Source organism: Dactylosporangium vinaceum (assembly GCF_019904175.1).
GTDB classification, from domain to species: domain Bacteria; phylum Actinomycetota; class Actinomycetes; order Mycobacteriales; family Micromonosporaceae; genus Dactylosporangium; species Dactylosporangium vinaceum.
Map to the genome: position 1 here is coordinate 4,922,900 of NZ_CP061913.1, position 452,906 is coordinate 5,375,805.

Below are 452,906 nucleotides of genomic sequence, written 5' to 3' on the forward strand. Positions count from 1 at the left end.
CTGCCCGCCGTCGTCGGCGTGTCCCGGCGCTTCCACGAGGCCCTCGTCGCGCTGTGCGGCAACCCGCCGCTGATCGTGCTGGCCGGGGCGCTGGAGGCGCTGTGGTCGAGCCACGAGCAGAGCTGGGCCGGGCGCACGGCGCCGCACGCGGTGCCGCTGCGGCAGCGCCGCGCGGCCGGCGCGGAGCACGGCCGCATCCTGGAGCTGATCGAGGCCGGCGACGCCGAGGGGGTCCACCGGCTGGTCGCGGCCCACCTCGGCGAGGCCCAGCGCAACCCGCAGCCGGCCGGCTCACCCGCCATCGACCTCACCCTCCTGCGTGAGCTGATGCTGCCGCCGGGCGAGCCACCGGACGCGGCCTGACGGCGCCTGCTAGGTTCGCCGCATGCCCGAGCCGGCCACCGACGCCCCGCCGGTCCCCGCCTCCGAGCCGCAGGCGCCGGCCGGGATCCGCTCGCTCGCCCGCAACTCGGCGATCGCGGCCGGGGCCGTGGTCGCCAACGGGCTGCTCAGCGCGGCCCTGCTCGCCCTGTGCGCGAAGCTGGGCCAGACCGGTGAGATCGCCGCGTACACGGTGATGACCTCGGCCCTGGCCTTCGTGCTGATCCTGCTGAGCGGCGGCTCGGTGCTGCTCTACCTCAACGGCACCGAGGAGCAGCGCGCCCTCGTGCGCAGCCAGTGGATGCTCGTCGTGGTCCCCGGGCTCCTGCTGGGCATCGTCGCGGTCGGCGCGTTCTACGGCTCGCGCGGCTACACGGTGAACGCGCTCGTCGCGGCGGGCGTCGTCGCGCTCGGCAACGCGCTGTCGACGCTGCAGCAGTCCGACTTCAGCCGCCGGATGCGCTTCCTGGCCAACGCCGTGCTGGTCTGCACGAGCAAGGCGGCGTCGCTGGTCATGGTGCTGCTCGGCGTCCCGCTGACCGTCTCCCTGGCCACCGCCGGCCTGGCCCAGCTGCTCGTCGGCGAGCTGGTCCTGGGCAAGCACGGCTCACTGCGCTCCGACCTGGTCCGCGGCCTGTCGTTCAGGCGGGCGTTCGCCGGCTACCGCTCCAGCCGCCACCTGTTCGGCTACTCCCTCGGCGAGCTCTACGTCGCCCGGGCCGGCACCCTGCTGCTGTCCCTGCTGGCCACCCCGGCCGTGATGGGCAGCTTCGGCGCGATCGTCACCGCCTACCAGGCCATCGGCGGCGTGGTCCAGTCGGCGCTGCAGGTCCCGATGGTCGCCCGGGCCCGCAGCCGCCTCGGCATCGAGGACTCGGCCCACCCGGCCGGCTTCTCCATCGCCGTCGCCCTGGCCTGCGCGGTGCCGATGGCGCTGGGCGTGGCCGTGCTGTCGCCGTTCCTGACCGGCACCGTGCTCTCCCTGCCGCACCGCGCGGCCGCCACCTGGCTGGCCGTGTTCATGCTGGCCCTGCCGTTCATGGCGGTGAACCGGGCGGTGCTGTTCAACTGGATGGGCGACGGCGAGTACAGCCGCGCGACCCGGGCGATGGCCGTGCTGGCCGGGCTGTGCACGGTCGCGGTCGCCGGGCTGGTCCCGCTGTTCGGCCCCCTCGGCACCGCCGCCGCCACCGCGGCCGCCGAGGCGGCCGCGCTCACCGTGATCCTGCTGGTGCTCAACCGCCGGCCCCGGTAGGCGCCCCGCCGCCGGGCCGGTGCAGGAACCCGTGCCGCCGGCGCAGCTCACGCGCGCGGTGCTCGAGCGCCGCAGCGGCCTCCGCGGCGTCGCGGGGCTCGTCCGCACGCACGCACCCGGTATGGGCGGCGCAGCCGTCCGCAAATTCGTTGCAACCCCCCGCCCGGTCCGCTCCGTGAGTATTGGCGTCAGGGACGAGGGAGGCTGCATGGGATCGGGCACGAGCCGCGATCAGGAGTTCGGCGACTACTACGCCGCCCGGGGTGCATCGTTACGGGCCACGGCCTACCTGCTGTGCGGGGACTGGCACCTGGCCGACGACCTCACCCAGACCGCGTTCACCAAGCTGTATCTGGCCTGGCCGCGGATCCAGCGCAAGGAGCCGGTCGACCGGTACGTGCGGCGCACGCTGCTGCGGGTGTTCCTCGACGAGCGCCGCCGGCCGTGGCGGCGGGAGCGGCCGACGGCCGAGTTCGCCGACCTCGACCCGGCGTCGCCGGCCGCAACCGGCCGGGTCGACGACCGCCTGCTGCTGCGCCGCGCGCTGGCGGCGGTGCCGGCCCGCCAGCGGGCGGTGCTGGTGCTGCGGTTCTGGGAGGACCTGTCGGTCGAGGAGACCGCGGAGGTCCTCGGGATCTCGCCCGGCACGGTGAAGAGCCAGGCCGCCCGCGGGCTGGAGACCTTGCGGCGCCGTCTCGGCGTGCCCGACAACGCTTCCGTAGGCAAGGAGTGACGATGCGCGACAACGACGTACGGGATCTGCTGCTGCGGGTGGCCGGCGAGGCCGGGCCGCCGCCGCCGACCCGGGAGGCGATGCTCGCGGCCGGGCATCGGGCCCGCGGCCGCCGGCGGATGTGGTGGGCCGGCGGGAGCGGGCTGGCCGCGCTCGCCGCGGTGGCGGTCCTGACCCCGGTCCTCTCGGCACCCGGCGGCCCGGCACCCGTCGCCGGTCCGGGCACCCAGAGCACCCAGGGCACCCCGAGCGCCGCCACCGCGAGCAGCCCGGCCGCCGCCGGCGGTGACAGTCCGCGGCCGGTCAAGTCACCCACCGGTCGCCCGGTGTCCGGGGTCCCGGCGGCCCAGCAGCAGCGCGCCGACGCCATGCTGGCCGCGCTCACCGGGGCGGTGCCGGCCGGCTACACCATGCCGGACGATCCGCGCACCCGGTTCGCGATGGTGGAGGGCTGGCAGCAGACCGGCTGGCTCTACTGGATCGGCCTCGACGTCCACCGCGACGGCCAGGTCGTCACGCTGCGGGTCTCCTCGTTCACCGACTACGGCGGGCCCGGCCCCGGCGATCTGTGCACGGCCGCCTACGCGGCGGCCGGCTCCTACGACGGCTGCACGGTCCTCACCACGAGCACCGGCACCCCGATCGCGGTGACGTGGCGCGGTGGCAAGGGCAACGTCCCCCGCGAGGTCCGGGCGGTCTGGGTCGCCGACGACCGGGCGGTGTCCGTGCAGCAGAGTCCCCGCGGCCCGCACGACCAGCCGGTCTTCACCGACCAGCAGCTGGCCGAGATGGCCGTCTCGCCCGACTTCCGCGGCTGATCACGGGGCGGCCACCGGCGCACCACGCGCCCGGCCGGGCCGCCACCGCGCCGGGCTGCGCCGCGCCGCCCGGAGGTCGTCCGCCTCCCCTCGTCTGAGCCCTCGCAGTACATCCAGCAATGCAAATAGATCATGACGCGGGCCTAGCCTGACGGGATGTATCGACGTGCGGTTCAATGGCTGGCCGGAGTGGCCGGTGGGGTGATGGTGGTCGCCGGTGCGGGGACGGCGGCGCAGGCGGCGCCGGCGGTGCCGGACGGGCTGCGCACGGTGCAGGTGCGGCAGTCGCTGCTGGGTACGCACACCTGGTACCAGCAGCTCTACCGCGGGCTGCCCGTGCTCGGCGGGTTCTACGCCACGCACACCGACGCGGCCACCGGCGAGGTGACAGTGCAGGACGGGCGCCTCGACGTGCACGGGCTCGCGACGCAGACGCCGGCCGTGGCGGCCGAGCACGCGCGGGCCTCCGTGGCCGGGCGCAACGGCGGGCAGGCGGCGGCGCGGTCCGAGCTGGCCGTGCTGCCCGGGAACCCGGCCCGGCTCACGTGGGTCGTCGTCACGCGGACCGGGCACGGCACGGTCCGCACCGTGCTCGACGCCGGCAGCGGGGCCACGCTCAAGGAGCAGAACCTCGTCAAGGAGGCGACCGGGACCGGCACGGTGTTCGACCCGAACCCGGTCGTGGCCACCCAGAACGAGTCGCTCACCGACCAGGACGACGCCGACGTCCCGGGGCTGCGCCGGGCGTACCGCAAGGTCGCGCTCACCCACCTGGACGGGCGCGGCACGACGCTGCAGGGCGACTACGCGAACAACATCAGCGCGGACCCGGTCCGCTCGGCGAAGCGCGAGTTCGACTACAACCGGTCGCAGCGCGGGTTCGAGCAGGTGATGGGGTATCACGGCATCACCTCGGCGCAGGAGTACATCCACGCGCTGGGCTTCCGTGACGTGAACAACGAGCCGCAGGACTACGCCACGACCGGCTTCGACGAGGACAACTCGTTCTACGACCCGGACACCGACGGCATCACGTTCGGCACCGGTGGCGTCGACGACGCCGAGGACATCGAGGTCATCTGGCACGAGTACGGCCACGCGATCCAGGACGACCAGGTCCCCGGCTTCGGCGAGAGCGAGGTGGACCTCGAGGCCGGCTCCATCGGCGAGGGCTTCGGCGACTACTGGGCGTTCACGATGTCGCAGGCGAACAGCCCCGACACCGCCCGTACGCCGCTGGCCTGCATCGCCGACTGGGACTCGACCTCCTACACCGACGACGTCCCGCACTGCCTGCGCCGCACCGACGGGACCAAGATGTACCCGGCCGACCTGGAGGGCGAGGTCCACGCCGACGGCGAGATCTGGTCGCGGGCGCTGTTCGACATCAACCACGCGCTCGGCCGCACGAGGGCCAACCGGGTGATCCTCGAGGCGCAGTTCTGCTTCGATCCCAACACCACGATGCCGGCCGCGGCCCGCACGACGGTGAAGACGGCCCGGGCCCTGTACGGCCAGGGCGCCGCCGACCAGGTCCGCGCCGCCTTCCACGCGCGGGGCATCCTGTAAGCGCTTTGTTCAAGACGCCCGGGTGCCGGGCGGCCGAGACTGCGGGCATGAGCGACGACACCTTCACGCCCGCACTCGGCCGCCTGGCCCCGACCCGCTACTACGACGCCGTGGTCGCGCTGACCCGGGAGCGGCGCTGGCGTTCGCTGACGGCCCGGCACGCCGCGCCGGGGCCGGACGACGTGATCGTGGACGTCGGCTGCGGCACCGGCTCATTGGCCCGGCTGCTCGCCGAGGTTGAGCCGCGGGCCCACATCGTCGGCGTGGACCCCGACCCGCAGATGCTCGCCGTGGCCCGGCGCAAGGCGCCGACGGTGCGGTTCGTCCAGGGCCGCGGCGACAACCTGCGCGACCTCGTCGGTGCGGCCTCGACGGTCGTGTCGAGCCTGGTGCTGCACCAGTGCCCGGTCCCGGTGAAGCGCGCGATCCTCGCGTCGATGGCGTCGGTGCTGCGCCCCGGCGGCCGGCTCGTCATCGCCGACTACGGCCTGCAGCGCACCCGCCTCATGCGCCTGGCGTTTCGCACCGTGCAGTTCGCCGACGGCAAGGCGGACACCCAGCCCAACGCGGACGGCGCGCTGCCGGGGCTGATCGCCGGGGCCGGGTTCACCGACGTCCGCGAGGCGGCGGTGATCCCGACCGTCACCGGCTCGATCTCGATCTACGTAGCACGGGGACGACCGCCGCTGGCGTGAGCCCCATCATGTCGCGCATGGCCCGGGTCAGGTGCGCCTGGTCGGCGAACCCGGCCGCGGCCGCCGCACCGGCCGGTGACCGCCCGGCCTGCAGCGCCGCGGCCGCCCGGCGCAGCCGCACCCAGAGCCGCCAGCGCGGCAGCGGCATCCCGGCCTGTTCGCGCGCCAGGGCCCGCAGCCGCTGCGTGGACAGCCCCACCTCCGCCGCGAGCGCGGGCATCGCCACGTTGCGCTCCAGCAGCGTCCGCAGCGCCCGCGCGAGCCGCGGATCGAGCTGCCCGGAGGGCCGCACGCTGGCCGGCCCGACGTCACCCTCCGGCACCGCCACCAGGTCAGGAGCAACGACGATGCCGCGGGTGTACGTCCGGCGAAGCCGATCCGCGAACGCGGACTGCGGCTCCACGAAGTAGGTGAGCACGTCATCGGCGGCCAGCAGCCGGTGTGCCACCATCGGCGCCACCACGAGCGCCGCACCCCGGTGCACCGTCCCGGCGCCGTCCCGCACGGCCACGTCACCGCCCACGCCGACGGCGATCTGGAACGCGGCGTGCCGGTGCGGGGCGCTGTCGCCGACGGGCCCGCGGTACATCGCGTAGCCGTCCCCGATCGTGAACCCCGTCGCCATGCGTCGATCCTGACATCCCGGGGTAGCGTGGGGCGGGTGCGGGTCTGGACCATCGGGCACGGGGCCCGGACGATCGACGCGTTCCTGGCGATCCTGGCCGAGGCGCAGGTCGCCACGCTCGTCGACGTCCGCCGCTTCCCGGGGTCGCGCCGGCACCCGCAGTTCGGCCGCGACGAGCTCGCCTCGGCGGTGCGGGGGGCCGGCGTGGAGTACACCTGGGCCGGCGAGGTCCTGGGCGGCCGGCGCAGTGCCCGGCCCGGCTCCCGGCACACGGCGCTGCGCAACGCCGCCTTCGTCGGCTACGCCGACCACATGGACACCGCGGCGTTCCGCACGGCGATCGACGAGCTGCTGCGCGGCCCGGGCCGGCCCGCCGTCATGTGCGCCGAGACTCTCTGGTGGCACTGCCATCGCATGCTGATCGCCGATGCCCTGGTCCTGCGCGGCGGGACCGTCTCGCACCTCCTCGGGCCGGGCCAGCAGCAGCCCCACCGCCTCACCGCGGGCGTGCGCACCGACGCCGACGGCCGCCCCGTCTACGACGCCACCGAACAGCCGGCGCTGCCCGGTCTGTGAACGTTCCCACCGGCCGGCGCCTGCTCGGCCGGCCGGTGGGAACGCCCGGTGGGAATGCCCGGTCAGCCGCCCAGCGAGGCGGCGGCCGCGGCGATGGCCGAGGCGAACGTGCTCACCTCGGAGTAGACGCCCGGGTAGTTGGGGCGGGCGCAGCCGTTGCCCCGGCTGACGATGCCCACCTGGATCCAGGCGTTCTGGGCGTCGCGGCGGAACATCGGGCCGCCCGAGTCGCCCTGGCAGGTGTCGACGCCGCCCGCGGTGTAACCGGCGCAGATCTCGTCGCTCGCGACCAGGTCCGGGTAGGAGTTGTCGCAGGTGGCGTCGGGGACGAACGGGACGGTGGCCTTGAGCAGGTAGCGCTGCTGGGCGCCGCCCTCCGTCGCCGCGCCCCAGCCGGCGACCGTGAAGCTGCCGGTGTTGTACGCCGTGCCGGTGGCGATCGGGAGCGTGGCCAGGCCGGTGACCGGCGTGGCCAGGCGGATCAGGGCCCAGTCCTTGCCGTTGCCGTTGTAGCCGGGCGCGCGGTACACGTAGTTCGACTTCACCGTGATCCGGCTCGACGACTGCAGGTCGACGGCGCCGAGGGTGGCGGTGATGCTCGTGTTGGTCCCGGTCCGGCTCACGCAGTGCGCGGCCGTCAGGACCAGGCGGCTGGAGTACAGCGAGCCGCCGCAGCCCATCGACAGGCGCACCATGAACGGGAACTCGCCCTGAGCGGCGCGGGTGCCGCCGACGACCGACTCCCGCGGCACGCTCGCCCCGGCGTTGCCGGGCAGGACGGCGATGAGCGCGGCGGCCGCCGTCAAGGCGGCCAAAAGCTTTCGCAACATGGGGGAATGGTACGAACGACATGGACAAAGCTCGATATAAGAAATGGGTCATACCGCTGGGGCGTCCGCATGGGCGATGCGGGTCAGCTCGCGCCAGAGCAGCACCACGAACACGGCCGAGCCGCCGAACGCGAACCAGAAGGGCGCCGTGGTGCCGACGCGGGCGGCGAGGGTACCCCCGATGAGCGAACCGACGACCAGACCGCCGAACACGCTTATCGTGTTGACGCTGCCGACGCGCCCCTGCAGATGGGGCGGCACCGCCCGCTGGCGCACGGTGGTCGAGGTCGTGCCCCAGACGAACGCGTGCGCACCGAAGACGACGAACACCGCCGACGCGACCCACGCCGACGTCGTGAGCGCCAGCGCCAGGTGCGTGAGGGTCTCGATGATCAGGCCGGCCCGCATGATGTTGCCGAGGCTGACCCGACGGGTGAGCCACCCGTACATGCCGGTGCCGAGCAGCCCGCCGGCCGCGCTGAGCGTCGTGAGCAGCCCGAAGCCGGACGGGCCGAGGCCGAGGCGCTCCTGCGCGTAGAGCACGAGCACCGACCAGGCCGCGCCGAACGTGAAGTTGAAGACGAGGATGGTGAGCGCGAGCGTGCGCACGGCCGGGTGGTGCACTGTCCACCGCACGCCCTCGGCCACGGCGCGCCAGCCGCCGGCCGGTCGCTCGCCGGCGGTGTCGCCGGACGAGGGCATGACGACCCGGGCCATGAGGTGTACTCCGGCCGCCACCAACGCGCACTCGGCGGCGAACGGCCACAGGCTGCCGGCCGCGAAGAGCACGGCCCCGATGGCGGGCCCGGCGAGCTGGTTGAGGGCGATGAACCCGAACCCGATCCGCGCGTTGGCGAGCACCAGGTCGTCGCGGTGCACGAGCGTCGGCACCAGCGTCGCCGCGGCGTTGTCGGCGAACACCTCACCGATGGACAGCAGCCCGATCGCGACGAGCGCGAGCACCACCGGCAGCCGGTCGGCGACCATCAGCGCGACGACCCCGGCCAGCACGAGCGCCCGCAGCCCGTCCGCGGCCATCACAATGCGCCGCCGGTCGAGCCGGTCCGACAGCACCCCGGCGTAGAGCCCGAACACCAGCGGCGGCGCCCACCGCAGCAGCGCCGCCAGCGACACCAGGAACGCGTTGTCGGTGAGCGAGGCGACAAGCAGCGGCGCGGCGGCGACCGCGATCCCGTCGCCGAGGTTGCTCGTCCACGAGGAGGCGAGCAGCCACCGGAACGGCGACCCCAGTCGTGGCGGTGCCGCTGTCTCGATCACTCTGCCCACGAGTACAGCACCCTACGGCCGGCCGGCCCTTACCGCACGCCCTTATCATCGGCGCTGCGCACCGGCGCGCGACGCTCGTCCTCCTGTGCGGCCTGCCCGCCTCCGGCAAGACCACGCTGGCCCGCCGCCTGGCCGCCGAGCTCCCGGCGGTGCGGCTGTGCGCCGACGAGTGGCTGACCGACCTGGGTGCCGACCTGTTCGACGCCGGCCTGCGGGCCCGCCTGGAGCGCCGGTTCTGGCGCCTGGCCCAGGACCTGCTGGGCCAGGGCCGCAGCGTGATCCTGGAGTCGGGCTTCTGGCTGCGCGCCGACCGCGACGAGAAGCGGGCCGGGGCCCGGGCCCTCGGCGCGGCGGTCGAGCTGCGCTTCCTGGACGTGCCGCTCGACGAGCTGGCCCGCCGCCTGGAGGCCCGCAACGCCGAGGCGCCGTGGGCGACCGCGGTCATCCCGCCGGTGCTGCTCGAGTCGCACGCGCCGCTGTTCGAACCGCCGTCCCCGGCCGAGCTCGCCCTGTTCGACCCGCCCGCTTGCTAAGTGGGGAGCTCCCCGTTTACGGTGGGAGCGTGGCTCTCAGCATCGACGACCGCATCGCCATCACCGATCTGATCAACCTGCACGGGCACCTGGTCGACCGCGGCGACTTCGACGGCCTGGCCGCGCTGTTCACCGCGGACGTCGTCTACGACGTGTCGGCGCTTGGCGGCGGCGTCCTGACCGGACTGCGCGCGGGCCGGGAGGCCGCGCTGGCCCTGGGCGAGCGCAACCCGGTCGCCCACCACGTCACGAACATCGTCCTGCACGACGCGGGCGACGGCGTGGTGCGCGCACTGTCCAAGGGCTTCGGCGTGCTCACGAACGGCACGACGGGCAGCGTCACCTACGACGACACCGTCGAACGCACAGCGCACGGCTGGCGCATCACCCACCGCATCGTGCGCCCCCGCCGCACACCGCTGCACGAATGAACACGAACGCGTGTCGATCGTGCGTTGGGCGGGCGTCGATCGTGCGTTGGTCGTGCGTCTCCCGGTGGGCGCCGCTGCACGAATGAACACGAACGCGCATCGACCGATGCGGCGGCCGGGCGTCCCGTGGCGGGCGCTGCTGCACGGATGAACACGCGAACGAGCGTCAGGTGAGCGGGAGCGGGCCGCCGTGGCCGGGGATGCCGCGGTCGGGCGGGATCGGGGTGTCGCCGGGCGTCGCGGCCGTGATGCCGTGGGCGCGGGTCTGGGCGGCCAGGCGCTGGTAGTACGCGGCGACGGCGGCCAGCGCCGACCGGGCCGCGTCGAGCAGGGTGGCGCCCGCCTGCGCGATCACGTCCGCCTCGTGCTGTTCGAACGCTCGCACACCGGACAGCACGGCGTGCTTCACGTCGCGCAGCAGTTGCACGTCGGCGTGCGCATACGCGCGGCACAGCGCCGCGGCGTGCGCGAAATCGTCGCCGGTCTGGACGGACTCCTGCACGGCGCCGACCGAGAAGCGCACGAGCGCGGTGTCCGCACGGGCGTCGAGCGCGGCCAGGTCCGTGTCGTAGGTGCGCACGTCGAGCGCCGGATCGCAGAAGCCGACGGTGTGCTGCCACAGCGTGCGCAGGTCGTCGTGCAGCAGGCCGTCCAGGTAGCTGACCAGGAAGCGGCGGTGCGACTCGACGACGTACTGGGCCTTGAACCGGCTCAGCTCGGCCGGGTCCTCACCGGCCGTCGCCGTCGCCGCGGTGAAGCCGTAGTCGGCGCACAGCGCGTTCTCCATCCCGGCCAGCAGGTAGACGACCCGGACCCAGGTGCGGAACAGCTCCTCCAGCGGCATCGAACGCAGCCCGGCCTCGGTGAGCACGACACCCCAGCGGGAGCCGAAGCGCAGCCGGCGCAGGTGCCCGATCTGGTACATCGACAACTGCGCGTCGATCTCGGCGTGGACGTGGTGCAGGACCTTGCGGTAGGCGGCCGTCGCGTCCAGGCCGACGTGGTTGCGGATGATGTGCGGCCCGCCGATGTGCAGGTGGATGAACTCGGTGACGTCGAAGACGGCACCCCCGATCGCCATCCAGTAGCCGTCCTGCGGTGTCGTGTGCCGGGCCAGCTCGGAGATGTCGAAGCGGGCACCCTGCTGCGCGTGGCCCAGGTACGTGGTGAAGACGTCCTCGCTCAGCCGCCCCTCGGCGACCAGGCGGCGCAGGAACTCCCGGCCGTCACCGGGAACGATCCCGGCCAGGGCCTTCACGACCGCGACCGCGAACGGCGCGCTGCCGCAGATGTAGACGTGGGCGCCGCGGTCGCCGATGAGGTCCCACAGCGCGTCGGCCCCGGCCCGGATCAGGTCGTCGACCCGGCGCCGGGTGCCGTCGCCGACCGTGTGCCGGCGCCCGTCGAAGGCGACCGCGTGGTCCGTGCGGGAGAACGCGACGGCGAGGGTGAGCCGGCCCGCCGCCGCGGCCGCGTCGAGGTCGGCGTGCTCGACGAACTCCTCCGGTGAGCGCACACCCCAGTACAGGTGGGCGGGGCCCGGGTGGGCGGCGACGAACCCGTGGAACGGCGCGATCCCGGACCCGGCGGCGAACATGACGATCGGCCGGTCCGGCTCGGCGGGCAGCCGGAACCGGGGCGTGGCCACGATCTGCAGCGACAGCCGCGCGCTGCCCTCGGTGCTCGCCCGGCGCAGGAAGTGCGAGGCGGCACCCCGGCGCGGGCGCGGATACGACCACGGCGTGCGGGCCGAGGTGTAGTCCAGGCCGGCGACGATCAGCCGCAGTGTGGCCGCCGGCCGGCCGGGCGGCGGGGCGGAGGCGATCGAGTACAGCCGGAACGGCTCGGGAGCGATCACGGCACACAGGGAGTCGGCCTCGTCCGGTGCGGCCTTCCACAGCCGGGTCACGTCCCAGCCGCCCGCGTGCAGCAGGTTGAGCACGTCCCAGAGCTCCCACTGGTCCTCCATGCGCGCGTCGACGATGCGCCGCCAGGAGCCGACCGCGCTCAGCCGCACCAGCCGCTTCGCCACGGCCCGCCCGATCGGGCGCAGCTGTGCGAAGCGCAGCAGGGTGCGCAGCGGCAGCACGTCGACGTCGCCGTAGCCGGAGCGCTGCTGGACCGCGGCCCGCCAGGCGGGGGAGAGGCCGACGAGCTCCTCGCCGGTCGCCTGCAGCGCGGCGACGGTGCGGCGGACCAACTCGTCGTCGTGCTCGGCGAGGACGCCGACGCGGTCGCCGGGCTGGTGGTGCACGCCCTGGCCGGTGACGTCGAGGTCCAGGTAGCACGTCCAGGCACCGGACGCGCCGGTGACGACGCGGCCGCGGCGGGCGGTGCCGAAGACGACCGGCGGGCCGACGGGCGGGCGGCGCTCGTCGCGCACGACGGCGAGCTCACCGTCCACCCTGTCCCACGTGCGGTCCTTGAACAGGCCGGTGAACCGGGCCCCGGTGGTGACCTGCCGGCCGACCTTGAAGGCGACCTCCAGGAAGCCGTACGCCTTGATCCGGTGCAGCCCCATCCAGCCGCGGTCGCCCGCGTACGCGTCCAGGACGGCGTTGTAGACACCGCGCAGCGCGCTGTTGCGGGTCTCCTCGACGTACTGGCGCACCGACACCTCGCGCAGCGCCGCGACCAGGTCGCGCCAGTGGCGCGGGAAGAAGCCGGCGAGGTACACGCTCTGCTGCCCGACGAGCGAGCCGTAGGCCCGGCGCTCGAGGAACGCGTCGATGGCGTGGATGTGCGGCTGCGCCGTGCCGCTGGGGCTCGGCGCCCCGTCGAAGATCGGGACCCCGGCCGTGCCGACGGTCTTCGCCCACAGCACCTGGTCCAGCGGGTGGCGCGAGCGCGGGTTGGGGTCGATCTGCGGATAGATGCGCTGGGTGACGTACTGCAGCCGCTCCAGCATCACCAGCAGCGCCACCTCGAGCGCGGCCGGGTCGTCGGCGACGACCGCCTCCTGCGCCGCGACCATCGCGCCGAGCACCGGCGTCAGGCCCATCGCAAACTCGGTCGTGACCAGGTAGAACACCCGCTCGGCCGGGTTGTCCCAGGTGGGCACGAGCAGGTCCATGTTGTCCAGCGCGCGGGCGCCGGCCGGGTCGCGCAGCCGCCAGTTGTAGAAGAACAGGTCGATGTAGGACACGGCCGGCTGCTGCTTGCCGAGCCGCCGCGAGACAGTCGTCCACGGCCGCAGCAGCGAGTCCGGGAGCGTTCCCGGCGGGTCGACGGCCATGTACTGGTACGCGTGCGCGAACACGCCCAGCAGCGTCGACGCGCGCAGCAGGTACCGGTCCGGCAGCGCCTCGGGCCGGGCGTCGAGCACGGGCAGCGCGTCGAAGGCCCGGCGCAGCGCCAGCCGCCGGAACAGCGCCGGGAGCTGCCCCGTCATCTCGTCCCAGGCCCGGTGCGAATCCGGGAACGCCGCCAGCGGCGGCTCGGCGGGCAGGAACCCGTGCGCGAACGACAGGAACCCGTCGAGCTCGTGGCCCGCCCGCCGGTTGTGCGCCTCGGCCTCCTCGACCACCCGCCGGGCCGCGACCCGCCCCGGGGCCAGGGGGCGCAGCGCGGTCAGCTGGCCGGGGTCGATGAGCTCGGTCGCGTCGGGGTCGATGAACGACCAGGCCAGCTCGAAGCGCCCGATGCGCAGCCGGTCACCGGGCACCAGGACCCGCCGGGTGATCCGCTCGTCGTTGACGAACGTCCCGTTGGTGCTGCCGAGGTCGGACAGGACCAGCTCGTCGCCGGTGAGGTCGAGCCGGGCGTGGCGGCGCGACACGTCCCGGTCGTCGAGCACGACGGTGGCCGAGCCGCCGTGGCGGCCCAGCGTGGCCGGGAGCGTGCACACCCGTTCGCTCGCCGCCCGGGTGTGCCGGTCGACGAGGACCAGCCGCAGCTCAGGAATGGTAGATCACCGCACGGCACAGGTCGGCCCGCGACACCGTGCCGACGAGCTTGCCGTCGTCGACGACCGGCAGCCGCCGGATGCCGCGGTCGAGCATCACCACGGCGGCCCGGGCCAGCTCGTCGCCGGGGCTCACGGTGGCCGCGTCGCGCACGACGAGCGGATCGACGACCCGCTCGGCCAGCGCCCGGCCCTTGTCGAGGAACAGCTGGAACGCGTCGGCGAGCGTGCCGCCGGCCTCGGTCACGTCGTCGAACCCGGGGAGCATGGCCCGGACCAGGTCCTCCTCCGACAGCGAGCCGATGAACCGTCCGTCGTGGTCGAGTACCATCAGCTGCCCGACCTCGGACACGCTTATCACCTCGGCCGCCCGCCGGATGCTCGAGCCCAGCCGGATGTACGCCGGGAACGCCGTCATGACGTCGCTGACCAGCACGCCACCTCCCAGTGGTCCGCCGCCCGAGCGTAGCCGCACGAGGCTCCTCCCATGATCGGGCGAACGTCCGGTTGATGCCGCCCGACACGGTTTTTTGCCCCAGGTACCCAGCGGCGACTGAGTACGGCGGCGGATGTGCCGGCCCGGCCGGGGTGGCGCAATGGAGCCATGCCCGATGCGTATCTGACCGCGTGCGCCGCCTACCTGCCCGGTGAGCCCCTCGACAACGACGAGATCGTGGCCCGGCTCGGCGCCGGGGACACCGGCGCGAGCGCGGCCATGCGGGCCCGCGTCCTCGCCATGAACGGCATCCGGACCCGCCACTTCGCGCTCGACCGGGCCGGCACCCCGACGATGCTCAACGAGGAGCTCGCCGCCGAGGCCGTCACCGCCGCCGTCAAGGACCGCGGCCTCGCGCTCGGCGACGTCGACCTGCTCGCCACCGGCACCACCCAGGGCGACCTGCTCGTGCCCGGGTTCGCCGCCATGGTGCACGGCCGCCTCGCCGCCGGCCCCATGGAGGTGCTGTCGGCCGGGGGCGTGTGCGCGTCCGGGATGGCCGCCCTCATCGGCGCGGTCCGCGCGGTCCGCCTGGGCGAGCGGCGGGTCGCGGTCGCGACCGGCAGCGAGTGCATCGGTCGGGCCCTGCGCCAGGACCGCTACGCCGGGCGCCCCCGCTTCGACGCCGAGTTCCTGCGCTGGACGCTGTCCGACGGGGCCGGCGCCGTCGTCGTCGAGCCCGCGCCGCGCCCCGACCGCCCGTCGCTGCGGGTCGACTGGACCCACCTGGTGTCGCACGCGCACGAGCATCCGGTGTGCATGCGGGCCGGCGTGGCCGAGACCGGCGAACCCGTCTCCGGGCAGACCTGGCTGGACCGCCCGCACGCCGCGGACGCCGAGGCCGACGGCATGTTCCGGCTGCGCCAGGACGTGCGGCTGCTGCCCCGGCTGTTCCCGGCCGGGCTGGCCGAGTTCGCCGGGCTCGTCGACCGCGGCCTGCTCGACCCGGCATCCATCGACCACGTCCTGTGCCACTACAGCGCCGAGCACTTCCGCGGCGAGATCTTCGGGCTGCTCACCGGGGCCGGGCTGATGATCGACGAGGCGCGCTGGTTCAGCAACCTGCCCACCGCCGGCAACACCGGGGCGGCGAGCATCTACGTGGCCCTGGCCGAGTGCTGGCGGACCGGCCGGTTCCACCCCGGCGACCGCATCCTGCTGATCGTCCCCGAGTCCGGCCGGTTCAGCTTCGCCTTCGCCCAGCTCACCTGCGTCGCCCCGGACGCCGCGGCGGCAGAACCCGCAGCGGCTTCGGCGGGTACCGCCGGTGCCCCCACCGCCCGCGACGACGGCACACCGGCGCTGCTGTCGGGACTGGCCGAGGTCTGGACCGAGTTCGAACGTGACCTGCACACCGTGCCGATCGTCGCCCGCATCGAGTCCGGCACGGCGACGATCGCCGACTACCGCCGGCTGCTGCTGCACCTGCGCCAGCAGGTCGTCGAGGGCGGCCGCTGGATCTCCCGGGCCGCGTCGAGCTTCACCGCCGACTGGTTCGAGCTGCGCAGCGCCGCCATCCGCCACGCGGCCGACGAGCACCGCGACTTCCGGCTGCTCGAACGCGACTTCGTCAACGCCGGCGGCACCCTCGCCGACATCCAGGGGGCGCCGAAGAACGTGGGGTCGGAGGCGCTGTCGGCCTACCTGTTCCAGCAGGCGAGCCTGCCCGACCCGATCGACCTGCTCGGCGCCATGTTCATCATCGAGGGCCTCGGCTCCCGCAAGGCCGCCGGCTGGGCCGCCCGGCTGCGCACCGACCTGGGCCTGACCGCCGAGCAGACCGCGTTCCTGAGCTACCACGGCGAGGCCGACGAGGAGCACGTCGCCATGCTCGACGACGCCCTCCGGCTGGTCGCCGCCGACCCGGCTGCCCGGGCCCGGATCCTGCGCACGGCCCGGGTCGTGGCCCGGCTCTACGCGCTGCAACTGCAGGAGGTGGACCGATGAACGACGCCGCGGAGACGATGGTGTGGGACGCGGTGCGGGCCGACCCGACGCTGCCCCTGGACCGCGCCACCCTCGACCTGATCGTCGCCGACCAGCGGCTGTGGTCGCGCCGCTGGGTGTACCCCTGGATCCGCGTGATGTCCCGGCTGCTGGTCGGGGTCATCCAGGTCGTCAAGCGTCTGCTGCCCGTCCCGCTGTCCGCGCACGGGCTCATGGACCGGCTGTGCCTGTGGTTCCTGCGCCGATTCGTCGACGCGGGTGCGGTACACCTGCTGATCCGGCATTTCGTCGTCGAGACGAACCTGCTCAACTTCGTGCTGCGCAACACCCGGCCGCCGGGCCTGCAGGTGGTCACGCTGCGCCCGACGACCCTCGCCGGCCTCGGCGACCGCGCCGTCATCCAGCACGACGTCAACGTCTTCGAGGTCCTGACCGCCCTCGGCGGCCGCCCGCTCACCGCCGTGCGCGACCTCGACTTCGCCACCCTCGACATCCCGCCCCTCGACCCCGAGCCGGCCCGGCGCCGCCTCCTGCGCCTCGACATCCAGACCGCGCTGTGCCTGATGAACATCCCGTTCGCGCTGTGCCTGACCGGCCCTGAGTACCGCCGCGCCGTGCACTCGATGCGCCTCGACGAGTCGCTGCTGGGCGTGCTGGCCGCCCTGACCGGCGACCCGGTCTTCCACCGCTGGCAACCGACCGGCTCCGTGGTCCGCCTGGACAGCACCGTAGACGTCCCGCGGGCCGTCTACGAACACGCCCTGGCCTGCGAATACGCCCACGCGACACTGGTGCGCCGCTCCACCGCGGCCCGCACCCACGCCGCCGTCTAGGCTGGTGCGGGCCCGGAACCCCGCCGTCACGCTCGCGGCGCCGCGCGACGACCTGGCGGCGCCGGGTGCGGGGCCGTTGTAGGCTTCCGGAACCATGGAGCCGTTGCCGTTGCCGCCCTGTGAGCCCGGTGGTCAGGACCTGCAGGCCGTGGCCGAGTCGGTGGTGGCGTGGGCCCGGTCGGAGGCGATGGCCGGGCTGGTCGGCGAGTTCGGGGGCGTGGCGGGCGGCGACCTCGACGAGCTCGCCGAGTTCTCGAAGGTCTGGGACTACCGGGCCGGGGTGAAGGAGCGCTTCGACACCGAGCGGGTCGACTTCGAGCCGGAGCGCGACGCGCGCGTGCGGGCGCTCATGCACGGGATCGGCATGGGTGGTGCGGCCCGTCCCGCGCACCGGCGCTACGACCACATCCTCGTGCTCGGCGGCGGGATCCGGGTCGCGCTGGGGCGCACCGACTACACGGCGCGGCTGCTCGCCGGCGGGCTCGGGCGCGGGTCGCTGACCGGGCTGGGCAGCCTGCGGCACCGCGACGACCGGGAGTTTCGCGAAGGGGCGCGGCTGGGGCTCGGACCCGTCGAGACCGAGGCCGACATGATGGCCGAGGCGTTCAAGCGGTCGCTCGGGCTCGGCGAGCCGACCGGCACCGGGCAGTACATCCGGTCCTGGGAGCACGACATCCGGGTGCTGGCGGCGCCGAGCACGCGGCCGGGCCGGCGGGCCAACACGGCCGACACGCTCACCGGGTGGGCGGAGCTGGTGCACACACCGTCCACAGAGGACCGGCTGCTGCTGGTGACGAACTCGCCGTACGTGCGCCACCAGCACTGTGACGCGATCCGGCTCCTCGGCCACCGCTACGGGTGCGGCGTGGAGACGATCGGCTACGACGAGGCCGCGGACGCGGCCTGGGGGCGGGCGCTGAGCACGACCGAGCTGCTGCAGGAGGTGCGCTCCTCGATCCTGGCCATGCGCAACCTCTACGCCTTCACTCAGGACAGCGCCTCGACGACCGTGCGGTAGGCCTCCGTGCCGACCGAGAACGCGCCGTAGTACGGGAAGTTCATCTCCACCACCAGGTACAGGTTCGTGGCGATGACGGCCGACGCGAGCACGAGCAGGATCCGGCGCACGGCCGTGTCCTCCAGGCCGAACAGCGGGCACAGCGCGAGCAGCGCCACGGTCGCGGCGAGCACACCGATCCACATCACCGGGCTCATCTGCCGGTCGACGGCCTCCGACTTGGCCGACTGCCGCAGCGCCTCGGCCTGGCCGATGGTGCGCATCGCCTCCGTCACGTACGCCTTCTGCGCCTCGCTCGACGCCGGCAGCGAGCCCACATAGGCGGTCAGCTCGTCCAGGTCGGCGATCCGGCGCGGGTCCGGGTCGGAGTTCAGGTGCGCCGGCCAGCCGGCGATGATGTCGCGCTCGTACTGCACGATGCGCGAGCGCACCGCCCGCTGCACGTCCCCGCCGAACACCGCGCTGCCCGGCACCAGCGGTGTCAGCGCCACCGCCTCCGAGCGCACGGTGTCCTGCGCGTCCTTGTACCCCTCCCACAGCGACACCACGCACAGCCCGATGACGATCGCGTACGCGACGCCGACGGTCGCCACGATCACGCCCGTGACCTCGTTGTGCCGCTTGAGCCGGCGGTGCGACAGGCGCCGGTGCACGAGCACGTCGAACGCCAGGGTCAACGCGGGCAGCCCGGCGATCAGCGCCAGCCCCACAAGCCACGCCGGGACGTCCCGGACCAGCCACAACTCCACGCGCTCACACGGTAATTGGCGCCGGGTGCGGCGAGAGCAGAACGCGGGAACCGGTTACCGTGGGCCACGGGCTTGCTACGGTCGCGCCATGACCTCGCACGCCCTTGACCAGGCGATGTACACCCTCGAGGCGGGGCGGGCCCACCCGTTCGGGGCGCGCTGCGACGCCGGGGGCGTGAACTTCGCGCTCTTTTCCGAGCACGCCACCGCCGTCGAGCTGCTGCTGTTCGACTCGTTCGACGCCGAAGCGCCGTCGCACGTGTTCGAACTCGACCCGCGGGACAACCGCAGCTTCGCCACCTGGCACTGCTATGTGCGCGGGCTGCGGGCCCCGGCCCACTACGGCTACCGCGTGCACGGCTCCGACCGCCCCGGCCACCGCTTCGACCCGCAGAAGGTGCTCCTCGACCCGTACGCCAAGGGCGTCACCCGGGCCCGCTGGGACCGGGGCGCGGCGTGCCGGCCCGGCGACAACACGGCCACGTCGATGCGCGCGGTCGCCATCGACGCGGACGCGTACGACTGGAAGGGCGACCGGCCCCTGAACCGGCCGCTGGCCGACCAGGTCATCTACGAGCTGCACGTCGGCGGCTTCACCCGCTCGCCCAGTGCCACGGTCAGCCGGCCGGGAACGTTCACGGCCGTCGCCGAGAAGATCCCGCACCTGACCCGGCTCGGCGTCACCGCTGTCGAGCTGATGCCGGTCGCCGACTTCGACGACTCGCAGGCCGGGAACTTCTGGGGGTACAGCACCGCCGCCTTCTTCGCACCGCACGCCGGCTACTGCACCAGCCCGGGCAGCGGCGCCCACCTCGACGAGTTCCGGGACATGGTGCGGGCCCTGCACGGCGCCGGCATCGAGGTGTACCTCGACGTGGTCTTCAACCACACCGACGAGGGCAACCAGCTCGGCCCGCTGTTCAGCTTCGCCGGCCTGGACAACGCGAACTACTACTACCTCGACCCGGCCGACCCGCGGTACTACGACGACTACTCCGGCTGCGGCAACACCCTGATGGCCAACCACCCCATCGTCACCAAGCTCGTCACGGACTGCCTCGAGTTCTGGGTCCGCGACATGCACGTCGACGGGTTCCGCTTCGACGAGGCCGCCGTGCTGACCCGCGGCGCCGGCGGTGCCGTGCTCGACGAGCCGCCGGTCGTGTGGCAGATCGAGCTGTCCGAGACCCTGGCCGACACGAAGATCATCGCGGAGGCGTGGGACGCGGCCGGGGCCTACGAGGTCGGGCGCTACCCCGGGTATCGCTGGGCCGAGTGGAACGGCCGGTTCCGCGACACGATGCGCCGCTTCGTGCGCGGCGACGCCGGCCTGGTCGGTGACGTCGCCGACCGGCTCGGCGGGAGCGCCTCGCTGTACCAGGCGCGCGGCCATGCCCCCGGCAACAGCATCAACTTCATCACCTGCCACGACGGCTTCACCCTGGCCGACCTGGTCTCGTACGACACCAAGCACAACGAGGCCAACGGCGAGCACAACCGCGACGGCAACGACGACAACATGTCCTGGAACTGCGGCGTCGAGGGGCCGACCGACGACCCGGCCGTGCTCGCGCTGCGCGAACAGCAGATGAAGAACCTGGCCACCCTGCTCATGCTGTCCCGCGGCGTGCCGATGGTCCTCGGGGGCGACGAGTTCGCCCGCACCCAGCAGGGCAACAACAACGCCTACTGCCAGGACAACCCGATCGGCTGGGTCGACTGGCACCTCGCGGGGCGCAACGCCGGGCTGCTGCGCTACTGGCGCGAGCTGCTCGCGTTCCGGGAGCGCCACGCGACGCTGCGCGCCAACGAGTTCTACGCGCCGGACGAGATCACCTGGCACGGCACCGAGCTCGGCGCACCCAACTGGTCCGATCCGCAGGCCCGGGCCCTCGCGTGCACGGTCCGCGGCCGTGCGGGCGGGCCCGACCTGCACGTCATGATGAACATGTACTGGGAGCCGCTGGACTTCCAGATCCCCGCCGACGGCCGCCGCTGGGTCCGCGCCGTCGACACCGCCCGGCCCGCCGGCGACGACCTGCGCGGCGAGGGCGCCGAACCCGCCGTGCCCGGCCCGACCTGCGCCGTGGCGGCCCGCAGCATCACCGTGCTCCTCTCCCACGCCTAGGAGTTCACCAGTGCCCAACGCCATCGACTTCACGTTCTCCGACCTCATCGCCGGCTACGTCATCAGCTACGACGAAGCCGGTCGCACCATCGAGCTCAACACCTCCGACGGCCGCCCGTTCCGGATCCTGATCACGGACACGACGACCGCGGAGCTGGTGCGCAACCTGGGCGACGGGTACCTCGACGCGACCGCCCAGCTGGCCAAGATGCTGGCGCACGGCCGGCTCGTGCACGTGTACGGGATCTTCTATCCGGAAGACGGCGGCACGGCGTTCGAGGCCAAGCACCTGCTGATGTTCGGCAAGGAGCCCGACGAGTTCCGGTTCGAGTCGCCCGGCTGGTGGGTCGACCAGATCGGGAAGATCGCCGACTTCTACCTCGACGAGGAGTTCGGGCCGGGGGCGACGGCCTTCGACTACCGTGGGTACCGCACGGACCTGTCGATGGAGGGCGCGAAGGCGGCGACCGCGCGGCAGGAGACGGACACCATCTCCCGGCTGGTGTACGGGCTGGCGACCGCGTACATCATGACCGGCCGTGAGCGATACCTGCAGGCGGCGAACGCGGGCGCGCAGTACATGGTCGACCATCTGTGCAGCATCGACCGCAGCCAGCAGATCGCGTACTGGTACCACGCGCTCGTCATCAACCCGGACGGCACCGAGCGCAAGATCTTCGCCTCCGAGTTCGGCGACGACTTCGACGCCATCCCGTGCTACGAGCAGATCTACGCGCTGGCCGGCATCACGCAGGTGTACCGCATCACCGGCGACCCGAAGCTGCGCGAGATCATCGACCTGACGGTCAACCTGTTCCAGCACTACTTCCGCGACGACGAGCGGCGCGGCTACTACTCGCACATCGACCCGGTCACGTTCGACCCGCACAGCCCGTCGCTCGACGACGGCACGCGCACGAACCGCGACCGCAAGAACTGGAACTCGATAGGCGACCACATCCCGGCGTACCTGATCAACCTGTACCTGTGCACGAACGAGCAGCGCTACGCCGACGAACTCGCCGACCTGTGCAACCTCATCACCGAGCACTTCCAGGACTTCGACAGCAGCCCGTTCGTGCAGGAGAAGTTCCACGGCGACTGGAGCCCGGACCGCGCGTACGGCCAGCAGCTCGACCGGGCCATCGTCGGGCACAACCTGAAGATCGCGTGGAACCTGGCCCGGGTCAACAACCTGCGCCCCAACGCCGACTGGGTCGCGTTCGCCCGCCGCATCGCCGACGTCATGCCGGGCGTCGGCATGGACCGCCAGCGCGGCGGCTGGTACGACATGGTCGAGCGGCACACCGGGCCCGGCGAGCGGTTCCACCGCCTGGTCTGGCACGACCGCAAGGCGTGGTGGCAGCAGGAGCAGGGCATCCTGGCCTACCAGATCCTCAACGCGGTCTTCGACAACCCGTTCTACGCCAAGTACGCCCGGGAGAGCTCGGCCTTCTACAACGGCTGGATGCTCGACACGACGGCCGGCGGCGTCTACTTCAACGTCCTGGCCAACGGCAACCCGTTCATGCTCGGCGGCGAGCGCAGCAAGGGCTCGCACTCGATGGCCATGTACCACAGCGCCGAGCTGTGCTACCTCTCCGCGGTGTACCAGAACCTGGAGACCGAGGAGCAGCCCCTGGAGCTGTACTTCCGGCCGAAGCCGGGCGCGTTCGGCGGCACCCTGCGCGTCGCCCCGGACCTGCTGCCGCCCAAGGCCGTGCGCATCCAGCAGGTGTGGGTCGACGGCCACGAGCACGCCGACTTCGACGCCGAGACGATGACGGTGAACCTGCCGCACAGCACCGAGCCGCAGTCGGTCCGCGTGCGCCTGGCCGCATCGACAGTCGCGTTCAGCGCCGACACCGTGCGGATCGGCGACGGCAGCGCCACCATCCGCGTCGCCGGCTCGCTCACCCCGCCGCGCCTGGGCATCTTCAAGGAGGCGGTGGAGGGCGCGCTCGACCACGGCTGCCGGCGCGTCGAGCTCGACGCGGCCGCGCTCGTCTACCTCGACGCGGAGGCGACCCGCTACCTGGCCTGGCTCAAGCAGGAGCGCGACTTCGAGCTGCGGGTCACCGGCGCCGCCGGGCAGCCCGAGCGAGAGCTGCGCGACAGCGAACTCGACCAGGAGCTGGTCCGGTGAGGCTGGCCGGGCACCGCATCGCGGTCCTCATCGAGAGCGACTTCTACGAGCACGAGATCTGGTACTACTCCTACCGCTTCCCGGAGGAGGGCGCGGAGGTGCACTTCCTGACCCGGCTGTGGGGCCAGCCGCAGCTGACGTTCACCGGGCACGAGTACAAGGCGCCGTTCGTCTGCGAGCGCTCGTTCGAGGACCTGGACGATGCCGCGTTGCGCTCCTACTCGGCGGTGATCGTGCCGAGCGCGTTCGTGTCCGACCGGCTGCGCTACAGCGAGAACCTGAGCGAGCTGCCGCCGGCGACCCGGTTCCTGCAGCGGGCGTTCGCCGAGCCGACGATCGTCAAGGGCATCATCTGCCACGGCCTGTGGCTGCTCTCGCGCACGCCGGAGCTGGTCCGCGGCCGCGAGGTGACGTGCCACCCGAACCTGTACGGCGACGCGCTCAACATGGGCGCCCGCTACGTCGACCGCGACGTCGTCGTCGACGGCGACCTGGTCACCGGGCGCACCGGCGCACAGGCCGGCCTGTTCGCCCGGGCCGTCATCGACCGGGTCGCGGCCGCGGTCCCGGCGCACGTCTGAGAGGGGGGCGACAGTGCAGCACGCCGAGGCCGAGCGGCTGATCGAGCCGTTCTACGACCTGTTCCGCAGCAAGCGCCGGGACTGGGATGCCGGGTTCGCCGTCCTCGCCGACGACTGGCGCTCGTACTACACCAACGGGCGCTACCGGACGAAGGCGGACACGCGACCGTACATCGAAGGGCTCTTCGATCTGGTCCCGGACATCAACGTGGAGATCCTCCACCTGAGCGTCGGCGGTGTGTACATCGCCGTGCGCAGCGAACTGTCCGGCACCCCGGCCCGCGACTTCATGGTCCCGCACACGGGGCGCTCGTTCAGCATCATGACCATCGACGTCCACGAGGTCGGCGACGACGGGCGGCTGTCGGTCCTGCACCACCTGGAGGACTGGGGCACGGCCATCCGGCAGCTGCAGGGCACGGAACTTCAGGAGGTCCAATGAGGATCCTGGTCATCGCGTCCAACTACGGGGTGTGGGCGGAGGAGCTGCAGGGGCCGTGGGACGCCCTGCGCGAGGCCGGGCACGAGCTCACCCTCGCCACCTACCTCGGCAAGACCCCGCTGCCCGGCGTCATCAGCATGGACCCGGAGTTCGTCGACCCCATGCAGAAGGTGAAGATGAACCCGCCCGAGCTGCTGGCCCGGGTGAACCAGATCCTCGACACCGGCGAGTGGGACCATCCGATCCGCACCCGCGACGCCGACATGGCCGAGTACGACGCGCTCGTCATCGTCGGCGGCGCCGGGTCGGCCCTCGACGTGGCCGGCAGCGGGCTCGTGCACCGGCTCGTGCTGGACGCGTACAAGAGCGGCAAGACGATCGGCGCGCTCTGCTACGCGGTCGGCGCGCTCGCGCTCACCCGCGACCCGGACAACGGCATGCGCAGCGTCATCCACGGCCGCCACGTCACCGCCCACCCGCACGCGTGGGACTTCGTCGAGGACCTGCAGTACGACGTCGTGCGCTCCACGCCGGACAACCCGCGGCTGCAGCTCACGACGAGCGGGTTCGTGTTCCCGCTGCAGTACATGGTCGAGGACGCCGTCGGCCCCGACGGGACTGTCGCCGCGGACCCGACGACGTCCCGGGAACGCCCCAGCGTCGTCTACGACGCGCCGTTCGTCACCGGTCTGTCGGTCGAGTCGGCCCAGGCGTTCGGCGCCAAGCTCGTCGAGGTCCTCGACCGCAAGCCGGTGAGCGCGCATGCCTGACCTGCCCGAGCCCACGATCAGTGCCATCGAACGCGGCGACCTGACCATCCACACGTTCATGGCGCCCGACGAGTTCCTGGCGGACTCGACCCACGTGCTGGAGACCGCGAACGCGCTCGTCGTCATCGACGGGCAGTTCGTCGCGCCGTATGCGACGGCCTTCCGGCGCTTCGTCGACGCGTTCGACAAGCCGATCCGCAAGGTGTACCTCAGCCACGCCCACGTCGACCACTGGTTCGGCCTGAGCACGGCGTTCGCGGACGTGCCCGTCTGGGCCGCCGCCGACACGATCGCGCAGCTGCGCGACTCGGGCGAGTCGGAGCGGGCCGAGCGGCAGGCGCAGTACGGCCCGTTCGTCCCCGACGCCGTCGTCATGCCCGAGCACGTCGCCGAGCCGGGCCACGACACCGTCGACGGCGTCGACTACCACATCGACGTCGTGCGCAACGCCGAGTGCGCCGCGCAGCTCGTGCTCACCCTGCCCGGCCACGGCGTGACGATCGCCCAGGACCTGGTCTACAGCGGCACCCACGTGTACGTCACCCGCAACGCCGCGAACACGATCGCGCTGCTGCGGATCATGGCGACGTCCGGCTCCGACGCGTTCCTGGCCGGCCACGGCCCGGTCGCCGACGCCGCCGAGGTGCTGCACAACGCCGACTACCTGGCGTTCGCCGAGCAGCGGTTGGCCCACGACGACCCGGCGACGTTCCGCGAGGCGCTGCTCGCCGCATACCCGCAGCGCCGCTGCCCGCAGCTGCTGGACATCTTCATCCCGCGCCTGTTCGAGACGACAGCACTGGAGGTCACGTGATTGGTACGGAGCGAAGCGGAGTGGTCAATCACCATGGGCGCAGGTTTCTATGCCTGGCCCGGAGCGAAGCGGAGGGTCAGGCATGAGCAAGCATGTGCTTTGTGTCGTGTCGGAGTACGGCTTCTGGGCCCAGGAGCTGCTGCTGCCGGTCGACCGGCTCGAGTCGGCCGGGATCGCGGTGCACTTCGCGAGCCCGACGGGCGCACAGCCGACCCCGGACGGCGGCAGCCTCGACAGCTCCTATGTGGACCCGCCGCTGGGCCGGCCGGTGACGTCGAAGGAGATGGAGGAGCGGGCGCGTTCGACGGACTGGGAGACGTACTTCAAGGACCGGCAGAGCCTCGCCGACCTGCTGCCCGTGCGGCCGTACCTGAGCTCCGGCAGTTACATCGCGGCGATGGAGGAGTACTACGACAAGCGGCAGGCGGCCTGGGACGCGATAGTGCCCCGCTACGACGCACTGCTGCTCGTCGGCGGCAGCGGCCCGATCGTCGACATGGTGAACAACCCGCGGGTGCACGACCTGGTCCTCGGGTTCCACGCGGCCGGGAAGCTCATCGCGGCCGAGTGCTACGCCGTGACGTGCCTGGCGATGGCCCGCGAGCTCGACGACCGGCGCCCGATCATCGAGGGCCGGCACGTCACCGGGCACACGATGGAGTACGACTACACCTCGGGCTGGGCGGTCATGGCCAACGGCGCGCCGCTGGTCTTCAACGCGCCGCCGTTCTCGCTCGAGTACATCCTGCGCGACGCGGTCGGCCCGCACGGCCGCTTCCACGGCAACGTCGGCCGGCGGCTGTCCGTCATCCTCGACCACCCGTTCCTGACCAGCCGCTCGGTCGGTGAGAGCGACCTCTGCGGCCAGGTCATGGTCGAGGCGCTGACGCAGGACCGGCGCGAGTACGGCTTCGCTCGTGATCACGGATGACGAGCGCGGCCGCCTGCTGCTGAACCTGGCGGACGAGCACTCGCTGAGCGCGCTCAAGGTCCTGTCGATGCTGGGGAGCCGGACCCCGCACCCGGACGCGGTGCGGGCCGAGGTCCTCGCCGGCTGGCCCGCGCAGGGCCCGGTGCTGGCGCTGGCCGGTGCCCTGCTGCGGCTCAGGGCGATCGACGACCGCGAGTCCCTGGCCGCCCGGCTCGGGCCCACGCTGGCCGACATGGCGGCGCGGGCGGCGACGCGCGAGGAGCACTTCATGACGATCGCGGTCGCCGACGAGTGCGGCGCGCCCGACCGGTCGGTGCTCGCCGCCTCGATCGCGTTCTTCCGCGCCATGGAGCACGAGGACGGCACGTTCGGCCCGGACCCGCTCGACAACGCCATCGCCGCCAGTGCGCTGCTGCGCATCGGTGAGCCGCTGCGGGACCCGTCCACCGTGGGCAAGCTGCTCGTCGCACTGCCGGGGCCCGACCTGTGGCTCACGTACTGTGCGATGCGCGCGCTGGCGCTGCTCGGACTGGCGCCGGAGCCGGCCCGGCTGGACATCCCGCCCCGGTCCACCGTGGACGAGATCTACCAGCGGCTGAGCGTGATGGCGTGGACGGTGGAGCCGGTGTTCGCCGCCGCCCGCGCCGGTGACCTCGACACCCTGGCCCGCTACCTGCGCAGCGGCGGCGACCCCGACCTCCGCGACCTGCAGGGCTGGACGCTGCTGTGCGCCGCCGCGGTCCGCGGCCGGGCCGACGCCGTGCGGATGCTCCTGGACGCCGGTGCCGACCCGGACCTGCGCGTCGCCGACGCCGACGCCCTCCCGGTCTTCTGGGCGGCCCAGCACGGCGACCTCGACACCGTGAAGGTCCTGCTGGACCGCCGCCCCGAGCACATCACGGCGATCAGCCGCGTCAACGGCCACACCGTGCTGTTACAAGCCGTCTTCTTCGGTACCGCCAGACACCGCGACCTCGTCGCCTGGCTCCTGTCCACCTTCGACCCGGCCCCGCAGCTCGTCGCCTGCAACGTCCGCGGCTACACGGCCCGGGCGATGGCCGGACTGTGGCACAACGAGGCGATCCTGGCCCTGCTGCCACCGGGGGACGCCGCCGCCGAGGCCGCCTACCATGACAGGCTCCTGACCTCGATCGCCGGCCCGGCCGACCCGCCGGTGGACGAGCTCGTCGCCGCCCTGGCCGACCCCCGCGACCAGGAGCGCATCACGGCCGCCGTGAACGCTCCCGGCCTCGACCTCAACCGCCGGGGCGGCCCGCTCGGCCAGACCCCGATCATCGCGGCCGTCACCGGCACGGACCCGGACCAGGCCACCGCCGAGGCCCGCCTCCGCGTCGTCGCCGAGCTGCTGCACCGCGGCGCCGACCCCGACATCCCGGAGCGCCACCCGATGGCCGTCGACGCGGTCATCCGCGCCGCGGTCCTCAACCACTTCGCGTGTCTGCGCGAGATCGCGGTACACATGCCGCCACTCGCCTTTGCCGCGGCGCTGAACGAGCGCCCGGCGATCAACGGGCAGACGGCCCTCGACGACACCGTCCACCGGGCCCTCACCGCCACCGCGTCCACACTGGACAGTCACCTGGACCAGATCCGCTGGGCCATCGCCCACGGCGCCCGGCCCGACATCCCCGACCACACCGGCGTCACCCCGCTCGGCCGCGCCACCGCCGCCCGCACCGACCCGGTCCTGCAGGCCCACGCCGCCGCCGTCCTCGACGCGCTCGGGTCAGCGCAGCCGGGCCGGCCTCACTAGGATCGGCGGGGACCGAGACACGGGGGTGTACTCGATGCCCTACCGCTGGGAGCTGCGCACCGACGGCCCGGCCCGCCCGTGGCCCGACGCCGCCGACCGCCTCGTCGCCACCATCACCGCCCTGGCCCGGACGTTCCCCGGCGAGGCCGGCCCGCTCCGCCTGACCCCGGCCGGCTCACTCAGCCTCGGCCGGGGCCGCCTCTGGCTGGCGTGGCACGACCCGGGCGGGGGCCGCACCCAGCTGCGCGTCGGCACCAAGCCGCAGCTGAACCCGGTCCTGGAGGAGCGGCTGCCCGACGTGGCCGCCCTGGTCGCCGAGCTCGGCCGGCTCTGGCGGGCCGACTACGCCTGGATCGACATGCCCCACGTCCGCCGCGAGTGGAACCGCACCGGCCCCGGCCACCCGGTGTTCTCCCTGGCCACCTGGCTCGCGGCGGCCGCCGCCCACACCGACACCACCGGCCTCGACGTCGACACCACCGACACCCCGGACGGCCGCCTGATCGTCCTGCGCCGCCCGGCCGCCGCCATCGGCAACGACGAGGAGGGCACCCTGAGCGGCGGCCGCGCCCTGGTCGAGGCCCTCACCGCCCGCACCACGCGACCGGCGGCCTGATCGCGGCTCCCCTGACGCGCAGCCCGCGCCGCGCCCGGCCCGCATGGCAGGATCGGCGGCATGGGGATCATGGAGCGGGACGAGTTCTGGGCCGTCGTCGACGGAGCCCGGGCCGGCATCGAGGACACCCGCGACGGTGACTACGCCGAGGAGGTCGCCGAGCGGGTCGGGACGCGCCTGGCCGAGCTCGGACCGGCGGCGGCCGTGGCGTTCACCCTGCGGTACGACGCGCTCATGGCCGAGTCCTCCAGCTGGAACCTGTGGGGCGCCGCCTACCAGATGAAGGGCGGCTGCTCCGACGACGCCTTCGACTACTTCCGCGGCTGGCTCGTCGTCCAGGGCCGCGACACCTGGGAGCGGGCCCTCGCCGACCCCGACACCCTGGCCGGCCTCGGCGTGGACCCGGACGACGACTACCTCGAGTGCGAGTCGATGCTCAGCGCCGGGGACGCGGCCTTCGACGACCCCGACGACTTCTTCGCGGCCCTGCAGGCGGCCCGGGACGAGCTGCCCGCGGGCACGTTCACCCGGCAGATGCGCGACGACGACTGGGACTTCGACGACCCGGACGAGGTACGGGCCCGCCTCCCGCGGCTGGCCGCGATCTACCGCTGAGCACGTTGCCGGAAGTCCTGTCCGCTGGGCCGACTCAGACGGCCGGGCCGTCGGGCGACAGTCGCCGGGGTTACGGACAGGACTGCTGAGCAGGCGCCTAGTGTCGTGAGTCGTCCCATCGTCGGCAGTCAGCGGTCGTGGACAACACCCTGGTCCGGGGCGGGGCCGACGACCCGGCGCACGACCCAGTGGTGCTTGCCGATGCGCCGATCGCGGGCGAAGCCGTGCCGCTCGAACAGCGCCACCGTGCCGTTGTGCAGGAACGCGTTCGCCACCGTGCGGCCGGCGACGTCCTCCGGGTAGCTCTCCACGACCCCGCCGCCGGCCGCCGCGATCAGCTCCAGCGCACCGCCCAGCGCCGCGTCGGCCACACCCCGCCGGCGGTGGCTGCGAGCCACGAAGAAGCACGTGACCCGCCAGTCCGGCGCGGTCGCCCCGCCCTCCTCGTACGCCTTGCGCCGCTTGATGCGCGGCAACTCCCCGGCGGGCCCGTACTGGCACCAGCCGACGCAGGCCCCGCCCTCGTGGACAAGCGCGGCGTGCGCCCGCCCGTCCCGGACCCGGGCCTCCTTGGCCGCGCGGTTGTCCGCGGGCGTGTGACCACGGCCGACGCCCTCGGCGTGGAAGGCCATGCACCAGCAGCCCCCGAACACGCCGTTGTGGGCGGCGACGAGCGCGGCGAACCCGTCCCACGTGGCGGCGTCGAGGGCCCTGACGTCGAAGTCGGTCACCGTCCAACTTTATGCTCACCCGTAAGTGGCCGAAATGTTTTTCCCCACGGGGTCGGGGAACTCCCCGACCGTGTTGCCGGCGAGCCCTGAGGAGCGGACATGACGACGACACGGCCTGCCGAAGCCGCGGCACTACCCCCGGCGAACGGCGCGGCCAGCCGATTCGTGGGCGTCACCCTGGACGCGGTCGACGTCGAGGCCGTCGGCAGCTTCTGGGCCGCGGCCCTGCGCGGCCGGCTCGTCGAGACCACCCCGGACCGGTGGCGCGTGCAGACCTCGCGCCGCCCCGACGTCACCGAGATGATCTGGATCAACGCCGTCGACCGCCCGCGCGCCGGCAAGACCCGGGTCCACATCGACGTCCGCCTGGGCGACGACTCACCCGGCGCCCTGCTGCGGGCCGGCGCCCAGGTCCTGCGCAGCCCCGGCATCGACCCCTGGTACGTGCTGGCCGACCCGGAGGGCAACGCCTTCTGCGCGTACCCGTCCACCCCCGACCGCCCGGCCGGCATGTTCGAGCTCGTGGTCGACAGCCGTGACGCCCACGCCCAGGCGTACTGGTGGGCGTCGCTGCTCGACGGCCACGTCGAGGAGGAGGGCGCCGCCGCCGCGGTCACCGGCACCGCGGCGATCCCATGGGACTACCTGGTCTTCGAGCCGGTCCCGGAGCCCAAGCGCGACCGCAACCGGATGCGCTGGCACATCGAACTGACGCACATCGACACGGACCGCCTGGTCGCGGCCGGCGCCGTGCTGCTGGGCGAGTCCGGGACGGCCGACGACCGCGTCTGGGAGCTGGCCGACCCGGAGGGCAACGAGTTCTACGCCCATCCTGCGGGCCGCTTCACGACACCGGCCGCCGACCCTCTCACCTGACGCCCGTCTTCGACCTCTGACGCCCGTCCTCGACCTCCTGACGCCCGTCGTCGACCTCTTGACGCACGGCTTCGACCTCTGACGCGCGGCTTCGGCCTCTTGACGTGCATCTTTGGCCTCCTCCTGATGCACGGCTTCGGCCTCCTGGCGCCCAGCTTTGACCGGCGGCCCGGCGGCGTCCGCTTGCCGATCCCGGCCGCGGGTGCCGGTCCTCGATTCGGGCGCTCAGCCGGTCGAACGTGTCAGCGGTGTTGGCTCCGGTCGGTGGCGCCGGTGATCGGGCCGGGTGCTCAGCCGGCCGGACGTGTCAGCGGTGTTGGCTCCGGTCGGTGGCGCCGGTGATCGGGCCGGGCGCTCAGCCGGCCGGATGTGTCCGCCGCAGGTCGGGGCGCCCGGTCACGACGGTGGCCGGCGGGCGACGATGAACAGGCCGCTCTCCTCGCGCACGTGCTCGACATCGAGCCCGGCGGCGGCGAACCACGGGGCGAGCTCCGGCCAGGTGTACCGGTTCTCGATCGGCGCACTCAACCGGTCGAACGTGTCAAGCCACAGGCTGCGCACAGGCTTGCCCCGGTAGAAGGCGAGCGGAAGGCCACGCAGCCCCGGCACGCGCGCGGGCAGCACGAACCCGGCGTACAGCAGCGCGGCGAGCGGCGCGCACACGGCCCGGAGCACACCGAACGGCAGCCGGACCGTGACCCGGCGAGCCACGGCCGCAGCGGCCAGCGCGGCCCGGCGCAGCCCCCGGCCGGTCGGGCGGCTGTACAGGTACACCAGCAGCAGGCCACCCGGGGCGAGGAGCCGCGCGACCCGCTCGAACCCGCCCCGGGGATCGGGCAGGTGGTGCAGCACGCCGAGGCAGGACACGAACCCGAAGCTCGCCTCGGCCAGCGGCATCGCGTCGATCTGAGCCCGCACGACCACGGCACCGGGCGCGTCACGGAGATGGTGGACGGCGGCGGTGACCGCATCCGAGCCGTCGAGCGCAACCAGCGCCCGCAGGTGCCGAGCCGTGTACCGGGTGTACCGGGCCTTGCCACACCCGATGTCCGCACCGACCCGGCCATCGAGTTCGGCCAGGTCCAGATCAGCAACATACCGCCGCCAGAACGACTCGTCCTCGGGCCGCTCCGCGTCGAACGTCGTCCACTCGTACCCGAAACTGTCAAGCGTGCGCGCCTGCGCCGGGTCCGTGACCGCACTGGAAGCGTCCAGATACCCGTCCCGCCACGGCAGCACATGCGCATTCGCGCACCGCACAACAAACTCCCGCACACCTCGCCCGCCCAGCCCGCCCAGCCCGCGCGGCTCGCTCGGTTCGCTCGATCCGTGCGGTTCGCTCAGTTCGCTCAGTTCGCTCGGTCCGCGCGGCTCGCTTAGCTCGCGCGATTCGCTCAACTTGTGCGGTTCGCTCAACTTGTGCGGTTCGCTCAGCTCGTGCGGTTCGCTCAGCTTGTGCGGTTCGCTCGGCTCGTGCGGTTCGCTCGGCTCGTGCGGTTCGCTCAGCTCGTGCGGTTCGCTCTGTTCGCGCGGCTTGCGCGGTTCACTCATACCGCTCGTGCGCGAGGTGCCCGCGTCGCTCAGTTCGCGCATACCGCTCAGGTCCGGGTTGCGCAGCTCGCGCAGTTCGCTCACGTGGCTCATGTCCGGGCTGCGCACGTCGCTCACGTCGCTCATGGCCAGGTTGCGCGCGTCGCCGAGTTCGCTCATGTCCTGTTCGCTCGGTTCGCTCATGGCGATCGGGTCGCAGGTCAGGTCGTGCACGCTCGGTTCGCCCATCGCGCTCGGTTCGCGCCCAGCGGTCGGTTTGCGCGCAGCGGTCGGTTCGCTCAGGTCGCTCAGGTCCAGGTGCGCGCCGCAAACGTGGCAACGCAGCAGTTCGGCGACACTGGCGACGGCGTTCACGAGTGTTGTCCCTTCGAGCGGTAATAGGCTGCAATATACCGAAATATCGGACGCCAGGAGGTCTGTCGTGCAGCGGTTGCGGGTCATGCGCGTGCTGACGCGGATGAACGTCGGCGGGCCGTCCATGCAGGTCACCACCCTGCAGCGACATCTCGACGCGGCGCGGTACGACCAGCGCCTCTACACCGGACACGTCGGCGACGACGAGGCCGACTACCAGGCGCTGTTCGCCCCGGACCTGCCCGTGCACCGGATCGCCGGCCTCGGCCGCCGCATCGGCCCCGGCGGTGACGCGCGAGCATTCGTGCAGCTGTATGCACACATGCGCAGGTTCCGCCCGCACATCGTGCACACGCACACGGCGAAGGCCGGCGTGCTCGGGCGCCTGGCGGCGGTGGCGGCCGGCGTGCCTGTGCGCGTGCACACCTTCCATGGGCACCTGCTGCACGGCTACTTCTCGCCGCGGGCGACACGCGTCATGGTCGGTGTCGAGGCCGCGCTGGCCCGGCGGACGCAGCGCCTCGTGAGCGTCGGTGCCCGCGTGCGCGATGACCTCCTCGCGGCGGGGATCGGGGACGCCGTCCGCTACCGGGTGATCGGGCCCGGGACCGTGCTGCCGCCGCTGCCGGACCGTGCTGCGGCCCGGCGGGAACTGGGACTGGACGGCTCCGGTCCGGTCGTCGCGTACGTCGGCCGGGTCACCGGCATCAAACGCCCGGACCGGTTCCTCGCTGCGGCCCGGCTCGTGCGGGCCGCCGTGCCGGACGCGCAGTTCGTGGTGTGCGGAGCCGGTGACCGCCTGGCCGCAACCCGGGCGGCCGCCGTGGACCTGGGGCCGGCCGTGCGCTTCACGGGCTGGCGCGCCGACGTGCACACCGTCTACGCCGCGGCCGACGTGGTGCTCCTGACCTCCGACAACGAGGGCACACCGGTCTGCCTGATCGAGGCCGCGCTGGCCGGTCGCCCGTGCGTGGCCACCCGCGTCGGCAGCGTCCACGAGGTCGTCCTCGACGCGCGGACCGGCCTGCTCACCGACCCCGCCGCCGAACCGCTCGCCGCCGCCACCGTCCGCCTGCTGCAGGACGAGGACCTCCGGGCCCGCCTCGGCCGCCAGGCCGCCGACCACGCCGCAACGCAGTTCGGTCCGAGCCGGCTGATCACCGGGATCGATCGGCTGTACGCCGAGATCGCCGTCGAGCACGGCTGGTGGCCCGAGCACGAAACCGTGTCCGCGCCCGTCTGACTACCGCCTGCCCGACCCGACGCTGCCCGACCCGACCCGGCCCATTGCCGCCGACGATTCCAGCACGCCGCCCGTGCAGCTCGCCGCGATTCCAGCGCACCGCCCGCACAGCTCGCCGTGACTCCGGCACGCCGCCCGCACAGCTCGCCGTGACTCCGGCGCACCGCCCGTGCAGCTCGTCCGGATTGCGGCACGGCGCACGGGCAGTTCGTTGCGGTTCCAGCACGCCGCCTGGGCAGCCTGTGGGATTGCGGCACGGCGCCGGTGAAACTGTGTGGAATTGCTGCACACCGCCTGTGCCGGTTATTGGGATTGCGGCACATCGGGTGTGCAGTCGTTGGCGTGACAGCGGGCCTGGCTCGGCGGCCGGTGGGGGAGTTGGGGTCAGCGGAGGCGGGACATGGCGCCGAAGCGGGTGGCGGCCCAGCGGAACAGGGAGGGTGGGAGGGCGGCCCTGGCGATGGAGCGTTGCCAGGCGTAGAGCGGGCGGTGCAGTCCCAGGCGGTAGCGCACGGCGGACAGGCCGGGCCGGGAGCGTGCACAGCAGCGCTCCAGCCAGGCGGCGACGCCCGGGACGTCGTCGGGTGTGGTGTAGTTGACGCCGGCCGTGCGCAGGCGGTGCTCGAGGTCGGCCTGGCGGTGGGCCTGGGAGGGGACCTTGCGCACGTCGAAGTCGACGTAGACCGCACGGACCCAGGAGGTCAACTCGGCGTCCAGGAGGTCCTCGAGGACGTCGCACTCGCTGCCCTCGCAGTTGAGTTTCAGGTATACCTCGTCGTCGGGGCTGAGGTGGGTCAGGAACCAGGCGGCGGTCGAGTGCAGCGTGATGTCCTCGATGTCGGCGCCGATCGGGTCGAGCTGGCGCTTGTCGGCGAAGACGCTGGCGCCGAGCAGGCCGGCGCCGAAGAGGGCCGTGCGGCCGGAACGGTTGGACAGGGCGAGCGCGTGGACGCGCAGACGGCTGTCGCGGTACCGCCGCAGAATCTGACGGCACGACGAAGCCGGCTCGAACGCGTGGACCTCGTCGAAGGCCCACCGCGGGTCCAGCGCGATCTCCACCGTCTCCCCGTGGTGCGCGCCGACGTCGAGGAAGATCTTCATGCGCGGGCTCCGGTGCGGTAGTAGGGGGCGCGGCGGTGGTGCCGGGCGAAGTGCGGGCTCCGATCGGCCGCAGCGCGGACCGGCGGGCGGAACGGCCGGTCGGTGGCCTGGTGGGCGGCGGCGCGAGGCCGGGTCGTGGGCATGGTGAGCATGAGCACGGCGATGAGGGAGCCGGCGTACAGGGGCATCTCGGTCAGGGACATCCCGAGGGCGGCGGTCAGGCTCAGGTAGGCGACCGGGTCCGTCAGCGATTCCCGGCCCAGCAGCCCGCAGTACACCAGAAACAGCAGGAGCCCGACGAGGCCGACGGCTCCGCCGAGGTAGATCCAGAGGTCGTAGACCGGCAGTTGGGAGATCCCGCCGATGCCGCGGGCCTGGGCGGCGGCGGCCGCGGCCCAGCCCTGGCCGGTGAGCGGATGGCGGCGGAACTCCTCCAGGCCGGCGGCGAAGCCGGCGAGGCGGATGCCGGCCGAGCCGGTGTTCAGGTGGAACGTCTGCGTCACCAGCGAGACGAGCGGCAGGAACAGGCCGGCCAGCGCGGGCGGCAGCGCGAGCGGGACCCACCAGCGGCGGGGCAGGACGGCGGCCGCCGTGACGCACGTGGTGGCGAACCAGACCGAGCGTGTGAACGTGCACAGGATCCCGAACACCAGCACGGCGGCCAGCACCCGGCGCAGGCGGCGCGGCCGGTCCGAGGTGGCCACGATGATGAGGCCGCAGACGAGGAGGAAGCCCATGTGTGCGGGGTCGTTGACGTACCGGCCGAAGAACCGGGACGGGAACTGCGGCACGTAGAGCACCAGCTCGACGGCGGCCAGGCCGAGGACGCCGGCGTACAGCCAGCGCTTCGCGGTGGGAGAGTACGTGAGCATGATGCCGAGGCAGGCGTAGACGGCGAGCCAGCCGATTGTCGACTGCTGCCCGAGGCCGGTGAGCGTGACCAGGACCGTCCACATGAAGAACAGGGCGAGGACGACCCGGGACGCGGTGACGCCGACGCCGAGGATGCGGCGGCTGCAGGCGAGGCGGACGAGGTACGCGATCGCCGCCAGGTCGCTCAGGGTCAGCGGGCCGAGCACGGTGTCGTGGCGGCGGATGAGCGTGATGACGACGACCGGCAGCAGGTCGAGCGGGGCCAGCACGAGCGCGGCGAGCAGGAGCAGCAGGTCGGCCGGGACGCCGTACGGGCGGCCGATGACCGTCGAGACAATGCCCAGCGCGATGCCGCCGCCGGTGCGCAGGACGGTGGTCGGCTCGATACGGATGCGCTCGGCGAGTGTCATGCGGCCTCCAGGAGACGGGGGAGGGAGCTGAGCCAGAGCACGGTGCCGAGCCCGGCCACCGCCAGGGCGCCCCACGCGAACCCGGCCGCCGTCCCGGTCAGGTACAGCGCGCCGAGCAGCAGCAGCCCGTCGGCCGTGACCGCTCCCAGCCGCAGCCCGGGCCGGCCCAGCACGAGCGGCAGCGCCTTGGACCAGACGGCGACGGCGCGGACGGCGGCCGCGGCGAGCAGGACGAGCACGACCGGGGCGAGACCGGCGAACGGCGGGCCGTAGACGAGGCCGAGGACCGTGCCCGTGCACGGCACGGCGACCGCGAGCACCACGGCGCCGCCCGCGGCCAGCAGCACGCTGGCCCGCCACAGGTCGCGGCGCAGCGCCCCGAAGTCGCGGGCCATGACGGCGGCGGCCATCCGCGGGAACAGCTGCGGCCCGATCGGGCCGGCCACGTTGAGCAGCAGCCGGCCGGGCGCGAGCGCGATCTTCAGCGTGGTGACCAGCACCGGGCCGCCGAGGACGCCGGCGAGCGCGAGCACGCCCTGGTCGGTGCCGGTGGAGGCGGTCGCGGCGGCCGAGCTCTGCAGCGCGAACCGGAGCATGCCCTTCGGGGCCGGGCCGGGGCGGGGAGCGGGCGGGCCGTACGCGGCGGCCAGCCGGCGGCGGGTCACGGTGAGCAGGACGGCGCCGGCCAGTGCGGCGGCCGCGGCGGTGGCGGCCAGGTAGGCGGCCGGGCCGGCGAGCAGCAGCGCGGCGACCGAGACGACGGCGGTCAGTGCGGCGGCGGCGAGGCGCAGCCGGGCCAGGCGGGGCATCTCGCCGACGAGGGACAGGCCGACGCCGGCGAGCCCGGCCGGTGAGCGCACAACGGCGGCCAGAATCGCGAGGAGGATCAGCACGGCCTGGTGCGGGTCGACCCAGCCGGCTCGGCGGGCGACGAGGGTGAGCAGCGCACCGGCCAGCAGACCGGCCGCGGTCACGGCGAGGTCCAGGCGCAGCAGCCGGTCGAGCAGGGCGGTGCCGTAGCCGCGGGACTCGGCCTGGTAGACCGGGACGTAGCGCAGCGCGATGTCGTCGGTGCGCGGATCGCACAGCAGCGCCCAGACGCCGGCGACGGCCTGGGCGAAGAACACCCGCCCGGCCTCCTGCGCGCCGCCGGTGCGCACGAGCACGACCGCACCGGCGACGGACAGCACCGCCTCGGCCTGGGTGGTGAACGCCATCGACGCGAAGACGCCCAGCTCCCGGCGCAGCAGCAGCTCAGGCATGGCGCGCGTACAGCTCCTCGAACCACTCGGCCGTGCGCGCGATGTCGACGTCCCCGGCGCTGCGGGCGGCACCTTCGCGCAGCCGGCGGTGGGTCCGCGGCTCGGCGGCGGCCAGGATCGCGGTGGCCAGCGCGGCGGGGGAGCCGGGCGGGACGAGCAGCCCGTTGTGGCCGTCGCGGACCAGGTCCGGGATGCCGCCGACGGCCGTGGACACGACCGGGACACCGGCGGCGAGGGCCTCCATGACCACGACCGGCAGGCCCTCGTAGTGGGAGGCGAGCACGAGCAGGTCGGCCGCGGCGATGAGCCGGCCTGCGCGCGGGACCGGGCCGAGGATCCGGACCCGGTCGCCGAGGCGGTGCAGCGCCAGGTCGGCGGCGACGACCGGCTGCAGCGGGCCGGACCCGGCGAGGAGGAACCGGACGGCCGGGTTCGCCGCGGTGACCCGGGCGGCCGCGCGGATCAGGTGGCGGTGGTTCTTCTGGGCCCGGAAGTTGGCCACGTGCACGGCGAGGAAGTCGCTCGCGGTGATGCCGTGCTCGGCCCGGACCGCGGCGGCGCCGGCGGCGAACGCGCGCTGGGCGGCCAGGTCGACGCCGTGCACGCGGGTGGACACGGCCCGTGCGCCGTGCACAGTCGCCGAGCGGGCCACCTGCGGGCTCACCGCGACCGTGTGGTCGTCGAGGCGGCGGGTGAGCCGGTCGAGCAGCATTGTCGGGCGGCGGTACCGGGTGCTGTGCACTGTGGACAGCAGCACGGGCCGGGGCCGGCGCAGCCCGATGGTGAGCCGCAGCGCGACGGCCGGGATCGGCGAGTGCAGGTTCACGACGTCCGGGCGCAGCGCCCGGACCGTCCGGGCGAGCCGGGCGTACAGCAGCGCCCGAGGCCCGCCGCTGAGGTCCACGACGGCCAGGCCGGCCGCCCGGAGCCGGTCCGCGAGCGGTCCGACGGCCGGACGCAGGCAGATGACGGTGTACCGGATGTGCCGTCCCGGCGCGCACAGGAGCCGCTCGGCGAGGAGCGTCTCCACCCCGCCGACGTTGAGCGTCTTGGTGACCTCACACGCGTGCAGGGAGCCGATGGCCGAACACCCCCCGGCGCACGCACCGGCGAAACGCCGTGCCGTACCAGTCCTCGATCTCGCCGGCCACCCGCGGCCAGGCGCGGCCCTGCACGGCCACCGGCCCGTGCTCGTCCCGGCCGGCCGGGAGGGTTCCCAGCACGGCGGCGAGCGCCTCGGCGTCGCCGGCCGGGAACGTGCGGTAGGCCGACGGCGCGATGACCGGGTCGAGCGTCGCCTCGGTGGAGAGCACGACGGGGGTACCGCACGCCAGCGCCTCCAGTGCCGCGGTGGGGATGCCCTCGCCCTTGCCGGGCAGGCGCCGGGACGCGAGGACGAACGCTTCGGCCCGGCCCAGCAGTGCGTAGACCTCGTGGCGCGGCAGCGTGCCCGCAAGCGTGACGAAGCTGTGCCGGGCCAGCTCGTCGCGCAACGGGCCCTCGCCGGCGATGACCAGGTGCGCGTCGGGCCGGGTGGCCCGCAGGCGGTCGACGGCGGCGATGACGGTGTCGTGGCCCTTCACGGGGTCGAGCGCGCCGACGCTGACGATGAGGCCGGGCTCGACCGCGGCCGCCGGCGGGCCGATCGCCGTGAGGTCCACGCCGCTGGACGTGGTCAGGATCGCCTCGGGCTCCACGCCGAGCGCGAGCAGGTCGGCGGTGGGGCGGGCGCCGAGAGCGACGAACGCGTCGACGTGGCGCAGCGCCCACCGGGCCAGTCCGCGATGGCGCAGGTTGAGCGCGCCGTGCACGGTGAGCACGAGCGGCACCCCGAGGCGGCGGCAGGCCGGGCCGATCTGGGCCGCGTCGAGGTAGTCGCCGTGCAGGTGCACCAGGTCGGCCGGCTCGGGGCGGCGCAGGGTGTGCGCGACCTCGGCGCCGAACGCGAGCACGTCGGAGCGCCCGGCGAGAGCCCGGGACCGGGGCGTGACGGCGAGCGTCAGCATGTCGGCGCCGGGGATCGGCTCGCCGTGGCGGAACCCGAGCGTGACCCGGTGCCCGCGGGCGAGCTGCTCGCGGGTGAGCATGTCGACGTGGCGTTCGAGCCCACCCGGCAGCGGCGGCACCCGGTAGCTGACCCGGACGATCCTCATGCGGGCTCCTGTTCGGCGGTGACGATCGCGGCGAGCATGTGCGCGATTCGCTCGGGTGAGCATCGGGGGTGTGCGCGTTCGCGCGCCGGTGTGCCGGGGGCCGCGCGCTGCTGCGTCATGCGGGCCCCTGTTCGGCCTTGACGATCGCGGCGAGCATGTGCGCGATTCGCTCGGGTGAGAATCGGGAGCGTGCGCGTTCGCGCATTCGCGCACCGAGCGCTGCGCGCTGCTGTGCAGACATGGACATCACGTCGTGCACGGCGGCGACAAAAGCCGGCAGATCGCCGACCGCGACGATGTGCGGATAGTCCGCGCCGACGACGTCGACGCTGCCGCCGGCGTCGGTGGTGACGACCGGGACCGCGCACGCCATCGCCTCGAGCAGGACGCGCGCGAAGCCCTCCTCGTAGCTGGGCATGACGACGCAGTCGGCGGCGGCGTACACGGCCGGCAGGTCGCGGTTGGGCACGGCCCCGAGCACCTGCATCCGTTCGCGCACGGCCGCCTGTCCGTCGATGAGCGAACGATCAGGCCCGTCGCCGGCGACCGCCAGCCGCACGGGGCGCGGTGCGGTCGCGGTCACGGCGTCGTAGAGCGGGGCGAGGAGGCGGGCGCCCTTGCGGTACGACAGGCGGTGGACGAACAGGAGCACGAACTCGTCGTCGGACCAGTCCAGCCGTTGCCGTGCCGCCGTGCGCTCCGCGGGGGTGAGTGGTGTGAAGCGGGTCGTGTCGATGTCGTTGTACAGCAGGCGCATCTTGTGCCCGGGCACGTTCCAGCGGGCCGCCATCAGCGGCAGCATCGTCTCCGGGCCGGTCACGAAACCGTGCACGAACGGCACGGTGAGCGCGTTCACGGCCATGCCCACCCGGTCGCGCAGGCGCAGCCGGGCGCCGGGCGGACGCACGTCGGGCAGGCCGCTGCGCCACAGCAGGGTCCGGTGCCGGTACAGCGGGCGGGTCAGGATGAGCACGATGAGAAACAGCGGCGAGTAGCGCAGGAAGTAGGTGTCGTATCCGGCGCGTGCACAGCGGCGGATCGTCAGCGCCGTGCCCAGCATCCGTGCGAGCCGCCCCCGACCGGCGACCCGGTGCACGACCCGGACACCGGGCAGGTGGGCCGGCGGCGTGCCGCGCTCCACGGCCAGGGCCACGTCCAGATGCGTGCCGAGCTCGGCCAGGAGCGCCGGCACATGGGCGAAGTGCTCGGCCGGCGACAGCTGCGGCACGACATACACCAGCCGCGGCACAGGCACAGGCCGCTCGGGCGTAGGCGCCTCAGGCCGGGACGGCACAGACACGAGCCGCTCGGGCATGCCTCGCTCAGGAACGCCCCGCTCGGGCACGTCCGGCTCGGCGATGGCCCGCTCGGAAACGGCCCGCTCCGCTGCGGGCGGCTCAGACACGTGCTGCTCCGACGATTTTGCGGTTGTCGAACAGGAACGCCGGGCGGCGGGAGCGGGCCGCGCAGAAGTCCAGAAAGGCGCGGCTGTCGTCGACGTCGTCGCTGGCCAGCACGCCGCCCTCGGCCAGGTGCGGCCACGCCTCGTCGTATTCGAAGAGCTGGCTGAGGTACATGTGATCGCTGTCGTGGAAGAACAGCTCGATCGGCCCCAGCGCCGCGAGTTCACGGCGCAGCGCCCGGTCCGGGGCGCGCCGGTCGAGGATTGTCAGCCGCCACTGCGGGTGGCCGCCGACGAGCCGGCCCGCGGTGTCGTTGACGTCGAAGCTGTGCAGGGTCCCGGCGCCGTTGCGGGCCAGCGCGGCCAGGATGACGAACGAGGAGCGGCCGTCGGCGACGCCGGTCTCCGCGACGCGGGCCGGGGCGAGCAGCCGGGTCAGGCCGTAGAGCGCGGCGCTCGTCTCGGCCTCGACGCCGTGGGTGCGCGGGTAGTACAGCTCGACGGCGGCGTAGCGGGCGGCCAGGCGGGCGGCGACGGCCGGGTACTCGGCCAGGACCGGCTCCACCGCCGCCGCGGCGAACCCGAGTGCCCGCAGCAGGTCGCCCGCCGCGGTGACGATGGGGCCGCCGCTGGCGGTGAAGTCGCCGATGGCCGGGGCGACGTGCCGCCGGATGCCGGTGCCGAGCGCGCGCACCGCGAGGTAGCCGCCGAGCACGGACGCGGTCCGGGCCGGGCCGGCGTGGCGCAGCCAGCGCCGCACGGTCTCGACTCGCCGCATCCCCCGGCTCCCTCCGCTCGGTGTCTCCTTCATAGTGCAAATTCGCCGTAAAAGTACGGATATGCCACATAAGCTCGGCGGCCATGGGAGTCGCAACCATCGCCCGCAACGCTCTGCGGCCGGGCTACTTCTCCGAGATGGCGCGGAAGGTGTACCTCGCCGGCCGCTACGGCGAGCGCGAGCGCGACGCGGGCCGGCGCTGGGCCGAGCGGCACGCCGAGGACCTCGACGCGTGGTGCCGGGCCCGTGACCCGGACCTGTGGGACGCGTCCCTGGTGTTCGCGGCGCGCATGCGCGAGGACGCCCAGCCGCGCGCCGACGCCCTGCGCGCGGCCGGCATCCACCTCGGCGGGGGCGCCTGCTACCCGCTGCTGCACTTCCTGGTGCGCCGCCACCGCCCCGGGGCCGTCCTCGAGACGGGCGTCGGCGCGGGCTGGTCGAGCCGGGCGATCCTGGCCGCGCTCGACGAGAACGGCGGCGGGCACCTGCACTCCAGCGACTTCCCCGTGTTCCGCCACCCCGAGCCGGAGCGGCACATCGGCTGCCTGGTGCCGCCGTACCTCTATCCACGGTGGACACTGCACGTGCGCGGGGACCGCCGCAACCTCGGGCCGATCCTGGGCGACCTCGCCCGCGCGGGGGCCCGCCCGCAGCTGCTGCACTACGACTCCGACAAGCGCCGCGGCGCCCGCGCCGAGTTCATGCGCCGCGTCGGCCCGGCCCTGGCCCCGAACGCGGTGGTGGTCATGGACGACATCAACGACGACCTGTTCTTCGCCGGGCTCGCGGCCGGGCGGGCCGACGTCGCGGTGTTCTGGTTCGAGGGCAAGTACCTCGGCGTCATCGGCGCGTGAGCTACGCTGCGTATCCAGTAGGACACAATGCGTGAAAGGTGTCAGGCGTGCGCGTGCTCGTCACCGGCGGAGCCGGATTCATCGGATCGAACCTGTGCCGGGAGCTCACCGCCCACCCGGGCGTCAGCCGCGTCGTCGTGCTCGACAACCTCAGCACGTCCACCCTGGACAACCTCGACGGCGTCGACGTGGAGTTCGCCGAGGGCTCGCTGCTGGACCGGCCGCTGCTGGAGGACCTGGTGGCCGGCGTCGACAGCGTGGTCCACCTCGGCGCCCGCTCGTCGGTGCCGCGCTCGATGGCCGAGCCCGTGGCCGCCCACGACGCCAACGTCACCGGCACCGTGTACCTCCTCGAGGCGTGCCGGCGCCGGGGCACCCACGTGGTCGCCGCGTCCTCGTCGTCGGTGTACGGCGGCAACCCCGCCCTGCCCAAGCGCGAGGACCTGGCCACCCGCCCGCTGAGCCCCTACGCGGCCAGCAAGCTCGCCGCCGAGGGCTACGTCACCGCGTACGGCGCCGCGTACCAGCTGCCCGCGCTCGCCTTCCGGTTCTTCAACGTCTACGGGCCGCTGCAGGCGCTCGGCCACGCCTACGCCGCGGTCGTCCCGTCGTTCATGGACGCCGCCCTGCGCGGGGAGCCGCTGCGCATCCACGGCGACGGCCGGCAGACCCGCGACTTCACGTTCGTCGGCAGCGTCGTGCGGGTCCTCACCGAAGCGGTCCTGCGGCGGGTCACGTCGCCGACGCCGGTCAACCTCGCCTTCGGCACGCGGGTCTCGGTCCTGGACCTGGCCGCCCGGGTCGGCGCGGCGCTCGACGTGCCGATCGAGCTGGAGCACCAGCCCGCGCGCCCCGGCGACGCCCGTGACACCCAGGCCGACACCGCGCGGCTGCGCGAGCTGTTCCCCGACGTGGAGGCGGTGCCTATGGAGACCGGGCTCGCGGCGACCGCCGAGTGGGTCCGGGCCCGCCCCGCGTATCGCCCGCTCGCCGTCGCCTGACGTGCCCGCGCCGGTTTCCGTCGTCGTGGTCGGCTCCAGCCCGCTCGGTGACGACGACCCCGTCCTCGACACGGCCCGCGGCCTGGCCGCCCGGCTCGGTGGCCGCTACGACATCGTCGTCCCGGCGGCCGGGGACCGCACCGGCGGCCTCGACCGCGACCCCGTGCACCTGCACCGGTTCGCCGCGCCCGACCGGCTGCGCTACCTGGCCGCGGCCCGGCGTGCCGTCGACCGGGTGAGCCCGGCCGCGGGGGCGGTGCTCATGTCCAGCGACCCGCTGGCCGCCGTCGCCGTGGAGCTGTCCGGGGCCCGGCGCCGCCTGCCGCACCTGTTCCAGGTCCAGGGAGAGGTGGTGCGGCCGGGCCCGGAGTACGGGTCGCGGCTGAAGCGGTACACCCTCGGCGCCGCCACCCGCGCGGCCCTGCGCCGGGCCACCGGTGTGCGGGTCGTCAGCGACGGGCTGCGCACGGCCGTCGCCCCGTTCGCGCGCGGCCCCGTCGCGGCCATCGGCAGCCGCGTCGACACGGCCCGCTTCCACCCCGGTGCCGGATCGTCAGGTCGTACCGTCGTGATGGCCGGCAGCCGCATCCCCGTCAAGAACCACGCCGTCGTGTGCCGCGCCTGGCCCGAGGTGACGGCGGCGTTCCCGGACGCGCGGCTGCTCATCGCCGGCGACGGCCCGCTGCGGCCGGGCGCGCACGACGCATCGGTCGTGCTGGCCGGGCGCGTGGCACCGGACGCGATGCCGGCGCTGCTGGCCGGCGCGCGGTGCCTCGCCCACCCGTCGTGGTCCGAGGGGCGCCCGCGCGCGGTGCTCGAGGCCATGGCGTGCGCGACACCGGTGCTGTGCTCCGACATCCCGGCCCACCGCGAGATCGTCGCGCCCGCCGCCGGCCGGCTGGTCCCGCCGGACGACCCGGGCGCCTGGGCCGCCGCGATCATCGCCCTGCTGCGCGACCCCGGCGGGGCGGCCGCCATGGGCCGGGCCGCCCGGGCCTGCGTCGAGGAGCGCTTCGAGCAGGAGGCCAACCTCGACCGCTACGCCGAGTTCATCCGGCGGGTGGCCGCGGCATGACGCACACGCCGCGGCACGCCGCGCCCGAGCGGTTCCGGATCCTGCTCGTGTGCACCGGCAACCTCTGCCGCTCGCCGATGGCCGAGCTGCTGCTGCGCCGGGCGCTGCGGCCCTTCGGCGACCGGATCGAGCTGGCCAGCGCCGGCACCCACGCCACGCCCGGCGCGGCCATGCACCCCCTCGCCGCCCGGGCCCTGACCGAGCGCGGCGCCGACCCGGCGGGCTTCCGCAGCCGCCGCCTCACCGACGCCGACGTGGCCCACGCGGACCTGGTCCTCACCGCCGGCCGCGAGCACCGCGCGCGGTGCGTCGAGCTGTCACCGGTACACCTGCTGCGGTGTTTCACCGTGCGCCAGTGGCACCGGCTGGCCGGGCACGTCGACACGGCCGCCCTGCCGGCGGGCGCCGATGCGGCCCGGCGGGCCGAGTCCCTGCTCGCCGAGGCGGTCGCCGTGCGCGGCACGGTGCCCCCGCTGGCCCCGGCCGCGGAGAGCCTGCCCGACCCGCTGCGCGCCTCCGCGGAGGCGTTCCACTCCTGCGCCGAGGAGCTCGCGGCGGTGGCCGACCGCCTGAGGGCGCTGCTGCGGCCCACCGTATCCTGAGACCATGGTCGATACGTTGGTGTACCGCCTTGCCTGACGACCCCTACCTGGACAGCATCGTCGCCATCGTCCGCAAGGTGTCCCCGCCGGAGGCCGTGCGCTCGGTGTTCGAGGCCGAGGTCGACGAGCACTACACCGGCATGCGCATGCAGTTCGAGGGCGAGGACGGGCCGCTGGACAGCAGCCGCTGGGCCGAGTTCGCCGACCCGTGGTCGGAGGAGCTCACCAACACCCTGCTGGACCTGCGCGACGCGATGGTGTCCGAGGGCAGCCTGCCGCGCTTCGGTCTGACGTTCACGGTGGATCGCGATGCGGGCTTCGACGTCACCCTGACCTACGACATGCCGGCCGACCTGCCGTGGGTGCACTGAGCGCGGCGGACGCGCCCGCCCGGGCGACCGGGCGGGCGTGACCCGGGCGCCTTCAGCGCGGGCCCGGAGCCGGAACGGGTCAGCCGTTCGGCCATCGGCGGCGGGTGCGGGCTCCGACAGAATGTGCACATGCACGCTCCGATCGTCGCCGTGCACGGCATCGCCAGCCGGCAGCCGGGCCTCGACCCGCCTACCGCGGCGCTGGCCCTGGCCGAGCAGTGGACCGCCCGGCTCGCCGACGGCTACCGCGCGGCGGGCCGGCCCGGCCCGCCGCCACGGCTGGCCGCCGCGTACTACGCGCACCTGCTCGACGTCCGGGCCCAGGACGACCCCGGTGACCTGGACGCGCTGAGCCCACGGGAGCGCGACTGGGCCCGGTCGTGGCTGACCGTCCTGGGTGTACCGCCCGAGGCCGCGCCGGGCTCGCCGGCCCGCCCGCTGCGCCAGGCGCTGGACCGGCTGGCCCGCCGCCGGGGCCGCCCGGCCGAGGCCCTGGGCCGGGTGATGGCCGCCCTGCTGCGCGAGGTCTACGTGTACATGACCCGCCCGGCCCTGCGTGAGCGCTGCCGCGTCGCGGTGGTGGAGGCCGTGGAGCGCAGCGGCGCCCACATCGTCGTCGCGCACTCCCTCGGCACCGTCGTCGCGTACGAGGCCCTGTGCGCCCGCCCCGACCTCACGATCGAGCTGCTCGTCACGCTCGGCTCACCGCTCGGCCTTCCCGGGGCCGTGTTCGACGGTCTGGTGCCGCCGCCCGTCGCCGGCCGCGCCGAGCGCCCCGCGGGCGTGGGCCGCTGGCTCGACCTCGCCGACCCCGGCGACCTGGTCGCGACCCCGGCCCGCCTGGGCGACCGCTTCCCCGCCGACCGGCACGAGGAGGTCGACGTCGGCCCGCTCGACCCGCACACCTTCGGCGGCTACCTGTCCAGCGGCCCGGTCGCCGCCGCCATCGACCCGTACGTCTAGGCCGTGTAGGCGCCGGCCCGGATGTCGTCGAGCAGGCCGGGGCCGGTGGGGTGCCAGCCCAGCAGCGCGCGGGTGGCGGCGCTCGACGCGGCCAGGTGCAGGCCGAAGAAGCCGCCGACGAACCCGAAGTGTCCCGGGTCGGCCACGGATGCCACCGGCAGGTCGAGCGCCTGACCCAGCGCCTCGGCGATGGCCCGGGTGGGGATCGACTCCTCGGCGACCGCGTGCAGCCGGGCCCCCGCGGGCGCGGACTCCAGGCCGAGCCGCAGGAGCCGGGCGGCGTCGCCGCGGTGGACGGCCGACCACGGCGTCGACCCGTCACCGAGGTACGCCGACACGCCCGTGCGCCGGGCCGCGTCGGCGAGGAACTGCACGAAGCCCCAGTCGCCGTGGCCGTGGACGGACGGCGCGAACCGTACGGCGATCGTGCGCACGCCGGGCACGCCGTGGTGCTCGTTGCCGTCCGGGTCGACGTCGCTCTCCAGGACGGGGCGGTCGCCGGCCAGGGCGGAGAGCCCGTCGACGACGACGAGCGGCCGGTCGCTGCCGGCCAGCGCGGCCGCCATGGCCCCGATCGCCGCCCGGTCCGCGCGGTCGCTCTCCTGCGGATCGGCCCAGTCGTGCTTGTTGGCCAGGTGGACCACGGCGTCGGCCGCCCCGGCCCCGCGGCGCAGCGCGTCCAGGTCGTCCAGGTCGCCGCGGGCGGCGGTGGCGCCCTTGGCCTCGAGCGCGTCCGCGGCGGCCGGGGACCGGGCCAGCCCGGTGACCTTGTGCCCCGCGGTGAGGAGTTCGTCGACGGTCGCCGAGCCGATCCAGCCGGTCGCGCCGGTGATGAAGACGTGCATGGGGTACCCCTCCAATTTCGAGCCATTGTGTCTCGAAACCGTAGCACGAAACGAGACACGGTGTCACGCTATGATCGGGGGCGTGATCAAGCCGAGCGGCCGGGTGGGCCGGCCCCGCAGCGAGGAGGCCCGGGAGGCCGTGCTGCACGCGGTCGACGACCTGCTGCTGGAGGTCGGCTACGCGGCGATGACGATGAAGGCGATCGCCGAGCGGGCCGGCGTCGGCCGCCAGACCGTCTACCGGTGGTGGTCGACGAAGGCCGAGATCCTGTTCGAGGCGAGCGCGGCCGACGCCGAGGACGAGCTCGCCGTACCCCCGGCGGACGATGCGCGGGCCGAGATCATCGCGTATCTCGACGCGCTCGTGCGGTTCCTGACGGTCTCGGCGGCGGGTGCCGCATATCGGACGCTGCTCGCCGCCGCCCAGCACGACCCCGCGGTCAAGGCGCTCATCGCGTCGAAGGATGTGCTCGGCGACAGCGCGCGCACCGTCCTCGACCGCGTCGGCGCCGGCCCGGGCCGCACGGTGGCCCGCCTCGTCGGCCCGCCGTTCTTCTGGATCATGACCGGCCGCGACCCGGCCGAGCTCGACACCGCCGCCCTGGCCGCCGAGTTCCTGGGCTAGTGCACCTTCGCGCGGCTGCGGCGGCGGGGGCGGGCGGCCGGGCGGGGTGACGACGCGGCGGACTGGCGGCCGGTCAGGTGCTTGGCTTCCTCGAGCTGGTCGACCAGGCGGGGGCGGTGGCTGGTGTCGTCGCCGTAGCCGTAGTCGTACTGGTAGGTGTAGGCGTCGCCGCCCTTGCCGGGGACCATGTTCAGACCGCAGCCGATGATGGTGGCGTCCACCGCGGCCAGCATGTCCAGGGCCTTGTTCACCTGCGTGCGGGTGGTGTGGCCGTAGCGGACGATGAGCAGCGACCCGTCGGCGTGGGAGGCGGCCACGGCGCCGTCGGTGACCGGCAGGAGGGCGGGGGAGTCGAGGATGATCAGGTCGTAGCGCGACTTGAGCTCCTCGAGCAGCTCGTGCATCCGCGGCGAGGCGAGCAGCTCGCTCGGGTTCGGCGGGATCGAGCCGCTCGGCAGCACCCACAGGTCGTTGCGGCCCAGTGGCTGCAGGACGTCGTCGATGCCGACCTGGCCGATGAGGACGTTCGTGAGCCCGACGGAGCCCTCGACGCCGAGGTAGTCGGCGACCTTCGGGCGGCGCAGGTCGGCCTCGATGAGCAGGATGCGGGCGCCGTCCTGGGCGGCCATGGTGGTGGCGAGGTTCGCCGCGAACGTCGACTTGCCCTCGCTGGGTACCGCACTCACGAGCGCCAGCACCTTGAGCGGCCGGCCCACGTCGACGAACTTCAGGTTGGTCCGCAGCTGCCGGAACGCCTCGGCCCGCGGCGAGAACCCGGCGTCGCCGACGGCCAGCGGCGAGTCCTTGGCGGTGGCGTCGAACGCGACTGTCACGAGGTCCGGCGCGCCGGAGATGTCGCGCAGCGCCTCGGCGGAGCGGATCGACGTGTCGAGGGTCTCGCGCAGCACGGCCAGGCCCACGCCGAGCAGCAGCCCCAGCGCGACCGCGATGCCCATGTTGCGCAGCGGGCGGGGCGCGACCGGCGCGGCCTCCAGGCGCGGCCCGCCGACGACCTCGACCTTGACCGGCGCGGCGGCCGCGTCGGGCGGGGTCTCGAGCTGGCCGACGAGCCGGGTGAACTGCCGGCCGAGCGCCTGGGCGATGCGCAGCGACTGGTCCTTGGACGTGTCGGTGACGGTGACGCGCAGCAGGACCGTGTCCGGCACCACGATGGCGTCCACCTTGGACACGAGCGTGACCGCGCTCATCGGCAGCGCCAGGTCGTCGACGACGGCCTGGCCCAGGCGCTCGCTGGTGAGCAGGTCGGCGTAGGACTTGACGCGCTGCTGGGAGTACAGGCCGCCCTGGTAGGCGTCGCCCGCGCTGCCCTGGTTGGAGGTGGTCACGAAGAACGTGAGCGTGGACGCGTACCGCGGCGTGGTGTTGAGGGTGACGAGCACGCCGAGCACCATCGCGACGGCGAACGTGATGACGACGAACGGCCAGCGTTTACGCAGCACCCGGAGGTAGTCGTGCAGGTTCACGAGCGGAAGCGTATCGCCGGGTTCATCGGATAAATGCGGATTCGTACGAATTGCCGGTTCTGGCGGCCGTACGATGCGCTTCGTGCCCGGCCGACCCCGCACCACCCACCGCCGGCCCGGCAGCCTGCGCCGGCGCCTGATCCCCGCGCTGGTGCTGGCCCTGGTCCCCGTCGCCGCGACGGGCTGGCTCGGGCTGCGTGTGCGGGACGTCCGCGACGAGCTCACCGCCGTGGCCGCGCTCGCTCACCGGCTGCCGCCGCAGCTGCAGTCCGGGGACATCGTCGCGGCCCGGCACACCGCCGACGCCCTGCGCGCCCGCACCCGCGCGGCCGCCGACGCCGTGCGGGACCCGGCCTGGCATGCCGCCGCCGTCACCAGCCGCAGCCTGGCCGCGGTCCGGGAGACGGCGCTCGGGCTGGAGACGCTCGCGCGGGATGCGGTACCACCGCTGCTGGAAACGCTCGGCGCCGGTCTTGATCCGGATGCCCTCGCCCGGGCCGCGCCGAGGCTGGCCGCCGCCGACCGGGCGGTGCAGGGTGTGGTGCACCGCCTCGAGCGGGTCACCCCCGACGGGCTCGCCCCGCCTGTCGCCCGGCCGCTCGCCGAGCTCAAGGCGAAGCTGCGCCTGCTCGCCACGGCCACCCGGGCCGCCGCCGGACTGCCCGCCCTGCTCGGCGCCGACCGGCCCCGCACCTACCTCGTGCTGTTCCAGAACCCGGCCGAGATGCGGGCCACCGGCGGGATGCCCGGCGCCTACGCGGTCCTCGGCGCCGACCGCGGCCGCATCCGCCTGCTGGGCCAGGGCACCGCCACCGGCGGGCTCGGGGCCTTCCCCGCGCCGGTGCTGCCCGTCGACGACGGCGTCCGGCAGCTCTACGGCGAGGACACCGCCAGCCACGCCGCGAACATCAACCTGGCTCCCGACTTTCCCGGCGCGGCCGCGGTAGCCCGCGAGATGTACCGGCGCCGCACCGGCACGACCGTCGACGGCGTCCTGGCCACCGACCCCGTCGCCCTGGCGTACCTGCTGGCCGCGACCGGTCCGGTGCCGGTGCCGGGCGGGGCCACCCTGACCGCCGGCAACGCCGTGCAGCTGCTGCTGTCGGACGTGTACCAGCGGATGCCCGACCAGAGCCGCCAGGACGCGTTCTTCGCGGGCGCCGCCCGGGCGGTGTTCGAGGCGGTGCTCGCCCACCCCGGCCCGCCGGGGCAGCTGCTGCGCGCGCTGGCGCTCGCGGTGCACGAGAAGCGAATGCTGGCCTGGAGCGCGGACCCGGCCGAGCAGCGCCGCATCGCCGGCACGCCCCTCGAGGGCGCGCTGCCGGCCGACGACGCCGGTGCGCCCACCGCCGGCGTCTTCCTCGACGAGGGCGGCGCGTCGAAGCTCGGCTACTACCTGAGCCCTTCGGCGGGCATCGTCAAAGACGACTGCACAAGCGGATCCGGTGGGTACTCCGTGCGCCTCACACTCGCCTCGAGCGCCCCCGCCTCCGGGCTGCCCAGCGGCGTGCTGAGCTGGCCGGCGGTGGTGCCGGACCCCTACACGCTGCGCACCCTGGTCTCCGTCGCCGCCCCGACCGGCTGGACCGTGGGAGAGGCCACAGTGGACGGCGCCCGGGTGTCGATCGTGGACGGTGCCGTACGGGGCCGGATGATCGCGCTGCTCACCGCCGACATCCCGCCCGGCGGGCAGCGGACCGTCACCGTCCGGCTGGCCGCCCCGCGCGCCGGCGCCCCCGCCCCGGCGCTCGTGACGACCCCGCTGGCCAGGCCGTGGACGATAAACCCGGTTTCCACCGGGAAGTGTCCGCCGCCACGATAGGGTGAATCCACAATCACTCTGCGTGAGGCCGGGAGGCTGGCGTGAAGAAAGCGTTGACGTGCGTGGCGGCTGGCGTGCTGGGCACCCTGACCGCGCTCGCCCCGGTGGCCGCGGCCCAGGCGGAGTACCCGCCGTCGACGAACGACGTCGTCGTCGACACGGGCACCGTCGAGTCCGGCGGCGCCGTCACCATGTCCGGCCGCGCCGACCCCGGCTCGACGGTCACGGTCACCGTCTCCTACGGCGGCGCCGCGTCCTCGAACAGCCGCGCCCGCGGCTTCGCCGCCCACGCCGCCGCCGCGCACACCTACACCACGACGGCCGACAGCGCGGGCAACTGGTCGATCAGCATCCCCCTGACCCAGACCGGCACCGCCGTGCTCACCGCCAGCGGCACCTTCGGCACCATCACCCGCACCGTGAGCGTCGCCGCGAGCTCCAACACCTCGACGTCCGACAACAACCTGGCCGTCACCGGCATCGCCGACGGCAACCTCCCGCTCATGGCCCTGACCGGCTCCGGCGCCGTCATGCTGGGCGGCATCCTGGTCTACGGCGCCACCCGCTGGCGCCGCCGCACCCGCAACGCCGAGTCCTGAGGCACCCGAACCGGCCCGAACGGCCGCCGCCGCCCCGGCGGCGGCCTCGGGTGTTCTACAGCGCCCAGTACCCGGCGTCGCCCTCGGCCAGGATCGACTTCAGCGCGACCTTCCCGCCGGTCTGGGCGTCCTTGGCCACGTCGAACCAGACGGTGCCGCTCGCCTTCTGCCCGGACGCGAGGTCGTTCGCCGACAGGTCCTTGCCGTCCAGGGCGATTGTCGAGTCGAACGCCGTGCCGTCCTTCGCGACGAGCTTGAACGAACCCGAACTGATCGAGTACTTGCCCTGCCGCACGAGCACCTGCACGTCGGCCGTGACGAACTGGCCCTTGCCCGGCTTGCTGAACCCGTCGGCGCTCTTGACATTGTACTTGACGTTCGTCACCGTCACGTCGACCACCGTGGTCGTGCCGAGCAGCGACTCCTTGAGCTGCAGCGTCTCGCCGGCCTTGACCGTCGCCGGCCCGGCCATTCCGGTTGAGGCCGCACAAAGCCTTGTGGTGCAACGGGTCCGGCGGGCGCCGCGGTCCGATGGCGACCCGGCCGGACGCCATACTCCACTTCGGACGGTCGCTCGGCCGGCCCGGGCCGGGTCGTGAGGCCCGGGTCGGTGTGGGCCGGTCGTGTCCCTAGACGGCCCGCTCGAGTTCGGCGGCGAGGGCCGGGGTGCCCTGGCGGACGGCGCTGCCGGAGGCGGTCTCGAAGAGCAGGCGGTGGCAGCCGTCGAGCTCGAAGTACACGGCGCCCAGGTTGTCGTCCGCGCGGCGGATCAGGGCGAAGCGGCCCGCGTTCGCGGTGCACGGGGCCGGTGGGCCCGCGGCCAGCAGCTTCGTGCGCAGCGGGGCCCAGGCGGCCGCGGAGATCTGGCCGCCGCGCTCGAAGCGGCCGGCCGGTTTGTCGCCGGCCTGCTCGGCCGGCGCGACGGTGTACAGGCACACGCGCATCTCGCCGGTCGGGGCGTCGGGCTCGGCGCCGGGGAGGCGGCCGCCCGCGGTCTCGGCGGCGACCATGTTGCCGTAGCCCATCGGGCAGCCGCTCGCGGCCGAGGACGCCGAGCGGCTCTCGCCCAGGACCGTGGTGGCCACGACGGTCAGCTGGGCGTGCTCGACGGCGGTGCGGGCCTCGAAGCGGATCTTGCCGCAGGCGTCGGCCGCGACACCCGGGCGCAGCCAGTGCCCGGCGGCGTCGAGCACGGCGAACCAGGCGATGCCGGGCAGGTCGGCGGTGCAGGGGTTGTCGGTGAGCGGGGCGCTGGGCAGGCGCAGGGCGGCCGTCACGGCGGCCACGTCGCGGCCGCGGCGCTCCCGCAGCACGAAGTCCTCGCCGCCGTCGGGCCGCTCCTGGAGGCCGGACGAGCACACGACGAGCTCGGCCGGTTCGAAGCCGGCCGGGAGGCGGGGCAGGCTCAGCACGATCGTCGGCTCGAAGGCGTTCGGGTCGACCTCCTGCCGGCAGGAGGTCCAGGCGTCGTGGATCTCGGGGGCGCCGCTGGGCGGCGGGGCCGGGTCGCCCGGCCGGTCCGCCCGCGCCCCGCAGGCGGCCAGGGCGGCGAGCACGGCGACGAGGAGCGTGACGGTTCGCATGCCCCTACGACGCGGCGCGGGCCCGCAGCGGTTCCCCGCGGCCGCCCGGGAATCTCAGACGGGCAGTGCGGCGGCGCGGGGGGCCTGGTCGACGAACGCGCGGTGCCAGAGCTCGAGCTGCATCAGTGCCCAGATACGGGGGGCCTCGTCGTGGCCGGCGGCGTGGCGCTCGAGCAGGCCCCGCACGGCGGCGGGGTCGAAGAGCCCGCGGCCGCCGGCGGTCGGGCCGGTGAGCAGGTCGTGGGCCGGGTCGCGCAGCGGACCGCGCAGCCACGCGGCGACCGGGATGGCGAAGCCGCGCTTCGGGCGGGCGAGGACCGGTGCGGGCAGCCAGCCGGCGAGGGCGCGGCGCAGCAGGACCTTCGTGCCGCGCCCGGACGCCTTGAGGTGCTGCGGCAGCGCGCCCGCGAACGCCATCAGGTGCTGGTCCAGCAGCGGCGAGCGGGCCTCGATGGAGTGGGCCATCGTCGTCACGTCGACCTTGGCCAGCAGGTCGCCCGGCAGGTACGTGTACAGGTCCACATCCATCGCCCGCCCCGCGCCCGCGGCGGCCCGTGAGCGCTCCCACTCGTCCCGGGCGATCGCGAGGCTGTCCACGCCGGCCGGCCCGGGCGGCCGGTCCGGGTGGTACAGCCGCGCCTTCTGCGCCGGCGTGAACAGCGACATCACCGTCGTGTAGCGGTCGGCCGGGGCCAGGCCCAGGGTGCGCACGGCGCGGCCCAGCCGGGGGTGCACGCCGGTGAGCCGCGACCCGAGCCGGTCGAAGGCGGCCGGGAAGCCGAGCGCCGGGACGTGGCGGAGGGCCTGGGCCAGGGTGTACCGCGAGTATCCGCCGAACACCTCGTCGCCGCCGTCACCGTTGAGGACCACCGTCGCCCGCCCGGCCGCGAGCGCGGCGACCTGGAAGCTCGGCACCGCCGAGGAGTCGGCGAACGGCTCGTCGAAGTGCCAGGCGATGCGGGCCAGCAGGTCGGCCGAGGGCGCCTCGAGGACGAGCTCGTGGTGCTCGGTGCCGTAGCGCTCGGCGACCAGGCGCGCGTACGGCCGCTCGTCGAACGCCGCGTCCGCGAAGCCGATCGAGAACGTGCGCACCGGCTCCGGGCTCAGCCGGGCCATCGCGGCCACCACCGCCGAGGAGTCCACGCCGCCGGAGAGGAACGCGCCGACCGGGCGCTCGCCGGCCAGCCGGACCCGCACGGCGTCCAGGAGCAGCTCGCGCAGGCGGGCCTCCGGCTCGTCGGGCACCTCCCGCGGCTCGCTGCCGAGCCGCCAGTACCGTCCGATGCGGACCTTCCCGGCCTGCCACGTCAGCACGTGGCCGGGCGGCAGTTTGGCGACGCCGGCGAAGATGCTCCCGGGCGCCGGCACGTACCCGTACGTCAGGTAGTGGTGCAGCGCCACCGGGTCGAGGCGCCTGTCCAGGGCCGGGTCCGCGAGCAGCGCCTTGGCCTCCGACGCGAACGCCAGCCCGGCCCCGTCGGCCCGCCAGTAGAGCGGCTTCTTGCCGACCCGGTCGCGGGCCAGCAGCAGCCGGCCCCGGCGGGCGTCCCAGAGCGCGAACGCGAACATGCCCCGCAGGTGCCGCACGAGGTCGTCGCCGTGCTCCTCGTACAGGTGGACCAGGCACTCGGCGTCGCCGTCGGAGGTGAGGCGGTGGCCGCGGGCCCGCAGCCCGTCGCGCAGCTCGCGGTAGTTGTACAGCTCACCGTTGCAGACCGCGACGACGGTGCCGTCCTCGCTGCGCACCGGCTGCCGGCCGCCGGCGACGTCGACGATCGCCAGGCGGCGCATGCCGAGCGCGGCCCGGTCGTCGGCGTAGAGGCCGTGCCCGTCCGGGCCGCGGTGCACGAGCGTGGCGCACATCCGCTCGGTCAGGGCCCGGTCCGGCGGTCCGGCCCCGGGAGCGCTCACGACGCCCGCGATACCGCACATACCGGCACCCGCAGCAGTGCTGTCACGGCGGCCGTGGTCGCGCACAGCCACACGACGAGGCCGGCCACCGCGGTCACCGTGCCCGCGCCGACCAGGACGGCCAGGGTCGCGGCCGCACCCGCACCGCTCGCGAGGACGCCGGCGACCTGGCCCGCGGACAGCCCGACGGTGCGCAGGCGGTGGGCGGTGTGGTCGCGGCCGCCGAGGTACCACTTGCGCCCGGCCCGCCGCCGCGAGATCACCACGAGCGCGGTGTCCAGCAGCGGCAGCAGGCCGACCAGCAGGACAGTCGCGGCCGCGGGCAGCGGGGCGGGCGGCGCGACCAGGACGGCGCCGGTGGCGAGGGAGAAGCCCAGGAACAGCGAGCCCGCGTCGCCCATGAAGATCCGGGCGGGCGGCCGGTTGTGCCACAGGAACCCGGCGCAGGCACCGGCGAGGCACAGCAGCGGCACCGTCAGGGTCGCGGTGCCGAGGCCCAGGACGAGCGCGACGACGCCGACCGCCGCGGCCGCCGCCCCGTCCATGTTGTCCAGCAGGTTCACGGCGTTCGTGAGCAGCACGATCCAGGCGACGGTCGCGGCCGCGTCGAGCCACCAGACGCCGCTGAGCGCGAGCCGCACCCCGGCGAGCACGACGAGCAGCGCCGCCCCGGTCTCGACGACCAGCCGCAGCACCGGCCCGAGCGGCTCGACGTCGTCGGCCAGCCCGGTCGCGGCGACGACGAGCGCGGCGACGGCCACGACCGTCAGCTTCGGCGGCGCCCCGAAGAGGACGGCCGCGCCCGCGGCCGGGCCGAGCGTGCCGGCGACGATGGCCAGCCCGCCGAGGTACGGGATCGGCTCGCGGTGCTGCTTGTAGCCGCCGGGGCGGTCGGTGACGCCGAGGCGCAGGGCCAGCCGCCGGCAGCCCTCGGTCGCCGCGGCCGAGAGCAGCACCGCGATGACGAACACCGCCGCGATGACGGGTGCAGTCACGAAAGCACCAGCTGCGCCGCCGCGTCGTGCTCGTGCCGGGCCTCGGCGATCATCTCGCCGAGGACGTCGAGCAGGCCGTAGCGCGGCGCCCAGCCGGTCAGCGCGCGCAGCCGGCCGGTGTCCGGGACGCGGCGGTGCATGTCCTCGAAGCCCGAGCCGTAGGCCTGGTCGTAGGGGATGAGCTCGATGGGCGACGAACTGCCGGCCAGCTCGATGACCAGCTCGGCGACGCGCAGGATCGACGTTTCCTCGTCCGCGCCGACGTTGAACGTGCCGCCGGTCGCCGCCGGGTCGCCCAGCAGCGCGAGCATCGCCCGCACCGCGTCGGAGACGTGCGCGAAGCAGCGGGTCTGCCGGCCGGTGCCGAAGACGGTGAGCGGCTCGCCGGCGACGGCCTGGCGGACCAGGCGCGGGATCACCATGCCGTAGGACGGGCTCTGCCGCGGGCCCACGGTGTTGAACAGCCGCACGACGATCGTCGGCAGGCCGCGCTCGTGGTGGTAGGCGTTGGCGAGGATCTCCTCGACCGCCTTCGCCGTGCTGTACGACCAGCGGGTCACGGCGGGGCTGCCGAGGACCCGGTCGGCCTGCTCGTCGAGGGGGCCGCTGGAGTTCTTGCCGTAGATCTCCGAGGTGCTGGCGACCATGACGGTGCGCCGGTACCGGTACGCGGCCGCGATCACGATCTCGGAGCCGCGGATGTTCGTGGTGAGCGACTTCAGCGGCTGCTCGACGATGAGCTTGACGCCGACCGCCGCGGCCAGGTGCACGACGATGTCCGCCTGGTGCACGAGCTCGTCGACGACGACCTCGTCGAGGACGGAGCCCTGCACGAACCGGAAGTGCGGGTGGCCGCTGGCCGCGTCGAGGTTGGCCAGGCGGCCGGTGGAGAGGTTGTCGAGCACGACGACCCGGTCCCCGCGGGCGAGCAGGGCATCGGCGAGGTGCGAGCCGATGAACCCGGCCCCGCCGGTGATGAGGTAGGTCTGGGCACGGCTCGACATGGGGTGGTCCTCCGAGAGGTGAGAATCGCTCCTCTCGGTTCTACTGGATGAAGCCGCTTGAAACGGACGAATCAGGTAAGTGCGTCGAGGAACTCCCGGGCCCAGCGGGCGACGTCGTGCTCCAGGACCCGCTCGCGCATCCGGCGCATCCGGGCCGTGAGATCGTCCGGCGCGGCGGCGATCGCCGCTGTGATGCCGCGCTTGACGTCGTCGACGTCGTAGGGGTTGACCAGGAACGCGTCGGTCAGCTCGGCGGCGGCCCCGGTGAACTCCGAGAGCACCAGCGCGCCGCCGTGGTCGCGGCGGGCGGCCACGTACTCCTTCGCGACCAGGTTCATCCCGTCGCGCAGCGGGGTGACGAGCATGATGTCGGCCGCCAGGTACAGCGCGACGAGCTCGGCCCGGGTCCGCGACTGGAACAGGTAGTGCAGCGGCACCCGCCCGACGTCGCCGTACTCGCCGTTGATCCGCCCGACCTCGCGCTCGACCCGCTCGCGCAGCTGCTGGTACTGCGCCACGCGCATCCGGCTCGGCGTGGCCACCTGGACCAGCACGGCCTCGTCGTTGCTGATCGTGCCGTCGGCGAGCAGCTCGCCGTAGGCCTCGATGCGCTGGTCGATGCCCTTGGTGTAGTCGAGCCGGTCGACGCCGAGCAGCAGCAGCCGGCGGTCGCCGCCGAGGTCCTTGCGCAGGCGCTCGGCCTCGGCGAGTACCTCCGGGTCCGCGGCCAGCGCGTCGATCTCGGCGGCGTCGATCGAGATCGGGAAGGCCCGGGCGGTGACCGTGCGCCCCTCGTACTCCACGTGCTCGCCATCGGGGTGCAGGCCGAGCAGCTGCGCGGTCAGGCGCAGGAAGTTCTGCGCGGCCAGGGGCTGCTGGAAGCCCACCAGGTCGGCGCCGAGCAGCCCGCGCACGAACTCCGTGCGCCGGGGCAGCTGCATGAACAGCTCGACCGGCGGGAACGGGATGTGCAGGAAGAACCCGATCCGCAGGTCCGGGCGGGCCGCCCGCAGCAGCCCGGGCACGAGCAGCAGCTGGTAGTCGTGGACCCACACGGTGGCGCCCTCGGCGGCGACGTCCGCGGCCGCCTCGGCGAAGCGCCGGTTGACCGCCTCGTAGGCGACCCGCCACTCGCGATGGTGCACGGCCGGCTCGACGCCGTCGTGGAAGAGCGGCCAGATCGTCGAGTTCGACTGGCCCTCGTAGTAGCGGTCGACGTCCTGCGCCGAGAGCTCGACGGGGCGGATGTGCACGCCGTCGTGGTCGAAGGGCTCAGCCGCCTCGTCGGGGGTACCGCCCCAGCCCACCCACGCTCCACCGGCATTGCGGGCGACGGGCTCCAGTGCGGTCACGAGGCCGCCCGGGCTCGCGTCCACGGGCAGGCGATTGGCCACGACCACGAAGGATTTCACGGCTCTAGCTGTACCTCAGCCGCCGGAAACCAAACGCGAAAGGGGCCCCCGGGTGAACCGGGGGCCCCTTCGTGGAGCGGTTTCACACCAGCGAGCTGGTTACAGCGCGGGGTACGCGTTCTGCATGAGCTGCTGGAACTGCGCCGAGAACCACGCACCGGAGACCGGGGCGTTGGGCAGGGCACCGCTCAGGCTGTTGCCGTTGCGGCCGTTACCCGTGTAGGTCGGGTCACACATGCGGTCGAAGCCCTTGCCGCCGGGGTTGTTCGGGCCGGTCGGGACCAGCGAGCTGGAGCCGTCCGACTCGCCCGGGGGCTTGATCCACACGTAGGCGTCGATACCGGTGGCCGGGGTCGCGCGGGGGCGCTCGCCAAGGCCGGCACCGCTCTGGTTGCACCAGTTGCCGGCGTGGATGCGCCGGTCGATGCGGGAGGCGTCGACGTAGGTGTTGATGTCGGTCGACGTGCTCGCCGCGGTCGGCCGGGCCGTGCCGCCCCAGCCGTTGCGGCTGGTGTCGATGAGCATGCCGATGTTGGAGTTGAAGCCCTGGCCGACAAGCGCGGTGCGGAAGGCCTGAGCGAAGGTCAGCTCGTCGGTGTACTGGTTCCAGTCCACCCACTTCGACTGCCGGATGTTCTGACCGCCGACGGTGGTCGTGGGCTGCACCCACGGCTCGGACAGGGCCGAGTAGTTGGCGGTGTTGGTGATGAAGCCGTCAACCGTGTTGACGCCGCCGACGGCGCCCTTCGCGGTGCTGGCGAACAGCTGCGCCGACGGGGTGAAGTTGCTGTCCCAGCCGATCCAGCCGTGGTGGGCGGCGTCGATGTAGTTGTAGGTGTTGGTGCCGACCGCGTGCAGCTTGCTCAGGGCGTACTGGATGCCCGTCACGTAGTTGCCGTTGGCCTTCATCGTCGCGCAGGCCGCCGTGGCGCCCGCCTCGCTGCCCGCGTTGGTCACCAGGTTCGGCAGCGAGTCGATCTCGATGATGTTGACGATGCGGATGCCCGCGTACTTCGAGTTCGCCTCGATCGCGGCGATCTGGTCGATGTACTCGGTCTTGTAGCGGTCGATCTCTGTCGGGCCGAGCTCACCGTTGGAGGCCAGCGCCGCGCAGTCCCGGCCGGGCAGGTCGTAGATCACGAACTGCGCCAGCGTCGCGCCCTGGGCCAGGGCGTTGTCGAGGTGCTTGGACAGGCTGGTGGTGTAGCCCGAGCCGGCCGGGGCGGTGATGGCGGCGATCGAGTCGAGCCAGACACCGGTCGGCTGGTTGGAGATCCGGCTGCCGCCGGTCTCCGCGGCGGCCTTGGCCGACCAGTCGGGGTTCACGTACCACTTGGCGCCCACGAAGGGGTTGTCGACGTGGGTGCCGTTGTTGCCGCCGCCGGTGGTGACGGAGACCGCCACGGCGGTGGTGGTGGCCGTGTTGCCGTTGGCCGCGGTGGCCTTGGCGGTCACCGAGTAGTTGCCGGCCGCGACGTTGGTCCAGCTGTAGGTGTACGGCGAGCTGGTGTCGGTGCCGAGCAGTGTCGAGCCGTTGTAGAAGTCGACCTTGCTGATGGTGCTGCCGGCGACGCTGGCGGTGGCGGCCAGGCCGATCGTCGCCGGGGCGGTGAAGGTCGAGCCCTGGGTCGGGCTGGTCAGCGCCACGACGGGGGTGCCGTTGCCCGGGTTCGACGGCGAGGTCCCCGGCGAGGGGGAGTTCGACGTCGGGGTGGTGGTGGTGCCGCCCGTGCAGGCGGTGCCGTTGAGCGTGAAGTTGGTGCCCGCCGGGTTGCTGCCGCTCCACGCGCCGGTGAAGCCGAACGACGCCACGCCGTTGCTGGCGAGGTTGCCGTTGTAGCTCAGGTTCGTGGCGTTGACGTGCACGCCGGACTGGGTCTTGTTCGCGTTCCAGATCTGGCTGATGGTCTGCGAGCTGTTGCCGAAGTCCCAGCCGACGTTCCAGCTGGTGGTCGCGTCACCGAGGTTGGTGACGTCGACCTGGGCCTGGAACCCGCCCGGCCATGAGCTCACGATCGTGTACTTGGCCGAACACCCGGCCGCCGCGGACGCCGCGTTGGCGACCACGACGGCACCGGCGGTCGCCGCGAGTGCGGCCGCCGATATGAGGGCAATCTTGCGCCTCATCGACTCTCCTTACATTGACGGGCTCGAAATCGAGGTGCAGTTACCGTCCGTACTGCCCCTGCACCTCGTCAAGGCGATCGTCGGCCGCGTGCCCGTTTACCTCGTAAGTGGCTGGTCACCGCCCTGAAACTTACGGTGATAACCCGAGCGGAGACGGGGCGAGGCGGGGCCGGGGCACCCCGTGAACCCCGAGCGTCCCACGAACCGTTCGGTCCCGAAATGTCGATCACGGCCGATGTTCGGGGCAGCGCTCAGGGCTTTCGAAACGCTTCGAACATTCTTGAAAGTTACACACCGTGGTTTTTTGCCGGTCCGGCCCGCACATATTGACCGGCGTCGTCACGTGGCGAAGACTGACAACGTTGACGCCCCCGGCCACAGCATGTGGAAACGGCTGCGGTCGGACGTCTTTGACAACGTTGTCAGCAGTTCCCCGACCGCCACCGGGAGGACGAAGATGAGACGCCTGCTGATCTGCGCCGCGGCCGTGCTGCTCGCCGTGGCTACCCTGGCCGCCCTGCCGCCGGCGCCGGCCGCCGCGGGCACCGCCGCCGACTATCCCGAGTACCCCTACCCGGCCACCCCGGCCGGCACCGCCGCCTACGACGAGCCGTTGCGCGGCCAGTTCCACTTCAGCCCGCTGTCGGGCTGGATGAACGACCCGAACGGCATGGTCTACTACCGCGGCACCTACCACCTGTTCTTCCAGCACAACCCGCACGGCCTGGCCTGGGACACCATGCACTGGGGCCACGCCACGAGCCCCGACATGGTCCACTGGACGCAGCGCCCGATCGCCCTCGAGCCGGGCGTCCACGCGGGCGACCTGTGGTCCGGCAACGCCGTCGTGGACACCGCGAACGTCACAGGCCTCAAGCGCGGCGACGACGACCCGATCGTGATGTTCTCCGGCACGAACGGCGTCACCGTGCACTACAGCACCGACGGGGCGCGCACGTTCCAGACCTTCGACCACGGCCGCAAGGTCGCCGTGCCCGGCGGCATCAGCCGGGACCCGCACGTGTTCTGGCACGCCGCCTCCGGCCGCTTCGTCATGGTCGTCTGGAACGATGCCGGCAGCGACGGCGGCGGGAACGGCGCCTCCTTCTACACGTCCACGAACCTGCTCGACTGGACGTACCGCAGCCGCTTCGCCGCCGGCTGGTTCTTCGAGTGCCCCGACATGTTCCCGCTCGCCGTGGACGGTGGCGCGACGAAGTGGGTGCTCACCGACGCCTCGGGGGAGTACACCATCGGCAGCTTCGACGGCACCGCGTTCCACTCCGACTGGGCGTCGCCGCAGCGGATGGACCTGGGCGCCAACGACCCCGGCGGCACGTTCTACGCCGGCCAGACCTTCACCGGGGTCCCGGACGGGCGGCGCATCCAGATGAGCTGGCAGCCCGGCAATCACGGCAGCACGTGGACGGGCGACCAGACGTTCCCCGCGGAGCTGGCGCTGCGGACCTTTCCCGAGGGTGTACGCCTCACCCGCACGCCGATCCGCGAGCTCTCCTCGCTGCGATCGGGCGGGGTGACGTACACCAACCGGGCAGTCGATGCGAACAGCCCGCTCGGTGTCGCGTCCGCCGACACCTATGAGGTGAGCGCGGAGTTCGACGTCGCGGGCGCCACGGCGAGCACGTTCGGCCTGAAGCTGCACACCCGTGCGGACGGCACCTACGATCGCGCGGTCACCTACGACCGGGCCGCCGCCACGCTCTACGGACGGCCGCTGAGCGCCGTGAACGGCCGCGTGCGGATGCGCGTGCTTGTCGACCGCGGCCAGCTCGAGGTGTTCGGCAACGACGGCCGGCTGTCCGTGAGCGACAACGTGAACTTCGACTCCGCCGCGACGAGCCAGGGCCTGCAGGTGTACTCGACCGGCGGATCGGTCACGCTCGTGTCCCTGCAGTTCTACCGCCTGGGCCGGTCCTGGGGCACCGGCGAGGCGACCCTCGAGGGCAACCTGGCCGGCCCGTGGACCGCGACCGGCGGCGCGTGGACGGACGTGGCCGGCGGCAAGCGGGGCACCGCCACCGGCGACGCGTTCTACCTGAGCGCCACCACGTTCACCGACGGCACCTACGAGGGCGACGTGCAGGTCGTCAGCGGTACTGCCGCGGCCCTGACGTTCCGCGACGGCTACTCGGCGAACGTGGACACGTCAGGCGTGGTGAAGCTGTGGCGGCCGGGCCGCGAGATCGCCACGTACGCCACGCCCATCGCCACCGGCCGCTTCTACCACCTGAAGGTCGTGGCCGCGGGCCCGAGGATCCAGGTGTACCTCGACCACCGCACCACCCCGGTCATCGACGCCACCGACACCGCCTACACCGCGGGCCGCCTGGGCCTGAACGTCTTCCACGGCACCGGGGTCGTGGCCAACCCGACGGTGAACGGCCCCGGCCTGCGCACCAACCTGGCCGGCCCGTGGCACCCGGTGGGCGGCGGCTGGACGGTCCCGGGCGCCGGGCTGCACGCGAGCGCCCCGGGCGACGCCTTCTACCTGAGCGGCTCGACGTTCACGAACGGCACCTACGAGGCCGACGTGCGGGTCGTCAACGGCGTCGCCGCCGCCCTCACGTTGCGCTCCAGCGCGGACGCCACCCAGCACTACACGGCCAATGTGGACACGAGCGGCGTCGTGAAGCTCTGGCGCCCGGGCCGCGACATCGCGACCTACCCGACGGCCGTCCAGGAGGGCCGCACCTACCACCTGAAGGTCGTCGCGCAGGGGTCCGCCTTCACCGTGTACCTCGACGGCGCCAGGGTCATCGACGCCACCGACACCGCGTACACCGGCGGCTACCTGGGCGTCAACGCCTACGCGGGCACCGCGGCCTTCCAGAACATCACCGTCTCCTAACCCCGGTCGAGGAGCCGGCGCAGCGTGTCGCCGATCGCCTCGACCCGGGCCATCGCCGCGGCGGGGGCCGAGCCGTGCAGCTCGACCTCCGTCGCGTAGATGACCCCGCCCGCGCTGACGACGTGGTCGGGCGCCCAGACGATCCCGCGGGCGCGCAGCAGCTCGGCCGTCTCCGGGCCGTCGAGCTGGTTGTTGGCCGGCCCGGCGACCGCCCGGCAGCGCAGCCGCGGCACCGACGCCGGGGTCAGGATGCCGCCGAGCGCGGCCGGCACCAGCACGTCGACGTCGGCCTCCAGGACCCGCTCGGGCGCCAACCACTCGGCCGCCGGGAACAGCGCCCGCTTCGACTCGTCGACGTCGGACACGACCACGCGGTGCCCGGCGTCGAGGAGCCGGCCGGCCACCAGCGCGCCGACGTGGCCCAGGCCCATCACCGCGAAGCTCGTCCCGCCGATGACCCGCAGCGCCGCCAGGACGCCGGCCGCGGTGGCGGGGGAGGAGTCGCCGGACGCGGACGGGCGGCAGAAGACGTGCGTCGTGCGGGTGGCGATCTCCTCCATGTCGTCCGGGCCGGTGCCGACGTCGGGCCCGGTCGCGTAGGCGCCGCCGAGCTCCTCGACCAGGTCGCCGACGTCGTGGAGCACCCCGGCGCCGCGCTCGCCGACGACGACGGTCTTGCCGCCGCCGTGCGCGAGCCCGGCCGCCGCGCACTTCGCGGTCATGGCCGCCGACAGGCGCAGGGCGTCCTCGAGCCCGTCGCGCCAGTCCGGGTACCGCTTGATCCGGCACCCGCCCAGGGCCGGCCCCCGGGCCGTCGAGTGGATGGCGATGATGATGACGGCGCCGCTGCGGACCCCGCGGCGAATGACGACTCGTTCGTGCTCCATGCGCTCAAGGTAGGACGGACGATTCCCGGATTCGGCCGTCGCCGAACATCGTTCGGCACCGGGCCTACAATCCCGCCCGTGGACGAACTTGATGCGGCGATCGTCGCCGCGCTGCAGCGCGATGCCCGCCAGACGAACCGGGATCTGGCCGCCGCGGTCGGCATCGCCCCGTCGACGTGCCTGGAGCGCGTCCGGGCCCTGCGCGAGCGGGGTGTCATCACCGGCTTCCACGCCGAGATCAGCCTCCCGGCCCTCAACCGGCACGTGCAGGCGCTGCTGCACGTCCAGGTCCGCCCGCTCAGCCGCCAGGTGATCGAGGCGTTCAAGGCCTACCTCGGCACCCTCCCGGAGGTCCTGTCCTTCTTCGTCCTCACCGGCGGCGACGACTTCCTGGTCCACGTGGCCGTCCCGGGCGTCGAGAGCCTGCACGCCTTCCTCATGGACAAGTTCAGCCAGCGCAAGGAGATCGTCGGGTTCCGCAGCTCCGTCATCTACCAGCACGCCCGGGCCAACGTCATCGAGCCGCTGGATCTGTGACCTAGCTTCCTAGGCCGCAGGGCGCGGTGTGGTTTGCCTCAAGACCATCCGTGCTGCGCCGAACAGGCTGGTGCAACGCACCGTCGCGGCACCCGAGGAGCAACCTGTGCCCGAGTCCACCGGTCTCGTCATCGACTATCCGACGCCGGCCCTGGCCGAGGCGTCCCTGGCGCTGCTCGTCCAGGAGCGGCTGGTCATCGTCCTCAACGCCAAGAACGGCTCGGTGATCTCGGTCAACGACCGGGTGCTGGAGACGACCGACCTGCCGATCGAGGAGATCGTCGGCAAGCGGCTCGAGGATCTCTGGAAGCTGCAGTCGCAGACGGTCGATCAGCTGCTGGACGCCGCGCGGGCGCACAAGTTCGTCGAGCAGGTGAACTCGATCGTCGACAGCGGCGGGCGGCAGCGGTGGCTGCGGTTCAACTGCGGGCCGGTCGGGGGCAAGGGGCGCGAGACCGAGGCGATCCTGATCACCGCGTACGACATCACGAACGACAGGCGGCTCGTGGCCGAGCTGCGCGGGAAGTACGCCGCGGTGGACCGGGCGCAGTCGGTCATCGAGTTCGACCTCAACGGCGAGATCCTCACCGCGAACGAGAACTTCCTGGAGCTGACCGGGTACTCGCTCGGCGACATCGTGGGCCAGCACCACCGCATGTTCGTGGAGGAGGCGACGGCCAACAGCAAGGAGTACGCGGAGATGTGGGCCCGTCTCGCCGCGGGTGAGGTGGAGAGCGGGGAGTACAAGCGCATCGGCCGGGGCGGGCGCGAGGTGTGGCTGCGCGCGACGTACAACCCGATATTCGACCTGGAGGGCCGCCCGTACAAGGTCGTGAAGTATGCGCTCGACGTGACGGAGTCGAAGCTGACCGCGGCCGAGTTCGTGGGGAAGGTCGCGGCGGTCGACCGCGCGCAGGCGGTGATCGAGTTCGACCTCGACGGCACCATCAGGGCGGTCAACCGCAACTTCTGCAACGTGACCGGGTACGAGCCGGACGAGCTCATCGGCCAGCAGCACAAGATGCTGGTGGGTGAGGAGGAGGGGCGCTCGAACGGGTACCGCGGGTTCTGGCAGCGCCTGGCGAAGGGGCAGTTCGAGCAGGGGGAGTACAAGCGCTTCGGCAAGAACGGCCGGGAGGTGTGGCTGCAGGCCAGCTACAACCCGATCTTCGATCTGGACGGCCGGCCGTACAAGGTGGTGAAGTACGCGACCGACATCACCGACTCCAAGCACAAGAACGCGGAGTTCGAGGGCAAGGTCGCGGCCATCGACCGTGCGCAGGCGGTGATCGAGTTCGACCTGGACGGGATGATCCTGTCGGCGAACCGCAACTTCCTGGAGACGATGAACTACGGCAGCGCCGACGAGCTCAAGGGCAAGCACCACCGGATCTTCGTGGACCCGACGACGGCGGCGTCGGAGGACTACCGGCAGTTCTGGGCGCGGCTGAGCCGCGGGGAGTTCGAGTCGGGGGAGTACAAGCGGGTCGGCAAGGGCGGCCGGGAGGTGTGGCTGCAGGCGACGTACAACCCGATCTTCGACCTGGAGGGCCGCCCGTACAAGGTGGTCAAGTTCGCCACCGACGTGACGGAGGCGAAGCAGCGCAACGGGGAGTTCGAGGGGAAGGTCGCGGCGATCGCGCGGGCCCAGGCGGTGATCGAGTTCGACACGAACGGGATCATCCTGGACGCGAACCGCAACTTCCTGGACCTGCTCGGCTACAGCCTGGACGAGATCCGGGGCCGCCACCACAAGCTGTTCGTGGATGCGCAGGACGCCGCGTCGGACCAGTACCAGGACTTCTGGGACCGGTTGAAGCGGGGCGAGTTCGACTCGGGGGAGTACAAGCGGGTCGGCAAGGACGGCCGCGAGGTGTGGATCCAGGCGACGTACAACCCGATCCTGGATCTGGACGGCCGGCCCTACAAGATCGTGAAGTTCGCGTCGGACGTGACGCAGGCGAAGCTGCGCACGGCGGAGTTCGAGGGCAAGGTCGCGGCGATCAACCGGGCCCAGGCGGTGATCGAGTTCGACCTGGACGGCAATGTGCTGACGGCGAACGACAACTTCCTGCGCACGATGGGCTACTCGATGCGGGAGATCGTGGCGCAGCACCACAGCATGTTCTGCACGCAGGACTATGTGACGTCGCAGGAGTACCGCGACTTCTGGCTGCGGCTGGGGCGCGGCGAGATCCTCAGCGGCCGCTTCCACCGGGTCGGCAAGTACGGGCGCGACGTGTACCTGTCGGCGACGTACAACCCGATCTTCGACCTCAAGGGCGATCCGGTGAAGGTCATCAAGTTCGCGACCGACGTGACCCAGCAGGTGGAGCTCGAGCAGCAGCTGAGCGTGAAGACGCGGGACATGAGCAAGGCGATCGACGAGCTGTCGACGTCGATCGCGACGATCGTCGGCAATGCGGGGCAGGCCAGTGAGCTGGCCGGGGAGACGCAGACGAACGCGCAGCGGGGCTTCGAGGAGCTGCGCAAGTCGATCGAGGCGATCGACCTGATGGAGCGCTCGTCGGATCAGATCGCCGGGATCGTCCAGGTGATCGGGGAGATCGCGTCGCAGACGAACCTGCTGGCGTTCAACGCCTCCATCGAGGCGGCCCGGGCCGGTGAGCACGGGGTGGGCTTCTCGGTGGTGGCCGGGGAGGTGCGCAAGCTGGCGGAGCGCTCGTCGGACTCGGCGCGGGAGATCAGCCGGCTGATCCAGGAGTCGGCGACGCGGATCAACCAGGGCTCCCAGGTGGCGCAGCGGGCGCAGGACGCGTTCGAGGAGATCCTGCGCAGCGTCGGCAAGACGGCCGAGTCGATCCATCACATCGTGACGCAGACGCAGATGCAGCAGGACGCGTCGCGGACGGTGAACTCGCTCATCGGTGACCTGGTGGGGGCGGCGCCGTCGGCCGAGGTCGGTCTGGACCAGTGACGAGGTGAGCGCGATCCTCTACGGGGTGTTCACGGTCGCGGAGGTCCACGTCGCCCTGCCGCTGTCGGAGCTGCGCGAGGTCATCCCGTGCCCGGCGTCGTTCAACCCGCTGATGGCCTCGGCGCCGGGGCTCGTCGGTGCGGTGATGCTGCGCCATCAGGTGATCCCGGTGCTGGACCTGCGGCGGATGGTGGGTGTCGACTCGCCGGCGCAGCCGGAGATCGTGGTGGTGGCCGCCTACGCCGGTTCGGTGTTCGGGCTGCTGGCCAGCGGGGTCCGCGGCGTGGTGCACGTGGAGGAGCGCGAGCGGCTGGGCATGTCGGTGAACGTCGAGCTGCCGCAGGTGTTCGCGAGCACGTTCGAGCGGGCCGACGACGGGGCGGTGGTGTGTGTGCTGGACTGCGCGGCCATCACCCGGCTGCCGGGGATGGTGCTGGCCAGCGACACGGGCGGCCCGTCCGGTGCGGTGGCGCAGGCCCAGGAGCAAGGGCGCGTCGGGGGTACCGCCACGAGCCGGATGATGATGCTGCTGCGGGCCGGGGAGATCGGCCTGTGCATCGACGTCTCGCACATCCACTCGGTCGTGCCCGAGCTGGTGCTGAAGTCCTCGCCGATCGACGGCGGGATCGTCCACGGCGTCATCGAGCTCGGCGACCATTACGTCCCGACCGTCGACGCTCTGGCCGTGCTGGGCCTGGGCGCGCTCGCGCCGATCGACGTGAAGCGGGGCGTGGCCCTGGCCTACGAGCGGGGGATTCTGACGTTCGCGGTGACGGAGGTCGTGTCGATCGTGTCGGTGGCCGACGGTGACGTGCTGGCGGTGCCGGACTTCGGGCTGCCGTCGTCGGACTTCGCCGTCGGGATCCTGCCGGGCCAGGACGGCGGCTCGTATCTGGTCATCGACGGGTCGCGGCTGCGGGCCGACGGGGAGCTGGGCACGCTCGCCGCGCTGGGCACGCCGGTGGCGGGGCGGGCGGCGGCGCCGAAGCGTGACACCCGGGCCGACGAGCCGCCCCCGCAGGACGGCCGGGTCATCGAATACCGGGCCCGCAAGTACCTGACGTATCTGGCCGGCCCGGAGGTGGCGACGCCGCTGACGCAGATCGCGGAGATCGTGCCGTATCCGGGCGACGTGATCCCGTTCGTGGGCGGCGGCCCGCTGCGCGGGGTGTTCACGCACCACCGCACGTCGGTGCCGCTGGTGGACCTGCCGGCGCTGCTCGGCGAGGCGGCGCAGATCGACCCGGCGGCGGCCCGGGTGCTGCTGGTCACCGGGGTCGGGTTCATCGTGCCGGGGCTGCGGGCGATCGAGGAGTCGACGTGGGAGGAGCGCGTCGCCGACGGCACGCCCGCGCCGCAGTCGCTGGCCGGCAGCCCTCTGGTGAAGATCGGCACGCGGATGCTCGCCCGGCTGGATCTGGAGGAGTTCGCCCGCACTATGGTTGGCGACCGTGGAACTGATCAGGGTGGAGCTTGACGGCCGCGAACCCACCCTCGATGAGCTGTACGGGCCGCTGCTGGCCAACTTCGGGCACTTCACCGCGCTGCAGGTGCGCGCCGGTCGGGCCCGCGGCCTGGACCTGCACCTGACGCGGCTGTCGGCGCAGACCCGGGAGCTGCTCGGCGCGGACCTGGACACCGGGCAGGTCCGGGGGTGGCTGCGCCACGCGCTGCGCGACGTGCCCGACGCGTCCGTGCGGGTGAACGTGTACCCGGGCCCGACCGTCATGATCTTCGTCCGGCCCCCGGCGTCGCCGCCCGCGTCGCCGCTGCGGCTGCGGTCCGTGCCCTACGAGCGGCCCGCGGCGCACCTCAAGCACGTCGGCGGCTTCGGCCAGATCTACTTCGGCCTGCGGGCGGAGGCCGAGGGCTTCGACGACGCGCTGCTGACCGACCGCACGGGCGCGGTGTGTGAGTCGGCGATCGCGAACATCGCGTTCTTCGACGGCACCACTGTCACCTGGCCGACCGGGCCGCACCTGCCGGGGATCGAGATGCAGCTGCTGGAGCCGCGGCTGCCGTCCCGGCGGGCCCGGGTCGACCTCGGCGGCCTCGGGGCGTTCCGCTCGGCGTTCACCACCAACTCGATAGGCGTGACGGCGGTGGCCCGCATCGACGACGTCGAGTTCACCGTCGACGCCGGCCTGATGCACCGCGTCGAGCGGGAGTTCACCGCCGTGCCCTGGGACTCAATCTAGTTTCCGCAGGTGGGTGCGGCGGCCGCCGTGGTCGAAGATGCCGAGGATCTCGGCCGGCCCGCCCTTCGACCCGAACGCGTGCGGGACCATCGTGTCGAACTCGGCCGCCTCGCCCGCCTCGACGAGGATGAGCCGCTCGTTGAGGCGCAGCGCGATCGTGCCGCTCAGGACCGTGAACCACTCGAAGCCGGGGTGGGCCTTGAGCTGGTCCGGTCCGGCGACGGGCCGGTCGATCCGCATCTTCGCGACGGTGGTGCCGCCGGGGCCCGCCTCGTGCCGCAGCGTCCACGTGGTCATCCCCCGCTCGGCGTCGTGGCGGGGCCGGATCACCACGTCCGCGTCGCCGGACTCGACGAGCGCGTCGAGCGACGTGCCGAGGGCCCGGGCGATGGCGGTGAGCTGGTCGAGGCTGATCCGCCGGTGCCCGGTCTCGATCCGGCTCAGCGTCGACGGGCTCAGGTAGCAGGCGGCCGCGAGGTCGTCGAGGGACATGCCCAGCGCGCTGCGCAGCCCCCGGATCCGGCTGCGCACGAGCGCGTCGAGATCCCCATCCCCGTCTTGCTTCATACGCAAGATGCTATGCGATTGCGGCAAGGTCTGGCTACAGTCGCCGTATGACGCACGGTCACCACCACGGACCCGAGCACCAGCACCCGCACGAGCAGCCCGGCGATGCCCATGAGCAGCCCGGCCACGCGCAGGACGGACAGCACGGGCACGGCCACCAGGAGCAGCACGGGCAGCACGGGCACGGCCACCAGCACGGGCACAGCGAGGGCCTGGCCGAGCTGCTGGAGCTCGACGCCGAGGTCCTGCACGACTACCACGCCGGCATCGTCGCCTGGGTCCGCTCGCAGGGGCCGGCCGCCCGGATCGCCGACCTCGGCGCGGGCACCGGCGCCGGCACCCTGGAGCTGCTGGCCCAGTTCGACACCGCCACCGTCATCGCAGTCGACAGCGACGCCGCCATGCTGCACCGCCTGACCGCGAACGCCACCGCCCGCGGCCTGCAGGCCCGGGTCCGCACCCTCCAGGCCGACCTGGACAGCGGCTGGCCCGCCGAGCTCGACGGCCTCGACCTGATCTGGGCCGCCAACTCCATGCACCACATGGCCGACCCGCCCCGGGTCCTGCGCGACATCCGCGCCGCCCTGGCCCCCGGCGGCCTGCTGGCCATGTCGGAGCTCGACTCGTTCCCGCGCTTCCTGCCACCCGGCGACGGCCTCGAGGAGCGCACCCACCGCGCGATGACCCGCCGCCGCGAGCAGGACATGCCACACCTGGGCGCCGACTGGGACGTCCTGCTCGCCGCGGCCGGCCTGAAGATCCGCGTCGAACGCCGCTTCGAGGTCACCCTCACCCAGCCCCTGCCGGAGGCCGCCGCCCGCTACGCCCAGTCGTCGCTGCGCCGCACCCGCGACGGCCTGGCCGACGACCTCGACCCGGCCGACGTCGAGGCCCTGACCGCCCTGGTCGCCGACGACGGCCCCAAGTCCGTCCGCCACCGCAGCGACCTCACCGTCCGCGCCGCCCGCACCGTCTGGCTGGCCGAACCGGCCTGACCCACCCGAGCGGCATCCGCCACCGTCCAAGCGACCCTGACGCCGATCTCGGCGCCGAGTTTGCGCATCGAGAGCCCGGCCGGCCCGTCACGGTCGAGCATCGCCAGCGCGGTGCGGACGATGGACTCGCGGGTGAGCGCCGCCCCGCACCTCGTAGTACAGCTCGTCACCGCCGGCCCGGACCCGTCCGGCCCGCACGGGCACCCGCTGCGCGAGGGCCCGCACCCGGTCCGGGTGCGCCGGCGAGGAGCGTCCCGGGTCGGCGGCGAGCAGCCCCGCGGTCCCGTGGGCGAGGGCCTTGAGCAGCGCGGCACCGGTACCCATGACGCCTCCGAACGGCACACCGTATGTCCGGCCAGGGTCAGCGGGCGCCCCAGCGGTCCTCGTGGCGGACTTGGTCCAGGGGTGCGCGGCGGCGCCAGCCGTGCCGCTCCAGGTCCGGCACCTCGGCGAGCCGGCTCACCGGGCCCAGGCAGAGCCAGGCCACGGGCCGGACGGCGGCCGGGATGCCGAGCAGCTCGCGCAGGTACTCCTCCCGGTAGAACGACACCCAGCCGACGCCGAGCCCTTCGGCCGTGGCGGCGAGCCACAGGTTCTGGATGGCCAGGCACACCGAGTACAGGCCGGCGTCGGCGATCGCGTGGCGGCCCAGGACCGCGGGCCCGCCGCGCCCGGCGTCGTAGGTGACGACGACCGACAGCGTCGACTCGAGCACCCCGTCGATCTTGATCCGGGCGAACCGCGCGGCCGCGTCGCCGTCAAGCGTCGCGGCGAACACCTCCCGCTCCCGGGCCACGTGCCCGTGGAACGCCGTGCGCAGCCCGCGGTCGCGCACGACGACGAAGTCCCACGGCTGCGACAGGCCCACGCTCGGCGCGGCGTGCGCGGCGGTCAGGACCCGGTCGAGGACCTCGGCCGGCACCGGCGCGCCGGTGAACTCGCCGCGCACGTCCCGGCGGCGGTTGATGATGTCGTACAGGTCGTGCGTCATGGGCAGGCTCCCGCTGCGCTCAAGCCCCGGACACGCCGGGGCACTCAAGCGCGAGGCCGGTCTTCGGACTCCCGGATCGTCACCACACCGCCCGCCTTCCCAGCCCGCGAGGGCCAGTGGCTACGCATACGCGTGTGGGCGGCGGCTCCCCGGTCACCGCGGCGGGCCCGTCCCGGATTCGCACCGGGTTCCCAGATTCTCCCCACCGTCGCCGGCGGGGCACCTCGCATCAGTTCATGCCGCCCCGGACCTTACCCCGTCGCCGCCGTCGGCCCGCCACCGCCGCCGCCGGGCCGCTCGCCGCGCTGAGCCGGCGCCCCGCCCGGCCGGCCGTGGCCTGCGCTCAACCCGCCGCGGCCAGGGCCTCGGCGATCGCGGCGCGGGTGGCCTCGCGCAGGCCGGCGAGGTCGGGGAACGCGGCCGGGTCGAGCGCGGGCAGCACCTCGATCCGGGCGTCGATCTGGTCGCGCAGGATCATGCCGTGCTTGGGCAGCGCCCGGCCCGTGCCGTGCACGGCGATCGGGAACACCGGCACACCGTGGCGGCGGGCCAGCTCGAACGCGCCGTCCTTGAAGCGCTGCAGCGTCCCGTCCGGGGTGCGGCTGCCCTCCGGGAACAGCATGATCGGCGAGCCCGCGGCGAGCAGCCGGTCGCAGGTGGCCATCATGTGCCGCACCGAGTCGCGGTCACCGCGGCGCAGGGCGACGTAGCCGTTGAGCCGCATGTTCCAGCCGATGAACGGGACACTGAAGATCTCCCGTTTCGAGACCCATTTGAACGGGTGGAACACCGCGAATAGTGCAATGATGTCGATCAATGACGCGTGGTTGGCGACGAGGACCGCGGGCCCGCGCCACGGCAGGGCGGCGCGGCCGCTCACCCGCAGCCGCCACAGCGGGTTCAGCCAGATGTAGGACACCGCCCAGACGCTCGTGTAGAGGTGCAGCAGCACCCGGCGGCGATCGAAGGGCCAGGCGAGCATCGCGACAATTACCGCGCCCACGTAGAAAATCGGACACGTGATCGCGATGAACACCCAATAGGCGACCGAGAACGCCCGCAGCATGGTGTCGATTGTTGCGCGGATCCGCCATGCTGAGCACACCGACGCGAAGGCGGTGCGGGTGAAGCTTCGTCGATGGCTTGATCGTCGCCGGCTCAACCGCCGGGTCCGGGTGCCGCGCGGGCGGGCCCGGCGCCTCTACGAGCGGGTGTGTGTCGTGCTGTGGCGCTGGGGCTGGGTCGTGTGGGTCACGATCGGCGTCCAGGTCGCCGGCAACCTGGCCTCCTCGGCGCTGGTGGCCCCGCCCGACTGGCTGCGGTCGCTGCAGCGAACGCCGCTGGGCTGGCTGCTCACCCACCCGACGACAGCGGTCCTGGCCGTCGCGCTGCTGAGCATCGTGACCACGGCGGTGTTCATCGGCAGCCACCCGGGGGTCTGGCGGCGCGCGCCCGACGTGCGCCGGGCGTACCTCACCCGGGTGATCAAGGAACACGAGCAGATCGCACTGACCGGCATCCCGGAGAGCCTCGTCTCCGACAGCGTGAACCTCGACGAGATCTTCGTGGAGCCGGTCTTCCTGCGCCGGGCCGTCGCCGAGTATCCGCTCAGCGCCGAGGAGCGGGCGATGCTGCGCCGGGCGCTCGACTCGCCGTCGGCGGAGGAGGTCGAGCGCATCCTGGCCGGGATCGACCGGCGGCGCGGCGGGATCGGCGGCGACGAGCGGTACTCCCTCGGCGACGTGCTGGATCAGTTCGAGCCGGAGAAGCCGATCCTGGTCATCCAGGGCAAGCCCGGCGCCGGCAAGAGCACGCTGCTGGCCCGCATCGCCCTGAACCTGGCCCGGCGCAGCCGCGGCGACGCCGACCCGCTGCCGACCGCGCCGCAGCCGGTGGCCGTGCCGATCTTCGTGCAGCTGCGCGAATACGCCGACGCCTGCGCGAACCGGGCACCGCAGCCGATCAGCCTGCGCGAGTTCATCGGCACCACCGTCGCGGCCTGGAGCATCGACGGCGTCGGCGACTACCTCGACGCCGCCCTGCGCAGCGGCGCGTGCACGGTGCTCATGGACGGCCTCGACGAGATCAGCGACATCGCCGAGCGCAAGACGGTCCAGCGGGCGATCCGGGAGTTCACCCGCAACTACGCCCCGGCCGGCACCCGGTCCGGGCGGCCGTTCAACCGGATCCTCATCACGTCCCGGCTGGCCGGCTACGACCAGCACGCGTTCCCCGACGCCGCCGCCCACGTCACCATCGCCGACTTCAGCATCGAGCAGATCGACACCTTCCTGACCCAGTGGAACCACGCCGTCGGCCGCTGGGACCCGGACCTGCGCCTGACCCGCCGCACCGACCGGCCCGAGCTGGCCCGGCAGCGCGTCACCACCGAGATCGCCCAGCTGCGCGACCTGATCAGCGGGCGGCCCGCGCTGCTGGAACTGGCCGGCAACCCGCTGCTGCTGGCCCTGCTCACCGTCATGCACCACAACCAGGTCGCACTGTCTCTGCGCCGCAGCGAGATCTTCGGCACCATCGTGCGGACCATGCTGGAGAGCCGTAACACCACCACACAGCTGCCGGTGGTGCCCGAGGAGGCGGCGATCGCCAAGCTCGGCCCCCTCGCGGTGCGCATGCAGTCGGCCCACTCCAACAACCTCGCCGACCGGCCGACCGTGATGGAGAGCGTCTCGGCCGCGACCCGCCGCTACGCGCCCGCCGAGGACGCGTCCGTGCCCGCCGTCGAGGCGTTCCTGCACCTGGTCCGGGTCCGCGGCGGCGTGTTCGGGCGGCGCACCGAGGAGTACTACGGGTTCGCGCACCGCACCTTCCAGGAGTACTTCGCCGCCCGCTACCTGGTCCGCGAGGCGCTGCTGGACCCGCAGGCCGGGATCACCGCCCTGCTCACCCTGGCCCGCGACGACAGCGGTGTGTGGCGCGAGCCGTTCGTGCTGGCCATGGCCTGCGCCAGCGACCTGGACGGCGGCGGCCCCGCCCTCGCCGACCGGCTGCTCGGCGAGCTTGTCGACGGCCCCGGCCCACCCGCCCCGGCCGACGTGATCCTGTGCGCCGAATGCCTCGTCGACGTGCGCGCCGGCACCGTCACCCGCGACCTGCAGCGGCGCATCTGCACCGCGCTGCTGGACGTCTACGCCGCCGCCCACGCGGCCCAGGACTGGCTCGTCTGCAGCCGCGTCGAGCACGCCGCGCACGGGCTGCTGCTGCGCCCCCAGCGGCGCACCGGCGTGCTGTCGGTGTTCACCGAGGTCCTCGCCGCGACAATCGACAGCGACGGGCCGCTGCTGCAGCCGGCGACGGCGCTGCTGGCGATGGTCGCCGGTGAGGTCGCCCACCACGCCGCGGAGGCCCTCGCGCCGCTCGTCCCGACCGTGATGACGCTCGCCGGGGCCCCGCCGGTCGGCGCGTTCCGCCCGCGGCCCGGTCCGCGGCCCGCCGCCCCCGACGTCCAGGGCTACTGCGTCACCGTGCTGTCGCTGCTCGACGCGCACGGCCCGGCCGGGGCCGACCTCACCCGCATCCGGGAACAGCTCGGCGCCCACCCGACGACCATGGAGATGGCCGGGCGGCTGTCGCTGCGGCTGGGCACGCTGCTGACCCCGACCGTCGCGCCGGTCCGCAAGGACGCCAGCGAGCGCTACCGCAGCGCCCTTGACGCCTGGCGCGGGCTGCTGGGCGGCACCGACCGGGCCGGGGCCCGGGTCGTCTCGGCCGCCGTCGAGGTCCAGCGGCGCCTGCTCGACGCGGCCGACCAGGTCCGCTACCCGCTCGCGGCGATGCTCGTCGAGATGCTCGAACGGGCCGGGCCGGGCGGCACCGGGGACGAGGTCGCCGCCTGCCGCGCGTACCTGGCCGAGCGGCTGGAGACCGGGACCTTCCTGCAGTACCGGATGGCCGCGATGCTCTGGACGGCGATCCTGGCCGACCCGGGCAGCCAGGAGGCCCTCGCCGCCCTGGTCCGGCGGCAGTTCACCGGCCCGCCCGGCGACCGGCAGCTGTTCGCCCGCTGCTGGCTGGCGATGCTGTGCGACGACAAGCGCACCTCCTCCTACACCGACTACCTCGAGCGGATGCGCACCGCGCCGCGCCCCGACCGGCTCGTGCCCCGCAGCGCCGAGGACTTCCGCGACCTGCACCGGCTGCGCGACCTGCAGACGCTGCGCGGGCTGGAGTACACGCGCTTCGCCCGGTTCATGACGTACCTCGGCTACCTGCGCTGCGTGCGCGGGCTGCACTTCATGCGGGCCGCGCGGGTGCAGCGCCCGCTCGTGGTGACGTCCGCGGTCGCCGCCCGGGCCCTCGCCGACCTGCGCCGCTGCGCCCCGGACGCGAACGAGACCTGGCCGGCCCTCGACCTCGTCGGCATCGTGCGCGAATGGGTCACCAGCCCGGCCCGGGAACGCGACGAGGTCGAGCCCCGCCCGGCCGTGATCTGCGAGGCCGTCGGCGCCCTCCTCGCCGGGCTCGACCACGGCGAGCTGGCCGTCTCGATGCTGTCGCTGCTGGAGGACTGCCTCGACGCCGAGCCGACACTTGCCGAGTTCCCCGACCGGCTCGCCCCGGGCGTGCGCGACAGGCACATCGCCGAGATGCTGCTGCGCCTGGCCGACCGCCCCGACGACGGCCTGCAGCCCCGCTGACCCCCGACCCCGCGCAGGAGGCCCCGATGCCCCGGACCCAGGCCGGCGACCCGCTGACCGAGCGCACCATCCGCGTCCTCGACGCGGTCCTGGACGACTTCGGCGGGCGGCGTTTCGCGGTGCGCGACTGGACCGGCCGGCGCCACGACCCGCCCGGCCCCGCCGAGTTCGAGCTCATCCTCACCGGGCCCGGCTCGCTGCGCGCCATGTTCTTCCCGCTCAACGACCGCACGTTCGGCGAGGCCTACGTCACCCGCGCCATCGACGTCGAGGGCGACCTGGTCGCGGCGATGCGCGTCGCCTACACCATCATCGAGACCCGCGTCCCGGCCGCGGTGCGGGCCCGGCAGCTGCGCCTGCTGCTGACCCTGCCCCGGGCCGGCACCGGGCGGCCCCGGGAACTGCGGGCCCGCCGCGGCGGACGGGCGCACTCCGTGGCCCGCGACAGGCGCGTCAACGACTTCCACTACAGCCGCTCCAACGACTTCTACCGGCTGTGGCTCGACGAGTGGATGGCGTACACCTGCGGCTACTTCCGCACCGACGCCGACAGCCTCGACGCCGCCCAGGTCCAGAAGTTCGACCTCGTCTGCCGCAAGCTGCGCCTGCGCGAGGGCGACCGGCTCCTCGACGTCGGCTGCGGCTGGGGCGGCCTGGCCATCCACGCCGCCCGGCACTACGGCGCCGTCGTGCACGCCGTCACCAACAGCACCGCCCAGGCCGAGCTGGCCGCCGAGCGCGTCGCCGCCGCCGGGCTCGCCGGCCGCTGCCGCATCGAGCTGACCGACTTCCGCGCCCTCGACGACACCCGCCGCTACGACCACGTCAGCTCCGTCGGCCTCGTCGAGCACCTCGGCCCGGCCGTGTGGCGGACGTACCTGGCCAAGGTGTGGCGGCTGCTCGAACCGGGCGGGACCCTGCTCAACCACGGGATGACGGGCAAGGCCGGCGAGCCCGTCGGCTCACCGTTCCTCGACGCCTACGTCTTCCCCGACGCCCGGCTCATGACCATCGGCGCCACCGTGCGGGCCGCCGAGGACGCCGGGTTCGAGATCCTCGACGTCGAGAACCTGCGCCGGCACTACGCCCGCACCATCCGCGCCTGGCGGGAGCGGCTCGACGCCGCCGAGGCCGAGGCCGTCGCGCTCGTCGGCGACCGGACCGTGCGCGTTTACCGCATCTACTTCGCCGGGCTGGAGCACGCCTACCGGCGGGGCCGGATCAACCTGCACCAGACGCTGCTGCAGAAGTCCCCGGCCGGGCGCACGGACCTGCCGATGAGCCGCGAGGACTGGTACGCGCCGCCGCAGCGCTAGGGTTCCAAGGGTGCGACGCCTGAGCCTGCTTGCGCTGAAGGTGCCCGCGGTGCTGCTGCTGGCGCTGCCGCCGCTGGCGCTCACACACCTGTACTCGGCGCTCACCTTCCCGTCGCTCGTCGCGCTCGTGGCCGGCAGCCGCGGCCTGGCCCGGACCAGCCGCCGGCTGCAGGGCATCGAGACGCCCTACGCGGCTCGCCCGCCACTGCAACAGGCGCATCTCGGCTGGTACTTCACCGGCTACGACTACCACCGCCGCCGCGTCCTGGCCGTGCTCTCGCTGTGGTTCAACTGGATCGGCCGGGACCCGGCGACCTGGCGGGACCTGGCCTGGCTCGGCACCGACCCGCTCGTCGGGACCGTCCTGCTGCTCACGTCCCGCCTCGGCCGGCACGCGCGGTGGACGCGGGTCCTGCTCGCACCCACCGGCACCGCCCGGCTCGGCGAGCGCGTCCGGGAGCTCACCGACAGCCGGGCCGAGGCCCTCGACGCGCAGGCGGCCGAGCTCGAGCGGATCGAGCGCGACCTGCACGACGGCGCCCAGGCCCGGCTCGTCGCCATCGGCCTCACGCTCAGCCTGGCCCAGCGGGCGCTGCGGGAGCGGCCCGACGAGGCCGACGCGCTGCTGAGCGAGGCCCGGGCCACGGCCTCCGACGCGGTCCGCCAGCTGCGCGACCTGGTGCACGGCATCCGGCCGCCGGTGCTCACCGAACGGGGCCTCGTCGCCGCCCTCGAGCTGCTCGCCCTCGAGCATCCGCTGCGGGTGGGCGTGGCCGCGCAGCTGACCGGCCGCCTGCCCGCACCGCTGGAGTCGGCCGTGTACTTCGCCGCCTCGGAACTGCTGACCAATGCGGCAAAGCATGCCCGGGGCAGTACCGTCGAGATCGGCATTGTCCACAATGGAGAGTCTCTGGTCGTCACCGTGACCGACGACGGGATCGGCGGCGCCGACACCGCGAACGGCACCGGGCTCGCGGGCGTGCGCAAGCGGCTGCGGGCCTTCGACGGTACGCTCACCGTCGGCTCCCCGCCGGGCGGGCCCACCGTCATCACCATGGAGGTGCCGTGCGCGTTGTCCTCGCCGAGGACCTCTACCTGCTGAGGACCGGCATCGAGCGGATGCTGCACTCCTACGGCTTCGAGGTCGTCGCCGCCGTCGACAACGGCCCCGACCTGCTCGAGGCGCTGCTCACCCACCGGCCCGACGTCGCCGTCGTCGACGTGCGGCTGCCGCCGACCAACACCGACGAGGGGCTGCGGGCGGCGCTGACCGCCCGGGAGCGCGTCCCGGGCCTGCCGGTGCTGATCCTGTCGCAGTACGTGCAGCAGCTCTACGCCCGGGAGCTGCTCGCCGGCGGGGGAGGGGTCGGCTACCTGCTCAAGGACCGCGTCTCGGACACCGACGAGTTCGTCGACGCCCTCAGACGGGTCGCCGCCGGGGGTACCGCCGTCGACCCCGACGTCATCGCCCAGCTGCTGGCGCCGGGGCGGGCGCCGGCCGGGCTCACCGGGCGGGAGCTGGACGTGCTCGCCCTCATGGCGCAGGGCCTGTCCAACGCCGTCATCGGCAGGCGGCTCTTCCTCAGCGAGGGGTCGGTGAGCAAGTACACGACCCAGATCTTCACCAAGCTCGGGCTCGACGCGTCACCGGACACCCACCGCCGGGTCCTGGCCGTGCTCGCCTACCTCGAGCACAAGCCCGGCTGAGCGGCGGTCCGCCTGCCGGGCCAGCAGGTGCGCGACACCCTCGGCGGGCATCGGCTCGGCCAGGTGGTAGCCCTGGCCCAGCGTGTAGCCGAGGTCGCGCAGGACCGCGGCCTGCTCGGCGCTCTCCACCCCCTCGGCCACCGTGTCCAGGCCCAGCGCGTGGGCGAGCTGGATGACCGCCCGGGCCACCGCCTGCCGGGCATCGGCCGCCGCGGGCCGGCCGTCGTCGATCTCGATGCCGTCGACGAACGACTTGTCGAGCTTCACGATCGCCGCCGGGAACGCCCGCAGCAGCGACAGCGACGACTCGCCGGTGCCGAAGTCGTCAAGGGCCAGGCGGATGCCCATCCGGTCGAGCTCGTGCAGGGTCCGCGACACCTGCTGCCCGCGCAGCACCGCCGACTCGGTGACCTCCAGGACCAGCCGCTCGCAGGGCAGGCCGCTGTCGGCCAGGGCGGCGGCGACGTCGGCGACGAAGTCGGGGTCGTGCAGCTGGCGGGCCGACACGTTCGGGCCGACCTCGGCCAGCGCGTCCGGGCCGAACTCGGCCAGCCAGCGGGCCGCCTGCCGGCACGTCTCGCGCAGCACGAACCGGCCCAGCGGCACGATCAGGCCGGTGCGCTCGGCGGCCGGGATGAACTCGGCCGGCCCGACGATGCCGCGGACCGGGTGGTGCCAGCGGACCAGGGCCTCGACGCCGACGACCCGCCGGTCGGCCAGGCGCACGATCGGCTGGTAGACGACCCGGAACTCGCCGTGGTCCAGCGCCCGGCGCAGCTCGCCGCCGAGCTGCATGTGGGCCAGGACCGGCTCGCCCATGCCGTCGACGTAGCGGACCCAGCCGGCCTTGCCGCGCTGCTTCGCCGCGTACATGGCCACGTCCGCGTCGCGCAGGACCGTGTCGACAGTCGCGCCCGGCCCGGCGGTGGCGATGCCGATGCTGGCCTGGACCAGCAGCCGGTGCTCGCTGATCGGGCCGTCGAGTGCGGCCAGGAGCCGGGCGGCCATGGCCTCGGCGTCGTCGGCGGACCCGGTGAGCAGGACCGCGAACTCGTCGCCGCCGACCCGCACCGGCAGCCCGCCCGGGCCCGCCTCGGCCCGCAGCAGCTCGGCCACCGAGACCAGCAGCCGGTCGCCGACGCCGTGGCCGAGCAGGTCGTTGACGGCCTTGAAGTCGTCGAGGTCGACAAGCAGCACGGTGGCCCGGCCGGTCGTGGCCAGGGCATGGGAGAGCCGCTCGCGGAACCGGGCCCGGTTGGCCAGCCCGGTCAGGCCGTCGTGGCTTACCTCGTGCTGCAGCCGCTCCTCCTGGAACCGGGAGTTGCGCAGCAGCCGCAGGTTCTCCCGCGACGCGAAGTACTGCCGCAGCGTCACCAGCCCCGTGACCAGCACCGCGGCGACCAGGACGATCCGGTTCGGCCACGACAGCGGCGCGCCGAGCGCCAGCGCGACGAGCGGCACGTCGGCCGCGGCGACCGCCAGGTAGGGCAGCAGGCCGCCGCCGGCCCGGGCCGGCGTGCGGCGGGTGTTGGCCCGCCACTGCGCGGCCGCGGCGTAGGCGCCGAGCATCGGGCACAGCGGCATGATGAACGCCTGCGCCGGGATCGCGCCCGGGGTGCCGAAGTGCACGGCGACGACCGCGGTGAGCCCGGCGGTGACGCCGCCGCTGGCCGCCAGGAAGCGCAGCGCCGCCCGGTCGACGGGGCCGCCGGCGATGTAGGAGACCTTCGTGGCCGCGCCGACGGCGACGATGAACGCGAGGCCGACGAGGACCATCGCCTGCGGGCTCCACGGGTCGCGGGCCGAGAGCATCGGGGCCAGGCCGGCGAACCACAGCACGGCCGTGCAGCCGGAGAACGCGATGGCCCGGTCCAGCATGATCCGCCAGCGCTCGGTGCCGCCGGCCGGCACGACCGGGACGGCCCCGACCGCCCAGATGGCGACCAGGAACCCGACGGCGACGCAGGCCGCGGCCGGCAGCGGCATGCTGCGGGTCGCCGACTCCGGGATGTGGGTCAGCTGGTCGAGGGCGAACCAGGCGTAGCCGAGCGTCATCGCCGAGCCGGAGACGAGGATCGCCCGCCAGAAACGGCGGGCGACCCGGTCGGTGATGCCGGATCTGACCAGGTGGAGCAGGGCGGCGACGGCGAACCCGCCGGTGATCGGCACGAAGACGTAGGCGACCGCCTCAGGGCCGGCGCCGAGCGTCGCGTGCGCCATGTACCAGGCGGCGCCCAGCAGCACGGCACTCGTCGTGGCGTAGAGGTACCACCGCGCCTCCCTGGTCACGGGGGAACGATATCGTGCCTGATCTGCCCCGGATCTCACCCGAACGTTCGACCTTGACCGGTCCACGCAGCCGTGAATCGGGCCGAAAGGTTTTCGGGACCGGCCCTACAGCGCCGACGATTCGCGGACCACGAGACGGCCCGGTTGGCGGACCACGCCGGAGTGCTGCTCGCCGTCGATCACGGCGAACAGGTGCTGGACCGCCTTCGCCCCCAGCTGCTCCAGGTTGAGGTCCACGGTGGTCAGCGCCGGGCGGCACTCGGTGGCGAAGACCTCCCAGTTGTCGTACCCGACAAGCGCCACGTCACCGGGGATGCCGCGGCCGAGCTCACGCAGGGCCTCGGCGGCACCGGAGGCGATCTGGTCGCTGCCGCAGAAGATCGCGTCGACGTCCGGGTGCGCGGCCAGCAGGCGGGCGGTCGCGTGCCGGCCCCAGCGCTGCGACCACTGCCCGAACAGCGGATCTCCCGCCGGCGGCAGCCCGGCCGCGTCGAGGACCTCGGTGAACGCGGCCGCGCGGTCGCGGGCGGCCCGGTAGCCGGGGTCGCCGGTGATGTGCGCGATCTTCTTGCGGCCCAGCGAGACCAGGTGCTCGGCGGCCAGCCGGGCGCCGCCGGCGTCGTCGGCAATGACCGAGAGGTCGGACGGGTCGTCGGACTCGCAGTAGGCGTAGACGACCGGGACCGGGATGTCGCGGGTCAGCGACGGGCGCAGGTCGTTGGCGTCGCCGAGGATGATGAACCCGTCGACCTGGCGGGCCAGCAGGGTGCGGATGTAGTGCCGGCGGCGGATCGCGTCGCCGCGGGCGTCGCACAGCAGCACGCTCATCTGCTCGTTGCCCAGCGCGTTCTCGGCGCCGAGGAGCACCGGGATGGCGAAGCGGGCCGCGGACAGCTCGTCGGTGAGCAGGCCGATCGTGCGGGTGTTGCCCGAGATCAGGCCGCGGGCCAGCACGTTGGGCTGGAACGACAGCTCCTCGGCGGCCTGCTGGACCCGCCGGCGGGTCGCCGCGGCCACCTCGCCCCGCGCGTTGAGCGCCTTCGACGCCGTCGCGATCGACACCCCGGCCCGCTTGGCGACGTCGGTCAGGGTGACCTGCGCGCGCTTTCTGCCCACGTAACGGTCCTCTCGAAAACTTTTCGAGCAGCATAGCCACCGAAGTCGACCCGTCACAACTGTCACACCGACTACAGGAGCCGAAATAGACCGTTGACACGGCCGGTAGCTGCTGCCACCATTCCCGAAAAGGTTTTCGAAATTGTGCGAAAGGTGGTGGCCGTGACGGCCCATCCGGGACCGGTCGCGCCCGCGCGCGGGGCGCTGCAGCCCGTCGGGACGCACCAGGTGCGGTTCACCGGCGGCTTCTGGGGACAGCGGCAGGCGGTCAACGGCACCGCAACCATCGAGCACTGCAAGTTCTGGCTGGACCGGCTCGGCTGGACGGGTAACTTTCGCGATCCGGACACCTCCCCGCGCCGCCGCGGCCGCGAATTCTCCGACTCCGAGGTGTACAAGCTCGCCGAGGCGGCCAGCTGGGAGACCGGCCGGCCCGGCGGCACGGACCACCGCGCGCTGCTCGAGGAGCTCTGCGCGCTGATCGCCGGGGCCCAGGCCGAGGACGGCTACCTGCACACCGCCTACGGGCGGCCGGGGCAGCCGGAGCGCTACAGCGACCTGCACTTCGGCCACGACCTGTACTGCGCCGGGCACTTCCTGCAGGCCGCGGTGGCTGCGCACCGCACCGGCGCCGCCCCCGGGCTGCTGCCGATCGCCCGCCGGGTCGCCGACCACGTCTGCGAGCGGTTCGCCGAGGCGGGCTTCGACGGCCACCCCGAGATCGAGACCGCCCTCGTGGAGCTGTACCGGGTCACCGGCGAGCGCCGCTACCTCGACATGGCCGCCACGTTCGTCGACCGGCGCGGGCACCGCAGCCTCCCCGAGCACGAGTTCGGGTGGCGGTACTTCCAGGACGACACCCCGGTGCGCTCGGCCGACGTGCTCGGAGGGCACGCCGTGCGGGCCCTCTACCTGGCCGCCGGTGCGGTCGACGTGGCCGTGGAGACCGGCGACGAGCAGCTGCTCGCCGCGGTCGTGCGCCAGTTCGACCGGACGCTGGCCCGGCGCACCTACATCACCGGCGGCATGGGCTCGCGCCATCTCGACGAGGCGTTCGGCGACGACTTCGCGCTGCCGCCGGACCGGGCCTACTCCGAGACCTGCGCCGCCGTCGCCACGATCATGCTCGCCCACCGGCTGCTGCTGGCGACCGGCGAGAGCCGCTACGGCGACATCGTCGACCGGGTCCTGCACAACGTGATCGCGGCCGCGGTCGCCGACGACGGCCGCTCCTTCTTCTACGCGCACACCCTGCACCAGCGCACCCGCTCCGAGCCGCCCTCGGCCGAGCACGAGCAGCTGCGCTTCGGCGGCGGGCAGCGCGCGCCCTGGTTCGAGGTGTCCTGCTGCCTCACGAACGTCTCGCGGCTCACCGCGTCGCTGGGCACCTACTACGCCACCGCGACCGAGTCCGGACCCGGCGCGGGAGTGCAGATCCACCAGTACGCCCCCATGTCGGTCGAGGCCGCCGGGCTGCGCCTCGACGTCGACACCGCCTACCCCGAGGACGGCGTCGTCACCGTCACCGTCGTCGAGGTCGGCCCGCAGGCCGCCGCCGAGGAGCGCGAGATCAGCCTGCGCATCCCCGGCTGGGCCGGCGGCGGGCGGCACACCGAGCGGCGGGTCTTCGCCCCCGGCGAGCAGATCCGCCTCGAGCTGCCGGTGCGGCCCCGCTGGACGTTCCCCGACCCGCGTGTCGACGCCGTGCGCGGGTGTGCCGCAGTCGAGGTCGGCCCGGTCGTCATGTGCGCCGAGTCGATCGACCAGGAAGACGGCGTCGACCTCGACGAGCTCCAGGTCGACACGGCGGTCGCCCCCGAGTCCGGCGCGGTGAAGGGACGCGCCATCCGGCCGGTCGACACCGCCTGGCCGTACCGCGACCGCACCACGACGGCCGAGCGTCCCGAGCCGATCGTCGTGCCGCTCGTGCCGTACCACCGCTGGGCCCGCCGTGGCCCGTCCACGATGCGCGTCTGGCTACCCATCACACCGTCCTAACCGACTGCGAGGAGGTGACGCGATGCCACACCCCCGCTGGAAGTCCAGGCTGGCACTCGCGCTCACGACCGTTCTGACCGCCTCGACCGCCGCCGTCGCCACGTCCGCCACGCCGGCGGCAGCGGCCCAGACCATCGGCTACCCCACGTTCGGCAACACCTCGGCCATCCCGGCCGCCCCGGTCGGCTACACGACCGGCAACATGATGCAGACCATCTACAACGCCGAGAGCGGCGGCACCGACTTCTGGCTGGACCGGATGCTCGGCCGCAGCGGCGGCAGCGACCCGGCCGACGCCGACGGCGCCATCCTCATGACCCGGGGCCGCGCCCTGTTCATGAAGGCGTACAACCCCGGCGTCATGGGCTTCGCCGGCCAGGCCGCCTACTGGGAGAGCATCAGCAACGCCAACGCCTACTCGATCACCGCGAGCCCGGGCACGTTCACGGAGCAGACCGCCCAGCGCTTCCAGGCGCCCAGCTACTCCAGGAACGTGTTCAGCAGCGGCTCGGTGGCGATCACCCAGCAGAAGTTCATCACCGACAACAACGTCGCGGTGACCAACCTGTCGATCAAGAACAACGGCAGCGCCTCGACCACGATCTCCCTGCGGGCCGTCTCGCCCTACGCGACGAGCGGCAGCGGCAACGAGCTGACCGGCTCGACCGGGGTCAAGAACGGGCTCACGACGCTCACGACGAAGCTCTCCGGTGACGGCTTCGCCGTCTCGTCCGGCGGGCTCAACCGGTCGATCACCATCGCGGCCGGCGCCACCGCCACGGCGAAGGTCGTCATGGGCTTCATCGCCGCCGAGATCCCGGAGTCCGCGACCGAGTACGCCGCCTACGCCGGCTACGACAACGCCACCGCGTTCGCCACCCACGTGCGTACCTACAACAAGTGGTGGGCCGACAACATCCCGTTCTTCGACTCGCCCGAGCCGGCGCTGACGAAGCACTACTACTACCGCTGGTGGCTCATGCGGTTCAACAACCTCGACGCGAACATCCCGGGGCAGACCTACCAGTTCCCGACGTCCGTCGAGGGCGCGCTGGGCTACAACAACGCCATCGCGCTGACCCAGCCCATGCACATCGACGACCTGAAGTACCTGCGGACGCCGCTGTACGCGTACGGCGACTGGCTGTCCGTCGGGCAGGTGTCGAAGAACGGCCGGTTCGTCGACAACCCCGGTGACCCGGAGAACTGGTCGAACAGCTACACCCAGTACATCGCCGAGGCGGCCTGGCGCAGCTACCAGATCCACGGCGGCCAGCCGGCGATCGCGCAGAACCTGGCCAAGTACGCCGAGGGCGACGTCAAGGGCCAGCTGGCGACCTACGACACGAACAACAACAAGCTCATCGAGTACGACTGGGGCGCGCTGACCGGCAACGACGCCGACGCGGTGTCGTTCCACTGGCGGGCCGGCAACATGGACCGGGGCGAGTCCGCGTACCAGTACAGCGGCGCCCGGGCCGCCGCGCAGGCGTACGCCGCCGTCGGCAACACGGCCAAGGCCGCGGAGATGAACACGCTGGCCGACCAGATCCAGGCCGCGATCGTCAACGTGCTGTGGAACCCGAGCCACAACCTGTTCGAGAACCGGATGGCCTCCGACGGGGCGTTCAACCCCTGGAAAGAGATCAACATCTACTACCCGTTCGCGGTGGGCGCCATCCCCAACACCACGCAGTACAAGGCGGCGCTGCGGCTGTTCGACGACCCGGCCCAGTACCCCGTCTTCCCGTTCTACACCGCCAACCAGGCGGACAAGGCGGCCTCGGGCACCGGCAGCAACAACTTTTCCACCATCAACTCCACGGTGCAGTTCCGGCTGCTGAGCTCGGCCCTGCGCAACTACCCGACGACGTACCTCACCAACGACTGGTACAAGAAGCTGCTGTACTGGAACGCCTGGGCGCAGTACGTCGGCGGCAATACCAACTACCCCGACGCCAACGAGTTCTGGGCCGACTGGAACGGCTCCTCGATCACCTACCGGTCGTGGATCCACCACAACATCCTCGGCAGCAGCAACTGGACGCTCATCGAGGACGTCGCCGGCCTGCGGCCCCGCAACGACGCGAAGGTGGAGCTCAACCCGATCAACATCGGGTGGGACCACTTCACCGTCAACAACCTGCGCTACCGCAACGCCGACCTGAGCATCGTGTGGGACGACCCGGCCGACGGCGTGACCCGCTACCCGGGGGTGCCGCAGGGCTACAGCATCTTCATCAACGGCACCCGGGTCGCGACGGTCAACTCGCTGGTGCCGTTCACCTGGGACCCGGCCACCGGCACCGTCACCACCACCGGGACCGTCGGCTACAGCCAGGCGTACGCCGGGCTGCAGGCGCCCACCCAGGTCGTGCAGACCGACGCCCGCGTCGTCGACGAGATGGCCAAGGCCGGCATCGACAACGCCACCGCCCCGCCGACGAACCTCGTCACCGGCTCGACCGTCTCGGCCTCCTACACCGGGTCCGGCACGTCGACCGGCGGCGCGAGCGACGGCTACCCGACAAACGAGCCGTACTGGGGAGCCGGCGGGTCGCCGAACGCCCAGGACTGGTACGAGGTCAACTTCGGCACCGCCCGCACCGTCAACGAGGTCCGGCTGTACTTCAAGGACAGCCGGCCGGCCTCGGCGACGTACCGGCCGCCGTCGTCGTACGACATCCAGTACTACAACGGCAGCGCCTGGGTAAGCGTCGCCGGCCAGGCCAGGAACCCGAGCACCCCGAAGGGCAACTACAACGTCGTCACCTTCCCCGCGGTCAGCGCGCAGCGGGTCCGGGTGCTGGCGACGAACGCCTCCGGGGCCAAGACGGGCCTCACCGAGATCAAGATGTACAACCGGGGCGGCACCCAGCCACCGCCGGTGACCAACCTCGCGCTGTCGGCGTCGCCGGTCTGCTCGTACACCTCGTCGTGGGAGAGCTGCGCGGCGATCAACAACGGTGACGAGCCGACCAGCTCCAACAGCGGCGCCAGCGGTGACGGCTCGCGCTGGGGCACCTGGCCCAACAGCGGCACCCAGACGGCCGAGCTGCAGTGGTCGACGGCCCAGTCGGTCAGGTCGGCGCAGGTGTACTTCTTCGACGACGAGAACGGCATCGACATGCCCTCGGCCTGGAAGCTGCAGTACTGGAACGGCTCCGCGTACGTCGACGTACCCGGCGCCGGCCCCTACACCCTGACGAAGAACGCCTACAACACGGTCACCTTCACCGGGGTCTCCACGACCCGGCTGCGGGTGTCGCTGACGGCGACGGGCACCGCCTCCGTGGGGCTGCTCGAGGTCAAGGCGCTGGGTTGATGAAGGTCCGGCGCTGAGCATGCACACCGTGCGGAGACCTCCGGCGATGCGGGACGTCGCCCACCTCGCCGGGGTCTCCCACCAGACCGTGTCACGGGTGGTCAACGACCACCCCAACGTCCGGTCGGAGACCCGGGCCAGGGTCCTGGCCGCGATGCGGGCGCTCGACTACCAGCCCAACGCCGCGGCCCGGACCCTGGCCACCAACCGGTCCCAGACGGTCGGGCTCGTCACGTTCGACACGACGCTCTTCGGGCCCTCGTTCATGGTGCACGCCATCGAACGGGCGGCCCGGGAGGCCGGCTACTTCGTCAGCATCGCCAGCGCCCGGGAGCCCGACGTGCCACAGGTCCGCGAAGCGATCCGCCGCCTGCGCGAGCAGGCGGTGGAGGGCATCGTCACGCTCGCGCCGGTCGCGGCGGCCTGGACGGCACTGCGTCAGGAGCCGCTGGACGTGCCGATCGTCGGCCTCGGCATCGCGTCGGGGGAGGCCGACGGGGTACCGATGGTGGCCATCGACAACGCCGCCGGTGCGGCCCTGGCCACCCGGCACCTGCTCGGCCTCGGCCACGCCACCGTCCACCACGTCGCCGGGCCGGCCAACTGGCCGGAGGCCCGGGAGCGGCAGGCCGGCTGGCGCGCCGCCCTGGAAGAGGCGAACCGGCCGGCGCCGGCGGCTCTCACCGGGGACTGGAGCGCCGCCGCCGGCTACGACGCCGGGCTGGCCCTGGCCGAGCGCACCGACGTCACGGCGGTGTTCTGCGCCAACGACCAGATGGCGATCGGGGTGCTGCGGGCGCTGCACGAGGCCGGCCGCCGCGTCCCCCGCGACGTCAGCGTCGTCGGCTTCGACGACGTGCCCGAGGCGCCCTACCTGCTGCCGCCGCTGACCACCGTGCGGCAGGACTTCGCCGAGCTCGGCCGGCACAGCCTGGCCCTGCTCGTCGACCAGATCTCGACAGGCGCGCGCCGCAGTGAGCAGCAGCGCTGCGCGCCGAGCCTGATCGTGCGCGGCTCCACCACCGCAGTGCGGTGACCCCCGTACCCCCCTTGCACATTGCGAGCGCTCACAAAACGATGGATCACCTAGGGAAGGAACGAGCGTGAAACGCTGGATAGGCAGCATCGTCGCTGCGACGTTACTGGCCGGCGCCGCCGCGTGCGCAGACGACGACGGCGGGGCGAAGGCCGGCACCCCGGCCGGCGCGGACAGCGGCGCCCAGCTCACCCTGTGGACCCGGGCCGCCACCGAGTCGCAGTCCAAGGCCTACGCGGCCGCCTACAACGCCACCCACAAGAACCAGGTGCAGGTCACGGCGTACCCGAACGAGGAGTACCCGGCCAAGCTCGCCTCCGCCGCCGGCGCCAAGGCCCTGCCCGACCTGTTCGCCTCCGACGTCGTGTTCGCACCCCAGTACGCGTCGCAGGGCCTGTGGCTGGACCTCACCGACAGGTTCGACGCGCTGCCGTTCAAGGACAAGGTCGCCCCGGCGCACGTGCGCAACGGCACCTGGAAGAACAAGGTCTACGCGGTGCCGCACACCATCGACATGTCGGTGATGCTGTACAACAAGGACCTGTTCACGAAGGCCGGCCTCGACCCGGAGAAGCCGCCGACGACCCTGCAGGAGTTCGCCGACGACGCCCGCGCCGTCGACAAGCTCGGCGGGGACGTCAACGGCACCTACTTCGGCGGCAACTGCGGCGGCTGCAACGTGTTCACCATGTGGCCGTCGGTGTGGGCCGCGGGCGGTGACGTCATGAACTCCGACGGCACCACCAGCAGTATCAACGGCAAGGAGATGACCGACGTCTTCGCGCTGTACCGCAAGCTCTACGAGGAGGGCGTGGCCGCCCCCGCGGCCAAGGACGAGGCCGGCCCGACCTGGCTCGGCGCGCTGCAGAGCGGCAAGATCGGCATCGCCCCCGGCCCGGCCGCGTGGCTCGGCCTGATCGAGGAGAAGGCGAACTTCAAGCTCGGCGTCGCCCCGATCAGCGGGCTCACCGGCGGCGAGTCGACGTTCGTCGGCGGTGACGCCATCGGCATCGGCGCGACCACCAGGAACGCGGCCGCGGCGTGGGACTTCCTGTCCTGGACCCTCGGCGACGAGGCCCAGGTCGAGGTCATCGCCAAGGGCAAGGGCGTGCCGGTGCGCACCGACCTGGCCGCCAACAAGTACTCGCAGGCGGACCCCCGGCTCGTGAAGATCAACGGCCTGATGGGCAAGGGCCGCACCCCGTACGCCAAGAACTTCAACGCGACCTACAACGACCCGCAGAGCCCCTGGGTGACCGCGTTCCGCGGCGCCCTCTACGGCGACGCGAAGAAGTCCCTCGACGACGGCGCCACCGCGCTTACCGCATCCCTGAAGAAGTAGAGATCCGATGACCCTGCTCGTCGACGAGCGGCCGGCGGTCACCCCGCCGGCCGTCCGGCCCCGCCGCCGGCGCGGCCGCCGGTGGGTCGGTGCGCTGTACGCCGCGCCCACCGCCTTCATGGTCGGCATGTTCTTCCTGGTCCCGCTGGGGCTTGTCGCGTACATGTCGCTGCACCATTGGCCGCTGCTCGGCGCACCCGAGATCAACGCGCCGGAGAACTACACCGGCATGGCCGACGACGAGCTGCTGTTCACCGCGGCCTGGTTCACCCTCAGGTACACCGTCGTGGTCACCGTGCTGCTCTTCGCGCTGTCCTTCGGGCTGGCGCTGCTGGTCCAGCAGCCCGGCCGCGGCATCGGCCTGCTGCGCACCGCCTACTTCATCCCGGCCGCGGTCGGCTTCGCCAGCGCCTCGCTGCTGTTCCTGGGGATGCTCAGCGACGAGATCGGGCCGGTCAACGACATCCTGCGCTGGACCGGCCTGGTCGACGGCTACGTGTCGTTCACCAGCGGCAGCTCCACCGGTGCGCTGGGCTCCGCGGTGGGGCTGGTGCTGTGGCGCTTCGCCGGGTTCAACATGCTGATCCTGCTCACCGGCCTGCAGTCCATCCCGGTCGAGGTCTACGAGGCCGCCCGCCTCGACGGCGCGACCCGCCGGCAGACCTTCCGGCGCATCACGCTACCGCTGATGCGCCCGACCATCGCGCTCGTCCTCACGCTCATGGTCACGGGCTCCCTGCTCGCCTTCGACCAGTTCTGGATCCTCACGCGGGGCGGGCCCGACAACTCCACCACCTCACTCGTGATGGTCATCTACCGCAAGGCGTTCATCGAACTCGACCTGGGCTCGGCCGCGGCCATCTCGGTCGCGCTGCTCGTCCTCCTGATCGTGTTCAACGTGGTGCAGCTGGGCATGCTGCGCAGAAAAGACGGCTGACATGCGACGGCTCACCGGCGCCGCCCTGGCGATCCTGTTCCTGTTCCCGCTTGTGTGGAGCGCGTTCGCCTCCGTGCGCACGAAGTCGGGGTTCGGGCTGGAGAACTACGCGCGGCTGTTCACCTCCGACAGCGGCATCCGCGTCGAGCACGTCGTCAACAGCGTCGTGCTCAGCCTGCTCACCGTGGCCGGCACCCTGCTCGTCAGCACGCTCGGCGGCTACGCGTTCGGCCGGTTCGACTTCCCCGGCAGGAACGCGCTGTTCCTGCTCACCCTGGCCATCCTGATGGTGCCCTACGCGACGATCCTCATCGCGCTCTACGTGATGCTCGGCTGGATCGGGCTGCAGGACTCCATCATCGGGCTCAGCCTCGTGCTCATCATGTTCCAGCTGCCGTTCTCGGTGTTCATGATGCGCAACTCCTTCGAGGCCGTGCCCCGGGAGCTGGAGGAGGCCGCGCTGCTCGACGGCTGCGGCAGCCTGCGCGCCCTGATCCGCATCATGCTCCCGGCGGTGCAGCCCGGGCTCATCACCGTCGGGCTGTTCGCGTTCCTCACCTCGTGGAGCGAGTTCTTCGCGCCGCTGATCCTGCTCAACTCGACCGACAGGTTCACCATGATGCTCGCTGTGGTGAACATGCGCACCGCCTCGTTCGGCGCCATCGACTACGCCGCGCTGGAGGCCGGCGTGACGTTCATGGCGGTGCCCTGCCTGGTGCTGTTCCTCGTCCTGCAGCGCAGCTATGTCCGCGGCTTCATGTCCGGAGCGCTGCGCGGCTGACCCCCCGTATGGAGGAGCCATGCCCACCCGCCGAACCCTGCTCGCCGCATCCGCCGGCGCGGCCGCCGGCAGCCTGCTCACGCTCGAAGGGGCGGCGGCCGCCACCGCCGCCCGGCCCGACACCGGCGTCTCGGCCTACCCCTTCCCGCTCGCCGCCGTGCAGCTGCTGACCAGCCCGTTCACCGCCAACACGGGCCGGACCCAGTCGTACCTGCTGTTCCTCGACAACGACCGGATGCTGCACACGTTCCGGCTCAACGTCGGGCTGTCCTCGTCCGCCACCGCCTGCGGCGGCTGGGAGTCCCCGACCACCGAACTGCGCGGGCACTCCACCGGGCACCTGCTCAGCGCCCTGGCCCAGGCGTACGCCGGCTCCGGCAACACCGCGTTCAAGACCAAGGGCGACGCGCTGGTCACGGTGCTCGCCCAGTGCCAGGGCCGCGCGGCGGCCGCCGGGTACACCACCGGATACCTCAGCGCGTTCCCGGAGAGCTTCATCGACCGGGTCGAGGCGCGGCAGTCGGTGTGGGCGCCCTACTACACGCTGCACAAGATCATGGCCGGGCTGCTGGACATGTACCTGCTGGCGGGCAATGCCCAGGCGCTGACGGTACTCACCGCCATGGCGTCCTGGGTCAAGTTCCGCAACGACCGGCTGACACAGACCCAGCGCCAGAACATGCTCGACACCGAGTTCGGCGGCATGAACGAGGTGCTGACCAACCTGTACCAGGTCACCGGCGACGCCAACCACCTGGCCGCCGCGCAGCAGTTCGACCACGCCGAGATCTTCGACCCCCTGGCGAGCAACACGGACGCGCTGAACAACTACCACGCCAACACCCAGATCCCGAAGATCATCGGGGCAATCCGCGAATACCACGCCACCGGTAGCACCCGCTACCGCGACATCGCCGTGAACTTCTGGGACATCGTCACGAAGCACCACACCTACGCCATCGGCGGCAACTCCAACGGCGAGTACTTCAAGGCCCCGGACCGCATCGCCGGCGAGCTGTCCGACTCCACCGCCGAGTGCTGCAACGTGTACAACATGCTCAAGCTGACCCGGCAGCTGTTCTTCACCGACCCGGCCCGGGCCGACTATATGGACTACTACGAGAAGGCGCTGTACAACCAGACCCTGGCTTCGCAGAATCCGAACTCCGCCCACGGGTTCCAGTGCTACTACGTCCCGCTGCGGGCCGGCGGGATCAAGACCTACAGCAACGACTACGACAGCTTCGTGTGCTGCCACGGCACCGGCATGGAGAGCAACACCAAGTACGGCGACTCCATCTACTTCCACGACGGCGGCAGCACCCTCTACGTCAACCTGTACATCCCGTCGGTGCTCACCTGGTCGGCGCGGGGCGTCACGATCCGCCAGGACACGACGTTCCCGGACGCCGGCTCGACACGGCTCACGGTCACTGGCTCGGGAGCGTTCACGGTCAAGGTCCGCATCCCGGCCTGGGCCACCGGCGCCTCCCTGGCCGTGAACGGCACGGCCCAGGCGACACCGCAGCCCGGGACCTACGCCATCGTCAACCGCACCTGGGCCTCCGGCGACACGGTGACCGTGACCCTGCCGATGGGCCTGACCCGCGAGCCCGCCAACGACAACAGCACCGTGCAGGCGGTGAAGGTCGGCCCGATCGTGCTCGGCGGGCTGTTCGGCACCAGCAACCTGTCCGCGCTGCCCGTCCTCGACCCGGCCACCCTCACGGCGACGGGCACGCCGCTGCAGTACACCGCGAACGGCGTCACGCTCCAGCCGTTCTACAAGGTGCACGCTCAGCGGTACTCCGTCTACTGGTCGGTCACCGGAGGGGGCCCGACGCTCCCGGCGTTCGTCGCGCACTACCCGTTCGACAACAGCGCCGCGGACGCGACGGGCAACGGCATGACCGCGACGCTGTCCAACGCGGCATACGGCCCGGGCCGCACCGGCTCGGCCGTGAACCTCAACGGCACCAACGGCTACGTCTCCCTGCCCGCCGGCATCCTGAACGGCGCGACCGCGTTCTCGATCGCCCTGTGGGTCCGCATCGACACCCTCGCCAGCTGGGCCCGGGTCTTCGACTTCGGCACCGGCACCGGCGTCAACATGTTCCTCACCCCCCGCTCGTCCACCGGCACCGCCCGCTTCGCCATCACCACCGGCGGCTCCGGCGCCGAGCAGCGCATCGACGCCCCGGCCGCCCTCCCGGCCGGCGCCTGGACCCACGTCGCCGTCACCCGCAACAGCAACGTCGGCATCCTGTACGTCAACGGCGCCGAGGTCGCCCGCAACACCGCCATGACCCTGACCCCGTCCTCCCTGGGCAACACCACGCAGAACTGGCTCGGCCGCTCCCAGTACAGCGACCCGTACCTGACCGGCGCGATCGACAGCGTCCGGCTCTACAGCCGTGCCCTGTCGGCGGCGGAGGTTTCGGCCTTCTCCACGGCCGGGAACTAGCAACTGGGCCCCCGCTCTGCCGGGCGGGGGCCCACGACCCGGCCCGGGTCACGGGCGTCCCACGCGGACCAGGCCCGTCTCGTAGGCCACGATCACCGCGTGCACGCGGTCACGCAGGTGCAGCTTGGCCAGGATGCGCTTCACGTGCGTCTTCACCGTCGAGTCCTCGATGCGCAGCGCCGCCGCGATGTCGCCGTTGGACAGGCCCTGGGCGATGAGCGTCAGCACGTCGCGCTCCCGCGGGGTCAGCGGGGCCAGACGCCCCGGGTCGGTCCGGGTGACGTCGGTGAGGTGCTCGATGACCGTACGGGTGACCTGCGGCGCCAAAAGGCTCTCGCCCGCCGCGACGGTATGGATGTCGGCGATCAGCTGCTCCGGCTGGATGCGTTTGAGGACGAAGCCCGCCGCACCGGCGCGCAGCGCGCTCAGCACGTAGTCGTCGTCCTCGAACGTGGTGAGGGTGGCCCGTTCCCGCATGCCGACGATGCCGTGGCCCCCTTCGCGGCGGGCCCGCGGGGCCGCACAGGGGTTCGTCACGTCGATCTCCAGATGGCCCGGGGCGGCCCGCACGGCCACGGCCGCCGTCCCGGCACCGTGGCGCGCCGCGTTGGTCAGCGCCTCCTGCAGGATCCGGCACGCCGCCCACGCCACACTGCGCGGCAGCGGCGCGATGCGTTCCGGCAGCTCGGCCGCGATGTGCAGCCCGCTGCCCCGGTGCCGCTTGATCAGCTCCCGCAGCGCATCCGGATCGGCCGGCTCGTCCCGGTCCGGATGGTCGTCACGCAGCGCCCGGACCATCCGGTCGATGTCGGTGATCGTGTCCCGGGCGACGCGCTCCACCGTCGACAGCGCCTGCCGGGCCCGCTCAGGGTCACGGTCCTGCAGCAGCCGGGCGGCGCCGGCCTGGACCAGTATCACGTTTATCGCATGGCCGGCCGAGTCGTGCAGCTCACGGTCGATGCGGGTGCGCTCGTCGGCGGCGGCCAGGCGGCGCTCGCGCTCCACGTCGGCCTGCGCCTCGGCCAGCCGCAGCGCCCGCAGCCGGGTCCGGTCACCGGCGATCCACAGGCCGGCGAAGACCGCGGCCCAGGCCAGCAGCTCGGTGGAGATGTCCCAGACCCGCACGCCGATCGACGCGTACGCCGCCGCGACCGCCGGCACGAACGCGTGCACCGCGGCCAGCGCGCACCACCGCGGGCGGGCCGGCGCTCCACTGTAGACGCGGGCCACGGTGTAGGCCGCGGCCGCGGCGGCGACCGGTGCGTCAAGCGGGTAGCCGAGGTGCAGCAGGGCCACGCTCGCCGCGGCGCTCACCGCGAACCCGAGCGCGGGAAGCCGGTGGCGCACGGCGAGCGGTGCGGCGCAGACGACGGCCAGGGCGACACCGAGCGCGTCCAGGTGCCGCACGCCCGGCGGCACCGTCGGCTACGCGAGCGTCACCCTCGACGCGCAGGCGCAGGACGTGCCGGCCGCCGGCTCGCTGCAGGGCGTCGCGGTGGCGGTGGCGGCCACGGTGCTCGTCACCATGCTGGCCTCGCTCACGCTGCTGCCGGCTCTGCTCGCCGTCTTCGGCGGCCGCATCACCAAGCGGGTGCGCAAGGACGGCGACCGCTGGCGGCGGTGGTCCGCCGGCGTCCAGCAACGGCCGCTGCCGGCTCTGGTACCGCCCCTGCTCGCACTGCTGGCGCTGAGTGCACCGCTGCTCGGGCTGCGGCTCGGGTTCGCCGACGCCGGCACCGACCCGGCCGCCGCCACCACCCGCAAGGCCTACGACCTGCTGAGCGAGGGCTTCGGCCCCGGCCTCAACGGCCCGCTTGTCGTGGTCGTGCAGGGCGGTCCGGGGGCGCGCAGGCCGCGCGGGAGACCCTGGCCCGGACGGCCGGCGTGGCCGAAGCGCTTCCCGGCGGTACCGCAACCGTCATCGTCTTTCCCACGACCGGCCCGCAGGCCGCCGGCACGACCGAGCTCGTGGCCCGCCTCCGCACCGACGTGCTGCCGCCGGTCGCCGCGCGCACCGGGGCGACGTTCCTGGTCGGGGGGAGCACCGCGGCGGTGGTCGACTTCTCCGGCGCCGTGGCCGGGCGGCTGCCGTGGTTCGTCGGTGTCGTCGTCGCGGTGTCGGCGCTGCTGCTGCTCGTCGTCTTCCGCTCCGTGCTGATCCCGCTCAAGGCCGCGGTCCTCAACCTGCTCAGCGTGGGCGCCGCCCTCGGCGTCGTGACACTCGTCTTCCAGCACGGCCTGCTGGGCGAGCAGCCCGGCCCGGTCGAGGCCTACGTCCCCGGCATGATCTTCGCGATCGTCTTCGGCCTCTCGATGGACTACACGAGCCGGGACCCGGCGGCACCGACCGCCCGCCCGTGACGGCGACGGACGGTCGGCGCGGCCCGGTTCAGTAGGCGATGTCCACGGCGACGCGGGTGGGGTCGTCGAGCATGATGACCCGGAAGCCGTGCCGGGCGGCGGTGGTGAGGTCGGCGCTCATCAGGCCGGCGCCGATGATCGTGAGCTGCATCGAGCGCAGCGCCGGCCGGGCGAACGTCGTGGTGTCCGGGATGCCCGGGTCGTGGGTGGCGTGCGGGGCCTGGGTCGGGGAGCCCGCGCCCGAGAAGAGAACGCGGACCGTGGAGGCGCCGCCGAGGTAGCGCACGTCGACGCCCGGACGCTGCGGGCCGTCGATGTCGAAGACGATCCGGTCGTACCCGGGATGGCTCCCCGAGCGCACGGCGTTCACGATCACGTCGGGGGCCGCCCCGTCGATGTGGACAGGTGTGGTGACGAACGGCTGGGCCGGCTGGTGGGCGACGTCGACCGCGACGCGCTCGGGGCCGTGCAGGACCAGGACCCGGAAGCCGACCCGGTCGTTGACGCCCAGGCCGAAGCTCGCGCGGCCCTCGAAGTAGCCGCCGGACCTGATCTGGCGCAGGGTCGGCAGGTTCGGGTTGTAGACGGTGCCCAGGTCGACCGCCGGCACGCCGGCGTCGCTGAACACGACGAGCAGGGTGGCTGCTCCCGCGACGGGGATGGTCTGGCCCTGGCCCTGGCCCACCAGTGGGGCGTATTCGACGCGCCAGCCGGGGGTACCCCCGGAGAAGTCGAACACGGTGCGGTCGTAGGCGTCGTGCCGTCCCGTCCTGACCCCGGTCAGCACCGGCTGGAAGTTCCCGGTCGGCGCTGCGGAGACCGGGCTGGTGCTGGTGGGTGCGGGCAGGTCGGCGGCCTGGGCCGTCCCCGGCAGGCCCACCAGCGCCGCGGCACACGCCACCGCAGCGAGCAGTAATCGGCGCATGATCTGTGCTCCTTCCGTTTCGAGGTGCACAGATGACGGTGGATCACAATTGGCGGTTTACGTCAGGTGCCCGACAGATGTCTCATATATAGATGCGCAGCGAAGCCGCCGCCATCCGAGCACGTCTCGTCGTCAAGACCTGTGTCGCCGCAACTGCGATACTGGCCGTACTGCTCGGACTGCTGATCTACCCCGCATCCGCACGTGCGTACGCCGCCGCCCCGGCGTGCTCCGCCCCCGTCCCGAGCACCACCCAGCCCGGGTACACCGTCGCCGACCCCAACTGTGACCCGGACGGGACCGCCTTCGTGCCCGTAACGGGCTCGGCCGTGTACACCGGCATCCTCAACGGCGCCGCCTACCGCCTCGAGAAGCCGGCCCACTGGAACGGCGAGCTCGTCGTCTTCGCCCACGGCTACCGCGGCGACGGCAAGGTCGTCTACGTCGGCAGCCCGTCACTGCGGGCCCACTACCTGGCCCGCGGGTTCGCCTGGGCCGCGTCCAGCTACCAGACCAACGGCTACGACGTCGGGCAGGGCGTCCGCGACTCGTACGCCCTCATCGACCTGTTCACGTCGCGCACCGGGCACCGGGCCAGGGACGTGTACATGGCCGGGGAGTCGATGGGCGGGCACATCACCGCCGTCGCCATCGAGCACTATCCGCGGGCGTTCGTCGGCGCGATGCCGGTGTGCGGCGTGCTCGGCGACACGGAGCTGTTCGACTACTTCCTCGACGCCAACCTGACCGCCGCCGCACTGACCGGGGTGAAGGTGCCGTTCCCCGTCGATCCGGCCGCGTACGAGCCCCTGGTCCGCCAGGAGCTGCCGAAGCTCGACGGGCGCTGGGCCGACGTCGTCGAGCAGCGCAGCGGCGGCACCCGGCCCGGGTTCGACCAGGCGTTCGCGTTCTGGAACGCCCTGCCCTCGATCCCGCCGCTGACCACCGTGCCGTTCCTGTTCGGCCTCTACCCAGGACTGACCGGCGGCACCGAGAACATCGCCGACGGCAACGTCACCTCGAACCGGTTCACGATCTACCAGGAGGACGCCTCGCCCTGGCTCACCCGCGACGAGCTGCGGCTCAACCGGGACGTGCTGCGCGTCGACCGCACGGCGCGGCCCAGCCGCGACCTGACCGGGGTCCCGCTGGTGGCCGGTCGCCCGCCCGTGCCGACTCTGTCCATGCACACCATCGGCGATCTCTTCGTGCCGATCTCCATGGAGCAGGTGTACGCCCGGCGGGCCCGCGCCAACGGCCTGTCCGACCGGTTCGTGTCACGGGCGGTCCGGGCGCTCGGGCACTGCGAGTTCACCCAGCCGGAGCTGCAGCGCGGCTTCGACGATCTCGTGACGTGGGTCCGCACCGGCCACCGCCCGGGCGGTGACGCGATCCTCGACCCGCGCGCGGTCGCCGACCCCCGCTTCGGCTGCCGGTACACGGCGTCCGACCGCCCGAACTTCGGCGCGGCCTGTTAGCTCGTGCGGCCGGAGGTCCTGCGTCGTCACACGCGGCGCAGGACCGCGACCACCTTGCCGAGAATGGTGGCGTCGTCGCCGGGGATGACGTCGTAGGCGGGGTTGCGCGGCACCAGCTCCACGCGCCCGTCGCGCGTGCGGTAGGTCTTCACCGTCGCCTCGCCCTCCAGCATCGCCGCGACGATGTCACCGTTCTCGGCCACCGCCTGCTGGCGCACGACCACGATGTCGCCGTCGCAGATCGCGGCCTCGATCATCGAGTCGCCCTTGACGTTGAGGGCGAACAGCGTGCCGTGCCCGACGAGCGTCGTGGGCAGGGTGAGCTCGTCGTCGGGCACCTGCTGCTCGGCCAGGATCGGCCCACCGGCGGCGATCGTGCCGACAAGCGGAACGGCGACGCCCGGGTCGGTGCCGCGGGCGATGCTGTCATAGGGGCTGCGGATGTCCACCGCCCGCGGCCCGTGCGCGTCGCGGCGGATGAGCCCGGCCTTCTCCATCTTCTTCAGGTGATGGGCGACCGAGGACGGTGAGCCGAGGCCGATCGCCGAGCCGATCTCGCGCACCGTCGGCGGATATCCGCGTCGCTCGATCGACTCGCGGATGACCGCCAGGATGCTCTGCTGCCGCGGGCTCGTCATGTCAGCACAATACCGTACGTGTTCGATCAGATGTACGAATCGTGACAACTTTTGATCCATCCGTGGGATATCGGCCGCGATGTTCGGCCCAATACATCGACGTCCGCGACGCTTATGCTGACCGCCATGCTCGACAGCTCCCCGGCTTCCGTCGTCTCCTTATTATCCTTAGCCGAGGCGGGTGACGACGACGGCCTCGCCGCCGAGCTGGTCGACCTCGCCGCCGGCAGCCAACTGCCCGCGGCCGTCCGCGACGAGCTGCAGGCCCTGCCGGACGCCCGCCGTTGCGCACTGACCCTCCGGGTGATCGAGCGCGCCGCCGCCGCCGATCCGCCCACCCCCGTCGACGGGCTGCTCATGCCGATCCTCGACGGCCTGGCCCCGGACGCACTGTCCTGGCGCGCCGCCCACCACCTCATCGACGCCGTCGCCACCCGCACGGCCGCCCCGCCCGGCTCCCTCGCGGTGCTGGCCGCCGTCGCCGAGCGCGAGACCGGCGAGTGCCCGCCGGCGCTGCTGGCGGTCATGCGCCGCACCGCCCACGAGGGCGACAAGCACTGGCCGGCCCGCTACCGCGCGCCGATCCAGCCCTGGCTGGAGCGCACCCACGGCCGCCTCAACGTGGGCGAGCCCTGGGCCGAGGCCGCGAACGCCGAGACCCCGGGGCCGGAGCTGCTCACCCACGCATTGGCCGCCGCGGGTGCCAAGCCGGCCGCCCGCTGGGCCCGGCGCGCCAAGACCCTCCTGCCCGAACTCGGCGCCGACGAGACCCGCACCCTGATCCGCCGCTGGCTGTCCCTCGTCCCCCGCCCCCGCACGATCACCCTGCGTCCCGACGGCGAACGTTGGGACCCGAACGAGGTACCGGACGCCTACAACGCCAGGGCACTACGCGGCCTGCTGTACCTCCTGGCCGTCACCCCGCCGCAGGACGACGACATCCCCGCCGTGGGCCGCCTGGCGCAGCACGCCGCGGAGAAGATCCCCGGATACGGCCCGCGCAGCCAGATGATCGCCTACGCGAGCGTCTACGCGCTGGAGCGCTTCAGCACCGTGGCCTCCCTGCGCGAACTCACCCGCCTCCGCTCGCTGGGCCAACCTCCGGGCATCGCGGCCGCCTTGACCACCGCCATCGACCGCCGCGCGGTAGCCCTGAACGTCGACCCGTCCCGCCTGTAGCCCCTGACACCACCGCGTGAACGTGTCCGCCGCCGTGAGCGCTCCCCGTCGTGTGTGGTCCGGCTGTCGTGCGCTGTTGCGCCGGGCCGGGCGTGAGGTGCTTCCAGGTGGTGGCGGCGGTGGGCGGGAATGCGTGGCGCTGCTCGTGCGTCATATCGGGCATGAGTTCGCGGATCGTGACCTGTGTCCAGTGCGGCCAGCGCAACCGCGTGCCCGCGGCAGCGTCGGGCAAGCCGGTGTGCGGCAAGTGCCGGGCCGCCGTGCCGTGGATCGTCGACGCCGACGACCTGTCGTTCGCGGCCGTGGCCGAGCAGTCGTCCACCCCGGTCCTGGTCGACCTGTGGGCGCAGTGGTGCGGCCCGTGCCGGGTGGTCGGCCCCGCCCTGGAGCAGGTGGCAGGCGAGCTGGCCGGCACCGTCAAGCTCGTGAAGGTCGACATCGACCAGGCCCCACGCGTCCAGGCCCGCTTCGACGTGAAGGCCGTCCCAACCCTGATGATCGTCCGCGACGGCCGCGTGATCGCCCGCCAGACCGGCGCCTCCTCGCCCGCCGCCCTGCGTAGCTGGGTCGAACGCACCCTCCAGGACACCAAGACCGCTTGACACCCGGCTGCGCACAACGGTCGCGCTCGCTCCGTCCCAGCCCGCCGCCGCCCTGAGACCTGTCGATCGAGACGGCTCGAGCGGTGGCGGGGAGTCAGTGGGCGCGGCTGGTGGTCGACCGGTGGTTGGCGTCGCGGGCGGCTACGTCCGCCATGGTGTCGCGGTACGCGGCGGGTTCGATGTCGCCGCGCAGGAGCCGGTCGATTGCCTCGGATTCGGCGGCGGCCAGCCCGTCGGCGTCGCGCGGGGCGGGCAGGGGGCCGAGGCGCGCGGCCAGCCAGCGCGCGGCCTGTGGCTGATACGCGTCGAAGCGGCGGCCGTAGCGGATCAGCCGAGCGTGCGCGGCGATCAACCCGGCGTATACCAACGAGATCAGCAGGGCCACGATCAACGGTGCGGGCACAATCCAGTCTCCCACGCGTAGCCTGACGGTCGTGTCCGATACCCGGGTGTACCGCGCCCAGCCCGCCGACCTCGCCGAAATCCTGCCGCTGGTGGAGGAGTTCTGCGCGGCCGACGACCACCCGTACGACGAGACCCGGGTGGCCCGTGCCCTCGCCCCATTGCTCGCCGGCGACGAGCACGGCCAGGTCTGGCTGGTCGACGCCGATCCCGAGCCGCGGCCCGGCCCGGACGCGGAGCCGAAGTCCGAGCGCAACGCGGAGCCGGGCGCGGGGATCGTGGTCGGGTACGCGGTCGTCACGTGGGGCTGGAGCCTCGAGTCGGGCGGCCGCGAGGCGCTGCTCGACGAGATCTACGTCCGCCGGCGCGGCGCCGGAGTCGGGGCGGTCCTGCTGCAGCGGGTGCTTGCGGCGGCGGTGGAGGCGGGTGCGGCCGTCATGTTCCTGGAGACCGAGGCGCACAACGAGCGGGTCCGGGGCTTCTATGCGCGGCACGGGTTCGCGGCCGACGACTCCGTCTGGATGAGCCGGGCGCTCACCTCGCCCGTGCGTTGACCCCGCAGTAACCGTACAGTGTCACGTGCGGGAGCGCGGCGGCCCGGCACCGGTCGCGCGCTCCCGCCCGCTGTGCGTCGCGCTGTGCGGGCCGTGGTGTGCGGGTCGTGCTGCCGGGTCAGGCTCCAGGGTGTAGGGCTGTGGTCAGGCGGTCCAGGATCTGCGTCAGGACCGCGGGGCTCGTCGCGAAGTTGAGGCGGGCGAACCCGCTGGTGTCGATCGGGGTACCCAGCGAAAACTCCGCGCCCTCGCTCAGCTTGACGCGGGCCGTCGCCTCCAGCCACCGCGCCGGCTCCGGGTGCTCGATGCCGCCCAGCCAGGCCAGGTAGGTCGCCTCGGGCTCGCGGTACACGAGCGGCATCTCGGAAGCCCACGCCGTGACTGCCGCACGGTTGGCGGTGAGGGTTGCCCGCAGGGCGTCCAGCCACCCGGCACTGTCGCGCCACGCGGCGACGGTGGCGAGGCGGCCCAGTGTGCTGGGGGTGCCGAAGATGTCGGGTGGCATCGCGTCCAGCCGGGCGCGCAGTGCGGGCGGGCCCACGTGGGCGACGGCGCAGCGCAGGCCGGCCAGGTTGAACGCCTTCGTGGCCGAGGTCGCGGTGACCGTGCGGCGGGCCGCCGCGTCGGACAGCGACGCGAACGGCGTGTGCCGGTGCGGCGCGTAGACCAGGTCGGCGTGGATCTCGTCGGCCAGCACCGGCAGGTCGTGGCGCTCGGCCAGCTCCAGCAGCGACTCCAGCTCGTCGCGGCGGAACGCGCGCCCGGACGGGTTCTGCGGGTTGACCACGACCATGAGCCGCGCGCCGTCCAGCGGGGACTGGCCGAGCGGGACGATCCGGCGGCCGCTGCGGGTGATGGCGGCCAGGAACGGCGGGTAGGCGGGCACGTGGATCGCCACGCCGTCGCCGGGGCGGGTGGTCTGCTCGATCACGACCTGGAGGATCTGCAGGACGTCGGTAAAGACGCGGGTGTGGCCGCCGCTCGGGGTCCAGCCGTGCCGGTCGGCCATCCAGGCCTCGAACGCGGCCGGCAGCGGGTCGCCGCCGGGCCAGTGCGGGTAGCCGAAGTCCTCCCGGTCGACGGCGTCGAGCAGCGCGTGGCGGATCGCGGGGGCGACGCCGAGGTCCATGTCGGCCACCCAGGCGCCGATCGTGTCCGGCGCGACGGAGCCCCACTTGACGCCGGTACCGCGCCGCAGCCGGTCGGTGTCCACCGTGGACTGCGGCCGCAGCAGGTCGCGCAGGATCTCCATCTGGCCGTGGTGCTGGGCCAGCTCCTCGTACACGTGCAGCAGCGCCGCCCCCTGGGTCGCGATCCCGGCCGGGCCGAGGAAGCGCGGGTCCGGTGAGCCGGCAAGCGGTGCGCCGAAGTCCGCCTGGCGGGCGTCGGCCGCGAGCCGTTCCCGCGCCGCGGCGACCCGCGCGAGCAGCGGCCCGACCGGCCCCGAGCTGGTGAACTCGGCGTCCCGGTCGCGCACGACGGCCCGCCCGGCCACCAGCGCGCCGGCCCAGTAGTCCACGACGCCCAGGCAGTGGGTCAGCAGCGCGTACGGCGAGCTGGCCCCCTGCACCGGCGGCCGGACGTTCGCCAGCTCGTCGCCGAGCCCGTCCACGATCCCGGCCATCCCGGACAGCGCCCGCCCGGTCGCGTCCAGGTACTCCTCGACAGTGATCACCGAGACCTCCTCCTCCGGCGCTCGTCCACCGGCATCTCCTGGCTTCGTCACCGGCTTGACCGGTGACGCAGGTGAGCTTGCGCCGGACCCGCGTCACCTGTCAAGCTGGTGACGTGACGTTCGTGTTCGTCAGCGGGGACCTGGCCCTGGACTTCGCCGCGACCCTGAAGTGGCGCCGCGGGCCGGACCCGGAGGAGCTGCTGGCCACCGGGGCCGACGCCGCCCGCTGGGCCGTCGAGGCGGGTGTGCTGTCGCGCCCGCCCCGGGTGGGGGAGGAGGAGCTGCGCGCCCTGCTCGTCCTGCGTGAGGCCGTCTACAGCGCCCTGCACCCGGCCGCGGCCGCCCCGCGCCCGGCCGACATCCGCGTCCTGAACCGGGCCGCCGCCCAGCCAGGTCCCCGCCCGGCCCTGACCGCGCTCGGCGTGCGCCGCAGCGGCGACGCCACCGCCCTCGGGGCCGCGGTGGCCGTGGCCGCGATCGCCCTGCTGGAAAGCCGCCCCCCGATCCGCGAGTGCGCGGGCGAGGCGTGCACCCGCCTGTTCGTCGACCGCTCCCGCGCCGGCAACCGCACCTGGTGCGGCATGGAGGAGTGCGGCAACCGCGTCAAGGCCGCCTCCTACCGGGCCCGCCGCGCCCGGGAGTAGGCGCGGGCGTCGGCGGCGGCTCGCCCCGGGACTGCAGTGGCTGCCCGCGGCCCGCGGTGACCCGCTCGCGGCCGCTCGACGGCGACATTCTCGACATCCGTTTCGACGATTTCGGCTACGACTCCACTGCGTTGATGGAGACCGCCGGCCGCATGTGTACCGGCTACGCCGTCGTGACCGAGGACCACCAGATCACGACGGTGGAAAACGCCGCGGCGGCTCCCCGACGTGGTGAGCCGATCGGCCGGGTCGGACAATTGACAATGCGACTCGTGATTGACGAATGCTTATTGCTTCGCCGCCGCGCCGATCGAGTTCCGGACCGGTCCGACGCGCTGAACTGAGGCGATGCGCAGATAGCACGGTTTCCGGCGGGTCAAGCGCTGCGCGACAATTGCACATATCTTTTTATGCTGCGTACCAATATGCGGGCCTCGACTATCATCCGCGGTGAGTTGTTTCGGACGACTATCGGCCGCGTGCAGGGAGTCAATGTGGATACCGGCTTTGCGATCCGGACCGCGGGCTTGAAGAAAGCCTTCGGTGCGACGAAGGCGGTGCACGGAATCGATCTCACCGTCCCGGCCGGGACGGTGTACGGCCTCCTCGGCCCGAACGGCGCCGGCAAGACCACGACGATCAGGATGCTGGCCACGCTGCTGCGCCCCGACGCCGGCACCGCCGAGGTGTTCGGGCACGACGTGGTCCGGGCGGCCGCGACGGTCCGCGGGCTGATCAGCCTGACCGGCCAGTTCGCCTCCGTCGACGGCGCGCTGACCGGTCGGCAGAACCTCGTGCTGCTCGGCCGGCTCGTCGGCTACTCCCGAGCCGCGGCCCGGCAGCGGGCGGCCGACCTGCTCGCCGCGTTCGACCTCGGCGACGCGGGCGACCGGCTGGCGAAGACCTACTCCGGCGGCATGCAGCGCCGCCTCGACATCGCGGCAAGCGTCCTGAGCGCGCCGCGGCTCATCTTCCTCGACGAGCCGACCGCCGGGCTCGACCCCCGCAGCCGCAACCAGGTCTGGGACACGGTGCGGGCGGTGGTGGCCGGGGGGACCACGGTCCTGCTCACGACGCAGTACCTGGAAGAGGCCGACCAGCTCGCCGACCGGATCGCGGTCATCGACAACGGGGCGGTCATCGCGGAGGGCACGCCGGGCGAGCTGAAAGCCTCGGTCGGCAGCGGTGCCGTGCACGTCCGCCTCCTGGACCCGGCCCAGCGCCCGACCGCGGAGCAGGTGCTGACCCGGGTGCTCGGGGCGCCGGTGCACCCCGGCTCGGACCCGGCCCGGCTGGCGGTCAGCGCCTCCGACCCCGGCCGGGCCGGCGCGGCGCTCACCGCGCTGAGCGCCGCCGGTGTCGGCGTGGCCGACTTCTCGCTCGGCCGGCCCAGCCTCGACGAGGTGTTCCTGACCCTGACCGACCGCCCGGCCGGCGTCGCGGCCGGTGCTGAGGAGAACGCAGCCTAATGTCTGAGTCAAGAGGCGAGAGCAAAGTTTGCTTGGTAGGGCTGCCGGGTGCGCAGGATGGCGTGCAGGACGTTGATGCGTCGGCGGGCCAGGGCGATGAGGGCTTGGTGGTGCCGCTTTCCTTCGGCTCGTTTGCGGTCGTAGAAGGCGCGGCTGGCCGGGTCTCGTTGCAGGGCGCAGAACGCCGATTGGTAGAAGATGCGTTTGAGGGTTTTGTCGCCGGCGTTGGCGCGGCGCAGGTAGTGCATCTTGCCGGATTGTTGCAGCACGGGGGCGAGTCCGGCTGCGGAGGCGAGCTGGTTGCCGCTGGCGAATCGGCTGATGCCGCCTGCCACGGCGAGGAACTCGGCGGTCAGGGTGGCCCCCATCCCGGGCAGGGACTGGACGAGGGCCGCGTCAGGGTGGCGGGTGAGCGCCTCGGCGAGCCGGGCGTCGATCGCGGCGAGTTTGTCGCGGCCGGCGAGCACCTCGCGGGCGAGGTCACGCACGATGTCGGCAGCGACTGCCTCGCCGGGCACCGTGAGGTGCTGCCCGGTTGCGGCGGTCAGGGCTTTGTCGGCCAAGGCCGTGATGACGGCGGTGTTGTGCCGGCCGGTGGTGCGCAGGTAGGTGATGATCCGGTTGCGGCCGGCGCGGCGGATTTCGGCCGGGGTGACATAGCGGGCCAGCAGTGCGGCATCGGCTTTGTTGGTCGGGTCGAGCACGCGTTCGAGGCCGGGATGGATCGAGGCGAGCAGGTCCCGCAGCCGTGCGATGCGGCGGGTCTGATCGACCACGAGCTCCCGGCGGCGTCCGGCCAGCAGCCGCAGTTCGGCATCGGCGTCGGTGTCGGTGGTGACCGGGCGCAGTTCCTCGCGGCGCAGCCGGATCTGATCGGCGATCACCTTGGCATCGCGCGGATCCGACTTGTGCTCGCCACCGCGGGTGGCCCGCCGGGCCCGGTTGACTGCCAGCCCGGATACGTGGACCAGGTCCAAGCCGGCGTCGCTGAGCATGACCTGCAACAGCCCGGCGATCCCGCCGAGTACGTCGATCGCGACCGTCGCCGGGCCGTGATCGCCCTCGGCCGCGTGGATCTGGTCGATCAACTCATGGATCGCCGCCGGTTCGTTGGCTACCTTGCAGCTGGCCAGCAGTTTCCCGGTCTCGGTGTGCACGATGGCGGCCCAGTGCAGTTCCTTGGCCACATCGACTCCGACCGCGACAGCCATCTGACTCCCTTCTCCCATGGCCTGTCACCGCGCGCTCTTGCCGCCGTCAACGCCCTACACAGCGATGGATCGCAGAGCCCAATCAGCAGTCAGCAAGAGCAGACGAGGCAGGCGGCCATGCGTCCTGAACCATCGACGGCAGCCAGCATGAAAGCCATACCTGCCTCGCCCGCGTCAACCCAGATCAATATCAAACCTGGGCTCGCTATGAAAGGTAGGGCCGCATGAGTACCGCACCCGGGACGACCGCGCCTGCCCCCGCCGTGCCGTTCGGCGCGGTGCTGCTGGCCCCCGAGCGGCCGAAGCCGCCCAACGCCCTGTCGGCGACGCTGACGCTGGCCTGGCGGACCGCGATCAAGGTCCGCAACGAGCTCATCGAGCAGCTCTTCGACATCCTGATGATGCCCGTCGTGTTCCTGCTGATCTTCAACTACCTGTTCGGCGGGGCGTTCGCCGGCTCGACCGCCGACTACCTGCAGGTGTTCCTGCCCGGTGTCCTGGTCATGGCGGCCGTGATGCAGACGATGTCGACCGGCTACGCGATAAGCGTCGACATCGCCAAGGGCATCTTCGACCGCTTCCGCAGCATGCCGTTCTGGCAGCCGGCCAGCATCGTCGGCACCATGGTCACGAACCTCGGGCGCTACCTGCTGACGCTCGTCCTGACCGCCGGGCTCGGCCTCGCGCTGGGCTTCCGGCCCGACGCCGGACCCGTCGGCCTGGTGCTGGCGATGCTGCTGATCCTCGCGTTCGCGTTCGCCTTCGCGTGGATCTTCACCGCGGTCAGCCTGGTCGTGCGCAGCCCCGACTCGATCCAGGCCCAGAGCATGCTGCTGATGGCCGTCGTCTTCTGCAGCAACATCTTCGTGGAGTCGAGCACCATGCCCGCCTGGCTCCGGGCGATCGTCGACGTCAACCCGATCAGCCACCTGTCCACCGCGGTGCGCGGCCTGGTGCACGGGCACGCGACCGCCGGGCAGCTGGGCCTGGTCTTCGGGTGGACAGGCGTCCTGCTGGCGATCTTCGGCCCGCTCACGATGGTGCTGTACCGCAAGCGCAAGAACGGCTGACCGGCCGGATCGCGCCGCTCGTGGCCGACATCCGTGTGGTGCCGCTGCGACGACCGGCCCGCGATGGACGCGCTCGTTGCCCTCGCCGGAGAAGGCGACCGCGGCGGGGGTGCCGCCGAGGACCGAGGCCGCAATGCCCTTATGGACGCGGCGGACCGGCGGTGATCCGGGTCCGGGCGGCGTCCAGGTCACCGCGCCAGTAGCCCAGGGCCTCGATCCACCAGGTGGCCCCGGCCTCGGCGTACGGGATCAGTCGCGACGCGTCCGCGGGCCCGTCGGTGAACCCTTCGAGGGCGACATCCCGGCCCGGGACGTAGGACGCGGCGCCGGCGAAGTCTTCGAGCGGTACCGGCGCGATCCGCTGGTCCTCGAAGATCGGCATGGCACCGTCGAACCGGGCCGCGCGCTTCAGGCCCACGGTGCGCGGCCACTTCGCGGCGCACCAGATCGGGATCGGCGGCGCCGACCACTCGCGCCACAGCTCCTGCAGCCGGGCGAGGCGCTCGTCCATGGCCCGGCCGCGGACGCGCAGGTCGGGGTCGAGGCCGAAGTCGGAGTACTCCCGGTCGATCGACCCGAGCGTGGCGACAAGCGTGAGCCGGCGACCGGACAGCGCGTCGATGCCCGCGGTGTCCAGCGCCACCTCCTGCACCTGCCGCCGCGGCACGGCGACGGTCAAAATGATCTGGAGTCGAGAGGTCGCAGCGGCGATCGCGGCCGCGGCGACGGTCGGGCTCGCGACCGGCCACGTATCGTCGTGATACAGCAGGTGGTCCCACAGGTGCACGCCGTCCCAGCCGTACTCCTCAGCGGCGACGGCCAGGTCGAGCAGCGCCCGCACATCGCCGAACGGCCCGACGGTCGGCAGCCCGACCGCAAACCTCACAACGTCACACCGGTCAACTCGGCACACGCCCGCAGCAGCCCGTCCTGAAACTCCACGTCGTGCGCCGCCGGGTTGGGCGTCAGCTCGGTCTTGCGCTTGAAGTACTTCCCGGTCACGAGCGCATCGCCGTCCGCCGTCGCCAGCCAGACCTGCGTCTCGGCCCCTTCGGGCAGGTCATCAGTCGCGTTCGGCCCACCGAGCTTGGTGCGAATCCACCCGGGATCGACCGCGTTGCTGTACACCTCGGGCCAGCGCCGGGCCACCGCAAACGCCAGTGCCACATCGTGCAGCTTGGAGTCGCTGTAGCACTGCATTCCGTTCCAAACCCTGCTCTTGTACTGCAGGTCCGCAAGATTCGCCACGCCGACCGACTCGAGCCCGGACGTCAGATAGACCAGCCGCTGCGGCCGCGGCATGAGCGCGGTCAGGATGTACGGCGCGAGCACATTGACCTGAAACGTCCGCTCGATCCCGTCCTTCGTCTCCGCCCGCTCGGCCTGCCCACCGATCCCAGCATTGTGCACGACCACGTCGAACGCCCCGGCCGACCGCCCCATGGCCCGGACCTGCTCCAGGTCACCGAAGTCAGCCACGAGCACTTCAGGCCGCCCCTGAATCTGTTGTCCCCGCTCCTCACTGCGCGCATGGAACACCACATCGTGCCCAAGCTGCTGCAGCTCCTGAGCCGTCTTCAGCCCAATACCGTCCGTAGACCCAGTGACCAAAATGCGCATAGTAACCACATCCTAGCCACGCCACCCCCCACCCGCCCGCTCCCCACCCACGCACAAACGCGCACCCGTACACCTGCACGCGAACTCCGCGCAAAACACGCACCGAGACGCGCACCCCGCGGAAAGCGCGCACCGAGACGCGCACCCCGCGGAAACGCGCACCGAGACGCGCACTCCGCGGAAAGCGCGCACCGAGACGCGCACTCCGCGGAAAGCGCGCACCGAGACGCGCACCCCGCGGAAAACGCGCACCGAGACGCGCACTCCGCGGAAAGCGCGCACCGAGACGCGCACTCCGCGGAAAGCGCGCACCGAGACGCGCACTCCGCGGAAAGCGCGCACCGAGGCACGCACTCCGCGGAAAGCGCGCACCGAGACGCGCACCCCGCGCAAACGCGCACCGCGCTCGCCGCCCGGCCTGCAGATGACGGCGCCAATCCGCACGAGCCTGCGCCGCCAACCCGCACAGACATGCACGAACGCCCACCGTCCAACTTGCACGAACCTTCGCGAAATGCCCGAACGTGCGTCGTCCGACCCGCACGAACTCACGTCATCGTGCACAAGCGCGCATTGTCCGGCCTGCGCGAGTGCACAGCGAGTGCTGTCCGGCCTGCACGAGCGCCCACAGGTGCGCGTTGTTGGACCTGCTGCGCGACTGCACGAGCGCGTGCTGTCCGGCCTGCGCGAGTGCACAAGCGGGCGCATTTCGACATGCGTGGACGTGGACGAGCGCGCTGCTCGGTGTGCGTGGGCGTGCTGCGCGGTCTGTGCGGGCGTGGATGGCGTGCTGTTTCGGTGTGCTTGGGTGTGGTGGACGGAGTGTGCGTCGTGGGTGGGGTGGCGGCACGGTAGCGTCCGGGCATGCACGAACGCGCGGGGCGGACACTGGAGCGGTTGGCGGAGTTCTATGCGGCGCCGAGCGGGCCGGTGCCCGGGGATCCGGTGGCTCGCGCCCTGGAGCTGTTTCACGAGGTGGCGGCGACCGTGCCGGCGTACCGGGCGTTTCTGGCTGAGCATGGTGTCGATCCGGCGGACGTGCGCACGGCGGAGCAGTTTGCCGGGCTGCCGCTGGTTACCAAGGAGTCGTACCTGCGGAGGTATCCGCTGCCGGAGCGGTGTCGCGGTGGGCGGCTCGATGTGAATGACACCGTGGCTGTCTCGTCCGGGTCGTCGGGGCAGCCGACCATCTGGCCCCGGTCGGTCGTCGATGAGCTCGCGGTCGCTCGGCGGTTCGAGGATGCGCTTGTCAACATGTGCGGTGACGGTGCGAGCAGCGAGGTGCGGCCCACGCTGGTCGTGGTGTGCTTCGCGCTCGGCAGCTGGGTCGGCGGCATGTACACCGCTGACGCGTGCCGGCATCTCGCGGCCAAGGGGTACCCGGTGACCGTGGCGACGCCGGGTAACAGTGTGGACGAGATCCTGCGGGTGGTCGGCGAGCTCGGGCCGCGGTACGAGCGGACTGTCCTGGCCGGGTATCCGCCGTTCGTCAAGAACGTCGTCGACGAGGGTGTGCGCCGTGGCGTCGGGTGGGCGGCGCTGGGCGTGCGGCTGCTGCTGGCCGGCGAGGTGTTCAGTGAGTCGTGGCGGGACCTGATCGGGCGGCGGGCCGGGATGGCGGACGCGGACCGGGCTTCGGTGTCGTTGTACGGCACGGCCGACGCCGGGGTGCTCGGCAACGAGACCCCGCTGAGTGTGCGGGTGCGCCGGTTCGTGGCCGGGCGGCCCGAGGCGGCGCGGGAACTGTTCGGCGACGCGCGGCTGCCGACGCTCGTGCAGTACGACCCGATGACGCGGTTCTTCGAAACGCACGACGGGACACTGCTGTTCACCGGCGACGGCGGCGTGCCGCTGATCCGCTATCACATCGCGGACGAGGGCGGCCTGCTGTCGCACGCGGACGTCATGGCGTTCTGCCGCGCGCACGGCTTCGACCCCGGCGAAAGCGACGGCGACGAGCGTCCGTTTGTGTTCGTTTTCGGGCGCTCACTGTTCACGGTGTCGTTTTTCGGGGCGAACGTGTACCCGGAAAACGTCACGGTCGCGCTCGAGCATCCGGACATCGCCGACGACGTGACCGGGAAGTTCGTCATGCAGGTGCGCACGGAGGCGGACGAGGAGCGGCGCCTGGCCGTCGTCGTGGAGCGCGCCCCGGACCGGCCGGCACCGGACACCACTGCCGTCGCGGCGGCGATCCGCGCCGCGCTCCTGAGACTGAACAGCGAGTTCGCCAACTACGTGCCGCCGGCGTACCAGACCCCGGTCGTCGAGGTCCGCGAGCCCGGCGACCCCGACTGGTTCCCGCCCGGCGTCAAGCACCGCTACAGCCGGGCCTGACGCACGCGGGGCCGGTGGAGCGTCGCGGCAATGTTCACTTGTGCACGCGGGCCGGGGTCGAGCGCCGCGACACTGCCCCCGGACCCGCGGAGGTTGTGGTCGAGCGCCGCGCACAGGTTGCGACAGAGCGATGCGAACGTAGGTTGCGGTCGAGCGTCACGCGCACAGGTTGCGACAGAGCGACGCCAACGTAGGTTGCGGTCGAGCGTCACGCGCGCAGGTTGCGACAGGGCCCCGCGCGCGCAGGTTGCGAACAGGGCGCCATGCACGCACGTTGCGAACAGGGCGCCGCACGCGGGTTGCGAACAGAGCGTCACGTGTGCAGTTGCGAACAGAGCGTCACGCACGCACGTTGCGAACAGGGCGCCGCGCGCGGGTTGCGAACAGGGCGCCGCGCGCGGGTTGCGAACAGAGCGTCACGTGTGCAGTTGCGAACAGAGCGTCACGCACGCACGTTGCGAACAGGGCGCCGCGCGCGGGTTGCGAACAGAGCGACGCGCGCAGGTTGTGGTCGGGCGCGGCGTAGTCGGTTCTAGTGCGCGCGGGTCGCGGTCACCGGTGGGTAGGTGGTCGGGCCGAAGGAGACGTTGTCGCTCGGGTTGAGGACGAGTTCGTCGCCGTTGATGCGGCCGCGGTACGTGCGGATGAACGGTCCGTCCACATAGGCCACCTTCAGCGTGAAGTCCGTGCCTGACCAGGCGCCCGTGGCGGCGGTGCGGCCGTTGCGGACCCAGGTGTCGTGGGCGTACGGGTGGTCGTGGGTGCCCGTGGCATCCTCGATGACGATGCGGCCGGGGGTGAACGTGAGGGCTCGGATCGTCGGGACCTGCTCGTGGCTCGGGCGCCAGTCGTGCGGGTTGAGACGGCGGGGCTGGGCCACCTCGAACCGGGCCTCCACTGTGGATGGTGCGCCGGGGACGGTGCGCAGCGCCAGTGGCGGTACCGTCGCAGGCTCCAGGTCGTCCAGAAGGTGCTCCCAGACCAGGTTGAGCACCGTCTGCATGTCGTTCGTGCCCGCGGTCATGGCCAGGACGGCGTCCTGCTCGGGTAGCACGACGCAGAACTGGCCGAACGCGCCGTCGCCGCGGAAGGCGCCGTGGCGGCAGCGCCAGAACTGGAAGCCGTATCCCTGCTGCCAGTCGATGACCTCGGGCCGGTCGTCGTTGTGGTTGTCGACCTGCTTGCGGGTGGCCTCGTGGGCCCAGCCGGGCGGGAGGATGCCGTCGGGGTCGCGCAGGTACACCTGACCGAATTTTGCGATGTCGCGGACGGTCGCGGACATGCCCCAGCCGGCCACATCGCGGCCCAGGGGGCAGCGCTCCCACTCGATCGGGCCGATGCCGATCGGGTCGAGCAGGCGCGGGCGCAGGTAGTCGGTCAGCCGCTGGCCGGTGAGGCGCTGCACGATGGCGCCGACGGCGTAGGTGGCGGCGGTGTTGTACAGGAAATACGTCCCCGGCTCGCGCTCGATCGGGACGGCCAGGAACGCGTCGAGCCAGTCGGTCTTCGCGGTGGCGAGGTTCGTGGGGTCCTCGACGTGGCCGGTCGTCATCGTCAGCAGGTGCCGGATGAGCAGGCGCGGGTCGCCGCGGCCGTCGCAGTGCTTGGCCACCGGGTCGTCGAGGTCGAGCAGGCCCTCGGCGATCGCGAAGCCGGCGGCGGTGCTGGTGAAGCTCTTGCTGAGCGAGAACAGCCGGTGCGGCTGGTCCAGTTCGTACGGGTGCCAGGCGGCCTCGGCCACGACCTCCCCGTGCTTGCGGAACACCAGGCTGTGCAGCGCGTCGACCTGCTCCTGGACGGCATCGATGAAAGACCCCACGCTCATCCGCGCAGCCTATCGCGCCGGTTTTCCCTCGAAGGGCTCACAAATCCGAAATTTCGGACACAACGGCGTTGCCGGTTCCGTAGCGTCGGTCAGGACGTCTACTGGAGGGAGACGAGCGGTGACTCGCACGAACGGGGTGGCGCTGCTGCTCCTCGGTACGCTGGCCCTCACCGGCTGCTCCGCCCACGCCAACGCCGAGACCACGGTCCGCCTCACCGGCCTGGCCCGCCTGGCCGCGGTCTCCGGGTCGGGCGCGCCGGTCATGGTGGCCCCGCGCGCCGGCGCCACCACCGACGATCTGCGGGCGGCGCTGCTGAGCGACGCCGACATCCCCGGCGGTGGCTTCACGCCGGTCGCCGTCGCGACGAGCCACAACGGCAAGGTGAGCATCGGCGGCGGCAGCTTCCCGGGCTGCCCGGCGCTCGAACCGATGACGACCGACCAGACGGTGTCGGCCGCCGTCACCTACGCCAAGGGCGCGATGGGCCCGTACCTGACCGACGCCGTCGTGCGCTTCCCGGCCGGTCAGGCCACCGAGGCTCTGAAGGCGCTGCGCAGCACCACGACCGACTGCAAGAGCTTCGAGCAGCAGCTGGCCGGCATCACCGTGAGGTTCACGCTCGCCGCGACGAGCCTCCCGGCCGGCCTGGGCGACGAGGCGGTGGGCCTGCGCATGACCGGCACCACGGACATCGGCGTCTCGGTGACCGCCGACATCGTGGCCGCCCGCCGCGGCGACTACGTGCTCTGGCTCAACGACACCGCCATCGGCACCGACTCGGCCGGCCTCGCGGCGAGCCTCGCCCCGGCCGCCGCGAAGCGCTGCACCGCGTCGCTGCCCGGCTGCTGAGCCGGCCACGCTCACCGGAACAGGCTGACCAGGGCCCGCATGAGGTGCCCGTCGTGGCGCTCGTCCACCCACACCACGGTTTCCAATGGTCTTCCGGCGTCACTGGTTTCGCGGGTGTACTGCACCACGTCGGCCGCCGCCGCGACGTCCGTGACGGCGAGGGCACCGTCCGCGCGCACCTTGTAGGCGGTGTCCTCGGCGTCGCGCACGGCCACGCGCCCGTCGTCGCCGAGCCGCGCGGCGACCGCGATGCGCCACCGGCCCTTCGTGACGAGCATCGTGTCGCTGTACACGGCAACGTGCACGTTCCCGCGCACGAGGGCCCGCGCCACCGACTCCCCGTAGCGCAGCCCGAGCACCTTGCGCTCCCGCCCCGGGGCGGCGACCGACTCGACCCGCTGCCGCTGCTCCGGCGTGAGCCCACCGAGCACCTCGGCGAGCGCACCGTCGGACAGCCCCGCCACCACGGGCGCGAGCCGCTCCGCCGGCACCAGCGGCAGGAGCGTCGCCGCCTGCTGGGGTGGGACGCCCCGGATGACCGCGGACAGGCAGTCGGGCTCGAGCGCCTGTAGCAGCCCGCGCCGCGCCTCGGGCCGCAGCGCCGGCACGATCCGCACGAGGTCGGCGGGCTTGAGCGCGGCGGCCACGATCGGCAGCCGGTCGGCCGGCATGGCCTGCAGCAGCCCGGCCGCGGAACTGGCCGGTGAGCTGCGCAGCATGGTGACGAGCTGGGCGACGGGCATCATCCCACCGGGCAACATGAGCCTTGATAACACCGGCCCGACCGCCCGCGCATGGTCCGCACGGCCGACCTTGCGCGCCGACCAGTCGAACCGTTCGGACCCGTACGTCCACCGCTCGTCGGGTGGCCGGGAGCGCGGCCGGCTCTCAAGATGCCCGGAGCGGTTGTGAGCAGACCGGGCAACGGGCGGTAACAAGCGGGCGATGCGCAGGCAACACCCGGTGGTGAGCATGGGGACAGTACCGCCGACGAAGGGACCTCCGCCGTGCGCAGCACTCCGCGCTTCCTGCAAGGTGTCTACAGCTTCGAGGGCAAGGGCCTCGACGCGCCCGGGCTGCTCGACGCGGCGCTCGCCTATGTCGTGCCGGACGGGGTGACGGCGCAGACGGTGTATCTGCGGGCCGGGAACTCTGCGCCGGAGCTGGTGTGTCTCGTGCTGGTGCGCGACGGGCAGCCCATGCGGTACTTCCCGATCGGGGCCAAGGGTGACACGCACGTGGCCCTGCGGGTCGTCGAGGATCTGGAGCCGGGCACGGCGATCGAGCTGCACGCGGCCGCGCCGGTCGGGGTCGAGGTCACCGTGGTGGTCGACCTGGGGCTGGTGGAGGTCGAATGACGAAGCAGCGGCTGGTGGTCATCGGCAACGGGATGGCCGGTGCGCGGACGGTCGAGGAGATCCTGCGGCGCGGCGGGGGTGCGCTGTTCGACATCACGATGTTCGGGGCCGAACCGTACGGGAACTACAACCGCATCCTGCTGTCCAATGTGCTCAGTGGCGCCGAGGAGGAGGCGGGAATCTTCCTCAACGACATGGCGTGGTACCGCGACAACGGCATCGAGCTGCGAGCGGGCGCCCGGGTCCGGCGCATCGACCGGTTCGGCAAGGTCGTGTACGCGCAGGACGGGACCGAGCGGGCCTACGACAAGCTGATCGTGGCGACCGGCAGCCGCGCCCACGTGCCCGACATCCCGGGGATCCGCTCGCCCAACCGCGGGTACCACCAGGGCGTCTTCACCTTCCGCACGCTCGACGACACCCGGGCCATGATCCGGTATGCGCGCGAGCACGAACGCGCGGTCGTCATCGGTGGCGGGCTGCTCGGCCTGGAGGCGGCCCGCGGGCTGCAGGCGCACCTCGCGCACGTGACGCTCGTGCACTCCGGCGGGCACCTCATGCACGCGCAGCTCGACGCGCAGGGCGGCGCGATCCTGCGGCGCAGCATCGAGGCGCTCGGCATCCACACCATCACCGGGGCGCGGACGACGGAGATCCTCGGGCGTGACGCGGTCGCCGGGGTGCGGCTGCGCGACGGGCGTGACCTGCCGTGCGACGTCGTCGTCGTGGCCGCGGGCATCCGGCCGGACGCGGAGCTGGCCGCGGCGAGCGGGCTCGTGGTCGAGCGCGGGATCGTCGTCGACGACCGGATGCGGGCGCTCGACGAGCCCGACATCTACGCCGTCGGCGAGTGCGTGCAGCACCGCGGGGAGACGTACGGGCTCGTCGCGCCGCTGTGGGAGCAGGCCCGGGTGCTCGCCGACCAGATCACCGGGGCCGACCCGGGCGCCGAGTATCACGGGACCCGGACCGCGACCAAGCTCAAGGTGGCCGGCGTCGACGTGGCCTCGATGGGGCTGCGCGAGGGCGAGCGGGACGACGACGAGACGCTGGTGTTCGCCGAGCCGCGGCGCGGGGTGTACAAGAGCGTCGTCATCCGCGACGGGCGGCTGGTCGGCGCCACGCTCGTCGGTGACGTGCGGCGGGTGGCGTTGCTGACCCAGGCGTTCCACGAGGGCTCGCCGCTGCCGCCGGAGCGGGCCGAGCTGCTGTTCGACCTCGGCGCGCCCGACGACGCGCAGGCGATCGCCGAGCTCGACGACGATGCACAGGTGTGCAACTGCAACGGCGTCACGAAGCGACAGCTGGTGGATGCCGGTGCGCGCAGTGTGCACGCGGCGATGGAGGCGACGCGGGCCGGGAAGGGCTGCGGCTCGTGCAAATCGCTCATCGCGCAGATCGTCGAGTGGGCGGCGGGCGGCGCGGTGGCCGAGGACCCGGCGGCCTCGTACTACGTGCCGGGCGTACCCATGGACAAGGCGTCGTTGATGCTGGCGATTCGTGAGCGGTCGCTGCGGTCGGTGTCGGCGGTGTTCGCGGCGCTCGCACCGGGCGGGGCCGAGGACGCGCGCAGCAAGATGGGGCTCGCGTCGCTGCTGCGCATGATGTGGGGCGCGGAGTACGTCGATGAGCGGGATGCGCGTTTCATCAACGACCGCGTGCACGCGAACATTCAGCGCGACGGCACGTTCTCGGTCGTGCCGCAGATGAAGGGCGGCGTGACAACGCCCGCGCAGCTGCGGCGGATCGCCGAGGTCGCCGAGAAGTACGACGTGCCGATGGTCAAGCTGACCGGCGGGCAGCGCATCGACCTGCTCGGCGTGCGCAAGGAGGACCTGCCGGCGATGTGGGAGGACCTCGGGATGCCGTCGGGCTTCGCGTACGGCAAGAGCTTCCGGACCGTGAAGACCTGCGTCGGGGCCGAGTTCTGCCGCTTCGGCCTGGGCGACTCCACGGCGCTCGGGATCGCGATCGAGGAGCGGTACCAGGGGATCGAAGGGCCGGGCAAGCTGAAGCTGGCCGTCACCGGCTGCCCCCGCAACTGCGCGGAGGCGTACGTGAAGGACCTCGGCGTGGTGGCCATCGAAGGCGGCCGCTGGGAGATCTACGTCGGCGGCGCGGCCGGCGCCCATGTGCGCAAGGGCGACCTGCTCGCGACCGTGTCCACGGCGGACGAGGTCATCACGCTCACCGGCCGGTTCATCCAGTACTACCGGGAGAGCGCCAACTGGCTCGAGCGCACCTACGCCTGGGTGCCGCGGCTCGGCATCGACCACATCCGCGCCGTCGTCGTCGACGACGCCATGGGCTTGTCGGCGCGGCTGGACGAGGCGATCGCCGCGTCGGTTGCCGCATACCGCGATCCGTGGCTGGAGCGCCGGGAAGCCGTGACGCCCGGGCAGTTCCGCCGCGCGCTGCCGTTGACGGTGAACCGATGATCCGCCTCGCCGACATTCCGGTGGGGGAGGGCCGCGCCTACGAGATCGACGGTGAGCTCGTGGCGGTGTTCCATCTCCGCGACGGTACCGTCAAAGCCGTCTCCGGCATCTGCCCGCACGCGGGAGGGCCGTTGGCGGACGGGCTCGTCGACCTGCGCCAGGTCGTCTGCCCGCTGCATCAGCACACGTTCGACCTGGCCACCGGCTGCTCGACGTCGGGCCAGGCCGACCTGACGGTGTACTCCTCCACAGTGGACGAGGAGGGGAACGTCAGCGTCAGGTCGACGACGACGTCACGATCAGCGTGACTACGAACAGGAACAGCGCGAGCGGAATGCCCAGCCCGATGATCGCCATCGGCCGCTGGAGGAGCGGCTTGCCCGGGTCCATCGGCTGCCGGCTGCCACCGTAGGGCGACGGCTGCGGCGCGGGCAGGCTCGCCACCTTGTCCCGCTTCACGACGTTGATGAGCACGGTGATCGGCGTGATGATGAAGGAGGCGTAGCCCCACCAGCCCTGCACGAGCGTCTTCGCCGTCATCGAGCGGAACGTGGACAGGCCGCAGTCGCGGCAGAACGGGCCGTCGAGCGACAGGAACCGCATCAGCACGATCATGCCCTGATGCCCGCGAAACTTGACGCTCGCCGCAGGGACGCTGCCGCAGAACCGGCACTGCACGAGCGGCGCACCCTGGGGCTGCGGCGCCTGGTACGGCTGCTGCCCCTGGTACGACTGCGGCGCCTGGTACGGCTGCTGCCCCGGATAGGACGGCTGGACCTGATGCGCCGGCGGGGCGGGGTAGCCCTGCGGCGCCGGCTGGGGCGGCTGGGGCGGATAGGGCTGCTGCGTCGGGTACTGCGGTTGGCTCATCGGACACCTCTTGCACTCCGGGGACGCTGCATCGTACTGCCGAGCGGGTCGGCCGCGTTGCCCCTATCGCAGGAACTTCAGGATCGCCTCGGCGGTCTCCGCGGGGTACTGCGCGTGCGGGTAGTGCCCGGCGCCGTCGATGACCACGAGCTGCCCGAGGCCGGCCGGCAGCGCGGCGACGACTGCCTCGCCCTCGGCCCGCGGCGACACCCAGTCCGGGTCCAGGGAGCCCTCGACGACGAGCACGGGGCAGCGGACGTTGGCCAGCTGCGCGCCCGCGTCCTTCGGTGCCGACCGGCCCATTTTCTGCATGGCGTGCATGCGGCCCGGCTCGCGCATCATCGCGTCGACGCGGGCGAGGTCGGCGGCCCAGTCCGCGGGCCGGCGGCCGGGGTAGGCGAGCTCGAGGTACTGCGTCCACAGCCCGACGCTCCCGAATACTCCGGCGCCGAGCAGCCGGAGCGCACCCCTGCGGTAGGCGGCGTGGCCGAAGTCGCCGAGCGTGATCGACGCGGCCCGGGTGAACGGCGCCAGTTCGACGATCGACGTGAACAGGTGCGGGGCCTCGGCGGCGGCGATGGTGGCCGCGCCGCCGGCGATGGAGTGGCCGACAAGCACCGCCGGCGCCCCGAGGTGCTCGGTCAGCGCGATCAGGTCACCGGCGATGTCGGTGCGCGAGTAGGACGGCCAGCCGACGCTCGACTCGCCGCACCCGCGCAGGTCCAGCCGCGCCACGCGGTAGCCGGCCCGGACCAGCTCGGGCGCGAGGAACCGGTACGCCTCGCGGCTGTTGCCCATGCCGTGGGCGAGCACGATGAGCGGCCCTTCGCCGCTGACCTCGTAGGCGAGGGTTCCACCGTCGACGGTGAGGTACTCGGTCATGACAACCTCCGGTTGGCTAATGGCGTTAGCTTTAAGCTAATGGCATTAGCCAAATCCTGTCAAGCGTCGAGTGGGGCTGGCCACACCGGCACCGTGGGCTCAGCCGGATACCGCCGCCGCATCCCCGCTCATAGCGTTCTGACCATGGAAAACAACGAGATGCGCATCGACCGGCAGTTCGGCACGGTCGTTCGCGAAGGCGCCTGGCTCGTCCCGTCGCAGATCGAGGTCCGCCTGGCCGCCGCCAACGCCCGGCTCGACTTCACCGAGGCCGTCCCCGGCGCCGACACCGTCGAGCTGGCGGTGGACCTGGGTCTGGGCAGCGAGCTGACGTTGGTGGTGCCGCCGGGAGTGAAGGTCGTCGCCGATGACCTGGACGCCCGCCAGGGCGACTACGAGGTCCGCACCAAGCCCGACCCGAGCACTCCGGCCCGGCTCACGGTGCGCGTCACCGGCCGCCTGCACGCCGGGGGAGACCTCGTGGTCCGGGCCCCGAAGCGCAGCCTCGACCAGTGGCTGCGCCCCGGCCGCGCCACCTGAACCCGGGCCGGCCCGCCGCCCGGCGGTCAGCTTCGGGCCACGGTCAGCTCGATGACCCGCGGCGGCTCGTCGGAGCGGGGCTGCGGTCCCGGTCTCGGGCGGCGCCGGACCAGGCCCGCGAGCAGCGCCCCGACCGTGGCCGCGACGAACAGGTGCAGGGTCTCGGCGTCCGGGTCGTGATACGGCACCGGGACCGGCACGACCACCCTGCGGGTCGGGGTGCCCGGGCCTTCGGGCGGCGGCGGCGACGCGGCGGCCGGTCCGGCGGCGATGATGGTGCACATGACGGCGGCGGTGAACGTGGTGGCCGCCGCGGCGGCGACGGATGCGGTACGGCAGATGATGCTCGGCATGCCCTCCAGGCTCCCGGCCCTCCGCGCGCCGGGCATCGGCAGCGGACCCCCGACTTTCCGGCCCGGCACTCCCGGATTGCCGCCCGAGCCGCCGGTATTGCCGGGCCGGGGCCGCGGCGGTGCCGGGGATGTCGGGGTCCGGCAAGGTGCCGGTGCGGGACCTCCGCCGGGCGCAATACCGTGAACATATGCCCGAGTTGATCCGCCCGGCCGTGCGCCTGCACGCGGCGTTCCTGGACTGCCGTGACGAGTGGGGCCCCGGCCCGCACGAGGACGGCTTCGGCCTGCACCCCGGCGACGACGTGGACTCGCCCGAGGGGTTCGCCGCCTGGGTGCACGAGCGTGTCCGGCTGGAGCACCCCGCGGGGACGCCGTGCCCGCCGGAGCGGCACGCCTCGGCCCGGTGGATCGTCCAGGACGGGCGGGTGCTCGGCGGGATCGCCCTGCGGCATTGGTTCGACGACCGGCTCGGGGACATCGGCTACGGGGTGCGGCCGTCGGCGCGGGGGCGGGGCCTGGCCGGATGGGCGCTCGGGTTGATGCTCGGGGAGGCGCGGGCGGTGCTCGGCCGGCCGCGGGTGCTGGTGCTCTGCGCGGAGGACAACATCGCCTCGGCGCGCACGATCGAGGGCTGCGGCGGTGTGCTCGACGGCGTCCGCGGGCCGGTGCGGCGCTACTGGGTGCCGACGGACGGCCGGCCCTGAACCGGGGCCGGCCGTCCGCGCCGGGTCACATGCTGCGCAGTTCGCGGTCACGCCACGCGGCGGACCAGGAGGTGCGGCTGTTCGTGCGCAGCAGCGACCCCTCGTAGATGCGCGCTCCGGCCAGCAGCGCACCGAGCGCGGCCGCGGCCAGGATCACCAGGGCCAGGAACGGCTCCCAGGCGGCGGCCGAGCCGTCGAAGAGGCGGACCGGCATGGCGGTCGGGGCCGAGAACGGGACGTAGGACAGGATGCGCATCGCTGTCGGGTTGTCGCCGAGGAAGATGACCGCGAAGAACGGCAGCATGACGAGCAGCTGCACCGGCATGCCGGCGTTGGCCACGTCCTCGAGGCGGTTGACGAGCGCGCCGACCGCGGCCCACAACGCGGCGAGCATGATGAAGCCGAGCACGAAGAACGGGATGAACCAGGCCATCGCCGGGCCGAGCAGCGGCAGCAGCGTGCCGGCGTCGTCGCTGAACTGGGCGCCGGCCACGGTGACGACGGCGACCAGGGCTATCTGGGCCAGGGCGAGGACACCGCCCGCGACGACCTTGCCGATGAGCAGGGCGCGGACCGGTACCGCGGCCACCAGAATCTCGACCATGCGGGTCTGTTTCTCTTCCACGACGCTCTGGGCGATCTGGATGCCGAACGTGAGCGAGGTGAAGAAGAAGACGAGCGCGAACATGAACGGCACGAGGAACGCCGCCAGCTCGTTCACGGCGTCGGGGTCCAGGAGCCGCACCTCGGGTGCCACGGACAGCGCGCGCACGATGTCGCCCGGCGCATCCTTCATGGCCAGCACCTCGGGCTGACCGGACTTGTCGACGACCGCGGCGTCCGCGTCACCGTCCCGCACGACCTTCTCGGGATCGGCGACCACCTTCACCTCGAGGCCCGCGTCGCGCAGCTTGCTCTCGTACGGCGAGGACTGCGCCACCGCGACCGACGACGGCCCGCCCGCCAGCAGCGCCGGCAGGATCGAGGAGCCGAACGCGAACAGCAGGAAGAACAGCGTGCTGAACACGAACGTCTTGTCCCGCAGCTTCACCTTGAGCTCGCGCGCGGCGACCAGGCGCACCGCTTCGACCAGGTTCATCGGGTCACCTCTCGGAAGATCTCGGCCAGCGACGGGACGACGGGGCCGAACGCGCGCACCGGGCCGCGGGCCAGCGCTTCACGCAGGACCACCTGATCGTCGGCGGCTCCGGCCAGGTCGAAGACGGCCCGGTCGCCGTCCAGGTCGATCACGGTGACGCCGGGATGATCGCGCAGCCACCCCGTGTCACCGTCGACGCGCAGCTCATAGCGGGGCTCGGCGTAACGGCTGCGCAGCTCGTCGCGCGTGCCGGTGGCCCGGATCTGCCCGGCCGCGATGATGACGAGGTCGTCGCACAGGCGCTCGACGACGTCCAGTTGGTGGCTGGAGAACAACACCGGGACGCCCGCTGACGTGCGTTCGCGCAGCACGCTCACGACGGTGTCCACGGCGAGCGGGTCGAGGCCGGAGAACGGCTCGTCGAGCACGAGCAGCACCGGCTCGTGCACGAGTGCGGCGGCGATCTGCGCGCGCTGCTGGTTGCCCAGCGACAGCTGCTGCAGCGGCTCCTCCGCCCGTTCGCTCAGCCCGAGCCGTTCGAGCAGGTCCGCGGCGTTGCGCTTCGCGCGTTCGTGCGTGAGCGCGTGCAGCCGGCCGAGGTAGATGAGCTGTTCGCGCACGCTCATCTTCGGGTACAGGCCGCGCTCCTCGGGCATGTAGCCGATCTGCCGCCGCTGCTCCTTGCTCAGCGGCGAGCCCTGCCAGGTGACGGTGCCCGAGTCGGCGGCCAGCACCCCGAGGATGATTCTCATCGTCGTGGTCTTGCCGGCGCCGTTCGCGCCGACGAAACCCGTCATCCGGCCGGACCCGACGTCGAAGGTGATATCGGAGAGCACCTGCCGGTCGCCGAAGCGCCGGTTGACCCCCTCGATCCGCAGTGCGTCGCTCATGCGATTCACGGTAGGCGGCGCGCGGCGGGAAAGAATCCGGCTGGCGATCTACCCCCGGGTCCGTCGCGCGACGGACCCCGTCGATGCCGGGTCAGCGCTGCGGACCCGGCACGACCACCCCGTGTTCGTAGGCGAACACCACGGCCGCCGTCCGATCGCGCAGTTCGAGCTTCGTCAGCACCCGGCTGACGTGCGTCTTCACCGTCGCCTCGCCCAGGTGCAGCCGGCCCGCGATCTCGGCGTTCGTCGCCCCGCCGGCCAGCTCGACGAGCACCTCGCGCTCCCGCGGCGTCAACTCGGCCAGCCGCGCGTCACCGTGCGCCGCCGGCCGCCGCCCGGGCCGCGCGAACGCCGCGATCACCCGCCGGGTCAGCTCAGGCGCCAGCAGCGCGTCGCCGCGCGCGACGATGCGCACCGCGTCGATCAGGGCCTCCGGCGTGCCGTTCTTCAGCAGGAACCCGCTGGCCCCGGCCTCGAGCGCGGCGAACAGGTAGTCGTCGCGGTCGAACGTCGTGAGCATCAGCACCGCCGGTGCCGGCCCGGCCGCGGTGATCTCCCGGGTCGCCGCGAGCCCGTCGAGCCCCGGCATCTCGACGTCCATGAGCAGGACATCGGCGGGGGTACCGCGGGCAAGGTCGACCGCCTGCCGCCCGTCCGCGGCCTCGCCGACCACGGTCAGGTCGTCCTCCGTCTCGAGGATGACCCGAAACCCCGTGCGGACGAGCTGGTGGTCGTCCGCGAGCAGCACCCGAATCATGCTCCGGACCTTAGTACGCTCCAGTCAGTACGCTGCATGACCATGGGTGCGATGGTGTTCACGGGTGGCCCGATCTGGACCGGCGGCCCGTCGTCCGGCTCCGGGCCGGCCGCGCTGGGGGTCGACGGTGGCCGGATCGTGGCTGTGGGTGACCGGGCCGACGTGCAGGCCGCGCTGGCGAAACCGTACGAGCTCGTCGACCTGGCCGGCCGGGCCCTGATCCCCGGCCTGCACGACGCCCACGTCCACCCGGTCCAGGGCGCCCTCGAACGGCTCCGCTGCGACCTGTCGCACCTGAACGACCGGGCCGCCTACCGGGCCGCCGTCGCCGCCTACGCCGAGGCCCACCCGGACCGCACCTGGATCACCGGCGGCGGCTGGTCGATGTCGGCGTTTCCCGGCGGCCTCCCGCACCGCACGGACCTCGACACCGTCGCGCCGGGCCGCCCGGTGTTCCTGCCCAACCGCGACCACCACTCGGCCTGGGTCAGCACGGCCGCCCTGGCCGCGGCCGGCATCGACGCGCGGACCCCGGACCCGCGCAGCGGCCGCATCGAGCGCGACCCCGACGGCTCTCCCTCGGGTGTCCTGCACGAGGCCGCAATGGACCTCGTGACACCCCTGCTGCCGGAGGACACCGAGACCGACTACGACCAGGCCCTGCTGGAGGCGCAGCGCTACCTGTTCTCGCTCGGCGTCACCGGCTGGCAGGACGCCATCGTCGGCTCCTACGCCGGCTCCCGCGACCAGTACGACACCTACCGGCGCGCGGCCGCGTCGGGCCGGCTGCGGGCCCGGGTCGCCGGCGCGCTGTGGTGGGACCGTTCCCAGGGCCTGGAGCAGCTGGCCTTCATGGCCGAGCGCCGGGCGGCGGCCGGCGGCCGGTTCCGCACCCCGATCGTGAAGATCATGCAGGACGGCGTCGCCGAGAACTTCACCGCGTCGATGCTGGAGCCGTACGTCGGCCACGACTTCTGCGGCACGTCCAATGTGGACCCGCAGCGCCTGCGGTCCTATGTGGCCGCCCTGGACGCGGCCGGCTTCTCCGTGCACTTCCACGCGATCGGCGACCGGGCGGTCCGCGAGTGCCTGGACGCCGTGGAGGCCGGCGGCAACACGCAGCGCCACCATATCGCCCACCTGCACGTCGTCAACCCGGCCGACGTGCCCCGGTTCGCGGCGCTCGACGTGACAGCGAACATCCAGTCGCTGTGGGCCACCCACCACGAGCAGAACGACACCCTGTGCGTGCCGTTCTTCGGCCCGGACCGGGTCGCGCACCAGTACCCGTTCGGCGCCATCCACCGCGCGGGCGGGCGCCTGGCCGCGGGCAGCGACTGGCCGGTCTCGACCCCCGACCCGTGGCCCGCGATCCACGTGGCCGTGCACCGCACGGAGCCCCCGGACTCCGCCGAGTCGGCCTGGCCCGCGTCCCAGACCCCGATGCTGCCGGAGCAGGCGCTGACCCTGGAGCAGGCGCTGTGCGCGTACACGGCCGGTTCGGCGTACGTGTCCCACCTCGACCGGGAGGTGGGAGCGCTCACGGCCGGCCGGGCCGCGGACCTGGTCGTCCTGGACCGCGACCCGTTCACGCCCGGCGCCGAGCTGCACACGGTCAAGGCCGACCTGGTCTTCGTGGACGGCACACTGGTCCACGAGCGCTGACGGGCACCGGCGCCGGGCCGCGGCCCGGTCGCGTCAGCCGAGCGACTCCCGGGTCAGCCGGCGCACGGTCAGGTGGATCCGCGCCTCGCCGGCGGCGGCTTTCGCGGCCACGCCGGCCAGGGACCCGAGCAGCCAGACGCATGGCACGATCGCCGCTGCGGCCACGATGGACATCACCACGTCGCTGTTCTCCGTTCCGGTTGAGGGACCTCCAGTGTCGGCCCGCCGGGTGACCCTACGGGTTGCCCGCAAGTTGCCGGCCCGGTGCGTGCGTGCACCCGGACTCCCGGCAGACCGCGTCCAGCAGCGCCGTGATGCCGGGCGCCGCCCGCCGGTCCTTCACGTAGGCGATCATCTCCGCGTAGCGGTGGTCGTCGGTCGTGCGCTCGTACCGGGCCCGGCCCCGGGCCGGGGTGAGGTAGCCGGCCTGCACGGCCGCGGTGACCAGGGCCGCCGGGTCGTCGATGTACCGCTTGCCGGTGAGCACGGCCTTGGCGTCCAGCCAGTTGCGCCGGCCCTGGCCGGTCGGCCTGACGAACTTGCGGAACACGCCGGTCAGCTGCTGGGCCGCGGCGCACGGGTCGTCGGTGCGGGCCCGCCCGCCCTTGGCCACGATGTGCTGGACGAACGCGTCGGCCGACTCGACCTTGCGCCGGTCGAGCCGGACCGACACGAACCTCGCCAGGTCGCCGAAGCCGGCCTGCGGCAGCGTCGCGTGGCTGGTGCCGGTGAACACGGTCTCGGCCAGGATCGCGTCGGCCAGGTTGCAGCCGGTGAGGTCGCAGTCGACGAACCGGGTCGCCTCCAGGTTCGCCCCGCGCAGCGAGACGTCGCGCAGCGCGATGCCGGTGAAGACAAGGCCGGAGAGGTCCTGGCGCTCCAGCGGCGCTTTACGCAGTAGGGCGTCGCAGCGGGGCAGGGCGATCAGGGCCTGCAGCATGTTGTGGAACGCGATCGGGTGGCCGGCCGCCTGGGTGAGCCGCAGCAGCAGCTCCTCGCCGGCGCCGTGCTGGGTGATCCAGTGGCTGAGCAGCCGCAGCGCTATCGAGTCCGGCGGGAACCGGCGCCAGCCGAGCAGCCGCTCGAACGGCCCGGGGCTGACCGGGAACAGCGCGATGGCCCGCCGGCCGATGAAGTACTCGAAGATGACGTCCTGGGCGAAGCGGACCCGGTTGTGCTCCAGCGCGCCGCGCAGCAGGGACAGCTGGCGGATGTGCCCGGCGATGCGCTCGCGGGCCTCGTCGTCGAGGTCGGCGAGGTACAGGTCGGACCATTCGTCGATGAAGGCGACGTCGACACCGCGGTCGCGCCCGTCGCTCACCTCCTCCACGGCGATCTCGGTGACCAGCTCCAGCAGGTCCTCCAGCCCGATCTCGTCGGTGAGCAGGCCCTTCTCGTCGTATTCGCGGCGCAGGATGGACCGGGTGGCGGCCTCGATGAGGGCCAGCTCCGAGTAGTCGTCGGGCACCTCGCCGGGCGGGTCGTCGCCGACGTGGGTGGCGAGGAGCTCGGCGTAGTAGGGCGTGCCGCACAGCGCCATCAGGTTCGGCCGCTCGTCGACGACCGACAGCAGCCGCTGGTCGTGCTGCTGCAGCCGGATGCGGGCGAAGTCGGCGATCGAGCTGCGCGGCCACGGCAGCAGCCGGTACTCGTCGATCTGGTCGTGGGCGTCGGCGAGGTAGTCGCGCAGGCTCGGGCTGGTGCCCAGCAGCGAGTCGCGCACGCAGATGAGGATCCGCGGGTGGCCGTCGCGGCGCACGATGTCGTCGATGTACTCGAAGAAGCGCGGGTCCCGCGAGATGACCTCGTCGAGGCCGTCGAGCAGCCAGCTGGCGTAGCCCCGGGTCAGCATCCACTCGAACGCGGCCGGGTTCGTGGGCCGGGCGTACTCGGTCTGCATGAACGCGTCGACCATGGGGCGCAGGGCCGGCGCGTTGGCCGTGGACAGGTATTCGGGCAGCAGCGGCAGCGGGCGCCGGCCGCGCCGCTGCTGCTTCTTGCCGGCCATGAACCTGGCGTGCAGCCCGGCGAACAGCGACTTGAACAGCATGCTCTTGCCCGAGCCGGCCGGCGCGGTGACCAGGACGATCGGCCGCTGCCACTCGCCGGTGCCGGCGAAGCGCCGCTCCAGCTCGGCGAGCAGGTCGGGGCCCTCCTGGCCGTGGCTGACCCGCTCGTAGGGCTGCTGGGTGCGCCGGCGGGCCGCGGCCACGCCGGCGTCGCGCAGCTCCAGGGCCGCGGTGCCCTGCGTCTTGCCGGCGGCGTTGTCCCAGCGGAACGGGGAGTCGAAGAACTGGATCGGCACCCGCACCTCGACGTCGTACGCGGCCCGGGCCTGCGGGCGGAACCCGGCCGACAGGCCGTGCGTCGACTCCACCAGCAGGAACTTCAGGCCGTCGGTGCGCGAGTCCTCCTTGAACCGGTGCAGCAGGGTGCCCTCGTTGCGGCGCAGCTCCTCGGCGTCGTCGTAGGCCGGGCACCAGACGGTGATCAGGTCGCTCATCCCGCCGATACCGGCCTTCTCGGCCTTGACCAGCCCGGAGCGCCGGTCCGCGGTGACGACCGAATAGCCCTCGGCCTCCAGGTAGCTCGTTGCCTCCTCGAAGAGTGTCACGTGTGCTCCTCCATCAGGAAACGGATGCCGTCCCACTGCCCGGCGTCGCCGACGATGTGCAGGTAGGCACAGGCCCGGCTGGCGGCGATGTAGTCGAGCGTTCGATCGGTGCTGACGGACGCGTCGGCGGCGTACACCACCACCTGCGCCTCGCAGCCACGAAACTCCTCGACGGAGCCCACGTGGACGGCCCGGGGCACACCGGCGCGCAGCAGCGCCCGGCGCAGCGGCTCGTGGCCGTGTGCGCTGCGGGTCAGCACGGCGAGCTGGGCCGGCCGCAGATCCTGGAGCAGCTCCCGCACGACGCGGACCACCTCGTGGTGCCCGCCCGGCTCGAAGGAGCTCAGCCGGGGCCGCCGCCCGTCGGGGCCGGAGCGCGGGCTCGGCGCGCCCGAGATCCGGGCCACGAGCTTGGCGATGGGCAGCGCGTTGCGGCAGTTGCGGGTCAGCCAGAACGTGTTGTAGTCGCCCTCGGGCCGCCACATGCCTGTCGCGTCGCGCTGGTACGGGTCGGCGAACAGCAGCGTCGTCCCGCCCGGCCGGACCAGGTCCTCCAGCGCGCCGAGCAGGTACGGGTTCTGGCTCTGCGCCTCGTCGACGATGAGGTGGTCGAACGGGCGGCCGTGGGCCTCGGCGAGCTCGACGGCGGTGATCCACAGCTCGTCGTCGCGGCGGCCGGCGAACGCCTCGGCACCGAAGGCGTCGGCGAGCACGTCGGCCGCGTCGCCGCAGCACACACCGCTGGCCTGCAGCGACTCGCGCAGCTGCCGGCGCAGGTGGCGCGGCTGCCCGATGAGCCCGACGGCGCCGCCGTCGCGGGCGAGCTCCCGGCTGCGGGTCTGCGCCAGCAGGGTCTTGCCGGTCCCGGCTGCGCCGAGCACCAGCGAGCGGCGCTGGTTGGACGTGGCCTCCAGCACCTCCAGCTGCTCGGTGGTGAACTCGATCTGGCGCCGGGTGAGCGCCTCGATCTCGCCGGTGGTGAGGTCGACGTCGTAGCCGACGGTCCGCTCCACCGTCGCCGCCGGGCTCAGCGCGGCGAGCACCCGCCCGAAGTCGTCCGGGTGCGCCCACCCGGCCAGCCGGAAGTGCTCGAACACCGTGCCGAGCACGGATCGGACCCGGTGCAGCGACGCCCGGTCGAGCACCAGCTCCTCCGGCGCGTTCGGCCCGAGCCGGCCGGACGGGCGCCCGTCGGTGAACAGCACGCAGTGCGCGGCCGGCAGCCACCGCACCCCGGCCTGCTCCTTGAGCCAGGCCATCAGCCGGAACCGGTTGGCGGCGGCCTGCTCGAACGGGTCGCGGACCGGCTGGACGCCGTCGGCCCGCAGCGCGACCCACTGCCGCCCGTCGACCGCGTATTCGCCGTCCTTCACCTCGACGACCAGCAGGCCGAAGCGGGGGTGCAGCAGCACGAAGTCGGCCTCGCCGAAGCGCAGGCCGCCCCGCTCGGCGACGGCGAAGTCGAGGCTGTGCAGCACGCACCACGCGTCGGAGAGCGCCCGCAGCCCGTCGAGGACCAGCCGCTCGCCCCGGGTCGCACCGGTCCGGGGCCGTGGGGGATAGAACCTCGCCACTGCGCGTCTCCCTCCGCCGTGGCGTCAATGGTGCGGCGGAGGCCGAGCCGGAGGGCATAGGTCGAGCGGCGCCAATACGCCGCCCCGGCAGCGCGGCCCGGGGCCTGGACGTCCGCCCCGGCCGCCGTTCACCCGATGGCATTCCGGCCGGGTCGCGGCTCAGGGCCGCCGGGAGGAGCCGCGCGCTTCGCTCACTACCCGGCGGCCACCGCCGTGACGGCCGGGTCGTCCTGCCGCCGGCGGCCGCGGCGCACCAGGACCCGGGGCGGCGGCCGGCGGTGCACGCGGCGGCGCATGTAGTGCTCGACGGCGCCGCCCGGGTGCGAGTCGGCGACCGCGGACTGCACGGCCTCGCGCAGCCAGTTGGGCAGCGACGCGCCCAGGCTCGTGCCGTTCTCGACCTGCCAGCCCTCGTCGCCGAGCGCGTTGAGCAGGGCGACCTTCCCGGGCACGGCCTGCGACCGGATACTGTTGCCGTCGACGACCACGGCGGCCAGGCTGTATTCGAGGGCCCGCTGGTTGCGGTCCGGATGGTTGTGCAGCTTGCGCTGCTCCTCCGACTGCGTGGAGACGAAGTACACGAAGCCGTACTCCCACTGCTCGCTCGCCATGCCGCGAATGGTGCCCGAAGTGTCGCGCTCGTCCGGCCGAACCGCGCACAGTACATCCGTCCCGGGTCCCTCGATCGGCCATCGTCACTTAGGCTGATCGGCGTGAGGGCCGCATGGGTCGTGCTGGTGGCGCTGCTGGCCGGCTGCTCGTCCGCGCCGTCGCCCGCACCGGCGGGCACAGCGCCGTCACCGGGCCCGTCGGCCGGGCCGACGCGCTCACCTTCACCCTCACCCTCGGCGACCCCCGCCGACCTCACGCTGGCGTTCGCCGGCGACGTGCACTTCACCGAGCGCACCCGCAAGCTGCTCGACGATCCGGGCAGCGCTGTCGGGCCGATGGCCGACGTGCTGCGCGCCGCCGACCTGGCCGTGGTCAACCTCGAGAGCGCCGTGACCACACGCGGGACGCCGGAGCCGAAGGAGTTCCACTTCCGGGCGCCGCCGTCGGCGTACACGGCGCTCAAGGCGGCCGGCATCGACGCCGTCACGATCGCCAACAACCACGCGCTCGACTACGGCCGGGTCGGGTTCGCCGACACGCTCGACGGGGCGGCCGCGGCCGGGATGCCGGCGTTCGGCGGCGGGCGCACCATCGACGAGGCATACGCGCCGATGATCCTGCCGGTGCGCGGCGTGCGCGTGGCGCTGCTCGGGTTCAGTCAGATCCACACCCTCGCGGAGCAGTGGAAGGCCGGCCCGGCGACGTCCGGCATCGCGCTGGCGTGGGACGTGGACCGGGCGGTGGCCGCCGTGAAGGCCGCGCGGGAGCGGGCCGACCTGGTGATCGTCTTCAACCACTGGGGTACCGAGACGGAGTCCTGCCCCAACGCGGACCAGAAGTCCTTCGCGAGGTCCCTGGCCGACGCCGGGGCCGACCTGATCATCGGCGCCCACGCCCACGTGCTCCAGGGCGACGGCTGGCTCGGCCGGACGTACGTCGCCTACGGCCTGGGCAACTTCGTCTGGTACGTCGGCTCGGCCGATACCGGGGTCCTGCGCGTGCAGGTGCGCGGCCGCACCGCGACCCGGGCCGAGCTCGTGCCCGCCGTCGTCTCGCCGACCGGGCAGCCCAAGCCGCTGACCGGCCCCGCCGCGACGGCATTGACGAACCGCTTCGCGGGCCTGCGCAAGTGCACGGGCTTAAGCTCAGGGGCATGAGCGACGAGCGGAGTCTCTGGGCGCTGGCCGACCTGGTCACGCCGATGGCGATCCGGGTGGCGGCGACGCTGCGGCTGGCCGACCACATCACCGCCGGCACGCGCACACCCGAAGCCCTGGCCGAGGCGGTGCAGGCCGACCCCGACGCGCTCCGGCGGCTGCTCGAGCACCTGGCCACGGCCGGGCTCGTGACGCGCACCGGGGACGGGTTCGCGCTGAGCCCGCTCGGCGAGCAGCTGCGCGGCGACCACCCCGACCAGTTCCGGGACTGGCTCGACCTCGAGGGCTCGATCGGCCGCTCCGACCTGGCGTTCACCGGCCTGCTGCACACCGTGCGCACGGGGGAGGCGGCGTTCCCGCGGCACTTCGGGCGGCCGTTCTGGGAGGACCTCGCGGCCGACGCCGCGCGCCAGGCGTCGTTCGACAACCTCATGGGCGGCCGCCTCACCCGCGACCTGCCGGCCGTCGCCACCGCCTACCCGTGGGGCGCGGCCGGGCACGTCGTCGACGTCGGCGGGGGCGACGGCAGCCTGCTGCTCGCGATCCTGGACGCGCATCCGGGTGTGCGCGGTACCGTCGTCGAGCTGCCCGGCGCCGCGGCGAAGGCCGAGGCGGCGATCGCCGCGGCCGGGCTGGCCGACCGCGCGGCCGTGCGCACCGGCAGCTTCTTCGACGAGGGCGTGCTCCCCGCCGGCGCGGGCGCCTACGTGCTCTCCGGGGTCCTGCACAACTGGTCGGACGCCGATGCGACCCGGCTCCTGCGCCGCTGCGCCGACGCGGCCGGCCCCGGCGGTGTCGTGCTCGTGGCCGACCACATCGGCGACGACTACAACACCGAGGGCGACCTGCGCATGCTCACCTACTTCAAAGGCTGCGAGCGCACCCTCGACCGGCTCCGGCAGGTGGCCGCCGCGGCCGGTCTGACCGTCGGCGACCTGCTCCCCGCGGGCTCCCGGTCCCTGCTCGAGCTGCGCTCAGCCGCCTAGTTCGCGCTTGCGGCGCAGCAGGGCGGCCCGGCGGCGCCGCGACCGGACCAGGTTCGTGACCGCGAGGGCGAGCAGCGCACCCACGACCGCCAGGGCCAGCGGGGCCGCCGCGATCAGCGCGACCGGCACGGCGACCGCGACCGTCGCGCCCAGCCCCAGCCAGGCGGCCACGACCCGGTCGAGGGCGTAGAGGGGCAGGCGGCTGGTGAGGACCCAGGCGGCGTACCCCACCCAGGCCAGCCCGACGGCGACAAGCCCCGCGAAGGCCAGCTGCGTCCGCGCGGGCAGCTCCGGCTCGGTGACCCACAGCAGCGAGATCAGCAGGGTCATGGCGGCGCCCGCGAGCAGGACGCCCACGACGGCCAGCCGCCGGGGGCGGGACAGGCGGCCGGAGAGCCGGTCGAGCATGTCGTCGGGGGTCACGTGTGGCTTCCCTTCTGCAGCAGGGCCTCGCGGAGCAGGCGCCGGGCCCGGTTGAGCCGCGACTTGACGGTGCCGACCGGCACGGCGCAGATCTCCGCGCACGTCTCCAGGGCCAGGTCGTGCAGGTAGAACAGGATCAGGATCTCGCGCTCGCGGGCCGGCAGCGCCGCGAGCCCGGCCGCCACCTCCGCCCGGTCGAGCACCTCGGCGCTGCCGTCCGGCCGCGCCAGGTCGACCTCGACGAACACCTCCGGCCGGGCGTACTCCACGCGCAGCCGATTGGTCACCGCCCGCCGCGCGACGGTGAACAGCCAGGGTGTGAACCGCTCCGGGTCGCGCAGCCTCGGCAGGCCCCGGAGCACGGCCAGCCACACCTCCTGCGCGACGTCATCGGCCGCGGCCGCGGGCAGCATGCGCCGCACGTAGCTCCAGACCGGGTCGTGCCAGGCCCGCACCAGCGCGGCCAGGGCGTCGCGCTCGCCGAGCTGGGCGCGGACCACCAGTAGTGCATCGGTCATGGCGACCTCCTCACCCGGCTCAGTCGGTGCGCACGGCCGCCAGGTTCACGCAGCCTATGATCGGGTCCGTGGTTCGGGTACGGCTGCTGGGTCCGGTCGACGTCACCGTGGGCGACGAGGTGCGGGCGCTGCCGGGCCGGCGTCGCAAGGCGATGCTCGCCGTGCTCGGCCTGCACCGCGGCGCCGTCGTCGGCGTCGACCGGCTCGTGGGGCTGGTCTGGGACGACGAGGACTCGGTGGTGCTGGCGAACACCGTCCAGCAGCACGTCTCCGGGCTGCGCACGGTCCTCGGTGACCGGCTCGCGATCGAGGCCCGCCCGCCCGGGTACCTCCTGCACGCCGAGACCGACCTGGCCCTCGTCGACAGGCACGTCCGGGCCGGGCGGGCCGCGGACCGGCCCGAGGTCGCGGCCGGGCACTTCCGGGCCGCGCTGGAGCTGTGGCGGGGCCCGGCGCTGGCCGACCTGACCGGGCTGAGCTGGCTGCGCGGCCAGGGCGAGCGCCTCGACCAGCTGCGCCGGGACATCCGCCTCGACCTCGTCGACGCGCGGCTGCGGCTCGGCGAGCACGACCGCCTGGTGCCCGACCTGGAGGCGCTGGCGGCCGAGCATCCGTTCGACGAGCGCATCCACGGCCAGCTCATGGCGGCCCTGGAGGCGGCGGGGCGGCCCGCGGATGCCCTCGCGGTGTACGACCGCCTCCAGGGCGCCCTCGATCGCGAGCTTGGCCTGCGCCCCCGGGTCGAACTGCGCTCCCGCCGGGCCGCGCTGCTGGCCGCGCGGCAGGCGCCCGCGCGGCCGCCGGCCGGGCCGACGGCACCCGCGCCGGTGCCGGCCGCGAAGCGGGCGCCCGCCCAGCTGCCGGTGACGGTGCGGGGTTTCGCCGGTCGGGCGGCCGAGCTGGAGAGCCTTGACCAGCTCGTCACCGCCGGCGTGGCCCCCGGTGGCGGGGCCCGGCCCGGCCGCGTCGCGGTGATCTCGGGGACGGCCGGGGTCGGGAAGACGGCGCTCACCCTGCACTGGGCGCACCGGGCGGCACCGGAGTTCCCCGACGGCCAGCTCTACGTGAACCTGCGCGGGTTCGACCCGGGCGGGGCCGCGGTCGGGGCCGGTCCGGCGCTGGCGGTGCTGCTGGAGGCGCTGGGGGTGCCGGCGGGTGCGGTACCCGCGAACGAAGCCGAACGCGTCGAACTGTATCGATCGATCACCGCCGGTCGGCGCCTGCTCGTGGTGCTCGACAACGCCCGCGACGCCGGCCAGGTGCGGCCGCTGCTGCCCGGGCCCGGTCCGGCGCTCGCGCTCGTCACCAGCCGCGAGCGGCTCGTGCTCACCTCGGAACAGCGCTCCATCGGGCTCGACCTCATGACCGCGGACGAGGCGCACGACCTGCTGCGGCGGCGGCTCGGCGAGTCGCGGCTGGCCGCCGAGCCCGCTGCAGCCGAGGACCTCGTCGCCCGGTGCGCGCACCTGCCGCTCGCGATGGGCGTCGTGGCCGCACAGGCGATGGCCCGCCCGCTGGTGAGCCTGGCCGAGCTGGCCGGGGAGCTGCGTGACGCGGCCCGCCGATGGGAGGTGCTCGACGGCGGCGACGCGGTGTCGGACGTGCGCGCGGTGCTCTCGTGGTCGTACCGCGCGCTGCCACCCCCGGCCGCCCGCATGTTCCGGCTCCTCGGCGCGCACCCGGGCCCCGCCCTCGACACCGCCGCCGGGGCGAGCCTGGCCGGGGTCGCGCCCGGGACGGCCGCCGAACTCCTGGCCGACCTGTGCCGGGCCAGCCTGCTCACGGAGCCCGAGCCCGGCCGCTTCACGCACCACGACCTGCTGCGGGGGTACTGCCGCGAGCTCGCCGCCCACGAGGGCGCCGACGGTGCCGAGCGCCGCATCCTCGACCACTACCTGCACACCGCCCTGGCCGCCGCGATCGCCATCAACCCGTCGTGGCAGCCGGTGACCCCGCCGCCGCCCGCCCCCGCCGTCACGCCCGCCGACGTCGCCAAGCCCGCCGACGCCCAGGCGTGGCTCATCGCGGAGCTGCCCGCGCTGCTCGCCGCGATCGACACCGCCGCCGCGGCCGGCCTCGACGGCCACGCGTGGATGCTCGCGTGGGCGCTGACCGACCTCGTGGAGCGGCAGGGCCGGTGGGACGAGTGGCAGGCCGCCCACACCGCCGGTCTGCGCGCCGCCGAGCGCCTCCGGGACGGCCCGGCGATCGCCCACCTGCACCGCGGACTCGGACGGCTGCGCATGTGGCAGGAGCAATACGCCGATTCGCTGTGGTACTTCGAGCAGGCCCGCGAGCGCTTCGTCGCCCTCGGGGACCGGCACGGCGAGTCGCGCACCGAGCACAACCTCTGCCAGCTCGCCGATCGCCGGGGCCGCACCGCCGAGGCGGCCGGGCACGCCGAGCGGTCGCTGGCGCTGTGCCGCAGCATCGGCGACGTCCCGGGCGTGGCCAAGGAGCTCAACGCGCTGGCCTGGTGTCTGGTCGAGCTGCGCGACTTCGAGCGGGCCCGGGACGCCTGCGAGGAGGCGGCGGCGATCTACCGCGAGTTCGACGACCCGGCCCAGGAGGGCCCCGTCCTGCACACGCTGGGCGAGGTCCACCGCGAACTCGGCGACCTGGCGACGGCGGTACCCCACTACGAGCGGGCCATCGGCATGGCCGGCCGGGCCGGCGACCGCTACGCCGAGGCCGTGGGCCTGGACAGCCTCGGCGCGGCCCGCCTGGCGCTCGGCGACCCGCAGGCGGCCCGCGCGGCGTGGGAGCGGTCGCTCACCCTCTTCGAGGAGCTGGGCCACCAGCGGGCCGCCACCGTGCGAGCCCACCTCACCGGCCTCAGCGATCGTCACGCCGACGCCGACGACGACCTGGGCCGGACCGGCTGACCCACCTGGACGAGCCGCCCCGGCGGCCACCGCCGCACTGATGACGGCTCCCGTGGCCTGACTTCGGCCGTCTCCCTGTCAACCGCCGCCGCACCCCAGCCGGTTGTACGGGCAGGAGGTCCGGATGACCCGAGCACCCGCCCCACCCGAAGGCTTCGCCGAGTTCGTGGCCGCGCGCTCGCACGTGCTGTTGCGCGCGGCGTGGCTGCTGACCGGCGACGCCGCGAACGCGGAGGACCTGCTGCAGACGGCCCTGGCCCGCAGCTGGCGGCACTGGGAGCGGATCGCCGCCGCGGGCAATCCCGAGGCGTACGTCCGGCGGGTGCTCTTCCACACCTATCTGAGCTGGTGGCGGCGGCGGTGGCGGGCCGAAGTGCCCAGCGCGGCACCGCCCGACCGGGCCGGGGCCGACGACATCGCGGCAGCGTCCGCCGCCCGGGACGGGGTGCGGCGAGCGCTGGCCCGGCTCACACCGAGGCAGCGCGCGGTGGTCGTGCTGCGCTACATCGAGGACCGGACGGTCGCCGAGACGGCCGAGCTGCTCGGCTGCTCGTCCGGGACCGTCAAGACCCTCGCGTTCCGGGCACTGGAGACGCTGCGCGCGGACGCGACCGTGCGGGCACTGCTCACCGGCGAAGGGGCTGAGCACCAATGACGCAGGCGGACGACGGGCGTGACATCGGGCGGATGCTTGACGCGGCGGTGCCCGAGCTGGCGGCGCCCCCGGATCGGCTCGCCGCGGTCGGGCGGCGGGTGCGGCGGCGGCAGCGGCGGGCCGGCCTGGCGGCGGCGGCATGTGTGGTGCTCGTCCTGGTCGGCGGGGCCGTCGCGTTCGCCACCGGCCACGCACAGCCCGAGCGGCCGGAGCGGTTCGTGCCCGCCGGACCGCCGGCCGGTGACTGCCCGGCCCGGCCGCCGGTGCTGCCGTACGGCGACGGCGCGCTGCCGGACTCCGCCCCCGGGGACCTGGCGCCGGCCGGTGCCGTCCGAGCCGTCTACTGCCGCTACGACCCGGTGCCCGAGCTGAACATGATCAGACCCGCGCCGCCGCGCCGGCTGGTGCTCACCCGCGACGTCGCCGGTCTGGTCACCGTCCTCAACGCACTGCCGCGGCCGTACAACAGCGACGCCTGTTTCAACTCCGGCGGTGGCGGCGGGTACCTCACCCTCGAGTACGCCACCGGCCCGGCCGCGACGATCGAGCTGTCCGGCGCCTGCTGGTACGTCCGCCGCGGCGACATCACCCGCTACGACGGCGTCGACGCCTGGGAGGCGTTCGACGCACGGTTCGCGGCCCAGGAGCTGGCGGCGTCCCGACCGGCCGCGGTGCGCGCGGTCAGCTGCGCCGACCGGCTCACCACCGGTCCCGCCGACGACCTGTACAGCCCCGACCCGGCCTACGACGTCTGGCTGCACACGCCCCAGATCGGCTGGCACATGCTGCCCGTGCCACTCGCCGTCGTGACCGCGTGCCGCTTCGTGCACGGCCCCGGCGGCTGGGAACGCTCCCGGCAGGTCGTGAACCGGGCCGTCGCCAAGGAGACGACCACCGCTGTCGAGGCGGCCGCGAAGCAACTCGCCGGCGACCGCGAATTCGCCGGCTGCCCGACCCCGCCACGCACCATCGACGTGCTGATGCTGCGCGACGCTGTGGGCGAGACCAGAGAGGTACGACTGACCCGCGACACGTGCCCGCGCATCACCTTCGACTTCAAGCCCGCCCCGGCGGCAGGCGCACTCAACTCCATTGTGGACAAGCTGCTCGGCCCGCCCGACTAGGCCGGCCAGGCCCACCCGCTCGACCCCGCGAACCGGATGGAGTACGGCGCCGGCGGTGACGAGAACGCTCGCCCCCGCCCCCGCCGCCCCGCACTCCACAGTGCTCCCGCAGCGCCCGACGAACGACATGTCAATCGCTCGCCGCGGCGCGCCCGCGGGCCCCGGCCATCGACAAGCAAGGGCACCTCAAGGGCACCGAGCCTCGGGTCGGCACGGGTCGCAACGAGCGCCGGCTGCGCAGGACGGGAGTGCGGCCTCGACCGTCAACCACCCGGAGCAGCCAACCGGCGCGCCACACCGCAGTGCTCAGCCTGGGGACCAGTGATCGCGCATGATCGATGCCTGCGTCCAGCGTCGACGCGACGGAAGAGGCGACCGCATGCGACAAGCGGAGTGCGCGGGCGGCCGCCGCAGTAGAGCCGACGGCAGTTGATCGACGAGGTCCGGTTGCGGACGGGTGGGCGCGCCACGGCGGAATGCGCCGACCGGAGTGTGCCCCCCGGGGCGGGCGCTGTACTGGTTGTTCCACCGATGGCAACGGGACGGCACGTGGCAGGCGATGCTGACCGCGTTGCAGGTGCGCGCGCACGCCTCCGGCCAGGTCCGGTGGGACGTCAGTGCGGACTCCACCAATGCGCGGGCACATCCGCACGCCACCGGCGCCCGTCGTGACGGTGGGTTCGCAGGAGGAGCCGCCGGGTGGGTTGGACGAGGAGCCGGATGAGCATGCCCTGGGTCGCCGGGTGACAGCTTGCAGTTCGTGCCGGTCCTGCAGCGCATCCGGGTGCCGCGCCCCGGCGGTGGTCGGCCGCGGACCCGTCCGACACGGGTCCGTGCCGACGAGCCGTACGCGCGAAAGGTGGACCGGACCTATCTGCGTCGGCACGGGTCCGGGCGCCAATCCCGGTCACGGCCGACCGCGCCGTGAACCGGCGCACGTTCGGGTCGGAAAGGCAGACGCCCGCCGGCCTTCGACCCGATGCTGAGCCAACAGCGCCACGCCGTGGGGTGCGCCGTCAACCAGCTCAAACTCAGCCGCGGCATGGCCGCCCGCTTCCACAAACCCATCATGCGCTATCAGGCGACCGCCACCGTCGCCGCGATCAACGCATGGCTCTGACCCACTGAGCGAACACGCTTCAGCCGGCGTTGGCGTTGATGGGGGTGGAGGCGGGGGCGGGGCGTTGGAGGGGGAAGCGGGCGCGTACGCGGAAGCCCGGGCTGCCCGTGCGGGGCCCCGTCTCCAGGGTGCCGTCGTGGGCGGCGACGCGTTCGCGCATACCGATGAGGCCCAGGCCGCCGGTTGTGCGGCGGCCCGTGCCGCGGCCGTTGTCGGCCACGTCGAGTTCGAGTTCGTCGGCGTGGTAGCGGATGCGGATGTCCAGTTTGGTGGCGTCGGCGTGCTTCAGGGTGTTGGTGGCGGCCTCCTGGACGATTCGGTAGCCGGCCAGGGACAGGGACTCCGGCAGCGGTACCGCCTCGCCGAACACGCCGAGCGACGTCTCCAGACCGGCGCCGCGGACCGAGTCCAGCAGCTCCGGCAGCCGGTCCAGGCCCACCGCCGTCGGGGCCGTCGCCGGGTCCGAGCCGGCGCGCGCGGCGGCCGGCGCGCGCGGCGACGGAACCGGGGGCGGGGCCGAGTCCGGCAACGGGTCGGAGTGGCGCAGCAGGCCCAGCATGCGGTGCAGCTCGTCGACGGCGGTCCGGGCGGACTGCTCGACCGCGCCCAGGGAGTCCTTCGCCTGGGCGGGATTGCGGTCCAGGACCCGGCGGGCGGCCGACGCCTGGACGCCCATGACGGAGACGTGGTGGGCGACCACGTCGTGGAGCTCGCGGGCGATGCGCAGGCGCTCGTGCAGGACCGAGCGGGCGGCCTCCTCCTCGTGGGCGGCGACCAGCTCGGCGGCCTGGGCCTCGACCTGATGGCGGCGGCGCTCGGCGGTCCAGGCCAGCTCGCCGAAGTAATAGGCGAAGCCGAAGAACAGCATGTTGACCAGGACGCCGTTGATGAGCGCGGCCAGGATCGGCGAGACCGGGCCGCTGGCGTGCACGAACTCGGCGGCCGACAGGCCCGGCAGCGCGATCAGGTAGGAGATGCCGATGTACACGAACATCGCGGCGACGATGCCGGAGCGGACCCAGTGCGCGCGGCGATGGTTGCGGCCCCAGGCGCCCAGGGAGTAGATCGCCGAGAACAGGGCGCCGACCGCCAGCTGCTGCTCCGGCGTGGACCGCAGCTGCCCGATGATGAACATGGCCGAGATGAACACGGCCACGGCGTCGGGCCAGCGGCGGCGCCAGCACAGCGGCAGCGTGGTCAGGACGGTCCAGACGATCTGCTCGGGGACCGACGGCGGGTTGCCGTGGAAGGCGCCCGCGCTGCGGGTCAGTGTCAGGTTCACCAGCGCCGTGAGCGCGACCGCGATGCCGATGACGACGTCGATGCGCAGGCGCCGGGCATCCGGCCGGGGCCGGCTCCAGCCCTCGACGACCACCTCGTCGCTTCTCATGCCGGCAGTCTACGGCCCGGGTACGACACTTCCGCGGGCCCGATCCGCCGGACGGACTAACCCTGCGGTGGCGCCTGGCCGGACCCGCCGGGCGGCGGCATGGGCCCGGGACCGCCGGGCGACGGCCACTGTCCAGGACCGGCCGGAGGCGGGGGCGCGGAGCCGCCGAGCGGTGGCGGCGCCCAGGGAGCGGCGGCCGGAGGAGCCGGCCAGGGCGCGGGGCCGGTCACGGCGGCCGCGCCGTCCGGCGAGCGCCGCAGCAGCAGCGACGCCACCACCAGCGCCACCCCGATCGTGATCATCACAGCGTCGGCGACCGCGTACGCGTTGTTCACCGAGTTGAACGTGTCGATGTCCAGGTCGCCGCCGGACGTCATCGACCGCAGGTGCAGGACCCATACCACCTGCGCCGCCTGATCGGCCGCGATGAGCAGCGAGCCGGCCGCCGTCAGGATGGCGGCGAGCGCGCCCAGGCGGCGCATCATCAGCAGCGCCAGCAGTACCCCCGCCAAAGCAATGAGAATGACGGGCACCCGCAGCCCGATCTGCACCGCGACGGACAACGGCTCCACGGTCGACGAATCCACGCCGCCACCCTAGACAACGCCGCACAGCGGCGACGAACTGGGCTGTGGCCGACGCGCCGGATGTTCTGGAGCACGCCGCCCGCTAACCTCGCCCCATGCAAGCCTTCGAGATCACGCCGATCGGCACGGTCACCAACACCCGCACGGACATCCAGCACACCGACAACTGGGGCGCCGTGCGCAGCACCATCACCATCGACGAACGCTTCGGCGACGCCTGCCTGCAGGGCCTGGACGTCTTCTCCCACGCCGAGATCCTGTTCCTCTTCGACAGGTTCCCGGCCGACGGCGACTTCCGCACTCCGCGCCCGTATCGCGGCGACCCCACCCTCCCGCCGGTAGGCATCTTCGCCGGCCGAGCCCCCCACCGCCCGAACCACATCGGCGTCACGTGCTGCCGCATCGACTCGATCCACGGCCGGGAGCTGACGGTGATCGGCCTGGACGCCGTCGACGGCACCCCGGTCATCGACGTGAAGCCCACGATCGCCGAATTCATCCCGACGGACCCGACCCAGCCGGAGTGGGTCACGGCCATGATGTCGAACTACTTCAAGCCGTAACGGAGCCTCCACGCGGCCAGGACCGGCCACGGCGCCAGGCCGGCGGTCGAGTCGTCAGGCGAAGGAGAAGAGCAGCGCCAGGCCCAACGCCACAGCCACCAGCCCGCCCGGCCAACCGGCGATGAGTCCGATACCAAGACTGCGATTGCGGCGCAGTGTGCCGATGCCGGCACCGATGCATCCGACGAAGAGCACGAGCTGGGCCAGCGCCGCGATGCCGGTCACCATGAACATCGTGTCGGGCACTGCGTCGCTGACGAACGAGGCGAACGAGTGCAGCCAGTATCCGCAGATCAGCACCTGTCCGACCATCCCGACGGCGGCACCGGCCGCGAACCAGCCGAACCGCCGGCCGGACCACCAGGGCTTCCGCGCCGGGAGCGACACCGGCGGCGCGACCGGCAACGACCCGAGGCTCATCGGATCGGGCACGTCCCCCATGACCACTCCTCAGATCGTCACCCGACGGCCGAGACCGGCGACGCCAGGAGGATATGTGGCCGGGAAGCCGCCGCGCCACCCCGCGCACAGCGCCGGCGGGGTCCGCTCACGCCTCGCGGCAGGAGCCTGGCCGGTGGCGACACCGCGACGGTTCAGCGTGCCGATTGCTCGTAGTGGCGGATGAGGGCGCCGACGCTGCGCAGGGCGGTGCGGGCGCGGCTGCCCCACGCGCCGCCGGTGTCGTCGCCGTCCAGGAGGATCAGGGACTCGCCGCCGATGAAGGACAGGCCGATCAGCGCGGCGATGTCCTCGGCGCGCAGGGGGCCCAGCGAGCCGAAGCGGGCCTCGGCCTCGCGGGTGACCTCCAGCAGTACCTCGAACCAGGCGTCGATCAGCACCCGGACCCGGGCCGCCACCTCGCGGTCGGACCAGCCGGCGGCGATCATCTCCTGCAGCACGCGGACGTATCCGGAGGCCAGGTCGTCGTCCAGGAAGTCGCACGCCTGGTCGTAGCGCTGCCACAGCGGGGCCTCGGCGCCGTACATCTGCCGCTGCCGGGCCACGAGCGTGCGGTTCTCGTGGTCGAGCAGGGCCAGGATGACGCCCTGCTTGCCGCGGAAGTGGTAGTGGATCTGGCTCAGCGGCACACCGGCCCGGTCGGCGACGCGGCGGGTGGACAGCGCGGCGTAGCCGTCGGTGAGCAGGCACGCGCGGGCGGCCTCGATGATCCGCTGCGCTGTCGTGTTCACGCTCGGCCCCTTTTCGGTCGGTCGGCCGAATGCTACGGTACCGCCCATCAGTCGGTCGATCGACCGAATCGATGTGGGAGGCAGGTATGCAGCGGATCTACCGGACAGTGGTCTACGCGGCGTTCCTCGCGAACCTCGCGTACACGATCGGCTTCCTCGCCGGCCCCGGCGTCCTGGTGCCGAAGGGCATCGACGACGGGCCGCCGGCACCGGCCGGGCTCGCGGTGCTCGTCGACGGCGCGCTGCTGGCGGTCTTCGCCGTCCAGCACAGTGTCATGGCCCGGCCCTGGTTCAAGCGGCGCTTCACGAAGCCGTCCATCGAGCGCAGCACCTACGTGCTGGCCTCCACCGCCGCCGTCACCCTGCTGCTGTGGCAGTGGCGGCCGCTGCCGCAGGTCGTGTGGTCGGCCGGGCCGGGCTGGGCGCGAGCGCTGCTCTGGACCCTCTACGGCGCGGGATGGCTGATCGTCGCCGTCAGCACGTTCGGGCTCGGGCACCGCGAGCTGTTCGGCCTGCGCGCGCCGGGGCGGGCGGAGTTGCGGGAGCCGTGGCAGTACAGACTCGTCCGTCACCCGATCATGACCGGCTTCCTCGTCGCGTTCTGGGCGGTGCCGCACATGAGCGTCGGAAGGCTTGTGTTCGCGGTGGCCGCGACCGGCTACATCGTCGTGGGCACCCGGTTCGAGGAGCACGACCTGCGCGAACAGCTCGGCGCGCCCTACGCCGACTACGCGCGCAGAGTCCCCCGGTTCATCCCCGGCACGAAGGGAGGGCGGCGATGGAGGAGGGATTCGTCGAGCATCTCGGCATAACGATCCATTTCGAGGTGTACGGCGAGCGCGGCCCGACGATCCTCCTGATGCCCACGTGGACCATCGTGCACAAGCGGGTCTGGAAGGCGCAGGTGCGCTACCTGAGCCGGCACTTCCGGGTCGTGGTCTACGACGGGCCGGGCAACGGGCGCTCGGACCGCCCGCTCGACTCCGCTGCGTACAGCCAGGCCGCGCAGGTCGGCTACGCGCTCGCCGTCCTCGACGTCACCGGCACCGGCCGGGCCGTCCAGGTCGCGCTGTCCCGCGCCGCCAACTGGGCCCTGCAGCTCGCGGCCGAGCATCCCGAGCGGGTCCTCGGCACCGTCCTCATCGGCGCCGCGGTCTGGCTCCCGCCGCGCGAGCACCGCACCGGCAGCCACGAGCAGTTCGCGTGGGCGTTCATGACGCGCTGCTTCCCGGAGCCGCACTCGACCAAGCAGATCGAGGACGGCGTCGGCTGGGCCCTGGAGACCACCGACACCGTGCTCGCCGTGGAGAGTTCGTCCCCGCGCCCGGACCGGACCGCCGTCGAGGACTGGTGTGCCCGGCTGACGAGCCCGCTGCTGGCCATCCACGGCGACGACGACCGCATCGTGCCCCTGGACCGCAGCGAGCGCCTGGCCGCGCTGACCGGCGGCACCCTGGAGGTGATCGAGGGCGGCGGCCACATCCCCGCGGCCCGCGAACCGGTCCGGGTGAACCGCCTCATCAGCGCCTTCGCCCGCCGCTTCGGAGCGCCCGCACCGGTGCGGCCGAGCCGACCCGCCAAGCCCCGGATGCTGTACCTGTCGTCGCCGATCGGCCTCGGGCACGCCCGCCGGGACCTGGCCATCGCCCGGGCGCTGCGGGCACTGCGGCCGGACGTGCACGTCGACTGGCTGACGCAGCACCCCGTCACCCGCATGCTGGAGTCGGCCGGGGAGCGGGTACACCCGGCCAGTCGTTGGCTCGCGAACGAGTCCGCCCACATCGAGGCCGAGGCCGGCGAGCACGACCTGCACTGCTTCCGGGCGCTGCGGACGATGGACGAGATCCTGGTCGCCAACTTCATGGTCTTCCAGGACCTCGTCGAGGCCGAGCGCTACGACCTGGTCGTCGCCGACGAGGCGTGGGACGTCGACCACTTCCTGCACGAGGACCCGGCGCTGAAGCGGTCCGCCTACGCCTGGCTCACCGACTTCGTCGGCTTCCTGCCCATGCCCGACGCCGACGCCCGCGAGACGTACGTGACGGCCGACTACAACGCCGAGATGCTCGACCACATCGCCGGGCACCCCCACGTGCGCGACCGCTCGATATTCGTGGGCGACCCGGCCGACATCGTCGACGAGCGCTTCGGCGCCGACCTCCCGATGATCCGCACCTGGACCGAGGCCAACTACTCCTTCGCCGGCTACGTGACCGGGTTCGACCCCGCCGCCCTGAGCGACCGCGCCGCGCTGCGCGTCGAGCTGGGCTACCGCCCCGACGAGCAGGTCTGCATCGTGACCGCCGGCGGCTCCGCCGTCGGCGCCGACCTCCTGCGCCGGGTGATCGACGCGTTCCCGGCCGCCGCCCGCCGCGTCGCGGGCCTGCGCATGATCGTGGTCACCGGCCCGAGGCTCGACCCCGGCTCCTTCGCGGCTCCGGCCGGTCTGGAGCTGCGGGGCTACCTGGAGCAGCTCCCCAGGCACCTGGCCGCCTGCGATCTCGCGGTGGTGCAGGGCGGCCTGACGACCTGCATGGAGCTGACCGCCCTCAACCGCCCGTTCATCTACGTCCCGCTCCGCCACCACTTCGAGCAGCACTTCCACGTGCCCCACCGCCTGGCCCGCCACAACGCCGGCCGCCGGATGGACTACCCGGAGCTGACCACGGAACGCCTGTCCACCGCGATAGCGGAGACGATCGGCCGCCAGGTCAGCTACGGCCCGGTCCCCACCGACGGCGCCACCCGCGCCGCGGCAATGCTCGCCGACCTTCTGTGAGGAGCTCGCGGAGCATCGCCACCACCCCGGCCGCGCCGCCGCGGCGCCGGACCGCCCGCCGGCTCAGCCGGCCAGGCGGTGCAGGATGAGGCGCTGCTGGCGGGCGTAGGCTCGCTGGCCCAGCCGGCGGAGCTGCTCGCGGCTGCGGGCACCCCGCAGGTAGTGGTCAAGGGGCTCGCCGGCCTCGCCGAGCGTTTCGTCGACGGCCGGAAGGGTGGCGTGGGCGGCGAGGCGGTAGGCGCCCGCCCGGCCCGGGACGGCCTCGATGGGCAGGCCCGCGGCGGTGAGCAGGTCGATGTCCAGGTAGATGGTGCGCACGTCGACGCCGAAGCGGCAGGAGAGGGCGGCGGCGGAGACCCACGGGCGGGAGCGCAGCTGCAGCAGGATGCCGACGTGCCTGGCGTGCCGGGCGCTCATGACGCCACCGGCAGCGCCTGTGGGGCACCGGCCGCGGTCTGGAGCCGGCCGGCTTCGGCAAGGTACCGCATGCGCACGCCCTCGGGTTGCTGGTTGTCGTCACCGGCGGTCGCCGCCCACGCGGTCGGCGCGGGCCGGACGAGCGGGCCGGCGACGACGAGCGGTAGGACGGCGAAAGTACTGTGGATGGCGGCCACGTTAAACTTCCTTTACAGAAAGCGCTCTCACAACGTTCTACGTGGATGTCCGGCGAGCGTCAACAGGCAGTCAGCCTGCCAATTCGGAGATCATCCGATGGCGCGGACGTCGGCGTCCGTCAATGCCCGGGTCCACACTCGGACCTGATCGATCCGGCCGGGGAAGTGGTCGGCGCCGGCGCCGTTCCACTTGCCCCGGCCGATCGTGAACGCCCCGCCCGCGGCCCAGGACGGGCCCATGGCGGCCTCCGCCACGAGCACGCCGTCGACGTAGAGCCGCAGCCGGCCGGCTGACGCATCGCGCACCCCCACGAGATGCGTCCACCCGTCGACCCGCGGCGGGAACGGCGACACCGCCCGGGTCGCCGCGGCGTTCGCACTGTCGGCGGCGACCATCGCCAGCGCCCAGGCGTTGTCCGCCGCCGAGTACTGCAGATAGAAGCCGCTCTGCGTCGCGCCGTCCTGCGCCGCCACCGTGGCGAAGTTCGACGCCGCCGCGAGCTGCACCCAGGCCGCGACGGAGAAGCTCGCCGCGGTGTCGACGAGCCGCGCCGCGCTCGCGAAACCGGTGCTGCCGTTGAGCTGCAGACCGGTACCGCTGTAGCCGCCGCCGAGCACCGCGCCCCCATCGAGGGTCAGGGACGCGTCGGCCGCATCGAACTCGAATGCCGCGACCTGGCTCGTGGCCAGGCCCGCGGCGGCGGCGATCGTGGTGGCCGGCAACGCGTGGTCGTAGGCGCGCACGTCCACGACGGCCCCGGCGAAGGCGTCGGCGGCGGCCCCGTTCCACCGGCCCCGGCCGATGACGAGCGGGCCGGTGGCCGGCCAGCCGTTGCCGTAGGCGGCCTGCCCCTGCAGCGCGCCGTCGACGTACATGCGCAGCTGCCCGGCCTCGGCGTCGTACACCCCGGCCAGGTGCACCGCCGTGTGCAGCACCGGCGCGGCCGTCGACAGCGCGCGGGTGGCGGCGGTGTTGTCGGCGTCGGCCGCCGTCATCGCGAACGCCCACCGGTTGTCGCTGCCGGAGTACTGCAGGTAGAACCCGCTGACCCGGGCCCCGTCCTGGCTCAGCGCGGTCCGGAACCCGGTCAGGTCGGCCGGGCTTACCCGGGCCATGACCGTGAACGAGCCGTCGCCGCGCACCACCGGCGTCAGGCCGTTGAGCGCGGGCCGCAACGCCAGCAGCGCCAGCACCCCGCCGATGACCGGCCGGGCCGCGAAGCCGCTCTGGCTGCCGCTGTCGGTGTCGTACCAGTCCGAGAACGGCACGCGCGACGGCGTGGAGTTCGCGTAGGTGTACGCCTTGGCGATGAGCATGTCGCGCGCGGCCGTCTGCCCCGTGAGGAACGCCGCCGTCCACAGCTCCCAGTCGACCTTCGTGTACGCGTGCCGGGGATCGAGCGGGACACCGTAGGCGTGCTGGTGCTGCAGATACCAGCTCGCCTCCTCGGTCGCGACGGCCGGCGGGACCAGGTTGGTGCCCGCGATCCGGTCGGCGAAGCCGTTGTACTTCAGGCTCCACGTCGAGTCGGCGCCGTCATACGTGAGCTTGAGGTGCCCGTTGCCGCTGTTCTGCGCCATGACGAGCCATTGGGAGGCGTACTGCCGGGCCGTCGCCGAATACGAGGACGCCTGCCCGGCCCAGCGCGCGATCGTGTGCATCGCCCCGATCCCGACGATGCCCTTGAGGGCCAGGTTCACGCTGTGCGCGATGAACCCCGTGAAGTCGTCGGTCTGGTTCTGGTTGCCGGGGTCGGGCAGGTTGGCCACGAGGTAGTCGGCCCAGCTCTTGAGCTTCGCGTAGTGCGCCGACGCGTAGGCCGACGCCCGGGCCGCGGGCATCCGCGCCAGGAGCGCGGCGACCATGATGAGCATGTTCGCCGACTCCTCGACCGGCATGTCCTCCTCGTCCTGGCCGTTGGGACCGCCTGGAAGGTGCCCGAACGCGTTGGGGTACACGCCCAGGTCGTGCGGCGCGAACGGCTTGGCGAAGCCCCGCACCTCGGTGTAGTCGAACAGCGGGGCCAGCAGCAGCTCCAGCCATCGAGGGCTGAGCCGCAGATACGCCGGGAACGCCGGGTACATGACGTCGACCGTGCTGCAGTCGCCGTTCGACGAGATCTCCTTGAGCATCACCCACGGCGCGCCGCCCCGGCTGACCAGCTCCGTGCCGCCGAACGCCTGGCGCACGGCGAGGCAGCACAGGGCCGCGTACTGCTCGCTCACCCCGGCCGGGCCCACCGCCTCCTTCGCCCACGTGTTCACCTGCGCGTCCAGGGCGGCACCGAGCGTCTTCGCGAGCGCGTAGTCGGCCCGGAACCAGGCGAGCATCTCCGGCCAGGTGGCCCACTGCGTGCGCCAGTACGGGTCGAGCTGGGTGCCGAGGTATGACACGGCCGGTGTGCGCACGTGCCCGATGACGAACACGCTGGGACCGCTCCCGGCCGCCGTGACCGCTCCCAGCGCCCGGTTGAACGCGAACACGGGCCAGCTCCCGTTGATGGCCCGGGGCTGGTTCGGGTCGGCCGTGGAGGGCAGCGCGCCGGTGTTCGCGGCCCGGGCCCGCACGGTCGTGTCGGCGCCGGTCTGCCAGGTCAGCCCGGGCCCGTCGTCGGTGCTGAACACGACGGTGCCCCACGACGCCTGGTCGCCCGCCTCGGCCAGCACGGACGGGGCGGACGGCTGGAACGTGTGCACGCGCTGGGTGCCGGCGGTCTGGGTGGACCAGGAGATCGGCTGCGCGCGGTCGCCGTGGGCCCACTCGCCGGACACGTCGACGTAGAGGCTCACCTGGTGGCTCGCGCTGTCGGTGGCCGTGGCGGTGATGGCAAGGTACGACATCGGCACCGACTGACGGCGCAGGCTCGCGGGATCGACGGGGGAGAAGAACTCGACGTCGAGGCGGACCGGTCCGGCCGTGATGATGAACGCCGACCGGGTCGCGGTGAGCACCAGCGCGGTCTGCGTGGCCAGGGGCCAGCCGCCGGACGGGGCGCCCATGAACACGTACGGCTGCCCGTCGACCCGCACGATGCCGGTCATCGCGGTGACCGCGCCGGCCCAGAACGTCGGCCAGTTGCCGGGCAGGGTGTCGGCGCGCAGCCACGTCGACAGATACGGGGAGCGCACGGCGAGGGGGGTGGCCGGCGGGCGGATCGGGCTGAACGTGGTCGCGGCGTGGGCGGCCTGCGCCTGCGTCAGGATCAGTGACCCGGCGACCCCGCCCAGGGCGGCCAGGCGGAACAGGTCGCGGCGGGTGGGGTGCAGTGGCGGGCTCACGTGACGTAGCAAACATTTTCCAATGCAAGGTGTCAACGATGCTCGTGAATTTTCATTGGTACCTGTTGGAAGTTGTTGAGTCTGCGAAAGCGGCGCGGGACTTTTGGCAATCATTGACAGATTGAAGATCCATACAACCCCTTTGCTCGCGGGCCGCCTCTACCCTGTGACCGCCGGCCGAAGGGACCCCTGGCGTTGCGACCGGATCTCGAGCACGACTACACGCAGTACGTGACCGCCAGGCTGCCCCGCCTGCACCGCGTCGCCTACCAGCTCGTCGGCGACCCCCACCGGGCCGACGACGCCGTCCAGGACGCGCTGACCACGCTGTACCAGAAGTGGGCGCGCGTGCGCGAGGTGGCGAACCTCGACGCGTACGTGCACACCATGGTCGTGCGGGCCGCGCTGGCCGACCGGCGCCGGCTGTGGTCGAAGGTGCTGCTGTGGGACCGTCCGCCCGACGCCGTGCGCGCCGCCGACGGGCCGGACGTCGAGCGGCACGTGGTCCTGCGCGACGCGCTGCGGGCGATCCCGGAGGGCCAGCGCACGGTGCTGGTGCTGCGGTTCCTGTGCGACCTGTCGGTCGAGGAGGTGGCGGCCGTGCTCGGCCGCTCGGAGGGGACCGTCAAGAGCCAGACCTCCCACGGCATCCGGGCGCTGCGCCGGCTGCTCCACGTCGAGGACTTCTTCGTGCTGAACGGTGGTGCCGCGTGAACCCGCTGCAGGAGCTGCACGACCTGGACGCGCCGCGGACCGGGCTGACCGCCGAGGGTCTGGTGCACTCGGGCCGGGCCCGGGTGCGTCGCCGGCGCCGGGTCGCGGCTGCCGGTACCGCCGCCGCCGTGCTCGTGCTCCTGACGGCCGGCGCCGTCTCACTCGCCGCGGCGCGTCCCCAGCCCGATCCCCGGCCCGCGCTGCCCCAGCCGAGTGAGAGCGTGCCGCAGCGGCAGTGCCGGCCCGAGTGGCTGCCGGTGTCCGGCAAGACGCCGACCGAGCCGCCGGTGGTGGACCCGACCGGGCACTGGGCGGCCGCGGTGAGCGCGAACCACAGCGAGCTGACGATCTGGCACGACGGCGCGAAGGCGGCCGAGCTGCACGACCGGCCCTTCGTCGGCGTCGCGATCGCGGGGATCAGCGCCAAGGGCGCCGTGGCCGTCACCGCCGTCACGGGCGTCACCGCGGGCGGGTCCGGCCCCCGCCGCCCGATGATCTTCACCAGCGGCTACACGCAGGCGCTCACCCTGCCGCCGGGCACCGATCCCGAAGCGGCGAGCGAGGCGTTCGCGATGAACTCGGCCGGCGACGTCGTCGGCTACGTCAAGGTGGGCGGCGTCGCGCGGGCGGTGCGGTGGCCCTACCGCGACCCCGGCCGGCCGGTGCTGCTGGCGACCCCGGCCGATCGGTCCTCCACCGCCCTGGCGATCGGCGAGGACGGCACGGTCGGCGGCTTCCTCGCCGATCACCTGGACGCGAAGGTGCCGTACGTCTGGCGCGCCGACGGCACCGGCCTGGCCCTGACGCTGCCGCCGGACGTGCCGAGCGGTGCCGTGCAGGGGGTGGCCGGTGACTGGGCGGCGGACTACGGCCGGGACCTGCGCTGGAGGCTCGCGGAGCCGGGCCGGTCGGAGCCCCTCGGTGCGGGCGGCGCCGGGCACGCCATCGCGGCCGACGGCACCGTCGTGACCGGCCAGGAGGTGCTGGACGGCCACGGGCAGGTCGCACTGCTGCCGCCGGACGGCTACGACCGGTTCGCCCTGAGCGGGATCAGCGCCGACGGGCGGGTGGTCACCGGCGTGGCCATCACGGGCGACGCCCCGGCGGTGGGGCTGCCGCTGCAGTGGGTGTGCGGAGGGTGACGGGGCCCTGACCTGCTCGTGTATTGACAAATGTTGACCAAACGCGGATCAGGGACTATGAATGTCCTTCGAGAGCGCTCTCCCGTCCTCACCGCCATCGAACGGGAGACACCATGCCCCGACCCTTGGTCGACCGGCTACTCGCCGGCGCGGGGGCCGCCCTCCTGGGCAGCACCCTCGCCGTCGTGCAGTTCGCGGCCCCCGCCCAGGCCGCCGACCTGAACCTGACCCAATACGTGAACCCGCTGATCGGCACCGACGACAGCAACTCGCCGAACCCGGTCGGCGGCGGCGCGGGCGGTAGCACCTACCCCGGTGCCACCGTTCCCTTCGGCATGCTGCAGTTCAGCCCGGACACCCCGACGGCCTCGCCCTCCGGGTACCGCGACAAGGACCGCACGATCGAGGAGTTCAGCCTCACCCACTTCGACGGCGCCGGCTGCGCGAACAACGAGGACATCGGCCTGCTGCCGGTCACCGGCGCGCTCGGCTCCTCGCCCGGCACCGCGTGGACAAGCTACGCGTCCGCGTACACGAAGACCAACGAGGTCGCTCAGGCCGGCTACTACAAGAACCGGCTGGACAAGTACTCGACGAACGTCGAGACGACCACGACCACCCGCACCGGCGTCATGCGCCTGACCTTCCCGTCCAACACCCAGTCCCGGCTGCTCATCAACACCAGCCGCAGCGCCACCGGCAACCGGACCGGCAACATCAGCATCTCCGGCAGCACCGCCACCGGCATGGTGACGGCCGGCGGGTTCTGCGGCTCGTCGAAGACCTACCCGATCTACTTCTCCATCAGGTTCGACCGGGCCCCGGCCTCCGTCGGCACCTGGAACGGCTCGACAATCAGCAACGGCTCGACGAGCACCTCCGGCGTCAACACCGGCGGCTTCTTCACCTGGGACACCACGTCCAACGCGACGGTCAACGCCCAGATCGGCGTCTCGTTCGTCAGCGCCGCCAACGCGACGGCGAACCTCACCGCCGAGACGGCCGGGTTCGACACCGCGCGGACCAACGCCGGCAACGCCTGGAACAGCGCGCTGAACAAGATCCAGGTCAGCGGCGGCAGCGCCACCGACCTGCAGAAGTTCTACACGTCGCTCTACCACGTGCTGCAGAGCCCGAACGTCTCCAGCGACACCAACGGGCAGTACCGCGGCTTCGACAACGCGATCCACACCGCGACCCACAACGTGTACCAGAACTACTCGGGCTGGGACATCTACCGCTCGTGGGCCGCGCTCGTCGCGTTCATCGCCCCTGACATCACCAGCGACATCATGAAGTCGATGGTCCTCGACGGCCAGCAGGGCGGCCTGCTGCCCAAGTGGTCGCAGCAGACCAACGAGGACTTCGTCATGACCGGTGACCCGGGCCCGATCATCGTCGGCAGCGCGTATGCGTTCGGCGCCCGCGACTTCGACACCGCCGCCGCGCTGCAGCTGATGAAGAACGCGGTCGCCGGCGCCGGTGCCCAGGGCTCGCCGATCCGCGGGCGCGAGGCGGAGTACGAGTCGAAGAAGTACATCTCCGGGGCGCCCTCGGACTCGATGGAGTACTCGGCCTCGGACTTCGCGATCGCCAAGTTCGCCCAGTCGCTCGGCGACACGGCGACCTACAACTCGGCGATGACCCGCGCGCAGTACTGGCGCAACACGTTCAACACCGAGTCGCAGTTCATCCACCCGCGCAACAGCGACGGCACCTGGCCCTGGCCGCTCAACCCGGCCCAGGAGAGCCCGTTCACCGAGGGCAACGCCGCGCAGTACACGTGGATGACCACCTACAACTTCGGCGCGCTGATCAACCTGATGGGTGGACCGCAGACGGCCAAGCAGCGCCTCGACCACCACTTCACCGAGCTCAACGCCGGCCTGTCCCGGCCGTACTTCTACCTCGGCAACGAGCCCGAGCACGGCGTGCCGTGGGCGTACAACTTCGCGCAGTACCCGGCCGGCGCGTCCTCGGCGGTGCGCCGCGTCATGAGCGAGCAGTTCACCACCGGCGCCGGCGGCCTGCCCGGCAACGACGACCTGGGTGCCACCTCGGCCTGGTACGTCTGGTCGGCGCTCGGCATGTACCCGGCCACCCCGGGCGCGGACACGCTGGCCATCAACGGCCCGTCGTTCTCGTCGATCCTGATCCAGCGGCCCGGCGGCAACGTCACCATCAACGGCGGCAGCGCGACCTCGCAGTACGTGCAGAGCGTCTCGCTCAACGGCAGCGCGGTGTCGAAGAACTTCATCCGGTACCCCGACCTGGCCGCCGGCGGCACGCTCACCTACACGATGGGCACGTCGCCGTCGTCGTGGGGCACCGGCGCCGGTGACGTGCCTCCGTCCTTCACCGACGGTGCCACGCAGCCGGCCACGCCGCCGAACCTGGGCACCAACCTGGCCCTGGGCAAGACGGCCACCGGCTCGGCGACCTGCGCCGCCGCTGAAAGTGCCGACAAGGCCGTCGACGGTACGTTGCAGAACAACTCGAAGTTCTGCTCGTCCGCGGCCACCAAGTTCCTGCAGGTCGACCTCGGCTCCAACCAGAGCGTCGGCGCCGTGGTCCTGAAGCACGCGGGCCTCGGTGCGGAGAACACCGGCTGGAACACCGGCGCCTTCACGATCTCGACGAGCACCGACGGCACCAACTGGAGCACGGCGGCCACGGTCTCGGGCAACCGCACCAGCCGGACCCTCAACCAGTTCACGGCCCGGACCGCCCGCTACGTGAAGGTCGACATCACCACGCCGGCCAACGACGGCAACACCGCCGCGCGCATCTACGAGTTCGAGGTCTACGGCGCCGCGACCGGCGGCAACCTCCTGCTCAACAAGGCGGCCACGGCCGACTCCTCCTGCGCCTCGACCGAGGGCCCGGAGAAGGCGGTCAACGGCTCCGTCTCCGGCGGCAACTCCGACAAGTGGTGCTCGACCGGCGCCTCGAAGTTCCTCCAGGTCGACATGGGCGCGTCAAACCACCTGAGCTCGATCGTGGTCCGCCACGCGGGCGCGGGCGGCGAGTCGGCGTCCTGGGACACGAAGGACTTCGACCTGCAGACGTCGGCCGACGGCAGCACCTGGACGACGGTGGCCTCACCCCGCGGCAACACCGCGGACGTGACCACGCACGCGGTGAACGTCACGGCCCGCTACGTGCGGCTCAACGTCATCACCCCGACCCAGACCACGGACGGGGCGGCCCGCATCTACGAGCTGGAGGCGTACGCGTAAGCGTCAGGCGAACCGGGGGACGGCCGTCGCGGCCGTCCCCCGTTCGGCGTCACCGGTAGGCGATCGCGGTGATGGTGAGCGTGGCCGAGTACCGGCCGGGCCGCGTGCTCGAGGGCACCTTCAGGGTCAGGTCGGCGCCGAGCACTGTCGTGCCCAGCCCGCCGGTGCCCAGCGCGCCGCCGGCGTTGATCGCGCCGCCCGGCCCCGCGGTCGCGTCGCCGGCCGCGTTCGGGACGACGACCCTCGGCGTCCAGCCGAGGTAGCCGCCGCTGAACGTGTCGGCGCCGCTGGTGAAGTCGCCGACCTGGCCGGAGACGCTCCAGCCGGGCCGGGTCTGGTCGCGCCCGTCGTCGATCGTCACCACACCCAGCCGGCCGGTCGACTCGAAGGTGTGGTCGGCGCGCAGGACCGCGGTGCTCATCACGACCGGGCCTCCTTCGACGGTCATCGTGAAGACGCCCTCCTCAGGCTCGACGTTCACCTGGATCGTCTCGCGTCCGGTCACGCTCTGCGGCTCGCCGCCGACGCCGAGGCACTGCGTCGGCCCCAGCCTGTCGCACGCGGCCGGCATCGGGTCGCCGGCCGGGTCGGGCACCGTGGGACACCCGGCGGCGAACTCGTCAGCGGCCGCGGTGAGCTGGGCGCCGGGCACCTTCTGCAACTGCGCGTAGCCGGCCCGGACCTGGCTCGCCGGCAGCGGCGCATAGCCGAGCCGGGCCAGCTCGCGCTGTCCCTGGCACAGCGCATAACTGCCGAAGGCGCCGAGGGTGTACCCCTTGGCGTTCGTGAATCCGTAGGCGTTGTCGGTCGGCAGGATCGCGTACGCGTAGCCGGAGAGCTCATAGGTGCGCGGGTCCGGGTTGCGGTACACCGGGTCGAGGTTCGCGATACCGGTGGCCGGGTCGACGGCCGCGGCGCCCAGTGAGACGCCGACGTGGCCGGCGGTCGGCTCGGTGTAGTAGCCGGCCGCATTGAGCAGCTTCGCCACCGGGAACCCGGCCTGCAGCGCGTAGGAGTACTGGACGTAGCCGATCGCCCCGTTCGCGGCGGGTTGGCTGACGTATCCGGACACGCCCAGGTCGCCGGGCTGCCCGACCATCGCCGAGCCGCCCAGCACCGGGTACGACTGGGTGGGTGTGCACGGACTGCGCCCCGTGGTGGCGCAGTAGGCCGTCCAGTACTGCCCGTGCCGCACCGACATCCACCGCGTCAGCGCATACGTCGACCCGTCCGCGTCGGTCCGCACCACCGGCACGATCGGGGTGTCCGGCAGGGCGAGGCGCGGGTTGTCGGCCGCGATCGCCGGATCGTTCCACCGGGTCAGCCGCCCCGTGAAGATCTTCGCCACGTTCTCGCCGGACAGCCGCAGATCGGTGACCCGCTGCCCGCCGATCGTCAGGTTGTACATGAACGCCGTCCCGCCCGCGGTGACGGGCATGTACCCGAACCCGCGGTCCGGCGGCGGGTCGGAGCTGGTGCCGTCCTGGAGCCCGTACGGCGTGTCCGACACCGCGAAGTCCAGCAGCCCATTGCGGTACTTCGCCCGGCCGACGGCGGAGCCGCTGCGCTCGTAGTCGACGCGCATCCCGTACTGCGCAACGTCGCCGATCCAGGCGCGGAACGCGTTGTACGCCATTGTCGACCCGCCACCGGCGATCGGCACGTACACCGCCGCGGCCGCGGGCTCACCCGGCCCGACGAGCCCGGCCAGCCCCACCGCCAACGCGACGGCGAACGCCACTCCGCGACGCCTCACGTGCATCCCCCCGCTCATCCGGCAGTGCACCGTCCGGCACGGTGGCCCACCCGCCTACCGGCGATCGTGAGCGCCGCCCATACGCCGGATATGCGCTCGGTGAACAGTCGGGAATCGTCAGCATGTGTTGACGCCCCGGGGCCGTCAGCATATGCTGACGACATGACCGCCGCCGCCGACCTCGACCGCGTGGTGCACAGCACCGACCCCGACACCGCGCTGGAGGCCGTGGCCCGCCTGCGCCGCCTGCTGGAGCAGCTCGAGGCCGAGCACGTCGCCGCGGCCCGGCGCGCCGGGCGGTCCTGGCACGAGATCGCCTCCCGTCTGGGCGTGACGAAACAGACGGTCCACCGCAAGTACCGCCGGCTCGAGGAGACCTGATGTTCCGCGGCGACCACCCCGACCTGCACGGGACCATCGGCCGGGCCCTGCGGCTGGCCCGCGGGCTGCACCACCCGCGCACCGGCAGCGAGCATCTGCTGCTGTCCCTGAGCGCGGCCGACCACCCGGCCGCCGCCGTCCTGCACCGCCACGGCGCCACCGCGGAGGCGCTGCGCCGCGCGGTGGCCCGGGCCGCACCACTGGGCGCCGGCGCCGCCGCGGACCGCGAGACCCTGGCCCCGCTGGCCGTCGACGTCGAGCGCCTCCTGGGCCGCCTGAGCCCGGCCGTGCTCGACCGCCCGCCGCTTCGCGAGCCGCTGCTGCCCATCGGCGCCGCCAGGGCCCGCCGCCACTGCGCCCGCCTCGACCCGCCGCTGGGCCTGGACGCCCAGGCCGCGATCGAGGCGTCGCTGCGCCTGTCCCTGGCCCGCCGCGAACGCGACCACCGCCCCGAGCACCTGGCCCTGGCGCTCGTCGCCCTGGACCCGGGCGCCGCCTGGACGCTGCGTACTGCCGCGGTGGACGCCGGGCCTCTCCTGGCCGCGCTGGCCGCCGCCTTCCCGCCGCCGCGCCGCAACCCGCTGCTGCGCGCCGACCGCCACCTGGGCCGCCCCGCCCGCATCCGCGACATGATCCGCCGCTACCAGCACACGACCGGCCGCACCGTGACCGCCGGCTCGGCCCTGGCCGCCCTCATCGCCCGCTGACCGCCGACTCCTGACCGGCCGACTCCTGACCGGCCGATTGCTGATCGCCGGCCCTTGCCCGTCGGCTCCTGACCGCTGGCCCTTGCCCGCCGGCTCCTGAGCGCCGTGGTCCGGGGCACGGCGGCACAAAGTCCCGGGCGGAGGTAAACCCTTTCGGGGCGGCTCGGCTCAAACAGGGTGGATCGGCCAGCGAGAGGGGAACCCATCAGGTGCGCCCGGACAGTGAGCGAGACTTCGCGCAGTATGTCGCGAACCGAAAACAGGCGCTGTACCGCGTCGCGTACCACCTGTTGGGCGACCGTGACCGGGCCGACGACGCGGTGCAGACGACGCTGACCGTGCTCTATGCGCGGTGGGGACGGGTGCACGAGATCGAGAACCTCGACGGATACGTGCACACGATGGTCGTGCGCGAGTCCCTGCGCGACAGGCGGCGCTGGCTGGCGTGGGTGCGGCTGTCACCGGCGACGCCGGACGTGCCCGTCGCGTCGGCGGACCCCGAGGTCGAGCAGCGGATGCTCCTGCGGGCGGCGCTGCGCAAACTGCCCGAACGGCAACGGACAGTGCTCGTGCTGCGGTTCCTGTGCGACCTGCCGGTGCTGGAGGTCGCCGCCCTGCTCGGGCTGGCCGAGGGCACGGTCAAGGCGCACACGAACCGAGGACTCGAAGCGCTCCGGCGCCAGATCGGCACCAATGCGGAGGTGGCGGCATGACTTCGAACCCGTTCGCCATGCTCGTTCGTGAGGATGTTCCCGAGAGCCGGGTGGCGCTCGACGCCGTCATCGCCGGCGGCCGGGCCCGGGTGCGCCGGCGCCGGGCCGTGACCGTGGGGGCCGCGGCCGTCGCCGTGGTGCTGGTCGCCGGTGGTGTCGCGCTGGCCGCGGCCGGGGCCGATCCGGTTCGCCCGGCTCCGGCGCCGGCCCAGTCCGCGCCGTCCGCTGCGCCGTCCCGCTCGGCGGCGCCGGCGTGCGAGCCGGTCCGCATCGCCGGGCTCGACCGGCCGGTGGGCATCGCTGTCGATGCCTCAGGGCAATATCTCGTGGGTACCCCGGAAGCGTTCGACGGCAGCCTGACGCTCGTCGGCCCGAAGGGACCGCGCACGTTGCGGGTGACCAAGGGGCTCATGCCGTCCGGCATCAACGGCAGCGGCGTGATCGTCGGCAACGTCACCAGCACCGCCGACATGGACGGGTACGTCGTCGAGAACGACACGTCGACCCGCCTCGGCCTGCCGGCGGGTGCGCTGAACGTGCGGGCCGGCGCGATCAACGACGCCGGCGACGTCGTCGGTGACGCCCGCATGCCCGGCAACCGGTTCCGGGCCGTGGTCTGGCGATACCACCAGTGGAGCCAGCCGCAGCTGCTGGCCACGCCCAGCGGCGGCGTCGCCGGTGGCCAGTCGGCCGCGTACGGCATCGCGGCGGACGGGCGGATCGTCGGCAACGTCGGCAACGGCGCCACGCCGTACCTGTGGAAGCCCGACGGCACCGGTGCGCCCCTGCCGGTCCCGGCCGGCAAGCCCGGCGGGAACGCGGCGCGGATCGTGGGCGACTGGGCCGACGGCGCCGTCAACTACACGGCCGCCACCGTCACGCTGCCCAGCGGGCGGCGGGTCGGCCGGGGCGAGCCCACGTGGGTCCGCTGGAACCTGCGCACCGGCGAGGTGAAGGTGGTGGAGGCGGGGCATCCGTTCATGGGCGCCGCGGGCCTGCTGCCGGACGGCCGGGTGGTGGTCAACTTGCACGACCACGCCGCGGTGTGGTCCGACGCCGGCGTCACGCGGCTGTCCCTGCCCGAGGGCAGCACCCAGGTCGAGATCGCCGGGGCCGCGGGTGACGGCACGATCGTCGGCTACGCGGTCGGCGATGGTGACGCGCGCGCGGCGTACCGCTGGAACTGCGGGTAGACGCGGCGAAGGCCGGCCACCAACGGTGGCCGGCCTTGAGCCAGGGGTGAGCCGGTGGTGCTAGTTGGAGGCGACGCCCAGCTGGCCCTCGCCGCCGTGAAACTCGGTGCCCGAGGCGAAGGAGGCGTCGAAGCGCTGCTGGAGGGCGTCGAGCTCGCCGAACTCGGCCTGGTGCGAGGACTCGCTGCCCTCGGCGGCGAAGACGTGGTCGTCCACCGACGCGTCGTGGCTGTAGTTGGTGTAGTCGTCCGACTCGTAGTGCACGGCGGCCGGCTGGTCGTACTCGACGTGGTGACCCTGCGAGAAGTCGGTCGACTCCTGCGCGTGGTGGTCGTTCTCGTAGACCCCGAACTGCGACTGCGCGTCGGCCTCGCTGCCGTGCGCCTGGTGCAGCTGGTCCAGACCGTCGTGCTGCTCACCCGCCTCGTAGTGGCCGTAGTCCACGTCGTGGCCCGTGTCGCCCATGTCGTAGTCGCTCATCGTGCGCTCCCCTGGAAGTCGTTGTCGCTGTTGAGAAGAACGTTACGGGGATCCCGTAGGGGTTGAATCCCGGAAACGTGCCACCACCGCCGCCCGCATCCGGGGCGGACGTCGTGGGTCCGGCGCGGACGCCTGCCGGCTCGCCGGCGGGCTCCGGCACGGCTGCGGGGCGGCGCCGGTGGGTGGGGCCGGCGGGCCGGGTGGGTGGTGCGGAAAAGTTTCCGGCGGGCGGTCAACACGGGGGGCGGGGCGGGGACTCTCAGTGGTGTGACGTTCGAGGAGTACGTGGCCGCGCGCGGGCCGGCGCTCGTGCGGTTCGCGGCGCTGCTGACCGGCGACCAGCATCGGGCCGAGGACCTGGTGCAGGATGCGCTGACCAAGGCGTACCTGCGCTGGGGCCGTATCCGGCGCGGCGACGACCCGGACGTGTACCTGCGGCGGCTGGTCCTCAACGCCTCCCGCTCGTGGTGGCGGCGGCTGCGCAATCGTGAGGTCGTCGACATCGTCGATGTCGACGAGCCCAGGTTGATGTTCGTCAACGGCGACGACTCGGCGGCCCTCGACACCGGGGCGGCCGAGCGGGACGCGCTGTGGCGGCTGATCCGGGCCCTGCCCGAGCAGCAGCGGGCCGTCGTCGTCCTGCGCTATTACGAGGACCTCGACGACACCACGATCGCCCGGATTCTCGACTGCAGTGCGGTCACCGTCCGTACCCACGCGATGCGGGCGCTGCACCGCCTGCGCGCCGCTTACCAGGAGGCGACGACCTCATGACCGACCTCGAGACGCGGATCGCGGACGTGCTGGCCGACCGGGCTGCGAAGGCGTCGGCGCCGGGCGGGCTGGCCGAGCGGGCCACCCGGCGCGGGAAGCGCATCCGGCGGCGCCGGCTCGTCGTCGGTACCGCCGCGATCGTCGCGTTGCTCGTGCTCGTGCCGTTCACGGGGCGCTCGACCGGCACGACGCTGCCGGCCGCGCCCGGGGGCGCCGACGCCGCGATCGGCAGCGACCGCGGGCTGCTGCACTTCGATGTCGATCTGGGCCGGCTCCCGTCCACATTGACCGATCGCATCACCGTCACCGAGTGGGTGTCCGGCGACGGCTACGAGCGGTTCGTCGGCCAGGACGACGAGCGCAAGCCGATCGTCACCATCTGGCTCACCGGCTCGGCCGCGCGGGCCGACGACTTCAACTCGATGGCCAACGGGGGCTCGACCCGCAACCTGCGCTGGCAGCGCGGCGGTGTCGAGGGCCTGACGGTGCTCGGCTCGGCCGACCGGGACCTGCTGCCGAAGGTCGCCGACGCCGTCCGGCTGGGCGCGACCCAGCGCTGCGTGATGCCGATCCACCTGTCCGAGCTGCCCGCGGGCGGCCGCTGGACCGAGTGCCAGACGGCGATCCGCCGGTCACCGGGTGCGGCGTCGCTGTGGGTGTACTCCGGTCTGACGCTGCGCCGCGCCGACGACCGCACGGTGTTCATCTGGGCCGACAGCGACCAGGGCGCGACCGCCGGCCCGTCGGCGTTCGCCGCGGACCGCGAGGTGGCCGGCCGCCCCGCGATGTGGCGCAGCGGCTCCGGCGCGTTCGCGAACGGCCTGTGGATCACCGACTTCGCCGGCATCGACCTGTACGTGAGCAACTACGAGTCGGGCCCGGCCGACTGGTTCACCCCGGACGAGGCCGGCTGGTACGCCACCCGCCTCACCCCGAGCCCGGACCTGAACGACCCCGCCACCTGGCCCCGCCGGGCCGTGGGCTGAGCTCCGCCGCCGCGGTCCGCCGGCTCGCGGCCTCGTGGGGCCGGCGCCGGCCGGGACGTGTCCGGCCCGCAGCGCCCCGGCCTACCGGAGCACCGATGGCGGCCCGTCGGTGCTCCGGTTCTCGATGCGGTCGATCAGCTGACGGCTCCAGGCGTGGATGGCGGCGGACTGCTCGGGGGTGGCGGGCTCGAAGAAGTACCGCCGAATGTTCTGGCCATGACCCACGACGGCCTGCTCGACGATGCTGCGGCCCTTGGCCGTCAGGCCGATGCCGGTCCGCCGGCCGGCGGCGTCGGTCGTGCGCTCCACGAGCTCGCGGTGCTCCATCCGGGTGAGCTGGTGCGCGACCCGGCTCTTGTCCCAGTCGAGGGATTCGGCCAGCTCGCCGACCCGCAGCCGGCCGCCGTCGGCGCGCTGGAGCGACACGAGCACGCTGAACTCCGCCTTGGAGATGCCGTAGTCGCGCTGCAGGAGTCCGTCCAGTTCGCGGATCAGCAGCCGCTGGGCGTGCATCCAGTCGTTCCAGAGCGCCCACTCCTCGGGTTCCATGACGGCATCGTACCGCCGAGTTGACGCATCAACTCGCGGCGGCCTAGAGTTGACACGTCAACTCGAATGCTGGAGGGCCAATGCGAAGCACTGTCGTGGTGATCGGCGGCGGGTACGGGGGCGCCCTCGCCGCCAAGCTGCTCGACGCCGAGGCCGACGTCACGCTCATCGATCCGAGGGAGGGGTTCGTCAACGCCGCCGCGCAGCTGCGTGCGCTGACCCGGCCGGACTGGGCGCCGAACGCCTTCTTCCCGTACGGCGCGCTGCTCGATCGGGGCCGGGTCCTGCGCGACCGCGCGGTTTCGGTCGACCCGCGGGGCGTCACGCTGGCCTCGGGCGGGCGGGTCGAGGCCGATCACCTGGTGCTGGCCACCGGGTCCGGGTACCCGTACCCGGCCAAGCCCCGCGACACGTCGACGAGCATCGCCCAGCAGCTCGACGACCTGCGCGTGACGCACCGGGAGCTGGCCGCGGCGGCCCGGGTGCAGATCATCGGGGCCGGGCCGGTCGGGCTGGAGCTGGCCGGGGAGATCAAGGAGGTGTGGCCGGACAAGTCCGTGGTCGTCGTCGACCGCGGCGGGCCGCTGCTGCCCGGGTTCCTGCCGGAGGTGCGGGCCGCGCTGCACCGGCAGCTGGACGCGCTCGGCATCGCACTGCGCCCGGAGCCCGGCGCCGCCGACCTCACGTTCCGGGCGCACGGGGTGCGGGTCGACACCGGATACCTGGCCGACGGGCGCCTCGCGCGGCCGACTGCGCACGGGACGGTACACGTGACGGAGCTTCTGCAGTTGCCCGGACATGAGCACGTGCATGCGATAGGTGACGTCGCCGCGCTGCCCGATCCGAAGATGGCGTCCTACGCGATGATCCACGCCGAGATCGCGGCCCGGAACATCCTCGGCGACCGCACGGTCTACACGCCGTCGCCCGAGCGGCGGATCCTGCTGCCGCTCGGCACCCGCGGCGGGGTCGGTCAGCTGCCGGTGCCCGGTGGCGGGGTCGCGGCGGCCACGCCCGCGGTGGTCGTCGAGCGCAAGGGCGCCGACCTGTTCACGGCCCGGTTCGCGGCCTGGTTCAACGCATCATCGGCGGGGGCGGCGGCGCGTTCGGCGGGGGCGTGACGAGCGGGTTGCCGGAGACGTCGAGGAAGGTCAGGCCGGTGAGGCCGGTGAACGATCCGGGCAGCTCGGTGAGCTGGTTGTCGCGCAGGTCGAGGGTCTGCAGGGCGGCCAGCTCACCGAACCAGCCGGGCAGCCGGGCGAACCGGTTCTCGCACAGCGACAGGCCGGTGAGGGCCGTGAGCCGGCGGGCCGGGGCGGGCAGGTCGGCGAGCCGGTTGGCGCCCAGGTCGAGCTGGGTGAGGTGGACCAGGTTGCCGATGCTCGCGGGCAGGGCGGTCAGCTGGTTGTGGCTCGCCCGGACCGCGGTGAGCGCGGTGAGCTCGCCGAGCCAGTCCGGCAGCGCGGTGAGCCGGTTGTGGTCGAGGAACAGCCAGGTGAGACCGGTGAGGCCGCGCAGCGCGGCCGGCAGTTCGGCGAGCTGATTGCCGGCCAGGTCGAGCTGCGTGAGGTTCGTGAGCCCGCCCAGCCATCCGCCAAGTGTCGTGAGACGGTTGGCCGCCACCAGCAGCTCGGTGAGCCCGGTGAGCGCCCCCATGGTCTCGGGCAGGTCCGCCAGCTCGTTGCCCCAGAGCGCGAGCCGGGTCAGCCGGGTGCAGTGGCCGATGGCCGGCGGCAGCGCGCTGAGCCGATTGCCCTGCGCCCGCAGCTCGGTGAGGCCGGCCAGCCCGCCGATCGTCGCCGGCAGCGCGGTCAACCGGTTGTGCGCCACGTCGAGCGTCTCCAGCGCGGCCAGGTCCCCGATCGACTCCGGCAGCCGCGTGAGCCGGTTCTGGGCCAGCTCCAGCACGGCCAGCCCGGCGAGCCTCCCCACCGACGACGGCAGCTCGGCCAGCTCGTTGCTCGACAGCCGGAGCTCTCGCAGCCCGGCCACGTCCCCGATCGAGTCCGGCAACCGCACGAGCCGGTTGTGGTCCAGCTCCAACTTCGTTACATGCCGGAGCGTCTCGGGTACTGCCCGCAGCTCGTTGCCGCCGAGGAGCAGATCGGTGAGCCGGGTCAGCTTCCCGATGGTCGCCGGCAGCGCGCCGAGCCGGTTGGAGGCCACCTCCAGGCGGGTCAGCGCGGCAAGGTCGCCGATCGTGTCCGGCAGCTCGGTCAGCCGGTTGCCCGACAGCCGCAGCTCGACGAGCCGCGTGAGGTTGCCGATGGCCGGCGGCAGCGCGTCGAGCCGGTTGCCGGCCAGGTCCAGGCGGACGAGCGTCGTGAGCAGGCCGACCGTGCCCGGCAGGCGGGCGAGACCGTTGCCCCACAGCCGCAGCACCCGCAGGTTGGGCAGGAGCGCGACCACACCCGGGAAGTCGGTGAACCGGTTGTCGTCCAGGTCCAGCTCGGTGAGGGCGGTCAGCTCCTCCAGCCAGCCCGGCAGCTCGGCGAGCCGGCACCCGGTCAGCTTCAGGCCCGTCAGCCCGGTGAGCTCGCGGACCGGCTCCGGCAGCCCGCGCAGCCGCCGCCCGGACAGGTCCAGGACCGGCTCGCCGCCCGCCCGGACGGCGGCGATGAGCCTGTCGATCGATCGGCGCACACCACGAAGGCTAGGCTCGGTCGCGTGACCACGGAGTTCGGGGTGGAGCTCGGCGACGGGCGGCTGCTGCACGCGTACGACACCGGCGGCGACGGGGCGGTCGTCTACTGGCACCACGGCACGCCCAACATCGGCGAGCCGCCGGTGCCGCTGTTCGACGCGGCCGAGCGGCTGGGCCTGCGCTTCCTGTCGCACTCCCGGCCGGGCTACGGCGCGTCGACGCCGGCGGCGGGCCGCAGCATCGCCGACGTCGCCGGCGACGTGGCCGCGGTCGCCGACGCGGCCGGGGTGGAGCGGTTCGCCGTGATGGGGCACTCGGGCGGCGGCGCGCACGCGCTGGCCTGCGCCGCGCTGCTGCCGGAGCGGGTGGTGGCGGCGGTGGGCATCTCCGGCCTGGCACCGTTCGAGCCGTCGACGGCTGAGGGCTTCGACTGGTACGCGGGGATGGCCGACGGCGCCGCCGACTCCCTGCGGGCCGCCCGGGAGGGCCGCGCGGCCAAGGAGCGCGCGCTGGGCGCGGCCACCGGCGAGGAGGACATCGGCTTCCAGGCGGCGGACTGGGAGGCGCTGGAGACGGACTGGGCGTGGTTCGACCAGATCGTGCCGCCGGCGCTGGTGATGGGGCCGGGCGGCCTGATCGACGACGACCTGGCGAGCGCGGGGGCCTGGGGCTTCGACCCGGCGGTGATCAGCCGCCCGGTGCTGCTGGTGCACGGGGCGATCGACCGGATGGTGCCGGCGTCGCACAGCACCTGGCTGGCGCAGCGGATCCCGGGCGCGCAGCTGCGGATCGTCCCGGACGCCGGGCACATCACGGCGATGCGCCAGGGTGCCGCGGCGCTCGAATGGCTTCGCGGATTCCTCGTCGCCTCCGCTTGACCTCGACGCGGTCTCTTCGCCGGCTCCGCCTGACCGCGCCACGGTCTGCTCGTCGGCTTCGCTTGACCTTGCCGCGGTTTTCTCGCCGGCTCCGCTTGACCTTGCCGCGGTTTTCTCGCCGGCTCCCCTTGACCTTGACACGGTGACAAGCCGTTGACTCGAGGGCGTGGGAAACGCGATACAGGCCCTGGAGCACGGTAATCCTTCGATGCGGGTCCGGGCGGCGCTGGCCGTCGGGACCGCGCCCGACCCCGCGTACGTCGACCGGCTCATCGAGCGGTGCGCCGTCGAGCCCGACTTCTACGTGCGCGAGATGCTCACGTGGGCGCTTATCCGCCACCCGGCCGACCTGACCGTGCCGCGGCTCGTCGCCGAGCTGCGCTCGGACCGGTCGCAGGCCCGCAGCCAGGCACTGCACACGCTCTCGAAGATCGGCGACCGGGCGGCGTGGCCGGCGATCACGCCGGAGCTGCTGGCCTGCGCCGACGACGAGGTCGCCCGGGCCGCCTGGCGGGCCGCCGTCGCCCTCGTGCCCGAGGGCGCGGAGCCGGAGCTGGCCCGGCGCCTGGTGAGCCAGTTGGGGCGGGGCGACCGGGAGCTGCAGCTGAGCCTCAGCCGGGCGCTGGCCGGGCTCGGTGAGACAATCCTCCCGGCGGTGCGGGCCGCGCAGGCCGCCGGCGATGCGCGGGTGCGCCGGCACGCCCTCGCGACCGAGCGGCTGCTGCACGACCCGGACGCGGGCTTCGAGCTGGCGATCAACGAGGCCAAGCGGGTCGACGCGCTCGGGCCGCAGCACTGACTCGGGACGGGGTGACACGCAGGTGCTGATCGGAGACGTGGCCCGGCGCTCCGGGGTGAGCGCCCGCATGCTCCGCCACTACGACCAGCTGGGCCTGGTCCGGCCGACGGGGCGCAGCGGGGCGGGCTACCGGGAGTACTCCGACGAGGACATCCGGCGGATCTTCCACATCGAGAGCCTGCGGTCGCTGGGCCTGTCGCTCAAGGACGTCAAGCGCGCGCTCGACGACCCCGCCTTCACACCGGCCGCGCTTGTCGACGACCTCATCCGCCAGACCCGCGACCGCATCGCCCGCGAGCAGGAGCTGCTGACCCGGCTCGGGCAGGTCGGCGCGGCCGGGCCCGCCGACTGGGCCGACGTCCTGCAGATCATCGCCCTGCTGCAGGCCCTCGGCTCGGACAGCGCGGGCCGCCGCCAGCGCGCCGCCCTGTCCTCGGCCTCCACCGACGAGATGCCGGTGGAGGCCCTGGTCGAGGCCGCCCTGCACGAGAGCGACCCGGTCGTGGCCGGCTCGCTGCGCTGGGCCCTGGCCCAGTCCGGCGACGCGGCCCTCGCGCTGCTGAGCGCCGCCCTCGACTCCCCGGCCACCGACGTCCGCCGCCGCGCCGCCCAGTGCATCGCCGAGTTCCCACCCGCGGCCGCGGCCGGCGCCCTGCGCACCGCCCTGACGAACGACGACCTGGCCGTGCGCCGCTACGCCGCCCTGGCGCTGGGCCCGCGCGGCGAACCGGCGACCATCCCGACGCTCATCGCGATGGTCGTCGACGAGGTGAACGACGTGGAGGCGTCCGACGCGCTGTCCGGCCTGGCCGCCGCGCCCGACCTGGCCGAGCACATCGCGTCCGCGATCAGCGGGGAGGTCGCCCGCAGCGCCGCGGACCCGTCCGCTCGCCGCCGCCTGACGCAGGCCCTGGCCGACATTCCCGGCCCCACCGCGACGAGCGCCCTGACCGCCCTGGCCGCCGACGAGGACCGCGGGGTGGCGGTCACCGCGGCGTACGTCCTCAGCCTTCGAGCGCGGTGAGGGAGGGGTCGTAGGGATGGAGGGGTGGTCTGCGCGCGGAAGCCGTCAGGGTGACGCCGGCCTCGACGGTGTTCGGCACGGGTACGAAAGAGGTCTCTCACCCTCACCACCGGCTCCGGCCAGCGTGCCGGCACCACGCCGCGCTCCGCTGACGCCTCGGCGGTGACGGCCGCACGGCTGCTGGTCGAGGTCGCGTCACGAACGTCGGCGGTAGGCCAGGTGTTCGCCCGGCCCGACGGCCGCTGCTCGTCCTTCACTGGTGCGGCGGCCGGTCCTCGGCGTGGGCCAGGGCGTCGGCGGCAGGCAGGCTGAGGGTGAAGCAGGCCCCGTGCGGCTGGTGGGGTCGGTAGCTGAGGGTGCCATGGTTGGCCAGGGCGAGCTGCCGCACGATGTACAGCCCGAAGCCGGTGCCCGGCTTGCGGCTGGCGATGCCGGTAGTGGCGCGGGTGAACCGGTCGAACAGCCGGGGCACGAAGTCGTCGGGCACCCCCTCGCCGTGGTCGTAGACGTCCACCTTGACCACCGTTCCCTGCGGGGCGGCGACCACGCCGATCGGCGGCCGGCCGTACTTGACGGCGTTGCCGATGAGGTTTGCGAGGATCTGCCGCAGGTGGAACGGGTCGACGAGGACCCGCACGGCCGGATCGGTGTCGATACCGACCGGGACGCCGTCGGCCGCCTGCTCGGCGGTCTCGGCCAGCACGTCGGCCAGCCGGGTCGGGGCCGGCCGGCAGGGCAGGGAGCCGGCGTCGATGCTGGCCATGACGAGGACGTCCTCGATCATGGCGGCGACCCGGCGAGCCGCGGCGTCGGCGCGTCGCAGGTCGACCTGCTTGACAAAGTCCGGCGTGTCCTCCCAGCCGGTGGCGAGCTCGTCGAGGTAGCACAGCAGGCTGGTGAGCGGCTGACGGAGGTCATGGCCGAGCATGCCGATGATGTCGGCCTGCAACTGGTTGGCCTCGGCGAGCTCCTGGTTCATGCGGGCCAGTTCTCGGGCGGCGCGGCGGGCGGTGGTGACGTCCTGGACGGTGCCGCGCAGACCGATCACCGTCCCGGCGCCGTCGGTGATGGGGTTCCCGCGGCCCTGGATGTCACGGACGTCGCCGTCTGAACGCCGGAGCCGATACTCGATGTCGTAGCCGAGGCCACCCTCGGCCGCCGCCGTGAAGGCCTGCCGGAGCCGGTCGCGGTCGTCGGGCTCGACCAGGCTCAGGTAGTTGTCGACGCCGGGTTCGAAGGTTTCGGCATCGACGCCGGCGATCTGGTACACCTCCGCCGACCAGGTCAATCCGCGGGTCCGCAGGTCCAGCTGCCAGCTGCCCAGCTCGGCCAGGCGCTGCGCCTCGGCGAGGGCCCGCTCGGCCTCGACCCGCGGTGTGACGTCAGTAACCAGCACGAAGAACCCGGCTACGGTCCCGTCGACGACGTCCGGCACGTACGAGGCCTGGGTGTGGTGGGTGACGCCGTCCGAGTCGATGAGCGTACGTTCGAACAACTGCTCCCGACCGGCCAGGACGCCGGTGATGTACGGCAAATTCTTGGCGTAGACGGCCTCGCCGAGCACGTCGCGGATGTGCATGCCAACCATCTGCTCGGGCGTGACACCGAACCACCGCAGATACGGACCATTGGCCACCACATTGTGCAGGTCCCGGTCCCAGTACGCGCACAACGCCGGCAGGTTGTCGACAAGCGCCCGCAGCCGGCGCTCCGGCCCGGTGTCCGTGGTCACCGACGGCCGGTGCACGAGTGCTCATCGCCTCCGCCGACGCACGCGGCGAAGCGGTCACCGATCCCCGCCCGGCTCGCTACGGCCTGCGGCGCGACCGCCCGCTGCTCGCGCCGAGCAGATCGTCGCAGGTGGAGGGGCCTGCTGACGGCGTGGCGGTCCGGATCGACCGCACCGCGGGCGAGCCGCGCCCCGGCGGACATGACGACGACCGGATTCACGGGGGAGCGGGCCGCGACATCCCGCGCTCCGGCTTTGCTGTGCACAGTGCCCTTGCGCCCGCCCGAGCGCGGCAGCGCGACGATGAACGGCACGGTGGCCGGCCGCTCGTCGATGACGAGGAGCAGGGGCATGGATCCACTCCTGTCATTACGCGCAGGCGGCAGTTGTTTGCGCGGCCTGATCGGTCACACTCCAACACCTCATTTTGTAGCATCTGGCCCGAGCGGAAGTGACAAAACGGCGCCTCCTCCCGGATGCCGCTGCGAGTGGCGGCGCGCTGACATCACCGATGCGGGCGAGCACATCGTGGACGGGCCGGAACGGTGCCGCTCCCCGAGGCCGGGCGAACTTGCGCCACGGTCAGGCGCCGGCCATCACCCAGCCGCCGCGGCCCCGGGCTGGGACAGGTCGCTGGACACACGGCCGGCCGGCCGGGCCCCGTCCGGACCGGCTCGGGCTCCACCGGCCCGGTCGGCCCGGCCGACCCGCCATGCGCGGCCGGGTCAGGAGTGCCGGCGGCGATCCAGCTGGTTGATCTTCACGAGCTGCCCGTCGGGTGAACTGAGCCGCAACTGCCGGCCGAACCCGGTGCCGGTGGCTGGTTGGCGATATCTGCCGAGGAGCGGGCGGGGGCGGCGTTTCTCGCCGACGTATCGCGCTGGAGGTCGGATCAGGCGGGCCTTTCCCGGGCGCCGCCGGGCAGGTAGCCGGCGGCCTGGAGGTGGAACAGTTCGGCGTAACGGCCGCCGGACTCGATGAGGCTGTCGTGGTCGCCGTCCTCGACGATGCGGCCCTGGTGCAGGACGTAGATGTGGTCGGCGTGGCGGACGTTGGCCAGGCGGTGGGTGATGAGCAGTGTGGTGGTGTCGCCGTGCCGATTGCGGATGGCCTGGAAGAGCGCGTGCTCGGCGCGGGGGTCCAGTGCGGAGGACGGCTCGTCCAGGATGAGCAGGTCGGCGGTGCGCAGGAGCCCGCGGGCGGCCGTGATGCGCTGCCACTGGCCGCCTGACAGGTCCTGACCCTCGGCGAACGTGCGGTCCAGCAGGGTCTCGTAGCCGTGTGGCAGCGCGAGGATCATGGTGTGGGCGGCGGCGAGGCCGGCGGCGGTCTCGATGCGTTGCTGGTCGGGTTCGACGGTGATGTCGCCGATGGCGATGTTGGTGGCGGCGGTGAAGGGCCATCGGTGGTACTGCTGGGTGACCACCGCGATCCGCGCGTGCAGCCCGTCGGGGTCCCACTCGTCCAGCGGGCGGCCGTTCCACGAGATGGCCCCGGTGCCGGGCTGGCGCAGCCCGGCGATCATCGAGGCGAGGGTGGTCTTGCCGGAGCCGTTCTCGCCGACGAATGCGATGGTCTGTCCGGCGTGGATGGTGAGCGTGATGTGGTCGACGGCGAGGGTGTCCCGGTCGGGGTAGGCGAGGCTGACGCCGGACACGTCGAGTCTGCGCAGCCGATCGGGCTTCTCAACGAGTCGCTCGGTTTCGGCTGCCGGTAGGAACTGCGACGCACGGGTCATGAATCCCGTGTAGTCGCTGAAGTGCTGCCCGTCGCTGTAGAGCCGGTCGATCAGCAGGGCGATGGCGGCGAGGGCGCGCTGGGCGGCCTGCACGGCCAGGACGCAGGTCGCGGCGGCGGCGATCGGGATCTGCCCGCGCAGCAGCAGCACGCCGAGCAGCGTGTAGACGCCGGCAGTCGCGAGGCCGCCGATGACCGACCCCGCGGCGGTGGTCGCGGTGACCCGCCGGGCGAGGGCGAGCTGGATGCTGGTCTCGGCCTTCATGACCCGGTCGTACTGGTCCAGCAGGAACGGGCGCAGCCGGTAGGAGCGTAGCTCGGCGGCGGCGTCGCGCCCGGCCATCAGCCGGTGCAGCAGGCCCAGCCGCCGGCGGCGGACGGACCCGGCGATGTAGGTCTGATGGCGCTGGTGCCCGGCTCGCAGCGATGCCCATGCGCCAGGCACGGTTGCGACCAGCAGCCCCAAGAGCAGCAGCGGGTGGATGATGACGACCGCCGCCGCGACGGCCAGGAGTCCGACCAACCCCGCCAGCAGGTTCATGGCTCCCTGCACGACGGCCACCGCGGCATCGATACCGCGGAAGGCCCGCTCCATGTCGTCGGCGAACTCGGCGGTGTCGAAGGCGTCGAGCCGGACCACAGTGGTGACGTCGAACAGTGTGCGTTCGACCTCGCGGTCCACCCGCGGAGCGAGCGTGTTCTGCGCGTAGCCGCCGGCGAGGCCGAGGCCGGCGCGCAGGGCGGTGGCGCCGGCGAGGGCGGCGAGCGCAGGCAGCGCCGCCGAGACCCGTTGTGGCGTCGGGCCGCCGGCGAAGAGCTCGACCAGGATCTGCCGCGTGGCCAGCAGCCCGAAGGCGGTCAATACCCCGCCGCCGACGGTCGTCACGGCGATCACGATGGTGCGCAGGCGGTCCGCCCGCCAGCTCAGCCGCAGCGCGGTCATGAGCAGGCGGGGCAGCTCGGCGAACAGGGTGAGCACACCGGTCTGGGCCCGCGCGCGTACGCCGCTCTCCCACCACATCTCCCGCAGTTCGGGGAGCGCAGCGACAGGAACGCCTGTCGGCGATGAAGTCACGGCGTGCGGCCGGTCAGGCCGGCGGGTCAGGCGACGGCCAGGACGGGCTCGTCCCAGACGATGGCGTCGACGGCCTCGTAGCACGTCGTCGCGGAGCAGATGCTGCAGTTGGACGGCACCCATTCGCAGCTTGGCGTGTGGGTCGGGCAGTCCGTCGCGGTGGGTGTGGTCTGCACCGGGGAGATGCTGGCCGCGGCGAGGTCGATGGTTCCAGCTGGGTGGGTGCTCAGATCGGCCCCGATCTGGGCCCGGTAGTCCTCGTCTTTCCAGGCCCGGATGACGTCGTTCATCGGCCTTCTGCCTTTCCACGTCGGGTGTGCGCTTGCGGCCCAATGCCGGACATCGACAGAGGTTAGCAGTCCTTGGTCGTGCCGACTACCGTCCTGCGGGCGGCCGCATCAGGAGCAGGGAGGGTACAGAATCGGGCGCATATAAGCGAAGCAGGCCATATCCGATGCCGGCGAGGCCACACATGAGCCCCGGAGTCTCGACCTCGCCCGGGGTGCCGCACCGGGGGCCGGTTCGCGCGATTGAGGCGAGCACCGCGGCGCTCACCGTGTCCGTGTCGGGGTTGGCCACGGCGAGCAGGAGCTCCAGGTTGCCGAGGTCGCCGTGGCACAGGCTGTGGCTGCGCCCGAAGCCGCCCGCGACCGTGGCGGCCAGCGCCAGCTCCAGATCCTCGGCGGCGGCGATGTCGGTGGTGAGGCCCACCGTGTCGGCGCGGGCGAGCCCGATGCCGGGCGCCCCGTGACACCACGCGAACATCTGGCCCGGCGCGGTGGCCGCACCGGCGCGCAGATCGGGCCAGTTGCCGAGCTCGGGCCGGTACTGTGAGCGCTCGTAGGCGAACCCGGCCAGACCAGCGGTGACGAACCGGTCCTCGCCGGTGGCCGCGCCGAGCCGCAGCAGCGCCCAGCCGACCCCGCCGGCCCCGTGAGAGAAGCCGGCCAGTGGCTGCGATGACTCGGTGAACGTTGGCCAGGCCAGGCCGTCCCCGGCCGGCTGCGCGGTGGCGACGAGTAGCTCGCCGCCGCGGCGGGCCACCTCCAGCGGCTCGGCCAGCCCGGTCGCGGCGTGCACCGCCAGCAGGCACCCGATCGTCCCGGCGGCCCCGCCCATCACGTCCAGGGCGGCTTCGTTTCGCAGCAGGTGGCCGCTGAGCCGGACGAGCCGCTCGACCGCCGCGGTCTCACCCATGTGCAACAGGGCGTAGGCCAGCCCGGGAAGGCCGGCGAACCCGTGCAGACCAGCCTGGCCGGCCAGCCGGTCGGGCGCGGCCGACTCCAGGTCGTCGAGCACCGCCGGCAGCCACCACCGGGCCCGCCGCGCGAACTCACCGAACTCCGCGCGGCCGGTGAGGCCGGCGGCGGCGGCGAGGAACACCGCGATCCCGGACGAGCCCGAATACAGGTTCCAGCCCGGTGCGCCGATCCGCCACGCCTGCTCGCCGGCCATCTCCAGCCCCAGCCAGCTCACCCGGTCGCCGTCCTCGCAGGCGGTGGCCAGGAGCCGCTCGGCGATCCGGGTGGCGACGGCCAACGGCCCGCCGTCGGCTGCGAAGGCCGGCTCGGCAGCAGTGGGTTCGGTGGCGGGAACCGCGGGCGCCACTGTCAGGACCGCCGCGCGGGTCTGCAGCGCGGCGCGGATCGTCCACGTCTGGCGGGCCAGGTCGCGTTCGCCGAAGGCGGCCAGCTTCGCGCGGACGCGGTCCAGCCCCGACTCGGCGTAGAAGCCGGCGAGCCGCACGCCGTGGCTGGTCACCAGGTCCCTCGAGCCGGGCTCCGACGTGAACAGCGGCACGTCGCCCGACCACAGGTCGGCCAGCTCGAACGGCACGACCGAAGCCAGCCCGGGGACGCCGGAGGAGATCGCCCACAGGTACGACAGGTGCCGATCCCGGTCCAGCGCGTCGCGCAGCAGGTCCGGATGCGTGCCCTCCTGCAGCAGCGTCGTGTATGTCTGCGTCGCGCGCAGGACCATCCGCACCTCGGCGGCTTCGAAGACGGCCAGCGGCCCGCCCGGCGCAGTCAGCTCGTCGCGTCCCTGCTCGAACGCGCGGTAGGCGTCGCGGAAGCCGGACAGCAGCGCCGGGATGTACCTCAGCAGGTCCGCTGGGGTCCCGTCGAGCGACGGGCGGTTCTGCGCGCCCGCGAACGGCAGGTTGGCGCGGACGACCCGCATCGTGTCGGTGCCGCCGTCGTCCCAGGTGGCCGTGGCGTAGGGCGAGGTGTCCCGAGGGTCGCCGCCCAGGCCGCTGATGTCGACGGCCCCTTGGTCGTTGGAGACGAGCATCGGCAGCAGGCCGGTCCGCATCACCGACAGCTCAAGCTCCCGGACCGCGGGGTCCAGGGCCGCGGAGCTGCCCGGCGCGACCGGGGGCGGCTGGTGGAACAGCGCCTCCAGGTCGACGAGCACGGGCTGCTCGCCGCACGCGATGAGGTTCTCGAAATGGAAGTCGGTACCGTTGACCGCGTGCAGCAGGGCCATCTGCGCGCCGAGCCGCCGGTAGTACCGGGTCACCTCCTCGGCGCTCGCACAGCCGGCGTGCCGGGCGAACTCCAGCCAGCCGTAGCCGCCGCGGTCCAGTACCGTGAGCGTGCGCAGCTCCAGACCGATTCGGCCGGACAGCCACTGCAGCAGCGCGTTGGCGCCGAGGTGCGCGCCCTGCGGCCGCGGCTTGTAGACCACCTGCCCGCCACCGGCGAAGGTCAGCACCGTCACCGAACGCCCGTCGCGGTGCGGGTCGCCTGCGCCGGCGCCGACCGCCGTCAGCTCTCCGGGGTCCGTGCCGCCGAACAGCCCATCACGGATCAGGTCGCGGTCGGCGGCCCAGCGCCGCAGCAGCTCCCAGGTCGCGTCGGTGGTCAGCTCGGCCCGGCGCACCAGCAGCCGGGCCAGCACCGGATACTCGGCGTAGAAGGCCCGCTGGGCGTCGGGCCCGGTGAACTGCCCGACGAACGAGGCGAACCGGCCCGCGGGAGTGTCGCCGTCCAGGCGGCCAAGCTCCCGCAGAACGTTGAGTTCCAGGATGAGCGTGCGCGTGGCCAGCGAGACGAGCACGCCGTTGAGCGCGCCGAGGAACGACGTCAGCACCGGCCGCACCGCCACGCCCCGGCCGACCTCAGGGTCTCCGCGCAGCCGCCGGGCCAGCTCGGTGAGGGCGCGGTGCGCCACCGGCGCGAGGATCACCGCGAACGCGTGTCGCCAGTCTCCGTCGTGCTCCGCAGCGGCCGGCCGGGCCGCATGCGCCGAGTGGCCCGGGTGGTCGGGATGATCCGCGGCGGCCGGGTTCGCCGGCTTCGCGGCGGCCGTGGCGGCGCAGACCTCCAGCCACCACGCCGGCGGTTCGCCCGCCCGCCCGGCCAGCCCGGCCGCGGGCTCCGCCAGCAGCGCCAGCAGGCCGTCGGCGCCGCCGGGGACGTTGCGCAGCAGATTGTCGAAGCCGTCGCCGTCGCCCAGCCGGTGCGCGTCACGCCAGCGGGCCAGACGGCGCGCGGCGCGCGCGTCGTCGCCGCCAGGCACCGGCGGCTGCGCAGTGTTCAACTCGAGGCACACCCGCTCGGCCAGCGTGAGCGCCCGGGCCCAGTCCACATCGGACACATCGGGCGCGGTGACTGTCTCGGTCATGCGCGGAAGGTACCGCACCGCCCGGCGACTGCGTTACCCTCTGACCGCATGGCGCCGTGGCTCGGTTTCCTGGCCGACGAGGCCCGCCCGCCGGCCGGCATCGTCGCCCTCTCCTGGGTGGAAAGCCTGCTGTCCCGGCCGCCGGACGACGAGGGCCTGTTCGTCGCGGCCAACCTGATCGCCCTGGCCGTCTTCCGGGCCGGTGAGGCCGACCTGGCCCGGCACATCTCCCACGAGGAGATCAGCTATGCGCTGCGCCGAGAGGCCCGCGACCCGGTGTATCTGCTGTATGCCCTGCAGCCGCAGATCAATCTGCTACGGCTGGACGGCTACGGCCCCGACCCGGACCGGGCCCTGCGCGGACTGGACGCCCTGGCCCGGCTGGCCGCCGGCCTCGACCTGGAGCTGCCCGGGCTGAGCATCTCCGCCGCACAGGTGCGTCGGCTCGACGAGGCGGGCCTGCCGGTCCGCAAGGCCGCACGCGACGCCCACATCATCGACACCTGCAAGCTGCTCTGGCGGCTGGGGCGGCCCGACCGGCTGGTCGAGGCGGCCAACGGCCTGCTCGCCCGCTACCCGGAGGCGGCCAGAGGCGGGCCGCACCATGCCGCCGAGGCCCTCTGGCTGGCCGCGCCCGAAATTCAGGCCCCGCCACCCACGGCCACGCTCGACTCCGGCCCCCGGCCGGCCGTACACCTGGCGTTCCTGCGGCTGATCCACTACACGGCCCGGCTGGCCGACCTCGGCGAGACGGAGCCGGTGGTGGGGCTTGCGACCGGGCTGCTGACCCGGCAGGACATTCTCGGCGGCCCGTACGCCTCGGCGCTGACCCCACTGCGATGGCGCGCGGCGCTGGCCGACAGCCTGCTGCGGGTTGGCCGGGCCGACCTGGCCGAGCCGGTCCTGCGGGCGGCGCACCACAACGCATTCGGCGACCCGCAGCTGGCGCGTGGCACCGCCGAGCGCTTGGGGATGGCCGCGCCCATGCCACCCGTGGACCGGGACGCGGCCGTCGCGCTGGCCCACCGGGTCCTGGACCGGCTCAGCCGGTAACGGGCGAGGCGACGACGAGCGGCGAAAACCTCACCGGAAGCGTGCCGACCCGCGCGATCCGCACCGCCGCGAGCACACCCTGTGGGCCTCCGCCGTCACCATCAAGCCGGCCGTCATCGCCGCTACGGAGCAGCTCGTCCACGACCGCATCGACACCTGCGCCGGCCGACATCGCCCCGCCCCGGACGCCTGACGAGCCGGCGGGCGGGACACCGTGCCCGAACGCGGTGTGCGGCGGCGCGGGTTGAACGGCGCGGGCGCAGACTCTACTGTGGCGCGGTGATCCGGGGGAGATCGAACGCATTGATCGAGGTCGCCATCCTGGTGGTCGGCGGGGTGGTGTTCTTCGTCGGGCAGCGGTTCGGTGGGCGGCCGGTGGCGACGGCGTTTGCGAATGCCCGGTGGCTGCGCTCGGTTGAGCGGGACCTGCACATCGACGTCGAGCTCGCGATGAACTCGTGGCTGGCCGGGCATCCGTGGCTGATCGTCGTCGCCGTGTGCGTGTACCGGCTCTACTACGTGGTCCTTGTCGGCGTGCTCGTGTTCGTGTTCGTGCGGCACCGGGAGGTGTTCGTGTCCGTGCGGCGGGTCATGGTGGCCATGGCGCTGCTGGTGTTGCCCGTGTACTGGGCCGTGCCCATGGCGCCGCCCCGGTTCGCGGTGCCGGGGACCGTGGACATCGTCGCCGAGCACGACATTTTCGGGCGGTCGGCGGCCGGACCCGGCGACCTCGGGCAGATGCACATGACGGCCATGCCGAGCATGCACGTCGGGTGGGCGCTGTGGTGCGGGTTCGCGGTCTGGATGGCGCTGCGCGCAGCGCACCCGCGGGCGGCGCTGCTTGCGTGGCTGTTTCCCGTGGGCATGATGCTTGTGGTGTTCACGACCGGCAATCACTACGTGCTCGACGTCGTCGGAAGTGTGCTGTTGCTGCTGGCGGCGGTCGGGGTCGCGGCCGGCTGGAGTGCGCTCAGGGCCCGGCGCAGTGCGGCGGCGCGGTTCTGAGGGGTGCGAGCCTGTGGCTTCTGCGGTGGCTGTCGATCCAGCCGTGACAGCGATGTCGCCGGCCTGCTCGGCGGTCACGACTTCGCCAGTTCGTCCAGGTAGTGCGGGTTGTGCATGATGCCGAGCAGGTTGCCGAACGGATCGAGGACCGTCGCGGTGATGAAGCCGTGGCCGCGGTGCTGCAGCGGTTCGTGCACGGTGGCGCCCAGGGACAGCAGCCGGGTGAGGGTCGTCTCCACGTCGTCGACGTGCCAGTAGAGGATCGCCCCGGTCGCCGCGGCCGTCCCGGCCTCGATGATGCCCAGCTCGGCCTCGTGATCGCCCAGGCGCCACTCGGCGTAACCGGGGCGGCGGAAGTACGGTTCGACGCCGGTGACCTCCGTGTACCAGGCGCACGCGGCGGACAGGTCGGCGGCGAAGTAGCTGACGGTGGCCATGCCTCGCAATGTCATACCGGCACGCTAAACGGCTATGCGGCACGTTAGGTTCCTCATATGTTGGAGACCTCGGTGCGGGTGCTGCGGCTGCTCGCGATGCTGGCCCGGCGGCGTGAGTGGAGCGGGGCGGAGCTGGCCGCGCGGCTGGACGTCAGCGGGCGGACCGTGCGCAACGATGTGGACCGGCTGCGGCAGCTCGGGTACCAGGTCGATGCCGTGCCGGGGCGGGGCGGCGGGTACCGGCTCGGGGCCGGGAACGCGCTGCCGCCGCTGGTGTTCGAGGACGACGAGGCGGTCGCCGTGGCGGTCGGGCTGCGGGCGGCGGCGGCCGGGAGCGTCGCCGGTATCGAGGACGCGTCGCTGCGCGCACTCACGAAACTGGAGCAGACACTGCCGCGGCGGCTGCGTGCACGAGTGGACGCGCTCAAACGCGCGACCGTGTCCGCGGCCGGCGGCGGGCCGGTGGTCGACCTGGACACGCTCACCCGGATCGCGGCCGCGGCGAACGGACATGAACGGCTGCGGTTCGAGTACGCCGCGCACGGCGGCGACACGAGCGTGCGCGACGTCGAGCCGCACACGCTCGTGTACACGGGGCGGCGGTGGTACCTGCTCGCCTGGGACGGTGACCGCCGGGACTGGCGCACGTTCCGGGCCGACCGGATCACGCCGCTGCCCGTCGACGGGCCCGTCCAGCGGTTCGTGCCGCGCGAGCCGCCCGGCGGTGACGCGGCCGCCCACGTGCTGCGGGGCGTGGTCGAGGCGCCGCACCGGTATCGGGTCCGCATCCGGTTCGCGGCGCCGGCGGCGGTCATCGCCGAGCGCAGTACCCCGACGTCGGGCCGCATCACGCCGCTCGGCGAGCGCGAGTGCGAGCTGGCCACTGGCGCTGACTCGCTGTTCGACCTGATGACGTACATTGGCAAGTTCGAGGTGCCGTTCACTGTCCTCGACCCGCCCGAGCTGTGCGACTTTCTGCGTACCCTGGCCGGCCGGTATCTGGAGGCGGCCGGTGATCGGTGAGGCAGGGCGCCTGAGGCCGGTCGGCTGGACCGGCTCCTAGGAGACCTGCAGGACCGTGGCGCGCAGTGGCTCCCGGTCGACGCCGAGGGTGTCGAGCACCCGCATGGCGACGCTGTCGCTCTGGTCGAGCAGGCCGAGCAGCAGGTGGCCGGTGTCGATGTCCCGACGGCCGAGGCCGTCCGCCTCGTGCAGCGCCAGCTCCAGGGCGTTGAGCGCGCGGCGGCTGAAACGGGGGCGGGGGAATTGGAACGCGCCCTGGCCGAAGTTGTCGTCGGCACGGCGCTGGATCTCGGCGACGTCGATGCCGATGGAGGCGAGAGCGTCCCGCGCCGGACGGCCGCCGGTCGCCTCGACGCCGGCTTCCTCGAGGGCCTGGGCGGTCGTCGTCCTGGCCTGACGCAGCTCGACGCCGTGCGCGCGCAGCGCCTCGCCGGCCGGGCCGGCCGTCTGGGTCAGGCCGAGCAGCAGGTGCCCGGTGCCGATGCCGTCGTGGCCCATGGACAGGGCGGCGTCCTGGGCGGCGACGACGGCGCGCTTGGCGAGCTCGTCGAATCGTTCGAACATGTCAGTCCTCCTTGCCTGCGGTTTTGCGGCGGGTCGCGTGCTTCTCGTGGACCGACTGGCGGCTCACGTTCAGGGCGGTGGCGATGCTCTGCCAGGTCCACCCCTGGGCGCGGGCGTTGTCCACGTGGAGGCGCTCGAGCTCTTCCAGCAGTCGCCGCAGTGCGACGACGGCCTCGAGCCCGAGCGCGGGGTCCTTGGCGGTGACCTGGCTGACCAGGTCACCGACCGGCTGTTCCTGTGCGCTCACGCTGTCAAGGTTCCCTGACAGCGGCTCGGCTGTCAAGGTAGCCTGACAACGGCCCGCTTGTTGCGATGGCCCGGACGTGACTCGGCACTCACGCCGGCTCGGCGGTGCGTCCGCGGTAGCCCGGCAGTGTGTCCGCGGTAGCCCGGCGGTGCGTCCGCGGTGGCTCGGCGGTGGGTCGGGGGGTGGCCCGACCGTCGACGTGGCTTCGCGGGGGGTCGGCCCGGCCGGTGGTTCGAGTGCCGTGGCGGCCTGGTGGCGGGTTCGAGTGCCGTGGCGGCTTGGTGGCGGGTTCGGGTGTCGTGGTGGCGGGTTCGGGTGCCGTGGCGGCGTGGCGGCGGGTTCGAGTGCCGTGGCGGCCGGTTCGAGTGCCGTGGCGGCGTGTTGGCGGTTCGGGGTGCAGTCGCGGCGTGGAGGTAGTTCGGGTGTCGAGGAACCCCGGCTGCATAGAATGCGCGGCATGCGGGGACGGTTCGACAACCTTCGACGGATTGCGGCGCTCGATCCGGTCGCGGATCACCTGGCGATTCATCGGCTGACGCTGACCGAGGAGTTTCCCTGGGACATGCGCATGGCGTTCAACCTGGCGTTCAATCGCTCATTCGCGCTGCCGCGGGTGGCGCGTCTGCTGTGCGAAACGCGCAGAATCCTGCAGGAACCGCGCAGACGAGCCGACGACACAGGCATCATCATGTACGAGATCCTGTTGCACGGGCCCGAATCGGTGCGCGGGAAGCAGGCGGTGCGGCGGCTCAACGATGCGCATCGGCGCTTCTCGCTCGACAACGGCGACAGCATCTACGTGATCGCGGCGCTTGTCGTGGTGCCGATGCGATGGCTGCAGCGGTACGGCTGGCGGAGGCCGCACGAGCACGAACGCCAAGCGGCGGCCGTGTTCTACCGGCGCGTCGGCGAGCTCATGGGTGTGCGCGAACTGCCGGCGGACTATTGCGCGTTCGCGCACTACCTGGACGCATACGAACGCGCGAACCTGCACCACACGCCCGAGGCCGCGCAGATCGAGCGCACGACCCGCGACCTGCTGCGCGGACGTGTGCCCGGCCCGTTGCGCGGCATGGCCGACTCGCTCATCGGGGCGCTGTACGACGAGCGTCTGCGCGCAGCGTACGACGTACGCCGGCCTCCACTGCTCGCGCGGGCATTCGTGCATCTGTCGCTGCGCGTTCGTGCACTGGTGCTGCGATTCGCGCGTCCGCGCACGACGCCGCTGTTCGCGGACGGGATCGTGACGAAGACCTATCCGGACGGCTACGACCTGGCGAAGGTCGGCTCAGGAGGGCCGTCGCCGGCGTCCGGGGACTGATGTCCGGAGGCTGATGTCTGGGGGCTGATGTCCGGGCGTGTCCATCTGCGCGATCGGTGCGGCGCGGCCGCGCGTTTGTGCGCGGTGCTGCCGGTTGTGGCAGATCGCCGCGGCGGCCGTGCACAGACGGCATGCGCGCAGCTGTTCATGCGCAACGTCTTGGGCGGCGCGCGCGTGGCTGTGCATGCGCAACGTCCGTGGGCGGCCTGTGTCCGCGGCTGTGCATGCGCAATGTCCGTGGGTGGCGTGTGTGGGCCTGCCCCGTTTTGACGGACATCTGAGATCAGGAGCCTGTGGGCTTCGGGAGGATGTCCAGCATCATGGAGAGTATGGGCAAGCAACGGCCTCGGCCTCGTCGTTCGTTCACGGCGGAGTTCAAGGCCGAGATCGTGGAGTTGTGCCAGCGTGGTGACCGTTCGGTCCGGCAGGTGGCCCGGGATTTCGATCTGACCGAGACCGCGGTGCGGGACTGGGTGAAGCAGGCCGCGATCGACAGCAACGCCAGCAGCGGTGGCGGTTCGGCGGCGGGTGCGCCGGCGGCGGGTGGGTTGACGTCGGACGAACGGGCGGAACTGGCCCGGCTGCGGCGGGAGAACCGCCGGTTGCAGGAGGACGTCGACATCCTCAAACGGGCCACGGCTTTCTTCGCGAGGGAGACCCGGTGAACGTGTATCCGTTCATCGAGGCGGAGCAGGCCGGCAAGCGCAACATGAAACGTGCGTGTGAGCTGCTGCAGGTCTCCCGGTCCGCCTACTACCGCCGCAATCACGTCTCCGACCGGGCCCGCGCCGACCAGGACCTCACCGCGCAGATCATCGCGATCCACGACGCGTCGAAAGGCACCTACGGCGCGCCGCGCATCCACGCCGAACTCGCCGCAGCAGGGCGGCGGCACGGCCGCAAACGCATCGCCCGGCTGCTGCACGGCACCGGCCGCCGTGGCCGGTCCCCACGCCGGTGGCGGGTCACCACGGTCCCGGACCCAGCCGCTTCCGCGCGTCCGGACCTGATCCAGCGTGGGTTCGCCCCGGACCCGGCGGCGGTCGACACCCGCTGGTGCGGCGACATCACCTACATCAACACGTGGGAAGGGTGGCTGTACCTGGCCACCGTCATCGACCTGGCCTCCCGCCGCGTCGTCGGCTGGGCCGTCGCCGAGCACCTGCGCACCGACCTCGTCGACGCCGCGCTCACCGACGCGGTGCACCGCCACAGGCCGGCGGACGGGTTGATCTTCCACTCCGACCGCGGCTGTCAGTACGTCAGCGCCCAGCACGCACGGCTCGCCAACCGCCACGGCGTCAGGCTCTCCGTCGGCCGGCGCGGGCAATGCTGGGACAACGCCGTCGCCGAATCGTTCTTCGCCACCATCAAGACCGAACTCGTGCACCGGCAGGCCTGGCCCACCCGCACCGCCGCACGCAAGGCGATCTTCGAATACATCGAGGGCTGGTACAACACCCGACGCCGGCACTCCAGCCTCGGCTACCTCAGCCCAACCGCCTACGAGGCCAGCAGGATCGACCCACCGCTCAGCAAGGTAGCCTGAACCACCACATCGACCCTGTCCGTCAAAACGGGTCAAGCCCAGTGCGCGTGGCTGTGCGTGGGCGGCCTGTGCGCGGTTGTGCGTGAGCGCGAGCCTGCGTGGGCGGCGTGCGCGCGTGGCCGTGCATGCGCGGCGTGCGCGGCGGCTGTGCTTGAGCGTTCGTGGGTGGACGGGGGTGCGCGGGGCTGTGCGTGGGCGGTGTGGGCGCGTGGGCTGTGTGCAGGTGGGGCGGCGGTAGCATCTCGGGTGTGCGGGAGTTGACGTCCGGGCGTGTGCACCTGCGCGAATGGCGTGATGATGATGCGCCGTTCGTGCTCGACATGTGCTCGCGGTGGGAGGTGCAGCGGTGGGTGGGTGCGGCGCCGCGGGTGCTCGGCGGGCTTGGTGATGCGCGGGCGACGATTGCGCGGTGGCGGGGGCATGACGACGGGCTGCGCGGGGTGTGGTCGATTCGGCGGCGTGACGACGGGGCGCCGCTCGGGACGCTGCTGCTCATCGGGATTCTCGCGTCCGGGGCGGAGCTGCCGCTGCAGCCGTCCGGGGAGACGGAGATCGGCTGGTATCTGCACCCGGACGCCTGGGGGCACGGCTACGCCACCGAGGCGGCCCGGCTCGTGCTCGACCACGGGTTCGCGGGCGGGCTGGACACGATCATCGCGGTGACGTATCCGGAGAACGTGGCGTCGCAGTCGGTGTGCACGCGGCTCGGCATGCGCCACGAGGGGCTCACCGATCGGTACTACAACATGACGTGCGAGCTGTTCACGGCGACGGCCTGAGGGTTGCGGGCGGCCTGCAGGGCGACTGTCTCCAGGCCGCGCAGCAGTGCCTCCGCGTCGTCGGGGGCGATGACGTGGGTGTCGCAGAAGACGATGGCCTGGGTCGCGCCCGGGAGCTCGTCGATGTGCACGATCAGGGGCTCGAACGGCACGTCCTGGCGGGTCGTCCACGTGAACGTGCCCGGCTCGGCGTCGTCCAGGTCCTTCAACGGGGCGCCGGCCAGCGCGGCGTCGTCGCGGCGGTCGTTGAAGTAGCACGGCAGCTGCAGGCCGGGGCGCTCGGCGGTGGCGCGATCGAGCAGGTCGTCCAGGGCGGCCGGGTCGTAGTAGGCGTGCTTGTACGTGCTCATCGCCGAGCGCCTGGCCCGCTCGAACGCCTCCGCGAACGTGGCGCCGGCCACGTCCAGGCGGCACAGGCCGTACTGCGCGAGCATGCACACCACGCGGTCCAGGCCGGGGCGGAATCGGTTGTTCACCATCGGGCGTACGACGACTGGTGCGTCCGAGCCGGTGACGCGGGCCAGGGCGATCGCGAACACGGCCAGCAGTACCGGCGCGGCCGGGATGCCGGTGCGGGCCGTGATCGTGCGCAGGGCGGTGCTGAGCGCCGGGGACTGGAACTCGCCGCGCCAGTGCCGGGGCGACTGCGGGGCGCGGGACGGCGGGTACCGGCGCAGCGGCATCTCGCGCAGAATCGCGTCCCAGTGCCGCAGCGTCATCGCGTGCTGGCGCTGCCCGGACGTGCTCGCCTGCCAGACCGCCTGGCGCAGCGGCTGCAGGTCCGGCACCGGGGTGTCGGGGCGCTTGTCGAGCTCCTCCAGCAGCACCCCGGCGCCGAAGCCGTCGGTGACGAGATGGCACATGACCACGACGAGGTGGGTGAGGTCGCCGCGGTGGCGTACGACGGCCATGCGGATCGGCCAGTCGCGCTCGAAATCGTACGGGTCGTGCTGCAGCTTCAGGCGCAGCCGCTCGGCCAGCTCGGCCGGGTCGTCGCCCGGGCCGGTGTCGAAGACGTCGAGGCCGACCCGGCCCTCGGCCGCCACGACCTGCACCGGTGACCCGGACTCGGTGAGCCGCAGCCGGGTGCGGGCGGTGGGGAAGCGGCTCATCAGGTACTGCAGCCGCTCCTGCACGTCCTCGAGTGTGGTGCCGTCCGGCAGGGGGCCCCAGGCCCCGTTGGGGATCCACGACTGCTGGCGGACCATCGCCCGCCAGATGTCCTGCTGCCCCCAGGACAGCGGGCCCTCGCCGGCGCCCTCCCCGGCGAACGCCACCAGCACCCGCTCGGCCACCTCGGTCATCGGCCCCACCCCTCATCGGCGACACCGGATGCAATCACGTCGCCGATCTTGATCACATCGGTTCGCCGACCGATGTTCTTCCTGTGCATGTGGAGGTGCCGCCGATCGGGGCCGCGTCGCGCCGGGCCGGTCGGTAGGCTGGCCCCCGCCGGGCTGGGCGGCCAGGCCGGCGAGCGGTGACCGGACGGGGCGGTGATGATGGCTGTCGATCCGATGATGCTGGTGCGTGACACCACGTGGGCGGAGGCGGACCCGGCCACGCATCCGTTCGACCCGGCCACCGTGCCCGCCGTCGTGCGCGCCGTCGCCCCGCCCGAGCTGCCCGCGCCGGGCGAACCGGCCCGCGCGTGGGTCGACACCGTGTCGCTGGGCCTTGTCGAGCACTACGGCCGGTGGGTCGTCGGCTGGGACGGGCGGCGCTTCGCGCACGCCGTGCCCCGGGGACCCGAGCCCCGGTGGTGCTGCGCCGACGACTCCATCACCACCCCGGAGCGGACGCTCGCCGCGATCGTCAGCGGGGTGCTCGACTGGCGCGCGCTGCTGGAGGAGGTCGCCGAGCACTTCGCGTGGCACCTGCCGCTGCCGGCCGAGCCGCGCGCGGCGTTCGCGGCCTGGGAGGCGGCGGTCGTCGACCTCGTGACCATCGCCGTGAGCCGCACGGGCGCCGACGAGTTCTGGTACGGCCACAGCAAGCGAGTGCTCGGCTGGTTCCTCGCCGCCGCCGGGGTGCCGGAGACCGTCGCCGCGTCGATGGTCGCCGAGGCCACCCGCGGGCGGTTCCGCAGCTGGACCGTCCAGCCGGGCGCGAACATCATCGACGTCGGGGAAGCGCTGGCCGCGGCCCTCACCGGGGTCGCGCCCGGTGGTGACGAGTGGCCCGACACCTGGCCGTGGGACTGGCCGAACCGGCGCACCACGCAGGTGCCCTCCGCGGCGCGGCCACCGGGGCCCGAATACGCCCGGTCGGTCGACTCGCTCACCGAATGGCGGCGCGTCCGCGCGGCGGCCCGGTGGAGCGACGTCGCCGAGCACCTGGACGGGCCGGCGCGCACGGGGCGCGACGGCCTGGCCGAGCACTTCGCGGCGCGGGAGGACGGCGGCGACCGGCTGCTCGCGGCCCTGGAGTCGGTCCGGGCCGACGCGGTCGCGGGCGCTGCGCTGACCTTCGACCGGCTGGCGGCGTGGCAGCGGCTCGTGCTGGGAGTGCGGGCCGCGCCGTTCCGGACCACGCCGGCGGCGGCAAAGGGCGGGCGGGAATGGTACGCGTACTGGCCCGACGTCCCCGAGGCGTTCGAGAGGTGCCTGGCCGAGGCGGCCGATCCGGGCGTGCCGTCGCCGTCGCGGGCCGCGCGCGTCTACCTGGACGTGACGTTCTTCCATCCGTTCGCCGACGGCAACGCGCGGGCGGCGGCGCTCGCGCTCTACTTCGTGCTGGCCCGCGAAGGCGTGGTGCTGGAGCGGGTCGTGCCGCTGCTGGTGGTGGCCCGGCCGGCCGGGGATGTGCGGGCGGCCGAGGCACTGGCGCGGACGGTCGCGGTGCTGGCGGAGCAGACCCGCCGGCACGCCGGAGCGTGAGGCGGGCGCAGCGGCCCCGGCTCTCCCGAGCTAGAACAGCGTCGCCCGGGAGAGCAGGCTGAGCGCGGCCTCGGACGGGGAGCCCGGCTCCGGTGTCCAGGAGAGGAACAGCTGGTCGGAGGCGTCGGGGCGCATGACCTCCTGGGTCAGCGTCATGCGGCCGACGAGCGGGTGCTGGAACCGCCGCACGTGCGGGTCGCACTCGCTCACCTCGTGGTTCGCCCAGAGGCGGGCGAACTCGGGGCTGCCCACGCACAGCTCGCCGATCAGCTCGGCCAGCTTCGGGTCCCCGGCGTGGCGGGCGACGAGCATGCGCAGGTAGGCGACCGACTCGCGGGCCTTGTCCAGCCAGTCGACGTACAGCTCCCGCATGTGCGCGTCGAGGAACAGCATGCGGACCTTGTTCGGGCGGTCCTGCGGGCGGTCGGCGCGGGCCGGGTCGACGTGGCCGGCGAGGAAGGCGTGGCCCATCCGGTTCCAGGCCAGGACGTCGCCGAAGCGGCCCAGGACCACCGCCGGGACCTCGCCCATCGCGTTGATGAGCTGCCGCACGCCGGGGCGCACGCGCTCGACCTCGGGGCGCTCGCGGTACGGCAGCGGCGAGCCGGGCCGGGCCAGCGTGAACAGGTGCTCCCGCTCGGTCTCGGACAGCCGCAGCGCCCGGGCCAGGGCGGCCAGGACCTCGTCGGACGCGTTCTGGCTCTGGCCCTGCTCGAGGCGGATGTAGTACGAGACGCTGACCCCGGCCAGCTGGGCCAGCTCCTCCCGGCGCAGGCCCGAGACGCGCCGGCGCTCCCCGTAGGAGAGCAGGCCGACATCCTCGGGGCGCAACACCGCCCGGCGCGACTGGAGGAACTCCCCGAGACCATCCACGCGCTCCAGTATCACCGGTCGGGGCCGCCGTAGCCTGCCACTGCCAGTGGTACCAACGGCACGGGGCTGTCTCGGGCCGCCCGCGGCGGCCGAGGCTTGCCGCATGACCGCAATACTCGACGCCGCCCCGGCGCGCCTGTCCACCCGTCAGCGGGTGGTGCTGCTGGTGCTGCTGGGCGCGCAGTTCATGCTCGCCGTCGACTTCTCGATCCTCAATGTCGCGCTGCCCGCCATCGGTGCCGGGCTGCACTTCGGCCTCGACGACCTGCAGTGGGTGGCCACCGCGTTCGCGCTGCCGGCGGCCGGGTTCACGCTGCTGTTCGGCCGGATCGGCGACCTGTTCGGGCGCCGGCGGCTGTTCCTGGCCGGGCTCGTGCTGCTCGTCGGTGCGTCACTGCTCGGCGGGTTCGCACAGCATCAGGCGACGCTGCTCACGGCCCGGGTGCTGCAGGGGTTCGCGGCCGCGATGGCCACGCCGGCCGCCCTCTCGCTGCTCACCACGTCGTTCCCGGAGGGCCCGCTGCGCGACCGGGCGCTCGGCCTGAACGGTGCCCTGCTGTCCAGCGGGTTCACGACCGGGGCGCTGCTCGGCGGGGTCCTGGCCGACGTGCTCGGCTGGCGGTGGGCGTTCCTGCTCAACGTCCCGGTGGCGCTGATCGTGCTGGCGGTGACGCCGTTCGTCGTCGCCTCCGGGCGGGCACCGCAGCGGCCGCGGCTCGACGTGCCCGGGGCGATCACCGTGACGCTCGGGCTGCTGCTGCTGGTGTTCGGCCTGACCCAGGGGTCGATCGTGGCGGTCGCCGGCTCCGTCGTGCTGCTTGCCGCGTTCTGGCAGATCGAGCGCCGGGCGGCCGAGCCGCTGGCACCGCTGCGGATCCTGCGGCGGCCGACCGTGCGCTGGGGCAACCTCGGCGGCCTGCTGGCGTTTGCGATGGGCAGCGCCGTGGTGTTCCTGAGCACCATCTACCTGCAGGAGGTGCTCGGCTACTCGGCGCTGACGACCGGGCTGGCGCTGGCCGTGCCGGGCATCGCCGCGGTCGCGGGCGGTGTGCTCGGCGGGCGGCTGATCGGCCGGTTCGGGCGGCGCACGACGCTCGCCGGCGGGCTGGCCGTGCAGGGGCTGGCGTTCCTCGGACTGGTGGCGCTCGGGTCCGACCGGGCGATGTACGTCCCGCTCGTGCTGCTGCTCAGCGTCGGGTTCTTCGGGCACATCGCGGCGATTGTGGCGTACACGGTGACGGCGACCTCGGGGCTGCCGGACGGCGAGCAGGGCCTGGCCACGGGGCTGAGCACGCTCACCCAGCAGGTCGCGCTCACTGTCGGCATTCCGCTGGTGAGCGCGGTGGCGGCCACCTCGGCCGGGGTGCTGAGCGGGGTCCACACCGCCGTGGTCGTCGACGCCGGGCTGACGCTGGCCGGGGCGTTCGCCATCTACCGGGGGCTGCGGGAGCGGCGGCCCTGAACGCGGCCGCCGCGCGGCCGGTCACCGGTGGCGGCGGGCGGCGACGATCAGGAAGTTGGGCAGGTGGGTGTACGCGTCGATGCCCTCGGGGCCGGTGGCGGCGGCTTCCGGGGGCAGGGCGGGCTCGGCGAGTTCGGTGAGGTGGCAGCCGAGGGTGAGCAGGTGGTTGACGTACGCCGACAGGGGACGGTGGAAGTCGGTGCCGTGCGGGCCGGGGATCTCGTACTCCTCCAGGTAGCGCGACGTCCGGTACTCGCCGTGCGCACGCCAGACCGGCCACAGCTGCTCGAAGCACGGGTGGTTGACGGTGAACACGAACAGGCCGCCCGGGCTGAGCGCCTCGGTGCACGCGCGCATGGCGTCCTGCCAGTCCGGGACGGCGGGCAGCACCATGCTGCAGACCACGGCGTCGAACGGGCCGCCGAGGTCGGGCCGCGCGCACAGGTCGGCCCGGACGTAGCGGATGCCCTGCGGTGTCCGGGCTTCACGCTCGGCGGCGAAGTCGAACAGCGACAGGCCCGGCTCGACGCCGACGACCTCGGCGCCACGGGCGGCCAGCAGGCGGCTCAGGTAGCCGTTGCCGCAGCCCGCGTCCAGGATTCGCCGGCCCGTCACGTCGCCCAGGAGGCGCAGCAGCTCGGGGTTGATCAGGTGGCGCTTGGCGAAGTCGCCGTCGAGCGCCATCGCCTCCAGCGCCGCGCGGGGCATCCGGCCCCAGCGCTCGATGGCCCGCTCGTTCGTCCACTCGCTCACGGTCGGCTCTCCGGTGCGCGGCCGGTCGTCTCTGCGGGGCCGGTGGTCGCGACCGCGGCCCAGGCGGTGGCCGTGATGTCGATCGGGCCGTGCGCCGGCAACAGGCTCGCACAGTGCGCGCGCAACGCGTCACGATGGGCGGTGTCCAGCCCGCGCACATAGTCACCGGCCGGGCCGACACCGAGCGTGTACGGCTCCCACCAGGCGTCGAAGCCGGCGTACGTCACGCCGACGGTCAGCCCGGCCGACCGCACACCGGCCAGTCCGGCCGCGGCGAACAGCTCGGCCAGGTGGCCCTCCCGCGCCCCGGCCAGCCCCGACTCGTCCCGGGCGGCGGGGTCGAGGTCCAGCGCGGCCCGCCAGAACAGCGACACCGGCCCGCCCCCGCCCGCGTGGTCCCACACGCACGCCGCCACGACACCACCGGCCCGCGTGACCCGCGCCATTTCCCGCAGCCCGGCGACAGGATCGCCCATGAAGTGGACGACCAGCTGCGCAAGTGCACAATCGAAAGCCTCACTGGGGTACGGCAGGTGCTCCGCCGACCCCAGCCGCACGTCGACGTCCGGAAAACGGGCACGCGCGGCCGCGACGAACGCCTCGGAGGGGTCGACCGCGGCCACCGCCGCCGCGCCGACCCGCCCCACGAGCTCGTTCGTGAGCGCGCCCGTCCCGGCCCCGACGTCGAGCACCCGCAACCCGGCCACCACGCCGGCCAGATCCGCGAACCGGGCGGCGAGCGGCACCGAGAACCGCCCCATGAACCGCTCGTACGCGCCCGCCGCGACCTCAAAGCTCATGCCATCGCCTCCGCAGGCTCCGGCGACGGCCTGAGCCCCGCCCTGCAACATTGATGAGCGGCCACTCCGCTTCGCTCCGTACCGCTCATGCCATCGCCTCCGCAAGCTCCGGCGCCGGCCTGAGCTCCGGCGCCTCCAGGTGCGCGGGTGCGAACGGCGGGCCGCCGGTGATCGTGCGGTGGCCGAGCCCCCGCTCCGTGCACTCCGGCGTCAGGTCTTCGGTGACGTGCATGGCCATTCCCGCAGCCTAACGTGTGTGATCGTGTTGATTTGGAACGTACTCATCGACATCTCTTGACGGTTGCTGACGATATTTGTTCAGATGAGTGCACTCTTGACGCTCCGCCATCGCCGAAGGGGCTACTCCTCCATGCGAAGATTCGGACGAATTCTCGTCGCCGGGGCCTTGGCCGCCGGTCTGACCATCCCGGCCGGTGCGGCTGCCGCGGCGCCGCCGGCCGATGGTGGGACCGGCTGGCACGTGGGCATTGCGCCGCTGGCCACCAAGTGGACGTCGAAGGTCGGGCCGGACAATGCGCTGCCCGAGTACCCGCGTCCGCAGCTGACCCGGGACAAGTGGCAGAACCTCAACGGCGTGTGGGAGTTTGCCCGCGCCGACGCCGGGCAGGCCGTTCCCGCCGGTCAGACGCTCGGCGAGCGGGTGCTGGTGCCCTACCCGATCGAGTCTGCGCTGTCCGGCATTCAACGGCACGAGGACCGGATGTGGTACCGCCGCACGTTCACGGTCCCGAAGAACTGGAAGGTCGGCGAGGGCCAGCGCCTGCAGCTGCACTTCGGCGCGGTCGACTACGACGCCAAGGTGTTCGTCAACGGCACGCAGGTCGCCACGCACCGCGGCGGCTATGACGGCTTCGACGCCGACGTGACCGACGCGCTGCAGGGCACCGGCACCCAGGAGCTGATCGTCTGGGCCGAGGATCTCACGGACGCGACCGGCCAGCCGATCGGCAAGCAGCGCCGCACCTCCGACCACGGCATCTTCTACCAGGGCAGCTCCGGCATCTGGCGCACGGTGTGGATGGAGCCCGTCCCGGTAGCCGCCGTCACCGGACTGTCCACGACCCCGGACGTGGCCGGCGGTGCGCTCAAGCTCACCGCGACAGTGGCCAACGGCGCCGGCCTGAAGGTGAAGGCGGTGGCCCGGGACGGCAACAAGGTCGTCGGCACGGTGACGGGTGCTCCCGGGACCGAGCTGCGACTGGCCGTACCGAAGCCGAAGCTTTGGTCTCCTGACAATCCGTTCCTGTATGACCTGCAGGTGACGCTCGTCGACGGCGGCAACAAGACTGTCGACACCGTCGGGTCGTACTTCGGGATGCGGCAGATCGGCACGGCCAAGGGTGCGGACGGCAAGCTGCGGATCGCGCTCAACGGCAAGATCCTGTTCAACCTGGCCAACCTCGACCAGGGATTCTGGCCGGACGGGCTGTACACCGCGCCGACCGACGCCGCGCTGAAGTGGGATCTCGAGCAGGACAAGGCGATGGGGTTCAACGCGGTGCGCAAGCACATCAAGGTGGAGCCGGACCGCTGGTACTACTGGGCGGACCGGCTCGGCCTGATGGTCTGGCAGGACATGCCGGCCGCGAACACCGGGCCGATCCCGGAGGCGTGGCGCGGGCAGTTCGAGTCGGAGCTGCACGAGATGGTGCGCGAGCACAGCTCGTTCACCTCGATCGTGGCGTGGGTGCCGTTCAACGAGGGCTGGGGCGAGTGGGACCGGGCCGCGACCGGCCGGATCGCCGACGACGTCAAGGCCCAGGACCCGACTCGGCTCGTCGACGCCCACAGCGGCGTGAACTGCTGCAACTCCCACGGCGACTCGGGGCGCGGGGATGTCGTCGACTTCCACCAGTACCTCGGCCCGGCCTCACCGGCGCCGGCCGGTGACCGGGTGTCGATCGACGGCGAGCACGGCGGCTACGGCCTGAAGACGTCCAACCACATGTGGTTCGGCGACGGCCAGGCGTATGAGATGGAGCCGGACTCGGCCACGCTGACCCGCAAGTACGTCGAGAATCAGGAGGCCGTCATCACCTCGGCCAAGCGGTGCGGGATCAGCGCGTCCATCTACACGCAGATCACCGACGTCGAGGCCGAGCTCAACGGCTTCTTCACGTACGACCGCCAGGTCACCAAGATGGACCTGAAGCAGGTCAAGAAGGTCAATCAGAAGATCATCGCGCAGGCCGACGGGTCGATCACCGACATCCCGCAGCCGTTGCCCGGCACGCCGGGCCTGACCGGCGTCACGTTCTACCCGCTCGACGAGGCCAACGGTACCGTCGCCGCGGACACGGTCGCCGGCAACAACGCCAACCTGGTCGGCGGGGCGGCGTTCGTGCCCGCCCACAACGCCAACGGGGTCTCCCTCGACGGCGCCACGCAGTACCTCGACACCGGCAAGCCGCTGCTGAACACCGCGTCGGACTACTCGGCCGCGGCGTGGGTCAAGCTCGACCGGGCCGACGGCGGCTTCCAGACCGTGGTCAGCCAGGACGGCCCGTCCAACAGCGACTTCTACCTGCAGTACTCCGGGGCGGATCAGCGTTTCGCCATGAGCTTCGCGGGCGTGCGCGCACTGGCCCCGGTCAAGCCGAACGTGGGCCAGTGGTACCACCTGGTCGGCGTCCGCGACACGGTGAAGGGCGAGCTGCGCCTGTACGTGGACGGCGAGCTCGCCGGCACCGCGAGCGCGTGCCTGCCCCAGTCCGGCCCGACCGGCAACACGGTCATCGGCCGCGGCAAGTACGGGGGCAACCCGGTCGACTACCTCGACGGCACCGTCGACCAGGTCCACCTGTACGACCGCGCGCTCGGCGCGGACGAGATCCGGCAGCTGTACACGTCGAACAACTAGCGAACCGGCGGCGGGCTCCATCGCGGAGCCCGCCGTCCCCGGCCGGGCGTTGCTAGGCTTCGGGGATGCCGGACCAGCCGCCGCCGCGATGGCCGGCGTGACAGCCGCCCTGCCGCCGCCGCCCGCCGTGCCCGGCGTGCCGGTGCTGGGCAACGCGCTGCGGATGATGGGCGACGTCCAGCAGTTCTTCGTCGACGCGTATCGGGACGTGGGGCCGGTGTTCCGGGTGCGGGCCCTGAACCAGTCGTTCGTCATCATGGCCGGGGCGGCCGCCAACCGGCTCCTGCTCGAGCGCGGCGAGGCCCTGTTCACCAGTGAGGAGAGCTTCGGCGGGCTCGACCGCGAGTTCGGGATGCGGGTCCACGTGCTGCGCGGGCGGCCGCACCGGGAACTGCGGCGGATCCTGGGCGCGGGGCTCTCGCGCGACCTGCTGGCCGCGCGCTGGGAGCAGGTCACGGCCGAGACGGAGCGCATGCTCGACGGCTGGGCGCGGCGGCCCGCGGTGGCTGTCGTCGACGGCTGCCAGCGGCTCGCCGCGGCCCAGCTGTCGATCGCGTACACCGGGGCCAGTTCGGCCGCCCGGTTCGAGACGCTGCGCTCGGCGTTCGAACTGGTCCTCGACGTCACCATCGCCGGGAAGTGGCCGGCGGCGACGCTGCGGTGGCCGGCGTACCGCCGGGCCCGGGCCGAGATCCACCGGTTCGCGCGGGCCGCGCTGGCCGAGCGGGCGGCGGCCGGTCCGGGGGAGGGGCCGCCGGACCTGCTCGACCGGGCGCTCGCGGCCCCCTACCCGCCCGACGTGCAGGCGGGCATGGCGCTGCAGGGGTACTTCGCGGGCGTCAACACTGTCGCGTACCTCTACAGCTTCATGCTCGACGTGCTGCTGCGAAACCCGGAGGTGCTCGCCCGCGTGACGGCCGAGGTGGACGCCGCCGGGCCGCTCACGTTCGACCGGCTCCGGGCCCTGCCCGCGCTGCACGGCCTGGTGATGGAGACGCTGCGGGTGTATCCGCCGGCGCCCGGGTCGGCCCGGACCGCGCTCGAGCCCTTCGACTTCGAGGGCCATCGCATCGAGGCCGGCCAGCGCGTGCTCGTCGCCACCTGCGTGCCCCACCAGCTGCCCGAGCACTTCCCCGACCCGCAGCGCTTCGACATCGACCGCGACTTCGCGGCCGCGCGCCGGGCATCGCTCTACGCGCCGTTCTCGGTCGGCGGCCACACCTGCCTCGGCGCCGGCATGACCCAGGTCCTGGCCGTGGCCACCGTCGCGCTGCTGGTCCGGCGGCTGCGGCTGGCCCCGGCCACCCCCGGCCGCCCGCTGCGGATCACCGCCACGCCCGGCCCGAACCCCGGCCGCCGGTTCACAATCTCGGCCACGCCGCGGGCCGCCTGAGCCCAACGGATGATGACGGGCCGCGCGGCCCGCGGATAGGTTGCCGCGGTGCAACGATGTGGCGTCTTCCCGGTGGCTCTGGCGGTGCTCGTCGTCAGCGGCTGCGGCGGGTCCGCGGCACCGCCCGCTCCGGCGCCGGCGACCGCACCGAAGGTGTCGCCGCCGGCCGCCCAGCGCATTCCCATGACGGCCGGGCTGTCGATGGTCGGCGTCGACGCCGGCGGCGAGCCGGTGCAGGCCGACGAGACCATCGCCATGGGCCGGCCGGCGTCGTGGTCGCGCAACCTCGATATCACGGCATCCCCGTCCTACCGTCACGCGCTGGCCCGCAAGAACGGCCGGGCCGTCGTCGTGGGCCTGGACGGCGAGGTCAGCACCCTGGCCGACGACATCGCGCCGGTCCCGGCCGACACCAACCTGGCGTTCTCGCTCGACGAGCGGTGGCTCGCCTGGCCGGTCGAGGGCGCGGGGATCAAGGTCGCCGAGCTCGTCGCCGGGGCGGCGCGCGCGCACGTGGTGGCGCTGCCCGCCGAGGCCGGCCCGGCCGCGAAGTTCGCCGGGTGGACGCCCGACAACCGGCTCATCGTGGCCGGCAGCGACGCGCTCTACACGGTCGGCGCCGACGGCCGGGACGCCCGCAAGGTGGCCGACGCGAAGCTGACCGGCGGCGACACGGGCGGCGGCATCCAGTCCATCGCCCACTCGTACGTCCAGGTCAACCCGGTCACCGGCGAGCTCGCCTACTCCGACACCGACCCGGCGACGAAGCAGCCGCGGCTTGTCGTCACCGACGCCACGTTCAAGCCGAAGCGGACGGTGCCGAAGCGCTCGATCGCCGGCTTCACCGCGGACGGGAAGTTCTACGTCGCCCGGGAGCTCGGGACCGCGGCCGACGCCCGGCTGGCCTGCACGTGGGGGACCGATGCGTGCCGCCGGCTGCCGCAGTCCACGCTGCTGACCCCGTGGCCCAACGGCCTCCTGCCGATGCAGCCGGCGCCCGGCACCGAGCAGATCACCGCGCTCGTCGACCCGGCCGGCGGGCAGCAGAGCGCGCCGCCGGACGCGTTCAACGCGGTCGCGACCCCGCACGAGGTGCTGCCGACGGCGCTCATGCAGCTGCTGTCGAAGGTCGCGCCGACGGGGTAGACGCGCGAACGCCCGCACCGGGCGGTGCGGGCGTTCGGTGGCGCGGGTGGGTGAGCTACTCCTCGTCGCGTGGCGGCGGGTCCACCAGGGGCCAGCCCCCGGCGGCGAGGTGGGCCGAGACCCGCACGACGTCCTCGGGCGTGGCGCTCTGCAGCACCGAGTCCTGGATGATCGCCTCGATGTCCTCGGTGCTGATCGGGTCGCCGGGCGTCGACTGCTCCGCGAGCTCGCGGGCGATCTTGCGAACCTCGTCCTCGGTCAGCTTGCGGCGCAGGATGCCGAGCAGGGCCACGTAGTCCTGGCGGGGCACCCCGGCCGGGTAGCCGGCCCGCAGCCACGCCACCGCGCGGACCACGAAGTTCGAGCGGGTCTCGCTCACGGATCCCCCTACTTCTTGTTGACGATCGTCGGGTAGACGTGCTCGAAGCTCAGCGCCTTGCCGAAGCCGCTGGCCACGATGAACGTGATACCCAGGACGACGCCGAGCAGCACCACGGCGAAGCACACCCAGCCAATGACCGTACCGGCCGGCTGGGCCTTGGCGACCGTGCCGTCCTCGGTGACCTCGGCCGCGCCGCCGGCCCCCCAGGCGAGGGAGCGCACGCCCAGCGCGAACAGGGCGGGCAGCCCGGCGCCCAGGAGCAGGCCGACGAGCAGGACCTTCCAGGCGGCCTGGAGTGCGAACTGCAGATTCTGCGACATCAGGCAGCCACCTCGGTCTTGGCCGGCTCGTCGCGCCGGCTGGGGTTCTCCCACTCGTCGTTGACGTTGTTGTGGTCCACCGGCTTCTGGCGGGAGCGCCAGTACATGTACCCGGCCGCCGCGACCAGGATCAGGAAGACCACGACGGCGCCGGCCAGGCCGCCGACGAGGTGGCCGATCCACCACATGACGGCGCCGACGACCGCGGCCGCCGGCAGCGTGATGAGCCAGGCCAGGACCATGCGGCCGGCCACTGACCAGCGGACCTGGGCGCCGGGCTTGCCGACGCCGGTGCCGAGGATCGAGCCGGTCGCCACGTGCGTGGTCGACAGCGCGAAGCCGAGGTGGCTGGAGACCAGGATGACCGCGGCCGAGGACGCCTCGGCGGCCATGCCCTGCGGCGGCGCGATCTCGACGAGGCCCTTGCCGAGCGTGCGGATGATGCGCCAGCCGCCGAGGTACGTCCCCAGCGCGATGGCCAGGGCGCACGCGGCCTTGACCCAGAACGGGATGTTCTTGGTGTCGGTCCAGTCGCCCGCCGCGATGAGCGCCAGCGTGATGACGCCCATGGTCTTCTGCGCGTCGTTCGTACCGTGGGCCAGCGACACCAGCGACGCGGAGCCGATCTGCCCCCAGCGGAACCCGTTGTCGGTGAACCGGGCGGCGACACCCACGACGATCTTGTAGATCAGCCACGTGCCGACGGCGGCGATGACACCCGCGATGACCGGCGACAGGACGGCCGGCAGCAGGACCTTCCCGACGAGGCCGTCGAGCTTGGTGCCGTTGCCGTTCCAGTTGACCCCGGCCCAGCCCAGGCCCGCGATCGTGGCGCCGACCAGGCCGCCGAAGAGCGCGTGCGACGAGCTTGACGGCAGGCCGAGCAGCCAGGTCAGCAGGTTCCAGACGATGCCGCCGACCAGGCCGGCCAGGACGATGAGGAGGAGGGCCGAACCGCCGCCTTCGAGCAGGTTGGCCTTGGGTGTGCCGTCGGAGTTCTGGATCTTGACCACCGCATTGGTGACGGTGAGCGCGACCTCGACGCTGAGGAAGGCGCCGACGAGGTTCAGAATGCCCGAGAGCAGCACAGCGGTTTTTGGCCGCAGCGCTTTCGTCGCGATGGACGTGGCCATCGCGTTGGCGGTGTCGTGGAAACCGTTGGTGAAGTCGAACCCGAGGGCGGTGACGATCACCAGAACGAGCACCACGGTTGTTTCTGTCACGACATGATCGTCGCGCTGATCGGCTGGTCACGACAGTGCTGAAGGGCCCTGCGGCAAGGGTTCGGCTGCTGTCAACCTGCCGTTTACCAAAGCCTGGGAGATGGTTCATATACGATCCCGTGCGGTACAACTGGGAGATGACGTACACCCCGGGGGAGACGGCCGAGCGCAGCGGATTCTCGCTCGACACGCTGCGCTACTACGAGCGGATCGGCCTGCTGGACAGCGTCGAGCGCAACGCCGGCGGCCAGCGGGTGTTCAACGACGACGACCTGGCCTGGCTGGGCATCCTGCGCTGCCTGCGCGACACCGGCATGCCGATCGCCATGATGCTGCGCTACGCCGAGCTCGCGCGCGGGGGCGAGGCCACCTTCGCCGAGCGGGCCGAGCTGCTCGAGGAGCACGACCGGGACATCGAGGCCAAGATCGCGGCGCTGCGTGACGAGCAGTTGCGGATCCGGGAGAAGATCGAGTGGTACCGGGCGAACGTTCACATCGCGGCCACGGTCGATGTGGGCTGGGCGTAATTCCCGGCGCGATCCCGGTGTGACACGCGTGTAACGCAGCGTTTGTAGCGTCAGCGCCGTGAACCAGACCCGCACGGTCTGTTCCTACTGCGGGGTCGGCTGCGGCATGCTCCTCGACGTGGCGACGGACCCCGACGGCCGCCGCCGCGTGCTCAAGGTTGTCGGCGACAAGGAGCACCCGGCCAACGCCGGCCGCCTGTGCACGAAGGGCGCCACCAGCGCCGAGATGCTCACCGGCCCCGGCCGCCTAGCCGCCGCGCAGCTGCGCACCCGCCGCGACCAGGACCGCCGCGCGGCAGGCGTCGACGAGGCGATCGCCTACACGGCGAGCCGGCTGCGGGCGATCATCGACGAGCACGGCCCGGACGCGGTGGCCTTCTACGTCTCCGGTCAGCTGACCCTGGAGGCGCAGTACCTGGCGAACAAGCTGGCCAAGGGGTTCGTCCGGACCAACCAGATCGAGTCCAACTCCCGGCTGTGCATGGCCAGCGCCGGCAGCGGCTACAAGCTGTCCCTCGGCGCCGACGGGCCGCCCGGCTCCTACGACGACTTCGACAGCGCCGACCTGTTCTTCGTCATCGGCTCCAACATGGCCGACTGCCACCCCATCCTGCATCTGCGGATGCTCGACCGGATCAGGGCCGGCGCGAAGCTCATCGTGGCCGACCCGCGCCGCACCGCCACCGCCGAGAAGGCCGACCTGTTCCTGCCGGTCCGCCCCGGCACCGACCTGGCCCTGCTCAACGGCATCCTGCACCTGCTCGTCACCGGCGGGCACATCGACGAGCAGTTCATCGCCGCGCACACCGAGGGGTGGGCGGCGATGCCGGCGTTCCTGGCCGACTACACCCCGGAGCGGGTCGCGGCGATCACCGGGCTGCCCCCCGCGGACATCGAGCGGGCCGCCGCGCTCATCGCCGGGGCGGGCGACTGGATGAGCTGCTGGACGATGGGGCTCAACCAGAGCACCCACGGCACCTGGAACACCAACGCGCTGGTCAACCTGCACCTCGCCACCGGCGCGATCGGCCGGCCCGGCAGCGGCCCGTTCTCGCTCACCGGGCAGCCCAACGCGATGGGCGGCCGCGAGATGGGCTACATGGGCCCGGGCCTGCCGGGGCAGCGCTCAGTGCTGGTCGACGCCGACCGCGAGTTCGTCGAAACCGCCTGGGGACTTCCCGGGGGTACCGTCAGCAAGGCCGTCGGCAAGGGGACCGTCGAGCTGTTCCAGCGCATGGCCGCGGGTGAGGTGAAGGCCTGCTGGATCATCTGCACCAACCCCGTCGCCTCGGTCGGCAACCGCCGGACCGTCATCGCCGGCCTCGAACGGGCCGAGCTCGTCATCACCCAGGACGCCTACGCGCAGACGGAGACGAACGCGTACGCCGACGTCGTCCTGCCCGCCGCGATGTGGTCCGAGGTCGACGGCGTCATGATCAACTCGGAGCGGAACCTGACGCTCGTCAGCGCGGTCGCCGACCCGCCCGGCGAGGCCCTCGCCGACTGGGAGCTGATCGCCCGGGTCGCTGTCGCGATGGGCTACGGCGACGCGTTCCGCTACAGCTGCGCGGAGGACGTGTTCGCCGAAATCCGCGGCTTCCACAACCCGCAGACCGGCTACGACCTGCGCGGGGTCAGCTATGCCCGGCTCCGGGAGGGCTCGGTGCAGTGGCCGGCCGCACCGGACGGCCCCCGGCGCAACCCGATCCGGTACCGCACCGGCGACGGCACCGGGCTCCGGTTCGCCACCGCCAGCGGCCGCGCGGTGTTCTTCCCGCGCCCGCACCTGGACCCGGCCGAGCTGCCCGACGACGACTACCCGTTCGTGCTCAACACCGGCCGCGTGCAGCACCAGTGGCACACGCTGACCAAGACCGGCCGGGTGGCGAAGCTCAACAAGCTCAACCCCGGCCCGTTCGTCGAGGTCAACCCGGCCGACGCCGAGCGGCTCGGGCTCGGCGACGGCGACCGGGTCGAGCTGGTCTCCCGCCGCGGCCGAGCGGTGCTGCCCGCGGCGGTCACCGACCGGGTCATGCCGGGCCACTGCTTCGCCCCGTTCCACTGGAACGACGTGTTCGGCGCGGACCTCGCCGTCAACGACCTCACCTCCGACGCCGTCGACCCGATCTCGTTCCAGCCGGAGCTCAAGGTCTGCGCGGTCGCCCTGACCCGGGTGGAGCCCGCGGCAGACCCGCCGGCGGCGGACGGGGCCGCGCTCGACCTGGCCCCGCCGCGGCTGTCCGATGTGCAGCGCATGTATCTGTCCGGCCTGATCGCCGCGCTCACCGCCAACCCGCCCGCGCCCGGGTCCGTGCCGACGCTGCCCCCGGGCGCGCCGTTCGACGAGGTCAAGGGCGCCTGGGTGAACGGATACCTGGCCGGCACCTACCACCGGCCGCCGGGTGCTGCGCCGGGCCGGCCGAGTGCCGGACGTACCATCGAGATTCTCTGGGCGTCGCAGACCGGCAATGCCGAAGAGCTCGCCGCCCACGTCAGCCGGCGCCTCACCGGGGCGGGCTGGCAGGCCAATCTGCGCGGCATGACGGCCGCGGCCGGGGAGCTGCTGCACGGCGGCAACGACCTCCTCGTCATCACGAGCACCTTCGGCGACGGGGACGCCCCCGACAACGGGGCGGCGTTCTGGGACTCGCTGCAGGCCGACGCGCCGCGGCTGGACGGGCGCCGCTACGCCGTGCTCGCGCTCGGCGACTCCAGCTACGCCGACTTCTGCGGCCACGGGCGCCGCCTCGACGCCCGCCTCACCGAGCTCGGCGGCCAGCGGCTCACCGCGCGGGTCGACCTCGAGCCCGGCGACTTCGAGACCGCCGCCGACGGCTGGCTCGACGCGGTCCTGACCGCGCTGCGCTCCGGCGGCGCGGCGCGACCTGCCGCGCGCCCGGCCGGGCGGGGCGACGTCGTCACCGCGACCCTGCACGGCAACCGCCTGCTCAGCCTCCCCGGCTCGGCCAAGGAGGTCCGCGAGTTCGTCTTCGACGTCGGCCCCGACTTCGGCTACGCGGCCGGCGACGCGATAGGCGTGTGGCCCGTCAACGGCGCCGACCTCGTCGACGAGTGGCTCGCCGGCACCGGCCTCGACCCACTGTCCACCGTGGACGTCGGCGGGCCGGTCGAGCTGCGCGAGGCGCTGCGCCACCGCCTCGACATCACCCGGATCACGCCGGACCTGCTGCGCTTCGTCGCCGACCGGGGCGGCGACGCGGCCCTGCGGACCCTGCTGCGCCCGGACAACCAGGGGGAGCTGGCGAAGTACACCTGGGGCCGGCAGGCGGTCGACGTCGTCACCGAGCACGCCGTCAAGGCGACACCGCAGGAGTGGGTGGGGGTGCTGAAGCGGCTGCAGCCCCGGCAGTACTCGATCTCGTCCTCGCCGCTGCTCGCCCCGACCCGGGTCGCCACCACCGTCTCCGTGGTCCGCTTCGCCAACGGCGCCGGCCGCGCCCGCCGGGGCGTGTGCTCCACGTTCCTGGCCGACGCCGACCCGCACGCCGAGGTCCGGGTGTTCCTGCAGCGCTCGCCGCACTTCCGCCCGCCCGCCGACGACACCGTGCCGATCATCATGATCGGCCCCGGCACCGGCGTGGCCCCGTTCCTGGCGTTCCTGCAGGAGCGGCAGGCCCGCGGCGCCCGCGGCCGCAACTGGCTGTTCTTCGGCGAGCAGCGCCGGGCCACCGACTTCTACTACGAGCGCGACCTGGCGGCGCTGCAGGAGGCCGGCGTCCTGACCCGGCTCGACGTCGCGTTCTCCCGCGACCAGCGGACGAAGGTCTACGTCCAGGACCGCATGCGCGAGCACGGGGCGCAGCTGTGGGCGTGGCTGCAGGACGGCGCCCACGTGTACGTCTGCGGCGACGCCACCCGCATGGCCAAGGACGTCGACGCGGCGCTGCGCGAGATCGCGGCGGCGCACGGCAACCTCGACGGGGCCGCCTACGTCAAGCAGCTCACGGCCGAGAAGCGTTACCTCCGCGACGTGTACTGACGGCCCGGGCCCCGGCCGGCCGCGATCCTTCCGGAGTAATTGCCTGGACATCGCCGGCGATGTCGGCGAGTGTCGGACGATGCTCTGGGATGAGGAGACCGCCGCCCGCTACGACACCCCGGGGGAGGGTATGTTCGCGCCCGACGTCGTCGACCCCGCCGTCGCCCGGCTCGCCGCCCTCGCCGCGGGCGGGCCGGCCCTGGAGTTCGCGATCGGCACCGGGCGCATCGGCGTGCCGCTGCACGCGGCCGGCGTGCCGGTGACGGGGATCGAGCTGTCCGGCCCGATGCTGCAGCGCCTCCGCGCGAAGGCCGACGAGGCGGCGATTCCGGTGGTGGTCGGGGACATGGCGACGACGACGGCGCCGGGCGAGTACACCCTCGTCTATCTGGTCTTCAACACGATCAGCAATCTGCTGACCCAGGCGGAGCAGGTCGAGTGCTTCCGCAACGCGGCCCGCCACCTCGTCCCGGGCGGGCGCTTCGTGATCGAGCTGTGGGTCCCCGAGCTGCAGAAACTCCCGCCGGGCCAGGCCGCCGTGGTCTTCGGCACCGAGCCCGGCTACCTCGGCCTCGACACCTACGACGTGCTCAACCAGCGGGTGGTGTCCCACCACTTCACCTTCGACTACGACGGCACCCGCGGCGCCCGGCTGTCGCGCAGCCCGCACCGCTACATCTGGCCGTCCGAACTGGACCTGATGGGGCAGCTGGCCGGCTTCACGCTGGAGTCCCGCCACGCCGACTGGGCCGGCGCGGAGTTCACCGCCGGCTCCCGCTCCCACGTCTCGGTGTACCGCCGCCCGCTCAAGCCGTAGCCAGGCCGTAGCCGGGCTGTGGCCCGCGCCGGGGACGCGTCCGCTAGGTTGCGTCGGTGATCGACGCCGAGCGAGACGAGCCACTGTCGCCGCCCCGGGCCCGGCGCTGGGTCCCGGCCGCGGTCGGCGGGCTGCTCGCGCTGGCCGCGCTGCTGTACGTCATCGCCGCCAACACGGACCGGTCCGCCGCACCGGACGCGGCCCCGAGCCCGGTGGCGTCCCTGAGCCCGGCCGCGGCGGCGGACCGGGTGGACCGGGAGCTCGAGGCGCAGGGCCGGGCGCTGCTCGCCGGTGACCGGGAGGCGTACCTGCGCCCGGTCCCGCCCGAGCAGCGCGAGGAGTTCGCACTGCGGTTCCAGTCGCTGCGGGCGCTCGGCGTCGCCGCCTGGACCGCGCGGGTGGTCGGCCGCGGCCGGGACGAGGGCCACGACAGGTGGTCGGCGAACGTGGAGATCCGCTACTGCCTCGGCGCCGCCGACTGCCGCCCGGCCACGATGCTGCTGTCCAGCACCTGGCTGCTCGGGCGCGGCCCGACGATCATGCTCAGCTTCGAGCGCTCGGTGCTGCCGTGGGACCTGACGCCGCTGCGGGTCGTCTCCGGCCGCCGGGTCATCGTCGCCGGCCCGGCCGGGATCGCCGACCGGCTGCCGCAGATCCTGCAGGACGCCGACCGCGCCGCCGACATCGCCGACGGCTACGCGCGCTGGGGCCCGGCGCCGGAGCGCTACGTCCTGTTCGTCGCGCCACCGCAGGAGTGGGACACCTGGTGGAGCGGCCACACCGACAACGTCGACGCCTACGCCAACGGCTCCTTCGGGGTCGTGATGAAGGCCGGCGTCGACCGGGAGCACGGCCGGCGCAACCTGCTGACCCACGAGTTCACCCACGTGCTGAGCCTCGGCGACGACGACGGCGACGACCGAAACTGGTGGCTGTCCGAGGGCCTGGCCGAGTACGTCGCCGACCGCGGCGGTGACTGGACGCAGGCCCGGCTGCCCGACGTACGCCGGCTCATCCGCACCGGCGGCTGGGACGGCACCATCACCCTGGCCGCGCCGCCGAAGGACCTGCCGGCCTCCGACCGGCGCGGCCGCTACGGCATCGCCCTGCTGGCCGTCACCTGCCTGGCCCGCCACTACGGCGAGGACCGGATGCTCGCCTTCTTCACCGCCGTCGTGCGCAACCGGGCCGAGCCCGCGGCCGCCGCCCTGACCACCCTCGGCGCGGGCTGGCCGACCGCCGCCGCCTTCTGCACGGTCGAGGTCCGCACCCGCGCCGCCTGAGCCACCCGCCGCGCCCGGGTCGCAACGCGTGGGCCGTTGCGGCGAATCCCGGCGGGTGACAGGGATGGCCCGCGCCCGCGGCCGACCGCTGACGTCCGCTGGGCGATCGCACGGTCTGGTGGAGTGCTTGGAGGAGCGCGTGGCGGCTGGCCCACCCGGATCCGGCGAGCCGATGCCGGCGGTACGCCCGGCCGGACGAGTTCTGGACGCGACGGTTCGCGGTGCTGCCGGCGATTCCCGTCGCCGGTCTGGTGGCGGCCGGAGTGCTGCTCGTCGCGGCGAAGGTGCCGTTCCCGCTGCCGGCGACCGTGACGCTCGAAGGCCGGCCCGGGTCGAAGGGGGCGATCTTCGACAATCCGAAGGTCCGGCGGATCCTGATGCGCGCGTGCACGACGGTGACCGCACGGCGGCCGAGCCGCCGGTCGAGAAGACGCTCGACCGGATGCTCACGGCCGTCGGCTGCGGCGGCCATGACCGGGCGGGCACTGCTGGCGCTCGCCGTGCTCGCGTCACTGCTCGGCGGCTGCGGGCTCGGCGGCCCTCCACCGGTGTCGCTGCGGGTGCTCGGCCGGCTCGGAGCTCGGCGACATGCGCCCGATCCTGGAAGAGCTGCGCCAGGCGACGGGCGTCCGGCTGCGCTCGACGACCGGGGGACCGTCGAGGCCGACGGCGACCCTGGCGACGAGCACCATGACCTCGCCGGTCGTGATCGGCGTGAAGCGGGCCGCGGCCGACCGCCTGCGCGACGGCGGTGCCGACCGACGGCTGTCGTGGGCGGACTCCGCGGCCGGGCGGGCGCGGTGCGGCTCGCGATGACCGACCCGCGCCGGGCCGGGTGTCGTACGCCGGCGAGCTGCGCCGGGACGCGCCGCAGGGCCCGTTCCAGGCCCGGTGCCCTGGGCCGGGTCACGGCCTGGAGCGCCGGCGACCGATGGCTCCTGGTCGACCCGATCGTGACGCCTCAGTGGGCGGCGTGGTTGATGAGGTCGGCCAGGGTGACCGCGTCCAGGTAGTCGAGGCGGACCCGGTTGGCGCGGTCCCAGAGGCTGTGGAGGCGTTCGATGGCGCGGTCCGGGGGCAGGTCGATGCCGGGCGGCGGGTCGTTGCCGCCGGGGCCGTCGAGGCGGCGGACGATCTCGCCCAGGGTCAGCGACGCCGGGGGCAGGGCCAGGGTGTAGCCGCCGCCGGTGCCGCGCTGGACCTGGACGAGGTCGGCGCGGCGCAGGTCGGCCAGGAGGTCGTACAGGTAGCCGGCCGGGATGTCCTGGGCGTCGGCAACGTCCTGGGCCTTCACCGTCTGCGGTGCGGCCCCGGCCAGCACGACGAGGGCCCGGATCGAATACTCGATGCGCTTCGGCAGCATCTCGGGCAGGAACTACGCGGCGGCCAAGGTCCGGGCCTCGGCCGACGGGCTGAAGTAGACGGTGTCGCCGGTCTTGACGTCGAGGTCCCTGGCCCCGGCCCGGGTGAGCTGGGCCCAGACCTCGCGGTCGCCCGCGCGGGCCTCGATGCGGACCTCGAAGCCGAGGGAGACGACCCGGGTGACTGTCGCCTCGGTGCCGCCGGGCGTGCGCGACAACGCGACGTCGTGCGGGCGGACCAGGCGGCCGTCCAGGTGCGTGACGGGGCCGAGGAAGCTCATCACGAACGGGTTGGCCGGGTTCTCGTAGATGTCGTGCGGGGTGCCGACCTGCTGCACGACGCCGTCCGCGAGCACGACGATCGAGTCGGAGACGTCGAGGGCCTCCTCCTGGTCGTGGGTGACGAACACGGTGGTGACGTGGACCTCGTCGTGCAGCCGGCGCAGCCAGGTGCGCAGCTCCTTGCGGACCTGGGCGTCGAGCGCGCCGAACGGCTCGTCGAGGAGCAGGACCTGCGGCTCGGGGGCCAGGGCGCGGGCCAGGGCCATGCGCTGGCGCTGGCCGCCGGACAGCTGCGCGGGGTAGCGGTCGGCGAACTGGTCCAGGTGCACCAGCTCGAGCAGCTCCATCACCCGCTTGCGGATGTCGGCCTTGTTCCGGCGGCGCACCTCGAGGCCGAAGGCGACGTTGCGGAACACCGTCATGTGCTTGAACGCGGCGTAGTGCTGGAACACGAAGCCGACGTTGCGCCGCTGCGGGGTCAGGACCGTGGCGTCGACGTCGTTGATGTGCACGGTGCCGGTGTCGGGGCGCTCCAGGCCGGCGATGACGCGCAGCAGCGTCGACTTGCCGCCGCCGGAGGGGCCGAGCAGCGCGGTCAGCGAGCCGGAGGCGATGTCGACGGAGATGTCGCGCAGGACCGGGGTCTTGCCGAACGACTTGTTGACGTCGCGGACTTCGATGGCCATCAGGCGTCCTCTTTCGGCCGCAGGAGCTTGGTGATGAGCAGGATGACGATGGCGATCAGGGCCAGGGCGGTGGCGGTGGCGAACGCCGCGGTCTGGTCGTAGTTCTGGTAGCGCTCCTCGACGAACAGCGTCGCGGTCTGCGTCTGCCCGACGAGCCGGCCGGACACGACGGCGACCGCGCCGTACTCGCCGAGGGCGCGGGCCAGGCACAGCACCACGCCGTAGCCGAGCGCGGCCCGGATGCCCGGGATCGTGATGCGCCGGAACGCCTGCCAGCGCGATGCGCCGAGGGTGTGCGCGGCCTGCTCCTGCTCGTCGCCCATCTCCTCGAGGACGGGGACGATGGCGCGTACCACCAGCGGCAGTGACACGAAGATGGTGGCGAGCACCATGCCGGGCAGGGAGAAGATGATCTGCAGCCCGTGCCGCTCCAGCCAGCCGCCCGCGGGGGCGAACTTCCCGTACACCAGGATCAGGGCGAGGCCGACGACGACGGGGGACACCGCCAGGGGCAGGTCGATCAGGGCGCCGAACAGGCGCCGGCCGGCGAAGCGGTGCCGGACCAGCAGCAGCGCGGCGAGGACCCCGAACAGGGTGTTGGCCAGCACCGCCCAGATCGCCACCGAGATCGTGACGGCAAAGGCGTGGGTGGCGTTGGCCGACGTGAGCGTGTCGACGACCCGCTGCAGGCCGTGCTCGAACGTGCGCCAGATGACCAGGCCGACCGGCAGCACCAGCAGGAACAGCAGATAGACCAGGGCGAGGATGCGCAGCGGATACTTAGCCACGGCGGGCACTCCAGCGCTGGAAGAGGTCGAGGCCGAGCAGCACGACGAACGCGACGACGAGCAGCACTGTCGAGATGGCCGCGGCCGAGGTGGTGTCGTCGCTCTCGATGCGCCCGAAGATGTTGACCGCGGACACCTGGGTCTCGAACGGGATGCTGCCGGTGAGCAGGTTCGTCGAGCCGTACTCCGCGATGGCCCGGGTGAACGCCAGCCCGGCGCCCGAGATCATCGCCGGGGCCAGGTTGGGCAAGATGATCCGGCGGAACGTCGTGAACGGGGAGGCACCGAGGGAGTACGCGGCCTGCTCCATGTCCCGGTCGAGCTCGCGCAGGACGGGCTGGACGGTGCGCACGACGAACGGCAGCGTCACGAACAGCAGCGCCACGCCGACGCTGATGCGGGTGTAGGCGATGTTGATGCCGATCGGGCTGTTGGTGCCGTAGAGCGCCAGCAGCACGAGGCCGGCGACGATCGTGGGCAGCGCGAACGGCAGGTCGATGAGCGTGTCGACGAGGCCCTTGCCCACGAACTTGTCGCGCTCCAGGACCCAGGCGATGACGGTACCCATGACGACGTTGACGACGGCCACGATCAGCGAGGCGCCGACCGTGAGCTTCAGCGCGGCCCAGGCGTCGGGGGTCTGCACGGCCCGCCAGAACGTGTCCCAGCCGCCCTCGGTCGAGCGCCACACGACGGCGGCGAGCGGGATGAGGACGATCAGGCTGAGGTACAGCACCGCCGTGCCGAGGCTCAGCGCCGTGCCCACCCGGGGCCGGGAGCGGTGGACCCGCGGCCCGGCCGGGCCCGGCGCTTCGCCGGACCCGGTGGACGTGCTGACGGCCGTCGCGGTCATGACTTGGAGGCCGCCGGGCTCGGGGCGGCCGAGGTCGAGATGCCCAGCTTCTGCTCGATGGAGGCCATCACGCTCTGGCCCGGGTCGAACAGCTCCTTGTTCACCTTCGACCAGCCGCCGAGGTCGCCGATCGTGAACAGGCCGGACGGGGTCGGGAAGTTGCCGCCCGCGTCCTTGACGACCGGCCGGTAGAAGTTGTCGGCCCAGATCTTCTGCGCGTCCTTCGAGTGCAGCCACTCCACGAACGCCTTGGCCTCGGCCGGGTGGGCGCTGTTGGTGGTCACCGCGATCGGGTTCTCGATCAGGATCGTGTCGTCCGGCACGGTGTAGTCGACGGCCTGGCCGTTCTTCTGGGCGAAGAGCGCCTCGTTCTCGTAGGAGATGAAGGCGTCACCCTTGCCGCTGGTGAAGGTCTGCAGCGACGCCCGGCCGCTGTTGTCCTGCACCGGGACGTTCTTGAACAGCGCGTCGAGGTAGGTGGCCCCGGCCGCCGGCTCCTTGCCCTTGTTCGTCTTGGCACCGTAGGCGGCCAGGATGTTCCACTTGGCGCCGCCGGAGGTGAACGGGTTCGGGGTCAGCACCTGCACGCCCGGCTTGGTCAGGTCGTCCCACGTCTTGAGGTTCTTCGGGTTGCCCTTGCGGGTGCCGATGACCGCGACGGAGTCGGTGACCATGCCCTTGTACTGGTCCGAGTTCCAGCTCGCGTCGACGAGCTTGGCGGTCACCAGGCGGGTGATGTCCGGCTCCAGCGAGAACGCGACGATGTCGGCCTTGAGACCGTTGGCGACCGCGCGGCTCTGGTCGCCGGAGGCGCCGTAGGACTGGGTGAACTTGATGTTCTTGCCGGCGTCGGTCTTGTTGTAGGCGGCGATGAGCGCCTCGTAGGCCGCCTGCGGGGTCGAGTAGGCGACCAGGGACAACGTGACCGCACCGCCGCTGTCGGCGGCTGTCGAGTTGTCGGCGGTGCCGGCGCAGGCGCTCAGCGCGGTCCCGGGAAGGAGTAACGCCGCACTGACAGCGAGCACACGGGTGCGCAGCTTCACGGAAGCCATCCTCAAAGTCAAAGTCTATGTTGTCTACTTAGTGAGTAGGTAATGTAGTGAACGTGGGCGGCGTTCGTCAATCCCACTCAACAGATGGGATTAGGCCGGACGGTCGGGCAGGACCCGTTCCTCGTGGTCGAGCTCACGCTCCAGCCGGCGCAGCGCCTCGTCGGGCAGCGTCCCCGCGTCCCGGCGGCGCAGCAGCTCCTCGCGCTGCGCCTCGATCGCCAGCCGCCGGATGCGCAGGCCGGCCTCGTAGCGCTCGGACACCGGCAGCTCGTCCGAGTCCGCGTTCTGCAGGACATCGAGCCGGTGGTGGTACCGTCGCAGCCGCTCCTGCAGCCTGCGGCGCAGGGCGTCGATCTCGGAGCGTTCGGCCGGCTCGTCCCGGTCGAGGTCATCGAGGCGATCCAGGGCCGCGTGCACCGCGGCCGCCCGGGCCTCGTTGCGCATCCGGGCCTCGTCGACCGCGTTCACCCGCAGCTTCAGCAGCCGCACCAGCGGCGCGAACGTGAGGCCCTGGCCGACAAGTGTGACGAGCACCACCACGAACGTGCAGAACAGCAGCAGGTCCCGGTCCGGGAACGGCAGGCCGGCGTCGGTCGTCAGCGGGATCGTGAACACCGCCGCGAGGCTTATCACGCCGCGGGTCCCGGCCCAGCTCAGCGCCGCGATCTCCCGCCCGCCCAGCCCCTCGTCGTCGCGGCGCAGCAGCAGGTGCATGGCCTGTGTCAGCATCAGCCACACCGGCCGCAGCAGCAGCGCCACCCCGACCGAGACGGCCAGCGCGATCGCGATGGTCGGCCCGGAGTACTGCCGCAGCCCGCGCAGCACCTCCGGCAGCTGCTGGCCGATGAGCAGGAAGACCAGCCCCTCCAGCAGGAAGTCGATCAGGTGCCAGACGGCGCTGGTCTGCAGGCGGCCCGCGCCCGTGCCGGAGCGCGGCGTGTGGTGGCCCACGATGAGCCCCGCGACCACGACCGCGAGCACCCCGGAGACGTGCACCTTCTCCGCCGCCAGGTAGGCGACGAACGGCGTGGCCAGCGACACCGCGTTGGCCAGCAGCGCGTCCTTGGCGATCGGCCGCAGCAGCCGCACCGCGAAGGCGACGATCACGCCGACCGCGGTGCCGCCGATCGCGACGAGCAGGAACCGCCCCGCCGCCGCCGGGAACGAGAACTCCCCGCCCACGGCCGCCGCCACCGCCACGTTGAGAATCGTCAGCGCCGTGGCGTCGTTGAGCAGCCCCTCGCCCTGGATGATGGTGATCAGCCGCGGCGGCAGCCCCACCTTGCGCCCGACGGCGAGCGCGGCCACCGGGTCCGGCGGCGCCACCGCGGCTCCGACCGCCACCCCGGCCGCGAGGGTGGCCCCGGTCACGAACAGCGCGAACCCGGCCCCGACCAGCAGCGCCGTGGCCAGCACGAGCAGCACCGACAGCCCGATGACGATCCGCAGGTTGTTGCGGATCGCGAGCAGCGACGAGTCGAGGGCCGCGGAGTACAGCAGGGGCGGCAGGATGAACGTGAGCACGATGTGTGGGTCGAGCTCGACGTTGGGCCCGGGCAGCAGCGCGTAGAGAATCCCGATGACGGGCAGCAGCGCCGCCCCCGGCAGCCCGGTCTTCTCGCCGACCCAGCGCACGGCGGCCACGACGGCCAGGGCGCTCAGCCCCAGCAGCAACAACGTCTCAGGACTCACCTCCCGACCCTATGTCGCGAGCTCCCGCAGCGCCCGGGACGACGGGGATCCCGGTGCGGCGGTGATGAACACGACCTGCTGCTCGTCGTCGGGGACTTCCAGCACGTCGCAGTCCAGGTGCAGCGGGCCGACGCGGGGGTGCTCGAACGTCTTCGAACGGTGGCCCGGGGCCCGGACCGGGTTGAGGTCCCAGATGTGGCGGAACTCCGCGCTCGCCCGCAGGTCGGCCAGGAGCGCGTTGAGCCGCTCGTCGTGCGGGTAGCGGTCGGCGGCGGCGCGCAGACGGCCCACGGCGATGTGCCCGAACTCCTCGGCGCCGGTGCTGGCCATCGTCGTGCGCAGGAACCGCCGCCGGGCCAGGTTCGGCTCCGTGGCCAGGTCGGTGAGCAGGGCCGCGGCCAGGGGATTCCACGCGATGACGTCGTAGCCGGCCGAGGTCACCACCGCTGCCGCGTCGGGGAGGCGGTGCAGCAGGGCGGCCACGTGCGGGCGCGCCGTGCGGCTCGGGCCGGGCGGGGCGGCGGGAGTGGTCCCGGCCAGCCGGAACAGGTGGGCGCGCTCGGCCGGGTCCAGGCGCAGGGCGGCGGTGAGCGCGTCGAGCACGCTGCGCGACGGGCGGGGGCCGCGGGCCTGTTCGAGGCGCGCGTAGTACTCGACCGACATCGAGGCCAGCCCCGCGACCTCCTCGCGCCGCAGCCCGGGAGTCTTGCGCCGGGGGCCGGTGGGCAGGCCGGCGTCGACCGGCCGCAGGGCCTCGCGCCGGTCCCGCAGGAAGCGCCCGAGCTCCGTCAACGCCATGCCGCACCACCATCAAGGCATCGTTTGTACCTGGTTCGCTCGTCCCGAACGGGCCAGGGTTGCACACATGAACTTTTCCACGGCTTTGGTCACCGGGGCCAACAAGGGGATCGGCCGCCACATCGCCCAGCAGCTCGCCGACGCCGGCCTGACCGTCTACGTCGGGTCCCGCGACCGCGCCCGGGGCGAGGCGGCGGCCCGGGAGATCGGCGCCGGTGCGCGCCCGGTGCAGCTCGACGTGACCGACCCGGCGAGCATCGCGGCCGCGGCCCGGGTGCTGCCGGAACTGGACATTCTGGTCAACAACGCCGGCGTCATCGTCGACGGTGCGACAGCGCCGGAGCTCACCGTCGAGGCGCTGCGGCAGACCTTCGAGACAAACCTGTTCGCGGTCCTGGCGGTGACGAACGCCCTGCTGCCGGTACTGCAGCGCTCCGCCCATCCCCGCATCGTCAACATCTCCAGCGGCACCGGCTCGCTGACCTGGAGCGCCGAGGGCCCGTTCCCGGCGACGGGCGCGCAGGCGGCGTACCGGTCGTCGAAGACGGCCCTCAACGCGCTGACGCTGTTCTACGCCCAGGCGCTGCCCGGGTTTCGGATCAACGCCCTGGCCCCCGGCCTGCGCCGGACCGACCTCAACGATCGCGCGGCGGCGTCCGACGGCGACCCGGCCGAGGCCGCGGCGGCCGCGGTCCGGCTGGCGCTGCTCGCCGACGACGGCCCGACCGGGCTGTTCCATCAATACGACGGCACCATCGCACCCTGGTAGTTCTCTATCCTCGTAGCGTGACCCTGGCGGACGCGCACGCCCGAATCCTGGCCGATCCGCACGGCGACGCGCCCCGGCTGGCCTACGCCGACCTGGTCGAGGCCACGGTCCCGGAGCACGCCTGGCTGATCCGGGAGCAGGTGCAGTACGTGCGCGACCGCGCCGCCGGCGTGGACTGGCCGCCGCGGCGGACCACGACGATGTACTCGCGGTCCCGCAAGCTCATGTGGCGGCTGGTCCCGGATGCGGTACGCGACCTGCTCAACGACGGCTTCGAGGTGCGCCGGGGATTCATCGAGAGCGTGACCCTCCCGATCGCCGCGCTGCCGCCCGCCCTGTCCCGGCTGGTCGCCGCGCTGCCCCTGCGCCGCCTGCGCCTGACGAGGGCCACGCCGGCCGCGCTGATCGGCCTGGCCGGCGTGGCCGACCTGCTGCCGGGGCTGGGGCAGCTGCGCGGCCTGTCTCTGGAGCACGAGCCGATCGGCGACGCCGGCCTGGCCGGGCTGCCGCCGCTGCCGCAGCTGCGCTGGCTCGACCTGACCGGCACGGACGTCACCGCCGCGGGCCTGGAGGCCCTGGCCGCCAGCCCGCACTTCCCGGCGCTGCGGTTCGTGCGGGCCGACCGCGAGCTGGGGCTCAACCCGGAGCCGGCCTACGACTGGGACGGCACCCCGGTCTGGGTCGACGAGGCTCCCCTCGCCGCCGCCCTGGGCGCCCGCTACGACCGCCCGTGGCTGCACCGCGGCACCGTCGACGTCCGCGACGCCGGCTACATTGGCCCCAACTACGACGAGGTCTAGCTCGCGAGATTTACCGGCGTCCATGGTTGACAGCGGGCGCCCCGGGCCTCCAGGATCCGGGAAAACGCTTTCCTAGACGGAGGTACCGGATGAGGCCCATGCTGGGCGCACTGCTCGTGGCGATGGCGGCCGGGCCGCTCGCCCTCGCCACCCCCGCCGACGCCGGTGGGCCGCACCGCCCGCCGCACCGCATCACGGTGTTCGTCGCGGGCGACTCGACCGCCGCGACCTGGCCCGCCGACACGATCCCGAAGGCCGGCTGGGGCCAGGCCCTGCCCGTGTTCCTCGACGAGCACCGCGCGGACGTCGACAACAGGGCGCTGTCGGGCGCGAGCTCGAAGAGCTTCGTCGAGGCCGGCCTGCTCGACGCGATCCTGGCCGCGATCCGCCCGGGGGACTACCTGCTGATCTCGTTCGGTCACAACGACGAGAAGACCGACGAGCGCCACACCGACCCGTACACGACGTTCCAGGACTACCTGAGCCGCTACATCGACGGCGCCCGCGCCCACGGCGCCCACCCGGTGCTCGTGACCCCCGTCGAGCGCCGCCGCTTCAACGCCGAGGGCCACGCCACACCCAGCCACGGCGACTACCCGGCGGCGATGCTCGCCCTGGGCGCCTCCCGCCGCGTGCCGGTCATCGACCTGACCGCCTTGAGCATGGCCCTGTGGGACCGGGCCGGCGTCGAGGGCACGAAGCGGTACTTCCTGTACGCCGACCCCGCCACCAACCCCAACTTCCCGGACGGCGTGGCCGACAACACCCACTTCCAGGCCCACGGCGCGATCGAGGTGGCCCGCCTGGTCGCCAGCCGGCTGCAGATCCGGCGCCTGGTGCCGCCCGGCCTGGTCAGGGGCCTGCACCGCGATGTGCCCGACACGGCCCTGATCTGGCCGGCCACGATCCCCGTCCCCGCCTGACCCGCGGCACCGCCCGCGCCCGGGCCGGCCCCGGCCGCAGCGAGCCGGCAGGTGCGGGCCGGCCGGGCTCAGCCCAGCGCGGTGCCGAGGAGCTGGCCGATGCCGAACGTGACGGCCATCGCCAGCGCGCCCCCGGCGACCAGCCGGGCGACAGCTCTCCCGACGCTCGCCGAGCCCAGCCGCGCGCTCACCGCACCGGTGACCGTGAGGGCGAGCACGACGGCGATCACGGTGACCGCGATCCGCGACCCGGGCGGCGTCAGGCTCATCGCGAGCAGCGGCAGCAGGGCCCCGACGGTGAACGCGACAGCGGAGGCGCCGGCCGCGGCCCACGGGTCGGTCAGGGCATCCGGGTCGATGTGCAGCTCGGCCTCGGCGTGGGCGGCGAAGGCGTCCTTCGCGGTCAGCTCCTCGGCCACCAGCCGGGCCGTCGCCTCCGACAGCCCCTTCGCCCGGTACAGCGTCGTGAGCTCCTCGAGCTCCTCGTCCGGATACTCCTCGAGCTCACGGCGCTCGGTCGCCAGCAGCGAGCGCTCGGTGTCGCGCTGCGCGCTCACCGACACGTACTCACCCAGCGCCATCGACACCGCCCCGGCCACGAGGCCGGCGGTGCCTGCTGTGAGGATCGCCGCCGTCGACGCCGTGGCCCCGGCCACGCCCACGACGAGCGCCGCCGTCGACACGATGCCGTCGTTGGCCCCCAGCACGCCGGCCCGCAGCCAGTTGAGCCGCCCCGAGATGCCCGTGGAGTGGACCTCTCCGGGATGGGCCGCCGCAGCGATCACCGTCGTGCCCGATGCCTGTTCATCCATCGTCGATCACCAGCCCCCCCCGCATCGACCGTACGACCGCAAACGGGCGCCCCGCAAGCAAGGCAAGGCTGTACTGCCTGCGGTGAACGTCACCGGAGGCGACCAACGGTCAGGCCGGGCTGATGTGGGCGGCGATGATGCGCCAGCCGCGGACCGGGTCGCGCAGCCAGGTGCGGGTGTAGCGCAGGCGGGCGTCGAACGGCGCACCGGCGAAGGTGCCGGTCACCGTGCCCAGGAAGAACGTCACACCCGCGTCGCCCGCCACGAGGACGTCGAGGTCCTCCTCGACGAGTGAGGTGATGACGGAGGTACCGCTGCGATGGGCCGCGAGGTCGTCCGCCTTCGTGGCCCGCGCGCCGTCGGGCCCGATCGCGATGAGCCGGTCGTCGAGCAGCGCATCGAGCGCGGCGACGTCACCCGCCCGCTGCGCGGCCTGGAGCCGGCGCTCGGCGGCCAGCAGCTCGTCGGTTGCGGGCACTGTCATGCGGCCTCCTCGGTCACCGCCCAGGATAGGCCGGGCCGCCGCCCCGCCTCACCGCCGGGCCTTCGGGACCTGCAGCGGGTGCTCCACGGCGTCGCGCGCGGCCAGCGCCTCCATGGCGCCGCGATAGGCCGCCCGCCCCAGGCCGCCGGCCAGGCGGCGCTGGACGGCGGCGCACTCCTCGTGGCCGCGGCGCCGTTCGCCGGCGGCCGCGAGCCAGCGCGCCAGGCCGGGCCGGCGCACGTTCGCGGTGGCGTCGTGCCGGATCGCGGCGACGTGCATGGTGATCAACGCGGCGTACACGCCGGCGACGAGCGCAGCGACGATCATGGTGGCCGCCATCGGCACCACCTCCCTGGTGTCTGCGAAGTCGACGGTATCGACCGCGCTACGGACCGGTCAGGGCCGAAGGTCCCGGCCCTCCCGGCTTGGGTACGGCTGTGTCCCCGGCCCGGTTCAGTGGCCGTGGTGACGCGACACAGCGACCAGTTGACCGGCCGTCAGCGGCCGGGCCCGCTGCCGCGGTGACGAGCGCTCCAGCCGGGTGGCCAGTGCGAGCAGGAGCTGGGCGGTGGTGAACGCGTCGCCGAGGGCGTGGTGCGGCGTGTGCACGGGCAGGCCGAGGCGGCGGGCCGCGGACTCCAGGTGCGGCTCGCGGCCGGTGTCGCGCTCGGCGAGTCCGGCGGCACGCAGCAGCGCGGCGGTGTCGATGAGCATGGGGTGCAGCCGCCGGCCGCGCGGGCGCAGGGCCCGATCGAGAAAGGCGCGCTCCACCCAGGCCGCGTGGGCCACCAGCACGCGCCCGGTGAGCCGCTCGACGAGGTCGCCGAGCACGTCACCGAGCGGCGGGGCGCCCTCGAGGTCGGCCGCCCGCAGGCCGTGGACGGTCATCGCGGCGACCGAGATCGCGCGGCCCGGGCGCACCGGACGGTACAGGGTCTCCCCGCACGGGATCCGGCCGTGCCGCACGACGACCGCGCCGAACGACACGACCTCGTCCCGGCGCAGGTCCAGGCCGGTCGTCTCCAGGTCCACCACGCAGAACTCGGCCGCCCGCCAGGGGGTGGCGGGGTCGGGCGCGGGCAGCGGCACCCGGCGGTGCATTCGCATCGCGCCGCTCAGCCCGGCAGCCGCTGCAGCCAGGTGCGGTCGACCCGGGCCTGGACGAGGGCGACGGCCCGGAAGGTCTCGCGCAGGTGGCGGCGGGTCAGTGTGTCGAGCTCGCCCGGTGCGATGAACGTCGGGTCCGGCGCCGGGCCGGCCGGCGGTGTCCGGGTCTCGCGCCGCAGCAGCAGGTGGTAGATGCTCTCGAAGCCGCCGGCGAGGGTGTCGGTCTCGTCGGCGGTGAGCAGCCCGAGCGCGGCTCCGCGGCGCAGCCGCTCGACTGTCGTGCCGCCGGCGTCACCGGCCGCGATGGCGATCCAGCGGGCGAGCGCGACGATCGGGGTCAGGCCGCCGGGCTTGAGGTCCAGTCGGCCGCGGTGCTCGCCGCTGTGCTGCACGACGAAGTCGCGGACGAACCCGATCGGCGGCCGCCAGCACAGCGCCTCGTCGAGCAGCGCCCGCAGGAACTGGCTGGTGCGGGTGTGCGAGCGGATCGACTCGGTGAGCGAGGCGCCGAGCGCCGGGTCGGTCAGCGGACGGCTGTCGGCCACCATCGCCGACAGCAGCAGGGCGTTGTCCTGGGTCGGGTCGTGCTGCCACCCGCGGGCCGCGGCGATCCAGTCGGCCCGGGCCCGGCTGAACACCGGGTTGTGGGCGTTGGCGCCGTTGGCGCACAGCGTGAACCCGCAGTGCTGCAGTGCCCGCAGGACCTCCCGCGCCTCCGTGCGAAGCGCCGCCGGGTCGGCAGTGCCGGCGCCGTCCGGCGGGTCGGCCCAGATGAGCGCGGTGTCCACATCGGACAGCGGCAGCGGCTCACGCCGGGCCAGCGAGCCCAGCACCACCCAGGAGTGGCGGACGCCGCCGAGCGCCGGGCGCTCCTGCAGGCGCAGCACCCGGCGCAGCGCCGCGTCGACGACCGCCGCGTGCACGGCGCCGATGTGCGTCGCGGGCAGGCCGGCGGCGTCGAGCTCCCTCAGCATCGCGGGCAGCAGGCGGCACGCCGCGGCGAGCTCGTCGACGCTGCGGGCCTCGTCGATCGCCGATCGGATCAGCAGCGGATCGCGCACCTCCGCGCCGGCCAGATCGACCGCTCGCAGTACCCCCGCCGCATTGCCGGCCGCGTCGTTGACCACCAGGTGGTGCACGCCGCGCTCCAGCATGCGCAGCAGCGCACCGGCCTGCCCGGCGGCCTCCTCGATGCCCAGCGCCGGCACCGTGGCCAGCGCGGTGACGGGGCTGTCGGGGCCGGCCTCACCGGTCGCCACCCGCCGGCGGAAGTCGGCGTCGGTCACGATCCCGATCTCCGCGCCGATCCGCACGAGCGCGCACGACTGCCCGGCCGCGCCGATCCGCTCGGCGACGTCGCGCACCCGGTCGGTGCCCGCGCACCAGACGATCGGCCGGACCAGGCGGTGCAGCGGCTGGTCGGCCCGCCCGGCACCGGCGCCGGCGACCAGGCGGGTCCGCGCGCGACCCGACGCCGTGAAGCGCAGCCGCTCCGGATGGGCCAGGAGGGTCCGCGGGTCCGGGATGCGCAGGCACAGGCTGTCCTCGCCGGCCCGGACCAGCAGCGGCGGCGCGAGCCCGGACAGCAGCCAGACGGCACCGAACGTGTCCCCGGGGCCGAGCAGATCCACGGCCGCTCCGGCCTCGACGACCTCGAGCGCACCCGTTCGAACGACCCACAGATGCCGCAGTGGTACTTCCTCGGCGACGACTGTCGCGCCTGTCGCGAAGTACTCCACCTCGGCGTGCGCGACGAGCCGCGCCAGGTCCTCGGCGTCCAGCGCGTCGAACGGCGCCTGCGCACCGAGGAACTCCTCGAACTCCCTCACACTGCACCGCCCGTTGCGTCGTGGCCACCGGGGCCGGGAAGTCGTGAATCGGCGCTCACCCGCGGCGGGCGATGAGCACGGGCCGCTCGGCGTGCTCCAGGACCTGCCGGGCGACCGCGCCGAGCCGCACGCCCTCGAAGCCGCCGCGGCCACGGGCACCGATGACGAGCATGAGCGCGTCGCGGGCGGCGTCGAGCATCAGCGGTACGGTCGGGCAGTGCTCGACCCGCGGCACGACGGCGACGCCGGGAAACACCGAGCGCCACGGCGCGAGCTCGGCCAGCAGCTCACGCTCGGCGGCCGCGGCGAGCCCGGCCGGGGCGGGTGGGTGGCTCCAGCGGTGCTCGGGCTCGTGCCAGGTCCGGATCGCGTGCAGCGGCACGCCCCGGCTCGCGGCTTCGGCGAACCCGAGGCCCAGGCCGAGGGCGGCGTCGGGCGAGCCGTCGACCGCGACGACGACCGGCTCGCTGCGGGGCAGCGCCGCCTCCGGGCCGGCCCAGCGCTCCGCGTGATGCACGACGAGGACCGGGCAGTGCGCGTGGGCCGCCAGGTGGGCGCCGACCGAGCCGATCAGCAGCGAGCGGAACCCGCCGCTGCCCCGGCTGCCCACCACCACGAGCGCGGCGTCGCGCGACTGCTCGACGAGCACGCGCGCCGGCCCGCCGCACCACGTCGCGGCGGTCACGGACAGGCCCGGCTGCCAGTTGCGGATCTCGGTGGCCGCATCGATCGCGAGCGGGTGCTCGGCAGCGACCTCCTCGTCCGGGTCGTGCGTCTCCAGGGCATGGATCACGCGCAGCGGCCGGTCGAGGCGAACCGCCTCGTCGGCGGCCCAGCGCACCGCGCCGAACGCGGCGGGTGACCCGTCGACGCCCACGACGACGGGGTGGCGGCTGGTGGTCATGGCGCCCTCCCGATGTCGCACGGTCACCACACCTCCACCGTGACACCCGACCCGGAGCGGCGACAGGGTCCACGGGGCTGCGCGGGCGGGACCTTCGGCCGGGGCCGAACGGCACTGCGCAAGGGCCACCTGACCCCCGCGCCACCGGGGCCATGGACACTGGCCATGCGGTGCCGCGGCGCCGGATGCTGGAGCGGTGAGCACGCGGATCGTCGCCCCCGGGGCGCCGGGCGGCCGGGCCGCTCCCGCGACGGCCGCGCGACGGTTCGGCGGCGTTCAAGACGGTCACGACGGGGCAGGGACCACCCGCAGCGCGGAACCCGGAAGGAGCGCCATGATCACCACCTACGATCTGCTGGTCGCGCACCCGTTCCTCGACGGCCTCCCGGCCGATCAGGTGGAGCGGCTGTCGCGCTGGGCGCGCCGCGCACCGTATCGGGCGGGCACGCGGATATTCGAGGAGCACAGCCACGCGCAACGGTTCTGGCTGATCCGGGAGGGCTCCGTCACCCTGCAGACGCAGGTGCCGGGCCGCGGCGCGGTCGCCGTGGAGACACTGGGCCCCGGAACCGTCCTCGGCTGGTCGTGGCTGTTTCCCCCGTACCGCTGGCACTTCAGCGCGGTGACGGTGGACCCGGTCCTCAGCGTGGTCCTCGACGGCGTCGGTGTGCGCGCGCTGTGCCGGGACGACCCGGTGCTCGGCTACGAGCTCACGACCCGGTTCGTGGCCGTCGTCGTGGACCGGATGCAGGCGACCCGCACCCGCCTGCTCGACCTGCACCGGGCGCCGGCCTGACGGTGCGTGCGGCCCGCCGCCCGGGCGGTCCTGGCCGCGCCGCCCGGGTGCTCTCAGGCTGCGGCGTGCGGCGTGGCCGCGGCGACCTGGCCGTGTGCGACGAGGACCGGGCACGCCGCGTATTCCAGCACCCGCTGGGCCACCGAGGCGCCGGCCGGCGGGAGGTGGTCGCCGGGGCAGCGGGTGCCGACGACGAGCAGCCCGGCCCACTGCGAGGCGACCACGAGCGCGTGCACGGCGTCACCCGGCTCGCTGCGCACCTCGACGTCGACCATGGGGAAGTCGGCCCGCCAGCGTGCGGTGGCTCGCGCCAGCGCCTCGCGCACGGCGTGCTGCTGCGGACCGAGATCCCCGCCGCGGGCCGAGCCGGGGTGCCACAGGTGCGGGTGCGGCCACGCCTGGATGACGGCGAGCCGGACGCCGCGCGCCGCGGCCTCCTCGAAGGCCAGCCGCAGTGCGCGGTGACCCGAGTCCGAGCCGTCGAAGCCGGTGACGACCGGAGCCGTCCGGGGCAGTGTGGCATCCGGGGCCGCCCAGCGCTCGGCCGCGTGGACGATGAGGACCGGTGCGTCAGCGCGGGCGCCGAGGGCCTGGCTGACCGAGCCCATCGGCCGCTCGTCGGCGGGGCCGGACCCCCGGCCACCGACGACGACGAGGCGCGCCCCGCCGGCCAGCGACCGCAGCACCTCGGCCGGCTCGCCGCGGTGGGTCTCGGCCGTCACCGCGGTGCCGACCCGCCAGCGGCCCGCCTCGGCGGCGGCCCTCGCGGCGATGTCCCCGCTCGCGTCGTCACCGGCCAGCACCGTGACCACCAGCAGCATCCGCGTGCACCGGCAGGCCTCGTCGGCGGCCCACCGCAACGCGCCGAGGCTGGCCGGCGAGCCGTCGACGCCGCAGACCACCGGACCGTATCGGTACGTCATCGCAGTGCTCCTCTCCCGTCGGAAGGCTCCCGGCACCCATGCTTCCCCGGGGCCGGGCGAGACGGGCAGGGCCGAAGGTCCCGCGGCGCCCGCCGCCGGCCGCGCTCAGCGGGCCGGGAGCGGCGCCGGCGTCACGACGGACGGCCGTGATCCTCCTTCGGGCGGCTCGCGGACCCGGTGCCCGTCGCGCTGCCGGCCCGGCCGGTCAGACACGCCGCGGGACGGAGCGGGCGAGCAGGCAGCGCATCACCTTGTGCCCGGTGTCGGCGGCCGGGCCGAACATCAGCGGGCAGCCGCCGTCGATCACGGTGATGCCGTTGCGGCGGCCGAGTTCGGCGGCGGCGGCCGAGACGCTGCCGGGGCCGAACCCGCGGTGCATCCAGACGGCGTCGATGCCGAGCTCGACGCACTCCCGCACGGTGGCTTCGGCGGTCTGCGGGCGGGTGGCGATGACGACCGCCTCGACGCCGCCCGGCACCGAGCGAAGGTCCGGGTAGCTGACGTCGCCCTCGACCGTGTCCGCGTTGGGGTTGATCGCGTACACCCGGTATCCACGCTCGCGCAGCCGCTGGTACACGACGTTGGCGCCGTGGTCGCGCCCGTGCCGCGAGACGCCGGTGACCGCGATGCGCCGGCGGCGGAGGAACTGCTCCGCCGCCTGCCGCATGGTCTGCATGATGGCCTCCGAGCCGGCTCAGCCGACGTTGAGCCGCGGCGGCAGCTCGTCCTTGTGGTGCTCCAGCAGCGCCTCCGCGGGCGGTGGCGCGCTGCGCAGCCGCCGGTGGCGGGCCGTGGTGAACGCACACAGGCGCGTCGTGAACAGGGATGCTGTGCCGTCATGCCGAGTGAGTTTCATGGTGTTCGCCTCCCTTCATCCCCACCGTGCGCGGACTTGTCGCCCGCGGACAGAGGCGAAGGTCCCGGCGGCCGGATGCCGCGTCGTCGCGCTGCCGGCCCGAGGACGTGCGGAGCCGGGGGTGCCCGGCGGTGAGAGGGCCGGGTCGAGGACCTTCGCCTCTGATCGAGCCGGGGCGGCGCGCAGCATTGTGGAGTGCTGGGGAACCGCGAGTACTGAGGAGCACACCATGGCTGCCATCCACCTCACCGACCGCGCGGATGCGGCCCGGGCCGGTCTGCCGTTCGGCGATGTCGGCCGCTCGCTGGCGCAGGCCGCGCTCTGCGCGCTCGAGGCGCCGTCGGTGCTGGCCGCCCGGCCGTGGCGGTGGCGCATCGACAACAGCTGGGCCGCGCTCGACACCGAGCACAGCCGTCATGGCCCGGGCGCGGACGCCGACGACCGGCTGACGACGATCAGCTGCGGCGCGGCGCTGCACCATGCGATGGTCGCGCTGGCCGCGGACGGGATCGGCGTCGAGGTCGTGCGTTTTCCGTGGCCGCAGGCGCGCGAGTGCGTGGCGGTCCTGCGGCACACCGGCCCGGTCGCCGTCGACGCCCGGGCTCAGCGGCTGCGCCGGGCCATCGCCCTGCGCGGCAGCGACAGGCGCATCGTCGGCGGCGAGCCGGTCGCCGAGGCGCAGCTGCGGCTGCTGGCGGACGCCGCTGCGGCGGCCGGGGCGACGCTGCACCCACTGCCGGGGCCGGAGTCCGTCATCGTCGCCGCCGGCGCCGGCCCGCGCGACTGGCTGGCCACCGGTGAGGCCATCTCCGCGGTCCTGCTCAACGCGGCCGCCGAGGGCCTGGCCACCGGGCCGGTGACCGCGCGGTCCGCGGATGTCGCAGCGGTCCTGGCCCGCGTCCTGCCCGCCGGGGCCGGCCGGGCCGCGGCCGTCGTGCACTTCGGCATCGCCGAACGGTCCTGACCGGGCCGGGGCAGAGGTCCCGGCGAGACGGGTGGTTGTCCTCTGCACCGGGGCCGGTCGCGCGCCGCAAGCTGTCGGCAGCACTCGAAGACCTCACCCCCACGGCCCGGGAGGGCACCATGAAGCGCAAGACCCTCGATGTCATCGTCGGCGTCGGCCTCGTCGTCCTGGCCGGCCTGCTGCTCGTCGCCGGAATCGTGCTGACCAGCAACGCCAACTTCGCCAACGACTACGTCAAGACGCAGCTCAGCCAGCAGCAGATCTCGTTCAAGACGGCCGACACGCTGACCGCCGAGGAGAAGCAGTCCGCCTGCCTGGTGCAGTACGCCGGCCAGCCGCTGACCACCGGCAAGCAGGCGGAGTGCTACGCCAACGAGTTCATCGGCCTGCACCTCAAGTCGATCGCCGACGGCAAGACCTACGCCCAGCTCGGCGACGTCCAGACCGACCTCAAGGCCAAGGTCGCGGCCGCGCAGAAGGCGAACGACCCGGCCCTCACCGACCTGCAGAAGCAGCTCACCGACACCAACACCGCCCGCGAGACGGTCTTCAAGGGCGAGACGCTGCGCGGGCTGCTGCTGACCTCCTACGGCTTCAGTGAGTTCGGTGTGAAGGCCGGGCAGGCCGCGCTCGTCGCCTACCTCGCCGCCGGCCTGCTGTTCCTGCTGGGTGCCGCCGGTCTGGTCCACGCCGTGCGCACCCCGGCCAGCGCGGGCTTCGCGATGCCGGAGGCGAAGGTCCGGGAGACGGTCACCACCTGACAGCACATCGCAGCCACGCACGGCCGGCGCTCCCGGAGCGCCGGCCGTTCGGCTATCTCAAATAGGTGGTGAGCGGCGCCAGGCCCTGGCTGCGCACAGCCGTCGCCACGAGCCGGGCGATCTGGACCGCGCCCGCGGTCTCGAAGTGCGTGTGGTCGTTGCAGAAGAACGCGCCGACCGCACCCTGCGTGTAGTCGCCGTTGTTGGGGCAGAGTCCGGCGCTGGTGTAGTACGAATAACTCAGCCTGTGCAGGTCGATGACCGGCACACCGTTGGCCGACCCGGCGTCGTTGGTCTCGGTGAGGAAGCCGCGGTTGCCGGTCGCCGTCGAGCCGCTGCACGTGATCGCGGCGACCGGGGTCAGCAGGACGACCTTGACGCCGCGCTGCTTCGCCGCCGTCGTCATGACCCCGATCAGCTGTTTGTACCGGGCCGAGCCGACGTGCCGCGGGCAGTTCGTGTCACCGTCGTTGATGCCGAACTGGATGAACAGATAGTCGCCGGCCTTCATCCCGGTGGACGCGTCGAGCATGCCCTGCCAGCGGGTCGAGTATGTGTTGGGGCTGATGACGCACTCGCCCGCACCGTCCTTCGTGGACGTCACGTTCGGGTCGTAGAGCCACGTCTGGATGCTGCGCCCCGCGACCGCGTTGTTCTTCACCGTGACGTTCGCGTTGAAGTACTGCGCGAACTGGCTGCCCCACCCGACCGGGCACACGCCGCCGGACGGGTTGGCGACAGTGCTGTCCCCGGCCAGCCACACGGTGATCTTCGGCTGGGTGGACGCCGTAGCGCTCGGCGTCGGCCCGGCGCTCGGACTCTTCGACGGTGTCGCGCACGGCGACGCGGTGGGCGATCCCGTGCACGCCACACCGTTGAGCGTGAACGCTCCCGGCACCGGGTTGCCGCTCGTGAAGGCCCCGTTGAAGCCGAAGTTCGCGGTGGCGCCGGTGGCGATCGACCCGTTGTAGCTCACGTTCTTCGCCGTGACGGCCGGGCCCGACTGGGTCACCGTCGCATTCCACGCCTGCGTGACGCTCTGCCCGGCGGCGAACGTCCACCCGAGCGTCCACGAGGTGACCGGATCGCCGAGGTTGGTGACCGTGACGTCGGCGCCGAACCCGCCCTGCCACTGGTTGGTCACCGTGTACGAAACCCCGCACCCGGCCGCCGCCGCGTTCGCGACGACCGTGCGCGCCGCCACCCCGGCGCCCAGCAGGGCGACCGTGATGGCGAAGAAAGCCATGAGCCGAGCCCGCATACCCGCTCCCCAGAACGACTGTGAGCGCTCACAGTCGACCGCGCAGTCACGGCCGTCAATGCGGGAACGCGGTTTCCCACGGCTGCACGCTCGCGGCCGACGAAACTTTCATCCGCCCGTGGAACGCCCGACGAGCGCCGCCTCACGAACGAGGGCTGTCGCTCACGACGGTGGCTGATCGGCGACAGGGTTTCGCAGCGGTACGGCAATTCGGGCCGGCCCGATCGGTGGCCCGGGCGGTCGTCACCCGCTGAGGTCCCGCAGGCGGGCGGCCAGGTCGGCGGCGGCGGTGCGCAGCTCCGGTGGCTCCAGGACCTCGGCCGGGAAGCCCAGGCGCACCACGTGCACGGCGATGGTGTCCAGGCGGTCGGCCGCCGCGGTCAGGATGCACCAGCCCGCGCGGCCGGGGTCGTCCTCGACCCGCCCGACCTGCGGCGGGATGCGGTCGCGCACGGCGGCCGGGTCGGCGTGCAGGCGAATCCGGGCCCGGTGCCGGTACGGCGACTCGGCCACGGCCCGCTGCACGAACGCGGCCGGGTCGGGGTGCTCGCGGGGCCGGAACCGCCAGCTCGTCGCGGCGACGTCGCGCATGCGATCCAGCCGGAAGGTCCGCCAGTCGTCGCGCTGCGAATCCCAGCCCATGAGGTACCACCGGCGGCCCGTCGTCACCAGCCGGACCGGCTCGACCGTGCGCTGCTCAGGGCGGCCGGTGTAGCTGAACCGGACCCGCACCGCGTCCCGGCAGGCGCGGGCGAGCGTCACGAGGACCTCCGCGTCGATCTCCGCGCCGGGGCCGGCGAGCGTCTCGGTGGCGCCGTGGACGGCCCGGACCTCCTCCCGCAGGCGCGGCGGCATCACCTGGTCGAGCTTGGCCAGCGCTCGCAGCGCGGCCTCGCCCGCACCGGCGATCGGGCCCGCGGAGGCCAGGCGCAGCGAGACGGCGGTGGCGATCGCCTCCTCGTCGTCCAGCAGGAGTGGGGGCAGGCGGGTGCCGGCGCCGAGCTGATACCCGCCGCCCACGCCGCCTGTCGCGTGCACCGGATAGCCGAGGGAGCGCAGCCGCTCGACGTCGCGGCGCACGGAACGTGCGGTCACCCGCAGCTCGGCCGCCAGCTCGGCGCCGGTCCACGCGGGGCGGCGCTGGAGCAGGGCGAGCAGGCGCAGGACGCGCTCGGTCGTACCTTCGGCCGTCATGAGCGCCAATCGTGTCGCGGATCGCGGACCGTAACTGTCCGCGATTCACGATAGAACATGGATCATGACGACGACCCGCACCGTGCAGATCACGTTCGACTGTGCCGACCCCGCGACGCTCGCCCTGTTCTGGACCGAGGTGCTCGGCTACCGGGTCCAGGACCCGCCGCCGGGCTTCGCGACCTGGGACGACGCCCTCGACGCGTTCGGGGTGCCGGCCTCCGAACGCAACCGGGCCTCGGCGATCCTCGACCCGGCCGGCGTGGGGCCGCGGGTGTTCTTCCAGCGGGTGCCGGAGGGCAAGCAGGCCAAGAACCGGGTGCACCTCGACGTGCGGGCCGCGCCGGGTCTGCAGGGGGAGGAGCGCATGGCCGCGCTGGAGGAAGAGGCCACCCGGCTGGGCCGGCTCGGGGCGGCGCGGCTGGCCCGGTATGAGCCCGCCCCGCCGCTGGAGCTCGGCACGATCGTCATGGCCGACCCCGAGGGCAACGAGTTCTGCCTGGACTGATCGCGGCGATCAGGGCGTAGCCGCGGCGGCCCGCGGTGGCCCGGTGGCACCGTCGCCTGCCCGACGGCTCAGATCGGCGCCCGGCCGGCCGATGAGGCTTCGGACGAAAGGACACAGATGCTCGCGGTGCTGCGCAACATCCGGATCAGCCTGCGCATGGTCGCGGCCATGGGGCTGCTGCTGGCGCTGCTCGCGGCGATCGCGTTCGTCGGCTTGTCGGCCATCGCCGACCAGCGGCGCGCGACGGCCACCGTGAGCCGCTATCAGCAGGTGACCCGCCTGGCGATGCAGGTGAAGTTCCGCTCGGCCGACTTCAACGGGTGGCAGACCGCGTACGCGTTCGACGAGGCCCGGGGTGTCGCCGGGGCGGCGCTCGACACGGGCGCGAGCCGGGCCAGCTTCCTGGCCGCGGCGGCGGCGTTCCGGACCGAGCTGGCCGCGCTGCGCGACGCCGGCATCAGCGGCGACCAGCAGCGGCAGGTGGCGGCGACACTCGAGCTGTTCGACCGGTTCATGGCGCTCGACGCGGACATCGCGCGCGACTACCGCAGCGGCGGCGCGGCCGGGGTCGCCTCGGCCAACGAGCGGGTCGCGGTCGACGAGATCCGCCTGTTCAACCGGATCGCGGCCGACATCGACACCCTTGTCGCCGGCGTCGACACCGAGGCCGGCGCGGCCACATCGCGGGCCCAGGCCGCCTCGGCCCGGGCGACGAGCGTCATCGTCGCCGTCGGCATCGCCGCGGTGTTCGTCGGGGCACTGCTCGCGCTCGTGCTGATCCGCTCCATCATCCGGCCGCTGCGCACCCTCAATCGCCGCCTCGCCGAGATCGCCGACGGCGACGGGGACCTGACCCAGCGCATCGACGACCCGGCCCGCGACGAGATCGCGGAGGCGGCGGCCGGGTTCAACCGCTTCGCCGGCCGGATGCAGTCGCTGCTCGCCGACGTGGCCGCCGGGGCCCGCCGGATCTCGGCCGCCGCCGACGAGCTCACCGACGTCAGCGCGGAGCTGGCGACCGGGGCGACGCAGACCAGTACCCAGGCCGAGGCGGTCAGCGCGGGCGCGGAGGAGGTCTCGACAATCGTGTCGGCGATGGCCTCCTCGTCCGAGGAGATGACCGCCTCCATCGCCGAGATCGCCCGCAGTGCCGGCCGGGCCTCGGAGGTCGCCGCCCGCGGTGTGACGGCCGCCGACGCCGCCGGCGCGTCGATCGCCCGGCTCGGCGCCTCCTCCGAGGAGATCCAGTCGGTCGCCGAGCTCATCACCGCCATCGCCGCGCAGACCAACCTGCTCGCCCTGAACGCCACCATCGAAGCGGCCCGGGCGGGGGAGTCCGGCAAGGGCTTCGCCGTCGTCGCCGGCGAGGTCAAGGCGCTGGCCGCGCAGACCGCCGGCGCGACCGAGACGATCGCCCGGCAGATCGCCGCGATCCAGGCCGGCGCCGGCGAGGCGAGGACGGCCATCGCCCATATCGGCGAGGTGGTCGCCGAGATCAACGCCACGCAGCTCACGATCGCCTCGGCCATCGAGGAGCAGACCGCGACCACGGCCGAGATGAGCCGCAACATCGGTGAGACGGCCGTGGGGTCCGGCGAGATCGCGGCCACCATCACCGGCGTGGCCGCGACGGCCGCCGCCACCACGGAGTCGGCTCGGCGGACGGGCCGGACGGCCACCGAGCTCGACACCGCGCAGGCCGATCTGAGCCGGCTGGTGTCCGCGTTCCGCTACTGACGGGCGGCGGCGGCCCGGTCGAGGAGCTCGCCGGTCGCCGCCCACAGGCGCTGTTCGCGGTCACGGTCGAAGGCGACGGGCCGGGGCCGGATCACCCGGTCCTTCAGCACGAACGCCCCGTCACGCAGGTGCGCCCACCGGTCGTCGAGCGCGAGGGCGGCCAGCGCGGGGCCGGAGCGGGCCGGCTTGGAGACGCCGGGGAGCCGGCCCGGCGCGCGGGACAGGGCCTGCAGCGCCGGGGGAGCGCCGCGGCCGAGCGCGGTCGCGGGCATCCAGCCGGGCTCGAACACCGAGACGCCGATGCCGGGGGCGGTGTGGTGCTGGAGTTCGTGCGCGTAGTACAAGAGGGCGAGTTTGGCGTTGGAATAGGCGACGCCGCCGGCTCGCAGGCCGGGGTTCCGCGGGCCCGTGGCGGGCCGGGCCAGGTCGACCGGGTCGCGCCACTGCGCCTCCGGCACGTGCAGGAGCCGGCGCCAGAAGTTCGCGCTGTAGGTGTTGGAGCCGAGCAGCACGATCCGCGCGGGCGCGGCGAACACGTCGAGCAGGTCGCCGATGAGCTGGGCGTGGGCGAGATAGTTCACGGCGAACGTGAGCTCGTAGCCGTCCGCCGACGCCTGGCGGGTGTCGGCCGACATGGCGCCGGCGTTGGCGATCAGGGCCCGCAGCGGGCCGAAGCCTTCGGCGCGGACCCGTGCGGCCGCCGCCCGTACGTCGGCCAGGCGGGCCAGGTCGGCCCCGACGGTGTGCACCTTCGAACCCTTGGCCCTGGCCTGCGCGGCCACCGTGTCCATTGCCGCACCGTCGCGGCCCACCAGGATCAGGTCGGTGCGGCCGGCCATGGCGAGGGTGGCGGCCCGGCCCAGGCCGCGGGTGGGGCCGGTGATGAGGACTGTCATGCGCTCAGCGTGCGCGGACCCGGCCGGGTGAGGCAGCCGTCCCGTTGTCGTAGGACTGCCGGGGCCAGGACAACGGGCCGCGCCCGCGCGCAGACTGTGACAGTGGAGTCGTGGGAGTTCGGGCGGATGCTGCGCCGCTGGCGGGACCGGGCCGCGCCCGAGTCCGTCGGGGTGCCCGTCGGGCGGCGACGGCGGGCGAGCGGGCTGCGGCGCGAGGAGGTGGCCGCGCTCGCCGGGATCTCGGCCGACTACCTGACCCGGCTCGAGCAGGGCCGGGCGACGGCGCCGTCGGCGCAGGTCGTCGAGGCGCTGGCGCGGGCGCTGCGGCTGTCCGACACCGAGCGGGGCCTGCTCTTCCAGCTGGCCGGGCACGCCGCGCCCGGGCTGGACGTGGTGTCGTCGCGCATCACGCCAAGCGTGCAGCGGCTGCTGGACCGGCTGTCGTACACGCCGGTCGTCGTGTATGACGCGAGCTGGATGCTGGTGCTGGCCAATGCGGCGTATGACGCGCTGATGGGGGCCACGACGACCTGGGAGGGGCTGGAGCGCAACGCTGTCTGGCGCAACCTGACCGGGGCGGCGAACCGGGTCGTGCACAGCGCCTCGGAGCAGGCTGAGCACGAGGCGCGGCTGGTGGCGGACCTGCGGCTGACGGCGTCTCGGTATCCGGCCGATCGTTCGCTGCGGCGGTTGATCGGGGAGTTGGGTGCGGCGTGCCCGCGGTTCGGTGCACTGTGGGACTTCGAGGTGCCGCCGGCGCCCCCGGATGCCACGTCCAAGCACAAGGTGGTCGAGCATCCGGCGGTCGGGCGCATCACGCTTGACTGCGACACGCTGTTCGTGGCTTTGGACGATCTGCGCATCATGATTTACACGGCCGAGCCCGGGACGGAGGATGCCGACCGGCTCGCCTTGGCGATCGTGCTCGGCACGCAGACGCTCGTCGACTGAGGTGCGTGCGCTGTGGTGACCGCCGGCGTGTGCGTCAGCGGGTGACGCGTCAGGCGTTGCGCGTTTGCGGGCGCTGTCTGGTCGGCGAGCGGTCCGCGCGTCACGGCTTGCGAGGGCCGCGCAGACCGTGCATGGGTCACGCGTCGCGTCCTGTGAGGGTCGCCCAGCCGGCCAGCAGAGCGGCCGCGGTCCACCCGGCCAGCACGGGCGTGCTCGCCTCGTGCGGCAGCAACGGCACGACGCCGGGCGCCGCCGCTCGCAGCACCGGTGTGAGCAGGATCGGCACGCCGGCCAGGACGGCGGCCGGCCAGACGAGGCCCCGGGTCAGCCCGGCCAGGCCCAGCCCGAACAGGCACAGCAGCACACCCCGGACCGTGAACGTGCACAGTCCGCCGAGCACGAGCACGGCCAGCGCCCGGGACGCGAACAGGCGGGACCGGGACGGCACGGCGCACAGCACGGTCGCCGGCACATCGCGCCCGCCGAGCACGACGGCCAGCGCCACCGCGGCGTACGTGCCCAGCCCGAAGTGCCAGGCCGACAAGCCCACCCAGCCGGCCGCCAGCACCCACGCGACCGGGAGCGTTCCCAGCCGGTACAGCTCACTCAGCACGGCGCCGCAGCCCTCCCAACCGGACGGCCCGAGCGCCGCGGTCGGGAGCGGTCCGGGGCGGCTCTCACTGGTCACGGCGCTGCACCGCCAGGAGTGCGCCGGTCAGCGCGGCCGCGCTCCAGCCGGCGATGACGAGTGCACCGGACGGGCGGCCCTCGAGTACGAGGTGGATGCCGGCGCTCAGTGGCAGCAGCGCGTCCAGCCACGGCCCGGCTACCTGGACCATCGTGAGCGCGGTCATCGCCACCACGCCGAGCAGGCCGACCAGTACGCCCCGGCCGGTCAGTGCGAACGCGTAGCCGATGAGCGAATAGACGACGGCGTACACCACGAACAGTGCCTGTGCGCGAATGGTGTCCGCCTGCCACACCAGGCCGGGGTTCCAGGCCCGAACGGACAGATACGTGCACGCCATCGAGCACAATGCGACAAGTGTTGCGAGCACGAGCAGCCACAAAGCGGCAGCCGCGGTCTTCGCGGCGAACAGCCGATGCCGCTGCGGGACCGCGAGCAGCCCGGCCGCCAGGCGCCGAGCCTCCCGCCCGCCGAGCAGCGCACCCAGGACGGGCAGGAAGATGCACATCTGCAGTGACCCGCCCGCCGTCAGCTCCACCAGCGCCGCCGCGGCCGGACGCCGCTCTCCGGTGAAGATCTCGATCGTCCCGTCCGGCGCGATCGCGTCGACGGCCGCCGTGGTCGGGGCGAGCCCCTGCCACAGCACCACAACGTGCAGCGCGAGCAGCAGCGCGAACCCGATCCACAGCGAGCGCGACGTGCGCAACGTGAACAGCTCCGCGCGCAGAGCGCTCACCGCTCGTCACCCGTCAGCGCGAAGAACGCCGCCTCCAGCGAGGGGTGCCCGGCCGTCACCGCCGCCAGCGGGCCGTCCGCCACGATCCGGCCCCGACGGATGATCACGAGGTCGTCGACGGTCGCGGCGACGTCGGCCATCACGTGACTGGACAGCAGCACCGTGCGCCCGGCCGCCGCCGACTCCCGGGCCAGGTCGCGGACCCATCGGATGCCGTCCGGGTCGAGACCGTTCGTGGGCTCGTCAAGCACCAGCACCGACGGGTCGCCCAGCAGTGCGGCCGCGATCCCGAGCCGCTGCCGCATGCCCAGGCTCAGCCGCCCGGCCCGCCGCCGGGCCACAGCTGTCAGCCCGGCCAGCTCCAGCACCTGCGCCACCCGGCGGCGGGGGACGGCGTTGGACAGGGCCAGCCATCGCAGGTGGTCGACCGCCCGCTGCTCGGGCAGCGGACCCGCCGCGTCGAGCAGCGCACCGACCGTCCGAAGTGGATGGCGCAGCTCGGCGTATCGGCGGCCGTGCACGAGCGCGACCCCGCCGACCGGCCGGGCCAGGCCGAGCAGCACCCGCAGGGTGGTCGACTTCCCGGCCCCGTTCGGCCCGAGCAGCCCCGTCACCCGCCCCGGCCGCGCGACGAAGTCGATCCCGTCGACGACGAACTTCCGCAACCCCTTGACCTCGATCACCGTCGAAGCATCGGCCGGCCCGCCGCGGGCGCGCGTCCCCCGAAAGGAGACTGGATCGTTGCCGCCCCGCCGCGAGCACGCGGTCCGCGTCAGCTGGGCGGCCGTCCTCGCCGTCGCGCCGGCCGGGGCGGTCCGGCCACGTCCGGCTGAGGCCGCGGCCACGTCCCGGCCGAGGCAGCGGCCACGTACCGGCCAGCGGTTGCTCTCAGCGCGGCTCGTGGAGCAGCCCGGCGGAGTGGGCCAGCACCGCGAGATGGGTCCGGTCGTTGACCCCGAGCTTGGCGAAGAGCCGCCGCAGGTACGTCCGCACCGTCTCCAGGCTCAACCGCAGCTCGTCCGCGATCTGCTGGTTCGACATCCCCCGCGCCACCAGGCGGACCACCTGCAGCTCGCGGGCGGACAGCACCCCGGCCGCGAACGGGTGCGGCGCGGCGGGCGGTGCGAACTGCCGGATCAGCCGCGCGGTCACCTCCGGCGCCAGCGCGGCGTGGCTGGCGTGGACGGCCCGCACGGCCTGCAGCACCTCCGCGGGCGCGGCGTTCTTGAGCAGGAACCCGCAGGCACCCGCGGACAGGGCCCGGTGGACGTACTCGTCCAGGTCGAACGTGGTGAGCACGACGACCCTGGTCGGGGTCGCGGCGAGGATCGTCTCCGCCGCCGTGAGCCCGTCACCGCCGGGCATCTGCACATCGAGCAGCGCGACCGCCGGCCTCAGGGCCAGGACCAGCCGGACGGCCTCGGGCCCGTCCGCGGCCTCACCGGCGACCCGGAAACCGTCGGTGCGCTCGAAGAGGCGGCGGTACACCCGCCGGAACACCGGGTCGTCGTCGGCGAGGAAGACGCTTATCACACCGGCACCCGGGCCGTGACCAGGAACTCTCCGGCGCTCGGCGCGACGCACCGCAGCTCACCGCCGGCCAGCTCGACCCGTTCGCGCAGCCCTTCGAGGCCGACGCCGGAGCCGGGGTCCGGGCGGGCCACGCCGACGCTGTGTATCCGCACGACACCGGGCCGGACGTCCACCGTGCACGCGGCCCCGGGCGTGTGCCGCAGGGCGTTGCTCAGCGACTCCTGCACGACCCGCACCACCACCGTCCCGCCGGGCTCGGGCAGATCCCCGTCGATCGTGGCCCGCACGGTGATCCCCGCGGCCCGGCTGGCCGCCACGACGGCCAGGAGCCGCTCCCGCGCCGGCGCCACAGCGGTGGGCAGGTCACGGAGTGTCCGCACGAGCAGTTGTACCTCCTGCAGCGCATCACGTGCGTGGACCTCGACGTCGGCCAGGCTCTGGCACAGCTCCTGCGGCTGCGACCCGGACACCATCCGCGCCACCCCGGCCTCGGCCGCGATCACGGCGAGCGCATGCCCGACCACGTCGTGCACCTCCCGCGCCACGGCCGCCTGCACCCGGGCCCGCTCCTCGGCCTCGGCCGCCCGGGCCAGCCGCCCCGCCGCCGTCCCCAGCAGCCAGGCCCCGCCGAGCACGACGGCCGCGACGATGACGCTCGCGCCGCCGCCCGGCACGGCCACCGTCGCGCTCAGCAGCGTCAACCCGCCCAGCACGGCGATGACCGGCCCGTGCGCCCGGCCGGCCCGCTCGACGGCGACGGGGTACAGGCACCAGGCCGCGGCCAGCATCGGGTCCTGACTCACCCCGAGCACCCCGCCGGCCCCGGTGGCGAGCGCCGCCACCACGATCGCCGGGACCGGCGCGAACCGCCGCAGCAGCATCGCCGCGCCCGCCACGGCCCCGAGGACCAGCCCGGCCCCCGTCCGCCACCCGCCCGCACTCAGCGTGAGCGGCAGCCAGAATCCGCCGACCACCACGACCGCGGCGAGCGCATCCAACCCGAGACGGCGACCCATACGTCGATCCTAAGATGGCCGCCAACAGCCCGGCCCGCCTCCGCGAGATCGTCGCCCTGGCCGAGGAGCACGGCGTGGAGTTCGACGACTGAGCGCCGTCGCGGCGGTCGCGCTACGGCAGCCGGCCGGTGCGCGGGTCGCGGTCGGTGAGGCAGTAGAGGCGCCCGGCCGGGTCGCGCAGCGTCGTCCAGCGCGGCCCGCTCCCGGCGACGACCGCCCCGGCCTCGACGTGTCGCGCCGTGACGCCGGTGCGGTCGGCGCAGGCGAAGTCCACGTGCGCCGTCACCCGGTCACCGTCGCCCGAGACCGCCCGCCGCTGCAGCAGCAGCCGCACCGCGATCCCGGCCGGCCGCTCGAGGTACTGGAACTCCGCCAGCGCGCCCGCCCGCAGGTCCCACCCGGTGAGCGCCGCCCAGAACGCGCACTCGGCGTCGAACGCCGCGGCCGGCGCGTCGAGACACAGCTGGTCGAGCCGGGCCGGGCCGGGCGGCGGTACCGTCGCCTCGCCGTGCCACCCGACGAAGCAGAACGCAAACCCGCCGGGACTGTCCAGCACGACCAGCCGATCGTCACGAAACCGCTCGACGGCGCCCAGCGCGACGGCCCGCTCCGCCCTCGCGACCGGGTCGTCGACGTGCAGGTCGAGGTGGCAGCCACCACCGCCGTCCCGGACGCGCTGCACCCGCAGATACGCGTCGCCCTCCTGCGGCACGAGCGTCGCGAACTGCCCATCGGGACCCCGCCGCGCCGACAGCGACGCCCCGGTCACCGCCGGCCAGAACCGTTCGACCACCGCGGCATCGTCCGCCGGCACGTCCAGGAACACGGTCAACCATCGAATCTCCACCCGGCCACCTTTGCAGGTCCTCGGCCCGGCGCAGGCGGCGACCCACGGGCGGAAGGCGGCGCGGCGACGACCGCCGCCGGCCGGTGGACCGGCGGCCCGCTCACCGGTCATCCGGCCAGGTGCTTGAGGACGTCGTAGACCAGGAACGCCGGCCACACGAGCGCTTTGAGCACGCCCAGCACGCCCACCCAGAACCCGCCCGCCTGCTGGATGTAGTACACCAGCGCGCCGATGAACCCGAGGCCGTAGACGGCGCCGCCACCGCCGCGGCCGGTTGCGGACCTGCGGTACCGGCGGTCGGGCGCCGTCGCCGTCTTCTGCTCGGTCACCACTGTCTTCCTCCTCTTCAGACGAACAGCAGCTGGGCGCCGTCGGTCTGCTCGATGAAGCCGCCGGCGTTGATGATGCCCTCGACCGATTCGTGAAGATCGCCGGCCGTCAGGCGCATCATGTCCACGGACATCCGGCACGCCCAGAGGTGTCCGCCCGCAGCGGCGATCAGATCGAGCAGCTCGGGAACGTCGGGCACGCCGACTTCGGCGATCTGGCGGCGCATCATGCGGGTGGCCATCGCGGTCACGCCGGGTACGCCGCCGAGGACCTGGGGCATGTGCGTCGCGGTGTTGCCCAGCGGCGTGAAGCGCAGATGCGCCATCCGCGACCGGGTGATGATGTCGAGGCCCCAGAAGGTGAAGAACAGGTGGGTCTCCACCCCCTCACCGAGCGCGCCGTTGGCCAGGATCAGGCCCGGGTAGGCCATGTCGAGGTCGCCCTTGGAGCAGATGATGGCGAGCTTGCGCCCGGCGCCGGGCCCGTCGTCGAAGTCGGGTGTGATCGCCGGTGCGGCATCGGTGGTCATGGCGAGGCTCCCTTCACACGCAGCCGCGCGGCTTGGGCAGGCCGGCGATGTAGGCCATCTTCTTGGCCGGCTTCTTCGGGAACAGCCGGAACAGCTCCTTCGTCGGTATGCCACCGGCGACGGTGACCCGGCGCAGGGTCGCTGTCTCACCGCCGGCCGCATAGTCGGCGCGCAGGAAGCGGATGACCTTCCAGTGCGCGTCGGTCAGGTCGATACCGATTCGCTCGGCGAGCTGCTGGGCCAGGTCCGGGCTCCACTCGTCGTAGACGGTCAGGAACCCCTCGGCGTCGACGTGGACGCTGAACCCGGCGATGGTCGTGGCCGGCATGGCGGGTCACTCCTCGGCGATGGGAAGGTGTTTGCCGGCCATCGACATGTGCGCCGGCAGCGGAACTGGACGGCCCGGCAGCAGCATGTGCCAGTACGCCCAGCGGAACGCGAGCTTGCCCCAGTGGTTGACCGCGGACTCCCGCAGCAGCCGGAACGGGCCGGCTCCGGGCAGCGGATACATGCCCGGCAGCGGCTCGGTGTCGTAGTTGAAGTCGATGAGCAGTGCCTTGCCGGCGCCGGACTCGACGAAGCAGTTGGCGTGCCCGTCGAACGACCCTGGCATCGGCCGGCCCGCCGCGTGCTCGACGAAGTTGTCGGCGAAGACGTCGACGGCGAAGTGCGCCACAGACCCCGCCTTGGAGGTGGGAATGTCGTTGGCGTCGCCGATGGCGAAGATCGCGTCGTCGGCCTTGGCCAGCAGCGTGTGCCGGTCCACCGGGACCAGGTTGAGCTCGTCGCCGAGCCCGGAGCGGGCCACGTAGTCGGCGCCCATGTTGAGCGGCACGGTGACCAGCAGGTCGAACGGGATCTCCCGCTCGTCGTACGAGATCAGGGAGGTGCCCTCGACCCGCTCGACCAGGAAGTCGGGCTCGACCACGATGTCGCGCGCCGACAGCATCGACTGCAGCCGCGCGGTCGCGACGGGTTTGGTGAAGGCCCCCGGCAGCGGCGTGGCGTATGTCAGCTCGGTGCGCTCCCGCAGGCCGCGGCGGCGCAGATGGTCGTCGGCGAGGAATGCGAACTCGAGCGGCGCGACCGGGCACTTGATCGGCGTGTCGGTGATGTGCACGACCAGCCGGCCGCCGTCGAACGCCCGCATGGCTCCGGCGAGCGCCTGGGCCCCTTCGAACGTGTAGAAGTCGAAGATCCGCTTGCGCCACTGCCCGCCGTCGAGCAGCCCGGGCGTCCGGTCGGGTCGGGGCGTCACCCCGGTCGCGATGACCAGGTAGTCGTACGGCAGCGACCGGCCGTCCGTCAGCCGCACCCGGTGCTCGCCAGGCACGACGCGCTCCACCTCGCCGCCGACGCGCTCGACGCCGGCGCCGATCAGCGGTGCGATCGGCCGGACCACCTGATCCGGTGTATATCGGCCGAACGGCAGGAACAGGTACCCCGGCTGGTAGTGGTGGTACTCCCCGGCCTCGACCACCGTGATCTGCCACTCGTGGCGGGGCATCCGGCGCCGCAGCCGGTTGACCACCATCGTGCCGGCGGTTCCGGCACCCAGGACGAGGAGCCGACGCATGGCACCTGCCTCCCTCCGCTCGATCCTGCGGCCACCGTATGGCGGCGCGTGACAGGCCGCGTAGGCCCGAGGTCCCGGCCGGGTGGGACATGGGACCCGCAGGCGGCGACGCTGTGTGACACCGCCCTCGTGCGCCCGCCCGGCGGCCCGGGGACGGATCAGCCGCCGAGCCGATGCGGTGTCAGCACGGCCACCGGGCACGGGCTCAGGTGCAGGGCGTAGCGGACGACCGAGCCGAGGGCCGGCCGCGCGGCACCGGTGTGCGACCGGGCGCCGAGCACGAGCATCGACGCCCCCGCCGCCTCGTGCGTGAGCTGCTCGCCGGTGTGCGCGGCGAGCACGGCGCGGTGCTCGACCGGCACGTCGGGGTACTTCGCGGCCCAGCCGGCCAGCGCCTCGGCCAGCACCCGGTAGGCGTCGCCGCGGGCCACCGACACGTCGTAGCCGAACGGGTCGACGCCGGACAGCGCGACGTCGGCGACGCCCGGCCAGGCGTACATCGCCACCAGCGGGACACCGCGCAGGGCCGCCTCCTCGAATGCGAACGCCGCGGCCTCGGGCGCCAGGTACGAGCCGTCGACGCCCAGGACGACCGGTCCGCCGGGGGGGCGGACCACCGGTGCGACGACGACCGGCGCGTCCGCATGGGCGGCGATCCGCTCGGTCGGTCCGGTCGGGCCGTCGGTGCCGAGCACCACCATCGCCGCACCGTGCGACCGGGTGATCAGCGCACTGCCCAGCTCCGCGCCGGTGAGCTCCGTCCGGACCGGTACCTCTGGATGGGACGCCCGCAGTGCCGCCGCGGTCTGCGCCAGCCGGCGCTCGGCGACGTTGCGTGGCACACAACCGGCCGCGCGGCGTACGTCGTCGGGCTCCGGGCCGTAGACGGCCAGCAGGTCGAGCGGGCGGCGGCGCAGGACCGCCTCCACGAGCGCCAGCCGGACCGCGGCACCCGCCGCGCAAGCGCTGTCGACGGCGGCGACGATGGTTCCATCGATGTGCTGCATCGGGCACCTCCTCGGGCGGGCCTACCGTTCAACTCTGCCCTCGCGGCGGCCGCTCGGACCGGGCCGAACGTCGTGGCCGGGACGCATCGCAGGTCCCTTCTCGACGGGACCGACGGCCTGGCCCGGCGGCGATCCGCCGCGCGAGGGTGGCGACGGTACTTCGGTGAAGCGGCCTCCCGGCCACCACACGCGGCACCACCACGATGCCGGGCGGCAACGCCGGCTGACATAACGACGTGGCCCGCGCCCTGACGGCGCGGGCCTACGCCGTCGCCGTCCGGATGCACCGCAAGGGTCGGGACGTTCGACTCTCAACGGCCCGATGCGTGATCGATAGCGTCGGCTGTGCAAGGTCCGCCGAAGTCGCTGCCGTGAAGAAGGAGAGCGCTATGCACGCCACCCTGCTGCAAGCGGCGTGGGAAGCACGGCTCGCCCCGTCGATCCTCAACACCCAGCCGTGGCGCTGGCGCAGCGGCGGTGCCCGGCTCGAGCTGCACGCCAACCCCGCCCGCCAGCTGCTGCACATCGATCCGCGCGGACGTCTGATGATCCTCAGCTGTGGCGCCGTGCTCCACCACGCCCGGGTGGCGCTCGACGCCCTCGGGTACGAGCCGGTGGTCGAGCGGTGGCCCGACTCCGGCCGGCCGATGCTGCTCGCCCACGTCGGCGCCGGCCCGGAGCGCCCCGCGGGGCGCGAGAGCGTGATGGCGTACCGCAGCCTGCGCCTGCGCCGCACCGACCGGCGGCCTTTCCGGGCCGGCGCCCGGGTCCCGTTCGACACCTTCGCCTGGCTGCGCTCGGCCGCCGAGCAGGAGGGAGCGCACCTGTACGTCCTGCGGGAGCAGGACATGGAGTTCCTCCGATATGCCGCCCGGGGCGCCCACGCGGTCGGCGCCCATGACCTGCGCTCCGTGGCCGAGGTGCGGCGCTGGACGAGCCGGGACCCTGCGGCCGGCGACGGGGTGCCGCCGGGCACCGTCGTGCCCGAGGTCGACCGGCCGGTCCCGGTGCGCGACTTCGGCCTCGGCGCCGCGGCGGCCCTGGACCCCGGCGACGGCGACGACACCGGCGCCGAGTTCCTCGTGGTGGCCACCGAGCACGACAACCGATGGGACTGGCTGAGCGCGGGGGAGGCCACAAGTGCTGTCTGGCTGGCCGCGACCGCGCACGGCCTGGCCGTCTCCCCGATGAGTGAGGTGGTGGAGGTACCGGGGGCCCGGACGCTGATCCGCAGCCTGCTGCCGGTGCCCGGCCAGCCCCAACTGGTGCTGCGCGTCGGCGTGCCCCAGTCACCGGCACCGCAGGCGAGTCCGCGGCGGCCGGCGGCCGGGATCGTCGCGGAGACCTGACGATTCCGGTCGCATATGCGCTGATCGCCGCCGCCGCCGTCCTCGTGCTCATCGTGCCGATCGGGGTCTGGCTGCTGCTGCACCGGGGCGGTGCGGGCTCGGCGGGCCCCGCTCCGGTGGTGTCCTCGCCGTCCGCCGCGGCTTCCGCGTCGGCCGTCCCGTCACCGGCGCAAAGCTCCCGGACGCCGACGCCGACGCCGACGCCGGCCGCGCCGGACGGCCGGATCGCCGCCGCGACCCTCAAGAACGCCACGCTCGAGATCCCGGCCTGGCCCGCGGACAACCTGACCGGGCCGTCCGGCCGCATCACGTTCACCGACGGGCAGTTCCTGCCGCCGCCGAGCGCCACGCAGCCGGACCGGCAGCGCCTGGCGATGTACGACATCGTCTACGGCGACATCGACCGGGACGGTGCCGGCGAGACGGTCGCCGCCATCTTCTGCGGCTGGCAGGGCGGCAGCACCCAGATCGTCGCCTTCGACCGCAACGGCGCCGGCGCCATCGTCACCGTCGGGCGGGTCGTCGCGACGACCGGCGAGATCCGCACGATCGGCTTCGACACGATGCGGGTGCTCGCGGACGGCACGGTACGGGTGACGGTCGGCGATTACCTGCGCTGCTGCGGCGACGAGACCCCGACGCTGGCGCAGACCCGCGGCTACCGCTGGGACGGCCACGCGTTCGTGCAGGTGAGCGGGCCCACGTCGTTTCCGCTCAACCCGGCCGTCACGGAGACCGGCCTGACCGTGGGCGAGCTCGTGCTCGGCCCGGCGAGCAACGGGGTGCGGCACGGCACGCTCACGGTCAGCGTCACCTACGCCCGTGGCGTCAAGCCGGCCGCCATCGAGCTGACCTTCTACCGCACCTCCCCGCTGCAGCGCGACGGCTCCGGATGGCCGCCGGTGCGCGACGACGGATACGGGGCGTGGAGTGTCGAGCGCCCCGCGCCGGCGATCGGCGCCACGGCCACCTACACCTTCGCGTTCAGCTCGGCCGCGACGGATGTACCCCAGCCATTCGATCTCACCGCCCGGGGCATCAGGGCGGACGGCACCGTACTCGCCGAGTCGAACCCGTTCAACGACAACGCCACGGTCACCCGTCCGCACCACTGCGTGACCGTTTTCGCCCGCCCGGCCGGCAGTGCCGCCCGGACCGCCGGACCGGGCCGTTGGCCCCTGGCCGGGCGGGCGTCACCACCCCATCGTGGCCTTGGGACGTTCGACCGGAGCGGGAGGCGTGATGGCGGCGCAGGGCGAGGCGAGACGGGTCGGCGTGGTCCGCGAGCGCGGCGGCGAGCGGCGGGTCGCGCTCACCCCGCCCGGCGTGGCCCTGGTGCGCGCCCTCGGTTTCGAGGTGGTCGTGCAGGCCGGCGCCGGATGGGGCGCGTGGCACAGCGACGACGCCTACCGGGCCGAGGGCGCCGAGATCCTGGACGGGCCGGAGTTCGCCGGCGCCAGTGACATCCTGGTGTGCGTCGCGCCGCCCGATCCGGGGGTACTGCGCCCCCGCTCGACTGTCGTCGGGCTGCTGGGGGCCGAGCGCCACGGCGCCTTCGCCGACGCCTGCGCCGGGCTGCACGTCACCGCGCTCAGCCTCGACCGGCTGCCCCGCACGCTGAGCCGGGCCCAGCCCATGGACGCGCTCACCTCGCAGGCCGCGATCGCGGGCTACCGGGCCGCGCTGCTGGCCGCCGGGACCTTCGGCGGATACTTCCCGATGCTGATGACCGCCGCCGGCACCGTCAAGCCGGCGACCGTGCTCGTGCTCGGCACGGGTGTGGCCGGGCTGGCCGCGATCGGCACGGCCCGGCGCATCGGGGCCGCCGTCACCGGCTACGACATCCGGCCGGAGGCCGCCGACGAGGTCCGCTCCCTGGGCGCCCGGTTCCTCGACGTCGCCGGGCCCGGGCACGGCTCCAGCGAGGGCGGCTACGCGCGGGCCCTCACCGCCGGCGAGGCGGACGCGCAGCGCGGCGCACTGCAGGAGCGCATCGCCGGCTTCGACGTCATCATCACCACCGCCCGGGTTCCCGGGCGTACGCCGCCGCTGCTCGTCACCGCTGACGCGGTGAAGGCGATGCGGCCCGGCTCGGTCGTCGTGGACGCCGCCGCGGGCGACGACGGCGGCAACGTCGAAGGCTCGGTGGCGGGCCGCACGGTCGTGACCGCCGAGGGTGTCACCGTGATCGGCGCGGCGAACCCGGCCTCGGACATGGCACCGGCCGCGTCCGCGCTGTACTGCCGCAACATCACGGCCGTGCTGGAGCTGCTCGCCGGCCCGGCCGGCCCCGATCGCGACGACGAGATCATCGCCGCGATCGCCGTGACACGTCCGGAAGGAGAGAGCCGATGAGCGATGACCTGATGTTCGCGGTCACCGTGTTCGTCCTCGGTGCGCTTGTCGGGTTCGAGGTCATCAGCAAGGTGCCGGCGACCCTGCACACCCCGCTGATGTCCGGCACCAACGCCATCCACGGCGTCGTCCTGGCCGGCGCGATCCGGCTGGCCGCCGACGCCGACGGACCGCTCGGCTACGGGCTGGCCTTCACGGCCGTGGCCTTCGCCGCCGCCAACGTCGTGGGCGGCTACGTCGTCACCGACCGGATGCTGCGGATGTTCCGCCCGCGGCGGCCGTCATGACCGCCCCGGCGATGCTCTGGGCGGCCGACCTGACCGCGGCTGTGCTGTTCGTCGTCGGCCTGCACCTGACCAACCGGCCGGCCACGGCTCGCCGCGGCAACCGGCTCTCCGCGCTGGGCATGGTCATCGCCGTCGTCGCGGCGGTGAGCGACATCGGGCAGGCCCGCGCCATCACCGCGACCGGCACGCTCGTGCTCGTCGCCGGGGCGCTGCTCGGCGGCGGCGCCGGGCTGGTCGCCGCGCGGCGGGTCGCGATGACGGCGATGCCGGAGCTGGTGAGCCTCTTCAACGCGGTCGGCGGTGGCGCCGCCACGGTCCTGGCGATCCACGAGTTCACCGCCCGGGGCGCCGCGCTCGGCCCCACGGCGGCGACCACCGGCGCGCTCGACGTGCTCATCGGCGCGGCGACGTTCGCCGGGTCGATCATCGCCGCGGGGAAGCTGCGGGGTCTGGTGCCCGGCCGGCCGGTGCTGCTGCCCGGGCGGCGCGTGGGGCTCGCGGGCGCCGCGGTGACCGCCGTCGCGGCCGGGGTGTGGCTCGCCGTGCGGCCGGGCAGCAGCACCGGCCTCGTCGTCCTGACGGTCGCCGCGCTGGCGGCCGGCGTCCTCATGGTGCTGCCGATCGGCGGCGCCGACATGCCGGTCGTGGTGTCACTGCTCAACGCGTTCACCGGCACCGCGGTGGCGATGGCCGGGCTGGTGCTCGGCAACCTCATCCTGATCGTGGCGGGTGCGCTCGTCGGCGCGTCCGGCACGGTGCTGACCCGGCTCATGGCGGCCGCCATGAACCGCTCGGTCGGCGCGATCATGGCCGGCGGTTACGGCACGGCGGGCACCTCCACCGGTGCGGCCGTCGCCGCCGGTGGCGCCGTGCGCTCGGTCAGCCCGGACGATGTGGCGACGCTGCTGGCCTACGCCGAGCGAGTGGTGCTCGTGCCCGGCTACGGCCTGGCCGCCGCGCAGGCCCAGCGCCAGGCCGCCGAGCTCGGCGAGCTGCTGAGCGGCCGGGGGACAGCGGTGTCCTACGGGATCCATCCCGTCGCGGGGCGGATGCCGGGACACATGAACGTCCTGCTGGCCGAGGCCGACGTGCCGTACCCGCAGATGCTGGAGCTCCAGCCGGCCAACGACGAGCTCGGCCGGGCCGACGTGGCGCTTGTCATCGGGGCCAACGACGTGACGAACCCGGCGGCGCACCGGCCCGGCAACGCCGTCTCCGGCATGCCCATCCTGGACGTGCTCAAGGCCCGCCACGTCGTGGTGATCAAGCGCTCGATGGGCCACGGATACGCCGGCATCGACAACGAGCTGTACACCGACCCCCGCACCGGCATGTGCTTCACCGACGCCAAGGCGGGCCTCGCCGCGATCGCCGCCGCACTCCGGACGCTCGTCCCCTGAGCGCGGACCCCGTCGGGTGCGCCCGGCTCGCCGGCGCCACGGCCGACGAACTGCCCGGCCCGTTGGGAGCGCTCGTCGACGCCCTTCTTCGGCAAAGTCGCCCGATCCGCCCGTCGCTCGCCTAGCGTGCGGGGTATGCGAACCGTAAAATTGCTGGTGACGGGCATGATCACAGCTACGGCCATCGCAGGCTGCGGCGATAGCTCCGACACCATTGACGACAAGGCGAGCCTCCCCACGGCGAGCGCCGCCCCGACCGCCGTGGCGGACCCGGCGAAGAAGCTCACGGCCGCCGCCGAGAAGACCGCCGCCACCTCCTACCAGTTCCGCGCCCAGGACCCGGCCGGTGCCGGTACCATCGAGGGCTCCGCCGACCCGAAGACGTCCTCCTCCACCGCGACGATGAGCGTGGACCTCGACGCGGCGAACAAGCTGACGTTCCAGAGCATCGCGACGGGCGGCGCATTCTTCCTGAAGATCACCGGCCTGCCCACGACCGGCGGCACCGACCTGGCGAAGTACTGGCTGAAGGCCGACCCGGCGAAGATCACGGGCTCGCTGAGCTTCCTCGAGGCCAAGGACCCGATCGACGTCCAAGGCGTCGTGGCCCACGCGACGAACCTCAAGAGCGACGACGGCACCCTGTTCACCGGCACGATTGACCTGAGCACCGCCGGCTCCGGCGGCCTGCTGTACGACGCGGCCGCGGCGAAGGAGCTGGGCGACAAGGCCAAGGCGGTGCCGTTCTCGGCCTCGGTCAACCCCGAGGGCTACGTGAGCGGCCTGAAGGTGAGCGTCCCGGCCTACGGCACCGAACCGGCCTCCGAAGGCAGCGTCACCCTGATGAGCTTCGGCACCCCGGTCACCGTCACCGCCCCGACCGCCGACGTCATGCCGATGCCGGAGCAGATGTACGCGGTCCTCAACGAGCAGTAGCCCACCGCCCGGCCTCCGCCGCGCACCGCCGGCGGGAAGGTGTGAGGATGGCGGGCGTGATTGCCGAAGACCAGTTGGGTGTACTGCTCCAAGCCGACTTCGCAGCGTGGAGCCGGGCCGATCTCGAGCGGGTCACCGGGGCGCTCGGGTGGCGGCTCGGGCCGGACGACGAGGACGCGTTCTCGACGGCTGTCGCGACCGATGGGGCCGAAGAGGTAGTGGCCCGGCCGCGGGAGCCGTGGGACGGCCGGGGCTGGTTCGGCGACTACACGGCGCTCGAGGTGCGCCGCGAGGTGCCCGTGGAGGAGCACACCGGCGCGCAGCGGGACGCGCTGGCGGCGCTCGTCGCGGTGCTCGGGCCGCCGGCGCTCGTCGGCGGGCCGGGGGATACCGGCTCGACGAGTTCGGGCTGCGGCTGACGTCCGGCCGCGCGTAGGGCTGCGGCGGCCGCCGGGTCGGCGCGGCGCCGTCAGGATGCGCGGCGCAGGCGGGTGCAGGCGTCAAGCGCCTGGTGCAGGGCGGACTCGACGGTGGTCAGGTCATTGCGGTCGAGGGCCTGGCGGACCCGCGTCAGGCACGCGGCGAGGAGCCGGGCCTCGCCGCGTGGTGACGGGGGCCGGGTGGCGCCGCCGCGGATTCTGGTGAGGGCGCCCATGGTGGCCAGGTGGTCCAGGTCGCGGTGGGTGGTGGCCATGGAGGCGCCCGTCGCGGCGCGGATCTCGTCGATGGTGATGTACTCGCGCCGCCCCAGCAGCTCCACGATGCGCTGGCGCCGCTGGGCCGGCAGCAGGGACGCGGACATCGGGGGGCGGCCTAGGAGATCGGGTACAGCTGGCCGTCGATCGCCACCGCCGACGTGAAGTCGACCTCGCGACCTTCCACGGTGAACCGGTAGCGGGAGAGCTGCGTGACGCGCGGGGTCCGCTCCAGGTACACCCGCAGCTCCTCCAGCTCGGCCGGGGTCAGCCACGACGGCGGGTCGGAGACGGCGCGGAAGCCGCACACGTCGGCCAGGTCGCGCAGCCACTGCAGCTGCTGCGGCGTCAACAGGTTCAGCTTGCTGCGGAAGTAGACGACGTCCGGGTCGACCTCGACGAGCGGGGACTGCCACAGCCGGTGGACGCTGTTGACGACCGCGTTGCGGGCCGTGGCGTCCGACGGGTCGACGGTCGCGTAGTTGTCCCACATCGGGGCGACGTCGGGGCCGCTGCGCAGGCCGTCGAGCAGGCCCAGCGAGGGCAGCAGGATGGCGCCCGAGCCGAGCAGGTACACGTCGTCGCCGGCCACGGTGCGGATGAGCTCCAGCGCGGCCCGGTAGATCTGCTCGCGCGGACGGTCCGGCAGGAACGCGGCGGCCGCGTTGATGAAGTCGAGCTTCAGGTACGTGAAGCCCCACTCGTGCACGACGGTGTGGATCAGCGCCGCCACATGGTCCCGGGCACCGTCCTGCGCCAGGTCCAGGGCGTAGTACGGGCCGCCCCAGTTGGACCCGGCCACGACCGGGCGGCCGGACGCGTCGCGCAGGAGCAGCTCCGGGTGGTCGATCGCGAAGCGCGACGCCGGCAGGGCGATGAACGGGGCCAGCCACAGGCCGGGGCGAAAACCGGCGTCCGCGATGCGCGCGGCGAGGGCCGGCATGCCGCTGGGGAACTTCGCGTTCGGGGTCCAGTCGCCGACCCGCTCCTCCCAGCCGTCGTCGATCTGCACGACGTCGAACGGCAGGCCCTGCAGGTCGGCGACGTCCTTGGTGATCTGGGCCTCGGTGACGTTCTCGTAGTAGGCGTACCAGCTGCACCAGACGTTGCCGGCCCGGCGCTTGACGCCGCCGAAGCGGGCCTCCAGCGCCGCCGCGTACGCCGTGAAGACCTCGGCCTCGGGGCCGTAGGCGACGAACCAGTCGGCGCCGGCCCCCGCGTACCAGCCGGTGAGCGTGTCGTGATCGGCGATGAGGCGGGGGGTGTCCAGGCCGAGCGCGCCGAGCAGCAGCACCCGGCCGTCGGCTCCCTGCAGCGCCGCCACCGCGGAGCCGTGGTGGCGGGCCGGGTCGTCGAACGCGGGGTCGTCCGCGGTGACCAGGCGGGTCGGGTTGGGGATCCGCAGCGGTGGCTCGCTCAGCCGGCGCCAGCCGCAGGGGCTCCACGAGTTCTGGCCGTGGCGGTAGAACGAGGCGTCGCCGAGCCCGTGCAGGATCGCGACCCGGCCCGGGGGGAGCAGGATGCCGCCCGGTGCGGGGCGCGGCGTCCCGGCGCCGGAGTGCTGCAGGGCGAAGTGGCGTCCGCCGAGCTCGACGACCTGTGCCATGGTTCTCCTTAACGAGTGAAGAGCAGAACTACTTGAAGAGCGCGTTCACCTGGTCGTTGGCCTTCTTCAGGCCGTCGGCCGGGGAGGTCTGGCCGAGGATCACGCCCTGCAGGGTGTCCTGGACGATCTGGCTGACCTCGTTGCCGTGGTCGGTGATGGGCAGGAAGAACGTCCCGCCGGACGCGGCCGCCTCGTCGGTGAAGACGTGCACGTCGCGGCCGGCGGCCTTGTGAGCGGCCAGGGCCTTGTCGGCGGCGGACTTGATGGCCGGGAAGACGACAGCCTTCTCGCCGACGATGTCCTGGCACGCCGGTGAGCCGAGGAACCTGACCCACGCCCACGCCTCAGCGGGGTGCTTGGTGCCGGCGTAGATGGCGTCGGACAGCCCGTTGATGGCGGTCCTGCGGCCGGTCGGGCCGCTCGGCAGCGGCGCGAACGCGTAGGCCTGCTTGGCCCCGATGCCGAGGTACGAGTTGATGGTCCACGAGCCCACGATGGTGAACGCGGCCTGGCCGGCGTCCATCACCGCGTCGCGGCCGAGGGTCGAGGTCTTGTCGTACTTCGGCGCGTACCCGGCGTCGGTGATGTGCTTGAACCAGGTGATGGTCTCGGCGAGCTTCGGGTCGTCGTACTTGTACTTCGTGCCCCACGGGTTCTTGTCGAGGTACGTGAACCCGTTGGACACGGCCAGGTCGCCCCAGCCGTTCTGGCCCTGCGAGCCGTCGCCCCACTCGGGCAGGAACCCGTACACCTTCACCTTCGTCTTGTCGAAGGCCGGGTCGAGGCCGTTCTTGCCGTTGGCGTCCACCGTGGCCTTCGCGATGGCCTGCTCGAACGAGCCGCCGTCGGTGGGGTTCCAGGTGAGCTTGTCCAGGCCCGTCGCGTCGCCGGCGAGCTTGGTGTTGTAGACCAGGGCCATGGTGTCCCAGTCCTTCGGCAGCCCGTAGCGCTTGCCGTCCTTGACGAAAAGATCCGCCAGGCCGCCCTGGTACTGCTTGAGGTCGACCTTGTCCCGGTCGACGAACGGCTGGATGTCCAGGATCTGGTTGCTGGTCACGAACTGCGGGTAGTAGGACGCGTGGTCGGTCCACACGTCGGGCGCGCTGCCGCTGGCGAGCTGGGTCGTGAGGTTCTGCCAGTACTGCGCCCACGCGGTCTGGGAGATCTTGACGCTGATGCCGGGGTTGGCCTTCGTGAACTCGTCGGCGCACGCCTGGTAGGCCGGCTGCTGCTTGTCGTCCCACAGCCAGTACTCGAGCGTGACCTTGCCGCCGCTGTCGGCGCCGGACCCGCTGTCGGTGCACGCGTGCAGCAGCGGTAAGGCGAGCGCCGCGGCGATGACGGCCGCCGTGCGGGATCGCTTCAACATGGGATGCCCTTTCAGGATCACTTGATGCCGGTGAAGTTCAGGGACTGCACAAGCCGCTTGCCCAGGAAGAGGAGCAGGGCGAGGACCGGCAGGACGGACAGCGTGGAGGCGGCCATGAGCCCCGTCCAGTCCGGCTGGGTGTTGGGGGACTGCTGGTTGAACACCCCGAGGGCCACGGTGAGCACCCGGGTCTGCTCCCCGCGGCCGACGAGCAGCGGCCACAGGAAGTCCTTCCACGCCCACACCGCAGTGGTGAGCGCGATGGTGATGAGCGGCCCGCGGCTCATCGGCGCGACGACCCGCCAGAACACGCCCCACCGGCCGGCCCCGTCGATGATCGCGGCCTCCTCGACCTCCCGCGGGATGGAGAGGAAGAACTGGCGCAGGAAGAACACCGCGAACGGGGTCATGAGCAGGCTGGGGGCGACCATGCCGAAGAACGTGTCGATGGCGCCGAGGCTCTTCACGAGCGTGAAGTTGGGCAGCAGCGTGAAGATGGGCGGGACCATCAGGGCCGCGATGATGATGCCGAAGACCAGGTCCCGGCCGGGGAAGCGCAGGCGGGCGAAGGCGTATCCGGCCATCGCGCAGCAGAAGGTCTGGACGCCGGCGATGAGTGCGCTGTAGACGATGGAGTTGAGGGTGTACCGCACAAAGTTGATCTGTGCTCCGGAGCCCCCGGCCGCGCGCGCGGTCCGGGCGTCGACGAGCCCCAGCACCCGCCAGAAATTGATCATCGTGGGGTGCGCCGGCACGATCGACGTGCTGTCGGTGTAGATATCGGCGGCCGGGGTGATCGCCGTGCGGATCATCCAGTAGAACGGCACGATCGTGAGCGCCAGGAACGCGAGCAGCACGAGCCAGGCCAGGACGCGGCCCGGGGAGTAGCGGCGGGTCATCGCATCCTCAGTTCAGGTCGGAGTTCGAGGCGCGCAGCAGGCGCATCTGGACGAACGTGAGCACGCCGAGAATGAGCACGAGCACCATCGCGGCCGCGGCGGCGTAGCCCATGTGGAAGTACCGGAACGCCTGCTCGTAGATGAAGTAGTAGATGACCCGTGTCGCCCCGGCCGGCCCGCCGCCCTTCGTGGCCACCGCGACCGTGTCGAAGATCTGGAAGGAGCCGATCAGCGACACCACGAGCACCAGGGCCAGGATCGGGCGCAGCAGCGGCAGCGTGATCCGGCCGAACATCCGCAGCTCGCCGGCGCCGTCGAGCGCCGCGCTCTCGTACAGGTGCTGCGGGATCTGCAGCATGCCGGCGTAGAGCAGCAGCGCGGTGTACCCGGTGTAGGCCCACGTGTTGATGAGCGCGACCGAGGGCATGGCCCAGGTCGGCGAGTTGAGGTAGCCGAGCGAGTCGATGCCGACCAGGCCGAGCAGGTGGTTGGCGAAGCCCAGGTTGGCGTCGAGCAGCCACATCCAGATCAGGGCCACCGTCACGTTCGGCACCAGCCAGGGCAGCAGCATCGTCGCGCGCAGCACCGTCGAGCGGGTCAGCCGGTGCATGAGCGCGGCGACGACGAGCGCGAGCAGCGTCTGCGAGCCGATGTTCAGCACCACGTAGTAGACGGTGACCTTCAGCGAGTCCCAGAACTTGGTGTCGGCGACCAGCTCGGTGTAGTTGTCGGCGCCGACGAAGCTCGGGGTGTTGAGCAGGCTGTAGTCGGTTACCGAATACCAGATGCCCCTGGCGGTCGGGTACAGGTAGAACACGGCGAAGCCGACGAGCACCGGCAGCAGGAACAGCCAGGCGACCCGGCGGTCGTCCTTGGCCCGGCGCCGGGGTGGCGGGTCCGGTTCGGCGACCGTGCGGGCGGGGGCACGGTCCGGCGGCACGGCCGTGGGCAGCGCCGCGGCGTTGCGCATCGTCACGATCCGACCTCGCTTCCGGGTTATCGAAGATCTTCAAGATTTGGTGTCTTGCGGCGGGGGGTGTCCGGCCGCTAATAATGATGAAGCTCATGGAAAGTTTGTCAACACCTCCTCGTATCGATTCAACATACGAGGACACTCCGAACCCCTGAAACCGGAGGTCCATCCATGCGCACACCCCTGCGTCGGCGCCTCGTGCGCGCCGCCGCACTCTGCGCGGTCGCCGCCAGTGCCGTGCTCGTGTTCGCACCGCCACCCGCAACCGCGGCCCCCGCCGGCCGCCCGGCCCGGCCCGCCGCCCCGGCCACCCCGAGCCCGGCGCTCACCGACCACCCGCTCACCGCCGCCCCGAGCCCGCTGGACAACCCGCTCAAGGGCTTCGCCCGCTTCTACTTCCCCGGCGACAACCAGAACTCCGGCTATCCGCGCTCGCTCGCCTGGAGCTACTTCGGGCTGTCCGAGGTCATGACGAGCGCGACGGACTGCTCCACGTACAACTGGTCCATCGTCGACAACGCGCTGAACGAGATCGCCTCGTACGGCAACCAGGCCGCCATCCGCTTCTACATGGAGTACCCCGGCGGCACCGGCAGCCACCCGGGCAACGCGATCCCGCACTGCTTCGACGGGCACGTCACCTACCGCAACAACACCTACTGGGGCACCGTCTCCCCGGACTACGACAGCGCCTACCTGCTCACCGCGGTGCAGAACTTCATCGCCGCGCTCGGCGCCCGCTACGACGGCGACCCGCGCATCGGCTTCATCAACCTCGGCCTGGTCGGCCTCTGGGGCGAGTGGCACACGTGGCCGTTCGACACCGACACCGCCGACGGCTACCCGAACCTGATGCCGACCGACGCCCACGCGGCGCAGATCGTCACCGCGTTCGACAACGCCTTCAGCCGGACGAAGCTCGAGATCCGCTACCCCGACTCGGCCGGCGGTGCCGCGAACACCAAGGACATCGGCTACCACGACGACTCGTTCTGCTACCGGGAGGGCTCACCGCTCAAGGGCGTGACACTGCCGCAGTCGCTCGGCGGCGCCGACTACGCGCAGCTGCAGCGGGCCCTCAACATGGGCGTCGAAAACAAGTGGATCACCGACTCGATGGGCGGCGAGGTCCGCCCGGAGATCCAGAGCTCGGCGTTCACGTCCTGGCCCGGCGGCTCCGGCCAGGTCGACAACATGAAGGCGTGCATCGAGCTCGAGCACACCACCTGGAAGATCAACCAGACGAGTCAGAGCTACGCGCCGGGCGACCCGAACGTCGCCGCGGCCGTGCGCCTCATGGGCTACGACCTCAGCGCCACGCACGCCTACTACCAGAACAGCGTCTCCGGCACCGCCACCGTCGGCGTCACCCTCGCCAACAACGGCGTGGCCCCCTTCTACTACCCGTGGACCGTCACCCTCGGCCTCAAGGACTCCGCCGGCACCGTCGTGAAGACCTGGGACACCCCCTGGGACCTGCGCACCGTCCAACCCCTGAAGATCCGGGCCTTCCCCGACTGGAACCTCGGCGCCGACCCGACGTACCTCGACTTCGGCTACCCGCAGTACTTCCAGTCCAACGTCAGCCTCTCCGGCGTCGCCAACGGCTCCTACCAGCTCGTCCTGCGGGTCAAGAACCCCCTGGAGGCGCTGAGCCCGGCCGCGAAGAAGCTGCGCTTCGGCAACGCCACCCAAAACGCCGACGGCTGGCTGGGCCTCGGCGCGATAGGCGTCGGCGGCTCCACCGGCGGCGACACCACCCCGCCGTCCGCGCCGACCGGCCTCACCGCACCGGCCAGGACCGACACCAGCGTCTCGCTGAGCTGGAACGCGTCGACCGACAACGTCGGCGTCACCGGCTACCGGGTGCTGCGCGGCGGGGTCCAGGTCGGCACGGCCGCCTCGACGTCGTACACCGACACCGGCCTGACCGCGTCGACGGCGTACACGTACACCGTCCAGGCGTATGACGCGGCCGGGAACACCTCGGCGGCCTCGTCGGCGCTGAGCGTCACCACGTCGGCGACGAGCACGCCGACCGGGCTGATCGTCGACGACTTCAACGGCACGCCCGCCTACCCGTCGGCGGCGCAGAACGACCTCGGCCACTGGACCGGCGGCAACTGCTTCCTCAACGGTGGCGGCAACGGGGCCGTGTCCGGCGGGGCGCTGGTGCTGCAGTACAACAACTGCGGCTGGTTCGGCTCCGACGTCAACCAGGACGTGTCGCAGTACACCTACCTCGTCGTGCGGATCAAGGGCGCGGCCGGAGGCGAGCAGACCCACTTCAACCTCGGCCTCGGCGGCACCACGAAGGTCTTCGGCGACTACGTCCTCGACGGTGGCGGCCACCCGGCCATCACCACCGCCTACCAGGACATCAGGATCCCGATGGCCGCCAACGGGATCAGCCGCACCGGCCCGGCCCAGCTCGCCATGGGCTTCTGGTTCGGCGGCAACTCCACCGTGTCCATCGACAGCTTCTCCTTCAGCAACTGATGCAGCTCACCGTTCGGGTCCGGGCGGCCGCCGTGGCGGCGGCCGCCCTGGCCCTCTCCGGCCCGGCTGCGCTGGTCTTCAGCGCAGCCCCGGCCGCCGCGGCCACCGCCACCGTCGCCTACACCGGCGACTCCAGCACCGTCCTCACCAACCCGGAGCGGGGCTTCCACAACCGCTACGAGATCATCAACGACCCGGCCGTCAACGACTACGCGAGCAATACGATCCCCGGCTTCAACCCGGACATGCTCGACCGCACCTTCGCCCGGGCCAGGGCGGACGGCGATACGCTCATCCACTCCTACCTGCACCTCGACAAGTACCAGACCACCGACCTGCCGCAGGCGCTGCTGGACAACCTGACAAGCGGCCTGGCGGCGATCCGGGCGCAGGGGCTCAAGATCGTGCTGCGGACGGCGTATGTCTGGGACGGGTACTCCGCCGTCACCGAAGCGCAGATGGAGCGACACATCGACCAGCTCGCACCGGTGCTGGCCGCCAACGCCGACGTGATCATGCACCTGGAGGCCGGGTTCTTCGGCGCCTGGGGTGAGTGGCACGAGAGCCCCTACACCGCCGCGTCCGAGGAGAGCCAGGCGCCGGTCCGCTACCGCCTCGTCAAGAAGCTGCTGGCCGCCACCCCGGCGAACCTCCCGGTCGCCATCCGCTACCCCATCTTCACCTACGAGTTCGCCAGGCGCACCGCGCCGCCGCCCGGGTGCCCGCTGCCGGACAACTGCCTGCTGAGCACCCAGGACCTCGACCGGCTCGGCTTCCACGACGACTGCTTCCTGGCGGACGCGGCCGACATGGGGACGTACGACCAGAACTCGTGGCTCGGCTGGTTCGACGTGGCCCAGAAGAAGCAGTGGGTGTACGACTACGCCACCTCGACCGGCGGCAACAAGATCGTCGGCGGGGAGACGTGCAACGCCAGCGGCGGCAACGACGCGGCCGGCGTGAACGCGCAGTACGAGCTGTCGCACCAGCACTGGACCGAGATCAACGCGGACTACGCGGCGGTCAACACCGACATCTGGAAGCACGCCGATCTGGCGGCCTCCGGGGCCGACCCGGCCGAGACGCTGTACCACCGCATCCAGCGCAAGCTCGGCTACCGCCTGCGGCTCACCGACGCCACGTTCAGCACGCCGGCCGCGCCCGGCTCGGCGTTCACGTTCTCGGCGCACCTGGTGAACGACGGCTACGCGGGCATCATCAAACCCCGCCCCGTGTACCTCGTGTTCGACAACGGCACCAACCGGTACAACGTCGCGCTTCCCGGTGTCGACCCGCGCACCTGGAAGCCGGGCGCCGTGAGCGTCCCCACCCAGACCGTCACGCTCCCGGCGATGGCCGGCGGCTCGTACCGGCTGGCCCTGTGGCTGCCCGACCAGGCCGCGAACCTGCGCAACACCCCGGCCTACTCGGTGCGGCTGGCCGACGTCGGGACGTGGGATGCGGCCAAGGGCTACAACGTGCTGGCGAACGCGGTCACCGTAGGCGCCTGCACCGGCGACTGCACGCCGCCGACCGCGCCGGCACTCACCGGCTCGCTCAACGGCACCACCGCGTCGCTGTCGTGGAGCGGGGCCACGGACAACGTCGGCGTCACCGGCTACCGGCTGTACCGCGACGGCGCACCGCTGGCGTCGCCGACCGGGACGACGTACACCGACACCGGCGTGCCCGCCGGGACGCACACCTACACGGTGACGGCCCGCGATGCCGCCGGGTACGACTCGCCGCCCAGCAACACCGTCAGCCTGACGGTCGTCGTGGTCACCCCACCGCCGGTGGGCCTCGTCCTGGACGACTTCGACGGCGCGCCGGCCTACCCGTCGGCGGCCAAGAACGACCTGGGCCGGTGGACGGGCGGCAACTGCTTCGGCAACGGCGGCGGCAACGGTGTCGTGTCCGGCGGTGCGCTGACGCTGCAGTACAGCAACTGCGGCTGGTTCGGCTCGGACGTCGGCACGGACCTGTCCGCCTACACCTACCTCGTCGTGCGCATCAAGGGCGCGGCCGGCGGGGAGCAGGCGCACTTCAGCCTGAGCATCGGCGGTACCACCAAAGTGTTCGGGGATTTCGTCCTTGACGGCGGTGCCCATCCGGCGATCACCACGTCGTATCAGGACATCCGGGTGCCGATGCCGGCCAACGGCGTCAACCGGGCGAGCCCGGCGCAGCTGGCACTGGGCTTCTGGTACGGCGGCAGCGGTACGGTCACCGTCGACAGCATCAGCTTCCAGGAGTAGTTTGTAAAGTTCGTAGCGTTATTGGACAGCTGGAGGGGCAGACCGTGGCCGATCAGGTCATCACCGGGACCGACCTGTCACGGCTGCGTGAGCTCAACTCGCTGACGGTGGTCCGGGCGCTGCGCGATCAGCCCCCGGCCACCGTCACCGAGCTGGCCAAGCTGACCGGCCTGTCCCGCCCCGCGGTCGACGTGATCGCGCAGGGCCTGGTCACCGGCGGCTGGGCCACCGTCGTCGAGCCGGGTGCCAGCAGCGTCGTGGGCCGCCCGGCCCGCCGCTACCGCTTCCGCGCCACCGCCGGGCACGTCATCGGCGTCGACGTCGGCGGCCACAAGGTGCTGGCGCTGCTGGCCGACCTCGACGGCGACGTCACCCACACGGCCCGCCGCTCGGTCGCCGCCGACGCCGGGCCGGCCGAGCGCCTGGCCGCCCTGGACCAGGTGCTGGCCGAGATCCTGCGGGAGTCCGGCAAGACGGCCGAGGACATCTGGGCGGTGAGCGTCGGCGTCACCGGCCCGGTCGACGCCAGCGGCCGCACGACGCTGTTCTCGCCGATGCCCGGCTGGGACAGCGTCGACCTGCCGGCCCATCTCAGCGACCGCTTCGCCTGCCCGATCATCGTCGAGAACGACTGCAAGCTGGCCGCCCTGGCCGAGCGCTGGCAGGGCGCGGCCAGCGACGCCAACGACATCGTCTTCCTGCTGGCCGGCATGCGCATGGGCGCGGGGCTCATCATCGACGGCGTCCTGCGCCGCGGCTACGGCGGCGCCGCCGGCGAGATCGGAGCACTCAAGGCCGTGCGCTGGCTGACCGCGCCGGAGCACCTCCAGCGCTGCCCCGGCGTCCCCGCGACCGTGGGCCCGGACGACGCCGCGGCCTGGGTGTTCAACGCGGCCCGGGCCGGCAACCGCGACGCCCGCACCGCCGTCACCCGCTATGTGAAGGACATCGCCATCGGTACCGCAGCCCTCGTGCTCGCACTGGACCCGCAGGTCGTGGTGTTCGGCGGCGGCTTCTCCCGCTCGGCCGACCTGGTCCTCGAGCCGCTGCAGCGCGAGCTGGCCAAGCTGTGCCTGCGCGTGCCGGACGTGCGCGCCTCCACGCTCGGCGCCGACTCGGTGGCGCTCGGCGCCCTGCGCCTGGCCCTGAACGAGGTCGACCGCCGCCTCTTCACCGCCGGCCTCAGCGCCCCGATCGCCCCCCGCCGCGAGTAGCGCGGTCAGCCCGTCGGGTCAGGGCTTTTCCGGGACCTGAACAGCGAAGCGGCCTTCCCGGCCACGCCCTTCACCGCGGTGAGGGCCGGCGGCGCATCGGCAACGCCGTCGCCGTCCCGGTCGACCCGCCGGAACGGGCGCGTCACCGCACCGGCCGCGCTCGCCACGCCCGCACCCGCCGTGGAGGCGGCGCCGGAGATCCAGGTGCCGGTCGCCTTCGCCGCGTCCTCCAGGGCGGCCAGGGCCCGGTTCGGCTCGGCCTCGGCGTCGTCGCCGGTCCTCGCCTTCACGGCCGCGGCCAGGTGCGCCGGGAACCGCTCGGGGGCCGCGGGGAACGCCTCACGGGCCGCCTCGACGACCTCCCGCCCGAACAGGAACCGGGTGACGCCCCCGGTCAGGGCCCCCACCCCGTACCCGACGGCCGCCTGCTGCCGGCCGCTGAGGCTCTGGCGCACGGCGTCGAGCCGGCCGGTCTCGATGGTGCCGACGAGGCTCTGCGCCGCGCCCGCGGGGAGCATCGTCGCCAGAGTGCCCGCCCAGTGCGACCAGTCGTCCCGCCCGGCCGCGATGGCGGGCCCGGCGCCGAGCGCCCCGTCCGCCGCCACGGTGGCGACGTCCTTGGCCATGGCCGCGATCTGCTGCTGGCTGACCCGCTCGTTGGACAGCCCGAGCACCAGGGCGTGGGCCTGGTCCCGGTCGAGCTCCCAGCCGTGGATGTCGGCGACGGCCAGCCCGAAGATCGCCGTGAGCTCGAACTGCAGCTGCTGGTCGCCCGCCGGCAGCAGCGCCCGAGCCTTCCGCGCGGCCCCGACGGCCACCTCTTTGCCCGCCCGCTTCAACGCCTGCCGCCCGGCGTGCTTGGCCCCGGCCGCGGCCGCACCGGCGACGGGAATCATGGCGATCCCGATGTCGGCCGCGATCGTCCCGGCGGTGACGACCGCCCCCGCGGCGCTGATCGCGGTGACGTAGTGCCGCTCCAGCAGCCCGATCACCTCGGCCGGGGTCGCGTCCGGATTGCGCCGCCGGACCCGCATGACGTACCGCCGGGCGATCGAGTGCCGGGCGCCGACCGCCTTCGCGATCCCCCGCGCGGCGTCCGCCTCCACGATCTCGGCCGCAAACGTGCCGTCGCCGTCATCCATAGCGGCCATGGAAGCAGGGTGCGATCCGGAATGGAACGTTCGCACGGCTGAGCGACCATCCACCCGGCGACCGCCCATCCGCCGTCGTTGCGGTGCTCAGAGCCACCTGCGCACGCGGGCGCGGTAGGCGGCGTACTCGGTGGGGAAGCGGGTCGCCAGGTAGCGCTCCTCCGGGCGGATCGCGATGAGCTGCACGGCGGTCAGGGCGAGGGGGAGCAGGATCAGCGGCCACCAGGAGCCGATCAGCAGTGCCACTCCTGTGTAGACGACGGCCAGGCCGGCGTACATCGGGTTGCGCGACAGGCGGTACGGGCCCTCGGTGAGCAGGGTGGCGACGCGGCGGTGGGGCACGATCGTCGTCCGGTGGCGGACCACTGCGGCCACGGCGGACGCGGCCAGCACCGCGCCGAGGGCGATCACCGCGAGGCCGGCGACGGTCGTGGCCGGACGGCCGCCGAGCGGCAGTGGGGCAGCGGTGTCGAGCAGGGCGCCGGCGACGAGGCCGGCCGCGTAGTACATGGGCGGCGGGATCGGGAACACCCGGGCACCGCGCCGCACCTCCGCATCGGTCGCCATGGTCGCCTCATTTCGGTAGTGGTATGCTCTAACTAATAGAGCACTACACTCGGCCGGTGGCTGTCAAGAGGCGGTACGAGTCGTCATACCGGCAGGAGCAGGCCCGGCGGACCCGGCGGGCGATCCTCGACGCGGCGGCCGAGCTGTTCGTGACGCCCGGATATGCGGCCACACCCCTGACCGCGGTCGCGGCCTCGGCCGGGGTGGCGATCCAGACGGTGTACAAGACGTTCGGCACCAAGCAGGCGCTGCTCTCGGCCCTGGTCGACGTCACGGTGGCCGGCGACGACGAGCCGGTGGCGCTGGCCGGGCGCCAGTTCGTCGCCGACATCCAGGCGCTGCCCGACGCCCGCTCGAAGCTGGCCCGCTACGCCCGGCACCTGGCCGAGACCCACGCCCGGCTGGCTCAGATGATGCTCGCCCTGGCCACCGCCGCCACCGCCGACCCGGACGCCGCCGCCATCTGGCAGAAGAACGCCGACGAGCGCCGCGCCGGCATGACGATGTTCGCCGCCGACCTGGCCGCGACCGGCGAGCTGCGCCCCGACCGCACCCGGGACGCCGTCGTCGACGTGCTGTGGCTGGCGATGGACGTGCGCAACTACGACTGGCTGGTGCGGCAGCGGGGCTGGCCGGTGGAGCGCTTCGAGCAGTGGTACGTCGACACCGTGGCCGCCGCCGTCCTCACGCCGCGCTGATGGCCTCCAGCCACGGATGATCCGGGTGTACCCGCGCGAGGCTGTCGGCGAGCCACTGTCTCCGGCCGGCGTCGAGCAGCGGCAGCGTCGTCCGGAAGTCGCGGACGTCCTTGTCGCGCACGGCCTTGGCCTTGAACAGCAGCACCACTTCCGGCGCCATGTACGGCAGCCCGGCGCCGTCGAACGCGATGAGGTCGGTGTAGGCCCGGCGGATTTCCGGGTCGCGGCGGCACACCCACACGTCACCGTCGTGCGGCTCACGGAACACGTCGAACCGCCAGCACCCGGCCGCCCGGTCCAGGGCCCACGTCTGGTGCTCGGCCGCGAGGGTGTCCTCGTCGGCGGGGACGAGGACGCCGTCGACCGGGACGAACCAGTCGAACTCCGGGAACCGCGGCGCCACCTCGCCGAAGCGTCCGTGGGGGACGGCGAACTCGAGGTCGCCGTGGTCGCGGGTCTGCGCGCCGCGGAAGAGGTCGAGCGCCCAGCCTCCGGCGACGCACCACGGCACCGACAGCCCTTCGAGGCGCTCCGGCAACGCCTCCGGGCGCCACGGCTCCCAGGCGTCGACGGCGGGTGTCATGCCGGCCACGGTACCGGCCCACGCCCGGAGCATACACAGTTGAACGTTGTACAAAGCCGGGGCGGCGCCGGGAACCAATAGGGTGTGCTCATGAGCTACCGGCTTGGGACCGATCTGGGAGCCGCGGACCGGGCAGGGCGCGCAGCGGGGCGCTGCGGATCGGTCCCACCATTGTGGACAGGCCCGAGCCGGTGGTCGCGGAGGGGAGTCTCCCGGTGACGATTGCCGCAGGGGGTCCAGGGGGCGGGAGCCCCCTTGCCCGGGGCGGGAGCGAAGCGGCCCCGGAATCCGAATCCTCGGCTTTTGAGGTTTGTGCTCCTCCGGGCGCAGACGTCGGCTACGACCCGACGGGCGCGTATCTCGCGGTGGCGGCCGAGGCCGGCGTGCAGATCTGGCGCGCCGACGGCGTGCCCGTGCGGACACTGCGGGGGCACAGCAGCGCGGTCACCACCGTCGCCTGGTCGCCCGACGGCCGCCTGCTCGCGAGCGGGGCCGAGGACAACACCGTGCGGCTCTGGCGGGTCGCCGACGCGGCGCCGCTGCACGTCCTGGAGGGCCACGACGATCCGGTCCGCCGCGTCGCCTGGTCACCGGACGGCCGGCGGCTGGCCTCGGCGGCGGAGGACCACACGGTCCGGCTGTGGCGCGCCGACGGCACCCACGAGGCGACACTTACCGGCTACGCGGACTGGGTACGCGACGTGCAATGGTCGCCCGACGGCCACCACCTCGCCACGGCCAGCACCGACGGCACGGCCAGGGTCTGGCGGGCCGACGGCACCCTGGCCGGCACCATCACCGGCCACACCGGCGCGATCTGGTCGGTGGCCTGGTCGCCCGACGGCGCCGTGCTCGCGACCGGCGGCACCGACCGCAGCCTGCGGCTGTGGCGGGCCGCTGACGGGTTCCCGCTCGGCGCCGTCACCGGCCACGCCGGCGGCGTCGCGGCCGTCGCGTGGGCGCCCGGCGGCCAGGTCATCGCCACCGCGAGCGCCGACCACAGCGTCCGGCTCTGGCTGGCCGCGGACGGCCGGCCGCTCGCCTGCCTGACCGGCCACGCGGGCGAGGCCCGGTCCTTGGCCTGGGCACCCGACGGCCGGACCCTGGCCAGCGCCGGCGCCGACCGCACGGTGCGGCTGTGGAGCGTCGCCGACGGCTCCAGCCGCGTGCTCACCGCGCCGCCGGGCGGGCTGTGGACGGCCGCGTGGTCGCCGGACGGCACGCACGTCGCGACCGCCGGGGAGGGCGGGGCCGGGTACGTCTGGCACGTCCCCGACGGCCGCCCGCGCCTGCCGCTCACCGGCCACCACGGCCCGGTCCGCGCGGTCGCCTGGTCACCGGACGGCCGGCACCTGGCCACGGCCGGCGAGGACCGCACGGCCCGCGTGTGGCCGGCCGACACCGCGAGCCCGCCCGCCGTCCTGCTCGGCCACACCGGCCCGGTCTGGGCTGTCGCGTGGTCGCCGGACGGCCGGTTCCTGGCCACGGGCGGCGTCGACCGCACCGTGCGGCTGTGGGAGGCGGGCGGGCGGCCCCTGGCCGTGCTGACCGGGCACCTGGGCCGCATCTGGGACGTGGCCTGGTCGCCGGACCAGCATCGCATCGCAAGCTCCAGCACCGACAACACGGTCCGCGTCTGGCGCACGATCGACGCCGAGCAGGTCGGCGACCTCTTCGGCCACACCGGCCGCGTCGCCGCCGTCGCCTGGTCGCCCGACGGCACGCACCTGGCCACCGCGAGCGCCGACCGCACCGCCCGCGTCTGGGCGTCCGCCGACTACAAGTCGCGCCTGGTGATCGAGGGCCACGCCGGTGGCCTGCGCGCGGTGGCCTGGTCCCCGGACGGCACCCGCCTGGCCACCGCGAGCGAGGACCGCACCGCCCGCATCTGGACCGCGGACGGCTCACCGGTGCACGTCCTGGACGCGCACCTGGGCCCGGTCTGGTCGGTGACGTGGTCACCCGACGGCCGCTTCCTGGCCACCGCGGGCGCCGACCACACCCTGCGCATCTGGCGCGCGGCGGACGGCGCCCCGACGGCGACGGTACGGCCGTGGGCCGACGGCTGGGCGGTGCTGTATCCGGACGGGCGGTACAAACAGGCGGGCACCGTGCGCGGCGAGTTCTGGCGGGCAACCGCCCTGACCCGCCACGACCAACCCGGCACCGAAGCCGACCCGTCCACGCCGCTCACGTAGTGCCCAACGCGCTGTCGGCAGGCGACGCCGCGCAGGCGCGGGCATAGGATCCGCTGTCATGGCCCGCACCACGCCGCCGCGCCCGCTCGACGTCGCCGGGCTCTTTCCCGAGCTGCGGCACCACGCCACCACCGCCACCCGCCTGCATCCGCGGCCCGGCGCGCCGACCGCCGCGGACAGCTCGGTCGGCGGCCCGCTGCTGTGGCCGGCCGGTGAGCCGTGGCCGGTCTGCACCGAGACGGGGGAGCACGAGCCGTACAACCTGTCGACCCCGGCCGCCGTGCGCCGCCGCCGGGAGATCCTCGCCGCCGCGGACGCCCGGGAGCCGCGGCCGGACGGCGAGTTCCTGACCGCCGAGGAGCGGGCCGAGCTCGACGCGGCCGATGAGCTGGAGCTCGACGACCGCATCGGCGAGCCCATCCCGCCGATCGCCGTGGCCCAGCTGTACCGCCGCGACATCCCCGACTACGCCGGCCCGGACGGCACCGACCTGCTGCAGGTCCTGTGGTGCCCGGTGGACCACGCGGACCGGCACTACAGCCCCCGCGTCCTGCTGTTCTGGCAAGACAGTGCCGCCATCAACCCGCTCCGTGCGGCACCGCCCGAACCGCCGGTCGTCAGCGACATGTACCTGCCGATCCCGTGCACGGTGCAGCCGGAGCAGGTCCGGGAATACCCGTACGCCGCCCTGCTCCCCGACGACCTGCGCGAGCGGCTCACGGCGTGGGACGGCGGCGACGCCGACCACCCCCGCTACCAGGCCGACCTGTCGCTGGCGCCGGGCTGGAAGGTGGGCGGGCACGCGAACTGGTCACTGACCGACCCGTACCCGGTGGACTGCGAGGCCTGCGGCGCCGCGATGACCCTGACCTTCACCGCGGCCTCGAGCGACTGGCACGGCCCGCACTGCACCTGGCGCCCGTCCGAAGAGCCCCCGACCGCCTCCCCGGACACCGTCGGCGTCCAGATCGGCCGCGGCTACGCGCTGCACGTGTTCCGCTGCCCGGAGTCGTACGAGCATCCGGCGGCCACCGCGATGCAGTGACGCGCGCCGGTCAGGACCCGGCCGCCCCTACCTCCGGCGGGCGGGACGCTCCCGCGGAAATGCCGCGACGGCCACCCGCCCGATGGTCAGAATGACGCCATGAGCGCCGCGGTGTCCGGACCCGATTTCCTGCTGCTGCCGCCACGACCGGACAGCACCGCCGAGCGGCTGGCGGCCGCGGCCCGGCGCCGCGGGCTGGCGGTGGAGCCCTGCCCGGACGGCCGCGTGCCGGTGCGGCTGCGTGGCCGCGATGGTGGGCACCTCTACGGCGGTCCCGCCTTCGCCGCCACGGTCGGTGCGGACCTCGACCTGGCGCTCCTGGAACCCGCCGACGACTGGCTGCCCGGGCTGCCCGCTGCGTTTCGAGGGCGTGACATCGTGCTGAGCACGCTCGGTGAGGCGCGGTGGTCGCGGACGCCGGCGTTCGTCAAGCAGCCCCGGGACAAGGAGCTGCCGGCCGCCGTCTACGCCGACGGGAGCCGGCTGCCCGGCCCCGGCCGCCTCGCCGCGGACACCCCGGTCCTGATCAGCGAGGTCGTCACGTTCGTCGTCGAGTATCGGCTGTTCGTCCTCGACGCCACCGTGCACGCCGCCGGCCGCTATGCCACCTTCGGCCGGCTCGACCCGGCACCGCTCGACGGCGACGCACATCGATCGGCCGTGCTCGCCTTCGCCGGTGAACTGCTCGCCGCATGCGCCGGCAGCCTGCCCAGCGCGGTCGTCGTCGACGTCGGGCTGGCCGCCGACCCCGACCGGGGGGACGAGCGCTGGGCCGTGGTCGAGGCGAACATGGCCTGGTTCTCCACCTGCTACGCCGCCGACCCCGACCGGGTGCTCGACGTGGTCCTGCGCGCCGCGGGCCCCCGCCACCGCGCCGCCGCCCGCGACCACGCCTTCGTCCGCCCGGGCGGGGAGCGGCGCCGGGAACCGCCCCCCGAAGGCCAAGACATCAGGAATCGAGAAGCGCGGGGTGGTGCGGGCTCCTAGGGTCGTGGGTATGACGAACTCTGAAGTGCTCGGCGTCCAGACGATCCTGCATCCCGTGGCTGACCTGGAGAAGGCCAAGCCCGTGTACACCGCGCTGCTCGGGACGCAGCCGCAGGCCGACTCGCCCTACTACGTGGGGTACACGGTGGCCGGGCAGCAGATCGGGCTCGTGCCCGAGCGCGGGGGACACGGCGACACCACGCCCGTCGCGTACTGGCACGTGACCGACATCGCCGCGAAGATCGCTGAGGTCACGGCGGCCGGGGCGACGGTGAAGACGGCGGCGCACGATGTCGGCGAGGGGCGGCTCGTGGCGACAGTCGTCGATGTCGACGGCAACGTGCTCGGGCTGCTCCAAGACCCGCAGTGACGGCGGAGCCCCGCTCCCGCGCGCAGCGGCGCGCCGATACCGAGCACCGGCTGGCCACCGACGTCGACGTCTGGGTGGCCAGCGCGGGCGACGGCGGGCCCTACCTGGTGCCGCTGTCGTTCGACTGGGACGGCGCGACGCTGCTCATCGCCACCGGCGCGGACAGCCCGACCGGGCGCAACCTCGCCGCGAACCGGCAGGTGCGGCTCGGGCTCGGGCTGGTCCGCGACGTGGTCATGATCGACGGGGCCGTCGAGGTGCTCGAGATGGATGCGCTGCCGGTCGCGGCCGGGGATCGGTTCGCGCGGCGCAGCGGGTTCGATCCGCGGACCCTGCCCGGGCACTACCGTTGGTTCCGGATCACGCCGAGCACCATCCAGGCGTGGCGCGAGGAAAACGAACTGCGCGGGCGCACCCTCATGCGCGACGGCGAGTGGATGCGGTAAGAGGAGAGCGATGAACGTTGCTGACAGCCACGACATGATTCGCGTGCAGGGAGCGCGCGAGAACAATCTCAAGGACGTCAGCATCGAGCTGCCCAAGCGGCGGCTGACGGTGTTCACGGGGGTTTCCGGGTCGGGCAAGAGCTCGCTGGTGTTCAGCACGATCGCCGCCGAGTCGCAGCGGATGATCAATGAGACCTACAGCGCCTTCGTGCAGGGGTTCATGCCCAGCCTGGCCCGGCCCGAGGTGGACCGCCTGGAGGGGCTCACCACCGCGATCGTCGTCGACCAGCAGCGGCTCGGGGCCGATCCGCGCTCGACCGTCGGGACCGCGACCGACGCGAACGCGATGCTGCGGATCCTGTTCAGCCGCCTCGGCACGCCGCACATCGGCGGGCCGAACGCGTTCTCGTTCAACGTCCCCTCGGTGAAGGCCAGCGGCGCGGTCACCGTCGAGCGCGGCAATGCGAAGAAAGAGCTGGTGACCTTCTCGCGTACCGGCGGCATGTGCCCGCGCTGCGACGGGCGGGGCTCGGTGACGGACCTCGACCTCACGCAGCTGTACGACGCCGACAAGACCCTCGACGAGGGCGCCATCCTGGTGCCCGGCTACAGCATGGACGGCTGGTACGGCCGCATCTTCAAGAGCGTCTTCGACCCCGGCAAGCCGATCCGGAGGTTCACCAAGAAGGAGCTGCAGGAGTTCCTGTACGCCGAGCCGCGCCGCATCCAGGCCGAGGGCGTCAACCTCACCTACGAGGGCCTGGTCACCAAGCTGCGGCACACCGTGCTCGCCAAGGACGTGGAATCGCTGCAGCCGCACGTGCGCGCGTTCGTCGAGCGGGCCGTCACGTTCCAGACCTGCCCCGACTGCGCCGGCACCCGCCTGGCCGCACCGGCCCGCTCGGTGAAGATCAAGGGGATCACCATCGCCGACGCCTGCGCGATGCAGATCAGCGACCTCGCCGAGTGGGTGCGCGGGCTCGGCGAGCCGTCGGTGGCGCCGCTGCTGCGGGGGCTGAGTGATGCGCTCGACGGGTTCGTCGCGATCGGCCTCGGGTACCTCTCCCTCGACCGCCCGGCCGGCACCCTCTCCGGCGGCGAGGCGCAGCGGGTCAAGCTGGTCCGGCACCTGGGCTCGGCGCTCACCGACGTCACCTACGTCTTCGACGAGCCCACCGTCGGCCTGCACCCGCACGACATCGCCCGCATGAACGAGCTGCTGCTGCGGCTGCGCGACAAGGGCAACACGGTGCTCGTCATCGAGCACAAGCCGGAGACGATCGCGATCGCCGATCACGTCGTCGACCTCGGCCCGGGCGCCGGCTCCGGCGGCGGCATGGTGACGTTCGAGGGCACCGTCGCCGCCCTGCGCACGAGCGACACGGTCACCGGCCGGCACCTCGCCGACCGGGTCGCCCTCAAGACGCAACTGCGCAAACCCACCGGCAGCCTGCCCATTCGGGGCGCCGACACGCACAACCTGCGCAACGTCGACGTCGATATTCCCTTGGGTGTACTCGCTGTGGTCACCGGCGTCGCCGGCTCGGGCAAGAGCTCGCTGCTGCCCGGCTCGATCCCGCCCGAGGCCGGCGTCGTCCACGTGGACCAGGGCGCCATCCGCGGCTCGCGGCGCAGCAACCCGGCCACCTACACCGGCCTCCTGGAGCCCGTGCGCAAGGCGTTCGCGAAGGCCAATGGGGTCAAGCCGGCCCTGTTCAGCCCCAACTCGGAGGGCGCCTGCCCCAACTGCAACGGTGCCGGGGTCGTGTACACCGACCTGGCGATGATGGCCGGCGTGTCATCGGTGTGCGAGGAGTGCGACGGCAAGCGGTTCGAGGCGTCAGTGCTGCGGTACCGGCTGGACGGGTACGACATCAGCGAGGTGCTCGCCATGTCCGTCACCACGGCCGCCGGCTTCTTCGCCGAGCTCCCCGCCGCGCACGCGATCCTCACCCGCCTGGCCGACGTCGGCCTCGGCTACCTCACGATCGGCCAGCCGCTGACGACCCTGTCCGGCGGCGAGCGCCAGCGCCTGAAGCTCGCCACGCACATGGCCGGCAAGGGTGGGATCTACGTCCTCGACGAGCCGACGACGGGCCTGCACCTGGCCGACGTCGAGCAGCTGCTGACCCTGCTGGACCGGCTGGTCGACGCGGGCAAGTCGGTGATCGTGATCGAGCACCACCAGGCGGTCATGGCCCACGCCGACTGGATCATCGACCTCGGGCCGGGCGCCGGGCACGACGGCGGCCGCATCGTGTTCGAGGGCACCCCGGCCGACCTGGTCGCGGCCCGCTCGACGCTCACCGGCGAGCACCTGGCGGCGTACGTCACTGCCGCCGGGCGCGCAGCTCCACGAGGAGGCCGTCGCGGTCGGTGAGGACCGCGCCCAGGATGGCCCGGCCCGCGGCGAGCAGGTCGGCGACGGCCGGGGTGCTCAGGGCGTACATCACCAGCGCCCCGTCGCGGTGGGACGTCACGAGCCCGGCCCGGCGCAGGACGGCGAGCTGCTGCGACAGGTTCGACGCCTCGACCTCGATCTCGGCGAGCAGGTCGCGGACCGGGCGCGGGCCGTCCTGCAGCAGCTCCAGCACCCGGATGCGCACGGGGTGGCCGAGCGTGCGGAACATCTCCGCCTTCGCCTGGTACAGCGGCACCGACATGCGGCTCCACCTCCGTCCGGGCGCCGGAAACCCGAGGTTAGCAGCTCATTCGGGCTTCCAGCGCACCGTGCCCCCTTTTCAGTTCATGACCTGCGAAAGTCTGCAACTGGGTGTGCGTCTGACGCGAACCGCACTCACGAACCTCGAGATCTGATGCGGGCCGGGACCGGCCCGGTGGCGGACAATGGCGGCATGACGCTCCTGGAACGCGGCTCCGCGCTCGCGTCGCTCGCCGAATACGCACGGCAGGCCCTCGCCGGGGACGGCCGGCTCGTGCTCGTCGGCGGTGAGGCCGGGGTCGGCAAGTCCAGCCTGGTCGAGGCGTTCGCCGCCAGCGTGGCGCCGGCCCGGGTGGCGTGGGGCATGTGCGACGGGCTGTCCACGCCCCGGCCGCTGGGGCCGCTGTTCGACATCGCCGACGAGCTCGGCGGCGAGCTGCTCGAGCGGGTGCGGGGCCGGGCGTCGCGGGACGAGCTGTTCGCGGCGCTGCTGCGCCAGGCCAACGAGCCGGGCCGGCTGCACGTGCTGGTGCTGGAGGACCTGCACTGGGCCGACGAGGCGACGATCGACCTGCTGCGGTTCCTGGCCCGGCGGCTGCGCAGCGCCCACCTGCTGCTGATCGTCACCTACCGCGACGACGACCTCTCGACCCGCGACCTGCTGCGCGGGCTGCTCGGCGACGTCGCCACGCTGCGCACGACCCGGCGGATCGGGCTGGCGCCGCTGTCGGTGCGGGCGGTGGAGGAGCTGGCCGGCGCCAGCGGCCTCGAGGCGGCCGAGCTGCACCGGCTGACCGGCGGCAACCCGTTCTTCGTGACCGAGGTGGTGCGCTCCGGCTCGACGGCGGTGCCGGCCTCCGCGCGCGACGTGGTGCTGGCCCGGACCGGCACGCTCGGGCGCGAGGCGCGGGCGGTGCTCGGCACGGCCGCGCTGATCGGCAACCGGGTCGACCCGCGGCTGCTGACCGCCGCGTCCGGCGCCGCCCCCGCGGTCCTCGACGAGCTGGTCCGCTGCGGCCTGCTGATCGGCGACGACGGGCACCTGACGTTCCGTCACGAGCTGACCCGGCTCGCGGTCGAGCAGGCGATCCCGCAGCACCGGGTGGCCCCGATCCACACCCGCATCCTCGCCGCGCTGCGGGACCTGGGCACCGACGGCAGGCGGGCGACACAGGCCTTCCCGGTCGAGGCGCAGGCGGCCGGCGACGGGTTCGCGCGCCTGGCGTATCACGCGGAGGCGGCCGGGGATGGTGCCGCGGTGCTCGAGTATGCGGTGAAGGCGGCCCGCCGCGCGTCCGAGCTCGCCTCGCACCGGGAGGCGGGGGCGCAGTACGAGCGGGCCCTGCGCTTTGCCGATGTCCTGCCGCCGGCCGAGCTGGCCGAGCTGTATGACGCGCTCGCCGGCGAGCTGTCCCTCGTCGACCGGGGGCCGCGGGTCTGCCAGGTCGCCGAGCGGGCCCGGGAGCTCTGGCACCGGGCGGGCGACAGGCGGCGCGAGGGCGATGCGCTGCGGCGGCTCTCCTCGGCGCTGCGCTACGACTGCCGGGGCGCCGACGCCGTGCGCGCGGCCGAGGCGGCGCTGGCCACGCTGGAGCCGCTGGGCCCGACCGCCGAGCTGGCCTGGGCCCACGCCGCACTGGCCACGCACCGCATGGTCAGCGAGCGGCACGAGGAGGCCATCGCCGTCGCCGCCCGGGCCCAGGAGCTGGCCGTCGCGCTGGAGCTGCCGGCGGTCCGGGCCGACGCGCTCATCACCGAGGGCTGCTCCCGGGCGATCGTCGGCGGCGACTGGGTCACGCCGATGCGGCGCGGCCTGGACATCGCGCTGGCCCACGGCATCGACGAGCAGGTCGGCCGGGCCTACATCAACCTGCACGGCATGCACTGCACCAAACGCGAGTACGCGCAGGCCGAGCAGTACTTCCGGGCCGGCACCGCCTACTGCGACGAGCACGACGTGCGCACGTTCGGCACCTGCATCCGGGCCGAGCGGGTCAGCACCCTGGCCGCCACCGACCGCTGGGACGAGTCGCTCGACCTGAGCCGGCACGTGCTGGCCAACGCGATGAGCGCGTCACCGCTGAACCGGATCGGCCCGCTCGCCTGCGTCGGCGTCATCCGGGCCCGGCGCGGCACCGCCGGCGTGTGGGAGCCGCTCGACGAGGCGGCCCGATACGCCGACGGCTGCGAGGGCCCGCAGTACATCCTCTACGTGCGCACCATGCGGGCCGAGGCGTGCTGGCTCGAGGGCCGCATCGACGAGGCCCGGCGGGAGGCGGAGCTGGCCGCGGACGCCGCCGCCGACGGCGACGAGTGGGCCCGCGGCGAGGCGGGGGCGTGGCTGCGGCGCACCGGGTCCGGGCGGGTGACGAGCCCGGTCCACGCGGAGCCGTACCGGCTGGAGCTCGACGGCCGGTGGGCCGCAGCCGCCGCGGCGTGGGAGCAGATCGGCTCGGCGTACGAGGCCGCGCTGGTCCGGCTGTTCCACGGCGACGAGCCGGCCCAGCGGGAAGCCCTGAGCGTGCTCGACGACCTGGGTGCGGCGGCCGCGGCCCGGGCCGGCCGGCGGCGCATGCGCCAGGACGGTGTCCGCGGCGTCCCGGTGGGTCCACGCGCGGCGACGCGGGCGCACCCGGCCGGCCTGACCCGCCGCGAGCGGGAGGTCCTGGAGCTGATCTGCGCCGGCCACACCAACGGCGAGATCGCGCAGCGGCTGTTCATCGCGGTGAAGACCGTCGACCACCACGTGTCCGCGGTGCTGGGCAAGCTCGGCGTCGCCAACCGCTCCAGCGCCGCGAAGGAGGCCGTCCGCCTCGGCATCGGCGTGTGAGCAGGCCACCCGCCGAGGGGCCGGCAATCGCGCTAGCCGACAGCCAGCACGTCGACGACGAACCGCAGCGCCCCGGCGGGCCGCCCGCCTTCCGGATTGTCGCCGTAGGCCAGGTTCGACGGGATGTCGAGCTGAATCCGCGTGCCCACCTTGACCCCGGTGAGGCCGTCGCTCCACCCCTGGATGACGCCCGAGCCGAGCGTGAAGCTGAACGGCTGCTTCTTGTCCCAGGACGCGTCGAACTGCTTGCCGTCGGCGTAGGTCACGCCCACGTAGTTCACCGTGATCGTCTGCCCGGTCTGCGCGACCGCCCCGGTGCCCTCGATGATCGTCGTCTTCGTCAGCGCGCTCACGGTCCCGGTGCCGGCCTTGACCTCCGGCTTGGTCCCGAGCGCCGGGTCGGCCCCCGCGGGCAGCTGCGGGAACGGCGCCTCGGTCGTGGCCGCGGCGGTGGGGGTCGGCGTGCCGGCGGTACTGGCGGCGTCCGGCGCCTGTTCGTCGATCGACCGCACGATCAGCACCACCGCGACGGCCAGCAGCACGACGACGGCCGCGACGGTGCCCGCGATCCCGAGCATTCGCCGGCGCCGGGCGGCCTGGCGCGCCTTGGCCTTCGCCACCTTGGCGGCGGCGCGCTTCTCGGTCTTGGACAGCGGCGTCGGTGCAGACGGGCGTACGTTCACCGGACCACGATAAGTCACCGCCCCGGCACGGGTGGCGCCGCCTCAGCTGGGAACTTCATGGAAGTGCATGAGCACCGAAACGTCGGCGTCGGCGGGCCCGGCGGCGACCGCGCGGCGGAGCAGCTCCGCGGCGCCGTCGGCGGCCGGCAGCGCTACCCCGGCCGCCGCCGCCCGGGCCAGGTCGAGGTCCTTGGCCGCCATCGCGACCCCGAACGCCGCTCCCGGCCCGCCCATCGCCCGGCCGACGACGGCGGCGAGCGGGCTGGCCCGGAGCAGCTCGAGCGCGTCCTCGCGCGCGATGCCGAGGGCCGCACCGACCGCGAGCGCGTCGGCGAGCGCGGCCAGCCCGGCCAGCACTGCCGTGTTGAGCACGAGCTTGTTGGCCGCACCCCGCCCGAGCGCCCCGCAGCGGTGCACCGAGCCGAGCGCGGCCAGCACCGTCTCGGCCCGGTCCAGCACCGCCGGATCGCCCCCGGCCAGGATGCGCAGTGCCCCACCGGCCGCGGCCCCGACACTCCCGCCGACCGGGGCGTCGACCATGTCCAGCCCGGCCGGCAGCGCCCCGGCGACCTTCAGGACGCCGTCGGGCCCGATCGTCGACATCTCGATGAGCGTGGCTCCGGCCCGCAGGTCCGCGGCCCCGACGACCGCCAGCACCGCGGCGGCATCGGTAAGCATGGTCACGACGAACCCGGCCCCGGCACACGCCTCCGCCGCCGATCCGGCCGCAACGGCGCCCGGCACCGGCGGCCGCGGGCTGCGGTTCCAGGTCCGCACGGCGTATCCCTGATCCACCAGGCGCCCGGCGATCGCGGCGCCCATCCGGCCGAGTCCGAGCACGGCAACAGTCTGCATGCCGGCAACGCTAGGGAGCGCCGGCGCATGCGACAAACAAATGTCCGGCATCGCTGCGATGCGCCGCACGCATGGATCGTGGGGTGAGCCGTCGACCTGGCGCTCGCGCTGGGGCCGGCGCAGGTCCGGCGCACCGCTCACCTGATCGATGCCGGTCGGCATCGCGTGGGCGGCGGCGGGCAGGGCGCTACGGGCGCAGGCCGGCCAGGAGGATGTCCAGGTAGCGCTCGGCGGCGTCGTCCTGGCCGGCGGCCACGGCGTGCTGCAGGCCGCAGATCAGGCGGCGGATGTCGTCGGCGGTGACGTCCGGGCGGATGACGTGCTCGGCTCGGGCCCGGGTCAGGGTGGTCTGGACGGCGGCGCCGAGCTGGGCGTTCAGGGCCGTCGTCGTGGCCAGGCAGGGGGGCTCGGTCGAGGACAGGACCGCGGCCAGGGTCGGGTCGTCGCGCAGGAGCTGCAGGCCGCTGCGGAGCAGGGCCGTGAAGGCGGCGGCCGGGTCGGGGTCGGCGGCGCCGGCCACGGCGTCGGTCACCAGCGCGGCCAGGCTCTCGGCGGCCAGCGCCTCCAGGAGGGCCTGACGGGTCGGGAAGTGGCGGTACGCGGTGCCGACGCCGACGCCGGCCGCCTTGGCGATCGCGTTCATCGGCAGGTCCAGGTCGCCGTCGCGGATGCGGGCGCGGGCGGCGGTGAGCATCTGGGCGCGGACCCGGGCGGAGTCGGCGCGCAGGGGGCCGGGGTCGGTGAGCGGCGGCACGCTTAGAGGATAACCCATCCGTTGCTGTGCTACGGTCGGACTCGTTAGCGGATGAAGTATCCGATGCGGGAGGAGTGTGTCATGGACATCCCTGATCAGCGTGGCCGGACCGTCGTCGTCACCGGAGCCAGCAGCGGGCTCGGCCAGGTCGTGGCCCGTGAGCTGCAGCAGGCCGGTGCGCACGTCATCGCCGCGGTTCGCACGCCGGCCAAGGCGGCCGAATTCGAGGCGATCCCGATCGACCTGGACGATCTCGAGTCGGTGCGGGCGTTCGCCGAGCGGCTGCATGCCGACGGGCGCAGCATCGACGTGCTGGTGAACAACGCGGGGCTGGGCAGCCACACGCGGCAGCTGAGCGCGCAGGGGTTCGAGCGCACCTTCGCCGTGAACTTTCTCGGACACTTCGCCCTCACCGGGCTCCTGCTCGACCTGATGCGCACCGACGGGCGGGCGCGGATCGTGCACGTGGGCTCGAACCTGTACCGGCGGCTGAAGACCGGGCTCCCGCTGGATGACCTGGCGGCGCAGCGCGGGTACTCCAAGGGGCGGGCGTACGTCGCGTCCAAGCTGGCCAACCTCGTCTTCGGCACCGAGCTCGACCGGCGGCTCCAGGCGGCGGGCTCGCCGGTCCGCAGCCTCACCGCGCATCCGGGGCTGGCGATCACGCCGATGAACTCGGACCTGCCCGGGCGGGGTGCGCGGGCGCTGATGGCCGTGGCGCAGGCCGCGATCGGGCGTCCGGCGCCGCGGGCCGCCATCGCGCTGCTCTACGCCGCGGTCAGCCCGGATGCCCGGCCCGGCGTCTTTCTCGGGCCGCACCTGCGCAAGTCGGACGACCGGGTGTACGCCGACGCGCTCGTCCCGCCGGCCGACGACCCGGTGCTGGCCGAGCGGCTCTGGACCGTGGCCGAGGCGGCCACCGGCGTCCGGTTCGCGCTCACGCCGGCGGGCGGAACCAGGCCCGTGACGCCGTCGGGAGTGTGACGGAGGCCGCCACGAAGACCTGGGCGGCGATGACCACCATTCCGCCCGGGCGGCCCTCGCCGAGCAGCCGCAGACCGCCGAACACGCCCACGGCGGCGAGGACACAGGCGACGATCCGGCCGGTGCGGTGGTGGACCACACCGGCCGGCCGCGGGCGACGGGCTCCGCCGGCGGTGGCGTCAGAACTGGCCGGCGGTGTTGCACTGGGCGACCTGGACCACGCAGTTCTTGACGCGGGCGGCCATGGCCTCGCCGTCCCAGGCGAAGAAGGCGTCGCCGTGCATCGAGGACGCCAGTCCGGACGACAGGGCAAAGCCGGCGTCGGTACCGCTTGCCGGATACGCGATCGAGAACGTCAGCGCCGGGATCGGGACGGGGTGGGTGGCCGGGCACGCACCGCCCTGGCCGAACGAGACGTGGTCGCGGTGGTTGGGGCTGTCGAGGTGCCGGCCGTCCCAGCAGTCCGGGAACCGCAGCGTGAAGTGCAGCGTGCCCCCCTCGCAGACCGGCCAGTTGCCGTCCGCGCTGCGGGTCCGGCCGTCCTGCGGGCCGCCGGCGCAGTAGAACTGGTTGACGGCTCCCTTGGGCGTGGCGACCTGCTTCTTGGCGTCGCCGGCGATCATGCGCAGGCCCTGCGGCATCGGCACCGTCTGCGACGGGTCCTTGAGCAGGCTGCCGTAGTACACGACGAACTGCTGCGGCTCGACCGGCTTGCCGTTCTCCAGCAGCGTCGGCACCCAGTACGCGGAGTGGTCCTCCAGCGGCTTGCAGCTCGAGGCGGTCAGCCGGGTCAGGTCCGCGGGCGTGGTCGACGCGTTCGTCGAGTCGTTGCCGACGAACGAGTGCAGGTGCGAGGCGCCCGGCAGGCCCGGGAGGACGATCGGGTCGTCCGGGGCCGAGTGACTGTAGGTGCACGTCGCGTTGAACTCGGGGTTGTGGTTGGCGCCGGCCGGGCGCGGCTTCGCCGGCAGCGCCCGGAACGCGGCCAGCTGCGCGGCCCAGGCGGCCGCGTCGACGGGAATCCAGCCGGTCGCCGGGGAGGCGCTGGTGGGTGCCGGCGTGGAGGGCGCGGCGGGCGGGGAGGACGGCGGCGCGACGGTCGCCGTGCCGGTGCCGGGGGTGCTGAACGAGAACCAGTTGAGGTTCACGAAGTCACCGCCCTGCGGGCTGCGCGGGACCACGAACACCGCGTGCCGGCCGCCGGGTGCCGGCCGGGTGTCGGCCCGGGTCACCCACGCCTGCCAGCCGCCCGTGGCCGTCGCCGGGACCGCGGCCAGCAGCGGGCCGTCGGCCGCGTCCAGGTGCAGCTCGACCGCGCCGGTCCGGTCCGGATACGCGGCGGCCATCCGCACCGACGTCGTCAGCGGGCCCGCGGCGCCGAGGTCGACGCCGTCGTAGCGCAGCCAGTCGCCGTCCGCGAGCCAGCCGACGTTCCGGCCGCCGCCCGCGTCGGTGGTGTTCTCGGTGCGGGCTCCGTGCTGCGCGGCGTACTCGACCGCGCGCACCGCACCGCTCGGCGGACCCTCGCCGGTGCCGGCGTTCGCGGACGGTACGACCCGGGCGATGACGATGCCGAGCACGACCGCGAGCGCGGCGGCCCCGGCCATCGCGAGCCGCCGCTGGCCCCGCAAGCGTGGTGCAGCCACAATGCCTCCTGTTCGACGTCTGGGAACGCGAACGTATGGCAGTACCGTCGAAGCGCCATGGGTCTTAAGACCTATGCCGGAGGGGGACCCCTGTGATCACAGTGCTCGTCGTGGACGACAACCCGTCGGTCCGGGCGACGCTGCGCCCGCTGCTGGAGTCGCACGGGACGATCAGTGTGGTCGCCGAGGCCGGCAACGGGCGGGCCGCCCTGACCGCCGCGGCCCGGTTGAAGCCGCGGGTGACGCTGCTCGACCAGCGGATGCCCGTCGCGGACGGGCTCAGCGTCATCGACGAGCTGGCCCGGCTGAGCTCGGTGCTGGTGCTGACCGGCTCGGCCGACCCCGCGCTCGTCGCGCCGATGCTGCGCGGTGGTGCCCGTGGCTACCTGGTGTACGGGCAGTTCGACCCGCCCGACCTGGTGGCGGCGATCCATGCGGTAGCGGCCGGGCAGGGCTGGCTGACCCCGACGGCGGCGTCGATCGCGGCCTCGGCGATGCGCGACGCCTACGCCCGCGAGCGGGTGGCCGCGGACCGGGCGCGGGCTCACCGGGCAGCCCAGCAGCGGTACGGGCTGACCGAGCGTGAGGAGGAGGTCGTCGACCTGCTGTGCGCCGGGCTGTCGAACGCGGGGATCGCGCAGCGGCTGGCCGTGAGCGAGAAGACGGTGAAGAACCACCTCAACCGGGTGTTCGCCAAGCTCGGGGTGCTGAGCCGGACCGAGGCGGCGGCGCGCTGGCAGGGGTGGACGTGATCCGCCGCTGGCTGGGAGCCTCTGTCGTGGGGCTGGCGGTCGCCGCGACGGCGCTGGTACTTCCGGCGGTGCTGCCGTCCGCCTCGCCGATGCCCTACACCGCGCCGTCCGCGGTGCCATCGGCGGCCTCGCCGGCGGCGCCCATACATCCGACATTTCCGAAATTGGTGGTTGCCGCCGCGGACCCCGGCAATGAACGGCACGGCGTCGAGACCACCGCGTGCCCGACGTGCGCCTCGGGAAGCCGTGTCCAGTACGTCGGCCAGGGCCACGCGCTCGTCGTGCCGATCACCAGCCCGGTGGCGGGCCGGCGCACGCTGACGATCGTGTACGAGTCGAACGGCCCCCGGCCCCTGCACGTGATCGTCGGTGACCAGCCGACGGTCCAGCTCAGCCTGCCCGGCAAGGGCAGCTGGACCGAGCCCGCCCGGGTCGAGCTGCCCATCGACCTGCCGGCCGGTGACACCGTGATCCGGCTGTTCCACCCCGATCGGCCCGCCCCCGACCTGGACCAGCTCATCATCGCGTGAGTACGCTTCGCGCCGTGCTGCGCGTGCTGGCCCGGCCCTGGCTGACGGCCGTCGACGCGGCCCTCGTGTTCGCCGTGCTCGCGCGCAGTCACGGCACCCTCCCGTACGTGGCCGCCGCGGCCCTCGCCGCCGCCCTGGCCGGGGTCCGGCTCGGCTGGGCCGCGCTGCCGGTCTGGCTCGGCTACGCCCTGCAGGGCCTGGCCGTCTACGCGATCGCCCACGAGCGCAGCGGCGCGGCCGGCTACCAGCTCGCCACCGCCCCGCTCGTCGTCGGCGCGGGCGCGGGCGCGGTGGTGGGCGCCCGGCTCCTGGACCGCCAGCGGCGCCGGGCCCGGGCGCGGGTGGCGGCGGCCGAGCGCACCGCGGCCGGGCGCGAACGCGAGCGGCTGGCCCGGGAGCTGCACGACTCGGTGTCCAAGACGCTGCACGGCATGTCCCTGGCCGCGCACGCCCTGCACGGCCGGCCCGAGCTCGCGCACCGGCTCGCCGGTGCCATCTCCGAGGCGGCCGCGACCGCCGACCGCGAGACCCGCGAGATCCTCGAGGGGCTGCGCCTGGACCGTCCGGCCGAGGATCTCGGCGTGGCCGTCGAACGGCTCTGCCGGGCCTGGTCGGCGCGGACCGGCATCCCCGCCGCGTGCGCCGTGGACCCGGGGGAGCTGCCGGTCGCGGTGCGCTACGAGCTGCTGCGCATCGCCCACGAGGCCCTCACGAACATCGCCCGCCACGCGGGCGCGACCCGCGCGTTCGTCGCCGTCGCCCGGCGCACCGGCGCCGCGACGCTCACCGTCCGCGACGATGGGGGCGGCTTCGCGGTACCGGCCGACCTCGCGCTCCTGCAGGATCACGGCCACCTCGGTCTCGTCGGGATGGCCGAGCGGGCCCGCACCGTCGGCGGACGCCTCCACGTCCTGTCGGAGCCGGGCCGCGGCACCACGATCCGGGTCGACGTCCCGCTTGACGGCCGCCCACCGGAGCCCTGACACCAGGACCGGTACCGGTCACCGATCGCGCGCGCCGCTCGGGTGCGACCGCTCCGCGGGGTACCGGTACGGGTAGCGCCGCGCGAAGGCCAGATACCCCTGCGCGCGTTGCCGGAACGTCTGCTCCATGCGCGCGAGCTCCTGCGCATACGGCGAGCCCAGCCAGCGCAGCCGGCTGATGCGGGCCAGCTCGTCCGGCGGCTCGTCCTTGAACCGCTTGTCGCCGGCCGCCGCGAGGTGGTGCACCAGCTCCGTCTGCCGTCGAAGCCCGGCGAGCCAGGCGTCCTGGTAGAAATCGGCCTGACGCAGGCATTCCGCCGCCCGGTGGGCCGAGCCGAGCGGGCAGTGGTGCGAATCCGGCGGGACCCACATCGGCCACGCCTGCGGGTCCGCGTCAGGCGGCCGGACCAGGCGACCGGCGCAGGGCACCGGTCCCTCATCGGCGGCCGGGCATTCGCCGGCGGTCGTCGGCCCCGAACAATGACCCAGCCGGGCCGCGTTGGTTGCGTCGAGGATCTCAATACGATCGGAGGACATGACTCCGCCTCCCTGTCCGGCCGTTTCGGCCTCAATCTGCAGGATGCCGCCGCGGAGCCGGGGACCGGTAGGGCCGTGCGCATCCCTCCCGGCGGGCGTACGACCCGAAGGCGCCGGCACAGGGCCCGCGCCGCTGAGCCGATGCGGGCTCGATAACCCTTTTTTCGAGACCGAGGATTAGTGCACAATCGCTTGTTCCACCCCCTCGGCATTCGTACCGTCAGCACCCGTGCGAACCACCGCGAAGCTGCTCGCGCTCGGGAGCCTGGTCGCCGTGACACTGCTGTGGTGGTCGGGCCGGGCCACGTCGGCGCCGGGGATCGCGGCCGGCGGGCGGCTCGCCGCGCTCCTGTCCACCGATCTGCTGCTGCTCCAGGTGCTGCTGATGGCCCGCATCCCGTGGGTGGAGCGGGCGTTCGGGCAGGACCGGCTCGGGCGCTGGCACCGGTGGACCGGCGGCGCGTCGTTCGTCCTGCTGCTGGCGCACGCCGCGCTGGCCACGGCCGCCGCGCGGGAGAAGCTGCTCGCCTACCGGGGCGTGTGGCCGGCGGTCGCGGGGTTCGCCGCGCTCGTGCTCGTCGTGGTGACGTCGGTGCGCTGGGCCCGGCGGCTGCGCTACGAGACGTGGCACCTGCTGCACCTGTACGCGTACGCCGGCATCGCCCTGGCCGTCCCGCACGAGCTCTGGCTGGGCAGCGACTTCACCGCCCCGCTCGCGCAGCCCTTCTGGTGGGCCATGTACACGGCCGCGACCGGCTGCACCCTCGTCTTCCGGCTCGGCCTGCCGATCTGGCGGACCCTGCGGCACCGGCTGCGCGTCGACCGGGTCGTCGACGAGGCGCCGGGCCTGGTCTCCGTCTACCTGCGGGGCCGCCGCCTGGACCGCCTGCCCGCCCGGGCCGGGCAGTACTTCGTCTGGCGCTTCCTCGACGGCGGCGACGCGCTGCTGGGCAAGCCGTTCTCGCTCTCGGGCCCGCCCCGCGCCGACAGCCTGCGGATCACGGTGAAGACGGTGGGCGAGGGGACGGCCCGGGTCGCCGCGCTGCGCCCGGGGACCCGCGTGCTCATCGAGGGCCCGTACGGCCGGATGACCAACGACACCTACTCGGGCGGCCCGATCACGATGTTCGCCTGCGGCATCGGCGTGACCCCGCTGCTGGCGCTGCTGTGGGACCTGCCCTACGGCCACGGCAAGGCGACACTGGTGTACCGCACCCGCCACCCCCGCGACGTCATCTTCCTGCCGGAGCTGGAGTGGCTGGCCCGCGACCGCGGCGTCCGCCTGGTCCCGCTGGTGGGCCCCCGCGCGGCGGCCGGCTCCTGGCTGCCGGTCGGCTACGGCGACTACGACGACCAGGCCGCCCTGCGCTCCTTGGCCCCGGACCTGGCCGACCACGACGTGTACGTCTGCGGCCCCGACCCGTGGACCGACGCCGTCCTGCGCGCGGCGCGGCGCGTGGGCGTCCCGGCACCCAAGCTGCACCGCGAGCGCTTCGCCTGGTGAGCGCACTCAGAGCCCGAGCCGCCGCCTGCCTCGGCCCGGATCGAAGCCGGGCGGCGGTGATCCCGGGTGGTTGGAGGATGCTGGCGGTATGGACTCCGCCCTCCGGCAACGCCTTGAGCAACTGCACGCCGACGGTGTCGCGTTCGACGCGGCGCAATCCGAACGCCTGCTGACGCGGCGCAACCTCGAGCCGGCCAGTGCCCGGCTGCTGTGGTCGTTGACGCAGGTCGTCGGGGCGCGGGACGCGGTCGAGATCGGCACCTCCAACGGCTACTCGGCCATGTGGCTGGCCGACGCGCTCGCCCTGACCGGCGGCCACCTCACCAGCGTCGACATCGAGGTCCAGCCCGACGCCGAGCGCAACCTGGCGCCGTTCACGAACGTCAGCCTCCACGCGGGGGACGGCGGCGAGTATCTCGGGCGGCGGGCCGACGCGAGCGTGGACCTGCTGTTCCTCGACGCGGAGCGGACGCAGTACCCGGGCTGGTGGCCGCACCCCGTGCGCGTCCTGCGGCCCGGCGGCCTGCTGGTGATCGACAACGTGCTGTCGCACCCGGGGGAGGTGGCCGCATTCCTGGCCCTGCTCGCCGCCGAGCCGGGCGTGCGCGGGGAGACCATCGAGATCGGCAAGGGACTGCACCTGGCCTGGCCCGCCCGCTGACGCGCAAGGAATCGATGTCCTTCGACCCGTTGGTGCGGGTCGGACGTCCCTGGCCCCGGTGCACCGGCGCGCGCACGGTGAGGGGAGACCTGGGAGGGAACCATGGACACACAACCGGATCAGCAGCGGATCGTCGTGGGCTTCGACGGATCACCGGAGGCGGGCGCGGCCCTCGACTGGGCGGTGGACGAGGCCGAGCGCACCGGATGCCGGCTGCACATCGTGCACGCCTACCAGGTCGGCTGGCCGATCGGCTACTTCGACCAGCCCACCGCGCCCGCGGTCGAGCACACCCGGCGCCGCGCGGACCAGCTGGTCGCCGCGGCCGTCGCCGCCGTGCGGGCGCGGCGCCCCGGCCTGCCGGTGACCGGCATCGCGGTGCACGACGCCCCCGCGCCGGCCCTCATCCTCACCGGCACACCACACACGCGGCTGATCGTCGTGGGCAGCCGCGGCGCCGGCGGTGTCGCCGGTCTGCTGCTCGGCTCGGTCAGCCGGCAGGTCGCCTCCCACAGCTACGTGCCGGTGGTCGTCGTCCGCGGGCGGGCCACCGCCGGGCCCGTGGTCGTCGGCACCGACGGCTCGCCGGCCGCCGACGCGGCGCTGGAGTCGGCGTTCGCCGCGGCGGAGGCTCGCCACGCCCCGCTCGTGGCCGTCCGTGCGTACGTCCCACCGGCCACCCGGCCCGCGGCGATCGACGGCCTCGAGGCGACCGAGCGGGCCGCGCTCGACGCGTCGCTGCAGGGCTGGCGGGACAAGTACCCCGGCGTCGCCGTGACGGCGAGCCTGGGTGTCGGCAGCCCCGGCCCGATGCTGATCAACCGATCGCGCGGGGCGCAGCTGCTCGTCGTCGGCAGCCGGGGTCGTGGCGTGCTCACCGGGCTGCTCCTCGGCTCGACGGGACATCAGCTCATGCAGCACGCCGCCTGCCCAGTCGTCGTCGCGCACACCCGCACGGCCGCCTGAGCCGCCGTCACCGCATCACGCCGCGCGGGTCGCGTGCCGCCACAGCGCGGCCGCGACCCACGCCAGCCACGCGAACAGCAGCAGGCCGTACGCGGCGTAGGCCCAGCCGAGCACCGGGCGGAGCAATTCGCAGACGAGCCCGACCGCGCCGGTGACCATGCCGAGCCGGGCGGGTCCGGCGCCGAACGGCCCGTGGCGCATCAACAGCGCGAGCAGGAGGATGCCGAGCGTCTGCAGCACGCCGATCACGGCCGGCCCGCCGTCGAGCGCGAGCAGGACCTCCGCGCCGGCGACGAACGGTGCCCGCTCGGGCGCTGTCGCGACGGCGGCGAACCGATCGCTCAGCACGACCATGGCCAACGATCCGTCGCCGGTGGTGGGCCAGGCGAACGACACGGCCCACGAGGCGACAGCCACCAGGCCGGCGATGGCCGCGTAGCCGCGCCCGCGATGGCGCACCGCCACGGCCAGCGCGAGACAGACGACCATCAACAGCAGGCTCGGCGCGAGCCAGAGCAGCTGCCGGACGATGTAGACCGTCCGGTGGTCATGGACGAACGCCAGCACGGCCTCGCCTCCGGACCGGGGCGGCGCGGCGGTGACGGCGACGATGACCAGGGCCACGGCGTACAGGACGACCGCGAGACCGGCACAGACGGCCCCGGCCCGGTAGAGCTGGCCCCACGCGGGGCCGGTTGGCACGCTCCGGGAATCCACACCCGCATCCTGGGCCGCGGTCCCGGTGATCACCAGGGTCGTCGGTCGCACGCGGCCGGGACCGTCGCCCCGGGCGCGCACCGGCCTGCGCCGGCCCTCGGGGCCGGCCCGCGCGGGCGCGTTCGTCACCGCCGGCGGCGCCCGGGTGTCACGGCTGGGCGTAGGGGCTGGCCCACTCGTGGCCGTCGGGCGCGTCGAGGCGTTCGACCTGGTCCGCGCTCAGCTTCAGCGCCACCCCGTCCAGCGCGGCGTCGAGCTGGTGCAGCTTGCTCCCGCCGAGCATCGGCCGGATGCCGCGCCCGGCGAGCCACGCGAGGACGACCTGGCCCCGCGTCGCGCCCGTCTCCGCCGCGACCGCGTCGAGTGCGGCCAGGCGGGCCTCGTTGCCGCTGTGGGAGTACACCTGCGGAATCTCTTTGCCTGGATTGTCATAAGCCCCGGACAGCAGTGGTGTGTACGCCCACAGCTCCATCCCGTGCGCGGAGGCGTAGTCGACCTGCTCGTCACTGAGCACGCCGAACCGGTGCGCGACGCCGGGTGGCAGCGTGCCCGGCCGCGGCCGCAGATAGGTGGCGTTGAGCTGGAACGCGTCGAACGCTTTGCCGCCGCTCGCCCGGGCGTGGACGCGCCCGCGTTCGGTGAGCCAGGCGGGGAAGTTGGACACGCCGACCCGCGCGGTCGCCAGCCCGCTCAGCGCGTCCACCGTCGCCTCGATCGGGACCGAGCGGTCCTCCTGGTGCAGCCACAGCATGTCCACCCGATCGACGCCGAGCCGGTCCAGGCTCCCCGCGAACGCGGCCCGCACGGCGTCCGGCGCGAGCCCCTCCCGCCGGTCCGGCCACGACCCGGGCTCGATCGGCTCGGCGCCGAGCTTGGTGGCCAGCTTGACGCGCTCGCGTACCCCGGGCCGGGCCGCCAGCCACCGTCCGAGGACCCGCTCGCTGTCCCCGCCCCGCCCGTCGGCACTGGCCCAGAACGCATAGCAGTCGGCCGTGTCGATCCACTCGCCGCCCCGCTCCACGAACCGGTCGAGCAGCGCGAACGAGGTCTCCTCGTCAATGGTGGTCCCGAACATCATGGCCCCGAGCACCAGCTCCGTCATACCGCGACTCTGGCACCTGGAGTGCACTCCAGGTCAAGCGGGCGCGGCCCGGGCGATGTACCGTTTCGGCGATTCGATGTCGATGGCCGCCGGCTCGGCGGCCGGTCGGGAGCCTGCCGTGCCGCCGCGCCTTCGGACCGCCGTGCGGGCGGTCATCCTGGACGGGGACGACCGGGTCCTGCTCTGCCGGTTCGTCGCTCCCCATCCGGCCGTCCCGAGCGGCGCGCCGGGCGTCTGGGCTGCTCCGGGCGGCGGCATCGAGCCAGGCGAGGACCGGCTGTCCGCGCTGCGCCGGGAGCTTCGGGAGGAGACCGGCCTGGTCCTCGCCGCCGACCCGCCGCACGTCTGGCATCAGGTGGTCGTCGAAGCCGGCCACGCGCCCGGCTTCGACGGCATCGTCAACGACTACTTCCTGGTCCGCACCGCCCACTTCGAGCCGCGCGGCGCGTGCACCGCCGGCGAGCTCGCCGCCGAGCTCATTGCCGGCTTCCGATGGTGGCGGCCGGCCGAGATCGCCGGCTACGCCGGGCCCGACCTGTTCTCCCCGCGTGACCTGGCCGCGCTGCTGACCGGCCTGCTCGCGACCGGGGTGCCCGCCGACCCCGTGCCGATGGGCCTGTGACAACGGGAAGCCTCACGTAGCATCTGTGGCGTTCGATCGTTCGGCGACGCGGCATCGGGGGCTCAGACGTGGACGAAGAGCAGGCAGGCGCGGACGTGACGGTCAACGCCGAGGGACCGGCCGACGCGGCAGCGGCCCCGCCGAAGCGGCGGCGGCTGCGCAGAGTGCTGCTCCGGTCGCTCATCGCGCTCGCCGTCCTCGCCGCACTGTGCGGCATCGGCGGCACCTACTACTTCGACTCCGTCGCGCTCCCCACGGATCTCACCCTCGCCCAGGCGACGACCATCTACTACGCCGACGGCACGACTGTCATGTCCCGCATCGGCGCGAACCGCACGCTCGTCGCCATCGGCCAGATTCCCGTCGACGTCCAGCACGCCGTCGTCGCCGCCGAGGACCCGTCGTTCTACAGCAACGAAGGTGTCGACTACCGCGACATGGTCGGCGCGGCCTGGAACCGCGTCTTCGGCGACGGCACCGAGGGCGCCGCGACGATCAGCCAGCAGTACGCCCGCATCTGGGGCGACCTGCAGGGCGAGACCGCCTCCCGCAAGGCCCGCGAGTCGGTCATCGCGCTGAAGCTCAACGAGCAGTACAGCAAAGACCAGATCCTCGAGATGTACCTCAACACCGTCTACTTCGGCCGCGGCGCCTACGGGATCGAGGCGGCGGCGCAGGGGTACTTCGGCAAGCCCGCGACGGACCTGACGCTCGCCGAGGGCCTGGTCCTGGCCGGCGTCCTCGACAAGCCCGGCGGCGAGGGCAAGGGCAGCCCGTTCGACCCGCGGGTCGACGAGTCCCGGGCGCACGAGCGCTTCGACCAGATCAAGGGCCGCCTGCTCGACCTGGAGTTCGTGACCGCGGACCAGGCCCGGCAGCTGGCGTACCCGGCGAACGTGCTCACGCTCGCCGAGGGCCGCTCCCGCTCGCTGAGCGCGGCCGGCCTGGACAAGGCCGAGGGCCTGATCGTGCACCACGTGCTCGGCGAGGTCGCCGCGCTCACCGACCCGCGGACCGGGAAGCTGCTCTACGCGGACACCGACCTCGACGGCAAGCAGCAGTTCGACCGGGTCCGCAACGGCGGACTGAAGATCGTCACCACGATCGACCCGGTGGTCCAGCGGGCGGCGGTGCGCGAGGCGAGCCGCAACATGGAGTCGAACCTGGCCGGGCAGCCGGACAACCTCCAGGCCGCGCTCGTGGCGGTCGAGCCGGGGACCGGTGCGGTCAAGGCCTACTACGGCGGTTACCAGGGCACCGGCTTCGACTACGCCGGCTACTACGCCGACCCGGTCCTGGGCGACGGCCAGGACTCCTGCTGCGGCGGCCACCCGGCCGGGGCGTCGTTCAACGTCTACGCGCTGGCGGCCGGGCTCATCGCCGGATACTCCACCGACTCCCGCTGGAACGGCGAGTCCCCGCAGGCGTTCCCGAACAGCGGCCGCGCCGGTGCGAACCCGGTCCGCAACATCGGCGGCCCGGCCGCCCCGCCCTGCGCCTCCCGCTCCGCGAAGTGGTGCACCCTCGAGGAGTCGGCCGCCCTGTCCCTGAGCACCCCGTTCTTCGCCCTGGCCGAGGCCGTCGGCCCCGACCGGGTCATCGACACCGCCCGCGCCGCCGGCATCAGCAGCCTCTGGGCGACTGTCGACGGCAAGGCCGAGAAGGTGGACCTGACGAAGGCGGACGGCAGGTCGCTGTACCCGAGGAGGTTCGGCACCGAGGTTGCGATCGGGCAGTACCCGGTGACGGTGCTCGACCAGGCCGCCGGCATGGCGACGTTCGCCGCGGGCGGCCAGGCCGCCCGCACGCACTTCCTGAAGGAGGTGTGGACGGCGGGCAAGAAGACCTACGCCGAGGTCGTCAACCCGGTCCGTATCCCCGGCTTCACCCCGCAGATGGCCGCGGACCTCAACGCCGCGCTCCAGGCCACTCCGCAGCGGTACAACCTGCGCCTGTCCGACAACCGCCAGACCGCGGGCATCGCCGGCACCTGGCAGTTCGGCGCCACCACCGACCCGGCCCACGCCTGGATGGCCGGCTACACCGCCTCCGACGACCGCTCCCGCGGCCTGGCGGTCGCCGTCTGGGTGGGCAACAAGGCCGAGGAACGCAAGCTGGTCGACAAGCAGGGCCAGCCGGTCACCGGCCCCACGCTCCCCGCCACGATCTGGCGCGACTTCCTGGACACCGCCCTGACCGAGACCAAAGCGCCGGTCGCCACCTTCGCCCCGAAAGCCGGCGTGGGCGACAAGAAGGTAGGCAACGGCATCCAGCCCTGACCCGGCACGCGCATCACCGGCCGGCCGGCCACTGCCCCCGGCTCGTCGTGCTCCAGCGCGATGGCATCGTCGGAGAAGTACAGCGCGTGCACGTCGTAGGGGAACGGCACGGAGGCGTCGCCGAGTTCCCGGACACGGTCGAGCGGCTCCAGTCGCCGGGTCATACCGATCTTGACGATCCCGGGGCCGAATGCCCCGATGTTCGAGATGACGTACACATAGCCGGCGCGGATGTTGGCGATGCGGTAGTCGTTGTCCTGGATGGCCTTGTCGATCTCGGCCAGCCGCCCGGCCAGCTCGGCCGCCTTGGCCTCGTCGCCGTTGGCCCGCAGCACGGTCAGGACACTCGCGTAGTGCGCCCGCTCCTTGTCCAGGCGCTCGCGCTCCGCCGCCAGCTCCTGCTCTGCGCGGCGCTGCTCGCGCAGGAGCTCCCGCTCCTCGCGGGCCCGCTCCCGCTCCTGCTGCGCCTTGACCTGGAAGTCCGCGGTCAGCTCCAGCTCGCGGATCCGCAGCGCGTGATACTGCGGGTTGATCCGCATCTCCATGATGACGCCGAGCTTCTCGATCGCGGTGACGGCCGACTCGAGGCGCTTCCTCGCGGTCGTGATGTTGCCCGCGCGCAGGGAGCGGACGCAGTTGTCAGCCTCCGCGTTGTACGCCCGCAACATGAGCCTGGACAGGTCCGCGACCATCTTGCGGCCCTTGGCGAGCGAGCCGGAAAAGGTGAACATGTCCGCGGCGAGCACCGCGTCGCCGGCCTTGATGATCCCGTCCATCTCGGCCTCGACGCCTCGGAGCCGCTCTTTGTAGGCGGCCGCGTCCTCGAGCGGATGGTGGTATCGGTAGATCCCCACGTCCTGCAGGACGCGCCTGTCGTCCAGCTCGACCAGGGCGTCGTCCGCCGCCCGCGTGGCCAGTGCGGCTTCGAGCTCGGCGATGCGGGCCAGCAGCGCGGCCCGGTCGTCGCCGCGCGGGTCGGGCCGCCGCGGTGCAGGCTCCGGCGCCGGGGCCACCGGCTCCGGGCCGGGCTGAGCCAGGTCGGGTGCCCACAGCGCCCACCCGGCGGGCGGCGGCGGCCACGCCGGGTCGGGCTTCCAGCCGGCGGGTGGCACCCAGCCGGCCGGTGGCCGCGGCCATCCCGGCGGCGGGTTGAACCGCACGGTCACCGCCCCCGCACCCGCACGCCGGCACTGGAGTCCGCCGGCGCGAGGTCGAACGGCGACTTGGACAGGGCCGCCCCGAGATGCAGGAGCGTGGCGTGCGGGACCACGTTCGCCAGGTCGAAGGCCGTGAAGGTGTCCCGGTCGGCGGCCACGATCACGAGGGGCACCGCCTCGGGCAGCCCGGTCGCCGGGGCGATGGTCCGCGTGCTGACGGTGAGCGCGACGGAGCGGATCTTTCCGGCCCGGTCGGCCTCGAAGACCTCGTGGAGGGTGCGCACCGCCACCTGCCACACCGCGCCCGCGTACCGGTCCTTCTGCTGCTTCACCGGCAGCGTGGTGTGCGTGATCTCGTCGGCGGCCTTGACGTACCGGTACTCCTTGACCCGCGGGACCAGGCCCGGCTCCGGCACGACCGCATCGAGTGTGAGCTCGCGGGTGCCGATGTCGAACCGATGCTCGTGCAGCACGGGGAAGGCGTCCGGGTAGACGGAGTTGGCCAGCACGACCCCGACATAGTCGCGAATGGCGGTCTCGACATCGAAGGCCAGCTCGTTGATGAACTGCGCGATGCGCCGATTGTGGGCGGCGGCGGATACGCCAGCGGCGGCATCGGGGGGACCGGTGTGCCGAGCGGTCCGGGGTCGAACGGCGGATGCGTCACCGAGGTGAGCTTCAGCGACTCGAGGTCGACGAAGTCGTCGACGGCCAGCGTCGAGGCGAGCAGGCCGTCGATGTCGCCGTACAGCTGCGCCAGGTCGGCGTTCATCGCGGCCGCTTCCGCCGTGCGTGCCTCGACGTGCATGCGTGCGGCGACCCGCTGCGCCTCGGCCCGTTCGGCGGCGCCGGCCCGCGCCGCGGCGGCGGCCGCCCGCTCGAAGCTCACCCGGGCCCGCTCCATCTCCCGCTGCGCCGCGGCTTGGGCGCGGATGACGGCCGCCACCTGCTGGCGCCGCCGTCGCTCCGCCTGCTGGGCCTGATGGTTGAGCTCCGCGAAGAAGCCGCGTCGTGCCACCGCACCTCCCGGTGATCCGGTGCATCGTGGCGCCATCCTTGCAGTCGGCGTCGCGTGCGTTGAGCCCAATTCGCAGCGTCGGGCGATTCGGGCGATGGCCCGTCATCCGACGGGACGACGCGTTCCGGGATTGCCTGCTCCGCGGTGGGCGGGCGGCGCGGGCCGGAGCAAGTAGGCTCAGAGGGTGAGTGAACCCGCCTCCGGCCTCAACTCCGAGCAGCTCGGCGCGTTTTTCGCGCTCATGGAGGTCGGCAGCCTGCTGCAGTATGCGGTCGACGAGCATCTGCGGGCCGACGGGGACCTCAGCTGGGTGCAGTTCCAGATTTTGGCCCGCCTCGCGCTGAACGCGCCCGAGGGGCGGCTGCGGATGACGGACCTGGCCGACGGGGTGGTGTACAGCCGCAGCGGGCTCACCTACCAGGCGGGGCTGCTGGACAAGCGCGGCCTGATCACCCGGGCGCCGTCGCCGGACGACGAGCGCAGCGTGATCGTGACCGTGACCGACGCGGGGCGGGCGCTCGTCGCCAAGGTGCTGCCGGGCCACGTCGAGCAGCTCCAGCGGCTGCTGTTCGCGCCGATGGGCGGCGACGACCTGGATGTGCTCGGCGAGGTGCTCGGGCGGGTCCGCGACCACATGCGGGCCAACCCGCCCCGCTCGGCGCGGCCGCGGGCCGGGCGCAACCGGGCCGGCTGAGGCGGCAGACCGGGCAGAGTCGTCCGGGCGGAGTCGTCCGGGCAGATGCTCGCCGCGCGGGCAAGCGGCAGCGGCTGATCGACCTGGCCTGAGTACCGCCGCCATGCAGCGGGCGGCGCTGTCGCCCGGCTCACATTATCATCCAGTTGCTTCGAATCCGAAGCGTGCTATGGTCAGAAAGTGCTTCAAATGCGAAGCACTAACGAGCAGGGATGAGGCAGATCATGAAGGCAGTGCGGTTTCACGAGTACGGCGACCCGGGCGTCCTGCGGTACGAGGACGTGCAGCGGCCCGTCCCCGGCGCCGGGCAGGTGCTGATCCAGGTCGCCGCGACCTCCTTCAACGGGGTCGACGGCAACATCCGCGGGGGCTTCATGCAGGGCCCGATCCCGGTGGCGCTGCCGCACACGCCCGGCATCGACGTGTCCGGCACCGTCGCCGAGCTGGGGGAGGGCGTCACCGCCGTCGCGGTCGGCGACACGGTGGTCGGGTTCCTGCCGATGGCGGGCGACGGCGCGGCCGCCGAGTTCGTCGTGGCCCCGGCCGAGATCCTCGCCCCCGCGCCGAGCACCGTCCCGCTCGCCGACGCGGCGGCGCTGCCGACCGTCGGGCTCACCGCGTTCCAGGCACTGTTCGAGCACGCCGGGCTGACGGCCGGCCAGCGCGTGCTGATCAACGGGGCCGGCGGGGCGGTCGGCGGCTACGCCGTGCAGCTGGCCAAGCGGGCCGGCGCGTACGTGATCGCGGTCGCCGGCCCCAACAGCGCCGCCGGCGCCAAGGCCAACGGGGCCGACGAGGTCGTCGACCACACCACCGGCACCGCCCGGACCACCGTCGACGCGGTGCTCAACCTGGCCCCCGTCGAGCCGGCCCGGCTGGCCGCCCTGCTCGACCTGATCCGGAGCGGCGGCGTGCTCGTCAACACGACCGTCTGGATGCCGGCGCCGTCCGACGAGCAGCGCGGCGTGCGCGGCATCGACCTCTTCGTCCGCAGCGACGCCGAGCAGCTGGCCCGGCTGGTCGCCCTGGTCGACGCGGGCGAGCTGCGCATCGACGTCGCCCAGCGGGTCCCGCTGGCCGAGCTGGCCGCCGTCCACGCCCAGGCGGCCGCGGGCACCCTGCCCGGCAAGACCGTCATCGTCGCGTAACGAGCACGTCCGATGCCGGACGGCAGCGCCATCACGGTGGCCGGCGCGACGGCACCCCGGGCGGCGCGGCCGCGCGGGCACTGCCGGCGACTAGGGTTGACGGATGCCGCTGCTCGGGCCGCTCGACCCGCTGCCCTACCGGCCGCGGCGGGTGATCGTGGCCGGGCCGTCCGGGGCGGGGAAGACGACGCTGGCCCGGGGGATCTCGGCGGTGCTCGGGATCGTGCACGTCGAGCTCGACGGGCTCTACCACGGGGCCGACTGGGTGCCGCGGCCGGAGTTCCTCGAGGATGTGTACCGGTTCACGGCTGCGCCGCAGTGGGTGACCGAGTGGCAGTACAGCGCGGTCCGGGGGCACCTGGCGCAGCGGGCCGAGCTGGTGGTGTGGCTGGACTTCTCGCGGTTCCGGGTGATGCGGCAACTGGTCCGTCGCACGGTGCGGCGGCGGGTGCGGCGGGAGGTGCTGTGGAACGGCAACGTGGAGCCGGGGCTGTGGACCGTCGTCACCGATCCCGAGCACGTGCTCAGGTGGTCGTGGACGTCACACCATCGGACGCCGGTGCGGGTGCGCGAGCTGCTCGAGCGCCGGGCCGACCTGCCCGTCGTGCGGCTGCGCAGCCACACCGAGTCGCGGCGCTGGCTCGGCGGGCCGCTCCGGGAGGCGCGCGGCACCGCGCCCGCACAGGGGTGAGCGTCGCCGGCGGGGCCTGAGGCGGGCGGGCGGCGGCACCCAGCCGGGTCACAGCGTCCGCCCAGGGAGCCGGGAAGTTCGCCCCGTACCCATGAGTCATGCGACGCATCACCCTCCGGCTCCGGCCGATCCTCACCCGCGAGACGATCGCCGCGCTCGACGCGGCGCACCTGTCATGAAGCAGCGGGCGTACGTCGAGCAGATCATGGGCCTGCCGGTCAGCATCCACGTCCGCGGCCCCGAGCCCGACAGCGCCGGCGTGCGCCGCCGGGTGGAGCTGGTCTTCGCGGACCTCCGGCACGCCGATGCGGTGTTCAGCCCGTACCGCGACGACAGTGAGCTCGCCCGCTGGCAGCGCCGGGAGCCGGTGACCGACCCCGGCTTCCCGGTCGTGCTCGCGCTGTGCGACGAGGCCAGGGCCCGCACCGAGGGCTGGTTCGATCCGCGCGAACTGCCCGACCCGCGGACCGGCGCACCCCGGTTCGACCCCTCCGGGCTCGTGAAGGGCTGGGCGGTACAGGAGGCGTCACAGCACTTGAAGGCTCTGCGGTTGTACTCCTGGTGCCTCAACGCCGGCGGAGACGTCCTCGTGCACACCGCCGGCAACCACCCGGCCTGGCGGATCGGCATCGAGCACCCGGACCACCCCGGCCACCTCCTGCACGTCCTCGAACGCCGCACGGGGGCCGTCGCCACCTCCGGCCCGGCCCGCCGTGGCGGTCACATCATCGACCCCACCTCCGGCCGCCCGGCCACCGCCGTCCGCTCCGTCACGGTCACCGGCCCCGACCTGCTCTGGAGCGACGTCTACGCCACCGCCGCCGCCGCTCGCGGCCCGCGCTCCCTGTCGTGGCTGGACACCCTCGACGGCCACGCCGCCCTGCTCCTGTCGACGTCCGGCCTCACCCGGGTGACCGCCAACTGGCCGCTGCCGGGGTGAGGCCGCAGCCCGCCCGGGCTCGCTAGCCGTCCGCGAGACTGCGCACGCACGAGGTGAGGGCGTCCAGGAGCGCGGCCTGCGTGGCCGGGTCGAGGCCGGCGCACATCCGCTGCTCGACGGCGCGGGCGGCGGTGCTCGCCGGGCGGAGCAGGGCCAGGCCGGCCGGGGTCAGTGAGGCCGGCAGCTCGCGCCCTCTCGGCGCCGTGGCGGGGCGGCTGACCAGGCCGCGGGTCTCCAGGGTCTGCAGCACGGTGTTCATCGACTGCCGGGTGACGAACGTGGCCCGGGCCAGCTCGGCGTTCGAGATGCCCGGCCGCTGCCCGAGCACCTCCAGGCACGAGTACTGCGGCACCGTCAGCTCCAGCGGCCGCAGCGCCTCGTCCATCGCCGCGCGCAGGGCGACGGCGGCCTGCTTCAGCACGTAGCCGACCGAACGTTCGACCGGACCGACGCCAAGGGGTTGCTCCATGTCAGCATCCTGACATATGCTCGGCCATGTCAGGACTTTGACATAGCACTCCTTGGAGGACACCATGGCCGTCACCGGACCCGACTTCATCGCCCTGCAGGTGCGCGACCTCGACCGGGCGGCCGCGTTCTACGAGGAGCGGCTCGGGCTGCGCCGCGCGCCGGTGAGCCCGCCGCACGCCGTCGTGTTCGCCACCGCACCCGTCGCCTTCGCGGTGCGGGAGCCGGCGCCGGGCGTCGAGCTCGACTCGGTCGAGCGGCCCGGGCTCGGCGTGGCGCTGTGGCTGCACGCCGACGACGCCCAGACCCTGCACGACGAGCTGGCCGCGGCCGGGGTGCCGATCGTCGCCCCGCCCGTCGACGGCCCGTTCGGCCGCACGTTCACGTTCGCCGACCCCGACGGCTATGCCGTCACGATCCACGACAAGGCCTGATCCGGCGCGCCGAACCCCGGCCGGGCGGCAGGCCCGCCGGTCCGGCCGGGGCGCGCGGTCGCCGGTGTTCACGCCGGCGCCGCCACCGCCGGTCCGCGCAGGGTGCGCCGGGCCGTGCCGAGCAGCGCCGCCCCGGTCAGGAGGACCGCCAGCGCGACGACCACCGCATACGGCCCGGGTGAAGCGTCAGGCCACACCCGGCCCGCGCGCGCGGAGCCGAACGGCAGCACCGTGAACATCGCCGCCGCCGTCCCGGCCAGCACCCCGGTGACGGTGGCCAGCAGCCCCTCCAGGGCGACCATCGCGAGGAGCTGGCCGCGGGTCGAGCCGGCCAGCCGCTGCTGGGCGAACTCCCGCCGCCGGTGCGTGGTGGCCGCGACGAGCGTGTTGACGAGCATCACCGCCACGAACACGGTGATCATGCCGACGACGACGTAGTTGAGCGTCTTGACGTCCTGCGCGTAGTCGGGCTGGACGGTGCCGGCCGCCGCGGTGTTCTCGATGTCCTGCATGTACACGGTGCCCGTCGCGATCCCGGAGAACAGGATCACCGGCATGACGGTGCCCGCCAGCTGCCGGGTGCGCTGCCGCACCCCGATCACGGCCAGCTCGCCGGCCGCCCCGAGCCGCCCGACGACGAGCGCGGCCACCGCCGTCACGAGCCGCAGCAGCTCCGGTGCGAACAGCGCCAGCCCGAGCGCCGCCCAGATCCCGGCCTGCCCGGCGGTCTGCATCGCGTCGATGCCCCGGCCGTCCATCACCGTGGCGGTCACCACCGCACAGCCCGTCCCGGCGAGGAGGAAGACGACCCCGCCGGCTCGCCTGATCCATTGCCTGTCGTGGGTACCGCGACCGCGCGCACCCCGCCGCGCCGCCGCGCTGCCGGCGAGGCCGGAGCCCACGAGCGTGACCCCGAACCCGGCGGCGAGCGCGGCGGTGCCGAACGAGAACCCGACCGATCCGGCCACCTGCCCGGTGCGCTGCAGCAGCGTGAGCAGCAGCCGCCCGAGCAGCATCCCGGCCGGGACCGCGAGCGCGGCGGCGAGCACCGCGACCGCGGCCGCCTCGCCCACCACCATGCGCCGCACCTGCCGCGGGGTCGCCCCGAGCCGCCGCAGTGCGATGATCTGCCCGGCCCGCTGCCGCACCGAGAGGGTAAGCGTCGACGTCACCGCGAACGCCACGATGACCAGGCACCAGCCCCCGCCGACAGCCGCGGTCGTGTAGAGCGAGTCCGCACCGGCCGGGTCCGTGCTCGCGGCCGCCGTGTCGATGAGCGACCCGAACGCCATGAGCAGCGCCGCCCCCAGCAGCGACGACAGCAGCGTGGCCACGAACCCGCCGGGCCGGTGCCGCAGGTTGCGCAGCGCCACCCCGATCACGCCGCACCGCCCGCGCTCGCCGCGGCACCGGCCGGGCCGGCCACGAGGTCGCCCAGGTGGGCCAGGCGCCCGGCGACCGCTTCGGCCGTCGGGGCCCGCAGCGAGCCGGCGAGGCGGCCGTCGGCGAGGAACACGACGGTGTCGGCGTACGCGGCGGCCACCGGGTCGTGGGTCACCATCACCACCGTGCGCCGGTGGTCGTCGACGACCGAGCGCAGCAGCGTCAGGACCTCGCGGGCGCTGCGCAGGTCGAGCGCGCCCGTGGGCTCGTCGGCGAAGATGACGGCGGGCTCGGCGACCAGGGCCCGGGCCACGGCCACGCGCTGGCGTTGACCGCCGGACAGCGACTCGGGGCGGTCGTGCCTGCGGTCGGCCAGGCCGAGCTGGGTGAGTACCCCCGAAATGGCTCCGGGGTCGGGCCGGCGCCCGGCCAGCCGCAGCGGCAGCCGGACGTTCTGCTCGACGGTCAGCGCCGGGAGCAGGTTGTAGTCCTGGAAGACGAACCCGACGCGGCGCCGGCGGAACTTCGTCATCGCGGTGTCACCGGCCGCCGTGAGCTCGGCGCCGTCGATGAACACCCGCCCGGCGGTCGGCCGGTCCAGCCCCGCCGCGCACTGCAGCAGCGTGCTCTTGCCGGAGCCCGAGGGCCCCATGACGGCCGTGAAACTCCCGGCCGGGAAGCCGACGGTGACGCCGTCGAGCGCGGTCACCGGCCCTTCGTAGATCTTGCGGAGCGACTCCAAACGAACGACATCGGTCATGACGTACAGCGTATGAGTGCACTAGTAACGACGATAGTGAGGCTGTCCCCAGTATTCATCCGCGGGCTCACCGCAGTGCACTAGTGCACAATGGGGGTGTGGAAGACGCGCCGTACCGCCGGATCGCCGCCGCGATAGCCGCCCGGATCGCCTCGGGCGAGCTCCCGCCCGGCGCCCGCATCCCCTCGACCCGGCAGCTCATGGCCGAGCACGGCATCGCGATGGCGACCGCGACGAAGGTCCTGACCACCCTGCGCGAGGAGGGCCTGGTCGAGGCGGTGCGCGGCGTCGGCACCGTTGTCGGCCGCTCCACCCCCGCTCCGGCCGACCGCGCCCTCGTCGTCGCCACCGCCGTGACGATCGCCGACGCCGAGGGCCTGCCGGGCCTGTCGATGCGCCGGCTCGCGGGGCAGCTGGGCCTGCCGACGATGGCGATCTACCGGTACGTGGCCGACCGCGAGGACCTCATCCTGCACATGATGGACAAGGTCATGGGCGACAACCCGCCGCCGCCCCTGACGCCGCAGCGCGACGGCCGCCGGGCCTGCGTCGAGGCGATCGCCCGTCTCCAGTGGACGATGTACCGCCGCCACACCTGGCTGGCTCAGGCCGTCTCCTTCACCCGCCCGCTGCCCGCCCCCAACGCGATGGCCCACACGGAGTGGACGATACGGGCCCTGGCCGGCTCCGCCCTGCCCCCGCCCGCCCGCTTCACCGCCGCCGTGACGATCGCCAACTACGTCCGCGGCACGGCGGTCAACCTGGCCGAGGAGGCCCAGGCCGAGCAGGACAGCGGCCTCACGGAGCGGGAGTGGATGCAGGCTCAGCAGGAGCGGATCTCGGCGGTGCTCGCCGACGGCCGCCACCCCTTGATGACCGCCTTCATCACCGGCCCCGAGGCGGCGCACTTCAGCCTCGACGGGCTCTTCGAGTTCGGCCTCCAACGCCTGCTGGACGGCCTCGCCCCGCTGCTCTAGCACCCACCCCGGCAACCGGCACCACCGCGTGCGCCCGAGCGGCGAGCGGCCGGCCGGGCACCGTCCACAGTGGCGGGTGGCCGGCCGCGGACATGCCGGCGGAGGTCGGGCCGCAGGTCATCAACCGGCGCGCAGCGGCAGGTGGATCGTGAAGACCGCGCCGCCCGCCGGTCCGGCGGCGGCCGTGATGGTGCCGCCGTGGCCGGTGACGACCTCGTGGGCGAGGGCCAGCCCGAGGCCGAAGCGCCGGTGGTCGTCGTGGCCGCGGGCGAAGCGGTCGAACAGGCGGTCGGCGTCGGCGGGGTCGAAGCCGGTGCCGTCGTCGCGGACGGTCAGCCTGACCTGTGGCGGGCCGGCCAGGTTGTGCAGCTCGACCGCGATGTGGCCGCCGGGCGCGGTGTGGTTGAACGCGTTGTCGAGCAGGGCGTTCACGACCCGCCGCAGCGCCGCCGGGCGTCCGTGGACGGTCGAGGGCCGGTCCGGGTCCAGGCGCAGCGAAAGCTCGATCCGTGCCGCTTCGGCCCGATGCCGAAACCCCGCGACGACGCCGTCGGCCACCACACCGAGGTCGACCTCGCCGCCGATCTCGGCCCGGCCGGCGAGCTGGGTGGACAGCAGCAGATCCTCCACGATCTCGCCGAGCTGGCGGGTGCCGGCCACGAGCCGCCGGGCGTCGGGCGCGATGTCGGCGGCGGCCGCACCCGAGCGCAGCTCCTGGTCGAGGAGCTGCGCCCGGGTGTGCAGCTGGGCGATCGGCGTGCGCAGCTCGTGGCTGGCGTCGGCGACGAAGCGCCGCTGCCGGGCCAGGGCCTCGCCCAGCGGCGCGGTGGCGTGCCGGGCCAGCAGCAGGCCGGCCACGACCGCGGCGGCCAGGCCGAGCAGCTCGGCGCCGCCGAGCGCGGCCAGCAGGCGTTGGGTCTCGGCCTGCTGGGCGGCGAGGCTGCCGACGACCTGGACGGTGGCGTCCCCGTGGGGCCGGGTGATCACGAGGTAGCCGCCGCTCTCTGCCTGCTCGGCGGCGCCGCCGGCCCGCACCCGCGCCAGGGCCGCACGGTCGGGGAAGCCGGGCGGTGCATCGTCGGTCGCGGTGAGCCCGCCGGCGGCGTCGATCCGGAAGATCCAGCTGCCGGCCGGCGGGTCGACGACGTCCTCCTCGGTCGCCGCGGTCTGGCGGACGGACGCGGTGAGGGCGGCCCGCTCCTCGCGGGCGACCACGTAGAGGGCGACCGCGCCGACGGCCAGCAGGATCAGGGCGATCACCACCGTGTGCCGCACGGCCAGGCTGCGCCGGGCGCGGCGCAGCAGGTCCCGGTCCGGATCGGGCCGGTTCACAGCCGGCCGAGCCGGTAGCCGGTGCCGCGCACGGTCGCCACGACGGTGGCGCCGAGCTTGCGGCGCAGGTAGTGCACGTAGGTGTCGGCGAGCGTGTCGGTGTCCGACTCCGGAAACACGCGGGCCGCGATCTCGCGGCGGCTGAACACCCGCTCCGGCTGCTCGGCGAGCAGCCGCAGCAGGTCGCTCTCCCGGCCCGACAGGGTCGTCGCCGCCCCGTCCGGCCCGGTGACGGTCCGGGCCATCAGGTCGAACTCGGCCGCGCCGACGGCGATGACCGGCGCGGCGACCGCGGGCCGGCGGCGCAGCAGCGCGCGGACCCGGGCCAGGAGCTCGTCCAGGTCGAACGGCTTCACGACGTAGTCCTCGGCGCCGCCGTCGAGCCCGGCGATGCGGTCGGCGACGGTCCCGAGCGCGGTGAGCATCAGCGCGGGCGCGTCGACGCCGCTGCGGCGCAGCCGGACCAGCAGGTCGAGGCCCTCGATCGCCGGCAGGCGCCGGTCCAGCACCAGCACGTCGTAGCCGCGGGTGAGCGCCCGGTGCAGCCCCGACTGGCCGTCGCGGGCCAGGTCGGCGCTGTAGCCGGCGTTGCCGAACGCGCGGACGAGCAGCTCGCCGAGTTCGCGGTCGTCCTCGACGACGAGCACACGGGTCACCTCTCCACTGTGGCAGGTGCCGGCGCTCATCCGGCGTGGGCCCCGTGCGGCGCGCCCGGCCGCGGAACGTCCATGGGGTAAATGTGAATGCCCGCAAATGGGAGTTCTCCAAGAATCGTGCCCATACGGTGGTCGAGGTAGATCATCGCTTTCCACGAACAGGAACCGCATGAACACCTTCAACGGCCTGCCCGCCCACGTGCTGCTCGTCCACGGCATCGTCGTGCTGCTGCCGCTCTCGGCACTGCTGCTCGTCCTGACCGCGGTGTGGCCCGCCGCCCGGCAGCGGCTCGCCGGCCCGAACGCGATACTGGCCGGGCTCGTGGTGCTGATGGTGCCGGTGACGACCGACGCGGGGGAGTGGCTGGAGCGGCGGATGCCCGGCACACCGCTGCTGCACACCCACGCCGAGCTGGGCGACACCGCGATCTTCTACGCCATCCCGATCGCGGCGCTGGCCCTCGTCGTCTGGTGGCGCGGGCGCGAGGCGGGCGGGTCCGCCGGCCGCCGGACCTTCCTCGCCCCGCTGTCCTCCGCCGTGACCACCGTGGTCGCGGTGCTCGCCCTGGCCGCCGCGGTGGCCGGCGTCTACGGCATCTACCGCATCGGTGACTCCGGCGCCAAGGCGGCCTGGACCGGCAACTTCAGCACGACCGCCCGGCCCGGGCACGACTGACGCGGCATCGGTCGGGTGGCATCGGTCAGGCGGCTGGGATGTGCCAGACGGCGTCCACCCCGGCGACCGTGTCCGCATCCAGCGGCTGGTATCCCTGCCGCGGCTCCACGTCACCGCGCACCCCGGCCGGCGCCACCTCGCCCGCCGGGGTCAGCCCCGCCGCGAGCCGCCCCTCGTACGTGTCCGGCGCCGGGTCGCCGAGCCCGATCGCCGCGCTGGAGCCCAGACTCCCGGCGATGACCGTGTACCGCGGCCCCAGCAGCGGTGCCACGATCGACCCGGCCCCGGCCCAGCTGAGGTCCAGGTCGCCGAGCACCCACCGGCTGGCCCCCCGCCGCAGGTGCGAGTTGTGCCCGCACACGAGGGCCGGCGCGGCGATGTGGCGCAGGTCGAGGAGGTTCTCGGCCATGAGCACGTCACGCACCGCGAGCAGCCGCGAGATCCGGGCGCTGCCGGGCTCCTCCGGCTCGGCGCACGCACGGTGGTACCGCAGCAGCCCGATGCCGGCCGTCAGCCACGTCCGCGCCCGCAGCCATGCCTCCCGCGACGTGGCGGCCATGAGCGCCGGCGCCCGCCGATGCAGCTCGATCCACAGCTCGTCGGCGATCAGCCGCAGCCGCACGGCGTCGGCCGAGCGCCCGGGCGACTGCGCCGGATCGAGCACGGCCTCGGTGCGGCTCCACCGCTCGTCCGGCCCGCCCGGAAGATCAGGATCCAACCCCAGATACTCGCGGGTGTACCGCAGGAAGCCGCGCGGACTCGGCGCGCTCATGTTCTCCATGGGAGCGTCGAAGCCGTGCAAGGCGATCCGATCCGGCGCTTCCCGCGTCGAGTTGTACTCCCGTAGCCACACCACGAGCTCCCGATTCCCGGCGAACGCACCCCAGCCGTGCGAGAACCCCGCCGAGAGCACGCTTTCCAGCTCCCCGACACCCTCGCGCACGTAGTCGTCGACGACGAGCGCGGCCACCCGGTCCACCTCGAGCACGATTGACCGGAACCCGCGCCCGGCCAGCTCGGCCAGCATCGCATTGCGCCGGTGCCGGAAGGCGGGCTCGGCGTGCACCGGCTCACCGAACGCGAGCAGCTCACAGCCCGCGGGCACGATCTCACCAAGTTCCACTGTCATACACGTAGACCGTACCGCTGAAACGCCGGTTGAGCCTTGAGCCGCATTTCAACGCGCGGTCGCGCACCGAAGTCTCAAACCGGGGCGACATGCCGGAACAGCAGCGGACAGGCTGCGTGATACAGCAGCCGATCCCCGACCGAGCCCGCGAGCAGCCCGGCCGCCGGCCCGTGCGGGCGGCCCCCGAGCACCAGCAGCTGCGCCTCGGCGGACGCCTCGAGCAGGACACCGGCCGGGTCCCCGGAGGGCACGCGGGCCATCGCGGGCACGGCCGGATACTTGTCGTGCCAGCGCTGCACATCGTCGGTGAGGTCGCACAGCAGGTCCGCGCGCACCCGGACCGGGCCCGTCGACAGCGGCGGGATGCCGACGCCCCACGGCGCGGTCGGCGGCGGCAGCACGTGGATGGCGACGACGTCGCAGCCGCGCCGCTCGGCCGCGGAGAACGCCGTGTCCAGCACCCGGCTGTCGTGCCGCGATCCGCTCACGGCGGCCACGACCGGTCCGTCCGCCGCACCGGCCCGCCCGCGCACCACGGCCACCAGACCCGGGGCCCGCATCGCCACCCGGGTCCCGGTCGCGCGCTGCAGCGCCTCGGCGAGCGCGTTGCGCCCGTGGCTGCCGACCACGGTGAGCGCGGCCCGCGCGGCGAGCCCCACGAGCACGTCGGCCGGTTCGCCGTCGACGGCCCGGCCGGTGACGGGCAGCCCGATCCGCAGCGCTCGGGCCGCGGTGACGGCCCGCTCCAGGTCGCCGGCGGCCGAGCCGCCCACGTGCACGATCTGCAGCCTGACACCCATCCGGGCCGCCTCGGCGGCGGCCCAGCGCACGACCGCGTCGTCCGCGGCGGTGCCGTCGATGCCCACGATCACGTCGCCGATGTCGTTCACAGCTGCCTCCCGACACTGGAAGTCCCACTTCGACACTCGCACCCCGGCCACGCCGCCGGACGTGCCGCACGGCTCGTCCGGGACGGGCCGTTGGACTCTGCTGCGAGCGCGGCGGCCGGTCATACGTTCGGTATGTGACACAGACCGGGTGAAGGAGGCCGTGATGAGCCGCTGGGATGTCGCCGACGTGATGACCGTCGGCGCGGTGTCGGTCCAGGAGGACACGCCGTTCAAGGAGATCATCGACCTGCTCGAACTGCACGAGGTCAACGCGCTGCCGGTCGTCGACGAGTTCGACCGGGTCGTGGGCATCGTGTCGTCGGCCGACCTGCTGACGAAGATCGAGTTCGCCGGCGACGACGACCGGGTCCGCCTCTTCGAGAGCCGCCACACCCGCCAGGCCCGCACCAAGGCCCACGCCACCGCCGCCGGCGAGCTCATGCACGCCCCGGCCATCACCATCACCGGCCGCGCCTCCCTTCCGGCCGCCGCCCGGATCATGGAGTCCGCCGGCCTGAAACGCCTGCCGGTCGTCGACGACCTGGGCCGCCTGATCGGCATGGTCACCCGGCGCGACCTGCTCAAGGTCTTCCTCCGCGCGGACGAGGACATCCGCCGCGAGATCCAGGACGCCGCCCTGGCCGGCCTGGTCGGCATCGACCACTCCCAGCTGCGCGTCGAGGTGGACGACGGCGTGGTGACCCTCCTGGGCCAGGTCGAGCGCGCCTCCCTCATCCCGGTGGTCATCCGCCAGATCGAGCGCACCGACGGCGTGGTCGACGTGGTGAGCCAGCTCTCCGCCGAGACCGACGACGAGCCCCGCCCCTACCAGGCCCCCGTCATGTTCTGAGGCCCGGCCCGCAGTACCCGGCTCCACCAGGCGACCCGGCTCTCGTCACGAGGGCCGGGTCTCGTGTTGCAACCGTGACGAGGGCCGGGTCTCGTCCGGCAATGCCCGCTCAGCGCAGCGGCAGGCCCAGCCGGCGGCCGGCGGTGCGGAGGTCGTCGCGGGCCGCCGGGTGGGCGGCGTGGTCGAGGATCTGCTGGGCCTGCTCGACGCAGTCGCGGCCCCAGATCTGGGCGGTGCCCTGCTCGGTCACGATGTAGCTGTGCTGGAACGACGTCACCGGGCCGGTCAGGAGCGGCACCACCGCCGACACGTCGGCCTTCGGGTGCCAGGACCGCAGGGCGATGATGGCGTGGCCGGACGGCGAGTGCATCGCGCCGACGATGAAGTCGGTCTGGCCGCCGAAGCCCGAGTGGGTGCGCCCGCCGATGCGGCTGGCGTTGGCCTGGGCGAAGAGGTCGACCTGCAGTGCGCTGTTGATGCTCATCAGCGCGGGGTGGGCGGCGATCGTGCCCGGGTCGTTGGTCTTCTCGGTGCGCAGCATGCGGATGCGCGGGTTGTTGTCGATCCAGTCGTACAGCTGGGCGGAGCCGAAGCAGAACGACGCCGTGATCGGTGTCGACGGGTCGAGCGCTCCGGCCTTCTCCAGCGCGAGCGCGCCGTCGCTGAACATCTCCGACCAGATCCGCAGACCCCGCCGGTCCAGCAGCGCGTCGAGCGTCGCGTCCGGAATCGCGCCGATCCCCAGCTGCAGAGTCGCGTGGGGCGGTACCAGAGCCGCCACTTTCGCCCCTATGGCCCCGCACGTCGCATCCGGCGCCGTGGGCGTGTGGGTGGGCAGCGGCTCGTCGCACTCCACCAGGTAGTCGACGGCGTCGACCGGGATCTGGGCGTCGCCGTAGGTGACGGGCATCGCCGGGTTGGCCTGGGCGATGACCAGCCCGCCGCGGGCCCGGACCGCCTCGATCGCGGCCGGCAGCACGTTGACCTCCACGCCCAGGCTGAGCGCGCCGCCGGCCGGTGGCGCGGTGTGCACGAGCACGACGTCCGGGACCAGGCGCTGGCGCAGCAGGTGCGGGACGAGCGAGAGCCGGCAGGGAAAGTACCGCAGCCGCGCCCCGCCGCGCATCCCCGGCCCGACGAACGACGTCTCGTGCGTGACGCCCTCGCGGTCCGGGATGCCGGGCTGGGCGTTGAGCATCACCAGCCGAAACTCGGCGATGCTCGCGTCGGCGACGGCGAGCAGCCGGAACGGGCTGGCGTAGTTGCCGCCGGCGACGATCCTGGGCACGCCGGTCAGCCCCGCGAGGACCCGGCTCAGCTGGGACTCGGTCACGGTGCGCATCAGGCTGCTCCGGCGAGCTGGGTGACGAATGTGCGCAGCGGCCGGCGCGGGCTCGCCGCGACCTGGTCGCCGTAGCCGATCCGCAGGATCATCTGCGGATACCAGCGTTCGCCCGGCGGGGTGAGCAGCCGGCGCAGGTGCGGCACCTCCAGCGCCTGCGTCATCGGCTGCGCCGACAGTCCGTGCACGGTGGCGGTCAGCAGGACGCGTTGCAGCGCGGCGCCCGCCTCCAGCCAGGCCGCCGGGGTGTCGCCGCGAGCGTGCAGGACGACGACCGTCGGATGCCGCTCGAACCGGGCGGCCGCCCGCGACAGACGGGGCAGCTCCAGGCCGAAGTCGCGCAGCGGCAGGGCGGCCGTGGTGGCCTTCGCGCCGAAGACCGCGGCACTCACACCGTCGCGCCGGTCGCCGTGCTCGCTCGTCCACCGCGCCAGCTCGCGCCGGTAGCCGGGGTCGGCCCGCAGCCACGCGTCGGCGGCCTGCGTGATGGCCAGCACGGCGCCGCGGCGCACCGGGTCGAGCACCACGAGCCGGGCCCGGCCGGTGGCCGCCGCCCGCTGCAAGGACTCGAGCAGCGCCGAGGGTACCGCGGCGTCGGCGAACGGTTCCCGATTGGTCCGCCGCCGCGCGATCGCCAGCGCCAGCGCCTGCATGTCCGGGCTCGGCTCGCGCACGCCCCCGGCAATCACACGCACCGCCGCGCCGGCGTGCTCCGGGAGCGACCCCCGCCGGCCGGCGAGCTCCAGGCGCGACGACCGCTCGCCCGCCGGCTCCAGGCGGGACACTCGCCCGCCGGCCGCCAGCGCGACCCGCAGGTTGCACACGGCCGCACCGACGCTGATGTGCAGCGCCCGCCCGTCGGGGTCGGCGCTGTGCAGGGCGCGCTCGGCGTCGGGGAACACGTCGAAGGCGGCCCCGTCGAACCGGAACCGCCACGGCTGGGTGTTGTGCATCGACGGGGCGGCCACGGCGGCGCGCAGGCAGGCTGCGACCGCTCGCTCCGAAAGCTGCTCGGCCATGCGCCCAGGATCACCGGCCCGGGTCCGCTTCCGGCAGGGCCGTTGGACCCGGCCCGGCGGGTCCGCAGGCTCTGGAAGGGGCGGCCCGTGCGGCGTTGGATTGCAGTGGACCGAGGAGGAATGTCATGACGGTGACCGCACTTGCGACGAGCGCCGAGGCCACCACCGCCGCCGCGATCGACGGGCTGGTGGAGCGGGCTCTGGGTGCGCTGGAGGAGTACGCCGGGCTCGACCAGGAACGCGTCGACCACATCGTGAAGAAGGCGTCAGTGGCCGCACTGAGCGCGCACGGCCGCCTGGCCGAGCTGGCGATCGCGGAGACCGGCCGCGGCGTGTTCGAGGACAAGGCGGTCAAGAACGTCTTCGCCTCCGAGCACATCGCCCACAGCCTGGCCGGCCTGCGGACCGTCGGCGTGGTGGCCCGCAACGAGATCGACGGCATCGTCGAGATCGCCGACCCGGTCGGCGTCGTCTGCGCCGTCACGCCGGTGACCAACCCGACGTCGACCACGGTCTTCAAGGCCCTCATCGCGCTCAAGACCCGAAACCCGGTGGTGTTCGCGTTCCACCCGGCGGCCCAGCGGTGCAGCGCCGAGGCCGCGCGGGTCGTGCGCGACGCCGCGGTCGCGGCCGGTGCGCCCCGCGACTGCATCCAGTGGGTCGAACAGCCGTCGATCGAGGCGACGCAGACGCTCATGGCGCACTCCGGCGTGGCGGTCATCCTGGCCACCGGCGGCGGCGCGATGGTCCGGGCCGCGTACTCGGCCGGCAAGCCCGCGCTGGGCGTCGGCCCCGGCAACGTTCCCGCGTACGTCGAGCGCAGCGCCGACGTCGTGCGGGCGGTGCACGACATCGTGGTCTCCAAGACGTTCGACAACGGCATGATCTGCGCCTCGGAGCAGGCCGTCATCCTCGACGACGAGATCGCCGAGGCGGCCGTCGCCGAGTTCGAGCGCCTGCACGCGCACGTCGCCACCCCCGACGAGAAGCTGCTGCTGGAAAAGCTGATATTCGGCGGGGGTACGCGGGTCAACCCCGACATCGTCGGCCGGAGCGCGACCTGGATCGCCGCTCAGGCCGGGTTCACCGTCGCCGCCGAGACCTCCGTCATCCTGGTGCCGGTCGCCGGTGTCGGCCCGCAGGAGCCGCTGACCCGCGAGAAGCTCTGCCCGGTCCTGGCGGTCCTGCGCGCCGGTTCGCGGGACGAGGGGTTCGAGCTGGCCGAGCGGATGGTGCAGTTCGACGGCCGCGGGCACAGCGCCGTCATCCACACCGCGAGTGCCGAGGTCGCGGAGGAGTACGGCCGCCGGGTCCAGGCGGTGCGCATCATCTGGAACTCGCCGTCGTCGCAGGGCGGCATCGGCGACGTGTACAACGCTTTCCTGCCCTCGCTCACCCTCGGCTGCGGCAGCTACGGGAGGAACTCGGTGTCCGGCAACGTCTCGGCGGTCAACCTCCTGAACATCAAGCGGGTCGGGCGGCGTACCAACAACCTGCAGTGGTTCAAGATCCCGCCGAAGATCTACTTCGAGCCCAACGCGATCCGCTACCTGGCCGACATGCCCGGCGTGCACCGCGTCACGATCGTCACCGACCCGACGATGACCCGGCTCGGGTACGTCGACCGGATCCGCGCCGCCCTGCGCGCCGGCGTCAACCCGGTCACCGTGCAGATCCTCGACAACGTCGAGCCGGAGCCGACGATGGCGACCGTCGAGCGCGGCGCCGAGCTCATGCGCCAGTTCCGCCCGGACACGATCATCGCGCTCGGCGGCGGCTCGCCGATGGACGCGGCGAAGGTGATGTGGCTGCTGTACGAGCACCCCGGCACCGAGTTCGCGGACATGCGCGAGAAGTTCTTCGACATCCGCAAGCGCGCCTTCACCTTCCCGACCCTCGGCACCCTGGCCCGGCTGGTGTGCGTCCCGACCACCTCGGGCACCGGCGCCGAGATCACGCCGTTCGCGGTCATCACCGACACGGCGACCGGGATGAAGTACCCCCTGGCCGACTACGCGCTGACGCCGAGCGTGGCGATCATCGACCCGGTGCTCACCGCCGACCTGCCGCCGAGCGTGACCGCCGACAGCGGCTTCGACGCGCTCACCCACGCGACGGAGGCGTACGTCTCGGTGTACGCCAGCGACTACACCGACGGCCTGGCCCTGCACGCGATCCGGCTCATCTTCGGCAACCTCGCCAACGCCGTGCACCGCGGCGCCGCCGACCCGGTGGCCCGCGAGAAGATGCACAACGCGGGATCGATAGCCGGCATGGCGTTCGGCAACGCGTTCCTCGGCATCGTGCACGCCTGCGCGCACACGCTCGGTGCGACGTTCCACATCGCGCACGGCCGCACGAACGCCATCCTGCTGCCGCACGTCGTCCGGCACAACGGCCGGATTCCGGCGAAGCTCAACTCGTGGCCGAAGTACGAGCGGTACGTGGCCCCGGAGCGCTTCCAGGACATCGCCCGGATGCTTGGCCTGCCCGCGGCGACCCCGGAGGAGGGCGTCGAGTCCTACGCCCGGGCCCTTGAGCGGCTGCGCGCCGAGGTCGGCATCGAGCCGTCCTTCCGCGCGGCCGGCGTGGACGAGGACGCCTTCCTGGCGGCGCTGCCACAGCAGGCGATGAACGCCTACCTGGACCAGTGCGCGCCGGCCAACCCGCGGATGCCGATGCTCGACGACCTGCGCGACATCATGCGCACCGCGTACTACGGCACCACCGAACGCTGACGCGGCTTCTCGTGAAGGGAGCGGACGATGACGAAGCCAGGCCGGGCCGAGATCGACCGGATCGCCGAGGCCACGATCGCGGCGCTGCGCGCACCGTCCATCTTGAACACCCAGCCGTGGCGCTGGCGGCTGGCCACCACCCACGGCGAACTGTGGGCCGACCGGGCCCGGCAACTGCCGGGCCTGGACCCCGACGGCCGCCTGCTGCTGCTGAGCTGCGGCACCGCCCTGCACCACGCGACGGTGGCCCTGCGCGCGGCCGGCTACCGGGCCGAGATCGAGCGCCGGCCCGACCCGGCCCGGCCGGACCTGATCGCCCGGCTGCGCCAGGGCTCGCCGATCGACCCGGACGATGAGCTCTACCGCGCCATCTACCAGCGCCGGACCGACCGCCGCCCGTTCGCCGACGAGCCGCCCGCCGCGGCCGTCGTCGACGAACTGCGGGCCGCCGCCGAACGCCACAACGTGCATCTGCACACGGTCCCGCCCGACCAGCTGACCGCCCTCGCCGCGGCCGTGGCCCATGCGGGCGCCGCCGAGCAGACCGACCCCGGCATGAGCGCCGACGTGCTGACCTGGACGACCCGCAGCCGCGACGACCGCGACGGGGTGACGGCCCGCAGTCTCACCGCGCCCGGCCGCCGGAGCATCGCACCCCGCAACCTGTCCCCGGCCCGGCCGCCGTCGCTGGAGCCGGGCCCGGGACAGGACCGCGGCACCGTGTACGCGCTGCTGGTGACCGACGCGGACGAGCCGGCGGACTGGCTCACCGCCGGCGAGGCGCTGTCCGACGTCTGGCTCACGCTCACCGCCCGCGGCCTGGCCGCCTCCCCGATCAGCGAGGTGATCGAGGTCGCGCCGGTCCGCCTGGCCCTGCACCGGCTGCTCGGCGGCGTCGGCCACCCGGCCATCGCCCTGCGCATCGGCGTGCCGGTCAGCGACGCCGACCCCGTTCCGCCGGCCGTGCGGCGCTCCGGCACGGACGTCATCGGCCTGCCCTGAGACGCCAGGCCCTCACTCCACCCGGCCGGCCGGTGCTCGCAGGAACGCCTCGATGCGTTCGGCGATCGCCGGCCAGTCGGGCGAACACCACACGAAATGCCCGGCCGCGCGGCTCACGACGAGCGTCGCCCGCGGCAGCCGGGCCGCAAGCGCCTCGGCCTGGGCGAACGGCACGCCGCCGTCAGTCGCCGACGCGACGATGAGGGCCGGTGACCGGACCGACCCGCAGTCGACCGGCTCCGGCCGCAGGTCCCGGATGAAGCCCCGGCCCGAGCGCATGGCCCCGAACAGCGCGCGCAGCATCTCCTCGTCGGCCGGCCCGATCCCGGCCCGCGCCGCCGCCCCGCGGGCCGTCGACACCCCGGCCACCAGCGCCCGCAGCGCGCGGCGGCCGCCGATCCGCAGCGCCAGCCGGATCGCCGCCCAGGTGACGGCCTCGACCCCGGGCCGGAAGACCACCTGCCCGCCCAGCCGGGTGCGCCGGTCCGGCCACGGCAGCGGTCCGACCGCGCTGATCAGGACCAGCCGCTGCACCAGGTCGGGGTGGCGGGCGGCCAGCGCGATCGCGGCCGGGCCGCCGCCGGAGATGCCCACGACCGCCGCGACCCGGGCGATCCCGAGCTCGTCGCACAGCGCCCGCACGGCGTCGGTGTACCGCACCAGGGAGCCGTCGCCGGGCAGTGCCGTGCGGCCGTAGCCGGGCCGCGACGGCGCCAGCACGCTCCAGCCGGCCGCCGCGAACGACTCCTCACCCAGGGCCAGCCCCGCCCGCATGTGCCCGCCGTGCAGGACGAGCAGCACGCCCGCCCGGCGCCGCTCGAAGCGGTACTCCAGCCGCGCACCCGCGACCACCCGGACCGCGACCGGCCTCGGCGCCAGCGTCATGTCGGCCTCCCGTCAGCGCCGAGCGTACGACAGTGACGCACGGCGGCGGCCCGGGCCGTCCGGGCCCGGGCCGCCGCGCTGGGCCGCCGGTTCAGCGGTGCTCGTGGGCGTGCTGCCGGTCGAGGCGGCTCTGCAGGCGGTCCTGCATCAGGTCGAGCGCCTCGTACGGGGTGTCGCCGTGCGCCTCGGCGTGCAGGACCCGGCCGTTGAGGTCGATCTCGGCGCGGGCCGTGACCGGGCGGTCGGCGGCCGGGTTGCCGATCTGGTCGAGCCGCACGCGGGCGAAGAGCACCGGCCGGTCGGTGTGGCCGAGGACCGCGGTGACCTTGTCACGGGCGTAGTACTGCACCTGCGGCTCCATGCCCGGCTGCAGCTGCACGTTGACCTCGACCTCGTCGTGAGTGCGGGACATCGTCATCGTCCTTTCGCCGTCGCGCGGCGGGAGATCTCCGCCTGAGATCATTTGATCTCCGCCGGCCGGTGCGGTCCCAGAGTCTTCCGGCCCGTCCGCCCGGACCGAGGTCCCGTCCGGCCGCGTCGGCGTCACGGCCAGCGCAGATGGTCGAGGCGGCGCTGGTACTCCTCGTCGTCGATCTCACCGCGCGCATAGCGGTCGGCCAGCAGCGCCGCCGCGTCCCGCCCGCCGGCCGGATCACGGCGGCGCAGCGCGTACACCGCGGCCCCGGCGGCGGCCAGGAACAGCAGGGCGATCAGCAGGAGGCCGTCGAGCGGATACCCGGCCATGCCGTACGTGTGATGCCACATCATGGGTCTCATCTCCCTGGTCGGCGGTCCCGGCGCCGGAGCCGGGCCCGCCACAACTCGTCGGCTCCCCAGACCACGAACGGCATGGGCAGTAGCAGCGCGAGCCGGTCCCAGCCGGGCACCGCGGTGTCGAAGAGGCCGCGCAGGGCCGGCACGGTGACAAGCGCGGCGGCGAAGGCGACCTCGAACAGGACGCCCCACAGCAGCAGGCGGTTGGTGAACAGCCCGACGGCCCGCAGCGGCGCGGTCTGCGTGCGGGCGGCGAACGCGGTGCCGATCTGACAGGCCACGATGCCGAGGAACGTCATCGTGGTCGCCTCCCGCCACACGAGGTGCAGCGGCGTGCCCGGCCCGGTCGGGTCGCCCAGGTGCCAGCCGCCCGCGAGCAGCGTGGCGAGGAACGCGGCCAGCACGAGCAGCGCCGAGACGCCGCCCAGGACCGCCCAGGCCCACACCAGCATCCGGCCCTGGATGACGCCCTGCCCGCGGGTGCGCGGCGGGCGCTGCATGAGCCCGGGCTCGGCAGGCTCGCGGCCCAGCGCCAGGGCCGGCAGCGTCTCGGTGCCCAGGTCGATGGCGAGGATCTGCAGCACCGTCAGGGGCAGCGGGACGGCCCCGCCGGAGAGGGCGAACACCAGGAACGGCACGACCTCGGGGGTGGCGTGGGCGAAGATGTAGAGGATGAACTTGCGCACGTTGTCGTAGACGCGGCGGCCCGCCTGCACGGCCGTGACGACGGTGGCGAAGTTGTCGTCGGTGAGGATCATCGTCGCGGCCTCGCGGGCCACGTCGGTGCCGGCGACGCCCATCGCGACGCCGATGTCGGCCCGCCGCAGCGCCGGCGCGTCGTTGACGCCGTCACCGGTCATCGCCACCACGTGGCCCTGGGCGCGCAGCGCGTCGGCGATGCGCAGCTTGGCCTCGGGAGAGCTGCGGGCGAAGATCAGCTCCCGGTGGTCGGTGAGGAGCCGGTCGAGCTGCGCCTCGGGCATCGCATCCAGTTCGGCACCGGTGACGATCGGCGTCTCCGCGGTGCCGATGCCGACCCGCCGGGCGATCTCGGCGGCGGTGAGCCCGTGGTCGCCCGTGACCACCATCAGCCGGATCCCGGCGGTGTGGCAGCGCTCGACGGCGGCGGCGACCTCCGGCCGCGGCGGGTCGAACATCGCGATGAGCCCGAGCAGCGTGAGGTCGCGCTCGGCGTCCTCCCGCCGCTCGGGCGGCGGCCCCGGCGGCAGCCGGCGCACGGCGACGGCGAGCAGCCGCAGGCCGTGCGCGGCGAGCTCGGCCACGGCCGCGCCGACAGCGGCCCGGTCGGCCCCGATGAGGTCGTGGTCGCCGGTGGCCCCGGCGATCCGCGAGCACAGCGGCACCAGCTCCTCGGGCGCGCCCTTGGCGTGCAGCCACGCCTCGCCGTCGATCTCGTCGACGGTGGACATGCGGCGCAGGGCCGGGTCGAAGTGAAACTGGCGGCGCCGGTCGCGGCGGCGCGCGGCGGCGTCGACCGGCACGCCGAGGTCGGCCGCGGCGTGCAGCAGCGCGATCTCCGTGGGGTCGCCGGTCTCCGGCTCCAGACCGGCGTTGTTACAGCGGGCCGCCGCCGTGGCCAGCCGCAGCGTGGCAGCGAGCGGCGCGGGGTGCCCGGGCTCGAGCTCGATGCGCTGCGGCCGCGTCCACACGGCGGTGACGCGCATCCGGTTCATGGTGAGCGTGCCGGTCTTGTCGGTGCAGATCACTGTCGTGGAGCCGAGGGTCTCGACCGCGCTGAGCCGCTTGACGACGGCACCGCCGCGGGCCAGCTCACGCACCCCCATGCCGAGCGCGAGCGTGATGGTGGGCAGCAGGCCCTCGGGTACGTTGGCCACCAGCAGCCCGATGGCGAACGTGAACGCCGCGGCCGTTGACAGGTGCGCGGCGAACGTGCCGAGCGGCAGGAAGGCCAGCCCGGCGGTGACCGCGACCAGCGCGATGAGCCAGGCGACCCGCTTCACCTGGGCTTCCAGCGGGCTCTCGTCGCGGCCGACCCGCTGGGTCAGGGCGGCGATGCGACCGAGCTCCGTGCGCATGCCGGTGCCGTAGACGAGGGCGGTGGCCTCGCCGCCGGTGCAGCTGGTGCCGCTGAAGACCAGGTCGCGCGACTCCAGCAGCGGCCCGCCCCGGTCCGTCTCGGCGGCCGAGCGGTAGGCGGGCAGGGATTCACCGTTGAGGGTCGACAGGTCGACCTCGACGCCGCCCTCGATGAGCCGGGCGTCGGCGCAGATGCGCTCGCCCTCCTCGATCATCAGGACGTCGCCCGGCACCAGGTCGGCGGCCGGGATCGCGGTGCGCACGCCGTCGCGCAGCACCGTCGCCCGCTGGGGCAGGTAGGCGGCCAGCGCCTCCACGGCCCGCTCGGCCTGCTGCTCCTGGACGAACGCGAACACGGCGTTGACGATCACGACGACCCCGATCGCGACCGCGAGCGCGGTGGTGCCGGCCACGAGCGCCAGGGCGGCGGCGAGCCAGAGCAGGGCGGCGAGCGGATGGACGAGCTGGCGGACCAGCTCGCGCCACCACCGCCGCCCGCCCCGCCGGGTCAGCTCGTTCGGTCCGTACACGACCAGCCGGCGGGCGGCCTCCCGGGCCGGGAGGCCGCCCGCGCCGCAGCGCAGGTCGCGCATCAGCAGGTCGATCGGCTCCCGCGGGTCCTGCGCGGCGGGGAGCTGGCCGGTCACTGTGGTCATGGCGGCGGGCCGCTCACTCGTCCCGGCGCCCGTGGGCGATCAGCACCGGGCACTCGGCGTGGTGCATGAGCTGCTGGCCGACCGAGCCCAGCAGCAGGCCGGCGAAGCCGCCGTGGCCCCGGCTCCCGACGACCACGAGCTGCGCCGTGTGCGAGACACCGAGGAGCGCCTTGGCCGCCCGGCCGGGGGCGACGAGCGCCTCGACCTTGACGTCCGGATAGCGCTCCTGCCACGGCTCCAGCGAGCTGTCCAGCGCCGCCCGCTCGAACGCCTCGATGTCGGGCAGGGGGAGCGCCGGCTGCGGGGGAGTGGCGTGGATGCGCACGGCGATCAGCTCGGTGTGGCGGTCGGCGGCGGCCGCGAAGGCCAGCGCGAGGGCGTCCTCACTGGAGGCGGAGCCGTCGACGCCGACGACGACCGGGCCGTCGGCCGCCGTGCTGCGGCCGCGCACGACCGCGACCGGGACGTGGGCGTGGGTGGCGACCTGCTGGCTCACCGAGCCCATCAGCAGGTTGCTCAGACCGCCGGCGCCGCGGCTGCCCACGACGAGCAGCCGGGCCCCGGCGTCGCCGAGGTCGAGCAGTGTCGCGGCGGCCGGGGCGTCGATGCTCAGGCCGATCACGTCCAGGCCGCAGGCGCGCTCGCGCACGTGCGCCGCCATCTGCGAGACCAGCTGCTCGGCCGCCTGCCGGGCGGCTTCGAGCTGCTCACCGACCGCGGCGTAGTACGGGCCCGGCCAGTACACCTGGTAGGTGTTGACGATCTGCAGCTGGCATCCGGTGCGCTCGGCCTCGTCGGCGGCCCACTCGACCGCCTGGCGGGCCGGGTCGGAGCCGTCGTAGCCGACGACGATCCGGGGTGGGTTCGCGTTGGTGCTCATGGCTGCCTCCTGACGGCAGTTCAGCGGCTGTCGGAGCCGGTGGCCTCGACGGCGGCCCGGCCGGCTTCGAGGCGGGCGACCGGGACGCGGAACGGTGAGCAGGACACGTAGTCGAGGCCCACCTCGTGGAAGAAGTGCACCGAGTCGGGGTCGCCGCCGTGCTCGCCGCAGACACCGATGTGCAGGCCGGGGTGGGCGGTGCGGCCCTCGGCGACGGCGATGCGGATGAGCCGGCCCACGCCGTCGCGGTCGATGGACTCGAAGGGCGAGACGCCGAAGATGCCGAGCTCGAAGTACTGGCGGAAGAACGCCCCTTCGACGTCGTCGCGAGAGAAGCCCCAGCCCATCTGGGTGAGGTCGTTGGTCCCGAACGAGAAGAAGTCCGCGGCGCGGGCGATCTCGCCCGCCGTGAGGGCGGCCCGCGGGACCTCGATCATGGTGCCGATGCGGGCCGCGACGCCGATCTCCGCGAGCAGCCGCTGGGCCTCGGCGCGCACGGTCTCCAGCTCCTGGACGGCGCCGACGAGCGGCACCATGATCTCGGCCCGGGAGCCGGGGACGCGGGCCGCGGCCTCGGCGATCGCCCGGACCTGCATCGCGAAGAGGCCGGGGATGACCAGGCCGAGGCGTACGCCGCGCAGCCCCAGCATCGGGTTGTCCTCGTGCAGGCGGTGCACGGCGTCGAGCAGGTCGCGGTCGTGCCCGGGGTCCTCGCCGCGCTCCTCGGCCCGGGCGACGCGCACGGCGAGCTCCTCCAGCGGCGGCAGGAACTCGTGCAGCGGCGGATCGATCAGCCGGATGGTGACCGGCAGCCCGGCCATCTCGCGCAACAGCGCGGTGAAGTCGTCGCGCTGCAGGGGCAGCAGGGCGGCCAGCGCGGCCTCGCGCTGCTCCGCGGTGCGGGCCAGGATGAGCCGCTCCACAAGGGTCCGGCGGGCGCCGAGGAACATGTGCTCGGTGCGGCACAGGCCGATGCCCTGCGCGCCGAAGCGCCGGGCCCGGGCCGCGTCGGCGGCGGTGTCGGCGTTGGCCCGCACGCTGAGCCGGCGGCGCTTGTCGGCATGGGTCAGCAGCCGGTCCACGGCCCGCACCAGCGGGTCGGCGTCCGGCGCCAGCTCACCCTCGAAGTAGCGGACCACCGGTGAGGGCTGCACCGGCACCGCGCCGAGGTAGACGGCGCCGGCGGTGCCGTCGATGCTGACCAGGTCGCCCTCGTTGAGCTCGACGTCGAGCGTGGCGCCGCACACGCACGTCTTGCCCATGCCGCGGGCGACGACGGCGGCGTGCGAGGTCTTCCCGCCGCGGCTGGTCAGGATGCCCTGGGCGGCGATCATGCCGGGCAGGTCGTCGGGGTTTGTCTCCCGGCGCACCAGGATGACAGGCGTGCCGTCCGCGGCGACCTCGGCCGCGCGCTTCGAGTCGAACACGGCGACACCCACGGCCGCGCCGGGCGATGCGGCGACGCCGGTGCCGATGCGCCGCGGGCCGCCGGTGAAGTCGAAGGTCGGGAACATCAGCTGCGCCAGCTGCGTGCCGGTGACGCGGGTCAGCGCCTCGTCGAGGTCGATGAGGCCCTCGTCGACAAGCTGGGACGCGATCACGAACGCGGCGGCCGCGGTGCGCTTGCCGACCCGGGTCTGCAGCATCCAGAGCTTGCCGCGCTCGATGGTGAACTCGATGTCGCAGAGGTCCTTGTAGTGCTCCTCGAGGGTGGCCATGATCGACATGAGCTCGTCGTAGGAGGCCTTGTCGCGCTGCTCGAGGTCCTGCAGCGGCATGGTGTTGCGGATGCCGGCCACGACGTCCTCGCCCTGGGCGTTGGCGAGGTAGTCGCCGTAGACCCCGCGCTCGCCGGTGGCCGGGTCGCGGGTGAACGCCACACCGGTCCCGGAGTCGGCGCCCAGGTTGCCGAACACCATCGCCACCACGTTCACCGCGGTGCCGAGGTTCGACGGGATGCGCTCCTGGCGGCGGTACAGCACCGCGCGCTCGGAGTTCCAGGACGTGAACACCGCCCGGATCGCCGTGTCGAGCTGCTCGCGCGGGTCCTGGGGGAAGTCGTGCCCGGTGTACTCCCGGAAGATCGCCTTGTGCCGCTCGACCGAGTCGCCGGTGAACGCGTCGCCCGGGATGCCGCAGACGGTCCGGCCGTACATCTGGATCAGCCGCCGGTAACAGTCCTGCGCGAACCGCTCGTCGCCGGTCCGGGCCGCGAGGCCGGCCACCGTCGCGTCGGTCAGGCCGACGTCGAGGATGGTCTCCATCATGCCCGGCATCGAGAACTTCGCGCCCGAGCGGACCGACACCAGCAGCGGATCGGCCGGATCGCCGAACCGGCGGCCGGCCCGCTCCTCCAGGCGCTCCAGGTGCAGCTCGATCTCGTCGTCCAGGCCGTACGGCGCGCGGCCGGTGCGCAGGAAGGCCCGGCACGCGTCGGTGGTGATGGTGAAGCCGGGTGGCACCGGCAGCCCGAGACGGGCCATCTCCGCGAGGTTGCCGCCCTTGCCGCCGAGCAGGTCCTTGAGGTCGCGGCCACCCTCGGCGAAGTCGTAGACGTACTTGGTCATCGCACACCTCCACGGCCAAGCTAGGCGCGCCCGGGCGGCCCCGTGTAGGGCCGACGGCCCGGTGACGGCGGGACCTGCGCCCCTGCCCGGAACCGTCGCGCCGCGGAACGCTTGAGGCATGACCACCACGAGCGTTCCCGCCGAGACTGCACTCGCCCCCTGGCGCGGATTCCGCGGCGGCCGGTGGCGCGACGAGATCGACGTCGCCGGCTTCATCCGGGCCAACGTCCGGCCGTACACCGGCGACGCGTCATTCCTCGCCGGCCCCACCCCCCGCACTACCCACGTATGGGGCCTGCTCACCGCGATGTTCCCCGAGGAGCGGGCGCGGGGGATCTACGACGTCGACGTGCACACGCCGGCCGCGATCACCGCGCACGCACCCGGGTACATCGACCGGGACCGGGAGCTGATCGTCGGCCTGCAGACCGACGCGCCGCTGCGCCGGGCCATCATGCCCAACGGCGGGCTGCGCATGGTCGTGAACGGGCTGCGCGCGTACGGCTACGAGCTCGACCCGATCGTGGAGGAGATCTTCACGCGCTACCGCAAGACGCACAACGAGGCGGTGTTCGACGCCTACACGCCGCAGATCCTGGCCGCGCGCAAGGCCGGGATCATCACCGGGCTGCCCGACGCGTACGGCCGTGGCCGCATCATCGGCGACTACCGGCGGGTGGCGCTCTACGGCGTCGACGCGCTGATCGAGGCCAAGCGGCGCGACAAGGCGTCGCTCGACGACCGCCCCGCGTCCGCCGATGTCGTGCGCGACCGGGAGGAGCTGGCCGAGCAGTTGCGCGCGCTCGGGGAGCTCAAGGCGATGGCGGGCTCCTACGGGTACGACATCTCGGGTCCGGCCCGTAACGCCCGCGAGGCGATCCAGTGGCTGTACTTCGGCTACCTGGCCGCGACCAAGGAGCAGAACGGCGCGGCGATGTCCCTGGGCCGCACCTCGACGTTCCTCGACGTGTACCTCGAGCGCGACCTCGACGAGGGCACGCTGGACGAGGCCGGGGCACAGGAGCTCGTCGACGACTTCGTCATCAAGCTGCGCATCATCCGCTTCCTGCGCACGCCCGAATACGACCAGCTGTTCTCCGGCGACCCGACCTGGGTGACCGAGTCCATCGGCGGCATGGCCGGCGACGGCGCGACGACGCTGGTGAGCCGGACGTCGTTCCGATACCTGCGGACGCTGTACAACCTCGGCCCGGCGCCCGAGCCGAACCTGACGGTGCTGTGGTCGCCGGCGCTGCCCGAGCCGTTCAAGCGGTTCTGCGCGCAGGTCTCCCTCGACACCAGCGCCATCCAGTACGAGAACGACACGCTGCTGCGCGAATACAGCGACGACGACACGGCCATCGCGTGCTGCGTCTCGGCGATGCGGGTCGGCAAGGACATGCAGTTCTTCGGCGCCCGCGTGAACGTCGCCAAAGCGCTGCTCTACGCCATCAACGGCGGCCGCGACGAGATGACGGGCGCCCAGGTGGCCCCGGCCGCGCAGCCCGTGACCGGCGACGTCCTGGACTACGACACGGTGCTCGCGTCGTTCGACCGGACGCTCGACTGGCTCGCCCGCACCTACGTGGACGCGCTGAACATCATCCACTACATGCACGACAAGTACGCGTACGAGCGCCTCGAAATGGCCCTGCACGACTACCCGGTGCGCCGGTTCCTCGCGTGCGGGATCGCGGGCCTCTCAGTCGCCGCGGACAGCCTCTCGGCGATCCGCTACGCGACGGTCCGCCCGGTGCGCGACGACACCGGGCTCGTCGTGGACTACACGATCGAGGGGACGTACCCCGCGTACGGCAACGGCGACGACCGCGCCGACAGCATCGCGGTGTGGCTCGTCGAGACGTTCATGGAGAAGGTGCGCGCCAACCCGAGCTACCGCGACGCGATCCACACCCAGTCGGTGCTGACCATCACGTCGAACGTCGTCTACGGCAAGCACACCGGCAACACGCCCGACGGCCGCCGGGCCGGCGAGCCGTTCGCGCCCGGGGCCAACCCGATGAACGGCCGCGACGTGCACGGCATGGCCGCCTCGGCGCTGTCGGTGGCGAAGCTGCCCTTCGCGTCTGCCCGCGACGGCATCTCGCTGACCAGCACGGTCACCCCGGACGGCCTGGGCCGCGCCGACGACGAGCGGGCCGCGAACCTGGCCGGCATCCTCGACGCCTACACGGGCGCCGGCGGCTTCCACCTCAACGTCAACGTCCTGGACCGGGCGACGCTGCTGGACGCGATGGAGCACCCGGAGCGCTACCCGCAGCTGACCATCCGCGTCTCCGGCTACGCCGTGAACTTCGTCAAGCTCACGGCCGAACAGCAGCGCGACGTCATCGGCCGCACCTTCCACGGCGCCCGATGACCACCGGCCGGCTGCACTCCTGGGACCTGTCCACCGGTGTGGACGGTCCCGGGACCAGGTTCGTGGCGTTCCTGTCGGGATGCCCACTGCGCTGCCTGTACTGCCAGAACCCCGACACCTGGCACATGCGCGACGGCACCGCGACCACCGCGGCGGACCTCCTGGACCGCCTGTCCGGCTACGCCGCCTTCCTGCGCACCGCCGGCGGCGGCCTGACCGTCAGCGGCGGCGAACCGTTGCTGCAGCCGGCCTTCACCCGGGCGCTGTTCGCCGGCGCCCGGGAGCTCAATCTGCACACCGCCCTTGACACGTCCGGCGCGCTCGGCGCCCGGGCCGGCGACGACCTGCTCGACCTGACAAGCCTGGTCCTGCTTGATATCAAGTGCTGGGACCCGGCGGGCTACCGCAGCCTGACCGGCGGCGACCTGAGCCCGACCCTGGACTTCGCCCGCCGCCTGTCGATCCGCGCCACACCCGTCTGGCTGCGCTACGTCCTGGTCCCCGGCTACACCGACGACCTGACCGACGTCAAGGGCCTGTCCCGCTTCGCCGCCGGCCTCGGCAACGTGGAACGCGTCGACGTGCTGCCCTTCCACAAGCTCGGCGTCCCGAAGTACGAGCGCCTGGGCATCCGCTTCCCGCTCCACGACACCCCGCCGCCCACGCCGGACCTGACCGAACGGGTCCGCGCCGTGTTCCGCGAGGCGGGCCTGAAAACCGTCTAGCCACACCGACACGAGAGAGTCGGCCCGCATCGTGCGGGCCGACTCTCGTCGTCACTGCTGCTGGTGGCGTCGCCTAGTGCTCGGCTCCCGCGACGAGCAGCGCGAGGTCGACGAGGCGGTTGGTGTAGCCCCACTCGTTGTCGTACCAGCCGAAGACCTTCACCAGCTGCCCGTCGGCGGCGGTGAGCCCCGAGTCGAACACGCAGGAGGCCGGGTCGCCGATGATGTCACGGGAGACCAGTGGCGCGTCGCTGTAGCGCAGCACGCCGGCGAGCGGGCCCGCGGCCGCCGCGGCGAACGCGGCGTTGACCTGGTCGGTGGTGGCCGGCTGGGCCAGGCGCACGGTCAGGTCGGTCAGCGAGCCGTTCTCCACCGGCACCCGCAGCGCGATGCCGCCGAGCCGGCCGGCGAGCTCGGGCAGGACCAGGCCGATCGCCTTGGCCGCGCCGGTGCCGGTCGGGATGATGTTGGTGGCGGCGGTGCGGCCCCGCCGCGGGTCCTTGTGCGGGGCGTCGAGCACAACCTGGTCGTTGGTGTAGGCGTGCACCGTGGTCAGCGTGCCCTGCTCGATCCCGAACGCGTTGTGCAGGACCTGGGCCATCGGCGCGGCGCAGTTGGTGGTGCAGGACGCCGCGGAGACGATGTCGTGGCGCTGCGGGTCGTACGTCGCGTCGTTGACGCCGAGCACGATCGTCGCGTCGGCATCGCGGCCCGGCGCGGAGATCAGCACCTTGCGGGCGCCCGCCTTGAGGTGCACGGCGGCGTCGTCGCGGGCCCGGAACCGGCCGGTCGACTCGATGACCAGGTCCACGTCGAGGTCCGCCCAGGGCAGGAACGCCGGGTCGCGCTGCCGGATCACCTCGATGTACTGCCCGCCGACGCTGAAGCCGCCGCCGGACGGGTCGACGTCGACGGTGCTGCGCAGGCGGCCGAACGTGGAGTCGTACTGCAGCAGGTGCGCCAGGCTCGCCGCGTCGAACAGGTCGTTGATCGCGACGACGGTGATCGGGCCCCCGAGCAGGCTGCGCTCGACGAGGCACCGCACGACGTCGCGGCCGATCCGGCCGAAGCCGTTGATGGCGATGCGGTAGGTCATGTCACACCGCCCCGTCGAGCACGCGGCGCGCCTCGCGCTCCACGAGCACCGGGACGAAGCCCTGGACGTCGGCGGTGGCGTACCGCTCGGCGATGCGCTGGACCGTGGTGCGGACCGTCGCGGCGTCGTGGGTGGTGGCGTACCGGCGGATCAGCCGCTGCGTCGCGTGGGCGATCGCGTGCTCCTCGATCGCGGTCTTGTACTCGATGGCCAGCATCGTGCGCTCCTTCCAGCCGATCGGTCGGCTCCGATCACCCTCCACGCTGCGCCGCGGGCGCCGCCGGGGACAGGGGCCAACGGCCCGTCGATGCGGGCCGGGTGCCTCAGGCGCGCCCGACCCTCCCGGCCGCACTGTCGAGGTGACGACGAAGGAGGGCAGTGGACATGCGCAATCCGAATCTGCGGGTGGTCCTGTTCGGTGCCGGTGTGGCGGCGCTGGGCGTGGCGATGAGCGACGCACTGGCCCGCCTGACCACCCGGGCCCAGCTCACTGTGCGACAAGGCGACGGGCCCGCAGCAGGCGGGCCCACCACGGACGGCTCCCGCGCGGCGCGCGCAGCGGCGGCGCGGCACTCCGCTTGAGGCTGACCCAGCCGCCCGGGCCCATGTGGACGGTGCCGATGGACGGGCCCCGGCCGCGCCGGCTCCAGGCGGTGGCCACGCCGGCCGCGGCCGCCACCGTCACCGCGGCGAGCGCGTAGCCGGCCAGCCGGTGCACGTCCGCGGCCGGCACGAACCGGGCGCGGCCGCGCTCGTCGACGACGTAGAGGCCGACCGGAGTCGACCGGCCGCGGCCGGTGCGGACCGCCGGCAGGAGCGTCGTTCCGGCCGCGTGCACCGGGCCGGCGGGGGGCGGGGACAGTTCGATCCTGGTCATGCCGACAGCGCACCGCGACCCCGGCGGCCGCGGGAAGGGCGTCCGGCCCGGCGGCACCGGGACCTTCAGCCCGTGTGCCCGGCGCGCGGGCGGGTCACCGTTGAGGGAGACGACACGAGAAAGGAGACGGCGATGCGCGCGTTGCTCGTACGCGATGTGATGACCAGGAGCGTGGTCACGGTCTCGCCCGATCTGGGCTACAAGCAGATTGCGGACCTCCTCGTCGACATGGGCGTCAGCGCCGTGCCCGTGGTCGGCGACGACCGGAAGGTGATCGGGGTCGTGTCCGAGGCCGACCTGCTGCACAAGGTCGAGTTCAACGGTGCCGAGGTCCACGCCGGGCTGTTCGAGCGGCGCCGGTCCCGCCGGGCCAAGGAGAAGGCGGCCGGTGAGACGGCCCGCGACCTGATGACGGCTCCGGCCGTGACGATCGCGGCGGGGGTACCGCTGACCCGCGCGGCCCGCCTCATGGAGCAGCACGAGGTGAAGCGCCTGCCCGTGCTCGACGAGGACGGCAGCCTGATCGGCATCGTGGCCCGCCGCGACCTGCTGCGCCGCTACCTGCGCACGGACGCGGACATCCGGGCCGACGTCGTCGACGGCGTGCTGCTCGGCGTGCTGTGGCTGGACCCGCTCGAGGTGGACGTCACCGTCGCCGACGGCCACGTCACCCTCAGGGGCAAGGTCGACCGCCGCACCACCGCCCAGATCGCCGCCCGCCTCACCCGCGCCCTCGACGGCGTCGTCGGCGTCTCCGAGGAGCTCGAGTGGGGCTTCGACGACACGACCGTGCAGCACCGGTACAGCTTCGACGCCTGAGCGTCACCGATCCGGTCCCGAGGAGGCGCACCCGATGCTGAGCAGGATCATCGCCGGGGTCGACGGGTCCGTCGCGTCGCTGGCGGCGGCGCGGATGGCCGCCGCCGAGGCCGTCGCCGGCCACCGTCCCCTGCGCCTGGTGCACGCCCGGCTGCCGGTCGCCGACTACGCCCTGCTCCTGCCGCCGGGTATCGCCGCGGACACCCGGGCGGCCGGCCGGACCCTCGTCGAGGCGGTCCGCGACGCGCTGCGGCGGCGCCACCCCGACCTGGAGGTGTGCACCGTGGTGGCCGAGAGCACGGCCGCCGGGGCACTGCTGCGGGCCTCGCGCTCGGCCGGCCTGCTGGTGGTGGGCCGGTCCGGGCTGAACACCACGCGCCGCGGGCCGGCCGGCTCGACGGCGGCGCGGGTGGCGGTCCGGGCCGCCTGCCCCGTGATGGTGGTCGGCCCGGTGCCGCCGGACCGGGACGAGGTGGTCCTCGGCTTCGACCCCGAGGAGCCGGACGCGCCGGCCGTGCCGTTCGCCTTCGCCGCGGCCCACTGGCGCGGTGCGGGCCTGCGCATCTGCTGCGTGCGGCAGTTCGAGAACGACCAACGGCCCGACGACGCGACAGCCCGGCGCGCGGTGCACGAGGCGATCGCCGGCTGGCGCGCGACCTACGCGGACGTGCCGGTCGCCGTCGACGTGCTCACCGGCCTGGACCCGGTGGCGCGCCTGCTGGACGCGTCGCACGAGGCCGGCCTCGTGGTCATCGGTGATCGGGACCTCGGCGTGCACCCCGCGACCGCGGCGCCGGGCCACCTGGCCGAGGTGCTCGTGCGCAATGCCGCGAGCCCGGTCGCGGTCGTGCGCCCGCCGCGCCGGCACGCCCGCCGGGTGGCCGCGCTGCCATGAGGCGGCGGGCCCGGCCGCCGCACCGCCCGCCTCGCTCCGGCGCCGCTCGGCCCGGAGTCGCCACGCAGGGCCGAACGTCCCGCCGCACCGGACCGTCGACCCTGCCGCCGGGGCTTTCGCCGCGTGAGGCTGGCTTCGGTGGGACCGGAGCGCGCCGGCCGGTCCGATGGCAACACGCAAAGGAGCGTGCCTCATGAATACCGTGCTCATCGTCATCGCGGCCGTCATCGTGCTGGCCGCCGTGCTCTCGATCCGGGTCGTCAAGCAGTACGAGCGGGGCGTGGTCTTCCGCCTCGGCCGGATCGTCGGCGCCCGCCCGCCGGGCCTGCGGCTGCTGATCCCGATAATCGACCAGATGCACCGGGTCTCGCTGCGCATCGTCACCATGCCGATCCAGTCGCAGGGCATCATCACCCGGGACAACGTCAGCGTCGACGTCTCCGCCGTGGCCTACTTCCGGGTCACCGACGCGGTGAAGTCGGTCGTGGCGATCGAGAACGTGCGGGCCGCGATCAACCAGATCGCCCAGACGACCCTGCGCAAGGTGGTCGGGCAGCACTCGCTCGACGAGACGCTCGCCGAGACCGACCGGATCAACGTCGACATCCGCGAGATCCTCGACGTGACGACCACCGAGTGGGGTGTCGAGGTCACGCTGGTCGAGCTCAAGGACATCCAGCTGCCGGACAGCATGAAGCGGGCCATGGCCCGCCAGGCCGAGGCCGAGCGGGAGAAGCGCGCAAAGATCATCAACGCCGAGGGCGAGTCGCTGGCCGCGGCGGCGCTCGGCGACGCCTCCGACACCATGATGGCCCACCCGCTGGCGCTGCAGCTGCGCAACCTGCAGAGCATGGTCGAGATCGGCGTGGACAAGAACACCACAGTGGTCTTCCCGGCCCCCCTCATGAGCACCATCGGCGAGCTCGGATCGTTCCTGGCCCGCGAGGCGGCCGCGGCCGCCCAGGTGCCGGCACCGGGGCCGCTCGCCACGACCCTGCCGGCCCCCCGCGCCGGCAACGCCGTGCCGGTCAAGGGCTGAGAGCACGGCCCCGACCGTCCTGGTCGGCGTCGACGGCGGCCGGCCCGCGCCCGCCGCCGCCGACGCCGCCGAGGCGGCCGGCCCGGTCGCGGTGGTCATCCACGCGAGGACGGATGCGGTTGCGCGAGGCTCGCATACTCCGATCATGGGGCTGCGGGTCGCGATTGTCGGGGGCGGGATCGGTGGGCTGGCGCTGGCGCAGGGGCTGCGGCGCGGCGGGGTGGATGTAAAGGTGTTCGAGCGGGACGCGGGGCTCGCTGCGCGGCGGCAGGGCTACCGCATCCACCTCGACGGCCGGGCCGCGAAGGCGCTGCACGAGTGCCTGCCGCCGCAGCTGTACGAGCTGTTCCGGCACACCCTCGCCACGCCCGGCACGGCGCTGACGGTGCTCGACGAGCGGCTGAACGTCCGTCACCGGGGCGCCACCGGCGGCGGGGCCGATCCGCGGGTGGTCGAGCCCGCCGCGCTCAGCGCGCCCGCCAACCGCCAGACGCTGCGTGAGGTGCTGGCCACCGGGCTCGAGGACACGATCGCCTACGGGCGGTCCTGCATCGGGTACGACGAGGGGCCCGGCGGGGTCCGGCTGCACTTCGCGGACGGGTCGAGGGCCGAGGCCGACGTGGTGGTCGGCGCGGACGGGGTCGGCTCGGCGGTGCGGCGCCGGCGGCTGCCGGATGCGCGGATCGTCGACACCGGGGCGCGGTGTGTCTACGGCAAGACGCTGCTCACGCCCGGCACGGCGCTGCCGGAGCCGGTTCGGGCCGGGTTCACGGCGGTCGTCGGGGGTGCGGGGCTCGGCCTGGCGTGTGCGCTCGTGCGGTTTCCGGAGCCGCCGGACGTGGCCGCGCGGCGACTGTGCCCGGCGGCGGCGGTGTCGCCTGTCGCGGACTACGTGATGTGGGCGGTGACCGGTCCGGCGGCCGGGTTCAAGGCCGGCGACGACGAGCTGCTCGGCGCGGACCCGGGGGAGCTGCACCGGCTGGCCGCCGCGGCGATCGGCGGGTGGCACCCCCAGCTGCGGGCGCTCGTCGACGGGGCCGAGGTGGACGAGACGTTCCTGGTGCGCGTCAGCATCTCCGAGCCGGCGCCGGCGTGGGCGCCCGGGCCGGTCACCGTGCTCGGCGACGCGATCCACGCGATGAGCCCGGCCGGCGGGTCCGGCGCCAACACGGCACTCATGGACGCCGCGCTGCTGGCGGGCGCGCTGATCCGGGCCGACCGGGGCGAGGAGCCGCTGCCGGCGGCCGTCGGTGCCTACGAGGAGCGGATGCGCGAGTACGGGTACGCGGCAGTGGCGGCCTCCACCCAGAACCTGGGCACGATGTGGGCCCGCCGCCACCCGGTGCTGGCCCGGCTCGCGTGGCTGCTGGGGAAGGGCCGGTGAGCGACGGCGACACTGCGCCGCCGGGTGGGCACCGAGCGCTACGGCCGCGCTCGCAATTCCCGGAATGCCGGCCCCGGCCGGTACAGTCCGCGCGTGACCGCTGGCCCTGTGGTGTACAACATCTGGTTCATCCTCGGCGTGTTCATCTCCAACGGCATCGGCTGCGTCCTGTCCGTGTTCTGCCTCGTCCGGATGACCGACGCCCGGCGCTCCTTCGCCAACCGGGCCTTCCTCGTCCTCGCGGCGGCGTGGGGGATCGTCGAGACCGCCCGCGACGACGCGCTGTTCGTAATCGCCACCGCCATACACCTGCGTGACGACAGTGTCGTGTTCTACCTGGCCCCGAGCCTGGCCCTGACCGTGGTGTCGATCGGGCTGGCCTGCGCGGTCCTCGGTGTGGCGGCGGCCAACCCCCGGCCCGTGTGGACGGTCACCGCCGGCGCCACCGTCGGGCTGCTCACCGGCGGGATGGCGGTGCAGGCGGTCCTCGCCGGCCGGTCCGGATACGCGGTGTCGATCGACGTGCCGGCGGCCGTCGCCACCGCCGCCGGGCTCGCCGCCGTCACCGCGGCGGCGGTGTTCCTGGCCACGGGCGCCACCGCCCGCTGGCGGATGACGGGGCCGATCCTGGTGCTGGCGCTGTGCATGACCGTGGCGCAGTACCTCCTGGCCGCTGAGGTCAACACCGACCTGTCGGCGGTCGAGGACAACGCCATCGGGATGAGCCCGCTGCAGCTGATCTTCATCTGCGTGGCCGCGTTCGGCGTCCGCACCATCGTCCTGACGCTGCTCAGCATCACCGACGAGGGCAAGTTCGAGCGGGCCGCCGAATACGCCGGCACGCGCCGCGCCCCCGACTGACCGGCACCGCCGCGGCGGCCTCGGCCCGGACGCCGCGGCGCGCCCGGGGCGGGACCGGGGCGGCCGGCCGCGCTAGGCAACCGCGCCGTTCTGGGCCAGCAGGTTCGTGTACCAGGCGTCCGCCGGGTGGTTGGTGGCCGGGTAGTTGGCCAGGGGGCTGGTGGCGCTCGACGCGCTGTCGAAGTCCCAGCCGCGCACGCTGTGGCCGCTCTGGCGGGCGGCGACGATGAACGACGAGTTCGTCGCCGTGGCCGCGTAGAACTGGGCGCCCTCCTGCAGGACGGCGGCGTCACCGGCCTGGAACTCGTCGAACGCCGTCTGCGTGTAGCGGACCCGGCCGGTCGCGACGCCGGGGGTGGCGTACAGCACCGTCTGGGCCGGGGCGGCGCCGTCGGTGCCGGTCCGCACTGTGACGCGCGAGCCGCCGGACACGGCCGTGGTCTTGTCGTAGAGCGAGTCGGAGGTCTTGGCGTTGCCGGCCCACGCCACCGTCAGCGCGGCGGCGTTGAGGGTGCCGGTCCAGGCCCAGTTCTGGCTGTTCGACTGGCTGCGGTGGACCTCGCGCAGGGTGCCGGCGGCCGTGAACCGGACGGTCGGCTGCACCCCGCTGTCGTACTGCTTACTGGCCGACCAGGCGACTTCTCCGGTCCCGTCGAGCTGACCCACGCGGTACCAGAGACCGCTGTTGTTCTGGCTCTTGTGCACCTCGACGAGCTGGCCGTCGTCGTTGAGCGCGACGGCGGGCGTGGTGCCGGAGTCGTAGCGGCCGTGGCGCAGCCACGTGATGCGACCGTCGGGGCCGTAGGCGCCGGTCCAGTACCAGAGCGATCCGGACCCTGAATCGTGGACCTCGACGACCTGGCCGCGGGCGTTGATCGCGACGGCCGGGTTGTAGCCGACGTCGCGGCGGTACTCGGTGCGGGTGCCGGCGTCGCCCGAGATCAGGCTCAGCACGCGGCCGCGCAGCGAGCCGACGGTGCCCAGGGCGCCGGCCACGTCCCGGGCCTGGAGCAGGCGCGATCCGAAGGCGTCGACGAGCTCCTGGTTGAGCGCGGTCAGGTTGCCCTCGGCGAATGAGGGGTTGTCGGTCAGGTCGTCCTTGAGGTCGAGCATCACGACGATCGGCGCGTGGGCCGGGTGCGCGGCCGACCACGACGAGACGGTCTGCAGCCAGTCGCGCAGCAGGCTGGAGGCGGGGTTGCCGGTGTGGTCGACGGCGTCGCCGGGGGAGTTGTGCCCGATCGAGTAGTCGTGGTTGGCCGCGTAACCGTTGTCGTGGACGTCGAACTCGATGAAGCGGACACCGCTGTCCAGCTGGCCGGCGATGGAGCCCTTGGCGCCGTCGACGTTGCCCGAGTAGCTGTTGTGCGTCGCTTTGAAGATCGCCGAGGCGAACGGCAGGCTGTCGCCCGGCGTGGCGGCGATCGCGGCGGACCCGGCGAGAACAGCGGCGCCGGCGAGGCCCAGCGCGACGGCGGCGGCCGCGAGCCGCCGCCGGGTCCCCGGATGCAGTGTGGTCATGACGCTCATCTATGCCACACGTCCGGTGCCCAGATCAACGGCTGCCCGGTGAACGCCTGAGGGTCGCCGACTTAATTCAAGATCGTCGAGAACTGGCACACATATCGCGGCGTGAACGTCGTGCGGAGCGCGCCGCCTGCGTCTGCTGCGGTCGTACGTCACTCGGCCTGAGAATGTGCTGCGGTGGCGGTGATCGTGCAATGAGCTCGTCGTGCTCGACAACCGCATCACCCGGCGGGGTGGGACCTTGTCGATGAGTGGCGACAGTTGGGCGACGTCGTCGCGGGGACGCCGGCGAGATACAGCCGGCAGCTCCACCGCTCATGATCGGCCAGACGTCACTGTCGGCTCGCCGACCTCACGCTCCGTGATCTTCGTCCACACTCTGGACGAGGAGGGGGAGCATGATTCAGACCTTGGAACCCAGCAAGCGGTTCAACTACACCTACGAGGACTCGCTCAACGGCGCGAAGGAGCGTGCGTTCGCGCTGCAGCAGTCGTGCGAGCACGACCTCGACCGGCTGGAGGCGCTCTTCGGGGAGAAGGGCGCGTTCGGGCCGCACAACCAGATCACCGTCGAGGTGAGCAACATCCTGAGCTTCGGCTGGAACGGCGGCTTCGGCGAGGACGGCACGACGCTTGTCAAGACCAGGCCGTTCACGGGGGTGGTCTCCGCGGTCGCCGCCGACGAGGCCGCGCGCTGCGTGGTCGTGGCGGAGCTCGCCGAGGTGCTCATGGGCGTGCGCAACAAGCGCCGCAAGGCCACGAGCTGGAAGTCGAACGGCAGCAACGGCGAGGGCCTGTCGATCGTCTGCGCCGCGGCGTTGTACCCGGTGCCGTACTACACCTCGAGCCTGAGCTTCGGCCCCCGCATCGGCACGTGGCTCAACGACCCGCAGCGGCCCGACTGGGTCTCCGCCACCAAGGACTCCGACACGGACTGGCCCTCGTTCGGCTGCGCCGCGGCGTTCATCTGGTGGCTGGTCAGCCAGCTCGGGTACTCCCTCGCCGACGTCATCCAGCACGGCGGCGCGACGCTGGCCGACACGTTCCACAATCTCACCGGCCGCGACACCGGCTGGGTCGAGTTCACCGACATCCTCCGCAAGTTCTACCCGGTGCCGGTCGGCGGCCCGGGCAGCTACGCCCCGGCCAGCGACGACCTGTTCCCGCTCTACGACGACGACCAGCGGCAGGTCACCGTCGTACTGCACCGCGTGGACCTGACGCCGCCGCGCACCGAGAGCGGCGGGTTCGTGCACGTCCAGCCGGGGCCGCTGTGCCCGGCGGCCGACTACACCTACAACTGGCGGACCTTCGACCGGGCCCTGGACTGCTCGGTGCAGCTGTATGGCTTCGCCGCGCCCGTGGTGCAGTACACGGTCAACGGCATCCTCGTGCCCGCCGCCGGCGGCGTCGTCACCATCACCGCCGAGGTCGACACCGACCGGCCCGACCACCCGGGTCAGCCCGACCACAGCCTGGAGACCGTCACGCTGCACGCCGAGCAGCTCAGCGGCCTCACCCAGCGGCTGCGGATCGACGGCCACCAGGGCCGGGTACACCTGGAGGTCGGGGCGCGGATCACCGAGCGGTACAACGCTGCCGTCCGCGCCGCCGCAGCCTCCACGGCCGACGTGGTCACCACCCGGGGCGTGCGGTACGACGCGCGCTTCGAGGCGGACGCGGCCAAGTGCGCGAAGAAGCTGGCCGACGTCATCCACCGCTACGTGCGCGCCACCGACATCGACATCCTGCTGACCCTGCCCGACCCGGCGCCACAGCTGCGGGCCGCGGCCCGGCGCATCGAGCGGATCCGGGCGCTGATCGCCGAGGTGGCCGAGCACGACCCCAGGGCCGCGGCGGCCGCCGCCACCGCGGCCGCGCGGGCGCTCGGCGTCGACCCCGCGGTGGTGGGCGCTCACCGGGCCCGGGTGGGCTGACCGGGTAGCCCCTCGGATGATCGGCGAGGTTCCGGTCTCCGGCCGTACCTCCTGGCAGTCAGGCTGAGGTACGTGCCGGTCGTGGTCTTCAGCCCCACGCCGGCTCCGGTGCCCGCCTGAACACGAGGGGAGTCTCGAATGCGGCGTGGAGTTGCTGCCGCGCTGGTCCTGCTCGGCCCGGCGCTCGTCGCCGGCTGCCGGGGTGCGGACGCAGCGCCGAAACGGCCGGTGGCGACGGCGTCGGCGCTGCCCGGGCCTTCGAGCACCGAGCCGGCCACGGTGACGGCGAAGGGTACGTTCCACCCCGCCGCCACGGCGCCACCCGGAACCACCGCATTCCTGTACGACACCTCCGCCGCCACCGCGTCTGCCGCGGCCGAGCTCACCCTGCACAGCGCCGGCGAGCGCACCACGGTCACGCTCGCGGTCACCGGGTTCCAAGCGAACCGCACGTACGGCGCGCACCTGCACGTCAACCCGTGCGGCAAGGACCCGAAGGCCGCCGGCGGCCACTTCCAGTACCACCCGGAACCGGCGGCGAGCTCCTCGCCGTCCAGCAATCCGACGTACGCCAACCCGCGCAACGAGGTGTGGCTGGACTTCACCACCGACGCCCACGGCGCCGCCAAGGTCCGCGCCGAGCAGCCCTGGGCGCTGAGCCCGCAGCACCGGCCGCAGTCGTTGGTGATCCACGAGGGCGGCACCATGACGAAGCCCGGCGAGGCGGGCGCCGCCGGCGCCCGGGTGGCCTGCCTCACCATCACGTACTGAGGCACGTATCGACGGACCCCCGGACCGCCCCCGGCATCCGGCCGGTGACCGCGGCCCGGGCCGAGCCGTCGGTCGGGTCTGACTCGGCTGATGATGCTGGATCGCCGGCCGGCGTCGGTGTGGTCAGCCCAGCAGGCGGGTGAAGACCTCGGCGAGGGCGGTGGCGGTCCGCTCGGCCGGGGCGGAGGGCTGCACGATGTGGCTCACGGTGAGCCGGACGACCGACTCGGCGGCCAGGGCCAGGCGGTCGGGGTCGGGGTCGGTGAGCCGGGCGGCGGCCCAGTCGTGGATGGCGGCGCTGGCCGCGGCGAGCACGAGCTCGGAGCGGGTGGTGAGGTAGGGCAGCAGCTCGTCGGCGCCGCCGCGGGCGCTGGTCAGCACGGCCTTGATCAGCGGGTTCCGGGCGGCCTCGGCGAGGGTGTGCAGCACCGCGGCGTGGGCGGCGGCCCGGGCGTCGCCGCCGTGCTCGTGCAGGCGGGTGCTGACCGCGTCGACGAAGTGCTCGATCTCGTGCCGCGCGAGGGCCTCGGCGAGGCCGGCCTTGTCGGTGAACTCGTTGTAGACCGTCTGGCGGCTGACCCCCGCGAGCTTGGCCACCGCGGCCATGGTCACCCCGGGCCAGCCGTGCGCGACGGTGAGGTCGCGGGCGGCGGCCACCAGCGCGCTGCGCAGGCGTCGGCGGTTCTCGTCGCGGTACGGCGTCGGCGAAGCCATCAGCGCCGACCTTAGACGTCATCTATGGTGATGTCCAATCACTTGACATCATGGACTCATTTGTAAAGCATGGCGGCATGGACATGACCGTCGATGCCTGGCGCGACCCCCGGCGACCCCTGTGGCCGCTCGCGCTCGTCGTGCCCGCCCTGCCCTTCGCCGCGCTCGCGCTGGCCGTCACGGCCGGGCGCTCCTGGGCGTGGTGGCTCACGCCGCTCGTGGTGTTCGGGGTGATCCCGGCCGTCGATCTGCTCATCGGCGACGACGCACGGAACCCGCCGGAGGACGCTGTCGCGGCCCTGCAGCGCTCGCCGTACTACCGATGGATCACGTTTCTCTACCTGCCGGCGCAGTACGCGGCGCTGGTCATGGGGTGCTGGATCTGGCGCGACTGGCTCGCACACGGCGGCGCCGACCCGATCGGTGCGGCCGGACTGGTCCTGACCGTCGGCATCGTCAACGGCGTCGCCATCAACACCGCGCACGAGCTCGGGCACAAGCGCGAGTCCGTGGAGCGCTGGCTTTCGAAGATCGCGCTCGCCCCGACCGGCTACGGCCACTTCTTCGTCGAGCACAACCGCGGTCATCACGTCCGGGTGGCCACGCCCGAGGACCCGGCCAGCTCCCGGCTCGGCGAGAGCTTCTGGCGGTTCTGGCCGCGCACCGTCGCCGGTGGCCTGCGCTCCGCGTGGCGGCTGGAGGCCAACCGCTTGCGCATCCGCGGTCGCAGCCCGTGGACGGTGCGCAACGACGTGCTCAACGCGTGGGCGATGACGGGGGTGCTGGGCGTCGCGCTCGTCGCCGCGTTCGGCTGGGCGGTCGTGCCGATGCTGGTGCTGCAGGCCCTCGTCGGCTTCACCCTGCTGGAGGCGGTCAACTACCTCGAGCACTACGGTCTGCGCCGGGAGCGCACCGGCACGGGACGGTACGAGAAGGTCGACCCCCGTCACAGCTGGAACAGCGACCGGCTGGTCACCAACGTGTTCCTGTTCCAGCTGCAGCGCCACAGCGACCACCACGCCAACCCGCTGCGCCGCTACCAGGTGCTGCGCAGCTTCGACGAGTCGCCGCAGCTGCCGGCCGGGTACGCCACCATGGTGGTCCTGGCCCTCGCCCCGCCCCTGTGGCGGCGGGTCATGGACCATCGCGTCCTGGCCCACTACGGCGGCGACGCCGGCCGGGCCAACACCGGATGAGCCGGGTCCGGCTCCGCACAACGAAATCCGCCCCGACCAGTCGCGAAGATCGCCGTGGTCGGCGCCTCCGGTCCGCCTGCGCGGGCGGCCCACGATGATCGGCCGGGACGACAACCGGTGGAACCGGCGGCCCGGCTTTGGTACGGTCGGCGGCCGTGTCACGCCCCGCCCGGAAGGAACGCATGAGCCGCCTGTGGTACCTCATCCCGGCCGGTCTGGCCGCCGTCGGGCTCCTGCTGTTCGGGGTGGCCGCCTGCTCGGGCGGCGGGCTGTCGCCGCGCTCGTACGTGGCCGGGCACTACCAGCGCGCGCCGGGCCGGGACATCGCCGGTGCGGCGCAGGCGTACACCAGCGGCCGGCCGCCGACCGCCGTCGCGCTCGAGCTCACCCGGGCGTGGGCGCCGGCCGGCCGGTACGCCGACGGCTCCGGCGTGTACCTGCGCTACGCCGCGGACGCGGTGGTCCTGCGGCCCGACGGCGGCGGCACACTGATCCTCGTCGAGCCGGTCGGCTCGGCCTACCGCCGGTACGCCGGCACGCTTGGCGACAGCGGCTGGTCCAATCGGAACGGTGGCTGATGCGCGGCTACAAGCTCTTCCGCATCGTCTGGACCGTCTTCACCGTCGCCGTGATGGCCGGCGCGCTGCTCTTCGTCCTCACGCACAGGCCCGTCGCCGACGACGGGTCGGGTCACCAGGCCGCGGCTGCGGCCGTCACCGAGGACCTGAGCCGGGCCGGCGAGGCGCAGGGCATCTGCTACGGCTGGCAGCTGCTGGACGAGCAGACCGTGGTGAGCTCCGGCTCCAACCTCGGCCTCGGCGTCCGGGCCGAGGAGCATCCGGACCGCTGTCCGCGCTGGATCGAGGTCCGCGGGACCTACCACGACTACCCCGATGACGAGGAGGGCTTCCAGGACTATGCCGGGTACGCCATCGTCACCAGCACCGGCATCACCAAGCGCCTGGACCCGGCCGGTCTCGAGGGTGCCGGTGCCGGCGCGAACCGGCTGCTGTCCCGGCCGCGGGAGACCATCCTCGACGCGGCCGAGGCGCTGCCGCTGCTCGCGGTCGAGGCCGGTGTGACCTCCACCGTGGCGCCGCAGCGGGCGGTGGCCGGCACCCCGCGGCCGCTGCCCGAGGCCGGCAACGACTTCCTGCGCGACCGGTGGATCCTGCTGGTCATCGGCGGCGCGTTCCTGGTGGCCGCGGCCGGCACGACAGTCCTGCTGCGCTGGCTGGCCCGGCTCTGGTGAGCGCTCGGCCGTTCGTCATGCCCGGTCGTCCTCGGGTCTGCGCCGCGTGGCACGTGCCTCAGGTGGGCCGGCGCCGCAGCCACCAGAGTGTGGCCAGGACGAAAGCGGCCGCGAGGGCGGTGAGCCAGCCCGCGTCGAGGGCCTGGAAGGACCAGAAGCGCGAACCCGGCTCGTACAGTATCCAGGTTGTGTAATCCGCCTGATCCCAGGAGCGATCGCCGGCGTGCAGGGCGACGATCGCGTTCCAGTCGGCGTCGGACAGGCGGTGGCCGGAGGGGTCGACGACCCAGCTGTCGACCACCCAGGGGCGGCCGCCGTGCCCGAGGCCGCCGGTGGCGCTGCGGGCAAGCAGGGGCTGAGCGAAATGCGGGCGCAGTCCGTACCAGTCGGCGAAGAACACCGCGATCCATGCGGCGCCGGTGACGACCATCGCCAGGACGGTGCGTCGCAACACCGCGCCGGCGAGCACGCCGAGGGCGAAGCAGAACAGCGTTGCGGCGGCGAGGTAGATCCCGTCGGCGTGGTACGGCCACGGCGCGAGCCGGTCCTTGATCAAGGCGATCGGGGTGTACCACCAATGGAAGAAGGCACTGAAGGCGAGCGTGACGGTGAGCAGCGCCCCGCCGAGCAGGGCGACCTTGGTCAGCAGCAGCCGCTGCGGCGTGATGCCCTGGGTGAACGCGAAACGGAACGTCCCCGCTTCGTACTCCCGGGCGAGCAGCGGCGCGCCGACGAACATGCCCAGGAGCCCGGGCAGCAGGGCGAGGAACTGCGACCAGAGGCCCCAGCGCTGTGCCTGTTCCGCGAAGGCGTTCAGCTGCGCGGGAGTGCACGCCGGCCGGCAGGCGTCGATGCCCAGCTGGTCGTACGACGCCCGGATCCGCAGCCCGGTGAGCACGAGCAGGACGGTGAGTGCGAGCAGGACGGCCACGCTGGTGAGCAGTGCGGCGCGGTGCAGCCGCCAGGTCGGCCAGAGGCCACGCGGGCGGCTCATCCGGTCACCACCGCCCGGGGACCGGGCCGGGCGGCCGCGTCGGAGCGCAGGTAGGCCAGGACGAGCTCGTCAAGGGTGACCGGCCGCCGTTGCCAGCCGGGTGGCGGCTCCGACCGCGGCGTATGCGTGCGAACCAGCACATGCTCCTGGGCGGTCGTCCCGACCCGCGACACCACCGTGTGCGCGCCGAGTCCGCCGGAGCGGTCCGGCCGCCCGGTCAGCAGCTCGTGGTGCGCGACGAGGTCGTCGACATCTCCGGCGAGCCGGACGACGCCCTCCTGCAGGAGCACGAGGTAGTCGCAGGCTCGCTCCAGTTCGGCGAGATTGTGTGAGGAGAACAGCACGGAGACCTCCCGCTCGGCGACGACGGACAGCAACGCCGCGAGGAACTCATGCCGGGCGAGGGGGTCGAGCCGGGCCAGCGGCTCGTCGAGCAGCAGCAGGTCCGGGCGCTTGCCCAGCGCCAGGGCCAGGGCGACCTGGGATTGCTGGCCACCCGACAGGGTGCCGAAGCGGCGTTGTGGCGACAGGCCCAGCGCCTCGATGCGACCCCAGGCGACCGCGGCGTCCCACCGCGTGTTGAGATGCTCACCGAGGCGCAGCAGCTCGCGGATGGTCAGCGCCGGGTAGAGCGCGGCGTGCTGGTCGAGGAAGCCGATACGGTCGCGGCGCGCGCCCGGCTCCGCGCCGAGCGCCTCGATGCGGCCCGAGGTCGGACGGCGCAGCCCGATCGCGAGCTCGAGCAGGGTGGTCTTGCCGGCGCCGTTGGGCCCGACCAGCGCGACGACCCGGCCCGCGGGAATGGCCAGCGTGCAGTCGTCGAGCGCGACAGTGCGCCTGTAGCGCTGGGTGAGCCCGAACGTTTCGACCGCGTTCATGCCGCCCCCATGTTCTCGCGCCGGCCCGGCGATACCGGCGCTGCGGTGGACTCTTCGTGCAGGACGCTCGCGACGAGCGCGCTGATGCCGCCGTGATCGAGACCGGCGTCCCGGGCCGCACGCACCCAGGTGACGAGCCGTCGGCGCAGTGCCGCCTGCCCGGCCAGGTCGACCACCGGCAGCGAGCCGCGCACGAACGTGCCGACGCCCTGCTGGCCGCTGGCGATGCCGCGAGCCGTCAATTCGCGGTACGCCTTCTGCACCGTGTTGGGGTTGATCGCGAGTGTCTCCACGACGTCCTTGATACGGGGCAGCCGGTCTCCGTCGCGCAGCACGCCCAGCCGCATGGCCTGCTCGACCTGATGGACGAGCTGAAGATAGGTCGGCACTCCGGAGCCCGGGTCCAGCACGAACCGGACTTGCGAGGTGCCGTCTTTATCTAGTTCCATAGTAAAAGCCTAAAAGAAGCGGCGGCTGTACGTCAACGGAGGTGTCCCTGTGCGACTCGTGCGATGGCTCAGCGCGGCCCTATGGGCGGGAAGCTGGCTCCTGATGGTGCTCGAGGTCTTCCGCTGGCACCACCTGACCCCGACACTGCGGTTCCGGCCCGATCCGCCGCCGGACGCGCATGGGGTCGGCCACCTCGGACTGCCGGCGCAGGCGGCCCGGATGTGCGCCTTCGTGGCGCCCGCGGTGTTCGTCGCCACTCAGGCGTGCGCGCGCACCGGGCGCCGGACGCGGCATCCGGCAGTTACGCCGACGGTGCCGACCGGGCGTACCGGACCAGACCGATAGCAGACGCTCGCACAGGCCGACCCCGCGACATCGGGTCGCCGCGTCGATGATCGGATTTCTTCAGCGGAGCTGCGGCAGGAAACGGTGCCGGGTGAGGGCGGCCGTCGTCTCGATTGCGAGGACGGCGACGAATGCGGTGATCGCGAGGATGACGACCCAGGCCCAGATTCGGTACCCCGGCGGGTGGGCGTACGCGATCCAGTGCAGCGCGAAGGTGGCGACCGCCGCGTACGGGAAGGCGAACGCCCAGGATCCCGGGCTGAAGTGCAGGTGGCGGTACAGGCCGATGAGCCGCAACTGGACCAGGGCGGCCAGGAGTGTGTAGCCGGCGAACCCGAAGGTGACGGCGTCGACCTTGCCGTGGGTGATGGCCAGGTACGCCAGGCCCGCGAGGGCGGGCGGTCCCACCCCGATCGCCAGCGTTGGTTGCAGTGGTGGGGGAGGCGGCGGGCGGAAGTAGCGGCGGGCCAGGATCATCGGCTCGAGGACCAGCCACGACACGAGACCGAGGCCGAAGCACACCCGGGCGGTGCCCGGCCAGCCGGCCAGGGCCGCGCCCACGGTGGCGATAAACCCTCCGGCGACCGTGGGCAGCACGTATCCGTGGTGCAGCCGGTCGAGGTCGAGGCCACCGAGGATCCACTGGCCGGCCAGCCCGATCGTGACGGTGGCGAACACCCCGAACAGCCACTGACCCGCTGCCCGATCGTGTCGCATCAGGCCGATGGCCAGCAGCATGCCGACGATCGGGATCAGCGACACGAACGGCCCCAGCACCGGGTCGGCCAGTTCGGCGGGCCAGCCGCCGGGTCGCCGCGGTACCTGCACGACGTAGCTGACGACGAGCGTCAGCCACACCACGGCGGCTGACGCGCACAGGATGTCGGTCATGACTGCGGGTGTCAACTGCAGCAGGGCGGCGTAGCCCCAGCAGCCGGCCAGGCCGGTCAGGCCGTATGCGATGCCGAACAGATTCGGAGTGATCCCGACGTGTGGCTCGCTCGTCCGAGTGCTCACGGCGGCGCACTACCCTGCGCACCGGCGCTTATCCCGCACCGGCGCGGCGGCTACCGCGGGCAGGTGCACGCGCGGGGTCGCTCGCTCCTACACGCTGTCGGAGTCGCCAAATCGGATATAGAGGAGATAAGCCAGATAGTCCACCATGCGGCGGGTCACCGTCATCGGCCTGACGGGCGCCGCGGTGATCGGCGGCGTGCTCGCCGCCGCCGGCGTCGCCAACGCCGCCACGACCCCGCACCACCACCCGGCCACGAGGACGAACGCGCACCACAACCCGCGAAGACCACCACGATCCACCACCACGCCTCCACCAGGAAGCCGGTGAGCGCGACCACGCGGACGTTCACGACCACGCACGCGGGGGAGGCGGAGGTCCTCGGCGCACTGTGGGCGGCGGGCCGGCCGTGCACGCCGGGCGAGGTCCACGCCGCGCTCGGCGCCCGGTCCGGGTACACCACCGTCCAGACGATCCTGGCCCGCCTGTACGACAAGCACCTCGTGCGCCGGCGCGCGGAGGACCGGGCGCACGCGTACTGGCCGGTGAAGGACGGCGCGGACCTGACGGCGGACCGGATGCGGGCGCTGCTGAGCGAGCGCGCCGACCGCCGGGAGGTACTCCAGCGATTCGTGCACGGGCTCGACGACGACGAGGCCGCCGCACTGCGGGCACCGCTCGACGAGGACGGGAGCGGGAGGCGCCCGTGAGGTATTGCGTATACGTACCGCTGCTGGTGTGCGGACTGCTCGCCGCGGCCCGCGTGTCGCCGGGGGCCGGCGCGTGGATGCTGACCGGCGTCGGCCTCGCCGCGGCGGTGTCGTCGGGGTGGACGTCACTGCTGCCGCCCGCGACGCTGTTCGACGACGTGCCGTGGCGGCCGGACCGGCTTCGGCTGCTGGACCCGGTGCCGGCCCTCGTCGCCGTCGCCGCCGCGGCCGTGCTCGGCGGCGGTGGCTACCGGCTGACCCGCTCCTCCTGGCTGGCGGCGGCCACCATCCGGCGCCTGCGCCGGCCGTGCCGGGAGTCCACCCCGGCGGACAATCTCGTCGTCGCCGACCGGGAACGCCCGCACGCGGTCGCCGTGCGCGGCTGTGGGACGCGGAGGCCCGCCGACGCCGCCGCCTCCGCGGCCGCCGCGCAGCGCGGCTACCGCACCAGCCGGACCGTCTCCGTCACGCTGCTGGTCGCCGGCCTGCTGCTTGCCCTGGCCGCCGCGGCGCCGGGCAACGCATGCAGCAGCGGCGGGCCGGTTGAACCGGGCCCGCCGCGTCGCGTCCGGCCGGGCGCTCAGCCCTTGACAGGCCGGCTGCCGCTGTCGTCGAAGCTGACGCTGATCTTGCGCGGCTTGGCCCGGTCGGACACCGGAATCCGCAGCCGCAGCACCCCGCTGTCGTAGCTGGCCTCGAGCTTGTCGGTGTCCAGGGTGTCGCCGAGGTACAGCTGCCGGCTGAACACGCCCGTCGGGCGCTCGGCCAGCACGGTCTCGACGGCGTCGCCGGCCGGGCGGTGCCGCTCGGCCCGCACCTGCAGCACGTTGCGCTCGACGGTGATGTCGATGGAGTCGGGGTCGACGCCGGGAAGGTCGAAGTAGACGTTGAACCAGTCGCCGTCGCGAATGGCGTCGACGTGCATGACCGCCGGCCGTCCCGCGGTGCCGGCCAGCTGCTCGAACGCTCGGTCAATCTCGCGGAAGGGGTCGGTGCGCATCAGCATGGCCATCTCCTCCTCGGTCTCCCCACTGTCCTCAGATCCACGTTGAGTCTCTCTCGCTCAACTTCACCTTCAGATTTAGCTCCGCCGCGCGGCCCTGTCAAGCGAAACCGCAGAAGAGTTGACCGCGACTGACTCAACTTTGTCGCACGGGGCGGATCAGGTCGGCGCGACGCTGCGCTCCGGGAGTGTCAGGGGTGATTCATCGACGAGAGGTGACCGATGGACGAGGATTTCGTCGACTTCGTGCGGCGCCGGGGCGAGCACCACCTGAGAACGGCAGTCCTGCTCACCGGGTGTGGCATCGACTGGACACCGCAGATCGCCCCGGGCTTGCCGGGTCCCGGGTTCGGCATCGGGTGCGGGTTGTCCGCCGTCACCGGGAGCCGGCCCGGCGCCGGCGCGAGGACCGGCACCGCGACCGGCCCGCGGACCCGGACCGCCTCCGACACCGGCGACCGTCTGCGTGCCGACCGGGTAGTACCGGACGCCGGCGACGGCCATGGTCGAGGTGTTCGGCGTCATGCGGGCCGGGTGTTGCGGCGACTGTCACGCGCGCTCCACCGTCTCGACGCGCGGCGCGGCGCGGCGCGGCTCAGCTGAACATGCCTTTGAGCACGGCGCCGGTCACGCGGATCGCGTTGCCGAGCGGCTTGGAGCCGGTCCACCGCTCCGCGGCGTCGGCGAAGCGATCGACGATGCCCCGCTCGTGCCGATCCTTGTCCCCGATCATCTTCGTGCCGCCGGACTTGTTCAGGTCGTCCTTCTTCTTCCGCGTCTCGTACTCCTTGCGCTGCCGTTCATCGAGGTCCTGGAGCCTGGCCTCGAGCTCGGCGATGCGCTTGCGGTCGCGCTCGGACCGCTTGTGCTGGCGCTCGATCGCGCGCTCCGCCGCCTTGCCGACCGCGTCGCGCCACGGGGGCAGGGTGTCGCCCGGGAGGCCGACGAGCACCGCGTCCAGCACGCCGTAGAGGTTCCAGCCGCTCAGCGCATCGAACGCCACGATCTGGCCGAGCGTGAACGCCTGGTTGTGCGTACCCTCGCGGAGATCCGCCAGCAGCGCGCGGCGCGCCTCCTCGATGCGGGCCAGGCCCTCCGGCTCGAGCGGGCCGCCGATGCCGGCCATCTCGAGCGGCTGCAGCTCACCGTCGATCTCGATGTTCAGCAGCGCCAGCCGGTTGTAGGCGATGACGATCCGCTGCGGCGGCACACCGCACTCCAGCAGCAGCTTGACGGTGCGCAGCGTCCCGATGCCGGCCGGGCGGGGCGGAGTGGTGACCACGATGAACCCGTGCGCCTGCTCCACCCGGCGCCGGTACATCTCCCGGTATTCGCGGTCGCGCTCCTTGGAGTCGCCGAGGCCGGGGAGGTCCACGACCTGGATGTGCTCACCCCGCGCCTCCCACTCGTACACCTCGTCCGCGGCCGTACCGCGGGAGAAGTGCCCGACCGCGCCGACGTCGGCTCCGAACAGGGTGTTGATGGTGGTCGTCTTCCCGGAGCCCATCGCGCCGCAGACCAGCACGCACGGGCGCCTGTTCTTCGGCAGCTTCGCCCGGTGCTGGTCGATGAGCTCCTGGAGATCGGCCTGGACGTCAACCATTCGACGATGCCCTTTCACTGCGTCGCGATGCCGTTGCTCAGCCGATCGTGCCGAGCGCCCGGCCGAGCAGGGGAAATACGTTCCAGCCGGTGAGCGCGTCATACGGCACGACCTGTCCGGTCCGAAACTGCGGGACTCCCGTGGCCGCGGTGAGCGCGTGGATGAATGCCGCGGTGCCGTGCTCGACCGCGGCCCGGCTCTCCGGCTCGACCGGGCCCGTGGCGCCCATCGCGACCGGATGGAGCTCGCCGTCGACCTCGACGTTGAGCATCGTGAGGCGGTTGAACCCGAAGACGATACGGTCCGGCCGCACGCCGTTCTTGAGCAGTGCCTTGACGGTACGCAGCGTCGGCAGCGATGCCGGTCGCGGTGGCGTCACCACCACGATGAACGCGTCGGCCGCCCTGGCCCAGCGGCGAAATGACGCCTTGGATGCCTGATCGCGCTCCTTGGAGTCGCCGAGGCCGGGCACGTCGACGAGCACGATGTGCCGCTGCGGCTCGCCCCAGCGATATCGGCTCATGTGCTCGGTGCCGCGGGAAAGGTGGCCGACGACCCCGACCTCCCGCCCGCACGCGGTGTTGATCGTCGTCGTCTTGCCGATACCCGTACCGCCGCAGATCATGATCGCGGGCTTGCGCCGGCGCTTACGGTATCTGCGGACTTCTTCGAGAAAGATCGAGCGTTGGATAGCGTCGGCCACGGCGTCACCACTCGGTCGTCGCGCTTCACGGCACGTCGACGGTACCGTGGTTTCGCCGTCGAATTCGGACGCTCCACGCTGCTGAACGCATGGAAGCACGTGCCCGTGTGACGCCTGCGCCGATCCGATCGGCGGACGCATTCCGGTGATTACTGGTGGCTGACCCGTTGAAGGCTAGGCGGTGAAGCGGTGGGCCTGGCCGTTGTGGACGTCGGTCACCCACTCCCAGCCGGGCCGGGCCGACGGGCCGATGCGGGAGTCGTCGGGAGCCCGGCCGTCGCGCAGTGCGTGCACATACGCGCGGTCCAGGTCGATGCGGGCCTGCGCCTGCCCGGGGCCGCCGACGCCGCCGTGCCCGGGCACGACGGCCCGCGCGCCGGCGGCCACGGACTCCAGCAGGCTCAGCGCGGCCAGGTAGTCGGGAACAGGGTCCTCGGCGCCGCCGCCCAGGCCGAACATCGGGATCAGCACGTCGGAGAGCATGTCGCCGGCGACGAGGACGCCGGGGTCCTCGATGAACAGCGCGGCGTGGCCGGGCGCGTGGGCCCGGTGCTCGAGCACGCGGACCCGCGGGCCGTCCCACGGCACGTGCGAGCTTCCGGCCGGGAGGGCGGTGACCAGACCGTACAGGTCGAGCTTGACGTTGTCCTCGATCCCCGTGCCGGCCAGGTGCTCGATGATCTCGGCCTGGGCGGCCGGGTCCGTGGACTCCGCGCGGGCGATCTCGGCGCAGCGGGGTGTGCCGTAGCGCGGTGGCGTGCCGAGGGCCGGGTGCCACAGCAGGTGGTCCCAGTGCGGGTGGGTCGAGAAGCCGGCCACGACCGGCCGGCCGAGCGTGGCCAGGTCGTCCGCGAGGCAGGTCAGCTCGTGGTCCTGGACGCCGGGGTCGATGAGCAGCACGCCCGAGGCGCCCTGCACCACTATCGCGTTGCTCTGGATGAACTCGCTTTCGTGGACGAGTACCCCCGCAGCGATTGTCCTCAGCACTGGCGCGCTCCGGCGATGGCGTAGTGGTGCATCGTGACGCCCTGCTTGAACGCCTGGTGCTCGAGCAGCTCCAGGTCGAGCGGGCGGTCGTAGTCGTCGAACAGGGGGCGGCCGAAGCCCAGGTACGAGGGGTGCGTGAACAGCAGCAGCTCGTCGAGCAGCCCGGCCCGCAGCAGCTGCGTCGCGAGGTTCGCCCCGCCCACGCCGATGGCGCCGTCGGTCTCGGCGCGCAGGGCGGCGAGCTGCTCGATGGCGTTGTCACCGCCGAAGACCCGGGTGTTGTACTGCGCGCTGCCGCGACTGCGCGACACGAGGACCTTCGGCACCGCGGTCCAGATCTCGCCGTACTCCCGCATGACGTCCGGCAGCGACTCGTCCCCGCGGGCCCGCGGCCAGTACTCCTCCATCGTCTCGTACACGACGCGGCCCTGCACCATCAGCACCAGTCCCCGCGCCCGCGCGTTGAACTCGCGGTGCAGCTCCTCGTCGATGTGCAGCCACTCGCCCGCGCCGTTGTCCCCCGGCACCTGCTCGATCTTCAGGTCGAGGGACACGTTCATCCAGTACACGAAGCGGCCCATGCTCGCCCCCATCCCTCTAGTGATTGCGATTTGCAACCACTATATTGGGGACGGCGAAGTGCCTGTCAAGGAGGAGACGTGGAGCCACGGTCCGAGTGCCCGATCAACGCCGCCGTCGAGGTCCTCGGCGACCGCTGGTCACTGCTCGTCCTGCGCGACGTCATCTTCGGCGACCGCCGCTACTTCCGGGCGCTGCTCACCGGCTCCATCGAGGGCATCGCGTCGAACATCCTGGCCGACCGCCTGGTCCGCCTCGTCGAGGCCGGCCTGCTGACCCGCGGCACCGCCGCCCGCGGCCAGCGGGCCCGCTACAGCCTCACCGAGGCCGGCATCCAGACGCTGCCCATCATCTACGCCCTGGGCAACTGGGGCCTCGACTGGCTCCCTGGCGGCGGCGAACTGCGCGTCCGCCAGCAGCTGATGCGCGCCGAGGGCCCGCGGTTCGTCGAGGACCTCATGGACGAGCTGCGCGTCCGCCACCTCGACGCCCCGCCGAAGCCACGAGAGGGCCCCGGCCCCCTCGAACGCCTGGCCGCCGCGTACGCCGCGGCGCAGGCGCGCGAGGGGGGCGCCGCACCCTGAGCGCCGGTGCGGCCTACCGTGCGGCCAGCTGGAGTGCGCCGCGCAGGAGGGCCAGCGCCGGGAGCGTCGCCGACTCGCGCAGTGGCGCGGCCGGGTCGGACAGCATCAGGCTGGCCGTGACCAGGGTGCCGTCGGCGGCCTGGGCGAGGTAGTTCAGGGTGAGCACGCCGGGCTCGGAGCCGCCCTTGAACCACACCGTGGGGAAGCCGGCGGGCGACAGGCCGATGCCGCCGTCGTTGATGCTCAGCGCGGCGCCGACGTGGGGATCGCCCTGCGCGCGCAGGCCCGCGAACGCCTCGCACATGTCCATCGGCGAGCCGAACCACTCCAGCTGGTCGATCATCTCCGGCTGCGTCCACGCCCCGAGCCCGGTGCGCGGCACCTGGCCGAGCAGGGGCAGGGTGATGGCCCGCAGGGCCGGCGGCAGGCTCGCATACGCGGTGGCAACCGCGGGGTAGTGCCAGCTCTTGAGCGCGAACAGCTCGCGGGTGGTCAGGACCGGCAGGTTCGGCGCGTCGTTGCCGAACCGGCGGAACTGCCGCTGCACGGCGGTGCGGCCGACCTGGTGGATCAGGTGGTCGGTCGCGGTGTTGTCGCTGATGGAGATCATGTAGTCGGCGTACTGCTCGAGCGTGTACACGGCGCCGTCCGGCTGGTCCTGCAGGACGCCCGACGGCAGGGACTTCCACGCCGGGTTCAGGGCCAGCTTCGTGTCCCAGCGCAGCCGGCCGTCGTGGACCGCCTGGGCGAGCGCGCCGAGCACGTAGAGCTTGAACGCCGAGCCGAGCGGCCGGGCGGTCGACGGGTCGAGGCCGTGCACGAGCGCGCAGCCGGCCGGCGTGATGCGGGCCGCGGCGAAGGAGACCCGCGGGGCGAGGGCCCGGGCGGCGTCGTCGAGCGCCTCCCACGACGCCGGTGCGGGCGGGTACGGCGTGAACAGCAGCGCGCCGATCAGCCCGGCCGCGTCGACGGTGATGCGCACCAGCAGCGGCCCGCCCGGGCCGGTGGCGACCTGGCGCAGCTCGGTGGCGGTCGAGTAGACGACGGCGCCCGGCGTGAGCGGGCCGACCTGGCGCAGGACGGCGTTGAACCCGTCCGGGCCGCCGACCGCGGCCAGCAGCGGCGCGCTCAGGTGCTGCTGGAGCTCCGCGGCGGCCACCGGCGGGCGGGCCGAGGCGTCGACGAGCCAGGTGAACTGCGCGGCGGGCCCGGGCCCGGCGGCCGCCGCAGCGGCGGGCAGTCCGAGCAGCAGCGCGACGAGCGCGGCGGCGACGGCGATACGGCGAAGCATGGGGTCCCCCGGTTCAGGCGTGGATGCGGTCAGGAGGGGCGGATGTGCAGGCCCGCGACCGAGCCGTCGCGGCGGAACGCGACCTGGGCCATGGCGTGGCCGGCCTCGAACTCCATCAGGACGTCGACCACGCTCAGGTCACCGGCCGGGTGCACGACCGGCTCGCCGAACCGCTCGAAGGCGCCGGCGGTACCGATGACCATCGCCCACACGGAGGCCAGCTCCTCGACGCCCACCGCGCCGAGCATGACCTCGTCGAAGCTCGCCCGCACCCGCTCGAACCGGGCGGCTGCGGTGTCGCCGAGCACGGCCAGCGCCCGGTCGCCGGCGTCGGGCAGCAGCCCGTCGGCCATCGGCTCACCGGTGCGCGGGTCGACGGGCCGGCCGAACCGCTGGAACGCCGCCTGCCTGGTCGTGCCCAAGACGTCTCCGATCTCCTGCCACGTGCGGCCCTCCGCGCGGGCCCGGTCCACCGCGGTCCGCAGCAGGTCCTGGGCCGCGAGCACCTGCCGGTGCGCCGCCCCTACCTCCCCGAGCGTCCCGCCGCCCGCCGCGGATGTCAAGTCAAGCTTGACGGACTCGCGTCGCCGGCGGGCCGCGCTACGGCAGGTGGAGTTGCAAAACTGCTGGCTGCGCCCCGGACCTTTGCGCTCCGGGAGCGGCTTGCCACAGTACTGGCACGACATAGCACGGAATACTAATACGTGCGGCACGATTCGGCTCCTCCGATCGCCGCCGGCGGGCGTGCCGATGCTTGCCGGGGCGCGCTTTACACTCGGCAGATGCTCACGATCGACCAGGTCAAAATCGGCTACGGTGACCGGGTTGTCATCGAGGAGCTGAGCCTCGACGTCGCCGCCGGTGAAGGGGTCGCGCTGCGGGGACCCAACGGGATCGGCAAGTCGACGGTCCTGCGCTGCGTCGCCGGGCTCCTCGAGCCCTCCGGGGGCGCGGTACGCGTGGACGGCGAGCCGGTCGATGAACGCCGTGGGAGCTTCCGCCGTACGGTCGCCGCCCTGCTCGACCCGCCGGCCTGGTATCCGGGGCTCTCCGCCCAGGAGCACCTCAGCCTGGTGCGGCTGGCCAACGCCCCGGCCGGCGGCGACTGGTTCGCCGAGGGGGAGCTGGCCGAGCGGCTCGGCGTGACCGGGTTCGCCGACGCCGGGCCGGGCAGCCTCTCGTCCGGGCAGCGGCAGCGCCTCGCGCTCGCGATGGTGCTCGACCGGCCCAGCCGCCTGCTGCTGCTCGACGAGCCCGAGCGCCACCTCGACCGCGAGGGCCGCGAGACGGTGGCGATGCTCATCGGCGAGTACCTCGGCCGGGGCGGCGCCGCGCTGCTCGCCTCGCACGACCCGACGGTCACCGCCGGCTGCGAGATCATCGAGCTGAGCACCGACTGGGCCGACGAGTGAGGCCGGGCCAGGTCCGCCGCTGGGTCCGGCGCCGCCAGCGCGCCCGGGAGAACGCCTCCGACCTCTTCGAGACCGTCTACACGCTCGTGCTCCTGGCCGCGATGGTCGGCTACATGATCTGGGCCCAGCTCCAGGCCGTCCTCAGTGGACAGACGAGCGCCCCGGCCGGCGTCCGCGAGGGCGTGCTGCTCGCGGCCGGCCTGGCCTGGACCGCCGCGCTGCTCGCGGTCGCGTCGGCGCTCGGCCCGGTCTCGACGTCGGCCCCGGCCCTGCAGTGGCTGGTCACCGCGCCGCTGGACCGCCGCGCCCTGCTCACGCCGGCGGTCGCCCAGGTGACGGGCATCGGGCTGCTCGCCGGCCTGGCCCAGGGCCTGCTGACGCTCACACTGTCCACAGTGGGCGCGGGTGCGGTACTGCTGGCCGCGGTCGCCGGCGGCGTGCTCGTCCTCGGCGCGGCCGCCGCCCTGCAGTCCGCGACGCGCCGCCCCGCCCGCCGCCTGTCCACCGCGGCCACCGTCCTCGCGATCGCCGCCGCCGTCGTCGGCGTGCTCGCGGTCACCGGCGTCGACGTCGCCGCGGTCGCCACCGCCGGCCCCTGGGGCTGGCCGCTGCTCGCCGGCCGCCACCCGTGGCTGGCCATTGTGATCGCCGCCGTGGCGCTGCTCATGCCGATCCTGCAGTGGTACCGCCTGCGGTGGCTCACCCTCGCGAACCTCACGGACGCGGCGCAGAGCAGCGGCGCCGCCACGGCCGTCTTCTTCACCCTGGACCCGGGCCTGGCCTCGCGGGCCGCCGAGGACCGCCGGTGGCGCGGCCGCCGGCTCGGCCCCGACCGGCTCCCGCGCGTCACCGGACGGTTCGTGGCCACGGGCCAGGACGCCCTGCTGCTGCTGCGCTCGCCGGTGCGGCTGCTGCTCGCGGCCGCGCTGGTGACGGTGCCCGTGCTGGCCGCCGGGCTGCCGGTGTCCCGGTGGGTGATCGCCGCGGCCTGGCTTGTCTGCGCGCTCGCGGCGGCGTCGTGCAGCACGGCCAATGCCCGCCGCGACCGCGACGACCCCGGCCTGGCCCGCCTGCTCGGCCTGACCGACGGCGAGCTGTTCACCGGCCGCGTCGCCGTCCCCGTCGCCGTGTGCACCCTATGGTCCGCGGCCGCGCTGAGCGCCGTCGGCGGCGGGTTCGGCCCGTGGACCCTGCTCGGCGCCGTCGCCGGCCCCGGCCTGGCCGCGGGCGCACTGCGCTCGGCCCGCCGCCGCGAGGTCCGCCACGACGCCGCCGCGCTGTCCTCCCCGGCCGGTTTCATGCCGACGGGCCCGTTCCTGTGGCTGGCCGGCGCGGCCGACCTGGCCGTGCTGGCCCTGTGGCCGACCCTGCTCGCCATCGTCACCAGGCACCCGGACGCCGCCCTGTTCAACCAGGTGGTCTTCTCCGCCGGCACCCTGAGCGGCATGATCATCAACGCTCGCCGCGGCTGACGGGCGCGCCCGTCAGCGTTTCGTCGCGGTCACCATCGCGAAGCCGAGCAGCTCGCCCGCGTCGGCCGCGAGCAGGTCGATCACCGCCTGGCGGCTGTGCGCCCGGCCGGTCCAGTCGCCGGTGTGCTCGGCCACCGCCCGCGTCCACAGCATCCAGTCGCGCCAGCCGTCCTCCTGCAGCCGGGCCGAGGTGACCGTCACGAGCTCGGTGACCTCCCACTGGAAGCGCCACCACTCGGGGGTGTGCCAGGCGATCGGCTCCCAGCCGAACAGCTCCTTGACGGGCGCCGGGATCGCGCCGAGGTCCCGGATCTCCCGGGTCATACCCGGCGTCGCCACGCCGAGCTGCCCGCCGGGCCGCAGGAACCCCGCGAGGTACGGCAGATACCAGTCGGAGGTGCCGAAGTATTCGAACGCGTCGATGCTGACGATGGCGTCGAAGCTGTCCTTCGCGAACGGCAGGCTGTGCGCCTCCGTCCGCACGGCGGTCACCTGGCCGGAGACGCCGGCGCCGGCGAACACGGCCGCCGCCTCGTCCGCCGCGATCCACCAGTCGGCCGCCACGACCTGGACGCCGTACTCACGGGCCAGGAACACGGACGTCGCACCCTTGCCGGAGCCCAGGTCCAGGACCTTCATCCCCGGGCGCAGGTCAAGATCCCGGGCCAGGTCCTCCAGCAGCCACAGCGGGTTGGGCCCCATGTCGAGGTCGAGCAGCCAGGCCGGGTCGTAGGTGGACGAGCGCGGGTAGCGATCCGGGCGGGCCAGCTCATCGTAGATGGTCACGGGTAGCGATCCAAGCTGCTCAGACGGGGCCCGGGCAATCCGTTTTGCGACCCTTGCGCGGGGGCGCCACGATGGTGGGCATGGACGTGTTCGCGCCGTACACCGGAACGCTGCTCCTGCCCGACCGTGCCCCCTTCGGCAGCGAGTCGCCGGTCACCCTGGCCGACGGCCGCCCGGTCGCCACCATCCGCTGGCACAGCTGGTCGATGCGGGCCCGCTACGAGATCCTCGACCCGGCCACCGGCGCCGTCCTCGCGGCCGGGCACCGCCAGGGCTTCGGCGGCCGCAACTACTTCCTCGCCGACGCCCGGGGCGGCCGGCTGTTCCATCTGAAGCTCAGCTTCTGGGGCCCGAACCGCGCGAGCGCACTGACCCTGCCCACCGGCCGCACCCTGACGACCCGCGGCAACTGGACCTCCCGCCGCTTCAGCGTCACCGACGAGCAGGACCGCCCGGTCGCCCAGCTGGTCAACAACAGCCGCATCCTCTCGATGCGCCCCGACAGCCTCGCCTTCGAGCTGCAGTCCCCGGTCCTGTCCATCGTCCAGGCGATCGGCCTGGCCCAGTCGATGCGCGCCGCCATCGAGTCCCAGCGCAGCGCCGCGGCCGCCGCCTCTGCCGGATAGGACCAGACCCCGACCCCCTACAGCGCCCGCCGGACCGCCTCCGAGATCAGCGTCACCCCGCCCGGCGCCGCCGCGGCCGGGCCGACCTGCGGCACGTTGTCGTCCGCGCTCGCCCAGTCGCGTACCTTGCCCGCCATGGGCTGCGGCACGTCCACGACGACGTAGCTGCGCATGCTGCCCACCTCGGTCATGCCGCTGTGGCTGATCGGGTAGGGCGCGGTGCCGGCGGAGCCGCTGATCCGGTGCTTGGGGTAGAACCGCTTGGTGTCGCCGTCCTCGGTCCAGTCCATGATCCAGTACTCGTGGCCGTCCGGGGCCGGGGTGCAGACTGTCACGGTGATGACGGGGGTGCGGCCGGTGTGCCCGGGCGACTCCTCGGTCACGGCGTCGATGTGCGCGGCCAGGCGGCCGCAGCCCTTCGCCGGCGCCGCGGGCCGATCCAGCAGGGCCGCCCCGGTCAGCAGCGCCGCGACGAGCACGGCGGCCGTCACCCCGGCCGCCACGAGGCTGTCGGTGCGCCGCCACCACCGTTGCGGGGCCAGCAGTGCGCGGACCTCGCGGTACCACTGCGCGCGGGGGAACGTACCGTCGAGGCAGGCCTCTTCCTGGAAGTCGGCGAGCGAGTCGAAGCGGGCCGGGCCCAGCCGGACCGGGAAGAACCGCTTCCCGGCCCGCTTGCCCAGCGTGATCTCCTGCGGCACCCCGACGCCGTTGATGGCCGTCTCGCTCATGAGGACGACGACCGCACGGCAGGTGCGGATCCGCGCCTCCAGCGTCGGCTGCCACGGCTGGCCCGGCCTGATGTCCTGGTCGTACCAGGTGGTGACGTCGCGCTCGCGCAGCCGGGCGACGAACTCGTTCGCGTACTCCCGGTCGGCCCGCGAGTAGCTGACGAACACGAACGGCGGCTCAGCACTCATTGTTGGAGCCCTGCTTGACCCGCACGTGCGCGACGGCCCCGGCCGGCTGCGCCTTGTCGACCGCGTAGGAGCCGTTGCCCTGCTTGTGCGCGGCGTAGTAGGCGGCGGCCGCCTTGGCCTCCATCACGACGACGAACACGTCGTAGGACTGACCGGTCGTGCTGCCCAGATACACCGAGCCGTGCCAGTCCGCGTCGACGAAGCCGTTCGGGTAGGCGCCGGCGTACACGACGTACCACGTGGTGTCGGGCGGGTCGATGCGGTTGGTGGCGAACAGAATCGTCTGGGCGGTGTCGAGATTGGCCCGGCCGGTCACCCGCATGCACCGGTCGACCACGGCGTCGTTGGCCGGGCTGGTGATCGTGACCGCACCCCGGGCCGGCAGCCCGGTCGGTGCCGCGGGCAGCCCGGTCACGGCCGGTGCGGTCGCGGACGGATCGGTCGGGCCGACCGCCTCGTCGCCGCCGCGGTCGCGCAGCGAGAACAGCGCGACCGCCCCGACCACCAGGATCACCGCCGCGAACACCAGCGCCGGGACCCGCCAGCGCGGCCGGCGCGGCTGCGCCCGGACCGGCTTGGGCGCGGAGCCGACGATGCGGCGCAGCGTGTTGACGAAGTCGTCGTCGGGCATCCGGTCGCCAGCGGCATCGGCGATCGGCAGGTGGCTCAGGATGATGTGCGCCTTGCCGCCCACCGACAGCGGCCGGATCTCGCGCCCGAGCCGGTCGGCCAGGTGCACCTCGTCGCGGACCCGCGGTGCGAGCTCGTCGCCGCGGCGCATGACCACCACCAGCGCCCGGGCCGGCTCCACGCGCTCCTGCACCAGCTCCGGATCGAGCCGCTCGGACTGCTCCTCGTCGATGGTCGCCGACACGCCGGCCTTGGTGAGGTGGCGGTAGAGCCGCTCGGCGTAGCCGCGGTCGGCCGGGTTGTGGCAGATGTGCACATGGCCAAGGCTGGGCCCGGTCACGGTCTCTCCTTCATCAGCAGGGCTTGTCGATGCGCACCAGGCCGGTGACCGTGTCCGCCGTCGTCCCCGGAAGGCTCGTGGCGTGCGCGAAGTCGCCGGACTCGTGCGCGGCCCACCAGCTACGGGCCGCGGCCACGTCGACGATGAGCAGGTAGGCGCTGTAGTGCTGGCCCGGCTGGTCGCCGAAGTACGTCGGGCTCGTGCTCGTCCACCGACCGGGCGCCAGGTTGCCCTCACGCGGCCCCGCGTACTGCACGTAATAGGTGCCGTCCGGCGGATCCGTGCGTTTCTGCGCGATCATCAGCGTCTTGGTGGCGTCGATGTCGGCGCGGCCCGCGAGCGTGCGGCACCGCCCGACCTGACCGCCGTCACCGATATTGGTGAATGCCGCGGTGTTCGCGTGGGCGGGTGGCCCGATGGTGCCCGGCGGCCCGTTGGTGCCCGGCGGCGCATTTGTCGGATGACCGGCTCCGGTCGTTCGGGTGGCTTTGGGTGAGCGGCTGGATGGCGTTTGTGTCTTCGTGGGGGAAGTGGTCGGTGGATTGGAGGAATGGATCGCCGTCGGGGACGGCGGCGGGCCGGAAGGCAGCGGTGAAGCCGACGGTGGTGCGTATTTCGTGATCGGCTGCCGGCTGTCATCGTAAATGGCGACGGCATTCGGGCCGTTCGGGTCATTGGCCCAGACCGCGGAACCGTTGACGAACAATTCCAGGTCGGCCGGGCCGGGTGCGACGGCGATCGAGGACGGCGCGCCGACCGCCGGGCGAGCCCGGATGGTCCAGACGTCCCCGCTGCGGGTGTCACCCAGGTACACCCGGTCGTGCGTCAGGACCGGCGGCCCGAACGAGTCGCCGGCCGCGCCGACCGAACGGGTCACCGATTCCGCGTGGTCGCCCAGGCCCGCCACCGTCACCGACACCCGATCGCCGACCGCTCCGCGCGCGGTGCCGCCGGCCGGACCACCCGTCGCAGGGCCGACGAACGCGGCGAAGTCGCCGCCGGGCGCCACGCCGAACGACGCGGGCCGGCCGCCGGGCAGCCGCACCGCGTACGTACCCGGCGCCGGGCCGCTGATCAGCCGCACGGCGCCGGCCTCGGGGTCCAGGACGGCGAGGGTGTCGCCGGCTCCGGCCAGCAGCGGCGCGTGGCCGGAGGAGAAGGCGTGCTCGACCCGGGTGGCCGGGCCGGCGTCGCCGATGCGCAGGACCGCGCCCGTGGCCGGCTCGGCCAGCCACAGCGCCCCGGCGGCCACCGCCCACCCGCCCGGCCGGCCGCCGGTCTGCGCGACAGGGGTCGCGGCGACCGAGCCGTCGGCGGCGAGCCGATCGACCCGGCCCGTGGCGGCGTGCACGAGCAACGGCCGGGCCCCGGCGACGACGGCCGTCTCGTCGGACTCGAGCGTCAGCGACCGCTGGACCTGGGTGCGCAGGTCCAGCAGCACCGCCCGGCCGGCGCCGCGGTCGGTCAGCACCAGCAGGTCGTCGCCGCGGGACGGCGGCGTGTCCGGGCGGATGGGCAGGCGGACCCGGTCGGTCGACGCGATCATCGGGGCGGCCAGCAATGCGTTGGCCCGGTCGACGAAGCCCGCCGCCGCGCTCGGCAGCCAGGCCGTGGCCGAATCGTCGTCGATGGTTATCCGATTGTGGGCGGCGGCGAATCCCAGTGCCGTGCCGGCGACCGCGAGAACTGCCGCTGCGCCGACCAGACGGGAAGGTGTTCGCCAATTGGTGGATGTGATTCGCCGTTTGCCGGACGTATCGTTCGGCAACGTCATGTGCGCCTCCGGCGTCGAGAGATTCAGCATAACGAGCGGCTCGAATCTGTACTCACCTGAACGGACGACCCAATCCGAGTAATGAACGGTGATGTTTCGTGATCGATCATGCGGACGAGTTGATTTCCGCTGCCGAGTTCGGCCGTCGATATCGGATGCTGGCGATGCGGCTGGAGCGGGAGGTGCTGGGCAAGCAGCGGGAGATCGCGCTCGCGCTCACCTGCCTGCTGGCCGACGGGCACCTGCTGCTGGAGGACCTGCCGGGCCTGGGCAAGACCCGGCTCGCGGCCGGTCTGGCCGCCGCGTTCGGCGGTGACTTCCAGCGCGTCCAGGGCACGCCCGACCTGCTGCCGTCCGACGTCACCGGCTCGGTCGTCTTCGGCCGCGACACCGACGTGGCCCGCCTGCTCGACCCGGCCGCCCGCCGCGAGGACCTGCCGCTGCGCCGCGGGCCGGTGTTCACCAACATCCTGCTGTGCGACGAGCTCAACCGCACCCCGCCCCGCACCCAGTCGGCGCTGCTGGAAGCGATGGAGGAGCGCCAGGTCACGATCTTCTCGCACACGTTCGCGCTGCCCGATCCGTTCCTGGTCATCGCCACGCAGAACCCGGTCGACCTCGACGGGACCTACCGGCTGCCCGAGGCCCAGCTCGACCGGTTCCTCATGCGGTTCGCGCTGGGCCGGCCCGACACCGCCACCCTCGAGCGCATCCTGACCGAGCTCGGCCCCGAGCGCCGCACGGACCGGCGCAGCGCGGCCCGCCCCGTCGCCGACGTCTCACCGCCGGAACTGCTGCAGATGATTCGGTACTGCTACAGCCTCCCCGCCGCCGCACCCGTCCGCGAATACGTCACAGCCCTGATCGAGGCCACGGACCCGGACCGGGACCGCGCCGTCCGGCTCGGCGCGAGCCCACGCGCCGCACTCGCGCTCCTGGCCGCGGCCCGGGCCCGCGCCGCCGCCACCGGCGCCGAGTACGTCGCCGTCGATCACGTCCGAGCCGTGGCCGTCCCGGTCCTGGCCCACCGCATCGTCCTGCGCGACCCACCGCCCGAGCACGTCTCCACGGCCCAGGACGCGTACGTCACCGAACTCCTGCGGCGGGTGGAGACCCCGAAGCGAATCGCGGCATGACCGGCAACGGCGCCGCGGTGCTGCTGGCCGGCCTGGGCGGGGCGGCGGCCTGGTGGGCGGGGTATCCGGCGGGCGCTCCGATCGGCCTGGCCGCGGCGCTCCTCCTGCTGCTCGCGACCGCCTGGCGCATCGGGGTCACCGGCCCGACCCGGCTCACGCTCACGGTCGACCCGGGCGCCGTCCACCGCGGCGACGTGGTGACCGCGCAGCTCGGCGTAGAGTGCACCGCACGGTGGCCGGGCACCGTCCACGCGACGGTCGCCGTGCTCGGCGACCCGCGACCGGCCACGTTCCCGACGGCCGGCCCGCCCGTCCGGCTGACCCGGACCGCCACCCGCCGCGGCCACCTGGAGTCCGCCGTCATACAGCCCCGGCGGATCGGTCCACTGTGGATCGCCGCCCGGCGGGTCACGCCGCCACCACCCGTGCACACCACGGTGCTGCCGCGCCTCTGGCCGTTTGCCGCGGCCGCACCCTCCAGCCCGACCGACGACGACGGCGAGGCGAGCGCGCGCGTCGGCGGCCCGGTCTTCGCCGGACTGCGCGAATACGCCGAAGGCGACGACATCCGCCACATCGACTGGGCCGCCAGCGCCCGCACCCCCATCGGCCCCTGGATCGTCCGCCACCGGGTCCTGGCCCGGGTCGCAGCGATCCGCATAGTCCTCGACCCCACCCGACCCGCCGACCCGGCCCCGATCGCCGGCCCCACCGACGCCGCGGGCGGCCCCGGGGCCGCGGACCGGTTCGAGACGGCCGTCGACATCGCATACTCCATGGCCCACGCCACGGCTCGCGGCACCGGTGCCCCACCCACGGTCGTCACCGTCCTCGACGGCCGCCTCGCCGCGCCCGAGGGTGTCGACGCGATCGGCGCCGTCCTGGCCCGCGTCGTGCCGGCGAGCACTCCCGGCGGCCTCGCGGCGGCGCTGCGCCACGCCGGACGGACCCGGGGTGCCACGACGGTCGTGGTGTCGGCGGCCGATCCCGGCGGCCCCCTCGACGCCGACGTCCTGTTCCGCGTCGGCCGACCCGCCCGCGACGCCCGCCGCCACGGCCGCACCCTCGTCGTCGACGTGCCCGACCTGCCAGCCGCGGCCCGGGCGTGGGCGGCGGTGGTGTCGCGATGACCCCCCGGCGGCTCGACGCCCTGGTGGTCGCCGTGGCCGCGGCCGCGCCGGGGCTCGCGTTCGACCGGGCGTTTCCCCTGGCCGTGCTGGGGCCGGCGGTGGCGGTGGCGGCGCTGCTGCCGGTCCTGAGCGAACGCCGGGCGGTGCGGGTGGCGGTGTTCGGGGCCGGGCTGGCCCTGCTCTTCCCCGTGCTGCGGTCCGGGCTGGTGGGGCTCCTGGCCATTACGCTGCCGGCTCCGGTGCGGGTGGATCTGCTGGCCGTACCACTGCTGCTGACGCTCGCCGGATCGGCCGGCGGCACCGTCCTGGCCGCGCGGCTCCCGGCCTCGGCTCGCCTGGCGGTGCCGGCGCCGACCGCGCCGGCCTGGGTGTACGCCGCGCTGCTCGGACCATTCACCCGCCTGGACGGGGCCCTCGTCGCCGTCGCGACCCTGGTGGCGGCGGCCCAGCTGGTGCGGTCGGCCGGGACCGGTGCCCGGGCCGCGCTCGGCGCGGCGGCGACGCTCGCCGCGGTGGCCGTGGCGGTGCTCCTCGCCGTGCCGGTGGCCCTCGGCGCGGCCGGACCACGGCCGCGCAGCGACCCGCGGGCCGGGCTCGGCACCGTCGGCCTGCCCCCGTCCGCGGTCAACCCGCTCGACTGGGTCGACGCCTGGCTCACCGACCCGGACCGCCTCCTGTTCACCGCGCAGACCAGCCGCCCCGTCGACCGCTGGCGGCTGGCCGTCCTGCCGGGGTACGACGGCCGGCAGTGGACACCCCCGGCCCGGTACACCCGAGCCGGCCTCGGCGTGCCACCCGGCGACCCGGCGACGGCCGAGCCGGTCACGCAGACCGTCACGATCGCGTCCCTGGGCGGCCCGTTCCTGCCCGCGGCCGACCGCCCGGCCCGCATCGCCGCCCCGGTCGCCGCCGTCGACACCACCTCCGGCGTCCTGCTGGCCGACCCCGCCGCCCAGCCGGGCCTGCGGTACACCGTGACGTCGGCGCCGCCCCGCCCGCCCGCCGACCCCGGCTGCGCTCCGGGGTCACCGCAGCCGGTCCCGGCGGAGCTCGAGGCGCCGCTGGACGCCCTGATCGCCGGCGCCTGCCCCGGCTCGTTCGCCGCGTTCGCCGCGACCGTCCAGGCCCGCATCAACGCCGGGCGCACCAACGTGGCCCGCACGCCGGCCCGCGGCACGAGCACCAGTGCGGTGCTGCGTTTCCTGGCCCCGGGCGCCACCGGCACGGTCGTCGAGTTCGCCGCCGTGTTCGCCCTGGCCGCCCGCCGCGCCGGACTGGAGACCCGCCTGGTCGTGGGCTTCACCGGCCCGCCCATGCCGAGCACGGCCACGACGTACGGCGTGCACGGGCGTGACGTGCGGCTCTGGGTCGACGCGCGGGCACCCGGTGGTGCGTGGCTCGCGTATCAGCCGGCGCCGCCGCCCGCCGTCGCCCCCGAGACGGTCACGGCCCCGCCACCGCCCACCGCATCCGAGCCGCCCCCGCCGCCCCCGCCGACGCCGATGGTGGACGGGCCACCGCCGGACGCGATCGGCGCCACTTCGCGGTCCCGGGTCCGCTGGTGGGTGCCGCCCCTGGCCGCGGCCGGCCTGGCCGTCGCCGCCTGGATGGCCTACCGGGCCGGGATCGGGCTGGCCCGCGCGGCCCGCCGGGCCCGCCGCCGGCACTGCGGGAGCCCGCGCCACCGGGGCCTGGCCGCCTGGCACGACGCCCTCGACGCCCTCGCCCGCCGGCCCGCCGCGGACCTCGACCCGGCGCTGCTGCGCACGGCGACCCCCGCCTCGAGCGCCGGCCTGCTGCGGTCGCGGTGCCCGGGCCTGGAGCCGGAGATCGCCCGGCTGACCGCGACCGCCGGCCGGTGCCTGTTCACCGAGCGCGACCCCGGACCGGTCGCCGTCGCCGAGGCCTGGCGGGCCGCCGCCCGGATCCGGCGGGCGCTGCGCAGGAAGCCGTGATCCGCGGGTGCCCGGAAAGTGATGCCGACATTCGACGGGCAGCAATGCGTGAATGGCAGGTGGCATCCGGAATGCGCGGCCGTTCGGACCCCATATATCGGCCGAACGTATGAGTTTGCGTGACGGTGCGAGCGGGTCGGCCGCGGCCCGCGCGGCGATGGCCTGCATCAATGCGTTGAAACGGCATTGGGGTCGCAGCGGGGGAGTGTGACCGCTCGGTTGCGCTTTGAGAAACTACGGTCGGTAATGGCCGGCAGCGTTTTGTAGACATCGAACGGCCGTGATAGCTTTCCCGGGCGCAACGAGGCAGAGTGTGAGTCCTTGCCCTGGCGCGACGGCATATTGTCGGCTCGAACGGGGCGAGCAGGAATGGCTGCTGGACTGCGCCCGCGCTGGCGGGCGAAGGTCTGGGTCTGGGCTCGGCGCTATGTTCCGGCCGAGCTTTTCGGGACCGCCTGCGCATTTCTCGGGACCGCGCTGATATACGGGTTGTACTCCGACCGCGTCCTCGCCGCCATCGCCGGGACCGTCGGGGAAATCGTCGGGTTCTACGGGTTCATCGCCACCGTCGAGTGGCGGCGGGAGCGGGCCCGGGGCTTCGGGCTGCGGCGCACCACGGCCTCGACCGCGCGGCTGCTGCTGGCCGAATTCGGGCTCATCGAGATCCTCGACTCGACGACCCTGCGGCCGCTGTTCATGTACCTCGGGCCGAGCATCACCGGCGGCATGGGCACCGGCACCCTGCTCGGCAAGCTGATGGCCGATGTCGCGTTCTACGGCGTGGCGATCGTCAGCTACGAGCTCATCCGCCGGCGGCGGCGCGCGCCGGTGCCCGCCGGGGCCGACGAGGACACCGTGGACCTCAACGCGCGTGCCGGCAACGAGGTCACGCAGCCCATCGCCCGCCCGGCCGGGGCGGGCGACTCGGAGATCACCCAGCGCATCCCGCGGCCGCGGTCCCACAAGAAGCCGGTCCCGGTCAAGAACCCCGGCAGCCGGCCCGCCGTGGCCCGCTCGAGCGCCGGCCGGAGTGTCAGGTGACCACGCCCCGGCTCATCATGGACCTCGGCCGGATCGGGGCCGCCTACCGGGCCATGCGCGCGGCCATGCCGGACGTGGCCGTGCACTATGCGATGAAGTGCAACCCCCACCCGCGGGTCGTCGGGCACCTCGCCGGGCTGGGCTGCGGCTTCGAGATCGCCTCGGCGGCCGAGCTGGAGCAGCTGCTCGGGATCGGCGTGCCCGCGGACGAGATCCTATACAGCAACCCGGTCAAGCCCGAGGCGCACATCGAGAAGGCCCATGCCGCGGGTGTGCTGCGATACGCGTTCGACTCCGCCGACGAGCTGGCCAAGCTCGAACGGGCCGCGCCGGGGGCATCGGTGTACGTGCGCCTCGCGGTGCCGGACCTGCACAGTGAGGTACCGAGCGAGGGGAAGTTCGGGGTCGATCTCGGGACCGCCGCCCAGCTGCTGCTGGCCGCCCGGGACCGCGGCCTCGACCCGCACGGGGTGACCTTCCACGTCGGGTCGCAGATGCTGCATCCGCGGGCGTGGGTCCAGCCGCTGGACATGGTCGGCGAGCTGATGGACAAGCTGGCCGCCGAGGACGTCCGGCTGTCCCTGGTGGACCTGGGTGGCGGCTTCCCGGTGCGGTACTGCACCGACCCGCCCCCGCTGGAGGAGTACGCGGCGGTCATCAACGCCGGCCTGGCCGCGCTGCGCCACCCCGTCCACGCCGTCGTGGAGCCCGGCCGCGCCCTCGTCGCCGAGGCCGGCACGCTCGTGTCCACCGTCATCGGCGTCGCCGACCGGATGGGCAAGCGCTGGGTGCACCTGGACGTGGGCGCGTTCAACGGCTTCATGGAGAGCCTCGAAACCGGCAACCAGCTGCGCTTCCCGGTCGGCGACGAGCACGGCGGCGCACCACGTCGCCGGATGCAGCTGACCGGCCCGACCTGCGACAGCCAGGACACCATCCTGTTCGACGCCGAGCTCTCGCGGGACCTCGCCACCGGTGACCGGGTGCACTTCGGCAGCGCCGGGGCCTACACCACGGTCTACGCCTCATCCTTCAACGGCTTCGAGCCGCCGATCGTCGACATTCAAGAAGACGGGGAACAACAGTGACACGCAGCCACGCCGCCGTGGAGCCCGCGGCCGAGGTGGACCCCGACCTGGCGGTGCTCGGCTCGCCGCTGTTCCGGGTCGCGCGCACGGTCATCGCCAGCCTGGGCGCCCTCTACGCGATCAGCACCCTCTTTCCGATGGGTGGGCAGCGCCCGGCGCTGCTGGACACCGCGTTCTACCTGGTCGTGCTGATCACCACGGCGCTGCTGGCGCTGGCCCGGCCGATCCTGGTCCGCCGCAACCGCATCGCCTGGGCCTTCGTCGGCGGCGGCGTGGCGTCCTGGGCCGCCGGAGACGTCTACTGGCAGGCTAGCTTCACCGGCGTCGACGCCAACGCCATCCCGGTGCCGTCGCCCGCCGACGTGTTCTACGTCGGCCTGTACCCCCTGGCCTACATCGGCTTCATCCTGCTCGCCCGGGCCACCGTGCGGCGGCTGCCCGCGTCCGTCTGGCTCGACGGCGTCGTCACCTCGCTCGCGGCCGGCGCGATGTTCTCCGCCTTTACGCTCAACGACCTGCTCAACGCCGACGGGAGCAAGCCGTTCGCGGCGACCATCACCAACCTGGCGTACCCGGTCGGTGACCTCATCCTCATGGTCGTCGCGGTCGCCGCCCTGGCCATGGTCCGCTGGCGCAACGACCCGGTCTGGTGGCTGGCCGCCCTCGGCGCCGCCGCGTTCACCGCCGCCGACACCGGCTACCTGTTCGGCCTGTCCGACAACACCTACACCGACGGCAGCTGGCCCGACGGCCTCTGGATGATCGGGCTCACGCTGATGGCGCTGGCCGGCTCGATGTACCGCCGCCGCTCCATCGACGAGGTGCGCGGCTTCGCGGCCCTGCTCGTGCCGATCCTCTTCTCGCTCTGCGCGCTCGTCGTGCTCATCGTCGGCACCTTCGTCCACCTGCACCCGGTCACCATCATCATGGCCAGCGCCTGCCTGCTCGCCGCCGGCATCCGCACCGCGCTCACGTTCGAGCAGACCCGCGAGCTGACCCGGACCCGCCGCGAGGCCGCCACCGACGAGATCAGCGGCCTGGGCAACCGGCGCGTGCTGGACTCCGCGCTGCCGAGCATGCTGGAGGGCCTGCCCGCGGGCGCGACGCTGCCCCTGACGATCGTCAGCATCGATCACCTGCAGGAGATGAACCGGATCCTCGGCTACACGGCCGGTGACATGATCCTCAACACCGTGGGCAACCGCCTCCAGCAGGCGCTGCCACCCGAGGCGGTCGCGGTGCGCCTGGGTGGGGCGGAGATCGCGATCCTCAGAACCGTGTCGGCGGGTACCCCGGACAGCATCGCCCGGGACACCGAGTTTCTGCTCCGGGCGCTGGCCGCACCGGTGCCGGCCGGGCCGGTGCCGGTCCAGCTCGAGCTCAGCGCCGGCGTCGCGCTCGCGCCGATGCACGCCAGCAACTCGGCCGAGCTCATCCGCTGCGCCGCCGACGCGCTGCACGAGGCCAAGTCCAGCCGCTCCGAGGTCGAGATCTACGACCCCGGCCACCGCGGCGACGTCGGCTCCCACCTGCTGCCCGACCTGCTGCGCGCGGTCGAGAACGAGCAGTTCTTCGTCCACTACCAGCCGAAGGTCGACCTCGGCAGCCGCCGCCCGGTCGCGCTCGAGGCGCTGCTGCGCTGGCGGCACCCCACCCAGGGCTGGGTCGAGCCCGAGGTGCTGCAGCGCCTCGCCGTCCAGGTCGGCCTGACCCGCCAGCTGACCCGGATCCTGCTGCGCACCGCCCTGGAGAGCTGCGCGGGCTGGCGCCGGCAGGGCTTCGAGCTCGGCGTTGCGGCCGACGTGTCAGCAGCCGACGTGCTCGACACCCGGCTGCCCTACGACGTCGCGAAGATGGTGAACAAGCTCGGGGTGCCGCCGTCGGCGCTCACCCTGGAGATCGCCGAGGACGTGATGCTCATCGACGCCCGCCGCACCGAGACGGCGCTCGGGCAGTTCCGGCACTTCGGCGTCCGCCTCGCCCTTGACCACTACGGCCGGTCGGCGCCGTCGCTGGCCCGGCTGCGCAGCATGCCCGTCGACGAGCTCAAGCTGGACCCGGCCTTCGCCGCGCCGATGGTGAACAGCCCGCAGGACGCGGTCGTCATCCGCTCCACTGTGGACCTGGCCCGCTCGCTCGGGATCACCGTGATCGCCGAGGGCGTCGACACCCGCGAGATGGTCGACGCGGTGACCCTGTCCGGCTGCGCCGGCGTGCAGGGCATCCTGCCGGGCGAGCCGATGAGCGCCGACGCGCTGCAGCAGTGGTTCGCCGCCCTGCGCCAGCCCGAGGGCCAGGTCCCGGGCCAGCGCCGGCGGGAGCAGACCCACAGCGGGCGCGGCACGCGCTAGAGTGCGGCGATGACGCGACCGGAGTGGGCACCGGAAGACATCGACATCACCGTCGCCAATGCGGCGCGGATGTACGACTACTCGCTCGGCGGGTTCCACAACTTCGCCGTCGACCGCGAGATGGTCGAGAAGGTCATGTCGATGGTGCCGAACGCCCGGCAGATCGGCCTGGCCAACCGGGCGTTCCTCGGCCGGGTGGTGCGGCACCTGGTGGCGAGCGGGGTGCGGCAGTTCCTCGACGTCGGCTCCGGCATCCCGACGCTGGCCAGCGTCCACGAGGTGGCCCAGCAGGTGGACCCGCGGGCCCGGGTCATGTACGTCGACCTCGACCCCGTCGCGGTCGCCCACGGCCAGGCCATCCTGGCCGACAACCCCAACGCCGACGTCATGGTCGGCGACGTGCGCCACCCGGACGACATCGTGCGGCACCCGGCCGTGAGCGGCCTGCTCGACTTCAGTGAGCCGATCGCGGTCATGCTCATCGCGGTGCTGCACTTCGTGCCCGACAGCGACGACCCGGCCGGGATCGTGCGCCGGTTCCGGGAGGCGGTGCGCCCGGGCAGCTACGTCGCGCTCTCGCACGGTTCGCCGCCGCCGCAGCGGGAGGAGGACGCCGACCGGGTCAGCGAGGTGTACCAGCGCACGTCGACCCCGCTGACGCTGCGCAGCGCGGCCGAGATCGCGGGCCTGCTCGACGGTCTGGAGATCGTCGCGCCCGGTGTGGTACCGGTGACGCAGTGGCACCCCGATCTCGCGGAGGGCGATGTCGAGGACCGCCCGGAGGTGCTCGCCGCGGTCGGACGAAAACCGTAAGGACGCTAACGAATACGGGCGGTAACGTCAGGCGTTTCCTCTGGCATTCAGCAACTTCGTTGCCCATAATCGGCAGTGATGACAGCGGAAGTCAGACCTTCGGGTGCGGCGGACTTCACCCGGGCATGGACCCGGGCTGTTACCGATCACACGGTGCTGCGGCTCAGCCGTGACGAGATCTCCACCCTGCTCGCGGGGTTCGTCAGCCGCCTCTCCGCCGCCCTGCACGCCGAGCCCTTCGTCGCCGACGCCGGCCGGGCCATCGGCGCCGACCTCGTCGGCTCCGGGATCGCCACCCCGGAGCTGCTCGGCGCCACGACGACGCTCATCGGCAAATACCTGCTGTCCAAGCCGCACCTCGACGAGCTGCTGGGCGCCTTCGTCGCCGGGTACACCGGCGCGCTCGTCGACCAGACCGTCGCCGCCCAGGAGGCGCTGCGCCGGGCCGAGCTCGCCGACCGCCGCCGCGACGCCGCCGGCGGCCTGCTGCGCAACCACCTGACCCGGCTGCCCAACCGCCGGGCCCTCCTGCAGCGGCTCGGCGCCGTCCTCGACGACCGCGTCGCGCCGGCCCGGCTCGGGCTGTGCCTGATCAACCTCGACCGGTTCCGGACCGTCAACGACAGCCTGGGCTACCGCAGCGGGGACCAGGTCCTGCTGACCGTCGCCCACCGCCTCGAACGCCTCGCCGGCCGCGGCGGGCACTTCCCGGCCCACCTCGGCATCGACACCTTCGTGCTGCTCATCGAGGACACCACCGGGCCCGACGAGGTCACCAAGGCGGCCGAGCAGGCGCTGGCCGCGATCGCCCAGACGTTCCCGATCAACAACGGCTACACGCTCCCGATCGGGGCCAGCATCGGCGTCGTCGAGCGGGCCACCACCGGCGCCGACCCCGCGGCGCTGCTCGGCGCGGCCGAGCAGGCCCTCGCCTGGGCCAAGCGGGAGAGCCGCGGGCACTGGACGGTGTTCGACCCGGATCGGGCGGCCGCCGAGAACGCCCGCCACGCGCTGAGCGCCCAGCTGCCCGACGCGCTGACCCGCGACGAGTTCGTCGTGCACTTCCAGCCCCTCACCGACCTGGCCACCGGGCGGAGCATCGGGGCCGAGGCGCTCGTGCGCTGGCAGCATCCGCAGCTCGGGCTGGTGATGCCCGGCCGGTTCATCGACCTCGCCGAGCACACCGGCCTCATCGTGCCGCTGGGTGAGCTCGTCCTGCGCCGCGCCTGCGCCGAGGCGGCCGGCCGGCCCGGCGACCTGCTCGTCAGCGTCAACGTCGCCGACGCCCAGCTGCGCCGGCCCGGCCTGCCCGCCATGATCCGGGCGATCCTCGACGAGACCGGGCTGCCGGCCGCGCGGCTGCAGCTGGAGGTCACCGAGAATGTGCTGCTCGACCCCGCGGAGCTGGGCACCCTCGACGAGATCGCCCGCATGGGCGTGCGGATCGCGCTCGACGACTTCGGCACCGGCAACTGCCGGCTGGCCGAGATCAGCAACCTGCCCGTGCACAACCTGAAGATCGCGGCCTGCTTCATCGACTTCCTGCGCGCCGGGCCCGCCGCCGCGGGTCCGGACCGCACAGTGCTCACCGCGATGATCAACCTTGGTCACGACCTGGGCCTGACCGTCACCGCCGAGGGCATCGAGACGGCGGTCCAGCGCGAGCAGCTCCTCGCCCTGGGCTGCGACACCGGCCAGGGGTACCACCTCGGGCGCCCCGCCGAGCGCTTCGGTGAATGAGCGGTGTTGGGACTCGGCTTGGCATAGATTCGACCGGTGATCGATCCGTTCGCCGCCGCCGGTCCGCTGCGCGCGCAGTACCTCGGCGTCGACTGGGCGGCCGGGCCCCTCGGGCCGGTGTCCGGCTGGAGCCCGGCACTGCTCGGCGCGGCCGACCTGATCCTGCACAGCCGCAACCCGGCCACGCTGCTGTGGGGGCCGCAGTTCGTGATGCTGTACAACGCCGCGTACGTGCCGATGATCGGCGACAAGCACCCGGCCGCTCTCGGCGCACCGGCCCGGCAGGTGTTCGGCGAGATCTGGGCCGACATCGGGCCGATGCTCGAATCCGTCCGGGCCGGCCGCGGCTCCACCTGGGCCGAGGACATGCGGCTGCTCATGACCCGGCACGGGTACCCGGAGGAAACGTATTTCACGTTCTCCTACTCGCCGGTGCGCGGGCCCGACGGGGTGATCGAGGGTGTGCTGGACATCGCGTCCGAGACCACCGGGCAGGTCGTCGACCGTCGCCGGCTCGCGCTGCTGGCCCGGCTCACCGACGAGATCGCCGACGTGAAGACGGGCGACGAGTTCGTCGAGCGGGCGCTGGCCGCCCTGCGCTCCGACCCGGCCGACCTGCCGGACGTGCGCATCACCGACACCGGCCCGGACCCCGACGACGTGCAGCTGGTCACCGGGCTCAGCCCGCACCTGCGCGACGACGAGGAGTACCGCGGCTTCCGGCGCCTGGTGACCGCCGCGCTGGTGCACGGGCGCGCCCGGCTGGCCGAGCGCCGCCTGGCCGCCACCGAGCGGCAGATGGCCGAGGCGCTGCAGCGCAGCCTGCTCAGCCGGCCCGCGTCGGTCGACCACCTCCAGATCGCCGTGCGCTACCGGCCGGTCGCCGTGGGCGCGCAGGTCGGCGGCGACTGGTACGACGCGTTCCGGCTGCCCGGCGACATCCTGGCGGTGGTCGTCGGGGACGTCACCGGCCACGACCGGGACGCGGCCGCGGCGATGAGCCAGATCCGCAACCTGCTGCGCGGCATCGCCTATGCGCTGCCCCAGGCGCCGGACCGGATCCTGGCCGCCCTCGACGACGCGATGGCCGGCCTGAGCGTCGACACCCTGGCCACCGTGGTGCTGGCCTGCGTCGACCCGTCGACCCACCTGATGACCTGGTCCAATGCCGGGCACATGCCGCCGGTGCTGCTCGACGCCGCCGGCCCCCGGCTGCTGCAGGCCCGCTCCGAGATGCTGCTGGGCAGCCGCCTGCCGGTGCAGCGTTCCAGCCACGAGACCTACCTGGAGCCGGGCGCCACCGTCGTGTTCTACACCGACGGCCTGGTCGAGCGCCGCGACCGGGGCATCGACGCCGGCCTCGACCTGCTGCTGGAAGCGCTGCTCGGCCGTCAGGACCTGACGGCCGAGCAGCTCTGCGATCTGCTGTCCGAGCGCTTCGGCGACAACACCGAGGACGACATCGTCCTGGCCGTCATCCGCCGCGCGGGCTGATCAGGAGATCTTCCGGCGGAACGCGACAATGGCGAAGGCGTAGGCCACGACCAGGATGCCGGCGCACCAGGCGAGCGCGCCCCAGAGGCCGGAGCCGAGCGGCTGGCCGGTGAACAGGGCACGGAGGGCGTCGACGATGAGCGTGACCGGCTGGTGCTCGGCGAAGATGCGCACCGGGGTGGGCATGGTGGCCGTCGGCACGAACGCGGAGCTGATGAACGGCAGGAAGATGAGCGGGTAGGAGAACGCGACGGCGCCGTCGATGGACCTGGCGGTGAGGCCGGGAATGACGGCGAGCCAGGTCAGGGCCAGCGTGAACAGCAGCAGCAGGCCGGCGACCGCGAGCCACGCGGCCGGGCCGGCCGAGGAGCGGAACCCCATGACCAGCGCGACGAGCACGACGGCGACGATCGAGATGGAGTTGGCGACGAGCGACGTCAGCACGTGGGCCCACAGGACCGACGAGCGGGCCACCGGCATCGACTGGAAGCGCTCGAAGATGCCGTTCTGGAGGTCGAGGAAGAGCCGGTAGGCGGTGTAGGAGATGCCGGAGGCGACCGTGACGATCAGGATGCCGGGCAGCAGATAGTCCACATAGGACGGCGTGCCGGAGTTGATGGCGCCGCCGAGCACGTAGACGAACAGCAGCATGAACCCGATCGGCATGACCGCCGTCGTCAGGATGGTGTCGAGGCTGCGCGCGATGTGGCGCAGCGAACGGCGGGTCAGCACGGCCGTGTCGGCCAGGAAGTGGCTGGTCATGGCGAAGATCCTTACTTGTCGGTACCGCTGGAGCCGACGACGGCGAGGAAGACGTCTTCGAGCGTCGGCTGTTTCTCGACGTACTCGACCTTGACCGGCGGCAGGAGCTGCTTGAGCTCGGTGAGGGTGCCGTCGACGATGATGCGGCCCTCGTGCAGGATCGCGATCCGGTCGGCGAGCTGCTCGGCCTCGTCGAGGTACTGGGTGGTGAGCAGCACCGTCGTGCCCCGGCCGGCAAGCTCCTTGACGCACTGCCACACCTCGATGCGGCCCTGCGGGTCGAGCCCGGTCGTCGGCTCGTCGAGGAAGATGACAGGTGGGTTGCCGACCAGGCTCATCGCGATGTCGAGCCGCCGGCGCATCCCGCCGGAGTAGGTGGCCACCTTGCGGTCGGCCGCGTCGGTGAGCCCGAACCGGGTGAGCAGCTCGCCGGCGATGCGGTCGGCCCGCTTGAGGTGGCGCAGCCGGGCGACCAGGACCAGGTTCTCGCGGCCGGTGAGGATCTCGTCGACCGCGGCGAACTGCCCGGTGAGGCTGATGGCGTTGCGCACGTCGGCCGGCCGCCGGGCGACGTCGATCCCGTGGACGCGGGCGGTGCCGGCGTCGGGTTTGAGCAGCGTGGCGAGGATCTTCACGACGGTGGTCTTCCCGGCGCCGTTGGAGCCGAGCAGGGCGAAGATGCTGCCCGTGGCCACCTCGAAGTCGACGCCGCGCAGGACGTGCACCTGGCCGTACGACTTCTGCAGGCCCTTGACCTCGATCATTGCGGTGCTTCCCTTCGGGGGGTGGTGACGCGGCGGATGATGACGTTGCCGTAGCCGGCATGCAGGTGGAGTTCGACGGTGCGCTCGCTCTCGGCGGCCGCCGGATCGGGGGTGAGCTCGTTGCGGACCCGGCCGTGGGCCGAGCTGGCGTCGATCCAGGCCGCGACCCCGGCCGGGACGCCGACGTCGATGTCGGCGTGGCCGTTGTCGAGCCGGATCGTCCCGCCGGTGACCTCGCGGACCCGGATGGGACCGTGGGCGCTGCGCGCGGTCACGTCGCCGAGGGCCCGCTCGACGGTGAGCGGACCGGAGGTGGTGACCTCCACGTCGCCGCCGGCGGTGCCGAGCTCCGTGGTGCCGTGGGCGGCGCGCAGCCGGGCCTCGCCGTGCACCGCCGCGATGCGGATCGCGCCGTGGCCGCCGGTGACCTCGAGCCGCCCGGTCACCGCGGCGATGTCGATGCTGCCGTACGCCGCCTCCAGCACGAGGTCGGCGACGGTGTCGGCGGTGACGCTGCCGTACTTGGCCACGATCCGGGCGTCGCCGAGCACACCGCGGGTGCGTACCGAGCCGTACGTGTTCTCGATCTCGACCCGCGATCCGGTCGGCACCTCGCAGCGCACGTCGACCGAGTCGCCCTTGCTGAACAGGTTGAGGCGGCGCGGCACCCGCACCCGCACCCGCCCGTCGTCGAACGTGACTGTCGAGTCCCGGGCGAGCGACTCGTCGCCGCCGCGCCCGGGCGTGCTCGGCCCGATCTCGACGACGGTGTCGCCGCGGTCCGAGGCGACGACGTCGACGAACGCGACACCGGCCGTGACGTCCAGCTCGATCGGGCCGGACACGTCGTAACTGGGCATGGTGCGACCTCCACATGGGCGTGCCGGATCGGCCCCGCCGACGGCGGGGCTGTTCGATGTGCTGATGGGCGGGTTAGCGGGCCCAGCCGGTGAACCGGTCGCCCGCCCTGACCTTGCGGGCCACCGCGGCCGGGCGGGCGTCGGGCTCGAGGGCGGCCGCGATGGCGCGGACGAACCACGAGTTGACCGACACCCCTTCGGCCGCCGCCGCCTGCTCGGCCCGCGCCTTGAGCCGGTCGGGCAGCCGTAGTGTCGTTCGTGATGTCACAGTGGTGTCATCCACCGCCTCGGCCGGGTTCGCCACCGCGTCCCGAAGCTCGGCGGGTGCCGCCGGCTCGGGCGCGTCGGCCCGTGACACCACGAGGTGCGGCTCCCGCCCCCGCAGCACCACGTCGACTGATGCGGGCGCGATCTGCTGCGTGATCTCGGTGGAGACGTCGCTGAGCACGCCGAGCAGCATCAGCCGCACGGCGGCATCCATTGCCGCGTTGAGCTGCTCGGCCGCCGCCCGGGCCCCGGCGTCCCCGTGCTCGGCCGCCGCCGCCAGCTGCATCTGGAGTTCGGAGACGTACCGATCAAGTTCCATGACACCAAGGTAATCGGGGCGTGGTGTCATGTCAAGCGTCTGTGACACCACGCGACACCACTCGGCCGAGCCCGACTGCGGCCGGGCGGCGCGACCGGGCCGGCGGCCTGGCCGGGCTGCCGCGGAGCCATCGAGCCCCTTGACAGCAGGCGCGCGGCAGGCGAGGCTCGGAGAGCGCTCTCTCGGGCGTGTCGAGGTCACCGCCATGACCCTGAACGGAGCCCCATGCCCATTCGCCGTACCCTGCTCGCCGCCGGACTGGTCGCCGCGCTCGCCGGCGGCCTCGTCGCCGGGGTCCGCGCCGCCGAGGCCGCCGACCAGCCGTGGCGCGACGCGTCACAGACCCCCGCGCAGCGCGCCGACGAACTGCTCGCCGCCATGACCCAGGCCGAGAAGCTCACCATGCTGCACGGCGGCGCCGGCTGCGGGTTCGCCGGCTGCGTCGACGCCAACACCCGGCTCGGCATCCCGCAGATCCGGCTGCAGGACGGCCCGGTCGGCGCCGGCGACGGGTTCACCGGCGTCACCCAGATGCCGGCCCCGGTCGCCGCCGCGGCGAGCTTCGACACCGCACTGGCCCGGCAGTACGGCGAGGTCCTGGGCTCCGAGCAGTGGGGCAAGGGCACAAACGTGGTCCTCGCCCCGACCATCAACATCGTGCGCGACCCGCGGTGGGGCCGGGCGTTCGAGTCGTTCGGCGAGGACCCGTACCTGGCCGGGCAGATCGGCGCGGCCGACATCCAGGGCATCCAGAGCCAGGGCCCGATGGCGCAGGTCAAGCACTATGCGGCCTACAACCAGGAGACGAACCGCAACACGCTGTCGGACAACGTGATCGTCGACGCGCGCACCCAGCGCGAGATCTACCTGCCGGCCTTCGAGACCGCCGTCCAGCAGGGCCAGGCCGACTCGGTGATGTGCTCCTACTCGGCCGTCAACGGCGCGTTCGCCTGCGAGAACGGCCCCCTGCAGAACGACGTGCTCAAGCGCGACCTCGGCTTCACCGGGTTCATCACCTCGGACTGGGGCGCCACGCACTCCACCGTCGCCTCCGCCAACAACGGCCTGGACATGGAGATGCCCGGCAGCCAGTACTTCGGCTCACCACTCACCACCGCCGTGCAGAACGGCCAGGTGTCCGCGGCGACGATCGACGAGCACGTCCGGCGCATCCTGCTGTCGATGTTCCGCCGGGGCCTGTTCGACCGGGCGCAGACCGTCAACACGGCCGCGGTCGTCACGACAGCGGCGCACGCCGGCGTCGCGCGGCAGGTCGCGCAGGAGGGTGCGGTACTGCTGAAGAACGCCTCGAATGCACTGCCGCTGGCCACCGGGGCCAACGTCGCGGTCATCGGGCCCGGCGGCGGGACCCGGGCCATGGCCCAGGGCGGCGGCAGCGCGGCGGTCAACGCGCCGTACCTGGTCACGCCCTACGACGCCATCCGCGCCCGCAGCGCCTCGGCCGTCTACGCGCCGGGCATCGCCTCCGCCGACGGGGCGCTCCCGCCGGTGCCGGCCGGCGCGTTCACCGGGCTCACGGCGGCCTACTACAACAGCACCGACCTGTCCGGCAGCGCGGTGCTCACCCGGGCCGAGAGCGGCATCGACAAGGTGTGGGGCGGCGCCTCCCCGGCGGCCGGCGTCAACGCGACGAACTGGTCCGCGCGCTACACCGCCACCCTGAAGCCGGCCGCGACCGGCACCTACCAGTTCTCCCTGACCAGCGACGACGGCAGCCGGCTGCTCATCAACGGCCAGCAGGTCATCAACAACTGGTTCAACCAGGGCAGCACCACCCGCACCGGCTCGGTCGCCCTCACCGCCGGGCAGAGCGTCAGCATCGAGGTCGACTACTTCCAGGGCGGCGGGGCCAGCAACCTGACGCTCGGCTGGTCGGCGCCCGGCCAGTCGGTGCACGACCAGGCGATCGCGGCGGCCCGGACCGCGGGCACCGCACTGGTCTTCGTCGACAACTTCGAGTCGGAGGGCTCGGACCTGGCCGGCATCGACCTGGCCGCGGCCCAGAACCAGCTGGTCACCGACGTGGCCGCGGTCAACCCGAACACGGTCGTGGTGGTGAACAGCGGCTCCGCGGTCACCATGCCGTGGCTCGGCAGTGTGAAGGCCGTGATCGAGGCGTGGTACCCGGGCCAGGAGGACGGCAACGCCCTCGCGGCCCTGCTCTACGGCGACGCGAACTTCACCGGCAGGCTCCCGGTCACGTTCCCGGCGCGGCTCGCCGACGCCCCGGCGAGCAGCGCGGCGCAGTGGCCCGGGCAGGGCGGGCAGGTCCGGTACTCCGAGGGCCTGAAGGTCGGCTACCGCTGGTACGACGCGCAGAACGTCGCCCCGCTGTTCCCCTTCGGCCACGGCCTGTCCTACACCACCTTCGCCTACGCGAACCTGACCGTCGGCGCGCCGGACGCCGCCGGGCGGGTGGCCGTCGCCTTCGACGTCACCAACACCGGTCAGCGCGCCGGCTCCGAGATCCCGCAGGTGTACGTCGGGCAGCCCAACGCCACCGCCGAGCCCCCGAAGAACCTGCGCGGCTTCACCAGGGTCACGCTCGCCGCCGGCCAGACCCAGCGCGTGACGGTCACGCTCGATGCGCGCAGCTTCCAGTACTGGGGCACCGCCTGGACCACCGCCGCCGGCACCCACCAGGTGTACGTCGGTGCCTCGTCCCGGGACATCCGCCTCACCGGCCAGGTGGTCATCGGCGGCTCGACCCCTGTCGAAACGCCCCTGCCGCGCACCGGCTGGACGGCCACCGCCTCGGCCACCGGTGGCGCCGACGTGCCGGCCCGGGTGCTCGACGGCGACGCCGGCACCCGCTGGTCGACGGGCGCGCCGATGGCCGCCGGGCAGTGGCTGCAGGTGGATCTCGGCACCGCGCAGACCTTCGACCGCCTGCGCCTCGACTCCGCCGGCAGCACCAACGACTACGCCCGCGGCTACCAGGTCCTGACGTCGGCCGACGGGGTGAGCTGGAGCGCCCCGGTCGCCACCGGCACGGGCACCGGCGCACTGCTCACGGCGACGTTCCCGGCCCAGACCGCGCGGTACGTGCGGATCGTCCAGACCGGCACGTCGAGCAGCTGGTGGTCGGTGGCGGAGCTGAACCTGGACACCTCCGGCACCGTCACCCAGCCCACCGGCGGCGTCCTGCCGCGCACCGGCTGGACGGCCACCGCCTCGGCCACGGGCGGGGCCGACGTGCCGGCCCGGGTGCTCGACGGCGACACCGCGACCCGCTGGTCGACGGGCGCGCCGATGGCCGCCGGGCAGTGGCTGCAGCTGGATCTGGGGGCCGCCCGGACGTTCAAGGAGCTGCGGATGGACTCCGCGGGCAGCGCCGCCGACTACGCCCGCGGCTACCAGGTCCTGACCTCGGCCGACGGGGTGAGCTGGAGCGCGCCGATCGCCACCGGCACCGGCTCCGCGGCGCTGGTGACGGCGACGTTCCCGGCGCAGACGGTGCGGTACCTGCGCATCGTGCAGACCGGGACGTCGACGAGCTGGTGGTCGATCGCGGAGCTCAACCTGTACGCCTGACGTGTTCAGCGATAGGTCCGCCAGCCGAGTGCGACGGCGAGCCCGAGGCCCAGCACCGCGATGAGCACCCGCAGGGCCTCGGGTGGAGACCGCCGCACGATGGCCGGCCCGATCCGCCCACCGATGAATCCGCCGATTCCCAACGGCACCACGGCGAGCCAGTGGACCGGCCCGAACACCGCGTAGGCGACGGCCGCGACCGCGTTGGCCGATCCGAGCAGGACGTTCTTCATCGCATTGCCGCGGGCGAAGGGCTCCGCGGTCAGCGCCAGCAGCAGCGCCAGCATCATGATCCCGGCGGCGGCACCGAAGTATCCGCCGTAAGCCCCGATCAGGAACACGCCCCCGAACAGGGTCCACCGCCGCGCATGCCCGGCCGCGGCGGGCCGCCGGGGCAGCAGGATCGCGGCGGACGCCACCGCGATCAGCCCGGGCACGACGAGCTCGAACGACCCGGCCGGCGCGAGCAGCAGCAACGCCCCGCCGGCCACCCCACCCGCGACGGCGGCCACGACGAGCCATCGCAGGCGCCGCCCCTGCCCGGCCAGCTCGGCCCGCGACCCGGCAATCGACCCGGCACTGCTGAACACGAGCGCGACACTGTTCGTGACGTTGGCCGTCACCGGCGCCAGCCCGGCGGCGAGCAGCGCCGGGTAGCTCACCAGCGACGCCACGCCACCCACCGCCCCGACGAGCCCACCGCCGACCCCGGCCACGACAAGCGCCGGATACATCCACCACGCCACGCCGAGCATGATCCACCGCGAGCGACCGGGCGTCCAGCCGGCCGGGTCGCCCGCGGCGCTGGACCGCGCTACTTCAGATGGGGCTTGACCTGGGTGTTGTAGATGCCTTCCAGGGTGCCCTTCAGCTTGGTCAGCTGGGTCTGGACGTCGCCGTTCTTCGTCAGGATCTCGGCGCAGGCGTTGGCCATCTCCTGGTCGGCACCGGGCAGGAAGACCCGGGCCCAGTCCTGGTTACGGGTGGCCGCCAGCTGGTCGATCGCGACCTGGGACTGCGGCGTCTTGGACGTCAGCGCCGAGGTGTCGGCCGACTTGCGCACCGGCATGTAGCCGGTGGCCTGGGCGAACTTCAGCGTGTTCGCGGGCGACGTCAGGAACTTGATGAACGTGGCCGCGGCGACCTGGTTCTCCGGCTTGATCTTCTTCGGGATGCCGACGCCCGCGCCGCCGGTGGGGCAGACCGGGGAGGTCGACTTCGGGCCGCCGGGCAGGAAGCCCGCGCCGACGTCGAACTTGGCGACCTTGAGGATGCCGACAAGGCTGCCCGTCGAGCCGACAGTCGCGCTGACCGCGCCGGCCGACAGGTCCTGGGTCGAGTCCTTGCCGGCGACGCCCGACCACTTGCCCTTGTAGACGGCGTCGGCGAGGAACTGCAGCGCCTGGACCGACTCGGGCTTGTCACAGGTGACGTCGAAGGTTTCCTTGGCCGACCAGCCGCCGCCGGTACCCCACAGGTTGTTCTGGAAGCTCCAGCCCGCATACCCGGCCAGGGCCGGCAGCTGGAACGCGTTCTGGAGCCCGGCGTTGGCCGACTTCAGCTTCGGCGCCCACTCGGCGAACTCGTCCCACGTCTTCGGCGCCCGGTCCGGCAGGCCGGCCGCGGCGAAGTGGGCCTTGTTCCAGTAGAACAGCGGCGTGGAGCGCGCCCACGGCACCGCCCAGGTCGCGCCCTTGTACTTGTAGTCGCTCAGCAGCTGCTCGCGGTAGTCGCCGGTGTCCCAGTTCAGCGCCTTGAACAGCCCGTCGAGCGGGACGATCGAGTCCTGCAGGTAGTAGCGGAACCACCACACGTCGGAGAGCACGACCAGGTCGGGCAGCGTGCCGCCGGCCTGCGCGGCCTGGAACTTCTGCGCGATGTCCTCGTAGGTCGAGCCGGCCGAGACCAGCTGCACCTTGATGTCGGACTGGCTCTGGTGGAACGCGTCGATGATCTGCTGGGTCACCTCCTGCGAGGAGCCCGGGTTCGACGACCAGAAGGTGATGGTGCCGGCCGGCTTGACGCCGGTGTAGTCGAGGGTCTCGGGCTTGCCGGACGAGTCCGTCGAGGTCGTCGACGGGCCCCCGCTGCACGCGGCCAGGGCCGCGGCCGACAGTCCGCCGGCGGCGAGGCCGAGGAACCGTCGCCGGCTGATCTCGCCGGCTTGTGGCTTGGGCAAGGACATGGTTGTTCCTTCCTGGTTGTACCTGTTCACCCCTTGACGGCACCCTGCGTCAAGCCGGTGACGATGTAGCGCTGGAGTGCGGCGAACACGACGAGCACGGGCAGCAGGACCATGACGGTGCCGGCCATGACGATGGCGTAGGAGGCGGCCGAGCTCTCGCTGTTCTGCAGCAGCGTCAGGCCGACCGGCAGCGTCATCATCCGCGGGTCGGAGACGATGACGAGCGGCCACAGATAGTCGTTCCACTCGAAGACGATGTTCACGAGCGCGACGGTGGCGATGCTCGGGGCGGCCATCGGCACGACGATGCGCCACAGCCGCCGCCAGTGCCCGGCCCCGTCGGTCTCGGCCGCCTCGATCACGTCCGGCGGCAGCTGCAGGAACGCCTGGCGCAGCAGGAACGTGCCGAAGCCGCTGCCCAGCCCCGGCAGGATGATGCCCCAGTAGGTGTCCTGGCCCCCGAGGCTGCTGATGAACGTGAAGTTGGGTACCACGCTCACCTGCGGCGGCACCATGAGCGTCGCCAGCACCGCCCAGAACACGTACCGCTTGCCGGGGAACCGGACGAAGACCAGCGCGTAGGCGGTGAGGACGGCCAGCAGCACCTTGAGGCCGGCCCCGACGACCGTGACGATCGCCGAGTTGAGGAACAGCCGCGCGAACGGCACGGCCCGGGCCGCGTCGGCGTAGTTCTGCGGGTGCCACGGGTCGGGCAGCACCACGAGGTTGCGGGTGATGACGTCGGCCGGCGTCTTGAACGACGACAGGATCATGTACGCCAGCGGCAGCACCACGACCAGGATGGCGAGCAGGATCGGCACGTAGCCGGTGACGAGCGTCGCGGCGAGGTTGCGGCGGGACAGCGGGCGCGCTTCGGCGGTCGTCACCTGTAGTGCACCCGCCGCTCGACGACGACCAGCTGCACCAGGGTCAGCACGACAAGCAGCACGAAGAGGACGGTGGAGATCATTGCCGAGTACCCCGCCTGGTTGTACCCGCCGAAGGCCCGCAGGTACGCGTCGTAGATCAGTGTCGTGGTGCCGCGGCCCAGCGGCGTCATCGCGCGGATGAGGTCGAAGGCCTGCAGCGAGCTGAGCGTGCTGGTCACCAGCAGGAAGAACGTCGTCGGCGACAGCAGCGGGAGCGTGACCGAGAAGAACTTGCGGCGCGGCCCGGCCCCGTCGACAGCGGCCGCCTCGAGGATGTCCGCCGGGATGGCCTGCAGCCCGGCCAGGTAGATGACCGCCGCATACCCGAGGTTCTTCCAGACGTACACGAGCACGACCATGACGAGGCTGAGCGTCTCGTCGTTGAACCATTGCGGGCTGGTGCCGCCGAACGCCCGGATGACCGCACCGAGCGCGCCGACCGTCGGGTCGAAGATGTACTGCCAGGCCAGCCCGACGCCGACGCCCGAGAGCACGAACGGCGAGAACACCGTCGCCTGCGCGAGCCCGGCCCCGCGGATCCGGCGGTTGAGCCCGAGCGCGACGAGCAGCCCCAGCCCCATCGACAGCGCGACGGTCGACACCGTGAACCACGCCGTGGTCAGGAAGACGTGGCCGGCCTCGCCCGAGCTGAAGAACTGCGTGTAGTTGTCGAGGCCGACCGCCCGGGCCGTGGCGGAGCCGAGCGTCCAGTCAAGCGTGGAGTAGTACACGTTGAGCACGAGCGGCCGGTAGGTGAACCACGCGATGAGTGCCACGTTGGGCACGGCCAGCGCGACGAACACCGCGGCCTCACGCAGCGTCCGTCGCCGGCGGGCCGACCTCGCCGCCCCGCGGTGCTCCGCGGCCGTTGCGATCATGGTCGGCAGCTAACCGAGCGTTGTTGTATCACGGGCGGCCGGGCGGTGAACGTTGTCCATCGGCACCTCGAAGTCCGAGCCGCACCATGGCGAGCGGCGCTGTCTACTGCACGGCCGTGAACCGAGCAATGCGAATGCGTAAATATTAGATTTAGCCGATCTTCGCGGGCAAGGCACGAATTGATCACCTTCGACGGTGGCCGGCCACGCCTTGACGCGGCTATTCCCACAGGGAATAGTGGCCGCATGTCCACCTTGCATGCCCTGCTCGGGCTCCTGGCCTCCCAGGGCAGCCGGCACGGCTATGAGCTCAAGCGGGAGTACGACCGCCGGCTGCCCGGCGTGCGGCCGCTCGCGTTCGGCCAGATGTACACCACGCTGGCCCGGATGCAGCGCGACGGCTACATCGCCGAGGCGGAGCACGAGCGGGCCGGCGGCCCGGACCGGGTGGCCTTCCGCCTCACCGATGAGGGCCGCTCGGAGCTCGACGCCTGGCTGCGGACCGTGGTGCCGCCCAGCACGCAGATCGCCGCCGAGCTGTTCGTCAAGGTCATCGTCGCGCTGCTGGCCGCGCCGGACGAGACGACCGCACGCTCGCTGCTCGCCGCCCAGCGGGCCGTCCACCTGGCCCGGATGCGGGAGCTGACGGCGGTGAAGACGACCGCCGGCACCTCGGTCTCGGACCTCGCCGCGGCCGACTACCTGCTCAACCATCTGGACGCCGACCTGCGCTGGATGGCCACCACACTCGACCGGGTCACGGCGCTGCGCGCGGAGGTGATGGCATGACCGCCACGACGGCCGCTGTGATCGCGGCCCGGCAGGTGGGCAAGGCCTACGGGCCCACGACCGCCCTCGACGACGTCTCGCTGACCCTCGGCCCGGGGGAGATCGTCGCGGTGACCGGACCGAGCGGCTGCGGCAAGTCGACGCTGCTGCACTGCCTGTCCGGGATTCTCCGGCCGGACCGGGGCGAGGTGTGGTTCCAGGGCCGCAACCTGGCGGGGGAGAGCGAGCGCGCCCGGTCGCGGCTGCGCCGGACGGCGTTCGGGGTGCTGTTCCAGTTCGGCCAGGTAGTGGCCGACCTGACCGCGCAGGAGAACGTGGCCCTGCCGCTCCAGCTGGGCGGGGCCCGCTACCGGGAGGCCGCCGCGACCGCCCGGCGGTGGCTCGACGAGCTCGGCGTCGGCGACCTGGCCGGCAAGCGGCCCGGCGAGATGTCCGGCGGCCAGCAGCAGCGGGTCGCGCTCGCCCGGGCACTGGTGACGGGGCCTGCGGTGCTGTTCGCCGACGAGCCGACCGGAGCCCTCGACAGCCTCGCGGGCGAGCAGGTGCTCGCCGCGCTCGTCCGGCTGGCCCGCGGGCAGGGCACCGCGGTGCTGCTGGTGACCCACGACGCCCGGGTCGCCGCGTACGCCGACCGCGAGATCACCATGCGCGACGGCCGGGTCGAGTCCGACGGCCTCATCGCGGCCGGCGGCGTCGCGTGAGACCGGGCGCCGTGCTCCGGCTGGCGTTCGCCGGCACCCGCGCCGACCGCGCCCGCGTGGTCGTCACCGCGCTCGGCGCCGCGGTGGCGGCACTGCTCCTGCTGTGTGCGGCGACCGCGCTGTCGGTGGCGCCGGACCCCGGCCGCTACCACAGCCGCCTGTTCAACACCGCCACGCTGCTGTCCAACCTGGGCTTCTCGATGGTCCTGCTCACCGTGCCGGCGCTGGTCCTGCTCGGGCAGTGCGCGCGCCTGGCCGCACCCGCCCGGGACCGGCGGCTGGCCGCCTTCCGGCTGGCCGGTGCGTCTCCCGCCCAGGTGGCCGGGGTCGCGGCGGCCGAGACCGGCGTCGCCGCCACCATCGGCGCGCTGCTCGGCCTCGGCGCCTACCTCGCCGGCCGCGCCCTGCTCGACGACCCCGCCCCGGACGGCACCCGCGGCCTGCCGACCGACGTGCGGCCGGCCGCCCCGGTGCTCGCCGCCATCGCGATCGGCGTGCCGCTGGCCGCGACGGCGCTCACCGTCGTGCTGCTGCGGCGGGTGGCGATCACCCCGTTCGGCGTCGTGCGGGCCGCCCGGCGCCGGCCGGTCAGGGCGTGGCCCGGCCTGCTCGGCCTGGCCGGGCTGCTCGGCTTCACGGGCCTGGAGGCGGCCTCGCGCACCGACCTCGTCCGCTCGGGCCGACTGGGCACCGGGGCGGAGTGGGTCCGCCCGGGTGCCGTCCTGCTGTGCACGGTGCTGCTGCTCCTGGGGCTCATGCTCGGCACGGCGTGGCTGGGCCAGGTCACCGCCCGGCAGCTGCTGCGCCTGACCAGGCGCCCGAGCGCGCTCATCGCGGCCCGCCGGATACTGGCCGACCCGTATGAGGCGACCCGCACCTACACCGTCATCCAGGCCGTGACCGCGTTCGGTGGCGGCGCGATGATGCTGCACGCCTGGCTCGTCACCAACGCGGCCGTCCGCGGTGCGGCCGCGCGGGAGGCGGCGCGCCGCCACGGCGGCCCGGCCTGGGACCCCAGCGGCACCGCCGCCTTCCGCGCCGACGTCTTCAACCTGGTCAACGCGGTCCTGCTGGCACTGCTCGGCCTGGCCGCCCTCGCGCTGCTCGTCGCGCTGGTGGAGTCGGGGGTCGCCCGGCGCCGCACCGTGGCCGCGCTCGTCGCCGCCGGCACCCCGCGCGCCGTCCTGGCCCGCGCCCAGTGCTGGCAGGTCCTCATCCCGACAGTGCCCGGCACTACCCTGGCCGCGCTGGCCGGTCTGCTGGCCGTCCGCTCGTTCACCGGCACCGCGACCGGCGGGTGGGGCGATGTCACGCTCGTCTTCGCGGTACCGATGCCGTGGGCCGAGACCGGCGCCCTGGCCGGGGCCGCGCTCCTGCTGATCCTCGCCGTCGTCGGGGTGAGCCTGCTCCTGCAGCGCTCCACGGCCGACCCGGCGGAGCTGCGCACGACCTAGAATCGGCCGGTGCCGATCCGACTCCGCCCGGTGCTGCGCCTGTCCGCGGTGGCGCTGCTGGTCCTGCCCGCGGCGTGCGCCCGCATCGTCGAGCCACCGGCGGGGACCGGCCAGTCGCCGTCGCCGGCGCCCATGACCCAGGTCCGGCTGCCGCCCGAGGCCGAGGGGCTGCCGGACCGGGTGCTGTTCGGCGTCGCCAACCTGCCGCTGCCCCTGGTGCTGTCCGGCACCACCGCCTACATCGCCACGCTCACGAGCCTGCTCGCCGTCGACGTGCGCTCCGGGCAGACGCTCGCCACCGTCGCGCCCGCGCATCCGCTGGGGCCCGGCCCGCGCGGCCCGGCCTGGAACCCGGCCGCTCCGCCGATCCTCGTCAAGGGCACTGTGGTGGTACCGCTGCTGGCCGAGGGCCCGGCCGTCGAGCTGATCCAGGTCGAGGCGGCCACCGGCCGGCGCCTGGCGTCGGCCACGATCGCCATCGACGCCGTGCCGCAGCCGCCTACTGTGGACAAGCAGTGGCTGGCCGTCGCCGGCGTGGCCGGGACCGTCGCCGTGCTGCGGGTGAACGGGACGACCTACGGCGTCGACCTCGCCCGCGGCACGACGGTCTGGCGGGAGCCCGGCTTCACCGCCGCGGCCCTTGCCGGCGACGTCATCGTCGGCTGGTACACCGAGGCCGGCGCGGCCCAGCGTGCCGCCGGGCTCCGCGCGGCCGACGGTGCGCGACTGTGGACCGACAAGACGGCGGGCCGGGGCCTGTCGGCGGTGACCGGCGGCCCGCAGCTCGCCGTGCTGCAGGGCCGGGCCGACGGCCGTTACCTCCGCGTCGTGCAGGCCGCGACCGGCCGGCCGCAGCCGCTGCCCGCGAACGTGACGGCGGCCGTCGCCAAGGCGTCCACAGTGGACGGCGACGCCTTCGCGTGCCGCTACGACGGCGCCTCCACCACGGTCTGCGGCGCGATGTGGGACGACTGGAACGCGGCGTTCGACGCGACGACCGGCCGTTGGCTGTGGGAGGTCCGGGCCGTCACCAAGGGCCGCACGCCGATCCGCCTGACCGCCGCCTGGCACGGCCTCGTGTACGGCACCGAGAACGGCACCCGCCCGGTCGTCCTCGATGCGCGCACGGGCGCCGTCCGCGCCTCCGCCGCCGTGGCCGCACCCTACGTGGTCGACGCCGCGGCGGGCGTGGGGCCGCCGATCCAGGGCGACGGCATGTACGCGTTCTCGATAAGCGTGCAGTGAGCCGCTCAGTGTTTCGCGCGCGCCGATAATACAGCTCCATGGACCACGGCGCCCGCACCGAGCTGATCACCCACCTGGCCGCGGCGGTCACCGCCGTCCCCGCCGCCCACCCGACCCGGGTCGCCGTGGACGGCCCGCCCGCCGCGGGCAAGACCACCCTCGCCGACGAGCTGGCCGCCGTCCTGCGCGCCGCGGGCCGCCCGGTCATCCGCGCGACTGTCGACGACTTCCTCTTCCCGCGGGCCCGCCGCTATGCGCGCGGCGAGCTCTCGGCCGAGGGCTGCTACTTCGACACTCACGACCGCGCCACGCTGCGCCGCGTCCTGCTCGACCCGCTCGGCCCCGGCGGCGACCGCCGCTTCCGGACGGCCGCCTACGACCACACCACCGACGCGGTGCTGTCCCCGCCGCCCGCGACCGCCCCGGCGAACGCCGTGCTGCTCTTCGACGGTGTCTTCCTGCTGCGCCCGGAGCTGCTCGACCGGTGGGAGCTGCGCATCCTCGTCACCACCGAGCTCGAGCGGACAGTGGACCGGGCCGTCGTCCGCGAGCGCGGGGTCGCGTCCCGCGCCGCTGTCGAACGCCGTTGGCGGGAGCGGTACATCCCGTCCCAGCGCCTCTACTTCGCCACCGCCCACCCGGCCCGTCACGCCGACTTCATCGTCCACAACGACGACCCCGCCCACCCGGCCTGGGAGCGCCGGTCAGGCCTGCACTGACGCCGGGGCCGGCGCCGGGGTCGGTGGTGCCGGTGGCTCGGGGGCGGCGCGGGTCAGGCGGCGGGTGCCGGGGATCAGCAGCTGGGACAGGGCCGCGGCGAAGAGGACGGCGGCGCAGACCGTGAGGACGCGGTTCGTGCCGTACGCCGCGGCCAGCGGCCCGGCCAGGACGTTGCCGACCGGCATGGCGATGAACGAGGTCAGGGTGTCCCAGGAGCCGACGCGGCCGAGGGCGCGGTGCGGCACGTTGTCCTGGATGGCGGTCTCCCAGGCGACGTCGAAGTAGATGAGGCCGGCGTAGCCGATGACCGCGCCGGCCAGCACGGCGACGAGCTGGGCGGGCCAGACGTACGCCAGGGCCCACAGCGGCATCAGCATCAGCGTGAGCCAGCCGGCCCGCAGCAGGCGCCGGGGGCGCAGGCGCAGCGCGACGGCGGCGCCGATGACCCCGCCGAGGCCCTCGGCGGAGGCGATGAAGCCCGCCGATGTCGCGCCGCCGAGCCGCTCGATCGCGACGACCTGCACCAGCACGAGGATGACGCCGTTGGCGATGTGGTAGACGGTGGCGCCGAACAGGCCCCCGACCAGCCAGTCGCGGCGGCTGACCTCGCGCCAGCCGTCGGCGAGCTCGCGGAGCATCGACTCGCGCGGGCCGCGCTCGGTGCGCACCCGCAGCAGCAGCGCGGCGGCCATCGAGGCGAGGAAGCTGGCCGCGTTGACCGCGAAGCCGGCCGGTGCGCCGAGGGCGGCGACGGTCAGGCCCCCGAGCGCGGGGCCCGCCACCGAGCTGCCGGTCTGGAGCATGCTGAACCGCGCGTTGGCCGCCTGGCGCCGCTGCGCCGGCACGAGCAGCGGCTTGAGCGCGATCATCGCGGGGCTGAAGAAGCTCCCGGCGCCGGCCGTGATCGTGGCAAGAGCACAGAGCAGCGGCAGGTGGTACTCGCCGAAGCCGAACATCACCGCCATCGCCGCCGCGCCCAGGAGGCGGACCAGGTCGGACCCGACCATGACGCGCTGGGGCTGCAGGCGGTCGGCCCAGACGCCCCCGAACAGGGTGCAGGCCAGCATGGCGGTGACCGAGCAGGCCATGACCACACCGAGGTCGCGGGCGCCACCGCCGGCCCGGACGACGGCGACGGCGAGCGCCACGGTCTGGAAGCCGTTGCCGATCCAGGAAAGGGTCTGGCCGGTGGCGAGCAGGTGGAAGTCGGAGATCCGGGGCATGGTCCGACACGGTAGTTCGCCGTCGAACTATTCACAATCTAATAATCAGATGATGGCAGAATGGTGGTATGACCGAGGCGAGGGACGGCGTCGACCACCACGTGGCCCGGTGGGCGGCGTTCTGGAAGGACGACCCCGCGTTCGTGCCCGAGGTCGAGGGCGCGCTGGTGCGGATGGGGCAGATACTGCGCCACATCAAGCGGGTGGACGCGGCGGCGTTCGCGGACGCCGAGGACTTCACGCTGGAGGACTACCGGACGCTGCACGCGCTGATGGTCCAGCCGTACCCGACCGAGGCGAGCCCGGCCCAGCTGGCCGACGCCACCCACGTCACCCGGGCCGCCATGACCAGCCGGCTGGACCGCCTCGTGAGCGCCGGGCTCGTGCACCGCGAGGTGGACGCCACGGACCGGCGGCGGGTGATCATCCGGCCGACCGCGGACGGGCGGGCCGCGTGGAACCGGTACATCTTCGAGGGCATGGCGCGCGACCAGGAGGTGCTGAAGGCGCTGTCGCACGACGATCTGGTGCAGCTCAACGCCCTGCTGCGCAAGGTGATGCTGTCGCTTGACTAACCGCGGTCGGAGGCGCTCAGCGACCTCGAGCCGCTGGCCAGGATCGTCGCGATGAGGGCCTTCACGGCCGGGCGCTCGGCCGCCCGCGGGTTGGCCAGCAGCACCAGGTCGATGTGGCCGAGCTCGGGCAGGCGGTGCGCCGGGCCGAGGGTGGTGAGCTGGGCCGGCACGAGGCTCGCGGCGAGGGCCGACACCCCGATCCCGGCCGCGACGCCGGCGATCAGGCCGTTGACGCCGCGGCAGACGCACGCGCTGCGATACGGGATCCCCGCCCGGTTGAGGGCCTTGCGCATCTCGTCGCGGGAGATGCTCGGCGCGGCGTACACCACCAGCGGCACCGGCTTGGAGAGGTCCACCCGCGTGGCCGGCGTGCCGACCCAGACGAGCCGGTCGCGCTTCACGAGCTGCCCGCGCTCGTCGCCCGGCGGCCGCTTGCCGACGAGCACGTCGAGCTTGTCGTTGACCATCCACTCGTGCAGCACCCGGCTCTGCTCGACGGTCAGGTAGAAGTCGACCATCGGGTTGTCCCGGCGGAACTCGCGCAGGATCTGCGGCAGCCGGGTGAGCGCGAGATCGTCGGACATGCCGATGCGCAGCCGGCCGCGCGGGCGGGGCCCGGAGAAGTACGCGGCGGCCTGCTCGTGCGCGGCGAGGATCGCGCGGGCGAAGCCGATCATCGCCTCGCCGTCCGGGGTCAGCGCGAGCGAGTGCGTCGTGCGGTGCACCAGCGGCCGCCCGACCTGCTCCTCCAGCCGCCGGATGTGCTGGCTGACGGTCGGCTGGCGGATCCGCAGCCGGGCCGCGGCCTGGGTGAAGCTGCCGGTCTGCTCGACGGCCAGGAGCGTCGCGAGCAGCTGGGGGTCGTACGCCGCGGTCATAGCGAAACCCTATAACTGTGAGTCGGTTTATCGGCCTTCTCAATGACCATCGGCCGGGACAGGATGAGGAGCGTGACATTCGCCGCGCTGCGTTACCGCGGTTACCGCACGTACCTGATTGGACAATCCCTCAACAACACCGGCGCCTGGATGGGCAGCGTCGCCCTGGACTGGCTGGCCCTGCGCCTGACGGACAGCCCGGCGGCCGTCGGCGTCGCGATGGCCCTGCAGTTCCTGCCCATCCTCTTCCTCGGCGTGCACGGCGGGGCGCTGGCCGACCGGTATCGCCGACGCACGCTCCTGCTGCTGACCCAGTCCGTCAACGCCACGCTCACCGTCGCCCTGGCCGTCCTGACGATCGCCGGCGCGATCCGCATCGAGCACGTGTTCGCCTTCGCCCTGCTGACCGGCCTGGTCTTCGTGGTCGACGCGCCGACCCGCCAGGTGTTCGCGACCGAGGTCGTGCCGCCCGAGCACCTGCGCGCCGCGGTCTCCCTCAACGCCGCCGTCTTCCAGGCCACCCGGCTCGTCGGCCCGGCCATCGCCGCCCTGCTGATCGGCACCGCCGGCACCGGCTGGGTCTTCGCGGTGCAGGCCCTGTGCTTCACCGGCCCGACGATCGCGCTGCTGCGCCTGCCGGCCACCCCGGTGCCACCGCGCACGCCCCGCGAACCGGGCGCCTTGCGCACCGCGGGCCGCTACGTGTGGCGCCACCCGCCGGTCTTCTGGACGATCCTGCTGGTCGGCGTCGTCGGCACGTTCGGCCTCAACTTCCCGATCGTGCTGACCGCCCTGGCGAGCGACACGTTCGGCGGCTCGGCCTCGCTCTACGGCCTGTTCAACATCGTCCTGGCCGCCGGCTCCGCGGCCGGTGCCCTGCTGGCGGGCGCGCTGAGCTCGGCCCGGCTGCCGCGGATCGTCCTGCTCGGCGGCCTCTTCGGGGCCGTCCAGGCGCTCGCCGCGCTGGCACCTGGGCTGCCGGTGTTCCTGCCGCTGCTGGCCGCGCTCGGCTTCGTGAACCTCGCGTTCCAGGCCCTGGCCAACGCCTCCGTCCAGCTCTGGGTCGACCCCGCGGTACGCGGCCGCGTGATGGGCCTCTACATGCTGGTCTTCACCGGCGGCACCCCGCTCGGCGCCCCGATCATCGGCGCGCTCACCGACCACTTCGGCGCCCGCTGGGGCATGGCGGTCTGCGGCCTCGTCCCGGCCGCGGCGGCGGGCGCGATCGCCGTCCTGCACCGGCGGCCCCGACCGGCTGTCCGGGCCCGCCGGTCGGTCCCGGCCACCACCTGGACGGCCCCCGACGCCCGCGGCGCCGGCGGCCGCGCGGCTGTGCGGGGAGGCGGCGGCCGATCCGCCCGGCCCGTCACGTCGATCGCCGCCGGCGCGGCAACGGCCCGCGACGGGTGACCGGGGCCGCGCCGTTGCCGTTGCCACGCCGCTGTAATGCCGCCGGGTGGCAAATGCAGCATTGTCGCGTGCGTACATGAGCACATATCATGCAGCCCATGACCGCCGCCGACCCGCACCACGGCCACGACCACCACGACCATCACGGCCACGGGCACCATGCGCATGACGACGACCGTGGCGGCCATGGGCACGAGGGCCACGGGCATGAGCACGGTCACGGGCCCGTGGCCGTGCGCGGTGCGAGGGTGGCGGGCTGGTGGCACCACGCCCGGCACGTGGTCACGCCGCACTCGCACGACACCGCCGACAAGGTGGACTCCGCGATGGAGGCGTCCCGCGACGGCGTGCGCGCGCTCTGGATCTCGCTCGTGGTGCTCGGGGTCACCGCCGGGCTGCAGGCGGCCGTCGTGGTGGTGTCGCAGTCGGTGGCCCTGCTCGGCGACACGCTGCACAATGTGGCCGATGCGCTGACGGCGGTACCGCTGGGCATCGCGTTCGTGCTCGGGCGGCGGCTCGCGACCCGGCGGTACACCTATGGCTTCGGTCGTGCGGAAGACCTCGCCGGGCTGTTCGTCGTCGGGTGCATCGCGGCATCGTCGGTGCTCGCTGCGTATGAGGCGGTGCAGCGCCTGCGCCACCCGGCCGACGTCCGGCACCTCGGCTTCGTCGCCGCGGCGGCCGTGATCGGCTTCCTGGGCAACGAGATCGTGGCGCGGTACAGGATAGGTGTGGGCAGGCGCATCGGGTCCGCGGCACTGGTGGCCGACGGCCTGCACGCCCGCACCGACGGGTTCACCTCACTTGCCGTGCTGGCCGGCGCCGGTGGGGTCGCGATCGGCTGGCGGTGGGCCGACCCGGTCGTCGGGCTGCTCATCACCGCCGCGATCCTGGTCGTCCTCAAAGACGCGGCCCGGGAGGTGTACCGCCGCCTCATGGACGCCGTCGACCCCGCCCTCGTGGACCAGGTGGAGGCCACACTGCGCGCCACCCCGCAGGTCCGCGGCATCGGCGAGGTCCGGCTGCGCTGGATCGGCCACCAGCTGCGCGCCGAGTGCCAGATCGCGGTCGCCGACACCGCGACGATCGTGCAGGCCCACGCCATCGCGCACGACGCCGAGCACCGGCTGATCCACACGGTGCCCCGGCTCACCGCCGCCGCCGTCCACGCCGAACCGGACGGCCCGGACCGGGCCCGCCACCACGAACCGGTCGCGGCGCACCGCTGATGGCCCACGAACCACCGTCCGGCGCCCAGGTCGACGCCGCCGTGACCGCCCTGCGCATGCTCGCCGACCCCACCCGCCTGCGCCTGATGTGGGAGCTGCGCGAGGGCGAGCACGACGTCACCACGCTCACCGCAGCCGTCGGCGCCGCCCGCCCCGCGGTCTCCCAGCACCTGGCCAAGCTGCTGCTGGCCGGCCTGGTCAGCACCCGCCGCGACGGCCGCCGGGTCCTGTACCGCGCCCGCGGCGGCCACGTCCGCCGCCTGGTCACCGAGGTCCTGTACGCCGCCGACCACCAGGTTACGCGCGAACCGGAGCACGACTGACACATCAACCCGGCGATACGAACTTGTATACAAATCGGCTGCTGGTGGCAACGATATTGCATGCCGTGGAGCGTCCGGCTAATCGTGATCAAGCGGCGGCCGGCCTTATATTTCGCGTTCTGCGAAAATTGCCGCCAGGTGCCTATTCGCCCGGTGGAGATTGTCAAGCGCTTTACCGTCTGAGTCGACCTGCGGCGCACACGGGCTCCGCGGACGGGAGTTTCGCTCGTCGTGATGGCAGACCGGAGCGAAACATCCGGCCTCTCGTTCGGCACCGAAGCTTCCTTGACCGGTTCGGCGGCTCTTCGTAAACTCGCTGCGGCGGCCGTCGATGTCCATCAACCCAGGAGGCAAGGGCATGGAACAGACCACCGAAGCCGTTTCCGTTCTCGTCGAGCCCGCGGCGCCGCAGGCCGAGTTCGAGACCGACATCCTGATCGAGGACGAGTCCGCGTTCGCGGCCATGCCGCGTCAGGACTGCTAGCAACGACGCACGAATAATGCGGACCGCGGGGCTACGTGGGAATTATTCCGCAACCTGAGGTCGCATCCTGGAAACCGCATCGCCGGTTCGCCGTATCATTGCTGCTCAACTCACGGGGTGCTCTAGGTTGCTGTACGTCAGTCCTGCGGTCCGTCATTACCCGCCATCCCGCCACACCCGACAGTGGGCGGTCGAAGATATCCTGCAGCGGCGCCGATTCCTCGTTCCCAACGACACGGCCGCCGCTTTGCTGCTCGCGCATTCGCCGATTTCCCGCGACGATTTGATCAGCGGGCTCGTCTCCCGGGGAGTGAGCGCAGATCGGGCGTCGGCGATCATCGCCACGCTGGAGCGCCGGCTGCTGCTGCTCGGCCCGCAGACGCCGGCCGAGCACCTGGAAAAGATCGCCTGGTTGCGCGAGACGCGGGCCGTGTGGAGCGAGTTCGGCTGGCCCGAGGCGGCCGAATACCACCTCACGACCTACGATTATCACGGCCTGGACTACGCGGCCGACGGGTTCGACATCGACACCGACTGGATGCGGCGGTATGCCGCCGAGGAGCCGGACGACAATCGGGTGCTGACATTCCCGCACGCCGCCCGCCGGCTGCGGCTGCCGCCACCGCACGAGGTCGCTGCGGACTGGCAGCTCGCCGACGCGGCCCGGGAGCCGGAGCGGCCCCGCCGCATTGGCCGTGACGAGCTGCTGCAGCTCCTGTCGCTCGCGTTCGGGGTGATCGACACCATCACACCGAAGCGGTGGACCGGCGCCCCGCTGCTGCGCCGGACGAGCCCGTCCGGCGGCGCCCGCCACCCCACCGAGGCGTTCGTCGCTGTGCTCGACGTGCCCGGCCTGGAAGAGGGCTGGTGGCACGTGCACAGCGTCGGGCCCGAGCTGGAACTGCTCGACGAGAAGCACTTCGGCGAGCTGGAGCTCGGCACGCTCTTCCCGTTGAGCTACAGCCGGGTGCCTATCGCTACCCAGGTCGTCGTCGTGCTCACATGCGCGTTCGAGCGGAACATGTACCGCTACCGGGAACCCCGCACATTCCGCACCGTGCACATGGACGCGGGGCACCTGGCGCGCACCGTGGAGATGACCGCGCACGCGATGGGTGTCGGCGCCCGGGTGGCGTACCCCGACGGCGAGCAGGACATCGAGGCGCAACTCGGCCTCGACCCGCTCACCCATGGCTTCATGCTCAGCATCGCGATTGGCGGCGCCAGGCAGATGGAAGGAGCCGGTCGATGACCTCCGTGACCACACCGGCCACGACGAAAGCCGTCTGGGCCGACCTGCTGTCGATCCGGCCGGAGGCTGGGCCGGGAGATCGGCTGCTCATCAGCGACCCCCGGACCAGACGGCGCTCGTTCGTCGACGCCGAGACGCTCGCCGATCTGCTGCTGGCGGAGGAGACCGGCACCGCCGCCCCCGTGGCGGCCGGGCGGCTGCGCGACGCGCTGACGCAGCGAGGCTGGCTCGGCACCGCCGACCAGGGCGAGACCAGCACCGAGCGCAAGTGGCTGGACCGGCAGTGGCACCCCTCGCTCGAGTACTATCTGTGGTCGCGGCGGCCGGACTTCGCCGACACGTTCGACGCCGACGGCAGCGTGCGCACCGGGCTCGTCGAGGGCTACCTGAGCGACGGTCCTCCGGACTCATTCGCGGAACAGCCGCGTGGCGACGTGACTTTGCCGGCCCCGCGCGCCCTCCCGGCCGGCCTGCCGCTGACCTCGGTGCTGCTCGCCCGGCGCAGCACCCGCTCGTTCACCGCGGCCCCGACGACGGTGCAGGACCTCTCCGACATTCTCTGGCACGCCTTCGACGACGTGCGGCGTGTCCGCGCGATACCCGTCACCGGCCCGCTGGACTACTTCCGCAGCCACGGCTCGGCGTTCGACTTCTACACGGTCGTCTACGGCGTCGGCGACATTCCCCCGGGTGTGTACCGCTACCATCTCGCCGCGCACCAGTTGGATCTCGTGACACCCGGCGAACACCGCGAGGAGATGGTCCAGACGATCCTGGGAATGCGCGGACCCTATACGGCCGCATGCACGGTTTCGATAATCGTTGACTTCCCGCGGTACCAGTGGCGCTATCGGCACGAACGGGCCTTGCGTCATCTGTACATGGCCGCGGGCCGGCTCGGGCAGCGGCTGATCATCGTCGGTGAGAGCCTCGGACTGGGAACGTTGCCGACGCCGGCCACCCGCGACCGGCGCTTCGCCGCATTGCACCGCCTCGACGAGCGACGCCAGGCCCCGATGTACACATTCACGATGGGGCGGGTCCAGGACCGGCGCCGGCCGGCCACGTCCGGGCCGGCGGGGCCGGTGTCGAGTGACAGGAGCGTTTGACGTGGAGACCGTGCTGCGCCTGCAGTCGAGCTATGCCGTCACCCACCGCGCCGACGGCGTCGTGCTGGCCTCGCTGGAACGCGACGACCGGTTCGTGCTGAAAGGCGCCGGGCCCCAGGTCGCCGAGGCGTTGCGCCGACTGGCCAAGGGGGTCACGGCGGAGCAGTCCGAGGCCGAGCTCGCCGAGGCCGCCGGGCTCGATCCGGCTTACGCGGGCCGGCTGCTCACGGCGCTCGACCGCCGGGGCGTGCTGGTGCGCCGGCCGCGCGACCAGGACCTCAGTGCGCTGCCCGGCACCGACCTCTACGACCGGCAGGTCCGGTTCTTCGGCTTCTACGAGACCCAGCAGCGCTCCGGCCCGGATCTCAACGACCGGCTCCAGCAGCGCAGCGTGCTCGTTGTGGGCGTGGGTGGGCTCGGCGGCTGGCTGGCGCTGATGCTGGCGCGCCTCGGGGTCCGTCGTATCATCGCGGTCGACCACGACCGGGTGGAGCTGTCGAACCTGCACCGGCAGATCCTCTACGGCCGCACCGACATCGGTGTGCCGAAGGTGGAGGCGGCCCGTGGGCGGTTGTGCGAGGTCGACGACGACATCCGCTATGAGCCGCACGAGCTCGAGGTGACCGACCCGGCCGACCTGGCGCCGTTGCTGGACGGCGTGGACCTCGTGATCAACCCCTTCGGCTTTCTGCCCGACCTCGTGCGCACGGCATACGCGGTCGGAACGGCGGCGCTGCATGCCGGCACCCCGTGCCTGCACATGCCCGGTCCGCAGATCGTCGGGCCCATCACGATCCCAGGCCGCACCGCGTGCCTCGCGTGTGTCGAGCGCGTCTTCGAGGCCGAGCTCGGCCTGGGTGCCGCCCTGTCGACGTGGAAAGCGTCTTCGAGCGAGGGCCAGACTTTCATGGCCGCGCTCGCCCCTCGGCAGGCGATCAGCGGAGGCCTGGCCGTCTGGGAGGCCACGCGTTTCCTAGCCGAGTTCGAGCCGAGCCCACTGCTGGAGCATGCGATTAGCATCGATATCAATGCATACGAGGCGCACCGTAAGATCAAGGTCGAACGGGACGTGGCCTGCCCGAGCTGCGGCGATGGGATGCTGACGGGGGCATGAGCAACGCCGGATCCTTCACCCGGCTGCCAGCGGCGGCCCGCCTGCTGGCTCTCGGTTCGCTGTTGTACTGGACAGCGCTCAGTGGTGTATGGGCGCTCGTCGGTGTCTGGGGCACCCGCTATCTCGGTCTGCCTTCGTCAGTCGTGGGGGCCGGGCTGGCCGTGTCGGCCGTGATTGCTGCGGTCGTGGCAATCGGCGGCGGCGCGCTCGTCGACCGCCTCGATCGACGGCTCGTGCTGGCCGGGCTGCGGGCCTGGCTTGCCGCGGGCTGTCTGGTGCTCGCCCTTGCCGTGGCCGTACTGCCCGGCGCCGCGGCCTTCTGGCTGCTGTGCGCGATCCTCGCCGGTAACGGCCTCGGTCAGGCCGTCGAGCAGAGCCTGGTCGCGGCGTACGTCCCCGAGGAGCAGTGGAGCGGCGCCTACGCGTTGATGAGCGCGGCTCAATACGCGGGCGGCTTCGCCGGTGCCCTGGGCGGCGCGCTGCTACTGTCCTGGAGCCGCATTGGCTGGCTGGTCGTCGCGGCCGTGGTCGCGGCGTCCGCGGCGGCAGTCGGGGCACTTCTGCCGAGGATCGTCGTGGCGGCCGATGCCCGCCCCGGCCTGCCGACCGCGCTGAAAGTGCTCGGCGACCGCCGGTTCCTCGGGTTCTGGCTACTCGGCTGCGTGTCGGTGACGCTGTACTTCGCGTTCGAGGTGGTGGCGCCGGTGACCCTGGTCAGCGGGCACGGGCTGGCGCCGTGGAGCTGGGGCGTGCTCATCGGCACCGTCCCGGTCCTGCTGATCGGCGCGGAGCTGCTGATCGCCCGGGTCGGCGGGCGATGGCCGTGGCGGTGGGCCCTGGCGGGCTCGCTCCTGGTGCTCGCCATACCGTTCGCGCTGCTGTCGATGCGGCCCACGGCGGTGACGCTGGTGGTGATCGGTCTGACGTTCGTAGCGGGGGAGGCACTGTGGGGCCCGTTCGCCCAGACGGCGCTGGCCGAGATGGCTGGCGGCGCTACCAGTGCCTTCGCCGCGTACCGCCTGACCTTCTCCATCGGGCTCGTCGTGGCGCCGGCAGCTGGGCTGGCGCTGCGCGACGCGATCGGTGATCGCGCGCTCTGGCTGGCCCTTGCCGGGCTGTCGGCCGTGGCGGGTGTCGTGACCGCACTCGCCTACCGGCGGACCGGCGCCGAGCGGAAGGCGGCCGACCAAGAGGGGGCAGGCGCCTTCCCGGTGTCATCGTGACCACCGAGGCAACGTGGCTCGAGGCCGAGTACACGAGCCTCGTCGCGCGGCTGCGCGCCATCGGCGAGCTCAGGATGGTGGGCGCGGCCGGCGGGGAGCCGGTGCTGCTGCGCCAGTCGGCCGGCGCATCCGTCCCCGTCCTGGTCCTGCCGGGCGGCGACGTGATCGAGCCCGGTCGGCTGCGGTCCGACCCGGCCGCGCGGTTCGACCTCGTGGTGGCGGCACCGGATCGGCGGCTGTTCGCCGCGACCGTGTCCGCCGGTGGATCGGAGCGCGCCCGCCTCGTCGTGTTCGACCGGGACGGCCGGCTCATCCGGGACGTCGGCGACGTGTCGTGGCACTCGCCGGTGGGATGGCGGCCCGACGGCTCGGGCGTACTGTACTTTCCGGCCGACGCCGCTGATCCGTTCCGACGGGTGCTCTCGTGCGTGGCGCTCGACGGTGGGCCGGTGCCGCTGCGTGACCTGGGCCGGGCGGCGCAGGTCACGATGAGCGTCGGGCGCAATCCACTCGTTGTGGCGCTCGGGGTGGCCCGGCAGGCCGCGGCCACCGACCGGGTGGTGGCGGTCTCGCTGGACGACGAGTGCTCTCAGGTCCTGGCCGAGCACGTGCTGCCCACCGGCGGTGTCCGCGTGACCGCCAAGGCGATGACCGGCGGCCTCGGCATCACGCTCGTCCACCACCCGGACCGTCCGTGCTCGGCATACCTCGTCGACCTGCGTGCCGCGGCCGGTGTCACCGACGGCCGGCCGCTGTTCCAGGGATCCGACGAGACCCGGCTGACCGACGCCTGTTTCGTGCCGGGCGTCGACGGCGGCTCGTTCGCTTTCGTTCAGCGTGGCGTAGGCGGCGACGAACTGTACGGCGTTCCCGCCGCCGGCGGTCCCGCCTGGCCCGTCGCCGGCGTCGGCCGCGGCACGCTCATCGCCCCGGTCGCGACCGGCCGGCCGGACGAGCTGCTGGTGGCCTACGAGGACTTCGGCACACCGACGCGGGTGTATCGGCAGCATCTGCGGTCCGGGGCGTCCGAACCGGCCGCGCGGCTCGACGAGCGCGGTGTACCGGACGTTCGCCACCGACTGCTGCGTGTTCCAGCCGGTGACGGCGAATGGATCCCGGTGCATGAGCTGACACCAGCCGGCGATGCCACGGATCCGGACGGGCCAGTCCTCGTCTCGATGTACGGCGGGTTCGGCGTGGCGGAGACCCCGCGCTGCGCCGCGACCAATCTGGCCTGGATCGCTCGGGGTCACCGCTGTGTGCTGGTGTGTCCGCGGGGCGGCTCCGAACGCGGCCCAGGCTGGCACGAGGCCGGGCGGGGCCGGCGCAAGGGCCGCGGCCTCACCGACCTGGTCGAGGCGATCGGGCATCTGCAGGACACGGGGCGGCTCTGCGCCGCCACGACGGTGGCGTTCGGCGCCAGCCACGGAGGGACACTGCTCGCCTCCGCCGTGCTGAGCGCACCCGACCGCTTCCGGGCCGCGGCGATCGTGGCCGCACCCCTGGACCTGCTGCGTCTGGACACCCACGTGATGGGCCGGCTCTGGCGGCACGAGTTCGGCGACTCCGCCGACCCGGACGACGCGGCCGCACTCCGGGCGGTCTCCCCCCTGTCGCTGGTTCGGCCGGGCGGCCGCTACCCCGACCTGCTGCTGCTCGCGTCAAGCAGCGATGAGCGCGTCCCTGTCGCGCAGAGCCGTGACTTCGCCGACGCGGTCCGGGCCGCTCATCCGGACAACCGCGTGACGCTGCGGGACCCGCAGACCGCGCACGTGCCGCGGACGGCCGACACGCAGCTGCGCATGACGGTCGAGGTGCTTGCATTCCTGGAGGCGGCTACCGGCCGGAAGTGACAGCGGGCTCGGCCCGGACCGGCAGGAGCGCCGGTCCGCGCAGGTAGCGCGTATCCAGCCAGCGGACGTCGGCCGGGTCGGCCGTCACCCGGGAGAATCGATCGGCCAGGGCCTGGAAGGCCACCAGCGCCTCGAGCCGGGCCAATCCGGTCCCGACGCAGTGGTGATCACCCGTGCCGAAGGCCAGATGCCGGTTGGGCCGGCGGTCCAGGATCAGCCGATCCGGTACCGAAAACGCCCGCGGGTCCCGGTTCGCCGCGCCGAGGGCCAGCAACACCAGCTCGCCCGCCGGAATCGTCACGCCGCCGATCGCGACCGGGGCGTAGGTCGCGCGCAGCACGATGCAGGCCGGCCCGTCGTACCGCAGGATCTCCTCGACCGCCGACGGCATGACGTCCGGCCGCCTGCGCAGCAGGTCCGCCTGCTCGGGTGCGGCGGACAGGGCGACGAGACCGTTGGCGAGCAGGCAGGCGGTCGTGTCATTGCCCGACAGGAACAACAGGACGATCGAGGCGAGCAGCTGCTCGGCGCTCAGCAGCTCGCGGCCGCCGTCGATCAGCCCGGCGAGCACGTCGTCCACGGCTCCACCGCGGCGCACGGCCACCTCCTCCGCCAGGCAGGCCGCCATCGAGTCGAGGGCGGCGTCGCCCGCTCGCTGCGCCGCGGCCGACGCACCCGGCTCCAGGACCTCGCCGATCGCCTCCGACCAGGCGAGGAGCCGGTCCGGGCCGAGGTGGGTCAGGCCGAGGACCCGGGCGATCGCGAAGACCGGGAACGGCCGGGCGAACTGCCGCATGAACTCGAAGGTTCCGGTGGCCGGTACGGTAGCGAGCAGGTCGTCGGCCGCGCGGCGCAAAGGCTCCTCGAGGGCGGCCACGGAGCCGGGGCGGAACGCGGGCGCGACCAACCGGCGCCACCGGTGGTGCACTCCGGGCAGCCGGCACTCGATCCAGCGCTCGACGTACTGCCCGATCCGGCTGCCGGGACCCTCGATCGGCTCGTCCGCGTGGTCGCGGAGCCGACGCAGGTCTTTGCCGAGTGACCGGTCGCGGAGGAGGCGCTGCACCTCTGCGTACGTCACCACGATCCAGGCCCCCGAAGCGTCGCGGTGCACAGGTCCCTGCCGTTGCAACTCGGCCCAGTGGGGAAACGGGTTGGACCGGAACGACTCGTGCGCGAAGTCGATTGTGGACACGGCCATCAGCGCTCCCCAGTAGGCCGGGCCCGGCCGGTCAGTGCCCGGGCCAGCAGCGCGGCCGGGACCAGGGACGACAGGGCCACGAGTGCGGCGGCGGTGAAGACGGCCCGCGGCGACAGATCGGCGAGCAGGAGCCCGGCGAGCTGCGAGCCGGCCGCGGTCGCCAGCACGTTGAGCGTGGCGACCCAGCTGAAGCCCTCGGCGAGCCCGTCCGCGGCGACGAGGTCGCGGACAAGGAGGTACTCCACCGTGGTCACCGGCGCGATGACCGTTCCGCCGACGGCCAGCGCGAGCCCCAGTGACCACGGGTCGCCGGCCAGGATCGGCAGCGCGGTGCCGGCCGCGAAGAGCCCCATCAGGATCAGGAATTGCCGCCCGGCCAGGCGGCTGCGGTCTCGTCGCCCGTACCAGACGCCGCCCAGAATGCTGCCGGCGCACCAGACGGCGAAGAGGACTCCCGCGAGCACCGGACCGCCACGCCGGTCGGCGAAGACGGGAATGGCGATGTTGACCATGCCGATCGCCATGGCACCGGGTGCAAGCGCCGCGAGGAGCAATCGAAACGGCCGCGAGCGCATCGGGCCGCTGCGCGGCGCCCGGCCGGCGCCGGGCGCCGCGCCGGACCAGGTGCGTGAGACCTTCGTCGTCGCGAGCCCCACTGCGCCGGCGCCCACCACCACCGCGCCGACACTCAGAGCCACTGCCGGTGTGGCAACGAGCAGTCCGAGGCTGAGCAGCAGCGGTCCGGAGACGGAGAAGAACTCCGCCAGGATGGCCTCCAGCCCGAACGCCCGTAGCCGCGCCTCGCCGTCGGCGACCACGCTGCCCCACAGCGCCCGGATCGCAGGGCTTACCGGCGGGCGGCTCCCACCGGCGGCGAAGATCAGCGGCAAGGCCCACGGGCCCAGCCGATCGAAGGTCGACACGAACACGACTACGAGAACCGGGAACACCACGCCCGTGACGAGCAGCACGGCCGTCTGGCCGGTCCGGTCGATCAGGCGGCCGACCGGCAGGCCGACGACGGCCACTCCGGCCGTGAACACCCCGACGACGGTCCCGGCCTGCTGGTACGTGCCGTCTCGCAGCACGAACAGGGTCAACCCGAGCGAGATCAGCATCAGCGGCAACCGGCTGACCACACTCCAGACGAATGCCGCCCGGACCTCGCGGGTGCCGACCGCGGCCGCATATCGGCGCACGATCCCGGCCGGCACTGTCGTGGTGGCTTCGGCCGCCATTCAGCACCATTCCGGGCCGGCCGCGGCGATAGCGTCCAGCGCCGCCTCGAGCGACGGGCGGGAACAGGCGAACGACATCCGCACCCTGGTGCGTGACCGCTCACCGAACGGCGTGCCGTCGGCCAGATCGACCCGGGCCGTCCTCAGCAGCGCACCGTGCACGTCGCCCGTCTCAGCCAATGTACCGCGGGCGGTCAGCCAGGCCATATAAGTCCCCTCCGGTGGGTGGCCGTGCAGATGCGGGACCCGGTCCCGCAGGGCTTCGAAGAGCAGGTCCCGGTGGGTCTGCAGGGTCGACCGGGTCCGGTCCAGCCAGTCCGCACCGCCGTCCCACGCGGCCGCGCTGGCCACCGCCCCGGCGACCGACGTGGTGCCGGTCAAGGCCGGCGACACCTGCCCCAGCCGGTGGGCGAGCGGCTCCGATCCGGCGATCGCCGCCGCGCATTTCACTCCCGCGACGTTGAACGTCTTGCTGGCCGACATGACCGTTACGGTGCGGGCGCGCACGGTGGCGCCGACGGCCTGCGCGAACGGAACGTGCCGGGCCTCCGTGTAGACAATGTCGGCGAAAACTTCGTCAGACAGGACGTGGACCGGCGCATCTGCGATCAGCGCGGCGATCGCTCGGTGCTCTTCGGGCCGGAACACCCGCCCGGTCGGGTTGTGCGGCGAGTTCAGGATCAGCAGGCCCGGTCGCTCCCGTTCGAGCAGCGTGGCCAGTGCCGTGAGGTCCGCCTGATAGCGGCCGGTCGGGTCGGGGCGCAGAGGCCAGAGCACGAGGCGCCGGCCGAGCTCCGGTACCAGCCGCAGCATCGGTGGGTACGCCGGTGACGGCACGACGACCGCATCGGTGGGTTCGGTCAGCGCGAGCACCGTGCACGCGGTGGCGTGCAGCACTCCGGAATACCAGCGGTACTGCCAGGTCTCGGTCGGCCATCCGTAGCGGCGCCGGGCCCATTGCCGGTGGCTCTCGGTGGCGAATTCGAACCCTGCGGCGTAGCTGAGGTTGCCGCCGGTCGCGTACTCCACGAGAGCCGCGGTGATGCAGGCGGCCGGCGCGAACGTCATCTCGGCCAGCCACAGCGGGGTGGCTCCCGGCGCGGTCGCGGTGGCGGACAGCGCGTGGAGGTCCGGCCGGAATGTCGGCACCGTCGCCCTACCACTGCTCGAAGCGGCCGATGAATGCGCTCGGATAGCTCCGCACAGGCTCGGACACCTTGTCGAGCCGTTCGATCTCGTCCCGAGTCAGCCGCAGGCGCGCGGCCGCCAGGTTGTCCTGCAGCTGCGCCTCGGTGCGGGCACCGATGATGACGCTCGTCACCGTCCGCTTCGCCAGCAGCCAGGCCAGCGCGACCGCGCTCACGGGCGCCGCGTGGTCCGCCGCGATCTGCCGGACGTCGGCCAGTACGCTCCAGTTGCGGTCGGTGTCATACCGACCGAACTCGTCGGGCCACTGCGCCAGCCGGCTGCCCGCGGCGGGCTCGTGCCCCCGCTCGTACTTGCCGCTGAGGAAGCCGCGGCCCAGCGGGCTGTACACCACGACCCCGAGGCCGAAGTGCCCGGCCGCCGGGACGAGCTCCTGCTCGGCGTCGCGGTCCACGAGGGACCACGGGATCTGCAGCGCGACGGGCGCCTCAAGCCGGTGCAGCTCGGCTCGCAGTACCGCCTCGGAGACCCGATACCCCATGAAGTTGGACAACCCCAGATACCGGACCTTTCCCTGCTGGATCAATGCCTCGGTAGCGGACAGCGTCTCCTGGATGGGTACGGTCCGGTCCTGCATGTGCAGCCACAGCACGTCGATACGGTCCGTGTCGAGACGGCGCAGGGAACCTTCGACGGCGCGGATCACAGCGCTGCGGGACAGGCCGTAGGTCGACGCGGGCGGCATCCGGCCCGCTGCCGCCGACGCGATCGGGAACCGGACCTTCGTGGCGATCACCACGTCGTCGCGGTGCCGGCCGAGCAGCCGCCCGAGCAGCTCCTCGCTCTCGCCGTAGACGTTGGCGGTGTCGAATGAGTCGATGCCGGCGTCGAGGGCCAGGGCGACGATGCGGGTCACGTCCGATGCGTCGGTGCCGATCGAACCGAACGGCCCGCCGCGCCCGAATGTCATGCCGCCGAGGCTTACCGCGCTCAGCTGCAGCCCCGACCGGCCCGCGGCTCGGCGCGGGATCATCCGGCCGACTCCTGCTTCTCGACGAAGAATCCGTCGATGCACAGCACCGGGACCGGAGAGTCAGCGAACGCCCGAACGGCATCCTCCGGCGTCTCGACGATTGGCTCGCCGCGCAGGTTGAAGGAGGTGTTGACGACCATCGGCACCCCCGTGAGCGCATGGAAGCGCTGGAGCATCGCGTGTACCACCGGATTGTCGGCTGCTGTCAGGGTCTGCACCCGGGCCGTTCCGTCGGCGTGCACGACGGCCGGTGCCAGCTGCCGGGTGCGCGGCCGGGCCGTGGGAGTGAAGAGCATGAACGGTGAGCGGCCGCAGTCGAACCATCCGGCTGCCTCTTCCTCCAGCACGATCGGGGCGAGCGGCCGGAACGGCTCGCGGGACTTCACCGACGCGTTGATGCGATCGCGGGTGCCGGTCGAGCGCGGGTCGGCGAACAGGCTGCGGTGTCCCAGGGCTCGGGGTCCGAACTCGGAGCCCTCCTGAAACCACATGACGAGGCCGCCGCTGGCGATGCGATGCGCGGCCTGTTCGGCACAGCCCATCGGACCGATCTCGTCAATGCGGCAGCCGTCGGGCACCGAGCGCAGGGCGGCAAGCGTCTCCTTCCGGGCGTAGGTGCGCCCGAGGCAAGGGTCGGCCAGGCCTTCCGCGGCGCCGCCGTCGTAGATGACATGGGCGCCGAAGTAGGCGGCGCCCATCGCGATCCCATTGTCGGCGGCGGCCGGGAACACCGACACGTGGCGGAACCCGGCGGCGTCACGCACGCGCTGGTTGGCGACACAGTTCAGCGCGACACCGCCCGCCATGCACAGCGTGTCGGCGCCAGTGAGCCGGCGGGCCAGCCGTGCGTAGAAGAGCACCACCCGCTCCAGCGCGGCCTGAAAACTCGCGGCGACGTCGGCCCGGTCCGCGAAGCCATCGCGGCGCAGGTCCTGGAACGACTTCCAGATCGCCTCGTTGTCGATGGCCACCTCCTCCGCGCCGAACCGGACGTGCGCCAGGATGTCTTCCAGGTAGCGGGCCTGCCCGTAGCCGGCCAGGCCCATTGTCTTGCCCTCGTCCATGACGCCGAATCCGGACGACAGCGTGGCGATCCGATACAGAATTCCGGCGGAGTTGGCCAGATGCAGGTCGTCCTTCTTGCCGGCTTTCCGGGCGGCGAGGCGGAGTTTGGTGCCCACTCCGTGGTAGATGGAGACGGTCTCGAACTCCTCACTGGAGACGCAGTCGCCGTAGCCGTCCATCACCAGCACCGCCGCGTCCTGGGCACCCGAGCCGAAGTAGGCCGACGACGCATGGCCCAGGTGATGGTTGAGGTACACCGCCCGCTCGTACAACGGATATGCCGTATGCAGGGAGTTGCCGATCCACAGCGCGACGTCCGGCTCGGTAATGCCCGCGGCGTCCAGGCAGTAGCCGACGAGTCGATGGATGCGCCGCCCGTGGTCGTCGGCGTCGCCGGCGTCCAGGTCGAGCCGGGTGAAGACCGCCGCGTCACGGCGGTCGAGCCCACCGAAGTCCAGCGCGTAGCGCTGCCGGGTGAGCCGCTCCTCCTCGATGGCGACGATCGGCACGGTCCCACGAAACAGGCAGGCGGACCGGTCGTGCACCGAGTCGGAGAAGCCGACGATGTACGGGCCTGCGGACGTCATCGGGTGGCCGCCTCTGCCTCCATGATCAGCGAATAGGGCAGGCCCTCCGCCGTCTCCCGGTTGGCCCACGAATAGTCCAACTGGTCGTCGCCGATGAGACTCTGCCCGGGCTGACTGCGCCGCACGCTGGTGAAGCCCGCCTGGCGCAGCAGCGTGCCCAGCGTCTCCTCGTCGTAGCCGAACCGATGGCGGTCGGCGACCCAAGGGAACTCGCCCGCCCCCGCATAGTGCAGGAACGATGCGAGCGGTGTGCTGGCCGGCGGTCGCTGCCACAGGTGCGCGAAACGCTCGAAGAAGCCGTCGTGCCGCTGTACGTACGCGGTGCAGAAGGAGTGCAGGTCCGGCACGACGATGCGGAGCAGGCCTCCGTCGCGCAGCACGCGACGGCACTCCCGGAGCACTGTTTCGGCTTCTCGTGGGTACTCGACATGCTCGAGCAGATGGGCGATGTACACGGACTCGGCGATGCCGTCGTCGAACGGCAGGCCGTTGCGGACGTCGACCCGCAGATCGGCTGCCGGATCGGCCAGGTCGATGTTCGTCCAGCCCGCAAGGCGGTGGCTGCCGCAGCCGAGGTGCAGCCGCAGCGGCTCGTCGCCGTTCGCCGCCAGCTCGTCCGCCCGCGCCCGGTTGCGCGTGGCGAGCCCGCCGGCGAGCCGGCCGGTGAGGTCGGCGAGCAGGTAGCGGCAGACGTGCAGCAGCAGGACCGAGGACGCGGCCGCCTCGGGGCGCTCGCCCCGGTCGAGCGTGGCCAGCAGGGCGCGGAGCCGGCCGAGCTCGACGACGGTCGCCGCGGCCAGGTCGTCCGCGTCTTCGCGCGCGTCGTCTGCGCCCGCGGCGGGCGTGGAATCCGGCCCGGGGGCGAGGCGGCCGATGAGATCCTGTGCGGTCGGCGTGGGCAGCCGGACGACGGCCGCCTGCCCGGTGCCGAGCAGGCGGAAGACGGTGGTGCCCGCACCGCTCGCGACGACTGTCGCGCGGGGTTCGACGCGATGGTTCAGATCCCCCACGCCACCGCTCCTTCGGCGTCGCCGTAGAACTCTTTCATGTCCCTGTAGCAGTTGCTCTGGGTGGCGATGAAGGACGTCAGGCTGGCGTGGATCCGATCCTGCTCGGCCGCGGACAGCGTCGTACGCCCGGCGAAGATCGCCTCGACGATGCCGTCGTGACCGGATGCCTCGTCCTCCAGTTCGTGGCCGCGAAACGGCTGGAGCGCCGCGGCCGGCAGCAGGCGTAGCGCGATGAGCGCATCCCAGCTCGCCTTGATAGCGGTGTCAGTCTTCGGGCTCTCGTTCACGGCAGCACAGATGCCGTAGGACAGCAGGTCGGTGTCGGCCAGGGCGCGCAGGAAGTTCACGACGCCCTGAGTGCCGGGCAGCGGCCGGCACCGACGCACCAGCTCCTCGGTCAGGCCGGCCGCCAGCAGGCCGGCCCGCAGGTCTCGGCCGTGTCGCCACTCCTCGCAGAACAGGCGGGACAGGGCGTCGCGCACCTCGCTGTCCGGGGCGTGGGCTACGGCCGGGCCGATGTGGTACGGCGCCGCCGCGACGAAGTGGTAGGTCTCGACGAGGGAGCCGAGCAGCCGCCGCCGGTGCATGGTGCCGCCAAGGATGTCGGCCTCGGTGCTCATCCGGGTCCGCAGCGTCCGGCCGACCGAGACGAGATGCTGCTGGAACGCCATTGCCGGAGCCGGTTCCCGGTTGGCGTCGCGCACGACGCCGAGGGTGTACAGCGCGGTGACTGCCCGGGCGACGAAGTCCGGTGGTGCCGCAAGCGATCTCGCGACATCGGTGATGCTTTGCCGGCCGTCGCAGTGCCGGAGCACCGCGGCCATCCGGGTGGCCGTCCGGCCGGTGAACCGGTGCTCGCACCAGCCCATGTCGATCGCGGTCAGCGTCCCGTCCGTGATCGGCACCGGCACGCAGGGCAGCGGTGCCGCTCGTTCGGAGAGGAGTTGCTGGCGGGCCCCGGGCGCCCCGATTGTGGTGGTCATCGGCCGGCGCGATCGCTGAGCAGGACCGGCGGGTCGATGTTCGGGTCCAGGATCTGCAGTCCGCCGGGGCTGTAGCTGGTGATCGAGACCCGGCGGTTGGCGGGGGAGTGATTGTGTTCGGAGGCGTGCAGGATCAGGCTGTGGAAGACCAGGCAGTCGCCGGGCTCGAGCGGCACGTAGACCGCCCCCTCCTCGCACCTGGCCGGGTCTACCTGCAGCTCCCAGTTGATTTTCTCGTGGTCGACAACATGGCGATGCGATCCCGGAACAACCTGTAGACAGCCGTTCTCGGGCGTGGACCGGTCGATGGCGACCATGGCGCTCACCAGCGCCATGGGCCGGAACGGCCAGTAGACGGCGTCCTGGTGCCAGGGTTTCTCCTGGCCGACCTCGGCCGATTTGAACATGATGGCGTCGCGGTAGAGCTCGACTCGCTCTCCGAGCAGCAGATGCAGGACGTCGAGCAGCGTGGGGTGCTCGACCAGGCAGTGCGCCAGCACTGGGGAGATCTGCGCGAACCCGGTCAGCTTGCGCAGCGCCTCCTCGTTGTGCGAGGTTCGGCGGTCCTCCAGGTCGTACGAGGGGGCGAGCGGATTGCGGGTGCCGATGACCCGGACATTGGGCAGCTGCTCACGCCGCTCGGCGATGCGGTCGAGCTCGGCACTGCAGGACTCGACCTCGGCCGCGGTCAGCAACGCGGGTATCACGGTGAAGCCGTGGCGCTCGAAGTAGTGGGCGTGCCCGTCCGCCTGAACGCTGGCTTGGTCCGCCCATGTGGACGACGCTCGACGTACGCGCATGGCATCGGTAGCCAAATTGACGCGCCTCCTGTCGGGGCAATATTGCGCTGGCGCGGAACTGTCAGGACTGCGATTCCTGCTGTTTCTGGCCGTTGTTACGTTGCCGCCGTCGGCGGCAACGTAACAACAGGATCAACGGGGCGCCTCGCACCCGGCGATCGCGGCTAGAGCCGCGTCAGCGGGTCGTACGCGCAGGGTTTCGGAACGCTCACAATTTCCTCCGGCTCCGCGTCGGACCACAGGTCCTCGATGTCGGACGGTGCCGCTTCCGGAGCGTGAACGTCCAGTTCAACGGCGTCCAGGACTTCCGCCATGTTTCACCTCCCTCGTGCATCGACGTGCGCCAAAAATCGCGGGCAGTCTTGCCGGTTTCGAGTGACGGCACAGTGAATGGCCGCAGCGGGCGGCGCCGGTGCTTAGGTGGACTTCCACCGATCTCGAGTACACGGGAATAGATCAACCGCGACTCCACCCCCGTCGAGATTCGGCCTGCAACTTATAGCAACCGGTCGATCGCGCTGTCAACGATGCGGGGCAAAAGATAGCACCATTCGTCAATGTCAAATTGTCAAGCGGAATCGACATGCGGGCGCCGCGGTCTTGACGGTTCGCATAGTGGACGATTCTGTACTCAAGGGGTCAATGGTTCGGTGACCAGGTCCGCACTGTGTCGGTGACGACTCGATCGTCCAGCGCAGCAATCGGGGCCAGTGCTCGCCGTTCGGCGGCCGCGTAGTCCAGGTGACCCAATCCGCACTGATCGGCGTCGATCAGCACCGCCCACAGCGGGTGCAGCCGCGCTCCGCGAAACACCTTGGCCTGCAAGGCGTCGCAGCCGTAGTTCACGAACTTGACGCCGCGCTGGGCCGCGTACCGGATGGCCGTGTAGTAGACGAGGTTGAAGTACAGCGCCGCCTCGCGGGCAATGCTGTAGTCGAAGCCGCCGGAGCGCGCATACATGATGTCGTCCTGGATCAGGAAGTGCGCGAAGCCGACGAGCCTGCCGTCGCGGCGGGCCAGGAACACCCGGTTCATGCCGGCCGTGCTGGCCGCCTGCCGCTGGAACCGGTGCACTTCGGCGTCCGGATCGACGTGCCGGCCGTAACGGCCCAGCAGATGGGCGGAGAGCCGGCCGAGGTCGGCGTAGCAGTCGGCGAGGTCGCTCTCCTGCAGCAGGCATCCGCTGCGGTCGAAACGCTCCTGGTCGCGGCGGACAGTGGCGCGCCGCTTGCCCGGCAGGTCCGCAAGATAGGCCGGCAGACCGCCCTCGGGCACCGCGATGACAGCCTCGGCGTCCACCACGAACCGGCGGTCGCCCGGGCCCAGCAGTGGTGCGAGCAGCTCCAGCGCCCGGTCGGGGAGATACAGGATGGCGGCGATCGCGTCATGGCGGGCGCGGCGGTGGCGCAGCTGTGACAGCAGCAGAGCCACCGCGGCATCGCGCTCCGGCTCCGGCAGTGTGTCGCTGGTCAGGATCTCGCTGCGGTAGCCCTCGCGGACCCCGCCCAGGACGACGGGACGGCGTTCGCCGCGCCACTCGTCACGGAGCAGCCACTGGGGATCGTAGAACTTCGGTACGTCACCTGGGAACAGGTAGCTGGGCAGGCCGGCGACCACCGTGCCCTCCCGCCGGGCCAGGAGGTACACCACGTCGGCGTCGGTGTGCGTCTGCACGTACTGCAGCCACCGATGGCTCGAGTAGGCCGAGCTGCGGCCGGCGATCGACGTCCATGCCTCGGCGTCGACATCGGCGATGGCCGGCACGGCAACGGGCTCCAGCGGTATGGCCGTCACGCCATCAGGCCGATCTGCGCGTAGTCGTACATCTGCAGTGCCGGGTTGACGCTGACGTTGGTGAGGACCGGGCTGCGGTACAGCAGGGAGCGGGCGTGCACGATCGGCAGGAAGGCCGCCGCGGCGGTGATCCGTTCGGTGATCTCACGGTGCATCGCGGCGCGCTCGCCCGCGTCCGCAATCAACATCACCCGGTCCAGCAGCGCGTTGACGTCCGGGTCGTCGAGTTCGGAGATATTGGAGTTGCTCGTCTGCCGGATCGCGGCGCCGTGGCAGATCGCGTACAGGAATCCGAAGCCGGACGGCCAGTCCGAGCCCCAGCCGGTGATGTTGATCCCGAGGCGGTGCCGGTGCACAAAGTCAGGTGTTCCCGGATAGACGTCGATCTCGCCCGGCGGGTAGCCGAGCAGCTCGGTCTGGATGCCGACCCGCGCCAGGGAGGTCCGCAGCGCCGCGGCCGCGGCCTGTTCCTTCGGCCGGTTGTTGCGGAACGAGATCGTGGTGGCGAACCCGCCGGGGTGGCCGCCGGCCTGCAATGCGGCGGCCGCGCGTTCGAGGTCACCGCGGGGCCGGCTGAGGAACCCGTATGGGTCGTAGCCGTCCGGCGGGGCGCCTGGAACCGTCGGCGGCAGCATGGTCGGCGCGATCGCACCGCCGATCGGGCCGCCGAAGGCGTCCTGGAGTGCGAGGTGGTCGGCCGCGTAGAGCACCGCCCGCCGACAGTGGAGGTTGTCCAAGGGGGGTACGGCCGTGCTGATCGCCGCGTACCAGACAAAACCGTTGAGCGGATTGTCGGCGTTGCTCCGGCGTGCGGGCCGGTCCAGGATCGCGGCCTGGCCGCGCCGCTGCACACCGCCGCCCTCGACGGCCAGATGCACCTCCCCGGTCAGCAGCCGCCGGTCGATTGCGTCCGCGTCGACGTTCAGGTTGACGACGACCGCGTCGGCGAGTTGCCGGCGCACCGGGTCGCTCGCCGGGTCCCACGCCGCGTTGCGGACCAGCTGGAGCCGCCGGCCAGGAATGTAGGCCCGGATTCTGTACGGCCCGCTGGACAGTGGCTGCCGCCAGTACTCCGGACCGGTGTCGCACTCGGGCGGGACGGGAGCCGTCTGCGGCATGCTGACCAGGTAGTCGAACTCCGCCATCGGGCGGCGCAGACGAAACACGACTGTCGCCGGGTCGGGCGTGGCGATCCCGTCCGGCCCGGTCAGGAACGTCCGCCAATACACCGGTCCGATCGGCAGCGTGGGGGAGTAGCTCGCGCTGCGTTCGATCGCGTGCTTGATCATGTACGAGGTGATTACCGCACCGTTCTCCATCCGAAGGTTCGGCTTGAGCCGGTAGGTCCACGTCAGCCCGTCGTCGCTGACTCGGCCGAGGTCGGCGGCCAGGTCCGGTACCAGCGCCGCACCCGCAGGTCCGTCCGGCGCGGCGTAGGTGGTCAGCGTCCGGGCGTACAGCCGTGCGAAGTTCCAGGCATAGGCGACGTATGTATTGCCTGGATCGATTGAGTCCCAGTCGCCGGAGTTGTCGAGGACGAGCGTGCCGCCGCGGTGCGTGGACGGGTTGACCGTGTTGCCGATCGCGGCGTTGAACCCGGCGCCCGGCAGGTCGGCGCCCGGCCGTTCGACCGAGACGAGGTCGTCGGTCGTCGAGACATCGGCCCGGGAGATCGACCGGCTTCGCTTCATGGCTGCCAAGCCTAGGGTCCGGTCCCCGCGGTGGGCAATCAGTCGCGCAAGCAGTGCCGGGTCGCTCCCGCCGCCCGGTCCGCGGCGGCGACGGCCGCCCGCATGCGCGGTGGTACGGCAACTGCCGGTGACGATGGCATTTCGGGCAATTCGGCGAATGTGCAGCCAGGGGCATTGATGCAGGCTTTGTGCACGATGCGCACGGTGATCACTGCGAGAAATGCAGTGCCTTTCTGCACGTTCGACAAACGATTGCAGTCCCTTTTATCCGCCGGCTCGCGTCGCGTTCGTCGCTCGGGGCAACGAATTCCGCCGTGCCCGGACGGGCGGCCGGCCGTACCCATTCGGCAAACCCGGATTGCCCGAACGGTTGCCGGTCCTTGTTAACGATAAGGGCACGGCCAGCCGGACCGCGGGAGCGGCGTTGACGGATGGACATGTGCCAGCTAGCTTGATGATCTGTTTCCCGCCGCGGGCAAAATGCAATGTTCGCCGAGCGCAATGGCATCTGTCGACCCGGGAAGCGTCGCATTGTCTTGACGTGAGTCGGTCCCCGGCAGTGAGGCCGGCGTCCCGGCGTGGAGGTTCGAGGTCGGTCCATGGCCAGGCACAGACACGCGATTTCCGCACGCCCGGGCGGCGGCGGCACCATCAACGGCCGGCTCACCCGCATTCTGGCACTGCCGCTGGTGGCCGTGCTGGTGCTGCTGGGTGTCGTGGTCTTCGACGACCTCGGTGAGTTCCGCACCGCCCGGGCCACCCGCGAGGCGGTCGCCGTCGCCGTGCCGACCCGGGCCCTGGTCCAGAGCCTGCAGGACGAGCGCGGGCTGAGCAGCGCGGTGCTCGTGGGCAACCCGTCCTTCAAGGCCGACCTGCCGCCCGCCCGCCGGCAGGTGGACGCGCAGCGCGCCGACCTCGCGCGCCTGGCCGACCGGGACGTCACCGGGGCCGAGCAGCTGCGCACGGCGCTCGCCGCGCTGGCCGGTCTGGACGGCATCCGCGCTCAGGTCGACTCGGCCGCGATCGCCGGGGACGCCGCGTTCGCCTTCTACACACAGCGCATCACCGCGCTGCTGGCCGTCGACTACGGGCTGGACCGCTCGGCCGACAGCATCCTGCGGCGCGGGGCCACGGCGTGGAGCCACACCAGCCAGACCAGCGAGTCGCTCTCCCAGGAGAAGGCGTTCCTGCTCGGCATCATCACGGCCGGGTCGTTCAAGCCGGGGCAGTACGAGCAGTATGCGATCCAGCGGGCCACCTTGCGGCTCGGGGTGTCGACGGCCGTCTTCATGACCGACGAGGAGAAGGCCCAGTCCGACCGGGTCCTGGCCTCCGACGCGGCCAAGAAGACCGCCGTGATCGACCAGACCGCCGCCACCGGCGCCGACGGCCGGCAGCTGCACCTCGACCCGCAGCAGTGGTGGGCGGCCGCCTCCGGGCTGACCGCCGGCATCCTGGAGCTGGAGCGGATCATCGGTCGCGACATCCAGCAGCGGGCGCAGAGCCTGGAGAACGCCGCCTTCCGCCGCCTGGGCATCCTGCTGGGCATCGTCGGTGCGGCCGTCGTCGGCGCGGTGCTGCTGATGGTCGTGGCCGCCCGCTCGATCACCCGCCCGCTGGGGATGCTCGTCGACGAGGCCGACGCCCTGGCCACCCGGCGCCTGCCCGATGCGGTCGCCCGGGCGCAGGCCGCAGGCGAGGACGACAAGCTCGAACCCCCGCCGCCGGTACGTGTGCCACGCCGCGCCGGCCCCGAGATCCAGCTGGTGGCCGAGGCGCTCGACCGGGTCCAGGCGACCGCGTATGCCCTCGCCACCGAGCAGGCGATCATGCGCCGCACCACCACCGAGTCGCTGGCGAACCTGGGCCGGCGCAACCAGAACCTCCTGCGGCGCCAGATCGGCTTCATCACCAAGCTGGAGCGCGAGGAGAACGACCCGTCCGACCTGGCCAACCTGTTCGAGCTCGACCACCTCGCCACCCGCATGCGCCGCAACGCCGAAAGCCTGCTGGTGCTCGCCGGTGAGGAGAGCCCGCGCCCGTGGTCGGAGCCGCTGACGACGGCCGACGTGATCCGGGCGGCCGTGTCCGAGGTCGAGGACTACCGCCGGGTGTCGCTGCGGCGCATCGACGAGGCGTACGTCGCCGGGGCCCACGTGAGCGGCCTCGCGCACATGATCGCGGAGCTGGTCGAGAACGCACTGGCCTTCTCACCGCCCGACGTCGACGTCGAGATCCAGGGCCGCTACCTCGGCGACAAGTACCTCATCGCCATCAGCGACCAGGGTGTCGGCATGAAGCCCGACGACCTGGCCCGGGCCAACGGCCGGCTGCGCAGTGAGGAGAGCTTCCTGCTCGCCCCGACGCGATACCTGGGCCACTGGGTGGTGGGCAAGCTCGCCCAGCAGATGGGCGTCGACGTGCAGCTGACCCAGTCGCCGGTCGTCGGCACCACGGCCCGGGTCGTCCTGCCGCCGGCGATCCTGGTCGCCGCGGGCACCATCGAGGGCGTCACCGTCGCACCGGCCGCGCAGCCCGCGGCCACCCCGCGGTTCGCGTCTGTCGCACCGCTGGCGATCGAGCGGGCGGCGGCGCCGGCGGCCCCGAAGCCGAACGGCGGGTCGCGAGCGCCGGTCGTCGTCGAGTACGTCGCCGTCCCCACCGATGACGACCACACCGACGACGAGCGCACCGAGGGGGCCGAGGCCCCGATGAGCGCGCTGGACCGGCTGGAGCGCACCCGCAACGGGCTGGCCAAGCGCCCGGCCCGCACGAAGGCCGCGAACGTCTCGCCCGCCGCGGCCCCGGCCGAGCGGCCCGAGGTCATTGACGAGTCACCGGATGAGCTGCGCAACCGCCTGACGTCGCTGCACGCGGGGGTTCTGCGGGGGCGGGCCGAGCGGGCAACGGAGGAGACCGATGAGCGTTGACGTGCAGACCGAGGCCGGCGAGTTCAACTGGATGCTGGCGAACTTCGTCCGGGACACCGACGGCGTCCGCGACGCGGTGGCCGTCTCCTCGGACGGCCTGTTGATCGCGACCTCGGACGGCCTCGACCGGGTCGGCGCGGACCAGCTCGCCGCGATCGTGTCGAGCATGGCGAGCCTGGGCCGGAGCGCTTCGAAGCGGTACGACTTCGACGGCTTGAAACTCATCATGATCGAGATGCGGCGCGGATTCCTGCTCGTGTCGGCCATCAACGGCGGCGCGTGCCTCGGCGCGCTCGCCGAGTCCGGCTGCGACCTGGGCCTCATCGGCTACGAGATCGCGGTGCTGGCCGACCGGTTCGGCGACCTGCTGACCCCCGCCCTGATCTCCGAGTCGCGCCGCTCCCTCCCGCAGTGAGTCACCGCGATGGCTGACTCTCAGGCGTCACAGGGCTCGTCGGGCGAGGCGCGGTCGGCCGGCGGCGGCTTCGGTCCCCGGCTGCCCGACCCGCGCATGATCCCCGTCTGGGAGCCGCCGAGCGAGGCCCCGCGCCAGCCGGCCCCGCCGCCCGCCGCGGCCGCCGCCCCGGAGGAGGAGCTCGACGACGTGTTCCTGCGCCCGTTCATGCTGACCGGCGGCCGGACCCGGCCGCTGCAGGACGGGCTGCGCGTCGAGACGATCGTGTCCGCGCTCCCGGCCGCCCTGTCCGCGCCGCTGCGCTTCGAGCTGCGCCGGATCGTGGAGCTGAGCCAGACGCCGCTGTCGGTGGCCGAGATCGCGGTCCGGCTCGGCGTGCCCCTCGGCGTCACCCGCGTGCTCGTCGCCGACCTGGTGGCCGACGGATACGTCTCGTTCGCGAAGGTCGACGAACTGCCCATCGATGTGCTTGAAAGGTTGAGGGATCGTGTCCGTGCGCTCTGACAGCACCGAGCCACCGATCTCCGTGAAGATCGTCGTCAGCGGCGGCTTCGGCGTCGGCAAGACGACGTTCGTCGGCGCGATCTCCGAGATCGAGCCGCTCGTCACCGAGGCCGCGATGACCGAGGCGTCGATCGGGGTCGACGACCTCAGCGGCGTCAACGGCAAGACCACGACGACCGTCGCCCTCGACTTCGGCCGGATCACGCTCGACCGCAGCCTCCTGCTGTACCTGTTCGGCACGCCGGGCCAGGACCGCTTCTCGTTCCTCTGGGACGACCTCGTCGACGGCGCCCTCGGCGCGGTCATCCTGCTCGACACCCGCCGCATCGAGGACTGCTTCGCCGCCCTGGACTACTTCGAGGACCGCGACATCCCGCTGCTGATCGCCGTGAACAACTTCGACCGGGCCCGCCGCTTCGACCTCGACGAGGTCCGCGAGGCCCTGGGCACCCCCGAGCACATCCCGATCCTCGAGTGCGACGCCCGCGCCCGCGGCTCGGTCAAGCAGGTCCTCGTCGAGCTGGTCGAGCAGATCATCGCCAAGCGCCTGGCCCGAGCGCGGTGAACGCTGCGGGCGGCCCGGGCGGCCAGCCCTTCGCCGCCCCGCACTGTCACCTGCGGCGGCCCTGCAATCGCCTCGCCGCACCCCGCGCGGGTCCGATACCCGCGGCGGCGCAGGCCCGGTGCGCAGGCGCCGGACACCTCGATCGCTGCAAACGACGGTGCCACGGTCTCATTGAGACCATGGCAGCAGCGGCGCCGCGCAGGTCCGGTTGCGGCCCGCCCGCTTCGCCTCGTACAGCGCGGCGTCGGCAAGTTTGGTCAACTGCTCGTGGTGGTTCGATCTGGTGGGTTCGGCCGCGGCGAACCCGATGCTCAGGGTCACCAGGCCCGTGTCGGCCAGCTCGTGCGGTTCGGCCAGGCGCTCGACGGCGACCCGGATCCGCTCGGCCGCTGAGGCGACGGTCGCCAGATCGGCGCCGGGCAGCACGACCATGAACTCCTCTCCGCCGTACCGGGCGACGATGTCAGCGTCCCGCACCGACCGGCCGATGGTGGCGGCCACCCGGCGCAGGCAGTCGTCTCCGGCGAGGTGGCCGTAATGGTCGTTGTACTGCTTGAAGTTGTCGATGTCCATGATCGCGATGCCGACCGGGGTGCGTAGGCGGATCGCCCGGTGCCATTCCAGGTCCAGTGCCTCGGTCAGCCGGCGGCGGTTCGCGAGCCCCGTGAGCGGGTCGGTGATCGCGAGCAGTTCGAGCTGCTCGTTCGCGGCGCGTAGCGCCTCGGTGCGCTCGGTCACCTTGTCTTCCAGGGCGGCGTAGAGCAACGCGTTGTCAAGCGACACCGACAGCTGCCCGGCGATCAGCTCGACCACATCCAGCCGGTTCGGGCCGAACGCGCCACGGATGCGCCGGTTCTCCAGCAACAGCATTGCGCGCGGTTCGCCGCGGCTGAGGATCGGCACGATAAGCAGCGAGCACACCGGTACGTCGTGCAGATAGGGATCCCGGCGGAATCGGTCGTCGCGGGTGGCGTCCTCGACGAGCAGCGGCCGGCGGGTCCGCTCGGCGTAGCGGAACGCGGACAGCGGCACGAGGGCAGCGGCGTCGGGGTGGTCGATGTTCAGCACGTTGTGTCCGTCCCCGACGGGGCGGGGCAGCACCCAGCCGCCGGCGTCGGCGATGCGCAGGACGATCCGCACCCCGCTGGCGCCGGTCATCGCGGCGAGGATCTCGGTGACCCGATCCTGCAGCCCGGCCAGCGTGGTCTCGGAGCTCAACGCCTGCGACGCGCGCACCACGGCGAGCATGTCGATCATGCTGGCCGACACGTTCCCGCTGAACGGCCCGGTCGACGTCATCGCGGCCGCGCTCCCGCGCGCCTCGGCCAGAAACGGGTGGTCCCGCTCCAACTGCGTGACCTTGCCCGCCGCGCCCCACTCCCGGTACAGGTGCAGCGCCTCGTGCAGGGTCGCCCGGCCGGTGTGCTCCATGTGCTGGGCGAGAAGGCACTTTGCCAGGCGTTCGGTGATGTACGCACGTTGCCACGGGCGCTGCCGGTCGGCCACCTCATGGCGGGCGGCGTCGAACGAGCGCAACGCGCCCATCGCATCGCCGGACGCCCAGGCCCGCTCGGCGTCCAGCAGGTAACGCAGGTGCAGGAAGTTGGCCGGGCAGTCGGCCGCCCGCCCGGCCAGCCAGGCGCGGCGCTCGTCGAGCTCGGCGAGCAGTGCCGTCCGCTGCGCCGGGTCGGCCACCCGGGCCCGTTCGGCCAGGGCCAGGCCGTGCATCAGCAGTACCAGCGTCATCGACTGGGTCGGCACTACGAACGGCAGGATCGGTACTGCGGCGCCGGAGTGCTCGACCAGTGCGTCAGCATCACCGAAGATGGCCGAGACGAGGGCATGGGCGGCGCGCAGGTTCACCGCGGCGATCGGGTTGTCGCTGAACGCGGCGAGCTGCTCGTCGAGCGTGAAGCCGGCCTCGTCGAAGCCGCCCAGGACGGCCGTCTCGCCGCGTAGCGCCCGGACGGCCTGCGGCCAGCCCCGGATGGTCGTCGCGCCCCACTCGTTGCCGATCCGGGCCGCGAAGGACAGCCCGGCCTCGGCCTCGGCGGCGACGTCGGCCAGGGCTGGGGCGCTGTCGAGCAGCTGGGGAATCGAGGCGTAGTAGGTGAAGCAGGCGTGGTAGAGGTCGCCGCCGCGCAGGAGGAGCTCCCGGGCGTGGCGGGCATGACGGATCGTGTCTTCGAGCGGTTCGAACCACGGCGCCGCGCAGATCGCGAAGATGTACTCGGCCTGTCCGGCGGCCGGATCGTATCCGCGAGCGTGACTCACCTCCAGCACGCGGCGGACCGCGGTGTACGCCGAGGCATAGTCCTGGCGCGACGGGACTGTCACATAGGGCGCGTGCGCCAGCGCACCGACCAGGTCGGCGCACGGCCCGCCCTCGGCCCACAGGCGGCGCGCCTCGGTCACGAACCACGGCATGAGCGGCGACCCGCAGAAGAACGAGGCCGGGATCAGGCGGTAGATCAGGCTGGCGATGGCCGCCGCCCGCGGGTCCTCGTTGTCCGGACGGCGCAGGTCGTCCTCCGCGCTACCGCTGATCGCCCAGGCGCGCAGCGCGTCGATCCCGCGGTCGATCTCGCCGGGCAGGTCGGCCGGCGCGGGCGCCGGGTGACCGAGATCCGCGAGCAGGCCGACACCCAACTCCACCGCCTCCTGCGGACGAGCGCGGTGGGCGAGGCTGCTGATCTGGATCACGGCGAGCTGAGCCCGCTTGACGGGGTCGATCGTGGGCGCGACCCGGGTGTAGAGCTCGTCCGCCTCGTCGAGGCGACCCGAGCCGAACAATGCCGTGTGGCGTTCGATCCCCAGTCGCTGACGCAGGCCGGGGTCGGTCCCCGGGTCGGGCGCCAGCAGTCCTTCGGCCGCGGCCAGGTAGCTGTCCATCAGGCCGTAGTTGGCCTGCAGGCGGGCCCTGGCGGCGGCGACCGTGAAGAGCTCGGCCGCCGTCTGCCGCTCGCGCAGCCCGGTCACCTCGTCGATCGCCGCGAGGTACTGCTCGGCCGCGACCGGCTCGAACTGCGGGAACGGGGCCAGCATCCGGGCCAGCGCGAGATGCCGGGCCGGCCGAGCCGTCGCGCTCATGCCGGCGTATGCGGCCTGGCGGACCCGATCGTGCCGGAACCGCACCGACGTCGCCGCGCCGTGCTCGGTCACCAGCAGGCCGTCCTCCAGAGCCGGGGCCAGCATCCGCGTCAGCCGGCCACCCGCGTCCGCCGGATCGCCGATGACCGCGCGGAGCAGGCCGAGCTCGACGTCGCCACCGAGGCAGGCCATGGTGTACATCAGCTCACGCGTCGCATCGGCCAGCGCGGCGATCCGCGCCTCGATGAGTTCGACGACGTCGCCTCGTCCGACGTGGTGGCGCAGCGCCGCCGGGTCCCAGATCCAGCCGCTCGCGCCGGGAACCAGCGCGCCCTCTCGCCGCAGGGCGTTCACCAGCTCCACGGTGTCGAACGGGTTGCCGTCGGTGCGCTCCCGGATCGCCGCCGCAACCGCGTCCAGGTCGTGCGCCGGCAGCCGCAGCAGTTCGCCGAGCAGCTGGCAGATGTCCGCCGGGCCGAGGTTCCCGAGCCGGATGCCGACCGGCGGCCGGGCCTGCTCCTGCCAGCGGGGAAGGGCCGCGGCAAGGGGATGCGCATCGTGTAGCTCATTGTGCCGGTACGCCCCGATGAGCAGCAGGCCGGGCAGGCCTCCGGAGCTGTACACGGCGTCGAAGAGTCCGAGCGCCGTCGGGCTCGCCCACTGCAGATCGTCGATGACCATGACGATCGGGTGCTGCGGACCGGTCAGGGACTTCAGCACCGCGAGGCCGGCTTGGACCAGCCGGGCCTGCGCGGTGAGCGGATCGGTCGCACCGGTGCCGGTGGACACGCCGAGCAGAGCGCCGAACTCGGGGTCGGCGGCCATGACGGCGGCGTCGGCGCCGAGTGCCGCGTGCAGCCGCCCCCGCGCCGCGGCGAGTTCGGCCTCGGGTTCGGCGAGCAGCATGCGGGCGAGCGCGCGCATGGCCTGCCGGACCCCGTCCGAGCCCGGCCCCTGCCGGAACTGGTCGAACTTTCCGAACACGAACCAGCCGCCGGCCTCCGTGACGATCGGGCGGAGCCGGTCGATGAGGCTGCTCTTGCCGACTCCCGAATCGCCGCTGATCAGCACGCCGGGACAGCGGCCCGCGACGGACTCGCCGAACGCGTGCCGCGCCGACTCGATCTCGGCCGACCGGCCGACCAGCCGAGCGGGCGCCTGCAACCGCCCCGGGAAGTCACGCCGCCCGATCTCGAGGGTGCCCTCCGCGCCGTGGGCGTAGTGATTGCGGAGCTGGCGTAGGTCGTGCAGTACCCCTTCGGCGCTCTGGTACCGGCGGTCGGGCTCCTTCTCCAGGAGGTGCGCGACGATCGCCGAGAATGAGGCCGGCACCGCCGGATTCACCTCCGACGGCGGCGTCGGGGTCCGGGTCAGCAGATCATGGGTCAGCCGGAGCGGATCGTCACCGTGCCCGAACGGCGGCGATCCGGTCGCCAGTTCGTAGAGGGTGGAGCCCAGGCCGTACAGGTCCGCTCGTTGGTCGACCGGCCAGCCGGTGCGCCCGGTCTGCTCGGGTGCGATGTACGGCAGGGTGCCGATGATGTCCCGGTGGTGGGTGAAGCCCGGTCGCTCCTCCGCCGACGTGCTGGCCAGGTCGAAGTCGATGAGGATCGGGCGGCGCGGTCCGGCCTCGCGCCGGACCACGACGACGTTTGCCGGATTGATGTCCTTGTGCACGACGCGGCGCCGATGCATCGCGGCCACCACCTCGGTGAGCTCGACGGCGAAGTCGAGCAGCTCCGGCACGCCCATGGGCGCCTGGACGATGCTGGCGGCGAGCGCGGTGCCGCCGTCATCGATGAGCAGGACCTGCTGATCATCCGACCCGGCCAGGAGCAGCGGTACACCCGGCACGCCGGCGAGCCGGCCGAGCATGGTCAGCTCATTGCGCAGCCGCTCGACGGCACCCGGCCCCGCCAGTTCTTTCCGGATCGCTCCGGGTCGCGTCGGACCCGAGGCGACCCGGAACACCCGCGTACGGCCGCTCTCGTACAACAGATCATCAGGCACGTGTCGGCCGTCCTCGCCTCGGGCCCTGCTCACTATCCAATATCGGCCTGCTGACAAATCCTGAGAATAGCTCCGGGCGCCGGCGGTCCCGACGGCAGTCGGCGTCCATCGAAGCCTAGACGGCGAGCCGGTGGCAATCGGTACCACGGGCATGAATTGATCGCCCGGCCGCCCGTGCGCGGCCGGGCAGGTCGCCGCGCCACCCTCTTGAGCTGGCCTTTCTCCGCTGTGGTGACGTCCGCAGGGCCCCGGTTCGCTGACATTGCCCCAGCAGTGCGGTCGTCCGCCACACCCACTCAGGAAAGCCAATTTGATCAAACACGCGTTCATTGGTCATCTACTATGTGGGTCATCCGTCGGGATTGACCGGAACGCGTAGATTCCGTTGCCGAAGAGAGCGGCGATGCATGTACGGTCAAGCGCCCGACGACGCGCGGGGGCTGATGGGCGAAGTGCGCTTCGACGCCGGCGCTCGCCCGTGATCGCTGTGGACTGCCCGGCTCACGCGGTGTCGTTGAGCGGGTCGACGTCCGCAACTCGTTGTCCGGCTCGCGGCAGCGACGAGGCAGCGAGGCATGCGACGCAAGCACGGCGTACTACTCGGGCAGCGACCTCGCCGACGACCGGCCGTCCTGCATGCGGCCGCTCGCCCGCCGCTCCCGAGCTTCCCCGCACTCGACCTTCTGCTGGAGGGGCGGGACCCTCATCACTCCACATTGGAGCATCGGCCCGGCCCGCTCGCTGTCGCGGTCCGGCGAGCCGGGCGCGGGCGCCGAGCACGGGCTGCCGGAGTTCGGCGAGGGGCTGACCGGCGCCGGACTCGGCCGCCTGCTGGGGGAGCCCGGGGTCAGGCGGACGGGCCGGTCAGGTCGACGACCTCGTTGTCGCCCTCGGGGGGCTGGCGGTGCAGCAGGGCGGCGGTGCCGTACTGGATGAGGGTCACCACGCGGCCGTGCGGGGAGTCCCAGTATTCGGCGGACTCGGCGGTGACCTTGATCAGCGCCAGGCCGGGCGTGTCCAGGCCGTCGGGGAACCACGCCTTGAGCGGGGCGCTCCACAGCTGTTCGGCCTTCGCGCGGTCGTGGACGACGGCGGCCGTGCCGCTCAGTGAGACCCAGGCGTCGTGCTTCGTGTTGAAGGAGACGTTGACCTGAGGGTTGAGGGCGATTTCGGCGGCCTTCGGGCTGTCGTCGTAGACGAAGAACCACAGGTCGCCGTCGAACTCGGCCTCCTGCAGCGCCATGGGGCGGCTGACGTGGCGGCCGTCGGCGTTCATGGTGGTGAACATGCAGATGCGCCCGTCGCGGATGAGGCGGGTGACGTGGGCGCGGGGGTCTTCGTCGGTCATGCGGATCTGATGCCCGGGCGGGCGGGCGCCAAACGGCCGGTGATCCGGGCGGCGGTACGATCGCCGGCGTGCGTGTGGCGGACCCGACCCTCGAGCGGCTCGGCCACTCGGTTGCGGTGTTCAACGGGTATCTGAACGTCGATCGATCGTGGCGGGAGTTCGTCGCGCGGACCGCGCCCGGGGCCGATCTCGGGCGGGCCGAGCACCGGGGGCTGCTGCACCGGCTGCTCAACTCATGGGGGTGCCGGATTCGCAACCCCCGGGACGGTGAGCCGTACCTCTTCGACGACGGGGTGGCCGCGTGGTGGGAGGCGTTCGGGCCGGGGCTGCCGGGTGGGGCGCTGCGGCTGGCCGAGGATGCGGACCTGGCCCGGCTCGGGGACGCCTACGCGGCGCTGGCGGCCGTGCCGGCCGGGCCGCGGCGCGCGGTCGGTGCCACGGCCGCGGCCAAGGCCATGTATGCGCTGCGCCCCGAGACCGCGATGCCCTGGGATGCGGCTATCGCGGCCGCGCTGCACGGCGGCCGGGACGGGGCCGCGTACGCGCGGCATCTGGCGCTCGGGCGGGCGTGGGCGGCGGCGGTCGTGTCGGCGGCCGGGGTCGACGACGCGGCGGTGCCGGCGCTGCTCGGCCGTCCGGCTGTCTCGCTGCCGAAGATCCTGGACGAGTACACCTATGTCTTCATCACCCTGCGGCACGACATGACGTGGATGCCGGCTGACCCCGCCGGTTGAGGCACGCGTCCGCCGAGGTGAGCCAGGTCACAGCGGTCGGCGGTGAACCGCCGGGCCGGCGAACCATACGAACCAGCGATGGATGATCCGGACCTGGCCTGGCTGCGGCGGGTGGCCGATGGCGACGAGGGCGCGCTGGAGCGTCTCTACGCGCGCCACTCGACCGCCCTGCTCCGCTATGCCCAGCGACTGCTCGGCGACCGGGAGGCCGCGGAGGAGGCACTGCAGGACACGTTCGTCGCGCTGTGGCAGGGCGCGGGCTCGTTCGAGGGCCGCTCGGCCGTGCGGACCTGGCTCTTCGGCATCTGCCGCCGCCAGGCGCTCGCGCGGGCCGGGCGGCACCGCGAGGAGTCGCTGCCGGTCGACTACGCCGAGGCGTTCCCCGACGGTGCGGCCCGCCCCGACGACGTGGTGCTGGCCCGGGCCGACGCCGCCGCCGTCGGGGCCGCCCTTGCGCGGCTCCCCGCGGCCCAGCGCGAGGTGATCCACCTGGCCTTCGCCGCCGAGCTTCCGCACGCGGCGATCGCGCAGCTGCTGAGCATCCCCGTCGGCACGGTCAAGAGCCGCCTGTTCCTGGCCCGGGCCGCCCTCGCCCGGGCTCTGCCCGGGGCCACCGCTGTCGAAAGGAGCCGCCGATGACCCACCCCACCGACCGGCTGGCCGAGTATGCGGCCGGTGCCGGAGCCCCGGACATCGCCGCGCACCTGGCGGACTGCGCCGCATGCCGCGCGGATCTGGCCGCCTGGCACCGGCTGCGCGCCGCCGAACGCCTCGACGCCGCGCCCCCACCGGGGCCGGAGCTGCTCGCCGGTGTGCTGCGGCGCGTCCGTGCGGCGCCGGCCGCGCCGCCGGTCTTCATCGCGGTGCCGAGGTACAGCGGGCCGAACCGTCCGCGCCGGCTGCTGCCGGTCGCCGGTCAGCTGCTCGCGCAGCAGGCCCGGCTGATCCGTCGCCCGGTGTGGGTGCTCGCGGGGCTGGCCATCGCGGCCGGCACCGTCCTGGCCGCCGCGGTCCCGCCGGGCCGCGCCGCCGGCCTGTTCGGCCTGGTCGTCCCGCCGGTCGCCGCGCTGATCGTGGCGGCCGGCGCCGGCGACTCCGGCCCCGCCGACGAACTCGTCCGGGCCACCCCGACCTCCCCCCGGACCGTGCTGCTGGCTCGGCTCACGCTGCTGCTCGGCGGCACCGTCGGCGCCGGGCTCCTCGCGACCCTCCTGCTGGCCACCCGTGACCAGCTCGGCGCGCCGGGCCTGCTGCTGGCCTGGTTCGGCCCGCTGGTGCCGCTCTGCGCGCTGAGCCTGGCCGTCGCCGTGGCCTGGCGCCCGGGCGCCGGCATGGGCCTGGCCATGGCGATCTGGATGCTGAAGCTGCTCACCCGCCCCGGCCTCCTCGACGCCCGCATCGCCGGCGCGGTCGCCACCGTGTGGCAGCCGGCTCTCCCGACGGTTGCCGCGGCCGTCGCCCTGGCCGCCGCGGTGGTGCTGGCCGCGCCGCTGCTGCACCGCAACCGCATCCGGATCTCGGGGGTCGCGCAGTGAGCGCCCTGCTGCGCCACGAGTGGCGCCGGGCCGGGCTGGCGGCCGGGCTCGCGGCACCCGTGGCCCTGGCGCTGACCGTCGCCCTGGGCGCGGTCGCCGGCCGCCCCGATCGGCTGCTGCTGGCGGGCCTCGAGGCGGTCGTCCCGCTCGCACTCGCCATGGCCGCTGTGAGCGTCATGGTGCGGGAGCGTCTCCGCGAACTGCACTTGTCGCTGCCGGTACCGCACACCGCCACCCTGGCCCGGCGACTCGCCCTGATCGCCGGGGGCGCCGCGGTGCTGTGCCTGGCCGGCACCGCGGTGCTCGTCGCCGTCGACAGCACCGGCGGGCCCGGCGGCGGGCCGGCGGCGCTCATCTGGGCCTCCCCGGCGGTCTTTCTCGGCGGCCTGGCCGTGCTTGTCACCGTGGCCACCCGCAGCGCCGCGGTGGCCGCCACGGCGGTCGGGCTGCTGTGGCTGGGGGAGCAGCTCTTCGCGGGCCTGTTCGCCGTCCACCGGTGGCTGCACCCGTTCTTCATGTTCGCCACGCTGCGCGGAGGGTCCGACCAGTCCTGGCTCGCCAACCGCCTGACCCTGCTCGCGGCCGGCGCGCTGTGCCTCGCCCTGGCCGTGCTCCTGCTGCACCGCCCCGAACGACTGCTCGACGAGGAGGACGACCAGTGACCGCGCTCGCGGCCGTGTGCCGCTACGAGTTTCGGATGCAGCTGCGCAAGGCGAGCCTGTGGGCGGCGGCCGCGCTCCTCGCCGCGGCGGTCGTCCTCACCCAGGGCGAGAACGGCCCGCGGCACCTGCCCGCCGGCACCCCCGCCCGGATCGTGATGGGCGACTGGGCGCTGCTCTTCGCGCTGCTCATGCCGGTCGGCTTCGGCATGGTCCTGGCCGACCGGCTCGTCCGCGACCGCCGGCTGCGGGTCGGGCCGCTGCTGGACAGCACGCCGACCGGCCCCGGCACGGTGCTCGCCGGCAAGTACCTCGGCGGTGTCGCCGCGACCGCACTGCCGGGCCTGGCCGCCCTGCTGGTGGCGGCCGGCGGCGAGTGGGTACACCGGCGGGACCCTGCGCTGTTCGTCTGGGCTCTGGTGGCGTTCGCCGTGGTGACGGTGCCCGGTCTGGCCATGGTGGCCGGGTTCGCGCTCGTCTGCCCGCTGGTCATCGGCGCGCCGCTGTTCCGGGTGCTCCTCGTCGGCTACTGGTTCTGGGGCAACCTGCTCGCGCCGCGCTGGCTGCCGTCGCCGACCGGCACCCTGATCACCCCGATCGGCGACTACGCGGCCAGCTGGCTGGTCGGCGACCGCGCGCTGTACGCCGGCCTGGACGGCTGGATCCCCTTCCTGCGCCCGGAGCCGGGCGGGGGCGGTACCGCCGCCATGAGCATCGTCCTGATCTGCGCCGCCGGCATCGTGCCGCTCCTGGTGAAAGGGGTCCACCGTGGATATCGAGGTTGAGGGTCTGCGCCGGCGGTTCGGCCGGGTCACCGCCCTGGACGGGGTCGACCTCTCGGTCCCCGGCGGCATGTTCGGCCTGCTGGGCACCAACGGCGCCGGCAAGACGACCCTGATGCGCGTCCTGGCCGGCGTCCTGCCGCCCACAAGTGGCCGGGTCCGGGTCGGCGGCCACGATCTCACCCGGCGGGCCGGCCGCCGCGCGGTCCAGCGCCGCCTCGGCTACCTCCCGCAGGACCTCGGCCTCTACCCGGACCTGACGCCGGCCCAGTTCCTCGACTACATCGGGCTGCTCAAGGGGCTCGACGACGCCCGGGCCCGGCGCCGCCAGATCGACGAGCTGCTCACCGTCGTCAACCTGGAGGCCGTGGCGAAGCGGCGCATGAAGGGCTTCTCCGGGGGCATGCGCCGCCGCGTCGGCATCGCCCAGGCCCTCCTCGGCGACCCGGCAGCGGTCATCGTCGACGAGCCCACCGCGGGCCTCGACCCGGAGGAGCGGGTCCGCTTCCGCATGCTCCTGGCCGGCCTCGCCCGCGACCGGACCGTGCTGCTGAGCACCCACATCGTCGAGGACGTCGCGCAGACCTGCCGGGCCATCGCCGTGCTCACCGCCGGCCGGGTCGTCTTCACCGGCCCGGTCGCCGACCTGACCGCCCGCGCCGACGGCCGGACGTGGGAGCTGACCACCCCCGGCCCACCCCCGCCCGGCGCGGTCGTGGTCTCGGCGGTGGCCCGCCCGGACGGCAACCACTACCGCCTGATCAGCCCGGTCCCGCCGGCCGGCGCGACGCCCACCCGGCCCACGCTGGAGGAGGGGTACGTGGCGATGGTCCGCGGCATCACACCTGTCGCCGCATAGTCCAGCGCAGGCCGCCCAGGAGATGCCGGCGCAGCGCCGGCTCCGCGTAGGACTCCACGGTGTGGCCGAGCGCGGTGTAGAACGACCGGCCGCCGAGGGAGTCGTGGCACCAGGCCAGCGGGTGGTCGGTACCCATGCCGCCGCCGTTGTACGAAGCCTCGTCCACGCGCAACAGGACGCGCACCGTCCGGCGGGGGTTGGTGCGGAAGTCGTACCACTCGTCGGTGCGGTCCCACTCGGCCGGGAGGTGGGCGGTCGACGGGTGGGCCGGGTCCTCGACGATGAGGCGCGCCGGCTGTACCTCCGGATGCCTGTCGAACCGCGCGCCGACAAGCGAGCCGAAGAACGGCCAGTCGTCCTCGGTCGTCGCCGCGGCGTGGATGCCGGCGAACCCGCCACCGCCGCGGACGTGACGCTCCAGCGCCGCCCGCGCCGCGTCGCCGCCGATGTCGCCGCTGGTGCTCAGGAACACGACAGTCGCGAACGGGCCCAGGTCGGCGAAGACCGCCGGGTCCTCGGTCGCCTCGACGTCGAATCCGTGCTCGCGGCCGAGGGCCCGCACGGCCCCGACGCCGTCCGGGATGGAGTCGTGCCGGAAGTCGGTCGTGCGGCTGTACACCAGGATTCGCTGCCTCACCCGATCACGGTAACCACTGCGGCGCTTCCGCCCGACGGGAGTTGCCGGCGCGCCGCGCCCGAGCGCGGGAATAGGCGGTGGTCGCGGGCGGGTTACGTTGATCATGACGACATTTGGGATCATCGGGGCCGGGAAGATCGGAAGTCAGGTCGCCCGGGCGGTGATAGCCCTCGGGCACGACGTGGTGATCGCGAACTCGCGCGGACCGGAGACGCTTGCCGACCTGGTCGCGGACCTGGGCCCGTCCGCCCGGGCGGCGACGGCCGAGGAGGCGGGCGCCGCGGGCGACGTCGTGGTCGTGACGGTCCCGTTCGGCAAGTACCGCGACGTCCCGGTCGCACCGCTGGCCGGCAAGATCGTGCTCGACACCAACAACTACTACTGGGAGCGCGACGGCCGCTTCCCCGAGCTGGAGGACGGCACGGCGACCACGGCCGGCCTGCTGCAGGCCCACCTGCCCGAGTCGAAGGTCGTCAAGGCGTTCAACCACATCGCCGCGGCCGACATCACCACCGAAGGCGCCCCGTCCGGCACCCCGGGCCGCCGGGCACTCGCCGTCTCCTCCGACTACCCGGAGGCCGTCGCGTTCGCCACGGACCTGTACGACCGGATCGGCTTCGACACCGTCGACGTGAGCCCGCTGAGCGAGTCCTGGCGCGTCGAGCGCGACCGCCCGGCGTACGTGGCCAAGCAGAACAAGGCCGAGCTGGAGGCCAACCTCGCCAAGGCCCCGCGCACCATCTGACGAGCAGCGGTTGCCGCCGGGCCGGCCCGGCGGCAACCGTCGCGCACCCCGGCGGCCACCTGTCGTGATCGCGAGTGCGGGAAGACGCCTGCTACAGTCGAGGCCGAGGGAAAAGCCTCGGGGCGTCGCACGCTCCGGGTGCTCACACGCAGCAGCCCGATGCTCTGCCACTTCACCCGACCGGGAAGTGGGCAGATGCACAATTCTGAGGTACTGGCTGCACGTAGTCTGCGGCAGGTGTGGCCGGCGATCGCCGGGCTGGCCGCCGTCTTCCTCTTCGAGATGCTCGACAACTCGATCCTCAGCGTCGCGCTGCCGACGATCGGCGCGGACCTGCACGCCTCCACGACCGCCCTGCAGTGGGTGACGGGCTCCTACGCCGTCGTCTTCGGCGGGTTCATGCTCGTCTTCGGGGCCGTCGCGGACCGCTACGGCCGGCGCCGGATCATGCTCGCCGGGCTCGTGCTGCTCGGCGTGGCCAGCGCGGCCACCGCCGCCGTCACCACCGCGGAGCAGCTGATCGCCGTCCGCGTCGTCATGGGCGTCGCCGCGGCCATGACCACGCCCGGCGCCATGTCGCTGGCGTTCCGGCTGTTCGACGACGACGGCCTGCGCGTTCGGGCCCTGAACATCATCACGACGGTCGGCGTGGTCGGGCTCGCGGCCGGGCCGACGGCGGGCGGGCTGGTGCTTCGGGTCGCGCCGTGGCCGGTGCTGCTGCTGATCAACGTGCCGATCGCGGCCCTGGCCTTCGCCGGCATCAAGCGCGGCATCGCCGCCGACGCGCCGCAGGAGCTGCACCGGGACCCGATCGACGTCTCCGGTGCCGTGCTCGGCACCGCGGCCGTCCTGCTCCTGCTGACCGCGCCCACGCGCTTCGTCGAGGACGGCGCCCGCTCGGCCGCGGGCTGGGTGGCCGCGGTCGCCGGGGTCATCGCCGTGGCGCTCTTCGTGGTGCGGCAGCGCCGGGCCGCCCACCCGCTGCTCGACCCGGGCCTCATCGCCCGGCCCCTGGTCGCCGGCGGGCTGGCGTACAAGGCCGCGCAGGGGCTGGGAACGGCGTCGCTTACCTACCTGGTGAGCCTGCAGCTGCAGCTGGACTGGGGCTGGTCGCCGGCCAGGGCGGCGATCGGCATGCTGCCGCAGGTCGTCGTCCTGCTCGCGGGCGGCGCCGTCGTCTCGCCGTTCGTCAAGCGCGCCGGGCTCGGCGCCGCGGCCTGGATCAGCTCGGCGTCGGTCGTCACCGGGCTCGCCGTCTACGCCGCGCTCGGCACCTACGGCTACCTCTGGGTGGCCGTCGCCCTGGTGCTGGTGGCGTTCGGCACGCGCATGGTCGGCGTCGTCGCCGTGACGAACGTGATGCGCGGCCTGCCCGCCGAGCGGACCACTGTCGGCGCCGCGCTCATCGACACGGCCTCGCAGATCACGACCGGCATCGGCATCGCGGGCGTCGGTACCGTGCTGGCCGCACGCTTCACCGGCAGCATCGCCGCCGGCCATTGGAGCGCCGCCCAGACGGAGCAGTTCGAGAACGCCGTGCGCATCGGCGGGTTCGGCGTCACGGCGCTCGCCGCGGCGCTGTCCCTGTGGGCCTTCCTGCGCGCCCGCGGCGCCGGGCCGGCCGCGGACGGGAGCCGGTGACCGCACCCCGGTCCGGGCGCCGCCGCTCGCCCCTGTCTGTGGTGTTTTCGAAAACGGGTGGTCACGGGGTTCGCGGGCCGGTTCGTAATTTTCAAGGAATAAGCCCTGTTGACAGCGTGGCTGGGGCTCGTGGATTGACAGCGAATGGACGCAAACCGAATGGTTGGGAACGCTCCCATCGACACCCCTGATTCACCCCGCCCCCGCGGGTCCGCACATCCACACAGGAGGCTTCATGTCCCGCCTGTCCCGCAGGAAGTTCGTCGCCGCCGCCGGCGGCACGGTCGCCGCGCTCGCAGTCGGATCGAAGATGCTGGAGGCGTCGGCCGCGACCACCGCTGCCGTCGACCCCTATGCGCAGCAGTTCCTCGACCTGTACAACAAGATCAAGAGCTCGGCCAACGGGTACTTCAGCCCGCAGGGCGTGCCCTACCACTCGGTCGAGACCCTCATGGTCGAGGCGCCGGACCACGGTCACCAGACCACGTCCGAGGCGTTCAGCTACTGGATGTGGCTGGAGGCCGTGTACGGCCGGGTGACCGGCGACTGGGCCCCGTTCAACAACACCTGGGCCGCGGCCGAGAAGTACATCATCCCGACGAGCGTCGACCAGCCGTCGAACGGGTCGTACAACTCGAGCAAGCCCGCGACCTACGCGCCGGAGTTCCCGGAGACCAGCGGCTACCCCAGCCCGCTGGACAGCTCGGTGCCCGTCGGCGCCGACCCGATCGCGGCCGAGCTGCAGTCCGCCTACGGCACCGCCGATGTCTACGGCATGCACTGGCTGCTCGACGTGGACAACGTCTACGGCTACGGCAACACGGCCGGCACCGGCGCCGAGAACGGCCCGACCGCCCCCGGCCCCGGCTACATCAACTCCTACCAGCGCGGCGCCCAGGAGTCGGTGTTCGAGACGATCCCGCAGCCGTGCACCGACCTGTTCAAGTACGGCGGCCCGAACGGCTACCTGGACCTGTTCGTCAAGGACCAGAGCTACGCCAAGCAGTACAAGTACACCAACGCCCCGGACGCCGACGCGCGGGCGATCCAGGCCGCCTACTGGGCGTACCGGTGGGCGTCCGCGCAGGGCAAGGCGAGCGCCGTCTCCGCCTCGGTCGCCAAGGCCGCGAAGATGGGCGACTACCTGCGCTACGGCACGTTCGACAAGTACTTCAAGCAGATCGGCAACTGCACCAGCCCGAGCAGCTGCCCGGCCGGCAGCGGCCGGAGCTCGCAGCACTACCTGCTCGGCTGGTACTACGCGTGGGGCGGCGCCGTCGCCGGCGGCGGCTGGGCGTGGCGCATCGGTGACGGTGCGGCCCACCACGGCTACCAGAACCCGGTGGCCGCGTGGGCGCTGTCGACCGTCAGCGCGATGGCCCCGAAGTCGGCCACCGGCCGCTCCGACTGGGCGACGAGCCTCACCCGCCAGATCGAGTTCCTGCGCTGGCTGCAGTCGTCCGAGGGCGCCATCGCCGGCGGCGCGACGAACAGCTGGAACGGCCAGTACGCCCAGCCGCCGGCCGGCACCCCCACGTTCTACGGCATGGCCTACGACTGGGAGCCGGTCTACCACGACCCGCCGAGCAACAACTGGTTCGGCATGCAGGTGTGGGGCATGGAGCGCTGGGCCGAGTACTACTACCTGACCAAGGACAGCCGGGTGAAGGCGGTCCTGGACAAGTGGGTCACCTGGGCCTCGAGCAAGGTCACCGTCGGCACCGGCGGCACCTTCTCGATCCCGTCGACGCTGAGCTGGACCGGCGCCCCGGACACGTGGAACGCGTCGAGCCCGGGCGCCAACACCAACCTGCACGTCACCGTCACCGACTCCGGTCAGGACGTGGGCGTGACCGCCGCGCTCATCAAGACCCTGCTCTACTACGCGGCCGGCACCGGCAACACCGCCGCGCAGTCGCTGGGCAAGAGCCTGCTCGACGCCCTGGCGCTGCACACGGACACCAAGGGCATCGGCATCCCGGAGACCCGGGCCGACTACAGCCGCTTCAACGACACGGTCTACGTGCCGCCGGGCTGGAGCGGCAAGATGCCCAACGGCGACACCATCGCCCCCGGCTCGACCTTCCTGTCGATCCGGTCCTTCCTGAAGAAGGACCCGGACTTCCCGAAGGTGCAGGCGTACCTCAACGGCGGTGCCGCGCCGGTGTTCACGTACCACCGCTTCTGGGCGCAGGCCGACGTCGCCATGGCGCTGGCGCTGTACTCGGAGCTGTTCCTCGGCGGCACCACCACCAGCCCGTCGGTGTCGGCGAGCGCCTCGGCGTCGGCGTCGGCCTCGGCGTCCGCGTCCGTGTCGGCGTCGGCGTCGGTCTCGCCGTCGAGGTCCACGTCGCCCAGCCCGAGCGGCGGCGGCAGCGGGGTGACGGCCACCTACAAGATCGAGAGCGACTGGGGCGCCGGGTTCGTCGCCTCGGTCACGATCAAGAACAACGGGTCCACGCCGATCACCGGCTGGCGCGTGAACTGGACGTGGGGTGGCAACCAGCAGATCAGCAGCAGCTGGAACGCCGGCCTCACCTCCTCGGGCCGCGCCGTCACGGCCGTGAACCTGAACTACAACGGCACCATCCCGCCCGGCGGGTCGACGAGCTTCGGCTTCCAGGGCACGTACTCCGGCACCAACGCCGTCCCGACGCTCACCGCGTCGGCCAGCTGATCACGTCACACCCTCCGGCCCGGTCGCAGCGCCACGCGACCGGGCCGGTCCGCGTCCACGACCCCGCGACGGGCATCGACGGTCAGGGCGGCGGACGTGCCCGCGGCGCGGCTGCCGGTCCACCACGGCCTCGGCCCGTAGCATCAGCGGGAGGTCGCGCACCGGGGTGATGCTCAGCCCGGTGTCCTCCGCGGCCTGTTCGAGCCGGGTCCGCTCGCCCGCGCGCGCCGGCCCGGACATGAGCCGGTCGCGCGGCAGCGCCGCGGCCGTCTCGGACAGGGGCGGCCGCGACAGGGCACCCGTCATCGCCGTCCTCAGAGGGTCTCGAATGTCACATATCACCACAGCGGACAGCGGCGGCGTGCGGACGATCCGCTTCGAGCGCCCGGACCGGCGCAACGCCATGAACCTGGACATGTTCCGCGACTACTACGCGGCGCTGCTGGCCGCCGACGAGGACCCCGGGGTCCGGGCGATCGTCGTCACCGGCACCGGCGACTGGTTCTGCACCGGCGCCGACCCGGAGTCGCTGCCGGCGCTGCTCGACCCGCGCCACCGCGACCAGCTGGTGCACGAGCTCGGCTACGCCGCGCACCTGCCGGCCACCCTGACCACGCCGATCATCGCCGCGGTCAACGGCGGGGCGGCCGGGCTCGGCCTGGTCCACGCCCTCTACGCCGACGTGCGCTTCCTGGCCGCCGAGGCCCGCCTGGCCACCGCGTTCAGCCGGCTCGGCCTGATCGCCGAATACGGCAGTGCCTGGCTGCTGCCCCGGCTCGTCGGCGCCGGCCACGCCATGGACCTGCTGCTGTCCGGCCGCAAGATTGACGCCGCCGAGGCGCTGCGGATCGGGCTCGTCCAGCGCGTCCTCCCGCGCGAGCAGGTCCTGGCGGCGGCCCAAGCCTACGCCGCCGACCTGGCCGAACACTGCTCGCCGGCCTCACTTGCGGTGATCCGGCGGCAGCTGTGGTCGGGCTGGGAGACCGGTCTGGCCGACGCGGCGGCCGAGGCGGGCGCACTCATGGCCGAGTCCCTGGCCGGGCCGGACTTCGTGGAGGCCGTCACCGCCCAGGCCGAGGGCCGCGCCCCGCGGTTCGCGCCGTGAGCGACAGGCTCGATTCCGTACACTACAACGTGTCGGTGTTCGATTGCGCGGCGCGCATTCGGAATGAGGGCATAGCGTATTTGTGGTCATGAAAGTGACGGGTTTCGCTGTTCGGGTTTGCATCCGGCGGATTCGGGTTGAGACTGGCGTAGGCCCATCGCGGAACGTGGATCTCGATCGGCATTGTTCGGGACGCGGTGGGTCGTCGGCATCCTCCATTCCGCTGACGAACGGAGACCCATGTCCACACGACGGAGTGTGGTCGCGGCGGCGGCGCTGGCCACCGTCCTCGGCTCACTCACCCTGCCCGGCAGCGCATCGGCCGCACCGGCGTCCAGCACCAGGCACGTGCAGAAGGTCGGCACCGGCTCGTACAAGGTGACCGGCACCGGCAGCGGCGAGCCGGCCTCCATCTCGCTGGAGATCCCGAAGCAGGCCGGCCCGGACGCCAACGACTTCAGCCGCTCCGGGAGGGGCCCGTCCGGTGCCCACCGCAGCCTCGCCCCGGCCCGGGCGGCCGGCCCCGCCGGGCCCGCCGTGGCCGGTGGCGTCATCCGCAACGGGCCGCAGCTGCTCGGCGGGTTCGACGGGCTCAACCATCGGGCCCAGCGCACCGCCAACAACGGCAACCAGTTCACCCTCGAGCCGCCCGACCAGGCGCTGTGCGTCGGCAACGGCCACATCGTGGAGGCGGTCAACGACGCCTTCCAGGTGTACAACGCGGACGGCACCGGCCAGACGGGCGTCGTCGACCTGAACACGTTCTTCGGCTACCCGCCGGTGCTCGACCGCGCGACTGGTGTCTTCGGGCCGAACCTCACCGACCCGACGTGCCTGTTCGACCCGGCCACGCACCGGTTCTTCCTGGTGGTGCTCACGCTCGAGCAGACGCCTGACGGCGACCTGACCGGCGACAACCACCTCGACATCGCGGTGGCCGCCGACCCGACCGGGACCTGGAACATCTACCGGCTCGACGTCACCGACGACGGCACCAACGGCACCCCGGTCCACCCGAACTGCCCGTGCATCGGCGACTACCCGCACATCGGCGTCGACGCCAACGGCTTCTACGTCACCACGAACGAGTACTCGTTCTTCGGCACCGAGTACAACAGCGCACAGATCTACGCCTTCTCCAAGCGGGCCCTCGCGCGCGGCGACGCCGACGTGCTCGTCACGCAGCTCGACACGCCGGGCGCCGACCGCGGGCTGAACGGCTTCACGGTCTGGCCGGCCCAGTCGCCCGTCACGTCGGACTACGAGCGTTCGGCCGGCGGCACGGAGTACTTCCTGTCCTCCAACGCCGCCGAGGAGGCCACCGGCACCCAGGACTACGTCTCGACAAGCATCGTCACCTGGGCGCTCACCAACACCAGATCCCTCGACAGTCCCGCGCCCCGCCTGGGCCTGAGCAACACCCGGGTGGGCGTGCAGCGGTACTCCCTGCCGCCGGCCGCCAACCAGAAGGCCGGGCCCGCACCGCTGCGCGAATGCCTCAACGACGACCCGTGCGCCACGTTCCTGCTGGGCGCGCCCGACCCGTTCAAGCCCGAGGCGCTCTCGCCGCTGGACAGCAACGACACCCGCATGCAGCAGGTGACCTACACCGGCGGCCGGCTCTACGGCGCGCTGGACACGGCGGTGACCGTCGGCGGCGCGTCGAAGGCGGGTATCGGCTGGTACATCGTCCGGCCGTCGCTGCGCGGCACCTCGCTGCGGGCCGACCTGACCGCCCAGGGCCAGCTCGGCCTGGCCGGCAACAACCTGACGTACCCGGCCATCGGCGTCAACGCGGCCGGTCGGGGCGTCATGGCGTTCACCCTGGTCGGCGACGGCTACTTCCCGTCGGCGGCGTACTCGGCCTTCGACGGCCGCACCGGCGCCGGCGCGATCTACCTGGCCAAGGCCGGCCTCGGCCCGCAGGACGGCTTCAGCGGCTACAAGGCCGTCTCCGGTGACCCGCCGCGTCCCCGCTGGGGCGACTACGGCGCGACCGCCGTCGACGGCTCGAACATCTGGATGGCCAGCGAGTACATCGGCCAGACCTGCACCCTCGCCCAGTACGAGGCCACGCCCTTCGGCAGCTGCGGCGGCACCCGCACCGCGCTGGCGAACTGGGGCACCCGGATCAGCCAGGTCAAGCCGTAAACCGGGCTCGCGCCGGGTCGCCGTCCGCGGCCCGGCGCGAGCCGTCCTCAGCGCCGACCGTCGTCCAACCGCATCGTGATCATGGTCTGCTGCCCGGCCGCCACCGTCACCGCCAAGCCGACCGGCCGCCGGACCGGCTCACCGCTCCTCGATGCCGGTCCCCGGTCGTGGGCGAGCGGGCGTGCCCGCCGGCGACGGTCACGAGCTCGACGCCTCGCCGGTGCCGATCCCGGCGGGCTCAGTCGGCGGCGGCCCGGGCGGCGATGGCCCGGGCGCAGTCCAGGGCCTCGCGGTGCGTGGTGTCCACCTCGAGGTCGTAGCGGACGCCGCGGTGCACCAGTTCGGCCTGAGACCTCGCCATGCCCGCGGCCCGGTCACCCCGGGCGACCTCCCGCGCCGCGGCGACCTCGGCGTCGCACCGGACGCCGACCCAGAGCACGCCGAGCCCGTCGAGGACCGCGGCCCAGTTCCTCTGCGTCAGGGCCCCGCCGAGGAAGACGTCGTCGATGATGACGCCGGCCCCGGCCCGCGCGGTCGCGGCGACCCCCGCCATCCACGCCGACTGGAGTCTGTCGAACGCGGGCCCGACGCGGACGCTGCCGTCGGCGCCGATCGCGACCCCGCCCTCGCCCGACGCCGTGGCGACAGGCATGGCCTCGATCAGCCGGTCGACCCCGAAGGCGAGCCACGGCACCGGCAGCACGGCCTGCAGGCATCTGACGATTCCCGACTTGCCGGAGCTGGACCCGCCGTTGAGCACGATCACCTGGACAGCCACGCCGCCGAGCGTAGTCGCCGGCCTCGCGGTCGAACGCTCCTGGCGCGCGGCCGCGCGGCGCTCCGGCAGCCGACCCGCGCGGTCGAAGTATCGCCGCGATGCGCGCCCCCAGGAGCCGACCCGGTGGCACCGCAATGGCGCGCAACGCTAAAAGAATGCAGAAAGTGTTATGGGCCGCCGGTCTGGGAAGTCGCCATTCCCGGCTCGGGAAAGTTACATCGCCTATTGCTCGTGGTCGATGGTAATTGAAGCTGTCACCTTGAATTGCCATTGCATTTCTGACACCGTCGGCGCCGCGCGGTCAGCGCTCACAGCTTCGCTTTCTGGAGGACCCATGAAGCCTCTGCACCGACTGGCGACCGGATTGGGGCTGGCCGCCGCGCTCGCGGTGGCCGCCACGACCCTGACGATCGGGCCCGCCGGCGCCGAGTCGAACGGGGGCGTGCGGGTCATGCCGCTGGGTGACTCGATCACCGAAGGCACCCAGGTGCCGGGCGGCTACCGGATCGGCCTGTGGCAGCGCGTGAACGCCGGGGGCTACCGGGTCGACTTCGTCGGCTCGCAGTACAACGGCCCGTCGAGCCTGGGCGACCACGACCACGAGGGGCATCCCGGCTGGCGCATCGACCAGATCGACGCGAACATCACCGGCTGGCTGCGCACGTACAACCCGCACACGGTGCTGCTGCACATCGGTACGAACGACATCCTGCAGAACTCCAACGTCTCCGGTGCGCCGGGGCGGCTCTCGACGCTCATCGACCACATCACGGCCGCGGCGCCGAGCGCCGAGGTGTTCGTCGCCACGATCATCCCGCTGGGCAACGCCGGGCAGGAGTCGGCGGCGCGCACGTTCAACGCCGCGATCCCCGGGATCGTGCAGAGCCGGGCCAACGCCGGCAAGCACGTGCACCTGGTCGACATGCACGCCGCGCTGACCGCCGCCGACCTCACCGACGGCGTCCACCCCACCGCCGCCGGCTACGACAAGATGGCCGCCACCTGGTACACCGCGCTGCGATCCGTGCCCGGCAGCATCGGCACCGCCGGAGGCTCGAGCTCCTCACCGCCCGTGTCGGCCTCCGCGTCGGCGTCAGCTTCGGCCTCCGCGTCGGCGTCGCCTTCCGCATCGGGCGGGGCGGGGGCGGCGTGCACGGCGACGTACGCGGTCACCGGGCAGTGGCAGGGCGGCTTCCAGGTCGCGGTCACGGTGACGGCCGGCTCGGCGCCGATCTCGGCGTGGACCGTCACGTGGCAGTTCGCGAACGGCGAGTCGGTCTCCCAGGCGTGGAGCGCGACGATCACCGCGTCCGGCGCCGCGGTCACGGCCCGCAACGTCAGCTACAACGGCGCGCTCGGCGCCGGTGCGAGCGCCCAGTTCGGCTTCCTCGGCAACTCCGGCGGCACCCCGGGCTCGCCCGCGCTGCGCTGCACCGCAGCCTGATCACGAAGGACGGATCCGTGCGACGTATCTCCCGACTCCTGCTCGCCGCGGCGGTCGCCCTCGCCGCGGGGCTCACGGCCCTGCTGCTGCCGGGCTCGCCCGCGCTGGCCGCCGGGCTGACCCGGGTGACCGGGTTCGGCAACAACCCGACGAACCTGAACATGTACATCTACGTGCCCGCGAGTGTCGCGCCCCGCCCGGCGCTGCTGGTGCTGGTGCACTACTGCAGTGGTTCGGCGAGTGGGATTTTCAACGGTAACGGGCATGACTATGTGACGGCGGCGGATCGGTACGGGTACATCATCGTGGTGCCGGAGGCGACTCGTAGCGGTAGTTGTTTCGATGTGTCGACTCCGGCGGCGTTGAGGCGTAACGGGGGTAGTGATTCGACGGGCATCATGTCGATGGTGAGCTATGCCCGGTCGCAGTATCCGAGTATCGATGCGTCGCGGATCGTGGTGTCGGGGTTTTCGTCGGGGGCGATGATGACGAATGTGCTGGCTGCGGAGTATCCGGATGTGTTCAGTGCGGCGTCGGCGTTCTCGGGTGTGCCGGCGGGGTGTTTCGCGACGTCGGACGGGTCGTTGTGGAACAGTCAGTGTTCGGGTGGCAATGTGAGCAAGTCGGCGCAGCAGTGGGGTGATCAGGCCCGGGCGATGTATCCGGGGTACTCGGGGCGGTATCCGCGGATGCAGTTGTGGCATGGGACGACTGATACGACGCTGGCGTATCCGAACTTCGGTGAGGAGATCAAGCAGTGGACGAATTTGAACGGGTTGAGCCAGACGCCGGCGTTCACTGATCATCCGCAGTCGAGTTGGACGCGGACGCGGTACGGGAACACGGGGACGCAGGCGACGGTCGAGGGTGTGAGTATCGCCGGGGTTGGGCACCAGTTGCCGATGTCGGGGCAGCTCGCGTACGCCATCGCGTTCCTCGGCCTCGACGGCGCGGGCAGCCCGCCGCCCTCGTCCACGCCGCCCTCCTCGCCGCCGGCCTCGTCGCCGCCGGTGTCGTCCCCGCCGGCCTCGTCCCCGCCGCCGTCGTCGGGCGGGTCAGCGGCCTGCCGGGTCACCGACGTCATCAGCGCCTGGAACAACGGCCTGACCAGCTCCATCACCATCACCAACACGGGCTCGGCGGCGATCTCACACTGGTCGCTGGTGTTCACGCTCCCCGGTGGGCAGACCATCACCGGCGGCTGGAACGCCACCTACAGCCCGGCCAGTGGCCAGGTCACCGCCACCGACGCCGGCTACAACGCGGTCCTGGCCCCGGGCGCCTCGACGGACATCGGGTTCCAAGCCACCCACACGGGCAACGCCGGCAAGCCGTCCGCGTTCACCCTCAACGGCGCCGCCTGCACCACCGCATGAGGTGACACGGGCCTCAGCTTGCCGCGGCCAGGAGATCCGCTGCGGCGAGCTGAGGCCCGCTCGTCGAACGCCGCCAACCCGAGACGTGCGCCGGCCCCCTCGCGATGGAGGGGGCCGGCGCCGTTCCGGTCGGGGTCAGGCCACGGTGCAGGGGATGCCGTTCAGGGTGAACGCGGACGGCTCGGCGGTGTTGCCGGTGTGGGTGGCTTGGAACCCGAGGTCCACGCTGCCGCCGGCCGGGATCGTGCCGTTGTAGCCGACGTTGCGGGCGCTCACCGCGCCGCTCGACGGCGAGATCGTGGCGTTCCAGGCGGAGGTGATCGTCTGGCCGGACGGCAGCGTGAAGGCGAGCGTCCAGCCGTTGATGGCGGCGGTGTCAGTGTTCGTGATGGTGATCGCGGCGGTGAACCCGTTGTTCCAGGTGCTCATCGTGTACGTCACCCGCGGCCCCGAGCCGCCGCCGGTGCTGCTCGGCGTGGGGCTGAGCGACGCCGACGCCGAGGCGGATGCGGAGGCCGACGCGGATGCGGAGATCGGCACCGACGGGCTCGGTGACGAGGTGGTGCCCACGTTGGCCACGAGCGTGACGGCGCTGCGGGCGGGCAGCGAGACGCTCAGCGAGCCGTTCGACATGGTGAGCGCGCTCTGCTGGGCCACGTTGCGGGTGCCGTCGGTGAGCCAGTACTGCACCGGCCCGGACGCGCTCGTGCCGGCCAGGGTGAACTGCTGCGTCACCGCCGACGTGTTCTTGTTGACGGCGACGATGACGACGGTGCTGCCACCCCGGTACGCCGAGACGAACACGTTCGTCGCCGGGTTCGCCGTCGCGTCGATGCGCGTGTAGCCGGGCCGCACGAACCGCGCGAACTGGGCCATGATGGCACCGCGCTTGCTGATCTGGCCGTCCTCGCGCATCGGGCCGTAGCTGCGCCGGATGGTCCACCACACGTAGGTCTGGAACTCGGCGTCGACCATGGCGTGGTGGATGTGCTCGCCCACGTCGAGCGCCTGCGGCCACAGGTCCCCGGAGTCGGAGCTGTTGGGGTAGTAGACCTCGGTCATCCAGAGCTCTTTGCCCGCACCCTTCTGCTTGAACAGCGGGTACGGGAAGTTCGAGTACGACGTGCCGTAGAGGTGCGCACCGATGATGTCGACGTTCGCCAGCGCGGCGGCGTCGTTGAGAATCGGGTCCGACATCGACTTCACGTACTGGAACGACTCCGGCGCGATGACCCGGGTGCCGATGACCCCGGCGTTCTCCTTGAGGAACTTCACGATTTCGGCCGACGTCCACCAGGTCCAGTCGGTCGCGTAGTCGGGCTCGTTCTGCACCGAGATCCCGTACAGGTTCACGCCGTTGTTGCGCATGTAGGTGTTGAAGTCGTTGAGGTGCTGGGCGTAGGCGGCGTAGGAGCTCGCCTTGAGCCGCTTCGCGTTGGTCTGGCTGCCCCGGGTGAACGTCTCGGTCATGCTCGCCGGCGGATTCCACGGCGACGCGAAAACCGTCGCGCCGAGCTCGACCGCCCGCTTTGCCGTGGCCAGGTCGCGGCTCCAGTCCGACTGGTTCTCGTTGACCGGAATGCGCAGCACCGAGAAGCCCAACTGGCCGTCCCCGTTGCCGAACGCGGTGGTCCGCTGGGCCGCCGTCAGGTCACCGATCCACAGCGCGTGGGCCATCCCGCCGAACCCGCGGATCGTCTGCTTCGGCGCCGACGGATTGATGTTCGCCGTGGCCGCCTCGGCCTCGGTGGCCCCGAGCACCGACGCCGCAACCGTCAGGACCGGCACGGCCCCCATGGTCGTCAGCACGGCCCTGCGGCTGACTGCCCGCCGACCGGCCGGCGGCTCTTCCCGATCTCGCGTCATGTTCCATCCTCCGATTCGGTGCCTGTAATCTCGCACCGTAAGAATGGAATCCGGGAACGTCAAAGTTTCCGATTACGAAATGCTTTGGAGCCGACGTGAAGGAATGAAAGTTCCAAATGTGTCGCGCGCTGACTTTTTCGATACCCGAGTCATAACACATTTCTTGCCTTTGCTTGTGTACCGCCGGGTCTCGGACCGGACACAGCACTCGCACGACCCCGGCGCCGTCCCCGCCCCGTCCCCGCCCTCCCGGATGGGGCGCAGGCGTTCGGCCGGCTTCGCGCGACAGGCGTCCGTCGCGCCGCCGCGGTGGCCGGCGTGCCTTGATGGTCGCGGTTCGATCGGGGATGGTGTATGTGACAGCGGCGGACAACTGAGAGCTTGGGGGAGTCGGATGATGCGTCGACTGCTTGCCGTGATCGTGGCCGGGTGGGCGGTGTCCGTGCCGGTGCTGGCGGAGCCGGCGGCGGCGGCCTCGGTCACCGGGCCGTTCGAGATCGTGTTCGCGCACTCCGGCAAATGTCTGGACGTGGCTGGGGCGACGCCGCTCAACGTGCAGCTCACGCAGTATGCGTGCACAGGGGCGTACAACACCCATTGGTATTTGGATTGGGCTTCTGACGGCGGCTATTTTCTGATCCGCAACCGGGCGACGGGGCTGTGCGCCAACGTGTCCGGCAATATCTATCTCAACGGGCAGCCGATCATTCAGTGGACGTGCAACGCGGCGTACAACAACGAGCGGTTCGTGCGCAACGCGGCGCCGGGCGGGCGATACTACATCGCGACCTGGCTCCCGACCGGCAAGGTGCTGCACCAGGAGGGCAACCAGGCGCACACCGACAACGCACCGGTGAGCCTGTGGAGCCCGAGCGTGAGCGCGCTGAACACGCAGGTGACGCTCGTCAGGCCGTGAACGGGGCGGACGAGCGGATCATCGTCGCGCCCCGACGGCGCGGTCAGGCGTGGCAGCGGACCCGGGCCAGGACCGTGTCGGGGGAGACCGAGTCGAGGTAGACGTTCAGGGCCAGCGCGTGCTCGTCGGCGCCGCGGTCGTCGGTCGTCTCGCTGCACCAGTCGCCGGCCAGGGTGACGTAGACGTATGTGGACAGTGCGTGGGCGGCGGCCAGGGCCAAGTGCTCGTCGCGGCTGCGGGCGAAGGTGGCGACCGGGTCGGCGAGCAGGAACTGGAACGTGAAGTACGGGTGGCTGCGGGCGGCGGCGGCCGTGGCGACGGCCTGGATCGCGGGCTGGGCCAGCCAGTCGCTCTGGCCGTCGAAGTCCGACAGCGGGCGGGTGCCCGGGTGGGCGGCGGCCAGCTCGGCCCACGCGTCGAACTCGCCCGCCGCGCGCCGCACCGCGCGGTCGCGCTCGGCGTCGAAGTCGATCGCCGCCTTCGCCGCGGCGTAGGCGACCCGCCGCCGGCCGGGAAGCAGCCGGTCGAGAGCCCGCCGCCGCAGGCGGAACGCGGTGCCGTCGCCGGCCGGCGCCCAGCGGTCCCAGGTCGCCGACGGGTCGTACGGCCCGCGGGTGTAGTCGTTCATGTCATACGGTGCGAGCGCCGCGGCGAGGCGCGCGGCGACGCCGGCCGGGGGTGTCGGCGGGAGGAAGACCGTGGCGTAGAAGTGCACGGCACGGCATCCTACGGTGCCGGGCGCAGCCGGGCCGCCGGCGATCGAGGCTCACCGCCGCCGGCGCGCTTGGCGCAGCCGGAGCAGGAGCCCGGCGCTCAGGGCGATGCCCAGCAGCAAGGCCGCGGCGAACAGGGCCGTGAATTGGGCCGGGACCTTCCACGCCTGCGTGTCGGTGCGCTGGTAGTTCACTGTCAGGCTGCCGGTGTCGCGCGCCGGGACGGTGTCGCCGACGGCCGCGCCGGGCGGCAGTCCGCCGCGCCTCAGGACGACGGTGGCCCGGCGGTGCGGCGGGAGTCCGGCAGGTCCGTGTAGTCGGGCAGGTCGACGCCGTTGATGGCCCGCTCGATCAGTGCGGTGAAAGCCTCCATGTCGGGCTCCGGGGCCGGCTCGGCGTCCGGGTCCGGGGCGTCCAGGCTCTGCACGTGCATGCGGCCGATCTCCTGGTTCGCCTCGACGAAGGGGCGCATCCGGGCCTCGAACGCGGCGAAGCCGGCCTGCGGGTCCCAGCCGGCCGCGGCCAGGTCTCCGGCCAGCAGGTAGGCGCCGACCAGGGCCAGGCCGGTGCCCTGCCCGGACATCGGGGACGAGCTGAACGCCGCGTCGCCGAAGAGGCCCACCCGGCCGTCTGACCAGCGGTCCATGACGACCTGGGCGACCTGGTCGAGGTAGAAGTCCGGGGTGTCGTCCAGGTGCGCGAGCAGCTGCGGCGCCCGCCAGCCGAAGCCGGCCATCCGCTCGCGCAGCAGCCGCTTCTGGGCCTCGACGTCGCGGTGGTCGACGTCGAACGTGGGCGCGGGGAAGGAGAACATGGCCATCGCCCGGGTGGCGTCCTGGATGGGGCGCAGCAGGGCGGTGCGGCCGGACTCCTTGTGCTGGCACTCGATGAGCCAGCGGTCCAGGCCGTACTCGTTCGGCACGCTGTAGAAGGCCAGCACGAGCCCCAGGTGACGGACGAACTGCTCGTGCGGGCCGAAGACCATCGCGCGCAGCGCCGAGTGCAGCCCGTCCGCGCCGATCACGAGGTCGAAGCGCCGCCGGTCGCCGCCCGCGAAGGCCACGTCGACGCCGTCCGCGTCCTGGGTGAGCTCGGCGATCCGGTCGCCGAAGACGTACTCGACCCCGTCGCGCGTGTCGTCATAGAGCACGCGGGACAGATCGCCGCGCAGGATCTCGATGTCCGCGATGTATCCGTCGCCGCCGTCGTCCTCCGCCCGGAAGGTCGCCAGCACGTTGCCGTCCACGTCCACGGTGTGGGCGCCGGCGGTCTCGGTGCGGGCCGCGCGCACCGCCGCGTCAAGGCCCATCCGCGCGATGGCGTCCTTGGCCACCCCGCGCGCGTCCACCGCCTGCCCGCCGGGGCGCAGCGCGGGGGAGCGCTCCACCACCGTCACCGCGGCCCCGCGCCGGTGCAGCCAGTGGGCCAACGCCGGTCCGGCGATGCTCGCGCCGGCCACCAACACCCTGATGTCGCTCACGACGCCCCCCACTCACCGGTCCGGATCACCGTCGGATCATATCGGCGGTCATGGCCCCGGCCGGGCCGTTACCCGGCGACGCGGCCGGTCGGGGGACGCCGGTGGGCAGTGGCCGCCCAACCCGCGCGATGCCGGCGTGAGACCGGACCGGAGCTGCGGGCCTGAACGTTCGATCATGCCCGCTGATACGCTGCGGGCGGAGGCGACCGATCGCCTCGACCACCGTACGTCGTAAGGAACCTGATGGAACTCGCCGGTACCGCCGCCATCGTCACCGGAGCCGCATCGGGCCTCGGCGCCGCCACCGCGGCCGCCCTGACCGCCCGTGGTGCTCGCGTCTACGGCTTCGACCTGCAACCGTCGACCGCTGACGGCCTCATCGTCGACGTCACCGACCCGTCGTCGGTGGCCGCCGCCGTCACGCGGGCCGCCGGGGGCCCCGAGCCGCTGCGCACGGTCGTCAACTGCGCGGGGATCGCCCCGTCGGAGCGGATCCTGGGCCGGAAGGGGCCGCACGACCTGGCCCGCTACGCGAAGGTGATCCAGGTCAACCTCGTCGGCTCCTTCAACGTCCTCACCCTCGCCGCCGAGGCCATCGCCCAGACCACTGCCGACGACCACGGCCAGCGGGGCGTCGTGGTGAACACGGCCTCCGTCGCCGCCTTCGAGGGCCAGGTCGGCCAGGCCGCGTACGCGTCCTCGAAAGGCGGCATCGCGGGGCTGACCCTGCCGGCGGCCCGGGACCTGGCGCAGTACGGCATCCGGGTGATGACGATCGCGCCCGGCATCATGGAGACGCCGATGATGGAGACGGTGTCGGAGGAGTACCGCAAGGGCCTCGCCGCCGGCGTCCCCTTCCCGAACCGCTTCGGCACCGCCGACGAGTACGCGAACCTCGTCCTGTCCATCGTGGACAACGACTACCTCAACGGCACGGTCATCCGGCTGGACGGCGCGCTGCGCATGGCCCCGCGCTGACAGTCCCGGCCACGCGGCACCGGCGGCGGGGGCCGCTTCCGGTCGGGGCGCTCCCGAACCGCACCGCAGGTCGGGCGCTGCTCGCGGTCAGCCGGGACGGTTATGGTGACGGGCATGCCCAGTAGTACGCCCGCCGGTGCCCGCACGAGCCTCGGTGATGTGTTGCGCGTGCTGCGCCTGGCCGATTCGGCCGGTGCGCGGCTGTGGATCGACGGTGGTTGGGGTGTCGATGCGCTGCTCGGGGCGCAGACCCGCGAGCACGGCGACCTCGACGTGGCCGTCGAGGGGCGCCACCTTGAGGGGCTCCTCGAGGCGCTGGCCCGCGACGGGTTCGCGGCCGTCGGGGAGGACGGGGCCACGGCGTGGAACTTCCTGATGCGCCACGGCGAGGGGGCGGTCGTCGACCTGCACGTGATCGTGCTCGACGCGGACGGCAACGGTGTGCTCGGGCCGCCGGAGGACGGCAACGCGTATCCGGCCGCCGCTCTGGCCGGCCGCGGCATGATCGGGGACCGGGCCGTGGACTGCATCGCGGCCGAGTGGGCCGTCAGGTTCCGCGACGCCTACCCGGGCGACGCCGGGGACCGCGCCGACGTCCTGGCGCTGTGCGGCCGGTTCGGGCTGGCGGTTCCCGAGCAGTACCGCGGCTGACGGCCGGCCGGCTCGGGTGCGCCTCGCCCGGCCGGAGCCGCGTCCGACCCAGCGGCTGCCGCGCTCAGTGCCGGTGCCCGAGCCGGGTCAGGGCGATCGGCTGGCCGTCCTTCGGGAACGGCAGGGAGTGGTGATCCAGTGGGGCCACATACCCAGGGTCGACGCTCCATCGGTACGTCCGCAGCAGTCGATGCAGTATCGACTTGATCTCGAGACCGGCGAAGTGCAGGCCGATGCACTTGTGCACGCCGCCGCCGAACGGGGCCCAGGCGAAGCGGTGCGAGCGGTCCTCGCGGCGGTCCGGGGAGAAGCGTTCGGGGTCGAAGGCGGTCGGGTCGGTCCAGTACTGCTCCATGAGGTGGGTGAACTGGATGCCCAGCAGGCACAGCGTGCGGGCCGGGACGTGGACGCCCTGCACGACGGTGTCCCGCACGGTGTAGCGGACCAGGACCGGGACTGGTGCGCGCAGGCGCAGGGACTCGCGCATCACCAGGTCCAGCGAGCTCAGCGACTCCAGCTCCGCCAGGTCCGGCGCCCCGCCCAGCGCCATCGACTCGGCGCGGCAGCGGTCCTGCCACTCGGGGTGCTGGCCGAGGTACTGCAGCATCGTGGAGGTGGTGATCGTCGACGTGTCGTGCGCGGCCATCATGAGGAAGATCATGTGGTTGATGACGTCGTCGTCGCTGAAGCGGTCACCGGCGTCCGTCTCGATGTGGCAGAGGACCGAGAAGATGTCGTCGGCCGGGGTGGCGCGCTTCTCGGGGAGGTACCGACGCAGAAACGCTTCGAGGGTCCTTCTTCCGCGGAACGCGCGGCCCCACCGGGTGAACGGCACGTCGGCCCGCATGATGCCGGCGGCGGCCTGGACGCACGCGATGAACGCGCGGTTGACCCGGGCCATCTCGGCCGGGCTGGTGTCGTCGGCGCCGCCCATGAACAGATCCGCGGCGATGTCCAGGGTGAGCTGCTTGAGCTGCCAATACGCGCGGAAGTCCGGGCCACCCGCCCAGCTCGCCAGGCCCTGCTCGATCGCCGGGTGCAGCTTGCGCACGTAGCCTTCCAGCCGCGGTCTGGTGAACGCGTCCTGCATGATCCGCCGGTGCGCGCGGTGCTCATCGAAGTCGATGAGCATCAGGCCGCGGTGGAAGAACGGCCCGACCAGCTGCGACCAGGCCGGCTCGTTGGCGAACGCCTTGTCGCCGTTCTGCAGCGCGGCACCGCACGCGTCGGGGCCGAGCAGCATGACCGCCCGGTTGCCGAGCAGGTACGTCGGCGCGACCGGGCCGTAGCGCTCCCAGTGCCGACGGTAGAGCGGCAGCGGGTCGCGCTGATGCTCGAAGACCTGGCCGAGCCAGGGCAGGCCACGGTCCGCACGGCGCAGGTCGGGCAGCGGAAGGAGCTCGGTCATGGCTCACCTCGCGATGGCGTCCTCGACTCCACCCCAGCCTGGTGGGGTCCGGCCGCCCTGTCAACCACACCGCCGGCGCCCGAGGCCGCGCCCGGCAGCGCAGCGCGATCCGTGTGCGCGGCGCCGGGGCGCCGGGACCCGCCCGGTCAGCCGGTCGGGAGGGCGTGGTCGAGCAGGGCGAGCAGGCGGTCCCAGTGGTGCTGCCGGGCCGCCGGGTCGAAGGCGTCGGTGTCGGGCATGGTGAAGCCGTGGACGGTGCCGGGGTAGATCTCGGAGCTGTAGGTGATGCCGGCGGCGTCCAGGACCTCGTTGAGCTGCCGCAGCTGCTCGGGTGTGAGGTCGTCGGCCGCGTGTCCGAAGTGGACCTCGGCGGTGATCGCGGACAGCACGTCCGGCCCGGCGGCGGCGACCGGGGCGTGGAAGGCGGCGAGCGCGGCGACCCGGCCGGGGTGGGCGGCCGCGGTGCGCACCGCCAGAAGTCCGCCGATGCAGTAGCCGGTCACCGCGACCGGGCCGGTGCGGACCTCGGGCCGGGCGGCGAGGAAGTCCAGATAGGCGGCGGCGTCGCGCAGGGTACGTTCGGCGGTGTGCGCCTTGATCATGGGCATGAGCCGGGCGAAGATCGCCGGGCGGGCCGCTTCGCCGATGTGCTCGGGAAGCTCGATCACCGGGGTCGGGCCGTCGCGGTAGAAGACGTTGGGGACGAGCACGTAGTAGCCCCGCGCGGCCAGGTCGCCGGCCAGCTGCCGCAGCGCGGGCCGGATGCCGAAGCCGTCCGGATACATCAGCACGGCCGGGTGCGGGCCGGCGGTGCCGGGGACCGCGGCGAGCGCGTCGGCCCGGCCGTCCGCGGTGGGGATGTGCAGCAGGTCAGGTAGTGCCATGCGGTGAGCCTACGGCCCGGTCCGGGGCGGCCGGCGGGGCCGGTTGACCTCCGGCGCGGGCGCAGCATAACGGTTTGCGCAGAGCTTGACGGATGTGAATGCGTCGACGATGCTGGCCGGACGCGGAACCAATGGGTCTTCTCCGGCAACCGCCATACCGGAAGGAAATGCCATGCGAAACGTGATCGGCACGATCGGGTGCACGATGTTAGCGCTCACACGACTGGCGTCCGCTGCGGCTCCGAGCCGGCGGCGGGCGCTGGCCGGCGTGCTGGCGCTGCTCGTGGGCGTCGGCACGGTCGCGGGTGGGCTGCCGGCGAGCGCGAAGCCGGCGGCCGTCGCGGCCGCGGCCATCGCGACGCCGCCGATGGGCTGGGCGTCGTGGAACAGCTTCGCCGCCAAAATCAACTTCAACGTCATCAAGACGCAGACCGACGCGCTCGTCGCGTCGGGCCTGAAGGACGCCGGCTACCAGTACGTCAACATCGACGAAGGCTGGTGGCAGGGCACCCGGGACGCGGCCGGCAACATCACTGTCGACACCGCCGAGTGGCCCGGCGGCATGAAGGCGATCGCCGACTACATCCACAGCAAGGGCCTCAAGGCGGGCATCTACACGGACGCCGGCCGCGACGGGTGCGGCTACTACTACCCGACCGGCCGGCCCGCCGCGCCCGGCAGCGGCAGCGAGGGCCACTACGACCAGGACTTCCTGCAGTTCTCCCAGTGGGGCTTCGACTACGTCAAGGTCGACTGGTGCGGGGGCTCGGCCGAGGGCCTCGACTCGCGCAGCGCCTACCAGGCCATCAGCGACGCGATCGGCCGGGCGAGCGCGCAGACCGGCCGGCCGATGGTGCTGTCGATCTGCAACTGGGGCGTGAGCAGCCCGTGGAGCTGGGCACCGGGCATGTCCAGCCTGTGGCGCACCAGTGGCGACATCATCTACTTCGGTGAGCAGCCGCAGATGAGCCGGGTCCTGGCCAACTTCGACGCCGCCCAGCATCCGTCGGCGCAGAGCGCCGGGCACTACAACGACCCCGACATGCTCGTCGTCGGCATGCCCGGCTTCACGGCCGCGCAGAACCGGACGCATCTGAGCCTGTGGGCCATCTCCGGCGCGCCGCTGCTGGCCGGCAACAAGCTCGACCAGATGAGCGCCGACACCCGTGCCGTCCTCACCAACCGCGAGGTCATCGCGGTCGACCAGGACCCGCTGGGCCGCCAGGGCACCAAGGTCGCCGAGGACCGGACGGGCCTGCAGGTGTACAGCAAGACGCTGTCCGGCAGTGGCCGGCGCGCCGTCGTGCTGCTCAACCGGACCGGCGCCGCGGCCGGCATCACCGCCCGCTGGTCCGACCTGGGGCTCACCGGGTCGGCCGCCGTGCGCAACCTGTGGACCGCAGCGGACCTCGGCACCGTGAGCGGCAGCTACACGGTGACGGTGCCGGCGGGCGAGGCGGTGCTGCTCACCGTGGCCGGCACCGATGGCGGCGGGACCGGGCAGCCGGGCCACCGGATCGTCGGCGGGCAGTCGGGGCGGTGCCTCGACGTCCCCAACAGCTCCACCACGAACGGCGTGCAGGCCCAGCTGTGGGACTGCTCCGGGGCCGCCAACCAGACCTGGACGGCGACCGCGGCCAAGCAGCTGCAGGTGTACGGCTCCAAGTGCCTCGACGCCTACAACCGCGGTACCACCAACGGCACCGCGGTGGTGATCTGGGACTGCAACGGCCAGACCAACCAGCAGTGGAGCGTCAACGCCAACGGCACCATCACCAGCGTGCAGTCCGGCCTCTGCCTCGACGCCAACGCCGCCGGCACGGCGAACGGCACGAAGGTCATCCTGTGGGCCTGCAACGGCCAGGCCAACCAGCGGTGGACGCTGAGCTGACGCCGAGCCGGTTGCGGGGCGGGACCGCGATCGCGGTCCCGCCCCGCCCGGGCGCCGGGTTCCCGCCTTACGGCACCGGCATCATGTGAGCGCCAACACAGCGCAGCCGATATCGACAATCCGGATGGTGCGACGCCCGCGCCGGGCATTGCCGTCGATAGGGGAGTCGCCGGTGAACAGGGCGAGCGGCATTACCGGCCCGGACCGCTTGTCATGACGGCAGTGAGCCGCGCAGCAGGGAGTGGCCGGAGTGGGCCGCGTTGCCGTCGTGCGGTTCGGCGGAGATGTCGATGATGCGGTACTGCTCCAGGTCGAGCCCGGGCGGGACCGGAAGGTCCTCGTCGACTCCGCCGGTGAGGGCGCCGAGGGCCTCCATCCGCAGGCCGGGGCCGTTGAGGCTGGTGGCGTCGAGCAGCCACGCCTCGTAGTCGCCGTCGGTCTGGGCCGGCATGCCCTGGGCATGGATGTGCAGCCGCCGCTGACCGTCGACGGTGCGCAGGCAGGCCGAGCCGGTGACGCCGGCGGGGACTCCGGGCAGCGCCTCAAGGCGGACGAGCCCGGCACCCGCGCACGGGGCGGCCTGCGGCGCCGGCGCCGGGCGACCGGTCGCGACAAGCGTGGCGACGACCGCGAGCGCGGCCGCGGCACCGGCGATGAGCGCGGTCATCGCCCAGCCGGGGCCGCGGCGGCGGGCCCGGCGCGCGGCGAGCTCGTCCGGGCCGACGCCGATGCTGCTGCCGGGGCCGATGCCGGCCGGCCGGGGCGGCGGCGCGTCGGTGTGCAGGGTGACGGGTGGCGGGGCGACACTGCGGCCGGTGGCGGCCAGCTCGGCCTGGATGCGGTCCCAGACCCGCTGCGGGGGTATCGGGAGATCGCCCAGGTCATGCGTGTGGCGCCCGCGGTCGGCGACGTGGCGCAGCTCGTCGAGGCCGGAGCGGCACTCGGTGCAGCGGTCGATGTGATCGGCTTCCTGCGGGGTGAGGGGCTCCTCACCGAGTGCCCGGAGGATCAGCTGATCGGCGTCAAGGTGCGGCAACGTCCACCTCCCATCGTTCCCGCAGACGGGCCATACCCCGGCGGAGATGACTTTTCACTGTACCCAGCGGCAGCTCGGTGATCGCCGCGATCTGGGTGTGGGTCAGGTCGTCGTAGAACGCCAGGCGCAGGACCCGGCGCTGCTCGGCCGGCAGCCGGGCGAGCTCGTCGGCCAGCACCAGCCGGTCGACGAGCTCGTCCGCGGGCGCCGGGGAGGCGGCCGATGGGGCGTCGCGGCGGGCCGACTCGGTCGCGCGGTCGTGGCGCCCGGCCGCTCGCAGGTGGTCGACGACCTTGCGGCGGGCGATGCCGAGGAGCCACCCGAGCAGGGTGCCGCGGTCCGGGTCGAACCCGGTGCGGCCCTGCCAGGCGGCCACGAAGGTGCCCTGGGTGACGTCCTCGGCGTCCGCCGCGGTGCGCAGTGTGCGGGTGGCGAGGTGGAACACGGCCGGCGCGTAGCGCTGGTAGACCAGGCCGAGCACGTCGTCGCCGCGATGGAACGCGGCGGCGAGCTCGTCCGGCTCGCCGGGCGGGCGGCCGCCGGCGCGGCCGGTGTCCGGGCCGGCCGGCGTCACCACTGGTGCCGCCATCGCACAACCACCTCCAGACGGTATCGCAGGAACAGCGGGGCCGGGCGGGGGTCCGCCCGATCGTCAGGCCGCCGGCTGGGCGGTGATGACGACGTTGTCGCGGTAGTGCCCGGTGCTCGCGTCGAACGGCCCCCCGCACGTGATGAGGGTGAGCCGCACACCGCCGTCGCGGGCGAAGTACTTCTCCAGCGGGATCTTCGCCTTCGGGTACACCTCCCGGGCACTGACGGTGAAGCGCCTGACGCTGCCGTCGGCCCCGGTCACCGCGACCGGGTCGCCGGGGCCGAGGTCACGCAGGTGGAAGAAGGCACCCTGGCCCTGCTGCGCGCTGTCGACGTGGCCGGCGATGACGATCGAGCCCGCGGTGGCGTCGACGCCCGGGCCCCACTTGTACCAGCCGACGACGTCGACGCTCGGGGGCACCGCGAAGTCGCCGGTCTTCTCGTCGACGCCGACCGCGTCGACCTTGGCGTCGAGCTTGAGCCGGTCGATCTTCAGACCGGTCGGGGGTACGGGTGCCGCCGGTGCCGTCGCGGCCGGCGGTGCGGCGCTCGCCCCCGGCGCCGCAGCGGCCGAGCCGGTCGCGGCGGGAGGCGTGCCGGCCGGGGGTGGAGGCTGTTCGGCGCAGGCGGTGACCGTCGCCGCCAGCATCGTGACGATACCGGCGGCGACGGCGGCCCAGGCCGCAGCCCGGGATCGGCTCATCAGACCCGGACCCGGGACTTCCGCAGCGCGAATCCACCGGCCAGCGCGACCATCAGGCCGAGCGCGCCGGCGAGGTACACCCACGCGGCCGGGCCCTGGTCGGCGCCGCCACCGCTACCGGAGTTGACGCCACCGGGAGTGCCGTGCAGACCGGTGATGCTCTGCGCGACGACGCCCAGCGTCTTGCCCTCGGCCGAGCCGATCGCGTAGACGATCGTCGAGGTGCCCTCGGCCAGGTTGAGGTCGGCCGCGGGGATCGCCACCGTTGTCGTGCCGGCCAGCACCACGTCGGCGCTGACCTTCCCGGCGGCCAGGTCGGCCTTGGCCTCGTTCGGGTTGGTGAGGTTCTTGAACACCGGCTGGCCGCCCGCCCGCACGTCGACGGCCGGGGCCGCCGCCGTGTGCCGCACGACGAGACGGGCCTTGCCGGGGGCCAGCTTCGACACGTCGTTGACGAACGGCGTCAGGGTCGGCTTGCCGTCCGCCGTGAGGTGCGCGACGAGGCTGATGTTGGCGTCGGCGGGCACCGCGGCCTGGTCGACCTTGATGATCGGGCTGGTGATCGGGTCGCCCGGCTTCACGATGACGATGTCGTATTTGCCGGCCGCCAGGTCCAGCGGGCCGGCGACCTTCGACGGCTGGAAGTTGTCAAGCGTCTTCTTGCCGTTGACGTACACGTCGACCGGCTGGCCGGGGATGCCGTGCACGACCGAGACCTTGCTGGTGCCGGCGGCGTGCGCGGCCGGTGCGAACGCGACGATCCCGGCGGCGGCGGCGGCCAGGGCGGCGAACCCGGCCGCGAACCGGCGCGGCAACACACGAGCAACCATGGGTACGAGCTCCTTCTCACGTGGTGGCAGTGACGTGAGTGGTTTCGAGCGCCCGGCGCGGCCCGGATTCGCCGGATGGAATGTTCCACACTTTGCAACCGCGGACCCGGCCGCGCGCGAACGCGACACCGCATCCGGGCGCGGCCGGACGCCTGAAGCAATCGCGTCCGGGCTGCATCCGCGGCGGCGGGCGGGCCCGAAGTACCGGTCGTGACGGCCGTCACCGCCAATCGATCCAACCGACGCGTTCGCTGCGGCGCGCGCGTCACGGCCCGAAAGGTTCCGCTGATGCACCTCACCCGCATGGTCCGCGGCCTCGCCGTCGGCACCGCCGTCACGACCGTCGCCCTGGCCGCCGCGCCCGCGGCCGCCTCCGCGAACACCGGCGCGAAGCCGCTGGGCACCCGCTCGCTCGCCGCGGTGCTCACCCGAGACACGGGCGGCTTCGACCGCAACGGCGCTGACTACGACATCCTCACCAAGGCCGTGCTCACCGTGCTGCAGGCCAAGCCGCAGTCGCCGGTGAAGGTCCTCACGGACGGCACCGTCGCCCTCACCGCGTTCCTGCCCAACGACCGCGCCTTCGAGCGCCTCGCCCAGGACGTCGGCGGCGGGCGCACGCTGCCCACGGAGCAGCAGGCGTTCACCGCCGTGGCCGGCCTCGGCATCGACACCGTCGAGCAGGTCCTGCTCTACCACGTCGTCCCGGGCGCGACGATCGACGCCCGCGCGGCCCGCAAGGCCGACGGTGCGGCCCTGACCACCGCGCTGGGCCCGGCGATCACCGTCGACGTGCGCTACGGCTGGTGCATCCAGCTCGTCGACGCCGACCGCAGCGACCGCGACCCGGTCGTCGTCCGGACCGACATCAACCGCGGCAACCGGCAGATCGCCCACGGCGTCGACCGGGTCCTGCGCCCCGTCGACCTGCCCTGATCCCCGCACCTCACCGCAGCGCCGGCCCGGCCGGGGCGGCCCGGTCCACCTGACCGCGGCCCGCCCCGGCCGGCGTCGTCGTCCCGCGGCGGTCCGGCCGTCGTCGTCGACGGCGTCGGCCCGGCCACCGCGCGGCCGGGCGCCGGGGAGCGCGGGCGTGTCCGGCCGGGCGGTCAGGGGCGGGGCAGGACGCCGAGGAGCGTGGCGGTCAGGGCCAGGTTCAGGGCCTCGGGCAGCGGCAGGTGGAAGCGGGCCAGCTCCGGCTCGGCGGCGTAGGCGGCCCGGAGGCTCGGTGGGGGAGTGCCGTACGCCGACAGGGCACCGGCCATCACCATCGTCTGCAGACTGAACAGCGTCGCGTGCTCGCCGAGCTCCGGGAGGTACACCAGGATGAGGCTCGTCATGCTGGTGAGGCGCTGCAGGGAAGCTCGTTTGTAGCGGGCGACGACCTCGACCGAGACGTTGTGCTCCAGGACGCTGCCCTGGGCGTTGAAGAGGTCGCACAGCACGACCCGGGCGGCGAGGGAGCGGCTGAGCAGGCCGGCCACCGCGGTCGCCCGCTGCGCCATCGGCGCGCTCGTGTCGACGCCGGTGGCCAGGTCGCCCTCCAGCTCGGCGAGCCACTCCTGCAGGAAGCGGTCGAGCAGCTCCAGCAGCACCGCCTCGCGGGACTCGAAGTAGCGCAGCACATTCGGCTTGGCCAGGCCGACGCGGCGGCTGAGCTCGTTGAGGGTGACCGCGGCCACCGGCATCTCGTCGAGCATCGCCGACGCCACGTCGAGGATCGCCCGCCGGCGTGCCTCACGCTGCTCTTCGGTCCGCGCCCGTTGGAACGTCACGATCCAAACCTTAGCTTGAGTACCGCCGGTACGTTGACAACGTACCGGAAGTACTTTAGCGTTGTCGGTACAAGATACCTTCGGTACGTTAATTGGGGAGCGGACATGAGCCAGACGTGGACGACGGCGAACATCCCGGACCAGCGCGGGCGGGTGGCCGTGGTCACCGGGGCCAACACCGGGTTGGGCTTCGAGACCGCCAAGGCGCTCGCGGAGCGCGGCGCCGCAGTGGTGCTCGCGGTGCGCGACGTCGAGAAGGGCGGGCGGGCCGCGGCCCGGATGGCCGGCGACGTGACGGTGCAGGCGCTCGACCTGACCTCGCTGGACTCCGTGCGCTCCGCGGCGGCGGCGCTGCGGGGCCGGTTCGACCGGCTCGACCTGCTCATCAACAACGCCGGGGTCATGTACACGCCGAAGCTGGCCACCCGGGACGGCTTCGAGATGCAGTTCGGCACCAACCACCTCGGCCACTTCGCGCTCACCGGGCTGCTGCTCGACCTGATGCTGCCGGTCCCGGGCTCGCGCGTGGTGACGGTCAGCAGCACCGGGCACCGCATCCGCGCCGCGATCCACTTCGACGACCTGCAGTGGCAGCGCTCCTACAGCCGGGTCGGCGCCTACGGCCAGTCCAAGCTGGCCAACCTCATGTTCACCTACGAGCTGCAGCGCCGGCTCGCGGCCCACGGCACCACCGCGGCGCTGGCCGCCCACCCCGGCGTGTCGAGCACCGAGCTCGCCCGCAACACGCCGGCCGCACTCCGGCTGCCGCTCACCTGGCTCGCGCCCCTGATCACCCAGACGCCGGCAATGGGCGCGCTGCCGACGTTGCGCGCCGCCACCGACCCGGCCGCGCTCGGCGGCCAGTACTACGGCCCCGGCGGACGGTTCGAGGTCACGGGGCACCCGCGGCTCGTCACCTCGAGCGCCGAGTCGTACGACGTCACGGCCCAGCAGCGGCTGTGGGCCGCCTCCGAGGAGCTCACCGGCGTCACCTTCCCCGTCGGCGCCCCGAGCCCGGCCCGGCCTCGGTAGCCTCACGATCATGGAGAAGTCGGCCGCCTCGGGCGTCGTGCCGGCGCCGATGCCGGGGCTGGCCGCGTGCCGCCCGGACGGGACG

Annotated in this window: 421 protein-coding genes, 2 pseudogenes and 1 riboswitch (1 of these 424 cut by a window edge); of the genes and pseudogenes, 220 read left to right on the plus strand and 203 right to left on the minus strand. The window is 73.2% G+C overall.

Annotation, left to right across the window (positions count from 1 at the left end; translation table 11 throughout):
* Both Dvina_RS22005 and Dvina_RS22010 read left to right on the plus strand, forming a co-directional pair.
* Positions 1-363, plus strand: the final stretch of a protein-coding gene (locus tag Dvina_RS22005; protein ID WP_223104345.1) for a FadR/GntR family transcriptional regulator. The gene continues 429 nt to the left of window position 1, outside the view; 363 of the gene's 792 nt are visible here — the last part of the coding sequence; the start codon falls outside the window, past its left edge; it ends in the stop codon at positions 361-363.
* A gap of 22 nt (positions 364-385) precedes the next feature.
* Entirely contained in the window at positions 386-1,636 is a 1,251-nt protein-coding gene (locus tag Dvina_RS22010) for a lipopolysaccharide biosynthesis protein (RefSeq protein ID WP_223104346.1), read from the plus strand.
* Here the strand turns inward: Dvina_RS22010 and Dvina_RS55245 are convergent.
* A complete protein-coding gene (locus tag Dvina_RS55245) occupies positions 1,617-1,748 on the minus strand; it encodes a hypothetical protein (protein ID WP_281428398.1) in 132 nt (43 codons plus the stop codon). The two genes, Dvina_RS22010 and Dvina_RS55245, sit on opposite strands and share 20 nt — an antisense overlap.
* 96 nt (positions 1,749-1,844) lie before the next feature.
* On the opposite strand from Dvina_RS55245, the gene Dvina_RS22015 reads away from it, so the two are divergent.
* The 4 genes from Dvina_RS22015 to Dvina_RS22030 all read left to right on the plus strand — a co-directional run bounded on the left by Dvina_RS22015 (position 1,845) and on the right by Dvina_RS22030 (position 5,451).
* The gene (locus tag Dvina_RS22015) at positions 1,845-2,369 is read left to right on the plus strand and encodes a SigE family RNA polymerase sigma factor (RefSeq protein WP_223104347.1); all 525 of its coding nucleotides are present in this window, start codon (positions 1,845-1,847) and stop codon (positions 2,367-2,369) included.
* A 2-nt stretch (positions 2,370-2,371) separates the two neighbouring features.
* Entirely contained in the window at positions 2,372-3,187 is an 816-nt protein-coding gene (locus tag Dvina_RS22020; RefSeq protein ID WP_223104348.1) for a hypothetical protein, read from the plus strand.
* Positions 3,188-3,343: 156 nt separating this feature from the next.
* Positions 3,344-4,756 (plus strand): M36 family metallopeptidase, encoded by a 1,413-nt coding sequence (locus tag Dvina_RS22025; protein ID WP_223104349.1) that lies wholly within the window; start codon positions 3,344-3,346, stop codon positions 4,754-4,756.
* A gap of 47 nt (positions 4,757-4,803) precedes the next feature.
* Positions 4,804-5,451 (plus strand): class I SAM-dependent methyltransferase, encoded by a 648-nt coding sequence (locus Dvina_RS22030; protein ID WP_223104350.1) that lies wholly within the window; start codon positions 4,804-4,806, stop codon positions 5,449-5,451.
* On the opposite strand, the gene Dvina_RS22035 is transcribed toward Dvina_RS22030, so the two are convergent.
* Entirely contained in the window at positions 5,399-6,076 is a 678-nt protein-coding gene (locus tag Dvina_RS22035; protein ID WP_223104351.1) for a helix-turn-helix domain-containing protein, read from the minus strand. The two genes, Dvina_RS22030 and Dvina_RS22035, sit on opposite strands and share 53 nt — an antisense overlap.
* A 36-nt stretch (positions 6,077-6,112) precedes the next feature.
* Here Dvina_RS22035 and Dvina_RS22040 point away from each other — a divergent pair, with 36 nt between their 5' ends.
* Positions 6,113-6,652 (plus strand): DUF488 domain-containing protein, encoded by a 540-nt coding sequence (locus Dvina_RS22040; RefSeq protein ID WP_223104352.1) that lies wholly within the window; start codon positions 6,113-6,115, stop codon positions 6,650-6,652.
* Positions 6,653-6,714: 62 nt separating this feature from the next.
* On the opposite strand, the gene Dvina_RS22045 is transcribed toward Dvina_RS22040, so the two are convergent.
* Both Dvina_RS22045 and Dvina_RS22050 read right to left on the minus strand, forming a co-directional pair.
* A complete protein-coding gene (locus tag Dvina_RS22045; protein ID WP_223104353.1) occupies positions 6,715-7,482 on the minus strand; it encodes a S1 family peptidase in 768 nt (255 codons plus the stop codon).
* Between the two features lie 48 nt (positions 7,483-7,530).
* Positions 7,531-8,769: an MFS transporter gene (locus tag Dvina_RS22050; protein ID WP_223104354.1), complete on the minus strand. Its 1,239-nt coding sequence runs from the start codon at positions 8,767-8,769 to the stop codon at positions 7,531-7,533.
* Here Dvina_RS22050 and Dvina_RS22055 point away from each other — a divergent pair.
* Positions 8,742-9,302, plus strand: a complete 561-nt coding sequence (locus tag Dvina_RS22055) for a P-loop nucleotide/nucleoside kinase family protein (protein ID WP_246656365.1) — start codon at positions 8,742-8,744, stop codon at positions 9,300-9,302. The genes Dvina_RS22050 and Dvina_RS22055 overlap by 28 nt on opposite strands.
* Positions 9,303-9,331: 29 nt before the next feature.
* Positions 9,332-9,733, plus strand: a complete 402-nt coding sequence (locus tag Dvina_RS22060; protein WP_223104355.1) for a nuclear transport factor 2 family protein — start codon at positions 9,332-9,334, stop codon at positions 9,731-9,733.
* A gap of 166 nt (positions 9,734-9,899) precedes the next feature.
* Here the strand turns inward: Dvina_RS22060 and Dvina_RS22065 are convergent, their stop codons facing one another.
* The gene (locus Dvina_RS22065; RefSeq protein ID WP_223104356.1) at positions 9,900-13,580 is read right to left on the minus strand and encodes an FHA domain-containing protein; all 3,681 of its coding nucleotides are present in this window, start codon (positions 13,578-13,580) and stop codon (positions 9,900-9,902) included.
* A 49-nt stretch (positions 13,581-13,629) separates the two neighbouring features.
* Positions 13,630-14,073, minus strand: coding sequence for a CBS domain-containing protein (locus Dvina_RS22070; protein WP_223104357.1), 444 nt, complete (start codon positions 14,071-14,073; stop codon positions 13,630-13,632).
* 168 nt (positions 14,074-14,241) lie between these two features.
* Between Dvina_RS22070 and Dvina_RS22075 the strand changes: the two genes are divergently transcribed.
* From Dvina_RS22075 to Dvina_RS22085, 3 genes are all read left to right on the plus strand, one after another.
* On the plus strand, positions 14,242-16,080 hold the full coding sequence (locus Dvina_RS22075; protein WP_223104358.1) for an iron-containing redox enzyme family protein: 1,839 nt from the start codon (positions 14,242-14,244) through the stop codon (positions 16,078-16,080).
* Positions 16,077-16,913, plus strand: a complete 837-nt coding sequence (locus Dvina_RS22080; protein ID WP_223104359.1) for a DUF6999 family protein — start codon at positions 16,077-16,079, stop codon at positions 16,911-16,913. The genes Dvina_RS22075 and Dvina_RS22080 overlap by 4 nt, the downstream gene beginning before the upstream one ends.
* A gap of 94 nt (positions 16,914-17,007) precedes the next feature.
* Positions 17,008-17,931: a hypothetical protein gene (locus Dvina_RS22085; RefSeq protein WP_223104360.1), complete on the plus strand. Its 924-nt coding sequence runs from the start codon at positions 17,008-17,010 to the stop codon at positions 17,929-17,931.
* On the opposite strand, the gene Dvina_RS22090 is transcribed toward Dvina_RS22085, so the two are convergent.
* Positions 17,901-18,680, minus strand: coding sequence for a bestrophin-like domain (locus Dvina_RS22090; protein WP_223104361.1), 780 nt, complete (start codon positions 18,678-18,680; stop codon positions 17,901-17,903). The genes Dvina_RS22085 and Dvina_RS22090 overlap by 31 nt on opposite strands.
* Before the next feature lie 88 nt (positions 18,681-18,768).
* Here Dvina_RS22090 and glgX point away from each other — a divergent pair, with 88 nt between their 5' ends.
* From glgX to Dvina_RS22140, 10 genes are all read left to right on the plus strand, one after another.
* Positions 18,769-20,808: a glycogen debranching protein GlgX gene (glgX, locus tag Dvina_RS22095; RefSeq protein WP_223104362.1), complete on the plus strand. Its 2,040-nt coding sequence runs from the start codon at positions 18,769-18,771 to the stop codon at positions 20,806-20,808.
* A 10-nt stretch (positions 20,809-20,818) separates the two neighbouring features.
* Positions 20,819-22,954: an AGE family epimerase/isomerase gene (locus Dvina_RS22100; protein ID WP_223104363.1), complete on the plus strand. Its 2,136-nt coding sequence runs from the start codon at positions 20,819-20,821 to the stop codon at positions 22,952-22,954.
* Positions 22,951-23,535 (plus strand): DJ-1/PfpI family protein, encoded by a 585-nt coding sequence (locus Dvina_RS22105; protein WP_223104364.1) that lies wholly within the window; start codon positions 22,951-22,953, stop codon positions 23,533-23,535. The genes Dvina_RS22100 and Dvina_RS22105 overlap by 4 nt, the downstream gene beginning before the upstream one ends.
* A 13-nt stretch (positions 23,536-23,548) precedes the next feature.
* Complete coding sequence (locus tag Dvina_RS22110; RefSeq protein WP_223104365.1) at positions 23,549-23,977, plus strand: ester cyclase; 429 nt, start codon at positions 23,549-23,551, stop codon at positions 23,975-23,977.
* Positions 23,974-24,747: a DJ-1/PfpI family protein gene (locus Dvina_RS22115; protein ID WP_223104366.1), complete on the plus strand. Its 774-nt coding sequence runs from the start codon at positions 23,974-23,976 to the stop codon at positions 24,745-24,747. Before Dvina_RS22110 ends, Dvina_RS22115 begins: the two co-directional genes overlap by 4 nt.
* The gene (locus Dvina_RS22120; RefSeq protein ID WP_223104367.1) at positions 24,740-25,561 is read left to right on the plus strand and encodes an MBL fold metallo-hydrolase; all 822 of its coding nucleotides are present in this window, start codon (positions 24,740-24,742) and stop codon (positions 25,559-25,561) included. Before Dvina_RS22115 ends, Dvina_RS22120 begins: the two co-directional genes overlap by 8 nt.
* A gap of 82 nt (positions 25,562-25,643) precedes the next feature.
* A complete protein-coding gene (locus Dvina_RS22125; RefSeq protein ID WP_223104368.1) occupies positions 25,644-26,492 on the plus strand; it encodes a type 1 glutamine amidotransferase domain-containing protein in 849 nt (282 codons plus the stop codon).
* The gene (locus tag Dvina_RS22130) at positions 26,479-28,266 is read left to right on the plus strand and encodes an ankyrin repeat domain-containing protein (protein ID WP_223104369.1); all 1,788 of its coding nucleotides are present in this window, start codon (positions 26,479-26,481) and stop codon (positions 28,264-28,266) included. The genes Dvina_RS22125 and Dvina_RS22130 overlap by 14 nt, the downstream gene beginning before the upstream one ends.
* A 34-nt stretch (positions 28,267-28,300) precedes the next feature.
* The gene (locus tag Dvina_RS55250) at positions 28,301-28,882 is read left to right on the plus strand and encodes a hypothetical protein (protein WP_223104370.1); all 582 of its coding nucleotides are present in this window, start codon (positions 28,301-28,303) and stop codon (positions 28,880-28,882) included.
* Positions 28,883-28,942: 60 nt separating this feature from the next.
* Entirely contained in the window at positions 28,943-29,497 is a 555-nt protein-coding gene (locus Dvina_RS22140; RefSeq protein WP_246656367.1) for a DUF4240 domain-containing protein, read from the plus strand.
* A gap of 128 nt (positions 29,498-29,625) precedes the next feature.
* Here the strand turns inward: Dvina_RS22140 and Dvina_RS22145 are convergent, their stop codons facing one another.
* Entirely contained in the window at positions 29,626-30,228 is a 603-nt protein-coding gene (locus Dvina_RS22145; protein ID WP_223104371.1) for a GNAT family N-acetyltransferase, read from the minus strand.
* A gap of 99 nt (positions 30,229-30,327) precedes the next feature.
* Between Dvina_RS22145 and Dvina_RS22150 the strand changes: the two genes are divergently transcribed.
* Entirely contained in the window at positions 30,328-31,104 is a 777-nt protein-coding gene (locus Dvina_RS22150) for a VOC family protein (protein WP_223104372.1), read from the plus strand.
* Between the two features lie 396 nt (positions 31,105-31,500).
* On the opposite strand, the gene Dvina_RS22155 is transcribed toward Dvina_RS22150, so the two are convergent.
* Entirely contained in the window at positions 31,501-33,135 is a 1,635-nt protein-coding gene (locus Dvina_RS22155; protein ID WP_223104373.1) for a class I SAM-dependent methyltransferase, read from the minus strand.
* Between Dvina_RS22155 and Dvina_RS22160 the strand changes: the two genes are divergently transcribed.
* Positions 33,095-34,252 (plus strand): glycosyltransferase, encoded by a 1,158-nt coding sequence (locus Dvina_RS22160; RefSeq protein ID WP_223104374.1) that lies wholly within the window; start codon positions 33,095-33,097, stop codon positions 34,250-34,252. The two genes, Dvina_RS22155 and Dvina_RS22160, sit on opposite strands and share 41 nt — an antisense overlap.
* A 384-nt stretch (positions 34,253-34,636) precedes the next feature.
* On the opposite strand, the gene Dvina_RS22165 is transcribed toward Dvina_RS22160, so the two are convergent.
* From Dvina_RS22165 to Dvina_RS22195, 7 genes are all read right to left on the minus strand, one after another.
* Positions 34,637-35,353, minus strand: a complete 717-nt coding sequence (locus Dvina_RS22165; RefSeq protein WP_223104375.1) for an FkbM family methyltransferase — start codon at positions 35,351-35,353, stop codon at positions 34,637-34,639.
* Complete coding sequence (locus tag Dvina_RS22170; protein WP_223104376.1) at positions 35,350-36,636, minus strand: hypothetical protein; 1,287 nt, start codon at positions 36,634-36,636, stop codon at positions 35,350-35,352. The genes Dvina_RS22165 and Dvina_RS22170 overlap by 4 nt, the downstream gene beginning before the upstream one ends.
* On the minus strand, positions 36,633-37,898 hold the full coding sequence (locus tag Dvina_RS22175; protein WP_223104377.1) for a hypothetical protein: 1,266 nt from the start codon (positions 37,896-37,898) through the stop codon (positions 36,633-36,635). The genes Dvina_RS22170 and Dvina_RS22175 overlap by 4 nt, the downstream gene beginning before the upstream one ends.
* Complete coding sequence (locus Dvina_RS22180) at positions 37,891-38,928, minus strand: glycosyltransferase (protein WP_223104378.1); 1,038 nt, start codon at positions 38,926-38,928, stop codon at positions 37,891-37,893. Before Dvina_RS22180 ends, Dvina_RS22175 begins: the two co-directional genes overlap by 8 nt.
* 28 nt (positions 38,929-38,956) lie before the next feature.
* Entirely contained in the window at positions 38,957-40,051 is a 1,095-nt protein-coding gene (locus Dvina_RS22185) for a glycosyltransferase family 4 protein (protein WP_223104379.1), read from the minus strand.
* A 115-nt stretch (positions 40,052-40,166) separates the two neighbouring features.
* A complete protein-coding gene (locus Dvina_RS22190; protein WP_223104380.1) occupies positions 40,167-41,306 on the minus strand; it encodes a glycosyltransferase family 4 protein in 1,140 nt (379 codons plus the stop codon).
* 142 nt (positions 41,307-41,448) lie between these two features.
* Positions 41,449-42,231, minus strand: coding sequence for a class I SAM-dependent methyltransferase (locus tag Dvina_RS22195; protein WP_223104381.1), 783 nt, complete (start codon positions 42,229-42,231; stop codon positions 41,449-41,451).
* An 83-nt stretch (positions 42,232-42,314) separates the two neighbouring features.
* On the opposite strand from Dvina_RS22195, the gene Dvina_RS22200 reads away from it, so the two are divergent.
* From Dvina_RS22200 to Dvina_RS22225, 6 genes are all read left to right on the plus strand, one after another.
* On the plus strand, positions 42,315-43,085 hold the full coding sequence (locus tag Dvina_RS22200; protein WP_223104382.1) for a class I SAM-dependent methyltransferase: 771 nt from the start codon (positions 42,315-42,317) through the stop codon (positions 43,083-43,085).
* A gap of 47 nt (positions 43,086-43,132) precedes the next feature.
* Positions 43,133-44,086 carry an NAD-dependent epimerase/dehydratase family protein gene (locus tag Dvina_RS22205; protein WP_223104383.1) on the plus strand — a complete coding sequence of 318 codons (954 nt, stop codon included), beginning with the start codon at positions 43,133-43,135 and terminating at the stop codon, positions 44,084-44,086.
* Position 44,087: 1 nt separating this feature from the next.
* Positions 44,088-45,161 carry a glycosyltransferase family 4 protein gene (locus Dvina_RS22210; protein ID WP_223104384.1) on the plus strand — a complete coding sequence of 358 codons (1,074 nt, stop codon included), beginning with the start codon at positions 44,088-44,090 and terminating at the stop codon, positions 45,159-45,161.
* Positions 45,158-45,763 carry an arsenate-mycothiol transferase ArsC gene (locus Dvina_RS22215; RefSeq protein ID WP_223104385.1) on the plus strand — a complete coding sequence of 202 codons (606 nt, stop codon included), beginning with the start codon at positions 45,158-45,160 and terminating at the stop codon, positions 45,761-45,763. Before Dvina_RS22210 ends, Dvina_RS22215 begins: the two co-directional genes overlap by 4 nt.
* A gap of 29 nt (positions 45,764-45,792) precedes the next feature.
* Positions 45,793-46,134, plus strand: coding sequence for a hypothetical protein (locus tag Dvina_RS22220; protein ID WP_223104386.1), 342 nt, complete (start codon positions 45,793-45,795; stop codon positions 46,132-46,134).
* Positions 46,135-46,263: 129 nt separating this feature from the next.
* Positions 46,264-47,097, plus strand: a complete 834-nt coding sequence (locus Dvina_RS22225) for a GPI inositol-deacylase (RefSeq protein WP_223104387.1) — start codon at positions 46,264-46,266, stop codon at positions 47,095-47,097.
* On the opposite strand, the gene Dvina_RS22230 is transcribed toward Dvina_RS22225, so the two are convergent.
* Entirely contained in the window at positions 47,094-47,942 is an 849-nt protein-coding gene (locus Dvina_RS22230) for an NAD-dependent epimerase/dehydratase family protein (protein ID WP_223104388.1), read from the minus strand. The two genes, Dvina_RS22225 and Dvina_RS22230, sit on opposite strands and share 4 nt — an antisense overlap.
* A gap of 82 nt (positions 47,943-48,024) precedes the next feature.
* Here Dvina_RS22230 and Dvina_RS22235 point away from each other — a divergent pair, with 82 nt between their 5' ends.
* On the plus strand, positions 48,025-48,567 hold the full coding sequence (locus tag Dvina_RS22235) for a TetR/AcrR family transcriptional regulator (protein ID WP_223104389.1): 543 nt from the start codon (positions 48,025-48,027) through the stop codon (positions 48,565-48,567).
* Here the strand turns inward: Dvina_RS22235 and Dvina_RS22240 are convergent.
* Positions 48,564-50,051, minus strand: a complete 1,488-nt coding sequence (locus Dvina_RS22240) for a tyrosine-protein kinase domain-containing protein (protein ID WP_223104390.1) — start codon at positions 50,049-50,051, stop codon at positions 48,564-48,566. The genes Dvina_RS22235 and Dvina_RS22240 overlap by 4 nt on opposite strands.
* Positions 50,052-50,133: 82 nt before the next feature.
* Between Dvina_RS22240 and Dvina_RS22245 the strand changes: the two genes are divergently transcribed.
* Positions 50,134-51,873 carry a DUF4012 domain-containing protein gene (locus tag Dvina_RS22245; protein WP_223104391.1) on the plus strand — a complete coding sequence of 580 codons (1,740 nt, stop codon included), beginning with the start codon at positions 50,134-50,136 and terminating at the stop codon, positions 51,871-51,873.
* A 41-nt stretch (positions 51,874-51,914) separates the two neighbouring features.
* Positions 51,915-52,472 carry a hypothetical protein gene (locus Dvina_RS22250; RefSeq protein WP_223104392.1) on the plus strand — a complete coding sequence of 186 codons (558 nt, stop codon included), beginning with the start codon at positions 51,915-51,917 and terminating at the stop codon, positions 52,470-52,472.
* 55 nt (positions 52,473-52,527) lie between these two features.
* On the opposite strand, the gene Dvina_RS22255 is transcribed toward Dvina_RS22250, so the two are convergent.
* From Dvina_RS22255 to Dvina_RS22285, 7 genes are all read right to left on the minus strand, one after another.
* Positions 52,528-52,944, minus strand: coding sequence for a DUF4352 domain-containing protein (locus Dvina_RS22255; protein WP_223104393.1), 417 nt, complete (start codon positions 52,942-52,944; stop codon positions 52,528-52,530).
* Between the two features lie 157 nt (positions 52,945-53,101).
* Positions 53,102-54,055 carry a hypothetical protein gene (locus Dvina_RS22260; RefSeq protein WP_223104394.1) on the minus strand — a complete coding sequence of 318 codons (954 nt, stop codon included), beginning with the start codon at positions 54,053-54,055 and terminating at the stop codon, positions 53,102-53,104.
* A 54-nt stretch (positions 54,056-54,109) separates the two neighbouring features.
* Positions 54,110-55,966 (minus strand): asparagine synthase (glutamine-hydrolyzing), encoded by a 1,857-nt coding sequence (gene asnB, locus Dvina_RS22265; RefSeq protein ID WP_223104395.1) that lies wholly within the window; start codon positions 55,964-55,966, stop codon positions 54,110-54,112.
* Positions 55,963-56,961 carry a glycosyltransferase family 4 protein gene (locus Dvina_RS22270; protein ID WP_223104396.1) on the minus strand — a complete coding sequence of 333 codons (999 nt, stop codon included), beginning with the start codon at positions 56,959-56,961 and terminating at the stop codon, positions 55,963-55,965. The genes asnB and Dvina_RS22270 overlap by 4 nt, the downstream gene beginning before the upstream one ends.
* Positions 56,958-57,965, minus strand: a complete 1,008-nt coding sequence (locus tag Dvina_RS22275) for an NAD-dependent epimerase/dehydratase family protein (protein WP_223104397.1) — start codon at positions 57,963-57,965, stop codon at positions 56,958-56,960. The genes Dvina_RS22270 and Dvina_RS22275 overlap by 4 nt, the downstream gene beginning before the upstream one ends.
* 71 nt (positions 57,966-58,036) lie before the next feature.
* The gene (locus tag Dvina_RS22280) at positions 58,037-59,377 is read right to left on the minus strand and encodes an alpha,alpha-trehalose-phosphate synthase (UDP-forming) (RefSeq protein WP_223104398.1); all 1,341 of its coding nucleotides are present in this window, start codon (positions 59,375-59,377) and stop codon (positions 58,037-58,039) included.
* A 99-nt stretch (positions 59,378-59,476) separates the two neighbouring features.
* Entirely contained in the window at positions 59,477-61,504 is a 2,028-nt protein-coding gene (locus Dvina_RS22285) for a glycoside hydrolase family 6 protein (RefSeq protein ID WP_223104399.1), read from the minus strand.
* A gap of 457 nt (positions 61,505-61,961) precedes the next feature.
* Between Dvina_RS22285 and Dvina_RS22290 the strand changes: the two genes are divergently transcribed.
* Positions 61,962-64,373, plus strand: coding sequence for a glycoside hydrolase family 32 protein (locus Dvina_RS22290; protein ID WP_223104400.1), 2,412 nt, complete (start codon positions 61,962-61,964; stop codon positions 64,371-64,373).
* On the opposite strand, the gene Dvina_RS22295 is transcribed toward Dvina_RS22290, so the two are convergent.
* The gene (locus Dvina_RS22295) at positions 64,370-65,260 is read right to left on the minus strand and encodes a Glu/Leu/Phe/Val dehydrogenase dimerization domain-containing protein (RefSeq protein ID WP_223104401.1); all 891 of its coding nucleotides are present in this window, start codon (positions 65,258-65,260) and stop codon (positions 64,370-64,372) included. The two genes, Dvina_RS22290 and Dvina_RS22295, sit on opposite strands and share 4 nt — an antisense overlap.
* 78 nt (positions 65,261-65,338) lie before the next feature.
* Here Dvina_RS22295 and Dvina_RS22300 point away from each other — a divergent pair, with 78 nt between their 5' ends.
* The 4 genes from Dvina_RS22300 (at position 65,339) to Dvina_RS22315 (ending at position 70,933) form a co-directional block, all read left to right on the plus strand.
* Complete coding sequence (locus Dvina_RS22300; RefSeq protein ID WP_223104402.1) at positions 65,339-65,797, plus strand: Lrp/AsnC family transcriptional regulator; 459 nt, start codon at positions 65,339-65,341, stop codon at positions 65,795-65,797.
* A gap of 106 nt (positions 65,798-65,903) precedes the next feature.
* Complete coding sequence (locus tag Dvina_RS22305) at positions 65,904-68,735, plus strand: methyl-accepting chemotaxis protein (protein ID WP_281428399.1); 2,832 nt, start codon at positions 65,904-65,906, stop codon at positions 68,733-68,735.
* 4 nt (positions 68,736-68,739) lie between these two features.
* Positions 68,740-70,212, plus strand: coding sequence for a chemotaxis protein CheW (locus Dvina_RS22310; protein WP_223104403.1), 1,473 nt, complete (start codon positions 68,740-68,742; stop codon positions 70,210-70,212).
* Positions 70,187-70,933 (plus strand): aminotransferase class IV, encoded by a 747-nt coding sequence (locus tag Dvina_RS22315; protein ID WP_223104404.1) that lies wholly within the window; start codon positions 70,187-70,189, stop codon positions 70,931-70,933. Before Dvina_RS22310 ends, Dvina_RS22315 begins: the two co-directional genes overlap by 26 nt.
* Here the strand turns inward: Dvina_RS22315 and Dvina_RS22320 are convergent.
* The gene (locus Dvina_RS22320; protein WP_223104405.1) at positions 70,925-71,500 is read right to left on the minus strand and encodes a helix-turn-helix domain-containing protein; all 576 of its coding nucleotides are present in this window, start codon (positions 71,498-71,500) and stop codon (positions 70,925-70,927) included. The genes Dvina_RS22315 and Dvina_RS22320 overlap by 9 nt on opposite strands.
* A gap of 47 nt (positions 71,501-71,547) precedes the next feature.
* Here Dvina_RS22320 and Dvina_RS22325 point away from each other — a divergent pair, with 47 nt between their 5' ends.
* Positions 71,548-72,495 carry a class I SAM-dependent methyltransferase gene (locus tag Dvina_RS22325; protein WP_223104406.1) on the plus strand — a complete coding sequence of 316 codons (948 nt, stop codon included), beginning with the start codon at positions 71,548-71,550 and terminating at the stop codon, positions 72,493-72,495.
* A gap of 87 nt (positions 72,496-72,582) precedes the next feature.
* On the opposite strand, the gene Dvina_RS22330 is transcribed toward Dvina_RS22325, so the two are convergent.
* The 3 genes from Dvina_RS22330 to Dvina_RS22340 all read right to left on the minus strand — a co-directional run bounded on the left by Dvina_RS22330 (position 72,583) and on the right by Dvina_RS22340 (position 74,552).
* The gene (locus tag Dvina_RS22330; protein WP_223104407.1) at positions 72,583-72,819 is read right to left on the minus strand and encodes a hypothetical protein; all 237 of its coding nucleotides are present in this window, start codon (positions 72,817-72,819) and stop codon (positions 72,583-72,585) included.
* Positions 72,820-72,856: 37 nt separating this feature from the next.
* Positions 72,857-73,486, minus strand: coding sequence for a 5,6-dimethylbenzimidazole synthase (gene bluB, locus Dvina_RS22335; RefSeq protein ID WP_223104408.1), 630 nt, complete (start codon positions 73,484-73,486; stop codon positions 72,857-72,859).
* A 37-nt stretch (positions 73,487-73,523) separates the two neighbouring features.
* Positions 73,524-73,728, minus strand: a riboswitch (cobalamin riboswitch).
* 101 nt (positions 73,729-73,829) lie between these two features.
* Positions 73,830-74,552, minus strand: a complete 723-nt coding sequence (locus Dvina_RS22340) for a lysophospholipid acyltransferase family protein (RefSeq protein WP_223104409.1) — start codon at positions 74,550-74,552, stop codon at positions 73,830-73,832.
* On the opposite strand from Dvina_RS22340, the gene Dvina_RS22345 reads away from it, so the two are divergent.
* From Dvina_RS22345 to Dvina_RS22360, 4 genes are read left to right on the plus strand one after another with little or no spacing between them, the layout of a single operon-like run.
* Positions 74,551-78,144 carry an NACHT domain-containing protein gene (locus Dvina_RS22345; protein WP_223104410.1) on the plus strand — a complete coding sequence of 1,198 codons (3,594 nt, stop codon included), beginning with the start codon at positions 74,551-74,553 and terminating at the stop codon, positions 78,142-78,144. The genes Dvina_RS22340 and Dvina_RS22345 overlap by 2 nt on opposite strands.
* 26 nt (positions 78,145-78,170) lie before the next feature.
* A complete protein-coding gene (locus Dvina_RS22350; protein WP_223104411.1) occupies positions 78,171-79,460 on the plus strand; it encodes an SAM-dependent methyltransferase in 1,290 nt (429 codons plus the stop codon).
* A 10-nt stretch (positions 79,461-79,470) separates the two neighbouring features.
* A complete protein-coding gene (locus tag Dvina_RS22355; protein WP_223104412.1) occupies positions 79,471-80,562 on the plus strand; it encodes a sensor histidine kinase in 1,092 nt (363 codons plus the stop codon).
* Positions 80,526-81,167, plus strand: a complete 642-nt coding sequence (locus tag Dvina_RS22360) for a response regulator transcription factor (protein ID WP_223104413.1) — start codon at positions 80,526-80,528, stop codon at positions 81,165-81,167. The genes Dvina_RS22355 and Dvina_RS22360 overlap by 37 nt, the downstream gene beginning before the upstream one ends.
* Here Dvina_RS22360 and Dvina_RS22365 read toward each other — a convergent pair.
* Together Dvina_RS22365 and Dvina_RS22370 are read right to left on the minus strand one after the other, a co-directional pair.
* Positions 81,105-83,456, minus strand: a complete 2,352-nt coding sequence (locus Dvina_RS22365; RefSeq protein WP_246656368.1) for a putative bifunctional diguanylate cyclase/phosphodiesterase — start codon at positions 83,454-83,456, stop codon at positions 81,105-81,107. The two genes, Dvina_RS22360 and Dvina_RS22365, sit on opposite strands and share 63 nt — an antisense overlap.
* 105 nt (positions 83,457-83,561) lie before the next feature.
* Complete coding sequence (locus Dvina_RS22370) at positions 83,562-84,572, minus strand: LacI family DNA-binding transcriptional regulator (RefSeq protein ID WP_223104414.1); 1,011 nt, start codon at positions 84,570-84,572, stop codon at positions 83,562-83,564.
* A 162-nt stretch (positions 84,573-84,734) separates the two neighbouring features.
* Between Dvina_RS22370 and Dvina_RS22375 the strand changes: the two genes are divergently transcribed.
* From Dvina_RS22375 to Dvina_RS22405, 7 genes are all read left to right on the plus strand, one after another.
* The gene (locus Dvina_RS22375; protein WP_246656369.1) at positions 84,735-86,570 is read left to right on the plus strand and encodes a glycoside hydrolase family 127 protein; all 1,836 of its coding nucleotides are present in this window, start codon (positions 84,735-84,737) and stop codon (positions 86,568-86,570) included.
* A 22-nt stretch (positions 86,571-86,592) separates the two neighbouring features.
* The gene (locus Dvina_RS22380) at positions 86,593-89,895 is read left to right on the plus strand and encodes a discoidin domain-containing protein (RefSeq protein WP_223104415.1); all 3,303 of its coding nucleotides are present in this window, start codon (positions 86,593-86,595) and stop codon (positions 89,893-89,895) included.
* A 19-nt stretch (positions 89,896-89,914) separates the two neighbouring features.
* Positions 89,915-90,931 (plus strand): LacI family DNA-binding transcriptional regulator, encoded by a 1,017-nt coding sequence (locus Dvina_RS22385; protein WP_343217175.1) that lies wholly within the window; start codon positions 89,915-89,917, stop codon positions 90,929-90,931.
* Positions 90,932-90,998: 67 nt separating this feature from the next.
* Positions 90,999-92,273 carry an ABC transporter substrate-binding protein gene (locus Dvina_RS22390; RefSeq protein WP_246656371.1) on the plus strand — a complete coding sequence of 425 codons (1,275 nt, stop codon included), beginning with the start codon at positions 90,999-91,001 and terminating at the stop codon, positions 92,271-92,273.
* 7 nt (positions 92,274-92,280) lie between these two features.
* Positions 92,281-93,210, plus strand: coding sequence for a carbohydrate ABC transporter permease (locus Dvina_RS22395; RefSeq protein ID WP_223104416.1), 930 nt, complete (start codon positions 92,281-92,283; stop codon positions 93,208-93,210).
* A gap of 1 nt (position 93,211) precedes the next feature.
* Positions 93,212-93,991, plus strand: a complete 780-nt coding sequence (locus Dvina_RS22400) for a carbohydrate ABC transporter permease (RefSeq protein WP_223104417.1) — start codon at positions 93,212-93,214, stop codon at positions 93,989-93,991.
* A gap of 19 nt (positions 93,992-94,010) precedes the next feature.
* Positions 94,011-96,455: a glycoside hydrolase family 127 protein gene (locus Dvina_RS22405; protein ID WP_223104418.1), complete on the plus strand. Its 2,445-nt coding sequence runs from the start codon at positions 94,011-94,013 to the stop codon at positions 96,453-96,455.
* A 48-nt stretch (positions 96,456-96,503) separates the two neighbouring features.
* Here Dvina_RS22405 and Dvina_RS22410 read toward each other — a convergent pair whose 3' ends face one another.
* The gene (locus Dvina_RS22410) at positions 96,504-97,862 is read right to left on the minus strand and encodes a helix-turn-helix transcriptional regulator (RefSeq protein WP_223104419.1); all 1,359 of its coding nucleotides are present in this window, start codon (positions 97,860-97,862) and stop codon (positions 96,504-96,506) included.
* A 118-nt stretch (positions 97,863-97,980) separates the two neighbouring features.
* Between Dvina_RS22410 and Dvina_RS54385 the strand changes: the two are divergent.
* Positions 97,981-98,049 (plus strand): annotated as a pseudogene (locus tag Dvina_RS54385) (hypothetical protein); the annotation flags it as partial.
* Between the two features lie 290 nt (positions 98,050-98,339).
* Positions 98,340-98,816 carry an MMPL family transporter gene (locus tag Dvina_RS54390; RefSeq protein WP_246656372.1) on the plus strand — a complete coding sequence of 159 codons (477 nt, stop codon included), beginning with the start codon at positions 98,340-98,342 and terminating at the stop codon, positions 98,814-98,816.
* Between the two features lie 28 nt (positions 98,817-98,844).
* Here the strand turns inward: Dvina_RS54390 and Dvina_RS22425 are convergent, their stop codons facing one another.
* On the minus strand, positions 98,845-99,741 hold the full coding sequence (locus Dvina_RS22425) for an AMIN-like domain-containing (lipo)protein (protein ID WP_223104422.1): 897 nt from the start codon (positions 99,739-99,741) through the stop codon (positions 98,845-98,847).
* Positions 99,742-99,833: 92 nt separating this feature from the next.
* Between Dvina_RS22425 and Dvina_RS22430 the strand changes: the two genes are divergently transcribed.
* Positions 99,834-101,219, plus strand: coding sequence for an alpha/beta hydrolase family protein (locus Dvina_RS22430; RefSeq protein ID WP_223104423.1), 1,386 nt, complete (start codon positions 99,834-99,836; stop codon positions 101,217-101,219).
* Between the two features lie 26 nt (positions 101,220-101,245).
* On the opposite strand, the gene lexA is transcribed toward Dvina_RS22430, so the two are convergent.
* Positions 101,246-101,917: a transcriptional repressor LexA gene (lexA, locus tag Dvina_RS22435; protein WP_223104424.1), complete on the minus strand. Its 672-nt coding sequence runs from the start codon at positions 101,915-101,917 to the stop codon at positions 101,246-101,248.
* A gap of 243 nt (positions 101,918-102,160) precedes the next feature.
* Between lexA and Dvina_RS22440 the strand changes: the two genes are divergently transcribed.
* Together Dvina_RS22440 and trxA are read left to right on the plus strand one after the other, a co-directional pair.
* The gene (locus tag Dvina_RS22440) at positions 102,161-103,036 is read left to right on the plus strand and encodes a hypothetical protein (protein ID WP_223104425.1); all 876 of its coding nucleotides are present in this window, start codon (positions 102,161-102,163) and stop codon (positions 103,034-103,036) included.
* A 161-nt stretch (positions 103,037-103,197) separates the two neighbouring features.
* On the plus strand, positions 103,198-103,638 hold the full coding sequence (gene trxA, locus Dvina_RS22445) for a thioredoxin (RefSeq protein WP_223104426.1): 441 nt from the start codon (positions 103,198-103,200) through the stop codon (positions 103,636-103,638).
* Positions 103,639-103,732: 94 nt separating this feature from the next.
* On the opposite strand, the gene Dvina_RS22450 is transcribed toward trxA, so the two are convergent.
* Positions 103,733-104,056 (minus strand): hypothetical protein, encoded by a 324-nt coding sequence (locus Dvina_RS22450; RefSeq protein WP_223104427.1) that lies wholly within the window; start codon positions 104,054-104,056, stop codon positions 103,733-103,735.
* A gap of 16 nt (positions 104,057-104,072) precedes the next feature.
* On the opposite strand from Dvina_RS22450, the gene Dvina_RS22455 reads away from it, so the two are divergent.
* Positions 104,073-104,594, plus strand: coding sequence for a GNAT family N-acetyltransferase (locus Dvina_RS22455; RefSeq protein WP_223104428.1), 522 nt, complete (start codon positions 104,073-104,075; stop codon positions 104,592-104,594).
* Positions 104,595-104,712: 118 nt separating this feature from the next.
* Here the strand turns inward: Dvina_RS22455 and Dvina_RS22460 are convergent, their stop codons facing one another.
* Positions 104,713-106,269, minus strand: a complete 1,557-nt coding sequence (locus Dvina_RS22460; RefSeq protein WP_246656374.1) for an aminotransferase class I/II-fold pyridoxal phosphate-dependent enzyme — start codon at positions 106,267-106,269, stop codon at positions 104,713-104,715.
* A 113-nt stretch (positions 106,270-106,382) separates the two neighbouring features.
* On the opposite strand from Dvina_RS22460, the gene Dvina_RS22465 reads away from it, so the two are divergent.
* From Dvina_RS22465 to Dvina_RS22475, 3 genes are all read left to right on the plus strand, one after another.
* Positions 106,383-106,913, plus strand: a complete 531-nt coding sequence (locus Dvina_RS22465) for a CGNR zinc finger domain-containing protein (RefSeq protein WP_223104429.1) — start codon at positions 106,383-106,385, stop codon at positions 106,911-106,913.
* 56 nt (positions 106,914-106,969) lie between these two features.
* Complete coding sequence (locus Dvina_RS22470; RefSeq protein WP_223104430.1) at positions 106,970-107,257, plus strand: hypothetical protein; 288 nt, start codon at positions 106,970-106,972, stop codon at positions 107,255-107,257.
* A 213-nt stretch (positions 107,258-107,470) separates the two neighbouring features.
* Positions 107,471-108,382, plus strand: a complete 912-nt coding sequence (locus tag Dvina_RS22475; protein WP_425516569.1) for an ATP-binding cassette domain-containing protein — start codon at positions 107,471-107,473, stop codon at positions 108,380-108,382.
* A gap of 8 nt (positions 108,383-108,390) precedes the next feature.
* Here the strand turns inward: Dvina_RS22475 and Dvina_RS22480 are convergent, their stop codons facing one another.
* Positions 108,391-109,593: an IS110 family RNA-guided transposase gene (locus Dvina_RS22480; RefSeq protein WP_223092370.1), complete on the minus strand. Its 1,203-nt coding sequence runs from the start codon at positions 109,591-109,593 to the stop codon at positions 108,391-108,393.
* Between the two features lie 224 nt (positions 109,594-109,817).
* Here Dvina_RS22480 and Dvina_RS22485 point away from each other — a divergent pair, with 224 nt between their 5' ends.
* A complete protein-coding gene (locus Dvina_RS22485; protein WP_223104432.1) occupies positions 109,818-110,663 on the plus strand; it encodes an ABC transporter permease in 846 nt (281 codons plus the stop codon).
* Between the two features lie 139 nt (positions 110,664-110,802).
* On the opposite strand, the gene Dvina_RS22490 is transcribed toward Dvina_RS22485, so the two are convergent.
* Entirely contained in the window at positions 110,803-111,549 is a 747-nt protein-coding gene (locus Dvina_RS22490) for an LLM class flavin-dependent oxidoreductase (RefSeq protein WP_223104433.1), read from the minus strand.
* Entirely contained in the window at positions 111,546-112,283 is a 738-nt protein-coding gene (locus Dvina_RS22495; RefSeq protein ID WP_223104434.1) for an SDR family NAD(P)-dependent oxidoreductase, read from the minus strand. The genes Dvina_RS22490 and Dvina_RS22495 overlap by 4 nt, the downstream gene beginning before the upstream one ends.
* An 864-nt stretch (positions 112,284-113,147) precedes the next feature.
* On the opposite strand from Dvina_RS22495, the gene Dvina_RS22500 reads away from it, so the two are divergent.
* Complete coding sequence (locus Dvina_RS22500; RefSeq protein ID WP_223104435.1) at positions 113,148-114,620, plus strand: phenylacetate--CoA ligase family protein; 1,473 nt, start codon at positions 113,148-113,150, stop codon at positions 114,618-114,620.
* Positions 114,621-115,152: 532 nt separating this feature from the next.
* Here the strand turns inward: Dvina_RS22500 and Dvina_RS22505 are convergent.
* Positions 115,153-116,445: a serine hydrolase domain-containing protein gene (locus tag Dvina_RS22505; RefSeq protein ID WP_223104436.1), complete on the minus strand. Its 1,293-nt coding sequence runs from the start codon at positions 116,443-116,445 to the stop codon at positions 115,153-115,155.
* 118 nt (positions 116,446-116,563) lie between these two features.
* On the opposite strand from Dvina_RS22505, the gene Dvina_RS22510 reads away from it, so the two are divergent.
* Positions 116,564-117,295 (plus strand): hypothetical protein, encoded by a 732-nt coding sequence (locus Dvina_RS22510; protein WP_223104437.1) that lies wholly within the window; start codon positions 116,564-116,566, stop codon positions 117,293-117,295.
* A gap of 11 nt (positions 117,296-117,306) precedes the next feature.
* Here the strand turns inward: Dvina_RS22510 and Dvina_RS22515 are convergent, their stop codons facing one another.
* Positions 117,307-118,056, minus strand: a complete 750-nt coding sequence (locus Dvina_RS22515; protein ID WP_223104438.1) for a magnesium transporter MgtE N-terminal domain-containing protein — start codon at positions 118,054-118,056, stop codon at positions 117,307-117,309.
* A 246-nt stretch (positions 118,057-118,302) separates the two neighbouring features.
* On the opposite strand from Dvina_RS22515, the gene Dvina_RS22520 reads away from it, so the two are divergent.
* Genes Dvina_RS22520 through Dvina_RS22530 form a run of 3 tightly spaced genes read left to right on the plus strand, consistent with a single transcriptional unit; the run spans position 118,303 to position 121,399 of the window.
* Entirely contained in the window at positions 118,303-118,653 is a 351-nt protein-coding gene (locus Dvina_RS22520) for a molybdopterin oxidoreductase (RefSeq protein ID WP_223104439.1), read from the plus strand.
* Positions 118,650-121,091 carry a nitrite reductase large subunit NirB gene (nirB, locus tag Dvina_RS22525; RefSeq protein WP_223104440.1) on the plus strand — a complete coding sequence of 814 codons (2,442 nt, stop codon included), beginning with the start codon at positions 118,650-118,652 and terminating at the stop codon, positions 121,089-121,091. The genes Dvina_RS22520 and nirB overlap by 4 nt, the downstream gene beginning before the upstream one ends.
* Positions 121,088-121,399 (plus strand): Rieske (2Fe-2S) protein, encoded by a 312-nt coding sequence (locus Dvina_RS22530; RefSeq protein WP_223104441.1) that lies wholly within the window; start codon positions 121,088-121,090, stop codon positions 121,397-121,399. Before nirB ends, Dvina_RS22530 begins: the two co-directional genes overlap by 4 nt.
* Here the strand turns inward: Dvina_RS22530 and Dvina_RS22535 are convergent.
* Together Dvina_RS22535 and Dvina_RS22540 are read right to left on the minus strand one after the other, a co-directional pair.
* The gene (locus Dvina_RS22535) at positions 121,368-121,961 is read right to left on the minus strand and encodes a hypothetical protein (protein WP_223104442.1); all 594 of its coding nucleotides are present in this window, start codon (positions 121,959-121,961) and stop codon (positions 121,368-121,370) included. The genes Dvina_RS22530 and Dvina_RS22535 overlap by 32 nt on opposite strands.
* A 63-nt stretch (positions 121,962-122,024) precedes the next feature.
* On the minus strand, positions 122,025-122,843 hold the full coding sequence (locus Dvina_RS22540; protein ID WP_223104443.1) for an alpha/beta fold hydrolase: 819 nt from the start codon (positions 122,841-122,843) through the stop codon (positions 122,025-122,027).
* A 144-nt stretch (positions 122,844-122,987) separates the two neighbouring features.
* Here Dvina_RS22540 and Dvina_RS22545 point away from each other — a divergent pair, with 144 nt between their 5' ends.
* The gene (locus Dvina_RS22545; protein ID WP_223104444.1) at positions 122,988-123,383 is read left to right on the plus strand and encodes a hypothetical protein; all 396 of its coding nucleotides are present in this window, start codon (positions 122,988-122,990) and stop codon (positions 123,381-123,383) included.
* A gap of 26 nt (positions 123,384-123,409) precedes the next feature.
* On the opposite strand, the gene Dvina_RS22550 is transcribed toward Dvina_RS22545, so the two are convergent.
* On the minus strand, positions 123,410-123,736 hold the full coding sequence (locus Dvina_RS22550) for a hypothetical protein (RefSeq protein ID WP_223104445.1): 327 nt from the start codon (positions 123,734-123,736) through the stop codon (positions 123,410-123,412).
* A gap of 188 nt (positions 123,737-123,924) precedes the next feature.
* Here Dvina_RS22550 and Dvina_RS22555 point away from each other — a divergent pair, with 188 nt between their 5' ends.
* Positions 123,925-124,440, plus strand: a complete 516-nt coding sequence (locus Dvina_RS22555; protein WP_223104446.1) for a GNAT family N-acetyltransferase — start codon at positions 123,925-123,927, stop codon at positions 124,438-124,440.
* A gap of 25 nt (positions 124,441-124,465) precedes the next feature.
* Here Dvina_RS22555 and Dvina_RS22560 read toward each other — a convergent pair whose 3' ends face one another.
* The 3 genes from Dvina_RS22560 to Dvina_RS22570 form a co-directional block, all read right to left on the minus strand.
* The gene (locus Dvina_RS22560) at positions 124,466-125,539 is read right to left on the minus strand and encodes an ABC transporter permease (RefSeq protein WP_223104447.1); all 1,074 of its coding nucleotides are present in this window, start codon (positions 125,537-125,539) and stop codon (positions 124,466-124,468) included.
* The gene (locus tag Dvina_RS22565) at positions 125,536-126,429 is read right to left on the minus strand and encodes an ABC transporter ATP-binding protein (RefSeq protein ID WP_223104448.1); all 894 of its coding nucleotides are present in this window, start codon (positions 126,427-126,429) and stop codon (positions 125,536-125,538) included. Before Dvina_RS22565 ends, Dvina_RS22560 begins: the two co-directional genes overlap by 4 nt.
* Positions 126,430-126,520: 91 nt before the next feature.
* A complete protein-coding gene (locus tag Dvina_RS22570) occupies positions 126,521-127,186 on the minus strand; it encodes a response regulator (RefSeq protein ID WP_223104449.1) in 666 nt (221 codons plus the stop codon).
* Between the two features lie 42 nt (positions 127,187-127,228).
* On the opposite strand from Dvina_RS22570, the gene Dvina_RS22575 reads away from it, so the two are divergent.
* Positions 127,229-128,851, plus strand: a complete 1,623-nt coding sequence (locus Dvina_RS22575) for an amidohydrolase (RefSeq protein ID WP_246656376.1) — start codon at positions 127,229-127,231, stop codon at positions 128,849-128,851.
* A 33-nt stretch (positions 128,852-128,884) separates the two neighbouring features.
* Here Dvina_RS22575 and Dvina_RS22580 read toward each other — a convergent pair whose 3' ends face one another.
* From Dvina_RS22580 to Dvina_RS22595, 4 genes are all read right to left on the minus strand, one after another.
* Positions 128,885-129,031, minus strand: a complete 147-nt coding sequence (locus Dvina_RS22580) for a hypothetical protein (RefSeq protein WP_223104451.1) — start codon at positions 129,029-129,031, stop codon at positions 128,885-128,887.
* A gap of 55 nt (positions 129,032-129,086) precedes the next feature.
* Positions 129,087-131,465 (minus strand): NACHT domain-containing protein, encoded by a 2,379-nt coding sequence (locus Dvina_RS22585; protein ID WP_223104452.1) that lies wholly within the window; start codon positions 131,463-131,465, stop codon positions 129,087-129,089.
* The gene (locus Dvina_RS22590) at positions 131,462-133,039 is read right to left on the minus strand and encodes a nuclease-related domain-containing DEAD/DEAH box helicase (RefSeq protein WP_223104453.1); all 1,578 of its coding nucleotides are present in this window, start codon (positions 133,037-133,039) and stop codon (positions 131,462-131,464) included. Before Dvina_RS22590 ends, Dvina_RS22585 begins: the two co-directional genes overlap by 4 nt.
* Before the next feature lie 194 nt (positions 133,040-133,233).
* On the minus strand, positions 133,234-133,650 hold the full coding sequence (locus tag Dvina_RS22595; RefSeq protein WP_223104454.1) for a hypothetical protein: 417 nt from the start codon (positions 133,648-133,650) through the stop codon (positions 133,234-133,236).
* A 102-nt stretch (positions 133,651-133,752) separates the two neighbouring features.
* On the opposite strand from Dvina_RS22595, the gene Dvina_RS22600 reads away from it, so the two are divergent.
* Together Dvina_RS22600 and Dvina_RS22605 are read left to right on the plus strand one after the other, a co-directional pair.
* Positions 133,753-134,808, plus strand: coding sequence for a CapA family protein (locus Dvina_RS22600; RefSeq protein WP_223104455.1), 1,056 nt, complete (start codon positions 133,753-133,755; stop codon positions 134,806-134,808).
* The gene (locus Dvina_RS22605) at positions 134,805-135,794 is read left to right on the plus strand and encodes a methyltransferase (RefSeq protein WP_223104456.1); all 990 of its coding nucleotides are present in this window, start codon (positions 134,805-134,807) and stop codon (positions 135,792-135,794) included. The genes Dvina_RS22600 and Dvina_RS22605 overlap by 4 nt, the downstream gene beginning before the upstream one ends.
* Here the strand turns inward: Dvina_RS22605 and Dvina_RS22610 are convergent.
* Both Dvina_RS22610 and Dvina_RS22615 read right to left on the minus strand, forming a co-directional pair.
* A complete protein-coding gene (locus tag Dvina_RS22610) occupies positions 135,783-136,217 on the minus strand; it encodes a hypothetical protein (RefSeq protein WP_223104457.1) in 435 nt (144 codons plus the stop codon). The two genes, Dvina_RS22605 and Dvina_RS22610, sit on opposite strands and share 12 nt — an antisense overlap.
* Positions 136,214-136,735, minus strand: coding sequence for an RNA polymerase sigma factor (locus tag Dvina_RS22615; RefSeq protein WP_223104458.1), 522 nt, complete (start codon positions 136,733-136,735; stop codon positions 136,214-136,216). The genes Dvina_RS22610 and Dvina_RS22615 overlap by 4 nt, the downstream gene beginning before the upstream one ends.
* Positions 136,736-136,803: 68 nt before the next feature.
* Between Dvina_RS22615 and Dvina_RS22620 the strand changes: the two genes are divergently transcribed.
* From Dvina_RS22620 to Dvina_RS22635, 4 genes are all read left to right on the plus strand, one after another.
* Positions 136,804-139,620 carry an AfsR/SARP family transcriptional regulator gene (locus tag Dvina_RS22620; RefSeq protein WP_223104459.1) on the plus strand — a complete coding sequence of 939 codons (2,817 nt, stop codon included), beginning with the start codon at positions 136,804-136,806 and terminating at the stop codon, positions 139,618-139,620.
* A gap of 124 nt (positions 139,621-139,744) precedes the next feature.
* Positions 139,745-140,275 (plus strand): SigE family RNA polymerase sigma factor, encoded by a 531-nt coding sequence (locus Dvina_RS22625; RefSeq protein ID WP_223104460.1) that lies wholly within the window; start codon positions 139,745-139,747, stop codon positions 140,273-140,275.
* A complete protein-coding gene (locus tag Dvina_RS22630; RefSeq protein WP_223104461.1) occupies positions 140,272-141,399 on the plus strand; it encodes a hypothetical protein in 1,128 nt (375 codons plus the stop codon). Before Dvina_RS22625 ends, Dvina_RS22630 begins: the two co-directional genes overlap by 4 nt.
* Positions 141,400-142,378: 979 nt before the next feature.
* Positions 142,379-142,519, plus strand: coding sequence for a hypothetical protein (locus Dvina_RS22635; protein WP_223104462.1), 141 nt, complete (start codon positions 142,379-142,381; stop codon positions 142,517-142,519).
* A gap of 19 nt (positions 142,520-142,538) precedes the next feature.
* Here Dvina_RS22635 and Dvina_RS22640 read toward each other — a convergent pair whose 3' ends face one another.
* A complete protein-coding gene (locus Dvina_RS22640) occupies positions 142,539-143,909 on the minus strand; it encodes a sensor histidine kinase (protein WP_223104463.1) in 1,371 nt (456 codons plus the stop codon).
* A gap of 56 nt (positions 143,910-143,965) precedes the next feature.
* Positions 143,966-144,496 carry a hypothetical protein gene (locus Dvina_RS22645; RefSeq protein WP_223104464.1) on the minus strand — a complete coding sequence of 177 codons (531 nt, stop codon included), beginning with the start codon at positions 144,494-144,496 and terminating at the stop codon, positions 143,966-143,968.
* Positions 144,497-144,591: 95 nt separating this feature from the next.
* Here Dvina_RS22645 and Dvina_RS22650 point away from each other — a divergent pair, with 95 nt between their 5' ends.
* The gene (locus tag Dvina_RS22650) at positions 144,592-145,059 is read left to right on the plus strand and encodes an SAM-dependent methyltransferase (RefSeq protein WP_223104465.1); all 468 of its coding nucleotides are present in this window, start codon (positions 144,592-144,594) and stop codon (positions 145,057-145,059) included.
* Positions 145,060-145,113: 54 nt separating this feature from the next.
* Here the strand turns inward: Dvina_RS22650 and Dvina_RS22655 are convergent, their stop codons facing one another.
* Together Dvina_RS22655 and Dvina_RS22660 are read right to left on the minus strand one after the other, a co-directional pair.
* A complete protein-coding gene (locus Dvina_RS22655; protein ID WP_223104466.1) occupies positions 145,114-145,500 on the minus strand; it encodes a hypothetical protein in 387 nt (128 codons plus the stop codon).
* A gap of 152 nt (positions 145,501-145,652) precedes the next feature.
* Complete coding sequence (locus tag Dvina_RS22660) at positions 145,653-146,249, minus strand: TetR/AcrR family transcriptional regulator (RefSeq protein WP_246656377.1); 597 nt, start codon at positions 146,247-146,249, stop codon at positions 145,653-145,655.
* A gap of 86 nt (positions 146,250-146,335) precedes the next feature.
* Between Dvina_RS22660 and Dvina_RS22665 the strand changes: the two genes are divergently transcribed.
* Both Dvina_RS22665 and Dvina_RS22670 read left to right on the plus strand, forming a co-directional pair.
* The gene (locus Dvina_RS22665) at positions 146,336-147,061 is read left to right on the plus strand and encodes a methyltransferase family protein (protein ID WP_246656378.1); all 726 of its coding nucleotides are present in this window, start codon (positions 146,336-146,338) and stop codon (positions 147,059-147,061) included.
* Complete coding sequence (locus tag Dvina_RS22670; protein WP_223104469.1) at positions 147,028-149,028, plus strand: alpha/beta hydrolase; 2,001 nt, start codon at positions 147,028-147,030, stop codon at positions 149,026-149,028. The genes Dvina_RS22665 and Dvina_RS22670 overlap by 34 nt, the downstream gene beginning before the upstream one ends.
* Positions 149,029-149,091: 63 nt before the next feature.
* Here the strand turns inward: Dvina_RS22670 and Dvina_RS22675 are convergent, their stop codons facing one another.
* The 3 genes from Dvina_RS22675 to Dvina_RS22685 form a co-directional block, all read right to left on the minus strand.
* Positions 149,092-149,445, minus strand: coding sequence for a helix-turn-helix transcriptional regulator (locus tag Dvina_RS22675; RefSeq protein WP_223104470.1), 354 nt, complete (start codon positions 149,443-149,445; stop codon positions 149,092-149,094).
* Positions 149,442-149,642: a hypothetical protein gene (locus Dvina_RS22680; protein WP_223104471.1), complete on the minus strand. Its 201-nt coding sequence runs from the start codon at positions 149,640-149,642 to the stop codon at positions 149,442-149,444. Before Dvina_RS22680 ends, Dvina_RS22675 begins: the two co-directional genes overlap by 4 nt.
* A 90-nt stretch (positions 149,643-149,732) precedes the next feature.
* A complete protein-coding gene (locus tag Dvina_RS22685; RefSeq protein ID WP_223104472.1) occupies positions 149,733-152,921 on the minus strand; it encodes a glutaminase domain-containing protein in 3,189 nt (1,062 codons plus the stop codon).
* A 195-nt stretch (positions 152,922-153,116) separates the two neighbouring features.
* On the opposite strand from Dvina_RS22685, the gene Dvina_RS22690 reads away from it, so the two are divergent.
* The 3 genes from Dvina_RS22690 to Dvina_RS22700 all read left to right on the plus strand — a co-directional run bounded on the left by Dvina_RS22690 (position 153,117) and on the right by Dvina_RS22700 (position 158,016).
* Positions 153,117-153,635 carry a SigE family RNA polymerase sigma factor gene (locus tag Dvina_RS22690; RefSeq protein WP_223104473.1) on the plus strand — a complete coding sequence of 173 codons (519 nt, stop codon included), beginning with the start codon at positions 153,117-153,119 and terminating at the stop codon, positions 153,633-153,635.
* The gene (locus Dvina_RS22695) at positions 153,632-154,777 is read left to right on the plus strand and encodes a hypothetical protein (protein WP_223104474.1); all 1,146 of its coding nucleotides are present in this window, start codon (positions 153,632-153,634) and stop codon (positions 154,775-154,777) included. The genes Dvina_RS22690 and Dvina_RS22695 overlap by 4 nt, the downstream gene beginning before the upstream one ends.
* A 113-nt stretch (positions 154,778-154,890) precedes the next feature.
* The gene (locus Dvina_RS22700; protein WP_223104475.1) at positions 154,891-158,016 is read left to right on the plus strand and encodes a GH92 family glycosyl hydrolase; all 3,126 of its coding nucleotides are present in this window, start codon (positions 154,891-154,893) and stop codon (positions 158,014-158,016) included.
* 49 nt (positions 158,017-158,065) lie between these two features.
* Here Dvina_RS22700 and Dvina_RS22705 read toward each other — a convergent pair whose 3' ends face one another.
* Positions 158,066-159,772: a substrate-binding domain-containing protein gene (locus Dvina_RS22705; RefSeq protein WP_223104476.1), complete on the minus strand. Its 1,707-nt coding sequence runs from the start codon at positions 159,770-159,772 to the stop codon at positions 158,066-158,068.
* Positions 159,773-159,934: 162 nt separating this feature from the next.
* On the opposite strand from Dvina_RS22705, the gene Dvina_RS22710 reads away from it, so the two are divergent.
* From Dvina_RS22710 to Dvina_RS22725, 4 genes are all read left to right on the plus strand, one after another.
* Positions 159,935-160,153 (plus strand): ECF-type sigma factor, encoded by a 219-nt coding sequence (locus Dvina_RS22710; RefSeq protein ID WP_223104477.1) that lies wholly within the window; start codon positions 159,935-159,937, stop codon positions 160,151-160,153.
* The gene (locus Dvina_RS22715) at positions 160,153-160,860 is read left to right on the plus strand and encodes a Clp protease N-terminal domain-containing protein (RefSeq protein WP_223104478.1); all 708 of its coding nucleotides are present in this window, start codon (positions 160,153-160,155) and stop codon (positions 160,858-160,860) included. Before Dvina_RS22710 ends, Dvina_RS22715 begins: the two co-directional genes overlap by 1 nt.
* Positions 160,861-161,069: 209 nt before the next feature.
* The gene (locus tag Dvina_RS22720; RefSeq protein ID WP_223104479.1) at positions 161,070-161,573 is read left to right on the plus strand and encodes a SigE family RNA polymerase sigma factor; all 504 of its coding nucleotides are present in this window, start codon (positions 161,070-161,072) and stop codon (positions 161,571-161,573) included.
* Positions 161,570-162,766, plus strand: a complete 1,197-nt coding sequence (locus tag Dvina_RS22725; protein ID WP_223104480.1) for a hypothetical protein — start codon at positions 161,570-161,572, stop codon at positions 162,764-162,766. The genes Dvina_RS22720 and Dvina_RS22725 overlap by 4 nt, the downstream gene beginning before the upstream one ends.
* Positions 162,767-162,826: 60 nt before the next feature.
* On the opposite strand, the gene Dvina_RS22730 is transcribed toward Dvina_RS22725, so the two are convergent.
* The gene (locus Dvina_RS22730; protein WP_223104481.1) at positions 162,827-163,246 is read right to left on the minus strand and encodes a hypothetical protein; all 420 of its coding nucleotides are present in this window, start codon (positions 163,244-163,246) and stop codon (positions 162,827-162,829) included.
* A 267-nt stretch (positions 163,247-163,513) separates the two neighbouring features.
* Between Dvina_RS22730 and Dvina_RS22735 the strand changes: the two genes are divergently transcribed.
* Together Dvina_RS22735 and Dvina_RS22740 are read left to right on the plus strand one after the other, a co-directional pair.
* The gene (locus Dvina_RS22735; RefSeq protein ID WP_223104482.1) at positions 163,514-164,020 is read left to right on the plus strand and encodes a SigE family RNA polymerase sigma factor; all 507 of its coding nucleotides are present in this window, start codon (positions 163,514-163,516) and stop codon (positions 164,018-164,020) included.
* Positions 164,017-165,006, plus strand: a complete 990-nt coding sequence (locus Dvina_RS22740; RefSeq protein ID WP_223104483.1) for a hypothetical protein — start codon at positions 164,017-164,019, stop codon at positions 165,004-165,006. The genes Dvina_RS22735 and Dvina_RS22740 overlap by 4 nt, the downstream gene beginning before the upstream one ends.
* 81 nt (positions 165,007-165,087) lie before the next feature.
* Here Dvina_RS22740 and Dvina_RS22745 read toward each other — a convergent pair whose 3' ends face one another.
* Positions 165,088-165,555, minus strand: coding sequence for a MarR family winged helix-turn-helix transcriptional regulator (locus Dvina_RS22745; RefSeq protein WP_223104484.1), 468 nt, complete (start codon positions 165,553-165,555; stop codon positions 165,088-165,090).
* 80 nt (positions 165,556-165,635) lie between these two features.
* On the opposite strand from Dvina_RS22745, the gene Dvina_RS22750 reads away from it, so the two are divergent.
* Positions 165,636-166,676, plus strand: coding sequence for an FAD-dependent oxidoreductase (locus Dvina_RS22750; protein ID WP_223104485.1), 1,041 nt, complete (start codon positions 165,636-165,638; stop codon positions 166,674-166,676).
* On the opposite strand, the gene Dvina_RS22755 is transcribed toward Dvina_RS22750, so the two are convergent.
* Entirely contained in the window at positions 166,630-168,198 is a 1,569-nt protein-coding gene (locus Dvina_RS22755) for a leucine-rich repeat domain-containing protein (protein ID WP_223104486.1), read from the minus strand. The genes Dvina_RS22750 and Dvina_RS22755 overlap by 47 nt on opposite strands.
* Positions 168,199-168,222: 24 nt before the next feature.
* On the opposite strand from Dvina_RS22755, the gene Dvina_RS22760 reads away from it, so the two are divergent.
* The 3 genes from Dvina_RS22760 (at position 168,223) to Dvina_RS22770 (ending at position 170,900) form a co-directional block, all read left to right on the plus strand.
* Positions 168,223-169,077 (plus strand): alpha/beta fold hydrolase, encoded by an 855-nt coding sequence (locus tag Dvina_RS22760; protein ID WP_246656379.1) that lies wholly within the window; start codon positions 168,223-168,225, stop codon positions 169,075-169,077.
* Between the two features lie 208 nt (positions 169,078-169,285).
* Positions 169,286-169,876, plus strand: coding sequence for a HEAT repeat domain-containing protein (locus Dvina_RS22765; protein ID WP_246656574.1), 591 nt, complete (start codon positions 169,286-169,288; stop codon positions 169,874-169,876).
* Positions 169,877-169,898: 22 nt separating this feature from the next.
* Entirely contained in the window at positions 169,899-170,900 is a 1,002-nt protein-coding gene (locus Dvina_RS22770) for a HEAT repeat domain-containing protein (RefSeq protein ID WP_223104487.1), read from the plus strand.
* A gap of 253 nt (positions 170,901-171,153) precedes the next feature.
* On the opposite strand, the gene Dvina_RS22775 is transcribed toward Dvina_RS22770, so the two are convergent.
* The 5 genes from Dvina_RS22775 to Dvina_RS22795 all read right to left on the minus strand — a co-directional run bounded on the left by Dvina_RS22775 (position 171,154) and on the right by Dvina_RS22795 (position 179,068).
* A complete protein-coding gene (locus Dvina_RS22775) occupies positions 171,154-172,632 on the minus strand; it encodes a sensor histidine kinase (protein ID WP_223104488.1) in 1,479 nt (492 codons plus the stop codon).
* On the minus strand, positions 172,629-172,982 hold the full coding sequence (locus Dvina_RS22780; RefSeq protein WP_223104489.1) for a hypothetical protein: 354 nt from the start codon (positions 172,980-172,982) through the stop codon (positions 172,629-172,631). Before Dvina_RS22780 ends, Dvina_RS22775 begins: the two co-directional genes overlap by 4 nt.
* 539 nt (positions 172,983-173,521) lie before the next feature.
* Positions 173,522-175,387, minus strand: a complete 1,866-nt coding sequence (locus Dvina_RS22785; protein WP_380031943.1) for an ABC transporter ATP-binding protein — start codon at positions 175,385-175,387, stop codon at positions 173,522-173,524.
* Positions 175,388-175,467: 80 nt separating this feature from the next.
* Positions 175,468-175,731, minus strand: coding sequence for a mersacidin/lichenicidin family type 2 lantibiotic (locus Dvina_RS22790; protein WP_223104491.1), 264 nt, complete (start codon positions 175,729-175,731; stop codon positions 175,468-175,470).
* Between the two features lie 85 nt (positions 175,732-175,816).
* Positions 175,817-179,068 carry a type 2 lanthipeptide synthetase LanM family protein gene (locus Dvina_RS22795; protein WP_223104492.1) on the minus strand — a complete coding sequence of 1,084 codons (3,252 nt, stop codon included), beginning with the start codon at positions 179,066-179,068 and terminating at the stop codon, positions 175,817-175,819.
* Between the two features lie 48 nt (positions 179,069-179,116).
* On the opposite strand from Dvina_RS22795, the gene Dvina_RS22800 reads away from it, so the two are divergent.
* Positions 179,117-180,121: a hypothetical protein gene (locus tag Dvina_RS22800; RefSeq protein WP_223104493.1), complete on the plus strand. Its 1,005-nt coding sequence runs from the start codon at positions 179,117-179,119 to the stop codon at positions 180,119-180,121.
* On the opposite strand, the gene Dvina_RS22805 is transcribed toward Dvina_RS22800, so the two are convergent.
* Positions 180,111-180,263: a hypothetical protein gene (locus Dvina_RS22805; RefSeq protein ID WP_223104494.1), complete on the minus strand. Its 153-nt coding sequence runs from the start codon at positions 180,261-180,263 to the stop codon at positions 180,111-180,113. The genes Dvina_RS22800 and Dvina_RS22805 overlap by 11 nt on opposite strands.
* A 137-nt stretch (positions 180,264-180,400) precedes the next feature.
* Between Dvina_RS22805 and Dvina_RS22810 the strand changes: the two genes are divergently transcribed.
* On the plus strand, positions 180,401-181,126 hold the full coding sequence (locus Dvina_RS22810; protein WP_223104495.1) for a phosphatase PAP2 family protein: 726 nt from the start codon (positions 180,401-180,403) through the stop codon (positions 181,124-181,126).
* A 74-nt stretch (positions 181,127-181,200) separates the two neighbouring features.
* Here the strand turns inward: Dvina_RS22810 and Dvina_RS22815 are convergent, their stop codons facing one another.
* Positions 181,201-181,578: a VOC family protein gene (locus Dvina_RS22815; protein WP_223104496.1), complete on the minus strand. Its 378-nt coding sequence runs from the start codon at positions 181,576-181,578 to the stop codon at positions 181,201-181,203.
* 42 nt (positions 181,579-181,620) lie between these two features.
* Between Dvina_RS22815 and Dvina_RS22820 the strand changes: the two genes are divergently transcribed.
* A complete protein-coding gene (locus Dvina_RS22820) occupies positions 181,621-182,586 on the plus strand; it encodes a helix-turn-helix transcriptional regulator (protein ID WP_223104497.1) in 966 nt (321 codons plus the stop codon).
* A 36-nt stretch (positions 182,587-182,622) separates the two neighbouring features.
* Here Dvina_RS22820 and Dvina_RS22825 read toward each other — a convergent pair whose 3' ends face one another.
* Positions 182,623-183,150, minus strand: coding sequence for a Clp protease N-terminal domain-containing protein (locus Dvina_RS22825; RefSeq protein ID WP_223104498.1), 528 nt, complete (start codon positions 183,148-183,150; stop codon positions 182,623-182,625).
* 1 nt (position 183,151) lies between these two features.
* Positions 183,152-183,397, minus strand: coding sequence for a helix-turn-helix domain-containing protein (locus Dvina_RS22830; RefSeq protein ID WP_246656381.1), 246 nt, complete (start codon positions 183,395-183,397; stop codon positions 183,152-183,154).
* A 457-nt stretch (positions 183,398-183,854) separates the two neighbouring features.
* Here Dvina_RS22830 and Dvina_RS22835 point away from each other — a divergent pair, with 457 nt between their 5' ends.
* The 4 genes from Dvina_RS22835 to Dvina_RS22850 all read left to right on the plus strand — a co-directional run bounded on the left by Dvina_RS22835 (position 183,855) and on the right by Dvina_RS22850 (position 187,046).
* Positions 183,855-184,718 (plus strand): oxygenase MpaB family protein, encoded by an 864-nt coding sequence (locus Dvina_RS22835; RefSeq protein WP_223104499.1) that lies wholly within the window; start codon positions 183,855-183,857, stop codon positions 184,716-184,718.
* Positions 184,719-185,047: 329 nt separating this feature from the next.
* Positions 185,048-185,383, plus strand: coding sequence for a transposase (locus tag Dvina_RS22840; RefSeq protein WP_223092313.1), 336 nt, complete (start codon positions 185,048-185,050; stop codon positions 185,381-185,383).
* Positions 185,384-185,427: 44 nt separating this feature from the next.
* On the plus strand, positions 185,428-186,267 hold the full coding sequence (locus Dvina_RS22845) for an IS3 family transposase (protein WP_425516570.1): 840 nt from the start codon (positions 185,428-185,430) through the stop codon (positions 186,265-186,267).
* Between the two features lie 248 nt (positions 186,268-186,515).
* Positions 186,516-187,046, plus strand: coding sequence for a GNAT family N-acetyltransferase (locus Dvina_RS22850; RefSeq protein ID WP_223104500.1), 531 nt, complete (start codon positions 186,516-186,518; stop codon positions 187,044-187,046).
* Here Dvina_RS22850 and Dvina_RS22855 read toward each other — a convergent pair.
* On the minus strand, positions 187,007-188,350 hold the full coding sequence (locus Dvina_RS22855) for a condensation domain-containing protein (protein WP_223104501.1): 1,344 nt from the start codon (positions 188,348-188,350) through the stop codon (positions 187,007-187,009). The two genes, Dvina_RS22850 and Dvina_RS22855, sit on opposite strands and share 40 nt — an antisense overlap.
* A gap of 195 nt (positions 188,351-188,545) precedes the next feature.
* Between Dvina_RS22855 and Dvina_RS22860 the strand changes: the two genes are divergently transcribed.
* A complete protein-coding gene (locus Dvina_RS22860; RefSeq protein ID WP_223104502.1) occupies positions 188,546-189,925 on the plus strand; it encodes a Fic family protein in 1,380 nt (459 codons plus the stop codon).
* Positions 189,926-189,955: 30 nt separating this feature from the next.
* On the opposite strand, the gene Dvina_RS22865 is transcribed toward Dvina_RS22860, so the two are convergent.
* Entirely contained in the window at positions 189,956-190,798 is an 843-nt protein-coding gene (locus Dvina_RS22865; RefSeq protein ID WP_343217177.1) for a helix-turn-helix domain-containing protein, read from the minus strand.
* Between the two features lie 103 nt (positions 190,799-190,901).
* Here Dvina_RS22865 and Dvina_RS22870 point away from each other — a divergent pair, with 103 nt between their 5' ends.
* On the plus strand, positions 190,902-192,260 hold the full coding sequence (locus tag Dvina_RS22870; protein WP_223104504.1) for an MFS transporter: 1,359 nt from the start codon (positions 190,902-190,904) through the stop codon (positions 192,258-192,260).
* Between the two features lie 21 nt (positions 192,261-192,281).
* Here Dvina_RS22870 and Dvina_RS22875 read toward each other — a convergent pair whose 3' ends face one another.
* From Dvina_RS22875 to Dvina_RS22885, 3 genes are all read right to left on the minus strand, one after another.
* Positions 192,282-193,013, minus strand: coding sequence for a class I SAM-dependent methyltransferase (locus Dvina_RS22875; RefSeq protein ID WP_223104505.1), 732 nt, complete (start codon positions 193,011-193,013; stop codon positions 192,282-192,284).
* Positions 193,010-193,813 carry a class I SAM-dependent methyltransferase gene (locus Dvina_RS22880; RefSeq protein ID WP_223104506.1) on the minus strand — a complete coding sequence of 268 codons (804 nt, stop codon included), beginning with the start codon at positions 193,811-193,813 and terminating at the stop codon, positions 193,010-193,012. Before Dvina_RS22880 ends, Dvina_RS22875 begins: the two co-directional genes overlap by 4 nt.
* 85 nt (positions 193,814-193,898) lie before the next feature.
* Positions 193,899-194,051, minus strand: a complete 153-nt coding sequence (locus tag Dvina_RS22885; RefSeq protein ID WP_223104507.1) for a hypothetical protein — start codon at positions 194,049-194,051, stop codon at positions 193,899-193,901.
* Positions 194,052-194,183: 132 nt separating this feature from the next.
* Between Dvina_RS22885 and Dvina_RS22890 the strand changes: the two genes are divergently transcribed.
* The 3 genes from Dvina_RS22890 (at position 194,184) to Dvina_RS22900 (ending at position 199,233) form a co-directional block, all read left to right on the plus strand.
* The gene (locus Dvina_RS22890; RefSeq protein ID WP_223104508.1) at positions 194,184-196,694 is read left to right on the plus strand and encodes a LamG-like jellyroll fold domain-containing protein; all 2,511 of its coding nucleotides are present in this window, start codon (positions 194,184-194,186) and stop codon (positions 196,692-196,694) included.
* Positions 196,695-196,791: 97 nt separating this feature from the next.
* Positions 196,792-198,087 (plus strand): cytochrome P450, encoded by a 1,296-nt coding sequence (locus tag Dvina_RS22895; protein ID WP_223104509.1) that lies wholly within the window; start codon positions 196,792-196,794, stop codon positions 198,085-198,087.
* A 48-nt stretch (positions 198,088-198,135) separates the two neighbouring features.
* Positions 198,136-199,233: a hypothetical protein gene (locus Dvina_RS22900; RefSeq protein ID WP_223104510.1), complete on the plus strand. Its 1,098-nt coding sequence runs from the start codon at positions 198,136-198,138 to the stop codon at positions 199,231-199,233.
* Between the two features lie 55 nt (positions 199,234-199,288).
* Here the strand turns inward: Dvina_RS22900 and Dvina_RS22905 are convergent, their stop codons facing one another.
* The 3 genes from Dvina_RS22905 to Dvina_RS22915 are packed head-to-tail and all read right to left on the minus strand — an operon-like array spanning position 199,289 to position 201,158.
* Positions 199,289-199,612 carry a DUF3349 domain-containing protein gene (locus Dvina_RS22905; protein WP_223104511.1) on the minus strand — a complete coding sequence of 108 codons (324 nt, stop codon included), beginning with the start codon at positions 199,610-199,612 and terminating at the stop codon, positions 199,289-199,291.
* An 8-nt stretch (positions 199,613-199,620) separates the two neighbouring features.
* Positions 199,621-199,935, minus strand: coding sequence for a hypothetical protein (locus tag Dvina_RS22910; protein WP_223104512.1), 315 nt, complete (start codon positions 199,933-199,935; stop codon positions 199,621-199,623).
* Positions 199,935-201,158: an inorganic phosphate transporter gene (locus Dvina_RS22915; protein WP_223104513.1), complete on the minus strand. Its 1,224-nt coding sequence runs from the start codon at positions 201,156-201,158 to the stop codon at positions 199,935-199,937. The genes Dvina_RS22910 and Dvina_RS22915 overlap by 1 nt, the downstream gene beginning before the upstream one ends.
* A gap of 137 nt (positions 201,159-201,295) precedes the next feature.
* On the opposite strand from Dvina_RS22915, the gene Dvina_RS22920 reads away from it, so the two are divergent.
* The 5 genes from Dvina_RS22920 (at position 201,296) to Dvina_RS22940 (ending at position 208,601) form a co-directional block, all read left to right on the plus strand.
* Entirely contained in the window at positions 201,296-201,685 is a 390-nt protein-coding gene (locus Dvina_RS22920; RefSeq protein WP_223105658.1) for a MerR family transcriptional regulator, read from the plus strand.
* Between the two features lie 58 nt (positions 201,686-201,743).
* Positions 201,744-205,685, plus strand: coding sequence for a bifunctional nitrate reductase/sulfite reductase flavoprotein subunit alpha (locus Dvina_RS22925; RefSeq protein WP_246656382.1), 3,942 nt, complete (start codon positions 201,744-201,746; stop codon positions 205,683-205,685).
* 79 nt (positions 205,686-205,764) lie between these two features.
* A complete protein-coding gene (locus Dvina_RS22930) occupies positions 205,765-206,502 on the plus strand; it encodes a class I SAM-dependent DNA methyltransferase (RefSeq protein ID WP_223104514.1) in 738 nt (245 codons plus the stop codon).
* Between the two features lie 56 nt (positions 206,503-206,558).
* Positions 206,559-207,785, plus strand: coding sequence for a hypothetical protein (locus Dvina_RS22935; protein WP_223104515.1), 1,227 nt, complete (start codon positions 206,559-206,561; stop codon positions 207,783-207,785).
* A 588-nt stretch (positions 207,786-208,373) separates the two neighbouring features.
* A complete protein-coding gene (locus Dvina_RS22940; protein WP_223104516.1) occupies positions 208,374-208,601 on the plus strand; it encodes a hypothetical protein in 228 nt (75 codons plus the stop codon).
* Between the two features lie 145 nt (positions 208,602-208,746).
* Here Dvina_RS22940 and Dvina_RS22945 read toward each other — a convergent pair whose 3' ends face one another.
* The 7 genes from Dvina_RS22945 to Dvina_RS22975 form a co-directional block, all read right to left on the minus strand.
* Positions 208,747-209,148 (minus strand): RrF2 family transcriptional regulator, encoded by a 402-nt coding sequence (locus Dvina_RS22945; RefSeq protein ID WP_223104517.1) that lies wholly within the window; start codon positions 209,146-209,148, stop codon positions 208,747-208,749.
* A gap of 12 nt (positions 209,149-209,160) precedes the next feature.
* Complete coding sequence (locus tag Dvina_RS22950; protein ID WP_223104518.1) at positions 209,161-210,114, minus strand: sulfate/molybdate ABC transporter ATP-binding protein; 954 nt, start codon at positions 210,112-210,114, stop codon at positions 209,161-209,163.
* On the minus strand, positions 210,114-210,902 hold the full coding sequence (locus Dvina_RS22955) for a sulfate ABC transporter permease subunit (protein WP_223104519.1): 789 nt from the start codon (positions 210,900-210,902) through the stop codon (positions 210,114-210,116). Before Dvina_RS22955 ends, Dvina_RS22950 begins: the two co-directional genes overlap by 1 nt.
* Positions 210,895-211,755, minus strand: coding sequence for a sulfate ABC transporter permease subunit CysT (gene cysT / locus Dvina_RS22960; RefSeq protein ID WP_223104520.1), 861 nt, complete (start codon positions 211,753-211,755; stop codon positions 210,895-210,897). The genes Dvina_RS22955 and cysT overlap by 8 nt, the downstream gene beginning before the upstream one ends.
* Positions 211,752-212,807: a sulfate ABC transporter substrate-binding protein gene (locus tag Dvina_RS22965; RefSeq protein ID WP_223104521.1), complete on the minus strand. Its 1,056-nt coding sequence runs from the start codon at positions 212,805-212,807 to the stop codon at positions 211,752-211,754. The genes cysT and Dvina_RS22965 overlap by 4 nt, the downstream gene beginning before the upstream one ends.
* Positions 212,808-212,897: 90 nt before the next feature.
* Complete coding sequence (locus Dvina_RS22970; protein ID WP_223104522.1) at positions 212,898-214,499, minus strand: Na+/H+ antiporter; 1,602 nt, start codon at positions 214,497-214,499, stop codon at positions 212,898-212,900.
* A gap of 9 nt (positions 214,500-214,508) precedes the next feature.
* On the minus strand, positions 214,509-215,297 hold the full coding sequence (locus Dvina_RS22975; RefSeq protein WP_223104523.1) for a helix-turn-helix transcriptional regulator: 789 nt from the start codon (positions 215,295-215,297) through the stop codon (positions 214,509-214,511).
* A gap of 67 nt (positions 215,298-215,364) precedes the next feature.
* Here Dvina_RS22975 and Dvina_RS22980 point away from each other — a divergent pair, with 67 nt between their 5' ends.
* From Dvina_RS22980 to Dvina_RS22990, 3 genes are all read left to right on the plus strand, one after another.
* A complete protein-coding gene (locus Dvina_RS22980; RefSeq protein ID WP_223104524.1) occupies positions 215,365-216,066 on the plus strand; it encodes an SDR family NAD(P)-dependent oxidoreductase in 702 nt (233 codons plus the stop codon).
* Positions 216,067-216,083: 17 nt separating this feature from the next.
* A complete protein-coding gene (locus Dvina_RS22985) occupies positions 216,084-216,866 on the plus strand; it encodes a hypothetical protein (protein ID WP_223104525.1) in 783 nt (260 codons plus the stop codon).
* Between the two features lie 89 nt (positions 216,867-216,955).
* Positions 216,956-217,789, plus strand: coding sequence for a rhamnogalacturonan acetylesterase (locus tag Dvina_RS22990; protein ID WP_223104526.1), 834 nt, complete (start codon positions 216,956-216,958; stop codon positions 217,787-217,789).
* A 68-nt stretch (positions 217,790-217,857) separates the two neighbouring features.
* On the opposite strand, the gene Dvina_RS22995 is transcribed toward Dvina_RS22990, so the two are convergent.
* The 6 genes from Dvina_RS22995 to Dvina_RS23020 form a co-directional block, all read right to left on the minus strand.
* Positions 217,858-218,601, minus strand: coding sequence for a VIT1/CCC1 transporter family protein (locus Dvina_RS22995; protein ID WP_223104527.1), 744 nt, complete (start codon positions 218,599-218,601; stop codon positions 217,858-217,860).
* Between the two features lie 109 nt (positions 218,602-218,710).
* Entirely contained in the window at positions 218,711-219,085 is a 375-nt protein-coding gene (locus tag Dvina_RS23000; RefSeq protein ID WP_223104528.1) for a nuclear transport factor 2 family protein, read from the minus strand.
* A 48-nt stretch (positions 219,086-219,133) separates the two neighbouring features.
* Entirely contained in the window at positions 219,134-219,424 is a 291-nt protein-coding gene (locus Dvina_RS23005; RefSeq protein ID WP_223104529.1) for a hypothetical protein, read from the minus strand.
* 114 nt (positions 219,425-219,538) lie between these two features.
* Positions 219,539-220,192 (minus strand): 3'-5' exonuclease, encoded by a 654-nt coding sequence (locus Dvina_RS23010; RefSeq protein ID WP_246656383.1) that lies wholly within the window; start codon positions 220,190-220,192, stop codon positions 219,539-219,541.
* Positions 220,193-220,200: 8 nt separating this feature from the next.
* Positions 220,201-222,021, minus strand: a complete 1,821-nt coding sequence (locus Dvina_RS23015; protein WP_223104530.1) for a putative nucleotidyltransferase substrate binding domain-containing protein — start codon at positions 222,019-222,021, stop codon at positions 220,201-220,203.
* A 55-nt stretch (positions 222,022-222,076) separates the two neighbouring features.
* Entirely contained in the window at positions 222,077-222,952 is an 876-nt protein-coding gene (locus tag Dvina_RS23020; RefSeq protein WP_223104531.1) for a universal stress protein, read from the minus strand.
* A gap of 307 nt (positions 222,953-223,259) precedes the next feature.
* Between Dvina_RS23020 and Dvina_RS23025 the strand changes: the two genes are divergently transcribed.
* Complete coding sequence (locus tag Dvina_RS23025; RefSeq protein ID WP_246656384.1) at positions 223,260-223,721, plus strand: cyclic nucleotide-binding domain-containing protein; 462 nt, start codon at positions 223,260-223,262, stop codon at positions 223,719-223,721.
* Between the two features lie 53 nt (positions 223,722-223,774).
* On the opposite strand, the gene Dvina_RS23030 is transcribed toward Dvina_RS23025, so the two are convergent.
* The 3 genes from Dvina_RS23030 to Dvina_RS23040 form a co-directional block, all read right to left on the minus strand.
* Positions 223,775-224,644: a universal stress protein gene (locus Dvina_RS23030; protein WP_223104532.1), complete on the minus strand. Its 870-nt coding sequence runs from the start codon at positions 224,642-224,644 to the stop codon at positions 223,775-223,777.
* A gap of 205 nt (positions 224,645-224,849) precedes the next feature.
* Positions 224,850-225,320: a CoA-binding protein gene (locus Dvina_RS23035; protein ID WP_223104533.1), complete on the minus strand. Its 471-nt coding sequence runs from the start codon at positions 225,318-225,320 to the stop codon at positions 224,850-224,852.
* An 18-nt stretch (positions 225,321-225,338) separates the two neighbouring features.
* Positions 225,339-225,500, minus strand: coding sequence for a hypothetical protein (locus tag Dvina_RS23040; protein WP_223104534.1), 162 nt, complete (start codon positions 225,498-225,500; stop codon positions 225,339-225,341).
* A gap of 229 nt (positions 225,501-225,729) precedes the next feature.
* On the opposite strand from Dvina_RS23040, the gene Dvina_RS23045 reads away from it, so the two are divergent.
* Positions 225,730-226,464 carry a nitroreductase family protein gene (locus Dvina_RS23045; RefSeq protein WP_223104535.1) on the plus strand — a complete coding sequence of 245 codons (735 nt, stop codon included), beginning with the start codon at positions 225,730-225,732 and terminating at the stop codon, positions 226,462-226,464.
* A gap of 119 nt (positions 226,465-226,583) precedes the next feature.
* Positions 226,584-227,225 carry a hypothetical protein gene (locus Dvina_RS23050; protein ID WP_223104536.1) on the plus strand — a complete coding sequence of 214 codons (642 nt, stop codon included), beginning with the start codon at positions 226,584-226,586 and terminating at the stop codon, positions 227,223-227,225.
* Between the two features lie 52 nt (positions 227,226-227,277).
* On the opposite strand, the gene Dvina_RS23055 is transcribed toward Dvina_RS23050, so the two are convergent.
* Together Dvina_RS23055 and Dvina_RS23060 are read right to left on the minus strand one after the other, a co-directional pair.
* The gene (locus tag Dvina_RS23055) at positions 227,278-228,486 is read right to left on the minus strand and encodes a cellulose binding domain-containing protein (RefSeq protein WP_246656385.1); all 1,209 of its coding nucleotides are present in this window, start codon (positions 228,484-228,486) and stop codon (positions 227,278-227,280) included.
* A gap of 243 nt (positions 228,487-228,729) precedes the next feature.
* Positions 228,730-229,680 (minus strand): helix-turn-helix transcriptional regulator, encoded by a 951-nt coding sequence (locus Dvina_RS23060; protein ID WP_223104537.1) that lies wholly within the window; start codon positions 229,678-229,680, stop codon positions 228,730-228,732.
* A 64-nt stretch (positions 229,681-229,744) separates the two neighbouring features.
* Here Dvina_RS23060 and Dvina_RS23065 point away from each other — a divergent pair, with 64 nt between their 5' ends.
* Positions 229,745-230,188, plus strand: coding sequence for a VOC family protein (locus Dvina_RS23065; RefSeq protein ID WP_223104538.1), 444 nt, complete (start codon positions 229,745-229,747; stop codon positions 230,186-230,188).
* Between the two features lie 117 nt (positions 230,189-230,305).
* Positions 230,306-231,925 carry a methyl-accepting chemotaxis protein gene (locus Dvina_RS23070; protein WP_223104539.1) on the plus strand — a complete coding sequence of 540 codons (1,620 nt, stop codon included), beginning with the start codon at positions 230,306-230,308 and terminating at the stop codon, positions 231,923-231,925.
* Here Dvina_RS23070 and Dvina_RS23075 read toward each other — a convergent pair.
* Positions 231,919-232,821 carry an SDR family NAD(P)-dependent oxidoreductase gene (locus tag Dvina_RS23075; protein WP_223104540.1) on the minus strand — a complete coding sequence of 301 codons (903 nt, stop codon included), beginning with the start codon at positions 232,819-232,821 and terminating at the stop codon, positions 231,919-231,921. The two genes, Dvina_RS23070 and Dvina_RS23075, sit on opposite strands and share 7 nt — an antisense overlap.
* Before the next feature lie 102 nt (positions 232,822-232,923).
* On the opposite strand from Dvina_RS23075, the gene Dvina_RS23080 reads away from it, so the two are divergent.
* Positions 232,924-233,772, plus strand: a complete 849-nt coding sequence (locus Dvina_RS23080) for a helix-turn-helix transcriptional regulator (RefSeq protein ID WP_446682175.1) — start codon at positions 232,924-232,926, stop codon at positions 233,770-233,772.
* Between the two features lie 136 nt (positions 233,773-233,908).
* On the opposite strand, the gene Dvina_RS23085 is transcribed toward Dvina_RS23080, so the two are convergent.
* The 11 genes from Dvina_RS23085 to Dvina_RS23135 all read right to left on the minus strand — a co-directional run bounded on the left by Dvina_RS23085 (position 233,909) and on the right by Dvina_RS23135 (position 242,034).
* Positions 233,909-234,460, minus strand: coding sequence for a hypothetical protein (locus Dvina_RS23085; protein WP_223104541.1), 552 nt, complete (start codon positions 234,458-234,460; stop codon positions 233,909-233,911).
* On the minus strand, positions 234,450-235,196 hold the full coding sequence (locus Dvina_RS23090) for a hypothetical protein (protein WP_223104542.1): 747 nt from the start codon (positions 235,194-235,196) through the stop codon (positions 234,450-234,452). The genes Dvina_RS23085 and Dvina_RS23090 overlap by 11 nt, the downstream gene beginning before the upstream one ends.
* Positions 235,193-235,879 (minus strand): ABC transporter ATP-binding protein, encoded by a 687-nt coding sequence (locus tag Dvina_RS23095; protein ID WP_246656386.1) that lies wholly within the window; start codon positions 235,877-235,879, stop codon positions 235,193-235,195. The genes Dvina_RS23090 and Dvina_RS23095 overlap by 4 nt, the downstream gene beginning before the upstream one ends.
* A 205-nt stretch (positions 235,880-236,084) precedes the next feature.
* Positions 236,085-236,729 (minus strand): response regulator, encoded by a 645-nt coding sequence (locus Dvina_RS23100; protein WP_223104543.1) that lies wholly within the window; start codon positions 236,727-236,729, stop codon positions 236,085-236,087.
* On the minus strand, positions 236,726-237,745 hold the full coding sequence (locus Dvina_RS23105) for a sensor histidine kinase (RefSeq protein ID WP_223104544.1): 1,020 nt from the start codon (positions 237,743-237,745) through the stop codon (positions 236,726-236,728). The genes Dvina_RS23100 and Dvina_RS23105 overlap by 4 nt, the downstream gene beginning before the upstream one ends.
* Before the next feature lie 112 nt (positions 237,746-237,857).
* Entirely contained in the window at positions 237,858-238,592 is a 735-nt protein-coding gene (locus Dvina_RS23110; protein ID WP_223104545.1) for a VOC family protein, read from the minus strand.
* A 107-nt stretch (positions 238,593-238,699) separates the two neighbouring features.
* Positions 238,700-238,921, minus strand: coding sequence for a hypothetical protein (locus Dvina_RS23115; RefSeq protein ID WP_223104546.1), 222 nt, complete (start codon positions 238,919-238,921; stop codon positions 238,700-238,702).
* Between the two features lie 17 nt (positions 238,922-238,938).
* Complete coding sequence (locus Dvina_RS23120) at positions 238,939-239,451, minus strand: DsrE/DsrF/DrsH-like family protein (RefSeq protein ID WP_223104547.1); 513 nt, start codon at positions 239,449-239,451, stop codon at positions 238,939-238,941.
* Positions 239,452-239,464: 13 nt separating this feature from the next.
* Complete coding sequence (locus Dvina_RS23125; protein WP_223104548.1) at positions 239,465-239,779, minus strand: TusE/DsrC/DsvC family sulfur relay protein; 315 nt, start codon at positions 239,777-239,779, stop codon at positions 239,465-239,467.
* 6 nt (positions 239,780-239,785) lie between these two features.
* On the minus strand, positions 239,786-241,027 hold the full coding sequence (gene sqr / locus Dvina_RS23130; RefSeq protein WP_223104549.1) for a type III sulfide quinone reductase, selenoprotein subtype: 1,242 nt from the start codon (positions 241,025-241,027) through the stop codon (positions 239,786-239,788).
* 158 nt (positions 241,028-241,185) lie between these two features.
* On the minus strand, positions 241,186-242,034 hold the full coding sequence (locus Dvina_RS23135) for a universal stress protein (RefSeq protein WP_223104550.1): 849 nt from the start codon (positions 242,032-242,034) through the stop codon (positions 241,186-241,188).
* Between the two features lie 389 nt (positions 242,035-242,423).
* On the opposite strand from Dvina_RS23135, the gene Dvina_RS23140 reads away from it, so the two are divergent.
* The 6 genes from Dvina_RS23140 to Dvina_RS23165 all read left to right on the plus strand — a co-directional run bounded on the left by Dvina_RS23140 (position 242,424) and on the right by Dvina_RS23165 (position 248,780).
* Positions 242,424-243,383, plus strand: coding sequence for an Acg family FMN-binding oxidoreductase (locus tag Dvina_RS23140; RefSeq protein WP_223104551.1), 960 nt, complete (start codon positions 242,424-242,426; stop codon positions 243,381-243,383).
* A 1,242-nt stretch (positions 243,384-244,625) separates the two neighbouring features.
* A complete protein-coding gene (locus tag Dvina_RS23145; RefSeq protein WP_223104552.1) occupies positions 244,626-245,738 on the plus strand; it encodes an NAD(P) transhydrogenase subunit alpha in 1,113 nt (370 codons plus the stop codon).
* Positions 245,735-246,025: an NAD(P) transhydrogenase subunit alpha part 2 gene (locus Dvina_RS23150; RefSeq protein ID WP_223104553.1), complete on the plus strand. Its 291-nt coding sequence runs from the start codon at positions 245,735-245,737 to the stop codon at positions 246,023-246,025. Before Dvina_RS23145 ends, Dvina_RS23150 begins: the two co-directional genes overlap by 4 nt.
* Positions 246,022-247,425, plus strand: coding sequence for an NAD(P)(+) transhydrogenase (Re/Si-specific) subunit beta (locus Dvina_RS23155; RefSeq protein WP_223104554.1), 1,404 nt, complete (start codon positions 246,022-246,024; stop codon positions 247,423-247,425). Before Dvina_RS23150 ends, Dvina_RS23155 begins: the two co-directional genes overlap by 4 nt.
* Positions 247,426-247,590: 165 nt before the next feature.
* Complete coding sequence (locus Dvina_RS23160; protein ID WP_223104555.1) at positions 247,591-248,361, plus strand: hypothetical protein; 771 nt, start codon at positions 247,591-247,593, stop codon at positions 248,359-248,361.
* 47 nt (positions 248,362-248,408) lie between these two features.
* Positions 248,409-248,780 carry a hypothetical protein gene (locus tag Dvina_RS23165; protein ID WP_223104556.1) on the plus strand — a complete coding sequence of 124 codons (372 nt, stop codon included), beginning with the start codon at positions 248,409-248,411 and terminating at the stop codon, positions 248,778-248,780.
* A gap of 50 nt (positions 248,781-248,830) precedes the next feature.
* Here Dvina_RS23165 and Dvina_RS23170 read toward each other — a convergent pair whose 3' ends face one another.
* The 5 genes from Dvina_RS23170 to Dvina_RS23190 are packed head-to-tail and all read right to left on the minus strand — an operon-like array spanning position 248,831 to position 253,900.
* Complete coding sequence (locus tag Dvina_RS23170) at positions 248,831-249,163, minus strand: DeoR family transcriptional regulator (protein ID WP_223104557.1); 333 nt, start codon at positions 249,161-249,163, stop codon at positions 248,831-248,833.
* 11 nt (positions 249,164-249,174) lie between these two features.
* Positions 249,175-250,662, minus strand: a complete 1,488-nt coding sequence (locus tag Dvina_RS23175) for a glycoside hydrolase family 36 protein (protein WP_223104558.1) — start codon at positions 250,660-250,662, stop codon at positions 249,175-249,177.
* A 28-nt stretch (positions 250,663-250,690) separates the two neighbouring features.
* A complete protein-coding gene (locus Dvina_RS23180; protein ID WP_223104559.1) occupies positions 250,691-252,031 on the minus strand; it encodes an ABC transporter substrate-binding protein in 1,341 nt (446 codons plus the stop codon).
* 17 nt (positions 252,032-252,048) lie between these two features.
* Positions 252,049-252,930, minus strand: a complete 882-nt coding sequence (locus Dvina_RS23185; RefSeq protein ID WP_223104560.1) for a carbohydrate ABC transporter permease — start codon at positions 252,928-252,930, stop codon at positions 252,049-252,051.
* Between the two features lie 7 nt (positions 252,931-252,937).
* Positions 252,938-253,900 carry a carbohydrate ABC transporter permease gene (locus Dvina_RS23190; protein WP_223105665.1) on the minus strand — a complete coding sequence of 321 codons (963 nt, stop codon included), beginning with the start codon at positions 253,898-253,900 and terminating at the stop codon, positions 252,938-252,940.
* A gap of 174 nt (positions 253,901-254,074) precedes the next feature.
* Between Dvina_RS23190 and Dvina_RS55255 the strand changes: the two genes are divergently transcribed.
* The 3 genes from Dvina_RS55255 to Dvina_RS23205 are packed head-to-tail and all read left to right on the plus strand — an operon-like array spanning position 254,075 to position 259,874.
* Complete coding sequence (locus tag Dvina_RS55255; RefSeq protein ID WP_223104561.1) at positions 254,075-256,402, plus strand: fibronectin type III domain-containing protein; 2,328 nt, start codon at positions 254,075-254,077, stop codon at positions 256,400-256,402.
* Complete coding sequence (locus Dvina_RS23200) at positions 256,402-258,660, plus strand: DUF4832 domain-containing protein (protein WP_223104562.1); 2,259 nt, start codon at positions 256,402-256,404, stop codon at positions 258,658-258,660. The genes Dvina_RS55255 and Dvina_RS23200 overlap by 1 nt, the downstream gene beginning before the upstream one ends.
* A 44-nt stretch (positions 258,661-258,704) precedes the next feature.
* On the plus strand, positions 258,705-259,874 hold the full coding sequence (locus Dvina_RS23205) for an ROK family transcriptional regulator (protein ID WP_223104563.1): 1,170 nt from the start codon (positions 258,705-258,707) through the stop codon (positions 259,872-259,874).
* 5 nt (positions 259,875-259,879) lie between these two features.
* Here Dvina_RS23205 and Dvina_RS23210 read toward each other — a convergent pair whose 3' ends face one another.
* Positions 259,880-261,025: a hypothetical protein gene (locus tag Dvina_RS23210; RefSeq protein ID WP_223104564.1), complete on the minus strand. Its 1,146-nt coding sequence runs from the start codon at positions 261,023-261,025 to the stop codon at positions 259,880-259,882.
* A gap of 87 nt (positions 261,026-261,112) precedes the next feature.
* Positions 261,113-261,592, minus strand: coding sequence for a methyltransferase family protein (locus tag Dvina_RS23215; protein ID WP_246656387.1), 480 nt, complete (start codon positions 261,590-261,592; stop codon positions 261,113-261,115).
* A gap of 56 nt (positions 261,593-261,648) precedes the next feature.
* Here Dvina_RS23215 and Dvina_RS23220 point away from each other — a divergent pair, with 56 nt between their 5' ends.
* Positions 261,649-262,290 carry a TetR/AcrR family transcriptional regulator gene (locus tag Dvina_RS23220; protein ID WP_246656388.1) on the plus strand — a complete coding sequence of 214 codons (642 nt, stop codon included), beginning with the start codon at positions 261,649-261,651 and terminating at the stop codon, positions 262,288-262,290.
* Here Dvina_RS23220 and Dvina_RS23225 read toward each other — a convergent pair.
* Entirely contained in the window at positions 262,277-262,873 is a 597-nt protein-coding gene (locus Dvina_RS23225; RefSeq protein ID WP_223104565.1) for a nucleotidyltransferase domain-containing protein, read from the minus strand. The genes Dvina_RS23220 and Dvina_RS23225 overlap by 14 nt on opposite strands.
* A 383-nt stretch (positions 262,874-263,256) precedes the next feature.
* Here Dvina_RS23225 and Dvina_RS23230 point away from each other — a divergent pair, with 383 nt between their 5' ends.
* The 6 genes from Dvina_RS23230 to Dvina_RS23255 all read left to right on the plus strand — a co-directional run bounded on the left by Dvina_RS23230 (position 263,257) and on the right by Dvina_RS23255 (position 270,299).
* A complete protein-coding gene (locus tag Dvina_RS23230; protein ID WP_223104566.1) occupies positions 263,257-265,071 on the plus strand; it encodes a WD40 repeat domain-containing protein in 1,815 nt (604 codons plus the stop codon).
* Between the two features lie 58 nt (positions 265,072-265,129).
* Complete coding sequence (locus tag Dvina_RS23235; RefSeq protein WP_223104567.1) at positions 265,130-266,116, plus strand: hypothetical protein; 987 nt, start codon at positions 265,130-265,132, stop codon at positions 266,114-266,116.
* A gap of 99 nt (positions 266,117-266,215) precedes the next feature.
* Entirely contained in the window at positions 266,216-267,103 is an 888-nt protein-coding gene (locus Dvina_RS23240) for an ATP-grasp domain-containing protein (RefSeq protein WP_223104568.1), read from the plus strand.
* 10 nt (positions 267,104-267,113) lie between these two features.
* Entirely contained in the window at positions 267,114-267,473 is a 360-nt protein-coding gene (locus Dvina_RS23245) for a VOC family protein (protein WP_223104569.1), read from the plus strand.
* Positions 267,470-267,919, plus strand: coding sequence for a pyridoxamine 5'-phosphate oxidase family protein (locus Dvina_RS23250; RefSeq protein WP_223104570.1), 450 nt, complete (start codon positions 267,470-267,472; stop codon positions 267,917-267,919). Before Dvina_RS23245 ends, Dvina_RS23250 begins: the two co-directional genes overlap by 4 nt.
* Positions 267,920-267,929: 10 nt before the next feature.
* The gene (locus tag Dvina_RS23255) at positions 267,930-270,299 is read left to right on the plus strand and encodes an ATP-binding cassette domain-containing protein (RefSeq protein ID WP_223104571.1); all 2,370 of its coding nucleotides are present in this window, start codon (positions 267,930-267,932) and stop codon (positions 270,297-270,299) included.
* Here the strand turns inward: Dvina_RS23255 and Dvina_RS23260 are convergent.
* A complete protein-coding gene (locus tag Dvina_RS23260; protein ID WP_223104572.1) occupies positions 270,250-270,582 on the minus strand; it encodes an ArsR/SmtB family transcription factor in 333 nt (110 codons plus the stop codon). The genes Dvina_RS23255 and Dvina_RS23260 overlap by 50 nt on opposite strands.
* 192 nt (positions 270,583-270,774) lie before the next feature.
* On the opposite strand from Dvina_RS23260, the gene Dvina_RS23265 reads away from it, so the two are divergent.
* Positions 270,775-273,411 carry a helix-turn-helix transcriptional regulator gene (locus tag Dvina_RS23265; RefSeq protein WP_223104573.1) on the plus strand — a complete coding sequence of 879 codons (2,637 nt, stop codon included), beginning with the start codon at positions 270,775-270,777 and terminating at the stop codon, positions 273,409-273,411.
* Positions 273,412-273,443: 32 nt separating this feature from the next.
* On the opposite strand, the gene Dvina_RS23270 is transcribed toward Dvina_RS23265, so the two are convergent.
* From Dvina_RS23270 to Dvina_RS23280, 3 genes are all read right to left on the minus strand, one after another.
* Positions 273,444-274,094, minus strand: a complete 651-nt coding sequence (locus tag Dvina_RS23270) for an FKBP-type peptidyl-prolyl cis-trans isomerase (RefSeq protein WP_246656389.1) — start codon at positions 274,092-274,094, stop codon at positions 273,444-273,446.
* A gap of 42 nt (positions 274,095-274,136) precedes the next feature.
* Entirely contained in the window at positions 274,137-274,949 is an 813-nt protein-coding gene (locus Dvina_RS23275; protein ID WP_223104575.1) for an NAD(P)-binding domain-containing protein, read from the minus strand.
* A gap of 187 nt (positions 274,950-275,136) precedes the next feature.
* Complete coding sequence (locus tag Dvina_RS23280) at positions 275,137-275,703, minus strand: TetR/AcrR family transcriptional regulator (protein WP_223104576.1); 567 nt, start codon at positions 275,701-275,703, stop codon at positions 275,137-275,139.
* An 81-nt stretch (positions 275,704-275,784) separates the two neighbouring features.
* Here Dvina_RS23280 and Dvina_RS23285 point away from each other — a divergent pair, with 81 nt between their 5' ends.
* The gene (locus tag Dvina_RS23285; RefSeq protein WP_246656390.1) at positions 275,785-276,687 is read left to right on the plus strand and encodes an SDR family NAD(P)-dependent oxidoreductase; all 903 of its coding nucleotides are present in this window, start codon (positions 275,785-275,787) and stop codon (positions 276,685-276,687) included.
* 179 nt (positions 276,688-276,866) lie between these two features.
* On the opposite strand, the gene Dvina_RS23290 is transcribed toward Dvina_RS23285, so the two are convergent.
* Positions 276,867-278,333, minus strand: a complete 1,467-nt coding sequence (locus Dvina_RS23290; protein WP_246656391.1) for a DUF1996 domain-containing protein — start codon at positions 278,331-278,333, stop codon at positions 276,867-276,869.
* Positions 278,334-278,425: 92 nt separating this feature from the next.
* Here Dvina_RS23290 and Dvina_RS23295 point away from each other — a divergent pair, with 92 nt between their 5' ends.
* From Dvina_RS23295 to Dvina_RS23305, 3 genes are read left to right on the plus strand one after another with little or no spacing between them, the layout of a single operon-like run.
* Positions 278,426-279,085, plus strand: coding sequence for a response regulator (locus Dvina_RS23295; RefSeq protein WP_223104578.1), 660 nt, complete (start codon positions 278,426-278,428; stop codon positions 279,083-279,085).
* Positions 279,076-279,615: a carbohydrate-binding protein gene (locus Dvina_RS23300; protein ID WP_223104579.1), complete on the plus strand. Its 540-nt coding sequence runs from the start codon at positions 279,076-279,078 to the stop codon at positions 279,613-279,615. The genes Dvina_RS23295 and Dvina_RS23300 overlap by 10 nt, the downstream gene beginning before the upstream one ends.
* Entirely contained in the window at positions 279,612-280,598 is a 987-nt protein-coding gene (locus Dvina_RS23305) for a sensor histidine kinase (RefSeq protein ID WP_223104580.1), read from the plus strand. The genes Dvina_RS23300 and Dvina_RS23305 overlap by 4 nt, the downstream gene beginning before the upstream one ends.
* 18 nt (positions 280,599-280,616) lie before the next feature.
* Here Dvina_RS23305 and Dvina_RS23310 read toward each other — a convergent pair whose 3' ends face one another.
* A complete protein-coding gene (locus Dvina_RS23310; protein WP_223104581.1) occupies positions 280,617-281,135 on the minus strand; it encodes a hypothetical protein in 519 nt (172 codons plus the stop codon).
* Positions 281,136-281,364: 229 nt separating this feature from the next.
* Here Dvina_RS23310 and Dvina_RS23315 point away from each other — a divergent pair, with 229 nt between their 5' ends.
* The 3 genes from Dvina_RS23315 (at position 281,365) to Dvina_RS23325 (ending at position 284,266) form a co-directional block, all read left to right on the plus strand.
* Positions 281,365-282,639, plus strand: a complete 1,275-nt coding sequence (locus Dvina_RS23315) for a ferredoxin reductase family protein (RefSeq protein WP_246656392.1) — start codon at positions 281,365-281,367, stop codon at positions 282,637-282,639.
* An 88-nt stretch (positions 282,640-282,727) separates the two neighbouring features.
* Positions 282,728-283,300 carry an O-methyltransferase gene (locus Dvina_RS23320; RefSeq protein WP_223104582.1) on the plus strand — a complete coding sequence of 191 codons (573 nt, stop codon included), beginning with the start codon at positions 282,728-282,730 and terminating at the stop codon, positions 283,298-283,300.
* Positions 283,301-283,402: 102 nt separating this feature from the next.
* Positions 283,403-284,266 carry a universal stress protein gene (locus Dvina_RS23325; RefSeq protein WP_223104583.1) on the plus strand — a complete coding sequence of 288 codons (864 nt, stop codon included), beginning with the start codon at positions 283,403-283,405 and terminating at the stop codon, positions 284,264-284,266.
* A gap of 15 nt (positions 284,267-284,281) precedes the next feature.
* On the opposite strand, the gene Dvina_RS23330 is transcribed toward Dvina_RS23325, so the two are convergent.
* Both Dvina_RS23330 and Dvina_RS23335 read right to left on the minus strand, forming a co-directional pair.
* Positions 284,282-284,983, minus strand: a complete 702-nt coding sequence (locus Dvina_RS23330; RefSeq protein ID WP_223104584.1) for a hypothetical protein — start codon at positions 284,981-284,983, stop codon at positions 284,282-284,284.
* Between the two features lie 148 nt (positions 284,984-285,131).
* Positions 285,132-286,085, minus strand: a complete 954-nt coding sequence (locus tag Dvina_RS23335) for an aldo/keto reductase (protein WP_223104585.1) — start codon at positions 286,083-286,085, stop codon at positions 285,132-285,134.
* A gap of 118 nt (positions 286,086-286,203) precedes the next feature.
* On the opposite strand from Dvina_RS23335, the gene Dvina_RS23340 reads away from it, so the two are divergent.
* Together Dvina_RS23340 and Dvina_RS55260 are read left to right on the plus strand one after the other, a co-directional pair.
* The gene (locus tag Dvina_RS23340; RefSeq protein WP_223104586.1) at positions 286,204-286,707 is read left to right on the plus strand and encodes an NUDIX hydrolase; all 504 of its coding nucleotides are present in this window, start codon (positions 286,204-286,206) and stop codon (positions 286,705-286,707) included.
* 68 nt (positions 286,708-286,775) lie between these two features.
* Positions 286,776-288,986 (plus strand): transglycosylase domain-containing protein, encoded by a 2,211-nt coding sequence (locus Dvina_RS55260; RefSeq protein WP_223104587.1) that lies wholly within the window; start codon positions 286,776-286,778, stop codon positions 288,984-288,986.
* A 107-nt stretch (positions 288,987-289,093) separates the two neighbouring features.
* Here the strand turns inward: Dvina_RS55260 and Dvina_RS55525 are convergent.
* Both Dvina_RS55525 and Dvina_RS23350 read right to left on the minus strand, forming a co-directional pair.
* Positions 289,094-289,762 (minus strand): annotated as a pseudogene (locus Dvina_RS55525) (SNIPE associated domain-containing protein); the annotation flags it as partial.
* 386 nt (positions 289,763-290,148) lie between these two features.
* Positions 290,149-290,652 carry a hypothetical protein gene (locus Dvina_RS23350; protein WP_223104588.1) on the minus strand — a complete coding sequence of 168 codons (504 nt, stop codon included), beginning with the start codon at positions 290,650-290,652 and terminating at the stop codon, positions 290,149-290,151.
* Between the two features lie 149 nt (positions 290,653-290,801).
* Here Dvina_RS23350 and Dvina_RS23355 point away from each other — a divergent pair, with 149 nt between their 5' ends.
* The 5 genes from Dvina_RS23355 to Dvina_RS23375 all read left to right on the plus strand — a co-directional run bounded on the left by Dvina_RS23355 (position 290,802) and on the right by Dvina_RS23375 (position 294,634).
* On the plus strand, positions 290,802-291,176 hold the full coding sequence (locus Dvina_RS23355; RefSeq protein WP_223104589.1) for a hypothetical protein: 375 nt from the start codon (positions 290,802-290,804) through the stop codon (positions 291,174-291,176).
* 169 nt (positions 291,177-291,345) lie between these two features.
* Positions 291,346-291,855: a MarR family winged helix-turn-helix transcriptional regulator gene (locus Dvina_RS23360; RefSeq protein ID WP_223104590.1), complete on the plus strand. Its 510-nt coding sequence runs from the start codon at positions 291,346-291,348 to the stop codon at positions 291,853-291,855.
* 212 nt (positions 291,856-292,067) lie between these two features.
* Positions 292,068-293,003 carry an NADP-dependent oxidoreductase gene (locus Dvina_RS23365; RefSeq protein WP_343217179.1) on the plus strand — a complete coding sequence of 312 codons (936 nt, stop codon included), beginning with the start codon at positions 292,068-292,070 and terminating at the stop codon, positions 293,001-293,003.
* A 103-nt stretch (positions 293,004-293,106) separates the two neighbouring features.
* Complete coding sequence (locus Dvina_RS23370; protein WP_223104591.1) at positions 293,107-293,694, plus strand: P-loop NTPase family protein; 588 nt, start codon at positions 293,107-293,109, stop codon at positions 293,692-293,694.
* A 175-nt stretch (positions 293,695-293,869) separates the two neighbouring features.
* Positions 293,870-294,634 (plus strand): FAD:protein FMN transferase, encoded by a 765-nt coding sequence (locus tag Dvina_RS23375; protein WP_223104592.1) that lies wholly within the window; start codon positions 293,870-293,872, stop codon positions 294,632-294,634.
* 22 nt (positions 294,635-294,656) lie between these two features.
* On the opposite strand, the gene Dvina_RS23380 is transcribed toward Dvina_RS23375, so the two are convergent.
* Positions 294,657-295,103, minus strand: coding sequence for a MarR family winged helix-turn-helix transcriptional regulator (locus tag Dvina_RS23380; RefSeq protein ID WP_223104593.1), 447 nt, complete (start codon positions 295,101-295,103; stop codon positions 294,657-294,659).
* Between the two features lie 64 nt (positions 295,104-295,167).
* Here Dvina_RS23380 and Dvina_RS23385 point away from each other — a divergent pair, with 64 nt between their 5' ends.
* On the plus strand, positions 295,168-295,536 hold the full coding sequence (locus Dvina_RS23385) for a VOC family protein (protein WP_223104594.1): 369 nt from the start codon (positions 295,168-295,170) through the stop codon (positions 295,534-295,536).
* 68 nt (positions 295,537-295,604) lie between these two features.
* Here the strand turns inward: Dvina_RS23385 and Dvina_RS23390 are convergent, their stop codons facing one another.
* Positions 295,605-296,918, minus strand: a complete 1,314-nt coding sequence (locus Dvina_RS23390) for an FtsX-like permease family protein (protein WP_223104595.1) — start codon at positions 296,916-296,918, stop codon at positions 295,605-295,607.
* Positions 296,915-297,679 (minus strand): ABC transporter ATP-binding protein, encoded by a 765-nt coding sequence (locus tag Dvina_RS23395; protein ID WP_223104596.1) that lies wholly within the window; start codon positions 297,677-297,679, stop codon positions 296,915-296,917. The genes Dvina_RS23390 and Dvina_RS23395 overlap by 4 nt, the downstream gene beginning before the upstream one ends.
* Positions 297,680-297,777: 98 nt before the next feature.
* Between Dvina_RS23395 and Dvina_RS23400 the strand changes: the two genes are divergently transcribed.
* Positions 297,778-298,656, plus strand: a complete 879-nt coding sequence (locus tag Dvina_RS23400) for a TetR/AcrR family transcriptional regulator C-terminal domain-containing protein (RefSeq protein WP_223104597.1) — start codon at positions 297,778-297,780, stop codon at positions 298,654-298,656.
* A 120-nt stretch (positions 298,657-298,776) separates the two neighbouring features.
* Here the strand turns inward: Dvina_RS23400 and Dvina_RS23405 are convergent, their stop codons facing one another.
* The gene (locus tag Dvina_RS23405) at positions 298,777-299,988 is read right to left on the minus strand and encodes a sensor histidine kinase (protein WP_223104598.1); all 1,212 of its coding nucleotides are present in this window, start codon (positions 299,986-299,988) and stop codon (positions 298,777-298,779) included.
* Complete coding sequence (locus tag Dvina_RS23410; RefSeq protein WP_246656393.1) at positions 299,985-300,644, minus strand: response regulator transcription factor; 660 nt, start codon at positions 300,642-300,644, stop codon at positions 299,985-299,987. The genes Dvina_RS23405 and Dvina_RS23410 overlap by 4 nt, the downstream gene beginning before the upstream one ends.
* 169 nt (positions 300,645-300,813) lie before the next feature.
* Between Dvina_RS23410 and Dvina_RS23415 the strand changes: the two genes are divergently transcribed.
* Positions 300,814-301,320: a DUF2231 domain-containing protein gene (locus tag Dvina_RS23415; RefSeq protein WP_223104600.1), complete on the plus strand. Its 507-nt coding sequence runs from the start codon at positions 300,814-300,816 to the stop codon at positions 301,318-301,320.
* Between the two features lie 25 nt (positions 301,321-301,345).
* On the opposite strand, the gene Dvina_RS23420 is transcribed toward Dvina_RS23415, so the two are convergent.
* Both Dvina_RS23420 and Dvina_RS23425 read right to left on the minus strand, forming a co-directional pair.
* Entirely contained in the window at positions 301,346-302,449 is a 1,104-nt protein-coding gene (locus Dvina_RS23420; RefSeq protein WP_223104601.1) for an erythromycin esterase family protein, read from the minus strand.
* 74 nt (positions 302,450-302,523) lie between these two features.
* On the minus strand, positions 302,524-303,339 hold the full coding sequence (locus Dvina_RS23425; protein WP_223104602.1) for a universal stress protein: 816 nt from the start codon (positions 303,337-303,339) through the stop codon (positions 302,524-302,526).
* A 163-nt stretch (positions 303,340-303,502) separates the two neighbouring features.
* On the opposite strand from Dvina_RS23425, the gene Dvina_RS23430 reads away from it, so the two are divergent.
* Positions 303,503-304,189: a CBS domain-containing protein gene (locus tag Dvina_RS23430; protein ID WP_223104603.1), complete on the plus strand. Its 687-nt coding sequence runs from the start codon at positions 303,503-303,505 to the stop codon at positions 304,187-304,189.
* Between the two features lie 109 nt (positions 304,190-304,298).
* Here the strand turns inward: Dvina_RS23430 and Dvina_RS23435 are convergent, their stop codons facing one another.
* Together Dvina_RS23435 and Dvina_RS23440 are read right to left on the minus strand one after the other, a co-directional pair.
* Entirely contained in the window at positions 304,299-305,531 is a 1,233-nt protein-coding gene (locus Dvina_RS23435; protein WP_223104604.1) for an acetyl-CoA hydrolase/transferase family protein, read from the minus strand.
* The gene (locus Dvina_RS23440; protein WP_223104605.1) at positions 305,531-306,550 is read right to left on the minus strand and encodes an Acg family FMN-binding oxidoreductase; all 1,020 of its coding nucleotides are present in this window, start codon (positions 306,548-306,550) and stop codon (positions 305,531-305,533) included. Before Dvina_RS23440 ends, Dvina_RS23435 begins: the two co-directional genes overlap by 1 nt.
* A gap of 125 nt (positions 306,551-306,675) precedes the next feature.
* Between Dvina_RS23440 and adhE the strand changes: the two genes are divergently transcribed.
* Entirely contained in the window at positions 306,676-309,288 is a 2,613-nt protein-coding gene (gene adhE, locus Dvina_RS23445; protein ID WP_223104606.1) for a bifunctional acetaldehyde-CoA/alcohol dehydrogenase, read from the plus strand.
* Between the two features lie 27 nt (positions 309,289-309,315).
* Positions 309,316-310,290: an Acg family FMN-binding oxidoreductase gene (locus Dvina_RS23450; protein WP_223104607.1), complete on the plus strand. Its 975-nt coding sequence runs from the start codon at positions 309,316-309,318 to the stop codon at positions 310,288-310,290.
* A gap of 12 nt (positions 310,291-310,302) precedes the next feature.
* Here Dvina_RS23450 and Dvina_RS23455 read toward each other — a convergent pair whose 3' ends face one another.
* The 6 genes from Dvina_RS23455 to ppdK all read right to left on the minus strand — a co-directional run bounded on the left by Dvina_RS23455 (position 310,303) and on the right by ppdK (position 318,110).
* Positions 310,303-311,175 (minus strand): alpha/beta fold hydrolase, encoded by an 873-nt coding sequence (locus tag Dvina_RS23455; protein ID WP_223104608.1) that lies wholly within the window; start codon positions 311,173-311,175, stop codon positions 310,303-310,305.
* A 91-nt stretch (positions 311,176-311,266) separates the two neighbouring features.
* Complete coding sequence (locus Dvina_RS23460; protein WP_223104609.1) at positions 311,267-311,587, minus strand: HPF/RaiA family ribosome-associated protein; 321 nt, start codon at positions 311,585-311,587, stop codon at positions 311,267-311,269.
* A gap of 131 nt (positions 311,588-311,718) precedes the next feature.
* The gene (locus Dvina_RS23465; protein ID WP_223104610.1) at positions 311,719-311,943 is read right to left on the minus strand and encodes an SHOCT domain-containing protein; all 225 of its coding nucleotides are present in this window, start codon (positions 311,941-311,943) and stop codon (positions 311,719-311,721) included.
* 5 nt (positions 311,944-311,948) lie between these two features.
* A complete protein-coding gene (locus Dvina_RS23470; RefSeq protein WP_246656394.1) occupies positions 311,949-314,663 on the minus strand; it encodes a cation-translocating P-type ATPase in 2,715 nt (904 codons plus the stop codon).
* 13 nt (positions 314,664-314,676) lie between these two features.
* Positions 314,677-315,543, minus strand: a complete 867-nt coding sequence (locus Dvina_RS23475) for a universal stress protein (RefSeq protein ID WP_223104611.1) — start codon at positions 315,541-315,543, stop codon at positions 314,677-314,679.
* A gap of 20 nt (positions 315,544-315,563) precedes the next feature.
* A complete protein-coding gene (gene ppdK / locus Dvina_RS23480; protein ID WP_223104612.1) occupies positions 315,564-318,110 on the minus strand; it encodes a pyruvate, phosphate dikinase in 2,547 nt (848 codons plus the stop codon).
* 118 nt (positions 318,111-318,228) lie between these two features.
* Here ppdK and pflB point away from each other — a divergent pair, with 118 nt between their 5' ends.
* Both pflB and pflA read left to right on the plus strand, forming a co-directional pair.
* Entirely contained in the window at positions 318,229-320,490 is a 2,262-nt protein-coding gene (pflB, locus tag Dvina_RS23485; protein ID WP_223104613.1) for a formate C-acetyltransferase, read from the plus strand.
* On the plus strand, positions 320,487-321,215 hold the full coding sequence (gene pflA / locus Dvina_RS23490) for a pyruvate formate-lyase-activating protein (RefSeq protein ID WP_223104614.1): 729 nt from the start codon (positions 320,487-320,489) through the stop codon (positions 321,213-321,215). The genes pflB and pflA overlap by 4 nt, the downstream gene beginning before the upstream one ends.
* 73 nt (positions 321,216-321,288) lie before the next feature.
* Here pflA and gap read toward each other — a convergent pair whose 3' ends face one another.
* The 3 genes from gap to Dvina_RS23505 form a co-directional block, all read right to left on the minus strand.
* Positions 321,289-322,311: a type I glyceraldehyde-3-phosphate dehydrogenase gene (gene gap, locus Dvina_RS23495; RefSeq protein WP_223104615.1), complete on the minus strand. Its 1,023-nt coding sequence runs from the start codon at positions 322,309-322,311 to the stop codon at positions 321,289-321,291.
* Position 322,312: 1 nt separating this feature from the next.
* A complete protein-coding gene (locus Dvina_RS23500; protein ID WP_223104616.1) occupies positions 322,313-322,528 on the minus strand; it encodes a three-helix bundle dimerization domain-containing protein in 216 nt (71 codons plus the stop codon).
* A 270-nt stretch (positions 322,529-322,798) separates the two neighbouring features.
* Positions 322,799-323,188 carry a hypothetical protein gene (locus tag Dvina_RS23505; RefSeq protein ID WP_223106270.1) on the minus strand — a complete coding sequence of 130 codons (390 nt, stop codon included), beginning with the start codon at positions 323,186-323,188 and terminating at the stop codon, positions 322,799-322,801.
* A gap of 132 nt (positions 323,189-323,320) precedes the next feature.
* On the opposite strand from Dvina_RS23505, the gene Dvina_RS23510 reads away from it, so the two are divergent.
* From Dvina_RS23510 to Dvina_RS23530, 5 genes are all read left to right on the plus strand, one after another.
* Positions 323,321-324,007 carry a CBS domain-containing protein gene (locus tag Dvina_RS23510; protein ID WP_223104617.1) on the plus strand — a complete coding sequence of 229 codons (687 nt, stop codon included), beginning with the start codon at positions 323,321-323,323 and terminating at the stop codon, positions 324,005-324,007.
* A 34-nt stretch (positions 324,008-324,041) separates the two neighbouring features.
* Positions 324,042-324,902, plus strand: coding sequence for a universal stress protein (locus Dvina_RS23515; RefSeq protein ID WP_223104618.1), 861 nt, complete (start codon positions 324,042-324,044; stop codon positions 324,900-324,902).
* 193 nt (positions 324,903-325,095) lie between these two features.
* Positions 325,096-325,941 (plus strand): slipin family protein, encoded by an 846-nt coding sequence (locus tag Dvina_RS23520; RefSeq protein ID WP_223104619.1) that lies wholly within the window; start codon positions 325,096-325,098, stop codon positions 325,939-325,941.
* 145 nt (positions 325,942-326,086) lie between these two features.
* On the plus strand, positions 326,087-327,325 hold the full coding sequence (locus tag Dvina_RS23525; protein ID WP_223104620.1) for an FAD-dependent oxidoreductase: 1,239 nt from the start codon (positions 326,087-326,089) through the stop codon (positions 327,323-327,325).
* Positions 327,326-327,418: 93 nt separating this feature from the next.
* The gene (locus tag Dvina_RS23530; protein WP_223104621.1) at positions 327,419-328,186 is read left to right on the plus strand and encodes a hypothetical protein; all 768 of its coding nucleotides are present in this window, start codon (positions 327,419-327,421) and stop codon (positions 328,184-328,186) included.
* Between the two features lie 72 nt (positions 328,187-328,258).
* Here the strand turns inward: Dvina_RS23530 and Dvina_RS23535 are convergent, their stop codons facing one another.
* Positions 328,259-329,707 (minus strand): phosphatidylinositol-specific phospholipase C domain-containing protein, encoded by a 1,449-nt coding sequence (locus Dvina_RS23535; protein WP_246656395.1) that lies wholly within the window; start codon positions 329,705-329,707, stop codon positions 328,259-328,261.
* A gap of 404 nt (positions 329,708-330,111) precedes the next feature.
* Here Dvina_RS23535 and Dvina_RS23540 point away from each other — a divergent pair, with 404 nt between their 5' ends.
* On the plus strand, positions 330,112-331,650 hold the full coding sequence (locus Dvina_RS23540) for a hypothetical protein (protein WP_223104622.1): 1,539 nt from the start codon (positions 330,112-330,114) through the stop codon (positions 331,648-331,650).
* Positions 331,651-331,788: 138 nt separating this feature from the next.
* The gene (locus Dvina_RS23545; RefSeq protein WP_223104623.1) at positions 331,789-332,421 is read left to right on the plus strand and encodes a superoxide dismutase family protein; all 633 of its coding nucleotides are present in this window, start codon (positions 331,789-331,791) and stop codon (positions 332,419-332,421) included.
* 123 nt (positions 332,422-332,544) lie between these two features.
* On the opposite strand, the gene Dvina_RS23550 is transcribed toward Dvina_RS23545, so the two are convergent.
* Positions 332,545-333,135 carry a TetR/AcrR family transcriptional regulator gene (locus Dvina_RS23550; RefSeq protein ID WP_223104624.1) on the minus strand — a complete coding sequence of 197 codons (591 nt, stop codon included), beginning with the start codon at positions 333,133-333,135 and terminating at the stop codon, positions 332,545-332,547.
* Between the two features lie 77 nt (positions 333,136-333,212).
* Between Dvina_RS23550 and Dvina_RS23555 the strand changes: the two genes are divergently transcribed.
* From Dvina_RS23555 to Dvina_RS23565, 3 genes are all read left to right on the plus strand, one after another.
* The gene (locus Dvina_RS23555; protein ID WP_223104625.1) at positions 333,213-334,331 is read left to right on the plus strand and encodes an alkane 1-monooxygenase; all 1,119 of its coding nucleotides are present in this window, start codon (positions 333,213-333,215) and stop codon (positions 334,329-334,331) included.
* Positions 334,332-334,513: 182 nt separating this feature from the next.
* Positions 334,514-334,909: a DUF4247 domain-containing protein gene (locus Dvina_RS23560; RefSeq protein WP_223104626.1), complete on the plus strand. Its 396-nt coding sequence runs from the start codon at positions 334,514-334,516 to the stop codon at positions 334,907-334,909.
* The gene (locus Dvina_RS23565) at positions 334,909-335,583 is read left to right on the plus strand and encodes a hypothetical protein (protein ID WP_223104627.1); all 675 of its coding nucleotides are present in this window, start codon (positions 334,909-334,911) and stop codon (positions 335,581-335,583) included. Before Dvina_RS23560 ends, Dvina_RS23565 begins: the two co-directional genes overlap by 1 nt.
* A 58-nt stretch (positions 335,584-335,641) precedes the next feature.
* On the opposite strand, the gene Dvina_RS23570 is transcribed toward Dvina_RS23565, so the two are convergent.
* Genes Dvina_RS23570 through Dvina_RS23580 form a run of 3 tightly spaced genes read right to left on the minus strand, consistent with a single transcriptional unit; the run spans position 335,642 to position 337,904 of the window.
* Complete coding sequence (locus Dvina_RS23570; RefSeq protein ID WP_223104628.1) at positions 335,642-336,577, minus strand: ABC transporter permease; 936 nt, start codon at positions 336,575-336,577, stop codon at positions 335,642-335,644.
* Positions 336,574-337,455, minus strand: a complete 882-nt coding sequence (locus Dvina_RS23575) for an ATP-binding cassette domain-containing protein (RefSeq protein ID WP_223104629.1) — start codon at positions 337,453-337,455, stop codon at positions 336,574-336,576. Before Dvina_RS23575 ends, Dvina_RS23570 begins: the two co-directional genes overlap by 4 nt.
* Positions 337,452-337,904, minus strand: a complete 453-nt coding sequence (locus tag Dvina_RS23580) for a GntR family transcriptional regulator (protein ID WP_223104630.1) — start codon at positions 337,902-337,904, stop codon at positions 337,452-337,454. Before Dvina_RS23580 ends, Dvina_RS23575 begins: the two co-directional genes overlap by 4 nt.
* Positions 337,905-337,953: 49 nt before the next feature.
* On the opposite strand from Dvina_RS23580, the gene Dvina_RS23585 reads away from it, so the two are divergent.
* The gene (locus Dvina_RS23585) at positions 337,954-338,250 is read left to right on the plus strand and encodes a hypothetical protein (RefSeq protein WP_223104631.1); all 297 of its coding nucleotides are present in this window, start codon (positions 337,954-337,956) and stop codon (positions 338,248-338,250) included.
* 60 nt (positions 338,251-338,310) lie between these two features.
* On the opposite strand, the gene Dvina_RS23590 is transcribed toward Dvina_RS23585, so the two are convergent.
* Entirely contained in the window at positions 338,311-339,267 is a 957-nt protein-coding gene (locus Dvina_RS23590; protein WP_223104632.1) for an SLAC1 family transporter, read from the minus strand.
* An 87-nt stretch (positions 339,268-339,354) separates the two neighbouring features.
* The gene (locus Dvina_RS23595; protein ID WP_223104633.1) at positions 339,355-339,573 is read right to left on the minus strand and encodes a hypothetical protein; all 219 of its coding nucleotides are present in this window, start codon (positions 339,571-339,573) and stop codon (positions 339,355-339,357) included.
* A gap of 18 nt (positions 339,574-339,591) precedes the next feature.
* Between Dvina_RS23595 and Dvina_RS23600 the strand changes: the two genes are divergently transcribed.
* Both Dvina_RS23600 and Dvina_RS23605 read left to right on the plus strand, forming a co-directional pair.
* On the plus strand, positions 339,592-339,975 hold the full coding sequence (locus tag Dvina_RS23600) for a BlaI/MecI/CopY family transcriptional regulator (RefSeq protein ID WP_223104634.1): 384 nt from the start codon (positions 339,592-339,594) through the stop codon (positions 339,973-339,975).
* Positions 339,972-340,664 carry a hypothetical protein gene (locus Dvina_RS23605; protein ID WP_223104635.1) on the plus strand — a complete coding sequence of 231 codons (693 nt, stop codon included), beginning with the start codon at positions 339,972-339,974 and terminating at the stop codon, positions 340,662-340,664. Before Dvina_RS23600 ends, Dvina_RS23605 begins: the two co-directional genes overlap by 4 nt.
* On the opposite strand, the gene Dvina_RS23610 is transcribed toward Dvina_RS23605, so the two are convergent.
* The 5 genes from Dvina_RS23610 to Dvina_RS23630 form a co-directional block, all read right to left on the minus strand.
* Entirely contained in the window at positions 340,556-340,981 is a 426-nt protein-coding gene (locus Dvina_RS23610) for an Hsp20/alpha crystallin family protein (RefSeq protein ID WP_223104636.1), read from the minus strand. The two genes, Dvina_RS23605 and Dvina_RS23610, sit on opposite strands and share 109 nt — an antisense overlap.
* A 592-nt stretch (positions 340,982-341,573) precedes the next feature.
* Positions 341,574-342,581 carry a GTPase gene (locus tag Dvina_RS23615; protein WP_223104637.1) on the minus strand — a complete coding sequence of 336 codons (1,008 nt, stop codon included), beginning with the start codon at positions 342,579-342,581 and terminating at the stop codon, positions 341,574-341,576.
* A 37-nt stretch (positions 342,582-342,618) separates the two neighbouring features.
* Positions 342,619-343,425, minus strand: coding sequence for a GTPase (locus Dvina_RS23620; protein WP_223104638.1), 807 nt, complete (start codon positions 343,423-343,425; stop codon positions 342,619-342,621).
* Between the two features lie 33 nt (positions 343,426-343,458).
* Entirely contained in the window at positions 343,459-344,271 is an 813-nt protein-coding gene (locus tag Dvina_RS23625; protein ID WP_223104639.1) for an MBL fold metallo-hydrolase, read from the minus strand.
* Positions 344,265-344,852 carry a dihydrofolate reductase family protein gene (locus Dvina_RS23630; protein ID WP_223104640.1) on the minus strand — a complete coding sequence of 196 codons (588 nt, stop codon included), beginning with the start codon at positions 344,850-344,852 and terminating at the stop codon, positions 344,265-344,267. The genes Dvina_RS23625 and Dvina_RS23630 overlap by 7 nt, the downstream gene beginning before the upstream one ends.
* Before the next feature lie 78 nt (positions 344,853-344,930).
* On the opposite strand from Dvina_RS23630, the gene Dvina_RS23635 reads away from it, so the two are divergent.
* Complete coding sequence (locus tag Dvina_RS23635; protein WP_223104641.1) at positions 344,931-345,434, plus strand: winged helix-turn-helix transcriptional regulator; 504 nt, start codon at positions 344,931-344,933, stop codon at positions 345,432-345,434.
* A gap of 13 nt (positions 345,435-345,447) precedes the next feature.
* Here the strand turns inward: Dvina_RS23635 and Dvina_RS23640 are convergent, their stop codons facing one another.
* Both Dvina_RS23640 and Dvina_RS23645 read right to left on the minus strand, forming a co-directional pair.
* Positions 345,448-346,725 carry a serine hydrolase gene (locus Dvina_RS23640; protein WP_223104642.1) on the minus strand — a complete coding sequence of 426 codons (1,278 nt, stop codon included), beginning with the start codon at positions 346,723-346,725 and terminating at the stop codon, positions 345,448-345,450.
* 29 nt (positions 346,726-346,754) lie between these two features.
* Positions 346,755-347,288 (minus strand): DUF3887 domain-containing protein, encoded by a 534-nt coding sequence (locus tag Dvina_RS23645; protein WP_223104643.1) that lies wholly within the window; start codon positions 347,286-347,288, stop codon positions 346,755-346,757.
* A gap of 219 nt (positions 347,289-347,507) precedes the next feature.
* Here Dvina_RS23645 and Dvina_RS23650 point away from each other — a divergent pair, with 219 nt between their 5' ends.
* Positions 347,508-348,137 carry an ABC transporter ATP-binding protein gene (locus tag Dvina_RS23650; RefSeq protein WP_223104644.1) on the plus strand — a complete coding sequence of 210 codons (630 nt, stop codon included), beginning with the start codon at positions 347,508-347,510 and terminating at the stop codon, positions 348,135-348,137.
* The gene (locus tag Dvina_RS23655; RefSeq protein ID WP_223104645.1) at positions 348,134-349,609 is read left to right on the plus strand and encodes a DUF6297 family protein; all 1,476 of its coding nucleotides are present in this window, start codon (positions 348,134-348,136) and stop codon (positions 349,607-349,609) included. The genes Dvina_RS23650 and Dvina_RS23655 overlap by 4 nt, the downstream gene beginning before the upstream one ends.
* Positions 349,610-349,621: 12 nt before the next feature.
* Here Dvina_RS23655 and Dvina_RS23660 read toward each other — a convergent pair whose 3' ends face one another.
* Positions 349,622-350,395, minus strand: coding sequence for an SAM-dependent methyltransferase (locus tag Dvina_RS23660; protein WP_223104646.1), 774 nt, complete (start codon positions 350,393-350,395; stop codon positions 349,622-349,624).
* A gap of 80 nt (positions 350,396-350,475) precedes the next feature.
* Here Dvina_RS23660 and Dvina_RS23665 point away from each other — a divergent pair, with 80 nt between their 5' ends.
* The gene (locus tag Dvina_RS23665; protein ID WP_223104647.1) at positions 350,476-351,021 is read left to right on the plus strand and encodes an LURP-one-related family protein; all 546 of its coding nucleotides are present in this window, start codon (positions 350,476-350,478) and stop codon (positions 351,019-351,021) included.
* A 17-nt stretch (positions 351,022-351,038) separates the two neighbouring features.
* Here Dvina_RS23665 and Dvina_RS23670 read toward each other — a convergent pair whose 3' ends face one another.
* The 3 genes from Dvina_RS23670 to Dvina_RS23680 are packed head-to-tail and all read right to left on the minus strand — an operon-like array spanning position 351,039 to position 354,685.
* On the minus strand, positions 351,039-351,941 hold the full coding sequence (locus Dvina_RS23670; RefSeq protein ID WP_223104648.1) for a toll/interleukin-1 receptor domain-containing protein: 903 nt from the start codon (positions 351,939-351,941) through the stop codon (positions 351,039-351,041).
* Positions 351,931-352,911, minus strand: coding sequence for a toll/interleukin-1 receptor domain-containing protein (locus tag Dvina_RS23675; RefSeq protein ID WP_223104649.1), 981 nt, complete (start codon positions 352,909-352,911; stop codon positions 351,931-351,933). Before Dvina_RS23675 ends, Dvina_RS23670 begins: the two co-directional genes overlap by 11 nt.
* A gap of 13 nt (positions 352,912-352,924) precedes the next feature.
* Entirely contained in the window at positions 352,925-354,685 is a 1,761-nt protein-coding gene (locus tag Dvina_RS23680; RefSeq protein WP_223104650.1) for a hypothetical protein, read from the minus strand.
* Positions 354,686-354,783: 98 nt separating this feature from the next.
* Between Dvina_RS23680 and Dvina_RS23685 the strand changes: the two genes are divergently transcribed.
* The 9 genes from Dvina_RS23685 (at position 354,784) to Dvina_RS23725 (ending at position 367,433) form a co-directional block, all read left to right on the plus strand.
* Positions 354,784-355,821, plus strand: a complete 1,038-nt coding sequence (locus tag Dvina_RS23685) for an AAA family ATPase (protein WP_223104651.1) — start codon at positions 354,784-354,786, stop codon at positions 355,819-355,821.
* Positions 355,818-356,951 (plus strand): DUF58 domain-containing protein, encoded by a 1,134-nt coding sequence (locus tag Dvina_RS23690; protein WP_223104652.1) that lies wholly within the window; start codon positions 355,818-355,820, stop codon positions 356,949-356,951. Before Dvina_RS23685 ends, Dvina_RS23690 begins: the two co-directional genes overlap by 4 nt.
* On the plus strand, positions 356,948-358,906 hold the full coding sequence (locus Dvina_RS23695) for a transglutaminase TgpA family protein (protein WP_223104653.1): 1,959 nt from the start codon (positions 356,948-356,950) through the stop codon (positions 358,904-358,906). The genes Dvina_RS23690 and Dvina_RS23695 overlap by 4 nt, the downstream gene beginning before the upstream one ends.
* Before the next feature lie 369 nt (positions 358,907-359,275).
* Positions 359,276-359,947, plus strand: coding sequence for a hypothetical protein (locus tag Dvina_RS23700; RefSeq protein ID WP_223104654.1), 672 nt, complete (start codon positions 359,276-359,278; stop codon positions 359,945-359,947).
* Complete coding sequence (locus tag Dvina_RS23705) at positions 359,944-361,035, plus strand: type III PLP-dependent enzyme (RefSeq protein WP_223104655.1); 1,092 nt, start codon at positions 359,944-359,946, stop codon at positions 361,033-361,035. The genes Dvina_RS23700 and Dvina_RS23705 overlap by 4 nt, the downstream gene beginning before the upstream one ends.
* Positions 361,032-363,386 (plus strand): putative bifunctional diguanylate cyclase/phosphodiesterase, encoded by a 2,355-nt coding sequence (locus Dvina_RS23710; RefSeq protein ID WP_223104656.1) that lies wholly within the window; start codon positions 361,032-361,034, stop codon positions 363,384-363,386. Before Dvina_RS23705 ends, Dvina_RS23710 begins: the two co-directional genes overlap by 4 nt.
* A gap of 9 nt (positions 363,387-363,395) precedes the next feature.
* Complete coding sequence (locus tag Dvina_RS23715; protein WP_223104657.1) at positions 363,396-364,199, plus strand: SAM-dependent methyltransferase; 804 nt, start codon at positions 363,396-363,398, stop codon at positions 364,197-364,199.
* A gap of 78 nt (positions 364,200-364,277) precedes the next feature.
* Positions 364,278-365,939, plus strand: a complete 1,662-nt coding sequence (locus tag Dvina_RS23720) for a putative bifunctional diguanylate cyclase/phosphodiesterase (protein ID WP_223104658.1) — start codon at positions 364,278-364,280, stop codon at positions 365,937-365,939.
* A gap of 36 nt (positions 365,940-365,975) precedes the next feature.
* Positions 365,976-367,433 carry a PP2C family protein-serine/threonine phosphatase gene (locus Dvina_RS23725; protein WP_223104659.1) on the plus strand — a complete coding sequence of 486 codons (1,458 nt, stop codon included), beginning with the start codon at positions 365,976-365,978 and terminating at the stop codon, positions 367,431-367,433.
* Here the strand turns inward: Dvina_RS23725 and Dvina_RS23730 are convergent, their stop codons facing one another.
* From Dvina_RS23730 to Dvina_RS23745, 4 genes are all read right to left on the minus strand, one after another.
* Positions 367,434-368,195, minus strand: a complete 762-nt coding sequence (locus Dvina_RS23730; RefSeq protein WP_223104660.1) for an ABC transporter permease — start codon at positions 368,193-368,195, stop codon at positions 367,434-367,436. It lies immediately after the preceding gene.
* Between the two features lie 11 nt (positions 368,196-368,206).
* Positions 368,207-368,959, minus strand: a complete 753-nt coding sequence (locus tag Dvina_RS23735; RefSeq protein WP_223104661.1) for an ABC transporter ATP-binding protein — start codon at positions 368,957-368,959, stop codon at positions 368,207-368,209.
* Positions 368,956-369,819 (minus strand): DUF4097 family beta strand repeat-containing protein, encoded by an 864-nt coding sequence (locus Dvina_RS23740; RefSeq protein ID WP_223104662.1) that lies wholly within the window; start codon positions 369,817-369,819, stop codon positions 368,956-368,958. The genes Dvina_RS23735 and Dvina_RS23740 overlap by 4 nt, the downstream gene beginning before the upstream one ends.
* A gap of 73 nt (positions 369,820-369,892) precedes the next feature.
* The gene (locus Dvina_RS23745; protein WP_223104663.1) at positions 369,893-370,405 is read right to left on the minus strand and encodes a toxin-antitoxin system HicB family antitoxin; all 513 of its coding nucleotides are present in this window, start codon (positions 370,403-370,405) and stop codon (positions 369,893-369,895) included.
* Positions 370,406-370,630: 225 nt separating this feature from the next.
* On the opposite strand from Dvina_RS23745, the gene Dvina_RS23750 reads away from it, so the two are divergent.
* Positions 370,631-373,960 (plus strand): beta-glucosidase, encoded by a 3,330-nt coding sequence (locus Dvina_RS23750; RefSeq protein ID WP_223104664.1) that lies wholly within the window; start codon positions 370,631-370,633, stop codon positions 373,958-373,960.
* A gap of 5 nt (positions 373,961-373,965) precedes the next feature.
* Here the strand turns inward: Dvina_RS23750 and Dvina_RS23755 are convergent, their stop codons facing one another.
* The 4 genes from Dvina_RS23755 to Dvina_RS23770 all read right to left on the minus strand — a co-directional run bounded on the left by Dvina_RS23755 (position 373,966) and on the right by Dvina_RS23770 (position 377,952).
* The gene (locus Dvina_RS23755) at positions 373,966-374,706 is read right to left on the minus strand and encodes a sulfite exporter TauE/SafE family protein (protein ID WP_246656396.1); all 741 of its coding nucleotides are present in this window, start codon (positions 374,704-374,706) and stop codon (positions 373,966-373,968) included.
* Positions 374,707-374,774: 68 nt separating this feature from the next.
* Positions 374,775-376,145: an ABC transporter substrate-binding protein gene (locus tag Dvina_RS23760; RefSeq protein ID WP_223104665.1), complete on the minus strand. Its 1,371-nt coding sequence runs from the start codon at positions 376,143-376,145 to the stop codon at positions 374,775-374,777.
* Between the two features lie 26 nt (positions 376,146-376,171).
* Positions 376,172-377,032 (minus strand): carbohydrate ABC transporter permease, encoded by an 861-nt coding sequence (locus tag Dvina_RS23765; RefSeq protein WP_223104666.1) that lies wholly within the window; start codon positions 377,030-377,032, stop codon positions 376,172-376,174.
* Positions 377,029-377,952: a carbohydrate ABC transporter permease gene (locus tag Dvina_RS23770; protein ID WP_223104667.1), complete on the minus strand. Its 924-nt coding sequence runs from the start codon at positions 377,950-377,952 to the stop codon at positions 377,029-377,031. The genes Dvina_RS23765 and Dvina_RS23770 overlap by 4 nt, the downstream gene beginning before the upstream one ends.
* Before the next feature lie 246 nt (positions 377,953-378,198).
* Between Dvina_RS23770 and Dvina_RS23775 the strand changes: the two genes are divergently transcribed.
* Genes Dvina_RS23775 through Dvina_RS23795 form a run of 5 tightly spaced genes read left to right on the plus strand, consistent with a single transcriptional unit; the run spans position 378,199 to position 382,860 of the window.
* On the plus strand, positions 378,199-378,741 hold the full coding sequence (locus tag Dvina_RS23775; RefSeq protein WP_223104668.1) for a PadR family transcriptional regulator: 543 nt from the start codon (positions 378,199-378,201) through the stop codon (positions 378,739-378,741).
* Positions 378,738-379,442 carry an ABC transporter ATP-binding protein gene (locus Dvina_RS23780; protein WP_223104669.1) on the plus strand — a complete coding sequence of 235 codons (705 nt, stop codon included), beginning with the start codon at positions 378,738-378,740 and terminating at the stop codon, positions 379,440-379,442. Before Dvina_RS23775 ends, Dvina_RS23780 begins: the two co-directional genes overlap by 4 nt.
* A gap of 11 nt (positions 379,443-379,453) precedes the next feature.
* Positions 379,454-380,896: a cell division FtsX domain-containing protein gene (locus tag Dvina_RS23785; protein ID WP_223104670.1), complete on the plus strand. Its 1,443-nt coding sequence runs from the start codon at positions 379,454-379,456 to the stop codon at positions 380,894-380,896.
* Positions 380,897-380,905: 9 nt separating this feature from the next.
* Positions 380,906-382,141, plus strand: coding sequence for a PQQ-binding-like beta-propeller repeat protein (locus Dvina_RS23790; RefSeq protein WP_223104671.1), 1,236 nt, complete (start codon positions 380,906-380,908; stop codon positions 382,139-382,141).
* A gap of 38 nt (positions 382,142-382,179) precedes the next feature.
* Positions 382,180-382,860 carry a cytidylate kinase family protein gene (locus Dvina_RS23795; protein ID WP_223104672.1) on the plus strand — a complete coding sequence of 227 codons (681 nt, stop codon included), beginning with the start codon at positions 382,180-382,182 and terminating at the stop codon, positions 382,858-382,860.
* On the opposite strand, the gene Dvina_RS23800 is transcribed toward Dvina_RS23795, so the two are convergent.
* Complete coding sequence (locus tag Dvina_RS23800) at positions 382,846-384,084, minus strand: MFS transporter (RefSeq protein WP_223104673.1); 1,239 nt, start codon at positions 384,082-384,084, stop codon at positions 382,846-382,848. The two genes, Dvina_RS23795 and Dvina_RS23800, sit on opposite strands and share 15 nt — an antisense overlap.
* Before the next feature lie 68 nt (positions 384,085-384,152).
* Here Dvina_RS23800 and Dvina_RS23805 point away from each other — a divergent pair, with 68 nt between their 5' ends.
* Positions 384,153-384,659, plus strand: a complete 507-nt coding sequence (locus tag Dvina_RS23805) for a MarR family winged helix-turn-helix transcriptional regulator (protein WP_223104674.1) — start codon at positions 384,153-384,155, stop codon at positions 384,657-384,659.
* Here the strand turns inward: Dvina_RS23805 and Dvina_RS23810 are convergent.
* Positions 384,656-385,537 (minus strand): LysR family transcriptional regulator, encoded by an 882-nt coding sequence (locus Dvina_RS23810; RefSeq protein WP_223104675.1) that lies wholly within the window; start codon positions 385,535-385,537, stop codon positions 384,656-384,658. The two genes, Dvina_RS23805 and Dvina_RS23810, sit on opposite strands and share 4 nt — an antisense overlap.
* A 72-nt stretch (positions 385,538-385,609) precedes the next feature.
* Between Dvina_RS23810 and Dvina_RS23815 the strand changes: the two genes are divergently transcribed.
* The 9 genes from Dvina_RS23815 (at position 385,610) to Dvina_RS23850 (ending at position 395,534) form a co-directional block, all read left to right on the plus strand.
* Positions 385,610-386,947 (plus strand): MFS transporter, encoded by a 1,338-nt coding sequence (locus tag Dvina_RS23815; protein WP_223104676.1) that lies wholly within the window; start codon positions 385,610-385,612, stop codon positions 386,945-386,947.
* A 98-nt stretch (positions 386,948-387,045) separates the two neighbouring features.
* Positions 387,046-388,176: a cation diffusion facilitator family transporter gene (locus Dvina_RS23820; protein ID WP_223104677.1), complete on the plus strand. Its 1,131-nt coding sequence runs from the start codon at positions 387,046-387,048 to the stop codon at positions 388,174-388,176.
* Entirely contained in the window at positions 388,176-388,499 is a 324-nt protein-coding gene (locus Dvina_RS23825; RefSeq protein ID WP_223104678.1) for an ArsR/SmtB family transcription factor, read from the plus strand. The genes Dvina_RS23820 and Dvina_RS23825 overlap by 1 nt, the downstream gene beginning before the upstream one ends.
* A 358-nt stretch (positions 388,500-388,857) precedes the next feature.
* The gene (locus tag Dvina_RS55270) at positions 388,858-388,983 is read left to right on the plus strand and encodes a hypothetical protein (RefSeq protein ID WP_281428402.1); all 126 of its coding nucleotides are present in this window, start codon (positions 388,858-388,860) and stop codon (positions 388,981-388,983) included.
* A 127-nt stretch (positions 388,984-389,110) separates the two neighbouring features.
* Positions 389,111-390,235, plus strand: a complete 1,125-nt coding sequence (locus Dvina_RS23830; protein ID WP_223104679.1) for a SagB/ThcOx family dehydrogenase — start codon at positions 389,111-389,113, stop codon at positions 390,233-390,235.
* Positions 390,232-391,344, plus strand: a complete 1,113-nt coding sequence (locus tag Dvina_RS23835) for a SagB/ThcOx family dehydrogenase (RefSeq protein ID WP_223104680.1) — start codon at positions 390,232-390,234, stop codon at positions 391,342-391,344. The genes Dvina_RS23830 and Dvina_RS23835 overlap by 4 nt, the downstream gene beginning before the upstream one ends.
* A 1-nt stretch (position 391,345) precedes the next feature.
* Entirely contained in the window at positions 391,346-392,458 is a 1,113-nt protein-coding gene (locus Dvina_RS23840) for a HesA/MoeB/ThiF family protein (RefSeq protein WP_223104681.1), read from the plus strand.
* Positions 392,455-393,681, plus strand: coding sequence for an MFS transporter (locus Dvina_RS23845; RefSeq protein ID WP_223104682.1), 1,227 nt, complete (start codon positions 392,455-392,457; stop codon positions 393,679-393,681). Before Dvina_RS23840 ends, Dvina_RS23845 begins: the two co-directional genes overlap by 4 nt.
* On the plus strand, positions 393,678-395,534 hold the full coding sequence (locus tag Dvina_RS23850) for a prolyl oligopeptidase family serine peptidase (RefSeq protein WP_223104683.1): 1,857 nt from the start codon (positions 393,678-393,680) through the stop codon (positions 395,532-395,534). Before Dvina_RS23845 ends, Dvina_RS23850 begins: the two co-directional genes overlap by 4 nt.
* On the opposite strand, the gene Dvina_RS23855 is transcribed toward Dvina_RS23850, so the two are convergent.
* The 11 genes from Dvina_RS23855 to Dvina_RS23905 form a co-directional block, all read right to left on the minus strand.
* Positions 395,518-396,735: a cytochrome P450 gene (locus tag Dvina_RS23855; protein WP_223104684.1), complete on the minus strand. Its 1,218-nt coding sequence runs from the start codon at positions 396,733-396,735 to the stop codon at positions 395,518-395,520. The genes Dvina_RS23850 and Dvina_RS23855 overlap by 17 nt on opposite strands.
* Positions 396,735-397,973: an MFS transporter gene (locus Dvina_RS23860; protein WP_223104685.1), complete on the minus strand. Its 1,239-nt coding sequence runs from the start codon at positions 397,971-397,973 to the stop codon at positions 396,735-396,737. The genes Dvina_RS23855 and Dvina_RS23860 overlap by 1 nt, the downstream gene beginning before the upstream one ends.
* Positions 397,974-399,122, minus strand: coding sequence for an aminotransferase class I/II-fold pyridoxal phosphate-dependent enzyme (locus Dvina_RS23865; RefSeq protein ID WP_223104686.1), 1,149 nt, complete (start codon positions 399,120-399,122; stop codon positions 397,974-397,976). It lies immediately after the preceding gene.
* Positions 399,123-399,129: 7 nt separating this feature from the next.
* The gene (locus tag Dvina_RS23870) at positions 399,130-400,152 is read right to left on the minus strand and encodes an aldo/keto reductase (RefSeq protein WP_223104687.1); all 1,023 of its coding nucleotides are present in this window, start codon (positions 400,150-400,152) and stop codon (positions 399,130-399,132) included.
* Complete coding sequence (locus tag Dvina_RS23875; protein WP_223104688.1) at positions 400,149-401,804, minus strand: carbamoyltransferase family protein; 1,656 nt, start codon at positions 401,802-401,804, stop codon at positions 400,149-400,151. Before Dvina_RS23875 ends, Dvina_RS23870 begins: the two co-directional genes overlap by 4 nt.
* Positions 401,801-402,814: a class I SAM-dependent methyltransferase gene (locus tag Dvina_RS23880; RefSeq protein WP_223104689.1), complete on the minus strand. Its 1,014-nt coding sequence runs from the start codon at positions 402,812-402,814 to the stop codon at positions 401,801-401,803. Before Dvina_RS23880 ends, Dvina_RS23875 begins: the two co-directional genes overlap by 4 nt.
* A complete protein-coding gene (locus tag Dvina_RS23885; protein ID WP_223104690.1) occupies positions 402,802-403,797 on the minus strand; it encodes a TenA family protein in 996 nt (331 codons plus the stop codon). Before Dvina_RS23885 ends, Dvina_RS23880 begins: the two co-directional genes overlap by 13 nt.
* Complete coding sequence (locus tag Dvina_RS23890; protein WP_223104691.1) at positions 403,794-404,612, minus strand: phytanoyl-CoA dioxygenase family protein; 819 nt, start codon at positions 404,610-404,612, stop codon at positions 403,794-403,796. Before Dvina_RS23890 ends, Dvina_RS23885 begins: the two co-directional genes overlap by 4 nt.
* A 149-nt stretch (positions 404,613-404,761) precedes the next feature.
* Positions 404,762-404,911 (minus strand): hypothetical protein, encoded by a 150-nt coding sequence (locus Dvina_RS23895; RefSeq protein WP_223104692.1) that lies wholly within the window; start codon positions 404,909-404,911, stop codon positions 404,762-404,764.
* A 325-nt stretch (positions 404,912-405,236) separates the two neighbouring features.
* Entirely contained in the window at positions 405,237-406,391 is a 1,155-nt protein-coding gene (locus Dvina_RS23900; RefSeq protein WP_223104693.1) for a GNAT family N-acetyltransferase, read from the minus strand.
* Positions 406,388-408,082, minus strand: coding sequence for an ABC transporter substrate-binding protein (locus tag Dvina_RS23905; RefSeq protein WP_223104694.1), 1,695 nt, complete (start codon positions 408,080-408,082; stop codon positions 406,388-406,390). Before Dvina_RS23905 ends, Dvina_RS23900 begins: the two co-directional genes overlap by 4 nt.
* Positions 408,083-408,681: 599 nt before the next feature.
* Between Dvina_RS23905 and Dvina_RS23910 the strand changes: the two genes are divergently transcribed.
* The 4 genes from Dvina_RS23910 to Dvina_RS23925 are packed head-to-tail and all read left to right on the plus strand — an operon-like array spanning position 408,682 to position 412,496.
* Positions 408,682-411,012 carry a sensor histidine kinase gene (locus Dvina_RS23910; RefSeq protein WP_223104695.1) on the plus strand — a complete coding sequence of 777 codons (2,331 nt, stop codon included), beginning with the start codon at positions 408,682-408,684 and terminating at the stop codon, positions 411,010-411,012.
* Positions 411,002-411,427, plus strand: coding sequence for a roadblock/LC7 domain-containing protein (locus Dvina_RS23915; RefSeq protein WP_223104696.1), 426 nt, complete (start codon positions 411,002-411,004; stop codon positions 411,425-411,427). Before Dvina_RS23910 ends, Dvina_RS23915 begins: the two co-directional genes overlap by 11 nt.
* A gap of 9 nt (positions 411,428-411,436) precedes the next feature.
* Complete coding sequence (locus Dvina_RS23920; RefSeq protein ID WP_223104697.1) at positions 411,437-411,931, plus strand: DUF742 domain-containing protein; 495 nt, start codon at positions 411,437-411,439, stop codon at positions 411,929-411,931.
* Positions 411,915-412,496, plus strand: coding sequence for a GTP-binding protein (locus tag Dvina_RS23925; protein ID WP_246656397.1), 582 nt, complete (start codon positions 411,915-411,917; stop codon positions 412,494-412,496). The genes Dvina_RS23920 and Dvina_RS23925 overlap by 17 nt, the downstream gene beginning before the upstream one ends.
* Positions 412,497-412,664: 168 nt before the next feature.
* Here Dvina_RS23925 and Dvina_RS23930 read toward each other — a convergent pair whose 3' ends face one another.
* Positions 412,665-417,596 (minus strand): diguanylate cyclase, encoded by a 4,932-nt coding sequence (locus Dvina_RS23930; RefSeq protein WP_223104698.1) that lies wholly within the window; start codon positions 417,594-417,596, stop codon positions 412,665-412,667.
* An 847-nt stretch (positions 417,597-418,443) separates the two neighbouring features.
* Positions 418,444-418,944 (minus strand): pyridoxamine 5'-phosphate oxidase family protein, encoded by a 501-nt coding sequence (locus tag Dvina_RS23935; RefSeq protein WP_223104699.1) that lies wholly within the window; start codon positions 418,942-418,944, stop codon positions 418,444-418,446.
* A gap of 68 nt (positions 418,945-419,012) precedes the next feature.
* Between Dvina_RS23935 and Dvina_RS23940 the strand changes: the two genes are divergently transcribed.
* The 6 genes from Dvina_RS23940 (at position 419,013) to Dvina_RS23965 (ending at position 423,513) form a co-directional block, all read left to right on the plus strand.
* Positions 419,013-419,678 (plus strand): hypothetical protein, encoded by a 666-nt coding sequence (locus Dvina_RS23940; RefSeq protein WP_223104700.1) that lies wholly within the window; start codon positions 419,013-419,015, stop codon positions 419,676-419,678.
* Positions 419,679-419,756: 78 nt separating this feature from the next.
* Entirely contained in the window at positions 419,757-420,317 is a 561-nt protein-coding gene (locus tag Dvina_RS23945; RefSeq protein WP_223104701.1) for an RNA polymerase sigma factor, read from the plus strand.
* Positions 420,314-421,213, plus strand: coding sequence for a cupin domain-containing protein (locus tag Dvina_RS23950; protein WP_223104702.1), 900 nt, complete (start codon positions 420,314-420,316; stop codon positions 421,211-421,213). Before Dvina_RS23945 ends, Dvina_RS23950 begins: the two co-directional genes overlap by 4 nt.
* Complete coding sequence (locus tag Dvina_RS23955) at positions 421,210-421,875, plus strand: hypothetical protein (RefSeq protein WP_223104703.1); 666 nt, start codon at positions 421,210-421,212, stop codon at positions 421,873-421,875. The genes Dvina_RS23950 and Dvina_RS23955 overlap by 4 nt, the downstream gene beginning before the upstream one ends.
* Positions 421,872-422,657 (plus strand): hypothetical protein, encoded by a 786-nt coding sequence (locus tag Dvina_RS23960; RefSeq protein ID WP_223104704.1) that lies wholly within the window; start codon positions 421,872-421,874, stop codon positions 422,655-422,657. The genes Dvina_RS23955 and Dvina_RS23960 overlap by 4 nt, the downstream gene beginning before the upstream one ends.
* Positions 422,641-423,513 (plus strand): ABC transporter ATP-binding protein, encoded by an 873-nt coding sequence (locus Dvina_RS23965; RefSeq protein WP_223104705.1) that lies wholly within the window; start codon positions 422,641-422,643, stop codon positions 423,511-423,513. Before Dvina_RS23960 ends, Dvina_RS23965 begins: the two co-directional genes overlap by 17 nt.
* Here the strand turns inward: Dvina_RS23965 and Dvina_RS23970 are convergent.
* Positions 423,494-424,150 carry a ThuA domain-containing protein gene (locus Dvina_RS23970; RefSeq protein WP_223104706.1) on the minus strand — a complete coding sequence of 219 codons (657 nt, stop codon included), beginning with the start codon at positions 424,148-424,150 and terminating at the stop codon, positions 423,494-423,496. The two genes, Dvina_RS23965 and Dvina_RS23970, sit on opposite strands and share 20 nt — an antisense overlap.
* A 103-nt stretch (positions 424,151-424,253) precedes the next feature.
* Between Dvina_RS23970 and Dvina_RS23975 the strand changes: the two genes are divergently transcribed.
* The 3 genes from Dvina_RS23975 (at position 424,254) to Dvina_RS23985 (ending at position 429,213) form a co-directional block, all read left to right on the plus strand.
* Complete coding sequence (locus tag Dvina_RS23975) at positions 424,254-424,895, plus strand: NADPH-dependent F420 reductase (RefSeq protein ID WP_223104707.1); 642 nt, start codon at positions 424,254-424,256, stop codon at positions 424,893-424,895.
* Positions 424,896-425,132: 237 nt separating this feature from the next.
* Positions 425,133-426,536: an MFS transporter gene (locus tag Dvina_RS23980; RefSeq protein WP_246656398.1), complete on the plus strand. Its 1,404-nt coding sequence runs from the start codon at positions 425,133-425,135 to the stop codon at positions 426,534-426,536.
* Positions 426,537-426,771: 235 nt separating this feature from the next.
* Complete coding sequence (locus Dvina_RS23985) at positions 426,772-429,213, plus strand: glycoside hydrolase family 48 protein (protein WP_223104709.1); 2,442 nt, start codon at positions 426,772-426,774, stop codon at positions 429,211-429,213.
* Here Dvina_RS23985 and Dvina_RS23990 read toward each other — a convergent pair whose 3' ends face one another.
* On the minus strand, positions 429,214-429,519 hold the full coding sequence (locus Dvina_RS23990) for a GntR family transcriptional regulator (RefSeq protein WP_223104710.1): 306 nt from the start codon (positions 429,517-429,519) through the stop codon (positions 429,214-429,216).
* Positions 429,520-429,574: 55 nt separating this feature from the next.
* Here Dvina_RS23990 and Dvina_RS23995 point away from each other — a divergent pair, with 55 nt between their 5' ends.
* Together Dvina_RS23995 and Dvina_RS24000 are read left to right on the plus strand one after the other, a co-directional pair.
* Complete coding sequence (locus tag Dvina_RS23995) at positions 429,575-430,318, plus strand: enoyl-CoA hydratase-related protein (protein ID WP_246656399.1); 744 nt, start codon at positions 429,575-429,577, stop codon at positions 430,316-430,318.
* A gap of 240 nt (positions 430,319-430,558) precedes the next feature.
* Positions 430,559-432,469, plus strand: a complete 1,911-nt coding sequence (locus Dvina_RS24000) for a hypothetical protein (RefSeq protein ID WP_223104712.1) — start codon at positions 430,559-430,561, stop codon at positions 432,467-432,469.
* A gap of 238 nt (positions 432,470-432,707) precedes the next feature.
* Here Dvina_RS24000 and cpt read toward each other — a convergent pair whose 3' ends face one another.
* The gene (gene cpt, locus Dvina_RS24005) at positions 432,708-433,247 is read right to left on the minus strand and encodes a chloramphenicol phosphotransferase CPT (protein WP_223104713.1); all 540 of its coding nucleotides are present in this window, start codon (positions 433,245-433,247) and stop codon (positions 432,708-432,710) included.
* 334 nt (positions 433,248-433,581) lie between these two features.
* Between cpt and Dvina_RS24010 the strand changes: the two genes are divergently transcribed.
* The gene (locus tag Dvina_RS24010; protein ID WP_223104714.1) at positions 433,582-434,691 is read left to right on the plus strand and encodes a cellulose binding domain-containing protein; all 1,110 of its coding nucleotides are present in this window, start codon (positions 433,582-433,584) and stop codon (positions 434,689-434,691) included.
* 17 nt (positions 434,692-434,708) lie between these two features.
* A complete protein-coding gene (locus tag Dvina_RS24015; protein ID WP_380029772.1) occupies positions 434,709-436,067 on the plus strand; it encodes an extracellular catalytic domain type 1 short-chain-length polyhydroxyalkanoate depolymerase in 1,359 nt (452 codons plus the stop codon).
* Positions 436,068-436,202: 135 nt separating this feature from the next.
* Here the strand turns inward: Dvina_RS24015 and xynC are convergent, their stop codons facing one another.
* Positions 436,203-437,933, minus strand: coding sequence for a glucuronoarabinoxylan endo-1,4-beta-xylanase XynC (xynC, locus tag Dvina_RS24020; RefSeq protein WP_246656400.1), 1,731 nt, complete (start codon positions 437,931-437,933; stop codon positions 436,203-436,205).
* Between the two features lie 436 nt (positions 437,934-438,369).
* On the opposite strand from xynC, the gene Dvina_RS24025 reads away from it, so the two are divergent.
* Positions 438,370-438,849, plus strand: coding sequence for an RICIN domain-containing protein (locus Dvina_RS24025; RefSeq protein ID WP_223104715.1), 480 nt, complete (start codon positions 438,370-438,372; stop codon positions 438,847-438,849).
* A gap of 43 nt (positions 438,850-438,892) precedes the next feature.
* On the opposite strand, the gene Dvina_RS24030 is transcribed toward Dvina_RS24025, so the two are convergent.
* The 3 genes from Dvina_RS24030 to Dvina_RS24040 form a co-directional block, all read right to left on the minus strand.
* The gene (locus Dvina_RS24030) at positions 438,893-439,564 is read right to left on the minus strand and encodes a hypothetical protein (RefSeq protein WP_223104716.1); all 672 of its coding nucleotides are present in this window, start codon (positions 439,562-439,564) and stop codon (positions 438,893-438,895) included.
* A gap of 51 nt (positions 439,565-439,615) precedes the next feature.
* Complete coding sequence (locus tag Dvina_RS24035; RefSeq protein ID WP_223104717.1) at positions 439,616-439,756, minus strand: hypothetical protein; 141 nt, start codon at positions 439,754-439,756, stop codon at positions 439,616-439,618.
* Positions 439,757-439,827: 71 nt separating this feature from the next.
* Entirely contained in the window at positions 439,828-441,042 is a 1,215-nt protein-coding gene (locus tag Dvina_RS24040) for an FAD-dependent monooxygenase (RefSeq protein WP_223104718.1), read from the minus strand.
* Between the two features lie 243 nt (positions 441,043-441,285).
* Here Dvina_RS24040 and Dvina_RS24045 point away from each other — a divergent pair, with 243 nt between their 5' ends.
* Both Dvina_RS24045 and Dvina_RS24050 read left to right on the plus strand, forming a co-directional pair.
* Complete coding sequence (locus Dvina_RS24045; protein ID WP_223104719.1) at positions 441,286-442,020, plus strand: SDR family NAD(P)-dependent oxidoreductase; 735 nt, start codon at positions 441,286-441,288, stop codon at positions 442,018-442,020.
* Between the two features lie 114 nt (positions 442,021-442,134).
* The gene (locus tag Dvina_RS24050) at positions 442,135-442,671 is read left to right on the plus strand and encodes a nucleotidyltransferase domain-containing protein (RefSeq protein ID WP_223104720.1); all 537 of its coding nucleotides are present in this window, start codon (positions 442,135-442,137) and stop codon (positions 442,669-442,671) included.
* Positions 442,672-442,735: 64 nt separating this feature from the next.
* Here the strand turns inward: Dvina_RS24050 and Dvina_RS24055 are convergent, their stop codons facing one another.
* Positions 442,736-444,079 (minus strand): cytochrome P450, encoded by a 1,344-nt coding sequence (locus Dvina_RS24055; RefSeq protein ID WP_223104721.1) that lies wholly within the window; start codon positions 444,077-444,079, stop codon positions 442,736-442,738.
* Positions 444,080-444,225: 146 nt separating this feature from the next.
* Positions 444,226-444,963, minus strand: a complete 738-nt coding sequence (locus Dvina_RS24060) for a dienelactone hydrolase family protein (RefSeq protein ID WP_223104722.1) — start codon at positions 444,961-444,963, stop codon at positions 444,226-444,228.
* 172 nt (positions 444,964-445,135) lie between these two features.
* On the opposite strand from Dvina_RS24060, the gene Dvina_RS24065 reads away from it, so the two are divergent.
* The gene (locus Dvina_RS24065) at positions 445,136-446,854 is read left to right on the plus strand and encodes a glycoside hydrolase family 27 protein (protein WP_223104723.1); all 1,719 of its coding nucleotides are present in this window, start codon (positions 445,136-445,138) and stop codon (positions 446,852-446,854) included.
* Between the two features lie 211 nt (positions 446,855-447,065).
* On the opposite strand, the gene Dvina_RS24070 is transcribed toward Dvina_RS24065, so the two are convergent.
* The 4 genes from Dvina_RS24070 to Dvina_RS24085 all read right to left on the minus strand — a co-directional run bounded on the left by Dvina_RS24070 (position 447,066) and on the right by Dvina_RS24085 (position 450,014).
* Positions 447,066-447,890, minus strand: coding sequence for an anti-sigma factor (locus tag Dvina_RS24070; RefSeq protein ID WP_223104724.1), 825 nt, complete (start codon positions 447,888-447,890; stop codon positions 447,066-447,068).
* Positions 447,877-448,479, minus strand: coding sequence for an RNA polymerase sigma factor (locus tag Dvina_RS24075; RefSeq protein ID WP_223104725.1), 603 nt, complete (start codon positions 448,477-448,479; stop codon positions 447,877-447,879). Before Dvina_RS24075 ends, Dvina_RS24070 begins: the two co-directional genes overlap by 14 nt.
* Before the next feature lie 63 nt (positions 448,480-448,542).
* Entirely contained in the window at positions 448,543-449,184 is a 642-nt protein-coding gene (locus Dvina_RS24080; protein ID WP_223104726.1) for a class F sortase, read from the minus strand.
* On the minus strand, positions 449,184-450,014 hold the full coding sequence (locus Dvina_RS24085) for a DUF4397 domain-containing protein (RefSeq protein WP_223104727.1): 831 nt from the start codon (positions 450,012-450,014) through the stop codon (positions 449,184-449,186). The genes Dvina_RS24080 and Dvina_RS24085 overlap by 1 nt, the downstream gene beginning before the upstream one ends.
* 288 nt (positions 450,015-450,302) lie before the next feature.
* Here Dvina_RS24085 and Dvina_RS24090 point away from each other — a divergent pair, with 288 nt between their 5' ends.
* Complete coding sequence (locus Dvina_RS24090; RefSeq protein ID WP_223104728.1) at positions 450,303-450,950, plus strand: fasciclin domain-containing protein; 648 nt, start codon at positions 450,303-450,305, stop codon at positions 450,948-450,950.
* 173 nt (positions 450,951-451,123) lie between these two features.
* On the opposite strand, the gene Dvina_RS24095 is transcribed toward Dvina_RS24090, so the two are convergent.
* Positions 451,124-451,789: a TetR/AcrR family transcriptional regulator gene (locus tag Dvina_RS24095; protein ID WP_223104729.1), complete on the minus strand. Its 666-nt coding sequence runs from the start codon at positions 451,787-451,789 to the stop codon at positions 451,124-451,126.
* 105 nt (positions 451,790-451,894) lie between these two features.
* Here Dvina_RS24095 and Dvina_RS24100 point away from each other — a divergent pair, with 105 nt between their 5' ends.
* A complete protein-coding gene (locus Dvina_RS24100) occupies positions 451,895-452,821 on the plus strand; it encodes an SDR family NAD(P)-dependent oxidoreductase (RefSeq protein WP_223104730.1) in 927 nt (308 codons plus the stop codon).
* Positions 452,822-452,906 lie beyond the last annotated feature (85 nt).

What these genes read in the sequence shown, in the direction of transcription:
- Dvina_RS22010 (WP_223104346.1), top strand. Translation starts at nt 386, where the DNA reads ATGCCCGAGCCGGCCACCGACGCCCCGCCGGTCCCCGCCTCCGAGCCG.
- Dvina_RS22015 (WP_223104347.1), top strand. Translation starts at nt 1,845, where the DNA reads ATGGGATCGGGCACGAGCCGCGATCAGGAGTTCGGCGACTACTACGCC.
- Dvina_RS22020 (WP_223104348.1), top strand. Translation starts at nt 2,372, where the DNA reads ATGCGCGACAACGACGTACGGGATCTGCTGCTGCGGGTGGCCGGCGAG.
- Dvina_RS22025 (WP_223104349.1), top strand. Translation starts at nt 3,344, where the DNA reads ATGTATCGACGTGCGGTTCAATGGCTGGCCGGAGTGGCCGGTGGGGTG.
- Dvina_RS22030 (WP_223104350.1), top strand. Translation starts at nt 4,804, where the DNA reads ATGAGCGACGACACCTTCACGCCCGCACTCGGCCGCCTGGCCCCGACC.
- Dvina_RS22035 (WP_223104351.1), bottom strand. Translation starts at nt 6,076, where the DNA reads ATGGCGACGGGGTTCACGATCGGGGACGGCTACGCGATGTACCGCGGG.
- Dvina_RS22045 (WP_223104353.1), bottom strand. Translation starts at nt 7,482, where the DNA reads ATGTTGCGAAAGCTTTTGGCCGCCTTGACGGCGGCCGCCGCGCTCATC.
- Dvina_RS22075 (WP_223104358.1), top strand. Translation starts at nt 14,242, where the DNA reads ATGCCCGATGCGTATCTGACCGCGTGCGCCGCCTACCTGCCCGGTGAG.
- Dvina_RS22080 (WP_223104359.1), top strand. Translation starts at nt 16,077, where the DNA reads ATGAACGACGCCGCGGAGACGATGGTGTGGGACGCGGTGCGGGCCGAC.
- Dvina_RS22085 (WP_223104360.1), top strand. Translation starts at nt 17,008, where the DNA reads ATGGAGCCGTTGCCGTTGCCGCCCTGTGAGCCCGGTGGTCAGGACCTG.
- glgX (WP_223104362.1), top strand. Translation starts at nt 18,769, where the DNA reads ATGACCTCGCACGCCCTTGACCAGGCGATGTACACCCTCGAGGCGGGG.
- Dvina_RS22115 (WP_223104366.1), top strand. Translation starts at nt 23,974, where the DNA reads ATGAGGATCCTGGTCATCGCGTCCAACTACGGGGTGTGGGCGGAGGAG.
- Dvina_RS22120 (WP_223104367.1), top strand. Translation starts at nt 24,740, where the DNA reads ATGCCTGACCTGCCCGAGCCCACGATCAGTGCCATCGAACGCGGCGAC.
- Dvina_RS22125 (WP_223104368.1), top strand. Translation starts at nt 25,644, where the DNA reads ATGAGCAAGCATGTGCTTTGTGTCGTGTCGGAGTACGGCTTCTGGGCC.
- Dvina_RS55250 (WP_223104370.1), top strand. Translation starts at nt 28,301, where the DNA reads ATGCCCTACCGCTGGGAGCTGCGCACCGACGGCCCGGCCCGCCCGTGG.
- Dvina_RS22140 (WP_246656367.1), top strand. Translation starts at nt 28,943, where the DNA reads ATGGGGATCATGGAGCGGGACGAGTTCTGGGCCGTCGTCGACGGAGCC.
- Dvina_RS22150 (WP_223104372.1), top strand. Translation starts at nt 30,328, where the DNA reads ATGACGACGACACGGCCTGCCGAAGCCGCGGCACTACCCCCGGCGAAC.
- Dvina_RS22160 (WP_223104374.1), top strand. Translation starts at nt 33,095, where the DNA reads ATGCGCGTGCTGACGCGGATGAACGTCGGCGGGCCGTCCATGCAGGTC.
- Dvina_RS22155 (WP_223104373.1), bottom strand. Translation starts at nt 33,135, where the DNA reads ATGGACGGCCCGCCGACGTTCATCCGCGTCAGCACGCGCATGACCCGC.
- Dvina_RS22165 (WP_223104375.1), bottom strand. Translation starts at nt 35,353, where the DNA reads ATGAAGATCTTCCTCGACGTCGGCGCGCACCACGGGGAGACGGTGGAG.
- Dvina_RS22170 (WP_223104376.1), bottom strand. Translation starts at nt 36,636, where the DNA reads ATGACACTCGCCGAGCGCATCCGTATCGAGCCGACCACCGTCCTGCGC.
- Dvina_RS22175 (WP_223104377.1), bottom strand. Translation starts at nt 37,898, where the DNA reads ATGCCTGAGCTGCTGCTGCGCCGGGAGCTGGGCGTCTTCGCGTCGATG.
- Dvina_RS22185 (WP_223104379.1), bottom strand. Translation starts at nt 40,051, where the DNA reads ATGAGGATCGTCCGGGTCAGCTACCGGGTGCCGCCGCTGCCGGGTGGG.
- Dvina_RS22195 (WP_223104381.1), bottom strand. Translation starts at nt 42,231, where the DNA reads ATGCGGCGAGTCGAGACCGTGCGGCGCTGGCTGCGCCACGCCGGCCCG.
- Dvina_RS22200 (WP_223104382.1), top strand. Translation starts at nt 42,315, where the DNA reads ATGGGAGTCGCAACCATCGCCCGCAACGCTCTGCGGCCGGGCTACTTC.
- Dvina_RS22215 (WP_223104385.1), top strand. Translation starts at nt 45,158, where the DNA reads ATGACGCACACGCCGCGGCACGCCGCGCCCGAGCGGTTCCGGATCCTG.
- Dvina_RS22225 (WP_223104387.1), top strand. Translation starts at nt 46,264, where the DNA reads ATGCACGCTCCGATCGTCGCCGTGCACGGCATCGCCAGCCGGCAGCCG.
- Dvina_RS22230 (WP_223104388.1), bottom strand. Translation starts at nt 47,942, where the DNA reads ATGCACGTCTTCATCACCGGCGCGACCGGCTGGATCGGCTCGGCGACC.
- Dvina_RS22255 (WP_223104393.1), bottom strand. Translation starts at nt 52,944, where the DNA reads ATGGCCGGGCCGGCGACGGTCAAGGCCGGCGAGACGCTGCAGCTCAAG.
- Dvina_RS22260 (WP_223104394.1), bottom strand. Translation starts at nt 54,055, where the DNA reads ATGCGAACCGTCACGCTCCTCGTCGCCGTGCTCGCCGCCCTGGCCGCC.
- Dvina_RS22275 (WP_223104397.1), bottom strand. Translation starts at nt 57,965, where the DNA reads ATGTCGAGCCGTGCCCAGACCTACCTCATCACCGGCGGGGCCGGGTTC.
- Dvina_RS22285 (WP_223104399.1), bottom strand. Translation starts at nt 61,504, where the DNA reads ATGAGGCGCAAGATTGCCCTCATATCGGCGGCCGCACTCGCGGCGACC.
- Dvina_RS22290 (WP_223104400.1), top strand. Translation starts at nt 61,962, where the DNA reads ATGAGACGCCTGCTGATCTGCGCCGCGGCCGTGCTGCTCGCCGTGGCT.
- Dvina_RS22295 (WP_223104401.1), bottom strand. Translation starts at nt 65,260, where the DNA reads ATGGAGCACGAACGAGTCGTCATTCGCCGCGGGGTCCGCAGCGGCGCC.
- Dvina_RS22320 (WP_223104405.1), bottom strand. Translation starts at nt 71,500, where the DNA reads ATGAAGCAAGACGGGGATGGGGATCTCGACGCGCTCGTGCGCAGCCGG.
- Dvina_RS22325 (WP_223104406.1), top strand. Translation starts at nt 71,548, where the DNA reads ATGACGCACGGTCACCACCACGGACCCGAGCACCAGCACCCGCACGAG.
- Dvina_RS22330 (WP_223104407.1), bottom strand. Translation starts at nt 72,819, where the DNA reads ATGGGTACCGGTGCCGCGCTGCTCAAGGCCCTCGCCCACGGGACCGCG.
- bluB (WP_223104408.1), bottom strand. Translation starts at nt 73,486, where the DNA reads ATGACGCACGACCTGTACGACATCATCAACCGCCGCCGGGACGTGCGC.
- Dvina_RS22345 (WP_223104410.1), top strand. Translation starts at nt 74,551, where the DNA reads ATGGTGTCGATTGTTGCGCGGATCCGCCATGCTGAGCACACCGACGCG.
- Dvina_RS22340 (WP_223104409.1), bottom strand. Translation starts at nt 74,552, where the DNA reads ATGCTGCGGGCGTTCTCGGTCGCCTATTGGGTGTTCATCGCGATCACG.
- Dvina_RS22350 (WP_223104411.1), top strand. Translation starts at nt 78,171, where the DNA reads ATGCCCCGGACCCAGGCCGGCGACCCGCTGACCGAGCGCACCATCCGC.
- Dvina_RS22380 (WP_223104415.1), top strand. Translation starts at nt 86,593, where the DNA reads ATGCCACACCCCCGCTGGAAGTCCAGGCTGGCACTCGCGCTCACGACC.
- Dvina_RS22385 (WP_343217175.1), top strand. Translation starts at nt 89,915, where the DNA reads ATGCACACCGTGCGGAGACCTCCGGCGATGCGGGACGTCGCCCACCTC.
- Dvina_RS22395 (WP_223104416.1), top strand. Translation starts at nt 92,281, where the DNA reads ATGACCCTGCTCGTCGACGAGCGGCCGGCGGTCACCCCGCCGGCCGTC.
- Dvina_RS22400 (WP_223104417.1), top strand. Translation starts at nt 93,212, where the DNA reads ATGCGACGGCTCACCGGCGCCGCCCTGGCGATCCTGTTCCTGTTCCCG.
- Dvina_RS22405 (WP_223104418.1), top strand. Translation starts at nt 94,011, where the DNA reads ATGCCCACCCGCCGAACCCTGCTCGCCGCATCCGCCGGCGCGGCCGCC.
- Dvina_RS22425 (WP_223104422.1), bottom strand. Translation starts at nt 99,741, where the DNA reads ATGCGCCGATTACTGCTCGCTGCGGTGGCGTGTGCCGCGGCGCTGGTG.
- Dvina_RS22430 (WP_223104423.1), top strand. Translation starts at nt 99,834, where the DNA reads ATGCGCAGCGAAGCCGCCGCCATCCGAGCACGTCTCGTCGTCAAGACC.
- lexA (WP_223104424.1), bottom strand. Translation starts at nt 101,917, where the DNA reads ATGGATCAAAAGTTGTCACGATTCGTACATCTGATCGAACACGTACGG.
- trxA (WP_223104426.1), top strand. Translation starts at nt 103,198, where the DNA reads ATGAGTTCGCGGATCGTGACCTGTGTCCAGTGCGGCCAGCGCAACCGC.
- Dvina_RS22480 (WP_223092370.1), bottom strand. Translation starts at nt 109,593, where the DNA reads ATGGCTGTCGCGGTCGGAGTCGATGTGGCCAAGGAACTGCACTGGGCC.
- Dvina_RS22485 (WP_223104432.1), top strand. Translation starts at nt 109,818, where the DNA reads ATGAGTACCGCACCCGGGACGACCGCGCCTGCCCCCGCCGTGCCGTTC.
- Dvina_RS22495 (WP_223104434.1), bottom strand. Translation starts at nt 112,283, where the DNA reads ATGCGCATTTTGGTCACTGGGTCTACGGACGGTATTGGGCTGAAGACG.
- Dvina_RS22500 (WP_223104435.1), top strand. Translation starts at nt 113,148, where the DNA reads ATGCACGAACGCGCGGGGCGGACACTGGAGCGGTTGGCGGAGTTCTAT.
- Dvina_RS22505 (WP_223104436.1), bottom strand. Translation starts at nt 116,445, where the DNA reads ATGAGCGTGGGGTCTTTCATCGATGCCGTCCAGGAGCAGGTCGACGCG.
- Dvina_RS22515 (WP_223104438.1), bottom strand. Translation starts at nt 118,056, where the DNA reads ATGTTGCCCGGTGGGATGATGCCCGTCGCCCAGCTCGTCACCATGCTG.
- nirB (WP_223104440.1), top strand. Translation starts at nt 118,650, where the DNA reads ATGACGAAGCAGCGGCTGGTGGTCATCGGCAACGGGATGGCCGGTGCG.
- Dvina_RS22530 (WP_223104441.1), top strand. Translation starts at nt 121,088, where the DNA reads ATGATCCGCCTCGCCGACATTCCGGTGGGGGAGGGCCGCGCCTACGAG.
- Dvina_RS22535 (WP_223104442.1), bottom strand. Translation starts at nt 121,961, where the DNA reads ATGAGCCAACCGCAGTACCCGACGCAGCAGCCCTATCCGCCCCAGCCG.
- Dvina_RS22540 (WP_223104443.1), bottom strand. Translation starts at nt 122,843, where the DNA reads ATGACCGAGTACCTCACCGTCGACGGTGGAACCCTCGCCTACGAGGTC.
- Dvina_RS22545 (WP_223104444.1), top strand. Translation starts at nt 122,988, where the DNA reads ATGGAAAACAACGAGATGCGCATCGACCGGCAGTTCGGCACGGTCGTT.
- Dvina_RS22550 (WP_223104445.1), bottom strand. Translation starts at nt 123,736, where the DNA reads ATGCCGAGCATCATCTGCCGTACCGCATCCGTCGCCGCCGCGGCGGCC.
- Dvina_RS22555 (WP_223104446.1), top strand. Translation starts at nt 123,925, where the DNA reads ATGCCCGAGTTGATCCGCCCGGCCGTGCGCCTGCACGCGGCGTTCCTG.
- Dvina_RS22560 (WP_223104447.1), bottom strand. Translation starts at nt 125,539, where the DNA reads ATGAACCTGGTCGAAGCGGTGCGCCTGGTCGCCGCGCGCGAGCTCAAG.
- Dvina_RS22565 (WP_223104448.1), bottom strand. Translation starts at nt 126,429, where the DNA reads ATGAGCGACGCACTGCGGATCGAGGGGGTCAACCGGCGCTTCGGCGAC.
- Dvina_RS22570 (WP_223104449.1), bottom strand. Translation starts at nt 127,186, where the DNA reads ATGATTCGGGTGCTGCTCGCGGACGACCACCAGCTCGTCCGCACGGGG.
- Dvina_RS22575 (WP_246656376.1), top strand. Translation starts at nt 127,229, where the DNA reads ATGGGTGCGATGGTGTTCACGGGTGGCCCGATCTGGACCGGCGGCCCG.
- Dvina_RS22595 (WP_223104454.1), bottom strand. Translation starts at nt 133,650, where the DNA reads ATGGCGAGCGAGCAGTGGGAGTACGGCTTCGTGTACTTCGTCTCCACG.
- Dvina_RS22605 (WP_223104456.1), top strand. Translation starts at nt 134,805, where the DNA reads ATGAGCGACGAGCGGAGTCTCTGGGCGCTGGCCGACCTGGTCACGCCG.
- Dvina_RS22615 (WP_223104458.1), bottom strand. Translation starts at nt 136,735, where the DNA reads ATGACCGATGCACTACTGGTGGTCCGCGCCCAGCTCGGCGAGCGCGAC.
- Dvina_RS22625 (WP_223104460.1), top strand. Translation starts at nt 139,745, where the DNA reads ATGACCCGAGCACCCGCCCCACCCGAAGGCTTCGCCGAGTTCGTGGCC.
- Dvina_RS22630 (WP_223104461.1), top strand. Translation starts at nt 140,272, where the DNA reads ATGACGCAGGCGGACGACGGGCGTGACATCGGGCGGATGCTTGACGCG.
- Dvina_RS22635 (WP_223104462.1), top strand. Translation starts at nt 142,379, where the DNA reads ATGCTGAGCCAACAGCGCCACGCCGTGGGGTGCGCCGTCAACCAGCTC.
- Dvina_RS22640 (WP_223104463.1), bottom strand. Translation starts at nt 143,909, where the DNA reads ATGAGAAGCGACGAGGTGGTCGTCGAGGGCTGGAGCCGGCCCCGGCCG.
- Dvina_RS22650 (WP_223104465.1), top strand. Translation starts at nt 144,592, where the DNA reads ATGCAAGCCTTCGAGATCACGCCGATCGGCACGGTCACCAACACCCGC.
- Dvina_RS22655 (WP_223104466.1), bottom strand. Translation starts at nt 145,500, where the DNA reads ATGGGGGACGTGCCCGATCCGATGAGCCTCGGGTCGTTGCCGGTCGCG.
- Dvina_RS22665 (WP_246656378.1), top strand. Translation starts at nt 146,336, where the DNA reads ATGCAGCGGATCTACCGGACAGTGGTCTACGCGGCGTTCCTCGCGAAC.
- Dvina_RS22670 (WP_223104469.1), top strand. Translation starts at nt 147,028, where the DNA reads ATGGAGGAGGGATTCGTCGAGCATCTCGGCATAACGATCCATTTCGAG.
- Dvina_RS22675 (WP_223104470.1), bottom strand. Translation starts at nt 149,445, where the DNA reads ATGAGCGCCCGGCACGCCAGGCACGTCGGCATCCTGCTGCAGCTGCGC.
- Dvina_RS22700 (WP_223104475.1), top strand. Translation starts at nt 154,891, where the DNA reads ATGCCCCGACCCTTGGTCGACCGGCTACTCGCCGGCGCGGGGGCCGCC.
- Dvina_RS22710 (WP_223104477.1), top strand. Translation starts at nt 159,935, where the DNA reads ATGACCGCCGCCGCCGACCTCGACCGCGTGGTGCACAGCACCGACCCC.
- Dvina_RS22715 (WP_223104478.1), top strand. Translation starts at nt 160,153, where the DNA reads ATGTTCCGCGGCGACCACCCCGACCTGCACGGGACCATCGGCCGGGCC.
- Dvina_RS22725 (WP_223104480.1), top strand. Translation starts at nt 161,570, where the DNA reads ATGACTTCGAACCCGTTCGCCATGCTCGTTCGTGAGGATGTTCCCGAG.
- Dvina_RS22730 (WP_223104481.1), bottom strand. Translation starts at nt 163,246, where the DNA reads ATGAGCGACTACGACATGGGCGACACGGGCCACGACGTGGACTACGGC.
- Dvina_RS22740 (WP_223104483.1), top strand. Translation starts at nt 164,017, where the DNA reads ATGACCGACCTCGAGACGCGGATCGCGGACGTGCTGGCCGACCGGGCT.
- Dvina_RS22745 (WP_223104484.1), bottom strand. Translation starts at nt 165,555, where the DNA reads ATGGAACCCGAGGAGTGGGCGCTCTGGAACGACTGGATGCACGCCCAG.
- Dvina_RS22750 (WP_223104485.1), top strand. Translation starts at nt 165,636, where the DNA reads ATGCGAAGCACTGTCGTGGTGATCGGCGGCGGGTACGGGGGCGCCCTC.
- Dvina_RS22765 (WP_246656574.1), top strand. Translation starts at nt 169,286, where the DNA reads ATGCGGGTCCGGGCGGCGCTGGCCGTCGGGACCGCGCCCGACCCCGCG.
- Dvina_RS22780 (WP_223104489.1), bottom strand. Translation starts at nt 172,982, where the DNA reads ATGCCCCTGCTCCTCGTCATCGACGAGCGGCCGGCCACCGTGCCGTTC.
- Dvina_RS22785 (WP_380031943.1), bottom strand. Translation starts at nt 175,387, where the DNA reads ATGTGGTGGGAGAGCGGCGTACGCGCGCGGGCCCAGACCGGTGTGCTC.
- Dvina_RS22790 (WP_223104491.1), bottom strand. Translation starts at nt 175,731, where the DNA reads ATGAACGACGTCATCCGGGCCTGGAAAGACGAGGACTACCGGGCCCAG.
- Dvina_RS22795 (WP_223104492.1), bottom strand. Translation starts at nt 179,068, where the DNA reads ATGACCGAGACAGTCACCGCGCCCGATGTGTCCGATGTGGACTGGGCC.
- Dvina_RS22800 (WP_223104493.1), top strand. Translation starts at nt 179,117, where the DNA reads ATGGCGCCGTGGCTCGGTTTCCTGGCCGACGAGGCCCGCCCGCCGGCC.
- Dvina_RS22815 (WP_223104496.1), bottom strand. Translation starts at nt 181,578, where the DNA reads ATGACATTGCGAGGCATGGCCACCGTCAGCTACTTCGCCGCCGACCTG.
- Dvina_RS22820 (WP_223104497.1), top strand. Translation starts at nt 181,621, where the DNA reads ATGTTGGAGACCTCGGTGCGGGTGCTGCGGCTGCTCGCGATGCTGGCC.
- Dvina_RS22825 (WP_223104498.1), bottom strand. Translation starts at nt 183,150, where the DNA reads ATGTTCGAACGATTCGACGAGCTCGCCAAGCGCGCCGTCGTCGCCGCC.
- Dvina_RS22835 (WP_223104499.1), top strand. Translation starts at nt 183,855, where the DNA reads ATGCGGGGACGGTTCGACAACCTTCGACGGATTGCGGCGCTCGATCCG.
- Dvina_RS22840 (WP_223092313.1), top strand. Translation starts at nt 185,048, where the DNA reads ATGGGCAAGCAACGGCCTCGGCCTCGTCGTTCGTTCACGGCGGAGTTC.
- Dvina_RS22845 (WP_425516570.1), top strand. Translation starts at nt 185,428, where the DNA reads ATGAAACGTGCGTGTGAGCTGCTGCAGGTCTCCCGGTCCGCCTACTAC.
- Dvina_RS22855 (WP_223104501.1), bottom strand. Translation starts at nt 188,350, where the DNA reads ATGACCGAGGTGGCCGAGCGGGTGCTGGTGGCGTTCGCCGGGGAGGGC.
- Dvina_RS22860 (WP_223104502.1), top strand. Translation starts at nt 188,546, where the DNA reads ATGATGGCTGTCGATCCGATGATGCTGGTGCGTGACACCACGTGGGCG.
- Dvina_RS22870 (WP_223104504.1), top strand. Translation starts at nt 190,902, where the DNA reads ATGACCGCAATACTCGACGCCGCCCCGGCGCGCCTGTCCACCCGTCAG.
- Dvina_RS22880 (WP_223104506.1), bottom strand. Translation starts at nt 193,813, where the DNA reads ATGAGCTTTGAGGTCGCGGCGGGCGCGTACGAGCGGTTCATGGGGCGG.
- Dvina_RS22885 (WP_223104507.1), bottom strand. Translation starts at nt 194,051, where the DNA reads ATGGCCATGCACGTCACCGAAGACCTGACGCCGGAGTGCACGGAGCGG.
- Dvina_RS22890 (WP_223104508.1), top strand. Translation starts at nt 194,184, where the DNA reads ATGCGAAGATTCGGACGAATTCTCGTCGCCGGGGCCTTGGCCGCCGGT.
- Dvina_RS22910 (WP_223104512.1), bottom strand. Translation starts at nt 199,935, where the DNA reads ATGTCGCAGAATCTGCAGTTCGCACTCCAGGCCGCCTGGAAGGTCCTG.
- Dvina_RS22920 (WP_223105658.1), top strand. Translation starts at nt 201,296, where the DNA reads ATGACGTACACCCCGGGGGAGACGGCCGAGCGCAGCGGATTCTCGCTC.
- Dvina_RS22930 (WP_223104514.1), top strand. Translation starts at nt 205,765, where the DNA reads ATGCTCTGGGATGAGGAGACCGCCGCCCGCTACGACACCCCGGGGGAG.
- Dvina_RS22940 (WP_223104516.1), top strand. Translation starts at nt 208,374, where the DNA reads ATGCGCCCGATCCTGGAAGAGCTGCGCCAGGCGACGGGCGTCCGGCTG.
- Dvina_RS22945 (WP_223104517.1), bottom strand. Translation starts at nt 209,148, where the DNA reads ATGCTGCCGAAGCGCATCGAGTATTCGATCCGGGCCCTCGTCGTGCTG.
- Dvina_RS22950 (WP_223104518.1), bottom strand. Translation starts at nt 210,114, where the DNA reads ATGGCCATCGAAGTCCGCGACGTCAACAAGTCGTTCGGCAAGACCCCG.
- cysT (WP_223104520.1), bottom strand. Translation starts at nt 211,755, where the DNA reads ATGACCGCGACGGCCGTCAGCACGTCCACCGGGTCCGGCGAAGCGCCG.
- Dvina_RS22965 (WP_223104521.1), bottom strand. Translation starts at nt 212,807, where the DNA reads ATGGCTTCCGTGAAGCTGCGCACCCGTGTGCTCGCTGTCAGTGCGGCG.
- Dvina_RS22975 (WP_223104523.1), bottom strand. Translation starts at nt 215,297, where the DNA reads ATGGCGTTGACGGAGCTCGGGCGCTTCCTGCGGGACCGGCGCGAGGCC.
- Dvina_RS22980 (WP_223104524.1), top strand. Translation starts at nt 215,365, where the DNA reads ATGAACTTTTCCACGGCTTTGGTCACCGGGGCCAACAAGGGGATCGGC.
- Dvina_RS22990 (WP_223104526.1), top strand. Translation starts at nt 216,956, where the DNA reads ATGAGGCCCATGCTGGGCGCACTGCTCGTGGCGATGGCGGCCGGGCCG.
- Dvina_RS22995 (WP_223104527.1), bottom strand. Translation starts at nt 218,601, where the DNA reads ATGGATGAACAGGCATCGGGCACGACGGTGATCGCTGCGGCGGCCCAT.
- Dvina_RS23000 (WP_223104528.1), bottom strand. Translation starts at nt 219,085, where the DNA reads ATGACAGTGCCCGCAACCGACGAGCTGCTGGCCGCCGAGCGCCGGCTC.
- Dvina_RS23005 (WP_223104529.1), bottom strand. Translation starts at nt 219,424, where the DNA reads ATGGCGGCCACCATGATCGTCGCTGCGCTCGTCGCCGGCGTGTACGCC.
- Dvina_RS23010 (WP_246656383.1), bottom strand. Translation starts at nt 220,192, where the DNA reads ATGCGAATGCACCGCCGGGTGCCGCTGCCCGCGCCCGACCCCGCCACC.
- Dvina_RS23025 (WP_246656384.1), top strand. Translation starts at nt 223,260, where the DNA reads ATGATCACCACCTACGATCTGCTGGTCGCGCACCCGTTCCTCGACGGC.
- Dvina_RS23030 (WP_223104532.1), bottom strand. Translation starts at nt 224,644, where the DNA reads ATGACGTACCGATACGGTCCGGTGGTCTGCGGCGTCGACGGCTCGCCG.
- Dvina_RS23035 (WP_223104533.1), bottom strand. Translation starts at nt 225,320, where the DNA reads ATGCAGACCATGCGGCAGGCGGCGGAGCAGTTCCTCCGCCGCCGGCGC.
- Dvina_RS23040 (WP_223104534.1), bottom strand. Translation starts at nt 225,500, where the DNA reads ATGAAACTCACTCGGCATGACGGCACAGCATCCCTGTTCACGACGCGC.
- Dvina_RS23045 (WP_223104535.1), top strand. Translation starts at nt 225,730, where the DNA reads ATGGCTGCCATCCACCTCACCGACCGCGCGGATGCGGCCCGGGCCGGT.
- Dvina_RS23050 (WP_223104536.1), top strand. Translation starts at nt 226,584, where the DNA reads ATGAAGCGCAAGACCCTCGATGTCATCGTCGGCGTCGGCCTCGTCGTC.
- Dvina_RS23055 (WP_246656385.1), bottom strand. Translation starts at nt 228,486, where the DNA reads ATGCGGGCTCGGCTCATGGCTTTCTTCGCCATCACGGTCGCCCTGCTG.
- Dvina_RS23060 (WP_223104537.1), bottom strand. Translation starts at nt 229,680, where the DNA reads ATGACGGCCGAAGGTACGACCGAGCGCGTCCTGCGCCTGCTCGCCCTG.
- Dvina_RS23065 (WP_223104538.1), top strand. Translation starts at nt 229,745, where the DNA reads ATGACGACGACCCGCACCGTGCAGATCACGTTCGACTGTGCCGACCCC.
- Dvina_RS23070 (WP_223104539.1), top strand. Translation starts at nt 230,306, where the DNA reads ATGCTCGCGGTGCTGCGCAACATCCGGATCAGCCTGCGCATGGTCGCG.
- Dvina_RS23075 (WP_223104540.1), bottom strand. Translation starts at nt 232,821, where the DNA reads ATGACAGTCCTCATCACCGGCCCCACCCGCGGCCTGGGCCGGGCCGCC.
- Dvina_RS23105 (WP_223104544.1), bottom strand. Translation starts at nt 237,745, where the DNA reads ATGGGTCGCCGTCTCGGGTTGGATGCGCTCGCCGCGGTCGTGGTGGTC.
- Dvina_RS23120 (WP_223104547.1), bottom strand. Translation starts at nt 239,451, where the DNA reads ATGACCACCGATGCCGCACCGGCGATCACACCCGACTTCGACGACGGG.
- Dvina_RS23125 (WP_223104548.1), bottom strand. Translation starts at nt 239,779, where the DNA reads ATGCCGGCCACGACCATCGCCGGGTTCAGCGTCCACGTCGACGCCGAG.
- sqr (WP_223104549.1), bottom strand. Translation starts at nt 241,027, where the DNA reads ATGCGTCGGCTCCTCGTCCTGGGTGCCGGAACCGCCGGCACGATGGTG.
- Dvina_RS23135 (WP_223104550.1), bottom strand. Translation starts at nt 242,034, where the DNA reads ATGCAGCACATCGATGGAACCATCGTCGCCGCCGTCGACAGCGCTTGC.
- Dvina_RS23140 (WP_223104551.1), top strand. Translation starts at nt 242,424, where the DNA reads ATGCACGCCACCCTGCTGCAAGCGGCGTGGGAAGCACGGCTCGCCCCG.
- Dvina_RS23145 (WP_223104552.1), top strand. Translation starts at nt 244,626, where the DNA reads ATGGCGGCGCAGGGCGAGGCGAGACGGGTCGGCGTGGTCCGCGAGCGC.
- Dvina_RS23150 (WP_223104553.1), top strand. Translation starts at nt 245,735, where the DNA reads ATGAGCGATGACCTGATGTTCGCGGTCACCGTGTTCGTCCTCGGTGCG.
- Dvina_RS23155 (WP_223104554.1), top strand. Translation starts at nt 246,022, where the DNA reads ATGACCGCCCCGGCGATGCTCTGGGCGGCCGACCTGACCGCGGCTGTG.
- Dvina_RS23160 (WP_223104555.1), top strand. Translation starts at nt 247,591, where the DNA reads ATGATCACAGCTACGGCCATCGCAGGCTGCGGCGATAGCTCCGACACC.
- Dvina_RS23165 (WP_223104556.1), top strand. Translation starts at nt 248,409, where the DNA reads ATGGCGGGCGTGATTGCCGAAGACCAGTTGGGTGTACTGCTCCAAGCC.
- Dvina_RS23170 (WP_223104557.1), bottom strand. Translation starts at nt 249,163, where the DNA reads ATGTCCGCGTCCCTGCTGCCGGCCCAGCGGCGCCAGCGCATCGTGGAG.
- Dvina_RS23175 (WP_223104558.1), bottom strand. Translation starts at nt 250,662, where the DNA reads ATGGCACAGGTCGTCGAGCTCGGCGGACGCCACTTCGCCCTGCAGCAC.
- Dvina_RS23180 (WP_223104559.1), bottom strand. Translation starts at nt 252,031, where the DNA reads ATGTTGAAGCGATCCCGCACGGCGGCCGTCATCGCCGCGGCGCTCGCC.
- Dvina_RS23185 (WP_223104560.1), bottom strand. Translation starts at nt 252,930, where the DNA reads ATGACCCGCCGCTACTCCCCGGGCCGCGTCCTGGCCTGGCTCGTGCTG.
- Dvina_RS23190 (WP_223105665.1), bottom strand. Translation starts at nt 253,900, where the DNA reads ATGCGCAACGCCGCGGCGCTGCCCACGGCCGTGCCGCCGGACCGTGCC.
- Dvina_RS55255 (WP_223104561.1), top strand. Translation starts at nt 254,075, where the DNA reads ATGCGCACACCCCTGCGTCGGCGCCTCGTGCGCGCCGCCGCACTCTGC.
- Dvina_RS23200 (WP_223104562.1), top strand. Translation starts at nt 256,402, where the DNA reads ATGCAGCTCACCGTTCGGGTCCGGGCGGCCGCCGTGGCGGCGGCCGCC.
- Dvina_RS23210 (WP_223104564.1), bottom strand. Translation starts at nt 261,025, where the DNA reads ATGGCCGCTATGGATGACGGCGACGGCACGTTTGCGGCCGAGATCGTG.
- Dvina_RS23215 (WP_246656387.1), bottom strand. Translation starts at nt 261,592, where the DNA reads ATGGCGACCGATGCGGAGGTGCGGCGCGGTGCCCGGGTGTTCCCGATC.
- Dvina_RS23225 (WP_223104565.1), bottom strand. Translation starts at nt 262,873, where the DNA reads ATGACACCCGCCGTCGACGCCTGGGAGCCGTGGCGCCCGGAGGCGTTG.
- Dvina_RS23235 (WP_223104567.1), top strand. Translation starts at nt 265,130, where the DNA reads ATGGCCCGCACCACGCCGCCGCGCCCGCTCGACGTCGCCGGGCTCTTT.
- Dvina_RS23240 (WP_223104568.1), top strand. Translation starts at nt 266,216, where the DNA reads ATGAGCGCCGCGGTGTCCGGACCCGATTTCCTGCTGCTGCCGCCACGA.
- Dvina_RS23245 (WP_223104569.1), top strand. Translation starts at nt 267,114, where the DNA reads ATGACGAACTCTGAAGTGCTCGGCGTCCAGACGATCCTGCATCCCGTG.
- Dvina_RS23255 (WP_223104571.1), top strand. Translation starts at nt 267,930, where the DNA reads ATGAACGTTGCTGACAGCCACGACATGATTCGCGTGCAGGGAGCGCGC.
- Dvina_RS23260 (WP_223104572.1), bottom strand. Translation starts at nt 270,582, where the DNA reads ATGTCGGTGCCGCTGTACCAGGCGAAGGCGGAGATGTTCCGCACGCTC.
- Dvina_RS23265 (WP_223104573.1), top strand. Translation starts at nt 270,775, where the DNA reads ATGACGCTCCTGGAACGCGGCTCCGCGCTCGCGTCGCTCGCCGAATAC.
- Dvina_RS23275 (WP_223104575.1), bottom strand. Translation starts at nt 274,949, where the DNA reads ATGCAGACTGTTGCCGTGCTCGGACTCGGCCGGATGGGCGCCGCGATC.
- Dvina_RS23285 (WP_246656390.1), top strand. Translation starts at nt 275,785, where the DNA reads ATGGACATCCCTGATCAGCGTGGCCGGACCGTCGTCGTCACCGGAGCC.
- Dvina_RS23310 (WP_223104581.1), bottom strand. Translation starts at nt 281,135, where the DNA reads ATGTCCTCCGATCGTATTGAGATCCTCGACGCAACCAACGCGGCCCGG.
- Dvina_RS23320 (WP_223104582.1), top strand. Translation starts at nt 282,728, where the DNA reads ATGGACTCCGCCCTCCGGCAACGCCTTGAGCAACTGCACGCCGACGGT.
- Dvina_RS23325 (WP_223104583.1), top strand. Translation starts at nt 283,403, where the DNA reads ATGGACACACAACCGGATCAGCAGCGGATCGTCGTGGGCTTCGACGGA.
- Dvina_RS23335 (WP_223104585.1), bottom strand. Translation starts at nt 286,085, where the DNA reads ATGACGGAGCTGGTGCTCGGGGCCATGATGTTCGGGACCACCATTGAC.
- Dvina_RS23355 (WP_223104589.1), top strand. Translation starts at nt 290,802, where the DNA reads ATGCGTCACCGAGGTGAGCTTCAGCGACTCGAGGTCGACGAAGTCGTC.
- Dvina_RS23365 (WP_343217179.1), top strand. Translation starts at nt 292,068, where the DNA reads ATGAGGCAGATCATGAAGGCAGTGCGGTTTCACGAGTACGGCGACCCG.
- Dvina_RS23370 (WP_223104591.1), top strand. Translation starts at nt 293,107, where the DNA reads ATGCCGCTGCTCGGGCCGCTCGACCCGCTGCCCTACCGGCCGCGGCGG.
- Dvina_RS23375 (WP_223104592.1), top strand. Translation starts at nt 293,870, where the DNA reads ATGAAGCAGCGGGCGTACGTCGAGCAGATCATGGGCCTGCCGGTCAGC.
- Dvina_RS23380 (WP_223104593.1), bottom strand. Translation starts at nt 295,103, where the DNA reads ATGGAGCAACCCCTTGGCGTCGGTCCGGTCGAACGTTCGGTCGGCTAC.
- Dvina_RS23385 (WP_223104594.1), top strand. Translation starts at nt 295,168, where the DNA reads ATGGCCGTCACCGGACCCGACTTCATCGCCCTGCAGGTGCGCGACCTC.
- Dvina_RS23395 (WP_223104596.1), bottom strand. Translation starts at nt 297,679, where the DNA reads ATGACCGATGTCGTTCGTTTGGAGTCGCTCCGCAAGATCTACGAAGGG.
- Dvina_RS23415 (WP_223104600.1), top strand. Translation starts at nt 300,814, where the DNA reads ATGAACACCTTCAACGGCCTGCCCGCCCACGTGCTGCTCGTCCACGGC.
- Dvina_RS23420 (WP_223104601.1), bottom strand. Translation starts at nt 302,449, where the DNA reads ATGACAGTGGAACTTGGTGAGATCGTGCCCGCGGGCTGTGAGCTGCTC.
- Dvina_RS23430 (WP_223104603.1), top strand. Translation starts at nt 303,503, where the DNA reads ATGAGCCGCTGGGATGTCGCCGACGTGATGACCGTCGGCGCGGTGTCG.
- Dvina_RS23435 (WP_223104604.1), bottom strand. Translation starts at nt 305,531, where the DNA reads ATGCGCACCGTGACCGAGTCCCAGCTGAGCCGGGTCCTCGCGGGGCTG.
- Dvina_RS23440 (WP_223104605.1), bottom strand. Translation starts at nt 306,550, where the DNA reads ATGGCCGAGCAGCTTTCGGAGCGAGCGGTCGCAGCCTGCCTGCGCGCC.
- adhE (WP_223104606.1), top strand. Translation starts at nt 306,676, where the DNA reads ATGACGGTGACCGCACTTGCGACGAGCGCCGAGGCCACCACCGCCGCC.
- Dvina_RS23450 (WP_223104607.1), top strand. Translation starts at nt 309,316, where the DNA reads ATGACGAAGCCAGGCCGGGCCGAGATCGACCGGATCGCCGAGGCCACG.
- Dvina_RS23455 (WP_223104608.1), bottom strand. Translation starts at nt 311,175, where the DNA reads ATGACGCTGGCGCCGAGGCCGGTCGCGGTCCGGGTGGTCGCGGGTGCG.
- Dvina_RS23460 (WP_223104609.1), bottom strand. Translation starts at nt 311,587, where the DNA reads ATGTCCCGCACTCACGACGAGGTCGAGGTCAACGTGCAGCTGCAGCCG.
- Dvina_RS23465 (WP_223104610.1), bottom strand. Translation starts at nt 311,943, where the DNA reads ATGATGTGGCATCACACGTACGGCATGGCCGGGTATCCGCTCGACGGC.
- Dvina_RS23470 (WP_246656394.1), bottom strand. Translation starts at nt 314,663, where the DNA reads ATGACCACAGTGACCGGCCAGCTCCCCGCCGCGCAGGACCCGCGGGAG.
- Dvina_RS23475 (WP_223104611.1), bottom strand. Translation starts at nt 315,543, where the DNA reads ATGAGCACCAACGCGAACCCACCCCGGATCGTCGTCGGCTACGACGGC.
- ppdK (WP_223104612.1), bottom strand. Translation starts at nt 318,110, where the DNA reads ATGACCAAGTACGTCTACGACTTCGCCGAGGGTGGCCGCGACCTCAAG.
- pflB (WP_223104613.1), top strand. Translation starts at nt 318,229, where the DNA reads ATGACCACCACGAGCGTTCCCGCCGAGACTGCACTCGCCCCCTGGCGC.
- pflA (WP_223104614.1), top strand. Translation starts at nt 320,487, where the DNA reads ATGACCACCGGCCGGCTGCACTCCTGGGACCTGTCCACCGGTGTGGAC.
- gap (WP_223104615.1), bottom strand. Translation starts at nt 322,311, where the DNA reads ATGACCTACCGCATCGCCATCAACGGCTTCGGCCGGATCGGCCGCGAC.
- Dvina_RS23500 (WP_223104616.1), bottom strand. Translation starts at nt 322,528, where the DNA reads ATGCTGGCCATCGAGTACAAGACCGCGATCGAGGAGCACGCGATCGCC.
- Dvina_RS23505 (WP_223106270.1), bottom strand. Translation starts at nt 323,188, where the DNA reads ATGACCAGGATCGAACTGTCCCCGCCCCCCGCCGGCCCGGTGCACGCG.
- Dvina_RS23510 (WP_223104617.1), top strand. Translation starts at nt 323,321, where the DNA reads ATGCGCGCGTTGCTCGTACGCGATGTGATGACCAGGAGCGTGGTCACG.
- Dvina_RS23515 (WP_223104618.1), top strand. Translation starts at nt 324,042, where the DNA reads ATGCTGAGCAGGATCATCGCCGGGGTCGACGGGTCCGTCGCGTCGCTG.
- Dvina_RS23520 (WP_223104619.1), top strand. Translation starts at nt 325,096, where the DNA reads ATGAATACCGTGCTCATCGTCATCGCGGCCGTCATCGTGCTGGCCGCC.
- Dvina_RS23525 (WP_223104620.1), top strand. Translation starts at nt 326,087, where the DNA reads ATGGGGCTGCGGGTCGCGATTGTCGGGGGCGGGATCGGTGGGCTGGCG.
- Dvina_RS23535 (WP_246656395.1), bottom strand. Translation starts at nt 329,707, where the DNA reads ATGACCACACTGCATCCGGGGACCCGGCGGCGGCTCGCGGCCGCCGCC.
- Dvina_RS23540 (WP_223104622.1), top strand. Translation starts at nt 330,112, where the DNA reads ATGATTCAGACCTTGGAACCCAGCAAGCGGTTCAACTACACCTACGAG.
- Dvina_RS23545 (WP_223104623.1), top strand. Translation starts at nt 331,789, where the DNA reads ATGCGGCGTGGAGTTGCTGCCGCGCTGGTCCTGCTCGGCCCGGCGCTC.
- Dvina_RS23550 (WP_223104624.1), bottom strand. Translation starts at nt 333,135, where the DNA reads ATGGCTTCGCCGACGCCGTACCGCGACGAGAACCGCCGACGCCTGCGC.
- Dvina_RS23555 (WP_223104625.1), top strand. Translation starts at nt 333,213, where the DNA reads ATGGACATGACCGTCGATGCCTGGCGCGACCCCCGGCGACCCCTGTGG.
- Dvina_RS23560 (WP_223104626.1), top strand. Translation starts at nt 334,514, where the DNA reads ATGAGCCGCCTGTGGTACCTCATCCCGGCCGGTCTGGCCGCCGTCGGG.
- Dvina_RS23565 (WP_223104627.1), top strand. Translation starts at nt 334,909, where the DNA reads ATGCGCGGCTACAAGCTCTTCCGCATCGTCTGGACCGTCTTCACCGTC.
- Dvina_RS23570 (WP_223104628.1), bottom strand. Translation starts at nt 336,577, where the DNA reads ATGAGCCGCCCGCGTGGCCTCTGGCCGACCTGGCGGCTGCACCGCGCC.
- Dvina_RS23575 (WP_223104629.1), bottom strand. Translation starts at nt 337,455, where the DNA reads ATGAACGCGGTCGAAACGTTCGGGCTCACCCAGCGCTACAGGCGCACT.
- Dvina_RS23580 (WP_223104630.1), bottom strand. Translation starts at nt 337,904, where the DNA reads ATGGAACTAGATAAAGACGGCACCTCGCAAGTCCGGTTCGTGCTGGAC.
- Dvina_RS23610 (WP_223104636.1), bottom strand. Translation starts at nt 340,981, where the DNA reads ATGCTGATGCGCACCGACCCCTTCCGCGAGATTGACCGAGCGTTCGAG.
- Dvina_RS23615 (WP_223104637.1), bottom strand. Translation starts at nt 342,581, where the DNA reads ATGGTTGACGTCCAGGCCGATCTCCAGGAGCTCATCGACCAGCACCGG.
- Dvina_RS23620 (WP_223104638.1), bottom strand. Translation starts at nt 343,425, where the DNA reads ATGCGTCCGCCGATCGGATCGGCGCAGGCGTCACACGGGCACGTGCTT.
- Dvina_RS23630 (WP_223104640.1), bottom strand. Translation starts at nt 344,852, where the DNA reads ATGGGCCGCTTCGTGTACTGGATGAACGTGTCCCTCGACCTGAAGATC.
- Dvina_RS23640 (WP_223104642.1), bottom strand. Translation starts at nt 346,725, where the DNA reads ATGCTTCGCCGTATCGCCGTCGCCGCCGCGCTCGTCGCGCTGCTGCTC.
- Dvina_RS23650 (WP_223104644.1), top strand. Translation starts at nt 347,508, where the DNA reads ATGCTCACGATCGACCAGGTCAAAATCGGCTACGGTGACCGGGTTGTC.
- Dvina_RS23665 (WP_223104647.1), top strand. Translation starts at nt 350,476, where the DNA reads ATGGACGTGTTCGCGCCGTACACCGGAACGCTGCTCCTGCCCGACCGT.
- Dvina_RS23670 (WP_223104648.1), bottom strand. Translation starts at nt 351,941, where the DNA reads ATGAGTGCTGAGCCGCCGTTCGTGTTCGTCAGCTACTCGCGGGCCGAC.
- Dvina_RS23680 (WP_223104650.1), bottom strand. Translation starts at nt 354,685, where the DNA reads ATGACGTTGCCGAACGATACGTCCGGCAAACGGCGAATCACATCCACC.
- Dvina_RS23690 (WP_223104652.1), top strand. Translation starts at nt 355,818, where the DNA reads ATGACCGGCAACGGCGCCGCGGTGCTGCTGGCCGGCCTGGGCGGGGCG.
- Dvina_RS23695 (WP_223104653.1), top strand. Translation starts at nt 356,948, where the DNA reads ATGACCCCCCGGCGGCTCGACGCCCTGGTGGTCGCCGTGGCCGCGGCC.
- Dvina_RS23700 (WP_223104654.1), top strand. Translation starts at nt 359,276, where the DNA reads ATGGCTGCTGGACTGCGCCCGCGCTGGCGGGCGAAGGTCTGGGTCTGG.
- Dvina_RS23715 (WP_223104657.1), top strand. Translation starts at nt 363,396, where the DNA reads ATGACGCGACCGGAGTGGGCACCGGAAGACATCGACATCACCGTCGCC.
- Dvina_RS23720 (WP_223104658.1), top strand. Translation starts at nt 364,278, where the DNA reads ATGACAGCGGAAGTCAGACCTTCGGGTGCGGCGGACTTCACCCGGGCA.
- Dvina_RS23730 (WP_223104660.1), bottom strand. Translation starts at nt 368,195, where the DNA reads ATGACCAGCCACTTCCTGGCCGACACGGCCGTGCTGACCCGCCGTTCG.
- Dvina_RS23735 (WP_223104661.1), bottom strand. Translation starts at nt 368,959, where the DNA reads ATGATCGAGGTCAAGGGCCTGCAGAAGTCGTACGGCCAGGTGCACGTC.
- Dvina_RS23740 (WP_223104662.1), bottom strand. Translation starts at nt 369,819, where the DNA reads ATGCCCAGTTACGACGTGTCCGGCCCGATCGAGCTGGACGTCACGGCC.
- Dvina_RS23745 (WP_223104663.1), bottom strand. Translation starts at nt 370,405, where the DNA reads ATGGAACTTGATCGGTACGTCTCCGAACTCCAGATGCAGCTGGCGGCG.
- Dvina_RS23750 (WP_223104664.1), top strand. Translation starts at nt 370,631, where the DNA reads ATGCCCATTCGCCGTACCCTGCTCGCCGCCGGACTGGTCGCCGCGCTC.
- Dvina_RS23760 (WP_223104665.1), bottom strand. Translation starts at nt 376,145, where the DNA reads ATGTCCTTGCCCAAGCCACAAGCCGGCGAGATCAGCCGGCGACGGTTC.
- Dvina_RS23770 (WP_223104667.1), bottom strand. Translation starts at nt 377,952, where the DNA reads ATGATCGCAACGGCCGCGGAGCACCGCGGGGCGGCGAGGTCGGCCCGC.
- Dvina_RS23775 (WP_223104668.1), top strand. Translation starts at nt 378,199, where the DNA reads ATGTCCACCTTGCATGCCCTGCTCGGGCTCCTGGCCTCCCAGGGCAGC.
- Dvina_RS23780 (WP_223104669.1), top strand. Translation starts at nt 378,738, where the DNA reads ATGACCGCCACGACGGCCGCTGTGATCGCGGCCCGGCAGGTGGGCAAG.
- Dvina_RS23795 (WP_223104672.1), top strand. Translation starts at nt 382,180, where the DNA reads ATGGACCACGGCGCCCGCACCGAGCTGATCACCCACCTGGCCGCGGCG.
- Dvina_RS23800 (WP_223104673.1), bottom strand. Translation starts at nt 384,084, where the DNA reads ATGCCCCGGATCTCCGACTTCCACCTGCTCGCCACCGGCCAGACCCTT.
- Dvina_RS23805 (WP_223104674.1), top strand. Translation starts at nt 384,153, where the DNA reads ATGACCGAGGCGAGGGACGGCGTCGACCACCACGTGGCCCGGTGGGCG.
- Dvina_RS23810 (WP_223104675.1), bottom strand. Translation starts at nt 385,537, where the DNA reads ATGACCGCGGCGTACGACCCCCAGCTGCTCGCGACGCTCCTGGCCGTC.
- Dvina_RS23820 (WP_223104677.1), top strand. Translation starts at nt 387,046, where the DNA reads ATGACCGCCGCCGACCCGCACCACGGCCACGACCACCACGACCATCAC.
- Dvina_RS23825 (WP_223104678.1), top strand. Translation starts at nt 388,176, where the DNA reads ATGGCCCACGAACCACCGTCCGGCGCCCAGGTCGACGCCGCCGTGACC.
- Dvina_RS55270 (WP_281428402.1), top strand. Translation starts at nt 388,858, where the DNA reads ATGGAACAGACCACCGAAGCCGTTTCCGTTCTCGTCGAGCCCGCGGCG.
- Dvina_RS23835 (WP_223104680.1), top strand. Translation starts at nt 390,232, where the DNA reads ATGACCTCCGTGACCACACCGGCCACGACGAAAGCCGTCTGGGCCGAC.
- Dvina_RS23845 (WP_223104682.1), top strand. Translation starts at nt 392,455, where the DNA reads ATGAGCAACGCCGGATCCTTCACCCGGCTGCCAGCGGCGGCCCGCCTG.
- Dvina_RS23855 (WP_223104684.1), bottom strand. Translation starts at nt 396,735, where the DNA reads ATGGCCGTGTCCACAATCGACTTCGCGCACGAGTCGTTCCGGTCCAAC.
- Dvina_RS23860 (WP_223104685.1), bottom strand. Translation starts at nt 397,973, where the DNA reads ATGGCGGCCGAAGCCACCACGACAGTGCCGGCCGGGATCGTGCGCCGA.
- Dvina_RS23870 (WP_223104687.1), bottom strand. Translation starts at nt 400,152, where the DNA reads ATGATCCCGCGCCGAGCCGCGGGCCGGTCGGGGCTGCAGCTGAGCGCG.
- Dvina_RS23875 (WP_223104688.1), bottom strand. Translation starts at nt 401,804, where the DNA reads ATGACGTCCGCAGGCCCGTACATCGTCGGCTTCTCCGACTCGGTGCAC.
- Dvina_RS23885 (WP_223104690.1), bottom strand. Translation starts at nt 403,797, where the DNA reads ATGACCACCACAATCGGGGCGCCCGGGGCCCGCCAGCAACTCCTCTCC.
- Dvina_RS23895 (WP_223104692.1), bottom strand. Translation starts at nt 404,911, where the DNA reads ATGGCGGAAGTCCTGGACGCCGTTGAACTGGACGTTCACGCTCCGGAA.
- Dvina_RS23905 (WP_223104694.1), bottom strand. Translation starts at nt 408,082, where the DNA reads ATGAAGCGAAGCCGGTCGATCTCCCGGGCCGATGTCTCGACGACCGAC.
- Dvina_RS23910 (WP_223104695.1), top strand. Translation starts at nt 408,682, where the DNA reads ATGGCCAGGCACAGACACGCGATTTCCGCACGCCCGGGCGGCGGCGGC.
- Dvina_RS23915 (WP_223104696.1), top strand. Translation starts at nt 411,002, where the DNA reads ATGAGCGTTGACGTGCAGACCGAGGCCGGCGAGTTCAACTGGATGCTG.
- Dvina_RS23920 (WP_223104697.1), top strand. Translation starts at nt 411,437, where the DNA reads ATGGCTGACTCTCAGGCGTCACAGGGCTCGTCGGGCGAGGCGCGGTCG.
- Dvina_RS23935 (WP_223104699.1), bottom strand. Translation starts at nt 418,944, where the DNA reads ATGACCGACGAAGACCCCCGCGCCCACGTCACCCGCCTCATCCGCGAC.
- Dvina_RS23945 (WP_223104701.1), top strand. Translation starts at nt 419,757, where the DNA reads ATGGATGATCCGGACCTGGCCTGGCTGCGGCGGGTGGCCGATGGCGAC.
- Dvina_RS23950 (WP_223104702.1), top strand. Translation starts at nt 420,314, where the DNA reads ATGACCCACCCCACCGACCGGCTGGCCGAGTATGCGGCCGGTGCCGGA.
- Dvina_RS23975 (WP_223104707.1), top strand. Translation starts at nt 424,254, where the DNA reads ATGACGACATTTGGGATCATCGGGGCCGGGAAGATCGGAAGTCAGGTC.
- Dvina_RS23985 (WP_223104709.1), top strand. Translation starts at nt 426,772, where the DNA reads ATGTCCCGCCTGTCCCGCAGGAAGTTCGTCGCCGCCGCCGGCGGCACG.
- Dvina_RS23990 (WP_223104710.1), bottom strand. Translation starts at nt 429,519, where the DNA reads ATGACGGGTGCCCTGTCGCGGCCGCCCCTGTCCGAGACGGCCGCGGCG.
- Dvina_RS24000 (WP_223104712.1), top strand. Translation starts at nt 430,559, where the DNA reads ATGTCCACACGACGGAGTGTGGTCGCGGCGGCGGCGCTGGCCACCGTC.
- Dvina_RS24010 (WP_223104714.1), top strand. Translation starts at nt 433,582, where the DNA reads ATGAAGCCTCTGCACCGACTGGCGACCGGATTGGGGCTGGCCGCCGCG.
- xynC (WP_246656400.1), bottom strand. Translation starts at nt 437,933, where the DNA reads ATGACGCGAGATCGGGAAGAGCCGCCGGCCGGTCGGCGGGCAGTCAGC.
- Dvina_RS24045 (WP_223104719.1), top strand. Translation starts at nt 441,286, where the DNA reads ATGGAACTCGCCGGTACCGCCGCCATCGTCACCGGAGCCGCATCGGGC.
- Dvina_RS24050 (WP_223104720.1), top strand. Translation starts at nt 442,135, where the DNA reads ATGCCCAGTAGTACGCCCGCCGGTGCCCGCACGAGCCTCGGTGATGTG.
- Dvina_RS24055 (WP_223104721.1), bottom strand. Translation starts at nt 444,079, where the DNA reads ATGACCGAGCTCCTTCCGCTGCCCGACCTGCGCCGTGCGGACCGTGGC.
- Dvina_RS24060 (WP_223104722.1), bottom strand. Translation starts at nt 444,963, where the DNA reads ATGGCACTACCTGACCTGCTGCACATCCCCACCGCGGACGGCCGGGCC.
- Dvina_RS24065 (WP_223104723.1), top strand. Translation starts at nt 445,136, where the DNA reads ATGCGAAACGTGATCGGCACGATCGGGTGCACGATGTTAGCGCTCACA.
- Dvina_RS24075 (WP_223104725.1), bottom strand. Translation starts at nt 448,479, where the DNA reads ATGGCGGCACCAGTGGTGACGCCGGCCGGCCCGGACACCGGCCGCGCC.
- Dvina_RS24080 (WP_223104726.1), bottom strand. Translation starts at nt 449,184, where the DNA reads ATGAGCCGATCCCGGGCTGCGGCCTGGGCCGCCGTCGCCGCCGGTATC.
- Dvina_RS24085 (WP_223104727.1), bottom strand. Translation starts at nt 450,014, where the DNA reads ATGGTTGCTCGTGTGTTGCCGCGCCGGTTCGCGGCCGGGTTCGCCGCC.
- Dvina_RS24090 (WP_223104728.1), top strand. Translation starts at nt 450,303, where the DNA reads ATGCACCTCACCCGCATGGTCCGCGGCCTCGCCGTCGGCACCGCCGTC.
- Dvina_RS24100 (WP_223104730.1), top strand. Translation starts at nt 451,895, where the DNA reads ATGAGCCAGACGTGGACGACGGCGAACATCCCGGACCAGCGCGGGCGG.